The sequence below is a fragment of the Hoylesella oralis ATCC 33269 genome, assembly GCF_000185145.2.
GTDB lineage: Bacteria > Bacteroidota > Bacteroidia > Bacteroidales > Bacteroidaceae > Prevotella > Prevotella phocaeensis.
In genome coordinates, this window is sequence record NZ_GL833119.1 from 288,358 (window position 1) to 749,730 (window position 461,373).

Here is a 461,373-nt window from a genome sequence, read left to right on the forward strand (position 1 = left end):
TATAAGAATGTAAGTAAGGATGAACAGATTATTAATAATAATTTCCGTATTGTTTTTTGCACTTACAACTTCGGCACAAACCGATGTTTCGGCCGTTTACGGCACTTACGACGGCAATCTTTATACCGAAATCGGTAAGCCTGCCACCACTACAGGTACCCCCAAGAAAGTGAAGATAGAGGTTGCCAAAGGCACGAAAGAGAACACTGTAAACCTTACAATACAGAATTTCGTGTACGGAATTTTACAATTTAAAGACATAACGCTTGATAATGTGGGCGTAACTCTATCGAATGATGGCTGTACTTTTGCAAAAGTAACCGAGAAAGAAGTAGAAGTAGAGACCAAAAACGGCCTAAGTTTGTATCTTTTCATATCTTTAGACGATACTAAGAGTTATGTAAAAGACGGAAAGATGTGGCTGGATATGAAGATAAGATATACAACCACCTATATTTATTCTATCTTTAATGGCAATAAAGTTGTTACGGGAATAGATCTGCCAGTGGCTTCCGAACAGACTAAAGACATGAAGTATTACGATTTGAGCGGTCGGCGAGTTGTAAAACCACATAAAGGTATTTATATTGTAAATGGTAAAAAAATCATTATAAGGTAGGGTGTTGTAATTCTATCTACTGCGCGTGATGCGTATTTTTTTTATAGCTCTCTATGTAAGTTGGGCCTTTTGAGCCCAACTTTTTTATGCAATAATGGCAACAAATATCAAATATTTCGCTTTTTTGCACTATCTTTGCATAAAATAGGCGGCACCTCAACAAATTGAAACAAGTTTCTTTGTATTCGGTTTGCACTATCTTTGCATAAGATAGGCGGCGCCTCAACAAATTGAAACAAGTTTCTTTGTATTCGGTTTGCACTATCTTTGCAACAATCAAAAAACACAAAAACATGAATTACAAGCAGATTGTCCTGTATTTATTTCTTTCGTTTTCGACTTTTCAAGGGTACTCGCAACCGGCCGAGAAGCAACAGATTGAAAACGAATACGCCAAGCGCGAAGTGATGATACCTATGCGCGATGGGACGAAATTGTACACGGCTATCTACGAACCACGTACCAAACAGCAGCGTCATCCTATACTTATGTTCCGCACACCCTACGGTAGCGGGCCCTACGGAAAGCAGTTTACCGGTACTCTCAAGAGCGAATTGCGGCATTACACCGCCAAGAATTATATTATTGTCTGGCAGGATGTGCGCGGCAGGTATATGAGCGAAGGCGAATATGAGAACATGAGACCGGTGGTATTGGCACGGGGCGAAAAAACTAACGATGTGACCGATGCCTACGATACGGCCGACTGGCTGGTGAAACATACGCACAACAACGGCTGTATAGGTGTTACAGGTAGCTCGTATCTGGGCTATTACGCTCTTACGGCGGCACTATGTAAGCATCCTTCCATTAAGGCTGTATGCCCGCAGGCACCCATCGGAGATTGGTTTATGGGCGATGACGTGCACCATAACGGGGCACTGATGCTTACCGATTCGTTCCGTTTTCTGTGGGAATTCGGGCGGTATCGCAGCAATCCTTCACCCGTTGTGCCCCCTTCAAAGCCCTATTATTTTACCGATGAGTATTCGTTTTTCCTCCGTATGGGTACCATCAGCGATCTTTTGAAGTTGCAAACAGACTCGTTACCTTTTTGGAACGCCATGCTCGAGCACCCCGACTATGACAAATGGTGGCAGCTGAGAAATCCATTAAAACAATATGAAAAAATCGATATTCCGGTAATGGTAGTAGGCGGTTTGTTCGATGCAGAAGATGCATACGGAACGTGGAACTCTTATAAAGCGTTGGCTCGGCGCAGACAAGCGGCTCCCCTGTATCTGCTCATGGGCCCGTGGGAGCATGGCGGATGGCTCGGCGGGAATGGTAATCGGTTGGGTGAAATATCGTTCGGCAGCGAAGATTTAAACGACAGGTTCCGCACTTTGCAGCAACGTTTCTTTGACTATTACCTTAATCATGAAGGTGTAATGGACTTACCGCCCGTGACTATGTTCTTTACAGGCGAGAACTGTTGGCGCACTTTTGCAAAATTACCGGCCGAAAAGGTAGAAATAACACCAATATATCTCCATGCAAGGGGCGTTCTCGGGTTCGATGAACCCGCTGAAACATCTTCCTATACGCAGTATGTATCCGATCCTGCACATCCGGTTCCCTATACCAACGCCATAGGCAGACACCGTAATGCCTCATACATGACCGAAGACCAGCGTTTTGCCTTACGAAGAAACGATGTTATCGCCTTTGTTACACAGCCCTTGGAACACTCTTTAACGCTGTGCGGTGCCGTAGGTGTAAACCTTAGTACGAGTATCTCGACTACCGATGCCGATTTTGTAGTGAAGCTCATCGATGTGTTTCCCGACGATATAGACAGTAAACAGGCAGGCTATCAGATGCTGGTTCGGGGCGATATCATGCGCGGACGTTACCGTAACAGCTTCAGTAAACCCGAAGCATTTATACCCAACGAGATAGACAGAGTGGCATTTCCGTTGGCCGATATAGCCCATACGTTTCTGAAAGGTCATCGCATCATGGTACAGATACAAAGCTCATGGTTCCCGTTGGCCGACCGTAATCCGCAGCAATTCATAAACATTTATCATTGTACAAAGGGCGATTTCGTTAAATCTTCGGTAAAGATTTACCACGAAGGCACCCATGCTTCCAAGCTCATGCTACCTGTGTTGCGCTGATAGGGCTGCGAAGTAATGATCAAGAGAGGTTTTATCTCCATCGGCATATCGTTAAATTACATAAGAGAGAGGAATGGTTTATAACCGATATATTATTTTTGTATAAAAGAAATGTTAGCTGTATATCAGTACCGCGACAATAAAACTAAACTAAAATATTTGAGCCCATGATTGAATAAACATCTATTCCCGTGAGGGTGGTTGCATAATCTATGCACAGCCTGACACAATAGTGGGACCTTTGGTTCCATGATTTTACCTTTAAGTAATTATCATTTAAAACATTTACAACATGAAAAAACATTTAACAGGTAATAGACTGATTACCTATTTTTTACCCAAACGAAGTCTGATGACCATAGGTCTTGCAGGCTTATCGGCAGTGCTTTACGCCTCTTCGTCGACAGCCTCGGAAACGAACACAAGAGACCTTCTTGCCAAAGAGACTACAACTGCTGTATCCGTTTCGGCGCAACAGCAGCAGAGAAGGACTATTAGCGGACGGGTAGTCGATGACGATGGTGAGCCTCTTGTTGGCGTAAATATACAAGAGAAAGGCACTTCAAATGGAAGTTCGACAGATGTTAATGGACATTTCTCGCTCTCATTAACGAAATACAATGCACAGATAGTGATTTCTTATGTAGGCTTTTTAACGCAAACACTTACTGCCTCGGACGACATGAATATCGTCATGAAAGAAGATAACCAACAACTTGACGAAGTCGTAGTCGTAGGTTACGGCACACAGAAGAAAGTAAATCTGACGGGATCGGTAGCATCTGTGAACTTTCAGAAAGAGGCCTCGTCGCGTCCTGTTACCACTGCAGCACAGGCACTTGCAGGAATGGCTGCCGGTGTTCAGGTGCTTCAAAACTCCGGTCGCCCCAATTCAGAAGGCTTTGGCATAAGAATTCGAGGCACCGGAACATTCAACAACAGCGATCCATTGGTGTTGGTAGACGGCATGGAAATGAATCTTGCCGATGTAAATCCTAATGACATTGAGAGTATTTCCATATTGAAAGATGCGGCTTCATGCGCCATTTACGGTAATCGTGGTGCCAATGGCGTGATACTTGTTACTACGAAAATGGGACAGGAAGGTACGGTTCGTATCACTTATTCGGGTAAATTGTCGATTAATACACCATCTAAAATCGTAAGATTTGTTTCGAACTATGCAGATTATATGGGCTTTGTAAATGAAGCAGACGACAATGTAGGCGCCGGACATACCTATTCTGACGCCACTATTAAGAAATGGCGTGATGCAGAGGCCGATCCTAATGGCATCTCAGAAAGCGGGTATCCCAATTATGTGGCTTATCCGAACACCGATTGGTTCGATGAAATATATCAAACAAAGGTAATGCAAGAGCACTCTATTTCCCTGCTCGGTAACGAAAAGCGTACCAAATATAACATCGGACTTACCTATCTTGATAACCCCGGAATGATAGTTCGTTCGGGCGTAAAGAAGTATTTCATGAACTTAAACATTACATCTGACGTTACCGACTGGTTACAAGTCGGCGCTCATGCATGGGGTTATCACGATGATCAAGACCGTAACGACGTGTCAAATCTTACGGCATGGTCTTTCTTGAAGACCGTTCCGGGCATCTATCCTTACTATGATGGGCACTACGGAGGTATAGAAAATTCTGAAGAAGACGGCGCTGCAGGCAACCCGCTGCTTAACTTGAACGGCAATGGAGACTCCTATTACAAGCACAATCGTATTTATGCAACCACGCATGCACAAATAAGATTCCTGAATGACTTTACGTTTAAAACCGTCTTCGGCTATGATTATTTCCATCAACGTCATAAATATGCCGGCACTCCAAATGAGCTTTATAGCTTCAGTCGTAAGCAGGTAGTGGCCCCGGCTACATCACTCGATCAGATTTATGTTTGGATGTACACGAATCAGAATTACAATTGGAAGTGGACAAATACGCTGAATTATGGTCATACTTTCGGTAAAATACACGATGTAAATGTGCTATTAGGTTTCGAAGAAGGCAGATATTATAACGGTTTCTTAGATATGAGTAAGTACGGGATACTCGATCCGTCGATTACAGACATGAGCACTATAACAAATATGAATACTATCACGGGCAACGATAACCAGAATAAATATCGTTCATGGTTCGGACGTTTGAACTATGCTTATGGCTCCAAATATCTGTTTGAGGCAGATTTTCGTGAGGATGGATCGTCCAAATTCGCCCCCGAGAAGCGCTGGGGATTTTTCCCGTCTGTATCTGCCGGCTGGCGTATATCTGAAGAGAACTTTGCGAAGGAATCTTTCCTGAAAGAGTTTGACAATCTAAAACTACGCGTTTCTTATGGCAAGTTGGGTAATTCTTCGGTAGATGATTATGCTTTCCAATCATGGTATGAGACCGGTTACACGGTAATGGGCGGGCAGAAGGCCCCAAGTTTTTACTTGAGACAATTACCGAATATCGACATTACATGGGAGAAAACAAAGACCTTTGACTTAGGACTTGATTTTGCTTTATTGAACAATCGTTTGAGCGGAACCATCGATTATTACAGCAAATATACATCGGGTATTCTTTATAGTCCGTCGATCGGTTTGACCTATGGTGATAAAAGATCTCCGTTACAGAACCTTGCAGAGGTGAGTAACAGGGGATTAGAATTTACATTGAGATGGGAAGACCATATCGGAGATGTAACTTATGGCATAGCTGTCAACGGTACATGGAACAAGAACAGGGTAGAAAAATATAAAGGCTCTTGGATACATGGCCGGGGTGCAGATCCTAACAACCCCGGTTCCAATGTATATTATTCGAACCTTGGAGAGGTTTCTTCGGGTGAAGATGAACGCATATTGGAAGGGCACATGATGAATGAATTCTACCTTTATCAGACCTATTCGGGCGACGGCTCGTATTTCAATGCCGACGGTTCCGTAAATGTGAATGGAGGACCAAGCGACGGTATGATCAGAACAGAGGACGACATGAAGTGGTTGCAGGCAATGATATCGGCAGGACATGAGTTCCTTCCGAGACGTACTGCAGCAAAGAACGGTATTTGGTATGGCGACTATATCTTTGCAGACATAGATGGTGATGGCGTTTATGGCGGTAGCAATGACCGAAGTTTCTGTAATGTATCGAGAGAACCGAAGTTTAATTTCGGCATTCAGGCGCATGCTGAATGGAAAGGCATCGACCTTTCAATGAACTGGGGAGGAGCAACCGGCTTTAAAACTTATTGGAGGGAAATCGGTCAGAATGCATCGGATGTGGTCTATGGTCTTGCAATTCCCAAGGATATAGCTTATGATCATTATTTCTATGATCCCAGTAATCCGAACGATCCCCGTACAAATATCGCTTCTGCCAATCCGCGTCTTGTCATGACAAACCCGGGGCAAAGCGATGGTTTACACAGCACCTTGCGCCTCTATAACTGCAACTTCCTGAAACTGCGTAACCTTACATTGGGTTATACTTTCCCCAAGTTTATATGCAAAGCTATCTATGCACAGAATTTGCGTGTGTACTTTTCCGGTGAAAACCTATTGACAATAACCTCGTTCCCCGGACTTGATCCGGAGATGCGTACAGGACAAGGCTACACTACAATGCGCCAATTCTCATTCGGTTTAAACATAACATTTTAATTAAACAATGGAGATTTATTCGTATGAAAAAGAATATAATAAACATACTATCGGCAGGCATCATCCTTGCAAGTAGCATATTGCTCGGCAGTTGCGATCCCCATTTCTTGGATACCACACCGTCTAACCGTGTAAGTACGGGTACAGAGTTTTCTTCGGCAAACAAAGCAAACGCGGTGGTCAATGGGGCTTACGAGCGTTTCTATTATGAATTCATCGGCGGAGAGGCCAGAGCATGGGATCAATTTACCGAGATTATGGACTTAGATGTGAACTGGGTAAGCGGAAATGCACCATTGCTTCTGGGCTCGGCAACTGCTGCTTCCGGTCAATTTTCATACTGGTGGCGGGCTTTCTATGAAGAGATATATCGTACAAGCAATGTCATTCTGAACATTGACAAATGCCCCGATATGAGCAATGATATAAAGGCACGCAACAAAGCCGAATGCTGTTTCTTGCGTGCATGGGCCTACTATCGTGCCAATTGCTTATATAGAGGCGTGCCAATTTACACAGAACCGGTCGAATACGGTAAGGCTACCAAGGCTCGTTCTACAGAAGAAGAGGTTTGGCAGCAGGTTATAGACGACTGTACAGCTGCCATTAATGAGCCTAAACTGCCGGATAAGTATGCTACAAGCAGTTCCGATTACGGACGAGTTACCAAGGCAGCAGCCTATTACCTGCGCGGACAGGTATATCTTTGGCAGAAAGAATGGGCAAAGGCAGCAGATGATTTTAAGACAATCACTACTATGGGCTACAGTCTTTTCGGCGATTATAAGGCGATGTTCAAGGCTGCAAATGAGAAAAACGATGAGTATATTTTCCAATACCAGTACACAGACGACGACGGACTCGGCAATTATTTCTCGCAATGTTACGGCAATCGCGTAACCGTGAATAATGCTTGGAACAACTATCTGCCCAACCCGATGTTCATAGACAGTTATGAATGGGCCGACGGGAAGCCTTTCGATATCAACGAAGTGATACCGGGATACTCGCAAATGACACCCACTGCCCGCTCCGTATATTATCTGCGTGACGGCTTAAATCCCAATGCGAGCGGCACACAGCTCGATGCCGAGAACAGAGCAGGCTACAACCAAATGGTTGCTTACGGCTCTGATATGACGAAATATTTGGAGAATGGTAACGAAACACGCATCAAAAAGGTTTACGAAGGACGCGATCCACGACTGCTGATGAATATCATTACTCCTTATTCAGAGTACAAAGGAGGCTGCACACCCGACTGCTTTACTTACACGCTCCGCTGGCCTTATTTCGGTGCAGATGCCGCTTTCCCCTACGACTTGCGTACTGATACGAACGATCGTTACTACTATTTATGGCGTAAGTTCGTGATAGAAGGTCGCGAAAGCCGCACTATATGGGACAGTGACATAGATATTCCCGTCTTTCGTTATGCCGGAGCATTGCTGAGTTTGGCAGAGGCACTGAACGAACAAGGCAAGACCAACGAAGCCATTCAGTACGTAAATCAGGTTCGTGCACGTATTCCGGGGCTTGCATTGCTTAACAGTAATTCGTGGACAACCGTCACCGGACAGGACAATATGCGCGAACGTATCCGCAAAGAAATGCTGTGGGAGCTCGCCGGAGAGAACCAAATGTACTGGAAGGAGTTACGTTGGGGAACGTGGGCCGATAAGAAATTCGGCACTAACAGGCTGACCGAAACCGATCATACGAAATACAATGGAGCCAATGGCATGACGGAAATCTGGGGTACCAAGCGCTACACGTTGAATTACAACGGCGACTATGAGTTCAAATGGGCCATACCTCAGTCTGAAATAGAGCGTAACCCGAACCTCAAACAGAACGATGGATGGAAGTAAGGAGATAGGTTAAATCCTGTAAGGCATATCTTGTCAAACCGGCAGGATATGCCTTTTTTAACGCCAAATACTCGTTTTTCGGCAGCAATTTATACGGTATTGCCGGCACAGGCAGACATGCACATGCACAAAGACCGTGCCTTTGCGAAGATATCCGGCAACGTTTTTACGCCTTACCGAGCCGCTGTTTGATGGTTTCCATCTTGCGGCGTCGGTCTAAGGAATATTCTTTTCCGTTTTTATCTATAAAGTCGAACAGCGCGTAAGACTTCTCCAAAAGGAAATCGGAGAAAGGTTTCGACTCGATATCTGCTTCAACATTGAAGAGTTCGGCCAGTATCTGCATCTTGTAGAAACGGTGTTCCTCGTCCTCACCCTGCAGGGCTGTCATCACTTCATCGATGGTCGCGTTGTGATAGAGCGCATAAGGGCCCACGTACTGTTCATAAAGTTTCTTGATTTCTTCGCGCCTGTCTGTCACTTCTTTCTTATTTAGAAAGCGCTCGAGTGCCGCCATGAACTCGCGTATCAGGCGCATGATATAGTCTCGTTGAAGCATTTTTATATCGGTGTTTTATTGTTCTGAATGTATCGAAGATGCAGGTTTGCAAAGATAATAAGAAATTGCAAATAAACAAGCAACCATATATAATAATATAATAAGGTAGAAACAAAAACCATATTTTGCACAAGTACCTGCCCTGTTAGGCAATGATGAAAGGAGAAAAACGATACTTTAATCAAGAGGGGCAGACGACTTGAACTATTTTTCGTATCTTTGTAAGCATGGAAACAATTGTGCTTCATGAGCTTACCATAGGCTACCGCAACAGACGCCATGCACCTTCGGTCGTGGCATCCGGCATTTCTGCCGCCGTTACGGCAGGCAAACTCACGTGTCTTTTAGGCGCTAACGGCGTGGGAAAGTCTACGCTTTTGCGCACTCTGGCGGGCTTTCAACCCAAACTTTCGGGCGATATATTGCTGCAAGGGCGCAGCATCGACGGGTTCAACAGGAAAGAACTGTCGCACTTCATCAGCGTGGTACTGACGGAAAAGCCCGATGTTACGAACATGACAGCAGCCGAAGTAGTGGGCTTGGGACGCTCTCCGTACACGGGATTTTGGGATTCTCTAAGCGATGAAGATAAGAAAATCGTAACCGACTCCATGTGCACGACGGGCATAGGCGGTATGGCCGACCGCATGATACAGACGCTGAGCGACGGCGAGAGACAAAAGGTAATGATCGCAAAGGCACTGGCTCAGCAGACTCCCGTTATCATTCTCGACGAACCTACGGCCTATCTGGACTTCCCAAGCAAGGTAGAGATGATGCAAATACTAAAGAGATTGGCCCGACAGATGCAGAAAACAGTCTTCCTCTCTACCCACGATTTAGAGATTACCTTGCAGGTGGCAGACGAATTATGGCTGATGGATGCCGGTGGTAAACTGCACATCGGTTCGCCCGAGAAGTTGGCTGCAGAGGGCGTACTTGGGCATTTTGTAGAACGCAGCGGCATCGAATTCGATGCCCGAAACATGAGAATAAAGATTATCTGATACTATAACGTAACGTTTGTCCGCAACACACGGCGCACGTCTTCGATGCCTTTATCGAACGCACCGCTGTGCTCTAATTTCAACGTACACATGGCAGCAGCGAATTTACCCGCCTCTTCGTAGCCCATACCTTGCGAACGGCAGTACAGATAACCTGCCGAATAAGTGTCGCCGCAGCCCGTGGCATCTACCACATCGGCAGGTTTATAGGCCGGTATCTCATAGAACTTGCCCTCGGCATAGATCAATGAACCGTAGCTACCCAGCGTGATGAGCGACTCTTTTACGCCCCATTCGGCCAACTTCAGGGCTGCTGTGCGCGGGTTAGTAAGTCCGGTTATCGCCTCCATTTCGTGCTCGTTCACCTTCAACACATGGGTACAAGCCAGAATTTCTTCCTTTCCTTGCCAGTCTACAGGATATACCCGTTCGCCCTCTACCTTGCGCAGAAAGCCCTGCGCATCGATAGATATGCGGCCTTTGGCAGACAAATATCTGATGACTTCGGGCGATAAATCGTCGTTGAGCAGCGAACCTATATGAAACACTTCGGCTTCGGCCTCGGCAAGTTCGCCGATAGTAAACGGATCGGCCTTGGCAAGTACGCGCTGCGTGCGGTCGTTCTGGTCCTCACCATACTTGTTTTCGAAGAACACAGTGTGCCTGCTCGGATACACTTCTACGTCTATTCCGGCCCGCCGCATGTCTTCCACGGCCTTGATATCTTCATTGCCTATCTTCGTTATAAGTCTGAACGGCACTTTATGGGGCAACTGATTGAAGCCGTAACTGAAGTAAAAAGACGTGCCGCCCGCCATATATACGGTGTGTTTAGGGGTAATAATCTTGTCTTTAGTAATGTGTCCGATACAGCAAATAGCTCTCATAACAGGTAATTTTCTACAAATATAAGGAATTTAAACGAGGATATGGGCAAGAACACGGATTATTTGTTTCGCCGGCAATGGGAATACCCGTAAACGTAATGCTTTGCAGATGGCAGAAACAGACGGCGCATCTATGGAAGACAGATGTATTTCCCGTAGCCTTTAGAGTGCCGGTCTATCGGGCATAGATGGCATATCCGTGCATAACATGCAATAAGAATACACTCCTTACCTGTACTCCTCGGTACCTACGCCGGTAATCTTTTTAAACGCTTCTTGGAAGCACTGCGTGCTGCAGAACCCCAATGCAGCGGCCACGGAGGCATCGGTTTGGCGGTGCGCAATAATCATTTGTTTGGCGATGGCAATGCGCCTGAACTGAACGAACCTGTCGAAATCTTTGCCTGTGAGCTTTCTCAGCATGTCGTTGAAATAGGGTTCAGACATGCCGGCCCATGCTGCATACTCCTCTATACGGGGCAATCCGTCGCGACAGACGTTGCCTGCAAGCAGCTCGTCGTCCACTCTACGGCCGATAGACTCTATCTGTTCCGCATATACATCGTGGCGGGTGATGAATTGCCTGTGGTAATAACGGCAGCAATAGTTGAGCAACATCTCTATTTTGTTTACTATCAAGCGGGCGCTATACTTATCGATACCCCATTCAAGTTCGTGCTCTATGTCGGCAAAACATTGCTCCAAGGTCTTTCGTTCTGCCGTAGAAAGGTGCAAAGCCTCGGCCTTTTGATAGCTCAGAAAGTGGTAATCGGCAAGACGGGTGCCGAGTGCGGTGCCGCATAACAGGTCGGGATGAAACATCAGGAGCTGCCCCTGTTGCCCGTGTTTGCGCCCGCAAGCGATGTCGATTGTCTTTTTCGGTTTCCTGAAAAATACGGCAGAATCGGAGAAGTCGCACCCCATTCTGCCGTGCCACGGCTCGTCCGGCAAGTCTTGACGCAAGATAACAGCATAGCAGTCTACCCTTATAGTGTCTTTACTACACGGGCATGCAAGGTTTATCACGCTCACCAAGGGGTGACGTGTCTTTTCATCAAAGAGCTTGTTGCAACTGCATACGGTGTCCATAACTATTATCTTTTTCTGTATTCCGTGGGGGGTAAGCCTGTATTGCGCTTAAAGTATCGGTTGAAGTGCTGCGAATATTGGAAGCCCAAGCCATAGGCTATTTCGTTTACAGACTTCTCCGTGCCGAGCAATTCTTCCTTGGCAAGGTTCATAATCTTGTTCTGTATGTACTCTTGAGGCGTGATGCCGGTCTCCTTTTTGATAAGATCACCGAAGTAATTCGGCGAAAGAAAGCACTCAGAAGCAAAGTGTTTCACCGACGGAAGGCCCTCCTGTATGGGACGTCTGCCGTCGAAATACTCGTCGAGCAGGTTTTCGAACTTCTCTAAAATATCCTTATTAACGGCTTTGCGCGTAATGAATTGCCGCTCATAGAACCGCATACAGTAATCTAAAAGCAGCTCGATGTTGCGACAGATCAGCTTTTTGGTATGGCTGTCTATAGGGCGTTCCAACTCTTGTTCTATCTTCTGCAGGCAGTCGCAGAATATTTTTTTCTCGTCGTCGCTTAAGTGTAATGCCTCTCTTGATGAGTAAGAGAAGAACGAGTAGTTCTTTATATCGTGGCCAAGCGATGTGCCTCGTATCAAATCAGGGTGGAAGAGAATGCCCAAGGCATTAGGTTTAAAGTCGGCGGAATGCTTTACATGCACCACTTGACCGGGGGCGAACGACGTTACAGTGCCCTCCTGATAATCGTAGGGCTCGCGCCCGTAAGTGATGTCTCCGCAGAAAGTCTGCTTCAGAAACAGCGCATACACGTTGTAATGATAGGTTACTTCGGCGGGAAAGTCCTGTGCCGTGAGTTTCGACAGGTCTGTAATCGCCACCAAGGGATGGCGTGTTTCGAAGCCTAACGTGCGGTTGTAGCTGTCGATAGTGTCGATGTTGAAAATGTTCTCTGCCATAATAATGGGTTTATCGGGTACAAAATTAAAAATAAAACCGTAGCTTTTGATAAAACAAATTACGGATTTAGGTATCTTTATTACATGATTATCTGCGGCAGAAAGGCCTGCATGTCTTACAAAACCACGGCAAGAAACTTCTCCAAAGGTATGCCTCGGTTCTTGTCTTCGTTGTCTTTGTTAAGATCTATCAGCTTGTATACCGCATCCATAGCCTTGCGTGTGCTTGCCTTGAGCGACTGTTCTTGAAGCAAATACCCTATGAGTACCGCCGAAAAAATGTCGCCCGTGCCCGGAAAGTGCACCGGTATTTCGGTGTAAGGCAGGCAGAAGTATTCCTGTGTGTCGTGGTTATAGCCCATGACGGAGGGCTGATTGTCTATAGTAATCGACGTGATAAGCGCCGACTTGGGACATATCTTGCGCAGCTTATCTATAAGCGCATGGGCTTCATCAGCCGTTACTCCGTGCGGTTGATAGGCGGTGCCAGTGAGATAGCAGGCCTCGGTATAATTGGGATAGATAAGGTGCGCCACCGATATCATCTTGCGCATGTTGTCGATGGTGGCAGGTGTAATGCCGTTATACAGCTTGCCTTCGTCGCCCATAATGGGATCTACGAAGATCGTAGTGCCGTTCTGTGCCTGCTCCAAGCAGTATGCGGCGATAATGCGTGCCTGCTGTTCCGTGGTTATGAAACCCGTCGCAATGGCGTCGAAGGCGAAATGAAGCTCTTTCCACACAGGGAAAACACCCTTAATGTATTCGGTTGTGTCGAGAATATTGAACTTTCCGTAGTCGAGAGTGTTGGAAACAAGTGCCGTAGGCAGGTTGTATGTGGGCAGCCCCATATACGAGAGAATGGGCAACATGGCTGCCGTGGCCACCTTGCCGTAGCCGGCCATGTCGTTGATAAGCAATATCTGTTTCTTGTTCATTGTATCCTTTTTCGTGCAAAAATAGTGTAAAAGGCATGACCAACCAAACAAATTCGCGCAAAAGGCATGTCTGTCGTGCCGCGAAGAGGCGGAAAACGCCTATAACGTCTTGCGCTTGTGGTTGAAACGAAAGCCTATGCCGAGCATCAAATGGTTGGGGTTTTTGAAGTTTCGAAGGGTATAGCCGATGTTCAAGAAGGCATTGCGGGGCAGGCCGATCTTTAGGCCTACCATCTGATAAAGGCCGCTGAAATCGCCGCGGGCATTGACAATATTGTGGCCGATGCCTAAGTTTATCGTAAAATAAGGCATCACGAATTCTGCATGTCCGGATAGTCCGAGCGCCATCTGTTTATATCTCGGGGGTCTTACGAGTATGTCTTCGGCATCATAGTGCCGGCCTGCTTCACGGGGAGAGTCGTCCTCTTCGAAGTTTGCACTGCTGTTGTATTCGCCGTCTAACGATACTCCGACGTTCAACCAATGGCTCATATTGTACATTGGAGCAAAGCAGAAACCGAACACTCCGTACCGTCCGGACAGTATAAGGGGCTCGCCTTCTTCAGTAAGGAAACCGTTGCGGCACCACGCACCATATAACATAAGGTCGTAACTCATATGTTTCGTGAACAGCGGAATGGGTACCCGCCGGCTTCGGGTGCTGTCTGTACGGTTGATATAATAGGCTATTCCGAGGCGTGCGCCGAAGGTATTGAGCCCCGAATTAGGCAACGTGGTGTTGCCGTTCGAGAAATGCGAGAGCGATACACCCGCGTTCAAATCCAGCTGTTTGGAGATACGGTAGGCCAAGAATATATCTGCATTGATGTAAGCCGTGACCTTCGAGCCGATTACACGGTTCTCCTTATTGCTTTCTTCATCGTAAGGGTGCCAGCCGAACGTGAGCCCTAAATTCCATTCATAGTTCAGAGAAAGCCTGCGGGTGATGCCTGTAATGCGCGCACCTTGAAATATAAAGGCGGAAAACGGATTACCTAATTGCGGATTAAAGTTGTGGTAAGCCACGCCGATGCCCTGATAATTGTCGTGATATATATGAGCTTCGGCTTCGTTGCGGGGTTTACGAAAGGCATAGGTGAGTTTCAAACCCATGTCATGGTTCATGGTTCGCTCCTCAAAATTGCCTCCCCGCAGAAATTCGTGGGTATGTAAAATCATCGAAGGCAGTGCCTCTGCCTCTATGCGATGTATGGTTTTTCCTCGGCAGACGAGCGAGTCGGCACTTTCAGCCATGCCGCCTGTCGGAAGCAGAGCCAAACTCAAAAACAGCAATAAGCAAGAATATCTTCTGTCTCCCATATGTTCTTGTACGGACAAAATGATACAACGGCTACAAAAGTATATAAAAATATGTGAACTTCAAAATAAATGTACCCTTTTCATGGAATATCCGCAGGCAGATAATAATTTGCGTTTTATTTTGCCGTTCGCGGGGTTTGGTGTAACTTTGCAGCAGAAATAAAGCATCATAAACAATGGAATATGGAATGGCTTAACGGTCTGTTCGCTATACATTCGTCGATTCAAACGGTTGTAATCGTATCTCTTATCTGTGCTTTAGGCCTTGCATTGGGCAAGGTAAGGGTTGGAGGGATTTCGTTAGGCATCGCTTTTGTTTTTTTCATAGGCATCATTGCAGGGCACTTCGGGCTCAATGTAGATGGCGAAGTGCTCGATTATACCGAAACTTTAGGGCTGGTTCTCTTCGTATATACGCTGGGCCTTCATGTGGGACCTAACTTCTTCGGCTCGCTTAAACACGAGGGGTTGGCACTCAATATATGGGGCTTGGCAGTGATAATTCTCGGTACGGCGATGGCAGTTGTACTATGTCCGCTCACTGGAATAGCCCTTCCGGACATGATGGGATTACTTTGCGGGGCGACAACCAATACTCCTGCTTTAGGTGCAGCGCAACAGGCGCTCGCACATTTGGGCCTTTCGGGGGGACGGGCGGCACTTGCAACGGCGGTAAGTTACCCGCTTGGCGTGCTCGGAGTGATATTTGCCATTCTTTTATTGCGCAAATTGTTCGTGAAACCTGCCGATCTGGAGGTGAAAAAACATGCGGATAACGATCATACTTACGTGGGGCAGTTCGTCATCATCAATCCTGCAATCGAGGGAAAGACGATAAGTCAGGTGTCTCAACGGTCGCATTTGAAGTTCATTGTGTCGCGTGTATGGCGCGGAGAAGAGGTTATCATGCCGTTTGCCAATACGGTATTGCACACCAACGACAACGTTCTGGTGGTGGCCAACCGTGAGGATATTCCTGCCGTAGAGATACTCTTCGGCGAGAAAGTGAAGAAAGATTGGAACAAAGAGAAGATAGATTGGAACCACATAGATGCAAAAGTGGAGAGCCGAGTGATCGTTCTGACGCAGACAGTGCTTAACGGTAAGCGGCTCGGACAGCTGCATTTGCGCGATACATATGGTGTGAATGTGAGTCGGGTGATACGTGGAGACATTAAACTCCTTGCTACCGACAGCCTCAGATTGCAATACGGCGACCGTGTAACGGTGGTAGGTGAGCCCAAGGCAGTAGACCATGTAGAGAAATTCCTTGGCAATGCCGTGCAAACATTGAACGAACCCAACCTCGGAAGCATATTTTTAGGCATGATGCTCGGCCTTGCTCTGGGCACTATACCGTTCTCCTTGCCCGGCATGTCGGCACCGGTAAGGCTCGGAATTGCCGGAGGTCCCATCATTATGGGCATCATCGTGGGTGCCTTGGGCCCACATATGCACTTCATATCCTATACCACTCGCAGCGCTTCATTGATGCTCCGTAAGCTGGGTTTGTCGATCTATCTTGCTTGTCTGGGCCTTGATGCGGGGAAAGACTTCTTTGAAACGGTGGTCAGACCGGAGGGATTGCTGTGGGTAGGCGTGGGTTTTCTGCTGACGATCGTGCCGATACTCATCATTGGATACGTTGCTTTAAAGACGCGCAAGTATGATTTCGGAACCATCTGCGGTATTCTTTGCGGTTCTATGGCCAATCCCATGGCGCTTTCTTATGCCAATGATACGCTGAAAGGAGAGACGCAAAGCATTGCTTATGCAACGGTCTATCCGCTCGGAATGTTTGTTCGGGTAGTGATAACGCAGATAATCATCATGTTTTTTGTGTAGGAATAAGGCGGAAAAGGAGATTGTTTATCGCTATCGGAAAGCACATGCGGAGGTTATTTCGGGAGCCTTTCGCGCTACGGCATATATCGGTCGAGAAAGTTTTTAACATGACTTGTGTACGCCGCGCGATGATCCTGATAGCTGTCTGCATGTTTCGAACCGCGGGCAACCCACAGTTCTTTGGGTGCAGGCTTGGCATTGTAGAGTTCGTAAACCATACGGAAAGGAACGTAAGTATCGGCATCTCCATGAATAAAAAGCATTGGCTTACGGCTCTTGGCAAGCTGTTTGAGGGGCGAAGCCTCGCCGAACGTCCACCCATAACGTAGTTTGCAGAGGGCACTGGTGGTATAAAGAAGCGGAAAAGGCGGCAACGAGAACTGCTCTCGGAGCTGTGTTTTGAACTCGTCCCACACACTTGTATAGCCGCAATCTTCCACAAAACAGCGGATGAAAGACGGCGTATGTTCGCCCGAAACACACATTACAGTGGCGGCGCCCATAGATATTCCGTGGAGTACCATTGCGGTGTGAATGCGGTTACCACGGAATATACTGTCGGCAAAAGTCGCACTATGCAACACATCCGTACGGTCTTTCCAGCCCATTTGTATATCCTTGCCCGAGCTGGCGCCATGTCCGTGCAGGTCGGGCAGTACCACATTGTAGCCCATACCGCCGTACATGCGGGCGATGTGGAGCATTCCAAGCGCATTATCCTTATAGCCGTGCACAAGCAGAGCCACAAGATGTGTCGGTCTTTCGGCACGAATGTAGTACACATGCAGAGAGTCTTGCGCCTCCGTATGGATAAAAGTATCGCGCAAGGCATTATGTGCAAGAATACTGTCGAGCCATTCTTTGGTTTCCGGATGCTTGTTGATGAATGCTTCCTTATTCCATTCGTTCAGACTGCCGCGACGGTCTTCGTTCGACAGGCCGTAAGAAAGCATGTAAAAACTGCCGCCGACGGTCAACAAAACCAACACAAGCAACACAGTAACACCGACCGCCCATATTTTCTTTTTCATAATTTTTCGTATCTTAATCGTGCAAGCAAAAGTACGAAAAAATGTGTTATAACGCAAAATGCAGATACGAATAAAACAAGAACATAGCGCTACTATAAAAACAAGAGATAGTCTCTTTATCGTAAGGAGACGGTCTCTTTATCGTAAGGAGATGACCTCTTTACCGTAAGGAGATGGTCTCTTTATCGTAAGGAGATGGCCTCTTTACCGTAAGGAGATGGTCTTTTTATCGTAAGGAGATGGCCTCTTTATCGTAAGGAGATGGTCTCTTTGCGGTGAAGAGACGACCTTTCCCTACAGAAAAAGGACTCTCTGCCTCATGAAAACGGCAGAAAGTCCTTATGAATTAAATTAGAGTAGTTGTTTTTGGAAACCGTTTATCTAATGATAACTTTCTTTCCATCGACGATATAAAGGCCTTTACGAGGATGCTTCACACGTCGTCCATGCAAGTCGTAAACAATCTGTTCTTGCGTTTGTTTTTGCGCATAGGTCTTCGAAATGCCCGTATTAACATCGCGTTTCCCCGAGAATTTTACCTTCAAACTTGCTTCATTCCAAATGAATATAATATCCATGTTCAAAGAACCATCCTTGGTTAACTCCTCGGAATCGCCTATCAATACAAGCAAACTGAACGTTGTATTACCTGTATTCTCCTTGGATTCCACATCTACATAGTCGTTGGATTCCTGCCAGATTACCCACTTGCCGTTCCTTTTCTGCAGGTACATATTCGGCAAATCGAAATCCTTGAGTTCGTATTTGCCTATCTGATAACCTTTCAGCGTGAGTTTTATCTCGTCTTCACCTTCTCCCTTTGCTATAGAGAAAGTTACTGTTTTAGAGGTTGTCGATATTGATGTTCCCTTTTTAGTCTCTGTCTTTGCTATCCCTTTATAGTCTCCATAGAAAGAAGACCGTTCTACATCATCCTGCGCCTTTACCGTTAAAGTCGCTAAACACGTCACTAAAATAAGTAAAAATTTCATCTCTTTTGAGTTAATAATTAATTCCTGATTACTTCAGATGCCGACTCTTCGACATCTATATCACTTAAATTCGGGTGCAAAGGTAATATGCAAAAGCAAATAAAAACGACATATCATTTCTTTTTTTCTATTATTTAACATAAATTACTCTCCTATATTTCGGATGAAGGCACGGCATGTTCCTATTACGCAAAGATGGTATTTTTATCATAGGAATTAAGAATTAAGGATTATTTTTTGTAATTTTGTGGCCACAATTATTGAAAATAACGTATTATCGATATGAAGATAGAAGCGCAAATATGCAGTTCTGTAATCGCTGCAGTGAAGGAACTATACGGGCAGGATGTGCCCGCACAGACGGTACAACTACAGAAAACTAAAAGTAACTTCGAAGGAAATCTTACGTTGGTAGTATTTCCATTCCTGAAAATATCCAAGAAGAAACCGGAAGAAACGGCACAAGAAATAGGCGATATGCTGGTAAAAGGCTGCGCGGCCGTAAGTTCTTTCAACGTTGTGAAAGGCTTTCTGAACCTGAATATCGCACGGTCGGCGTGGATAGACCTTCTGAACAGCATCGATACCGATGATAATTTCGGCCTGAAAATCGCCACCGACAGCTCTCCTTTGGTAATGATAGAGTACTCATCTCCTAATACTAACAAGCCTCTTCATTTGGGGCATGTGCGCAATAACCTGTTGGGATGGTCGCTGGCACGTATCATGGAAGCCAACGGAAACCGTGTGGTAAAGACCAATATTGTAAATGATCGGGGCATACACATATGCAAATCCATGCTTGCATGGCTGAAATGGGGCAACGGAGAGACGCCTCAATCGAGCGGAAAGAAAGGTGATCATCTGATAGGAGACTACTATGTGGCTTTCGACAAGCACTACAAAGAGCAGTGCAAGCAGCTCGAAGCGCAATACAAAGCACAAGGCATGAGCGACGAAGAGGCCGAAAAGAAAGCCGCCACAGAGGCTCCGTTGATGAAAGAGGCACACGAAATGCTCGTTAAATGGGAGCAGAACGATCCCGAAGTGCGTGCTCTATGGCAGAAAATGAATACTTGGGTTTACGCCGGATTTAATGAAACATACGATAAACTCGGCGTATGTTTCGATAAAATATATTATGAATCGGACACCTACCTCGTGGGAAAAGCGAAAGTAGAAGAGGGCTTGAAGAAAGGTATCTTTATGCGCGAAGCCGATAACAGCGTATGGGCAGACCTGACGGATGACGGTTTAGACCGGAAACTGCTGCTGCGTTCCGACGGTACAAGTGTATATATGACGCAAGATATAGGCACTGCAACGATGCGATTTCGCGATTTTCCGATCGATAAAATGATATATGTCGTGGGTAACGAGCAGAACTATCACTTCCAAGTGCTTTCCATATTGCTCGACCGCTTGGGATTCAAGTGGGGCAAAGAGCTTGTACACTTCTCTTATGGCATGGTGGAATTGCCGAATGGCAAGATGAAAAGCCGTGAAGGAACGGTGGTGGATGCCGACGATTTGATAGCAGGAATGGTGAAAGAGGCACGAGATACGTCCGACGAATTGGGAAAATTCAAGGATATGAGCGAAGAAGAAAAGCGCGAGATTGCACGTATCGTGGGCTTAGGTGCACTGAAATACTTCATTCTAAAGGTCGATGCACGCAAGAATATGCTGTTTAATCCGGAAGAAAGCATCGACTTCAACGGCAATACAGGGCCGTTCATCCAGTACACTTATGCCCGCATTCGCAGCATTATGCGTAAGGCCGATGCCGACAGCCATATCGCATTGCCCGAAAAACTCGACGGTAACGCACCGCTGAACGAAAAAGAAATAGAACTTATACAGAAGATGAACGAGTTTGAAACGGCCGTGGCAGAGGCAGGAAACAACTATAATCCCGCCGGAATAGCCAACTACTGTTACGAACTGACCAAGGATTTCAACCAGTTCTACCACGACTACAGCATCCTTAGTGCCAATACCGAAGAGGAGAAAATTGTGCGCCTTGTAATCGCGAAGAACGTGGCCAAGATTATTAAAAACGGCATGGACCTGCTCGGAATTGAGGTTCCGGAAAGGATGTAAGCAAGGTCTCGGGAATGAAGAACAAACTTGTAAATCCGCCATCTTACCGACACGACACGGTTTTACCGCTGCCCTTAGAGGTGAAGGCCAATGCCATAGCCGTGGATGCAGCATGCTCCGGAAACCCCGGGGCAATGGAATATCAAGGGATAGACCTTGCTACCGGCGCACGTATATTCCACTTCGGACCGATGCATGGCACCAATAATATCGGCGAATTTCTTGCAATCGTCCACGCTTTAGCTTTGCTCGAACAGCAGGGAACGACGGATAGAACGGTCTATTCCGACAGCTATAACGCCATACTTTGGGTAAAGAAGAAGCAGTGCAAAACCAAATTGGCGCACACACCCGACACCGATGAGCTTTTTAAAATAATAGCCCGAGCCGAAAACTGGCTGCACACACATACGGTAGAGACGCCTATCGTGAAGTGGGAAACAAACAAATGGGGCGAAATTCCGGCCGATTTTGGGCGGAAATGAGTTGTTTCCGTTACTGATAAACTTTCAAAACAAATCGGGTAAACATGTACTTACCCGAAGGAAAATGCCTGTTGCGGTATTATTTCCAATGGTATAAAAGATAGTCGCCCGGCGCCAATGTTACGGATTGCCGGCCTTGCCGGCACGGGCGTTGCAACTTTCCATTGCTCCCAACCGGTCTTACCTTCCCGCTTATCTCTATTTCGATGGTCTGCGAATGATGGATGTCGTGGTTGACAAACATCATAAACCGGCTCTTTCCGTTTACCATATAAGACACGAGAATACCCCGCTCGCCGCTGCCGCAAAGCCTTACCGGCACCGACAGGTTTTCCCATTCGGTCGTTCCTTCAATGTGTTTATTCCCCGTATGTCCTACGGCAACGGCCTTTGCACCCAAGAACACCCAAGCCAAGCTCTGTATTTCACGGTTCAAATTCCTTACGAGTTCGTACACCGGAGTACGCTTTCCGTGCTCATCGATGGGTGCACTGTGGAAGTTCCATGTATCGGTGGGCGGCGTCCAATAAGTAAAGTGTTGTATGCACTGTGCCCCATAAGCCAACGCACTGAATGCCTCTATGCGCAAATGAGCGGCCGTTGGAATGGGATAAGAACCGTGGGCAGTGCTCAAAACAAATGCCCAGAAAGGCTGCATACTGCGCATCGATACCCGACGGGCTACCTCAAGATTACTGTAAAGTTGTGGTCTTACGACCACTTTACCCTGCTCCTGAACGATCGGATAGAGGTCGTAAGAGAGCTGCGAAAGCCCCAATTCGTCTACCGACCGCTGCACATACTCCTCGTAGGTCTTTGTTCCGAGCTCTGCAGGCGATACGAATATCGGCAGCAAATTCAGATATATAAGGTGTTTGTCATCGATCTTGTACACCCTATCCCTAAACTTTCTAAGGTCGGCAAAACTCACTGTCGTCGGTTCATCGCGCAGGAACCAGCCGCAAAGCATCTTTTCGTTCTTGAAATGTTCCACGATTTCGGCCGTTCTCTCCTCCAATTCAGGACAACCGGCCATCAGTCTGACACCCGTACCCTTGCTTGCCGAGAGCCCTTTAGCTAACTGATCGGCGTTCTCGAAGTGCGAGAAAGAGATGTTAAAGCCGGCATTTCGCAATTCCATATACCGCTCTCGTGTAAGATTACTGTCGGGAAGAATGGAATACCATGCAAGGATCGGGAACTCTTTTCCCGTAGGATTCTTGTACTTCATCTTATTATCGGCATTCCCGGCAATAGCGGCTACCAGCAACAAGAGAACTATTGTAATCTTTTTCATCATACGATTAAACATTAAAAAAACTCTATTTTTTCTTCGAACAACGGCCGTATTACAGTAAAAGGCCGCTACTCTATTTCAACCCGTTTGCCCAAGAAATGGGGCTGAAGACCTACCAAAAGATCGATATGTGCCTTGGTTCGCGCCAGATATTCGCGGCATTTCATGCGGAATTGCCACCATCTGTTCTGAAAATCGCCTGCATTGAAAGCTATCGCATCGATACCCTCGGCACGCGAAAGATACAGTGCGCGCTCGTTATGAAACTGCTGCGAGATAATCGTAAAGGTATGGAGACCGAAGATTTCCTTGGCTCTAACAACCGAATCGAGCGTTCGCAATCCGGCATAATCCAAATAGATAACGCTGTCGGGTACGCCCTGTGCCATCAAATCGGCTTTCATCTGTTCGGGTTCGTTGTACGTCTCGCTCGGGTTGGCTCCGCTAATCAGAATACGTGAAATTTTACCTGAACGATAGAGTTCTGCGGTTGCATCGATCCTTGCCGTATAATACGGATTGGGTGCTCCTGTTCTTCCTTTGGGGTTGGTACCCAACAAAAGGCCCACGCGGCGGGCAGGTATTTGCGACACATTTTCATACATTCGCCCCTCGGCTGCCCGTTTTACATCGTAATTGCAATAAACTATGGCTGCGATACAAACCGCACAAAAACCCAATGCCGTGAACAAAAGGCGCGTAAATAATTTCTTTTTCTTGTCTGTCATTTCTGTTTTGCTTATATTTATCGCCCGATTCGTGCGATTAGTTTACTTATCCGAACATAAATCGGAGGCAAGGTGTCATCGGAATCTACGAAAGTAATCCATTCGCCACGGGCCATTTTCACGCCGTTCTCACGCGCTTTGCTTCTGCCAAGGTTAGGCTGATGGACGACTATGATACGCTTGTCGCCCTCCGACATCTTATCGCAAACGGCGCTACTCCTATCGTTACTGCCGTCGTCAACAACTATAATCTCGATATCGCCGAACGTTTGAGTGGCAACGCTTTCTATGCATTGCCCGATCGTATCTTCCGAATTGTACACGGGAATAATAACAGAAACCTTCGTTCCGAGTTCGTTTTCCATCTCTCTTTTGAATAAGAATGAATAACAGAGCGTACCTGTATCGATCTTAGATTGAGCATGCAAGCCGGTTAGGCAAGCTATGTATCGACCGCAGGTATACCGTCTAAGAATTACGTGCTGTGCACTCGCACCATAAACACAACTGCCATAGCGCCGAAAAAGCACGACCTTTGCACCGACGTTTAGTGTTACACGCCCCGCTCTGCCCAATCTCCACGGTCGAGATTTCGGTAACTTATGGCTTCTGCAAGATGCTCCATCTGCACGTGTTCACTGCCGGCGAGGTCGGCAATCGTACGGGCTACCTTCAATATGCGGCTATAGGCGCGGGCGCTGAGCGACAGTTTTTCCATCGCCAAGCGTAGCATTTCAATGCCTTGTGTATCGGGTTCGGCAAACCGATGTATCATCTTTTCGCTCATTTGAGCATTGCAATACACGCCACGAATATCCTTATAGCGCTCTTCCTGCATACGTCTTGCACGGATAACCCGCTCTCTGATGGTGCTGCTCGGTTCGCCTTGGGTTGCTTTGCTGATATCCTTGAACGGTACGGGAGTAATTTCGATTTGAATATCGATACGGTCTAACAGCGGTCCCGATATCTTATTCATGTAACGTTGTATCTGCCCGGGAGTACAAACGCAGGTATGCGTGGCATCTCCATAGTAGCCGCAAGGGCACGGATTCATCGATGCAACGAACATGAACGAACAGGGGAACTCTACCGTATAACGCGCCCGTGAGATCGATATCTTACGATCTTCAAGCGGTTGTCGCAATACTTCTAAGGTAGACTTACTGAATTCCGGCAGTTCATCGCAGAACAACACGCCATGATGGGCCAATGAAATCTCGCCGGGTTGAGGTATAGCGCCGCCACCTACTAAGGCTACCTCGGATATAGTATGGTGGGGAGCGCGGAAAGGACGCTGCGAAATGAGCGAAGTGTTCTTGCTTAACTTCCCTGCAACGCTGTGAATTTGCGTTGTTTCCAAGCTTTCAGACAAAGAAAGCGGGGGAAGTATCGAAGGTAGACGCTTCGCCATCATCGACTTTCCGCTACCCGGAGGACCTATCATTATTATGTTATGCCCGCCTGCAGCGGCTACTTCCAAGGCACGTTTTACGTTTTCTTGCCCCCTTACATCGGCAAAATCGAGATCGAAAGAGTACTGTTGTTCGTAAAATTCCTTACGGGTATCGATAACGGTCGGCTCAAACGCCTCCATATCCGTTAAGAATTTAATGACATCCATCATAGAATTCATGCCGTAAACCTCAAGGTTATCTACGACGGCCGCTTCTCTTACGTTCTGTGTAGGTACGATCAGCCCCTTGAAATGCTCGGCACGAGCCCTTATGGCAATAGGCAATGCCCCGCGTATAGGTTGCAAATGGCCGTCGAGACTTAACTCTCCGACCATCATATATTGCCCGAGTTTATCCGATTCTATGTTGCCGTTGGCGGCCAAGATGGCTATGGCAAGGGGTAAATCGAAGCTGCTTCCCTCCTTTCGGAGGTCGGCCGGAGCCATGTTAACCGTAATGTCTGCATGCGGAAACTTATACCCATTGAACTGTAAGGCAGCAGCTATACGGTCGCGACCTTCACGCACTGCCTCGTCTCCAAGTCCTGTAAAATGATACATCACACCATTTATAAGGCTCACTTCTATGGTCACTGTGGTTACATCCAAGCCGTTCACCGCGGCACAGTATGTTTTTACAAGCATGGTATATGGATTGTATTTATTTGGTCATCTCCACTATTTTTTTGCGTAAATCGTCCGTGTTAAGTCTATGGGCAACCACTTTGCCTCTCTTCAATAGAATGTTGTCGGGAACAGAGGTAAGTCCTAATTTACTTATAATGCCTCCATTGAACATATCGCCATCGCATACGATGGGCACATTCAGCGAGTCATTGCTCAATGCCTGCCTGCACTCCGCCCGATTGGCATCCACACTAATGGCTAAAATCTTCAGCTTTCCGCCCATTTCCCGCTGCATCTGTTTGAGTTGTTGCAGCATGCTTACACTCTCAAAACTCCACGATGCCCATACATGAACGACTGAGACAGGAGCGGAAGACAGCACGGATGAAGACACTGCATGCCCATTAATATCGTAACCGGAGAATGGTGGAAGAGACTTACCCATTCTGATTATATCAAGTTTCTCTGCCTGTTTTGCAAGACGCACCAACACTCCGTTGTTGGGTTGTACGGCAAGCATGATTTTTATAAGTTCCTTGGCTTTGGCTTGGTTGGGAGTAGGAGTCTGCATAAAATATTTGCTCACCAAATAAACACTTGCTAAAGATTTAGGATGATCTTTAATAAATTGTGCGGCATACTGTAGAACTTCGGGCGGCGAAGCACTCACAATCTGCTGACGGAACTTGCCCATGAGTTCGTTCTCATCGGTACCTTCGATCTTCATCTCCTTCAAATGCGACGCATCGCCACGAATGCTGACTTCCTCGCCCGCTTCGGTAAAGACCGGTTGTTCAGAGAAATTCGGGAACACAATCATCAGTGTAGCAGGCTTATCACAAGGAATTTCGTAAGCAAAACGCCCTCCCGAAACCTTGATGGTATCTATTCCGTCGATGGCACCATCAGGACTATACACATAAAATTCGCCCTGATTCAGGTGAATGAAGCGGCCATCAATCTTAAAATGATGGCTGTCTATGCCACACGACACCAAAATCAGAGCGAAGAACAGTAAGAAACCGAATTGTTTCATTTATTTCTTTAATAGCTCCAACTCCAAATCATTATCTGCATAAGTCTTCAAAGAAGGATCCTTCTTCAGTGCTTCATTCAGATACGACTCGGCAGCGAACTTGTTTCCTCTGCGCGCTGCAACAACGGCATGCAGATATTCTGTCAGTCCGTCAGGGTTCTTAATAGCGTCTAAAGTAGATGCTGCAGCCGCATAGTTCTTATTCAATAGCTGTGCAAGAGCCGCCATATTAGAGTTGATTCCCTTAAGATTTTCTTCGGCTTTTGCAAAGTCTCCCTTCGCTATATTGAGGGTTCCTAAGGCTTGTCCGAAGTCATTAGCAGCAGTAGCTTTCGATATTTCGTTCTCAGCCTGTACGAGTTTCCCGTCTTTCAGCAACAGGAGTCCCTGATTGGCATAAGCTTCAGGTGCGCTGCTATTGATACGGAGTGCCTGTGCGAGGTAGCGCTTGGCAGCATCTTCGTTACCTTTAGTAACTTCTAACACGGCAAGGTTGTTAAATGCACGGTAATCCTTATCGTAATATTCAGCCGTCTTCTTGTAGATTTCCTCCTTTTTAGCAGCATTATCTTGTAGTGCTGCGTAATACAGAAGTTCATCTGCGCTTAATTTAGCGGCATCTTGATCGTATTGATTCTTTATTTCATCATCGCTACGCCCTATTGTTTCGTAGTTTATAATTAATCTCGAACGGCGCAATTCGGGCAAGATACCGTCTGCCAACTCACGAAATCCTTCGCTCATATTACGTATCTGTTGCTCACGTTCCTGCGGATCTTTGTACATAGAAAGCACTCTAAGAATAACATCCTTATCCTGTATGTTAGATGCCTGCACGAGTTTCTGGAAGCCTTCCCAATCTTGAGCGGTGTAATGTGCATCGATACCCGTACTTACACCTGTCTGTTTGAGCTGTTGTTTTACATATCCTTCAGACGTATTTTGCCGTTTACTGGCCAATTTATCATTGAATGTGAAGCCTCCTTCGGGCGAAGCATAGGCTTGGACCTCTACATTACGGATGTTAAGTCGTTCACGTTCTTGGTTTATTTTCCTCAACATGCGCACGAATTCAGCCACTGAATTGTTTTTAAGTTCGCTTTTACGAAGGTTAGCCTGATTGATCAGGAAGCGGATATTCGCTTCTTGTTTCTGCTTCTTTACGCGTTCGAACGAATCGGGAGCCATACATCCGCCATCGCTCACCAACGCCCGTTTGTAAAGTTCGGATGTTGCAATGACGCCGGTTGCCACCTTTACGGCCGGAATATTTACCTTTTTACTACCTATACGTGCATCGAACGTCAGATACATGTCGCTCTTCTGCATCTCGGGGACATAGGTAAAAGAGGTTTTCATATTATATCTTCCGCCCAATCGATATGATATCATTTGGTCGTTACTCATTACACTTTCGCCCCTGAACGTGGCACCTTCGCCTTGCGAAACCAATCCGTTGCCGTATCTCAATTCAGGAATAACGGTAACAACTGCCTTCTTTTTCATGTATTTCTCGGGGAACATACCGTTGATAGTAGCAGGAACATGCCCTCCTTGTGTCTCAAGTGGGTTCGGTGTAACGGTAAAATTGCTCGACGACAATGCCCCCATTTTAGAGCAAGATGTCGATATAGCAAACAAACAACAAGCTGATAGAGTAAGGATTAGATTCTTCTGCATAGTCTAAACGTTTTAGGTAAGGTGCCGCGAGCGGGACTCGAACCCGCACAGCCATTACTAGCCAAGGGATTTTAAGTCCCTCGTGTCTACCAATTCCACCATTGCGGCCGGTGATATACTATAGAGATATGGAGCGGCAAACGGGGCTCGAACCCGCGACCTCGACCTTGGCAAGGTCGCGCTCTACCAACTGAGCTATTGCCGCCTGCACTATGTATCGGCAAAAGTAGTACTTAATATCGTAACTGCAAAGACTTTTACACTATTTAACGACCGTTTTAAACGGGGGCGACAAGATGAAATAAACAAGCAGAAAACCATCTCTGCGGCAACCGTTCGGTATGCTCGGAGATTACACTTCGTTTGCACACTTTCAATAAACCATGTCTCTTTCCAAATCGGATATAGCATCTATGACGCATATATTTTATGTCTATCGGACATAAACAGTGCACCTGTTACCCACAGAAGATTATCTGATCCGGGCAACCGTATAAAAGTATGCGAGAAAAACATAGGCAGAAAGAGGCCGAGACTGCTGTTTCGACCTTGCAGAAAGGGATATCGAAGATTGTTATTTCCTTATTTCTTGCCTCTCTGCCGCCCTATCTTAAACAACTTAATTTACGCTCAACACCCCATACGGACCACCGGTAGCCGCCCTATATCGCGTTAACTTCTTGCCATTTTCGCCCTCTATGATGTTTCCACCGGTGTTCATGTTATACTTTCGCTTACATGTATTGCAAGTAGCAATGCCATCGGTGCTCATCGAGAGCGGGTAATTGCGTATAGGAATGGCGTTCGGATCGAAGCAATTCGGGCACTGATTGTCGTATGCATAGAACACCGGAGGCGTATCCATGTTACCGAAACCTACGATAAGTCCGTTGTTTCCACCCAATATAAACGATCTCCGAAGGTCTATGGCATTAAAAGTTTTCCTGCTTTCCGTCCCTTGATTGTTCTTAAACACAAAGTATTTCGCGCCTCCATGCATATCTTGTCGGATATAGCAGAATACTCCGGGCGATGCAGCCGTCATGGCCGAGGCTAACGTAGCATCTTTATGCAGGTTATTGTCTATAATCAGATAACAGGGAATTGTAGAAAATTCGTTCTCTATATTGCCGCACGATACAGATAGGAGCACCATGCAGAGGAGCAAAATCTTAGTTATTCTCATGACAGTAATTGTTTTTCGGCACGCTCTACACGGTCGAAATGGAAGTCTTGAAGGATGCTTTGCATGAGTTCCGCTATGCGGTCGTTGCAGAGATTGCCTATACTTCCCTCGTGTATGTGGCGTATCTGTTTGTCGGAAACGAAACTTCCGGCCTCGATATCCATGCCCACTTTCTTGTACGCATCGCGAAATGGCACGCCTGCAGCTACCAAACGATTGACTTCTTCTACAGAGAAAATCGGATCGTACATCCGGTTTTCGAGTATCCGGTCGTTCACTTCCATTTTATTAATGATATAGGCAGTCATTCTAAGACAGTCTTTCAGTTCGCCGAAAGCAGGCAGAAGCACCTCTTTGATAATCTGTAAATCACGGAAATAGCCCATGGGCAGATTGTTCATGATGAGCATAATTTGCTGCGGGAGGCCTTGTATTTTATTGCTTTTGGCACGTATCAGTTCGAATACATCGGGGTTTTTCTTGTGCGGCATGATGCTCGAACCCGTAGTACACTCCTTGGGCAACCGCACGAAATCGAAGTTCTGACTGTTGAACAGGCAGGCATCGAACGCCATCTTTGCCAATGTACCGGCAACAGATGCCATGGCAAACGCCACATTTCGCTCTGTCTTGCCACGCCCCATCTGCGCATAAGCTACGTTATAATCCATGGAATCGAAACCCAAAAGGTCGGTAGTAAGCTGACGGTTCAACGGAAAAGAACTGCCATAACCGGCTGCCGAACCGAGCGGGTTGCGGTTGGTCATCCGATAAGCGGCCTGTAAAAAGAGCATATCATCGGCAAGGCTTTCTGCATAAGCGCCGAACCACAGCCCGAAGGAGCTGGGCATAGCAATCTGTAAATGGGTATATCCCGGCATCAGAATATTTTTGTATCGGTCGCTCTTCTGCAAAAGTTCGTCGAAAAGCAGCTTTACTTCTTCCGTTATTTCGCGAAGTTCATGACGTATAAATAACTTCAAATCTACCAACACCTGATCGTTACGCGACCTTCCGCTATGGATTTTCTTGCCTACATCGCCGAGCTTACGCGTCAACATCAGCTCTATTTGAGAGTGAACATCCTCGACTTCTTCCTCTATACTGAACTCCCCGCTCTCACAGGCATGATAGATATTCTTCAATTCTGCAAGCAACAGCTTCAGTTCTTCGGCCGAAAGCAGGCCGATAGCCTGCAACATAGTGATGTGAGCCATGGAACCTAACACATCGTAAGGTGCCAAGCAGAGGTCCATTTCGCGGTCTTTACCCACCGTGAAACGCTCTATTTCTCTGTTTACTTCAAAGTTTTTTTCCCAAAGTTTATTAGCCATATTATTGTTTTTGGGCTCTCGCAAACCGGAGAGACGGATGATCGGCCAGACTCGTCTGCCATGAAAAAATGTAGAAAACGAAGCGTTGGCTTACGTTGAGAAATCGGTTCGTTTATTATAAAACCTTTTGATAATACTCACACCTGCCTGATTCAGGGGGCTTAGGGCGTTACTCGTATTGTATCGTTTGTAACGCATCGGCAATCTTTTCGATACCTTCTTGTAAGGGTTTCTGTACCATTGTCTTAATAAAAGGGTTCATATCCGCCTTGATGGTGAGCTTCATTTTGCTCGTAGACGCATCGACCGGCAGTATTTGAATCCAGAAATCGAAAGGCAAGGGGCTCTGTGCAGTCTCGAATTTAATACATTTCGGCTCTTCTCTCTCTACGATATGAAGTTTCACATCGCCCATCGGAGACTTGATGGAGATAGAATCTGCATCAAACGAAAGGTCTTTAAGTTTGTCTTCGGGTATGCGGTCTTTCACCTTATTTATATTGCTCAAATCGCTCAGCATATCGTAAACCGAATGCTGTGAATAAGGTATCTCACGAATACTGCTTTCAAATTTGCTGCTCATAATAATCGTATGTCTTTAGAATAATTACCGTTTCCAATGCGAAGGATCCTCGCGCCATTCATGTAGGAGCTTCGTGTCGGTTTCTTGTATATAGCCTGTTTCCAAGGCATTTCCCACTACGTGCTCGTAATCCGTTAGGGTTATCAGTTCTACACCGGCATTCTTGAACGCTTCGGCAGCCACTGGGAAACCGTAAGTGTAGGCGGCCACCATGCCTATAACATTGCCTCCGGCCTTACGAATGGCCTCAACGGCTTTCAAAGAACTAAGACCTGTCGATATCAAATCCTCAATAACAACCACCTTGGCACCTTGTTTCATCTCGCCTTCTATCAGGTTTTCGAGCCCATGATCCTTGGGTTTCGAACGCACATAGATGAGGGGCAAGCCGAGTTCATCGGCCACCAATGCCGCCTGCGGAATACCTGCGGTAGCCACACCTGCTATGACTTCGGCGCCGATAAAGTGCTCCAATACGGCATGAGCCATGCTTATCTTGACGAAAGAACGAATATCGGGATAAGATAGAGTTTTACGATTGTCGCAGTAGAAGGGCGATTTCCAGCCCGAAGCCCATGTAAAAGGATCGTTTGGTTGGAGCTTTATCGCCTTTATCTGCAGCAACTTCGAGGCGAGTTCTTTCTTAATAGAATCCATAGGAATAGGGTTTAAAATAATTACTTGCCTGCAAAGTTACGCTAATTCCCGTATATAGCAAGCACTACATGGGCAATTTTATTGTTTATTATCACTCATGTTTTAGAGTAACCGAGTGATAATACGCTAATTCTAACGCCGCCCGACTTCATCAATTCCTTACCACAAGCGCAGACGGTTGCACCGGTCGTCACCACATCATCTACAATCAACAGGTGTTTATCTCGGATAGTATCGGCATCGCACAGACTGAATGCGCCTTCTACATTATCGGCCCGCTGCCAACGATTTTTCTGTGTTTGGCTGTCATGATAATAATTTCGGCGCAATACATGTTCGCTCAAAGGCAGCGATACGGCGCTTTGTATGCCACGGGCAATAGCCGTACTTTGGTTATACCCGCGTTGCCGCTGTCTTTTTCGTGCCAAAGGAACAGGAATAATCATGTCTATACCCTCGAAAAAGCCTTTGGGCAACAACTCTTCTGCCATGAAACAGCCGAGCCGTTCGCCTATTTCAGGGTGGTTACGGTACTTCAATTCATAAATCATCCTGCTTACCTGCGACTGTGCCTCATAGTAAAAAAGAGCGGCAGAACGTTCTATCGGCAGCCTTCCCCAGAAGAGTTGTGCCATCTCATTATCGTAGGCGTCGTCGGCAAAACCCGTGCGTGGCAACATTAGGTTGCACACCGCACAAAGCACTTGCTCGGTTTCAGCAAGCCTACACCCGCAAATCGAGCATTGTCGGGGCAATATCAAATCCAATAATCTGCCGAAGAAACTAATCATCTTCCAATAGATCGTCGGCGCCGTCTACGCACTTTTTAATAACTGAATAGTCGAAACCGCGGCTCATGGCAAACTTGATAAGCTTCATGCTACGTTCATAATCCGTTGCCGCCTTGATGGTTTTCCACTTGCTTTTGATAAGCGGACGAAGCACGGCGATATACTCTTCGTCGGGCACTTCGTCCAAAATCGGGCCATAGACACTGCGGTCGACGCCTTTTTGCCATAGAGCTTGCTCTATTTTACGGCGCCCCCATTTGTTATACTTTATCTTATCGTTAACGAAAAATCGCGAAAAACGGGCGTCATCCACATACTTTCCCGCCGTCAGACGTGCCATGATCCGCGCCTGCACATCCTCTGTAAGTCCCCACTTCCGCATCTTTTCCGTCATCTCCCCGCTGCTGTGTTCCGCTCGGGCACACAGGGCGGAGAGCTTCTGCAATGCTTCTTGCTCAGTTATCTCTTTCATTTTCTATTTAATCAGCCTCTTAATATATGCGTAAAACTCACTGCTTTCGCCCGTAAAAAGCTTCAATATCTTGCCATCGGGGGCAATAACAACCTTGTAAGGATAGGCCGTTACGCCATATTCAGCATCGATATTCCTGTCTCCACTGAATACTTGAAGCCACGGAAGTTGTGCATCTTTCAGCACTGCACGCCACTCCCCGTCGGTATCCTGACAATCTATACCGACAAATTCTACTCTGTCTTTGCACTTTGCATAGAGCTCCTTCATCTTCGGAAAACCTGCTATACACCACTTACACCATGAGCCCCAGAAGTCGAGAACTACGTATTTACCGCGCAGCGAAGACAATGTAAAATCGTTACCTCGGTCGTCTTTCAGTGTAAAATCGGGGGCCTCGGTGCCTTCTTTTATCTTTCCCGAAGCCTCAATAGACCGTGTTACAACTTTTACAAATCTATTCAAGTTGTCGATATAGCCCGAAAAACGACCGTTACGCACCTCGGGTGTAAGCAGTTCTATGCCTTTCAATATGTAATGAAAATCCAAACTGAGCAACATATCTACCGTGGCTTCCTTATCCGGATGCCGCTTCACGTATTCATAAGCAACCTTCTCGTAACGCTTATTTACCGCTTCCATCTCTTTATTTCTTTCCGTATTAAGCAGGTTTTTATCGGCACCTTCCGCCTTTAAAAGCATTTTATATCGCTTTTCAATAGCCTTTAGTTCGTCGATAAAAGGCTTTTGCACCAAAGTTTCTTGTGCCAAGTCTTTGTAAAAAGCTGTACCATCAATACTGAAATCTTCCATGGTTCCCTCGATTACAACGCTCTCATAGGGTACTATAAAGAGGTAAAAATCGCTTTTATCGCTTTGGTCTGTCTTGCTTTTAAGCATAAAATGAGCCTTTTTGGCCTCATCCAAATCGGCACAAAATGCAAACTCTCCGTTCGTAACAGGCACTTTGAGTTTAACCTCTCCGGAACGTTCTCCCTCTTTAGCCGCATAAGAAACGAGAAGAGTATCGTTGTTTAAATCGCTGAATTTTCCCCGCAAACGGAAATTATCTTCGGCAAACAACGCCGTACAATCAATAAAAAAGCAAATAAAAAAGATAAGTTTTCGCATGATGACAGTTATTAATAACGGATGGCTTTGATAAATCTTTCTTTGCCGAACATATCATGCCGGCTTTCTATTGCTGCGAAATGCTGTTCGTAAAGCATGCGCTTCACTTCGTCGGCATGTAGGGGATTGAGCTCAAAATACAACGTTCCCCCCCGTTTCAACGCCTTTGCAGCATATTCGGCTATGGCACGATAGAACAACAGAGGATCGTTGTCGGGTACGAAAAGGGCCGTATCGGGCTCGTAATCGAGCACATTCCGCGCCATCGCACCGCGTTCCCGTTCGCAGATATACGGCGGGTTGCTCACCACGACATCCCACTTTTCCACATCTGCAGGGGGTATCAGCGCGTCTTGCCTCACTATATCGACACGGGCATGCAGTGCTTGTGCATTGCTTTCTGCTATGTGCAAAGCCTCATCGGATATATCCCAAGCCACGACGTGTGCACCGTGTATGTTCAATGCAAGTGTGACGGCGATACATCCGGAACCGCATCCAACGTCGAGAACAGTGGCATCTTCGGGTGTTTCATGAGTTATCCAAGCACACAATTCGGCCGTCTCGGGACGGGGAATAAGTACCCCTTGCGTCACAGAAAATATGCGATTGGCAAATTCAGCACGCCCCATAACGTACTGAACCGGTTCGCCTTTCGCCAGTCTTCCTATCATTTGTTGCAGCAAAAGGGCGTTTTCTGCCCCTAATTGTGTAACTTTGCCGCAGATAACATCCGCCCACGACAGGCCGAACTGCATCTCCAACAGCATACGAACGATAGCTTTTGCTTCGTTGTTATCGTATAACGGTGTCAGTTGTTGCCATATTTCGTTGTACGTCATAGTCTTGATTGATACTGCAAAAATAGCAAAAAGATGGAACAAAACAAAATAATATCTGCCGAAGAACAGGCTACCGAAGAGGATATACGTTATATGCGCCGGTGCATACAGCTGGCTCTGAACGGCATGCAGAATGCAAAACCCAACCCTATGGTGGGTGCCTTGCTTGCGTGCGAGGGACGTATCATCGGCGAAGGTTATCATATCCGTTTCGGCGAAGGGCATGCCGAAGTGAACTGTTTTGCCTCTGTAAAGCCCGCAGATGAGCATCTGCTGCCGCAATCCACGCTATACGTCAGCCTCGAACCGTGCTCTCATTACGGCAAGACGCCTCCTTGTGCCGACCTCATCATACGCAACGGCGTGCGCAGAGTGGTGGTGGGATGCATCGATCCCTTTGCTCAAGTGCACGGAAGAGGCATACATAAGCTGCGCGAAGCAGGCATCGAAGTCGTTGTGGGGGTACTTGAAAGGGAGTGTTTGGCACTGAACAAGCGATTTATTACTTATAACACGCGCCTGCGCCCGTACATTATATTAAAGTGGGCACAGACATCCAACGGTTTCATCGACGATTGTTTCCATGCTCTTTCCATCTCTACACCGTTCACAAAGATGCTGTCGCACAAGCTTAGAGTCGAGAGCGACGCCATTCTCGTGGGACGTGTGACCGACGAAAGAGAGCACCCTATGCTGAACGTTCGCCATTGGAGCGGACGAGATCCGCTGCGGATAGTGCTCGACCACCGGCAGAATATCGCCGACCTAATGACCTCCTTGTATGAAAAGAAAGTACAATCGTTAATCGTAGAAGGCGGTGCAAAGACGCTGCAGAGCTTTCTCACAGCCGGTCTGTGGGACGAAATACGCGTAGAAACGGCACCGCTGACGGTAAAAGGCGGTACACCCGCGCCACGCATACCTACCGACATACGACTTATACGGCAGGATATATACGACGGAAACATTATTTCTGTGTTTGTAAAAGATGAGGGATGAAAGATGAGGGATGAAGGTTTAATAGTTCGGCTTTGTTCTTTTGTTCCTTATCTTTTATCTTTCTTTCCAAAATAAACCAAGTTCTTACAACCCCTCTTCTTTATCCGTATAATTACATCCCGCTACTTTTAAAGAAGAGAGAGCCCTCCTCTAACTCCTCCTTATAGGGGAAGAAAAAACCACTTTTCTATTTTTCAAGAGGCCGAGCACCATCTCACACCCTCCTCGAAAGCCGTGTTCTCCCCCTACAGAGGGGAGTTAAAGAGGGGCTAAGCACTATACCTTCCATCGCCATACACCTATTATAATACAATAAGCACGCAAACCTATTCCGCAGACACCCCTATCTGTTAAAGATTATTAATACCAAATATTTTATTTAAATATTATATGGTTTATAAAATAAACTTATTTATATTTGTGTCGTGATCACATTCTAACGGAATTATTTACCTTTTAAAACAAGAGAAAATGAAAAGAACAATTAACCTAAAGCTCGCGTTTATCGCCGTTACAATGCTTTTTTCGGTCACGATGATGGCCCAAAACACGGTGAAGATTATCGTTGAAAACGTGCCGAACAGCCAAGGAAGCATTCTTGTAACCACTTCTAACAGTCACTACGCTATGACAAAAGCCGTGGAAGGTACCACGGAAGTAGAACTGAAAGATATGCCCTTGGGCGAGTGCATGCTCTATGTAATGCACGACAGCAACGACGATAAAAGTCCGAACAACGTGAACGGACTGCCGACAGAATACGTCTGCATGCAGAAAATAAACGTAAAGAACAACAACCAAACCATTACGGCAAAACTCCAAAACATACCCGAAATAGTTGCAAACAAAAATAAATAACCCTCGGACGGGAACGGGGTTACCGCCTCTTCCCGTCGACCTAAAAACATTACAACATGGAAAAAGAACTGACAGCCGAGCGCAGTATTGAAATCATCAGAGAGACCATAGAGAAGAGCCGCCGCGATGTAGAACGACAAGCAGGTACACCTTTAATCGTTTGGGGTAGCCTTGTGGCCTTTACAGCAGTGATTATAGGTCATTTATGGGAGCATTGCGGCGGGCCGGTATGGAACTTCCTTTGGTTCATTATGACGGCCATTGGCTTTGCAATCAACCGGTTTATCGGCCAAAAACATGCCATTCGTCCGGTATCGTTTGTATCGAAAGTAGTACATTGGATATGGCTTTTATTCTGCATTATAACCATTGTAATCGCTGTGCTCTTTTACATTGTTATGTTAAATCCAGACATCTACCGCGTGCGTTACATACCCCTAACGCCCATTATAATTATTCTTATGATGCTTTGCAGCAGCATTATGGGTTTGGTAGTGGGCAATAAACTCATTCCGGGTATGGCTTTCGGCAGCGGTATTTGTGCCGTAAACTTCTGCCTTATGTGGCCCGGAAGCCACGAAATGCTAATGCTTGCAATCGTTGCAATAGCTACCTTGGTGATTCCGGGCGTTATTATCAATAGTAAAGCCCATTCATAAACGACTGGCAGATATCCGAAGTACAGATTGTAAGAAAGAGAAACAACAATGTTCAAACCATTAGATCCGTTGCTGCACAGCGAGCTACGATTGGCCGTAATGTCACTCTTAGTAAGCGTAGACGAGGCAGATTTCGTTTATATAAGGGAACAGACCGGCGCCACGGCAGGCAACTTGAGCGTGCAGATAGACAAACTGTCGAAGGCCGGCTATATCGATGTAAAGAAAAGTTTCATCGGAAAAAAGCCGCACACCACCTGCCTGATAACGCCGGAAGGCAGGCATGCTTTCGAAGAATACATAGAGTCGCTGAAAAGCTATATAGGATTGTAATTCATAGATTTACTATCTGTAGTTGCTAAATAGGCTCTCTGTCTGCCTTAGATGGGCATTCTAACAAAACAGCCCCTGCAATGTAAGTAATTTACTGTTGCAGGGGCCGTTTTATGGGACAGATACCTATGCCCGACGATCAGCAGTTCTGTTTGCTTGTCATGATGCGAAGAACCATGTCGTCTGTGGCGCACATGGCGTCTTTACCGATACTCGTAAGGTTACGTATGCTGCGGTCTACATCCTCATCGATAATGCCTTCGGCTGCCGTAACGTGCTTTCCCTCCATAGAGAGCAACGCTGAAAGCAACGCAGTGCTTACGCCTGAACAGATTTTAAGCGAACAACTGGGCTTCGCTCCGTCGCATATCATACCGGTAAGATTGGCAATCATATTCTTTACGGCATGGCAGATGCGGTTGTAATCGCCGCCCATGAGGTAGGTAATGCCGCAACTCGAACCGATGCTTGCCACCACGCAGCCGCAAAGGGCCGATAGTTTACCGAGACTCTGCTTAATGTATATGGCCGTAAGATGGCTCAACGTGAGCGCCCGAATGAGCTCTTCTTCGGTGTTTTCGTTCTCCATAGCAAACACAACCACAGGGTTTGTGGCACATATACCTTGGTTGCCGGAGCCGCTGTTGCTCATTACAGGGATCATAGCTCCCCCCATACGGGCATCGCATGCCGAGGCTGTCTTCGAAAGGATATGCGAAAAGATGCTGTTTCCGAATATTCCGTGGCTCAAAGGCCTGTCCATTGTCTTACCGAGACAGTGGCCGTAGTTGCCCTTACGCGACTCTTCAGCTGCTTTGAGATTGTAATCTTTAGTCTTTAGAATGAAGCGCAGATCGGCAAGGGGCGTAGTCATGGCAAAGTCGTAGACCATCTTCAAGTTCAACGAAACGTCTTTTTCCTCCGTTGTTTCGCCCGTCTGTCGGGAACGGTCGAGCAGCACGTCGCCGTTACGCTCCACACGTGTGAAGTCCGTATGTCCGCCTGTGATGATTGCCACGGCCGTATTGCCTTCCGCTTCGCACCGTATTTCGATGTAAAGTTTCTCGGTTGTCTTTTTCAGTCGGATGTCTATACGGCGTTCATCAATGAATGTTTTGCCCTCAGTCAGCGTCTCCGGCGTAAGGTCTTTGATAACTTCGAGCCGGTATTCCGACCGCCCGACGATGGCACCAAGGGCGATGGCGATGGGCAGACCTATCATCCCTGTGCCCGGAATGCCCACCCCCATAGCGTTTTTCAGAATGTTCGCGCTCAACAGAGCCGTAATCTTCTGCGGACGCATGCCGAGCGTTTCGGCGGCCTTTGCCGTACAAAGCGCCACAGCCATAGGTTCTGTGCAGCCTACAGCGGGCACTACCTCGCGATCGATCAACCGAAGAATCTGAGTTTTCGTAGCGTTATCAAGCATGGTTTGTTGTTTTTATGGAATTCGATAGATGGGTATGGATAATAAAGAAAGGCTTGGAAAGAACAAAACCGCAGGTATCTTGAATTCCGACACCGTGGGGTTTTGTTCCGTAGAATATGCACACTATCAGCGCTTTTTATAATTCTGCAATCCTTTGTTGAGGAAAGCAAGGAAAGCAGGCACATCTTCTTTATAGCTGAAAGAGCCGGCCAACGGGTTTCCATCGTTGTCTACAGGCACATAGAAGGGCTGTGTGTTAGCGCCAAACTTACTGCGTTGCAGGTAACTCCACTTATCTCCGATGGTACGGAGTGTGCGTTTCTGACCGTTCTCCATAATCTCTATCGGTGCAGCAAGCGGTGTCTTGTCGTCTACAAAGAGCGAAATGAGCACGTAGTCTTTGGTCAGAATGTCGGCAACCGACGGATCTGTCCATACTGCAGCCTCCATCTTCCGGCAGTTCACGCAACCGAAACCGGTGAAATCTATAAATGCCGGCTTGCCTTGTCGGGCTGCTTCGGCCATTCCTACCTCATAACTTGTGTAAGTGGCACGTACTTCATGGGTGCTCAGATTGAAGTCTTGCGTGCTGATGGGAGGCGCAAAAGCGCTCACAGCCTTACAGGGTGCGCCCCACAGACCGGGCACCATGTAAACCGAGAAGGCCAATGAACAAAGGCCGAGCATGATGCATAACACCGGCATAGGCTTGTTTTCGCCCCCTACCATGTCGCTCTGAAACTTGAGTTTGCCGATGAGATACAGACCGAGCAGGCCGAATATCACGATCCAAAGCGACAAGAAGACTTCACGATCGAGGATATGCCAGCCGTAAGCAAGGTCGGCTACCGACAGAAACTTCAGTGCAAATGCCAATTCTATGAACCCAAGAACAACCTTGATCGTGTTCATCCACGAGCCCGACTTGGGTGCCTGTTTGAGCCAAGAGGGGAAGATGGCGAACAAAGTGAACGGCAATGCCAGCGCAAAAGCAAAGCCGAACATGCCGATGGCAGGGCCTATAAGGTTGCCGGATGTGGCAGCCTCGACAAGCAGAAGGCCCACAATGGGCGCCGTGCATGAGAAAGAAACGAGCACAAGCGTAAGGGCCATGAGGAAAATAGACAACAAACCGGTGGTCGCCGAGGCCTTGCTATCGACCTTATTGCCCCAAGAGGCGGGCAGTCGAAGCTCGAACCAGCCGAAAAAGGATAAGGCGAAAACGACCAACATCAGGAAGAAAAAGATGTTGAACGCAGCACTCGTGGCCAGTTCGTTCAACTTGTGCGGATCGTAGAGCGACGTAACAAGAAGTCCGAGCGTGAGGAATATCACAATAATAGAAATGCCGTAAGTGACGGCATCGCGCAGTCCTTTGGCACGATTTTTAGAACGTTTCAGGAAGAAACTCACCGTCATAGGGATGATAGGCCACACACATGGCGTGAACAGAGCAAGCAGTCCGCCTAAGAAACCCATAAAGAAAATGTAGAACAACGAACCGTTACCGTCGGTAGGAGTGCCGTCGAAAGCGCGTAACTCTTTGATGACTGGTTTCCAGAGATTACCCGCAACAGCGGTCTTGCTTGTGTCTGTTGAAGCCACAGCAGGTATCAAAGTTGCAGAAACGGTGCTGTCGACCGACGTTTCTTGTATCTTTTCGCCCGCTGCCGTCTCCTTTTTCTGTTCCTCTTTGGCCGCTTTGACATCTACAGCCGGCGATTTACCGGCCTTAACGAGCGAAACTTGCTGCGGCGGCATGCAGCTCTGGTCGTTGCATGCACCGTATTCGAGGTAGGCATCTATCTTGTAATCAGGTTTTGTAAACTTTACCTTCTGAACGAATTGCACGCTGTTTTCGAAATAACGCAGGCGCATTCCGAAGACATTATCGTATTTCGATATTTCGTTTCCGCGATGCGTAAGACCGCCCACCGGCTCTGCTCCCTCCATTTTCGTGGCATGGAAAGATGCCTGTATAGGCCCATCGGAACCGAGATTAGAAGAATATACGTGCCATCCGGCATCGATTTTCAAACTGAAAACAATCTCTCCGATGGCGCTTCCATCGGTTTTCAATTGTGATGAGGCATGAACCGGATCTGCCATTTGGGCGCTTGCAAACGCCGCAGACAGTAATAATAAAATAAATGTTATAGCTTTTCTCATGTCTTATAAGTGTTTGTTATCGTTGCAAAATTAATAAAAAACAAGTAACCATCCATCAAAAGAAATGATAAAAACTATAGAGAATCACCTTATTTTGGATATACAAGTATTTTTTAATTATTATTCATTACCGGCATTCCATCATCCTCTAAACTGTTTCACCTCAACGATAAGCGACGATTTACAAAAGTCCTGATAAATGACAAGAAAACCTATAATCTTTATTTCTCTGTATTTTATTAAGTAAATATCCTACTAACATTACTCTTATCCATTGTCTTTATGGCAATAGATAAGCAAAAGAAAAAACGATTTTTCTTATCTTTATATAGGATGACAGATAATTGCATGGCTTTTGATTTTACGAAATCACTCTCAAAAGAAGAATCTGTACCGCATATCGATAACAGAACTTCGCCCGCTGTGAGTCTATACTATAAAGATGGAAGCTGCTATCTTAAAAGTCTATTCGTTACTAATTTCAATGGTGAAGATAATCTAAAAACAGGGTACAAGAAAGTAAAAGATTGCTTAGACAATTAAAGGAATTTAAAAGAAATAATTGTATAGATTATTTTAAAATATCGGTTCTGCTAAGAATATACTCGGTAAAAGCTCTGCCGAGTATATTCTTACTCATATCAAAACGACATATATATTCTTGTAAAAGTTCTATTTAGCCGGAACGATATAACCATAGATACCGAACATCAGCACACAGGACTGCCGGGCTTCACCTCACGCATAACGGTTGTTACGCTCAAATTGCCATCGAAGTTTTCGGCCGAAAGGATCATACCTTGGCTCTCTATGCCCATCAGTTTGCGCGGAGCGAGGTTGGCAATGAAACAAACATCCTTGCCAATCAGTTCTTCCGGCTCGTAAAATTTGGCTATTCCGCTCACGATTATGCGGTCGGTACCGCTGCCGTCATCAATGGTAAACTTGAGTAGTTTATTGGCTTTCTTTACTCGTTCGCAATGCTTGATGCGCCCCACACGGATATCTAATTTCTCGAAATCGCCGAATGCTATCGTCGGTTTTATCTCCTTGGCCTTATAAGAGGCTGCTTCGTTAGCTTTCTTCGTAGCCTCGAGCTTCTGCAGCTGGCGTTCTATCACTTCGTCTTCTATCTTTTCGAAGAGCAATTCGGGCTCTGCGAGTGCGTGACCGGGCTGTAACAAGTCTGTACTTCCAAGTTGGTTCCACTCAAACCGGTCAAGGTTAATCATCTTACGCAGTTTTTCTGAACTGAACGGAAGGAACGGTTCGAAGGCAATGGCGAGGTTGGCAACGAGCTGAAGACTGATGTATAGGATCGTTTCCACACGCTTCGGATCTGTTTTCCATACCTTCCAAGGCTCGCATTCTGTTATGTATCTGTTACCGATACGGGCAAGATTCATCGCCTCTTTCTGCGCATCACGGAACTTAAATGCATCGAGCAAAGTCTCTACATCCTGCTTTACGTTTTTAAATTCGCTAAGTGCCTGCCGATCAACCTCAAGCAATTCGCCGCATACAGGGACAATACCGTTGAAATATTTCTTGGTTAATTGCAAAGCACGATTAACGAAATTGCCATATACAGCTACCAATTCGTTGTTGTTTCTCTCCTGAAAATCTTTCCAAGTAAAGTTGTTATCTTTCGTTTCAGGGGCATTAGCAGTGAGCACATAGCGCAAAACATCCTGCTTACCCGGTAGGTCTGCGAGATATTCATGCAACCACACGGCCCAGTTGCGCGACGTAGAAATCTTATCGTTTTCGAGGTTCAGGAACTCGTTGGCCGGCACGTTATCGGGCAAGATATACCCCCCATGAGCTTTAAGCATTACAGGGAAAATCAGACAATGGAACACAATGTTGTCTTTCCCGATGAAATGAACGAGCCGAGTGTCCTCGTCTTTCCACCACGTTTCCCACTTTCCCCACTTTTGGGGCTCACGGTCGCAGAGTTCTTTCGTATTGGATATGTAGCCTATCGGCGCATCGAACCACACGTAAAGCACCTTTCCGTCGGCCCCATCCACAGGAACAGGGATGCCCCAATCGAGGTCTCGCGTCATTGCACGGGGCTGCAAATCCATGTCTAACCAACTTTTACACTGCCCGTACACATTAGATCGCCATTCTTGGTGGTCTTCCAAAATCCATTGCTTCAGCCATTCTTGATATTCGTTCAGCGGGAGATACCAGTTCTTTGTTTTCTTGATAATAGGCTTAGAACCGCTAATTGTGGAATGCGGATCGATAAGTTCCATCGGTGAAAGGTCGCTCCCGCACCGCTCGCATTGGTCTCCGTAAGCATGGTCGTTATGACAATGAGGGCATTCTCCTACTATATATCGGTCGGCAAGAAACTGATGAGCCTCTTCATCGTAGTACTGTTCGGTTTCTTTTTCTATCAACTTGCCGTTGTCGTAGAGCTTTCTAAAGAAATCAGAAGCAAGGTTGTGATGCGTTTCAGAAGTGGTACGACTGTAAATATCGAACGAAATACCGAAATCCTCGAAGCTCTTTTTGATTAAAGAATGATAGCGGTCGACAACATCCTGCGGCGTGATGCCCTCCTTACGGGCACGTATCATGATGGGTACACCATGCTCATCGGAGCCTCCGATGAAGATTACATCCTGTTTTTTCAGCCGGAGATAACGCACATAGATATCGGCCGGCACATACACACCGGCAAGATGCCCTATATGTACACCGCCATTGGCATAAGGCAATGCTGCAGTTACGGTCGTACGCTTAAAGTTCTTCTGTTCCATTTATCGATACATAAATAAATTTCAGATGCAAAATTACAACTTTTTATTGACAAACATCAAGGCTCAAACTATATTTATTAAAAGGCACAGTCTATCATTCAAACCAAACGAATATGCACGCCACGCCCCTGAGAAACCGTTATTTATCTTCATTCATAGGGAATAAACCGTAGAGTTTTGCATCGATCATATCGGTTATCTTTTGGAAATCGTGCGGACTCTCCTCAAAGTTCATCACATCACCTTCTACGATAATCAGGTTTCCTTTATACGTTTCTATCCAGTCCTCGTAACGCTTATTCAAACCATTTAGGTAATCTATGCGTATCGACTTCTCGAAATCGCGCCCTCGTTTCTGTATATGCGACACCAAGTTGGGGATAGCAGAACGGATATAGATCATCAAATCCGGCAGTCGAACTAACGACATCATCAAATCAAACAGATGTGAATAATTGTCAAAGTCACGATCGCTCATCATTCCCATCTCATGCAAATTGGGCGCAAAAATACGTGCGTCTTCGAAAATGGTGCGATCTTGAATAATTGCCTCGTTACTCTGTGATATCTCCACTACCTCTTTAAAGCGCTTACTCAGGAAGTAAACCTGCAGATTGAATGCCCATCGTTTCATGTCGGCATAAAAGTCGTCCAAATAAGGATTATTGTCTACCGGCTCAAACCGTGGGTTCCAACCATAACGTTTGGCGAGCATCTTGGTAAGAGTGGTCTTTCCACTGCCGATATTTCCTGCTATTGCTATATGCATAATATGATGATTTAATTACAAATTGTGGGATTACAACCGGCCATGCATACCTTATTATATATGTACACAGCACATTGTTATCTATTTATTGCACTCTCTGCGACACCCGGCCGCTACCTGCCGGCTTCATGCGAGAACAATCCAAAAAGTTCGGCATCTATCTTATCGACTATTCCTGCGAACTCCTGCCGGTTATGCTGAAAATCAATATCGTCTACATCGATTACCAGAAGGCGCCCTTTATATTTATCGAAGATAAAATCTTCGTAGCGTTTGTTAAGATTTTCCAGATACTCCAACTTCATTTCCTGTTCGTAATCGCGCCCCCGTTTTTGTATATTAGCTACCAACGTAGGCACCGAAGCACGAAGATAGATCATCAAGTCGGGCAGGTTGACAATCATCATCATCGAGTCGAACAAGTCCATATAAGTTTGATAATCGCGATCAGAAAGGTTGCCCATCGCCTTATTCGTGGCTGTAAAAACATATACCCCCTCGAAGATGGAACGGTCTTGAATAACAGTATCCGTAGAATGTGAAATCTCTATCAGGTCGTTGAAGCGCTGTTTAAGGAAGTAAATCTCCATATTGAACGACCATCTGGAAATGTCTTTATAATAATCTGACAGGTACGGATTGACATCTACCGGCTCAAATCTGGGTATCCACCCGTAATATTTGGCTAACATCGTGGTCAATGTGGTCTTTCCGCTGCCGATATTTCCTGCTATTGCTATATGCACTTTTATGGTTTGTTTGGGGTAAATGGTAAAATCGTATGCAAATTTACTAAAAAATATTATAATCCCGTCTGCTAACTATGAAAAAAAGACAATGAAAATTCTCGGCCTATTCTAAAATACAAAGAGGGATAATAAGAACGGAAAACTATCTTTATTTTAGATTATAATAAAACTGATGTATTAGTCAAACACCGACAGGCGGGCACTCTATCGCCGACAGGCATACCATGTAGGAGCATTAAATATATTGCGTATTCCAAAAAGACATAAGAAGAATTGGAAGGCATGACAATATATGCCTCTCATATAAGAGTGGAAAAGCAGGCATTCCCCCGTTCTGCGGAACAGACAGAACGGGGGAATAACGCTCTTAATTACTTGCTGAGATAACGGAAAGAGCCTTCCACGAGCTCGAAACCACGCTTGCCAAGGCGCAATTTAACGATGGCCGCCTTGCGCGGAACCACCCTATCATTGCTCCTATGCGTATGGAATACATATGCCCAATCGCCGTCGTTATCTTTGAAAAGCTCGCCGTGACCGGTACCGTTTGCACCGATCAACTGCCGTGAGATGATAGGATTTTTATGCTTTACCCACGGTCCGAGAGGCGATTTCGCCGTGGCATAGCCCACTGCATAGTCTTTATTGCGGAAATCATTGCACGAGTAAAACAGATAATATGTACTGTCTATCTTCACTACCGTGGGCCCTTCGCACACCTTCCATGCAGCATCGGCGGTATCTTCCCATCCCTTTTCTGCCGATATACACTCGCGGGCGGTATTTTCTTTCATGCTTTTAAGGTCTTTATTAAGCTCAGCTACATAGATACGATTGCCGTCCATGAGCCTTACATGGTAGAGATACGCTTTTCCATCGGTATCGAAAAACACGAAAGGATCAATCTCTTTCACTTTTGCAGGCACCATCGAGAGCTTTTTCTGGCGGAACGGACCGAGAGGACTCTGTGCCTCTGCCACAGCCAGATGCTCGTTGGCAGTATAATACATATAATAGGTACCTCCGCGTTTGAATACCTGTGGCGCCCAAAAACCCTGCGTGCCGAAAGCATCGCCGCGCTTCAGAGCCAGCCCGTCGGATACTCCTGCAGGGCCTTCCCACGTCTTCAGATCTTTCGAGGTGTACACTTTGAAGCCGTCGGCCAACGAGGTTCCGTAAAGATAATACGTACCGTTGTCGAAAAAGATAGTAGGATCGGCAAGGCTGATGGTATTGAATACGGGCTTTTCCGATGCCTCCGAAGGGTGATTGCCAGCCACATGAGGCCATCCGTCTATCCACTCTACGCGGTCGAGCCACACCAATCTACCGGCACCGGCATCACTGCGTTTGAAGCCATGATACAGTATCCAATCGTTGTCGTTATCGTCTGTAACGAACTCGGCATTATGCCCTGTGCCTGCCACACGTTCGTCGCCGTGGATCAACACATCGTAATTATTTTCGAGAAGCGGGCGCCCTTCCTTGTCTACATACGGCCCGAAGAGGCTTTTGGAACGCCCGTAAGTAATGCGATAGGTACTGCGGTTGCCCTCGCAACAGGTGCCCTGTGAACCGAAGAGATAATAATAACCGTCATGCTTATGTATGTATGTGCCTTCCATAAACGTGCCCGCAACCTGACGGGGCTTGGCTCCGGGCATTACAGACAGTCCATCGGCACTCAGTTCAATGCCGTATATACCGCAGAAACTGCCCCAGAAAAGGTACTTATGTCCTTCGTCTTCGATGTAAAACTGGTCGATACTGTTCACTACGCCTATCTCTTTACTGATGAAAAGACTACCGTGATCGGTAAACGGACCTTCCGGACGTTCGGCCGTGGCTACGCCTATACCGCAGGTTAATATACCTCCCCACTCCGATTTAGAGTAATATAGCACGTATTTTCCGTTAATGTAATTGATGTCGGGCGCCCATATACCGCCCTTAGAATTCCATTTAGGACGGCTATCATCGGTAAATGCCGTACCTAAAAACACCCATTCTACCAAATCTTTCGACCTGTAAATAGGCACGTTGCGAACATCTTCCGTGGCATAAAGATAAAAATATCCGTCTTTCGCGCGGATAACAGTAGGATCAGGAGCGCTATTCGGAATAACCGGATTGCGATAAATGTCGTCGCAATCGGCAACTGCAACCGCAGCAGGAGCCGCAACTGTTAACATCGCAGCAATGGCAATAGCTTTAAATTCTTTCATGCTAAGTTAGTTTTAATATTGATTATAAAATCGCACATAATATTTTCAGGCCTCTTTCTGTTCATCTTTCTGTTGCACAAGAAACTCTTTCGGAAGCATTCCGAATTGCTTATAAAAGCACTTGGTGAAGTAAGAAGGCGTACTGAAGCCCACTCTGTAGCACACTTCATTGATCTTTGTCTTGCCTTCTTTAAGCAGTTGTGCGGCACGTTTGAGGCGTTCGATCTTAATATAGTCGTTGGGCGACACGTCGAGAGTACCCCTGATCTTACGGTTCAAGCTGGTTCTACTCATGTTCATATCGGCAGCCATGCGGTCTACATTGAACTCACTGTTCGAAATGTTGCTATTCATAACCCGCTCCAACCGTGCAAGGAACTCCGCATCAGCTTTGCTTATCGACACACTGTTGGACGATACAAAAGGCGAATCCGAATAAGCTTTCTTGATATTTTCGCGCGTAATGAGCAGGTTTTTGATAGTACTGAGCAGGTAATCCATACGGAACGGCTTCACTATATAGGCATCGGCACCGCTCTCCATGCCTTCTATTTTGGCGGCTTCCATGGTAACTGCCGTAAGCAGGATTACGGGAATGTGGCTGTATTCCACATTATGTTTTACACTACGGCACAGCTCAAAGCCATTCATAGGCTCCATCATTACATCAGTAACGATAGCATTAACAGTGTGACGGGCAAGAACTTGCAGCGCTTCTTCGCCATCAGAAGCTGTCAACACGTTATATTCAGTCTGCAATTTTGCCTTCTGATACTCCAGCATCTGTACGTTGTCTTCCACCACAAGCAACGTATAATCGTGGGTAAAGCTGCTTTCCGGAGTATCTGCAGAGGCAGTCTGCGAATGGTCGATGCCGTCATTATCGGCAAGGCGGATGGTGTCTTCCTGATTCACGGGCAGCGTCAATCGGAAGATATTCATGTCTTTGCTGTCGTCCATCTCTATATGTCCGCCGTGCAATTCGGTCAGAGACCGCGCGATAGCAAGCCCTATACCGGTGCCGGTAGTAGAAGATTTCACCGCTGTATCCATGCGGAAAAAGGGCATGAATATCTTTTCACGCATAGTAGATGGAATTATACTGCCGTCGTTCATAACAGTCAACACGAATTCCTCTTCATGTTTCGACAACATTACCGATACTCTCGAGGCACAATACTTCACGGCATTGTTCATCAAATTGCTCACTATCTTGGTAAAGGCCTCGTGGTCGACATACGCATGCACGGCCTCTGCGGGCAGACTAAGCGTAGCATTGATACCTTTTTCGCGCATCAGAGGGCGGAAACGGTCGTAAACTTCCGTCACTATCTTGCCGATATTGCAGTATTCGAAGTTCATTCTAAGCCCGCTGCTTTCGGTCTTTCTGAAATCAAGAAGTTGGTTGATGAGGTCGTTGAGACGGTTCGTATTCTTGTACATGATATTCAAATCATCTTGTACTTCTTTATTTTCCACCTTCTTTCCCTGCAATATATTCTCGAGAGGTCCCTTGATTAAGGTTAACGGAGTGCGAATTTCGTGCGCTACATTGGTAAAGAAATGTATCTTGCTCTGATACATTTCCTGCTCCTTCTCGTGTTCCAACAGTTCGAGAGCACGCGTATGCCGGCGCTTGGAACGCAATTCAATGTTTCTGTACACCCACCATACGATCAGAAGAATAAAGATCGTATAGAAAAGTTTTGCCCATGCAGACAGCCAAAGCGGTTGCTTTACGGTGATCGACAATTGGTAAATCTTGTGCGACCATACGCCGTTATCGCCTTTCACACGCACAAGTAACCTGTAATCGCCCGCAGGCAAATTGGTATAGGCTATATAGTTATCGGTTCTCATCCGCTGCCATTCGCGGTCGTAACCATCGAGTTTGTACTCCATTTGGTTCAACTGAGGAGTGGCAAACGACAGGGCTACCACGCGTACCGAAAACGAATTCTGGTCGTGGGCCAAGATAAGTTCTTTGGTAAACGTAATGCTTGCGGTCAACGGAGTGTTGGGTGAGAAGTTGTCTATCACCGAATTGCCGATACGCAGCTCGGTGGCAACAATCTTAGGTACCTTGGCTTGCCCTTTCAACATACGCGGAGAAAAACGGATAAGACCGTTCAGACTGCCGAAATAGATACGTCCTTCGGCATCTACCAACGATGATTTGTAATTGAATTGATTATCCAAAAGACCGTTGGCCGTAGCATATATTTTAGATTCTTTATTATCGGGATTGTAACTGATGATACCATTATAGGTAGAAAGCCAAAAGAGTCCTTCATTATCTTCTACGATCTGAAAGACCGTTTGTGCAGGTGTATATTGCGGAATTGGCACTACTTCGAATGCATCTCGGCGGCTATCGTACCGACAAACACCTGCTCCTTGAGTGGTAACCCATAGCTGTCCGCCGCTATCTTCGAATATACTGATGATTTTATCCGACGAAAGACCGCTCTTGCTTGTCGCATGCGTGTAGTGTTTCCACTTGCCATTCGCTGCCTGCAAGCAATATACGCCGTCGGTTTGCGTACCCACCCACAGATTTCCGCGGACATCTTCGTACACATCGTTGATGAGTATAAAGGGCACGCCTTTGGCATATTCGAACGTTCCGCGCTCCCGATTGTAACGACACAGACCGCGGATTGTGCCGAGCCACAGGTCGTTTCGGCGCGACAGACAGATGGCAAACACGGTGTTATCGCGCAACGAACCGGCCTTACCGTCGACAGCAAACGATTTTATAACACGACGGTTATCGATATCGATGAGCTTCAAACCATAAGAAAACGTGCCTACCCACAGGTTTTTGCCATCCACACAAAGGCCGTGAATATTCGGGAAAGCGGCACTCTCTGTTACGAACGAGAATATTCCCGTACGCGGATTGAAGCAGTTGAGCCCCCCGTCTTCGGAACCAATCCATATATTTCCGTTGCCGTCTTGCCGCATCTCGCGCACATGCCTGCCATGAATAGCATGGGCATTACCTATCTGCGGAATAAATTTATCGAACACCGGATACTGTTTGGGCATATGGTTTACGCCGCCGAAATAAGAGCCTGCCCACATTCCCCCCTCTCTGTCGCGGCACAATCCGTACAGAGGATTATCGGAAAGCGAATAGGGATTCGATGGTTCATACCCGAAATGCTGTATGTTTCCGTGCACGATATCGTACACATAGAGTCCCATCTCCGTGGCAGCCCATATCTCGTTGCCGTTTCGTATCAGGTTGCGAACGAAGACATTCTTCCCGTTTTCCCTCGATACGATGGACTTCACGCCGCGATTGCGCATATCGATAGCACACAAACCATGACGATCCGAGCCCACCATCAGCGTATGGGAACCGACGGGAACAGTACTCGATACGATGTCGCCCCGAAAATATTCCTCGCCCGAAGCATCCTTAAAAGCATGAAGCATGCGCCCTCTGTCGTTGGAAGAATAATAAAGTCCGCCTCCGAAAAAGCCTATCCACATATTGCCTTTGGCATCGAAACCCATGCCGGATATATTGGGATGACCGGCTAAACGATAATTGTGCAGTTGCTCGGTATCGAGATCATAACAGAAAAGGCCCTGTTCATTGGCAGCTATATATACTTTATTACCTCTGCCACAGATCTGGGTAACATTATTCTTTACCGTGGCTCTATTGGCTGTACGCACAGAAAAGCGGGCAAAGGCATCGGTCTCGGGCGTGTAAATATAAACGCCTTCGTCGGTTCCCACCCATATATGTCCGCGCTTGTCTTCAAACAAAACATTGATTACCTCGCTGCCTAAACTGTGCGCATCGTTCTGGCGATGGTACACCTTGATGGTTGTACCGTCGAAACGGTTGAGCCCTGCTTTCGTTCCGAACCATATGAAGCCCGTACGGTCTTGCAGAATAGCGTAGACGGTACTCTGCGACAAGCCTTGTTGAACCCCTATATGCTTGAACATATAGTTGGCTCCGGCGGCGACAGGCATAAGCAACAGCAACAAAATATAGACGACCGGTCTGAAAAGTTTCATGAAGGTTTGCATGCTATTATTAAGAGCCAAAGTTAATCATTTATCGGGAGAAAACCGCAAGAGTAATCAAAATCTTCTCGTAAACACGGCTGTTTGCAAAGCTGTTTATAACGTATGTTGAACTTACATGGTATGTATATCGCAATTATACGGCATGTTTTAACGAGTAAAAGCCGTAAAAAAGCAAAAACAAAAAGCAGAAACACCGCATATACAGTGCTTCTGCATCGGTTTTATTTTCTACTACTTTAAGAAATTGTTTGTACGTTCGGGCGAATAAAGTTCCCATAACGAGGCGATTGTCCAGCCCGGTGCGAAGATGTCGTTGTAAAACCCTTTGCCGTTATGTCCATAATCCCACGTGGTATGTTGCACCACCTCGGGATAAAATCCGGGCACCCCGATGCCGCAGAGGTGCCCCTCTACAGGTAACAACTGGTTGAGCGACGAGTAGATAACATCGTACATGCGGGCGAAACGAGGTTCGTTTACCGCCGTCGAGAGCCACTTCAAAATGTGCGGAAGTTCGAAGACGAACACGTCGATATGGTTGTTTTCTACCGATACATTGCCCCATCCGCGGCTGTGGAAACCGAGGTCGCCAAGCATTTGTCCTTGAGCAAACGGCACATCCCACAGGTAATACCACGACAAGGCAAAATATGCAGCCTGCTTACACAGTTCGATATAGTGCTGCCGTTCGGCCCCTTTAGTAACCATGGCCAGATAGTATGTAGACGTTACGGCTGCAATGGCGGCCTCTTTATCCTCGCAGTTAGCATCGAGAGTCGATGAGAAATAGTCGCTTTTAGATATGATATTCTTCTCCAAATAGTCTACTGTGGCCTTGGCAGACTTCAGGTATTTTTTGTCTCCGAAGTATTTATAGCCCATCACGAGTGTAGATGTAGCCGAAGGAGTGCTGCCTCCCGAGGCATCTACATCGCTGCCGTCGTCGTTGAATTTGCGGGCGAAATGGCCGTCGGCCTTCTGCAATGTTATCAGATTATCAAGCAAGTAGCGCATTTTCTTTTCCCATTCTCTGTGCATACGTCCCCTGTCTCGTTCGTACTTCAGGTAGTGGAGTACGGCGTAGATGGCTTCCGACTGCTGACGGATGGAATGTACACCGTCCTTGGGCATGCCGATTTTAAAGTTCACGAAGTCGTGGAAATAGCCACGCGGAGTAAATCCGTTCGCCAAAAAGCTATCGAATATCTCGGTTCCCATGCGAACAAGGTCTTGCTGTTTGTGTGCTTCGCCGTACTCGATCTCATTGAATGCGTTGAGCAACACGCGCCCGCAAAAACCTATCTGTACCTCTGCAGAAGGCTTACAGTCGTCTATCGGGATAGTCATACCCGAATTGTATTTCAGTTGGTACTTGTCTACGAACGACTTGCGAAAGTAGTTCGTGAGCTGTGCTTTCATCTGCTCGGCTGTATAGAGCGCTTTCACAGGGGTAGGATTTAGCCGATCGAAGCAATATTCCCATGTATCGGAAACGAACTGACCGAAATCTTTGGCCGCGGTATGATGTATGCGCCACGTCAACACCTTGGTTTCTCCGGGCTCTAACTTGATAAAAGAAGTAACGGAAGGAGCAAGGGTAAGTTTACGTATATAGCGTTTTGGCGACTCTACATAGGGATAACCGAAGGTGAGCTTTGCCGTTCCGCTTTCGTTATCGAACCCTAAATAGCCTAACGAAGTGCTGCCCGACAGGATGACTTCGCCCTCCATAGCGGCGACAAGTGCCTCGGCCGGCTCGTCTACATGGCGCAACACGGTAACTCCGTTACCCGTTTTGGCATCGTAAACGCCTACAAGTGGCGACGACAGGCGGTCTTCACGGAAATTCCAGCTCTTGGATGTATGAAAAGAAGGGGCTTCTTTCGGCGACCGCAAGTTCTTATGATACCAGAAACCCGGCATATAAAACTCGCAGTCGTCCGTAGCGAAATCGGTACTCAATTCGGCACCGAAATTAATATATACTTTGTGTTTTGTGTTGATCTTTATTGTAAGCACCTCGTCTGTTCCCTGCATATTCACTTCTTTTTTGATAGATATAGGCAAGGCGGAAGGAGTTGTAAGCATACCGTTTTGCTCTGTTAGCTGATACGTCTTCGCTGCATTTCCGGGTTGTTTCAAACTGATGTGCGACTTAAAATCTGCTGCCGTTCCGGTTTCCGATACCATGATCACGGAAGCAAGCAATAACATTCTGGTTATGACTCTCATAAATAATTAGAGTATTTCGTTTTTCAATAATGAACAATTCTTTGTCGGAACCTTCACAACACTACTTATCATATAGCATAAACGAGAATGCAAAGCCTGCCTGATGCTTTGAAAAGAGGCCGTACCGGTCACGGGCACGACCTCTTATAAAACCACTTATATTACTTTAAAATTATTTAGTCTAAGTTTAAATCATCCAATCAACTTCTTTCTTTTATAGAATAGGCAAGATTACTCTTACTATTTACTACCTTGCAGTTGCATCGATGTCAACTATATTCTTCGTGTGTTGGTCGGGTTTCTCTTATGCGTTTGCAAAGTTAAGCCCTCATTTACCAAAGGAATAACAAATTCAAACTTATTGAATACAAATATTGAACCAATTTTGCCTATACGTTATTCCCGCGGTTCAATTTTGCTATTTTGGTTTCATATTACCATTTTACACTTATTATTCCGACTATGTTTTCAGCCGAGAAACAAGAAAAACACCAAATTTCCTATATTTCTTCCATGACAAAACAAGGCAGACGACGACATCAAACCATATCTTTAAGTACGACAGACCTATATTTCATCTCTGTTATACCATGCTCCCATGTACATTGCACATTATGTATAAGCCAAACAAAATAAACCCATGTTTTATTTTGAGATATGTATAAATTCTTGTATCTTTGCATAAGATAGGCGGCATCTCAGCAATCTCAAACAAGTTTGATTGCGTTCGATTTGCACTATCTTTGCATAAGATAGGCGGCACAGGGGCAATGCGAAACAAGTTTCGGCATGCTCTTCGGCAGACATCACTATTAAACGGGCTCCCATAGTTAAATGGATAGAACGGAGGTTTCCTAAACCTTTGATCCGAGTTCGATTCTCGGTGGGAGTACACAATACCAAAGTACCGGAAAAATATGCTTGGAGCAATCATCGGAGATATTATCGGTTCACGTTTCGAATTCGACGAAACACCGCAAGAGGGGTTCCAGTTATTTACGACGTCGGATGATTATACCGACGATACAATCTGTACTATCGCCATTGCAGATGCCATTCTCAATAAACGAAACTACCAAGAGGCGCTCTTAGACTGGTGCCATCGTTATCCTCGGCCTAAGGGAGGTTACGGCGGAATGTTCGAGAAATGGCTGTTATCCGATAATCCTTTGCCGCAAAGTTCCTATGGAAACGGCTCCGCCATGCGCGTAAGTGCGGTGGGATGGATATTCAATGACTATCACGAAGTGATGGAGGAAGCCAAAAAGAGTGCCGAAGTAAGTCACTGTCATCGTGAAGGTATCAAAGGTGCACAGTGCGTAGCGACGCTTATTTACTGGCTAAGAACGTGCCGAATTACTAAAGATGAGGTGGAAAATACAGTCAAACGTAGCTTCGGGTACGACATTCCGTCGTTACAAGATATTTATAAAATTGGTGAAGAAGGGCATTTCGACAGTACGTGCATGGAGACGGTACCGTGGGCGATACGGTGCTTTCTCGAGAGCGAGAGCTTCGAAGATGCCATACGTATAGCCGTCATGGCTAAAGGAGACACGGACACTAAGGCCGCCATCTGTGGCAGTATTGCCGAAGCCTATTACGAAATACCCGAGACATTCATAGAAAAGACTTACGGTTATCTGCCCGATGATATGCTCAATATCATCGAACAGTTTTATGAACATATACGCAACGATATCACTGGGTGAGGCATTCGAAATCAATAGAATACATATTGGATAGTTCCCGCAAGTCGATCGTGAACGTTAATGCCTAAATGAAAAGCCGGAAATACCAAAAACTTACGGCTATTTTTCTTTTGAAATAACAAATCTCCCCGAAAGGTTTTTATCGAAATCTATAACGAATGTGGTGTATTCTTGGGTATCTCTGTTGATAACGACCGTATATTTCCCATCCGTTAAAGGACCTACTTCGAACGACAAATCGTAAGGACAGATGCAGTCGCATGCACTGCTTTTCTCGCTTTCTGTAATGATAATACGATTGTCTGTCAATGATGCATTTGCCCTAAGCTCCTCTGCACAGCAGTTAAAAACGGCATTCACGTGCCTGATGTAAAGCCGTCCGCTGCTTTTACAACTGTACTCTACACTTTCCTCATAGCCATCCAACTGCGGGAAACCGGCGGATACAGCCTTAGCAGAAGTCGCTTTATCCTTGCAGCCCGTATGAACAAAGTTCCTTAAAGTGAGTGGTGCATCGTCTTTTGTTTTCTCATTATCGTTGCTGCATCCTACAAATCCCATTGTTAACACCAGTAAGTTAACCAACAAAAATACCCCTTTCCGTTTCATAATAATATTCTGTGTTTTAAAGATTCCAATATTTCCGGTTGCTTATCAAGGCAGAATGGAACCTATTAATTGTTTTTCTATTTTCATGCGTTCTATTATTAATAGAGTATATTCCTATGCTTTCCCTGCATAAAGCGTATATTATTTAAGAATTATTAGCACTATGTTGCTAATAGAATTACATATTTCTCTATGGATACACATTCCATACATCCTCATTATATAATATACATATGCGCAACAAATATAAAGTATGTCTGCGTTAGATAATATGCCTATAAACCGAAAAATAAAGAGAAATAAACGATAGAACGGACTTCCGGAAATGACGAAAAAGCGGAATATAAAAAATATGGGTTGCACCCACGACATGGATGCAACCCATATTATAATAATGTATAATAACTATTTTGCCGTTATGCTTTCACTGTTTCAACTTCAGCATGAACATCTTCCTTAATTTTTCTACCCATCACGAGGTAAGCGATCGGCGATGCAATAAAGATAGATGACAGCGTTCCGAAGATAACACCCATCGTCATGGCAAATGCGAACGGCTGAATACTCTTACCGCCAAGGAATAATATGCAAAGCAATACTATCAAAGTTGAGAACGATGTATTGATGGTACGCGATAATGTTTGGTTGATACTATCGTTGAAGAGTGTCTGTATATCCTGCTTAGGATGCAGACGCAGGTTCTCTCGAATACGGTCGAACACCACCACTTTGTCGTTGATAGAGTAACCGATCACGGTAAGTATGGCACCTATAAAGGTCTGATCGATCTCGAGACTGAACGGCACAAAGCCTTGCAACAGCGAGAACAAACCAATAACAGTAAGGGCATCCAAGGCTAAGGCAATAGTAGAACCTACGGAGAATGCCACATTGCGGAAACGAATAAGGATATACAAGAAGATGGCAACAAGTGCTATAATCACACTGACAATCGCTCCGTTGGTGATATCCTTGGCAACCGAGGGGCCTACTTTTGTACTGCTGATAATGGAACCGCCCTGTCGAATGTCGGGATTCTTAAAGTCTTGCACGTTCTTTTGTGATACTAATCCATCGGCTTTCAATGCATTATAGAGCTTGGTTTCTACTTCATCGTCTATCGTAGGACTGTTGCTCTCTATCTTGTAGTTGGTAGAAATACGAATGGTTTTATTGTCTGTACCCAACGCAAGGGCTCCCGTGGTACTTTCTGGGAAAGCCTTAGCCAAAACAGTCCTAACTTCCTCGGGTTCTACCGGTTTCTCAAACTGTACTACATAATTGCGTCCACCGGTGAAATCGATACTTTGTGCAAGTCCGCGAACAATGAAACTTCCGATGAAGACAATAACAGCAACAACGGCAAATGCAAAGGTCTTCTTATACATAGCCATGAACCGATATGCTTTATCTTGCATCAAATTTCTCGAAAAGCGCGTTGTAAAGTTGAGATTCATCCACCTGTCTTTCTTTAACTGGTGCTCATAAACAAGACGTGTCAGATATACGGCACTGAAGAACGAACATACAATACCGATCATCCAAGTGGTGGCAAAGCCGCGGATGGGCCCGGTACCGAATACATAAAGAATGATACCTGTAAGAAGTGAAGTAACATTAGAGTCGAGAATGGCACTGAAAGCATTGCCATAACCAGCGGCCATTGCCTGTCGAAGTCCCTTTCCGGTTCGGAGTTCCTCTTTGGTTCGCTCATAAATAAGCACATTCGCATCGACGGCAGTACCTAAAGAGAGCACCATACCTGCAATACCCGACATGGTAAGCGCCGCTTGGAACGACGTAAGAATGCCTAATGTAAAGAATAAGTTGATAAGCAAGGCACCATTAGCTATCATGCCCGGTATGAAATCATACATCATTACCATGTAGATCATCAACAGAATAAAGGCGATGATGAATGAGATAACGCCCTGCTGGATAGACTGCGCACCGAGGGTAGGTCCTACGACTTCCTCTTGTACAATGCGGGCTGGCGCCGGCATACGGCCCGACTTCAGCGTATTGGCCAAGTCTTTAGTATCTTCAATTGTAAAATGACCGGTAATTGCAGACTCTCCTCCGCTGATTTCTCCGTTCACGCGAGGAGCCGAGTAAACCACTCCATCAAGAACAATGGCTATGGCCTTGCCTATATTTGCTTTGGTTAAGGCGGCCCAACGACGTGCACCATCGGAATTCATCGTCATGCTTACTTCGGGCGAACCCGTAAGATGGTTAAATTGATCCTTAGCATCGGTTACCACATCCCCCTCCAATGGTGCGCGTCCCGTATTTGTCGTTACTTTCAAGGCATGCAGTTCGAAGAAATTCTTAGCCTTAATTCCGTCTGCTTGCTTAGCACTCCACAACAGTTTCAAATCTGGGGGAAGTATCTGCTTTGCCACAGCCGAGTGAATTAATTTGTTCACTTCTGCTGTATCTCTTACGTTTGCATACCCCACAACACTCAAACTGCCGGCACCGGTCGGCTGAAGTATCGAAAGTAATGGATGCTGCTTTTTAAGCACGGCAGTCTGTGCTGCAGAATTTTCCTTTATATCTGCGGTTTTGTCATCATCGCTCTGCAGCTTGAATTTCGGCTGTGCCTTAGTAGTAGTTGCCGCTTTTGCCTGCGTTGTCTGCACTTTATCGGCAGCAGATTTGGCAGCAGTAGTATCGGTTTCTGTCTCACCTGCGGCCAAACGGGTATCGAGTTGTTGCAAATAAGGAATTACTTCTTCTGCATTATATGTTTCCCAAAACTCAAGATTGGCACTACCCTGCAAAAGTTTACGCATACGTTCAGGTTCGCGAATACCCGGCATTTCTACCATGATACGCCCCTGCTGCCCTTCGAGTTTCTGAATGTTAGGCTGAACAACTCCGAACTGGTCTATACGCGTACGCACCACATTGAACGAGTTATCGATAGCTCCTTGCACCTCTGAACGCAATACCTTCTCCACTTCCGAGTCGGTACTTTGCGGACTGACCTTGCCTTGCAATTGTTGTGTAGCGAATATTTCTGCCAAACGATGGCCGGGGGCATTCTTGTGATAAGCATTGACAAACAAGGTAATAAAATCTTTCTGACTTGTCTCTTCCTCTGCCCGTGCCTCTTTCATCGACTTCACAAAGGCGGCATCGGTTTTATGATCTGCCAACATTTCTATAACATCGGGAACAGAAATCTCGAGAATAACGTTCATACCACCTTTTAAGTCAAGGCCGAGTCCTATCTGAGTCTCCAAACACTTTTGATAAGAATAGATGCCTAAATACTTCACAGCATCCTTATAATCCTGCTGTGCAACGGGATCCTTAAGCTTTTCAGCCTGACTGTCATAATAGTATGTAGCTGCCGAGAAAGACAAATAGAAGATGCTTGCAAGCGTCAATAAGACAGCTATTACAATTACAATTCCTTTGTTTTGCATTTTGTTTATTGTTATTTAATTATTGTTTTTCTACAATTAATAGACGTGCAAAGATACTATTTTTTTATCTTTTGCGAAAATTTAAAGTACTTAATTGTGTATTTTTTAGGGTTTTACCCGCTTTTTGAGCCAACAATATATAGGATAATGATCACTGCTTTTCACCCGATTATCCACCTTACATCCGTATGGAACCCAATCGTTTGAACACATAATGTTATCTATGCGTACATAAAAACCGCCATGATGATAGCTTATCCCGATACCGTTACCACTCTCTACGTAGCAGTCTGTCAGGCTTTTAGCCATAATACGACGGGTATAAGAGAGTGGGCCGTCGTTAAAGTCTCCACAAAGAATCATGCTCATTCTCTTATGCTCATAGATGTACTGTGCCACAGCATCAACCTGAGGAGCTCTACGCTTCGATGCTTCAGCAAGCTTATCAATAAGTTTCTTCGACTCCTTTTCTACACATTTAGCATTCATATCCCCCTTAACCATCTCCTTAAAATTGGTTTTATCTTCCGGAGAAAGCCCGATAGACTCGAAATGATTATTGATAACGATTACAGTATCCCCGTTTATCTTTAGATAAAATGCTGCCGAATGATTGGTTTTGGAGGGATAGACTATGCGTTCTTTCTTTATAATCGGATATTTACTGTAAATGGCAAGTACATCTCCACCGTCTTTACGCCGAGAAGTATCAGCATATTGATAAAGACCATTCATCACAGAATCTGCCTTTGCTTTATATATTCCCCAGCCTTCAGCTTCTTGAAGGCATACGATATCGGCATTTTGCTCTGCAATAAACTGCAATGTGGGATTATTCTTACCGGTTTCATCCCATCCACTGAACATCCATACATTGTATGAAAGAACCTTGATCGCATTGGGGGGAACCGACCTATTTATATTCAACGGCATATAAATGCGCGTAGGATAATAACAGATAACAAAACCGAGAATGGGAATAAAAGCCTTGCGTCTCTTGAATACAAGCCAGAAAATCAAGAAACAGAAATTAAATATAAGGAATATAGGATACGATAATCCGACATTAGACAGCATGGGAAAGGCTGTTGGATTTAGATAATCAGCATATCCGACAAACAGCATCATGACAATAGTTGCTATATTTGCCCCGATTGCCATCTGCAAAGTAAACGCTTTCAGCCCTTTCATCAATCCGTCAGTTTACTACTCTTTGCTGCTATCGAAAAGTGTCTGTTTTTCCTGAGAACTAAGACTATCGTAACCACTTTTACGTATCTTATCAAGAATACGGTCTATTTCCTCCTGTCGCCTTTGTTTTTTAACGTTATAATCCCAATCGCTTTCATGCTTGTTATTCGTAGAATAGCGCTGATTATTATTCGATTTTCGCTGTGTATGGTTCTCCCATCGTGTACGCAGATTATCAAAGAATTGCTGCCCGGCAGACCTTTTATAAGCACTATCGGGATGATGTTGCCAATACTTAATCATGAAAAATCCGAAGATCATTCCCCCAAGATGAGCCACATGAGCTACATGATCGCCGGTCGAAGTAAAACTCAAGAAAAGTTCTATGCCTGCACATATCACGACAAACCACTTGGCTTTAATCGGTATTGGGAACGGAAAGAAGAACATTTTTTCTTCTGAAAAAGTCATACCAAAAGCAAGTAATATCGCATAAATAGCTCCTGAAGCTCCTACTGTAGTCCATCCGTTCAAGGCCGAACCCGCAGCTTTCACAATCGTAGTAAACTCTACGCCGGGATAATTATTGCTTGTGAAGAAATAAAACTGCATAAATTGTGCCAATTCCTGAAACAATCCGGCACCCACACCACAACATATATAATAAAAAAGAAACTTCTTTGCGCCCCATACACGCTCTACCACACACCCAAACATCCACAACATAAGCATATTAAAAAATATGTGCTCGAAGCCTGCATGCATGAACATATAAGTAAACAATTGGTAGATATGAAAATCAGGTGCAAAGAAAAAATGAAGGCCCAGTATACTATTCAACCTATAAACTGTCACACCATCATAAACATTTGCCCCGTATAACACACATAGAATAAATGCCACCACATTTATAATAAGCAGATTTCTCGTTACTGTCGGTATATTGAACATAAATATATATTTCAAATAAAGTTATTTTACAACAGCAAAAATAAGAAAAATATCCGTCTTTTAGCATAAAAACGCCTTATTATAAGATATTTTTTCATAAATAACTTCACTTTTCTTTGTTTTTTGTTTGATTTCTAAAATGTTTAACTTATATTTGCGAAGTAATAACGAAAATACCATTCTATTAATTAACAAAATAAACAAAATTATGAACAAAACAGAATTAATCGAAAAGATCGCAGCAGGTTCAGGCTTGAGCAAAGCAGCTGCAAAGAAAGCATTAGACGCAACAACAGAGGCTATAAAAGCTGCTCTCGTTGCAGGTGATAAAGTTCAGCTCATCGGTTTCGGTACATTTAGCGTTACAGAACGTCCGGCTCGCGTAGGCGTTAATCCTGCTAAGAAGGGACAAAAAATTAATATTCCGGCAAAGAAAGTTGCTAAATTTAAAGTTGGTGCAGAACTTGCCGATGCAGTAAAATAAATTGTAAGACTAATTACAAACAAAAAAGACGGTCCAAACGGATCGTCTTTTTCTGTTGTCCCAGGCGGATTCGAACCACCACTGACAGAACCAAAAACTGTAGTGCTACCATTACACCATAGGACATTTTGCGGATGCAAAGGTAGTAGATTTTTCATCTACCACCAAATTTTTACAAACATTTCTTATTACTTCACTGTAATCAAGAAATAATTTTTCTTGCCTTTCTGTACAAGTATATATTTTCCATCAATAAGATCGGCATCCGAGATGGTACTGTCGAAAGCGGTAAGTTTCTCTTTGTTCACCGAAACGCCGCCGCCTTTTACCAATTTACGCATATCACTCTTACTCTGGAAAATATCCATACCTTCCAAAGTAAAAATGTCTACCGCCTGTTGTCCAAGTTGTTCTCTTTCTATTATATAATGTGGGACACCATCAAAGATATCAAGTAACGTAGCCTCATCGAGCTTCAACAGACTCTCCTTAGTAGACTTGCCAAACAGAATATTGGAGGCTTCCACAGCCATATCGAGGTCTTCTTTCGAATGCACCATAGCAGTAACCTCTTCGGCAAGCCGTTTTTGTAACACACGGCGCCCGGGATCTTGCCGATGTTCTACTATCAAAGCATCGATAACTTCCTTTTCGAGGCTGGTAAATATCTTGATATATTTTTCTGCATCGTCGTCGCTCACATTCAGCCAGAACTGATAGAACTTGTAAGGCGTAGTACGATTACGGTCGAGCCATATATTCCCGCTCTCCGTTTTGCCGAATTTCTTGCCATCAGCCTTAGTAATAAGCGGACAAGTAAGGCAATACGCCTCGGTATCATTACCGAGCGTACGGTGAATAAGCTCCGTTCCGGTGGTCATATTTCCCCACTGATCATTGCCTCCAAGTTGCAACTTTACGCCGTATTTGCGATACAGATACAAGAAATCATATCCTTGCAACAATTGATAAGTAAACTCCGTAAACGACAATCCGTCACGTGCTTCTCCGTTAAGCCGTTTCTGCACGCTGTCTTTCGCCATCATATAATTCACCGTGATGTGCTTTCCAACCTCACGAGCAAAGTCGAGGAATGTAAATTCTTTTATCCAATCGTAGTTGTTTACCATCTCGGCAGCATTGTCACCCTCGGCTTCGAAATCAAGAAATTTGGCAACCTGTGCCTTGATTGCCTCTTGGTTGTGATAAAGAGTATCTGCATCTAAGAGATTTCTCTCCTGACTCTTGCCCGACGGATCACCGATCATACCGGTAGCACCTCCTACAAGAATGAATGGTTTATGGCCGCAACGTTGCAAATGGCGCAGCATCATAATACCGCAAAGGTGACCGATATGCAGCGAATCTGCCGTAGGATCGGTTCCCAAATAGGCCGATGCCATGCCTTTCTGCAGAAATTCTTCTGTCCCGGGCATCATCTGTGCCAACATTCCGCGCCACTTCAATTCTTCTACAAAGTTCTTTGTCATCGAATAATATTTATTATCGTATATTAAAAAATATAGTTATCGGGGCCCTCTGTCGAGGAAACTTACGGCACCGGATCATATCCGCTGCCACCCCAAGGGTTACATCTCAATATTCTCCATACGGCAAGTATCAGTCCCTTTACCGGTCCATGTTTCAGAAGAGCTTGCCGTGCATATTCCGAACATGTAGGAGTAAACCGGCACGAAGACGGAGTATAAGGCGATATGAAGTTCTGATAGAATATAACAGGGATCAACAACAACCATGTAAAGAGCACCGCAATCCAATGCCATATATGCTTCAGAACCTTCATAAGCGCTCCTTTATTCGCATCAGGAGTGCTGAGATACGCTGCTCCACCTCCTGTGTATCGTAGAGATTGTCGGCAAGCCATATAAATGCCATAAGCAGCAAACTGCCCGAAGGAACCTTCTCTACGATGATAGATTTATTTTTCCGATAGGCTTCACGCACCTGCCGTTTCACACGATTGCGTTTCACAGCATGCTTAAAATGCTTTTTAGATACGCTAACCATTATCTGCACCTTTGCCCTTTGCTCCGCGTGCTGTTCTTCAAGTTTATAAACAACCCGCAAAGGATATGCCGAAAGTGCATGACTTCCGCCTCCATTAAAAAGCGATTCTATCAGCGTACGGCTGCAAATCCGCTCTTCTTTACTCAATGTAAAAGCTCCGGATGCAGGCATTTATCATATTGTGTGTTTATTTCTTATGACTGTCAAGATACGCCTTCAGTGCACTCGTCATCGACGGGAACTCATTACTCGGGGCTTGCAAGTCGAGTCTAAGTCCTTCATCTTCCACTGTTTTAGCCGTAGCAGGACCGAAAGCACCTATTCGGATATCGCCCTGTTCGAAATCGGGGAAGTTCTTTTGCAAGGCTTTCACTCCTGTCGGGCTGAAAAACAGCACCATATCGTAATCGAAATTCTTTATTTCGTCTTCCGTAAAATCATTGCTTACCGTGCGATACATTACACACTCCGTATGTTGTAGCTTCTTTGCTTCGAGCAAAAGTCTTACGTCATCGTTGTGTACACTGCTCATCGGCACGAGATACTTCTCATTCTTATGTTTAGCCATTATCGGTATCAGATCGGCTATTTTGCCCGTCGAACCGAAAAACACCTTGCGTTTACGATATTGCACATACTTCTGAATGTAAAGTGCAATAGTCTCTATTACGCAAAAATACTTCATGTCTTCGGGGATAGTGATGCGCAATTCTTTCGCCAAAGTAAAGAAATGGTCTATCGCATGACGCGAGGTAAACACCACAGCCGTATAATCAAGAATATTTATCCGTTGCTGCCGAAATTCTTTTGCCGTTAATCCTTCTACTCTAAAGAAAGGGCGGAACACACATTCCACGCCATATTCCCTCTCGATATCATAGTACGGAGACTTGTCACTTGCCGGTTGTGGTTGTGAAACCAGTATCTTCTTCATCATCAGATATGTACTAAAAATTTACTTTCAAATAATTGCTTATCATCATCAAAACGCCACACAACGCTAAGAATGGCATCACTTCGAGTCCGCAAAAGTACAAAATAATTTGCAAAAAAGCGCCCTTTCGCCGGAAAAAGATAATGTATTCCTTGTATAAAGACAGTAATTTAACCAAGGCAATGACGATGATCGAATAAACAAACGCTGTCTCTAACGGCAGGTTGAAATACACCTGAAGCATGACAAGCGGAAACAACAATATTCCTTCCGTAGATATCAAGAACAGGTAGGACTTCATCCAAAGTTCATTATCTCTACGGCTGAAGAACACCCAATGGACAATTGCATAAAGCATTGCCTTGATAAAGAAATACAAGGCAAATACCCCAGCATAGATACCCACAATCTGATATTGCTCCAGAATAAAGGTCCTGCCCACCGAAGTAAGCGTATAAAAGAAATAAGTAAGCGAAAACAGCAGACACGTTTGCAACACAAGAAACAATTGGAAGCGCAATTCAGTCGATGTTTCACTAATAACTGTCATCTTACTTCGAGGCACATAAAAGAACTTCTTGGCCTGACGGGCTATAAACCTACGCGACTGAGCAAAGGCAACCATGGCCAATATGAAGCATCCGAGCAGCAAACCGGTAATCAAGTTATCGCCTGCAATGGTGTAAGGCACGGGATCTCCCGCCACTCCTTGCCTGCCTCCGCTCAATTCGGGATGAAACAAAGGGCTCTCAGAGAAAAAAGATTCGCGGTAATATTGCGGCAGACTCGTGTCACGGAAACTCTTCCCCACAGAGTGCCCCGGCAGGTGTAGCGTATCAGGGCGCCCGCTCCAATGTATCTCGCTCGGTTTGATGTTTGCCTGAACAGCTGAGTCTTGCTGTGCCGGCGTGGCATTCTTGGGCAACCATTTCAGCACTTGAGCGGGAGTAGGTTGCTCGCGTCGGGGTTTTACAGGTATATCAACACTTGCCTCCGATGCCGTTATCGCTATGGAATCTGTCTGTAACAACGAAACTGTTTTACAGTGAGAAGGCCTTTTTAATATCGTCTACGCGGTCGAGTTTCTCCCATGTAAAGAGTTCCACCTGCATGGTTTTCGTAGGATGATAGCGACTACAGAAGGTTTTCTCTACCACTTCGTTGCGCCTACCCATATGCCCGTAGGCCGCTGTTTCGAGATACATCGGCTGTCGGAGCTTCAGGTTTCGCTCGATCATCTTAGGTCTAAGATCGAACATCGTAGCTATTTTCTCTGCTATTTCGCCATCCGACAGCGCTACATGGCTGCGCCCGTAGGTATTTACATAAATGTTTACCGGTTTAGCCACACCGATTGCGTAACTTATTTGTACCAACATCTCGTCGCTCACGCCCGCTGCAACCATATTCTTTGCTATATATCGTGCCGCATAAGCTGCCGAACGATCCACTTTACTCGAATCTTTACCCGAGAAAGAGCCACCGCCATGCGCACCTTTACCGCCGTAAGTATCTACGATAATCTTGCGTCCGGTGAGCCCAGTATCCCCATGTGGCCCGCCTATAACGAACTTCCCCGTGGGATTAACGAAGTATTTAATGCTGCTATTAAACAATCCAAGCACTTTATCCGAATGGATTTGTGCCTTTACACGTGGCATGAGTATGTGTAAAACATCATCTTTAATCTTGGCAAGCATCGGTTCGTCAGCATCGAAGTCGTCGTGTTGCGTAGATACAACTATGGTGTCGATACGCTGGGGGACACCTTCATCGCTGTATTCTATCGTTACTTGGCTCTTAGAGTCGGGGCGTAAGTAAGTCATTTCTTTGCCCTCTTTGCGAATATCGGCAAGAGTTCGCACGATCAGATGGGCCAAATCGAGCGATACAGGCATGAAGTTCTCCGTTTCGTTCGTAGCATAACCGAACATCATACCTTGGTCTCCCGCGCCTTGATTCTCTTCCGTACCGTTGTCTACACCGCGGTTGATGTCGTCGCTCTGCTCGTGTATGGCCGAAAGAATGCCGCAGCTGTCGCCGTCGAACTGATATTCGGCCTTGGTATAACCTATGTTTTTAATCGTATTTCGGGCGATAGTCTGCAAGTCTATATAGGTATCAGACCTCACTTCTCCCATAATTACCACTTGCCCCGTGGTTACAAACGTCTCGATGGCGCACCGTGCATGGTCGTCGTAAGCCAGAAATTGGTCGAGCAGGGCATCCGATATCTGGTCGGAAACTTTATCGGGATGTCCTTCGGAAACCGATTCCGATGAAAATAAATATGCCATATCTTTATATTTTAAGAAACTTTTTAGATTTGCAAAGGTACCGTAAAATCTACAAACAGCAAAATAAAAAGCATTAAACATATATAAAGAGGTGGGAGTAGCCCATGGGGCTGTTTGCCTTTCTCCTCGTAAGAAAGAGAGGTAGAGAGGGGATCGACCGTAAGAAAAACGAAAGTTTTGAAAAAACAGGGAACAATTTCAAAGCAGACAGACCTATCGCCTAATAGCGATAGATATGCTCTCTATCCGTTACAGACGGTCTATGCAAGCCGAGCAGACCTGCCATCTAATATCGGCGCACAAAACTCTCATGCAATAAAAAGGATCGGAATTGTGCCCAAAGGCACCCAAAACGTTTCTGATACAAACAGAAAATAAGAGCGCGGAACTCATTATTTTAACCTACAAATCCGGCTTTCTGTCGGCATTCTTTTCATTGTACATAATGTTTCGGGGGTGATGGTTCAATATCTCTTCGCGCAGTGTACTTATGTCTATATGGGTGTATATCTCTGTCGTCCCGATGCTCTCGTGCCCCAACATCTCCTGAATGGCACGCAGATCGGCACCGCCTTTCAGCAGTTCGGTAGCAAAAGAATGGCGCAAAGTGTGCGGACTGATGGTTTTACGAATGCCGGCTGCCTCGGCCTGACGCTTGATCATGATGAGTATCATGGTGCGGGTAAGATGACTGCCACGGCGGTTTAAGAACACGAAATCGATTTCCCCGGGCTTTATCTGCATCAGATTGCGGTCTATGAACCACAGTTTAAGTTCCTTGATGGCCTTGGGCGAGATGGGTACCAACCGCTCCTTGTCGCCCTTGCCCAGCACCCTTACATACTCCTCTTCTATATATAAGTCCGATAATTTGAGGTTTACCAGCTCTGAAACACGCAGGCCGCACGAAAAAAGCATCTCTATAATGGCTTTATTTCGTTGCCCTTCCCACTTCGAAAGGTCGATAGAGTCTTCGAGCATGTCTACTTCAGCAGCAGAAAGAACCTCGGGCAAGTGTTCTCCTATGTGGGGCGACTCCAAGAGTTCGGTAGGATCGGCAGCGATATACCCGTCGAGCACGAGAAATCTGTAGAACGAACGAACACCGCTCAATATGCGTGCTTGCGTGGCAGGACCTACACCATGCTCGTGTATCTGTACGGCGAAACGCTCTAAGTCGGCAAGTTTAAGCTCGAAAACGTTCAGGTCTTGTTGCGCACAATAGCCGATCAACCACGACAAATCGTGCTGGTAAGCCTCCAAAGTATGGGGAGAATAGTTGCGTTCAAGTTTCAGATAACGCACGTAAGATTTCACCACATCAGTGCTGTTCGCAATCTTTTTCTTTTTTTGCATGACCGTTTATCCGCAATATAAATTATGTACAAAGATAGTGCAAGCCGAACACAAAGAAACTTGTTTCAATTTGTTGAGGTGCCGCCTATCTTATGCAAAGATAGTGCAAGTACTCTTAAACACCAAGAAACGGCCGTTTAAATCGCTCGTTTCATACGTGTAAGAGCGCCGAAAGTAATTTGTTTACGTACAACATTCACCGAAAAGTCTTTGAATTTTAATCCATTTTCCGTAACTTTGCCTGCATACATACGTAATATACCATTCAACCGTCATCGCTTATGAAGATACAAATTATCAACGGCCCTAACTTAAATCTGCTCGGAACACGCGAACCGGACATTTATGGCAATAGCTCTTTCGATGCTTTCTTGCCGGAATTGCGTGCGCAATATCCCGATGTAGAAATAGAATACTACCAAAGCAATATCGAAGGAGAACTCATCGACCGCATGCAGGAGGTAGGTTTCACCGCTGACGGCATCGTGCTTAACGCCGGTGCATATACACATACGAGCATTGCCCTGCACGACTGTATCCTGTCGCTGGCATGTCCGGTGGTAGAGGTGCATATCTCCAACGTGCACAAACGCGAGGAATTCCGCCGCAAGAGCATGATTGCAAGTGCCTGCATCGGCATAATTGCCGGCTTCGGACTGCATTCCTACAGCCTTGCCATCGCAGGCCTGCTGGCCCGTAACGAACCGTCTGCCGATAATGGATGAAGCCTTAGACCGATACATCGATAGCCATATCGATGCCGAGGGCGACTATCTGTACCGCCTCTACCGCGCCACCAACATCCATACGCTGCACGGACGGATGGCAAGCGGGCACCTTCAAGGGCGGTTGCTCCGCATGCTTGTGCGTATGATACGGCCGAATAATATCCTTGAAGTGGGCACCTTCAGCGGCTATAGCGCCATCTGTATGGCCGAGGGATTAGAAGAAGGAGGCAAAGTATGGACGTATGAGATCGACGATGAGATGGAAGAGTTCACACGCCCGTGGATAGAAGGTTCGACAGTTGCCGATAAAATCAACTTTATCATAGGCGATGCCAACGTATTGGCACCTCGGGCAGGCGTAACGTTCGATATGGCTTTCATCGACGGCGATAAGCGCACGTATCTGCAAACCTACGAAATGACGCTCACAGTGCTGCGCCAAGGCGGTTTCATCTTGGCCGACAACACGCTGTGGGACGGCCATGTAGTAGACCATTCCTATGATAACGACAGTCAGACACGCGGCATCGAAGCGTTCAACGACTTCGTAGCAACCGACACACGTGTGGAGCGTGTCATCCTTCCGTTGCGCGACGGACTGACCATTATCCGTAAAAAATAAATCTCGTTTTCAGCCCCTAAAAAGAACAAAAATCGTACGCGCTCTGTTTATTTTTTGTATTTTTGCAACACATATATTATTTCAATCCAAAATTAATACGGTATGAAAATCAGAAAATTATTACTCCTATGCCTGCTGTTTGTTGCAGGAATGGTACACGCACAAATGGAATTGCCCTCGATTCCTACGGATACAGCCGTGCGAATTGGCAAACTACCGAACGGACTTACGTACTATATCCGCTATAACAATTGGCCCGAACACCGCGCAAACTTCTATATAGCGCAGAAAGTCGGTTCTATTCAGGAAGACGAAAGCCAGAGAGGATTGGCTCACTTCCTCGAACATATGTGCTTCAACGGTACCGATAACTTTAAAGGAAACGACCTTATCGAGTATTGTCGCTCCATCGGAGTGGAGTTCGGTGGCGATCTTAACGCATATACAAGCATCGACCAAACGGTCTACAACATAGATAATGTGCCCACGAACCGCCAAAGCTCGCTCGATTCTTGCCTACTTATCTTGCGTGATTGGGCCGACGGACTGACGTTGGACCCCAAGGAAATAGACAAAGAGCGTGGGGTTATCCACGAAGAATGGCGCCTGCGTACGAGCGCAAACAGCCGTATGTTCGAACGAAACCTACCGAAACTCTACCCCGGAAGTAAGTACGGCGTGCGCTATCCCATCGGACTGATGAGCGTGGTAGACAACTTCAAGCCGAAAGAACTGCGCGACTATTACGAGAAATGGTACCACCCGCAAAACCAAGGCATCATCGTTATCGGCGACGTAGACGTGAACCACACCGAACAGATGATCAAAAAACTCTTCGGACCTATTACAAATCCCAAGAACGCACAGCCCATTGTAGACGAACCGGTGCCCGATACACCGCAGCCGATCGTTATCATCGATAAGGATAAGGAGCAACGGACGAGCGACGTAGAGCTGATGTTCAAGCACGACGTATTCCCCGATTCGCTGAAACATACCATCGCTTACATCGTGGCCGACTATGTGAAAAACGCCGCTATGTCTATGCTCAACAACCGTTTTACCGAAGCTGCACAGAAAGCAGACTGCCCTTATACAAACGCTTACGTAAGGGATGGAAGCTATATTTTTGCTAAAACGAAAGACGCATTCGATCTGGATGTAGAACCCAAAGACATAGCTCAAACCGCTCAGGCGCTCAAGGCAGCATTCATAGAAGTGCGCCGCGCGGCCGATTTCGGCTTCACTCCGACCGAATACGAGCGCTATAAAGCCAATCGATTAAGTGCACTCGACAAGGCTTACAGTAACAAAGACAAGCGTCCGAACCGCCAGTTTTTCCACGAATGTCTTGGGCATTTCCTCAATAACGAGCCCATGCCGCCCATCGAGTACACCTATGAAACGATGAAAATGATTATCCCTGCCATCCCTTTAGAAACCGTTAATCAGGCTTTGAGGGAACTAATTCCCGCCAATGACAGTAATATGGTGATCGTTAGTTTCAATAATGAAAAGGAGGGAAATGTATATCCTACCGAGGCTGGATTGTTGGGTGCAGTGAAGGAAGCACGTGCGACTAAGATCGACGCATACGTAGACAATGTGAAGAACGAGCCGCTCATAAAGACGCTGCCCAAGGCAGGTACTATCAAAAGCGAGAAGAAAAACACTAAACTGGGCTATACTGAATTGAAGCTGTCCAATGGGGCTACCGTAATTCTGAAGAAGACCGATTACAAGAAGGATCAGGTTATACTCTCGGGAGCCGGTTATGGCGGTAACTCTCTCTATGGTGCAAAAGATTACAAGAACCTGCAGATGTTCGACCAAGCGATAGGTGTCAGCGGACTCGGAAGTTTCTCCAACACCGAACTTACCAAGGCTCTTGCAGGAAAGATTGCCAATGCCGACCTGTCTATGTCTGACGAATATGCCGCCATCAGCGGTTCTTCTACACCGAAAGACGTAGAGACCATGCTCCAAATGACTTATCTCTATTTCACCAATATCAACAAGGATCAGAAAGCATACGACCAGTTGATCAGCCAATACGAGGTAAGTTTGAAGAATCGTGCACTATCTCCGGAGATCGCACTCCGTGACAGTCTCACCGCTACCATGTACGGACATAATCCGCGCCTTACGCCACTACAGGCACAAGACCTGAAAGGCATCTCTTACGACCGCATTCTGCAAATCGCCAAGGAGTGTACTGCAAACGCAGCAGCATGGCGCTTTACTATCGTTGGAAACTACGACGAAGCCGCCATTCGCCCGCTTATCTGCCGCTATCTTGCCTCTCTGCCGGCGAAAGGCAAGGTGCAGAAAGGTCACAGAGTGGCATTCCTGCAGAAAGGGAATATAGAAAATAAGTTCTTACGCAAGATGGAAACGCCCAAATCCATAGCCTATATGATGTGGTACAACGATGTTATGCCTTATTCTGTCGAAACCTCTATCAAGGCCGATATCGCTGGACAAGTGCTCTCCATGGTATATCTGAAGAAGATACGCGAGGATGCCAGTGCCGCATATGCGTGCGGTGCACAGGGTGCAGCCACCATTTCCGACAATTATCACAACGTGCAATTCTTTGCTTATTGCCCGATGAAACCGGAGAAAAAGGATATCGCTATCGAGATTATGAATAACGAATTACCCAATTTGGCCAAAGATGTAGACGCGCCAATGGTCGATAAAGTGAAGAAACTCATGCTGAAACAGGCCGACGATTCAGAGAAAAACAACGGCTATTGGATGAGGGTAATCAACCAATTCTACAAATACGGCATCGACAGCCATACCGACTACAAGAAACTCATCGAAGCACAAACGCCGCAATCTATCGCTGCTTTCGTAGCTGAGTTCCTTAAAAACAAGAATCATATCTCGGTTATTATGCTGCCGGAAGAGGCAAAATAAGCGCTCGAATATAGGATCCATAACAACAGAAAGATGCGTCGGCTATTGTTCCGGCGCATCTTTTATGATATTACACCTTATGTCTGTCGGGCACAGACCTAAGAAATAAGTTACTTAAAAGGTACTTTTATGAATAAAATCACTACCTTTGCATAAAATAAAAACAACCGTCCGATTATGCAAGAAACAAGACAGAACCGCATAGCAAGACTCCTGCAAAAGGAATTGAGCCTTATTTTTCAGAGTCAAACCCGCATGATGCACGGCGTTATGATATCGGTAACGCGCGCACGGGTGTCGCCCGATTTGAGTATATGCACGGCATATTTAAGCATTTTCCCGTCGGAAAAGAGCGACGAGATAATCCATAATATCACCAAAAACGAAAAGACTATACGCTACGAGCTGGGCACACGTGTGCATAACCAGTTGCGTATTATCCCGGAACTTCGCTTTTTCATCGACGACAGCCTCGACTATATCGAACGTATAGACGAGCTGTTAAAGAAGTAAGAACCGCCTGTCGAGACATCTATCCTGCCGCATATCCCCAAAGAAATGAACTTCCCGTTATTCGTAGCACGCCGCTATCTCTTTTCTAAAAAGAGCACAAACGCCATCAACATCATTTCGATTATCTCTGTAATCGGTGTTGCCGTGGCCACTATGGCACTTGTTATCGTGCTGAGTGTGTTTAATGGATTTTCGGATCTCGTGGCCTCTTTCCTCACTAACTTCGATCCCCAACTAAAGATTGTGCCCGTGCAAGGCAAGACAGTTCCGACCGACGATCCCGTACTTGAGCGTATCAAGCACTTCGAGGCCGTAGCCATAGCTACAGAATGCATGGAAGATCAGGCACTCGCCACATATCAGGATAAGCAGCAGATGGTTACGGTAATGGGCGTAGACGATAATTTTTCAGAACTTACCCACATTAAGGAAATACTCTATGGCGATGGAGAATTCGAATTGCATGCCGCCAACTTGCAGTACGGAGTGATAGGTGTACGCTTGGCACAGCTGTTGGGCACCGGCGCCAGATGGCAGGGTTATATAAAGGTATATGCACCGAAACGCAACGGTCAGTTAGACTTGTCGAACCCTTACGACGGCTTCACGGTAGACTCGCTCTTATCGCCCGGCGTGGTTTTTGCCGTAAACCAAGCCAAATACGACAAAGATCATATCATCACATCGCTGGCGTTTGCCCGTAATCTCTTCGGTCAACAGGGCCGGATATCATCGCTTGAACTGCGGCTGAAAGCCGGGGCCGACTTCGACAAAGCCAAGAAGCAACTGCAACAGATAGCCGGAACAAAGTATAGAGTTCTCGACAGATTCGAGCAACAGGCAGATACTTTTCGCATCATGCAGATAGAGAAAATCATTGCCTATATATTCCTCACGTTTATCCTTGTCGTGGCATGTTTCAATATTGTAGGCTCGCTCTCCATGCTCATCATCGACAAGAAAGACGACGTAGTTACGCTGCGTAATCTCGGTGCCAACGATAAACAAATCACCAAGATCTTCCTTTTCGAGGGCCGGATGATATCTGTAATCGGAGCAGTCATCGGCATCGGCATCGGTCTGTTGCTCTGTTGGCTGCAGCAAACCTACGGCATCGTGGCCTTGGGCAGTAGCAGCGGCAACTTCGTAGTGAATGCCTATCCCGTGAGTGTGCACTATTCAGACGTGCTGGTTATCCTTTTTACGGTCGTTGCCGTGGGGTGGATGGCTGTTTGGTACCCCGTCCGTTATTTCAGTCGTCGCCTTCTGACCGACTGAAACAAACAAAACACCTGTTTTACACCATAGTTCTATGCCGGTTAGGAGTATCGCCTGCCGGGCATAGACCGGCTTCCCACCCATCATAGAACCCATATCTGACGATGCTGCCCCTGCAGGGAACGACATTATCCCTACAGGGGCAGCACTGGCACGCCACGCTGTTACGTGCACTACTTCGCTTCGCTGTAAATCACTTGCACCATCACTTGGCCTACTGCTTTCAGCGTATTCTTGTCGATATAATCCATGTTATCGTTAATAGTGTGCCATGTGGGGCCGAACGAACTCTGCGAACAGTCGGGATAGAACGGAATAATGTCGATGGTGGGTATCTTTGCAACCTCGTTGACAGGCACATGATCATCGGTTATCATGCCCCCCTCTTGCTTCGGAAAGTAACTCCCGTAACCGATAGCCTCGGCAGCTAACCACACTTTATCGACAATTGCGGGGGCAAACTGGCGCGAACCACTCTCTTGAAAGAACCGTGCACCTTGGCCGCCTACCATGTCTAACAATATTCCGTAGCGTGCTTCGTAGCCTTGGGGCAGGTTGGCAGCCCAATATTGTGCACCGAGTGCCCAGCTTTTCTCGTCATCCTGCAGGCCGCTCCAGCGCGGTGTACCCCAGTCTTCTGCATCGAAACACACGAAATCAACGCCTATGTTGAGCCGCTTGTAGGCATGTATAATGCGTGCAAGTTCCAACATAACGGCCACACCACTGGCACCATCGTTCGCTGCAAGTATGGGATGTCGCCAGTTGGTACTGTCTGGATCATTGTCGGCCCATGGACGCGAGTCCCAATGAGCACACAAAAGAATGCGTGTGGTAGACTGGGGATTGTAGGAAGCCATTATGTTTGTGCTCTTCAGAAGGGTGCCGTCGTAGCCTTTCAAGTCCACCTTCTGCGTGTTTACCGTACATCCGTATTGCTTAAACTTGGCAATTATCCACGCCGCACAGCGCTCATGCCCGGATGAGTTCATATCTCTCGGTCCGAAATCACACTGCGCTTTTGTAAACAGATATGCCGAATCGGCGTTGAACACAGGTCCTACGGGTTTCATGAGCATTGTATTTTCTTCGGTTTTCGCTTTGGTATCATTGCCATGCAGATACACCCCAATGCCGATACCTACGGCCAATAATGGTATAATCCCCATCACGATATGTTTTAGTTTCATTCTTATAATTATTATGGAAAGAACACGTGTCGCCCTTTCCGCTTGGTCTTATTGTCGTTGTTTATTTCTTGTGGCTCTGCACAAGGGCCATCACGCGCAGCCAGTTGCCGCCCCATATCTTGGCTATGTCGTGCTCGTTGTAGCGACGCTTCAGTAAGGCGATAGTAAAATTTATCAGCTCCGAGGAGTCTGCAAGGCCCTTGATACCGCCATCTCCATCGAAGTCGGTGCCGATACCCACATGGTCTATGCCCATTACGTGGATGGCATGTTCCAAATGGGCGATGGCATCGAGGATGGTAGCCTCTCCGTTTTGCTTTAGAAAACCGGCATACAAAGTGATATGGGCAACGCCTCCTTTGGCGGCAAGTGCACGCATTTGGTCGTCTGTAAGGTTGCGCGGAACGTCGCAAAGCGCCTTACAGTTGCTATGACTGCACACTATAGGCGTGCTACTTATATCAAGTGCGTCGTAAAAACTCTTCTCCCCGCCGTGACTGAGGTCTACCATAATGCCGCAATCGTTCATCTCTTGGATCACTTTTTCGCCGAACGGCGACACTCCATTATGGGTATTGCAGCCACGGGCGCTATCGCAAATATCGTTATCTCCATTGTGGCAAAGTGTTATATATGTCACCCCGCGCTGCGCAAAGTGCTTCACGTTGGCGATATCGCGCCCTATGGCCAAGCCGTTCTCTATGCCTAAGACAATCGATTTGTATCCCTTACGCTTGTTTTCGTACAGGTCGGCAGGCGTGCGCGCCATACTTAAATAACTTGCATTGGCTTTTACGATGGCTTCTATCTTGTCGAAAATAAGATTGGCATACTCCGTAGGGCCAGTAACAGCAAAGTCTACCTTACTCGAAAAGCTTTCTTCCGGCTTTGGTTGCGGCAGATATGCCACCATGGTTACCGCATCTTGACGCCCATCCGTCATCTTATGCAGGTCTACAAGTATGCGTTCATCGCGATGATCGAACCGAATACCCATAGGAAAGAACATGGGTGTGTCGCAATGAGTATCGAGGGTAAGCACACGTCTGTGCACTTCTTTTGCCTTATAAAATAGGTCTGCTTGCGCTACCAACCATTCGAACAGCTTCAATCCGTCGCTTTCGAGCCACTCGGGATGCCACTGTACGCCCATTATAGGTTTATACTCGCAACTTTCCATGGCTTCTATAATACCATCAGGTGCCGTTGCCGTTATCCGGAAATGGACTCCTGTCTCCTTTACAGCCTGATGATGAAATGAGTTGACGAATATTCTATCGGCGCCATATACCTTATATAATATAGAGTCTTCCGCAATATGAATAGAATGGGTAGGCTCGTTACGCGCGGCATCCTGACTGTGTTTCAACACATCAGATATGCTGTTGATGTCTTGCATCACCTTTCCGTCGAGGGCAAAAGCCAATGTTTGCATGCCACGGCATATGCCTAATATCGGTATTTGGCGGTTGTAAGCCAGACGGGTAATCAGTAATTCGGGCAAATCACGTATGGCATTCACCGAATGAAGTTGCGGCGAAGGCTCGTCGTTACCCCATAGAGGGTTGATATCCGCACCGCCCGTGAGCAACAAACCGTCTATATGTTCGAGCGTATTGATGATAACGTCCTTATCGGCTACGGGAGGTATGACCAGCGGAACGCCTCCTGCTTCGACTATCTGCCTGTAATAACAGTCGCGAAGCGTAAGGTCGCTGTTCTCATAATTACCGGTTATGCCTATGATTGCACGGTGTTCAGCCTCGGGAAAAGATGAGTATATGCCGTTCAGATGCTCCTGCAAATCGAAGATTTCCATTACCCTTCTATATTTATGGGTATCTCTCGTTTGATACTCTGCTCAAGGGAAATGAGTGTCTCTGTGGAGACTACTCCCGCTATACTCTGCAACTTATTGTTGAGCAAGTCCATTAATTGCTCGTTATCCCGTGCATACAACTTCACTAACATGGTATAAGGACCGGTCGTGAAGTGGCATTCGATCACTTCGGGGATATTGATAACCCGCTCTACAACCTCTTTGTACATGCTTCCGCGCTCGAGGTTAAGTCCCACATAAGTACAAGTAGAGTAGCCCAGACTCTTAGGGTTGATGTCGAACCCGCTACCTACGATTACCCCATTGTCTATCAAATGCTGCACTCTTTGGTGTATCGCAGCCCGCGAAACGCCGCATTCGGCAGCCACATCCTTAAAAGGTATGCGTGCATTCTTGGACAAAATACTCAGTATTTTCCTATCAAGATTGTCGATCTTCTCCATCTTTATGTTCCATTTATTAATTATCTGCTGATAGCAAAAGTAGATAAAATAAATGATACAAGCAACGCTTTGCGCTGAAAAATATTATTTTTTGCACAAAATGACATCACACCTACGGTTTAACGATATATTTCTTACTAAAAAGGGGAACATGCTCTATTGCAGCATATTCCCCTTTTTATAAAGTATATACGATATATCCGTGGCAACTTATTTTTTCTTTCGAGCCGGTTTCTTCGGAGATACGGCAGGCTTGGAAGACTCGGCCGATGCCTGCGGTTTATCCACACTCACCAGTTCTACAGTAAAGATAAGCGTCGAATACGGCTTGATTTGCCCTGCCTGACGTGCTCCATAAGCCAATTCCTGCGGGATATAAAGCTCCCACTTGCTGCCTGCAGGCATCATAGTAAGGGCTTCTGTCCATCCTTTTATTACCTGATCACAACGGAATTTCGCCGTCTGCGGATTACGTTTATACGAACTATCGAACACATTACCATCGATCGTCTTGCCTTCATATTTCACGGTAACGCTGTCGAACGGCTGCGGTGTCTCGCCCGTACCTTGCGTAATCACCTTGTATTGTAAACCTGAAGCAGTAGTCTTTACACCCTCTTTCTTGGCATTTGCGGCAAGCCATGCCTTATTTTCATCAAGATAAGCCTTGTTTTTCTGCTTGAATGCTTCCTCTTTTATTTCTTTACAAAAGGTTTCAGCGGTACTCATAGTATAATGAGTAGTATCGTTCAGCACGCCTGCCACAAAGCCCTTTTCGAAGAGTTTGCTATCGATGGAATCCTTAGAGCCCTCGAACATGCTCTTTACCTGTGGCAGAATTCTCTTCTTCACCATGTCTGCAATCTGGATACCTGCACTGTATGCCGTATAATGAAGGTCATCGTTTTTGCCCATAGCTTCCTCGAATCCTTTCACAAAGTCGGCTATGTAAGTTGAGTCTACACCGTATTGTTGCCGGATATACGGCAGAAGTCCGTTGGTATTTGACATACCGGAAGCATAACTGAGCGAATCTGAAAGCGTGGTAAGCACCAAAGTTGTTGGCGCCGGCTGCTGCTTTTTGTCTTTCTTGTTACCGGCCGAAACGGTGGTAAACATTGCACTTGCTATCATGACAAGTGCCATCAAAAAAATCTTTTTCATTGCATTAAGTTTATAAAAAGGTAGAGATTGCATTCGTAATCCCTACCTTTATTATTATTGTATCGTGCGAGCATGCAGCCCGCCATGTACGATTACTCAATACCGAGCAACTCTATTTTAAACACAAGTGCAGAGAACGGCTTTATATCATTGCCCTGCTCACGCTCTCCGTAAGCCAGTTCTTGCGGGATATACACTTCCCATACCGAACCTACAGGCATATGAACGAGTGCTTCCGTCCAGCCTTTGATTACCTGATTTGCACGCAATGAAACAGGCTCCTTGCGCTTGTAAGAGCTGTCGAACACCTTGCCATCGATAGTACGTCCCTCATAGTTTACCTTTACCATAGAGGTATCTTTCGGCATGGGGCCGTTTCCTTCCTTAATCACCTTGTACTGTACGCCCGACGGAAGTGTCTTTACGCCTTCTTTCTTCTTGTTTTGAGCGAGGAATTTCTCACCTGCTTCCTTGTTCGGACCGTACTGCTTCATCATGTTGTTGGCACGTATCTTGGTAATCATAGTATTGGCCGTTTGCTGTGCCTGTTGTACATCCATGATACCTTTCTTACCTGTAGTTCCGGTAATAAAGCCTGCCATGAAGTTTTTAAGGGATATAGACTTGGTAGAGTCGTTACCGAAAACCTCCTGATTGATGCCTTTTACCATCTGATTACTGATCTGCTGACCGATTTGGATGCCCGCATAATAAGCGGCTTTCCCCTTGTCATCGCCGGCATTAGCGCCATCGTTAAGGCCTTTGATGAACTGTTCCATATAGGTAGTATCGATACCCATACGTCCTACAAGATACTCCTTGAGGCCTTGCGACTGCGTCATACCCATGGCATAGCTCATTGTATCAACATCGGTCTTCAGGTCTGCTTTCGGTGTCGAGTTGCCGCAAGCGGAAAATACTGCTGCAACAATAGCCATAGCGGCTACGAATGTAAGTTTTTTCATTGTTGTTTTATAAAATAATTTAAGTTTTCTAAGTTCTGTTTGATTGGGAGTTGTGGGGAATAAACCGTGGCATTACAGCACCTCGATGAGTTCTACATCGAAGATGAGCGCTGCAAACGGAGGAATAGAAGAGCCTGCCCCGCGTTCTCCGTAACCAAGAGTATAAGGAATAAAGAAGCGATATTTGGCACCTTCTTTCATAAGCTGCAGACCTTCGGTCCACCCTGCAATCACCTGATTCAGCGGGAACGTTGCCGGTTCACCGCGCTGTATGCTGCTGTCGAAAAGCGTTCCATCGACCAACATTCCCTCATAATGGCACTTTACTTGGTCGGTAGATTTGGGACTCTTGCCGTTTCCTTCTTTCAAAACCAGATATTGTAATCCGCTCGGAAGGGTAATAACGCCCTCTTTCTTGGCGTTTTCAGCAAGATAATTCTCACCTTTTTCCTTAGCTGCTTTGCCCTTTTCGGCGGCAACAGAGCGTTGCTTTTCTTCCTGTTTACGGAAGAAGTCTTGCACAATGGCGTGCGCTTCGTTCTCGTCGACCTGAAGACCTGTGCCCGCCATAACATCCTTAATGGCCTGTGCAAAGTCGTCTATATTCAGATTAGCCGCACCCATTTGACTGAGTTGACGGCCTATGCCGATGCCCAAAGCGTAGCTTACTTTGTCCATAAATATCGTTTTTATTTTATTATTAATTATAATCTTGTTTTAAGATATGCAAAGTTACACATTTTTTCCATATACACGTTATTAGCATTTAAATTTAACAGACTTATGATTATTTAAACACTTATGAGCCGTATATGCACTGTTTTTCACCGGTATAACGACTTTTACGACAGGCAGACGGTACTTCTGCCGCCCGCAGACATACTGCCTAACAACCACAGACGCATTGCCTAAGCAAGTTAAACGGCACGTTTATCGGCGGCACTTTATTTTTCTTTGTCTGCAACCGCTACGTTTCAGAAAAAACAGTTATATTTGCGATATGAATAACTGATGCCATCATAGCGAACCGAGCATACGGTCTGCGATGGCGAGACAACATATAATCGATATGAAGAAATTGGTTTTTCTTACGGGAGCAGGCATGTCTGTGGAGAGTGGTTTTAAGACCTTTCGCGGCAATGACGGCCTTTGGGAGAATTATCCCGTAGAACAAGTGGCATCGCACGAAGGGTGGGAGGCCGATCCTACATTGGTGACGAACTTCTACAACATGCTTAGAAAGAAGTTGTATGCCGCACAACCCAACGACGGGCATAGGCTGATTAAGGATTTGGAGCACGATTTCGATGTAACGGTGATTACGCAGAACGTAGACAATCTGCACGAGAAAGCGGGCTCTTCGCACGTAATTCACCTGCACGGCGAACTGTCTAAGGTGTGTTCAAGCCGCGATCCGTACAACCGGAAATACATCACGGAACTGTCGGAAGGCCATGCAGAGGTGACACCCGGCACGCTTGCCGGCGACGGTTCGCTGCTACGCCCGTTCATTGTGTTCTTCGGAGAGGCCGTACCCATGATAGAACCCGCTGCCAAAGAGGCTGCAAAGGCCGATATCTTCGTCATCGTAGGCACGTCGCTGAACGTATATCCGGCCGCCGGACTGGTGAGGTACGTCCGCGCAGGGGTGCCTGTTTATCTGATAGATCCCGATACGACGATGCAAAACACGGCACAGGGCATTACTCATATCTGCAAAGGAGCTTCGGAAGGCATGCGGGAATTGGCGAATAGATTGCGAAACGATGCAGAAAGACAATAAACAAACGACACATGGACATAAGAGAAGCTGCGCTTGTAGATTGCCGGCTGATACACGACATGGCATGGGAAACATTCCCGAACACGTATAAAAACATTCTTACCAAGGAGCAGATCGACTACATGATGGAGTGGATGTACTCTGTAGACAGTCTGAAAAAGCAAATGACAGAGGAGAAAAACACTTATCTGTTGGCTTTCGAAGGCGACACATGTGTAGGCTATGTGTCGGTTCAACCGCAGGGCAACTACACGTATCACCTGCAAAAAATTTACGTGATGCCCGCATTTCAGAAAGGCGGATATGGCAAACAGTTGTTCAATGCGGCTATCCGTTGGATTAAGAAAGTACATCCGTCGCCCTGTAAAATGGAACTTAATGTGAACAGGCATAACCCCGCACTGGGCTTCTATGAGCATCTGGGAATGAAAAAGGTACGCGAGGGCGACTTCGATATAGGCAACGGCTACTTCATGAACGACTATATTATGGCGATGGAGATATAAAATATTTCGCGCATAAAGAACAACATTCGGATTTATTTCCTATCTTTGTAGAGAACAGAAAAACGTTACTACTATCCGGAATATAAAATATAGGAGGAATGCTTATGATGAACGAACTGATCGACACACTGCACACGGAACAATGTTCGTTGGTGTTGTTGCATGAAGGCAATGTACATAAGTTCAACGGGCGCGGAGCAAGAACGCTCTACAACCTGCTTACAGAAGCGCCGGAAGCCCTTCTAAACTCTAAACTTGCTGCAAAAGCTGCCGGTAGAACGGCCGCTAAAATGATGGTAAACGGCGGTGTATGCGAAGTGTATGCCGATGTAATCAGCGAACAAGCATTCTCTACGCTCAAAAATGCAGGCATTAAGGTTGCTTTCGACCGTAAGGTAGACCATGCGGCCTTTATCGATATCTGGAAGAAAATGGGCGAAATTACGGACTGACCGCTATATCTGTAGTCGGTAGAAGTCGCTCCTGTCGTGCTTCATGCTATGGATAAGCGGCTTCGTTATCGGCATGAAAACAAGATGAATACGTCGCGTTTTTTCGGAAAACATTCATAACGCCTCAAATGCTTTTACAATATACGGCAATCGGGCTCATGTCTTGATCGACATGAACCCGATTGTTATTAAGTACGAATGGTGTGTGTTCAAGCCTCTTTCTGGCGTGTTCCCATGCGTGCCTCTACCACATTGACCACGTAATCGCCAAGTTTTTCGCATTCTTGCACGATATCCATGTACATCGTTCCGATGGCATACGTATATTCGTGATTATTTACGTCGTTGATATTCTGGCTCTTCAGCTGATCTCTGTAGTTGTTAATCTCATTCTCGATATTGAATGAACGATTGGCATCCAGCTCGTCTTTACGGCCGAGGAACAACGACTGCATCTGACTGAGAGCATCGTCGGTAAGCTCGAACATCTGGTGTAAGTGCTCGTATTGGCGTTCTGTAAAGTCTTCCTTGCCGTTCAACTTGCGTTTCAGCGTGCGCGCAATGTTGTAACAGCTATCGCCTATGCTCTCTATTTCGGAAATTTCGCGCAACATAGCACGTATCTTCGCCTTGGTTTCATCACTTAAATGGGCGTCGCTTACCTGATCTAAGTATTTTGCAATCTCTATCTCCATGTTATCGCTGATACCTTCGTACTTCTCGATACGTGTAAATATCTTTACGAAACTGCTGTCGTCTTTGGTGCCGAGCAACTCTCTAACCATACCGAACATACGGTGTATGCGCTCTGCAAAGGAACTGATTTCCTTATGTGCTTCGAGAACAGAGAGCTCGGGTGTCTTCATTATGCCACCCTGAATGAAGCGTAAACGGAATTCCTCTTCCTCTTCTTTCTTGCCGGGTTTAATCACCCAGCATGCTACACGCTCTATTTGCGGTATAAACCAAATAAGAATAGCGGTATTGAATACGTTGAAACAGGTGTGGAAAGCGGCGAGTACGACCGGTAATTTTATGGATAAATCGTGGGCAGAAAGATGTGAAGTGGCGGGATCATAACCAACAAGATGGCATACACCATTGACAAAAGGATAGAAAAGGCACAATACCCAGATAACACCGAATGCATTGAAAAGGAAATGTGCAAAGGCTGTTCGCCGTGCTTGCGTATTTGAACCGAGAGCAGCAAGATTGGCTGTAAGGGTTGTTCCGATATTCTCTCCCATCACCAAAGCAATGCCGAGATAAATAGGTAGTACACCAGTAGAGCAAAGCAGAATGGTAATGGCCATGACTGCAGCCGAAGATTGAACGATACACGTAATGATGGTACCTATCAAAAGGAAGATAAATATGGAAAAATAGCTGTTCACATCGAAAGAACCAAAGAAATCTATAACACCTTTGTTGTTCTGTAAATCAAGTGATTTGCCTGCATCGCTCAACAAAACAAGGCTGAAAAAGAGGAAAGCTATACCAAATAGAAAATCTCCTTTGTATCGGTATCGGCGCGAATAGATAAGTATAATACCTACCAAAAAGGCGGGAAAGACAAAGTTAGTGAGATCCAACGAGTATCCCAGCGACATGATCCAGGCTGTAAGCGTAGTTCCAATGTTAGCACCCATAATGACCGATATCGCTTGTGCCAGCGTGAGAAGTCCTGCATTGACGAATGAAACGGTCATCACAGTGGTAGCGGTAGACGACTGCACGGCACATGTAACGAACGTTCCCGTGAGCATTCCGGTAAAACGATTGGTAGTCATCGCGCTTAAGACGTGGCGTAACTGCGAACCAGCCATCTTCTGAAGGGCCTCGCTCATAATTTTCATTCCATAAATGAGCAATGCCAAAGAGCCTGCTATCCTAAAAAAAAAGATTAAATAATCACCTGTTTCCATAAATTAATGATATGTGAATAGTATTTTTTTTGGAACTTTGTCATATATTCAATAACTTTACATGCGCTAAATTTAATAGACAAATGAAACAACTTATACAAATATGTTGCAAAAATAATAAAAAAACTCAAGAAGTAGTTATAGGAAGTACACTTTATGATGTTTTTAACCAATTTCATTTAAAGATGCCTTTCGGACCGATATGTGCCAAGGTCAACAATAAAGTAGAGGGCATGCATTACCGTCTCTACCATAATAAAGATGTGGAATTTTTGGATATGACCAGCGGTTCAGGTTCGCGTAATTACACACGGACATTATTTTTTGTGCTCTGCAAAGCCGTACATGATCTTTTTCCACGCAGCGAAGTAGTGATCGATATCCCCGTTTCAAACGGTTATTACTGCAATCTATCGCTGGGACACCCCGTCGGCTTGCAAGACGTCGATGCCATTCGTGGGCGCATGCAGCAGATTATAGACGAAAAAATACCTATACGCAGGTTCGAAGTACGCACCGAAGAAGCGGTTAAGATGTTCGAGGAAAAAGGCGACGAAGCCAAGGCCAAGCTGCTCAGAAGTATCGGATCGCTCTACACTACATATTATCAGATGGATGATTACGTAGATTATTACTACGGTTCATTGCTCACAAACACGAAAGATTTGTATCTTTTCGGTGTAGAAAAGTATTACGACGGCATTCTTCTACGTATCCCCTCACAGAAAAATCCGGAACAACTGGGCGAGCTGATCCGGCAAGATAAGATGTTCGAGATATTCAAGGAACACCACCGTTGGCAGCACATTCTTGGCATAAGTACCGTAGGCGATTTCAACGAAGCCGTAAAAGCAGGACACACAACCGACCTTATAAACGTGTCGGAAGCATTGCAAGAGAAGAAAATATCGCAAATTGCCGATGCTATTGCTAACCGTAAAGGCGTGAAGATGGTACTTATAGCCGGTCCATCCTCATCTGGTAAGACCACATTTTGTAAGCGTTTGTCCATCCAGATGCTCACCAATGGCATCAAACCCGTACAGATATCGCTCGACGATTACTTTGTCGACCGCGACAAAACGCCCAAAGACGAGAACGGAGAGTTGGATTACGAGAGCATTTACGCACTGAACATCCCACTTATCAACGAGCAATTCAATGCGCTCTTCAACGGAGAAGAGATAGATTTGCCTAAATATAACTTTCAAACAGGTATGAGCGAGAAGAGCGGAAAACGGCTTCATCTTGATGAAAACAATATACTTGTGGTGGAAGGAATACACGCCTTGAACCCCGAACTCACATCGCAAATACCGGCAGAGCAGAAGTTCAAAGTATATATATCGGCACTGACAACCATCTTGCTCGACGATCATAACTACATACCCACAACAGATAACCGCCTTCTGCGCCGCATCATCCGCGATTACAAGTACAGGGGAGTTGACGCACAAGACACTATACACCGATGGCCTTCGGTACGTAACGGTGAAAACAAGTGGATATTCCCCTATCAGGAGAATGCCGATGTGATGTTCAACACGGCAATGCTCTTCGAACTTGCGGTCATCAAGCAGCAGGCGGAACCACTTTTAGAGCTGGTACCCGAGAACTGTGAGGAGCATAGCGAGGCCTATCGTCTGCTCAAGTTCTTGAAATACATCTCTCCGATACCCAATAAAGCGCTGCCACCCACAAGCCTTATTCGTGAATTCTTAGGCGGCAGTTCGTTCAGATACTGATCTGTAAGGTTTATATATAAAATAGGTGAAGAATTAAACCTCCTCACCGAACAGCGTTGCAGAGGTACTTCCTGTAATTTTTACGCGCACTGTTTCGCCGATATGGCGGTTGCCTTTGTCGAACACCACCATCTTGTTCTGCTCCGTTCTACCGCATAATTGACTGCGACTGCGCTTGCTGAACCCTTCTACAAGTACGTCGAATTCTTTTCCTTCATCACGTTTGTTGGAGACGGCAGACAGCTCCGTCTGCAAATGAATAAGCTCATTAAGCCGGCGCACTTTCTCTTCTTCGCTCACATTATCGGGAAGATGCTTCGATGCGTATGTGCCCGGACGTTCCGAATACTTAAACATAAAAGCACTGTCATAACCTACTTCCTTCATTAGGGAGAGCGACTGTCGGTGGTCTTCTTCCGTCTCGCCGTGATAACCCACGAAAATATCGGTGGAAAGGCCGCAATCGGGAACAATCCTGCGAATGGCCTGTACCCTATCCATATACCATTCGCGCGTATATTTCCGGTTCATCAGCTTCAACACTTTATTGCTCCCGCTCTGCACGGGCAGATGTATATGCTTGCAAACATTAGGCATATCGGCTATTACATGCAATGTTTCGTCGCTCATGTCCTTAGGATGAGAGGTGGTAAAGCGCACGCGCATGTCGGGTACAACTTCGGCTACACGGCGTAGAAGCTGCGGAAAACCGATATCGCCGAACCGGTAAGAATTCACGTTCTGCCCGAGCAGCGTTACTTCTTTATAGTGCTTGTCGCGCAAATCGATAACTTCGCGCAAGATACTCTCTATATCTCTCGAGCGTTCACGGCCTCTTGTATAGGGCACAATGCAGTAGTGACAGAAATTATCGCAGCCTCTCATAATGCTTACAAAGCCGCCTATCTTGCCCAATATCACGCGTTGAGGCACTACATCCTTATAAGTCTCGGTCTTGGAAAGTTCGATATCGATAGCTTTATTGCCCGTTTCGGCCTGCGCAATCATATCCGGAAGGTTCAAATAAGAGTCCGGTCCTGCCACCAGATCTGCATGGTGGTTCTCTATCAGGTCGTCTTTTACACGTTCGGCCATACACCCCAACACACCGAGAATGAGCTCCCGTCCCTTCTTTCTCTCGGCATGAAGGGCATCAAGACGATTGTATATCTTGTTTTCGGCATTCTCTCGAACCGAACAGGTATTCAGAAAGACGGCATCGGCCTCGCTTTCCGTATCGCATACATCATAGCCCGCCATCTTCATCACCGAAGCAACAACCTCGCTGTCGGCCACATTCATCTGGCATCCATACGTCTCAATATAGAGTTTCTTCATCTTCTTATTTTCATTGAGAGTGCAAAGTTACGCAAAAACACTGTAAAAATTGCAGCAATCTACAAGAATAACATTACCGACACACGATAATTCCTGCCACAATACACACCGCGAACCACGGAGCTTGACATTATGAACCACGGAGCTTGACACGATGAACCACGGAGCTTGACGCGATGAACCACGGAGGTTGACATTATGAACTACGGAGGTTGACTTCGAAAATGTTACAAATACACATACAAACAGAATGGGGAACAATGCGCAAAAGCAAAAGACAAACGGCCCGCACAAGCAATTTAAAGCATATATCCAACGGCAACAGACAGACCATCTATCGCAAATACATCTGCAATCTATCAGAGTAATATATGCACCCTACCGCTGCCATACGCGGTAAACACGCATGAAACCGAAGTAAAACAGCCCCCCCGTTAACACCCCTGCAATGGCATCGATGGCATAGTGGGCCTGAATATACACCGTGGAGAAAAACAGCAGAACGTAAAACGGCAGCAACAGAAGCAGCAACTTACGGCTTCGGGCATGCCACGCAAGCAGCATGCACACCGTGGATATGCCTACATGAGAGCTGGGGAATGCCGCTGTAGGGCGCTCTCCGGCTGCCTTGGCACTCTCTACAAGGTTATAAAACAAGCCATTTGTATAGCCCGGACTGGGCAAACAGTCCTGATGAATGTCGAAATAGTGGTGCAAGGCGGGGAATATACCGCCGGCAATCTTATCTGTTCCCACCGCTTTATAATAGAAAGTGGGGCCCGCAACGGGCAACAGATCGAAGATGACATAATAGGCGAAGAACGACGCCAATATCACAAAAGCGCACTGTTCGAAGTCCTTGTAGCGATAAAAGAAAAAGAAAAAGGCGACAAACACTATCATCGGATAGTACGAAGCATAGCCCAAATCCATCAATTCGCTCACTATAGGCGAGGAAAACGCAGAGGCAAACACCAATGCAGGCTGGAAACCGAACAGCTGTTGTTCCCATTCGGCGAATATATAATCAAGGTTCGGGAATATTCGGTTAATCTCATACGTGTCGGGATACCACCATGCAAGCAGTCCAAGCTGCAGCAATACACGTGCAAGAAGCGTAATTTTGCAGGGCGCAAGCCTGTAAACAAGCCACACGGCTGCCGTCATTGCCACCGCCCTTATGCGCCCCCATACCATTTCTTCGGGATTGGCAAGTTTGGTATAAGTAAAAAACACAATTATCAGCGTAAATACCATATACGCCAACATCACCCATTCGAAGGCGAGAAGTCCGCGCTTCGGTTTCTTTTCTATCCTGAATAAATCTGCCAATAGATTAGCCATTTCGTAATTACCTTTATCCTGTAGCCGGCCGAAATACGCCTACAACCACCCGTTATCGCGATACCAACGGATGGTTTCTGCCACGCCTTGCTCCAAACTGTAGTGCGGATGATAGCCCAACTCGTCCATGGCGGGCTCGATATCGCACCGCCAGTTCCGCTGTTTCAGTATGTTATATTTATCCTTGTTGAGTGCCGTAATCTTGCCGGTGCATCTGCTTATGTACTCTCCTGCCCATGTAATGGTGCGCAATACCCACAGCGGAGCCTTGATACATATACGCCACGGGTGTCCTAACTCGTCGCGTATCAGGTTACTGAACGTACTCGAACGATACACATTTCCATCGCTTAAGAAGTATTTACGGCCACTCATGCCGCGGTCGAAGGCCAAAAACACGGCTTGCACCACATCTTTTACATAAACGAACGTAATGTCTTGCTGCCTGAACCCTACCGAAAAGTCGAGATGGTGTTTAATGCTTTCGGCCATCAGCAGGTAGTCTTTCTCCCTCGGACCGTACACCCCTGTGGGACGGAGCACGATATAAGGGAAATCGTTCCCTATGGAATCGAGATATTTCTCGGCCTCCAATTTGCTCTTTCCGTATGCCGTATTGGGCTTGGGCGTATCGTCTTCGCGTATCTCCCTATAAGGTTTGTTTTCGCATATCGCACCATATACGCTGAGCGAACTTATGTAAATGAACCGACGGATGGGCATTTCAAGATACAGAAGAGCCTCTACAAGGTTCTCCGTACCTTTGGTATTCACGTCGAAGAAATCTTCTTTATGCAGACATTTCGTTACGCCCGCCGCATGTACAACATAGTCGAATTGTTCGTGGGCAAGCTGTTCGATGAGCCTGTCACGCGAAGATAAGTCGAGTTCAATGAACCGGATACGGCTGTCTTGCAGGTATATTTTAGAGCTGGACGGCCTTACGGCGGCCCATACCTCCATATCCCGTTTCAGCGCTTCTTCTACAATAAAGCTCCCGATAAAGCCGGTTGCACCGGTTACAAGTATCTTGGTTTTCATTTCTTACTTTCGTTCAACGTTGCTGCAGCCGCATCTTCAAAGGGATTTCGGTATTCTCCGTTCACCTTCGTAGGCTCTACATGCAGCCCTATATGCGTGCCCTTGCCAAATCTCTCCCTAAGTCTGCATTCAATATTCGTTGCATGTAAATGCGATTCATAGAGAGATATCGCCCCCGGCATGCGTATGTGCATCTCAATGGCGATATGGTTACCGATGCTACGTGTCATCAAATGGTGCATTTGGCTTACCTCCGGTTCGGCTTCTACAATCTCTTTAATCTCATTCTCCACATCGTCCGGCAGACTTTTCTCCGTCAGTTCGCCCACCGATTTGCCTAATAATCGGTAAGCAGTTCGCACAATAAAGAAACTTACACATACCGCTGCAATCGGATCGAGTATGGCCCAATCGCTGCCGAGCAGTATGGCTCCGCCTATTCCGAGGGCCGTTCCTACAGACGAGAGGGCATCGCTACGGTGGTGCCATGCATTGGCTATCACGGCTTGCGAGCCTATCCGGCGTCCTTCGCCCATAGTGAAACGATAGGCCCATTCCTTGGATAATATGCTTATAACGGCCGCCAAGAAAGCTATCCACCCGGGTGAAGCGAGCTTATTGCCCTGCCATGTGTAGTATATTTTCTCTAAGCCGTTGAGACAGATCATCACGCCGACACCGAAAAGTGCCACGCCTATCAAGGCCGTAGCTAAGGTTTCGTACTTTCCGTGACCGTAGTCGTGGTCTTTGTCTCGCGGTTTGTTGCTGATATGCACAAACACCAGCACTACAATGTCTGTCAGGAAATCCGACAAGGAGTGCACGGCATCGGCAATCATTGCCGCGGATGCTCCGAGAATGCCTGCCGTAAATTTGAACAAGAGCAGCACGATATTGATCAGGCTTCCCACTAACGTCACCCGAAAAATACGCTTCTTGCGCAAGTTGTCGTCCATTCTTTCACACATGTTTACCGCCGCAAAGTTAGTGTAATTCATGGGATTGGCAAAATAAAAAGCCATTTTATTTCCGTTCCTCGCATCATGCGGCTGTTGCATTTCCGGTCTCTTTTTGCACCGCATCGTATGTAATGCGAAGATAAGAAATAACTCTGTCGCCGGTACGCCTACGGTCTAAGCCGCATAAAATATCCGTTTAAACGGTTTAGGTGTATCATCTGTCCGCTTTAGAGTACCTGTCTAAGTCCCCCATCTCCAAAAACTCTCGCTATCGCCCTTACCGTACATCCTTCTTTTCTGTCCGCCCCTCTCTTTCCGAAAATGCAAAATATTTGTAACAAAAGGGCCGATTGTCGAATATATTTTGTTAATTTGCCACTGTAAATTAAATATGTTATTATGGGAAAAGGACACAAAGGCGGCAAACGCATGTCGAAGAAACAACTATCGGAGAGGCTCGAGAGCTTCTTTACTTCGCAACCCGACAAGACTTTTTCGTTCAAAGAAATCTTTCGAACACTACATTTAGATACGCATCCCCTTAAAATGCTCGCCATTGATACGATGGAAGAAATGGCATGGGACGACTTCCTGACGAAAGTAACCGACACTTCATACCGCCTCAACCAAAAAGGGCAGGTGCAAGAGGGCACATTCCTACGCAAGTCGAACGGCAAAAACTCGTTCATTCCCGATGGGGGCGGCACGCCTATCTTCGTATCCGAACGCAATTCAATGTATGCTCTAAACGGCGATCATGTACGGGTTTCTTTCATGGCACGGCGCCAGAAGCACATCAAGGAGGCGCAGGTAATCGAGATATTGGAGCGGAAACGCGATACTTTCGTGGGCAAATTACGCGTGGAAAAAGATATTGCATTCCTCGTAACACCCCAAGAAATCTATGTTCACGATATCATTATTCCCAAGAATAAGCTAAAAGGAGGAAAGACAGACGACAAGGCTGTGGTAAAAATATCGCAATGGCCCGACGACAGACATAAGAACATCGTGGGCTATGTGGTAGATGTGCTCGGCGCGAGCGGTGATAACGATGTAGAAATGAACACCATCTTGGCACAGTATAACTTGCCCTATAGGTATCCGAAGGCCGTTGAAGAGGCGGCAGAGCATATATCCGGCGAAATTACGGAGCACGACTTGCAGGAACGGGAGGACTTCCGTGGCACATGGACATGCACAATAGATCCGCATGATGCCAAGGATTTCGACGATGCCCTGTCCATCAAGCAGCTCGACAAGAGCCTTTGGCAGGTGGGAGTACATATAGCCGACGTGTCTCACTACGTTACCGAAGGCTCCATCATCGATAAAGAAGCCATGAAACGTGCCACCTCTGTCTACCTCGTAGACCGCACTATTCCCATGTTGCCCGAACGTCTGTGTAACTTTATTTGTTCGCTTCGGCCCAACGAGGATAAACTCTGTTACAGCGTGATATTCAATCTTGACGATGAAGCCGATATAAAGAGCTGCCGTATAGTGCACACCGTCATCCAAAGTAAGCGCCGTTATGCTTACGAAGAAGTCCAACAACTGCTCGAAGACAATGGGGTTATCGACGGTACAGGGCAGCCCGCGCCGCCTGAACCCAAGGGTGGATACAAGGGAGAATATGCCCGCGAGATTATTACACTCGACAGATTGGCCAAGAAGTTGCGCTCGCGACGCTTCAAAAACGGTGCGGTGAAGTTCGATTCAGAGGAACTCCATTTCGACGTGGACGATAAAGGAAAGCCCACACGTTGCTATTTCAAACGCTCGAAAGACGCGAATAAGCTCATCGAAGAGTTCATGTTACTGGCCAATAAGACCGTTGCAGAGAGCGTAGGCAAGGTAAAGAAGGGTAAAAAAGCCAAGACCTTGCCTTATCGTGTGCACGATAATCCCGATCCGCAAAAGCTGGAAACGCTCCGTGAGTTTATCGTCAAATTCGGTTACAAGCTGAAAACAGCCGGCACAAAGGGCCAAACGGCACGCTCGCTCAATAAACTTATGGACGACAGCGAGGGCAAGAACGAGCAGAAACTCATTCAGACGATCGCCTTGCGTGCCATGATGAAGGCAAAATACAGCACGCACAATATCGGGCACTTCGGCCTTGCATTCGATTATTATACCCACTTTACCAGTCCTATCCGTCGCTATCCCGACACATTGGTGCACCGTTTGCTTACGCGATATGCCGAAGGTGGCAGAAGCGCCAATGCCAAATATTACGAAGAGTTGTGCGAACATTGCTCGGAAATGGAACAGGTTGCACAGAATGCAGAGCGCGACTCTATCAAATACAAGATGGTTGAATTCATGGGAGATCGACTTGGAGAGGAGTTCGATGCCCATATCAGCGGCATTACAAGTTACGGTATCTATTGCGAGATAGACGAAAATCATTGCGAAGGCATGGTACCTATGCGCGATCTCGATGATGACTATTACGATTTCGATGAGCGTAATTACTGCTTGGTAGGCCGGCGCAGGCACCATAAATACCAACTCGGCGATGCCATCCGCATACAAGTAGCCAAGGCAAATCTTGAGAAGAAGCAGCTCGACTTTACCATTGTGGAATGAAACAGCTTATTTGCATCGCAGCTTGTCTGACGGTTTTGGTCTTGAATACAGGCTCCTGCTCTTCGAAAGAGGCACAGGAGGGCATCGACACATATACCCTTCCCAATGGCAAGAAACTTGTGGTAACGCCGATAAAGCATGCCAGTTTGCAACTTAATTACGACGGATGGGAGTTCGAAATCGATCCCGTAAGCAGTGCGGTGCGCCCGATTATCGACTACACCGATAAGCCCAAGGCCGATTTCATCCTCGTTACGCACGAACATTACGACCACTTCGACATGAACGCCATCCATCTCTTGACCAAAAACAGCACCAACCTGTTGCTTAATCAGCGGTGCTTCGACCATTACAAGAAGGGCATTGTGATACGCAATGGGGAGAAAGCAGAGCTGACAGACAGTATCACTCTCTATGCCGTACCGGCCTACAACCGCTCGAAAAACCGTGCCGAACTTCACCCGAAAGGACGCGATAACGGTTACATACTCGATTTGGAAGGCTATCGTATCTATATTGCAGGCTCCACAGAGTTCGTTCCGGAGATGAAAGACATCAAGGATATCGACATCGCTTTTATGCCCTGCGACAAATACAAGACCATGACATTGGCGCAATTTCGCAAAGCAGCGAAGACAATACGCCCGAAAATTCTCTATCCCTACCACATGCACACCACCGATCCCAAACAAATACTCAAGGTAACCAGCGGTCTCGGCATCGACGTGAGGATAAGAGACCTAAGATAATCGCACGGCCTTCTATGAATAAATACATTTTTTAATCTCATAATAATTATAACATGAAACGAACAACATTACTATTTAGTCTTATTTTCTGCATAACCTGTTCGGTTTATGCACAAGTTATCAAACCGATAAAAACCGATGTACCGGCACGACCTGCAGGACAAACCGACGTTATACAGCTCACCTCGCCCAAAATGAACGTAGTAAGAGTAGGCTTTGTAGGTTTGGGTATGCGCGGCCCGGGCGCTGTAGACCGCTGGTGCCATATACCGGGAACGGAAATAAAAGCACTGTGCGACGTTGAAGCTGACCGCGTAGAGCAGGCGCAGAAGATACTCGAACGCAACGGGCGAAAGCGTGCTACGGCTTATAGCGGCAGCACCGAAGCTTATAAAAAGATGTGTGAACGCAAAGATATAGATATTATTTACATTATTACAGATTGGGTGCATCACGTGCCGATTGCACTCTACGCCATGAACCACGGCAAACACGTAGCCATAGAAGTGCCGGCTGCCACCAACATGCACGACATCTGGGCGCTGATAAACACCTCTGAACGTACGCGAAAGCATTGTATCATGCTCGAAAACTGTGTGTACGATTTCTTCGAACTCGCCGCTCTGAACATGGCACAGCAAGGACTTTTCGGCGAAGTGCTGCACGTAGAAGGCTCCTATTTGCATAACCTTGACGATTATTGGGATATGTATTGGGACAATTGGCGCTTGGACTTTAACCGAAAGAACCGCGGTGATGTGTACCCGACTCATGGGATCGGGCCAGATTGTCAGGTGCTCAACATTCATCGCGGCGACCGTATGAAATACCTTGTGGCCATGGATACCAAAGCTGTAAACGGCCCCAAACACGTTCAGAAGTCCACCGGCAAGCCTTGTAACGACTTCCAAAACGGCGATCAAACATCGACTATGATTAGAACAGAGAACGGAAAGACCATGCTTATACAACATAATGTGATGACGCCCCGCCCGTATAGCCGCATGTACCAGATAGTAGGAACCGACGGTTATGCCAGTAAATATCCCATAGAGGAACTGTGTTTCCGCACTGAACAGCTGAATAGCAGCGGAACAGCAAACTATCAAGACCTGAATGCACACGCTGCAGTGCCGGAAAAGGTAAGGAACGAGCTGCTTAACAAGTACACTCCGCCCTTCGTAAAGGAGCTCGAAGCCACTGCAAAGCAGGTTGGAGGGCACGGAGGAATGGATTATATCATGGACTACCGACTGGTGTATTGCCTGCGTAACGGCCTTCCGTTAGACATGGATGTCTATGACATGGCCGAATGGTGTTGCCTTGGCGAGCTTACCCGTATTTCCTTGGAGAACAATTCGGCGCCTGTAGCTATACCGGACTTTACCCGTGGTGCATGGAACCGCGTCAAAGGTTTCAGTTATCAGTTCGCCAAATAGCAACCGAAGCAATAATATATCACCGGAAATCAAAATATTCAATCGGGATATATCTATCCGCAATATCCTGTTCACCGTCTTTATCAGGAATATGCATCACAACAAAATCGAAATAAAATAAGACGAACGGCTTTTATCATCACGACATTAATAATGCTTACAACAAATATATCGGCACAATAGCCTCCTAAGAATGAAGATACACTTCTCGCATAAAGAAGAGTTATGGAACTCGTGGTCGCACGCCGGAGGTATTGCCTTGGGCGTAGTGTTCGGCACTATATTCCTCGTATGGTGCGCACGCAGGGGTAATGGATGGGCCACTGCAGCGGTTATTCTCTACCTTTTCGGCATGATATGTTCGTATGCGGCTTCTACCATTTACCATGCCTTGTCTGCCTATTCCAAATGGAAAGAGCGGCTGCGCAAGTGGGATCATGCCGCTATTTACTGGCATATTGCCGGCTCTTATTCGCCTATAACGCTCATAGCCCTGCGAAACGAGGGCTATTGGGGGTGGAGTCTTTTCATCTTTGTGTGGCTTTGTGCAGTGGTAGGCACTGTGTCCAGCTTCCGTAAACTGAAAGATCACAGCAACATAGAGACATTCTGTTTCATCGGCATGGGCCTTAGCGTGCTGATAGCTTTTAAACCTTTGATCAATAGCCTGTCTACTGCGGCCTTCGTGTGGATAGTTGCAGAGGGCGTGGCTTATATTACCGGTGCCGTTTTCTATAGCCTCAACAAACGACGATACATGCATACGGTGTTCCATTTCTTCGTGCTTATGGGCTCTGTATGCCATATCATCGCCGTGTGGGATATACTGATGGAGTGGCTATAGGGCCCGAGGACTTTCCTTCCCCCCTCTTTCGGAGGGGGGAAGAGATGAGGGATGAAAGAATAAGGATGAGGGTTTGATGGCTATGCTGCAGCGGATTAACTTGTTTAAGTACTTCAAATAACTTTACAAGAGATGAGGGACGAAAGAATAAGGATGAGGGTTTGATGGCTATGCTGCAGCGGATTAACTTGTTTAAGCACTTCAAATAACTTTACAAAATAGGTTGCACGTCTTTTACACACTGCAAATCTGACGTTTAATCGTATCTCCAAGATTAAAAATACACGGGCGTTATATTCTGCATAAACAATCTGTTTATCCTTGTTAAATGCACGATTTGTCATCGATAAAGATGCCGTTTATCACCGGCAGATAATAAATGCACTTTTTAAAAAATAGCGATATATATCGCGTTTCAAAAGAACACAAGCAAGCCAAATCTCTATGATACGGTCATTAAACCCATTACTATTCATCCATTCTTTATTCAAATATAAGCTAAATACATACGGCACATAATACTCAAGATTTAACTCTGCTTCTATTGGAGAAGCGGAAAAATGATAATCTTTTCATCGCTCATTATTTATATATTCACCCTTTTTCGAGCCCTTTTCTGCCGAAGAGGCGAAGAAAAAGGTATATATACGTCTGCAACAGCTTACACACAGAACTCTTTTCTATAAACTCTTCTTTTACAAACTTATATGCCAAGCAATAACATAAAAAAGTGTTTATTTATTTTGTGTTATATTCTATTTACGTTACCTTTGCAGGAAGACAAACTGAAAACCAATAATTTAAAGGTTCGTGTATTCTGTTTTTTAGCATCAGTATGAAGGAATTTCTACAAGTGTTGCGCCGTTTTGTGCCGCCATACAAGAAATATTTAGTGCTTTCGGTTATATTCAATATCCTTTCGGCAGTATTGAATATCTTCTCGTTTGCCACATTGATCCCCATTCTCAACATACTTTTCCAGACCGAGGAAGCCCAAAAGGCCGTAACATTCATGCCGTGGAGCAGCATCGATTCGATGGAAGACCTGACCGAGGTGGTAACAAATAATTTTAATTATTATGTGTACGAACTTATTACATCGGTAGGGCCAACCACTTCGCTGCTCATTATAGGACTGACACTCGCCTTTATGACCATGCTTAAAACGGGGGCCTACTTCCTTTCTTCGGCATCGATCATACCGATACGCACAGGCGTGGTGCGTGATATTCGCAACCAACTCTATCAGAAAATAAACTCTCTGTCGCTGGGATTCTTCTCTGAAGAGCGCAAAGGAGATATCATTGCGCGCATGAGCGGGGACGTTCAAGAGATAGAAAACTCCATTATGGCATCGCTCGATATGCTGTTTAAGAACCCTATCCTTATCATAGCCTACTTTACAACATTGGTTGTAGTGTCGTGGCAGCTTACGCTTTTCACGATTGTCTTCGTGCCCCTCTTCGGATGGTTCATGGGTTATGTGGGACGAAAGCTCAAGCAGAACTCCATTAAGGCGCAGGCCTTGTGGAGCGACACCATGAGCCAAGTGGAAGAAACCCTTGGAGGCTTGCGCATTATCAAGGCATTCTGCGCCGAAGAGAAGATGAATGCACGGTTCGATAAAATAAACAGTGCCTATCGTAACGATATCATACGTGTGAACATAAGGCAGCAACTGGCCCACCCGATGAGCGAGTTTCTCGGCACTGTAATGATCGTTATCGTGCTTTGGTTCGGCGGTGTACTGGTATTGAAAAACCAAGTTTTGCAAGGTCCTACGTTCATCTTCTACCTCGTAATGCTCTATTCGATCATCAATCCCCTTAAAGAATTCTCGAAAGCAGGGTATAACATTCCCAAAGGGTTGGCCTCTATGGAGCGCGTAGACAGGATACTAAAGGCCGAAGTAGCTATCAAAGAGGCCGACAACCCCGTACACATAAAGAGTTTCGAACGCGAAATAGAGTTCCGAAATGTATCGTTCAAGTACGCCGACCAATGGGTATTGCGCAACATCAACCTCAAGATACGCAAGGGAGAAAACGTGGCTATCGTCGGTCAAAGCGGCTCGGGCAAGTCTACATTGGTAGATTTAATACCGCGATACTACGATGTACAGGAAGGAGAAGTGCTGATCGACGGCATCAACGTAAAGGACTTGGGCGTACACGACTTGCGCCAACTCATAGGAAATGTCAATCAAGAAGCCATACTCTTTAACGATACGTTCTACAACAATATCACCTTCGGCGTAGACAATGCCTCTCGCGAGGAGGTAGAGCAGGCAGCCCGTATCGCCAATGCCTATGATTTCATCATGGAATCGGAACATGGATTCGACACGAACATAGGCGATCGCGGAAACAGACTGTCGGGCGGCCAGCGACAGCGCGTAAGCATAGCCCGCGCAATTCTCAAAAATCCGCCGATATTGATACTTGATGAGGCTACCAGTGCACTCGACACGGAGAGTGAAAGGCTGGTTCAAGATGCCTTAGAGAAGCTCATGAATACCCGTACCACCGTGGCCATCGCCCATCGGTTGTCTACGATAAAAAACTCCGATGAGATATGTGTGCTCCACGAAGGACGCATCGTGGAACGCGGCACCCACGAAGAATTACTGCAAACCGATGGTTATTACAAGAAACTGAACGATATGCAATCGCTATAAATCAACACTTAAACAGATACACCAAGGTTATGAAGAAGAATAAAATAAATATTCTCGATACCCCGTTCGCGCCGTTTATCGCACTTATCATCAACCTGTTCATTGCTTTTGCACTGTACATAATAGCGCGAATTGAGTTTCTATTGGAAAATTACAGCTACTTTAGCACCGACATGTCTATCGGGCATCTGCTGAAGTTGTTCGGAGGAGGCTATATGTTCGACCGTTCAGCGATCGTATATACCAACAGTCTCTACATTGTAATGATGCTCTTCCCGTTATGGTTGAAAGAAACACCTGCATATCATAAGATTTGCAAGTGGGTATTCGTGGTGGTTAATTCTATTACATTGGTTATCAATCTCTGCGACTCGGTATATTTTCCCTATACGTTGCGCCGCACTACGACAAGCGTATTTAGCGAATTTAAGAACGAAAACAATCTTGCAGACGTGTTCTGGGGCGAACTTATCGTTCATTGGTACTTGGTATTGCTCGCTGCGATCCTTATTTTCCTTATGTGGAAGTTATATGTAACGCCCAAAGTGCGCAGCTCTCTCTTTCACACCGCTAAGCAACGTATCTTGTACAGCGTGCTGCTTTTTGTACTGCTTGCTGCCATTACCCCGCTCGGAGTGGGAGCCTGTCGCGGCGGACTGGGTACAGGAATACGTCCGATTACCATCAGTAATGCAAATCAATATGCAGACCGTCCCACAGAGTGTGCCTTGGTACTGAATACGCCTTTTGCCCTTATACGTACCATAGGCAAGGATGTGTTTACCGTACCCGACTATTATAAGAGCGAAAAAGAGCTGTCTTCTGTCTTTACGCCTATACATCATCCCCAACCCACACATGCTTTTAAGAAGAAAAACGTAGTGGTTTTGATTGTCGAGAGCTTCGGACGTGAGTATATAGGAGCGCTGAATAAGGAACTCGAAGGCGGAAAATACAAAGGCTATACGCCGAATGTAGACAAGCTGATCAGCCAAAGTGCCACCTACAAATATTCTTACTGCAACGGTCGGAAAAGCATCGACGGTATGCCATCCGTACTGTGCGGCATACCTATGTTCGTAGAACCATTCGTATTGACGCCGCAATCGATGAACACATATACCAGTATGGCGGGCATACTTGCTAAGGAAGGTTATCATACAGCATTCTTCCATGGAGCCAATCGTGGCAGTATGGGATTTCTTGCCTTTGCCAATAAGACTGGTTTTCAGCAATATTACGGGCGACAAGACTACGACGCAGATCCGCGATTTGGCGGAGACGACGACTTCGACGGGCATTGGGGAATATGGGATGAGCCCTTCTTACAATATTATTGTACTAAGATGAGCGAAATGAAACAACCGTTTATGACCGCTGTATTTACAGTTACTTCCCATACACCTTATATTATTCCCGATAAGTATAAGGATGTATTCCCCGAAGAAGGCATTATAATGCACAAATGTATACGGTATACCGACATGGCCATAGGCAAATTCTTCGAGAAGGCAGCCCTTCAACCGTGGTTCAAGAACACTATATTCGTGTTGACAAGTGATCATACCAACCTTAGCGACCACGCACAATACCAAACAGACATAGGAGGATTTTGCTCACCCATCGTTATTTTCGATCCGAGTGGTGAGGTTAAAGCAGGTATGCGCAACGGTATAGCCCAACAAATAGATATTCTACCGACGGTACTCAGTATTCTCGGCTACGGAAAACCGTTCCTTTCTTTCGGTTGCGACCTCATGACGACACCGATGGAAGAGACGTATGCCGTGAATTATCTTAACGGAATATACCAGTATGTGAAGTATGGATACGTGCTACAATTCGATGGTAAGAAGACCAAAGCTGTCTATTCGCTGAAAGATTTGCTGATGAAACACGACTTAAAAGGCAAAGTCAAGGAGCAAGCACAGATGGAAAAGGAGGTCAAGGCCATTATTCAACAGTACATGTACCGCATGGTCAACGATAAACTAATGCCCTGACATCAGGGATAAAGCATCTTCATATCCGCAACAGCATGAAAGTATTATACAGTCTTTTGTTCGGTATTTGGTATCTGTTATCACTATTTCCTCTTCGAATACTCTATATCTTTTCAGATATATTGTACTTGATAGTCTGCTATATCGTGCGCTATAGGCATCGTATTATTTGGAAAAATCTCTGTGAATCGCTCCCTGAAAAGCCGGAAAAAGAATTGCGTAAGATTGAAAAAGGGTTCTACCACTGGTTCTGTGACTACATTGTAGAGACGATAAAACTAATGACTATGAGTTCCAAACAACTGAAAAAGCACATTATCTTTACGGGAACGGAACAAATAGACCGCTATGTAGAGCAAGAACTTTCGTGTGCTATCTATCTTGGACATTATGGCGAGTGGGAATGGATCACCTCTTTACCCCTATGGATCGGCAAAAAAGCGCAATGTATGCAGATATATCATCCGCTTGAGAATAAGCATTTCGACGATTTATTTAAATATGTAAGGGAGCGACAAGGGGCACTTTGCGTGCCTATGGCAGAGACCTTACGCCGCGTGGTGGCCTATCAACAGAAGAAACAGCCCATTGTTATGGGTTATATATCCGACCAAGTACCCTTCTGGAACAACATCCACCACTGGTACAACTTCCTTCATCACGACACACCTGTATTGACCGGAAGCGAAAAAGTTATAAAAGTAGCCAATCAAGTTACCTTTTATGGCGACGTATCTCGTATAAAACGCGGTTATTACCGCTGCGAAATACGGCTGTTGACAGACAATCCGAAATCAGTACCCGACTATGGCATCACCGACATGTATTTCGAAGAACTCGAGAAGACCATTCGCCGAGATCCATCACTTTACCTATGGAGCCACAACAGATGGAAACGTACGCACGAAGAATATAACATGCGTTACGACAAGACCACGGGAAGAGTTGACTTAGGCAGTCTTGAAGAAATCGAAAAAAGGAAAAAACATCAAGCACATACCACATGATTTTAGTAAAAGGATACGGCCAGATGTGCAACAACATCCTACAGTTTGCTCATCTGTATGCATTCGGTAGGGAATACGGAATAAAGGTTATTTCGATGCGTTTTTCCTATAAATTCCGCTATTTTGCCGTATGTAAGAAATGGTATCATAACCCATTGACGTATTTTATAGGAAAGCTGCTGGTGTCAGCTCATGTGATCGACTGCATTACAGAAGACAACACGCCGGCCACAGACCGCCGACTACGCGAAACGAAACTGATAGCTTGCAGTGCTTGGGGATGCAGATATCCGGCTTTATTCCAAAAATATCGCGAAGAAATCAGGCAACTTTTCGAAATTAAACCGACAATCAAAGAGAAAATAAGCATAAAGATGGCGGCCCATCCACATGCGGACATCAGTCTCGGACTGCACATCCGTCGAGGTGATTACCGCTATTGGCAGGGAGGAAAATACTTCTTCGACGACAATGTATATCACAAAATCATCAAACAGTTTTGCGCCCTGCATACCGGAAAAACAATCAACATCTATATTTGTACCAACGATCAAAAACTCAATATCGACGATTTCAGAGCCATTCATCCCACAACTTACCTCTCTAACGGCAGCGGAATAGAAGATTTGCAGCTACTTGCATCGTGCGATTATATAATAGGTGTGAAGAGCACTTTCTCGCTTTGGGCCTCCTTTTACAATAATGTACCCCTCTATTGGATTATGGATAAGGACGCTCCATTGACAATTGGCGCATTTACACACTTCAATAATGTCTACACTTCCGTATAAACTATTGCAATATGCCCAAGGTTTCAGTTATCGTACCCAACTATAATTACCGCCGATTTCTTACAAAAAGAATCGACAGCATCCTTGCCCAAACTTATCAGGATATAGAGATTATACTGCTCGACGATTGTTCTACCGACGGCAGTCAGGAACTTTTAAAACAATATTCGAAATATCCTACTGTTGTCAAATACTTGGTCAACGATAAGAACAGCGGCAGCCCGTTTGCACAATGGGAACGAGGTATGGCATTCGCACGAGGCGAATATCTATGGATAGCCGAGAGCGATGATTACTGCAAAAATAACTTCTTGGAAGTAATGGTCAATGCTTTAAACGATCATCCTACGGCATCTTTTGCAGCTTCCGGCTCATTATTGGTAGACGAAAACGACCGAATATTATCGAAAGACTATGATTGTTGGGATGAAGACGGCTCTATACATTTATATAATTCAGAGTCTTACATCAAGCAAAAGCTACTGTGGCACGACACTGTTTATAATGCAAGCATGGTTTTATTCCGCCGAACTGCATACGAAAAGATATGCCACGACTTCGCCCGAATGCACTACTGTGCCGACTGGCTTTTCTGGATAGCAATGGCATTGCAGGGAGATATCGTTGAAGTACGCCGAAAATTGAACTGCTTCCGTCAGCATCCGGAACGCGTAACCGTACGGTGCGACGGCACCAAAGGGCAACTTCAGGAAAAGATAATGATTGCTTCTTTCCTTTGGCAACTATCGTTTATCAGCAAATATAAGGTACATCTCGCCAAAGGGGCATTCTATAAAGAGATCAAACGTCTACATACAACAAGAGAACAACGAAAGGAATATCTACATATCATAAACGAAGAATTAGGCATAAAAAAGACAGATTACATTCTCGAGCGTACGGTAAAAATATTGAATCAGCTATTCCCATGGATCGTACCTCCGATAAACAAATAAACTATTTATGGAAAAGAACACGATGAAAACCACCATATTGGTGTCTACATACAACTGGCATAAGGCCTTAGAGCTATCGTTATCGAGTATGTTAAGGCAGACGCGAATGCCCGATGAGATAGTAATAGCCGACGATGGTTCCACTGACGACACGCGTACGGCAATAGAACGCATCCGCAAAGTTAGTCCTATTCCCATCATACATGTATGGCAGGAAGACGACGGTTTCCGCAAAACAATCATCTTAAACAAGGCCATCGCCAAGACTACAGGCGATTACATTCTGCAAGTAGACGGCGATGTAATCCTGTCGCCCCATTTCGTTTCCGACCATTTAGAGTTGGCCGAACGCAATTATTTCGTATGCGGAAGCAGAGTAAAACTCACTCCACAGCTCACAAAGCGCATATTGGCATCGCATACCCTTACGGTCAACGTATGGAATTTGCCGCTCACATTCATATTAAACAGTTTCCGTTCGAGGTTATTGCGTAGGTTCCTTGCCGAAAAATATGCACGACAAATCGATCATCTCCGTGGCTGCAACATGGCGTTCTGGCGGGATGATCTTGTCAAAGTCAACGGATATAACGAAGATTTAATGCAATGGGGACACGAAGATGGGGAGATTGCATTCAGGTTACACTATGCCGGTGTAAAGAAAAAAGCATTGAAGATGGGAGGCAATGTGTACCATCTGTATCACAAAGAGTCGTCGCGCAGCAACGAACAACGCCACTTAGACGAGTTGGAACGTGTAAAACGAGAGCACATATCATGGTGCCCTAATGGTCTTGACAAGTATCTGAACACCCATTCATAGCATGCAGTTCATCGCATTTCGGAAGTTTATATGTACCGCGGTTTCCGCTCTTATCCCTCATAAAGAGCTCCGCCATCGGGTGAGATATGCACTCGATCCGCTCAACGACCGGCGATGTACGGCATATTTCTCACGAAAATATGCAACACCTTTGGCCGGTGCATCACAAACAAAAGAAACCGTTAATCGCAATACACATACGGAATATATATGGCAATGCTGGTTACAGGGGCGACAGGCGGCACCTCCGATTGTAGATTTATGCCTACGCTCGGTAGAAAAACACCGCTTGCCTCATCAGCAAATCGTTGTCATAACCGAAGAAAACTATACCGAATACGTAGATATCCCTCACTTTATCATCAAGAAGAGGGCACAAGGAAAGATTGCAGATGCCCAATTTTCCGACTTATTGCGCATCTATCTCCTTGCCACCTACGGCGGTTACTGGATAGATGCCACATGCCTGCTTACGGCACCTATCCCCGATTGGATCGAAAAAGCCGAGTTCTTCATGTATCATTCGCACGGTGAATTTGCCTACACCCTTATACAAAGTTGCTTTATACGTGCCAAAACCGAAAGCTACCTTATACAACAGTGGAAAACGCTCATGACGGATTTGTGGAAACATGAGAACCGATTACTGCACTACTTCCAACTTCATCTGATGTTCAAGGCCATGATCACAAGCGATAAACGGGCAGCCTGTGAATACCGAAATATGCCTGCAGTGCCGGAAGACGACACCCACATTCTTTTTAACCGAATGAAAAAAAGCCATTCTCTTTCACAGGAAATGATAGAAGAGGCTGCCCGTAAATCGTTTATCCACAAGCTCACCTACAAGGTTTCACTCGAAAATAAGCAATTGCCCGATATTTTCAAAAACTAAACTTTACCGTTTTTCCGCGCTTCTATTATCTTTGCAACAACGGTAAACTGATAAATAGCTTCCCAAACGGCATAGATTAACCCGGGAACACCGTCTCTTATTCCACCTTTTAATATATAAGAACGGAAAAAACGAAATAGAGGTCGGCCTATTAGAGCGCCCGTCCCGTAACGCTTGTTCATACGTCTGCCCACCTCATTATCGGAATAAACGTTCGTTTTTCGGCAACGCATGGCTATCGTATCGTTGGCCAAATGCTCGAAGGCGAGGTCTTTTCGTGCTCTCGGAATACGTATCACCCGCCCCGTAACGATGGGCGAAGCGTGGATGACGGGCGGCCATTGCGTAACATCCTTACGGAAAAAGCGCAGTATGTAGTCGGGATAAGAGGCGTGCATGAAGCGCCCCATGAAGTAATTCTTCCTCGGTATGGCTATTCCTTCGGCGCAATCGGGCTGCCGGATATGCTCATAAAGATAAGCCTTCAGTGCAGGTGTCACCAATTCATCGGCATCCAAGACCAGCACCCATGGGTATGCGGCACTGTCGACGGCAAACTGTCGGGCCGGTTCCACGATGGTGTAATCGCGCTTTTCGAACGTAACGACGCGGCAACCTCTGCTCCGTGCAATCTCTACAGTGCCGTCTGTGCTCTCCATATCGCACACTACGATCTCATCAAAGCCGCTTGCCGCCTCGATTACCTCTGCCAGATGCGTCTCGGCATTATAGGTGTTGATTACAACAGATATACGATGCTCCGTCTTCATACGCACAAAGATACAAATAAAAACCATTCTCTAAGGCTTTTTAAAGAATATTCTTTAATTTTGCAGGCAAATACGATAAACCTGTAAGGACAAATGAACAATACAGTAATTCAGCGCGGCAAAGCATTCTTATCCAAACCTTTTTTCCACGAACCCCGTACCATTCTCTGGCTTTGGATGCTGCTCTCGGTGATCGCGATGGTACTTAAACTCCACCGATCCGATAACAATTTCCTTATTTTCAGAGGTGTTTTCTGGCACGCCGTCAAAGGTCTGTCGCTCTACGATGCCTATCCTGCCGAATATTTCGACGTCAATCATTACGGTCCGTTGTTCTCTCTTGTCATCGCACCCTTTGCAATTGTGCCCGAACCTTTAGGGCTCTTGCTGTGGTGCATTGCACTTTCACTTACATTATATCTCGCTATAAGCCGGTCAGGCTTCGAGAACGGACAAAAAATGTTTATCTTCTGGTTCTGCTCCGAAACGCTTCTTACGTCACTGTTCATGCAGCAATTCAATATTACCATTGCCGCCATTATCATCGCTTCGTACTTCCTGATAGAAAAAGAGCGCGACTTCTGGGCTGCTTTTCTTATTGTTTTGGGCACGTTCGTAAAGCTCTACGGCGTCGTAGGACTGGCGTTTTTCCTATTCTCACGCCACAAGTTGCGCTTCTCGCTGTCGCTCCTGTTCTGGGCGGTTGTGCTGTTTATCGCTCCTATGCTTATCAGCAGTCCGCAGTATGTCATCGAACAATATCAGGAATGGATTGTCTGTCTGAGCGGAAAAAACGTGGAAAACATCAATTCCATCGCCCAAAACATATCGGCGCTCGGCATGGTTCGCCGCGTTACGGGCAACATGTCTTACTCCGATTTGTGGCTCCTGCTGCCCGCACTCGTACTGTTTATCATCCCTTATTTGCGGTTCGACCAATATAAACATAAAGCCTTCCGGCAAACCATATTGGCTTCGGTGCTGCTGTTTGTCGTTCTGTTCAGCACAGGCAGCGAGTCCAGCTCTTATATCATCGCCCTCTGCGGCGCGTGCATATGGTATTTCGCGGCGCCATGGCAGCGCTCTAAGGCCGACATTGCGCTGATGATATTCGTGTTTCTGCTGTCGAGTATGGGTTCTTCAGACCTATATCCGCGCGAATTCAAGCGCGAAATAATACAGCAATACGCACTGAAAGCCCTGCCTTGTCTTATCGTCTGGTTGCGGCTGTGCTACGAAATGAGTTTCAAAAACTATGCTTATGACAAAGACATTTAGCCCTTTGTCGGTCGGATACGATGCAAAACGCATCGTTAGGAACGGCACCGGATTGGGCAATTACGGCCGCACGTTGGTCAACGATATGGCACATATCGTTCCCGAAGGTACTCGTTTGCGCCTTTACACACCCGACTTAGGGCGACAAGAACTCCGTTCAAAGATAATAGAAAGCCCTTCAGTGCAGTTCGTCTGCCCGAACGGTTACGGTTTCCCCATGGGCAAATCGCTTTGGCGCAGTCGTTTCGTGGTGAAAGACCTGCTGCGCGACGGCATCGACCTGTATCACGGACTGAGCGGAGAGTTGCCCATAGGCATCAAAAAGGCAGGCATCAAGACCGTCGTCACTATCCACGACCTCATCTTTATGCGCCATCCGGAGTTCTATAACCCATTGGATGCTTGGATTTATGCCCGCAAATTCTACCGCACTTGCCATGAGGCAGACCGCATCATCGCCATCAGCGAGTGCACCAAACGCGACATCATCGAGTACGGAAAGGTAGATCCGGAGCGCATAGACGTGGTATATCAGAGCTGTGCACCGCGCTTCAGCATGCAAATAAGCAACGAAGAACTTCAACAAACAAGTCGGAAATACCGGCTGCCGAGGCGTTATATTCTCAACGTAGGCACGATAGAAAGGCGCAAAAATGCGCTCCTTGCCGTAAAAGCACTGCCATTCTTGCCTGCCGATGTGTCGCTTGTAATCGTGGGAAAGCGTACAAAATACGCCGATGAAATTACGGAATATCTGCGGAAGAAACCAGCTTTACAACAGCGAGTGCTCATGCTCCAAGGCGTCAGCGATGCCGATTTGGCAGCCATATACCGGCAGGCCGCGTGCTTTGTGTACCCCTCCCGTTACGAGGGTTTCGGCCTTCCGATCATCGAAGCCATACACTGCGGACTGCCTGTTGCGGCCTGCACGGGCTCTTGCCTCGAAGAGGCGGGAGGCGAAGGCTGCCTCTATGTTTCGCCCGATGATGCCGAAGGACTGGCACAGGCCATAGACCTATTGCTGACAGAGGGTGCGTCTAAGGCCGATAGACAGGCAGCCTGTCGGGCATACATACGCCGTTTCGAGGGCAACGACGTAGCCTCTCGGGTTTTCGGAATATACGAAAAACTTACGAAATAGTGCCTTTCTGCCTGTGCAGAAACACGAAATGAAGCATTAAAAAGTTAATCGGAACGGCAATAGCCATCACCAATACGGGCGCAAGCCATTTGCTGAAGTCGAGCCACAGGAACAGGTTAAGCAACCCGATCTCCATAAAATAGTTCACTACATGGCTTCCTACAAAGCCTGCAGCATTCATCTTCGTGGGTTTCTGCTTAAAAGTAAAATAGGTGGTCAGTGCATAATTGCACACCAGCCCCATAGCATACCCCGCCGTGTAGGCTATGTTGGCATCGGCGAACAGCAGGAACAAGCAATATACTCCGTAATGAATGGCCGAACATACGGTGCCCACAACGCCGAAACGTGCCACGCGCCAGAAGTCTGCACGTATCTTAGGATGCTCCTGCCACAACTGTTTATACCTGCCGATGCTCATCTCCGATAATCTCGCTGATATTGTACAGCGGCCGATTTTTTACCTCCACGTATATTTTTCCTACATAAATACCCACCACGCCGATAGACAACAAGATAAATCCTCCTATCAGCCAAATGCTCAACATGATGGATGCCCAGCCGGGATATGCCGTGCCTGCGATGAGCGCATGGAGCACATAAATGCCGATGATAATGCTCATAACGATGAAAAAAGCACCGAGATAGAGTATTCCGTAGATAGGCTTCACCGAAAAAGAGGTAATGCCGTCGAGGGCAAGATTAAGCATCTTCTTCAACGTATATTTGGAATGTCCGGCTTGTCGCTCGCCGATAACGTCGTCAACAGTCGAAGAAGGAAGCCCAAGCATAGGGATTAACCCCCTTAGATACAAATTGCGCTCATGATAGCCTGCCAACATATCGAGTGCACGCCGGCTCATCAGACGGAAATCTGCATGGTTGAACACGCTTTTAACGCCCATGCGTTCCTGCAATTTATAGAATGTAACGGCGGTAAATCGCTTTAGAACGGGATCGGCCTTGCGGGATATCTTCACTCCATATACGATATCGCTGCCTTCGGCGTAGCAATCGATCATCTTGGGAATGGCCTGCAAATCGTCTTGAAGGTCGGCATCGATCGTGATAACGGCATCTGCCCAGCCCTTAGCCGTCATCATTCCCGCCATTATAGCATTCTGATGTCCCACGTTGTGTGCCAGATTAATGCCCCTGACAAACCTGTTTTCGGCCTGCAAACGGCGAATTATCTCCCATGTATGGTCCTTGCTCCCGTCGTTTACGAATACTATCATACTGTCAGAACTTATCTTTTCTTCTTTTATAAGTCCGTCGAGCAGCGACGTAAGACGTTTCGAAGAGGTTTCCAATACCTCTTCTTCGTTGTAACAAGGTGAAACTATGGCTAACGTAATCATTTGCTAAGACTGTTTGCGGTTAACAAAATCTTTGAAAGTAACGAACTCTTCGCCGCGTGCTTTCAGCATCTTAACCAACCGATCGAGCCTTCCGACCATCGCATCTCCGCTGTTTTTACGGATAATGAACGGCATCTTGTACTCACGATGGGCCTTCAGATCGTAAAATTCCCACGGGTGGAAATAGGTTACGAAGTACCCGTCGTGGCGCAACACGCGGCGAACGAGGGCATGATAAAGCCTTTCCGGCAGGTTATGAAGGGCCAGCCAAAACAACGGGAAGCGCATCCAAGGTGTTACGGATGCGGGAATTTGCATCACCGAATGCCTCATGAAATAAGTACGGGGGGCCGTCAGATGCATGTAACGTCCCGGGATAAACGCCGGATTAAGCGATGAATTGTAGCGGTATCCTGCCTTTTCGATGGCCTCGTCTGATACGGGAAACATGCGTGGTTGGCGGTAACCGAACGCTTGGACACCGCTCACACGCTCGATAATCTCCTTGGATACGAACACGTCATCGGCCTTCGGACGCCAATGGTCCACCCCATGACAGGCCGTCTCGTGCCCCTCTTCCACAATTCTACGTATCATTTCGGGCGCCTGTTCGGCAAAGTTTCCGGTGCAAAAGAAGGTAGCTTTCACGCCATTAGCCTTCAAACAATCGAGAATTTTACGGGTTCCATCCACGGAAACCCTCATACCTTCCTCCAATGAAATGTCTACTCCGTGCTCACGGGGCACGTCAAATTCCTCCGTATCAAAACTTAACAATATCATTTTGAGCTATATATGTCTACCGTGCAAAGGTACGAAAATAATTCTAACTATACCGAATTGCACTGCAAAAGTGCAGAAATAGGCAAAATATTTCATGTTCATAGTGCAATTACATAAAAAAGAAGTCGATTTCAGAACTTCCATATAACCTGCATATCCACATCGGTTTGCGAGCTTCTATCTATTTGTTGATAGGACGAGGAGATATGATTACGGTCGAAATAATCGGTTGTACCGACCTTACAGTATAGGTGCAGCTTCGCTGAAAGGGCGGCATGAGCCATGAGCATATAGCGGATGCCCTCGCCGAAGAATACGGGAAACGCGAAATTATAGCGCGGGCTCCGCTCACAACTGTACACCCTGCTGTCGTAATCATCGGTGTTGAAGTAGCCGAAACTGCCGTTCAACGTCAGCCAACGGCACCGGTAACCGATGTTCTGTGTAACCATCAGCCCCGTACTGTTGTGCATGCAACGGCAACATGCGCCGTCTATCTGCGTCTTGCACTGCCAGTGCGTACCGTCTTCAAAGGCGAAAGAAAGCCGTGCACGATGCTCTGTCTTACCGATAAGCAGTGTATGTGTATCGTTATCTTGCTGCCTGTTGCGCAAACGATAGCGCGCTGTAACGGTGATATTTCGCCGTTGATAGACGGCAGACAGCAGGTGATCCCACGACCGAGAGGCCTTGGAAACCCGATAGCGTGCCCACGGAAAATAGGCATAGTCGGTATATGCCGACAGTCGCAGGTGCCTGCAGACCTGCCAGTCGGCACCTATGTATGCGCCACTCTCGCCCTGTACGCTGCCTCCATCGTTGAAACTCCTGCTGAAAAGCGAATAATAACGATAGGAATAAAACCGCTGCAGCGCCATCAGAGAGAGCGAAGACGTGAGCCGGAAGCTAAGACTGTTCACGGTAGCAAGGGCATGGCAGTCGCCTGTTGCTATCTCTCCGTTGAACGAGAGCTTACCACTTGCGTAGCCGTAATCGGCACCTATGTTCCAAAAACGGCTGCCCGAGGGGCGATAACGCTGATAAATACGTCGGGTATCGGGGCATAACGGCTTGTCGAAAACGACATTCAGCGCCGTTACACTTACATGGAAACCGTTCCGGAAGTAACGCATGTTGGCGCCGAAAAGCGTTTCCGTGGCGTTATGTTTACGGTTCATTTCGCTCACCGTACGGTGGTAGCCCGTCTTCACAATCGTTGCAATGCCCGAACTATCCTTGGTCAGCGTTGCATCTATATCGCGATACGACACAAAGGCAGTGAGGTCGAGACCGCGAAAGATGCCGACCGTTGCTGCTACACCCTGCAGATAGTTGCCTTCGGAACGCGAACTGTGCGCTCGAACGCTATTGTTTGTCCGCCCCAAAGTGGCAAGCATGGCTGCTTTACCGAAGCCGTAATCGGTGTTCATGATAAGTCCCATGCCGAATTTCAGCCTGTATCGCCCTGCTACAAATGCCCTCATGCGCCCCCAATCACGCAACATAAGATAGAAAGAATAGTAATCGTAGCCCCACGAATTACGCCCCGAAAAGAATTGTTCGCCCGCATCTTGAGCGCCAACCACACCGAATTTCATGCTTTGACCATAGCTGTAAGCATAACGAAACGAGTGTTTGTAGCGATAACCGAGATATCCGTTGCGGTCGCCCCGCCGTTCATAGAGCGGTAAACGTACCGAAGCGGCCAGCTCGTTGCCCCCATATTTCAAGATATTTGCCAAAGACGGGAAACTTTGTCGGTGCTCTTCGCCCAAATAAACGAAGCATGCAAGTAACTTACGCCGCGGCTCATCCAAACTTTCAACCATCGAAAGTTCGCCCAAACTGCGCATCGGACCGTACTTATACAGATACTCCGACAGCTCTTCCACCTGCTCATCGGTCAGGAATATCAACCGTCCGAGGTCTTCGCGTGTGGCGGTATTCAGGTTTATCTTATGCTCCGAAAGGTCGGAAAGTATATCATAAACATCCTCCCACGATGCGTCTTCCGCATCTTCGAGACCGGTCAACTGCTCGTAATAGGTTTCCCAATCGGGCTTATTCTGCGCAAACGCAGCAAACGAACAAATAAAGAAGCCGACTAACAGAAATTGTCTATGCATGGTATCAGGTTATTCCGAATGTTTTAAAGAATGATATTTGTTCATTCAACAAATACTTTCTTCACGTTTCCGTCGCTCATCTTTACGATATTAATCCCGCTAATCGGACGGTTTATCCTACTTCCATCCATCGAAAAACGTGCTACCTCTGTTGCCTCTTTCACCGTTGCAGCAGGCATAACCGCCGTGGTTCCGCTTTCTGCCTGCAGGTTCTTAAACCGGTTCCAATCCCATGCAGCACGATAACTCGGCAACGACGGTTCTTTTACATACACGGCGCAGCTGTCATAATCGACATACCTAAAGGTGAAAACTCCCACAATGGGAGGAACAGACGATGCAACATGCAATTCTTTTAATGCCTCGCAACCGTCGAAGAGGTTCCCATCGAATTCTCCGACTTCGCCGAGTATGTTCACTTTCTGCAATTTCTTGCAGTCACAGAAAGTCTGTTCGCTAAGATCGGTAATGCTTTTCGGCACCGTTATTTCGGTGATAGACGTATTTCTGAACAGTCCGTTACCGATGCCATCCAATGAACTTGGCAGATTTACATGCTCCAAAGACTCGCAATTGGCGAACACGCTATTACCCAACATTTTAAGGCCTTCGGGCAACACAATGTTCTTCAAGCTCTTACAACCCTCGAAAGCATAGCTTTTAATTGCGGCAACTTTCGCCGGTATATGTACATTCTGCAGCTTATAACAATACCTGAAAGCATCGTGAGATATCGTTGTAAGCTCATCGGGCAGTACCGCTGTTTCCAAATCGGCACATTTCCAAAATGCGCCGACGCCTATTTCGGTAACCGAAGCGGGTACCTCGATCGCTTTCAGATGCGGCACTTCGCCCAATCCGAACGTTTCTATAACCTTCACAGTAGACGGAAGTTTGAGCACTTCAAGCGCCGTACAATGTTGAAAGAGAGTACGTGTAACGGTGTCGGTTCGTGTTATAAGGTTCATACCCAAATAAGGTTCTCCCCCTCTTACTATCCTGCAATCGGTTAAATCGAGGCTCTTAAGTTTGCCATTCGTAGGTTCCGATTGTACATCTGCTCCCGCCATTTCGCGCAAGAACCTAAAGTCGGTACCGTTGAGTTGGCCTTTCAGCTTCAGTTCGGTAATGGTATATTTCTCCGACAGGGGGATCATATCGGGCAAAGAGCCTGCCGTTGTAACCGTAAGTTCTCTGTATTGTGCCGCTGAAGACAGGGCCGTAAGCAGGCAAGCAACTATGAGTATATTCATTTTCATGTGCAAACAGTATTGGAATGGTTGTTTTATATCCCTGCAATATAGATCATTAAATATATTCATTGCGTCGGTTTACCGGTTCCTTGCAACCGGCATAGCAGTGCAAATATAATAAAACTCTATAAACATACGATATGCCTAAGGCGATTATTTTCAACATTTAACGCTGACAGACCATACACTTAAGGCGAATACATAGATGGTTTACCATCAACACAAGTACCATCTATGGGCGGTTGACAATAAGCATGTTTACGCAAGGAGTTGAACTTACAAAAGCTACTCCCCGACAACAACGCCGTTAAACACCCGTCTTTAACCCTTAATCCGTAAGGGCTGCTGCATCTTTTCATTCTTTTTCTTTGCCGTATGCGAATTTATTTGTAATTTGGCACCGCCTTTCTACGAGGCATAGGCCATGAAAGACCTAAAACTATACAACTTATCTAACATTCGCAAAAGAACACAATATGATAATCTTACACAAAAGATATTGCCCGAAAAGAGCCATTTTTTCTTGCATTGCTTTACTGCTTGTCATCGGCGAAGCATGTGCCTCGACCGCCCAGACGGCCGACCCCTCGGCAACAGACGATTGGGCTATCGTGAACATATCGGTGTGCAATTTGCGACAGGCTGCCGATTACGATGCGGGACAGGCATCGCAGGCATTACTCGGCATGCCCCTGCGCGTGAACCGAAAGAGCGGTGCATGGCTGCAAGTTACCACGCCCGACGATTATGAGTCGTGGGTATTGGCGCAGACGGTACGACAGGTAACCCGCACAGAGCTCGCTGCATGGAACACGGGCGGGCAGGTTATGGTGACCGCCCTTTATGCTTTCGTGCACGAGAGGCCCGATGCAAGAGCACAAACCGTAAGCGACGTAGTGGCCGGAGACCGCCTGAAACTGCTCGGAAAACAGGGAACATTCTTCCATGTGGCCTATCCCGACGGGCGCAAAGGCTATCTGCATGTGCGCAACGGGCAGGAGATAAGAGCGTGGCGCAGAACTGTTAAACGCAATGCAGCAAGCATCATAGCCTCTGCCAAGCGCCTTATAGGGCTGCCGTATATGTGGGGCGGCACGAGTACAAAGGGGGTGGATTGCAGCGGTTTCGTGCGCACAACGCTGCTGATGCACGACATCGTTATCCCCAGAGATGCCTCACAGCAGGCTTACAAAGGCGAACATTTGGAGATAGCCCCCGACTTCGGCAACCTTATGGCCGGCGACTTGGTGTTCTTCGGCTCGCGTGATGAGGAAACAGGCAAGCCCCATGTAAGCCATGTGGGTATCTATCTCGGCAACAAGAAGTTCATCCATTCGCTCGGTTTCGTGCATATAAGCAGCTTCAACCCGCAGGATAAGGAGTACGATGAGTACGACTTGAACCGGCTGTTGTGGGCGCAACGGGTGCTGCCATATATAAATAAGGTGGACGGAATGAGCACCACCGACCGCAATGCGTATTACAAATAACTACCGGTCGACACAAAACCGACGCATATCTTAAATAAGAAAAACAACCATGAGTACCAGACGAGAGTTTCTGAAAAAGGCTACATTGGCCACGCTTGGCGCGGCGGTTCCGATTAACAAGGCCGATGCCATCGGCAAGATGGTGCTACCGATGGTCAATATCAACCGGAAAACCGGTCACGGAGGCAAACTCCGGATGAACTTCTTCCCCTATGAATTGAAGTTGCGCCATGTGTTTACCGTGGCTTCTTACTCGCGCTCGACCACTCCCGACGTACAGTTAGAGATTACATACGACGGCGTTACGGGCTACGGAGAGGCCTCTATGCCGCAATATCTCGGGCAGTCGGTGGCGAGTGTTACGGCGTTTTTAAAGAAAGTAGACCTTGGCCAATTCAACGATCCGTTCCAGTTAGAAGACATATTGAGCTATGTAGACGGCTTATCCGTGGGAGATACGGCAGCCAAAGCGGCCATCGACATCGCTTTGCACGACCTTGTAGGCAAGCTGCTCGGCGCTCCGTGGTACAAAATATGGGGACTTAACAAGGCTAAAGCGCCTTCTACCACCTTTACCATAGGTATCGACACGCCCGAGGTGGTACGTCAGAAAACGCGCGAATGTGCCGACAGGTTCAATATATTAAAGGTAAAGCTGGGGCGCGACAACGATAAAGAGCTGATAGAAACCATTCGAGAGGTGACAAAACTACCGATTGCCGTAGACGTAAACCAAGGATGGAAAGACCGGCAGATGGCTCTCGACATGATATACTGGCTGAAAGAGCGCGGTATCGTGATGGTGGAACAGCCCATGCCTAAAGAACAAAAGGACGACATTGCATGGATAACGCAGCAAAGTCCGCTGCCTATCTTCGCCGATGAGGCCATACAACGCCTGAAAGACATCAAAGACGTGGAGGGAGCCTATTCGGGTATCAACATCAAACTTATGAAATGTACGGGCATGCGCGAGGCTTGGAAGATGCTGAACTATGCACGTGCCATCGGTATGAAGGTCATGGTGGGCTGCATGACGGAAACTTCGTGCGCCGTAAGTGCTGCGGCTCAGCTGTCTCCGGCCGTAGACTTCGCCGACTTGGACGGTAACCTGCTCATCGCAAACGACCGTTTCAGAGGCATGGAAGTAGTGAAAGGAAAGATTACGCTGCCCGATCGTCCGGGCATTGGTATAGTGAAAACATCATCGAAAGTATAACTCACCGACTTTATGATGACACACTATCGCCTACATATCGTTCTTACGCTCGCATTCTTGAGTTGTTTCATGGCTGCCGAAGCGCAGTTGCAACCCGCCGATCTGCACCACCGACTGCTGATAGACTTCAACAAAAGCCGCGATGAGGTAAAAGCCTATATCCGGAAATACATACCGGACGTAACCGACGAACAGATGAACCGATGGGAACAGACAAAGGCTCTGGAAACGATGGTTATCGACGGTAAGAAGCGTTATTTCCACAACGCGGCGCCCAATCTGTTCCGCATAGACCGCGAATGCGCCCGCATCAAAGCAGCGAAAGACGGTATAAAGACGGATGGTTCAGAAGAGGTAGATAAGGAAAACGTGCCGCTGATCATCAGAAATGCACCGAAAGACGGCCTACGGATGGCCGAAACAAAACGACACCGCGTGACTTATACGCTGACAGTAGAGGCGGATGCCGTGCCTGCAGGGCATATCATTCGCTGTTGGTTGCCCTTTCCACGCACGGATATGGCACGGCAAACCGACGTAAAACTGCTGAGCACGTCTGAAAAGAGTTACAAACGTTCTCCCGAGAGCTGTGCCCATTCCACCCTGTATATGGAGAAAAAAGCCGAAAAAGGTAAGCCCACGGTGTTTCGAGAGACGTTTGAATATGCCTCTAAAGGGTGCTGGTATGATCTGCAACCCGAGCAGATAAAACCGTATGATACGCACACCTTATTATATAAGAGATACACCTCGGAGCGCGACCGGCACATTCTGTTCACGCCGCGGCTGCGACATATCGCCGACAGTCTTACCCGTGGTGAGAGGAATCCGCTGCTGAAAGCGAAGAAAATCTTTGCATGGATCGACGCTAACTTCCCGTGGGCGTCGGCACGAGAGTATTCTACGATCGAGAACATTCCCGAATATGTGGTGGAAAATCACCACGGCGACTGCGGACAGGTAACATTGCTGTTTCTCACGCTCTGCCGTATCAGCGGTATTCCGGCACACTTCGAAAGCGGTTTCATGATGCATCCGGGCAGCGAAAACCTGCACGATTGGGGCGAAATTTACTTCGAAGGCATAGGATGGGTGCCCGTAGACATGTCGTTCGGCATGCCGTCTTACGCCGCCAACGAGCAGGAGCGTTGGTTTTTCCTTGGCGGAATAGACTCGTGGCGCATGGTGGTCAATTCTGATTTCGGCATGCCCTTATGGCCCGAAAAGCACTTCCCGCGCAGCGAAACGGTAGACTTTCAACGCGGAGAAGTAGAATGGGACGACGGTAACCTGTACTTCGACCGGTGGAACTGGGATATGGAAACAGAAACAATTTCATAGTCTTCCTTTAAAAAACTTTTAAAATTCCTTGGTAATTCAAAATAAATTAGCAATCTTTGCAGCGAGGTGTCTATGTTTCTATGGCCTAATGAAAATAAATAACCGTAAGCAAAAACAACACAAAACGGTTGCCACACGGAAAAACAAAGACACAAATACGGACACCATATCAAATAATGTATAACTTTAAAAAATCGCTTATGAAAAAACGACTTGTCCTTATAGGGGCACTATTTCTCTCAAGTGGTGTAACCGGGAGCCTTGCATATATGCATGCATCCCCAAGTCCACAAATCGTAAATGAAAGTAAATCTACCATAGACGTAACGGGTACCGTCGTTGATGAGCAGGGCGAACCTCTTGTCGGTGTAAGTGTTATGGAGGTAGGTTCTAACCGTGGCAGTGCTACCAACATCGATGGTAAATTCTCTTTTAAGGCTGCAAGCGATGCAAAGCTCAAAATTACATTCCTTGGTTATAAAACTGTAACCGTTAAAGCTAAAGAAAATCTGCAGATTGTACTGCAAAACGACAATGCACTTTTGGATGAAGTCGTGGTTGTAGGGTACGGACAACAGAAGAAAGTGAACCTTACAGGAGCTGTAGCCAATGTAGATTTGGACAAAATACTCGCAAGTCGTCCGGAACAGGATGTAACCAAAGCGTTGCAAGGCGCTGTTCCCGGGCTCACCATCCTGAATACCAGCGGCGATATAGACGGCACTCCGTCGATTAGTATTCGTGGGTTGGGCACGCTTTCGAATAGTCAGAATTCATCACCCTTGATTGTTGTAGACGGCGTACCTGTAGACAATCTTTCCATGATCAATGGCAACGATATCGCCACGATATCCGTATTAAAAGATGCAGCTTCGTCTGCTATTTACGGTAGCCGCGCTGCCTTCGGCGTAATTCTCGTTACAACAAAGCAGGCAAAGAAGAGCGATCGCGTCTCTATAAAGTATGATGCTCGCTTCGCTTGGGATTGTTCAACTTACTTACCCGACTACCCTGATGTTCCTACACAGCTTCAGGCAGCCATATCGGCTAAGGCTCGAGCCGGATCAGGTTCCGTAGAGCTCTTCGGTATGTATTTCGATCAGCTGTTACCTTATGCTAAGAAATGGCAGGAACAGAACGGAGGTAAGAAAGGTTACAGCGTGATGCGTCCTTATCAAAGCGACAGCGATGTGGGTGATTATGCCTTTATTAACGGGCAACCTTTCTACTATGCAGACTACGATATCCGTAAGATATGGTACAACAATGCGGCACCTTCGCAGAGTCATAATATATCTCTGTCGGGCGCAAGCGGGAATACTACATTCTATGCTTCGTTCGGATACGATAGCAAGGAAGACGTTATGAAGTTCAATCCCGGGCAACGTAACAGATACAATGCTTTACTCAATATCAAGACAGACGTTACCGATTGGCTGGCTATTGGGGCCCGCTTCAACTTTACAAGCCGTCACATGAGTCGCCCGGATACATGGAATAATATCTATCAATATCTGTGGCGATGGGGTTCGTTCTTCATTCCATCGGGAATAATGAGAACTGCAGACGGCACAGAATATGATTATCGAGTGATTGCCATACAGAAACAAGCCGCACGAAAGATTACTGTACACGACAGACTTAGCATGAGTGCCTACGCCAAAGCCAATATCACAAAAGATCTTACACTGAATGTAGACTACACATTCGATATCGACAACTACAATTATAAGTCGAGCGACCACAGTGTATATGGCATGAATTGGACGGGAACTGCTCCTACCTACATTGTTCAGAAATCAGAGACTTCCGTTACACGATGGAATACTAAGAACAACCGTTGGACTGCCAACGCTTATATAAACTATGCCCACACGTGGAAGGATGCCCATAACCTGAACGTAATGGTAGGTATTAACGGCGAAAATTATAAGTCGGATAACTTTTCAGCCATGCGGACACAGTTGTATGATGAGAACTATCCCGAACTTAATCTTGCCTATGGAGATATGACAAAGGCAGCGATAGACTCGGAAACAGGCGACCGTGCATCGGCTGGTTATTTCGGGCGTATCAATTATGATTATAAAGGAATTTACCTATTGGAACTGAACGGACGATACGATGGTTCCTCACGTTTCCCTGAGGGCGACCGTTGGGCGTTCTTCCCATCGATATCTGCCGGTTATCGTTTTACCGAAGAACCTTATTGGAAAGACCTTCATCAATACGTATCGAACGGTAAATTGCGCCTCTCTTACGGTGAAATAGGCAATGAAGCCGTAGGAGACTGGATGTTTGTTTCTACCATCAGTCCGATTGCAACAGACAAACTTTATTGGCTGAATGGTTCGGGTACAAAAGTAAATCAATTCGGCATGCCCGATTGGGTATCTCCTACACTCACATGGGAACGTATACATTCGTTCGATATCGGCCTCGATCTCGGTTTCCTCAACGACGAACTTACTCTTACAGCCGACTGGTATCAGCGTACTACTAAGGATATGCTTGCTCCCGGTACGGCACTCCCGCCCAGCGTAGGCGCCAACGCTCCTTATTCTAATGCCGGCGAACTCCGTTCACGTGGTTGGGAAATATCGCTCAACTGGCGTAAACAAATCAACAAAGACCTCGGCCTTTATGCAAACTTCAGCATAGGAGATTCTAAAGTAAAGGTTACCAAGTGGAACAACACATCCAAGGTTATTGGCCATACAGGAGGTATCGTTACCGATGCTAATGCTAAGACTTATGCATATGCAGGAGAGAACTGGGGAGACATTTGGGGCTTCGAAACGGAGCGTTACTTCACGGAAAACGACTTCGATGGAAAGAATGCTGACGGCTCATGGAAATATAAGGCAGGGGTGGCCGACCAAACAGGCATCCAAACCGATAACTTTGTCTATGGCCCCGGTGATATTAAGTTTAAAGACCTGAATGGTGACGGCGTGATCAACGGCGGTAAGGGAACTGCCGATGATCATGGCGACTTGAAAGTGATAGGAAACACACTTCCGCGTTACGAATACAGCTTCCATGTCGGCGGCACATATAAAGGATTCGATCTCGACCTATTCTTCCAAGGTGTAGGAAAGCGCGATATGTGGACACGTTCTTCCTTTGCATTCCCCGAAATGCGTTCAGCCGATTTAGCTATATATTCTCACCAAACCAGCTATAACGTATATGATCCCGACAATAATATAGTAAACATCAGCGAAAGCAATGCTTTCCCATGTTTGTACCCGGGCAATGAAGGCGCCGGCAACGTATCCGGTCTTGCAGCTATAGGCGGATGCCACAACTATTATCCGCAAACAAAATACTTGGTAGATATGTCTTATCTGCGCCTCAAGAACATTACATTAGGCTACACGATGCCGACATGGCTCACCAAGAAAGTCTATATTCAGAAACTACGTATCTATGGAAGCGTGGACAACTTATGTTTGCTCCATAAAGGCAGCGGCGATTTACCCGTCGATCCCGAGGTAAATACCGGTCAAGGTTCTCTTTCCTACGGCACGTGGGGACGTACATATCCTATCACACGCAGTTGGTCTGTAGGTCTGCAAGTTACTTTCTAAGTTATCAAACATAAAAGAACAACACTATGAAAAAATCAATATTATATACTTTCGCAATCGCTGTATTTCTATTAACCGGTTGCGATGACATGCTTGACAAGTCGCCCCGTGACCAACTAAGCAATACTCCTGTGTTCTGGAACAATTCGAACAACGTGGAAAGTTACAGCAATAGATTTTACACGAATTATATAGGTTTCAGTCAGAACGGAGGCGCCGGATGGTTTTATTTCATGAGCTTGTCAGACGATCAAGTAAGCCCTACATTCGACAATTGGGACTATGTAACCGTGCCGGCTACGACAAGCGACTGGACCGGCAAGTTCCAAGAAGTACGTCGCATCAACTATATGATACAAGGGTTAGCTGCATCTACGCTTTCTAACAAGGCATATTACATGGCTGTGGGCAGACTCAACAGAGCATGGGAGTACTACCAATTGGTTCGTGAGTACGGAGATGTTCAATGGTTGGACGAAGTAATTACCGATCCGGAGGATACGAAAATATACGGAAAACGTACCGACCGCGACGTGGTGATGGACTCTGTACTCAACGATTTGGACTATGCTATCGCAAATCTAAACTCGGTAAGCGACAAAACAGCATGGAGTAAAGAGATGGCACAGGCCATGAAGAGCGATATTTGTCTGTACGAAGGCACTTATTGCAGGTACCGCACATTGGCCGATAACGGCAAGGCTCCCGATGAAACCCGTGCCAAGAAATATCTGCAGGAGTGCGTGTCTGCATCAGAAGCCATCATGTCTTCTGGAAAATTCGGGCTCACCTCCAACTATGGAGAGATATACAATTCGCTGGCGCTCGGCAGCTGTAATGAAATCATCTTCTACCGTAATTATGAAAAGGATTTGGTGATGCACGGCACGATAGACTACACTTGCAGTTCTACCGAGCAAAGAGGTATCTCACGGGATGCTATCGATGCCTTCCTCTTTACAGACGGAAAGCCCAAAGCAACGACCACTCTCAGCACCGACGACAAAGCTGTACTCAATGCGAAAGGCGACTATTCCATTAGTAAAATGCTGTCTGTACGCGACAAGAGACTCTCCGTACTCGTCGATTCCATCGTATGTTTCAAAGGTCATGGATGGGCCCGTCTCAACAATGACGGAGGAGCGTCGGGATCAGCCTTGATGACTTCGTCTACCGGATATACCATCCGCAAATACGACAACCTTACTCTGGAAACCTATTACCGCACGAATACGAACACCGGTTATACCGATGCTCCGCTGTACTGGTATGCTGTAATCTTGTTAAACGAGGCTGAAGCCAAGGCTGAGTTAGGCACCATCACCAACGACGACTTAGATAAAACCGTCAATTTGCTAATGAGTCGTGCCGGATTACCTAACCTCACAACGTCTCCGGCTGCCGATCCGGCCAACAATATGGGCGTAAGCAATCTGCTTTGGGAGATACGTCGTTGCCGCCGTTGCGAACTGATGACAGACAATTGGTATCGTTATTGGGACATCATACGTTGGCATCAGCTCGACAAACTCGACAGCAATACCTACCCAAACATCAATCGTGGTGCCAATCTGAGTAATGTAACCAACTGTGAGGTAGCATTGGATGCAGACAAATACATCATCGGAACAACGGCTACACGTACCTATAGGAATAAATATTATTTATATCCGGTACCGACAAATCAGCTTACATTGAGCCCGGAAACCGGACAGAACCCCAACTGGGAGTAAATGTCACACTGTTTCCATTCATTCCCATATTAATCACGCTACCGGAGTTTTAGTAAAACTCCGGTAGCTTTTATCCACATTAAAAATAATTTACGACCATTCTGCACTGCGTAAATAAGAAAAAGATGAGAGCTCTATTTTTACATCTCATGATAGCCGGGCTGCTTTTCCCCGCGTTTTCAAAGGCGCAAAGCCTTAACCAAGACGAGAAAAAAAGCATAGAGAAAATTCTGAACGACCATGCCAAAGGCATACGTGCCGGCGTTATAAAAATAGACTCTACCGCTGTCGACGGCGACACGCTTACGCTCTACGTAAACGATAACCTGCAAGACATTCCCATACGCGACAGCAATTACCAAAGTATCACCCATGCCGTGGGGCAGATTTTGGCACAACGGTTTGCCGATAAAGCCGTAAAAATCGTTACCGATGGGCACGAACTGCGCACGCTCATCCCCCGTATAACACTGTCGAAGCGAGAAAAACGACCGGCGTTTACCTATCCTGCCGGTATTCCGCTTACCCGAAATCTCGATCGTCCGTATAAACCAACGCGGGGATTATATGGAAGACACATCGCTATGTGGCAGAGTCATGGCTGGTATTACGAGCAAGGACTGGCACGTTGGGAATGGCAACGAGCCCGATTGTTCCAGACTGTCGAGGATAAATATACCCAGACCTACGTCGTTCCTTATCTTATTCCGATGCTCGAAAATGCGGGAGCCATCGTTATGACACCCCGCGAACGAGACGCGAACCCCTACGAAGTCATTGTAGACAACGACGGCGCCCTTGCCGCAACGTCGACCTACCGCGAGCAGAACGGCAGCCGGCCGTGGCAAACCGGTCGTGACAAAGGCTTTGCCTACACAAAAGAACAGTACAAAGACTTCGAAAATCCCTTCACAGACGGTACCTATCGCGAAGCCGAAACCGTAACCAAGCCGAGCGAGGCCGGCACCATAGCTTGGATACCCGATATACCTAAGACGCACAGGTATGCCGTCTATGTGGCTTACAATACCCAAATAAACAGCACAGATGGCGCTTCTTACACCGTATACCATAAGGGCGGCAAAACTACCTTTACCGTTAACCAGACTATGGGCGGCGGTACATGGGTGTACCTTGGCACCTTTATGTTCGATAAAGGTACAAAAGGGCGGGTGGAACTTACCAACCTGTCGAAGAAAGCGGGGCAGATCGTTACCGCCGATGCCGTAAGGTTCGGCGGCGGCATGGGCAATATTGCCCGCCGAACCGATGGCGACAGCATCGCTACCAATATGAAATCCACACGAAAAAACGACCGTCTGCCGCGCAATGCCTGTCAGCCTAAGATCGATTATCCTTACGAAGTAAGCGGTTATCCGCGCTTCGAAGAGGCGGCACGCTATTGGCTTCAGTGGGCCGGAATACCCGACAGTATATACTCGCCGAGCCATGGTAAGAACGATTACACCGATGACTATAAATGTCGGGGTATATGGGTGAACTACCTCGCCGGCGGAACCAAGGCCGTTCCCGATGCCAAGGGACTGGGCATCCCCGTCGACCTGTCGCTCGCGTTCCATAGCGATGCCGGCTGTGTTTACGGCGACTCTATCATCGGGACACTGGGTATATACCAGACAGATGCCTATAACGGCAAATATGCCGACGGCACATCGCGCGACGCCAACCGCGACCTATGCGACCTTGTACTGACGAGCATCACGAACGACATACGCACCCTTTACGAACCCAAGTGGACTCGACGCGGCATGTGGAACAGCCGTTACTTCGAAGCATGGACGCCCCGTGTGCCTGCCATGCTGCTCGAACTGCTATCGCACAATAACTTTGCCGACATGAGGTATGGGCTCGATCCGCGTTTCCACTTCACTGTAAGCCGCGCTGTCTATAAAGGTATTCTCCGTTTCCTAAGCGATGAGTATGGCTACGACTACGTGGTGCAGCCATTGCCCGTAAGCCATTTCGCAGCCATACTGAAGGAAAAGAACGAGGTAACGCTCTCTTGGCAAGCCGTAACCGACTCGCTCGAGCCCACTGCCAAGGCCGAAAAATACATCGTATATACACGTGTAGGCGACACGGATTTCGACAATGGCGTGGTTGTAAAGAAGAACAGTTACACTTGCAAGATACCTGCAGACCAAGTAGTCAGCTTTAAGATTACGGCCATTAACAAGGGGGGAGAGAGTTTCCCGTCGGAAATACTCTCAGTAGGCATATCGTCTGCCGCCCAAACAAAGCCCGTTCTGGTGGTCAATGGCTTTAATCGTATCAGCGCTCCCGACGACTTCCGTTCGGCCGATGACGAGCAGGCAGGCTTCTTGGCCGACCAAGATAACGGCGTTCCGTACCGCAACATGATCACCTATGTGGGCAAGATGAAGGAGTTCCGGCGCGTTATACCGTGGACAGACGACGATTCGAGCGGCTTCGGAGATAGCTATGGCAACTACGAAAAGATGGTTATCGCCGGCAACACGTTCGATTATCCTGCCTTGCATGGTGCGGCCATCCTGAAAGCAGGCTACAGCTTCGCCTCCGTAAGCAGGGATGCACTGACCGCAAAAGATATTCTCAACACCGACGATTACTGCGCTTTAGACCTTATCCTCGGCAAGCAAAAACAGTCGAAGATGGGGCGCGGCGGCGTTACACCACTAAGGTTCAAGACTTTCGATGCCGACATGCAACAGATACTCACGCGCTATTGCCAAGCCGGAGGACGCATATTCGTGTCGGGTTCTTATGTGGGAACCGACCTGTGGCAAAACTCTGTAGCCCCTGCAAATAAGGAAGATCAAGATTTTGCGCAGCGCATATTGAAGTATAAGTGGCGCGATAACAGGGCCGCACTCGAAGGAAACATCCGTTACGTAGCATCTCCGCTGACGGAAGATCGGTTGCATCTCACCTATTATAACAAGCCCAACGAAGATTCATACGTGGTTGAATCGCCCGATGCCATAGATCCTGCCGATGCTTGTGCATATACCGCGTTCCGTTATACGGAGAATAATCTCAGTGCAGGCATCGTGTTCGGCGGCAACGAAAGCAACCGCTGGCGCACCGTTGTCCTCGGTTTTCCATTCGAAGCCGTAACAGATAGTGCCGATAGAGATATGCTCATGCAAAAGATACTGCAATACCTACTGAAATGACTTTACAGAAATATATCCTACATTTGCGGGCATACGTGCTGCTCGCAGCCATGTGCGCAATGGCTTGTCATGCCTTGCCAACGATGGCAGGCGAACCGTTTCGTTTCGCTTTGCTTACCGATATTCACATCAATGCGAAAGAAACATCAGCGACGGAAGACCTGCGTAACTCCGTTAAACAAATCAATGCGACCGATAATTTAGACTTTGTTCTCGTGACAGGCGATATTGCCGACGAGGGCGACAGGGCTTCTCTCATCCTTGCCAAGCAAGAGTTAGACAAACTGAAGATACCTTATTATATTATCATGGGTAATCATGATCAGAAATGGAGTGAGAGCGGATGCATGGATTTCAAGCGCATTTTCGGTTACGAACGGTTCAAGTTCGAACACAAGGGCTACCTCTTTCTGGGTTTCAACTGTGGTCCTCTGATGCGTATGGCGTTGGGGCACGTGCCGCCGGAAGACATTGATTGGGTGAAAAATGAATTAGAGAAGAACGGTAAGAACGGCAAACCGGTGTTCTTGGTTACTCACATGCCGATGTTACCCCAAGATACCGACAATTGGAACGACGTAACTGATGCCGTTCGTATTTACCCTGTAAAGGCATTCATCGGCGGACATTATCATAAAAACAGCTATCTCAGTTACGACGGTATCCCCGGTATTATCAGCATAACCAATCTAAGAAAGCAAGGAAACGACTACAGTCAGTATAACGAGTTCGAGCTTACGGCCGACTCGATGATCGTATATACCCATCCTGTGGGGCATCCGCGTTACCGTTGGACAGCCATTTCGCTCACAAAATCTTATTACGATACCAAGCCCGGATCGCCGGACATGAGGCCTGATTTCAGCATCAACCGAGAATATCCCGCCGTAAAAAGAGTGTGGGAAGTGGCTTCTCGCGCCGGAATATATTCCTCGCCCGTACCTTATAAAGGCAAGGTGTATGTGGCAGATAACCTCGGCAGACTGAGTTGCTACACCGAAAAAGACGGTCGGGAGCTGTGGACATACCGAACAGAAGGGCGTATTATAGGTACTCCGGCTATCGGGAAAGGCGTCGTTGTGGCCGGTTCGGCCGACGATAATATCTATGGTGTGGATGCCGCGAGCGGCAAATTGCGCTGGAAGGTGCACACCCGACGGCCGGTTGTCAGCGCAGTTACTACGGACAAAAACGTGGCATACGTCGGCGGCAGCGACAGCACATTCCGCGCCATCGACGTAACCGACGGCCGTATCGTATGGGAAAATCACGACGTGCGTGGCTATGTAGAAACAAAACCCTTGGTCACTAACGATCTTGTGTTGTTCGGTGCATGGGACAATTCGGTGTATGCGTTAGACAAACAGAGCGGTTTCTTGCGGTGGAAATGGACAACTTGTGCCGAAAAAGGCATGCATTATTCGCCCGCAGCCGTGTGGCTTGTCGAAGCTCATAACAAGGTTTTTCTCGTCGATCCCGAGCGTGCGATGACGGCACTCGATATCCGTACAGGCGATATGCTGTGGAGAACGTATCAAAGCAAGGTGCGCGAATCTATCGGACTCTCGGCGGATAAGCGGCGTATATATGCCAAAACCATGCAAGACAGCGTAGTATGTTATGCCGCAGACACACCCTCTGCTCACGAAATATGGGCATCCAATGTGGGCTTTGGCTACGAACATGCCACCGTTATGCTTACCGAGAAAGACGGTGTGGTGTTCAGTTCAACCAAGAATGGACTCATCTTTGCCGTAGACGCCCGCACCGGACGCGTGTACTGGAAACACAAAATAGGCAATACGCTTATCAACACCGTAGTGCCTTTGAGTAAGACCGAAGTGCTCTACACCAATGAAGACGGCCTGATAGGTAAACTGAGAATAGACGAAAGAATATATAAAAACTAAAAATACAAACGCATGAAACAAATGATAGACTGCTTTTTGCCGATAGCAGGAGCAGAAGAATTGGCAAAGACAATACACAGTTTGAAAGAACAGAACGAGGTGGCACGCATCGTAGTAATGCAGACTGGTGCCGACAAAGCGCCGTCTGGCTGCGATACGCTGACCATCGACACGCTGAAAAGCAGTCGCACGATGCGTGCGATCGCCGCTGAAGCCAAGGCTCCCTACACGCTGTTGTACTTTAAAGAGCAATACATGGAGATGGGATATTATGCCTTGAACCGCATGATACAGATTGCCGAAGCCACCGGAGCGGGCATGCTGTATGCCGATCATTACCAAACCACTGCCGACGGCACACGCAACGAAGCGCCCGTGATAGACTATCAAACGGGGAGTCTTCGCGATGATTTCGACTTCGGATCGGTAGTTCTCCTGCGCACGGATGCCTTGAAAGAGGCTGCGCAACGTATGACCGGCGATTATCAGGCAGCCGGTTTCTACGACTTGAGACTGAAACTGTCGGAGAAAGAAGACTTCGTTCACATCAATGAATACCTCTATTCGGAGATTGAACTCGACAACCGAAAGACGGGAGAGAAACTGTTCGACTATGTTGATCCGCGCAACCGTGCCTCGCAGATCGAGATGGAGCAGGCCTGCACCGACTATCTGAAAGACGTAGGCGGCTATCTGGCGCCGGCATTTGCCGATGTTCCCCTACATGAAAAGGGCTTCGAATACGAGGCAACCGTAATGATACCCGTACGCAACCGTGTACGTACCATTCGCGATGCCATCAACAGTGCGTTGAGTCAGCAAACAACGTTCAAATTCAACGTATTCGTTGTAGAAAACGGACCGGAGTACCATTCCACCGACGGCACCACTGAAGCTATCGAAGAATATACGGACGAACGCATTGTACACATCATTCCCACACGCAACGACATCGGTGTGGGCGGCAGTTGGAATATGGCTATCCATCATCCCAAGTGCGGAAAGTTCATTGTTCAGTTAGATAGCGACGACGTATATTCAGGCCCCGACACGCTTCAGAAGATCGTAGATGCCTTTTATACACAGAACTGTGCCATGATTATCGGCTCATACATGCTGACCGACATCAAACTCAACACGCTTCCGCCGGGCAAAATAGACCACAAAGAGTGGACACCCGACAACGGCCGCAACAACGCCTTGCGCATCAATGGTTTGGGTGCACCGCGCGCATTCTTTACGCCTGTGGTGCGCGAAATCAACCTCCCGAACGTGAATTACGGTGAAGATTACGCCTTAGGACTGGCCATTTCTCGCCGTTACCAGATAGGACGTATCTTCGATGTGCTCTATAATTGCCGCCGATGGGATGATAATTCCGACGCTGCACTAAGCATCGAGAAGAACAACCGCAACAACCTATACAAGGATCGCATACGTACTTGGGAGCTTCAGGCACGCATCAAGATGAACAAAAGATAGAATGTCGGAAGAAACTTTTATATAGTTATGAAAGACAGACATACTATCTAAACGAGACAGATGGTATATCTAAAGCCCTTAGATAGGTATTCTAAGTCACTTAGATGCCATACCTAAGAAAACCATTTGTGATATATTGATTAACAAAGTATTAGAATGAACGATAATAAACGTAAATCGCTGTGGGTATGGATCCCCTCGCTATACTTTACAGAGGGGTTGCCTTATGCCGCCGTGATGATGCTCTCGGTGGTGATGTATGCCAAGATGGGCATATCGAATGCCGCCATTACCTTTTGGACGGGGCTCTTCGGACTGCCGTGGGTGATAAAACCGTTGTGGTCGCCCTTTGTAGATATCTTTAAAACAAAGCGTTGGTGGATCGTTACCATGCAGTTCCTGATGGGTTGCGGACTGGCAGGTATCGCCTTCGTTATCCCCATGAGCTTCTTTTTCCAAGCCACTCTGGCCATCTTTTTCCTGCTGGCTTTCAGTTCTTCTACCCACGACATTGCAGCCGACGGGTTCTATCTGCTGGCGCTGAACGAGAAAGAACGCGCACTGTGGGTGGGCATCCGTTCCACGTTCTACCGCGTTTCAATGGTGGTAGGTCAAGGTCTGTTGGTGATAGTTGCCGGTTGGCTCGAGAAAATCGGTACCATCCGTTTCTCTTGGACAGTTACTTATTTCATCACAGCCGGTTTTATGGTGCTTATGTTTCTGTATCATCGTTTCATTCTTCCGCACCCTGCGTCGGATGTATCTGTGGCGGGCGAGGGACATAAAACTGCCCACGACGTGCTTCGGGAGTTCCTTATAACCTTCAAAACATTCTTTAAAAAGAGATATGTATTGCCGGCTGTCTTCTTTATGTTGTTCTATCGTCTGCCCGAATCATTGCTTCAACGCATCATATCTCCCTTTTTGCTTGACAGAACAGCTAACGGCGGACTCGGTATTTCTACCGAAGAACTGGGGTGGATATACGGCATATTCGGTGTTGTAGGTCTGCTTGCCGGCGGTATCATCGGAGGAATAGCCATTGCCAAGGGCGGTCTGAAACGCTGGCTTTGGCCTATGGCCTGCTCTATCATGCTCTCTTGTGGCGCTTTTGTGTACCTGAGCATGGCGCAACCTTCCGATTTCTGGCTGATCAACGGTTTCGTTTTCATCGAACAGTTCGGCTACGGATTCGGCTTTACTGCCTATATGCTTTACTTAATGGAGTTCTCCGAAGGCGCTCACAAGACTGCCCATTACGCGTTCTGTACAGGACTGATGGCCTTGGGAAACTTGGCCGGCATGGTTTCGGGCGCCATTCAGGAGTGCATCGGATATCAGAATTTCTTCCTTTTCGTAATGAGTACCTGCCTTGTTACCATCCTCGTATGCCTCTTTATACGGCTTGATTTACCTAAAGAGGAGGATACCGAAGAGTATGGGCCGTATAACGAATAATAATAAACATACGCACATGAAAAAATATGTTTTATGCCTTGCTGTGTTATGCTGCTGCTTTAGCGCAGTTGCCAAGGTAAAAGTGCTCACGGGAATAGAGGTGCTGAAGCAGCAAAACTTCAAGGTTCTTGAAGGCAAACGGGTGGGGCTCGTAACCAATCCCACGGGGGTAGACAACGAACTGCAATCGGATGTTGATATTCTGGCGGCCGTTCGGGGCATTAAACTGGTAGCCCTGTTCGGCCCTGAACACGGTGTGCGTGGCAGCGCTCATGCCGGTTTAAAGGTGGAAGACAACAGAGACGAAGCCACCGGACTGCCCGTTTATTCGCTTTACGGCAAGTATCGTGTGCCGGCGAAAGAGATGCTTCAAGGCATCGACGTGCTGGTTTACGACATTCAAGACATCGGGTGCCGCTCGTTTACCTATATCAGTACGCTCGGCAACATTATGAAAGCAGCCGCCGAAAACAATATTCAAGTAGTGGTGCTCGACCGTCCTAACCCGCTCGGAGGCCTAAAAATAGAGGGCAACATTACCGAAGACGACTGTATATCATTCGTCAGCAGACTTAAAATACCCTACGTCTACGGCCTTACCGTGGGCGAGTTGGCGTTGATGCTCAATGGCGAAAACATGCTCGGAGCCAAGTGCGATTTGACCGTGATCAAGATGAAAGGTTGGAAACGCAGAATGACTTACACCGACACAGGGTTGCCATGGGTACTGCCGTCGCCCCATATACCGGAACCGATTTCGGCACCTTTCTACGCCGTATCGGGCATTGTGGGCGAACTCGACGGCATTTCGATCGGCGTAGGCTACACGCTTCCGTTCCAAATCTTCGGTGCTTCGTGGATAAAAGCGCACGAATTGGCTTCGGCAATGAACGCATTGAACCTGCAAGGAGTAACCTTCCGCCCGATTTACTACTCTCCTTTCTACAGCAAAGGCATGGGTAAGGAACTGCAAGGCGTGCAGGTGTATTTCACTGATTACGGCAAGGCGCGGCTCTGCGATACGCAGTTTTACCTGCTTCAGGAGCTGTATCGTCTCTATCCCGACCACGATATATTACAGCAAGCCTCTAACGATCGCAAGGATATGTTCGACAAAGTGTGCGGCTCGAAGAAGATACGCCGGCTTTTCATGCAGCATCATCGGTGGGCAGACGCCCGCTCTTATTGGGACAAAGATGCAGAGGCATTCCGTCGGCTCTCGCAAAAATATTACTTATATAAATAAACAAAGTTGCGCAAAAGCGGGACAATCGTCAGCTAAAAAACGAAAACGGTATGGACACTGCAACACAACAGAAGAAACGCATATTGGCAGTAGACATCCTGCGAGGCATGACCATCGCGGGCATGATACTCGTGAACAACCCGGGAACAGACACTGTGTACGCTCCGTTAGAGCATGCAGAATGGATAGGACTCACACCTACCGACTTGGTTTTCCCGTTCTTCATGTTCATTATGGGTATCACAACGTATCTGTCGCTTAAAAAATTCGAGTTCAAATGGTCGGTGGAATGCGGTCGGAAGATTGCCAAGCGGGCATTATTGCTATGGTTGATCGGCCTTGCTATCTCATGGTTGTTCATGTTCTGCCGAGGTTTGCTTGATCCCGATATGAGCTCCATGCCTTTCGGAAGTCGATTATGGGCGTCTGTAAATACCTTCGATCAGTTGCGCCTCCTCGGTGTATTGCCGCGACTCGGCATTTGTTACGGGCTGGCAGCGGTCGTTGCCCTTTCCGTAAAGCATAAATACATCCCGTGGCTCATCGCTATAATTTTCATAGGTTATTACATTCTTTTGGAAACCTGCAACGGCTATGCCCACGATGCTTCTAACATTCTGGCTATAGTAGACGATGCCGTCCTCGGTCATGGGCATGTGTATCGCTGGGAGAGTCCCGATCCTGAAGGATTATTGAGCACGTTCCCCGCCCTCGCCCATGTACTTATCGGCTTTTGTGTGGGGCGCACGGTGATGGAAATGCAGAACCTTAACGACAAAATAGAGCGACTGTTCCTCATCGGAGCACTGCTTACATTTGCGGGATTTCTATTGTCTTACGCCTGTCCTATCAGCAAAAAGCTGTGGACTCCTACCTTTGCAATGGTAACATGCGGCTTGGCGTCGACGTTACTTGCCCTGCTTACGTGGTATATTGACAAGCACGGACACGAAAACAAGGGCACTCTGTTCTTCCAAGTGTTCGGCGTTAATCCTTTGGCATTATATGTGTTGTCCGACTTGTTGCTCATCCCGATTTCCATGCTTCCGCTTATTGGCGGCGCCAGTATCCATGCCTTCACGTTCGACAACCTGCTCATGCCCGTGCTGTGCAGCGTGAAAGCCGCCTCTTTGGCGTGGGCTTTGCTCTACGTGATACTGAACTGGGCATGCGGATATTACCTATTTAAGAAAAAATATATATAAAATTATGATATTATTAGCAGATAGCGGTTCTACCAAAACCGACTGGTGTTTGGTAGACAACGGTCAGGTAAGACTGACAGTTAAAACATGCGGTTTCAATCCTTTCTACCAAACGGAAGAAGACATAGCCGAAGAACTCCGTACAACCCTTGTGCCCGAGCTCCCCTCGAATACTGTCGACGGCGTGTTTTTCTACGGGGCAGGCTGCACACCCGAAAAAAGTACCATTGTTGCAGGGGCGTTAAAACGCGCACTGAACATCGGCGGACAATGCGAAGTGGCTACAGATATGCTCGCTGCAGCGCGCAGCCTGTGCGGACATAAGGCGGGCATTGCCTGCATACTCGGCACGGGAAGCAACTCTTGTGCTTACGATGGCGAGAAGATAACACACAACGTATCGCCGTTGGGTTTCATACTTGGCGACGAAGGAAGCGGCGCAGTACTCGGAAAGACGCTCGTGGGAGACATTCTGAAACGGCAACTTCCGCAGCCCATCATCGATGCTTTCAACGCGAAATATGCCCTCACACCGGCCGAAATCATCGATCGTGTGTACCGTCAGAAGTTGCCTAACCGCTTCTTGGCAGGCTTCGTACCTTTCTTAAGCGAGCATCTCGACGATGCTAACATATACAATCTCGTGGTCGAGAGCTTCCGTCGGTTCCTCGTACGCAATGTGAAACAGTACGCAGGATGGCAACATACGCCCATTGGGTTCAACGGTTCGATTGCCTATTACTTCCGTGCTCCGCTCGAAGACGCACTGCATGCCGAAGGCATGACGCTCGGACGTATTATACAGGCTCCTATGAAAGGGCTCATAGAATATCACAACGGCACAATTTAACCCACCCACTCATGGCTTTCATCAAAATATCTGAGCAGCCTTCACTCTATGACAACTTGGAGAAGAAGACGATACACGAACTGCTCACAGACATCAATACCGAAGACAAGAAGGTGGCGTTCGCCACTGAAAAGGCCATTCCGCAGATAGAAAAACTTGTGTCGCTCATCGTTCCGCGCATGAAAAAAGGCGGGCGCATCTTCTATATGGGAGCGGGAACCAGCGGACGTCTCGGCGTTCTCGATGCTTCGGAGATACCGCCAACATTCGGTGTGGCACCTACACACATTATCGGTCTCATCGCCGGAGGCGACACTGCACTGCGCAATGCCGTAGAAAAAGCCGAAGACGATGAGCAACGCGGATGGGAAGAACTGAAAGAACATGAAATCAACACCAAAGATACAGTGATCGGAATTGCCGCATCGGGCACCACGCCTTACGTCATCGGCGCCCTACGCAAAGCCCGTGAGCACGGCATATTGACGGGCTGTATCACGAGTAACCCCGACTCGCCTATGGCCGAGGTATCGGATGTACCCATCGAAATGGTAGTAGGCCCCGAATTCGTAACAGGCAGTTCGCGCATGAAGTCGGGCACAGGACAGAAGATGATCCTTAACATGATATCCACTTCCGTAATGATCCAACTCGGACGCGTAAAGGGAAATCGCATGGTAAACATGCAGCTTACCAATCAAAAACTCGTAGATCGTGGCACACGAATGATCGTAGACGAGCTCGGACTCGACTACAATCATGCCCGTCGCATCCTGCTGATGTACGGCTCGGTAAAGAAGGCTATCGATGCCTATCGCGCCGAAGATGGCAAATAAGCATATTAATTTAATTAAAACAAAATAATTTCTGCGGCCGAAAAAATATCACTATTTTTGCCGTAGTTATGCGAAGGTGGTGCATCGTACTTATGATGTCGGCATGCTTGCAGTTGCAGGCACAGACCGAACGGCCGGGACATATCAACCCTGAAGACAGGACTGTTGATATGGACAATCCTACTTTTGAGCCGTTGCTCAAGGTGGGTAAGGTGCTTAACGGTGTCGATTCCATACAGTATGTGGAGATGAACAACGTGTATGTGTACCCTCAACCGGTGTTCAAAAGCGAACAGGAACGCCAAGCCTACAACCGTTTGGTGTATAATATCAAGAAAGTGTTACCCATAGCCAAGGAAGTCAGGCAAATTATCCTCGAGACCTACGAGTATTTGGAGACCTTACCGAACAAGAAAGCCAAGGATGAACACATGAAATTGGTAGAGAAGAGCATCCGTAAGGAGTACACCCCGCGCATGAAAAAGCTGTCTTATCAGCAGGGAAAACTACTCATCAAACTTGTTTTTCGTGAGTGCAACTCTTCTTCGTATCAACTTATACAGGCGTTCATGGGCCCGATCAGGGCCGGTTTTTGGCAGGCTTTCGCGTGGACTTTCGGTGCCAGTCTCACCAAGAAATACGATCCGAACGGCGTAGACCGACTGACCGAACGCGTAGTATTGCAGGTGGAGGCGGGCCAATTATAGCATAAAACCTAACCTGAAGCAGGCATAAGAATATACATTCATTCCCATTATGTTTCATCAATTGCATTACATCGCCTTTTAAATCTTCTATAATTCATATAATTTACAAACGTTATCGAGCGACGTTTCCATGTGTCTTGTCCTATAATCGCTCCATGGAACGTGTGTCAACCTCCGTGGTTCATCGCGTAAACTTCCGTGGTTCACCGTGTCAACCTCCGTGGTTCATCGCGTAAACCTCCGTGCTTCATCGTGTCAACCTCCGTGGTTCATCGTGTCAACCTCCGTGGTTCACCGTGTAAACCTCCGTGCTTTATCGTGTCAACCTCCGTGCTTCATCGCGTCAACCTCCGTGGTTCATGATGTATAAGCAGAGATTTCTTTCTGTTGTTTATACACATTTATTTCTTGCGAAAGAGTTCGAGGGCTCTTCGTTCTTACGACTTCACGCTCAAGATGCCCATGATGATTATTGAAAACACTGACAGAAACCGACTTATTGCTTAAAAGAACCATCATATTCTAATAAGAATATATATTTTCCTGTCATTTATCAGCACCTTTTCAAATCGCTGTTTATCATTGCAATACGATAGTTTTTGCACAACAGCATGACTGTAATATAGTGAAAGACACATATATTGACTATTCCGAAAAAGACATGTTTCTTTCGTACAACAGAAAGGCATGCCTTATACAAATATATTATATCATTAATACAAGATAGGTGTACGTTTGTTGGAGGGTATGTATAAGACCGAGGGAAGGCATGTCTATATGAAATTTTACTGTCATTTAATTACTCATAATACCATCACAACTACCTTATGATCAGAAACCTTCTTCTAACATGGCGGTATGACGATAAAATAATAAAAACATATAAGTGCATATATGGATAAGATGTTTTTAAATAAGCAGATAAAAAATCATTATTTATTTTCGGTAAACATAGTTTTTAAAAGATTAAATATTCGAACTCGTGTAATAAAAGTATCGGTTCGCGGTCTATATAATAGAAATCTTAAAAAATGGAAGATAGGGAGATCATAGATAGGATTCTCTGTAAAAGCGATACCAAGTGTTATCGCGAAATAGTCGGACGATATTCGGGAAAGGTTTTTTCGAAAGTCCTTAGCATCGTAAAACGCGAAGAATTGGCCAAGGAAATAACCCAACAAGCTTTTATCCGAGCCTATATCAACCTCGATAGTTGGAAAGGAACTTCTTTAGGTCCATGGCTCAATGCCGTGGCAGTGCACATTGCTCTAAACACTCTCTGTAAAGAACGGAAGAGGCATGCAGAACCTATAGAACAGACCGTTATCGCAGAGCATCCTCAAGAATATTCGGATGAGCACGAGCAACTGTTACAACTGATGGAGAAAGCCATCGGCAGACTATCTCCATCCGATCGGAATATTATCTGCATGCACTACTATCAAAGGATGAAAACCGACGAGATAGCAAAAACTCTTGGTATGACAAAAAGTAATGTCTTGGTAAAATTACATCGCATTCGTGAACGTTTAAAAAAAGAAATTCAAAATGAAAGAAATCAATGATAATGAGTTCAACACTCTGATAAAAGATACTTTTGAACGCAGAGAAGTGCTTGAAGACATCCATCGGCAGGTGATGATGACCATGAAGAAGCGGAAAAGGCATGCAGAGTTTTGCCGATGGGCACGGCTTTTGGCCTTTTGCTTCGGGTTCCCTCTTCTTGTTATGTTCATGCTTTACTCTGCTTACGAGATAATCGTGTCGAATTCGTCTTCACAAACTGTTATTGTTTCCATGGTATTCTTTATTGCTACGATATTCGTTTTTGCATATAAAGCAATAGGCGAATTTTCTTTTGAATGAGATGTAATAATCGGATAGGCAGATTGTCTTTTTAATAGAAGTCTAACAAATAAAATACGTAATAATTATGAATGAAATGTGGGTTTTTGCAATTAATTCAATCATGGGAATGTTGGTTGGCATCATAGCTATTATAGGTGGTTATATCATAGATTACCATAAAAAGAAAAATGAGAAAGAGATACGCCAGTCCATCATCAACAACCATGTGGATATGGAAATAGCCAAAATACTGGTAAAACCAATGAAGAAAGAAGATAAATATAACATTCTTTTGTGGGGGTGTGTACTTCTTGGCTTAGGATTGGGGTATGCAGTAGCGCTTCTCCTTGGCATAAATGAGGAAAAAGGCTTAGGCCTTTGGATTATTTTAGCCGTAGGTATAGGTTTCGGAATGTTCGTTTCATTCTTTCTAAAAAAACAAAATGGAAGCAAAAGAACATGCCCGGCAAGAGGAAAGCAATATAGAAAAACAGTAATAATATTATAAATTATCTTTTTGTTTATATAGGAGTGTCGTTTTTAGATACTCCTTTTTCTTGTTTTACCACAGTTCTTTTATTATCTCATTTGAATTTTCTACTTTTTCTTTTTTAATTGCACAGAAAAGATGAGTCGAATATCCGATAAGTCTACAGATATCTTATCTTTCGTAAAAACAGGGAAGGTAGAGAAATAAAAAAGTGGCAAATGAATAGTTTCATCTGCCACTTGATAGTCGGGATGAGGCGACTCGAACGCCCGACCCCTACGTCCCGAACGTAGTGCGCTACCAACTGCGCTACATCCCGTGCATTGTTTTGCGGGTGCAAAGGTACGGTATTTTTCTGAAACAGAAACAATTTTATAAGGAAAAATTTGCAAGACCGGTTTTAAAGACTTACCTTTGCACCCGTTTCTAAGGTAGGAAATGGTGCCATAGCTCAGTTGGTAGAGCAAAGGACTGAAAATCCTTGTGTCCCCGGTTCGATTCCTGGTGGCACCACATACAGAAAATGTAACTCCTGAATTTATATTTTGAATTCAGGAGTTTTTTGTTGTTAATCTATGATTGCACCGAGTAACTGTAAAGTTATCGGCATTGTATATCGGTCATGCATCAAGTACTGATTTGCGAGCCAGCATACAGGCACCGATGACACCTGCACGGTCTTTCAGCTTCGAAATACAAATCTTGGTGTCTTTATTGACAAGATTCAGCGAATACTTCAAGATAGAAGTATTGATAGAGTGCATAAGGAAGTTTCCTGTTTGGGACATCGTTCCACCGATAACAACCAATTCGGGGTTGAAGATGTTTATTAATGTGGCGATGGCCTTGCCGAGTTTCTGGCCGATACCTTCAAGAACATCGAGACAGAGAGGATCTTCACGATTGGTAGCATCGATAAGTTCTTCCAGTGAATATTCCTCATTGCCGCTGTCGGGCAATATTGAAGTTTCTCCATTTTTAATTCTTTCGCTGACAATGCGTATGAACGCCTTGCCCGATGCTTCGGTTTCGAGACATCCTTTCTTACCGCAATGACAGATAATCTCGTTGTCGAAAGCCGGCATATGGCCAAACTCTCCCGAAAATCCCGACTTACCTTTATAGAGATTTCCATCAATAACGATGCCTAATCCGAGCCCCCAACTGAGATTTACAAACAATATATCTTTCTCACCTTTTACGCATCCTTTCATATATTCGCCGAAAGTCATAGCTCTCGTATCATTGTCTATCGTTACTTGACAACCTATTTTATCGGACAACAACTTAGTAAGCGGCACCTCTGAGAAGTTAAACAGACTGTAACTATAGCCCGTGTCAGGGTTTACACGTCCCGATATATTGATATTTATATCGAGTATTTTCTCGCGAGCTATGTTAAGGTTATCGATAAAGTGCTGAATGTGTACGCACAGTTCATCGAGTGCTTCGGGCGTATTTTGGAACCGGTAAGGCTCGTCCATCGATAGCTCTACGAGGTCTCCCCTAAAGTTCATCTGACCGATATTCACCGTATTTTGTTTGATATCCACACCGATGAAATAGCCCGAATCGGGGTTCAATCCGTAGAGGTTGGGCTTTCTACCTTCTGTAGTTTCCAACTTTCCGTATTCTATCACGAAACTATCTTCACACATTTCATTGATGATTTTTGACACAGTCGGTACACTTAAATTCAGTTCCTTCGAGAGATCTGTGTTCGTGGAGTTACCGTTAAGGATGAAATACTCGATGATTTTGCTCTTAATGATGCTGTTCTTCGAGTCTTTGTCATTTTGAAACATATTTATCATAGGTCGTACGAATTTAGCTGCCACCCCATGATGGCCGATATTTGCGGAATAAGCGTCATGGCAATCTTACGTTGTCCTTGGTAATTCGGGTGCCATGCAGCACCCAGATCATAGTCTTGCGTGATGATATCTGGCATCGGAGAAGCCACATAGATATGATTATGCGCGGCGGTTTTCTCTTTCAATTGACGAAGACATGCCGTGAGATAGAGCCCTGCCGAATGGGGTATTATGCAAAAGACAGGGATATCTCCGTAGTGCAGTTTAACGGTGTCTATGAGTTTCAGATAAGCTCCGACATACTGTTCGGCGGTAGGTATGGCCCCCGAGGCGAAGTCATTGGTACCGAGGTTGATAATGACAAGCTGCGGACGATACGCCTTGAAGTCGTAAGTTTTACGGTTATAATTGTCGTACACCTGCATGTAACGGGTGCTCATGTTTTGTGCCGACACCTGTACCGTGTCGCCCCAATCCTTGATCAGTCCCTGTCCGGAGTGGGCTATCAGTGCATAATCGGCATTAAAATAGCGTGCAATGATACATCCGTATGCCTTATTACAATTCTCGGTTTCCAATTGGAACCTGTCGTTTGCATTGTTACTCTCCGTACCGAAGCCGCAAGTATAAGAGTCGCCGATAACTTCTATCATCCTCTCTTTGGGGGCAACGGCTTTCAAGGTGCCGCCTTTTGCAAGGCTGAAACCGTAGATAGTCGTACATCCGTATTCTCCTTCAGTGCATTTCTGCAAGCAAAGTCGGTGAATACCTTTGCCGAGTCCGTCGGCCAACACCACGTTACGTGGCTCCTTCCCATTAACTTTAATCTTCTTAATCAGCTTTCCATCGATAAACAGATTGTGGAAACTCGTACCCGTATCAGAGATACTTACGGCGACGGAACCGCCGGTGAAATCGGTCTGGAAGTAAGTTCCCACCCAATCGTATCTTACGGTTCCGTCGGCCGTTCTTTCCGTACGTCCGGTGTAAGAAATGTTGCTGTCTGTACCAAGTATCTTCTTTTCGTAGTCGATTTTGGCCAGAGCGCCCGCCGTAGGCAGCAGCAACAGCATGATAATTCCTATTATTCGTCTCATATATTTAATATTTAAGTTTTCCAGAAACATTTCCTTTTTGTGAAACAAACGGCCACGCCCATGCTCAAAGCTGTCAGTATTATACCTTTCAGAAATCCTGTCCAAGCCGTTACCGACAGCATATCAATATAGCGATAGATACCTAAGAGTGTAAGAACAGGTATAACAACCATCGAAGAAGCCACATACGCAATCATGGGATTTTTGCCGGTAAGTTCGAGCGGTTTAGAAATAAAGCTACACCGGTAATGGTCGCTTATGACGGAAAAAGCCAGCAATGCGAGGAATGCAAGACCGGTGGTCGTGAAAAGATAGCTAAAAGTTACATCGTCTTTCCGTATACCTCCTTGAAACGCCTCCATGCACAAGCCCAGCAACAGATAAAACGCACCGTGGTGAAAAAGCGTTCGCCACAGCTTCGTTTCTGCCCCATCACCCTTCAGAACCCAATGTAGAACGGCGAACAAGAGGACAGTAACCGCAAGATTAACCGCCATCATTCGGCAATAAAGCAAAATCACGTTAGCGATAATAACCGCTAAAACCACCGCAAGAGCCAACGGCGCTACATGGCGTTCCGTAACTTTATCGGCGTCTGTTGCACCGTATTCGCTTTGCCAACGGTACAACATATTTCCCGCAAACGTACCCGGAAGAATGATAAGCAGATACTTTAAGAAAGCAGGTTGGTAGAGCCATGCAACCGGAGTGAAGCTGCAAACAGCCTGCTGCCACGATCCATCGGTCTCGGAAGAGAGAAACAAAGCAACGATGAATACCATAACGACAAACCGAACATAAGGTTTTTTCATCGTAAACAAATAGATGATCGAGCCCACTACGGCTACATTGGAGAGTATCAGTATGATCGTGTCGTAATCGTTCGGCGAAAACGGTTTACCGTCGGCATAGGGCTGTAGCAACAATATCGCTCCGGCAACGACGTATGCTGCACCGTTTACAATTCTCCGCCATAGTTCCGGAAGGCGAAACGGGTTCGGTACATACAGCACGAACATCAAGGCAAAGCCTGCCAACGGCACCGCATATCGAAGCCACTCCTGCCGATAACCCAGCATAAAGGGGAATGTATGATAGATGAAAATAGCGAAGAACGCCAGCTTTAACCATCGGATCGCACTCTTCCGACAAAGTTTTCGCAACGATGCTCCTGCTTTGTATTGCCGCCCCAAAGACAAAGGAATGGCAGCTCCCATAGAGAACAGGAAGAACGGAAAGATAAGATCTACCCACGTGATGCCGTAGATGGAAGGATTGAAAACATGGTCGGGCGGCGGCACTTGGGCATGATACATCCACGCCGGCAACACTCTGAAGGCCTCGGTTGCCGATAGTATCATGGTCATGATGGCATAACCGCGCAGTGCGTCGAGGGCATGTGCTCTTTCTTGTTTCATCGAATCATTCCTCCCGACCGCATGCCTCTTTCTATTTCAGCCCAGAGTTCGGGGCGGGCTATCAAGTGACAAATGTCGAAAACCATCAGACCATCCGACTTTTTCAGGTTCATCTCTACGGCTTCATGTATTTTCTCGGGCTCTCCGTAAAGTTGGTCTACCAACATACCTCCATAGAAAGGATGCCCGCCCAGAATAGGTCTCAAATGCTCGCAAGAACCCTCTACAGAATACCAAGAGCCGTATTGAGTTTCCGAATCGGTCTCGTTTTTCACACCGGAACGGTTCTTCTGCGCATCCGCCAGCGTAATGTCCGTATAATAATTTCCCGTGGTATATAAGTCGAGCAGTTCCATGTAGCCCGTTTTCCTATAGTCTTTCGTCGCCCAGTCATAATCTTTGCAGGGATCATAAGTATTGCTTGCGAAGTTTACACCCACCTCGTAATACGAAGGATACCATGCTCCCGTATAGGTTCCGAAGCTGATTTTCGGGTTCGCCTCCTTAACTTTTTCCCGCATTTCGGCCATGAAGTCGCGGATAACTCGTGCCCGCCATTCTATCCATTCTTTAAAATATTTGCCACGCACCACCTTGCCGTCTTTCCATTTAAATATGTCTTGCGGCCATTTGCCGATCTTCTTTCCCGTATATTTCTCGAATGCAGACTTGGATAATGCGGAGAAATCCGCCTCGATACCATCGTAACGCACGCGGTCTAAGATAAGTCCGTCGAGCATAGGGTACTTCTCTACCAGCTCGCACAGCACGTGTAAGATGTGCGAACGGAACTCTTTATTCAACGGATTAACCATAGCCGAATACTTCTGTTTCTGCCGAGTAATGGGCATAAGACCGTGGGGCGTATAGACAACAGACGCCCAATCGGGGTGAGAGGTATATATCTGACCGCGGTCGAAATAGTTATGTCCGGCAACGAATACGTTCAGAGAAGCATGTACCTTCATACCCAAACGGTGAGCAGAAGTCAGGAAATGTCCCAGATAATCGAAGTCTTTCCGTTGATAGCCGTTCCATTCGCGCATCCGAGGAGCATACTTCGAATCGAACAGAACTTCACCCGTGATCGGTCTCACGTCTATTACAACGTCCGTAAAGCCTATGTCGTGCACTTTATTCAGGTAATAATCTATGCTGTCGGTATTGCTGAAACGGCGGAAATTAGCCTCTCCGTCGAACCACATCAGCGCCCGTTTTCCTGCATACAGTTGTGTGGCAAGCGCCATAACCAAGGCGATAGCAAGCAGTCTTTTCATATTCTTATGATTGTTTTTCGTTCTTTTCTTTCGTCCAATAGCGTTCGATATCCTCTAAAGACATGCCCGCCGTCTCGGGAACAAGTTTCCACATGATGAGCATATAGGGAATACACATCATGGCAAACAGCACAAACGTTCCTGCCGGAGACAGGTTCTCGAGCATCCAAGGCGTAAGTTGTCCGATAAGATATGTACCTATCCAAAGGGCAAAACCGGCTATCGACATGGCTAATCCACGTACACTGTTGGGATACATCTCCGAGAGTAGAACCCATACAACGGCACTGATGGAGATGGCACAGCAAAAGACATAGAAAAGAAAAAAGGTAAGCATGAAGTAAACCGAGAACATATTGGGGAACATGAAGTATGCGGCAATGAGAACAAGAGATGCGATCATGCCCGACACACCGTAATAAATCAGCTTATGGCGCCCCACCTTATCTATAATAAGCATGGCGATAACCGTTGTAAGCATATTGACAACGCCCACCAGAACCTGACAGAACAGCGGATCGTTCATACCTGCTTCCTTGAAAATAGACGGACCATAGTAGAGTACAGCGTTCACTCCCATGAACTGTCCCAATATGGCGATGCAAACACCTATTATAACCGCTTTCAATATACCCGGGCGAAGCAGCTCGCGCCACTCCGACTTTGCCTCGGAAGACAGCATAGACGCCGTGTCCGCGATCTGCTTTTCCACGTCGCCGTTGTTCCGGTAAATCCTCGAAAAGATATGCCTTGCCTTGTTTTCCTTTGCTTTTACGATGAACCATCTGGGACTTTCGGGAATGAAAAACAGAATTAAAAAGAACGCTGCAGCCGGCAAAGTCTCCATACCGAGCATGCCTCTCCAGACCTCGTCTGCAAAGATAAGCTGCATCCATCCTGCCGAGAATGTAGAAGACTCCGATATGTCGAGCAAGAGATAATTAACGAAATAGGCTGCAAGAAAGCCCACGGTGATGGCTAATTGGTAAAGCGAAACCAGCCTGCCCCGATAGGTAGTGACGGCAATCTCGGAAATATACATCGGCGCAACGATAGATACGATACCGATGCCCACACCCCCTATGAGACGATAAAATACCAACCATGAGAAACTGGAACTGCCAGCACAGCCAATAGCCGACAAGGTGAAAAGGAATGCAGAGATAAACATTGTGGGACGCCTGCCCAATCTGTCGCTCATAATTCCTGCAGAAGCAACGCCCAAAATGGAGCCTATCAGTGCACAACCCACGTACCAGCCTTGCTGCAGGGTGTTGAGAGAGAATTGAGAGGTAACTTGTTCTATCGTTCCGGATATCACTGCAGTGTCGTATCCGAACAGCAGGCCGCCTACAGCGGCAACGATTGAGAGAAAAGCTATATACCCCAATCTTACGGATGTGTTCATTGTTGTTGTTTTATATTATGGTAGATTCAATGATTTCTGAAGTTTTTTTGGCCAAACGTTTTGTCCTATGTTCCGGCATAATTCGTTTTCCCGTTATAACAAACTGCTATTCATAGTATTGCTACATGGTATATATAAGCCGCATAGATGGGAAATGTAAGGACGACAGATGGAATATCTAATCCGGACGTATAACAAACGTGTCGTTGCCAATCTTATATTTCGGTTCATGTTATATTGAAATATTCCTTATATCTGTCGTAAAGATGATGGGCTTGGATATAGGCCGATTGCGGGCTCATGAAGTGAGAAAACTCGAACGTAATGCCCTTGTCGTATCGGCATCTGTGTGCTGCTTCCAGCTTCATTCGCAGCTTATCGAACTTTATCGGCAAGAAATGTATCGGCATGTCGCGGTCGAAAGTCTCGGCATTTGTCCAACATTGCATGCCGTATTTGTCTGCCAACTTCTTATTTACGGTAAAGAAAGCATCCAATTCATCATAGTCTATGTGCCCGTCTTGGAATGCGCAAGCGTCTACCACATCGTGTATACCGTCGAAAATCTCGTTCCATTCCTTCTCATGTTGCTGTACGGAAACGGCTTGGTCGTTCGTCATTTTGCCTGTACCCATTACGGCTTTTTTACCGTCTATCCACGGAGAAATGAAAACAGGCAGGCCTCCCGATACGTCTTTACATTGCTTGCCCATCGTATGGAACGTATTGATGGCACCTTTTGTCTGCCGGCTTATCTCCGTACTTATATACCAACCTTTGAAACTTTTGTGCTTTCCATAGAGCTTCCATGCCTCTTCGATGACATATTTGTTGTCTTCCAATTCCTGCGACATATCGCCCGTGTCCCAGTAATGCCCCGAGTCGTAAAGGCCGAAATAGAACTTCATTCCGTATTTGTCTGCCAACCTGAGAAACATGTCGATCAGATCTACCGAAGGCATGTAACATCCTTTCTTTAATAAATAAGGTGAAGGATAAGTAATGAATTTGCGGTATCCCGCGCGAATAACGATCACCGTGTCGATGCCGATGGCCTTCATGTAACGGAAATCCTGCTCCCATTCCTTCTCTCCCCAGTTCTGATGAGGGATGTCATGCGATATTTCGTCTAAGAAAGTTCCTGTTATTCGCAGGCCGTTGTCCTTCTTTACAAGATAGCGAGAGGTATCTCCATTCTCTTTAGGCAGTACCGGTTGCTGCTGCGGCAACAGCCTCTCTTTGGCGTTCAGCAACTGTGGAGCTACCACGGCCGACAGACCTGCAAGCATTGTTTTCTCAATAAATTTTCTTCTGCTTACCATTTTATTAATTAAGGTTTAATTATTTAATCTTTGAATTAAATTCGGGTGCAATTTACAAAAATATTAAGTATTAGCCAAAGATTTATTGAAAAAATTTTGGAAGTTAGTATAATTAAGCCTATATTTGCACAGAATTTTCTATCAATATCATGCTTTAACTAAAAATTACTTTTATGTTCTTTGTTACTTTATTTCAAAAGTTCCTTTCACAACACAGGTTTGCTTTGCTGCTTTGGATGCTTTTGTTCGTTGCTGCTTATCCGAGTAATGCACAGAACATTATTCAGGGAGTTGTGAAAGATGCTGCCGGCGAGGCTCTTGTCGGTGTAAGCGTCTTGGTGAAGGGAAGCGCCGGAAATGGTACGATTACGAATATCAATGGAAATTACAGTATTCGTGCCGATGCTCGCGATGTACTTCTATTCTCTTATGTTGGTATGAAGAGTCAAGAAATCAGGGTTGGTAACAGGCGTACTGTAGATGTGATAATGGAAGACGATGCCTCAACATTGAACGATGTTGTGGTAGTTGGATACGGTACAGCCAAGAAACAATCGCTCACAGGAGCCGTATCTGCCATTAAAGGCGATGAGTTGCTCAAAGGCCCTTCTACCAATGTATCGAGTTTACTCGGTGGAAAGTTACCCGGACTTTCTTCCGTACAGGAGTCCGGAGAGCCGGGTAAAGACCAAGCATCTTTAAGAATTCGCGGTTCTCAATACAATGCATTATATATTGTGGATGGCATGCCTCGTTCGATAAGCGATATCGATCCGAACGACATTGAGAGTATCTCTGTACTGAAAGATGGCGCTTCGGCAGCTGTTTACGGACTGAATGCAGCCGGCGGCGTGGTTATCGTGACAACTAAAAAAGGGCGTGAAGGGAAACCGCAGCTTAGTTACAGCGGCCAATATGGTATCTCTGTAAATGCCAATTTCCCCGAGTTTATGAATGGTCCCGAGTTTGCACATTATTATAATATGGCAGACATGATGGACAAACTGGCCAATGGTACGATTACGAAACGTGAAGACTATAAGCCCATTTTTACGGAGAAAAACATAAAGGATATGCTCAACGGAGATCCTACAGACGGATGGGATAATGTGAATTATATAGATAAAGTGTTCGGCACCGGTACCAATGTAAAGCATAATTTGGTTTTACAGGGTGGAACATCCGATATGCACTATCTGCTATCCGGTGGGTTTATGAACCAGAAAGGAAATATCGACAACTTCGATTACCGCCGTTATAACATGCGTGTCAATCTGGATTCCAAACTCGGAAAGGATTGGAAGATTACTTTCGGTGCCCTTGGAAATGTGGGAAGACGGCGTACCCCGGGCTATAACTCGGGCGGTTCTGACGACGGTTCCGAGGTTTCCCACGAAGTGGGGTGGCTCTCTATCGGGCATCAAGCTATTATGATGCGCCCTTATTTGCCGGAACAATACAAAGGTCTCTATACGGGTACAATACCTAATAATGCCTCCGTAGTTTACAGTCCGTTGGCTGCCATCTATCAATCCGGCTATAAAAAGACCAACAGTTTCGAGCTTAATTCCAATCTCTCGCTTGAATATGCCGCACCGTGGCTAACCGGTCTTACGTTTAAAGCTGCGGGTTCTTACGATTATCTTTCCTCGCAAAATAAGAACTTGGATACACCTTATCAGACTTATACTATGTCGACAGCATCCGATAGTTTCGGTGTGTACTCGTTAAAAGATGATCCGCGCGACGCAAGCTCTAACCTAAATCATGTGGGCGATGGGCAATATACATCGCAACAGCTGGTAGGACAGTTGAGTATAGAGTATGCCAGACTCCTCGGAAAGCATAATATAGATGCAATGCTCTTGGTGGAAGCCCGCGATTGGAAGGAAAACGGATTTTCTGCCTATGCCTATCATGTACCTTTTGCAGAACTTCCCGAGCTCTCTTTAGGTGATGCCATTGAAAAGAATCCGATTGCCGGATACAGCGGACATACCCGTACTGCCGGTTATATCTTCCGTTTAAAATATGATTATGCCAATACTTATCTGGCAGAATTCAGCGGCAGATACGACGGCTCCTATAACTTCAGCGGTAATGTATCCAATAAGCGATGGGGCTTTTTCCCGTCTTTGTCTCTCGGTTGGAGGATCACTAACGAGAAATTCATGGAGCAATCTAAATCATGGCTCGATGATTTGAAAATCCGTTTGTCCGTAGGTTTACTTGGTAATGATGGTGTTCCGCCCTACTCTTTTCTTAGTACCTACGACTTCGGAACAAACTGGATTTCCAACGGAACAGCTTACCGTTCGCTGTATTCTACCGCTATTCCTAATTTAGAGCTCACTTGGTCTAAGACGCGTTCACAGAATATCGGGTTCGATGCTACGTTGTGGCACGGCCTTTTAGGATTAGAATTCGACTGGTTCTATAACCTGAATTACGACCTGTTGGCAAGAATGGGAGGCGATAAGGCTCCCTCAATGGGTGGTTATTACCCTACGTGGAAAAATAATAACCGCTATTGCAATTATGGTTTTGAATGGTCGATCAGTCATCGCAACCGTTTCACATTGGCAGGTAGTCCATTCGATTATTCCGTCAACTTAAACATGACTTACGCTAAAAGCAAATGGTTGCGTTATCCGGATAGTCCCAATACAATGGAATGGCGTAAGGTGGTCGGTACCAGTGTAGATGCTTACTATGCATGGGAAGCTGAAGGCTTATTCCGTTCGGAAGAAGAGATTACGAAATCGGCATGGTATGGTAGCCGCCCTAATGTAGGTGACATTAAATATAAAGACAAGAACGGAGATAATGTGATTGATGAGCAGGATAAAGCTATTATCGGTCGCAGTAACAGGCCACAAGTGATGATGGGACTTAACATCGGGGCATCGTGGAACGGGTTCGATCTGAATTTACAGTTCACAGGAGGATTTAAGTTCGACGTCTCTTTATTGGGTACTTATTACAATGGATATGATGATAATACGGTATGGTCGCAGACTTTCAAGGAAGGAGCTAATTCTCCTTTATGGCTTGTAAGAGATTCTTACAGCATTGACAATCCAAATGGTAAATATCCGCGTATAACTCTTTCACAGACCAGTCATGGGGGTAATAACGGTTTAGCTTCCACCTTTTGGATGCGGAAAGGCGATTACATCCGTTTAAAGACTGCTCAATTGGGATATACGTTGCCGAAAGCATGGATACATTTCGTGGGTATTCAAAGAGTACGTGTATTTGTTGAAGGTTCCAACCTGTTCACGCTTGACGATCTGCCTACAGGTATCGATCCGGAATCTCCCCGAGTTAATAACGGTTACTACCCGCAACAGCGTACGTTTATGGGCGGTATCAATATTACATTCTGATTTTATAAACCGATTGAATTATGAAAGTGAAATATTTAGTTTTATTTATAACTGCTTTTGTCGGATTGACTTCGTGCAATGATTTTCTCGATATAGATCCTACGGATAAGGCAACCGAAAAAATCGTATGGAGCCGTGCGGAATACGCAAGGATGGCAGTAAACGATTTCTATGAGGGTATTCCACGGTTAGGCAGTTATAACAATTATCAGTGTCTGGCAGGAATGACGGAAGGATTGACCGATGAGTTCAAATACGGTAATATGAACTACAACGCCGAGAACTACATTCCCAATGAAATATCTTATGGAGGTATGGTGCTGACTGCCAGCTACGTGGATGTGTATATGGGAATATGGGAAAGCACATACGAGTATATCCGTCGTGTGAACGAAGCCTTATCAAGGTTGAATGCAAGCAGTCTCGATAGTGTAACCACGAAACAACTTTCAGGAGAACTACACTTCTTCCGCGGCATGTATTACTTTGAATTGTTGAAACGCTATCATCAGGCGATCCTATATACGGAAGATCTTTCACAGATAAATACGAACAAAGCCATGGGTTCGGAAGAAGATTGCTGGACTTTTGTTTATAACGATTTGAAGTACGCTGGCGAACATCTGTCGGTCAGCAATAGTCCTACCGGAAGACTAACGAGTGGAGCGGCTTACGCATTGATGTCAAGAGTCATGCTATATTGCCAGAATTGGAATGCCGTAAAAGAGGCTTGCGAAAAGGTTATCGCAATGGGATACACTTTGACGGCCAACTATGCAGATGCCTTTACATCTGGTAATAGCGAAGCTATTTTCCAATACAGTTACAGTGTAGCAGGTAATGTGACTCATAACTTCGACGGATATTATGCTCCCGGTGGCGATCATACACTTGCAGGCAATACGATGTATGGTGGTTTCGCAACACCCACGCAAGAAATGATCGAAGAATATGAATTAAAAACCGGTGGCAAAGCCGATTGGAGTACATGGCATACAACCGACGGTACGACTCAAGAACCTCCGTACGACCAATTGGAACCACGCTTCCATGCTACAATTTTGTATAACAAATCTATATGGAAAGAACGTACGATAGAACCATATATCGGCGGAGCAGACGGCTGGTGTACGTGGCAGGTTGATCCTCAAACAGAGGGACGTACCACAACCGGTTATTATCTTCGCAAGTTAGTCGACGAAAAACACTATTTTGCTACACAGCAGTCCAGTTCGCAGCCTTGGATAGCTTTCCGCTTGGGCGAAGTCTATCTGAATTATGCCGAGGCCTGTTTTCGTTTGAATGATAATACAAATGCAATGAAGTATATCAACTTGGTAAGAACCCGTGTCGGTCTTCCCGAAATCAAAGGGCAAAGCGGTGAACAGTTGTTCCAGTCCCTTCGTCACGAGCGCAAAGTAGAACTGGCTTTCGAAGGACTTTATTATTGGGATATGCGGCGTTGGGGCCTTTCCACATCCGAGCTTACAGGCATCCGACGCCATGGATTGAAAATAATAAAAAACGATGATGGTACTTTTACTTACTCTTATGTAGAGGTAGACAACCAAAACCTTGATTATCCTGCTAAGATGAATCGTTTCCCGATACCGCTAAAAGAAATAGAAAACAATAGGGAAATAGAGCAGTTCGCAGAATGGAAATAACTAAAACTACAAATATATGAACAAGTATTTTGCGTATATATGTGCTTTTCTGTTTACGGCTGTGGTTACGGGCAGCTGTGCAGACGAGGAGAACGTTGCGCCCACGGCCGATCGTTCCGGCATAACAAGTTTGAAAGCCTACTTTACATCGGGGCCGAATATCGATAAATTGGCAATAGACTGGGCTATTCCCAACAATGCTTCCGTAACTGATTATGTGATTCCCGTTCCCTACTATTATCCAGAAGAGAGCGACGAAACAACGGCCGAGTATATGAAGTCGATGAAACTGGTGGCCACTTTGGAGAACAATTGCACGATAAGCCCAGCCCTGTCGGTGCTCGATCTAAACCAAAAGAATACCTTCACTTATACCGATCCTTACGGAAACAAGAAAGATATCACAATTTCCGGTAAGATGACAAGATCGAACAAATGCGCACTAAAGGCTTTCTTCCTAACCTCTAATGAACTTACAGGTATTATTGATGAAGATAATAAGACGGTATCCATTATGACTGGAGAAGATCTTTCACAGGCAACAGCGGAAGTTACGCTTTCTGCACATGCTACGATCAGCCCAGATCCGTCTATACCTCATGACATGAACAATGGTATACAGTTTACTGTTACTGCCGACAATGGTACCGACAAAGCTGTTTATCAGGTGAACCGCTTCATTCCGCCAAAGCTGCAAAACGGTTATCGCAAGGGCAGTGAGACGCTGCTCTTTGAGAAAGACATGACAACACTGGGCGTAACAGACGCCAACGCCATACATCCCACGCTGGCATGTATCGGCCGGCATGTGATATTGAACTTGGGCGATGGTTCGACGCCACAGTATTTCAAGAAAGCCACCGGAACAAAGCTCGGCACCATTGATATAGGAGATGCCATTCCCACCGGAGCGATCACAAGCGACAATAACGGCAACATGCTCATCTGCAACTATGCTGGCAGCGGCTCCGTGCTTAACATTTACAAGACCAATTCCGTTACCGTTAAGCCTACATTATTGATATCTTACAATAATCAATTAGGTGTGGGAATGGGTTCACGTCTGCATGTACAGGGCGACCTTGCCAAGGATGCTATCATCACAGCCACGGTAGACAATTCAACGAACTGTATCCGATGGATCGTGAGTAACGGCGTAGTGGGTTCACCCGAGAACATTCTCTTCAGCGGAGTAAATGCATGGGGAGGGCAAGACAGCAATGCAAAGGTGGTGGCACGTTCTGCTAATGTGGCCGACGGTTGCTTCTTCGATTATTACAACGGAGGTGCCGATAAACTATATTTTGCCAATGCATGGACTAATCCTACCGGCCTGATGGCCAATACATCGGGCTCTGCATGGGGCTTTAACGACGGTGCGATAGATACGCGTGAATTTAACAATGCGAAGTATTTCACACTGTTTGAGATTGGGTATTGGCCCAGCTGGGGGCTTCCCGGCCATGTCTATCTGTACGATGCTTCTAATCCATCATCCCTCTCGGGAGACGTTGCAAGCAGCGGAGCGCTTAAATATACATATAAGGTAGCTGATCTATACGGCACGGTGGGCTTTGCCGGCGACGGCCGTTTCGGCGACGTACTCATGACACCTTCCGAAGATGGTTACTTCCTCTACATTTTCTATGCATCCAACACCCATTTGTCGTTCGGTGGACTCCAAATAGACTGTATTGATAAATAGTACATTATGAAAAGGAAAAGAATCAAACTATTAGTGATTGTTATAACACTGATATCATTATTTTCAGCATGCAGCGATACCAAACACGAAGACATATTAGCTAACTGGAAATGGGATAAGGAAAAGACCGATGCCAAACCGCGCTACATCTGGATAGACGCAGCGGCCAACTTTCCACGCTTTGCCGATAGTAAGGAAAACATACGCGAGGATCTTACAAAGGCCAAAGGGGCCGGCTTTACGGATATCGTTGTAGATGTGCGCCCGGCAGAAGGAGATATTCTATTCAACTCTACACTGTGCGACAAAGTCACGAAGCTTGATTACTGGACAGACGACGGGCAATATAAATATTACGAACGTAAGGCAACATGGGATTATCTTCAGGCGTTCATCGACATTGGGCACGAATTGGGATTGAAAGTCAACGCAGCATTCAACACCTTTACTGGCGGTTGTCTTAATCCATACGGCTTGGGAGCACAGGGGCTCGTGTTCCGCGATGCAAGCAAAAGGTCGTGGGTTACCACTCTCAACTTGAAGAGCGGACTGACGAATGAGATGGATCTTAATTCAACTGATCCGAGCGATGAAGATTATTACGGTACCAAGTTTCTTAATCCGGCCAACGACGATGTGCAGAATTATATCATTGGATTGCTTACCGATCTCTGCAAATACGACATTGACGGAATATTTCTCGACAGATGCAGGTATGATAATCTGCTGTCTGACTTCTCGGATGTTTCTAAAAAGAAGTTTCTGGAATACATCGGTCAAACCGATATCAACTTTCCCGCCGACATACTTCCTGCAGGACAAACTGTAGCCCCTGCCACCGCCCCGAAGTATTTTAAAGATTGGCTCGCCTTCCGTGCAAAAACCATTTACGACTTTATCGATAAAGTTGCCAATAAGGTGCATTCTATCAACAAGAATATTCGTGTGGGAGTATATGTGGGTGCATGGTATTCCGAATATTATATGATGGGTGTCAATTGGGCGAGCAATACCTACGATACGCAGCAAGATTTTCCTGCGTGGGCCAATGCTGATTACCATAAATACGGTTATGCCGATAAACTCGACTTTATGCTCTTGGGGTGCTATGCGGCGGCAGATAAAGTATATGGAACAACGGAATGGACGATGCAGGGCTTCTGCCAACGAGCTAAAGCAAAGATCGGAAACGCCTGTAAGTTTGCCGGCGGACCGGATGTAGGCAATGCTACAGGTTTTACGGAAGGTAAGGCAACGCAGGCTGTCACCAACAGCGTAGATGCCTGCATCAATGCATCCGACGGCTATTTCGTTTTCGATATGGTGCATGTGCGCAAGTATGATTACTGGAATGCACTCAAGACAGGTATCGAAAAGTATTTGAATCAATAAGACACAATGATAACTTTAAAACACACAGCGTATGAATAAGACTGAATATCTTGAGTTTTGGGCAAACTCGTACAAAAACGATCTCACGCAAAACATTATGCCGTTTTGGCTGAAACATGGGCTGGATCGTCAGCATGGGGGAGTATATACTTGTCTTAATCGCGACGGTTCGCTGATGGACACCACCAAGTCGGTATGGTTCCAAGGACGTTTTGCCTTTATCTGTGCTTTTGCCTACAACAACATAGAGAAGAACGAAGAATGGCTACGCGCCGCCAAAAGCACGCTCGACTTCATAGAGAAACACTGCTTTGACGACGACGGACACATGTATTTCTCTGTCACTGCCGATGGCAAACCTCTACGCAAGCGTCGCTATGTGTTCTCTGAAACATTCGCTGCTATAGCCATGTCCGAATATGCGTTGGCCACAGGCGACAGAAATTATGCCGACAAAGCCATGAAGATTTTCAGCGATACGCAGCGTTTTCTTACCACTCCGGGCTTCCTTACGCCCAAGTTCGAACCAGAAGTGAAACTGCAGAGCCACTCCATCGTTATGATCCTCATCAATGTGGGCTCGCGCATACGTGCCGTTATTGACGATCCCAAGCTGACCACACAGATCGACGAGTCTATTGACAAACTACGAAGATATTTCATGCACCCCGAATTCAAGGCGCTCTTAGAGACTGTCGGGCCCGACGGAGAATTCATCAATACCAACATGGCGCGTACGATCAACCCGGGCCATTGCCTCGAAACGGCGTGGTTCATTATGGAAGAAGCAAGGCTGCGCGGCTGGGATAAGAGCCTGATGGATACTGCATTGACCATTTTCAACTGGTCGTGGGACTGGGGATGGGACAAGCTATACGGCGGAATAATCAACTTCCGCGACTGCAAGAACCTGCCTCCGCAAGACTATTCGCAAGACATGAAGTTCTGGTGGCCACAGTGCGAGGCCATCATAGCGTCGCTCTACGCCTATCTCGGTACCGGAGACGAGGAGTATCTGTATCGCCATCAGCGCATCAGCGAGTGGACATACGCCCATTTTCCCGATACAGAATTCGGCGAATGGTACGGCTATTTGCATCGCGACGGCACTGTGGCGCAGCCCGCCAAGGGCAATCTGTTTAAAGGTCCCTTCCATATTCCACGCATGATGATCAAGGCGCACGAGCTGTGTCTGGACATATTAAATAAGGTATAGACTCATGAAAAGACTAACATTGTTCTGTATTGGCTGTCTTATGGCGACAACCATCGGGGCACAGGAGCTCAGGTTCCGCGAGAACGGCGAGTTCAAAATCGCTCAATTTACTGATCTCCATTATGCCAAAGGCAACCCCAATTCCGCCTCGGCATTGCGCTGTATCAAAGAAGTAGTGAAAACCGAGCATCCCGATCTTATCGTAGTAACGGGCGATGTGATATATTCCTACCCGGGCAGCGAGGCCATGAGCGACGTTCTCGAATGCTTGTCGGCGCAAAATGTGCCGTTCGTCGTGCTCTTCGGTAACCACGATGCCGCTGAAGGAGCCACTACCAACGAGGCACTTTACGACCAGATACGCAGGGCACCGAACAACATTCAGCCCGATCGCAACGGCAGACTCTCGCCCGATTACGTGCTGCGGGTGAAGCCGGCTAAGGGAAATACCGATGCCGCCTTGCTTTATTGCATGGATTCTCACAGCATGTCGCAGCTGAAAGGCATAGACGGTTATGCGTGGCTTACGTTCGAACAAGTGGAGTGGTACCGCCGACAGAGCCGCAAGTTTACGGCCGATAACGGAGGCATACCCGTGCCCTCGCTGGCTTTCTTCCACATTCCGCTGCCGGAATACAATCAGGCATCGGCCACAGAAGACGATATCATGATCGGTACACGCATGGAAACGGCCTGTTCGCCCAAACTCAATACCGGCATGTTTGCAGCCATGAAAGAGTGTGGCGACGTGATGGGCGTTTTTGTAGGGCACGATCACGACAACGATTATTCTGTGATATGGCATGACGTACTGCTTGCCTACGGTCGTTTTTCTGGCGGAAACACGGAGTACAACCATCTGCCCAATGGCGCAAGGATTATCGTTCTCAAAGAAAGGCAGTGGCGGTTCGACACTTATATCCGACAGACAACGGGCGAAGTGCTTTGCCGCACCACTTATCCAGACAGCTATACGAAAGACGACTGGCGCACGCGTAAGCCCTTGAGTAAGCCTTGAAAAGAGGCAGCAACGCAGTTTCGGTGGAATATGAAGACTGAATTTGCAGAATATGACATCCATTTCTTTGAAATATGACATCTGTTTTCTTAAAATATGACGTCATTTCTTATGAAATATGTCGACTGTTTTTAAAAATCTGTCGACAATTCTCGCACCTCTGCACTTTATGCAGAGGAAGCCGACTGGTCGGGCCTTTGTCTTTTAGCATGTCCGTCTAAGCACTTCAGACGGCATGTCAGACACTATTAGAACATATCTCTGACGTCCTCACAGAGCATATCTGTATTCGTAAGGCGCAAGGTGCTGGTTATCAAAACCATAGCATTAGGAGGAAGCCACAGCATCCGGAATCAGCATACTGTACAATATTTATTTCTATCTATTAAACTTTTAAACTGAAATGAAACACCTTAAACGACAAACAAACTTGGGCAGAAGGAGACTTGCTATGCTCCTTCTTGCCGGTCTGCTCGGAACAAGCGTTCCTTTGGTGGCAGCAAATTCTCTGCAGGGCAGCGCCGAACGGCAGCAGCAGGCGCAGAAGAGGGTGACGGGAATCGTGCTCGACGAAAACGGCGAGGCTGTCGTCGGAGCCAGTGTCTATGCGAAAGGGACGAAAAGCGGGGGCGTCACCGATCTGGACGGACGGTTCTCGCTGCAGGCAGACGACGGCGCAACGCTCGTCGTGTCTTATCTGGGCTACGAAACTGCAGAGGTCTCTGTCGGCGCGAGGAGCACTGTCAGAGTGGTGCTGAAGCCCGTTTCATCGGAATTGAACGAGGTCGTCGTGACGGCTTTAGGCATCAAGCGCGAGAAGAAGGCCTTGGGCTATGCTATGCAAGAAGTGAACACGAGCGCGCTCACGGAGAACAAATCGCAGAGCGTGTCGAATATGCTGCAGGGCAAAGTGGCGGGCGTGCAGATCGCACAGTCGGGCACGGGGCTGGGCGGTTCCACACGCATCATCATGCGAGGACTCAACTCTCTGAGCGGCAATAACCAGCCGCTGTGGGTGGTAGACGGTCTTCCCATCAACGACGGCACTACGGAACAGGCCAATCAGTGGGGCGGCAGCGACTATGCTGGGGCCGCATCAGAGATTAATCCCGAAGACATCGAGAGCATATCGGTGCTCAAGGGAGCCAATGCGGCAGCTCTCTACGGCTCGCGCGCACAGAACGGCGCTATCGTTATCACTACTAAGAAAGGTCGGCAGGGGCAGCCTCTGACGCTGGAATATAACGGAAATCTCAGCATTTCAAGCGTCTATTCGCCCTACGACTACCAGAATGTTTACGGCCAAGGTTCGGGCGGCACGTACGACATAAGGTCGCAAATGAACTGGGGACCTAAGATGGAAGGCCAGCGGATAGGTAACTGGCGGCAGATGTTGTATGGTGATAGCCGCTATACTTCGTATGCGCTGACGCCGCAGAAGGACTATATCAAGGATTTCTACGAAACCGGCGTGACCTACACTAATACGGTCACGGCGGCGGCCGGAGGCGAATTTCTGTCGGGGCGCCTGTCGTTTACCGACTCCAGAGCCGACGACATCGTGCCCAACTACAGGCAGAATCGCCAGTATTTCAGTCTGAACACCGAGTTTAAGAACAAGAGTCTGACCATCGGGGCCAAGATGAATTATATGCGTGAGCTCACTTTCAATCGCCCCGGACAGGGCGAATACGGGCTGATGGTACAGCTGGTGAAGATGCCGAGAGGTATCCGTCTTGCCGATCTGAAGAACCCACGCGGCACGGGAAGCTACATTAATAACGCCGTAAACTGGTCGGGGCCGAGCGATAACTATGCTAATCCTTATGCCTTGACGGACGAGGAAAACGGCAGCAGAATGGAACGCAACCGCATTATAGGGCAGCTCAGCGCGTCGTATCAGTTGACAGATTGGCTTCGTCTCACGGGGCGGGCGGGCGTAGACTGGTATAACGACCATCTTAAGAACTACAACGCGCTGCCCGACCCCACGTCTACGGCATCGCAATATCTTAACAGCACGCTCACCAACAAGGAGTTCAATGCCGATCTTATTCTGTATTTCGACAAAACGTTTGGCGATTTTTCTGTAAATGCAAACCTCGGAACATCGGTCATGAATATGAAGTATGAGAGCCTGTACGGTTCATCGGGCCTGTTTGCCATACCGCGCGTGAAGAACTTGGCCAACGGTCTTACCCAGACAACGGGCGAAGGCTATTCGAAAAAAGAAATACAGTCGGTATTCTTCGGTGCTACGTTGGGCTACAAAAACATGGTATATCTCGACGTTACGGGGCGCAACGACTGGTCGTCTACGCTGCCCCGAAACAACCGTTCTTACTTCTATCCTTCGGTTAGTGCCAGCGTTATCCTATCGCAGATGCTGAAACTGCCCGAGTGGGTGAACTACTGGAAGGTGCGCGGATCGCTTGCGCAAGTGGGCAACGACACCGATCCCTACAAGCTGGCCACCTACTATTACCTTTGGACATCGGGCGATAAGAACGATCCTGAGGGCGATAAAGTGAACCCGAACATCATTAAAGAGTATATCGGTAAGATCAAATCATTGGAAAATCTCAAGCCTGAATCCACCGTGTCGGGTGAAATCGGCACGGAAGCACGTTTCTTCGATAACCGTTTGGGCATAGATTTTACATACTATTCCACCACAACCAAGAATCAAATATTGAGTGTCGATATGCCCGGATCATCCGGTTATACGCAGAAGTTGATCAATGCCGGCAAGATTAAGAGTCACGGATACGAACTGATGCTTACGGGAACACCGGTCAAGACCAAGGACTGGAACTGGGACATCAGTCTGAACTGGGGACTTAACCGTACGCGCTGCGAGTCGTTAGACCGTGAAATCTCGCGCTTTACGCTCGGCGAAATTCGTTCTGGGAGCGTGGTCGTAGAGTCGGGAGGCAAATACGGAGACATTATCGGGAAGGCTTACAAACGCGATGATCAAGGACGAATTGTGGTAGATGACAATGGGTTACCCCAAAGCGTATCCGACCAAGTCATCGGAAATATGCTCCCTAATTGGACGGGTTCTATAGGCAATACGCTTCGATATAAAGACTTCATGCTTTCGGCTTTGGTAGATGTACGGCAGGGAGGCGACTTCATTTCGAACACCGACAATTATGCCTGTCAGCAGGGAACAGCCGCCCGTACGCTTTACGGGCGCGAAAACGGACAGCAGATCGTTGTAGACGGCGTAACTGAAAGCGGGCAACAGAACACCAAGGGCGTAAGTGCAGAGAACTATTGGACGAAGGTTGCCGGTCCCGACGGCATCATGGAAGAGTTTATTTATAAAGGTTCGTATGTAAAGATGCGCGAACTTTCTCTTGGTTACATTCTTCCGCAAGCGTGGTTCCGCAACACTCCGATAAAGTATGTAAAAGTGTCTTTAGTCGGTCGCGACCTGTTCTATTTCTATAAGGCGGCTCCCGTCAACCCCGAAGGTGCATTCTCTCGCAACGATTATGCACAGGCATTCGAGCTGGCATCTATGCCTCCGACGCGAAGCTATGGTATATCTCTCAACGTTAAATTCTAAAACAAGCACGATCATGAAATGCAATATCATTAAAACAATGGGGCTTGCTCTTGCTGTATGCGGAGTCGGCGTGAGCTGTACGGATTCTTTCGACTCGATGAACAGCGATCCTATGGGTATCACGTCGGGCAATCCTGATTACATGATGCCCTATATCCAAGAGCAGGGAGCACGCATTGCTTCTTGGGAATATCAGGTGGGAGATAATCTCCACACTAATCTTTATGCACAGTATTTCGCCAATTCGGCCGCTTATTTCTCGTCAGACAGCTACTCGTATAAAAGCAATTGGGTGACCGACGGTTTCTGGAACTCTTATTATGTGGGCGTTCTGAAACAGTTTAAGAAGGCGAAAGAAATTACTGAAGCACGGCCCGAATATGGCAATATCCTGCAAACTATGCGAATATTCACCGCCCGTTGCACGGCTCAAACTACGGATATTTTCGGCGACATTCCCTATACGGAGGGAGCAGAGGGCAGCAGTCAGGCTAAATATGATAGTCAGCAGAGCATCTATACGGCGATATTCAAGGAACTGACAGAAGCAGTAGACTCCTTGAATGCCAATCTTACGAATGCTTCGATGGTGACATACAAGGCTAACCAAGACCTTATTTTCGACGGAGACCTCGGTAAATGGATCAAATTGGCCAACTCTTTGCGCCTTCGTTATGCGTTGCGATTGGCTTACATCGATCCGGAAACGGCCAAGAAAGAGGGCGAAGCCGCGCTTGCAGCTACCGGCGGACTGATGAGCAGCAACCAAGATAATGCAGGAGTTTATATCTCCGGAACAGGTGCCAACGGCTGGCCACTGTTCCAGATATCGGGTTGGGGCGAGTTCTGTATGAGCAAAACAATGGAAAATATGCTGAAACAAACGAGCTCGGTGCAAGATCCACGCACGGCGCTTTGGTTCGGCCACACGGAAACATCTACCGCCGCAGCTCCTAAGTTTGCAGGCATTCCGAACGGATTGGCATCGGAAGACATTGCTACATATCCCGACAAATCGTACGTATGGGGCTTGCAAACCTTGCCAGCATGGAACAGTAAAGACGACAAAACTACTTCTTTCAACGTTGCCAAACGGCAGAAAGTGATGGAATATGCCGAGGTTTGCTTCCTTAAAGCAGAGGCCTCTCTACGCGGCTGGACAGGTGCAGGCACGGCAGAAGATGAGTATTTGAAAGGCATACAGGCCTCGTTTGATGCCGAACGTGCCGATGTAGCCAGCACACTTTATAGTACGGCCGAAGATAATACTTACAAGACGACGGGCTCAGTAGCATGGAGTTCGCAATCTACACAGGAAGGACATCTGCGACAGATCATCACTCAAAAGTGGCTCGCACTATATCCCGACGGCGTAGAAGCATGGAGCGAATTCCGTCGCACGGGCTATCCGTCGCTTACGCCTGTAGCTGTAAGCCTCAATTCGGCCATCAACGTGGCCAACGGAGAGTTCGTAAAGAAGTTGCGCTATACCGATACGGAACTGCGAGAGAACCCTAACGCCAAAGCTGCAACGCTCAACAACGGCAAAGGGGATGGCATGAATGTACGCGTATGGTGGGACACGGGGCGCTACAAATAAACATTCCATAACCTTTATACAGACGTTTCTCATGTGCGGGCGGCATGCAATATATTGCGTGCTGCCCGCATCGTATCGGTATAATATAACAAGATGTTACCGATATCAAAAGAACTTTTGTATTTTGTTTCTTTATCCTATTTGTTTCAACAAGTAGGCACATTTCTCCGGATTACCGAGTGTTTTACCCTTATCACACGACAATTTCACGCAATCGTGCCACTCTCTGTTCTCGGTAATGCGGCTTCGCGTGAGCTTTACAACTATATTCATGGGCTCGCAGTTCTCCACATCGCAGGTGAGGAAAGTACCCATACCATAGCTGTCTTGCATGCGTCCGTCGACAAACCGGTGCAGTTCGATGGCACGCTTTATATTAAGACCGTTGCTAAAAACCACTTGTTTGGTAGACGGATCTATGCCCAAGCTCTTATATTTCTCGATAATCTTCTCCGTTTGTTCCTCTTCAATGCCGCTATCCACGCGCAGTCCTACAAACATCATGGCCATACGTTTAGACAGATTATTAAAGAAAACGCGATCGCCAAAGCAATCATAAAGGTATATACCGTTATCTCCGTCGTAAACATCGCTGAACTTACGCATCACGTTGAAATTACATTCGAACACTCCGCTTACGTTCTCCTCGAACTCAATGAGCTGATGACTCATGGTACCGATGGGCGTCAGCCCATATTTCATGGCAAAATATACGTTGCTGGTGCCCGTAAATCGGCCCGTCCACGGATAATGTACGCCGTCTTCATCGTAGCCCTCCTGCTCGTACACCTCCTTCATGGTACGTATCACCATGTCGTGATGGTCGAACGAAAGGCGCCTACGTGTGCCCATATCGCCCAGCACAATGCCGTTTCGGAGTATCTCCTTCGTCTTCCGGATAGCCCGCTCGTGCTCGTTTTTCGGATCGTATCGCTCTATTTCTCCGCGCAGTGTGTGCATTAGTTCCGATACGATGGAGAGGATAGGCATTTCCCACATGATGGTCGAATACCACTTTCCGCGCACCGATATATCAAGATGACCTTCCTCATCCTGCGATACCGAAACCTCATGAGGGTTGAACCGATAGCCTCGCAAGAAAGTAAAATACCATTCGGGCAGGTAATACATCTTGCGTTTCATGAACGCAATCTCCTCCGAAGTTATCATTACGTGTGGCATCAGTCCCAGCTGTTCCTTCACTAACTCGCCGAACCCTTTGGGATACCGCGTCTTGTTACGGTCGAAAAACGTATATTCTACCTCTGCGCGAGGGTAAGTCTGCAGCACGTAGTACTGACAACTGAACGTGTAGGCATCGTTGTCTGTAAAGTGATTGATGATTTGTCGCATGTATTATGAATGTATTTTACCGTTTCTCCGATAAGTGTCCGGGCAGAACAGCGATACACTGTTTGAACGCCGGATACGGGGCAAAGATACAACATATTTCCGATAAACGGCCGAAATCTTACATTTTCGTTATCGTTAAACCGCAAATGTATTATCAAACTTTAACGCGTGTTTGCCGTATAATCGGAGCGAAAAGAGTATCTTCGCTCTGTAAACATTCAAAATATCAGTAATTATGATGTCAGCAAAAGTAACTTATCAAGGTAAATACCGTTTCGAATCGGTGTACCTTAAATCCGGAGATGAGATACACACCGATGCCTCTCAAGACAGTGGCGGCGAAGGTTTTCATCCAACGCCCGTACATGTTTTGGCGATCGCATTGGCCACCTGTGCCATGACCACCATGGCTATGGGCGTAGAAAAACATGGGGATAGTTTTAATGGATGCTATGCGGAAATCGGCAATATAGAGGAAGATGATGAGAAAGTTACGGTTTCTAAGATCACGATAACATTCCATCTGAAAGCCTCGTACAACGATGCTATGCGCAAACGCATCGAGGCCTATGCGCGCAAAGGTTGCTATGTGGGCAACAGTCTCACGGCGGAAAAGAACTTTATTTATCTCTACGAATAGCTTTACCTGTAGATAGAAGACCAGATAGAATGGCAGTCTGTCTGTATTATTCCATAGTTCTATAAACGATATAGGCAATGTGTACGCAACATAGTTGTACCATTTTTATGTCGTTTACGGAATAAGTTGTACCTTTGTATGCACATTATCTATAGTCATTTTTATGGAACAAAGACTGGTTATCTATAATACTCTTTCACGAAAGAAGGAGGTATTCAAGCCGTTGCATGCACCTAATGTGGGCATGTATGTATGCGGTCCGACGGTTTACGGCGCTCCCCATTTGGGACATGCGCGCCCTGCAATCACGTTCGACATACTTTTCCGCTATCTCAAGCATCTGGGTTATAAGGTACGCTACGTGCGCAATATTACCGATGTGGGGCATCTTGAGCACGATGCCGACGAGGGAGACGACAAGATAGAGAAGAAAGCACGCCTCGAACAGCTGGAACCTATGGAGATTGCACAGCATTATGCAAACAGTTACCATGCCGCCATGGACGCGCTCAATGTACTTCCGCCGAGCATAGAACCCCGTGCCACCGGTCATATCATAGAGCAAGAAGAGCTCGTGAACGAGATTTTAAAGAACGGATATGCCTACGAAAGCAACGGTTCTATTTACTTCGACATCGAGAAATACAATAGAAAACATCGGTATGGCATACTGTCTGGGCGCAATCTCGACGACGTTATCAACAACAGCAGGGCACTTGAAGGCGTGGAAGAGAAGCATAATCAGGCCGATTTTGCCTTATGGAAAAAGGCACAGCCCGAACATATAATGCGATGGCCCAGCCCATGGAGCGACGGTTTCCCGGGCTGGCATTGCGAGTGTACGGCTATGGGGCGCAAATATCTGGGCAATCATTTCGACATACACGGCGGAGGTATGGACCTGATATTCCCCCACCACGAGTGCGAGATAGCACAGGCAGTAGCCTCGCAAGGCGATCAGATGGTGCATTACTGGATGCATAACAACATGATAACCATCAACGGACAGAAGATGGGCAAGAGTCTTGGCAACTTCATCACGCTGGAACAGTTCTTTAAAGGTACGCACGAAAGCCTTTCGCAAGCCTATTCGCCGATGACGATACGCTTCTTTATCCTTTCTGCACACTACCGCGGAACGGTCGATTTCTCGAATGAAGCGCTCATAGCAAGTGCAAAAGGGTTCGACAGACTTATGACGGGTATTGCCGACATAGCACGTGTACCCGTGTCGAGCGAAAGCGATGAGGCTGTAAAACAGTTCGTCGGCGAGCTTCGTCAGAAGTGTTACGATGCCATGAACGACGATCTTCAGACGCCTACCGTTATCAGCAATCTCTTCGAGGCATGCCATGTTATCAACTCGTTGCTCGACCATAAGGCACGCATCTCTGCCACCGATCTGGCCGATTTGGCCGATACGATGCACTTATTTGCCCTTGATATCTTGGGATTAAAGAGCGAGAAAGGGATTAACAACGATGCCCGAGAGGCGTCATACGGCAAAGTAGTAGACATGGTTCTCGCTTTAAGAGCCAAAGCAAAGCAGAATAAAGACTGGACAACCAGCGATCAAATACGCGATGCCTTAGCCGAAGCCGGCTTTGAAGTAAAAGATACCAAAGACGGAGTAACGTGGAAACTGAATAAGTAAACAAGCACGACAGAACGAAATGCCACATCTAACAAACGTAGGTGTGGCATTTATCGTGCTTACACTTTATCTGTATGAACAGCAGGCGGTATGCCTATCGTACCCGAAAGCCTGTTGTTACTATCATTCTTCATTCGTTCGTTTGCCGTTCAAACAATCTGAATTTACTACAAAAGCGAGTTTGATTTACTACAGAAGCAATTGAGAATACGCCGAGTACATGCAAATTGTAATTATTGTCTGTTCGCTTGTTTCTTACAAAAGTTTTCCCTATCTTTGTAACAGGCAGGTACCGAGCTCCTGCCAAATAAAGAATCAGATGGTTAACTAATACCCTATCATGAAAAAAACAATCGTTATATTTCTGCTATTCGCACTGTATGGCACGGTGCGGGCCGGCATCCGTTCGGGCCACATTTACAAAATAGTGTCGGCAACCGATAAAAACAAGTCGGTTTTCATAACCAACTCTTCGCTCGAGAACCATGCCAAAGCAGTGTTATGGACGTATACCGACGTGCCTTCGCAGCAGTGGGAAGCCGTGCAAAATGCCGACGCATCGTTCTCGTTCCGCAATGCTTACACAGGTAAGTATCTTAGTAGGAACGGGAATTTGGCTGCTTCGGCGGAGATATATCAGGCGATAAGCGCCGCCGTATCGGCAGCTAAGTGGAATGTTATGGCTGTTCAAAGCGATAATAACCTATATACATTGGCGCAAAGCGGTACAACCGGTACCTTTTGTCTTGCCATATCGAATACTTCCGATGGCTCCCCGCTCGTCCTGTCGGCAATGAAGACGGGCGACGATGCGAACCACGGGCAGTGGTACCTTGAAGAGGTAACGCCGGTGAAAGGGCTCGATAGCGCCGTGCGCACCCGTATCATGAACGGATGGCTCAATAAGTTCAAGCGCATGCGCGGTACCTATCTCTCGCTTGGAACGGGCGGAGCATGGGGCGATGCAGAGATGATGGAAACGTTGCTCGATGCATACGAGACCACCGGCAATGCCGAATATATCGATATATTTAATAAAGTGTTCGGTTATTTTCATAAGAATGTGGGCGATACTTGGAACAAGTTGGTGTTCTCATTGGCCTATAAATGGTACGGACACGACTTTAACGACGATGTTATGTGGATGGTTCTCGCCTCGATAAGAGCCTACATGCTTACGGGAAACACAACATATCGCGACTATGCAAAGCGAAACTTCGACCTTATCTATACCCGTTCGCTCAATCAGTGGGGCATGCTAAGATGGGCGGAAAAGACAGGTAACAGGAACGGAACCAACTCCTGTATCAACGGACCTGCCGAGGTAGCGGCATGTTATATAGCTTCTGCCACGGGTGATGATAGCTATTTTGAGAAGGCGCGTGCCCTTTATAATCGGCAGAGGCGCTACCTTTTCAACGCACAGACGGGACAGGTGTACGACTCGTTCGTATGGGATGAGACCGCTAATTTGCCTTCTTCCAACAACAACAGGTGGGCTTCGACCTACAATCAGGGTACAATGCTCGGCGCTGCAGTGCTGCTCTATAACCATTACGGCGACGATATGTACCGGCAAGATGCAGAGAAGATAATGGATTACACGGTAAAGAAACTCTGCAACAGCGACGGTATTATCAATGTATGTCAGGTGGTCGACGGCGATCTATGCGGTTTCAAGGGCATACTGATGCGCTATGTACGCAGGTTCATCGTAGACATGAACAAGCCCGAATATGTGGAATGGATGCAGAAGAATGCCATGCAAGCCTACTGTAATATGAACTCCGATGGCGTTATTTGTTCGGCATGGCTCACGAAATCGGCCGAAGATTATAAGTTCGGCGATAAGAGTTTCGCCGGTGAACCTTTCGGTTGTTCCACCGCCGTATCGGTTGCGTTCAACACACCTCTTAGTGCCGACAGGATTGTAAAGAATGCCTACGCCAAGATAAAGGCTGAAGAATTCGATTACCTGCGCGGCATAAGCGTGGTGGCAGGTACGGCCGGCGATAATAGTAGTGAGGTATCGGGCATTTCTAACGGCCGTTTCACCGTATATAATAATGTGAACTTTGGAAATAGAACTGCCACCTCGGCTGCTTTCAGAGTATCGGAACCAAGCTCGTCGGCTCTCGTTTGCGCCATCGAAATACATCTCGACAGCATTAATGGTGCCTGCATAGGAACGGTATCGGTACCCAATACCGCCGGTTGGAAGACTGTTAAAGCCGATATTACGCCCACAGAAGGCATGCACAACGTGTATCTGAAATACGTAGATGCCTCGAACAGCGGCGTTACAGACTGCTTCCATCTCGATTATTTCTGCTTCGGTTCGGCAAATACGCCCATCATGAGCGATATAACCGATAATGGCGGCAGGCTTACATCGGCGGTCGGCAACACGAAGATGCAGGCTCTTACGGATAATCATGCCACAACTGCCGTAACCGTGAGTACTAAGAAAGCGTGGTTCATGTACCGTTCACCGGCACCGGTAGTACTGAAAGGCTACGCTATAGGCAGCGCTTCGGGCGATAATTCGGAGGACTTGAAGGCGTGGACGCTGCTTGCATCGGCGGATGGCGATACATGGACAGAACTCGATGTGCAAGAAGACGCTACTTTTCCGGCACGGTGTATGCTGAAATATTATACGGTGAACACCGACAGGGCATACACCTATTTCCGGCTGAACGTGCGGGCAAATAACGGAGGTGCGGCGCTCAGCGCGAGCGAATGGCAATTATTGGGCACTTGCATCTTTGCCGACGACATTACGGCCGATGGGGGTACGCTTACTTCGGGCGATGCCTTGCTGACCGACAAGGACGCTTCTACAGTCGCAGGCGTTGCCGTCGGCGCGGCAGGAGCCATTGTGTACAAGGCGAAAGGCATGTATGTACCCGTGCGTTATAGTATGACTTCCGCAACTACAGCAGGCACGCATGCCCCTTCGGAGTGGGCGCTGTATGGCTCGCAAAACCGCACTGTTTGGACAATACTCGACAGACAAACGGAACAGGTATTCCCCGAGAACGGAATAACCCGATATTATAATGTGGATACACCTGCTGCCTATCAGTATTACAAGCTACAGATAACTGCAACAGACGGGCATCCTAATGCCGATATAGCCGAGTTTCAGCTGTTCGGCAACCTTGCTGCATCAGCCGTACTATATAATGATATAACCAAAAACGGCGGTAAACTGTCGGCTTCGGGCGGTGCTGAACACAACGAACTAACGGCGCTTATCGACAACAATCCGCAATCTGTTGCGGTTATACCTTTCGATCATGGGGCGTGGATACAATACGAATCGCCGATACCCGTCTGCCTTTCGGCTTATACATTGTGCAGCGGTTACGAAAACACGAAGAGTCCGCGCACGTGGTCTTTACAGGCTTCGAACGACGGAACCACATGGAAGAGCCTCGACGAGCGCCCTATAGTGTCGTTCAGCGGCAAGTCCGTCTGCCGTACTTATCCGGTTACAGGCACTGGCAAATACAGATATTTCCGTTTCAATATAGATAATCTCTCGAATGCCTCGGCAAACGAGACCGTTATCGGCGAGATACAATTGCACGGACTGTGCCTTTCAAACAACGATTTAACGGCAAACAACGGCGTTAAGTCGGCAGAAGTACCCGGCGTAAAAGCCAGTGAAGGCTACACGATGATATTCGATAAGTCGGCTGAAACGAAGTATTGTTTCCCTTTCTACGGCTCTTCGTGGACGATGTATGAGGCTCCGTCGAAGATAAAAGTCGATTTGTACAGCATAACATCGGCAAACGACGATGATACACGCGATCCGAAAGCATGGCAGCTCGAGGCTTCGAACGACGGAAACGAGTGGGTTATACTTGACAGGCGCAACAACCAATCGTTCTACAACCGCAAGATTACCCAGTTTTACGGTTTCGACAACACGGCCGAATATAAGTTTTATCGCCTGCAACTTACGGCGAATAACGGTAGTCCCGACTGCCAGTTGGCCGACTGGCAGCTGTTCTTTTCGGATACGCCCGCTACGGGTATCGCCGATAGGGCGTGGATAAATACCGAGAGCGGCGTATATACGAACTCGATAACCGGCAACCTTAGTGTTCGTACTCCTACCTCTGCGGCAGTAGAAATTTATACTTTAAAGGGACAGATGGTATATCGAACGCATGTAAATGCAGGCCGTCATAAGATTTCTTTCGGCGGCTATGCCCATGGGATATATCTCGTAAAACTGATGATGGGCGGAAAAATAAAGACCGTGAAGATCGTAAAATAACGGTATATTCTATTCATGCTGTTACCACAAATGGGCAGAGGCAGAGACAGACAGGCCGTTTATCGTACATAAACATGGCACCTGTTAGCGACAGACAGACCATTTGTTTGTAACAGGGTATATTTTTTGAAAAAACAGGTGAAAAATATACCTTATTTTATTTTGCATTCTCAAATATATTTTCCACCTTTGCATGGCGAATACTAATCTAATCTAAATACTTTATGGCAGAAGAACTGGATGTAAAAGAATTAGCACATGTGGTCGTACGTTTCTCGGGTGATTCCGGCGACGGCATGCAACTCGCGGGAAACATATTCTCAACAATATCGGCAACAGTGGGGAATGGCATTTCTACATTCCCCGATTATCCGGCCGACATACGCGCCCCGCAAGGTTCATTGACGGGGGTTTCGGGCTTTCAAGTACACATTGGAGAGGGACGCATATATACTCCGGGCGACAGATGCGACGTGCTCGTGGCCATGAATGCGGCCGCTCTGATGACGCAATACAGATACTGTAAGCCTCAAGCAACCATCATCATCGACACCGACAGCTTCGGTCCGAACGATTTAAAAAAGGCGAAGTTTACCGGCGACGACTATTTGGGAGAGCTCGGAATAGACTCTGATCGGGTGGTAGCCTGCCCGATTACCAAGATGGTAAAGGACTGCTTGTCCGACTGCGGCATGGATAATAAGGCGATACTCAAGTGCCGTAACATGTTTGCATTGGGCTTGGTGTGCTGGTTGTTCAACCGTGATCTGTCGCTGGTAGAACACTTTCTCCGCGATAAGTTTGCCAAAAAGCCCGCCTTGGCCGAGAATAATATCAAGGTAGTGAATGCAGGTTACGATTACGGACATAACACGCATTCCTCTGTTCCGGCCACTTATCGCATAGAATCCAAGGTAAAACAGCCCGGCAGATATATGGACATCACGGGTAACAAGGCCACGGCATACGGGCTGATTGCCGCTGCCGAGAAAGCCGGGCTGAAGCTGTTCCTCGGCTCCTACCCTATTACGCCGGCAACGGATATACTGCACGAGTTGTCTAAGCATAAGTCGTGCGGGGTGATTACAGTACAATGCGAGGACGAAATATCAGGGTGTGCCAGCGCTGTAGGGGCTTCTTTCGCGGGCGCTCTTGCCGCTACATCTACGTCAGGGCCGGGTATTTGTCTTAAATCAGAGGCCATCAATCTGGCCGTGATAGACGAACTACCGCTCGTAATTATCGATGTACAGCGCGGAGGACCGTCTACCGGTCTGCCTACAAAGAGCGAACAAACCGATTTGTTGCAGGCTCTATACGGTCGAAACGGCGAAAGTCCGATGCCGGTTATAGCTGCTACGAGCCCTACCAACTGCTTTGAAGCCGCCTACATGGCCGCTAAAATTGCGCTGGAACACCTTACACCGGTGATACTCCTAACAGATGCCTTTATTGCCAACGGCTCTTCGGCATGGAAGTTGCCGAAAATGGCCGACTTGCCCGAAATACATCCTCATTACGTAAACGCCGAACAGAAGTACAAGTATACGCCTTATAAGCGCGATGAGTATACGCATGTGCGTTATTGGGCTATCCCCGGACAGGAAGGATACGAACATATATTGGGCGGATTAGAGAAAGATGGCGAGACCGGAGCTATCTCTACGGAGCCCGAAAACCACGATCTGATGGATAGGCTGCGCTTTGAGAAGGTGGCTAAAATACCCGTTCCCGACCTACAGGTAGAGGGTGATGCCGACGATGCCGAACTACTTATCGTGGGTTTCGGCAGCACCTATGGCCATTTATATTCGGCCATGCAGGAAATGAGAAGGAAAGGCAAAAAGATAGCCTTGGCACAATTCGAGTACATCAATCCCCTTCCGGCAAATACGGCAGAGGTATTATTAAGGTATAAAAAGGTGGTGGTAGCCGAACAGAACCTCGGTCAACTGGCTGCATTTCTCCGTATACGCATCAATGGCTTTACACCTTACCAGTACGATCAGGTAAAGGGACAGCCTTTCGTGGTAAGTGAACTTGTGAAAGGCTTTGAACATGTGCTCGAAACAAACGGCATGGATAAAGGCAAGACCTTTAATGAACGGATTATAAAACTTTAAAACTAATCGCTATGACACAATATACAGCACAGGATTATAAAAAAGGTCAGCCCCGTTGGTGCCCGGGATGCGGCGATCATTTCTTTCTGTCGTCTCTGCATAAGGCAATGGCCGAAATAGGCGTACCGCCCTACGAGACGGCCGTAATATCGGGTATAGGATGCTCGAGTCGGCTGCCTTATTACGTCAATACGTATGCCATGCAGACCATTCACGGGCGTGCAGCGGCAGTAGCCACAGGAGCCAAGGTGGTTAACCCCAAGCTCACGATATGGCAAATAAGCGGTGATGGCGACGGACTTGCCATTGGCGGCAACCATTTCATACATGCCATGCGCCGCAATGTAGACTTGAATATGATCCTACTCAACAATCGTATCTACGGTTTAACAAAGGGACAATACAGTCCGACGTCGCCTCGAGGCTTCGTGTCCAAGTCGTCTCCGTTCGGTACAGTGGAGGATCCGTTCCGTCCGGCGGAGCTTTGTTTCGGTGCACGCGGTAGGTTTTTCGCCCGTGCAGTGGCTACCGACGGACCGCGAACCGTCGATGTGTTGAAAGCGGCATACTACCATAAAGGCTCTGCCGTATGCGAAATACTGCAACATTGCGTGATTTTTAACGATGGAGCCTATACTCCTGTGTACTCCAAAGACGGCAGAAAGATGAATGCCATCTACGTAGAACACGGCAAACCGCTTGTATTCGGCGAGAATAATGAGTACGGACTGATGCAACAAGGCTTCGGTCTGAAGGTGGTAAAACTCGGTGAAAACGGCATAACCATTGATGATATCCTCGTTCACGATGCCCATTGTGAAGACGATACGCTGCAACTGAAGCTCGCCATGATGGACAATGAGCACGGTTTCCCCGTTGCCTTGGGCGTGATAAGAGACGTTGAAGCTCCCGTATACGATGAGTGCATAAATGCTCAGATAGAGGAAGTAAAGGCAAAGAAGAAGTATCATACCTTCGAAGAACTGCTCGAAACCAACGAAATTTGGGAGGTGGAATAACGATAAAAAGAGGTAGAAACGAACATACGCCCCGAAACTGCAATAGTTTCGGGGCGTATGCGTATAAGATTTCAGTATTTAATAGCTGTTCGGTTGAATTCATATACTGAATATACATATATAAAAAACAAATCTCAGTTGCCGTCGGTTCGGCAGATACTGCCAACCGATAATGGGAATAGGTAGAGCATCTAAGGCGATTAGGGAATAAGGATAATGCCCTTACATATACTCTCTGATTACCTTAGGAACAAGGGTTAGTTGAAGTGGTTAAAGCTTGTCGCCGTAACAAAGGTCGCCGGCATCGCCGAAACCCGGTACGATATATTTATGTTCATTCATACCCGGATCGATTGCAGCGCACCATATAGTGGTCTTATCTTCAGGGAATGTCTTGCATATATGGTCTATACCTTCGGGCGTTGCAATAACACAAGCCACGTGAATACGCTTGGGTGTTCCTTTCGTAAGAAACGCCTTGTAACCGAGTTCCATACTTCCACCGGTAGCAAGCATCGGATCTGCAATGATCAGAGTCTTCTGATCGATGCTCGGAGTGGCGAGATATTCCACATGGATGCCTACGTTATGATGCTCGGCATCGGTATATTCGCGATACGCACTTACGAAAGCATTGCCCGCATGGTCGAATATATTCAGGAAACCGTTATGGAACGGTAGCCCTGCACGGAATATCGTGGCAAGCACGATCTTATCTGTAGGAACATTAACCTTGGAGATACCGAGCGGTGTGGCTATCTCCTTAGACTCGTAATCGAGTGTCTTGGAGATTTCGAATGCCTCATATTCACCGATACGCTGGATGTTATTGCGGAATAGAAGGCGGTTCTTCTGGTATTCAACATCGCGCATTTCTGCAAGATACTGGTTGATAATCGAGTTTACTTCGCTGAAATTGATAATTTCCATTGTGTTAACTTTAGGGTTCCGGGCATCAAGTAGTTGTTCTTTATCCGAAGTCTTTTGAAGGTGTCTCAGCCCGGTGTCTGGTACACACATCCAACTTTCAGCGTGCAAAATTATGAAAAATCCGTCTATTTTTGCCAAGTCTAAATTGCAAATATAGAAAGCTATTGCAAGATTTTAAATTCTTTAACCTAAAAAGAATAAGCAAAATGGATATTTATAAACCTATTCTTTGCAAAACGCGACATTTTTGTTAACTTTGTCGCCACTAAAAGGATAATTGAAAGAATTCATTTACAACTTAAATACATTTAGAAAAATGGCAAAGTTTGACAAGTCTGTATTAGAAAAGTATGGAATAACAGGTACTACTGAAGTTCTATACAATCCTTCTTATGAGGTACTCTTCAACGAAGAGACCAAGGAAGGTCTTAAAGGTTTTGAAGTAGGTCGCGAAACAGAACTCGGTGCTGTAAACGTAATGACAGGTATTTATACCGGTCGTTCTCCTAAAGATAAGTTCATCGTTGATGACGAGAATTCTCACGATACAGTATGGTGGACTTCCGAAGAATATAAAAATGACAACCATCGTGCAAGCAAAGAAGCGTGGAATGCGGTAAAGGAAATCGCGAAAAAAGAGCTTTCTAACAAGCGTCTGTTTGTTGTTGACGGCTTCTGCGGTACGCACAAAGATACACGTATGAAGGTTCGTTTCATCGTTGAAGTTGCTTGGCAAGCTCATTTTGTTACGAATATGTTCATTCGTCCCCAAAGTGAAGCCGACTTCGAACAGGAACCTGACTTCATTGTTTATAATGCATCCAAGGCTAAGGTCGAGAACTATAAGGAGCTTGGCCTGAACTCTGAGACTGCTGTCGTATTCAATGTAACCAGCAAGGAGCAAGTGATTATTAACACATGGTATGGAGGCGAGATGAAAAAAGGTATGTTCTCGATGATGAACTACTTCCTTCCGTTGAAAGGAATTGCCTCTATGCACTGCTCTGCCAATACCGATATGAACGGAGAGAATACAGCTATATTCTTCGGACTCTCAGGAACTGGTAAGACTACACTGTCTACCGATCCGAAACGCAAACTTATCGGAGATGATGAACACGGATGGGATGATAAGGGTGTATTCAACTTCGAAGGCGGTTGCTATGCAAAGGTAATCAACCTCGACAAGGAAGCTGAGCCCGATATTTATGGCGCTATTACACGTGATGCACTGTTGGAAAATGTAACAGTAGATGCTAATGGCAAGATAGATTTCGCTGATAAGAGCGTTACAGAGAACACTCGTGTGTCTTATCCTATCTATCATATCAAGAATATTCAGCGCCCTGCTTCCGAAGGACCGGCTGCCAAGCAAGTTATCTTCCTATCTGCAGATGCATTCGGAGTACTTCCTCCGGTATCTATACTGAATGCCGAGCAAACCAAGTATTATTTCCTCTCCGGCTTTACAGCTAAGTTGGCAGGTACAGAGCGCGGCATCACCGAGCCTACTCCTACATTCTCGGCTTGCTTCGGTCAGGCTTTCCTTGAGTTGCATCCTACAAAATATGCAGAAGAGTTGGTAAAGAAGATGCAAAAGAGCGGTGCTAAAGCATATCTCGTTAATACCGGATGGAACGGAACTGGCAAGCGTATTTCTATCAAAGATACACGCGGCATTATCGATGCAATATTGAATCATTCTATCGATTCGGCACCAACAAAGACGATACCTTACTTCAATTTCGTCGTTCCTACGAAGTTAGAAGGCGTTGCTACCGACATTCTCGATCCTCGCGATACCTATGCAAACGCATCGCAGTGGGAGGAGAAAGCCAAAGACCTCGCCGCACGTTTCATTAAGAACTTCCAGAAATATGAAGGCAACGAGGCCGGTAAGACCCTCGTAGCTGCAGGTCCTCAGCTATAATCTTTGATACTATTTATCAAATCATAGGCATAGGCTCACCTTCTCAATAAGGTGAGCCTATTTCATTTTGTCCGCATACAGGCGGTTAACGCATTCTTATTGACTTATATCAAAGAAAAGGGAAAATGATAAAAATGACATGCAGATGATTTGTACTTAATGGCAAAAACATTAATTTTGCACTTGTATTCGCGAGAATATAATTCATACAATAAGTTTTCATTAGGTTAGTAGTTTGATAGATTTTTTAAGGTAAAGATTATGTTATTAGATTTTGAAACAATCGTTGTGTGGGGATATGTACGATAGTGGCATTTTAAACCGTTGTCGACTTTAGCATACACCGCACACGTTAACATTATTCTTTAGAGAGGAAAGTATGAGTGATTCATGCTTTCCTCTTTTTTCGTTAATAGAGCGAGGGGCACGTGTTTGGCGTATAAAAGATAAACACTAAACAAACTTAAAAATTACGTTTGTATTCGATAAATTACCTAATAAAGTTAGAAATTAGACTGCTATTTGCAGAATTCTAATTAAATTTGCAGCTAAAATAATAATTGGAGTGTAATGAAAAGGAAGCTATTGCCTTTTATCGTGCTGTTTTCAGCCATATTTTTATTCGACTCTTGCCTCAATGATAACGATAATGGGGTGGTTTATTATAATGATACGGCGATTACAGGTTTCACGCCGGGTACGCTGAACCAGTATTTACATACTAAAACAGCTTCGGGTAAGGACAGTGTATATAAGAAAACTCTCACCGGAAGCAAATTTCCGTTCTATATAGACCAGATGAAGAACGAGATTTACAATCCCGACTCTCTGCCTTACGGTACGGATGCAAAACACGTAATCTGTACGATTACAAGTAAAAATTCGGGAGTCATCGCACTGAAATCCATAACGAGCGATTCGATGAAATATCATTCGAACACCGATTCGATAGACTTTACGCAACCGCGCAAAGTATATGTGTACAATCTTTCCAACACTGCCTCGCGGATATATACCGTCCGTGTGAATGTACACCAGCAGGAGCCCGATGTATTCAATTGGGTGAAAGGTCTCCCCGCCAATACACAATTGGCAGCCTTGTCTGCAATGCATGCTGTAGCCAACAACGGAAACATCTACGTATATGGCATAGGTGCAAGCGGCTCAGAAGCATACTCTACTGCCGATACAGATGGCACCCAATGGACGAAGATGGCACTTAATGTAACGCTGAGTGCAGACGCTTGTCGTAACATCGTGGTAAAAGAGAATAAATTTTATGCACTGAACAACGGTACAGTATTGGTTTCTACCGACGGCGCTACGTGGCAGCAGGTAAGCACGGTTGCCAGTCTGAAACGAATGGTCGGTGCAAGCAGCACCAAATTATATGCCGTAACGACCAATAACAAGATTGCGATGTCTGCCGATAACGGCAAAACTTGGAACAACGAATCTATGGATACAGACACCAAAATGCTGCCCACAGAGTCGATCAGCTTTATTAGTACGCCGCTGGCAACCAATGATTCCACCTATAAACTGACTATTGTGGGCAATCGGGATGCCACTGAATTTGCGCAAGACAGTCATGCCATGGTCTGGGGAAAGGTAGAAGAAAACGCACAGAACTCCGAAAACCAGTCGTGGAGCTATTATGAAGTATCGTCAGACAACCGTTTTGTGGCGCCACATCTACGAGGTATTCAGGTTATCGGCTACGGCAACGTTCTGCTTGCTTTCGGTGGAACAGGCATAGGAAGTTACGTTGCAACGCCGTTCTCGCAATTTTATGAAAGTTTGGATGGTGGTATCACATGGAAAAAGAACGAAAATATCACCGTTCCGTCTGATTTCTCTTCAAGCGAAGAGTCGTTCACGATGGTAAAAGACAGCAAGAATTTCGTTTGGATTATCTGCGGGTTATCCGGTCAGGTATGGAAAGGACGAACGAATAAATTGGGATGGGCTACTACTCAAACGTCATTCTACAAATAAATGAAATGATATATAAACGGCTGTCCGTATGAAGAAAACAGTCTTGATGATGGCACTTCTGCTCGGCGTATTGGTTGCAAAAGCGCAAGACGATATGGAGTATCGCATGGAATTTGGTGCGGGTGTGGGCATGGTGTCTTATGAAGGCGATTTCAACGGTAACGTTTTAAAGAATATGCAACCCATGGCATCGGTTATATGGCGTTATAACCTCAGTCCGTACATGGGCTTGAAAGCTATGGGTATATACGGTAAGTTAAAAGGTTCTTCTACCGATGTAAAGACTTATTATCCGGATTTAGAACAAACACCCTATAAGTTTAACAATAGTCTTGTAGATATAGGTCTGACATACGAATACAATTTTTGGCCCTACGGAACCGGTCGTGATTACCGAGGAGCACAAAGGTTAACGCCTTTCGTATTCGGTGGACTGGGCACAACTTATGTGTCGGGCGGCGGTAAAAACGTATTTACGGCCAATATACCATTGGGATTGGGAGTGAAGTATAAGGTAGGAGACCGGCTGAACCTCGGAATTGAATGGGCTATGCACTTCTCGTTGAGTGATAAACTTGACGGCCGGAAGGATCCGTATCAGATATCCAGCAGCGGTATGTTCAAGAATACCGACTGCTATTCCGCACTCCAAATAACGCTGACTTATAGTTTTATGGCCAAATGCAGAACTTGTCACAATGAATACGAATAAAATAGATATGGAACGCATACCGCGCCATATAGCCATAATCATGGACGGTAACGGGCGATGGGCGGCAGAACAAGGCAAACCGCGCAGCTTCGGACATCAGGCAGGTGTAGATACTGTTCGCCGGATCACATCGGAGTGTACGCGCTTGGGAGTTAAATATCTTACTTTATATACTTTTTCTACAGAGAATTGGAACCGGCCGGCCGACGAGATTTCGGCATTGATGGGGCTGGTACTTTCGTCGCTCGAAGACGAAATCTTCATGAAGAATAATGTGCGGTTCCGCGTGATAGGCGATGTAAGTCGTCTGCCCGAAGACGTTCAGCGTAAACTTCGTGAAACCGAGGAGCATACGGCAGCCAACAAAAATATGACGATGGTGGTGGCTTTAAGCTATTCCTCGCGCTGGGAGATCGCCAAAGCCGTGCGGCACATAGCCAAAGAAGCCGTAGCAGGGAATATCAATGTCGACGATATCGACGAAGAAACGGTATCTCGAGAACTTTCCACAAATTTCATGCCCGATCCCGATCTGCTGATCAGAACGGGCGGCGAGTTGCGCATCTCCAATTATCTGCTTTGGCAGATAGCCTATTCCGAACTGTATTTCTGCGATACCTACTGGCCCGATTTCGACAAAGAAGACCTGCACAAGGCCATTCTAAGTTATCAGAAACGCCAACGTAGATACGGGAGAACCGAAGACCAGATTGAGAACGAAAATAAAAATCAGAATGAATAATATAAATAAGGTGTTGATAGCCGTTGCCGCTTTTACTTGCAGCATGGGCATCCAAGCACAAGATAAGATTGTAAATCCCGACATAAGTTATGCCGGATCGCCCCGTACGCTGATCATCGGAGGCATCAATGTGTCGGGTGTAGACGGTTATGAAGACTATATGCTCACCGGTATTTCAGGCCTGTCGGTAGGCGAAGAGATTGTTGTACCGGGCAATGCCATTACAGATGCCGTGAAAAGGTATTGGAAACATGGCTTGTTTTCCGATGTTTCGATATCGGCCGATTCTATTATCGGCAACAAAATATGGTTGCATGTAAGCCTGCGTACTCGTCCTCGCGTATCGGTTATCAATTATGTGGGGCTCAAGAAAAGCGAACGTGAAGACATGGAAGCCAAGCTGGGTTTGCTCCGTGGAGCACAGATTACGCCGAACATGATAGACCGCGCAAAAATTCTTGCCAAAAAGTATTTTGACGATAAAGGTTTCAAGAATGCCGATATAGAGATACAGCAACGCGATGATGTGGCTAACAAAAATCAGGTTATTCTTGATGTTATCATCGACAAGAAAGAAAAAATGCGCGTCCGCAACATTACGATCGACGGGAACAAAGCGCTTTCCAATTCCAAGATCAAGGGCGGACTTTTCAAGAAAGGGGCTTTTGCCAAAACTCACGAGGCAGGCAAATTATCTACTTTCCTTAAGTCGAAAAAATATACGCCCGACCGTTGGAAACAAGACAGAGAGAACCTTATCAATAAGTATAACGAACTGGGATACCGAGATGCAACCATCACCGAAGACAGCGTATGGAATGCCGACAATAAACATGTGAACATCTATGTAAAGGTAGACGAGGGGAAGAAATATTTTATCCGTAACGTAACATGGGTGGGCAATACCGTTTATCCGACCGATTACCTGAATGCTATCCTCGGTATGAAGAAAGGCGACGTGTATAATCAGAAGCTACTGAACAAACGTTTGAGGGAAGATGACGATGCTGCCGGAAATCTTTATTACAACAACGGCTACGTTTTTTCGAGTATAGAACCCACAGAAGTGAATATAGACGGAGACTCTATCGACCTTGAAATGCGTGTGCAGGAAGGACCGCAAGCACATTTGAGCCATGTTCGCATCAACGGTAACGACCGTTTGTACGAGAATGTTGTTCGACGCGAACTGCGTACAAAACCCGGAGATTTGTTCTCCAAAGAATCTCTCCAACGTTCGCAGCGCGAATTGGCATCTATGGGACACTTCGATCCCGAAAAGATTATTCCCGATATCAAACCGGATTATGAAAACGGAACAGTAGACGTAAACTGGAATCTTGCACAAAAGAGCAACGACCAAGTGGAGTTCTCTCTCGGTTGGGGACAGACTGGAGTCATCGGACGTATAGGTTTGAAACTCAACAACTTCTCCATGCGTAACCTCTTTAACAAAAACCGAGAGCATCGAGGCATTATGCCTATCGGCGACGGAGAGGTTCTTTCCATCGGTGCACAGACCAATGGAACCTATTATCAGTCGTATAATGCGAGCTATTCTACTAACTGGTTCGGCGGTAAACGGCCTATTCAGTTCAGCGTGGGAGCCTATTTCAGTAAGCAAACCGACGTATCGAGCAACTATTATAATAGCGGCTATTTGAATAACTATTATAATTATATGTACGGCTATGGCAACTATGCTTACAACAACTATGAGAACTATTACGATCCCGATAAGTATGTAAAACTCTTTGGACTGACACTCGGATGGGGAAAACGCTTGCGTTGGCCCGATGATTACTTCCAGTTATCGGTACAACTTGCCTATACCCGTTACATGTTGAAGAACTGGAGATACTTCTTGCTTACCACTGGTAACTCTAACAACCTTAACCTCAGTGTAGCATTAAGCCGTACATCTACCGATAATCAACTGTTCCCTCGTCGGGGTTCCGAGTTTACTGCTTCGGTAACAATCACGCCGCCTTGGTCTAAGTGGGATAATAAAGATTACGAACACCTTGCCACCAATCGCCAATCAGCTACCTATGAAAAGGAGCAACAAGAGAAGTACCGTTGGGTGGAATACCATAAGTGGAAATTCAAATCCAAGACATATACCGCACTTTCAGGCGGTCAAAAGTGCTTCGTTCTTATGACTCGAGTAGAAATGGGCCTGCTGGGCAGCTTCAACAAATACAAGAAATCGCCCTTCGAAACCTATTATATGGGTGGCGATGGTATGAGCGGATATTCTACAAGCTATGCCGAAGAAACCATCGGTTTGCGCGGTTATGAGAACGGATCGCTTACACCTTACGGCTACGAAGGTTATGCCTACGACCGCTTTACACTCGAGTTGCGCTATCCGTTCCTACTCGGCAATACCACTATCTACGGGCTCGGGTTCGCAGAGGCCGGTAATGCGTGGAACGACACCAAGAGATTTAATCCGTTCGACATGAAGCGCAGCGCCGGTTTGGGCGTGCGCATTTTCCTGCCGATGGTAGGTCTTATGGGTATCGACTGGGCTTACGGTTTCGATAAGGTATTCGGTCAGAAAGGCGGAAGTCAGTTCCATTTCATTCTCGGACAAGAATTCTAAAAGCAAAAAGGCTAAGGGGCAAAAAGGTAAAAAATACAAAGAAGGCTTGCTGCTCCTGCCTTACATTTAAATTATGGAGGAATAACTATGATGGAAAATAATAAGAAAAAGAATTTTCTAAAGGCATTAAGGTTTTGTTTACCCCTTTACCTTTTTACCCTTTTACCTTTAAACATGAGCGCTCAGAAGTTCGCATTGGTCGATATGGAGTATATTCTTAAAAACATACCTGCCTATGAACGCGCCAACGAACAACTGAACCAAGTAAGCAAAAAATGGCAGGCAGAGGTAGAAGCGCTAAACACTGAGGCGTCTACTATGTACAAGAATTATCAGAACGAAGTGGTATTTCTTTCCGAAGAGCAAAAGAAAACCCGCCAAGAATCTATCATGAATAAAGAAAAGGAGGCCTCTGATTTGAAGAAAAAATACTTCGGTCCTGAAGGTGAACTATTCAAGAAGCGCACCAGTCTGATATCTCCGATACAAGAAGAAATCTATAATGCCGTTAAAGAAATATCCGAATTACGAGGCTATTCGCTCGTTGTAGACCGTGCATCCAATTCGGGCATCGTTTTCGGATCGCCCAAAGTAGATATCAGCAACGAAGTATTACAGAAGTTAGGCTATGCCAATTAAGAGAGCGTTTTCTTTGTATTCCCCTTTTAAATAAGAACTGCAAATACGCTAAATATAGGGGTTTACGTAAGAATATTTAGGGATTTCCTCTCTTCGGTTTTAAACATAATACATATATTTGCACAATAATCGATTAATAAATAAATTATAGAAAATGAAAAAGCTTATTTTAATGTTGATGCTTTTTGCACCAATGTCGATGTTTGCACAAAAGTTCGGACACATTAATGCACAGCAAGTAATGAACGACATGCCCGAGTTTGTGAAAGCACGTGGCGAACTTGAGGCTACTGCCAAGCAATACGAAAACGATTTGAAGGCTATGCAGGAAGAGCTACAGCGTAAGTCTGAAGAATACGACAAGACCAAAAGTACGATGAATGCTACCAAACAGAAAGAGACAGAGGCCGCATTACAGAGCATGTATCAAAAGGTGCAGCAAACCTATCAGGACAATTCACAGAATATCCAAAAGGCACAGCAAGAGAAAATGCAGCCTATCACGACCAAACTCGTAAACGCTATTCAGGCAGTAGGTAAGGCAGGCGGCTATGTTTATATTATGGATGTGGCATCCGGCATTCCCTATATCAGCGAAACACTTAGCGAGGATGTTACTTCTAAGGTAAAGGCTGAGCTGGCCAAAATGAAATAATAACGAAGAAAACCTCTGCAAGCCGGAGGTACCAAAGGGTGAAAACGCGGCAGGCGTTCTCACCCTTCTATCTATACAAAGAGTTGAACTTTCGCAAGTTCACAGCCTATCGGAAGTTAACGGGAAAGTTCTTATTTACCGACTTTCCCTAATTTCCCCAAAAATAGACCGAAAGATTAGTTTTTAAAAAGATTATGAAGAAATTACTTCTATTTATCGTTCTATTGTCGATATCTTTTGTTGTACAGGCACAAGAACGCCGGTTTAAGTTCGGTTTTATCAGCTACGATGCAGCAATAAAGGCCATGCCGGAGTATGTAATATCGCAGAAAAACCTGTCGGACCTTAAAAGTAAGTACGATGCAGAAACCAAACGTTCCGAAGACGAGTTCAACAGAAAGTACGAAGAGTTCCTCGACGGGCAGCGCGACTTTGCCCCCTCTATCCTTCAGAAGCGGCAGGCAGAGTTGCAAGATATGATACAAAAGAATGTAGCTTTCAAGAACGAGTCGCGTCGTTTGCTGCAGCAAGCAGAGATAGATGCATATACTCCGCTGCGTACCAAGCTGTCATCATTGCTTCAAACCATCGGAAAAGAACGGGGTTATGCCTTTATTCTGAATACAGACAATAATGCTGTGCCGTTTGTAGACCTGTCGTTGGGCGAAGATGTTATCGGTTTTGTTAAGGAAACATTTAAGTAATGAAACTTTCCCAAGTACCCGGACCTATCGGAGTCTTTGATTCTGGCTATGGTGGATTGACCATACTCCACGGCATTCGCCAACTTCTACCTCGGTATGATTATATGTATTTGGGCGATAATGCGCGTGCTCCTTACGGTTCGCGGTCTTTCGACGTGGTATATGAGTTTACCCGACAGGCAGTAGCCAAGCTATTCGAGATGGGTTGCCATTTGGTAATACTCGGTTGCAATACGGCTTCGGCAAAAGCATTGCGTACCATACAGCGGCAAGACCTGCCGGTGTGGGACGCCGAGCGCAGGGTGCTGGGGGTAATACGCCCTACGGCAGAGGTCATCGGTACCCTTACCAAAAGCCGACATGTGGGACTATTGGCTACCGAAGGAACCGTACGTAGCGAGAGCTATAAACTCGAAATACGGAAACTATACCCCGATATCAAGGTTACCGGAGTGCCATGCCCGCTGTGGGTTCCTATTATTGAAAACAACGAAGCCGATAGTCCCGGGGCCGATTATTTTGTACAGAAAAGCATTCATCAGCTAATGACTCTTGATCCGCAGATAGACACTATCATCCTCGGTTGCACCCATTATCCGTTACTTATGCCAAAAATATCGAAGTATGTAGGCAAAGGCGTACGCGTTGTTCCGCAGGGCGAATATGTGGCAAAGAGCCTTAAAGATTATCTGCATCGCCATGAAACCATCGAAAAAAAGTGCACCAAAGAGGGCACCTGCCGCTATTTTACTACCGAAAACCCCGAAAAATTCAAGGAAAGCGCACAGATATTCCTGCACAAACAGGTGAACGTAGCGCATATAGATTTAGAAACCGTTTGAGCTAAGCAAACAGAAAATTAAGCAAAGACGAGATTACCTTTTTCTGTATCCCTATCAAACATTATTTCTTTCTTAAAGCTATTCCCGTTTCATATTTGCACCCTGATAAAGTTATGCTTTATTACATTGGGAGTCAGCTTATCTAAAACTTATAAAGATAGCATTTGCCTATTGAAAGAATTTAGACAGGCCAAAAGCCATTCGCAAGTAGATGTAAAACGGAGAAATGCCTTTCTATATGGCTTATAAATACAGAATATAAGCCATATACTGCCAATGTAAGAAACTTAGAATGCCTATATTTTAACGCACCGAAAAACAAATAACGCTTATTGTTTACGGAGAGAAATAAAACAAGAGTTCCTGCAAATTGCACAATGCACTTGCAGGAACTCTTGTTGTTTTTACTTATTATATCTTTATTTCGCTGTTTTCAGTCGCCCCACTCGTCCCAAAAATCGTTTGGTTTGGCGCCGATACCTCCGTCAGGATCTCCTTCTATCGGAGGTTTTTGGTCGGTATTCCCATCTCCATCGTTATCGAATTGGGAAGCTCCCGGTATTTTTAACAACTCATCAAGATCGATCCTCAAATCTTTTGTTTCGGGTTTGATATATTTATTTTTCATCAGAATATTCCTCATCTTTTATTTTACGATATATTTTTTATTATTCATAATGTAAATGCCTTTAGGCAATCCTTCAACTGAAGTAGCATTTCGGCGTACTACTTGTCCGTTCATATTGTAGACGGTTGCCGGAGTTGTGGCGGTAGAATCGTTTGTAATGCCGTCTATTCCGGTTATATTACCTTCTTCTATACCATCTACATAGAATATCAACCTCTTTGCTTGTGCCTCGGAACCTGTGGCAATCCAACAACGGAAGCCCTTCACAGGAAGTTTACTTTGAGTGTAATGCCACTTTCCGTTATTAGCACCGAGCACATAAGAGTAGGCCGGAACTGTTGGAGATTGCATATTGATAAGCGATCCGCAGAACTGCAGTTTGCCGTCTGTGGTTGTCGAAGATGTAGAAGATTCCTTTACAATGCCATCCGAATAATCTGTTGATGGATCGGTGGTTAATGTTACGTTGTTGATAACATAATAATCACCCGTAACAGTTACGTGCGTAGTATTGTCTTTCAGCAGCTTATCGTACGTTCCGCTACCGGTAGGAGCCTTGGTTGGCCTGATTATGTAAAGCGAATTTGCTTCGAGTGCAGTTGTATTATCATCAGTCAGATCTACGGAAGTAAAGTCTATTCTTTGCTTAAGACTGGTAGACTGTTTGGGCATTTTAGAGAGTTTTACATCTTCTCCGAATGCTGTTTTCACCTGACTGGCTTTAAGAGAAACGGGCAATACGATAGAACTCCATTGGCCTTCTTTCATAGTACGTTTTAATATGAGCGTACTTGCAGCTTGAGAATCAACCTGCTGTGAGATATAATTTAAAGATGTCTCGTCTTCAGACAATACCATATCACGATTACCACAATACTGCAATTGGAAGTTATCCCAGCAAGTCCAATCAAGGTTTTTCCTAGAACCCGATATTTTGATACCGATTTCTAAGATATCTCCATCATGCGGAACATACACAAGAATGGAATTCTCATATCCACCCTTTGCAAATAGTTTACCTGCTTTAACGTACGGACTTTCTATAGAAACATCATCTTTTGTGTATATATGCTTCATATCTTCCACTGTATACTCAATATCATCTTTAAGAGTTTCTAATCTTGTTCTTACATTAGAACGATCTTCTGTTGCTCCCTGAACTTTTGCAAATAATCTTGATACCATACCACTACTATATGCTTTATAAAAGCCATTGCAAGATACTCTATACCAACCTGCCTTTAATGTGGTTACGTTTTGTTTAACAGTTCCATTTGCTTTGTCATGATAACCGAGATTGCGTACATTGGCATTGGTATAACCTGCGTAAGTTGCCATATATGTATTACTACTAATAGAACCGTTGCCTACATAATAAGTTTCTTCCTTAGAAGGATTGAAAAGAAATTTGTCATCATGAGTACCAACGATGCCTTCGCTTGTAACCCATTTATCTATATACGTATTACCACGCTCGAAATTTTGATCGTAGATAAGGAATGTTGCATCAGCAGGATCTTCATCTGAAGCGTATGTCTCTTTAAAAGCTTCTTTTAAATCTTTTTTCGTAATTATTTTCCATTGGCTGTATTCACCATTAGGAGTATTAGGATATTCGATATCATAGTTTTTTCCCGTACCGGTTGTTGCCATTGTCAGATAACGGGTTCCACCCATTCCTTCAGTCGTCTCGCTATTATAGAATGAGATATGGTAGGTCTTGCTACCCGTAGATGTCTCTTTAAATGTCCAATCCAAAATACCATTTTTATGAGTAGTATTCGTAAAGGGATCTTTCCAATCTACACCTCTATCTACATATACATGGTTATAGTTGATTTTATCGTTATATCCCGGTGTATCCATACGGCGTCCGAAAGCAATATTCTTTCCTTCTGTTGTAACTAAAGGCCCGGTCATCCGATAATAAGTAGAACTTGATTTCTGGATATGTACCGTCATACCAACATTAAACCCTACAACTACGGTACCCCAATAGCTACCGGTATTGAGATATTCGCCGGTCCCTACGTTGTATAGATAGACTGTTCCCATGTCTTCGTCAGTTTCATCAGCAACCGTAGATACGGAATTTCCTATCCATTCATGATTTGCATCCTGTCCTTGTGCCATTAACATATTCGGGAAGCAAAAGCCGAGTAGGCATAAGACTGATAAATAAAAATACTTTTTCTTCATCTCTTCACTTTTATATAATTATTCATATATTTTATTTTACGATATACTTTTTGTTATTCATAATGTAAATACCTTTAGGCAATCCTTCAACTGAAGTAGCATTACGACGCACTACTTGTCCGTTTATATTGTATACAGTACCCGAAAGTATTTCAGATGTATTGATAACATTTTGGTCAATTGCTGTTGTATAACCCTCTTCTACTCCATCGATAAAGAATGATATTGTCTTTGCTTGTGCATCAGAACTTGTCGCTATCCAGCAACGAAAACCGTTGATAGGAAGCGGATGTTGTGTGAAATACCATTTCCCATCCTTGGCTCCTAACACATATGAATTGGCAGGAACAATATTTGTTGTCTGCTTAATTTGCGTTCCACAGAACTGTAACTTTTGGTCAACAGTGGTCGAAATCTTGGTATTTTCTTTAAATGTAGCAGTCGGAGCAGTTTTTAATGTAACGTTGTTAATAGTGTAATAAGGAGCCTGTACAGTTATCGTATTACCTGTTTCAATAATTTTCGAATAAGAACCATCTGTAACATTTGCATTTCTTGTAGGTTTCATAATATAGAGTCTCGATGGTTCTATTACCACATCATCGTCGTTAGTGAGACTTACAGTTTCGAAATCTATCCGCGATGGTATGCTTTCGTCTTGTCCTTTTAGTTTAGAGAGCTTAGCTTGATCGCCGAAAGCTGTCTTGAATTGGGCTGCAGTAAGCGACACGGGAAGCGTGATAGAATTCCATAATCCGGGCGTCATCGTGCGCTTCAGTATCAGCGTATAAGCATTATTCGGATTAGTTTGCTTTTCCATATAGTCAACAGAGGTCTGTGCTTCATCCAAAATCATATCGTTATTACCACAATATTGTAATTGGAAATTATCGAAAGCCGTCCAGTCCAAATCACCTGTAGAGTTCTCTACTTTAATGCCGATATCAAGAATATCTCCATCGTTAGGAACATATACCAAGATAGAATTGTTATAAGTATTCTTCTCAAACAATTGTGCTGCCTTGATATAAGGACTAATATCATTAATGTCCAAACCATTGTGTTTTGTCGATGTTTTAGTAAGATCGTCAACAGAATAGCTTATTTCACCATATAAATAATTCAATGTGGTAGATACATTCGACTTTCCATCATTACTATTTTGCACTTTTGCAAATAGACTTGCAGAGATATCGCTACCGTTGTCGGCATTATAAAAACCATCGCATGATACTCTATACCAACCTTTCTTCAGCGTCTTAACCGACTGTGTCATCGTACCGTTTGCATTCTCGTTATGTCCTACGTTACGGATAGAGCCAATCCAATACTTGCCGTAATGCCTTTGGTATTTATCGGCCATAATTCCTCTGTTACCGACAAAGAATGAGTAAGAGACTTCAGGAGAGAAGGCATGGGCATAAGCTCCCACATTTTCTTTGCTTGTAAGTCCGGTGCGTACCCATTTTACAACATCTGCATTGCTGATATCAAAGTTCTGATCGGCAATTAAGAAAGTAGCATCAGCAGGAGTCTCATTAGATGCAAACTGCTCTTTAAAGGCATCTTTTAGGTCTTTTAATGTAACAATCTGCCATAAACAGTTTTCATCTGTAGTATTTACAGATGTAGGATAATTTATTTCATTACGTTTTGTATCAGCATTTGTTGTAACGCTTAAATAACGTTTATCCCCAATAACACTATTTGTGCCATTATCGATATAAAGAGTATAATAGGTTTTTCCGTTACGACTAACATCCGTAATAACCCAATCGCAATGGTCTTGATCAGGGGTTTTTACACCGCGATCACAATAAATACGATCCCAATCGAACTGTTTTTCACCATCGCTTGCACCGGGAGAAGGGAAACCTAAGTACTTTCCACTTTCGGTACTAATAGGACCTTGTATCTTATAAGTTCCATTAGCATTCTTAGTTATAACGAGCGGCATCCCCACTTTGAAAGCAGAAATACTCGTTCCCCAATAACTACCTGTATTCAAGTATTTGCCTGAACCTACATTATACAAATAAAAAGTTTTCACATCGTGATCGGTACTTGTCATCACTGTACTAACAGTATTACCAATCCATTTGAATTTAGAATCTTGTCCTTGCGCCATAAGTGCAAGCGATTGTACCAATCCTAACACTATAAGAATTGGATAACAGAATAAACGTATTCCTCTCATATCGCAAAAATAAATGTAATTTTAATAACTCTCTATGATGTTTGTTATATCACTGCATTTTATATGTAAACTAACGTTTTAAGCATTTGCCGTGCAAAATTAATTCTTTTTTATATAAAAAGTCGTATTGTTTCCAAAAGTTCTCATAAAACTAACATAATTTATTGTTTATTATATAATCACTTTGTAAAATAAACAAAAATTTACTGTTAGGATTGAAGAGTTCTAATTTAAGACTGAATTATATACTGTTTCAGAAAATAAACAAAGAAACCTATATAGATTATTCGCTGTAATTGTTCCGTTTCTATTTACAATACTATTGGCCTGCCCTCGTTCTATTATTCTATTGTTGATATCCAATTATTACCGTAATTGGGCAAATCATTAGTTCATTTACCGACCGGTATCGCGGCATCTCAAACAATCGGAACAAAACGGCATGTACTGCCGTAAGCCTGCTTTCGTAAACTAAAAGAAATAAAAGCGGCAATAAAATAATCGTATTTATTCAATATATCGCAGCAGATTGCCACAACGACAATTATCAAGCATATAACTTAAGTACAATAACACATCCGTATAAAGTAGATACAAACTACATGTATCTCTCTTATTTTATACATGTTATAAAATAAGGTGCACCAAATAGTTATAACAATAGAAAAATATACTTCGATCAAGAGTTGTTATAACAGCAGTTGTTTGGCAAATTCCCAAACAACAACACCCGCAGTTACCGATACATTTAGTGAGTGTTTAGTGCCTAATTGGGGTATTTCAAGGCAGCTGTCGCAGCAATCTATCACCGTTTGTTTCACGCCTTTTACCTCATTACCGAACACTACGGCGTATTTCTTCGCACGATTTAACCGTAATGTCTGTAACTTAACGGAGCCTTCGGCTTGCTCTACGGCATAACAAAAATAACCCTCCAGTCTTAGTTGCCGTATTGCTTTTTCGGTCTGCGAAAAATATTTCCACTCTACACTGTTTTCACCTCCAAGTGCTGTTTTATGTATTTCGGCACTGGGAGGCGTAGCCGTAATGCCGCAAAGGTATACGGCTTCCACGCGAAAAGCATCGCAGGAGCGGAACACAGAGCCTACATTATGGAGCGAACGCACATCATCGAGCACAACAACGAGCGGCAACTTCGGGGCTTCTTTGAACTCTTCCACCGTGAGGCGGTGCATCTCTATGGTCTTCAGTTTGCGCATATCAGCAGCTTATTCAACATCCTGTTCGCTTTCTTTCGTCTTGTATGCCAGCGCATACAAGCGTACCTGTTTCACCATAGCAAGCAATCCGTTGCTGCGAGTAGGCGAAAGATGGTCTTTCAATCCTATCTTATCGATGAAATAGAGGTCGGCATCGAGGATTTCCTGTGGTGTATGATTGTTGATTACCCGTATAAGCAAAGCAATGATACCTTTTACTATAAGGGCATCACTATCGGCAGTAAACACGAGTTTACCGTCTATATAATCGCACTGGAGCCACACCCGACTCTGACATCCGTCAATAAGATTAGACTCGGTTTTATACTTTTCATTCAATACATCGAGCTCATTACCCAAATCGATGAGCATTTGATATTTGTCCATCCAGTCGGTAAACTCCGAAAACTCTTCTATTATCTCGTCTTGCAGTTCGTTTATTGTCATAATAGGTGATTGGTTTATCTGAATCATAATGCCACTCTGCCAGCCATAAATGCACTGCCTATGCCCGACAGAGTGCCTGAATATTTTCGCTAAGAACCGGCGGCGGCGGTTTTCACCAGTTTGAATACCTTATCGTTAGGCCTTACCTTTGCAGGCACGGGCAGCGATATACGCCAGCCCTTTTGAGCTCTGTCTACGGTATGCAGGTCGTATCGTATCTCTTCAGCATCGAGATACATCACGCCGGTAGTAGGTCCGGTGATTAAAAGATGTTCGCCTAAGTTTATTTCAGAGGCTTCTACTGCAATTTCAGCTACGCTCAATTTAGAAAAGAACTTCACTACTTTGCCTACAAGCACCTTCTTTTCGGTGGCTACAGAGCCATAATGTTTGTTCCATTCGCCCAGCTTCTGCCCCTGATAATAGCCATCCCAAAAGCCTCGGTTGAATACCTTGGCCAATCGTTCATCCCATCCATCTTTCTTATCTTCGGTAAACGTGCCTTCGAGAACGCTCCTTATAGCCTCACGATAGCATCTGACAACGGTGTAAACATATTCGGGGCCACGCGCTCTACCCTCTATCTTGAACACCCGCACGCCTGCTTTCATCATCTTATCGATGAAACGTACCGTTTTCAGGTCTTTCGGACTCATAATGTATTTATTGTCTACTTCGAGTTCGGTACCCGTCTCTTTGTCGGTTACGATATACGAACGGCGACAGAGCTGCATGCATTCGCCGCGGTTGGCCGAACGGGCCGTATTGTCGAGACTTAGGTAACACTTGCCCGAAACGGCCATACAAAGGGCTCCGTGGCAGAACATTTCAATGCGGATAAGGGCTCCTTTCGGCCCTACAATGTGCTGCTCTACGATTTGTCGGTATATTTCAGCCACCTGATCCATATTGAGTTCGCGCGCCAGCACTACTACATCGGCAAAACGGGCATAAAATTTAAGCGCATCGATATTCGATATATTAAGCTGAGTGCTAAGGTGTACTTCCACTCCTATGCTGTTACAATAGGTCATTACCGCCACATCCGAAGCGATAACCGCCGTAATTTCGGCCTCTTTTGCAGCCTCCACAATGCGGTGCATCGTATCAATATCCTCGCCATAGATTACGGTATTCACAGTGAGATATGTCTTTATGCCGTGCTCCTTGCACGTAAGAGCTATTTCGCGCAGGTCGTCTATCGTGAAATGATTGGCCGAATGAGAACGCATATTAAGCTGTCCGATGCCGAAATACACAGAATTTGCACCGGCTTGTATGGCTGCCGAAAGACTCTCGCGTGAGCCTACAGGCGCCATAATCTCGTATTCATTGATGTTTTGTTCTATCATTAAAACTGTTTATTTTTCAAGAAATCGATCAATGTAAATGATGGATAACCTCGGAAAAACTTGATTTGAATGAGTATATAAAGGCGACGGCGAGCCGGAATTATCCGCAGATAATATTTTTTAAGAATGGTAACTACACGCATTCAATGCAACTTGCAAAGCCGGATAACCGTCATTTCAACGGTTGCAAAGATACTGCAAATTAAGATAAATGCAAAATTTTTAGGCTGGAAAAGACTATAGATAACTGTACCATTCCTTGCTGAAGAATTGATTATTCATTTAAAAATATTCCGGAAACCTTAAATTCTATTTGTATTTTTTTGTAAATTTGCAAAGTATATTCATACATTATTCTTCTGATAATGCTGAACGTTGATACAGAAAAACTCTTGATATCGGCACTTATCAACGGCGATGAACAAGCGTTCGACATGGTCTTTGTAAACTATTTCCCAAAGATCAAAAGTTTCGTAACCGCATTCTGTGGCGATGAAGATGTGGCAGAGAATATTGCTCAAGACTTGTTCATGAACCTTTGGATTAAACGGGAAACGCTGGTAGAGATAGAGAACTTGAAGTCTTACATGTTTGCCATTGCCCGCAATGCTGCCTATCATTACCTGCAAAATACGGTAAGGTATAGCCATACTACAGCCTTCGACGAGCACATAAAGGATGAGTCGGCATCAGCAATAGATATTCTTTATCGCGATGAACTCGAAAAAATGATTCATCAGGAGATGGAAAAAATGCCGGAACAACGGCGCCGTATTTTTGAGATGAGCCGCATAGAAGGGCTCTCGAATACGGATATTGCGAAGAAACTCGATATCAGTAAACGGACCGTTGAGACGCATATATCGCTCGCCTTGGCAGATTTACGCAAAATATTACCTACAATTATCCTTTTAATTCTTTTTAACAAGATGTGATTACGTGTATCTTTTCTTTTTCTACTCTATTATATGAAAAGGAAAAGATCATGAATAACAAAACTGCATATAGAATTATACGCGACTTTATTGACGGCATCATTCCTATCCGATATCGCAATGTAGTAGCACGATGGATTGCATCTGACCGGAATATGGAGGAAAAAGACGCCGCTATGAAGACAATATGGGAACAGACGGAAGGTGATAATTCGGCGGTTAACAAATCGCTTATTACGTTTCGATGCAACCGTGATGACTATGAAGACAGCCTGAGGTATAAACGTACAATACGCATGATTTTACGCTATGCTGCCATACTCGCATTGCCACTCCTTACGGGAGCATTGGTTTGGCACTATACTTCTTCACATTATTATATAGCAAGCGAGATGGTTGAACTTTATGTGCCCGAAGGCAAAACCGACAGTCTGGTGCTTTCAGACGGTACGATTGTAACCGCTAATGGAGGTTCCACATTTCTTTACCCACGGGAATTTAATCGTAAAAACGGCCATCGTAACGTATATTTGCAAGGCGAAGCGCACTTCAATGTAGCCAAAGATACCGACAAACCTTTTATTGTTAATATAGGAAAACTGAAAGTGCAAGTACACGGCACGCAATTCAATGTAAAAGCATATCCCAACAACAGGCACATTATTACTACCCTTGAGGAAGGACAGGTAAGCGTCTATGACTCTAAATCGGCCACTACTCTCGCTCCTAACGAGCAGGCAGACTATGACAAAGTGAGCGGACTACTAACAAAAAACCATGTAGATGCAGCAAGATTTAATGGTTGGACAGCCGGCAATTTGTTCTTCGATCAACAGAAACTTGATGAAATTCTCACCGATTTGGAGCACAAATATAATGTGAAGTTCCGTATAGATCCATCCGTAGACTTAGAACATCGTTATACCATGAACTTTAAATATACCGAAACTATAGATGATGTACTCAAGGTTATATCCAAGTTATCTAAAGGATTAAGATATTACAAACAAGGTCAAATCATTAAACTCTATCAAGAGAGAAAGGAGTTATCACACTGAAAAAAGGATGTCTACGCATCTGAAATCGAAAATCTATTCTACTAACCTACACCCCACTAAGCAATCATGTAAATCATTAAAATCTACTCATGAAACAATATCTAACAACATTTTATAATACCATCATGTGCAAAAGGGGCATAACAATCGTTGTCCTTGCACTGTTGGTATCTGTGACAGTGCCTGCACAGACAATCAAACTGACAAGTACCAAGGCAACAATGCATACCTTGATACAGGCTATAGAGAAGCAGACGAACATGTCGGTGGACTATAGTCAAAACACAATCGACCTAAATAAAACCGTAAACGTAAGTTCCAATTCACTCTCATTGCAAAACCTGCTTGCACAGATGTTGCGGGGTACAGGACTCAACTACAACATCTCGAATCGCCATATCATCATTACTCACAACGTAAATAAAGTGCAACAAGGCAATAATACTCATAAAAAAGAAGTTAAAGGCCGTGTTGTAGATGCATCGGGCGAGCCTTTGATCGGCGTAAGTGTAAAAGTGAAAGGTACTAACAATGCTACAGTAACCGATATCGATGGCAATTATTCAATCAATGCCAATGGCAACGATGTGCTGGAGTTCTCTTATGTAGGTTTCACTCCGAAAGAGGTTAAAGCAAACAGCAATAATATTGATGTATCGATGAGTGAAGATTCGAAAGAATTGACAGAGGTTGTCGTGACGGCTCTCGGTATTAAACGCGAGCAGAAGGCATTAAGTTACAATGTGCAACAAATAAAAGGCGACGATCTTTCTACCAATAAAGACGCTAACTTTATCAACTCTTTAAACGGTAAAGTTGCAGGTGTTAACATCAACGCTTCCTCATCTGGTGCCGGTGGAGCATCCAAAGTAGTGATGCGTGGTGCCCGTTCAATAGGCCAATCAAGTAATGTTCTTTATGTTATTGATGGTGTCCCAATGTACAATACCGGCGGTGAAGGTGACTCCGAGTTCGGTTCTAACGGTACTTCGGAAGGCATTGCCGATATCAATCCCGAAGATATTGAGTCGATGTCTGTACTGACCGGTGCAGCGGCAGCGGCACTCTATGGTGAAAAGGCGTCCAATGGAGCCATCGTTATCACTACTAAAAAAGGTAGTATAGGGCGCACCGTATTCACGATATCACAATCAACAGAATTCTCAACAGCATTTCGTATGCCCGAATTTCAGAACAGATACGGCACAGGTTCTATGCTCCGAAATACAGGAGCAGACTCATATAGTTGGGGAAAACTACTAAACGAAGCCAACTACAGGGGATATGATCCGGCTAAAAACTATCTGAAGACGGGCATTATGACTACAGAATCTTTCACACTTTCTACCGGAACAGAGAAAAATCAGACATTCTTTTCTGCAAGTGCACTGAACTCCGGAGGCATTATTCCCAATAATAAATACAACCGATATAACTTCACTGTACGCAATACAACAAGTATGTTGAATGATCGTATGACACTTGATATAGGAGCAAGTTATATTATTCAGAACGATCGCAATATGACCAATCAGGGCGTATATGCCAATCCTTTGGTGACAGCTTACCTATATCCACGCGGTAATGACTATAATGACATGGCGATGTTCGAACGTTGGAACACGCAACGTCGTATATATGTACAGAATTGGAACGACTTGATCAGCGAACTTGTAGGGCAAAATCCTTACTGGATCAATTATCGTAACCAACGTACAAATAAGAAATACCGCTACATGATGAATGCCGGATTAAGCTATAAAGTAACGGATTGGTTAAACGTGGCAGCACGTATTCGTATCGATAATGCCAACAATACTTACGAACAGAAGTATTATGGAACAACCAATACAACCCTGACAGACGGCTCACTGAACGGCTATTACGGCATAAGCAAAACCAATGACAAGCAAACTTACGGTGACGTATTGGCAACAGTTCATAAAAATTTCTTCGATGAACGCCTCTCTCTGAATGCCAATATAGGCGCTTCTCTCTCTGATCTTAAGTCGAACTCATTGGGAGATTCGGGGCCTATACGCGAAGATTTAATTCCAAATGTCTTTACTACGACACAGATCGATGCAGCACGTTTGAAGCCCGGACAGTCAGGATACCATGAACAAACGAAGTCTCTTTTTGGGAGTTTGGAGTTAGGTTGGGCAAGTCAATACTATCTAACGCTAACAGCTCGCAACGATTGGCCTTCTATGTTGGCCGGTCCTCACTCGGATAAATCTTCATTTTTCTATCCTTCGGTGGGTGCTTCATGGATTATCTCGGAAACTTTCAAATTACCTAAAGCGATCAATTACCTAAAGGTACGCGGCTCTTTTGCATCGGTAGGTCTTTCATTTCCGCGCAATATTGCCAACCCGAAATACCCATGGAACAGCAATCTAAAGCAATGGAGTTCGCAGACTCTCTATCCTATGTATACTTTAAAACCCGAACGCACGGACTCTTGGGAGGTTGGTTTGCAGACACGTCTGTTCAAACATTTCAACTTAGATGTTACTCTATATTCTACAAAGACGTATAATCAAACCTTCAACCCCGATATTTCAGTATCTTCAGGTTATAGTGCTATATACATACAAACGGGTAACGTAAGCAACAAAGGTATTGAATTGGCACTCGGTTACAACAATACATGGGGCGACTTCTCATGGTCTTCCAACTATACGTTCAGTGCCAACAAGAATAAAATCAATGAATTGGTACGCAATTATGTACACCCGGAAACGGGCGCAATTATCAATAAAGACCGTCTTGATGTAGGGGGATTGGGCTCAGCCCACTTCATTTTAAAAGAAGGAGGTTCACTGGGCGACCTTTATTCATTGGTAGATATAATGCGCGACAGCCAAGGAAAAGTATATAAGAATACGAATGTAAAAGACATTAAGTTAGGTTCAGTATTCCCAAAGTGTAATATGGCGCTACGTAACGATTTTGCATGGAAGGGTTTGAACTTTGGTTTCCTACTATCGGCACGCTTCGGTGGTATTGCTTACTCGGCAACACAAGCCCATCTTGACAACTATGGAGTATCGGAAGCTACTGCAAAAGCTCGCGATTTAGGATATGTTTCTATCAACGGAGGCGACAATTATGTGAACCCGGAAGTATGGTATTCTACAATTGGAGCAAGCGACGGTATTCCGCAATTCTACACATATAGTGCAACAAACATACGCTTACAGGAGGCTACCATTGGCTATACGTTCAAAAAGAACTTATTTTTCGGCATAGGAGACCTCACGGTTTCGCTCATCGGACGTAACCTTTGGATGATTTATTGTAAAGCTCCTTTCGATCCTGAAACTACTGCTACCACAGGTAACTACTATCAGGGAATAGACAGATTTATGACACCAAGTACCAGAAATCTTGGTTTCAATATCAAACTTAAATTCTAAATTCGAAATCTATGAAACAGTATAAAAACATTATATTGTCAACAGTATCGGCCGGACTTCTATTAGGAGTTACGAGTTGTACCAACAGTTATGAGCAATATAACCAAGACGAATATGCCGTAAGCAGAGAAGAAATGCAGCGAGATGCTTACTCTTTGAGCTCTGCCATGCTGAACCTTGAGGGCTGGGTAATACCTACAGATGTCAATACCAACCAGTTTACCGAATGTTTGTGTGGCGGTTCGTACGGCGGATACATAGCTGATTCTAATTCAGGTTTCTCGGGTAAGAACTTCGCACAGTACAGTCCGGAGAACGGATGGAGCCGTGTATTGTTCAAAGATATCATTCCTAAAATGTTCATTTACAGCAACGAGGTAGATAAAGTAACGAATGAAGCTGTTCCTCGTGCCGTGGCCAAAATCATTAAAGTGGCAGGCATGCATCGCGTAACAGACGCTTACGGACCTATACCTTATTCTAAAGTCGGTCTTAACGGGGAGATAACGGCTCCTTACGACTCGCAGGAAGATGTCTATAACCTAATGTTCGAACAACTTAACAATGCCATTACTGCATTGACTTCCAATCGTACAGCAGACTTCAGTGCCAAAGCCGACAAGGTATATAACGGCAATGTGGAGCATTGGATCAAGTTCGCAAACTCATTGAAACTACGCTTGGCCATGCGCATCTCGAAGGTTGCACCCGCCAAGGCACAACAAATGGCAGAAGAAGCTGTGAAGCATGAAATCGGTGTAATGACTTCCAATGCAGATAATGCAGCACTTACACTTTCGAGCACCAATCCGTTTAGGGTGATTATGTATGAGTACAACGGGGGCGACTCCCGTATCAGTGCAGATATCACTACTTATATGAACGGTTACAACGATCCGCGAAGAGATGCGATATTCACAAAATCTACCTTTACAAGAAGCGGTATCACTAATGGGTATTTCGGCATACGCAACGGTATTCAGATACCCGACGGAGCCACTGCACATGCCTATTCTAACTACAATGTAAATACTGATACGAAGATACTTTGGATGAATGCCGCCGAAGTTTCGTTCCTCTGTGCCGAAGGGGCATTGCGCGGATGGAACATGGGCAAGACTGCCAAGCACTTCTATGAGCAGGGCATACGCCTTTCGTTCGAACAATGGGGCGTGTCTGGTGCCGACACCTATATAGCCAATACCACGGCAACACCGGCACAATACACCGATCCTATGGGCACCAATTCCTATAACGGACAGCCGTCGACCATCACGATTGCTTGGGATGATGCTGCTTCTATGAGTACCAATTTAGAGCGTATTATCACGCAAAAATGGCTGGCTAACTTCCCATTAGGGCAAGAATCTTGGTCTGAATACCGTCGCACAGGGTATCCGAAATTTATGCCTGTCGTTGTTAACAATAGCGGTGGAATCGTTAACTCCAACCGTGGAGCACGCCGACTTGCCTACCCTCAGGAAGAGCGCACCAACAACTACGAGAATTACAATGCGGCTCTAAGCCTCTTAGGAGGTACAGATAACATGGCTACAGATGTATGGTGGGCACGATAGATAGCTATTATATTACAGAAAAACAAAATAAGATAAAAACACAGTTATGAAATATATCATTAAGAATATTGCATACTCGATGACTTGCCTTGCCATGATATTACTTATGGGAAGTTGCAATACGGATATCGAACCCGTAGACATCAACGAACCGGGGATAGATAAACAAAACCCGGAACTGTATGCCAAATACCTTACTTCGCTAAAGGCTTACAAGAACAGCAAGCATAAAGTAGTGTTGGGATGGTTCGATAACAGTGCAAAAATGCCTGCATCGCAGGGGCAGAATATACATTCCGTGCCCGATAGTCTGGACTATATTGTACTTAAATATCCGGCAGATCTTAACGAAAGGGAATACAAAGAGATCACAAACCTACGACAGCAAAAGGGAACAAAGGTAATGTACGATATCAGTTTCGAAACTATAAAAAGCACATACGACGAAGCTTTGAAGGCTTTCAATGAGAACCCGGCCAATCAGGGAAAGGCCTTTACAGCTTTCAACAGTTGGTTAATCGACTCTGTTCAGGTAAAACTCGCCCTTTGCGACCGGTATAACTACGACGGAGTGGTGATGTCTTTCGAAGGCAAGGTAACAATTTATATGACCGAGGCCGAAAAAACAAAAATGCTCGAACAGGAAAACGTATTCATCGGAATAGCCAAAGACTGGAAAGAGCGCCATACAAATAAAACGTTAGTACTGGCAGGTAAGCCGCAAAACATTACGCATCAAGAGGTCTTTACCATGGCTTCTTACATCATTATTCCTTGCCAGAGCGCCACAACAGAGGGCAAACTCGCCTATAATATGGGTAAGGCGGCAGTCGAAGGTGTACCTACCGATAAATTCATACCGATGGTTTCTACGACTTCTCTCGATGCTACAGACCTGAAAACAGGCTATTGGGTGAACAATGTGGTTGCAGTATTGGGCGCTGCCAAGTGGGTTGCAAGCGATCATACAGGCTATCAAATAGCAGGACTTGCTATCGATAACGTCAACACAGACTACTATCATGCGAACTTCACCTACCCCACAGTGCGCAAAGCCATTTCTATTATCAATCCAACCGTTAAAAAATAAAGCGATATGAAGAATATACTAAAATATTTGCCTCTGGCTTTTGTTACCCTTTTCATGGCAGCATGTCAAGATAACAATGAAGAGAATTTCGCAAACAAAGCATATATCGATGCTGCTGAAATGACCTCTGAAACAGTTATCAAAGGGAATGTAGGCACCATAACAAAAACCTTGACCATCGCTACATCGCGCCCCGCAGAGAACGAGATCAATGCGCAAATAACGGTAGAAAAGCCGATGGTCGGCACTTACAATAAGGCCTATTATGCCAATGCAGAGCTGCTTCCCGATACTTGTTATAAGGTTAAGGTAAGTAAAATGACAATCAATAAGGGAAGTGTGAAGAGTACTGAAGCTTCGATCGATTTCTCTAAGCTCGGTAGTCTCGACCGGAGTAAGACTTATGTCTTGCCCGTAACGGTACAAACGAGCGATATCGACCTTCTCGCCTCTGCCAAACAGTATTATTATGTGTTCCGTGCAGGCGCGCTGATTAACGTTGTAGCAGACATACAAGATAACTATTTGGAGATTTATCCGTGGAAGAACGAAAGTCGTGTAGCCAATATGCACAAGATAACTATGGAGGCTTTGATCTTTCCGCGTGAGTTCGGACAGCTTATTTCTACAGTGATGGGTATAGAAGGAAGTTTTCTTATGCGTATCGGAGATGCCGGTATTCCCGACAATCAAATCCAGATAGCCACATCGGAAGGCAACTTTACCGATAGTAATCTAAAGCTCACGCCGGGGGTGTGGTCGCATGTAGCAATGACATACGATGAAAGTACAAAAACTATCTGTGTGTATATCAACGGAAAGTTGATGGCTTCGGATAACAATTTCCGTGCATATATCAACATTGTAGGCAATGGTGGAGACCGTAACTTCGAGATCGGACGCTCATATGACGATAGTCGCGACCTTAACGGATGCATCTCCGAAGCCCGAATATGGGATGTTGTACGTACGCAAGAGGAGATTGCCAACAGTATTTATACGGTAGAACCGACCTCTCAAGGCCTCGTTGCATACTGGAAATTCGATGATCAATCTTCGTTCATCGTTAAAGACTATTCTGGCAATGGGAATGATATAAAGGCCATAAAATCGGCACTTAAATGGCAAAATGTATCGTTGCCAGCCACTAATTAACTAAGAAAATCGATAAATTATGAAATATATAAATTTAAATAAGATAAAGGTTTTAGGGCTTATTCTTTGCACAGGAAGCCTTATTACCTCCTGTTCAGACAGCATCGATGTACCGAAGGTCAGCGAAAACTCGTATCAGTCTGCCGACAAAACATTGGCATTTATTACCGATAAGTATGGTGCCAGCAATCTCGATTCGCTTATCTTCTCCGACAAAGGGGCCACTGATTTTTACGTAAACCTGAACAATGCGCCTCAAACTTCGCAGGAATATACCATCGTTTACGATGCTACATCACTTAATAAGTATAATCTTGCCCATGGAACAAATATCAAACCGCTGCCCGAAGAGTTGGTAACAATCGACGGAGTTGCCACTGTTAAGACCGGTGAAACGAAATCTTCTGCCGTTAAAGTGGCTTACACTTCTGCCAATCAGTTAGAGAAAAATGGCACATATGCCATTCCTCTGACCGTTAAAGGTAGCGGTGCACAAGCTTCCGCAGACAAAGGAGAATTCGTACTTTTGGTAAAAGACATTACTAAAATGCCGAATTGCCACAAAGAAAACGGCCTGCAAGTAATCAGTTGTATGGAGATTAACGATGCTAACCCATTGTATAATCTTTGCTTTACATTAAAAGAAAGCGGTAAATACTTCTTTGATCAGGTAATTCTCTTTTCCGGAAATATCAACTACAATGCCGAGACGGGCGAAGTATACAACTACAACAACGAAAACATCTCGCAGTGCCTCAACTTCAAGGAGAAATATCTTGCACCTTTGCAACAAAAAGGTATGAAAGTTATTCTTGGTATCTTAGGCAATCATGATCGCTCCGGAGTGGCAAATCTCAGTAAAGAAGGCGCCAAAGCATTTGCCGCCGAACTTAAATCGGTATGCGATGCATACAATTTAGACGGTGTGTTTTTCGATGATGAATATTCTTCCTATGGCAGCTATCCGGGCTTTGTAAGTCCGTCAAGTGCGGCAGCTTCCCGCCTTTGTTATGAAACAAAGAAAGCAATGCCCGACAAATTAGTAGAAGTATATGTATACAGCCGTACGAATTCACTGCCCTCTGTAGATGGACAGACATCGGGAACTTTCGTCGATTATGGTATACATGATTACGGAGGTACCAGCGACTTGAGCAGTAATTACCCCGATATGCCTAAAACAGGAATGATATTGGGCTCTATTGAATGTGCTCGAGGTTACGCTTCATCCGCAAGTGTTTATGAAAACATAAAGAATAATAAATACGGTGGAACTATGGTTTTCGGTTTATCACCCGACCGTACACCTATGAATGTACTAAATAGAGTTGCCCATGCATTCTATGGTGAAGACGTTGTTCGCATAGGAACATATAAGAAAGATTGGTAAAACAAAATACAGAAAACAACAATGAAAACAAAATATTTATATGCAATAGCTATGTCTCTCGTGCTTGCATTCGGTTTTACCGGATGCAGCAACGACGACGATCCTGTAAATCCGATTCCGGAAGCCAAGGAGAAAAGCAAACTTACCTTCGATACAGATACCTTGAAGGTAAGCGTTGGAGAGTCGGCAACCTTTAATATAACAGCGGGTGGAGGCGACTATAAAGTCATCAGCGAGAACCCTAAAATAGCGCAAGGTACTGTAAACGGAAGCGTTGTTACTATTACCTGTTCCGATAAAGGGCTTACCGGAATTATCATATCCGATGCAGATGGCAACTACAAACGGCTAACGGTTAAGTCTATGTATACCGTTCTTGCCCTTAATAAAGAAAATGTATCTGTAGGAATGAAGCTCGGTCATGACGACGGAAAGGACAAAGTAATCGTGAAAAAAGGCAATGGAGGCTACACAGCATCAAGTGCCAACGAGAATATTGCCAAGGTTTCAAGGATCGAGAACGATTCGGTAATCGTAATACAAGGTGTGGCTACAGGCTCTACAACTGTAACTGTTACAGACATGATGGGCCTCTCGAAGACGGTAAACGTAACTGTAGAGACGACAACCATACCCTATACCGAAGAAGAAAAGAAGGAAATCATGAACAATAGAGAGTATCGACTTTGCTGGGATGGCACAACTAAGAGCGAAACACAGGTAAACACCATGGAGAACGGGCAGCATAAAATGGGCTGGGATTACGGATGGGGATCCTATAAATATTACTGGGCCTACGTTTATTTTACCGGTGATCTGACCGTAGGCAAGAAAACTAATGGCAGAATAAGTGCAAAGTTGGGCTATTCGGAACCCGAGAACGAGTATGAAGATGTAGAGGTTGATATCATAAAGAATGATGGTTTGTACGTTTGGGGCATCATGTCTGTAATCAAAAACAACTATCTCCATTACGGCTACTTCTGTCAACCTATCCCATAAGATACATATTGAACAATCGTAATCAAAAACAAACTCACATTATAGGGAGCAGTCTTTCAAGAGATTGCTCCCGCTCTTTTTCCCCGATTTCGATAAAAACATGTAAGGTTCTTGCAGATAATTGCGTATCTTTGTATGCACATTGTAAACCGAAGAAACGGTTATCGTCAAATGAAAAGGAATGTTCTTATATTCTTATCCGGCATGTTTATCGCCGTTACACTGTTGGTCTGTTGCCGACAGACAGTACGTGTACCGCCGGCAGACATGCCGTTTACCTGCGATGTCATGCTCAGACATACACCGATAAAGAACCAAGGGAACAGCGAATATTGCTGGGTTTACGCCATGCTTGCCACTATAGAGAGCGAACACATTATGCAGGGCGACTCGATAAACCTGTCGTCTGCTTATGTCATTCGTATGATGCTCCGCGACGAAGCGGTAAAATATTACTTCTCGAAAGGAAAGGGCAACATCGTTATGCGGGGCATGTGTTCCATGCTTCCGGCTTTGTTGGAGAAACATGGCATAGAGGCATTCGACGCATTCGAGGATAACAACGGGCTTAACTGCCGTGTGCTCTGCCGAAAACTGATGCGTGAAGCCGATTTAAACATAGCGATACGCTGCGGTTTACAGCATTTGAACGACCGTATAGATAAGATATTAGACGATAATATGGGATATCTGCCCCGCACGGTATTCATGCTCGGTGCCGAATATACGCCTGTGGAATTCGCCCACAGCGTGTGTCTGCCAAACGAATACCTTGCGTTTACGAGCTTTACGCACCATCCTTTCTACCGAAAATTCGTGCTCGAAGTGCCCGACAACCGGCTGAACGATGCTTTTATGAACCTACCCATCGACTCGTTGATGCACACGATAGAACAATCGTTGCACCGAGGTCATCCTGTTTGTTGGGAAGGGGATATCAGCGAAAAGGGCTTTTCGTTCGATAGAGGCATCGCTGTTTTGCCGAACAAAAGCAGGCAAGTAACGCAACAAATACGGCAACGAGCTTTCGAAACCCTACAGACTACCGACGATCATGCTATGGAACTCGTCGGTATAGCGCACGATAAAACGGGCCGAAAGTACTTCATTGCCAAGAACAGTTGGGGCACCAATAATCCTTATGGCGGACTTATATACCTGTCGTATAACTATGTAAAGCTCAAAACCATTGCTGTATTTCTCTCCAAAAACGCCTTCGACAGTCGAAAGAACTATATTCTATCTTTAAAAAACACAAAGAAGAATTAACTCTACCCTATCTTGTCAGCACCGTATATATACCACCTTTTACAACGATTTCATACGCTTTAGAAAGCTAAATACGCCGATTAGGTTCACAGGGCGGCCTTACTTCTTGCCGTAAATCAGTCCTACACCGGTCATCATTCCGCGTACCTGCATGAATTTAGGCATCATCCACTGCCGTTCTGCATTCGCTATATAGTTGATTTCGCTGATGCCTTCCGCCTTTAGAGCATCGATAAACTCCTGCATATCCCCATAAAGACTTTTCCAACCGAATAGGTCTTGGAAAGCAAAACTGCCACCCTTCTTGACCACACGCAATGCTTCACGCACCACAAGCCGTTTGTCTGGCTGCGTTTTTACTTCATGGAAAACGAAATTGCTCACGGCTGCATCGAACGTACCGTCGGCAAAGTCGAGCTTCGAAGCATCGCCCTTTTGGAAATGCGTATGCGCTCCTACGCCTTCGAGTGCTGCATTATTTTCGCATTGACTTTTGGCATAATCCCATCCGAAGCCCCAGTAATCGATGCCGGTAATATCGGCTTCGGGGAATTTCTTGGCACATCTCACGGTCAAGGCAGCAGCTCCACAGCCGATATCGAGCAGACGTCCGTGCCCGTCCCAGTCGAGATGATCCACCAAAAAGGTATGTATCTTGGCCATAAGTCCGCCACCTTCGAAAGAAAACTGCCAATGACAAAGGTACATATAGGCAGATATTGCCAATGCCGCCACCGACAATACGCCCAATACAACGGACAAAATGAGTACCTTGAACCACAAGATAGAGATAAAAAACAATAGGAGCACCACTCCCGAAACCGAATAAAGAATGCGCAAGAGAGTATTTGGAACCCAATTGCCATAACTGATTTTCTGCTGTTTCATGACCATTTAATTACATTATAGATAACCCGCCCGTTCTGAAAATCCATAAAATACAACCGACAAGTAATTTCTGTGCAAAGATAATCTATAATCTGTATGTTCACAATACTTAAAAGTTAGGATTTTCGGATACGCCGCTTTTTTCATACCTTTGCATCTTCTAAAATAACAAAACCTATGGTAACAGATACAAAGATCAGGCTGGCAATACTCGATTTCGACGGTACCATTGCCGATACACAAACACTTATCGTAGATACTATGCAGGGGGTAATCGAAGAACTCGGTTTAGAGAAGCGTACAAGAGCGCAGTGCGCAGCCATGATCGGATTACCTCTTGAGAAGACGTTTTCTACACTTATCCCGATGAGCGACAAGATGAACCGGCGCTGCGCAGAGGCTTACGAGCGCATATATCGCGAGAAGAATACCCTCGGAGCGGTGACATTGTTCCCCCATGTCTACGAAACGTTAGAGAAACTCCATGCACACGGAACCGTTCTCACCATCGCTTCGAGCCGCCACAGATGGTCTCTTATAGACTTCGTCGAACGCTTTGGCATCGAAAAATTCATTACCTATATCTTGGGAGCAGACGATGTAACGCATGCAAAGCCTCATCCCGAACCTGTACTGAAGACGCTGCAAGAGCTGCACTTTACCCCCGAAGAGGCATTAGTCGTGGGAGATACCGTTTACGACATTAAGATGGGACAAGGTGCCGAAGTACATACGTGCGGCGTAACCTACGGCAACGGAACTCGAAAAGATATGATTTCGACTCGCTCAGAATACATCGTAGACGACTTCGATCAGTTGCTCGAAATAATCGGATAGCCCGTCTATGCGCCTTACAGATACTATCTATAACGGATAAAGCATACATCTGCCGTCTACAGATGTATGCTTTATCGTTACTGTAATAATCACACGGAAAAATATTTTGTAGCCTATAACGTAGTTGCTTCTGCCAAAAATTACAGACAGAATAAAGAAAATATTCCACTTTTTTCTTAACTTTGCAACTACATATTTTATTTATACACACGAAGAAACATAGAAAACAGCACGATATATGGAATATAATTTCAGAGAAATCGAGAAGAAATGGCAACACAGATGGGTAGAAAACAAGACCTACAAGGTTGTTGAAGACAAGACAAAAAAGAAGTTCTACGTACTCAACATGTTTCCCTACCCCTCTGGAGCAGGCCTTCATGTGGGCCATCCGCTGGGTTATATCGCTACTGATATCTATGCCCGTTACAAACGGCAGAAAGGTTTCAACGTGCTGAACCCGATGGGTTACGATGCTTATGGGCTACCCGCCGAACAGTACGCCATACAAACAGGGCAACATCCTGCCGTTACTACTGCCAAAAATATAGCCCGCTATCGCGAACAATTGGATAAGATAGGCTTCTGTTTCGATTGGGACCGCGAGGTTAAAACCTGCGATCCGGCATATTACAAATGGACTCAATGGGCATTCCGCAAGATGTTCGAATCGTATTACGATACCGCAGAACAGAAAGCCATGCCCATTGCAAGGCTCATAGAAGAGATAACCGCCAAAGGTACGAAAGCCCTCCACGCGGCTTGTTCCGAAGAAATAGATGTAACGCCCGAAGCATGGAAAGCCATGAACGAGGTGGAACAGCAGCAATTGTTGATGAATTATCGGATAGCATACCTTGGTGAAACCATGGTTAACTGGTGCCCGGGACTGGGCACGGTGCTGGCTAATGATGAGGTAGTAGATGGTGTTAGCGTGCGTGGAGGCTATCCTGTGGTGCAAAAGAAGATGCGTCAATGGTGCCTGCGTGTGTCGGCTTACGCACAAAGACTGTTAGACGGACTCGAATATATCGACTGGACAGACTCGTTAAAGGAAACACAACGCAACTGGATAGGGCGATCTGAAGGTGCTGAAGTTACCTTCAAAGTGGCCGACAACGATACTGTTCTTACGATATTTACCACGCGTGCCGATACTATGTTCGGCGTTACATTCATGGTTTTGGCCCCCGAAAGCGAATATGTGGCACAAGTAACGACCGCAGAACAAGAAATAGCAGTCTTAGATTATCTGGATTACGTGAAAAAACGTACCGAATTGGAACGCATATCAGACCGTAAAGTAACGGGAGTCTTTACGGGTAGCTACGCCATCAATCCCTTTACGGGCGACAGAATACCTATCTGGATAAGCGAATACGTACTCGCAGGCTACGGAACCGGTGCAATTATGGCCGTTCCGGCGCACGACTCGCGCGACTATGCCTTTGCCAAACACTTCCATCTTCCCATTGTACCGCTGATAGAAGGTGCAGATGTGAGCGAAGAAAGCTACGATGCCAAGGAAGGAACAGTATGTAACAGTCCGGCAGAAGGTAAAAACACCGAGTTTTCTCTCAACGGATTGAGTGTGAAAGAGGCCATTGCAGCCACCAAAAAATATGTTGCCGAGAAGGGTATAGGTCGTGTAAAAGTGAATTATCGACTGCGCGATGCCATCTTCTCCCGCCAACGTTATTGGGGTGAACCGTTCCCCGTGTACTACAAAGACGGCATGCCATATATGATACCCGAGGCATGTTTGCCGCTCGAATTGCCTGAAATAGACAAATATGAACCCACCGAAACGGGCGAACCTCCATTGGGACACGCCAAAAAATGGGCTTGGGACGCGGTGAACAACAAAGTTGTAGAGAAAACGCTCATAGACAACAAGACCGTTTTCCCTATAGAACTCTGCACCATGCCGGGCTTTGCAGGCTCGTCGGCTTACTATCTACGCTACATGGACCCGCATGATAATGATGCTCTTGTAGCCAAAGATATCGACGAGTATTGGCAGAATGTAGATTTGTATGTGGGAGGTACCGAGCATGCAACGGGCCACTTGATCTATTCGCGGTTCTGGAATAAGTTCCTATATGATTATGGTGTATCGTGTAAAGAGGAGCCTTTCAAGAAACTGATCAATCAGGGAATGATACAAGGCCGGTCGAACTTCGTATACAGAATAAACAACGACGACCACAATGCAGCGCCCGTATTCGTATCGCTTGCACTAAAGGATAAATACGAAACTACGCCCATCCACGTCGATGTGAACATTGTACACGGAGATGTTCTTGATATTGATGCCTTTAAAGCATGGAGACCGGAGTACAATAATGCCGGTTTCGTACTCCAAGACGGTAAATATACGTGCGGTTGGGCGATAGAAAAGATGTCTAAGTCTATGTTCAACGTGGTCAATCCCGATATGATTGTAGAGAAATATGGTGCAGATACGCTCCGTCTTTATGAGATGTTCCTCGGTCCGATAGAGCAAAGTAAGCCGTGGGATACCAATGGTATCGACGGTTGTCATCGCTTCTTGAAGAAGTTTTGGGCCCTTTTCTACGACAATCGCACAGGTGTATTCCTCGTAAATGGCGATGTACCGACGAAAGATGCACTGAAGAGCGTTCATAAATTGATAAAGAAAGTAAGCAGCGATATAGAGAACTTCTCTTACAACACGGCTGTATCGGCGTTCATGATCTGCGTCAACGAACTCGCACAGCAGAACTGTCACTCCCGCGAGCTGCTTCAAAAGCTGGTAGTGCTCATCGCTCCCTTCGCTCCACACATTGCCGAAGAGCTCTGGGAAATACTCGGAAATACTTCAACCAGCGTATGCGATGCCGAATGGCCGGCATGGGACGAGCAATATCTTGTAGAAAACGAAATGCAACTCACCGTTTCTTTCAACGGTAAAGCACGCTATCAGAAGACTTTCCCCATCGATGCAAGCAATGAAGATATACAGAAAGCCGTGCTTACCGATGAGAAAAGCCTGAAATACATAGAAGGAAAAACGGTCGTAAAAGTCATTATAGTACCGAAAAAGATCGTTAATATCGTTCTTAAATAATAATTATTCTGCCGACAATCATCTTGTTTGTAACAGACAGATGATTGCCGAAAAGATAATACCACTTATAAAACCATCGAACGAAATCATGGAGAAACAACCTATTTGGAATGAAATAAGAGACTATGTCTGGATTACTTTCGGACTCGCATTGTATGCCTTTGCCTTTACCGTGTTCCTCCTACCCTACCAAATCGTTACGGGCGGTGTTACCGGAATGTCGGCCATCATCTATTATGCCACAGGTTTTAAGATAGAAAACTCTTACATCATCATCAACGTAAGCCTGCTCGTAATGGCATTAAAGATACTTGGATTCAAGTTCATGATGAAGACTATCTATGCCATCTTCATGCTCTATTTCCTGCTGAAGATAGCCCAATACCTCATGCCCTTTGATGATTTAGGCCATCCGGTAAAGATATTGGGCGAAGGGCAAGACTTCATGTCGCTTATAATCGGTTGCTGTTTCACCGGAACAACGCTTGCCATCGTGTTTCTTCACAACGGTTCAACAGGCGGAACCGATATCATTGCCGCCTGTGTAAACAAGTATCATAACCTCTCTTTGGGACAAGTATTGATCTTTGTAGACCTATTTATCATCGGTACATGTTTCTTTTTCCCGCAATTCGGTACCTATATAGAGCGCTGCCATAAAGTTGTATTCGGCTTATGCACTATGGTTATCGAGAATTTTGTACTCGATTATATCATGAACAGGCGCCGAGAATCGGTACAATTCATGATATTCTCGCGCAAATATCAGGAGATTGCAGATGCGATAGGTACCGAGATGGATCACGGTGTAACGATACTCGACGGCCACGGATGGTACACCGGACAAGAGGTAAAAGTACTCTGTATTCTCGCCAAAAAGTATGAGAGTGTGAACATTTTCCGCCTCATAAAGATGATAGATCCCAATGCTTTTGTCAGTCAGAGTTCTGTTATCGGCGTTTATGGAGAAGGTTTCGATGAAATGAAAGTAAAGTTACCCAAGCAAGATAAGAAGGAGAAAGCCGATAAGAAACCATAACCGACAACTTTCTATCCTCTGATCGTTTATCTTTGATTTAAATCCTTTCATGCTTTATCCTTAAAAACAAATGAAAATAGTATTCGCTACAAACAATAAAAACAAGCTCGACGAGATACGCGAAATACTCGGTCATGGGTTCGAAATCATGTCGCTGAAAGACATAGGATGCACTGCCGATATACCCGAAACCGGCAACACACTCGACGAGAATGCCCTTTTAAAAGCACAATATGTATTCGATAACTACGGTGTAAGCTGTTTTGCCGACGATACAGGTTTAGAAGTAGACGCCTTGAACGGCGATCCGGGCGTGCATAGCGCACGGTATGCCGAAGGTACCGACCACAACAGCGAGGCCAATATGGCCAAACTGCTGCACGAATTAGGAGAAAATAACAATCGAAGGGCACGATTTCGTACCGTTATTGCGTTAATAATAAAAGACGAACAGGCTGCAAACGGCAGTAGAGTTTTATTCTTCGAAGGCGAAATAAAGGGACACATAGCCCGAGAAAAGCATGGCAACGAGGGCTTCGGATACGATCCATTATTTATTCCGGAAGGTTATGAAAAGTCATTTGCAGAACTGGGTATGGATGTTAAAAATAAGATATCGCACCGTTCGCGTGCCGTATTAAAACTTTCGGAATATCTGAAAAGTAACAACTTACACATATGAAAAAGATCACACTTCTGCTTGCAATGGCGATTATTGCAACAGCTTGCAAAGCAAAAGCCATAAACACGTGGAACGCATATCCCGCCTATAGCGACATTACAGAGATAGAACCTGCCGGAAATCTCGTATATGTACTGGCATCGGAAGATCTTTACTCGTATAATAAAAACGACAACAGTTTGCAGACTTACGACAAAACAACGGTGCTAAACGACTGCTCTATTGCCCGTATAGCTTACTGTAAGGCTGCCAAACGCCTGCTTATTCTTTATAAAAACTATAATATCGATTTGTTAGACGACAAAGGAAACGTAACCAATATACCGGATTATTACAACAAGTCGATGACGGAAGACAAAACAGTAAACAGTATTTTCGTCGACGGCAATTACGCCTACCTTACCACTTCGTTCGGCATACTGAAAATAAACGTAAAAAATGCCGAAATCAGCGATACCTACAATTTAGGCTATAAAGTAAACAATATGGTCGTATCCAACGGCTATATGTATCTCGTAACGCCTACAGGTACCATGAAAGGTAATGTAACAAAGAACCTGCTCGATAAAAACAACTGGAATAGAATAAACGGTAACGGTTTCGATGCAATATTCAACATAGGCGGAAAACTAATATGCATCAATAACGTAGCGGCATATCGTCTTGATGAAAACAATGGTTCGACAACAGAACTTCTATCTATTTTTAATCGAAAAGCAATATTCTCGAACGGAAAAATCATTTGTTTCGGCGGCGAAAGTACGGCAATCGTCAACAGTATTACCGACTTTAAAACCATTAATACCAAGTTTACAGCCATCGCCTACGATCCTTCCGCCCAATGTTTTTGGCAGAAGAATGCCGAAAATAAACTTCAGTCGTTTACAATAGATGGTAACAATCAAATTAATATACAATCTTCCGGCGTGAAACCCGAAGGCCCTCTGTACAACTATTTCGGCTTTCTTAAGTTCGCCAATGGTATGCTTTATTCGTGCAGCGGAGGATATGGAAAAGGAGGAGAAAACCTAAGAAACGGTTGTATACAAGTACTTAAAGACAGGAATTGGGTGATTTATCAAGACAATCTTGCACAAATCGTCGGACACAGGTACGAAGACAACATTTCGTTGGATATAGATCCATCCGACATAAACCATGTGTTTATGGGCGGTAAAACGGGCCTCTATGAGTTTCAGAACGGCACTCTAATCAAACACTACAACATAGACAACAGTCCTCTGCAGTCGGCATTAGGTGACAATAAAGATTATGTAGTCGTTGAAACCGTAAAGTTTGACAAAAACGGAAACTTGTGGTTACTTAACAGCATGGCTCCTTCAAACTCACTGATGGAATACAATCCGAAAGATGGAAAGTGGACATCACATCAGAATGTAGCATTAGTAAATAATTCAGGACAAAGTCTTGCCGGACTTCAAAATCTGTTTTTCGACAGTAGAGGACTGCTCTGGTTCGTCAATAACCACTGGGTAACACCATCGCTTTATTTTTTTCAGACCGATAAAGACACGCTCAGTTCCTTTAAATCGTTCGTTAATCAAGACGGAACCACACTGTCTTTAGAACGTGTAAGATGCGTTACCGAAGACATTAACGGCAATATATGGATAGGAACCGATATAGGTCCGCTTATGTTAGAGCCCTCTCAAATCTATAAGGGAGCCGGTGCTATATTCACACAAGTAAAAATTCCGCGCAATGATGGTACCAACTTTGCCGATTATCTGCTATCGGGAGTAGACATAACCTGCATTGCCGTAGACGGTGCAGGGCGCAAATGGTTCGGCACAAACGGCAATGGAGCCTACTTAATCAGCGAAGATAACATGACACAAGTACATCATTTCCTTGCTACAAATAGCCGATTACTCTCGAATAATATAGAAGATATTGCGATAGACCATGCAACCGGTGAGGTTTTCTTCGGCACCGACAAGGGACTTTGCTCATATATAAGCGACGCAACAGCTCCTTCCGATGAAATGACAAAGGATAACGTGTATGCTTATCCAAACCCTGTACGGCCGGATTACAACGGACCTATCACCGTTGTAGGGCTTTCTTTGAATGCCGATGTAAAGATTGTAACGGTGAATGGCGTACTTGTAAAGCAAGGAAGAAGTAACGGCGGAACCTTCGTTTGGGACGGGAAAGACCGTTATGGCAACCGTGTAGCATCGGGAGTCTATATGGTTGAAACCGCTACCGCCGACGGAAACAAGGGAACAGTGTGCAAAATAGCAGTTGTAAGATGACCATCAAAGGCTATCATATCAGTGAAAATAGACTTGTATTTACACTTGTTTCCGTTTTCACACTACTTCAATTAATCATTCTGATCATCTTCGGATATACACCATATCCTGACAGTAACGGGTATATTCTGCTCGCCAAAGAATGTCTCTTATACGGTGAACCTTATCCGGCTGCTGCGACTATCCATGAATTACCATTCATTTGGAATATCGCAGCCATAAATTTAGTTGCCTTATCGTTAAAGTTTTTTTCTTCTATCACTCCCCTTCTGGTGCTTTATTCGTTCATGAAAGGTGCATCGGCATGGCTTGTTTACAAGATTACATACCGTATTTTCGACAATAAAACAGCACTTCTCGCTTTACTAATATATATCTGCTATCCGGCTAACTATGGCGAATCAACTTCTACACTGAGCGAACTACCGTTCATATTCTTTATACTTTCCGCCATATATCTCTATCAGAAAAACTGTTCGATAACCGCAGGCATCTTGCTTGCTATAGCCAACTCTTTTCGCCCGATGGCCTTTCTATTTCTAATTGTACTGCTTATCTACGATCACAAGCACATTCTCCGAACTGTTTCGAGCTATGTACTCATTATTTTACTCATAGGCAGCAGCACATACATTCGCACCGGACGTTTCATTTATCAAGCCAAAACGGGATGGATGGATATGATGTTATTCTCGTTAAACAATATCAACGACGAATATCCCGATCCGCTTTACATAGAAAACAACGACCGGTTAGACTGCGTACAGCGCGATTCCGTATGGCGTTCCCGAAGCATACATCTCATATTGAAGCATCCCGCAGGCTACATAGCTTCTATGCCTTATAAACTTATAAAGACTTTTGTATCTGATAATGTGAACATGTGTACTTTCATACCCGATAAAAATACGAAAACATATATGTACAACGAAATCAGCATGCCTACGCTCTATCGCAGTTTTCCACACTATTCGGCGGTACAAGTTCTTACTCTTATCAATCTAATTTATTATTACTTACTGCTTATAACGTCCATTTACGGCTGCATTCTGCTCATCAGAAAACAAGAACACAAAAAACTTATCATGCCTGTAAGCGTGGTATTGATAGGTTCGATAGTAATAATAACGGTATGCCATGGTGAAGCCAGATATCATATACCATTCATGCCCTTTATTATAATGGTAGCGGCAACAGCTATACGGAGTACTCCTTTTTTTCCTTTTCACAGCAGACAGCAGTAACAAGAAATGGTAACGACATATCAAAGTAAGTAATATCGTAAACTCCGGTAAATAATGCATTGAAGTTATCTCGTAACCACATATTATGTAAAAATGTCACCAAAACAATAAATAATAGGCAGTAAGCGATGTTACGCATAAGAAGTATATAACTTAGTTCCCATGTTCGAGCCCAGTAAATAGCGAAAAATATAAAAATAAATAAATCAATAAGATTCCTTTGCCGTGTCTGCAATGTAAACGGATTATATTTAAAGAAGAACAAATCATGTATGTTCCATAACATAAACGGCAAAAAAGTAAAGAAAAACACAGCAAATACCATCAACAAAAATAATACTTTCTTTTTCATACTTAATTGCATGTAATCGCCAAACAGCCATATGAAAATAGGAACCACTGTACTCAATCGAGTACTAAGCAGTAAACCACAGACAAAAGCAACAAGAAAAAAAGCAGAATTTAAACTTTTATGTGTTGAAAGTAAATAATTTATCACCAAAAGTGTAAGCATCATATTTGCCATAAGATCACTTCTAACCAGTACTTCATAAATAAATGCCGGAGACAAAAACATAAGACATCCTACCATTAAAGTACATTTATTATCCGTCAATCGATAAATAGAATAAACAAACAATCCGAATATAAAAAATATAGATAATCCTACGTTGCCCAAAAAGTAGAATGGAAAATGAAATAACTGCCAAACAGGAAAGGGAGAACTATAACCTCCCAAATGCGTTCGGGCAGAATAAGGATATTCTCCATGCAAAAGATTATCCAAAAAATTGTGTATAGCCGACCATCTATCTACTTGCAATAAACACGGATCAATACTATATTGGGCAAATATCAACAGAACAATACCAATCGACACCGTAAAAAACAACACTATATCGTGAACCTTTCTCAGTTTATTTATAAGATAAAATAAACCACTTACACCGATTATATATACTAAAACAACTAAAAATACCCATTCTACAGACAGCACACGCAATGAATATTTAATCACAAACAAAACATTTACAGCCAAATAGAGAAAGAAAATAAATCTTCTTTCAAAAATGGACAACCTATGAAACGAAATATCTATAACAGTATTCATCTTTCATTTATTATTTGCAGCATCAACTCAATGCAAGCATACGATCGATACTCTTAATTGCTTCCTTTCTTACATCTTCAGATACCTCTATCGAAGGCCACTCATATTTAAGACAGTTGTATATCTTCGATAAAGAATTCATCTTCATAAATTCGCATTCATTACACGAACACCCCACATTACCTTCACTTATTTCGGGCGGAACGGGATGAAACGTCTTGTCTTTACAGTTACGCTGCATCTCGTGGAGAATACCTGCTTCAGTAGCAACAATAAATTCTGTCTCTACACTTTCTATACAATATTTCAGTAACACGGCGGTAGAACCCACTACATCGGCCATTACAAGCACAGAACCTTTACACTCCGGATGTGCTAAAACTATAGCCTTGGGATGCTCTCGGCGCAGTTTAATGATCTCTTCTACCGAAAATTTCTCATGTACATGGCAGCCGCCGTTCCACAAAAGCATATTCCTGCCTGTGACAGAATTGATATACGAACCCAGATTATAGTCGGGCCCGAAGATCAGTTTGGCATCTTCAGGAAAAGTATCTATTATCTTTTTTGCATTTCCACTGGTCACCACCACGTCGGTAAGTGCCTTTACAGCAGCCGTAGTGTTTACGTAACTCACCACTTGATAGTCCGGATGTTCCTCTTTAAACCTACGAAGATCATCGGCAGAACACGAATCAGCAAGCGAACATCCTGCATTTAAGTCGGGTACAAGTACTGTCTTGTCGGGACAGAGTATCTTATCAGTCTCGGCCATGAAGTGTACACCGCACATAACGATAATCTTTGCGTCGGTTTTAGCGGCCTTCTGTGCCAGCGCCAACGAGTCTCCGATAAAGTCGGCAATATCTTGTATTTCGCCTTTTGTATAGTAATGTGCAAGAACAATGGCATGTTTTTCTTCGCACATACGGCGTATTTCTGCTTTTACATCTACCGAACGATCTATCGGTTCATCAATATATCCTTTCTCAATCCATTCGCTTTTCAACATTACTTTACTATTATATCTTATTTTTTCTTTCTTTTTAAAAAGAATATGTTGTGTATGATATGCTGTGGAAAAGTGTATAACTTTCTGTTAGAATATTTGTTTATTTCGATTTAAACCTATTAACTCTTGCTATCAACAGCCAAACGTTACATCTTCTTTATGGTTTTCAGTAAGATAAACGGGTTATCCACAATTATACCCTTGATAGTGCAAAGTTAATAAGTTTATATTTTTTTCTGCGTAAAAGTTATGGAAAACTTGTGGAAACGGCCGTTAATAAGCTGTAGATATTCACAATTTTACAGACAGGAACGAAAAGCAGTGGATATGTTTGAAGTTATGAACAGCGTTATACACTGGTTATGCACACACTTATACACAGTTTTATCCACATGGCTTGTCGGAAGTAGTAAAGCTGTGAGTATGATATAGTTGTGTTATGTCTATAGTGTAAGAATAATATGTATGTAATATAAGCCGAATAAACAATACAAATATGATTGCTGAAAACAGTCGGTAAATAATGAAGACGGCATTCCGTTTAAAAGAATGCCGTCTTTATTCTGTTGAAAAACCGTGCAGTTAAGGCATTAAAATATTAATTGTATAAGTTGAAATACTACTGTCTTAACTCCTTAACTTTTTACAATTTAATCTTCGTTTTACTCGTCTACGGGCGAAAAGTCGTCTTTTCCCACCCCGCAGAGCGGACAAACCCAATCATCGGGAATATCTTCAAATGCTGTTCCGGGAGCTATGCCACCGTCCGGATCGCCTACTTCAGGATCATAAATGTATCCACATGTTTCACATACATACTTTTTCATAATTGTTTTTGTTTTAAAATTAATAATAATATACTATTACTTTTTCAGTAATATTTTATCTATTTTGTTTGCTATTGTTTCGGGTGTAATGTTGTTCATACATGCATAATCGCCTCGCATGCACGGTTTGTTGCCATAGATGGAACATGGTCTGCACGACATATCAAGCTGTACTGCATTTTCTATGCTCTGGTGCCATCCCATGAAGCCGGCAAAAGGATGTGTGGCGCCCCATACGCTTACTACCGGTACAGCTACTAACGAGGCAAGGTGCATGTTGGCACTATCCATGGAAACCATTACATCGAGATATTTCATTATAACGAGTTCGTCGTGCAATCCGTTTGATATAGCCGATGCATTGGTACATTCCGGATATCTTGCAGTCCACTTATCGAATGCTTTTTTTTCCTTTTCACCGCCGCCAAAAAGAAATATTCTGCACGAAGGATGCCTGTTTACAACAATTTGAATTACCTTTTCCATCGATTCCGTAGGATATATTTTACCCTTGTGTGCTGCAAACGGAGCTATTCCTATCCACTGCTGTAAGGAATTTTTAGTACCTATAGCTTCGGGTAATTGCACTGTAGTGCGGCCATACTTATCGATAAAGAGCGATGTGAAGTCTAAATTCACCGGATAACCCAGTTTTGCAAGCACATCGGCATAGTTTTGGAACGATGTCGGCTGTTGTATTAACACCTTATTATTATTAGAGATAAGCCTGCGTTTCCCTGCACGATGCTTGTCTATATGGGCCACCTTGTAGCAGTCGATGTTAAATCTTATGCGCAAATAGTGCGATCTAAGAATGCTATGAAAGTCGGCTATTGCCGTAAAGTTCTTAGCTACGAGCCGTCTGTACAGCGCATTAAGTCCTTTGATATTACTGTATTCCTTTTTTATATCGGCTTCCATGAAGCTTACATTGGATGCTAAATCTTCGAAAAAAGCCTTTGCGAACGGTTTACTCAGCACTGTAATGCGAATGTTCGGGTATTGTGTTGCCAACGAATATACCACCGGTACCGTCATTGCTACATCTCCTATAGCAGAAAATCTTATAATTAAGATATGTTCTGTTTTCATTCAAGGGTTCTTGTTGCAGTAAGGAATACGTGTATAGCGGTGGTTTATTTGTTTTTATAGAGTACAGGATTTGTGGCCGGATCGTTATACATCTTCATTTGTCGATACACCTTCATGTATTTTCGGCCCGTTTCTATGTCTTCGAGCAATTGGTCTATGGCAGTACTGAGATCTGTTTGTTGCTCCAACAAGATATTGAGTTTTGCCTTACACTTTTGGATATGCTCCTGTGAAGCGTCGTTACGTTCGGCTTGTTCGCGCATGTGATATATCTTGAGTGCCAATATAGAGAGCCTGTCTATTGCCCATGCCGGACTTTCAGTATTGATTCGTGCATCTTGCATCACACTTATGTCGGAGTATTTCTGCCTGAAATACGAGTCTATTTGTTCTACCAAATCGGTTCGGTCTTGGTTCGAACGGTCTATTCTCCGCTTAAGTTGCAAGGCTTCAATGGGATCTATGTGCGGATCTCTTATGATATCCTCGAGATGCCACTGCACTGTATCGATCCAACATTTTAGGTAAAGCCTGTTATCTATAGAGTCTCTATCGTAGGGATTGTTGATGGGCGTGTCTACATCATCTTTCATGTGATAGTCTCTGATGGCTTGGTTAAAGATCTTATTGCACTGTTCTGTAAATGACATGATTTGTATATTGATTTATTATTAATGTGACAAAGATAAGTCTTTTTGTAGGAAGTTCAAAATAAAAACATGCTTTTGTTTCGGATAGATATGCCGAATAACCGATTTAAACGATATGCCTATATATAATAAGGTAACTGTTTAAGCGAGATATTTTTTATATTTTCTTTGCTAATTATATCGAACTGTCGGATATGTATGCACAATAATCGGTTTAAAGTGCTATATCCATGTCGAATTATGGTGGATATCCGAATATGATAGACAATACATGTATTTTTATCTGGTTTGTAACCAATAAGATACGTAATTTTGGGATTAAATATGCACAATGATGGGGTGTTTGTGCAATACAAATCGCTTTTTTCAATAAAATATTTGCTAATATGGATAAAAATTTGTTCCTTTGCACCCGATTTTCTATTAGAAATTATTTATAAACAATTTAAAAAAGAAAGTATTATGTCAGAAATTGAAAGCAAAGTAAAGGCTATTATCGTAGACAAACTCGGTGTAGATGAGGCAGAAGTTAAGCCTGAAGCAAGCTTCACTAATGATCTTGGTGCAGATTCTTTGGATACTGTAGAGCTTATTATGGAATTCGAAAAAGAATTCGGTATATCAATTCCCGACGATAAAGCTGAGAAAATTGCTACCGTAGGCGATGCTATCAGCTATATCGAAGAAAATAAAAATTAATTTCTGTTTATAGTTAAATGGCTAATGGTTTATGGTTGTATGCCTGACATGCAGGCATGTTATTGATTTATTATTATGACCATAATCCATTAGCCATGAACTATAAACCATTAAACCATAAACCAAATAATGGAATTAAAAAGAGTAGTAGTAACAGGACTTGGTGCGGTTACTCCTGTCGGAAATACTCCTGAAGAAACATGGGAGAACCTTTTGGCAGGGAAAAGCGGTGCGGCTCCTATTACTCAATTCGATGCTTCTAAGTTTAAGACCACATTTGCGTGCGAAGTAAAAGGCCTTAATATTGCCGATTATATTGATCGTAAAGAGGCTCGCAAGATAGACCGTTACACGCAGTTGGCCATGATAAGCGCCATACAGGGTGTAAAAGATGCCGGTATAGACTTGGAAAAAGAAGATAAAAATCGCATTGGCGTTGTTTATGGCGTAGGTATCGGCGGCATAAAAACCTTTGAAGAAGAGGTTACTTACTACGGACAGCACATTGAGGACGGCCCTAAGTTCAGTCCGTTCTTTATTCCTAAGATGATTGCCGATATCGCTTCAGGACAGATTTCTATTCACTTCGGTTTCCATGGGCCCAATTATACGACGACAAGTGCATGCGCTTCGTCGACTAATGCACTTGCAGATGCTTTCAATCTTATTCGTTTAGGAAAAGCAAACATTATTGTTAGCGGCGGTGCAGAGGCAGCTATCTGCGGTTGCGGCGTAGGAGGATTTAACGCAATGCATGCTCTTTCTACGCGAAATGATGATCCTGAGCATGCTTCGCGCCCATTCAGTGCAAGTCGTGACGGCTTTGTAATGGGTGAAGGTGCCGGCTGTTTAATCCTTGAAGAGCTTGAACATGCCAAAGCACGTGGTGCTAAAATCTATGCAGAGATGATAGGTGAAGGCATGAGTGCCGATGCCCATCACATTACGGCATCGCATCCGGAGGGTTTAGGTGCTAAACTTGTGATGACGAACGCATTGGAAGATGCAGGTCTTTCGCCCGAAGATATCGACTATATTAATGTGCATGGCACATCTACACATGTGGGTGATATCTCGGAGGCAAAAGCTATAAAAGAGGTATTCGGCAAGCATGCTTATGATTTGAATATCAGTTCGACCAAATCGATGACCGGACATCTGCTGGGTGCTGCAGGTGCTGTCGAGGCTATGGTGTGCGTATTGTCTGTAAAGAACGATATCGTGCCCCCGACTATCAACCATGCCGAAGAAGATAAAGATCCCGAATTGGATTATAATCTGAACTTCACGTTCAACACAGCACAGAAACGTACCGTGCGTGCAGCTCTAAGCAATACGTTTGGTTTTGGTGGTCATAATGCTTGTGTAGTATTCAAGAAATATGCTGAATAATATTAATATTATTGATAAAATAAGGCTCCCTTTCCGCAAGGAGAAGGAGCTTTATTCGTCTTTATACCGGATTATCGGTTTTTATCCGCGCAACATCAGTTATTATAAGCTGGCTCTGATGCATAAAAGCATTATGCGTAGGAACAGTAAAGGGAAACCTGTGAATAACGAACGACTCGAATTTCTCGGCGATGCCATCCTTGATGCTATCGTAGGACATATTGTTTACGATCATTTTCCGGGTAAACGCGAGGGTTTCCTTACAAATACTCGTTCGAAACTCGTACAGCGCGACACGCTTAACAAACTCGCACAAGAGATGGGCATTAACCGGCTTATCCTTTCGAACGGACGCAGTTCTTCTCATAACAGTTATATGGGAGGAAATGCTTTCGAAGCTCTGGTTGGAGCAATCTATTTGGATCGCGGCTACGATGCATGCATGCGTTTCATGAACAAGCGCATTCTGGCACAGATGATCAATATAGATAAGGTGGCTTATAAGGAAGTTAATTTCAAAAGTAAGCTCATCGAATGGAGCCAGAAGAACAGGGTAAGGATGGAATTCAAGATGCTCGACCAGAAAAAAGATAAGAATGGCAGTCCGATGTTCCAATATATGGTGTGCTTAGAAGGTGTAGACGGCTGTTCCGGAACGGGATACAGCAAGAAAGAAAGCCAGCAGTTGGCCTCTAAACTTACCTTAGAACGTCTGAAAAAAGCACCGCAATTCATCGACGAAGTATTCGCTTCGAAGGCCGATCGTACCAAAATGGAAGAGGAACCCGTGGAAAATGTTCCCGAAACAGATGCAGCGAATGACTTTATTATCAGTCGTTTACCGGCCGATGAACGTAGCTCTGAAGAAGAAAAACACGAGAATGTGTTTAAAGAAGAGGTATTTACAGAGCAGGAATCGGCCGCAACAGACAGAAACGAAGCTATTGATGAGGAGACTGAGACTGCTGATCCGAGTGATGAAGACGAATTTGATTTGAGCGATATCAGCGCCAAAGAAAAAAGTCGTGAGGAAATCATTGCTGCGGCAGAAGCGGCAGCTTTTTCTGATAAATGATGCATATACGGTCGATATCTGTGCCGTGTATCGTTAATAAATAACCTGTATAATCCGCTTAGAATGGCGTTCTGTCGTTCTAAGCGGATTATTTTTTCAACTGTTCCAGATACCTTTGTTACAGCAGTTCTGCCATCCTATCCAAAAGACCTCATTCGAAAAATAGGGAATAACCTTTGGTCTATTCGAAAAAAAAATATACTTTTGCGAAAGTAATGTAAAACAATTGAGATACTAACACAAAGACTATCGACTGTTCTCCGTCCCGATTAACCATCGTTTCCGGAATATCCGTTAATACCGTAATACATAAACAGCGCACGTTTCGGATAAGTTTTGTCTGTTTAGAAGATAAATTGCAAACCATTGTCGATTTGCTCTTTTTGTACTAATAAACCTAATTAATATTTTTCTTAAAACAACGTACAATGAAAAAGAATTATGTTTCGAAACACTGTTTTCTGTATAGTATTCTGCTGATTGTATTCTGTTGTTGCTCTATGGCATGCAGCAGCAAGAACGATTTGGCAGATGAAGAACCCGTAAAACCCGAAGAAGTGTACCAAGAGTTTAAGGTATTTCAACTGAATACATGGTTCGGTGCATCGCAAGTTACTAATGCCTATAGCGGATTGGTAGACATTATAGATCAGGTAGATGCCGATATCGTGTTGCTTTGTGAACTCAGGAACGACTTGTTGCTCAATATCCTACACGATGGAGAGAAGGAGTTTACCGCTCGTCTATGCAGGTCGTTGAAAGACAAGGGCAAAACTTATTACGGCGTTAACAACGGTACTGTGATCGGTATTCTCTCGAAATACGAAATCAAGAATTATAAAGTACTGCCCACGCCTACGGATAACTATATGATTAAAGTAACCGTAGATATCCGCGGACAGGAGGTTACATTCTATTCTCTCCATTTGGATTATAAGCATTATGCATGCTATCTACCACGCGGATACAATAGTGGTCCCGACTGGTCAAAGCTGCCCGAACCGGTCAAGGATAGTGCTGTAGTGATGAAAGACAACCGACTCGGCACAAGAGATGAGGCATTGTCGGTCTTCTTGGATGATGCTAAAAGCGAGATGGACAGGTGTCGTGTCGTCGTTATGGGTGGCGATTTCAACGAACCTTCGTACTTGGATTGGCAGGAAAACACTAAAGATTTACACAGTCATAACGGTGTTGTAGCCAATTGGGACTGCTCCCTGATGCTGAAAAATGCAGGTTATGTAGACACTTATCGAGAGAAATATCCCGATCCGGTAAACTATCCGGGTTTCACATTCCCAGCAGCCAATCCCTCTGCAGCCATCAGTCAGCTCTCTTTCTGCCCCGAATATGATGAGCGAGACCGTATCGATTTCGTTTATTATCACCGTTCTCAACCCATTCAACTTCTCAAAGCAGAGCTTGTAGGCCCATCGGGTTCCGTTTATTTCGGTAAGAAAGCAGAGAACGATTCCAAGGATGTATTCATCGAACCTAAAGGTGTATGGCCTACAGACCATAAGGGTAACCTTACCACCTTTAAGCTCCGTGTGAAAAAATAGGCTTGCGATGCATAGCTTTATCAATAATTTATTCTTAAACAACATACGATGAAAAAGAATTATATAGCGAAAACAAGCAGTCTGTATAGCATTTTTATGGCTGTTTTGTGTTGTTTCTTCGTTGCTTGCAGTGATAAAGACAGCGAGGAAAACAATACCAAATATAACCCCGAATTGCCCGTATCGGTTACCTGTTTTGAACCTATAGAAGGAACATACGCACAGGAAATGGTAATTTATGGCAGCAACTTCGGTATCGATACCACCAAAATAAGTGTAACGATCGGCGGTAGAAAGGCAAAACTTGTTTATGCCAAGAGCGACAGTATCTGCTGTTTAGTGCCTTATAAGGCAGAGTCTGGTCATTATAGCGTGCAGGTTACGATGGGCGACAAGGACTTGGGAACGAAATCGGTTGTTGCAAATGCAAGGTTTACATATATCAGTTCTTTGGTGGTACGTACACTGGTTGGGCACCGCAACAGCAACGACAGTCAGGGGTGGAAAGACGGTACGTTCGGCACAGGTGATGCCGACGGTTCTGCTACAGGCTTCAGGCAAGCCGGATATTTGAAGTTCGATCCGCAAAATCCAGACCATCTATACGTGGCATACGAAGACTTCGATAACAACGGTTACGGCATCCAACTCATCGATCTGAAAGAAAAAACCGTGAAGACCGTAATGCATGGCAGCTGTTTCGATGGCAAACGTCTGCGTAGCATCGACTTTACATTGAAGGGAGACATGGTGGTTGCCACGGATAGGGATGACAAACAATTGAAGAGTCCGAGCGTTTGGATCGTTAAAAGAGATGCTGACGGTTCGTTTACAGACAGTTCTGCCCGCGAAATACTGGCTGCCTATAAGCAGTGCAATACCGCTGTAATCCACCCGATTGGCGGAGAACTGTACTTCAACAGCTATAATCGCAGTGCTATGTTCCGCATGGATATGAACAAATACTACGATACGGTAGCGGCAGGAGGAACTTGGAAGCCTAATTGGGCAGACAAGAATTACGAAAGGTGGTTCATGTTTCCTGAAACAGGATGGAATTTCAACATCACTATTCATCCCTCCGGTAAGTACGCATACGTTATTGTATTGAACCAACACTGTATCTATCGCATGGATTACGATACCGATAAGAAACAGTTCTCCGAACCTTATCTTGTTGCAGGGCAACGAGGTATCAAGGCTTGGGCTGATGGCAAAGGCGACGGGACACAAATGAATTACCCCTATCAGGGCGTGTTCGTGAAAAACAAAGAGTATGTGGAGCAGGGACGTGAAGACGTTTACGACTTCTACTTCTGTGATTACGACAACTATTGCATTAGGTATCTCACCCCCGATGGATATGTTAAAACCTATGCAGGTCGTGGGGCTACTTCTTCTATGAAGGATAACAAAGCGTGGGGACCGGAAGATGGAGACCTGAAAGAGACGGCTCGTTTCGGCAGTCCTACGGGCATTGCGTACGACGAAAGAACAGGTACGTTCTACGTATTGGATATGTGGTACCGCTCTATACGTACCATCGGTAAGTAACCGCTTGGTAGTTTATTTTGCCCGATACCGTGCACTGTCGTAAATATGGCATGGTGTCGGGCCTTTTTTATGCCTTTCCGGCCGTAGATACATATACTTTCCGTGCCGCTTACATAGATCGTCTGTCGGCTTTATATGGTACATGTAACGGCAATATGTGGGCAGTATATCACAGCTACGGCAATTTAATACTTAAAATAAGTAAATTGTTTCACTGTTACAAAAGTTTAGGGTAAATTTGCAATTCAATCGATAAATTGCGTGTAAATGAGTTTAACGAGTATAGTAGGTAAGCTTTTTCTGCCCCGACAACGAATGCTTGAGCGTTATAACAATGAGGCTGAAGCGTTACAACAATCGGTATTAAAGCATCTTATCGAAAGGGAGAAAGACACTGAATACGGCAGAAATCATTTACTGAACCGAGTTAAAAGCTACGAAGACTTTACTCGTAACGTTCCTGTAAATACCTACGAAGAGCTGAAAACGGATATCGATCGCATGCGACATGGCGAACATAACGTGCTTTGTCAGGGCGGCGTAAAGTGGTATGCCAAGTCTTCGGGAACGACGAACGATAAGAGTAAGTTTATTCCTGTGAGCCATGAAGGCTTACAACGCATTCATTATCAAGGAGGAAAAGATGTGGTTGCGCTTTATTTACGTAACCATCCCCACAGTCGTTTGTTCGATGGAAAAAGCCTGATCCTTGGGGGTAGCCATGCTCCGAACTACAACTTGCCGGGCAGTTTGGTAGGAGATTTATCGGCAATCCTTATAGAAAACATCAATCCATTGGCAAATATCGCACGTGTACCGTGCAAACAAACCGCATTGTTATCAGACTTTGAGGTGAAACGCGACCGTATTGCGCGCGAAACCATGCACAAGAACGTAACCAACCTGTCGGGTGTACCCTCGTGGATGCTATCGGTTTTAGTACGTGTAATGGAGCTCAGCGGCAAACAGCACTTGGAAGAAGTGTGGCCGAACCTTGAGGTTTTCTTCCATGGAGGCATTGCCTTTACCCCTTATCGGGGCCAGTACGAAAAGCTCATCGCATCGCCTAAGATGAGTTATATGGAGACCTATAACGCCAGCGAGGGCTTTTTCGGCATACAAGACGATCCGAACGACAAGTCTATGTTGCTCATGCTCGACTATGATGTGTTCTATGAATTTATCCCAATGGACGAGTTGGGCAGCGACAATCCTACCGTTGTGCCCCTCTGGGGAGTAGAAACAGGTACGAATTACGCCATGCTTATCACAACTTCGTGCGGTCTGTGGCGCTATCTGATCGGCGATACAGTGCGCTTCGTTCGCAAAAATCCGTACAAATTCATTATAACTGGTCGCACTAAATACTTCATCAATGCCTTCGGAGAGGAATTGATAATGGACAATGCCGAACAAGGTATTGCCTATGCATGTGCCAAAACGGGTGCCGAGGTATCTGAATATACGGCTGCACCTGTATATATGAACAGCGATGCCAAGTGCCGTCATCAGTGGCTGATAGAGTTTTTGCATGAACCGGAACGGCTGGATGAATTTGCTACCCTGCTCGACAACCGCCTGCAGGAGGTAAACAGCGACTACGAAGCCAAGCGGTTTCACAACGTTACATTGCAGCATCTCGAGGTTGTAAAGGCCAAACAAGGGCTTTTCAACGAATGGTTAAAGGAGAAAGGCAAACTGGGCGGACAGCATAAAATACCGAGACTCTCTAACAGTCGTAAGAACATAGAAGAGCTTCTCGCAATAAATGCTCGCTTATGATAGGCAGGAAAGAGCGTATGTAAAAAACAAGAAGCATGAATAGAAATATCGTAAATCTCAGGCATATGATGCGTTTGTCGGTCGAGAAAGCCGGCGGCGTGGGTGCCGTTCGCCGTATTTTCTGCCGTTCTATTCACCATTCTGCCTTTCTGTTGCTGCTGCCTTCTGTCTTTTTATTGTTGCTCTATTCTTGTGCACGCATGGGAAATCCCGACGGAGGTTGGTATGATGAGACGCCTCCGCGTGTTGTCGGAGCCTCACCTTCCGATAAAGCAACAGGCGTGACCGGCCGTAAGATTTACATTAATTTCAGCGAATTCATCAAGATAGACAACCCTACGGAGAACGTAGTGATATCGCCTCCGCAGCTCGAAGCGCCCGAAATCAAGGCACAGGGTAAGCGTATAGCCATAGAACTTAAGGATTCATTGAAGCCAAACACTACATATACCATCGATTTCAGTAATGCCATATCCGACAATAACGAGCAAAATCCGCTCGGAAATTATACATATACTTTCTCTACAGGTGCCGAAATCGACACGTTGGAAGTGTCGGGAACGGTGTTGGAAGCCGAGAATTTGGAGCCTATCAAGGGCATTTTGGTAGGTCTCTATAACGATCTATCAGACTCAGCTTTCTGTAAAAAGCCCATGTTACGTGTATCTAAGACCGATAGTCGTGGGCACTTCGTCATCAAGGGCGTAGCTCCGGGCAAGTATCATATATATGCTTTGCAGGATGCCGACGGCAACTATTTCTTTAATCAGAAGAGTGAAAAGCTGGCATTCTCGCAAGATATAATCGTTCCGTCGTTCATTTCGGACGTGCGTCAGGATACTCTGTGGACAGACTCTCTGCATATCAAGAATATCGAACGCATAGGCTATACCCGTTTCATACCCGATGATATCGTGATGCGTGCCTTTACCGAGAAACTTACCGATCGCTATTTCCTGAAGTCGGAACGCAATGAAGCCGACCATTTTTCACTGTATTTCAGCTATGGGGATGATAGATTACCCATTATTAGGGGCCTTAATTTCGATGAAAAGAATGCTTTTCTCGTTGAAAGCAATGCCCTCAACGACTCCATTACCTATTGGCTGCGCGATACAGCCCTTGTGAATAAGGATTCTTTACTGGCCGAAGTGCAGTATCGTATGACGGATGATTCGACGGGAGTTCTTATAAATCAAACCGATACATTGCTGTTCTTGTCTAAACAGACCTATGCAAAACGCATGAAAGAAAGAGAAAAAGCACGCGAAGAATGGCAGAAAAAGCAAGATAGAGCTAAGAAACGTGGCGACAAGTATGAGACTGTAATGCCGCCGGATGAACTTAGACCGAAGATACAACTATCGTCTACGCTCGATCCCGACCGTAATATACCGTTCGACTTCCCTACTCCGTTGGCCGTAGCCGATACGTCTAAGATACATCTCTATGCCAAACACGATACGCTTTGGTACGTTTCGCGTTTCCGATTTGTGGAACGTAACGATACTTCAGCAGCCTTCTTAGGCAATTTCCCGCATGAAAATAAGCGTAAATACGAACTACTTGGCGAATGGAGACCGGGCATAGAATACAGTTTGGAGATTGACAGTGCGGCGTTTGTAGATATGTATGGCCGCGTTTCAAGGAAGATCAAACAGGGTTTCAGCGTGAAACCGACCGACGAATATGCTTCCATTATGATGAATATATCGGGCATGCAAGGCAAACATTTGGTCGTTCAGCTCTTAAATGAGCAAGATAAAACGGTAAAAGAAGTACATACCGACAACGGTATAGCGGAGTTCTATTACGTCGATCCTAAGACTTATTACATGCGATTGTATGTAGATAGCAACAATAACGGGCGTTGGGATACGGGCGATTATGCCAAGATGCTTCAGCCGGAGGATACCTATTATTATACCGAACCTATAGAATGTCGCGCCAAGCAGGACATTACATTGTCGTGGAACCCTACTTCTACCCCGCTTAACAGGCAGAAACCCGGTAAAATAACTAAGCAGAAACCGGACAAGGACAAGAAGATAAAAAGCCGAAACATACAACGTGCCAAAGATCTCGGTATAAAATATTTGCCGAGTTTGATGTAGTTGTCGGATTTCTTTATAGTATCCGGTAATGATTTAACAACAAAACGAAGATGAGACATTATAAGTTTATCATGGTTGTCATGCTGGTGTTGGCTTCTTACACATCGGCCGGAGCCCAATGCACCTTTAGGAATACGGCTTTCAAGTCGGGCGAATTTCTTTCTTATAACCTGTATTTTAACTGGAAATTTGTATGGATAAAGGCCGGTACGGCGTCTATGTATACCGTACAGAGCAGCTACAACGGGCAGCCGGCCTACCGGTCTTCGCTCGTTACCCGTGGCAGTCAGAGGGTTGATAATATGTTTGTATTGCGCGATACCCTGCTGTGTTACACGTCTACAAGCATGTCGCCACTCTATTACCGTAAGGGTGCACGCGAGGGAAAGCGTTATTATGTAGACGAAGTTTTTTATTCCTATCCCAACGGTAAATGCCATATTAAGCAGCATCAGCTTACGAGTTCTGCCGAAAATCTATGGGAAAACCATACTTATGAGAATTGTGTGTTCGACATGCTCAATATCTTTCTTCGTGCCAGATCGTTCGATCCGGCCAATTGGAAGAAAGGTTATCAAGTGGATTTCATGATAGCCGGCGGGCATGAAACAGTACCTGCTCAGCTCAAGTTCAACGGTAAAACAACGATAAAGGCAGACAATGGCGTGAAATATCGTTGCCTCCAACTGTCGTATTTGGAGAAAGAAGACGAAAAGTACAAGCGAATAGTAGACTTCTACGTAACGGATGACGATAATCATATCCCCGTACGTCTTGATATGTTCCTACGTTTTGGCTCGGCAAAAGCCTTTCTTGTAAGCATGAAAGGTCTCCGTAATCCCATTACTTCCATGGTGAAGTAACGGGATTTGCGGTCTCTTTCTTCCTAATTTTCTATAATTTTCTGCAATAATTCGGGCAATTCGATGCTGTCGCATTTAATTTTACCGAGCATGTTATTACCCTTTTCCGTCAGCGAAAAGTACATCTGTCGCTTGTCTTCCTTACCTAATCGGCGCCTGACGAGTGTTCTTTTTTCTACCGAACTTATCACCTTCGAGGCATTGGAGCACGAAAGACCTAAGGTTTCCGCTATTTCTCCCGACGTCATTCGTACCCTTTCGTTGAGCGTACAGAGCAACATAGCCTCGTTAATGTTCAATCCGAAAGCCTTTTCGAATTCGTTTTCAAGTGCTGCAATGGCACGATATATATCGCGGAGCCTGCATATTTTGTTGCTTTCCATATAATTTTCCTCCGCTTTATATAAAGAGATTTACATTTGCCCGTTCGGCACGTTCCATATAAGTGGCCACTCCGCCGATGCTGATACCGTCTAACAATTCTTCTTTCCTTATCCCCATCATGTCCATGGTCATCTGACAAGCAATGAATTCCACACCGTTTAGCATCGCTTTTTGGCGCAATTCTTCCAGCGAATCGATATTTTTACGACGCATAATATAGCGTATCATTTTGTCTCCAATGCCCATCATGCTCATTTGCGAGAGCTTCAGACGGGTAGAATCCGATGGCAACATCCATGCAAACATCCTGCTGAACAGGTCTTTCTTTACTTTTGTTTTATGCTTTCTCTTAATAACATTCAGTCCCCAAAAGGTAAAGAATATCGATACTTTCTTACCTGTAGCGGCGGCACCGTTGGCCAGTACGAACGTTGCTATGGCACGGTCGAGGTCGTCGCTGAACATAATAAGTGTTTTGTTGTTGCCGCCTGCCATTGCTGTCGGGGCATTGCACGACCGTTTTTCTATAACTACGGTATGATAACCTTTATCGGCCGTATGCGATAGAAAGCGGTTGCCCGTGCTGTTGCACCATGCTTTAGCATCGCGAGGAAAGCCTGCATCCGTGGCTGTTATCTCTATCAGTTGGCCTTCTCCGGTACGGTCCACCGTCTCTTTCAGTTTCATTATCGGCCCCGGACATTGCAGTCCGCAGGCATCTATTTTTATTTTATTCATTGTTTTTATAGGTTCCATAACAGGCATATCGCCGTCTGTCGGCATTTCAGTATCGTTGCTGATCTGTTGGGTGGCGAGCGAATAAGTCTTATATCCGCCCGATAAGTTCACTACATGTCCGTATCCGTGGCCTAAAAGAATGCGTTGTGCCAGATAGCCGCGCAGTCCTACTGCACAAAATAGCACTACCAGCTTGTTTTTAGGTATCTCGTTCATGCGTTCCCGCAGGTCATCGAGCGGAATATTCACGGCTCCTTCAATGGTTCCAAGGACAAATTCTCCGTGTGTGCGCACATCTATAAGCGACACGTCGGCACGGTTCATGTTTTTTATTTCGCGCCAATAGATTACCGGCATGGTATGATTTATGATGTTGCTTGCTACATATCCCGCTATGGCAATGGCATCCTTAGCCGACGAAAACGGTGGTGCATAGGCTTGTTCAATCTTGGTCAGGTCGTACACAGTGCCTCCCTGTTTGATGATAAGTGCCAGTTGATCTATGCGTTTATCTACACCATCGTGGCCTACACATTGGGCCCCGAGCAGCTTCCCGCTCGAAGGATCGAAGGTAAGTTTGGTGGTCAGCTGGAACGCACCCGGATAATAGCCCGCGTGAGAAGACGATACAGTGGTGGAACTTTTGTAGTCTATTCCCATTTGTCGTAACTTCTTGGCCGGCAATCCCGTCGTTCCTACGGTCACATCGAATACTTTTGCGATGGCTGTTCCTATGGCTCCTTCGTATTCGGATGTATTGCCTTTCACCATATTATCGGCCGCAATCCTGCCTTGTCTGTTGGCCGGACCGGCAAGATAGTTAAGCCATGGCTTGCCTGTAAGGGGGTGATTGAACTCGATGGCATCGCCTACAGCATAGACATCTTTTGCCGATGTTTCCAGATAACTGTTCACGCAGATACCGCACTCCCCTATTCCGATGCCTGCTTCTGCGGCAAGTTGGGTAGACGGGCGTACGCCTATCGACAACAATACGAGATCGGTATCGATGCTTTCGCCATTGTTCAGGTGTACGCTAAGCCGCCCATTCTGCCGACAGAAACGCTCTACACCTTTGCCGAGGTATAGTTTTATGCCTTTATCCATCAGTTCGCGATGCACATAAGAGGCTATGCTGAAGTCGACAGGTGCCATTACTTGGTCGGCCATTTCTACGATACTTACATCGATACCTGCACGGTGTAGGTTCTCTGCCATCTCCAAACCGATGAAACCTCCGCCCACTATAACGGCGCTGTTCGTACTCTCTTGCGCCATAAAAGCCTTGATACGATCGGTGTCTTCTACGTTTCTGAGCGTAAAGATTCCCTTTTCGTCGATGCCGGGAAGCGGCGGTTTCACAGGTACAGCCCCCGTCGAAAGCAACAGTTTATCGTAGCTTTCGGTGTATTCGGTACCATCTGTGCGCCGTATCTTCACCGTCTTTGAGGCGATATCTATAGATGTAGCCTCGTTTTCTACCCTTACATCGATATTAAAACGCCTGCCGAAACCCTCCGGAGTCTGCACGAAAAGCTTATCGCGTTCGGCTATCGTGCCGCCTATGTAGTACGGTAATCCGCAGTTGGCGTAAGATATGTATTTGCCTTTCTCGATGAGTACGACCTCTGCATGCTCGTCCAACCGCCGTATTCTTGCCGCTGCAGTGGCGCCGCCTGCCACACCTCCTATTATTATGTGCTTCATGCTTTGTCGGTATTTTACTTTATATGCAGCACATTTTCTATGGCATCCTTGAAGTTTCCGTAGTTCATGGCACCGGTAGCCATGCTGGGCTCGCCCTCTAAAGGAATGAACAGGAGCGATGGCACCGTGCGTATGTTGAACACGCTTGCCAGTTCTTGTTGCTGGTCTACGTCTACTTTATACACGTCTATCTTACCGTCGTAGTCGTTGGCAATCTCTTCCAGTACGGGTGCTGTGGCCTTGCACGGGCCGCACCATGTGGCATAAAAGTCGATGATTGCCGGATGTTGGCCTTTAAACTGCCATTTGTTTGCATTGTGTTCGTAATCGAAAACCTTGTTGATGAACTCTTCTTTCGTAAGTTGAATTGCTTTCATATTCTTCTTTTCTATTGTTATACTGTGAATATTATTTTCCTTTGGAAAACATTGCAAAGGTATATATTTGTAGAATACGAAACAAATTTCCAATGGAAAATATTTATCTATTCAACAAATATTAACTGTTTATCGCTCACGGAGATAACTTTCATGAAAACGAATGTAAAGAAACGTATGCGATAGATGCACCATGTGTGTTTATCAAACGGTACGTCTATCGCTAATAGGTGTACGGCCTGTGGCAGTTAGATTACGGATGTAAGCTAAATACGGGGAATTTTTATTTGTTAATTAGGGCGGTTGAATACCTGATACAGCTATCTTATTTACTTGCTCAATGCCTTGATATCGTTTAACGAAACGCTGCCCGAAAGGTGGATAATCTGCAGTTCGTCGCTCTCTTCGTTAAGCAATACGAACTCATTTTTACCCTTCCCGAGCGATTTCTGGTAGATGGTAATGTGCTCATTGCCGTCGTTCATGCGCATAATCTGTTCGTATCGGTACTTCTTGTAGTACGCAACAGCTTCTTTCTTAATGGCAGGTATGAGCGACGGGCGTTCGCATTCGAGCACTTGAATGCGGTCTAATTTGGAAGCAATCCTACTTATATCCACGTCTCCAGCCTCTACCTTCGGCATTAAACCGAGCATACTCTTGGAGATAAATGCCGTGCTAATGCCCTTAACATCTTCGTATTTCTTGAATAGAGCGTCTTGTGAGTAGCTTAGATGGCAGGTCAACGCCATGAATATGATAAATATAATTCGTTTCATTCTTTGTTTTTGTTTTGATGTTTGTTATTGCTGATTTGGGCGAGCCCTTTGTTCATTTTCGACGAAAAAAGCTTCAATGCCCGTTGAGTTTCGGCATAAGCATCCTTAGGATTGTCGTATGTATCTTCTTGAATGGCGTATTCGCGTCGGTCGGCACGGGTATTGACGAAGATAGCCACGGAAACTACGAGCACTATCGATGCCGCAATGCCCGATATCCAGCGCATGCTAACGGTGCGGGCACGGCGGTTTACGGTTTTTTCCACCGTGTTCCAGCCGTCTATCTGGTGCTCTATATGCTTTTCGAGATGAACGGGTATCGCGGGTTCCGGCATAAGGAACGCATCGAAGAATGCCTTTTCGTCGAGCAATTCTGCGGGCACTTCTTCGCTTGCGAAGAACGCCTTTAGTTGGTGTTCCTCGCTTTCGGTAGTCGTTCCTTCGTAATATTTGCCGATCAGGGTTTTAATCTCGTTTACGTTCATATTCCGTTTGTTTGTTGAATTGTTCTCTTATTTGTTTCCTTGCACGGCTCAACAACACTCTGATGTTTACTGCCTGTAGGCCTGTCTGGGCAGCTATTTCGTCGTAACTGCGGTCTTCTATGTCTCTCAGGGTGATGATGAGTCGTTGCTGTTCGGGCAGACGGGCGATGATATTCATAATTTTTGCGGCGTCTTCGCGTTGCTCCAATCGTTCCGAGATGTTGCTGTCGGCAGCGATGTTCAGTTCTTCCGGCGGGCGTTCCACGAACTTGTTGCCATTCTTCCTGTACCGGTCGAAGAATATGTTCCTGACGATCGTCACGCAAAAAGCCTCGGTATTCGTTACCTTGTTCAGCGAGTCGCGCTTCATCCATAGCTTAAGGAAAGCCTCTTGAACCAAGTCTTCGGCGGCTTGGGCATCGGCTGTGAGCCGCCAAGCAGCGGCATACATGCGCCTGCTGTGGGGCAGAAACGTCTGTTTGAATACCGATGCATCCATCCTTTTTAGTTTATCTGAACCATCTTTTCTACCTCTTCGGGCTTTATATCTCCGAAGATTTGCACGAACACACGTTGCTTGTTGTCGCTTACTATGATAATGATTTCTTTGATAGACGTTTCGTTTGTTTTCGATAAAATCTTTACCTTCGAGGCGTCTTGGTTAACGTTAATCATCTTTTCATAGCCCTCTTTTTCGAGATCGGGCAAGGTGTTGTCGAACAGTTCGGCCGTTTTATCTTTGTTAGAGCTGATGACAAGCACGTTCATGGAGTCTGCCTTTTCGGCCAATTTACGGTCTTCTTCATCGTTGCTATCATTGCCCAATTCCTTTTTAATCATATTCTTGTCCATGCGGACTACCTGTGCGTCGTTGTTGCCTTCGAACTGCGAGATGAATTTGTCGATGCTCTGTGCATGGGCCATGGTGCCCATAAGCACCATGGCGAGTGTGAATAATACTTTTTTCATTATTATTTGTCTTTTTGATGTTCCTTGACTATCTGTTCTATTTCGGCCTGCGTAATCTTTCCTTTTATCTGTACAAGCTCGCAATCATCCTTGCCTGTCTCCAATATCAGCAGTTCCGTAATGGTATCTCCCTTACCTTTAGTGAGGATAAACGTTTTGTCTCCGTCTTCTACAGTGCTTATCAGTTCGTCGTATCCTTTGGCGCTGAAGTTCTTGGTTTCATTGTAAAACTCTGTTTTAACGTCTGCCGAACACTCTTCCAAGTCGAGAACTCTGATGGAATCTATATGTTTTATAATTCTTATGGCATCCTTGTCTTCATCGTTCTTCATAAACTTACGGGCCATATTCAGCATTATTCTGGGGATATGTACATACTCTACCTTGGGTTTATCTTTGAACTGTTCGAAGATATCGTGGGCTTTTTGTGCGAAAGATGTATGTGCTACGCATAATAGGAATAGCGCGAAAATTAACTTTTTCATTGCTTTGGGTGTTTAAATGTTGATACTTATTTTGAGAAGCGCTTACATTTATACAGACGCAAAGCTACAAATTGTGTTACAAAAAATAGGGAATATTTTCTGAAAATGTACCGAGTAAAGGTGATAGGTGTTATAAATAAGACGGTTATACCATATTTTTATGGTCGGTATAACCGTCTGATAGCGTCGTTTCAAGACAGGTATTTACTCCTTATAATTATCTAATTTCTTTAAGAAATAGGCTTTAAAGTCTTTCCAGTGATAGTAGGGAGCCATGTCGGTAGGTATGGGTAGGGTGGCTTCATTCTCGTTCTGTAACACTTTGAAGATAATATCACGGTCGCCGAATGCCTTGCGATAGAACACAAATTGCAGGTTGCAAGCCATTGGGAAGATACGGTAATCGCACCAGTTTTCATCGTCTAACAGTTCCAAGTCCCTGATTTGTTTGCCGTATCCGTTAAGGTCGAGTAGGCAAGTCAGCGGCATTACCATCGTATCATGGCCGTAACGAAGCGTTGCTCCCGGGTGCTTAAGGGCGATACAGCTGTCGGCTTCGCTGATAATCTTGCGCAACAAATTGCGCTGTGAGTAAGGTTGAGTACCGCCATTCAGCGGACTTGGGCCGTAATTAATGTACCACCAAGCGTTCGATCTCAGCCAGTTATCGTAAATCTCTTCATCGTTGAAGAGATCGTAAAGGGATATCTGATGGCGTAATTCGGTACTTTGAACATTGCTGCAAAGCTTAAAAAGCTTGTTATTCAGGTCGTTTGCGTTCACTTGGTGTTGCCAGTAATCGTCGTCGTTGAACAGTTCGTGCATCACGCGCCGGTAGTTTTCGTGCTTTTTAGAGAATGTATTGAATGCCTTTTTGGCCTCTTCGGGCATCTTGGATGCTTCGAGTTTCTTATCCGTCTGGTTCATGTAATACATATCATGATAGCTTGCATCGTGGCTGATGTGTAGTTGCGGGTTCAACAGAAGGAGTTCTTGCAGGGCATTTTCCATTGATAAGATGCAACGAATGACTACTGTACTCTTGGCATCTATATTGGTCGGGCCGGCAAAAACCTGCGGAAACCGTTCGTACATGCGACGGGCAATGCCCTTATGTTGTTGGGCTCCGAGCAATGTAAGTTCGCCGTCGCGTTCTTTTGCCTCATCCCTGATCATGATAAGTCGCCGAAGTACGTCTTTTCCGAAGGCTGTCAATTTGCCCAAGGAGTCGGCCTGTTGCAAGATTTCGCAAGGTTTGTCGTAATCGTTTTTACCGATCAGGTATCTTGAACCGTGCCTCCCGTAATGACTGATGTAGAATGGAGCGTAACCTTTCGGTGCTGGTGTCAGCTTTGTTTGTATAGGTCCCGGGTACGCAAAGTAGTTGTTAGCCGACATACGTTTGTTGTTCTTCAAATCTTTTCGTGCCTGTTGTGCTTGCAAGTTGAATGCAACGGCGAGTGAAAAGACGATAATTAGAGTTCGTTTCATGATGTTGTGTTATTGGTAAGATATGGCAAAATTAGTTGTTTTTACCCATAAAATCAAGTTTACCCATAAATATTTCCGTATTTTTGTGTCACAACTGACTGTCCGATACGAGGGAAGTTATATGATTACAAACAGTAAAACGTATCGATGATTTGGCTGTTCTGAAGCCTCGCATAAAGCAAACACTCGTCTCGGCCGAGCGTATCGAGAAGCACGTTGCAGCCAAACAAGAAATGAAAACGGCCGAAGAAGAAGTGCCGAACAGCATAGACGATCCTGCCAAACGGGCAAAATCTCTTTTTTAACAGAACCTGCAAGCCTTGCTTTCCGTGGCGGATGGCAGGGCTTTTTTGTGCCTGTTGCGGAGCCGTGCGGTAAGTCTTTTCCGGATAGAATGCCCGTCTGTGGCCCGCAGACCGTATGTCTATTGCCGACAAACAGTGTATCTAACCGCCGTAGATATGCCGTTTGTCGGAAGTATGTTCCCGCCGCACCCGTTATATTTCCTATGAAAATACCGCCTATTCTTTTGGTCTCACGCTGAAAAAATACTATTTTTGCATCAGAATAGCAACTATGTTACGGGTTTTGTGAAACCGTTCGGTTGAAACAGAAATAATAAGAACAACAAACGGATTGCAGCTATGCCGAAACATCATTTATGGTCTGACGAATATTGGCTGCTGCTCATGCAGCTCTATCTGAAGAAACCGGTGGGATTGAAACCGCTGTATTCGCGCGGTATGGTGGACTTGAGTCTTGAATTGCACCTGCCTCCGCAGTTTCTGTATGGGCAAATGTTCCGGTTAAGACAACTGGATACGCCTCAAATAGAGCATCTCTGGCAAACATACGGCAAAAGTCCGAAGAAGCTGCAGCGCGAGGCCGACCTGCTCAGACGTATGAACGGGTTCGGACAACCTAAGAAGTTTTACGAGGGAGTAGCTATAAACGAGTCGTTCGAACGCGACTTCAAGCCGCTCGATACCGATACTTCGTTAAAGCCGGTTTCGCTGATTATGATTCTCGACCTGTACTTCCGTCTTACTCCTATTACCATGGTAGCCCAAACACCCGAAGTGGTTGAGTTGGCTAAGTTGCTCAAAACGGCGCCACAGACGGTTGCCGAAGCGATGGATGTTTTTAGGTTTTGCGATCCTTATCTTAACCGCGACGACCTGATAATACACCCCCTGTTGGCGCCATGTAGAGATATATGGCAACGATATGGTAGTGGTAATCCCGAAAAACTGGCAGCCCTCGCTGCACAACTGAAAGAATATTTTAGGTAAGAATGGACCAGAAGCTCGTACAGACACAAGTTCAAAAGCAATTGCAGGTACAACGTTTGTCGCAACAACAGATGCTGCAAGTGCGGTTGTTGGAGATGCCGTTGACGGAACTTGAGGAAAGTGTCAATGCTGAACTCGACGATAATCCGGCCTTGGAGGCGTCTTCGTCGGAAGATGCCATGGCAGATAGCGGCTTCGAAAGTATCGAAGAGGAGCGCGAGGAGATGAGTGAAGAGGAACAAAACGAGCACGACGATCGTGAAGAAGCGCTCGAAAATGCGCTCGAAAACATAGGAAGAGACGACCGAATGCCCGAGTCTTACGGCTATACGGATAACGATAATAATGCCGATTACGAAGAAGTAGTCTACGGAGACACCGTGTCTTTCTACGATAAATTGAAAGAACAGATGGGCGAAACGGTGCTCACAGACCGTCAACAGGATATCATGGAGTACATTATAGGTTCGCTCGACGACGACGGATTGCTGCGTAAAGACCTCGAAAGCATTAGCGATGAGCTTGCCGTTTATCACAATATCGATGCCGATACCGAAGAAATAGAACAGGTATTGCGACTTCTACAGGCGTTCGATCCTGCGGGTATCGGTGCAAGAAGTCTGCAAGAATGTCTTCGCTTACAGGTTGAACGGCGGGCGGAGAGCCCGGTAAAGGCTGCTATGTTGCGATTGATCGACGGTTATTTCGATGAATTTACCAAGAAGCATTGGCATAAAATACAGATAGGCATGCATCTTACCGATGCTTGGTTGCACCTCTTGCAGGACGAGATACGTAAGTTGAACCCGAAACCCGGGGCCTCTTTGGGCGAGACAGAGGGTAGAAACATTCAACAGATTACTCCCGATTTCATTGTAGATACATCGGACGACGGCGTTATATCTTTCTCTCTCAACCGCGGAAATATACCGGAACTGAAGGTGTCGCCGTCGTTCAGCGAGATGGTAGATACCTATCGTAACAACAAGGAGGGCATGACACGGCAGGCAAAAGAGGCGCTTCTCTATGCCAAAGAGAAGGTAGAGAAGGCACAGGGTTTCATCGAAGCCGTGAAACAACGCCGCCATACGCTCTATATAACTATGAAAGCCATCATCGAATGGCAACGTAAATTCTTCTTAGACGGTGATGAGGCCGATCTTAAACCGATGATCTTGAAGGATATTGCAGATAAGACAGGGCTCGATATCTCTACGATTTCGCGCGTTAGCAATGTAAAGTATGCCCAGACCAAGTGGGGTACGTTTCCGTTACGTTTCTTTTTTACAGACTCATACACTACGGATAGCGGCGAAGAACTGTCTACCCGTAAGATCAAGTTGGTACTGAAAGAAATTATAGGTAAGGAAAATAAGACAAAACCATATAGCGACGACGCCTTGTCTTTATTAATGAAAGCAAAGGGATTCCCCGTGGCTCGTCGCACTATAGCCAAGTATCGTGAGCAGTTGGGCATACCTGTGGCACGGCTGCGCAGGTAGAGGAACGCTGCAATAGGTAGAAAGTTGTTGTAATATTCGTATGAAAGAAAAGAGTATCATATTGGCTGCAAGGGTGATGAGTATGGTCTTTACGCCTTTTTACCTGCCGTTGGTAGGCTTGATAGCCTTGTTTCTATTCAGCTATCTCCATCTGCTTGACTGGGGTTACAAGCTCAAAGTACTGGCTTTGGTCTACGCTTTTACCATCTTACTTCCTACGCTTCTCATACATATATACCGCAGATATCAGGGATGGACATTGATAGAACTTGGCACAAAGGAACGTAGAATGGTGCCATACATTATTTCTATCGCTTGTTACTTTACTTGTTATTACATCATGAATGCCCGTCATATTCCGCATTTCATGGGAAGTATTCTCGTCGCAGCGCTTGTTATTCAGATTATCTGTGCTTTCATCAACGTGTGGTGGAAGGTTTCAACGCACACGGCTGCCATAGGTGGGGTGGCTGGAGCATTGCTGGCGTTCGCCGTAATATTTGCTTTTAACCCGATATGGTGGCTGTGTATCGTTCTTATATTGGGAGGTATGGTAGGTACAAGTCGCATGATCTTGCGACAACATACGCTGTCGCAGGTGGTAACCGGTTTTCTCGTCGGGCTGATAACCGCTTTCTTCATCGTTATTTAGATACGAATGTCGCAATTGAACCGTAGGTGTATGGCCGATAGAGCGTAGGTCTGTGGTCGTTAGAATATAAATGTATCATCATTAAAGCATATCGATATGAAACCAATAGTAAGCATTATCATGGGCAGTACGAGCGATCTGCCGGTGATGGAAAAGGCCTGTAAATGGCTCGACGATAACGAAATACCCTTCGAGGTGAACGCTCTGTCGGCTCATCGCACGCCGGATGCCGTGGAAAGTTTTGCCAAGAACGCCCGCAACCGCGGCATTAAAGTGATTATAGCCGCTGCAGGTATGGCTGCTGCATTGCCGGGTGTTATCGCTGCAAATACCACCTTACCGGTGATCGGAGTACCTGTAAAGGGCATGCTCGACGGGCTCGATGCTCTTTTGAGCATTGTTCAGATGCCGCCGGGCATACCTGTTGCAACGGTGGGCGTAAACGGTGCGCAGAATGCAGCTATACTCGCAGCCCGGATAATAGCGCTTTCAGACGAGACGGTCGCAGCAAAAATGTCGGCTTGGAAGGCCGGTTTAGGAGCCAAGATAGAGAAGGCGAATGCCGAACTGGCCGCCATCAAGACTTATCGGTATAAGACGAACTAAAGGAATAGGGCGGCTCTTGCGCCCACATACAATATTATGATCGATTTATTTCAATATCAACGGCGCCCGTCTTCGGTAGTCCATATAGGAGCAATCGATATGGGTGGCGATAATGCCATCCGTGTTCAGTCGATGACAACCACCGATACGAACGACACGGAGGGCTGTATAGCGCAAGCAGAACGTATTATTAAGGCTGGCGGAGAGCTCGTTCGACTGACTACGCAGGGCATCAGAGAGGCGGAAAACCTGAAAAATATCAATGCCGGACTGCGTGCCCGCGGTTATGATACGCCGCTTGTGGCCGACGTGCACTTCAATCCTAACGTTGCCGATGTGGCGGCCTTGTATGCCGAAAAGGTGCGCATTAATCCGGGAAACTACGTGGATCCCGCCCGTAGGTTCATCAAACAAGAGTATTCGGATGAGGAATACGCGCAGGAATTGCATAAGATAGAAGCCCGATTTGTACCGTTTATCAATATTTGCAAGCAAAACCATACGGCCATCCGTATAGGTGTAAACCACGGTTCACTATCGGATAGAATCCGTAACCGCTATGGAGACACGCCCGAGGGCATTGTGGAAAGCTGCATGGAGTTTCTGCGTATCTGTAAGAAAGAGCGGTTCAGCAACGTTGTCATATCGGTAAAGGCTTCGAATACGGTAATAATGGTGCGCTCGGTGCGCCTGCTTGTAGACCGTATGGATAAGGAAGACATGCATTACCCTTTGCATCTCGGCGTTACAGAGGCCGGAGAGGGCGAAGACGGACGTATCAAGAGTGCCGTAGGCATAGGCGCTCTGTTGGCCGATGGCATAGGAGATACCGTAAGAGTATCGCTCTCTGAAGAGCCTGAAATGGAGATACCGGTGGCACAACACTTAGTGGAATACGTTACAAAACGGCAAGGTCATCTCGTTGTTCCTGCCGAACGATACGCCAATTTCGACTATCTGCGCCCCGAACGCAGACGAACCGTGCCTGTTAGGAATATAGGCGGCGGCAATGTTCCGGTGGTGATAACCTCGAAAGAGGGTGCGAAATCCGATTATATATATATAGGATCGGAGCTTCCGAAGGACATTGACGAGCGGAAGAACTATATTGTAGACTACAACGTGCATGCGTCTGTCGCTGCCGAACATCCTGCCTTGCATCTTTATCCCATATTCCCGTCATCGGCAATGCCCTTTATTACGGCCGTTGAAGCCGATCTGAAATTCCTCGTTTTGCAGTTCGGAACGCCCTCGGAAGAGTATCTGGCATGCTTAAAGCAGCATCCTGAGATCGTTGTAGTGTGCGTAAGCAACCACCAAAACCGCCTTGCAGACCAGCGGGCTTTGGCACACGAGATGATGATCCACGGCATCTGTAACCCGTTGGTGTTCGCTCAAATGTACCGACATAGCGATAAGAGCTGCTTTCAGCTTGATGCCTCGGCCGATATGGGAGCACTGATGATCGACGGACTTGCCGATGGTATCTGGCTTATGAACAATGGAGACCTGCCGCAGAGTGTAGTAGAAGAGACGGCATTCGGCGTTCTGCAGGCGGCACGTCTACGGACTTCCAAGACCGAATATATCAGTTGTCCGGGCTGTGGGCGCACGCTGTACGATTTACGCGAAACCATTGCCAAGATTAAAGAGGCTACTGAAGAGATGAAGGGGCTCAAGATTGGTATCATGGGGTGTATCGTCAACGGTCCGGGAGAGATGGCCGACGCTGATTACGGTTATGTGGGAGCAGGCCCGAAGCGTGTGTCTCTTTACCGTAAACAGCAGTGTGTGGAGAAGAATATCCCCGAAGAAGATGCCGTAGAACGACTTCTGAAGCTGATAAGAGAAGATAGGGAGAACGGGATTTTATAAGACAGACTCCCGATAACTCTTATATAAATAAAAAGAATATGAAACGAAAATCATTACTACTTATTGCGCTGATGCTGTTTGTCAGCGTGGTGTGCGAGGCAGGAAGGGTAATTCGAGTACTCGCAATCGGTAATAGTTTCTCGGAAGATGCCGTAGAACAATACCTTTATGAGCTTGCTTTAGCGCAGGGAGACAGCCTTATAATAGGCAATGCCTATATAGGCGGCTGCTCTATAGACCGCCACTGGGACAATTCGCAGACGGGTAAAGCCGACTATGGTTACCGGAAGATCGTTGACGGAAAGATGGTTACGCAGCCGCACGTTACACTCGAACGGGCGATAAAGGACGATGATTGGGATATTATCAGCTTGCAACAGGCCAGTCATTTCTCCGGTCTGCCCGAAACGTATGGCCATTTGGCGGACCTGAAACGCTACGTTATGGCCACGGCAACCAACAAGAATGTAGAGATTGTGTTCCACATGACGTGGGCATATGCTAAAGATTCCAGCCACGGAGGCTTCAAAAACTACGGTAACGACCAGCAACAAATGTACCGAATGATACTCTCTGCCGTGAACAAAGCCATCGAACAGACAGGCATAAAGCGGGTGATACCTTCGGGAGTTGCCATTCAGAACGCCCGTGAAACGATGGGCGACGTGCTTAATCGCGATGGTTTTCATCTGCAACTTACCTATGGTCGCTATACTGCAGCCTGCACATGGTGCGAATTTCTTACGGGCAAAAACGTGGTAGGCAATCCGTATAAGCCCGACACTATCGATGACCATACGGCGCGACTGGCGCAGGAAGCAGCGCATAAGGCCATGAAAATGAGCCGCAGACTATTTAAATAGCACATTTGGAGATACGCTGCAATCAGCCTTCAGGCAGCAGACTGTTATGTTATATCGCATACCTGATTTGCTGCCTGAAGGCTGTTGCCGTTTCTATCTGTTTGTGTTTCTGTCCTTACATATACTGTTTATTGCCGGTAGGAATACCGCCAAACGACCGTAGACCATATCCCTATTGCCGATAGGGAAGCAGCCTGTTGTAGACACATCCGTCGGTCTCGCCGGACAAAGGTATTGCGCGTTTATGACATGCCCTTAAAATAAATTAATTATTTGGGCGGTCTATCATTTTTCGTTACCTTTGCTAATTCATAAACAAGCAAACTCTATGGCTGCGAAAGATAACGGGCAGACACCGATGATGAAACAGTTTTTTTCGATGAAGGCAAAACATCCCGATGCTTTGCTGCTGTTTCGTTGCGGCGACTTCTACGAAACGTATGGCGAAGATGCCGTGCGTTCCGCAGGTGTTCTCGGCATAACGCTCACTAAACGCAACAATGGAGGACTGTCGGGAAGTACGGAGATGGCCGGTTTTCCCCATCATGCGCTCGATACTTACTTACCTAAACTGATACGAGCCGGTATGCGTGTCGCCATTTGCGACCAGCTGGAAGATCCTAAGAAGAAGCGTGAAGCCATTAAAGGCATGAAAGGTCTTACCGAAATGGATAAGATGGTGAAGCGCGGTATTACAGAGTTAGTAACGCCGGGCGTGGCAATGACCGATAATGTACTGAACTACAAAGAGAATAATTTCCTTGCTGCAGTGCACTTCGGCAAGAGCTCTTGCGGCGTTTCTTTCCTCGATATATCCACGGGGGAGTTCCTTACAGGCGAGGGAAGTTATGACTATGTGGAGAAACTTCTGGGCAACTTCTCGCCTAAGGAGGTGCTTTACGATAGGGAACACAAGGCAGATTTCGAACGTTTCTTCGGTACCCGTTACTGCATTTTCGAACTTGAAGACTGGGTATTTACCGAGCAAACGGCCCGTCAGAAGTTGCTCCGTCATTTCGAAACCAAGTCTCTGAAAGGCTTCGGCGTTGAGCATTTGCATAACGGTATTATCGCCTCGGGCGCTATCATGCAGTATCTGGAGATTACACAGCATACACAGATTGGGCATATCACCTCGTTATCGCGCATCGAGGAAGAACGTTATGTGCGCTTAGACAAGTTCACTATCCGCTCTCTCGAGTTGATACAGCCGATGCAGGAGGGAGGTTCGTCGCTGCTGAGCGTGATAGATCGCACCTCTACACCAATGGGAGGGCGCATGTTGAGGCGGTGGGTAGTGTTTCCGTTGCGTGATGAGAAAGCCATCGAACGTCGTCTGAATGTGGTGGATTTCTTCTTCCGAGAGCCGCAGTTCAGGCAACTTATCGATGAGAAGTTCCATAACATAGGCGATCTCGAACGCATTATATCGAGGGTGGCCGCAGGGAGAGTGTCGCCCAGAGAGGTGGTGCAGTTGAAGAATGCACTGCAGGCATTGGTGCCGATCAAGGCGGCTTGTCTCGAAACAGATAACGAGAGTCTGAAACGTCTGGGCAGTCAGCTGAACTTGTGCGAGGAGCTTAGCGATCGTATAGCTAAGGAAATACAGCCCGATCCGCCGCAGTTGTTGAGCAAAGGCGATGTGATTGCCGACGGATATAGCGCCGATCTGGACGAGTTGCGCCATATCTCTCGCAGCGGTAAAGACTTCTTGCTCGAGATACAAGAGCGCGAGATAGCGCAGACGGGTATCGCTTCGTTGAAGGTAGGCTTTAATAATGTGTTCGGTTATTACTTGGAAGTACGCAACACTTACAAGGATAAAGTACCGGCAGAGTGGATACGTAAGCAGACTTTAGCGCAAGCTGAGCGGTATATAACGCAGGAATTGAAGGAATATGAGGAAAAGATACTCGGCGCAGACGAGAAAATTCAGTCGCTTGAAGAGCGTCTCTTCGGCGAGCTGATTGCCGACATGCAGGCTTACATACCATATATACAGACGGATGCCAATGTGGTTGCGCAGCTCGATTGCCTGCTCTCGTTCGCCAAAACGGCAGAAGAAAATCGTTATGTGAGGCCGGTTGTCGACGACAGCGATGTGCTTGATATCAAACAGGGACGCCATCCGGTGATTGAAAACCAGTTGCCTGTGGGCGAAACATACGTGCCCAACGACATTTATCTTGATACGGAAAAGCAGCAGATCGTGATAATTACCGGACCGAACATGGCCGGTAAATCGGCTTTGCTGCGCCAGACGGCGCTGATAGTGCTGCTGGCTCAGATGGGTAGCTATGTGCCTGCGGAGCGTGCAAAGGTGGGTTTAGTAGACAAAGTGTTTACTCGTGTAGGCGCCAGCGATAACATCTCGCTGGGCGAATCTACGTTTATGGTAGAGATGACCGAGGCGGCCAGCATCCTTAACAATGTGTCGCAGCGCTCGTTGGTGCTGTTCGATGAGCTGGGACGCGGTACGTCTACCTACGATGGAATTTCAATTGCTTGGGCTATAGTGGAGTTCTTGCACGAACAACCCAAGGCTCGAGCGCGGACACTCTTTGCAACTCATTACCATGAACTGAACGAAATGGAGAAGAATTTCGCCAGAATAAAGAATTACAACGTATCTGTAAAGGAGATAGACGGAAAGGTTATCTTCCTCAGAAAGCTGGAGAAAGGCGGTAGCGAGCACTCCTTCGGTATTCATGTGGCCGATATAGCGGGCATGCCCAAAAGCATTGTGAAGCGTGCCAATACGGTATTGAAGGAATTGGAGGCTGATAACAGTCAGGTAGGCACGGTGGGTAAGCCCACTGCACGGAAAATTGAGCAGAGTAGGGAGGGCATGCAATTGAGCTTCTTCCAGTTAGATGATCCGATACTTTGCCAAGTTCGCGATGAAATATTGGGCTTGGATGTGAATAATCTGACACCTGTAGAGGCGCTGAATAAACTAAACGACATCAAAAAAATAGTAGAAGGAAAATAATAAAGGGGGCATATATGCTCCGAACCATCAATTATAATCGAGGATGAAGTATTTTGTTATGGTAATCATAAGTGCTGTGTTTTCTTTGAAAACGGCAGCACAAGAGAAGGTAGAGCCTGTTCTTTATGGCAATATGGACCACTGGGTAGTGCGGAATATCAAGGAGTCTGGCATCATCGGAGGTAATGCCAAGACGCTGTATGAAATAGGTCCGAGCCGGACGATAGACGGGAATATCCCTTATAAGAATATGGGGAAATCGCCTTGGGCCACTTCTAATGTGATGGCAAAGGTAATGGGTGTGGTCAAAACAAATCAATCTGTCTACCGTGATACGCATGGCAACGGCTATTGTGCCAAGCTGATGACGCATGTAGAGCATGTGAAAGTGTTGGGTTTAATGAATATCAGTGTCTTGGCGGCAGGCTCTATATTCCTCGGAGATATACAGGAACCCATCACCGGAACTAAGGACGGGGAGAAGAGTTTGAATTGGGGAATACCGTACAACAAGCGTCCGAAGGCTTTAAGATACGACTACCGTGTGTCGTTGTCGGGTAGTCCGAACCGCATAAAGCAGACGGGTTTCAGTAAAGTATCTACTGTTTCTGGCAAAGACTGTGCCGTTACGGTGCTGCTATTGCAGAAACGTACCGAAGACGCCAAGGGGAATATTACGGCGAAGCGCGTAGGTACGATGGTGATAGAGTATGCTCACAGCACCAAAGACTGGGTGGAGAACGCCACTTATCGCATTATGTATGGCGACATACACAATCACCCCGAGTACGATGCACGGCTGATGGGACTGCGGTCGACCGACTATGCAAGGAACAGCAAAGGTAAAAGTGTGCAGGTTAAAGAGACGGGCTGGGCTTCCGAGGATGATACTCCGACGCACTTGGTATTGCAGTTTTCGTCGAGTAACGGTGGTGCCTTCATCGGTTCGCCGGGCAACACGTTTTGGATAGATAACGTGCGTTTGGTGTTTTAACCATATAGTTACATACTTTTGTTATGAGGAAAAATCTATTTATTTTTTTCCTTTTATTCTCTTCTCTCGCATTGCAAGCGCAGACAGAAGCAGGCTTTAAGGCAGACAGCACGAAGACCGATACCGTTAAAACGGACAAGAAGCAGGGAATAATAAAGCGTCTGTTGGATTACTTCGGGCAGTCTAACAAAGGAAAAGACCACGGGAAGTTCGATTTCAGCGTCATCGGAGGGCCTCATTACGATACTGATACCAAATTAGGGATAGGCTTGATTGCTGCCGGACTATATTACAGCGATGCCCGCGATTCGCTTCTGCCTCCCTCGAACGTATCGCTTTACGGCGATATATCCACTACCGGTTTCTATATGATAGGCGTCGGAGGCGTCCATATCTTCCCGCACAGGCGTTATAGAATGGAGTACGATGCCTCGTTTTACTCGTTCCCAAGCAAATTCTGGGGCATCGGCTACGATAATGGAAATAACGGGCGTAACGAGAGTACCATGAACCGATTTCAGGTAGATGCCACAGGTAAATTCCTTTTTCATTTGTCCAACAGCTTATATGCAGGCCCTGCATTGGCGTTTCGTTTTGTAAACGCGCGGAAAATAGAGCGTCCCGAACTGCTTAATAACGAGGCTGTACGGGCGACAAATGTCGGTACGGGGCTGGTATTCGTGCTCGATACCCGCGATATAATGACATCCCCCAAGCACGGGTGCTACATCTATTTGAGCCAAATGCTGCGTGTACGAACGTCGGACGGGGGGCGTAAATTCTGGACAACCGACTTCAAAGCCTCTACTTACCAGCCTTTATGGAGCGATTGCACACTTGCTTTGCAGGCTTTAGGCACCTTGCAATCCGGACATATAGGGTGGACGGATATGGCGATGCTGGGCAGTTCGCACTCTATGCGGGGCTATTATAACGGACGATACCGCGACAAAAACAAGTTAGAGATACAAGCCGAACTGCGTCAGCACATTTGGCACCGCAACGGGATTGTAGCATGGATAGGCACAGGAACCGTGTTTCCCGAGTTTAAAGCTATGCGTTGGCGCCACATGTTGCCCAACTTTGGGCTGGGATACCGATGGGAATTCAAGAAAAACATGAACATCCGACTGGATTACGGGCTGGGAAAAAGCGGGCAATCCGGTTTCTTATTCAACATCAATGAGGCATTTTAAACATATCATCAGCAAGAGCTATGCGCCGCAGACCGTGTTTTGGCTGGCGCTTTTCGTATTGAGTTTTCCTAATATCTGCCTGTCTTTTACCGAGCAGGTGCCGTTGATAAGTCGGCTAACGAACGTGATATTGCCCGTATCGGCGTATGTTTTGGCACTTACGGCCATGCGCAATACGGGGCGTACAGTGTGGGTTTTGTTCCCGTTGATCTTCTTTTCGGCCTTTCAGATCGTGTTGCTATACCTTTATGGGCATTCGGTTATCGCGGTCGATATGTTCTTAAACCTTCTTACTACCAATGCAGGAGAGGCGATGGAGCTGTTGGATAACCTGTTGCCGAGTATCGTGTTCGTTATTCTCGTTTATGTTCCGCTGCTCGTACTGGCCTCTGTTTCGGCATGCAAAGGGCTCGAACTCGACCGCCGGTTTATGCACAGAGCGCGCTTTGCTTCTGCGTTCGGGCTTGCTGTCGGTGCGGTCTGTCTGTTCTTCTCGGTAAACAGAGGCTTCATAGTAAGGAATGATTTGTATCCTATCAACGTATTCTATAACGTGAAATTGGCGATTGATCGGACTTATGCCACAGCTCATTATGCGGAAACCTCGCGCAATTTCACTTTTAAGGCGCATCCCACGCACGAACGTAGCGAGCGCGAAGTGTATGTATTGGTAATAGGAGAGACCGCTCGGGCTGCCGACTTCCAACTTTATGGGTACCGGCGAAATACCACCCCCCGACTGTCTACCGCGAAAGGACTGTTTGTTTTCAGCAAGGCTCTTACGCAATCGAATACCACACACAAGAGCGTTCCGATGCTGATATCGGCAGTATCGGCGGTCGATTACGATAATATATATAAGCAAAAAGGACTCATTACGGCCTTTAAAGAGGCCGGTTTCCACACCGTTTTCTTCTCTAATCAGCTGCCGAACCATTCGTTTATCGACTTTTTTGGTGAGGAAGCAGACGAATGGAAGTTCATTAAAGAGACGCCAAACGGGCGCAGTGGGCAGACTGCAGCGGAGGGCAAAGAGTTTTACGATGGCGACCTGTTGCCGTTGATAGATAAGGTTTTGGCGAAAAAACGGCGCAAACAACTCATCGTGCTCCATACTTACGGATCGCATTTCGAATATCTTAAGCGTTATCCGAAGGCGATGTCGCACTACCGTCCCGACGACGCAAGCGAAGCAGAGGCATCCAATCGCCCCTCGTTGCTCAATGCTTATGATAATACCATACGGTATACGGATTGGTTCTTGGGCGAAGTCGTGCGCCGTGTAAAGGGCACCCGAGCCATGTCGGCATTGCTTTATACGTCTGATCACGGTGAGAATATCTTCGACGATCGCCGAAGGCTCTTTCTTCATGCCTCGCCCATACCTTCCGCTTTCGAGCTGCATGTGCCTTTTATGGTATGGCTCTCGCCCCGCTATATGGCCGTTCAGCCCGCGCGGTCGGGCATTCTGCGGTCTAACGAGGGCAAACCCGTGGCTACGAATTTATCTGTTTTCCATACGTTGATAGACCTTGCTGGCATCCGCACGCCTTATTTCAATAGTCATAACTCTGTGGGCGATATGGCTTACAGGCCTCGTCCTTATGTGTATCTGAACGATCATAACGAGGCTATACCGCTCGAACGTATGGCGAACAGCACAGAAGATGTGCTCTATTTCCGCCGTGCCGGTATTCCTTTTCGTGGGCGTTGAGCTTGTTATTTACCGTGTAAGGCGATGATAATAGTGCTGCGGAGTACTTCTTCGTGTGGCGTGTTATCGGCCTGTAGCGGAAAAGTATGAGGCTTGTACCTGCCGTTTATCGGTATTAAGTGTACTGTCTGTCGGTCATAGGCGTGTTGTCTGTCGCGGTTAGAGGGTATATTTATCGCCCTTTACAGTAGGTCCGGACCGTGACAGGCGCGTAACATGAATGGAATGAGTAAAAGGAGTAGCATTTTTATTTCTATGCTTTTTCGCTTTTATACAGTAAGGGCACACCTGCAAGGTTTATTGTTCAGGTGTGCCCTTGTGTGTATATGCGAACGTGATATGAATGCTTATCTTTTGGCGCCGAGGCGGTTCATCCACTTTCCGCCTATCATGCAAGCTATTCCGATGGCGATGAAAGGGATGCTGAGGAGTTGCCCCATGTTGATCAGCATGCCTGATTCGAAGCTTTCCTGCACGTCTTTAGTGTACTCGATGATAAAGCGGAAAGAGAATATCAGCGTAAGACAGAGTCCGAAGAAGAAGCCTGTGCCGACCTTTTCGGGCCGCTTTCGGTAGAAATACCAGCCTATCAGGAAGAACAAGGCATAGGCTATAGCCTCGTAAAGTTGCCCGGGATGGCGCGGTACTTTGTCTACCCGTTCGAAGATGAACGCCCACGGAACATCGGTAACCTTGCCGATAATCTCGCTGTTCATTAGGTTTCCGAGCCGGATGAAGCACGCTGTGATGGGCGTGGCAATGGCGATATCGTCGAGTACATGCCACAAATTCATGTGCGTTTTGCGGTAATAAAGGTACAAAGCTATCATTAATCCGAGCGTACCTCCATGGGATGCCAGCCCTTCATAGCCTATCCATTTCCACGAGCCGTCGGCCATGTGGCGGATGGGCAGTATCATTTCTACGATATGGTCCCACGAACTGAGGAAATAGGTGGGTTCGTAAAACAGACAATGTCCCAGTCTTGCGCCCGCCAGAATGCCGATAAAGCAGTAGATGAAGAGTGGATCGAAGTACTCGTCTTTTACTTTTTGTTCTTTATAAAGGTGTTTCACGAGGAAGTAGGCAAGCACTATTCCGACGATCCAGCACAGGGAATACCACCGAATACCGAACCCTCCGATCTTGAATGCATACAGGTCGGGGTTCCAAAGGATAAAGGATAAAATATATTCCATATATTTTTATTTGATGAATGATGAATGATGAAAGATGAATGTTTATATGTATTTTGGCAGAATAACGATTTATATGGTTTTACGAATTGAGTCTCCATTACGGATGATCGATGCATGCAGACCAGATAGTTGCTTTGAGATAATAATTAATTTGCCCTCAACTTCTGTAAAATCTTCTTGGGATATATAACCTTCTTCGAATGATAATTCCATTTCGCAGAGTACTTCAGTTAAGGAACCGAATGCAATTTCGATAAAATGAGCTTTCTCCTTGGATGAGAATCTGCCAAATCCTTCAGCAATATTGATAGATATGGACATGACTGCACGTCGTAACTGAGCGCATAATGCAAAGCGTTCTTCTATGGGATATTTCTTTAGTAACCTGCATACAAGTTTAGAGAGACTCTTAGAATTCTGGTATACATCTAACTTTCTGAAGTAGAATGGTTCCATACTATTAATCCTTCATCTTTCATCCTTCATCCTTCATCCAAAATTAATGGCGCTACACATTGAACCTGAAGTGCATGATATCGCCGTCTTGCACTACGTATTCTTTGCCCTCGATGCCCAGTTTACCGGCCTCGCGCACGGCGCTTTCGCTGCCATATTGCAGGTAATCTTCGTATTTGATGACCTCTGCACGGATGAAACCTTTCTCGAAATCGGTGTGTATAACGCCTGCGCATTGCGGCGCTTTCCACCCTTTATGATACGTCCATGCCTTTACTTCCATCTCTCCGGCGGTAATGAAAGTCTGCAAGTTCAACAAAGAATAGGCCTTTTTGATAAGTCTGTTTACGCCACTCTCGGCAAGTCCGAGTTCTTCGAGGAACATCTGCTTGTCTTCATAGCTGTCTAAAGAGGCGATATCCTCTTCGGTCTTTGCTGCAATTACAAGTGCCTCGGCGCCTTCTTCGGTAGCCATAGCCTCGACCTTTCGGCTGTATTCGTTGCCATTCTTGGCACTGTTCTCGTCTACATTGCACACATAAAGCACTGGTTTTGCAGTCAATAAGAACAGATCGTGCGCCACTTTCTGCTCTTCTTTGCTCTCGAAAGTTACGGTACGTGCATTCTGTCCCTTGTCGAGTGCTGCTTTGTAGGCCTCCAATACCGTTACGGCGATTTTGGCATCCTTATTGCCCGACGCTGCTATCTTTTGCTGTTTGCTCAGTTGGGCCTCTATTGTTTCGAGGTCTTTCAGCTGAAGTTCCGTGTCTATAACCTCTTTATCTTCGATCGGATCGACACTTGTACCGCCCTCGCGCACGATGTTTTCATCGTCGAAACAGCGAAGTACGTGGATAATAGCATCGGTTTCGCGGATGTTCCCGAGGAACTTGTTTCCCAAACCTTCGCCTTTCGACGCTCCTTTTACTAAGCCCGCGATGTCTACAATCTCGCAGGTAGCAGGCACGATACGGCCGGGATGCACGATTTCGGCCAACTTGTTGAGCCGTTCATCGGGCACTGTAATCACACCGATATTAGGTTCTATCGTGCAAAAAGGGAAGTTTGCCGCCTGTGCCTTGGCACTCGACAGGCAATTGAATAGTGTTGACTTGCCCACGTTCGGCAGTCCAACGATACCACATTTTAATGACATGTCTTAAAAAACAATTTTGTATCTGTTGTAAAGATGGTGCAAATCGGTCGTAATCAACTTTGTTTGAAATTGCCGAGCTGCCGCCTATCTGCTGCAAAGGTAGTGCTTTTAAGAGATAAATCAAAACAAACAGGTTGCTTTTTGCTGCGTATGGCATTGTTTGATGCCCTGCATGAGGTTGATAGATGCGGTGTTTATACCCCTTAGGCCTATTATCTAAGGAGCATAAATAGCCGATCTATCGGTAATAAAAGTGCATATTTGCGTAAAGAACTTGCCGGTATAATTTTTTGAAAATGGCAGAATAGGGGTTATAGCAGCATAATCTACTGGTATAGTTAGAATTATCTTGCCTTTAACTTCGGCCTAAAAGCTGTTCTTATCAATGCGCTTCGAGCCAGTTGCTGCCCCATCCTGCGTCGGCGACGAGAGGCACCCGTAGGGGATAGGCGTTCTGCATTTCTTCGAGAACGATGCGCTCTACCTTTTCTTTTTCATCAGGATAGACCGAGAAGTTGAGTTCGTCGTGCACCTGAAGGATGAGCTTCGAGTGGATATTTTCACGCTTGAAGCGGTCGGAAATGCGTATCATCGCCACCTTGATAATATCGGCTGCACTGCCTTGAATGGGTGCATTGATGGCATTGCGCTCCGCATAACCGCGCACAGTGGCATTGTGTGAGTTGATATCGGGTAGGTAACGACGGCGGTGGAAGAGCGTTTCGGCGTATCCTTTGGCACGTGCATCGGCCTTAGCCCTTTCCATGTATTCGTATACTTGCGGGAAAGTTTCGAAGTATCCTTCTATTAATTCCTTGGCTTCACGGTTGTCTATGTCTAATCTCTGTGCCAATCCGTAGGTCGTGATGCCGTAGATAATGCCGAAGTTGGCACGCTTTGCTTTGTTTCTTTCATCGCGCGTCACTTCTTCGATGGGCTTCTTATAGATTTTAGCTGCCGTGGCTGCGTGGATGTCATAGCCGTGCATGAAGGCTTCGATCATATTTTTGTCGCTGCTGAGATGTGCCATCACGCGTAGTTCTATCTGAGAATAGTCGGCCGAGAAGAACAAACAGCCGGGTTCGGGAATAAAGCATTTGCGTATTTCTTTGCCGTCTTCGCCCCTTACAGGGATATTCTGAAGGTTCGGATCGGACGAAGAAAGGCGACCGGTGGCCGTTATAGCCTGATTGAACGAGGTGTGTATGTGGCCTGTACGTGGGTTAATGAGCTTCGGGAGGGCATCAACATACGTGCCAAGCAGCTTTTTAAGCCCCCTATATTCAAGGATTTTGGCCACTATGGGTGATTTGTTTTCGAGTTGTTGCAGCACTTCTTCACTTGTAACAAACTGGCCTGTCTTGGTTTTCTTGGGCTTCTCGACGATCTTCATCTTACCGAAAAGAATGTCGCCGACCTGTTTTGGCGATGAAATGTTGAACTCTTCGCCGGCAAGCTGGTATATTTCGTGCTCGTAGTCTTGCATTCTTTTCGTGAGAATAGCCGATGTTTCGCGCAGTGAGTCGGTATCGATAACTACGCCGTTCATTTCGATTTCGGCCAATACAGGCATTAAAGGCATCTCGATGTTCCAAAATAAATCTTCGCATTCCATTTCCTTTAGCTTCGTTTCGAGCACGTTCTTGAGTTGCAAGGTAATGTCAGCGTCTTCGGCAGCATACTCATATACCTCTTTCGGATCGAGCTCGCGCATGCTTTTCTGGTTCTTTCCGCGAGGCCCTATCAGTTCGTCTATGTGAATTGTGCGGTAGTTGAGAAGCGTTTCGGCCATATAATCCATGTTATGACGCAGTTCGGGTTGGATAACGTAATGTGCCAACATGGTGTCGAACATTTTGCCTTTAAGCGTAACGCCATAATTGTGTAGTACTTCGAGATCGTACTTCAAATTTTGTCCCACTTTAAGGATATCGGGATTTTCGTATATGGGTTTGAATATATTAACAATCTTTTGTGCTTCTTGACGATTGGAAGGAATGGGCACATAAAATGCCTTTTTTTCTTCTACGGCAAAGCTCAATCCCACCAATTCGGCGTCGATAGGATTGGTAGATGTGGTTTCTGTGTCTAAACTTAGAATACTTTTTGTCCTAAAAAAGTCACATATATTGATGATATCCGTTTGGTTTTCAATAAGTTTATATTCATGTTGCACCGTTTTAACGGTCTCATAATTCGAGTATTTCGGCTCTTCAGGCCCGACGGGCGTAAATTCATGAAAGAGATCGAGCTGCGAGTTAGGCTCTTTTTTCTTATTTTCAGATTTGTTAAGTATTTTGTCTGCGAGCGATTTAAATTCCAATTCGGCGAAGAGTTCGCGCAGTTTATGCTCGTCGGGTGCCACGCGTTTCAATTCTTCCCAGTTCAGATCGATGGGCACATCGGTACGGATAGTTGCCAAAAACTTAGACATTTTGATGTCTTCAACGGCAGTCTCCACCTTCTCTTTCATTTTTCCTTTAAGGCTGTCTGTATGGGCTAACAGTTCTTCAATGCTTCCATATTCGCTGATGAGTTTGGCTGCAGTTTTCTCGCCCACGCCGGGGCAGCCCGGAAAGTTATCGGCCGAATCGCCCATAAGGGCCAACAGATCGATGACTTGTAGCGGAGATGTGATGCCGTACTTGGCCTCCACCTCCTTTTCGCCCAACACTTCGTAGCCGCCGCCATGCCGAGGTCGGTACATAAAAACGTGTTCCCCGATGAGCTGACCGTAATCTTTGTCGGGCGTAAGCATGTAGGTGTCTACCCCCGTGGCGCCCGCTTTCTTGGCCAAGGTGCCTATCACATCGTCGGCCTCGAAGCCTTCTACCTGCAGAATGGGTATGTTGAAAGCCCTCAAGATATCTTTGATGATAGGTACAGAGAGCTTGATATCTTCGGGTGTTTCTTCTCTCTGCGCTTTATATTCGGGGAAAGCATCGTGCCGAAAGGTCTTTCCGAGGTCGAAAGCCACACCGATATGTGTAGGATTTTCCTTGGTCAACACCTCGTTGAGCGTATTTACAAACCCCATGATCGCCGAAGTATTCAGCCCTTTAGAGTTAATTCGGGGCGAACGGATGAAGGCATAATACGAACGATATATAAGCGCATAGGCGTCAAGAAGAAACAGTTTGTCCATAATAATTATATGTTTATCGCGTAAAATTACTAAAAATTTATCACATTTACCGATAAAATGCGTATTTTTGTAACAAAATTTGAACGTGATATGGATTATTTATCCCTCATCAAAAAGCCTATTTATTCGGAGTTAGAAGATTTTACCAAACTATTCAATCAGTCGCTCAGTCACGACAGCGGACTGCTTTCGCAGGCGTTGGAACATATACGCAAGCGTGCCGGAAAGCGTATGCGACCGATGTTGATATTACTTATAGCGAAGAATTTCGGAGATATAACGCCGGTATCGCAGAATGCTGCCGTAGGTTTAGAGTTGCTCCACACGGCGAGTTTGGTGCACGACGATGTGGTAGATGAGAGCGGCGAGCGGCGCGGACAGGCTTCTGTCAATGCCACTTATAATAATAAAGTGGCTGTATTGGTGGGCGATTACATTCTTTCAACGGCACTTCTTTACGTGTCTTATACGCATTCTGAGACCATTGTGCGGTATCTTGCGCAGCTCGGTCGCACGCTTTCCGACGGCGAAATATTACAACTGTCGAACATACAAAACCGAGAGATTTCCGAAAAAGTGTACTATGAAGTGATTAAACAGAAAACCGCAGCGCTCTTCGAGGCCTGTGCCGGCATCGGTGCACTGTCTGCCCATGCGTCGGAAAGCGATGTAGAAGCAGCCAAAAAATTCGGTCAGAACCTCGGTATCATATTCCAGATACGCGATGACATCTTCGATTATTACGACTCAAAGGAGGTAGGTAAGCCTACGGGAAACGATATGTCGGAGGGAAAGTTGACGCTTCCGGTGATCTATGCGCTTAATTCTACGGGCGACAAAGCTATGATGGAACTTGCCAAGAAGGTAAAAGAACATAGCATAACTGCCGATGAGATAGCCGCTTTGGTGGCATTTACGAAGCAGCACGGAGGTATAGAGTATGCCGATAAGTGTATGTGGAAATTCCATGCCGAGGCACAGAAATTCATCGAAGAAAAGGTTTTGAACAGCGAGATTAAGCAGGCTCTTCAGGCTTATCTCGACTTTGTAATCGAACGGAAGAGCTAAAGCACGGATGATTGGTGAATGAATAAGGGAAGAGAGAGTGCCTCTATTTATTGTGAATGTGTTGCAAATGATGTTTTTACATTGCCTGTCTGACCGTTTCGGATAGGCAATGTAAGGGCTTTAGATGGTATATCTATAAGATGTGAAATTAGTGATTAGAGAAGAGGGATTGGCGATTAGGGATGGTTACATATAATTCTTTCGGATGAAAGATGGGGGGATGGTCCTGTTTGAATGAGCTAAATTTCTATGGAAACATGTGCTCATATCGCGATTATTCTTTTGGTGAAAGGGTGGGGGGAGGCTACCCCTTTTGTCTGATTTCTTATTTTATAAGACGAAACCTCCCCGCTCCACCTTCCTCATTTTTCCCTTATGCGGTTAAAAGAACGTTACTTCTTTGCCAACGATTTCGCTCAACAGCAGGTTCGTGAGACGGCTTGTGCCGAGACGGAACCACTTGTTGGTGAGCCATTTCTCGCCTAACACTTCTTTTACAATGGTGTAGTAGGTGAGTGCATCCATCACTGTATTGATGCCTCCTGCGGGTTTTAAACCAATCTGTATGCCCGTTTTGTCGTAATACTCCTTGATGGCTTGGCACATAACGTATGCGGCTTCGGGCGTTGCACTGACTTTTTCCTTGCCTGTAGAGGTCTTTATGTAGTCGGCACCGGCATACATAGCGAGGATAGAGGCTTTCTTTATGTTGCTTGAATTGCCGAGATCGCCCGTTTCAAGTATGACCTTCATGGGACATTCGCCGCATGCTTGCTTCATTTCTGCAATGTCATCGCACACTCCCTCGTAGTCCTCGCTTAGGAATTTGCCCACCGGCATCACGATATCTATCTCTGTAGCGCCGTCGTTTACGGCTAATGATGTCTCTGCAACCTTCACTTCCATGCGACTGAGCGACGATGGAAAGTTGCCGCACACGTTGACTATCTCTACGCCGTCTACCTCTAAGCTCTGTGAGATGAGCTCCGTAAATGCGGGATATGCACAAATAGTGGCCACATGCGGTAGGTTTGGGTACTCCGTATCGAACTTGTTCACCTTTTCTACGAGTGACAGAATGCTCTCGTTTGAGTCTGTTGTATGGAGCGAAGTGAGTTCTACACTGCCAAGAAGGAACTTCTTGGTCTCGATGTTATCGTTTTCGTGTACTTTCTCTGCGATGATTTTCTTTACTGCTTCGTGCACTTCGGCATCGCTGATATTGGTATTGTAAAGGGCAAGCGCCTCTTCGTACTTGTTTGTTTGCGGTGCGTGGTGGTGATGGTGGTGCTCGTGAGCATCGATGTCTTTTGTAATTGCCATAATAATTGCTTTTAAGTTTTAAGTTTAAAGTTTTGGATTATTCTTGTGACGTTGGGCATCTCGCGCGGTTTTCTTGTCGAAACTCTTCTGCAGTTCGGCGGTAAGATCGACGCCGGTTTGGTTGGCAAGGCAGATAAGTACCCAAAGTATGTCGGCCATCTCTTCTCCCAAATTGTCTTTTTCGCCTTGTTTGAAGCTTTGATCACCGTATTTTCGCGACATTACACGGGCCAGTTCGCCCACTTCTTCGGTAAGGATGGTCATGTTGGTAAGTTCGCTGAAATAGCGTACACCTATGGTCTTTATCCATTGGTCTACAGCTTCTTGTGCCTCTTTTATCGTCATATTGCGGAATATTATTTAGTGTTATAAACGGTTTATGCCGTAGCAATGTCCGATATGTGATACTATCGGTGGTTGAATGTGGGGCAAATGCCGTTGTAGATATGGCTTTTAAGTCTGCAAGGCATACTGTTTTCCTCTCTTTTTGGGAGGGAATGGAAGAGATGCCTGCTCACTCTTTCTGCTTCGTATCCATGCAAATGGTTACCGGTCCGTCGTTGGTAAGCGTCACTTTCATATCGGCTCCGAACGTTCCTGTGCCTACCTGTTTGCCCAATGCTACCGACATTTTACGGCAAAATTCGTCGTATAGCGGAATTGAAATATCGTGTTTGGCGGCGTGTAGCCACGATGGACGGTTGCCTTTTTTATAACTTGCCATTAATGTAAACTGGCTTACAACGATGATTTCGCCGCCAACATCGATGATAGAGCGGTTCATTACGCCCTGTTCATCATCGAAGATACGCAGGGCAATAACCTTTTTAACGAGCCAGTCTATATCGTTTGACGTGTCGTTTTCGCCGATACCCAAGAGGATGAGATAACCTCTGCCGATGGAAGATTTAACGTTTTCGCCGATCGTTACCGACGCACAGCTAACTCTTTGTATCACAATTCTCATTTTACAAAGATATTGTTTTTTGACAAATGTACCAAATTATAACGCGAAAATCCCGCCGACAACACCTGTGTCGGCGGGATTTGTGAGTTTTATCTCAATTGAGAATTACACTTTAAAGAGCTTTATGAGCGTTTCGGCATCGGTGCCTTCGCATACTTTAGCCTCACTTGCGGGTATATATTTGAAGTCGGCATAGCGGAAAGCCATGGCGGCTGCAAACTGATTATCGTGCGAATGGCAGAGCTCTATGCGTATATTGCCAAGACTCTGTGGACTGAACGGTGCTTTTCCTTTCATCTTCTCAGCCATTTCTGCGGTGGGGAGATGAAGCAATTTTACCAGTTCTTCACCGGCTTCTCCAGTAAAATGAAAGATGGATATCTTTACAGGACTGCCGGTTTTTGTATAGGTTACTTTTGTTCCGAGCCACAATGATTTCTTGATTTCGATATTCTTGTTGGAAGAAATGGCATCGGCCATCTTCAATGATTTTATGTTAGCCATAATTTATATTATCTTTTTGAGGTAAATAATTGGATGGGCAAGCAGGTTTTGCATGCCGTTTTAAGGGTGTTTCAAAAAGGGAATTATGTCTAACGAATGATATGCCGCAAGGCGAAAACATAATAATCGCTTGAGGCATTTGCAGGGATGGGCGTTATTAATAAATACCCATAACCTGATTTTCTTTTGATAGTTAATGAGTTATGTTTATTGCCAAATGGCAGCTTTTCGTTTGGTCGTTGAGGATTGGGACCGTGGTTGGATAGGATACGTTGTGGGCGCAGCGTTTCTGTTTGCAGTCTTTCGGAGGTATCATCAAGAACGCTTTGAGGCGTCTGTTGCTCGTCTGTGCCATTTGCCCGCAGGTTATATTTTGTATTTCCCTTTACTTTATCGTTTGTAACGATTGGTGTTTGTTTTTCCGTATCGGGCTGCTGATTGCGATAGGCACGGCATTCTGCTTGACAGTATGTAGCCATCAGAAAAGTAAGGAGCAGAATGTGAGCAAATCGTTTCATATTTTTATTGCTTTTGACGGGTGGGAACGTTTATTTTTTAATGTATTTATCGGGGTGAAAATGGTTATAGATAATTTTGGCTTTCAATGCACCTATTTCTTTTGTAAGTCCTTGTATATCAGTTGCTTTTACCTTCTTTACAGTCTTGAATGCCTTGATAAGCGTTTCTTTCGTCTTTGTACCGATGCCTTTTATATCGTCTAACTCGCTGTGGAGGGCATGCTTGGAGCGCTTGTCGCGATGGAAAGTGATGGCAAAACGATGTACTTCGTCTTGTATATGCGTAAGGGAATGGAATAATTCGCTGTCTGTTTTTAGGCCGATTACTTGGGGTGGGAACCCAAAAAGCAGTTCATTGGTGCGATGGTGGTCGTCTTTAGCCAGCCCGGCAATGGGGATTTGCAGTCCTAATTCGTCTTCTACCACCTCTCTAACTACTTCCATCTGCCCTTTCCCTCCATCTGTGATGATAAGATCGGGTAGGGGTGTACCTTCTTCTTTCATCCTGTTGTATCTGCGTCTTACCACTTCTTTCATAGAAGCATAGTCGTCTGGTCCATCTACAGTTTTGATATTGTATTTACGGTAATCCTTTTTAGAGGGTTTCATCCCTTTGAATACGATGCATCCGGCCACGGCATCGGTGCCCGATATGTTGGAATTATCGAAGCATTCTATTTGGTATGGCAGCTTCGGGAGGTTGAGTTTCTCCTGTAATTCTTTCATTAAACGTGTCTGTTTTTGCTCGGGATTCAGCTTTTCAGATTGCTTCAAGCGGTCGAATTTATATTGCTTGCCGTTCATCTCAGATAGCTCTAACAGATGTTTTTTATCGCCCCGTTGAGGAACGAAGAAAGTGGCGTCTTTGATTTTCCATTCCATTTCGAAAGGTACGATGATCTCTTTGGCGGTGCTTTTGAACCGTTCTCTGATTTCAGGAATAGCAGTTATCAGCAATTCTTTGTTGTTCTCATCCAGTTTCCGCTTATATTCAAAGGTGAAGCTCTGATTGATGGTGCCGTTCTTTACATGGATATAGTTGATGTAGGCATTATTTTTCAGGTCATCGTCTACGATGGTGAAGACGTCTACATCGTTGATGGAATAGCTTACGACCTCGCTTTTAGCAACGAAATTCTCAATTAGTGTGTATCTTTGTTTTAATGCCTCGGCCTCTTCGAACTTTAATTCAGCAGCTTTCTCCTGCATTAATTTGAAGATATAATTGCTTACCTCACGAGTATTTCCCTTAAGAATTTCGCGGGCTTGTTTAATGTTTTCTTGATATTCTTCGTAGCTCTGTTTGCCGATGCATGGCGCATTACAGTTATGGATATGATATTCTAAGCACGCTTTATACTTGTGATTTTCAATCCCTTCGCGTGTAATAGGAAACCTACATGTACGAGGTTTGTAGAGTTTGTTGATGAGATTGAGCACCGCGTTCATGCTTGAAAGGTTGCTATATGGACCGTAATAAGTGCCGAAACGTTTGTTTATCGTTCTTGTCTTGAATATCCTTGGTAGGTATTCGTTGGTTATGCAGATGCTGGGATAGGTCTTTCCGTCTTTCAGAAGTACATTGTAGCGGGGATTGTATTTCTTGATAAGGCTGTTTTCCAGTAGAAGTGCGTCTTCTTCTGTGTTGACAACAGTGTAAGATATATCATATATTCTTGAAACAAGGACCTTGGTTTTGAAACGATCAACCTCTTTATGAAAGTAAGAAGATACGCGAGTTTTAAGCCTTTTTGCTTTGCCTACATATATTATGTGGTGGTTCTCGTCGTAGAACTGATAGCTTCCGGGCTTTTCAGGCATACTTAAAACAATGCTTTTTAAGTGTGTCAGTCGCTTTTCGTTTTCTTCTTTTGTCATCTTATATGTCCTTTGTATAAAGGCTATACGGGTATCTTTGTTTCACGTGAAACATAAAATGCGTGTAGTGTTGATGATATGTTTATTTTGTATATATTCGAGTTGTGAAAGTTGCATGCTCTTTGTTGAATGGGTAGAAGTCTATAGTATTGTTCTTTTGTGCATATTTTGATTTGTGAATATCGTGCAAAAAGCGGAGGTCAAATCTGTATCAAGGAAGTAATCTCGATATCTTTGTCGAAAGAATCTCTTCCATTTAATCCTTCATTAGTTAACTCTATGATGAAATTACAGTATATCTTTTTAGGCTTAAACTTCTTAACTAAGTCGCATGCCGCCTTCATTGTGCCTCCTGTTGCAAGTAAGTCATCGTGTAAAAGAATTATGTCATTTTCGTCTATTGCATCCTTGTGTATCTCAATGGTGTCTATTCCATACTCTTTAGCGTAGCTCTCTTGCACGGTTTCACAAGGCAACTTTCCGGGCTTCCTACACAAAACAATACCGGCATTCAGTTTGATTGCTACTGCTGAAGACATGACAAACCCTCGACTTTCTATTCCTACAATTTTGGTAATACCTTTGTCTTTATAGAGATCATACATCTCTTCGCAGATCGTTTTTAAGCATTTAGCGTTTTTAAAGAGAGTGGTCACGTCCCTAAAATTTACCCCTTTTATCGGCCAATCTGGTATGCAACGCAGATTGTCGAGTAATAGTTTGTTGTTCATTTCTAATTGTTTGTAAGTTTATCTTATTACTTTGTTGTTTCACGTGAAACCATTTGTTCTTGAAATTCACATCCTTTATCTTCCTAAGAGAATTAGAAGAACATTGATATCACTTGGGGATATCCCCGGTATACGACTTGCTTGTGCCAATGTTTCTGGGTTTATTCGTTCTAATTTTTGTCGGGCTTCAGTGGATAGCTCATGAAGTTCCTTATATTTGAAGCGGTCTTTTATCTTAATATCTTCCAGTCGTCGCATTTTTTCTGCTATCATTCTTTCGCGTTCGATATAACCTTTATATTTGATATTTATTTCGGAGGCTTCGATAATTTCTTCTTTTCGGTTTGTTGGAGTGTTGATAATTTCTTTCAATTCGGGGATGAAATTTGCCAAATATTTTAATCCTACTTGTGGTCTTCCGATAAGATCAGAAATTTTGCAGCCCATTCTAAGTGGAGTCGTACCAATGGCTCCGAGTGCAGAGTTTATATCTTTTGCTTTCACGGAGGTATTGTTACAATAATTTAAAATATGCTTTATTGCATTTTTCTTTTCAATCCACCAATCATATCGGTCTTTTTTTGCTAACCCGAGTGTATAAGATTTTTCTGTTAGACGAGCATCTGCATCATCTTGTCTTAACAATATGCGGTATTCTGCTCTTGAAGTAAACATGCGATATGGTTCGTCTACGCCTTTTGTTGTGAGATCGTCGATAAGTACACCGATATAACTTTCGTCTCGTTTCATCACGAAAGGTTCCGCATTTGTACAATGCAGTGCAGCATTTACGCCAGCCACGAGTCCTTGTCCACCTGCTTCTTCGTATCCGGTAGTACCGTTTACTTGTCCTGCAAAGAATAATCCTGCAATTATCTTCGATTCCAACGAGTGTTTGAGCTGCGTAGGATCAAAATAATCATACTCTATTGCATACCCCGGACGATAAATCTTTGCATCCCTTAATGCAGGAATTTGATGGATAGCTTTTAACTGGACATCCATTGGCATACTCGAAGAAAATCCATTTAGATACATTTCGTTGGTATCTTCTCCCTCCGGTTCGAGAAATAATGGATGCTGGTCTTTGTCAGGAAATGTAACAAGTTTAGTTTCTATAGATGGACAATAACGCGGCCCGATACTTTGAATTTGCCCGTTGAAAAGGGGGGAATCTGCAAGTCCTTGGTGTAAAATATCATGGCATTCCTTGGTAGTGTAGCATGTCCAGCAGGGTAGTTGTCTCAACACACGATAATTACCCATGTAACTGAATTGATGAAAATCATTCTCGCCGGGTTGTATTTCCATCTCTTCAAAGTGCACACTTCGCTTATCTATACGTACAGGAGTTCCGGTTTTCATCCGTTCTGCTCGGATACCCCATCGAGTTATACTTTCCGTAAAGTTGGGTACAGCCGGCTCTGCGCATCGTCCGCCCGTAACTTGATGTCTGCCTATGTGCATCAAACCATTTAGGAAAGTACCGGCAGTGATGATAATACTTTTGGCGCGAAGTTCTACTCCCCATATTGTTTTGATGCCTACAGCCTCGTTGTTTTTTACAATAAGTTCGTTAGCTTGGTCTTGCCAAATAGATAGGTTCGGGGTATTATCGAGGATTTGCCTCCATTTCCAAATGAATTTCTCACGGTCACACTGGGCTCGCGGTGACCATACGGCAGGACCTTTGCCCTTATTAAGCATTCTAAACTGTATAGCTGTTTCGTCGGTTACGTGCCCCATCTGTCCTCCTAAGGCATCGATTTCGCGTACGATTTGCCCTTTTGCAATACCACCTACGGCAGGATTACAACTCATTTGTGCTATTTTATTCATGTCCATGGTAACAAGACACGTGTCGGCTCCCATGTTTGCCGAAGCGGTTGCAGCTTCACACCCTGCATGACCTCCTCCCACGACAATCACATCATACTTAAATATCATCATCATTATTTTCGGCAAAAGTAAGCATTTAAATCGAATTTTTACGCTGCTTCATAATAAAAGAATAAACAAAACGAAAATATATCTATATTCTGCTATTTGTTAGTATCCTTATAAATTGTTGTTTATCAATTAAATATGATTGTTTTACTTGTAACGGAAACGACGCAGATATAATGAAAAGGCGTGTGTTGGATATTCTTCCAGTAAAATATATTTATTATACAATAATGGTATAGGCTTTTTTCTGTTATGCTGTATCGTTGATAGAAAGTATATATACGTCTATTGGGAGATGGGTGTAAGATGAAAAGATATCTTGTTCACACGAGATTTTATTATTATGCTGCCAGCTTTTTCCTCGCTGTAACAGATTTATAATCAATGGTTTTTTACTGTTATGACAATATGAAAAGAAAATAATGAAAACATATAAATGTATGTAGGAAGATGCTATTTTACCTCCATATTATTATCTAAAACTTTCGTAACCCATCGACAAGAACAAATTTGTTGTATAAAACTTGTGCCGAACTCGGGTAAATTTTATAGAAATTGCTTTGAATTATCATCAAAATGTAGTATTTTTGCAGTCCATTGATGTACTTGCAATACCTACAATAAGGTATTGTGGCCGTTTGATTTTATGGATGTAAGATAAGTTATGTCTGTATGTTAATACGATTATTATAACAATTAAATATTAAAAATCAATCATTTATGTGGTTAATCAATTCAACTATTGGTAGGAAAGTAGTAATGTCGCTTACCGGTGTTGCACTTATTCTATTCTTGACATTCCACTTGTGCATGAATCTTGTTGCACTCTTTTCGGGAGAAGCCTATAATAAGATTTGTGAACTGCTCGGTGCCAATTGGTATGCAGTGGTAGCTACAATCGGCTTGGCAGCACTTGCCGTATGCCACATTGTATATGCATTTATCCTGACAGCACAGAACCGTATTGCCCGTGGAACAGAACGTTATGCAGTTGTGGCAAGACCAGAAAAGGTAGAATGGGCCTCGCAGAACATGCTTGTTTTGGGAATTATCGTTCTTCTCGGCTTATTGTTACATGTGTTTAACTTTTGGTACAACATGATGTTTGCCGAAATCTTCGGTCTGATGAGAGCATATTCTCCTTCTGACGGTTTTGCTTACATTCAGGATACTTTTGCTAATCCTGTGTATGTAGTGCTCTATGTTATTTGGATTGTAGCCATTTGGTTTCATCTTTCTCACGGTTTTTGGAGTGCAATGCAAACATTGGGAGTAAACGGTAAGATTTGGTTCAATCGTTGGAAAATGATCGGTCTTATTTATTCTACTCTTTTGATGTTTGGTTTTCTTATTGTGGTTTTAGCATTCGCATTCGGATGTGCCCCAAGTCTTTGTCATGCTTAATAATACTGTAAAAATATAAATTATGGCTAATCAAATAGATTCAAGAATTCCGGAAGGCCCTTTGGCTGAGAAATGGACTAACTATAAAGCTCATCAGAAATTGGTTAACCCTGCGAACAAGCGTAAGCTTGATATAATAGTTGTAGGTACCGGTCTTGCAGGCGCATCTGCCGCTGCTTCACTCGGCGAGATGGGTTTTCATGTAATTAACTTATGTATACAAGATTCTCCTCGTCGGGCTCATTCTATTGCAGCACAAGGAGGTATCAATGCTGCAAAGAACTATCAGAACGATGGCGATGCCGTATATCGTCTTTTCTACGATACGATCAAAGGTGGCGACTATCGTGCCCGTGAGGCGAATGTGTATCGTTTGGCAGAAGTAAGTGCCGACATCATCGATCAATGTGTAGCACAAGGTGTGCCTTTTGCACGTGAATATGGAGGTATGCTTGCCAACCGTTCTTTCGGTGGTGTGCAGGTTTGTCGTACATTTTATGCCAAAGGACAGACTGGTCAGCAGTTGCTTCTCGGTGCTTATTCTGCATTGAGTCGTCAGGTTCATGAGGGTACAGTCGAACTCTATACACGTTATGAGATGGAAGATGTTGTTATCATCGATGGCAGAGCACGTGGTATTATTGCCAAAGACTTGGTTTCCGGCAAACTTGTTCGGTTCTCTGCCCATGCGGTATGTATTGCAACAGGAGGCTATGGAAATGCTTATTTCCTTTCTACCAATGCTATGGGATGCAATTGCACCGCAGCCGTAGCATGTTATCGTAAGGGCGCTTATTTTGCCAATCCTGCATTTGTACAAATTCATCCTACCTGTATTCCTGTGCATGGTGACAAGCAATCCAAGCTTACGCTGATGTCGGAATCGCTCCGTAACGATGGGCGTATATGGGTTCCGAAAAAGATTGAAGATGCCAAGGCATTGCAAGCAGGAACGCTTCAGGGTAGAGATATTCCTGAAGAAGACCGCGATTATTATTTGGAACGTCGCTATCCTGCATTCGGAAACTTGGTTCCCCGTGACGTTGCATCGCGTGCAGCAAAAGAGCGTTGCGATAAAGGTTTCGGTGTAAATAATACAGGGTTAGCCGTGTACCTCGACTTTTCAGAGGCTATACAGCGCCTTGGTAAGAACGTTGTTGAGCAGCGTTATGGTAACCTTTTCGATATGTACGAAGAAATTACCGATGTAAATCCGTACGAAAATCCGATGATGATTTATCCGGCTATCCACTATACTATGGGCGGTATTTGGGTAGACTATGAACTACAGACATCCATTAAGGGACTCTTTGCCCTTGGCGAATGCAACTTCTCAGACCATGGTGCCAACCGTCTTGGTGCTTCTGCTCTGATGCAGGGACTTGCTGATGGTTACTTTGTCATTCCTTATACCATGCAGAACTACCTGAGCGACCAGATTACTGTACCCCGTTTTTCAACCGATCTTCCCGAATTTGAAGAAGCTGAAAAAGCCGTGCAGGAACAGATCGACAAACTTATGTCAATCAAAGGAACCCGCAGTGTAGATTCCATTCATAAAGAACTCGGTCACATCATGTGGGAGTATGTTGGCATGGGGCGTACAAAAGAAGGCCTTGAAACGGGCTTGAAGAAGATGAAAGAACTCCGCAAAGAGTTTTGGAACAATGTGCGTATTCCGGGCAGTAAGGAAGGATTGAATGTAGAACTCGACAAGGCAATCCACTTGCGCGACTTTATCACGATGGGTGAGTTGGTGGCTTATGATGCGTTGAACCGTAATGAGAGCTGCGGAGGACACTTCCGTGAAGAGTCTCAGACCGAGGAAGGCGAGGCTAAGCGCGATGATGAAAACTACATGTACGTAGCATGTTGGAAATACAATGGTTCCGACGAGGCGGCTCCCGAGTTGCTGAAAGAAGACCTCAATTACCAATATATTAAGGTCCAGACCAGAAATTATAAGAGTTAATTCCATAATAGCATAAAGATAATACAATGGACAAAAATATAAGTTTCACACTTAAAGTGTGGCGTCAGAATGGACCTAAGGCTAAAGGTCATTTCGATACGTTCGAGATGAAAGATATTCCCGGCGATACATCTTTCCTCGAAATGTTGGATATTTTGAACGAACAGCTCATCGAGGATAACAAAGAACCGTTTGTATTCGACCATGATTGTCGCGAAGGAATTTGCGGAATGTGTTCGCTCTATATCAACGGACACCCTCATGGGCCTGCTACCGGTGCAACTACATGCCAGCTCTACATGCGTCGGTTCAGCGATGGAGACGTGATAACTGTCGAGCCGTGGCGTTCGGCAGCTTTCCCTGTCATTAAAGACTGCATGGTAGATCGCGGTGCTTTCGATAAGATTATCCAAGCAGGCGGTTATGTTTCCGTACGTACAGGGCAGCCGCAAGATGCCAATGCCATTCTCATACCGAAAGAAAATGCCGACGAAGCCATGGATTGTGCTACTTGTATCGGTTGCGGGGCATGCGTTGCAGCTTGCAAGAATGGTTCGGCCATGCTCTTTGTAAGTTCGAAAGTAAGCCAGTTGGCATTACTTCCGCAGGGGCGTCCCGAGGCAGCTCGTCGTGCTAAAGCCATGGTAATGAAGATGGAGGAGCTCGGTTTTGGTAACTGTACCAATACCCGTGCTTGCGAAGCAGAGTGCCCCAAGAACGAATCTATTGCGAATATCGCACGCTTGAATCGCGAGTTTATCGTTGCCAAGCTCAACGATTGATTATAAAATATTGTATCTATACCCATCCTTCTATCCATGTTTGTAATGGATAGAGGGATTTTTTTGTATCTTTATTTGCCGTATCTGTTGCCGATAGATGGTATGCCTGTTGGGGATAGGTGTATTATTTATTACCTTTTTACCTTTCTATTTCTTTACCTTTAGATTTGCCCTTTTATCTTTATTCGGGATATTCGAGGTTAGCATCCGTTATGTTTTCGAGCACTTCTTCGAGGAATTTACGGGCTTCCCAGCGTGCCATAGGCAAATCGTGCAGCAAGTAATTGCCGCAATCTTTGGCCTTTGCGCCCGGTATCTCGCCCTCATATTCGGCTATGAAGCGGAATGTACGCCTCATCAACAGCAATATGTCGCGGCTACTTAGGTCGCCTTTCAGCAACAGATAGTTGCCTGTGAGGCATCCCATAGGCCCCCAGTAGATGATTTTGTCCCTCCATTCGGCGTCGTTCCTTAGGTATGTCGCCGCCAGATGCTCCATAGCGTGGATAGCTCCGTTATGAAGAACCGGCTCGCGGTTGGGCTCTTTCATGCGTATGTCGAACGTTGTAACGACTTCTCCGCCTACTTTGTCTTTGCGACTTACGTAAATTCCCCGCAACAGTTTGTTGTGGTCGATTGTAAAACTCGGTATCTTATCCATTGTTGTTTGTTCTCCTAAACATGGCTTGTAGTGCATGCGGCATACCTATGGGGGAGAAATGTATGCCTTGAATGTTTATAATATCGATAATTAAAGTGCCAAGCGTTCCAAGAATTGCTTGGTTACGTTGAAGGAACCTTCGGCCATTCGTTCCCAAAAGTCGTAATATTGTGCAGCTTTGTTATCCTTTAGAGGCACATCGCTGATAATGCGGAACGATATAAAGGGTGTATGATAAATGTGACAAGTCTGCGCTATGGAGCAGCTTTCCATATCCACTGCCAAGGCTTCAGGAAACTTATCGAGTATTTGCACCATCTTTTCACGACTGTCTACAAACCATTCTCCGCTCACTATCAGGCCTGCATGAATAGGTGTAGTACAACGAATGTCGAGTGCAATAGCCGTGAATTGCTCCGGTGAACGGAATTTCGTCGGCATTCCCATTACCTGTCCGTACTCGCATTCGCTACCGCAATAGGCGTCATGGTAGGCATATTCCGTGCCTACAACTACCTCCGTAACGTTCAAGGCGGTCGAGGCGCCGCCTGCAACCCCCGAAGATACAACGAGATCAGGGTGGTAATTGTCGATCATTTCTACAGCTCCGATGGCAGCGTTTACCTTTCCTATGCCGCATTGCTGCATGATAATCCGGTTTTGGGCGATGGTTCCGAGCACGAAATCCTTATGATTCCGATGTTCTGTACGGCTGTCTGAGAGCAACGAACGGAGCTGTGCAAACTCCTTATCCATTGCAACTATTATTCCTATTTTCATAATATATACCCTATTTTACCTGCAAAAATAAGAAAAATCTCTTAACTTTTTCTTATCTTTGCGCACAATATAACAAACGTTTATACTAAATGGAAGCATTGAAAAAGTATTGGCTCGACGTGGCTGTCGTAGCATTGTTTGCCGTTATTTCGTTTGCCTATTTCATGCCGGCCGACCTTGAAGGCCGCATACTTTACCGACACGACAGCGCTGCAGGGCGAGGTATGGGGCACGAACAGCAGGAATATCTTGAACAAACGGGCGAACCCACGCGATGGACCAACTCTGTATTCGGCGGAATGCCCACTTATCAGACCGCTCCGTCGTACACCAGCAGCGACGCTTTGGGTAAGGTAATGGACGTATACCATCTGTGGTTGCCCGAAAACGTATGGTATGTGTTCGCTTACCTGCTTGGTTTTTACATTTTGCTTCGTGCGTTCGACTTCCGTAAAGAGCTCGCCGTGCTGGGCTCCATTATATGGGCGTTTAGCAGTTATTTCTTTATTATCATCGCTGCGGGGCACATCTGGAAGGTGATGGCGCTTGCTTATCTGCCCCCGATGATAGCGGGTGTGGTGCTTGCCTATAGGGGCAAGTTCCTTTGGGGATTTATTCTTACGGCGCTGTTCTCGGCGTTCGAGGTGAAAGCCAACCATGTTCAGATGACTTATTACTTCCTGTTCGTCATCTTGTTTATGATTATTGCCTATCTTATAGATGCCGTCAGAACCAACCGACTGGCACGTTTCGGCAAGGCAACGCTGGTATGTATGGCCGGTGCAGCCGTGGGTATCTGCCTCAATTTGAGCAACCTGTACCACACATGGCAGTATGGTCAGGAGAGTATGCGCGGCAAGAGCGAACTCGTGAAGAAAGATGTGTCGAACCAAACCAATAGCGGTCTCGACCGTGATTACATCACGCAGTGGAGCTATGGGGTGGGCGAAACATGGACACTCCTTGTGCCCAATGCCAAAGGAGGTGCCTCGGTACCGTTGTCGATGAACGAAACAGCGATGAAAAAGGCCAATCCCGAGTTTAATGAAATATACCAGCAACTCGGACAGTATTGGGGCGAACAGCCCGGAACGAGCGGCCCTGTCTATGTCGGAGCATTCGTATTGATGCTGTTCGTCTTAGGTCTGTTCATCGTAAAAGGCCCCATGAAGTGGGCACTCCTTGCGGCTACTGTGCTTTCGGTATTGCTCTCGTGGGGACGTAACTTCATGCCGTTTACCGATTTCTTCTTGGATTACGTGCCTATGTATGCCAAATTCCGCACGGTGGCATCCGTTTTAGTGGTCGCGGAGTTCACTATACCGCTGTTAGCCATGATGGCTTTGAAGAGAATAACAGACGAACCGGAACTGTTGACCGTAAAAATAAAGTACGTATATGTCAGTTTTGCGCTTACAGGCGGCATTGCTTTGCTGTTTGCACTAATGCCCTCGGTGTTCTTCTCCGACTTCGTATCGTCTTCAGAGTTGGCTTCTATGAAGAACATTCCCGCCGAATATCTCAATCCGTTGCTCGATAATCTGCGCGAAATGCGCAAGGCTGTGTTCGTTGCCGACTGTTGGCGTTCGTTCTGGATCATCGTTGCGGGCACGGCACTCCTGTTGCTTTTCAAAGCCAAGAAGTTGCGTTCGGAGTGGATGATCGGCATTATAGCGGTGTTATGCCTAATAGATATGTGGCAAGTTAATAAGCGTTATCTCAACGATGCTATGTTTGTAGAGCGGAGTGTGCGCGATACACCGCAAACAATGACGCCGACCGATCGCCAAATACTGATGGACAAATCGCTCGATTACCGCGTGCTGAACCTCGCGTCCAATACGTTCAACGAGAACGAAACCTCTTATTATCACAAGAGTATCGGCGGTTATCATGCCGCAAAGCTGCGTCGTTATCAGGAAATGATAGATGCCTATATCTCTCCGGAGATGCAGGCAATGATGCCAGCCATAGCAAAAGCCCAAGGCGATATTACCAAAGTGAACGGCGACAGCATATATCCGGTGCTGAATATGCTGAATGCCAAGTACTTTATTCTTCCGTTGCAAGGCGGACAAACGGTGCCCATACTGAACCCGTATGCCTATGGTAACGCATGGTTTATAGATAAATTGAGCTATGTGAATAACGCTAATCAGGAGTTAGACGCCATTGGGAAACTCGATTTGCGCCACGAAGGTGTGGCCGACATGAGGTTTAAAGAGCAGTTAGGCAATGCGGTTATGCAGGGTAAAACGTCGATTGTTACGCTTAAAGACTATAAACCGAACCATCTGATCTACGATGTAAATTCGGATACGGGCGGCATCATTGTGTTTTCAGAGATATATTATCCCGGGTGGACGGCCACTGTAGACGGCAAACCTGCCGTTCTCGGTCGTGTCGATTATATCTTGCGTGCACTTCGGGTGGGGGCCGGAAACCATCGGGTAGAACTCGATTTCCATCCTACATCTATCAAGAAAACCGAAACGGTGGCCTATCTGTCTTACGTAGTTCTGCTTTTAGCGGTGCTGTTCGGGGTGCTTGCAGAACGAAAACGCAAGCGGAAAAAGCCTTAAAACACGGCTGAACGAACCCTTTTCGCAATATTCATGCGGTTTATCCCTATGCTATATCTACGATAGACCATAGGGATAAACCGCACGCATATACGGTCTGATAGCGTTAGAGTGCCGCTTTGTCGGCGCCGATGATAACATTTGTTATCCATACTGTTTTGGTATGTTTTTTGTAGCCCTCTTTATAAAGAAATTTAAACAACAGGTATAGCGGTATGAGTCTCAATATACAAAGAACTAAACAGAAGAGAATAGTTATCGTAGGCGGTGGTTTCGGCGGCATCGAACTGGCCGGAAGGCTGAAACATTCCGGATTTCAGATCGTGCTGATCGATAAGAACAATTACCATCAGTTCCCCCCATTGATCTATCAGGTGGCATCGGCAGGCATCGAACCCAGCTCGATTTCGTTTCCTTTCCGCCGTCTCTTCCAAAATCGGAGGGATGTTTTTTACCGCTATGCAGAGGCAAATTCCGTCGATACAGCGCATAAAGTGCTCCACACTTCCATAGGAGAAGTGGAGTATGATTACTTGGTGATGGCCGCCGGAGCGGCAACCAATTTCTTCGGCAACGAGCATATACAGCACGAAGCCTACCCGATGAAAACCGTTTCTGAGGCAATGAGCATCCGCAACATTATTCTTTCGAACATCGAAAAGGCCATCAGTACGACCGATAACGATGAGCGGCAGCAGCTGCTCAACATAGTGATAGTGGGCGGAGGCCCGTCGGGTGTGGAGATTGCAGGCGCGCTCTCGGAGATGAAGCGCATGGTTCTGCCGCGCGAATACCATGATCTCGATGCCGGTCTGATGAATATTTACTTGGTTAATGCCGACGATGTGCTGCTCAAAAGCATGTCGCCCGAATCGTCTGCCTCGGCAGAACGTTACCTTCGAAATATGGAGGTGAAACTCATACTCGGCAAGCGCGTGGTGGATTATAAGGATAATCTTGTGGTGTTGGAAGATGGGAACAGCATCCCTGCCGAAACCGTTATCTGGGTGAGCGGCGTGCGTGCAACGCAGATAGGCGGTATCGATAAAGCGTGTATCGGGCGCGGAGGACGGCTGAAAGTAGATGCTTTCAACCGCGTAGAAGGACTGAACGACGTCTTCAGCATTGGCGACCAGTGCATCATGACGGCCGATCCGAATTATCCTGACGGGCATCCTCAGCTTGCCCAAGTGGCCATACAGCAGGCTCGTAACTTGGCTGCAAACCTGAAAGCCGCAGCCGATGGGCATAGCATGGCGCCTTTCCGTTATCGGAACCTCGGCACCATGGCCACGGTAGGTCGCAATAAAGCGGTGGCAGAGATAGCAGGTTGCAAGTTTAAAGGGTTGTTTGCGTGGCTGCTTTGGCTCGTTGTACACTTGCGATCCATATTGGGTGTGAGAAACAAAGTAGTGGTATTGCTCAACTGGATTTGGAATTACATCAATTATAAACTATCTCTACGCCTTATCCTCAATTCTTATAAGCGCAGATAACGGCCGCCCCGTCAGCGAAATAGCTATGCCGTCAGCGTGTCGCATGCCTTGCTCGGCACCGACGTGTGCGGTAAAGTGCGCACGCAGATTATTTGGATGGCAAGCCTATTTTTGCTACCTTTGCGGGCGATTTATGAAAAGTTTTAGTTTTAACAAGCGCGAACCTTTGCGTTTCAAGCATTTCTCACGCAAGGGATATTCGCTTTTTGCAGCCTTAGGCAGGGAGGTTATCGTCGGTGTATTGAGCATCAGCACCCTCACTTATGCCAAGGCAGACGGCATCAGCATTAGGCCCGTGTTGGCTGAAGACACGCTGAAGCACCAAGAAGTGAAGCTGGAAGAGGTCGTAGTTACGGGCTCTCGCGCACCGCTGACTGCCCAACAGTCGGCACGAATGGTAACTGTACTGAGGCGAGAGGATATTGCCGCCGCCCCCGTACAAAGTGTTAACGATCTTTTGAAGTACGCCATAGGGGCGGATGTAAGGCAAAGAGGGCCTATCGGAGCGCAATCCGACGTGGGTATGCGTGGCGGAAACTACGAACAGGTGGCCATCCTGCTCAACGGTATCAATATCTGCGATCCGCAAACAGGGCATAATTCTTTCGATTTTCCCGTAGACCTAAGCGAAATAGAGCGCATAGAAGTCTTGGAAGGACCGGCCGGTCGTGTCTACGGAACATCCTCTCTACTCGGTGCAATCAACGTTATAACGCGCATACCCGATAGGAGCAGCGCCACTGCACATGCCGAAGGCGGTTCGTATGGCTACGCTTCGGGCGGCCTGCGCACCAATATCGTGAGCGGCAAATGGCGCAATCAGTTCTCGGGAAGCTATGCCCGAAGTGACGGATACAGCCGCAATAAGGCCGGTACACTTAATGCGGATTACCGCGGAACCAAGGCTTTTTATCAGGGAAACTATCGGGATGGCGATCTTAAAATAAGTTGGCATGCCGGTTTGAGCAGCAAAAATTTCGGTTCAAATACGTTCTATGGCGTTAAATGGGACGACCAATTCGAGCACACCTTCAAGTCTTTTACCGCCTTGCAGGCCGAGGTTAAGAGCGGTAGTTTCTATTTCCGTCCGTCGTTCTATTGGAATAGAAGCACGGATCGCTTTGAACTTTTCCGCGATGCACCCCACAAATATCCGTTCAATTACAACCGTACAGATGTGTATGGTGTAAATCTTAACGCTTATGCAGACTGGGCCTTGGGGCGCACGGCAGTAGGTGCAGAGCTGCGAAACGAAGACCTTGTGAGCGGTAACCTCGGCGAACAGCTCGCCCGCCCGCACCGCATTCACGGCGCAGATCGTAGCTACGACCGCGGATTAAACCGCACCAATGTCAGTTTCATTGTAGAACATAACGTGTTGCTCCGCCGTTTTACCCTTTCTATGGGTATCATCGCCACCAAAAATTCGTGGGCTGAAATGAACATGCGCGTATATCCCGGCGCCGACGTTTCGTATAGATTGGACGATCATTTCAAGCTCTTTGCATCATATAACACCTCGCTTCGTATGCCTTCTGTTACCGAACTGTACTATTCGGTAGGGGGACATAAGGCCGACAAATACCTGAAACCCGAAGAGTTGTCGGCGCTCGAAGGCGGATTGAAATACCGCTCCGACGGCGTTTCGGGCACTGCAAGCGTGTATTACAACCATTGTAAAAACCTGATAGACTGGATACGTTACACTGCCGAAGGGCCCAACGGCGAGTGGCATTCGGTAAACTTCGGAACGATAAACTCTACAGGTATCGAGGCTGCATTGCGGTTCGACTTCGACAGACTGTGGCCCTCGCAGCATTTCCTGCGCAGCGTAGACGTGGCATACCATTATATCGACCAGAATAAGCAGGAACACGACGGCTTGCAGAGTCGCTATGTACTGGAATTCCTTCGGCATAAAATCGTGGCTGGCATGCAGTTGCATGTGTGGAACAAGCTCAATATGACGCTGGCATATCGCTTTGCCGACCGTACCGGAAGCTATACCGATGTGCAAGGACAGGTACAAACGTATCGGCCGTACAGTATCGTCGACGCCCGAATGTCGTGGAACGATGCCGGATATAAGCTGTATGTAGAGGCGAACAACCTATCCGGTAAAAAGTATGTAGATGTGGGCAATGTGCCTCAGCCCGGCGCTTGGGTGACGGCAGGATGCTCTATCGACATCGATTTATAAATAATATACTGGAGTCGGCAAGGCCGTTAATCATCGGAAAACCGCCTATGCCGACTCCTTTTTCTGTCTAAACGAATACACTATGCAACGTATATTTCTTTTGTTGTTGCAGGTTTTTCTGCTTGCATGCAGCACAAATATGCCCGTTGAAAGTACGGGCAAATACGCCATGTTGCGCGAGGGAGACCTGTTGTTTTGTATCGCTGCCAAAGGTAATGCCATCACAGATGTAACCGAGGGCACCGAAAATATGAATATAGATCATGTGGCCATCGTTCATTATCGTGGCAATTCGCCGTATGCTTTGGAGGCTGTAAGACAAGGAGTGGTGCTGACCGAGATCGACAGTTTTATGAAACGTAACAGCCGCAACGCATCCCTGCCGCTGGTATTGGCAAGTCGTTTGCGCGATACCACGGGCGTATCGCGCTCGGTGAGCCGCGCTCTAACCCACTTAGGCAAGCCGTATGATTACAATTTCATGCCCGATGATGACCGCATATATTGCAGCGAATTGGTACAAAAGTCGTATGTAGATGCCAACGGAGAGCTTATTTTTAAGCCGATACCCATGTCGTTTCATGATCGTAACGGCCGCATAACCGACTATTGGAAGGCTTATTACGGCCGACAAGGTCTACAGGTTCCCGAAGGTGAACCGGGCAGCAATCCGGGCGATCTGTCGCGAAGAAAAGAGCTGGCCGTGGTATATCGTTTCTACAAACCGTAGAGGCGTCGGCACTGCCACGGCCGTATTTTTATCCGTTCTGTGCAGGCTGTCATCGGAATTTTCCTTATTTTTGCAGTATGGAATTCAGAACTATCGTCGATATACCGAAAGGAAAGTTCGAGATAAAGCCGCTCGAACGGATGTTATTTGTAGGTTCTTGCTTTGCTGAAAGTATGGGCAAGCGGTTTCAGGAAGAGAAGTTTCGTGCCGAGGTGAACCCTTTCGGCGTGATGTACAATCCGGCTTCCGTTCTTCACACCGTGGAACGATACCGCGGAGAGGCCCCTCGAACGGCGATATTCACACTGGGTACCAACCGCGTATATCGATTTAAGGAGACCGGAGAGATTGTAGACAACTGCCAAAAGCGCCCCCAAAGCCTCTTTCAGGAGGAAAGTTTAAGCGTTGAAGCGTGTACCCGTTACCTTTGCAAGGCCGTAGAGGCGCTGCAAGAACGCAATCCGGCGGTACAAGTCATAGTTACCGTTAGCCCTATACGGTATCGCAAATACGGCTATCACGGCAGTCAACTCTCGAAAGCCGTCCTTCTGCTGGCGACAGACGCGCTGGCCGAGCGTTACGACTGCGTGAGTTATTTCCCCGCCTACGAACTTGTAAACGACGAATTGCGCGACTACAGGTTCTATAAAGAGGATATGTTGCACCCCAACGACCAAGCTGTAGCCTACATATACGAACGGTTTTCCGCGTGTTATTTTGCCGAAGAGACCGAACGTTTTATAGCAGAATGGCGACCTATCAAGGAGGCCTTGAGGCACAAACCGTTCGATCCGGACAGCACGGAATATAAAGATTTCATGGCAAAGACCATGCAGAAGCTGGCCTGTCTGCGCCGGAAATATCCCGAACTCGACGTATCCATCGCCTCTTGATTATCACTGTTCTATCAGCAGACCATAGGTCTGTCTCCCTCAGATGGCATATCTAAGAGGGGCAGACAGTTACTCTAAGCATTTTAGACAGATGTTCTAAGAAACGTATCCTATAATCCTGTTTTAAACATTCTTGTGCCCAGCTCTTTTTGCGCCGTTATCATTCTATCCCTTTACCTTTAAGATATTTCTATCATTCCGCCTATTTTTATCCGTATAACGGCACATATATATTCAGCATATACCATATTTTTTTCATGTAAATTGCCGGAAATTTGTATTTATCAATTCATTTTACTATTTTTGTCGGTAAAGAGCTATATATTTAGGTATGCCGAATATTATCGTTAGGCATGCCTTTTGATTTAAATAGACAGGCAGTCTGTTGTCTTTAAACCGTATTTGTATGAAACATATCCGTTTGTTCATGGCTTTGTTGCTGTTGCTCATATCGTTGTCGAACGTCGCTCAGCGCCGCATACCCAATATATCTGTCGCCATCGGGCACCGTTCTCAAGACTCTCTTGCGGTACGAAATGCAAATGTAGGGATTATGGGCCGTGCCGATACATTGAGCGGTTTCCAGCTGCAACTGCTTATGGCATCGACGAAAAACGATGCTCATGGCGTACAAATAGGCGGCCTTTTCAATGCCGTGGGAGGACGAATAAGCGGCTTACAGTTATCGGGTGTTTCTAATATAGCTGCATCTGTGCGCGGTATACAACTCTCCGGTTTCTCGAATATCTTACTTACACCGCTGCGAGGCATGCAGATAAGCGCCCTAACCAATATTTCTATGGGCGTCGGACGCGGCATACAGCTTGCCGGCATTGCCAATATAAGCTCGGGAAATGTACATGGAGTGCAGGCAGGAACCTATAATTATACCGATACATTGCATGGATTGCAGCTGGGATTTATCAATGTAGCGCAGACGCACCCGCGTGGCATGCAGGTCGGCATCATCAACTTCACCCGCGATACGCAGGCCCGAAAGCTCGGACTTGTTAATATTAATCCGCAAACCGATATCGATTTCCTTGCATTTGCGGGCAACACGTCGAAGCTGAACGGTGCACTCCGCTTTCGTAACCGCAGTACCTACAGCATAATAGGCGTAGGAACACACTACATGGGACTTGACAGTAAGTTCTCCGGAACGCTTTTTTACCGTCTCGGACAGTATTTCCGTCTCTCTCCCAAGTGGACTGTAAGCGGCGATATCGGCTATTATCACATCGAAACATTCGAAAGGAACAGCACCGATAAGCCCGAAAGACTTTACTCGCTGCAGGCACATGTCAATATCGATTACCAGATCAACCGCCGATTGGGAGCCTTCGCATCGGTGGGATATGGCGATACTCGCCATTATTACCATAACGAACATTACCGACAAAGGCTGATTGCACAGGTGGGACTTTCGTTCCGTTACCAACGTAACAAGGTGGACCGTTCGCTCAATGGCGATCCTTTAACGGCCGATACCCTACAGTCCGGCACCGACGAGCGCATGGCCTTGCCTCTAAAGAAACGCTATTGGATTGCCGCAGCCGAGGCAACCGGCATCAATGCATTGGTATTCGGTTTCGATCGTTTCATAATGAATGAAGACTTTGCACAGGTAAATATCCACACTATACGCAACAACTTCAAGACGGGTTTCGTATGGGATAACGATCCTTTTGCTACCAACTTGTTCGCTCATCCCTATCATGGAAACCTCTATTTCAATTCGGCTCGCAGCAACGGATTGTCCTTCTGGGAGTCGATGCCCTATGCTATAGGAGGCAGTCTTATGTGGGAGATGCTTGCCGAATGTGAGCCCCCAGCCATCAATGATTGGATGGCAACATCGTTAGGGGGTACATGTCTCGGCGAAATAACCAACAGAATATCCCGTATGATCCTTAATGATCGCACGCAAGGATTAGGACGTTTCTTGCGTGAAGCGGCTGCCTTCATCGTGAATCCCATGCAAGGATTTAACCGACTGGTACGGGGCGATGCTTATAGAGTGCGAAACAAGAATTATCTTTACCACGACTTCGGGCAGATACCCGTAGAACTGTCGCTCTCGTTCGGTAACAGATACCTTGCTGATGATGGGGGATTGTTCCGCGGAGAGCACAATCCGTATGTGAATGTTTACTTGGAATACGGCGATATATTTAGTGAAGAAACGAACAAACCCTACGATTATTTTTCGGCAAACCTCACACTTGGGCTTAGCGGTAATCAGCCCTTGCTCAACAGTGCCCATCTGATAGGGCGGTTATGGAGTGCACCTGTGGTTACCGGAAAGCGAATTAAGACCGAATTCGGTATCTTCCAGCACTTTAATTTCTATAATAGCATGCCCGTAAAAGACGGAACTTCGCTCACTCCTTACCGCATTTCAGAGGCCGTGGCATTCGGTCCGGGCCTCGTATTCCGCTTTCCTGCCGTGGCTAACCTGTCGCGTTTGGAGCAACGCATCTTCTTCGATGGCATCATGCTCGGCGGCTCTAAGAGCGATTATTATAATGTTATCGACCGCGATTACAACATGGGAAGCGGCTTCAGCTTTAAAACCAATACGGTTATGGAGTTCCCCCGTTTGCTGCGTATGGTGCTCAATATAGACTATTATCGTATCTTTACTTGGAAAGGATACGAAACTAAAGACCTGTCTTCTACCGATCCATTGTATTATAACGTGCAGGGCGACCGCTCTATAGCGAGCCTCATGGTGTTGAATCCTATGTTTGTGTTCAGATTGAAAGATAGGTTCAGCACCGAAATGAGCGGCAGTTATTTCGTTCGGACTACGTATTACAAGTATCATGAGAACGTAAGAGCCAACACGTTCGAAATAAAAGTCGGTCTTGTTTATCGCTTCTGACGGTGGCCGATGTTGGGAAATACGCCCTTTCTTCGTATTTTCGGCATGAAGAGAGGCGCGATTTTCCGGAAACACATAGTATAAGCGGCTGCGGAATATGATATGTCTGTTTCGCTTAGGCACATGCTCTGTGTTCGGTAGATGTACTATTTACGCCCGACAGGAGGGATATCTATCTTGCACGATGAGAGCATGCAAGAGTAACGAATGGGCAAGATGGCAGCTGAAAATATTCGGTGGAATGGCGGTAAACGGTATTTTTTCGTGTTATTTCTTTGCTGTTCACCCGAATACTTTTATCTTTGTAACGTTAAAATTCTAATATACAATGAAAGTTAAATCTATTTTCTTAATGGCGGCATTGTTTATGGCAATGGATGTATGTGGGCAAACTAAAGTCATTGCCCATCGTGGTTACTGGGATACGGAAGGCGCTTCGCAGAACTCGCGTGCATCGCTCAAGAACGCTCTTGATTTGAATATTTACGGTTCGGAGACCGATATATGGCTTACAACCGACGGGCATTTAATGGTTAATCATGATCCTTCGTACAAGGGTATTACCCTTCAAAAAGCCACTTATGCACAATGTAAGAACCTTACTTTGAGCAATGGTGAGAAGATGCCCGAACTGAAAGAGTTCTTACAGATAATGAAAAAGACCAAAAGTCGTACGAAATTGATCATCGAAATTAAGAAACATGACAAGTTAGAAGCCAATCGAGCGGCGGCACGTGCCACGGTTAAGGCTGTTAAAAAGTATGGCGTAGCCAAAAAGGTTGAGTATATATCGTTCAGTCTTGAGGCGTGTAAAGAACTTGTGAAGTGCGCTCCGAAAGCTCGTGTGGCTTATCTGAATGGCGATATTACGCCGGCCATGCTCTATATAGATAACATAACGGGCATCGATTACCACCTAAGTGTGCTTCGAGATAACCCGCATTGGGTGGATGAAGCTCATGGATTAGACATGGATGTGAACGTATGGACGGTGAATAAGGCAACGGATATGAGAGAAATGAAGAAACTCGGTGTGGATTATATTACCACAAATAATCCTTTGGAAGCTATTGAGGTGTGCAAAGAAAAGTAAGGCTGATTGCCGTATTCCTGTTCTTCGTAGTAGGAACAAACCTCGCGCAAGCTCAACAGAAGCAGAGTAAAACGGCGTTGTTGCTCGAAAAGAGGGGATATGTGAACGTGAAGAAAGAGGAACCTTCTATCTTCGTATCGCTGATGTATGCCCGTCCCGACAATTTTACCGGCACTGTGCTTTATGATGATTTGCGCGATGCGTTTCTTTATCCTACGGCTGCTAAGGCACTCGCACGTGCCCAAAAGCGGCTGAAGGAATTGCGTCCGGACCTTAGTCTGAAGGTGTACGATGCAGCCAGACCTATGTCTATACAGCAAAAGATGTGGGATCAAGTGAAAAATACTCCTAAGAATATTTATGTCAGCAACCCCGCTCATGGCGGCGGTATGCATAATTATGGCATGGCAGTAGATATAACTTTATGCGATATAAAGGGCGATACGCTCGATATGGGTACCAAGATAGACTACATGGGTGTGGCGGCACACATCGATAAAGAGGCGCAACTCGTGGCCGACAAGCGTATTAGTAAGCAGGCAAAACGTAATCGTGAGCTTCTTAGAGCGGTAATGCGTTATGCCGGTTTCATGCCTCTGCGTACCGAATGGTGGCATTTCAATTTCTGTACAAGAGTACAGGCCAAGCGTTATTACCGCATAATAGAGTAGACGTTTGCTTGATAGAAAGTAATAAATTCCTTACTTTAATTTGGAAATATGTAATAAATAGCTTACCTTTGCGATGGAAACAGAAATAAGACTTTTGATACCTACCGAAGAATTTAACGACTTTTATGAACGTTTAAGCGATAGAGTGAAAAGTAAATATGATTATGTTATGTCTATTATGGCAACACAATATGTTGTAAGTGAGAAGTTTGTAAAGCATTTAGAGGGTACGGATTTTTATGAAATGCGTGTATCCATTAGTTCAAATGAGTACCGTACAGTGATATTCGCTATTGATGGTGATAACTTTATGAGTAGTAAACGGATTGTACTTTTAGGCTCTTTTCTTAAAAAAGATACCAAACAATATAAGATTGAAATTAATAAATCATCTCAGATTTTGGATAAATGGAGGAAGATATATGTGGAAGATAAATGAAGAAAAGCTAAAGGGTGTAAAGACTATAAACGACAGATTTAATGAACAGTACGGCCTTCCGGGTACCCCGTCACGCGAGGATTTCGAGGCAAGAGCTAAGGCGTGGTACTATTCCGAGCTATTGAAAGAGGAGCGAAAGAGACAGAATATAACACAAAAACAGTTGGCCGAAATGGTCGGAAAGAAGCGTGAATACATCTCATCCTTAGAGAATGGGAAGGTTGATATGCAGCTCTCGACCTTTTTCCGCATAGCAGGAGCGCTGGGATTGAATATATCTTTCGGATGAAATCGGTACGCATACTCTCATGACAAATACTGCCACCACGCGCTTTATCAACCGTTTTGCAAATGCGGACGTGCGGGATTTGGCACTCAGAGCGGCACGCTTTCCCGATGTGGACATGCCTTTTGCGCTCGAACAGATAGCAGGCAGGCAGAAAGCACGCACCAAATTGCCCTCATGGGCGGCAGTGGAAGGTATTGTTTATCCGACGCATATATCGATGGAACAGTGTTCCTCGGAGCAGGCGGCGCGGTATAAAGGGAAATTGGCCGTGCGGTTGTGTGGCAACAGAGAGACACCGAAAGGACGAAAATATGACTTTGTAGACTTGACAGGCGGTTTTGGCGTCGACTTTTCTTTTATTGCCAAATCCTTGAAAAACAGCAATTTATTCGATGATTTTCGTGCATGTTATGTGGAACGTCAGCAACATCTGTGCGGTGTGGCAAGCCACAATTTCGGCCTTTTAGGGTTGACTTATGCGGACGTGACGTGCAGTGACGGAATAGCGTTTCTGCATGGTATGGAGTATACCGGTATCATTTATCTCGATCCGGCACGCCGAAATCTTCAGGGAAGTAAGACGTATGCCATCGAAGACTGTATGCCGAATGTGCTGCAGATAGCCGAAGAACTTGTGACGAAAGCAGGGTATGTACTTGTTAAACTATCGCCTATGCTCGATTGGCACAAGGCTGTAGCCGATTTGAAGCATGTATCCGAAGTACATATCGTGTCTGTGAATAACGAATGCAAGGAACTTCTGCTTGTGTTGCAACGTGTTGTTGCGGGCGATGTTCATGTGTTCTGTGTGAACGATAGCGAGGTTTTCGATTACTTGTATCGTGCCGATGGCAGAAACGCTGTGCCCGTTTTATCAGCTCCTTTAGCGGAGGGAATGTGGTTGTATGAGCCCAATGCCTCTATCATGAAAGCCGGATGTTTTGCACAGTTGTGCCTTGCGTATGCACTGAAAAGCGTTTCACACAACTCGCACCTATTCGTTTCTACAGATAAATTAAGCGGTTTCCCCGGCAGGAGCTTTCGGATATTGTCCGTATCATCGATGAACAGGAAAGATTTGCGCCATGCCTTGAACGGTATTTCGTATGCCAATATTGCGGTAAGAAACTTTCCTATGTCGGTTGCAGAGCTACGTAAACGGTTGAAGTTGAAGGATGGAGGCGATATATATATCTTTGCCACCACCGATGCAACCGGCAATCATCTGTTGTTGATAGGCCGAAAAGCAGATTAAAAAACGGCATGCAGTCGTGCTGTTGCATGCAATATGTCTTGAAGGAGTTCCCACAAAGGGATTTGTCACACTGTATATTAGGTATCAAAATTTACCGCCTGAGAATTGTTAGCATAATACCTACACCGGATATTGTTAGCATGTTTACTTGTGAATTTATTTTTCAAAAGTAAAAAAACAGTAAAATTATTTGGATATACATCTCCTTTTTATTTATCTTTGTGCGGAGAATAATAGTTGTGTGGGATTATAATAGATGAAAGAAATTCAAAGAATTACAGTAGTAGACTGATTGTTTTCTTTCTTTCTTTTTAGTCTGATAAGCATACATGAGCAAAGAGTTCTCTTCTGTAATTTATACCATAAAAACAATAATATCCTAATTAATAATCTGGTTATATGAAAAGAATTATTATTTGTTTATTTCTTTTATCGGCTGTCATGCCTAACTTAGCTGCGAAACCTAAGGCTAAGCATGTGCTGATGATAGCTATTGACGGTTGGGCTTCCTGGGCTTTTCAGCAAGCCGACCATGTTCCTAACATGCACAATCTGATGGAGAATGGATGCTATACGATGAAGAAGCGCTCTATGCTACCTTCGGCTTCCGCAATCAACTGGGCTACCACTTTCATGGGAATATCCACTGAAATGCACGGATATACCCAATGGAATTCCAGAAAACCGGAAATACCTCCGGTGGAAGTAAATAGTCGAGGGATTTGTCCTACTATCTATTCCATTATTCGAGAGCAAAAGCCTACTGTAGAGACTGGCTGTATTTGCGATTGGGATGTCATTCCTTATCTCATCGACTCCACTACAGTGTCGTATCATGAATATACCCTAAGTCCCGGAAACGCCTGTGAACCTCTTACTCAGAAGGCTATATCGTATATTAAGGCAAAAAAACCAGACTTCTTTACTGTCTATTATGCCGGTTTAGATGAGACTGGACATATCAAAGGATGGGGAACTCCTGAGTATTTTGCTTTTATGCAGCGGATAGACACTTGTATAGGGCAACTAGTACAGGCCTTGAAAGATGCCGGTATCTATGATGATACCGTGATTATGATTACCTCTGATCACGGCGGCAAAGATAAGGGACACGGGGGATTATCTCTCGAAGAAATGCTTACACCTTATATTATATGTGGCAAGAACGTGAAGAAAGGTGGCGAATTTAAAGAAGTAATGATGCAGTTCGACGTGCCTGCTACGGTAGCTTACATTCTTGGTGTTACGCCTCCGCAATCGTGGATCGGTCGCCCTGTAAAGCAAGTGTTCAAATAAGGGAAAGCCAGAAACGAAATCTAACAAAAGCACTTTTAAGAAATAAGGGAATATTTAGCGGAGGCTCTGTGAGTGGCTATTGATGCCCGATTAATAGTGGCAGAGGTTCTGTGAACGGCTTTCAACACTCATAATGTGCCGATAAATTTCCTGTCGGCACATTATTTATTTGAAACGGATATCGAGTATTGTCTTATTCTCCATGGGTAATGCTATGTCTTACGCATAAGAATAAAAAATCTTTTTTTCTTTGTTATTCGCCCAATTTAGACTACCTTTGTATGCTAAAGCTTTATTAAGATCATTATATAATGTCATCAATAACCATTAAGAAGGTCGAAAACAAGAAAGAACTAAAAGCATTTATCGAGTTTCATTACGACCTTTATAAGGGCAATAAGTATGATGTGCCCACTCTTTACACCGACGATGTAAACACACTAAGCAAGGACAAGAACGCTGCTTTCGACTTCTGTGAGGCTCAATACTACTTGGCATACAAGGAAGGGCGGCTGTGTGGGCGCGTTGCTGCTATTATAAATCATCGCGCAAATGAGAGATGGAAGCGTAAGAGCGTACGTTTCGGTTGGATAGACTTTATAGATGATCGCGAAGTTTCGGCTGCTTTGCTCAGAGCAGTGGAGGATTTCGGTCGGCAAAAAGGTATGGATGAAGTTGTCGGACCGCTCGGATTTACCGATATGGATCCCGAGGGAATGCTTACGTGGGGTTTCGACAAACTCGGTACCATGGCCACCATTTACAATTATCCGTACTATCCGGAGCACATGGAGGCGATGGAGGACTATGAAAAAGATAACGACTACGTGGAGTTCTACCTTGAAGTACCGCCGACAGTTCCCGAAAAATATACAAAAATAGCCTCGATGGTCGAAGATAGGTATAACCTTCATGTGAAGAAACCCACACGGAAAGAAGTGGTAAAAGGCGGACTTGGCAAGAAAATATTCGATATCATCAATATTACTTTCAAAGACCTATATGGCTATTCCGAACTGTCTGATAAGCAAATACAGCAGTATGTAAAGATGTATTTTCCGCTTGCAGACCTGAATTTGATAACACTTATCGAAGATTGGAATGCCGATAAGAAAATCGTGGGGGTGGGTATAACGCTGCCATCGCTGTCGCGTGCTTTGCAGAAATGCCATAGAGGAAGGCTCTTTCCGTTCGGTTGGTGGCATTTGTTACGTGCTATCAAGTTTCATAAAACCGAAGGGGTAGACTTGCTTTTGCTCGGCATATTGCCGGAATATCGTGCGAAAGGCGCCAATGCATTGATGTTTGCCGACCTTATACCCCGCTATCAGGCCTACGGTTTCAAGTGGGGAGAGAGCCAAGTTGAGATGGAAAGCAACGAAAATGTGCAGAGCCAATGGGGCCCTCTGGAACCTGTAAACCATAAGCGCCGCCGTTGTTATAGGAAAAAACTGTAGGAGTATTTTATGTCAGACGAGATTATATTGAACGAAAACCGAGATATACAGCCCGTGTCTTATACGGATGAGAATATCAGGCATTTGTCGGATATGGAACATGTGCGTACCCGCCCGGGTATGTACATCGGACGTTTGGGCGACGGCTCGCTACCCGAAGACGGTATATATGTACTTTTGAAAGAAGTAATCGATAATTCTATCGATGAATTCAAGATGAATGCAGGCAAACGAATCGAGATAGATATCGAGGAAAACCTGCGGGTTACCGTGCGTGACTATGGCCGCGGTATACCACAGGGCAAACTTGTCGAGGCGGTGAGCGTGCTGAATACCGGCGGTAAGTACGACTCCAAGGCGTTTAAGAAAAGCGTAGGATTGAACGGAGTGGGCGTGAAAGCCGTGAATGCATTGAGCTCCCGTTTCGAAGTGAAGTCGTTCCGTGAGGGGAAGGTACGCGATATAACTTTCGAACGCGGTGAGAAAAAGACCGATAAAACATCGAAATCGACCGATGAAACCGGCACTTTTATTTATTTCGAACCCGATGATACGCTCTTTCAGAACTATCAATTTCACGATGATATCGTGGAAACAATGCTCCGAAACTACACTTATCTGAACTCAGGGCTTGCTATCATGTATAACGGCAGGCGTATCTTGAGTCGCAACGGATTGGAAGATCTGCTCAATGACAACATGACTAACGACGGTCTTTACCCTATTATTCACATTAAGGGCGAAGACATAGAGGTGGCGTTCACCCATACTAACCAGTACGGAGAGGAATATCACTCGTTTGTAAACGGCCAACACACCACACAGGGCGGCACTCATCAGAGCGCATTCAAGGAACATATCGCCCGTACCATTAAGGAGTTTTACAACAAGAACTACGAATACATCGATATTCGTAACGGTTTAGTGGCGGCAATTGCCATAAATGTCGAGGAACCAGTATTCGAAAGTCAGACGAAGATCAAGCTTGGATCGACGTTAATGGCACCGAATGGCGAGACTATTAATAAATATGTGGGCGATTTCTTGAAGAAGGAAGTCGACAATTTCTTACATATTCATCCCGATGTTGCCGAGGTTATGGAGAATAAGATTAAGGAAAGCGAGCGGGAACGCAAGGCTATGGCAGGCGTAACCAAACTTGCCCGCGAGCGTGCAAAGAAGGCCAATCTGCACAATCGTAAGCTGAGAGACTGCCGAATACACTACTCCGATACCAAAAATGACCGTAAGGAAGAGAGTTCCATTTTTATTACAGAGGGCGATTCTGCCAGTGGTAGTATCACTAAAAGTCGCGATGTAAACACACAGGCAGTGTTCTCGTTACGCGGAAAGCCACTCAATTCGTTCGGTCTAACCAAGAAAGTGGTTTACGAGAACGAGGAGTTTAACCTCTTACAGGCAGCACTTGATATCGAAGAAGGTCTCGATACTTTAAGATATAATAAGGTGATAGTCGCTACAGATGCCGATGTAGACGGCATGCATATACGGCTTCTCATCATTACATTCTTCCTTCAGTTCTTTCCGGAGCTCATCAAGAAAGGACATGTGTTCGTTCTTCAGACTCCACTCTTTCGTGTTCGTAACCGCAGAACCAAGATACGCGATAAACAAGTGATAGAAGAAGCTGATGCAAAGCTCAAAAAAGGCGAACGAAAAAGCGACTTTATCACCCGTTATTGCTACAGTGAGGAAGAACGGCAGAAGGCAATAAAAGACCTCGGAACCGATCCCGAGATTACTAGATTTAAGGGATTGGGAGAGATTTCGCCCGATGAATTCGCGCATTTTATAGGTCCTGATATGCGTTTAGAGCAGGTTACGCTGCACAAGAACGATCAAGTGCAGAAACTGCTCGAATATTACATGGGGAAGAACACCATGGAACGTCAGAATTTTATTATAGATAATCTTGTGATAGAAGAAGATCTGCCCGATGCAGACACCGATCCTATCGATTAAAGAAATTGTATTCAGGGTATTTATCCAATTATAACAACCATCTTATGAGAAGATTTTTCATAACCTCCATAGCCATTCTATTGGCATCGTCTGCCATATCTCAAATCCGTATCAATGGCAAAGACGTAAATCCGTTGTACAAATTAATAGCGGCAGAAGACTCTATTGCCAATCTATACGTAGAACCTGTAGACGAAAATAAGCTTGTGGAAGACGGCATACGCGGCATGCTGGAGAAACTCGATCCCCATTCTTCCTACACTACGGCTAAGGAAACCAAGGCGTTAACCGAACCTTTGCAGGGCTCGTTCGAGGGTATCGGCGTACAATTTAATATGATACAAGACACGTTGCTTGTTATTCAACCCGTAGTGAACGGCCCTTCGGAGAAAGTAGGAATATTGGCCGGCGACCGTATCGTGGCTGTTAACGACACTGCCATAGCAGGTGTAAAGATGGAACGTGAGGAAATAATGCGCCGCCTTCGTGGTAAGAAAGGCACTAAGGTCCGCCTTGAAATCGTTCGACGTGGCATTAAAGACAGGCTTTATTTCACGGTTACGCGCGACAAAATACCCGTGAAGACCATCGATGCCGTTTACATGATACGTCCGGAAGTGGGCTATATCCGTATCGGGAGCTTTGGAGCAACCACATACGATGAATTCATGGCTGGCGTAGACTCACTGAAACGCAACGGAATGAAAGACCTTATTCTCGATCTTCAGGATAATGGAGGAGGGTATATGCTGGCTGCTATCCGGATTGCCAACGAATTTTTACAGCGCAACGACCTCATTGTATATACCCAAGGACGCCGTGCCAATAGCGAAGGATACCGTGCGAGAGGCAACGGAAAACTGCTTACGGGCAAGGTATTTGTGCTTATCAACGAGTATTCGGCTTCGGCCTCGGAGATTGTTACGGGTGCTCTGCAAGACCAAGACCGCGCACAAGTGGTAGGCAGACGGTCGTTCGGTAAGGGGTTGGTGCAGCGCCCGATAGTATTCCGCGACGGTTCCATGATCCGTCTTACCATAGCCCATTACTACACCCCATCGGGGAGATGCATCCAAAAACCTTATGAAAAAGGCGATAGAAAGAGCTATGCCGAAGATATAGAGAACAGATTCAAACACGGGGAGTTATATAGTGCAGACAGCATACATCTGTCCGACTCGCTTAAATATTACACTTTGCGCCGTCATCGGGTAGTTTACGGCGGCGGAGGCATCATGCCCGACTTCTTCGTACCTTTAGATACCGCTCAATATACCCCATTCCATCGGCAGATAGCAGCAAAGAGTATCATTATTAATGCTAATTTGAAATACATCGACAACAACCGCCGACAACTAAAGAAGAAATATCCGACGTTCAAAGACTTTGATGCTAACTTCGATATACCGCAATCTGTCATCGATGAAATGCTGAAAGAAGCAGAGAAACAGAAGATTAAACCCAAGACACCCGAAGAACTCAAACAGACTTTGCCCATGCTCCGTCAGCAGATGAAAGCGCTTGTAGCCCGCGATTTATGGGATATGACCGAGTATTTCCAGATCATGAACCGCAGCAATCATATCGTACAAAAGGCGGTGGAGCTGGTAGGCGAATAAACCATTTTTATTGCATAAAGCGGTTAAATGGAAAAGATGATAAGGGCATTGATGGCGGTAATGCCGATAAAACTGTTTTCCGAACTGCTATAGATATTATGTTTATGTCGTTTGGGCCATGCATATAAATTCGTTATATGCATGGCCCAAACGATATAAATGCATGGTCTATAAAACTTGTGTTGTTTCGGTATCTTTTATGTTTCCCAGCTCTTTTATCTGTTTCTCGAACATATTTCGGTCACCGATGGCGCTGTTCTTGATTTTGGCACGGTAGTTATAAATGGTATTTACCGAATAATGTAGAAATTCGGCTATCTTCGTACTGTCGTCTATACCCAGCCTGATGAGGGCGAACACGCGTATTGGTGTGGTCAGTTTATTAGGATTGGACAGATGGATGCGGTCTTTGGGCTTGAGAAGTGCATTGAAATCGTTTACGAAATTAGGAAACAACGTTATAAACACAGCATCGAAGTTTACATAGAGTTCATCTATTTCCTTATTTTTGATATCGGCCGATTTGGTGATCTGCATCACCTTCTCGTATTGCCTATTCAGCATCATTCTGTTGATTTGTCTACGCAAGTCATCCATTTTATCAATATACAGTGAGCACATACCGATAAATCGTCCGATGTAAGCCTCTTTTACTCGATTACTTTCATTGAGTTTATGGTTCGTGTCCGATAGTTTATGGTTGGTAGCATCCAGTTTTCGGTTGCTTTCCGACAGTTTTCGGTTAAGTTGTTCCAGACTTTCGTTAGCCTCTTTCAGTGTGTTGCGTGCCATCACCAAATGCTTTCGTTGTTTGTTAACATAGTAAAGCAGGAACAAAAGTAATACCGACATAAGACTTACAGTGACGGTGAAAATGGAAAGTATGCGGTTTTTGCTGCGGATGATTTTCTGATAATCTTTGCTGATATAGTGGACTATCGGCGATATTTGCCAGTTACGTATGCGCGTACCGAAGAAGTTAGCCGCATTCCATGCATAGTTAATGTATCGATAAGAGCGGTCGATATCGCCTTCTTTATCCAGTTGTCGAGCCAAAGTCCATAGCGACGCTTGGTCCATAATGGCATTACGTATGTCGCAGATGGCCGATTTTGCCAGCCAGTATTTCATTTTTTCCGTGTTTCCCATGTGCTCATATATCAATTGCCGATAATATGCGGCGATGGCATATTTGTGAGAAAGAGGCTTTGCCATGCCCAGAAGTTGGTTGTTTATATGGAGAGCTTCTGCATATTGATTATTGTAAATAAGAGTTCTTTCTTTTACCTCGAGATAGTCTGTGCTATGCCGGTCGACCTGACAGTACATGGAATCGCTGTATATGGAGGCCTGCCGGTAATATTGTTTTTGCACTTCGGGGATATTACTGTGGTATCCAAGTTCATTGTAAAGATAGTTCTTGGTTTTATAATAGATGCCCAATTCTCTTTTGCCAAACATGCTTTTGTTCATTTTATCCAGTATTTCGGATGCCTCGAAATACATGCCTCCGGTTGTAAGTTGATGGGCAATGAGAATCATACAATAAGTTTCGCGGTGTTTGTCGCCGGCATTATGGGAAATATCAATGCACCTTTTAATGTATGCAATGGCAGAGTCGTTTATGAAAGAGCGGTATTCTTCGAATAAACGAAAGTTGAGTTGATAAATACTTTCGGTGTTCTTGGTTTGTTGTAAGGAATTTTTAAGCGTTGCAATTCGTTTTTCGCGTTGCTTGATGAATACGGCCGAGTTGGCTACAGCGTCGTCTAATTGGCGATATAGGCTATTTATATTCTCGTTTTGCGCGTTTGAATGTAATGGTAAACATAGAAATATGATAAGTATGAAGAACAATTTCATTGTGAATGAAGGTTGGTTGAATATTTTGTTTCGGCGGGTATGTTGTGATATGTCTTGCAGTTCGACATTGTAAACCAAGGCTCAATGCAAAGATAGTAAATGGGGTTGATATGAACAAACATTCGGTCATTATTTTAAAAAAGGGTAACTGTTCATCTTACACCTATATTCTGTTGAGCATATACCTATCTTGTATAAGGCATACACCTTTAGTGTATAGAAAACGGAAAGGTATTTTCAGGAAGAGAAAACAACGACAGTATGCTGTTGTCATGCTGCCATATCTGTAATACTTGTGTTAAACTAACAGACAGATTGTTAGGGGAGTAATGATAAATGATAGTAAAAATAGGTAAACTTATGGTTCTTTATTATTTTCGGTATTATTTGTTTTCTTGCAATTGATATCGTTTTATGTATCGATAGAGTATGAAATAAAGATGCGGATAAAGTAGCGTATGCGTTTGAAAGAGAAGTTCTGTTAAGATTAGAACGTGTTTTTTATCCGATAAGAAGCGGTTTTTCTACCACTTTTTAAAAGAAAGAGTGTTTGTTTTTATGCCTGATTATCAGTACTTTATTTATAATATGATTGAATAAATAACCACTAAAATAATATAGGAAAGCATAATTTTTTGCTTTTGTGTTTATCTTTGTAACATGCAATGTCTTACCGAATGAAAGACAATGATTAACTATTAACTTTAAAATAATAACATGTTCTTTATGAAGACAACAAACAATCTAACTGCAATTAGGTCTTTTGTGCTGTTGTGTTTTGCCTTGCTATTTTCGGTATCTGTATCGGCACAGAAAACAAGAATTACCGGCGAGGTGGTAGGAGACGACCATGAACCGGTGGTAGGAGCCACTGTTTTAGAAGTCGGTTCACAGAACAGAACGGTTACAGACGCAGATGGGAGGTTTTCCATCGAGGTTGAACGTAACGCAACATTACGTTTTTCTTATATCGGTTATGCCACAAAAGACCAGAAAGCCGCCAATGGCATGAAAGTGATCTTAAAAAGTGAGGTGAATATGCTTAACGAGGTTGTGGCTATCGGCTACGGTTCGGTAAGGCGTAAGGATGTAACTACGGCGGTTTCATCGGTATCGACAAAGGATCTTGAGTCGCGTCCGATCGTCTCGGCTACTGCCGGTATACAAGGTAAAGCTGCCGGTATCATGGTTTCACAGGCCAACGGACAGCCCGGTTCTTCGCCGACAATCAGAGTTCGTGGTACAACTTCTATGAACGGAAGTAACAATCCGCTTTATGTGGTGGATGGTGTACCGATGACGGATGTCGATTTCCTGTCGGCAGACGATATCGATGAGATACATATTCTTAAAGATGCTTCGTCTGCGGCCATCTATGGATCGAGAGCAGCCAATGGTGTTATCATCATTAACACGAAACAAGGCAAGGCTGGTGTTACCAAGGTAAGTCTGAATGCGCACTATGCTTTTAATACGGTTCGTGATAATAGAGAGCCTCTAAATGCCGCACAGTACAAAGAACTGATAAATGAAATGAACGAACGTGGTGTTACCAAGTTAAATCTTCCTGATAATCTGAAAGATTGTACGGATTAGAAGGATGAGGTATATCGCGTAGGAAACGTGCAAGATTATCAACTTTCCGTTACGAGTGGTACCGACAAACTGCGCTATTATCTGGGGGGAGGGTACACAGGCGAGAACGGAGTGATCGGTAAATCGAACTTTAAGCGTTATAACGTAAGGCTCGCAGTAGAGAACGATATCCGTCCGTGGCTGAGATTGAATGGAAGTGTTGCCTACTCTGATTATGTATGGAAAGGTGTAGGTATCTTTTCAGGTAATGGATCTAACCGTGCCGGCGTAGTTACAGCTATCATCAATACCCCTACATACGCCCCAATATGGGATCCGGAGAACCCGGGACAGTATTATACAACCTTTTATGGAGTAAATATGGATAGCCCGTTGGAGAGCCTGTCACGTACACAAAACGCAAAAACTAAGTATAATAAAATAATAGCTACGGGTAAAGCAACGATCAAATTTTTGCCGGAACTTAATCTTACAACATCGTTAAGTCTGGATCGGGCGAACGGTGTCGCTACGGAATTTGTCGATCCGTTCGAGACACACGATGGCAGAGATACCAAAGGCAGCGGCAGCGATACTCGGTCGACAAACACATTGCTTACCTTTGACAATGTGCTTAATTGGAAAAAGAATTTCGGACGTCATGGTTTCGATGCCATGATAGGCTCTTCATGGACGTCGAGTAAATGGAGTCAAAGTAACATGAGCGGCACTAATTATGCGAAACCAGACATACAAACTCTCAATGCTGCCAACAAAATAAGCTGGGACGGAACGGGGAGTTCGGCAGCCGATTGGGCTATACTTTCGTACTTCGCACGTCTGCAATATAATTGGAATGATACTTATATGGCCACTTTTAATATGCGTGCCGACGGAAGTTCGAAACTTGCCCCCGGTCATCGCTGGGGATATTTCCCCTCGTTCTCTGCGGCGTGGCGTATCACTAACGAGAAATTTATGAAGGATATAACGTGGCTCAATGACCTGAAATTGCGTGGAGGATGGGGACAGACTGGTAATCAAAGCGGACTCGGAGACTATAGTTACTTAGCAACTTACAGGATAGAGCGTGTGCAATGGTTCGGAACAGGGAATGATGCCAATGCTGTTCCTAATCGTGTTCAGAACACGCTAAGTGCTCCTGAGTTAACATGGGAGACCACTTCGCAGACCGATATTGGGTTAGATGTCACGATGTTTAATAACCGGCTCACCTTATATATTGATTATTATTACAAATACACGAAGGATATGCTTATGACGGCAACGCTTCCTGCCGGCAGTGCTGCTGCAAGAACACTCCGTTATAATGGCGGAGCGATGGAAAACAAAGGATGGGAATTCACCGTTAGTTCGAAAAATCTCGTGGGTACATTCGCATGGGATACCGATTTCAATATCTCGTTTAACCGGAATAAGTTGAAAGAACTCTCTCTTACTCAGAAGTATTATGATGCGATGACATCGGAGACTGTTAATGAATATGTTGTGTTGAATACGCCCGGACATCCTATGGGTTCTTTCTATGGATATATTTCCGATGGCGTCGATCCCGAAACAGGAGAGTTGATGTATAGAGATGTTAATAAAGACGGAGTAGTTTCTATTTCCGACAGAACGTTTATAGGTGATCCGAATCCCGACTTTACGTTCGGCATGACAAATACTTTCAGATGGAAAGGTTTTAACCTGAGTATCTTATTGCAAGGCAGTGTAGGGAATGATGTTTATAATGTTTCGCGTATGGAAACCGAGGGAATGTACGACGGAAAGAACCAAACGACCAAGGTATTGAGCCGTTGGCGTATCCCCGGACAGCAGACAGATATACCCAAGGTGGGGTTTGTACAGCATAATTCTACCTATTATTTGGAAGATGGCAGCTACTTGAGAGTGAAAGACGTTTCTCTTTCTTACGATGTACCTCGTTCTATTATCTCGAGATTCGGGCTTACTAAACTCATGCCTTATGTGTCGGCAACAAATCTCTTTACCATTACAAAATACTCCGGACTTGATCCCGAGCTTAATCAGCATGGTAATAGCGGAACGGTACAAGGCCTTGATTGGGGGACATATCCCCTGAACCGTTCATTCGTTATGGGAGTAAAAGTAGAATTTTAATACGATAAAAGATATGAAAGCAAAATATAACAGAATACTCATATTAGGGGTATTGACCGCTTTGCTTGGCAGTTGTTCGCTGAATTATGAGCCGATATCCGATCCTTCAGAATTGACGGAAGGCAAACAGACAGATACAACGACGGCAGTATTGGCTGATAAAGCCGCAGCTCAAAGCCAATTAAAAGTTTTATACGAGGTGTTCCGTACACGACAGGAGCACCTGCATCTCGATTTCTTATTGATAGCTGATTGCCATTCGGATAATGCTTACGTAGGTACTACCGGCGCAGAAGTGGTTCCCTTTGAGACGAATTCTCTTGACGGAGGTAACCCCGATTTGCTGCGAGATTGGAATAGATATCTCGAAGATATAGCCAAGAGCAATGTTCTTATCAACGGTATCGAGCAATTGAAAGAAAAAGGAGACATTACCGACACGGAATATAAGCAGATGAGAGCACAGGGACAGATATTCCGTGCATTCATGATGTTCAGGATGGCAAGGTATTGGGGTTCGTTTCCAGTAATCATAACAGTTGGCAAAACCATCACTTCAAAGAATATTCACGAAGTGTATCCTACTTATTTTCCGCCACGTTCTACTGTGGAGGAATGCTATCAACAAATCATAAATGATTTGGAATATGCTGTTGAAAATGCCCCCGATTTCGACAGAACGGACAGAACTCGCCTGACAAAGACGGTGGCTCAAGCCATGTTGGCTAAGGTATATGCCGAGAAACCCAAGCAAGATTATTCGAAGGTCGTAAAGTATGCAGAAGACGTTATCAATACTTCAGGATTGGAACTCGAACCGGAATTCGTTACATTGTGGGGATGGGATGATGTTGCAAAAGATTGTGTGAAGCGGAACACTTCCGAAGGAATATTAGAAGCTCATTGGACAACCGGTGGTGGCAATTGGGAATCGTGGATGTATGGCCGTTGTCTTGAAAACTATGATAATAGCTTTACGTGGGCTAAATGGGTAACACCGTCGCGTGATATCCTAAAAGACTTTCAAAATGAGAACGACACAATCCGATTAAACCAGTCGGTTGTGTACTATGATTGTAAGTGGAGCAACTATTATCCTGCAAATCATTATCCGTTTATGTATAAGTTGCGTTCGGGGTATAATAATGTGTATTTCCTGCGACTTGCCGATATTATTCTCATTGAAGCCGAGGCACAAGCTTATTTGGGCAACCTTACGAGAAGTGCGGCTCTTGTGGATATGATAAGAGAGCGAGCAAAGTTGCCGAAGCTGACGGCGGATAAGAAGGCTTCGAAAGACGTAATGATCGAGACCGTATTACATGAACGGCGGCTCGAGCTTGCATTCGAAGGCGAACGATGGTTTGATCTTTGCCGAAACAACAAGGTCGAACAAGTAATGAATACATTGAAAACTCGCGACAGCGGTAGGTTGGAGTTGAAGCGTATGTATGATGAGAATTCATATCTGTTGCCTATTCCACAAGCGGCAATCGATCAAAATAATAATTTACAACAGAACCCCGGTTATTAATATATTACGAATATGGTTACAATAAAAAATAATTTTAAGGTTTTCGGCATTGCCATCAGTGCCGTCTTCTTCTCGCTTACAGCGTGTAGCAGTTCATCGCTTTCGTTAGAAGAATATAAGACAGATCCCGATAATCCCAATTTAACGCCGGCAGCAAACAAGGCCATTGTTTTCACGACAACATCGAATGGTGCCGATATGTTGTACCAGACAAGTGCGGATGTTTATACGGGAAGCAACATGGCACCTACTACAATCCGGATCGATCCGAGCAAAACATACCAGACAATGGACGGATTCGGATTTGCCATTACCTATTCCTCTTGTTATAATTTGCTCCATATGACGGCGGAAGACCGTGCCGCTTTCTTGAAACGTACATATTCTACTACCGAAGGATTCGGTACAAGCTACGCTCGTATCTCTATCGGTTGCAGCGATTTCTCAAGTACCGAATACACGTTATGCGATAAAGAAGGATTGGAGAATTTCCGTTTTTATAAAGACGAGACCGACTATGTAATCCCCATATTGAAAGAAATATTAGCCATTAATCCTAACGTTAAGATCATTGCAGCACCTTGGACTTGTCCGAAATGGATGAAGGTAAAGGACTTGATAAGCATGACTTCCCATGATTCATGGACCGATGGGCATATCAATCCGAATTATTATCAGACGTATGCCGATTATTTCGTGAAGTTTATTCAAGGCATGAAAGACAACGGAATAGATATTTATGCCGTGTCGCCCCAGAATGAACCGTTGAATAAAGCGAACTGTGCGTCGACGTATATCCCGTGGAGAGAGGAGGCAGATTTCGTAAAAGTGCTGGCTGCAACATTTAAGAAGAACAGCCTGAAGACGAAGATATACCTCTTCGACCATAATTTTAATTACGACAATTCATTTAGTCAAAATGATTATCCCATAAAAATATACAATGCTTTGGGTAGCTCCTTTGAGGGTTCGGAGTATGTAGTAGGGGCTGCCTATCATAACTATGGCGGGAGTCCGGAGGAACTCGACGACGTTCATGCAAAGGCACCTACCAAAGAATTGATATTCTCTGAAACCTCCATCGGAACATGGAACGACGGACGCAACCTAACGGCGCGCCTGCTCAACGATATGCGCGACGTTACGTTTGCTACCGTTACACGCTATTGCAAAGCTGTTTTGGTTTGGAATTTAATGCTCGACAAGAACATGGGACCTAACCTTGACGGAGGCTGCCAGACTTGTTTCGGGGCAGTAGATATCGATCAAAACGGATATAAGCAGTTGCATTACAACTCACATTACTTTATTATATGCCACATGTCGAGCGTGATTAATCCGGGCGCAGTGCGCATCGGAGTCACTTCAGACAGTACTCAATTGAGCGATTTCTCACATGTGGAATTTCTTAACCCCGATGGAACAAAGGCTGTAATTATGCTGAATACCGGCGATACAGACCGCAATGTTACGATCAGCGACGGGCAAAATCATTTCCGTTGCAGAGTTCCGGCAGGCTCTGTAGTATCATGCAAATGGGATAAATAACAATAGAATTTTGAAGATATGAAGAATTTAAGATATTTATTCATGGCACTGCTTTGCACTTTATTGGCAATCTCGTGCAGCAAGGATGATGATGGAGGTGAAGGATCTCCCGTGCTTACTGTTGCAGAAGTGGCTCCTGCAATGTTCGGCGACAGTATTATAATTGATGTGAAATGTACGGATAACGGCGGTGTTCCTTTGTCTACGCTCAAAGGTTCCCTACTCTATAGCAACGAAGAGGTTGCGCAGCAGACCGTCAGAACCAAGACCGAAGGCGATTACCGCTTGAAGTTGTTTGTACCTTATTATAAAGTTGTGCCCGACGGCAATGCGCAGTTGAAACTTACCTTGCAGAATATTCGTTTCGCAACGGCAGAGAAAACGGTCGACATACTGCTTACCCGTCCGCATTATGGCTCGCTTACGTTGATAACATCCGACGGTACTCGATATACTATGTTGCCCGATGCGTCGAACCCTTTCCTGTTTTCAACTACAGTAAACTCCCTCGGTAAAAATACTGTTCAGGGTTATATCATTGCTCCAAAGCAGGGTGCGAACGGCAATGAAATTACTTTCGGCGAGGGTAATCACGGTGTTACGCAAGGCGTTACGGATAACATATCGTTTGTAAATGCCCATTCGGGAAGTTTTAAAGTAACGTTCAATACGCTTACATACGCTTATTCGCCGATTTACGATCCTAATTCCGGTTATTTAGAAATCGTACTTACCGAAGCCGCCAATACTTTCAACGGCAATTTGGTGCAGGGTTATAACTATAAGTTTATCGGCGATGATGCTTTGACAGATAACGATTGGTACTACGATCCCGACTTCTTTACAAGCAATGGCGATGGAACTTACAAGTTTAATGCCGTAACCGGAACCTATCACATTACGGCCAATTACACGCGGAAAGCATTGCAGGTGTGGGCTGTTTCTGCCGGAGAACCGGCTAAGTTGCAGGCTGATGGAACGGGAGCTGTATGGATTATAGGCAGCGATGGGCTGGCCAAACCGTCTTATACATTCATACAAGGTCAGGGATGGTGGACGGATACCGACCATGCATTGTGCATGGCGCAGATACGCAGCAAAGTTTATCAGCTAACATTTACTGTTGGCAAGCAGCTTAATCCGTCTTCGGTAAACTTCAAGTTCTTCGGTCAGGCGGGCTGGGGAGTAGAGTTTAAAGGCAAGGAGGGCAGCGAGTATCGCGTCACGGGCAATCCTGTTCCGTTCATAATTGGTGAAGGTACCCCCGGTCATGATGACGGAAATATCTATCTGGCAGATGGATCAACACTGAATGATGGCGATACCTACGTACTTACGCTTGACCTTTCAGCCGATCCGAAGAACGCAGTACTTACTGTAACCAAGAAATAAATGTGGAATATAAATGCCCGATAACTTCATCGGGCATTTTATTATTTGAACATGTTATATTGAAACACCCCTCCTTTTTATAAGTAAAAAGAGGAGGGGTTTCTTCTTTTAACAAGCATCGTTGTGGCTTTCACCGGTGCCATGTGCGATGTTTATTGTAGACGAGTATCGTGTTTTTCTCGGACAACTGCCTATTTCTTTTCTTGCAAACTGCGTAGTAATGCCAACGCTTTGTTCTCGTTAGCCTCCATAATCTCGCGTTCTCCCGGACCTTTATCGTTGATGCCGCAGAGATGGAGTATGCCATGAATAATCACGCGGTGCAGTTCTTCTTCGTATTTTTTGTTGAATTTCTCGGCATTGCTGTGCACTGTATCGAGCGAAATCACAAGATCTCCGTTTATTGTATCGCCATCGTTGTAGTCGAAAGTGATGATATCGGTGTAATAATCGTGCCCCAGATATTGGTTATTTACCTCAAGTATCTTCGCGTCATCTACGAACATGTAGCCTATTTCGCCTGCTTTACGGCCGTAAGTCGCTGCCACTGCTTTGATCCAAGCCGTGGTTTCTCGCTTCTTTATCTTCGGCATACTCACGCCATCCGCATTGTAACTTATCATGGAATAAACTCTTTAATATCTCTGTTGAAGTTTTTCAGTTCTCTCACCATACTCGAAGAAACGCTTTCCAACTGCGGTTCGGCGAAAAGAAGCAGTGTCTCTATGTTGCCTATCCGGCGGTTTATGTCGGCTTGTATGCGTTCGTATTCGAAGTCGGCCACTGTTCTGACGCCCTTAACGATATACTGTGCTCCCTCTCGACGGGCGAAGTCTACGGCGAGATCGGTATATGTCTTCACCGTAATTTTAGGTTCTTCTCGGTATAGAACGGTTATCGCGTCGAGGCGTTCTTCCCTGCTGAGCATACATTTCTTCCGCTCATTTGTGCCTATGCCTATGACAAGACGGTCGAACAGCGGTAAAACTCTGCGCACGATCGATGCGTGTCCTATTGTAAAAGGATCGAAAGTTCCCACAAATATACCCGTTCTCATATTTTTATCCGAATAAATTAGGTTCCATAAATTCACCGGCATAAGGCGTTCTGCCGAGGTGCTCGAACGCCAATGCGGTAGCCATACGTCCGCGGGGAGTACGCTTGATGAAGCCTTCCATGATGAGGAATGGCTCGTAAACCTCTTCCACGGTGCCGGTATCTTCGCCGATGGCCGTTGCTATGGTGGATATTCCGACCGGTCCGCCACGGAATTTGTCGATGATGGTCAGCAGAATTTTGTTGTCTATCTCGTCCAGTCCGTACCGATCGATATTAAGTGCTTTAAGCGCAAATCGAGCTATATCGGTATTAATTCGCCCGCTTCCTTTCACTTGAGCGAAGTCTCGCACCCTTCTAAGCAATGCATTGGCAATACGGGGGGTACCTCTGGAGCGGCGAGAAATCTCTATGGCAGCGTCATCGTCTATGGGTACCTTCAATATACCGGCACTGCGTTTCAGAATTTTGGTCAATGTATCGGGCTCATAGTATTCCAAATGCAGGTTTATACCGAAACGTGCACGCAACGGAGCGGTAAGCAGTCCGCTGCGGGTGGTGGCTCCGACGAGGGTAAAGGGGTTCAGGTCTATCTGTATGGAGCGGGCCGAAGGCCCTTTGTCGATCATGATGTCGATGCGATAGTCCTCCATTGCCGAATACAGATATTCCTCCACGACGGGCGACAGACGATGTATTTCGTCGATAAACAGTACATCGTTGGGCTCTAAAGAAGTAAGGATGCCGGCCAAGTCGCCCGGTTTGTCGAGCACAGGGCCGCTGGTTATCTTAAATCCCACGCCCAACTCGTTGGCAATGATGTTGCTCAATGTGGTTTTACCTAATCCGGGAGGACCGTGCAGAAGGGTATGATCAAGCGGTTCGCCGCGATACTTGGCCGCCTCGACGAATACCTCAAGGTTCTCTACCACATTCTTTTGTCCGCTGAAATCGGTAAATTTCAATGGCCTGAGTGCGTTTTCAAATTCCCTTTCGGCAGTTGTCAGTGTCTCTTCTCTTATATCAAAATCTTCGCTCATCGATAGTTCTGTACCTGCAATAGTATTGTGCAAAGATACTTATTTTAATTCATAAACTATCATTCGCAATTCATATTTTTGGAATAGAGTGTACCGACAGGTCTCCTGTTTGTGCCCCTTTCGCATTTTGCAACCGAGTTGCATGGCTTTTTCCTTACCTTTGCAGCAGAAATACAAAATAAAGACAACAGAAATATGGAAATCGAAGAACATGAGAAGAGCATATCTCTATGGAGCTTAGGTATATCGTCTGTCATGCTTATAGGCGGCATCTTGGCAACTTACATGGGCATTGTATGGTTTCAGCATCCATTGTTCAGCTTCGCATGGTATGCCGTTGCGTACCTTCCGGTGGGACTTCCGGTGATGAAAGAGGCATGGTATGCCGTGCGTGAAGGCGACTTCATGAGCGAGTTCATGCTCATGTCGTTGGCGGCGATCGGTGCGTTTGTCATCGGTGAATATCCGGAAGCCGTTGCTGTAATGCTATTGTATTGCATCGGGGAGGCACTTCAAGACCGCGCAGTAGACCGTGCCCGCGATCATATCCGTGCGCTTGTGGGCCTGCGCCCCGATAAAGCAAGACGGTTGAAAGGAGGAGATGTGAACGGCAAATCGCCGGATATCGAAGAAATAGATCCCGCAGAAGTGAACGTGGGCGACGTTATAGAGGTGAAAGTTGGCGAACGTGTGCCGATCGACGGTACGCTCTTGACCGAGAATGCATCGTTTAATACGTCGGCGCTTACGGGCGAATCGCTTCCTGCACAGATAGAACGTGGCGGCGAGGTATTGGCCGGAATGATTGCATTCGACTCGGTTGTGCGGCTTAGAGTGTTGCGTCCGTCGGACGAATCAGCCCTCTCGCGTGTCTTAAAGATGGTACAGGAGGCAGCTGAACGCAAGGCCTCCACCGAATTGTTTGTACGCAAGTTTGCCCATGTTTATACCCCTATCGTCATCGTGCTGGCTTTTCTCACCGTACTGCTGCCGTGGTTGTATTCGTTGGCTGTTGCCGATTTTGCGTATATTTTCAGCGATTGGCTTAAACGGGCGCTCGTTTTCTTGGTGGTAAGTTGTCCGTGTGCGCTGGTTATCAGCATACCCTTAGGCTATTTCGGGGGCATAGGAGCATCGTCAAAGCGTGGCATTCTCTTTAAAGGAAGTAACTATTTAGACGCCATGACCGCCGTTGATACGGTGGTATTCGATAAGACCGGCACGCTTACCAACGGCAGCTTTTCTGTAGAAAAAGTCGATGGATTGGACGAAAACGATATTCGTACGGTGGCTGCTATGGAGCAGTCGAGCCCGCATCCCATAGCCCGCACCATCGTAGATTATGCGTATAAAGAACTTAAACTGCCGTCTGCCGATGCTCCGGCATCGCTCCGTTCGCTTTCGGGCTACGGTCTTGAGGCGGAAGGATGGGCTGTTGGTAATCTTAAGCTGCTCGAAAACAAAGGCATTGCTTATCCCGAAGCATTGAAAGAGATGCCCGAAACCATCGTCGCAGTTGCGAAAAACAGCCGTTTCATCGGCTATATTCTGCTGGCAGACACGCTGAAAGAAGATGCCGTACAGGCCGTGTCGGCATTGAATACACGGGTAGAAATTCTTTCAGGCGATAAGCAAGCCTTGGTTGATAAGGTAGCACGTCAGTTGAATGTTGCCCATGCTTATGGCGAATTGCTGCCCGGTGACAAAGTTGCTCATATAGAAAAACTGAAACGCGAAGGACATAAAGTGGCGTTTGTGGGCGACGGTATCAACGATGCACCGGTACTGGCGTTGAGCGATGTAGGCATTGCGATGGGCGCGCTGGGTGCTGATATGGCTGTAGAAACGGCCGATGTAATCATACAGACCGACCAGCCGTCGAAGGTAGCCGAAGCAATTTTAATTGCAAAACGCACACGCCGTATCGTTCGGCAGAATATTGTGTTGGCGTTAGGCGTAAAAGCTGCCGTTATGATACTCGGCATATTCGGCTTGGCCAATCTATGGGAAGCGGTGTTTGCCGATAGCGGTGTGGCTCTTTTAGCCGTACTCAATTCTTCTAAGATATTTCTCCGATCGGGGAAATAAGTCCGTTTCATCGGTGCTATTTCGTTAAGATACGACCGGCATAAATAACAAACGGCGCATGCAGAATATATTGCATGCGCCGTTATTTTTATGCTTTCCTGCGGTTTACAGGCAATAGTAACCGTGGAAGAAGTTCCGGATTATGCTATTGTAATACTCTTGTCGAGGTAAACATCCTGTACGGTATGCAGCAATTCCACACCGTCTTTCATCGGTTTCTGGAATGCCTTCCGGCCGCTGATGAGACCAATACCGCCGGCACGTTTATTCACTACGGCCGTAATAACGGCATCTTTCAAGTCTGATGCGCCATGAGATTCGCCGCCAGAGTTAATAAGTCCTACGCGTCCCATATAGCCATTGGCCACTTGATAACGGCAAAGATCGATGGGATGTGTAGTGGTTAATTCCGAATAAACCCTCTCATCGGTGCGACCGAAGCCTATTGCTTTGAAGCCACCGTTATTGGTCGGCAGCTTTTGTTTTACTATGTCGGCCTTGATGGTTACGCCTATATGGTTGGCTTGTCCTGTAAGATCGGCCGACGAATGGTAGTCTACGCCGTCTTTCTTGAAAGCACTATTACGCAAATAGCACCACAGTACGGTAGCCATACCTAACTCGTGTGCGTATTCGAAAGCCTCTGCAACCTCTACCAACTGCCGTCTGCTGTCTTCGGAACCGAAGTATATCGTTGCTCCAACGGCCACTGCGCCGAGGTTCCACGCCTCTTTAACGGTGCCGAACATTATTTGTTCGTAGCTTGTGGGGTAGGTGAGCAGCTCGTTGTGGTTCAGTTTAACCAAGAAAGGTATCTTGTGTGCGTACTTCCGAGCTACGGAACTCAATACGCCGAAAGTGGTTGCAACGGCATTGCATTCGCCTTCTATGGCAAGTTTGATGATGTTCTCCGGATCGAAGTACAGCGGGTTGGGTGCGAAAGAAGCACCTGCCGAGTGCTCTATACCTTGGTCTACGGGCAGGATAGAGAGGTATCCAGTGTCGGCAAGTCGTCCGTGCGAGAACAGTTGTTGCAGGCTTTCGAGCGTACGGATGTTTCTGTCAGACTCTGCCCATATCGTGTCTATCACGTCTTTTCCGGGCAGATGCAGCAATTGTTTGTCTATTGTTTTACACTCATGTTCAAGGTAAAACGCTGCGTCTTTGCCTAATAAATCGGTTACTTTACTCATAATATAAAATATATTTTTAGATCGTGCCACTCTTTATTGGGTAGCATTGCAAAGATACTCATAATCATTCGATTACACAATACCTTGTTGTGAGTATTTTAGATAGGTATTCTATCGGACGCATATCATAGGTGTATCGGGCATACACCGGCTGTGTAGCATGAATACATGGTGCGAATAAAATTTTGAGGTTACGATTATTCTGTGTAAATTTGCAACCGCTATGGTAGATGAACTGTACTATTTGGACAAGTTGAAGCACCGCGAAATAAAGCCGACCGCCACACGTATGCTTATTCTGCGGGCCATGATGCGCGGCGATGAGGCCGTTTCGATGCCCGATTTGGAGCGTTTTCTGCCGACGATAGATAAGTCTACCATCTCCAGAACATTATCCTTGTTCCTTCTTCACCGCCTTGTACATGCCATCGACGACGGTTCGGGCGCACTCAAATATGCCGTTTGCGACGACAATTGCGACTGTTCGGTAGACGATGAGCATACGCATTTCTATTGTGAACATTGCCACCGCACCTTTTGTCTGAAGCATATAGCGGTGCCGGTAGTGCCGTTGCCCGATGATTTCCGGCTCAACAGCATCAATTATGTGCTGAAAGGACTCTGCCCGGAGTGTGCCGAAAAGCTCGACAGGCAATCGAGGTGACGGGATTGAGGATGGGGGATGAAGGATTAGGGACGAACGATTGATTGTTATATTGTAGGAATTTAGCTTGCCTGAAGCATACCGGAAAGGCAGTCATGCCCTTAATTCTTTATCTTTGAAAGTTATGGAATACTTAGATAAGCCAAATTCCTATGATGCTTTCTCCGCATTTCTTACAAACGTGATTTCCTTTCTTGAAAGAGACGGGAGAAAGCTATGCCGGTTGTTTTTATATCATTTATCACCTTCTTTCGGGGGCTTTTGCCAGAAATAATCGGCATCATTGGTGGCCGTGTAAAACGACCTAACGGTAGCAGGCGAACTAAATCCTTCCGGAAGAAGCACAATGTAGCGCTCACCATAGTACCTGTAACGCCCCTCAGGATTAAGGCAACTGTTGTCTACACAGTTCATCCAATAGAGGTTTTTGGCCATATAGTCGTCTAAATACTTCTCTTTAGTCTGCTTAGATTTATTGTTCCAGTTCGCATCTTCGTTCAGATAAAGAGGCTGATCGGTAATTAAACGCTCGCGAACCTCGGCAATCGACAGCAGATTACCATGCTCATCTTTCACATAGGCATTGAAAGTAGGATCCATCCAAAGCCATTTGTTGAGTTTAGAAGAGTAAACACAGTTGATTACATGGCAGTCGCCGTCGTTCTCGTCCTTGGGCATACAGGTTACATACCGCGAGGGGAAGCCCATTGCAAGGTACATTCCGTTCAGCGCGATGGCCAACTGACGGCAGTTGACACCATTGCCGGTAGCCTTATAATAATTGTATATGTCGAACGCATCGCCCTCGCACATGCCGAAGTTGCCGCCATCGTGGGGGATAGAGTTATGCACGAACTTTAGAATATTGATAATCTTCGACACTTCATCGCCGTTTCCGGCCACGGAATCGAGCTTGAAGAATGTGCGCATTTGCTTCAGAGAATGGTCGTCGGCCTGCTGATAAGTGAAGCGAGGAAGCGTGTCTGTCGCTTCTTTACGGTAGCCTTTGGCGTGACGGAGTATGTATAAATAATCGTATTCGCGTATTGTCTCGAGCACTTGTTTGAACCGTTTGTCGTTGCGAATGCCATCGAAATCGGTATCTGTCAGGGCATGGCGATAGTCTTTATAACCGTACTCAATAGATTTCTTGAATGCTTCTATGGCCTCTTTCTTCTTGTTTTGTAAGGCATAGGAGCAAGCGAGATTGTAATAAGAGTTATTCTTTGCAGCTCTTACCAACTCTTGATATTTTTTCTGTTCGGCTTTAGTGAGCTGCAATTTATCAAGTTCTTGCAGCATTGTTCGCAGCGTTTTTACGGTATTTACATAATCTTTTTGTTGGTAAAACTCCGTGTAAGTATCGTTTAGAGCGCGGCATTTAACGAAGAGTTTGTTGAGTGTTTCGGAATCGGTCTGTGCATGTAACGAAAGACAAACGGCCATTGAAACAAATAAGAAGAACAGTTTTCTTTTCATAAATAAAATGGTTAAGTTTTTATAAATATATGCGTTTTATGGTTATTCTGTAAATGTAAGACGAAAAAACGGGTAGAAATGTTGCGATACATTGCATGTTTATTTTTATTCTACCCTACTTCTATTGTACGTAAAAGCCATGCCTATGGCCGATAGAATGCCTGTATGTGGGAATTGTTACCGCGGTACGTAACCCATAGGCAATAAAATAAGGATGCAAAGGTTTTCTGAACAGTATGGAAACTCCTTGCATCCTTAACGGAAATGTGCCATGAATTTATTTGAAAAGCCGTTGGGCGAACATGGTCAGATAGATGCGCCAATTACGCCAGAGGTGCCCGCCGTCGTTCTCGAAATACTCGTATTTGTAGCCTTTCTCGTCGAGGTATCGGCGCAGTTCCGTATTGTTTTTATAGAGAAAGTCCTCGTTTCCGATGGCTATCCAGTAGAGCTTGGGCGAGCTTGCGAACAGTTTATCCATCTCGCCTGCAAACCTTGTGCTTGCTATAGCATCTTTATAGAACGAATCTCTCGAATATTCTTTGCCTACGCGTACGGCGGCTGAGAACAGTCCATAGTAGTCGAACATGGTCGGATACATACGTGAAATGCCGAAAGTGTGGCCTCCTCCCATCGACAGACCGCACACGGCACGCCCTTCGCGCTTGCGGATAGTTTTGTAATGTGCGTCTATAAAGTTCACTATATCCATAAAACTTTCTTCCAAAGTGGCTTTCGGAGCAGTTTTAACGGCCGTTCCGGAAGGCGTATACATGCCTGCCGACCATGCTCCGGGGGCAGCTTCGCAGTTCGAATTGCCGTTTGGCATAACGACGATCATAGGCTTTGCCTTGCCTGCAGCTATGAGATTATCCATAATCTGTGCGGCTCTGCCGAGCTCGCTCCATGCGTTTTCGTCGCCTCCCATGCCGTGCAACAGGTACAAAACGGGGTAATTTTTACCCTTGCCATAGTCTGCCGGCGTGTAAATAGTCATACGTCGTTGCATCTTCAGCGTAGGACTATCGTACCAAACCTTGGCAACATTGCCGTGCGGAACGGCATTCGGTCTGTACAAGTCGCCCTTGTCGTCTTTCGAATGAGATACGATGAAGATGTTCGTATAGGTAGAAACATCGCGATTGAGATAGGCGTTGGCCGGATCGAGTCGGCGTATTCCGTCTGTTATGAAGGCGTACGAATAGAGTTCGGGTGCCAGTCTGTGGGGTGTGGTAACGCTCCATACGCCTTTTTCATTCTTGGTCATGGCGAGGTTCTCTTGATGTATTTCGGCGAAATCGCCGCGTACTTCCACGGTTTTTGCATCGGGATCGAAGTAATTGAAGGTCACCGTACCGTCGCTGTTGATGATGGGCGACTGCACGTTGGGGTACTCCCAAAGCGCCTGTTGTGCGAAAGCAACCGAAGAAAAGGCTGCTCCTGCAAGGAACATAAATAGCTTTTTCATGAGATATTGTTTTGGTGTGGGGGTTACGAAAGGCGTGCCCGACAGTCTTCGAGGATAGCCATGAGCTCGTCGAACGTTGAGGCCCGTAGCATGGCAATGCGTGTCTGTCGGAAGTCGGGAATACCTTTGAAGACGGGACTTGCCGCAAGATGGCGGCGCGTGTGCAGTATGCCGCGGTATTCGTCTATGCGTTCGACGTTGATGCGTAGCTGTTCTTCGAGGATATCAATCTTATCATTAAGGGTGAGAGCTGCAGGTGTATCGCTATTCTCCAAGAAATCTATGATCTCTCGGAATATCCAAGGTCGCCCGAAGGTAGCACGTCCGATCATGACAGCGTCCGTTCCGTAGCGGTCGAAAGCCTCTTTTGCTTCGGATGGAGAAGCAATGTCGCCATTCCCGATGATGGGTATATGGATGCGAGGATTACGCTTTACTTCGCCTATAAGCGTCCAGTCGGCCTTTCCGGTGTACATTTGCGAGCGCGTTCTGCCATGTATAGTGAGCGCATGTATGCCGCAATCTTGCAGTTGTTCGGCAAGGTCGGCGATGATGAGGTTATTTGCATCCCAGCCGAGTCGAGTTTTAACGGTGACAGGGGTATGAACTGCTTTCACTACTTCGCGTGTAATCTCCAAAAGCAGCGGTATGTTACGAAGCATACCTGCACCGGCTCCCTTGCTTGCAACCTTCTTTACGGGGCATCCGAAGTTCAGGTCGATCACGTCGGGATGCGCTTCTTCGACGATCTTTGCCGCTTCTACCATCGATACAACATCGCGTCCGTAGATTTGTATGCCTACAGGACGCTCTTCATCGCTGATGGTCAGCTTGCTCATGGTAGCTTTAATGGAGCGCACAAGTGCCTCTGCACTGATGAATTCCGTATAAACCATGGCAGCTCCGAAGCGCTTGCATAGCAGACGGAAGCCTATATCGGTGACGTCTTCCATAGGGGCAAGGAAGAGCGGATGGTTACCGAATTCTATATTTCCTATCTTCATATTGTTGGCAAAATTACAAAAGATTTTCAATAAAGATACGGTTTTTCCATGAAAACGCATGCAAGAATGAGGCTTCGACGGCGTTTATAGAGAAAACGTATCGTTGGAAATGAAGAAAATTTTGTTATGGATAATGCTGTCGGCGGTATTGCCCGTGAAAGCACAACGCAAGAGTTATGTGCAGTTGAAAGCGGCTTATGAAGGAGGATTTATAAACTATACCTGTGAATCGGCAGGTGTGGAAGTTGTTTATGGATATCGTACAGACGGTATGGTTTCGGCAGGTGTGGGTACCGGACTGTTTTGGTCGAGCCAGAGTTATGACAAGATAGGGATGGATTATAGCTCGTCAGTAGATATCGTTCCGCCGCCATACAGCAATTTTTCACCCTCATTTGTACAGAATTTGTATATCCCTGTTTTCGGTTTTTTGAAATGCCGGCTCACTCATACTCGTGTAGTACCGTATATAGGAGGAGATGTGGGTTATGCTTTTCTGATACCCTGTGAGGGCTATAGCAAGCAAACGAAGCTGGGATTCTATGGAAAACCCTTTGCCGGATTGGATATCCGTTGTGGAAAGGGTACGCTTTCTCCGGAGATAGGTTTTAAGTTTCAGCATCGTACAGATGCGGGAAACAGCATGAATTATAACCAATTGGTGATAGCAATAGGGTATACTTTCTGAACCGTCATGCCAGAAGATGATACACGCCGCCCGCCAATGTCTTGACTACTCCTTTCATTTCCATAGAAAACAGTAAAGCCGTAAGACGGGCGATCGGTAGGTTCGATTGTACGCTAAGCATGTTTATTTGCAAATCGTTGGTCTTTGCAAGGACTTTCACTATCTGCAATTCCTCGTCTGTAAGATTGGGGAAAAGCTCTCGTTCGATGCCGCTTTTTCGGGTTTGCTGTAGTTTTGCATCGCCTTCCCAGCCCATTGCTTTCACAAAGTCGTAAGCATTGGAAATCAAACCTGCACCGTTATCGCGGATCAGATTGTTGCATCCTTCGCTATAGGGTGCCCCCACAGGGCCGGGAAATGCGAATACATCGCGGTTATAGTCGCGGGCTATGCGCGTTGTAATAAGCCCTCCGCCCTGCGAGGCGCTCTCTACGAGGATGACAGCATCTGCTATTCCCGCCACAATCCGGTTGCGCCGAACGAAGTTTACCTTATCTGCATTGGTATTGGTAAGAAACTCTGAGAGCAGTCCGCCGTGGAGGAGCATCTCCTCGGCAGTCTGTCTGTGGCGCGGAGGATACAGGTCATCCAGTCCATGAGCTAACACTCCCACGGTTTGGAAGGCGTTCTGCAAGGCATAGCGGTGCGCATTGATATCGACGCCATAGGCAAGTCCGCTTACTATAAGTACATTGGGACAGTGTTGTTTCAACTCAGCGGTGAACCTGCGGATAAGGTCTTGTCCGTACATAGTGCACCGCCGTGTACCCACGATGGCGATTATCTTGGCTTGGTTGAGGTTTGCATTACCTTTATAGAATAGCATTAACGGTGCATCGTCGCATTCCTTGAGGCGTTGTGGATACCGTTCGTCATTCATACAAAGCGGAACGACGCCGTTTTTCATATCCCATTCCAGCTCTGTTTCTGCCCTTTTCAGCGGTTCCGAAAGTTCTTTAAAAGCCTTAACCAACTTGGGTGAGGCGTCAGGAACCACATCCAGAATGTTATTGCGGTGCTCTATGGCAGCAGTAGCCGAGCCGAGTCGGCGGTATAGCTCAAGCAGGCCCGCAAGATAGAAGTAATTGATACGGGTGAGCGCAATAGTGTTGATGATCTCTTGGGTATCCATCTACTCGGTCAAGTATTTAGAGAAAGCGTTGTCATAGTCTTCGCTATTGCCGAGTATTCCGTTGATGAGACAGACCAATTCTACCGTACTTCTGAAACAAAGTTTCTCATCTGAAGCCCTGAAAATATCTTGGTTGAACACGTAGCGCAGCCCTTCTTTGTGCAAACCTAATCGGGATATGAACAGATCATCGCACTTCAACGGTGTCTTGTACTGCAGGTTCATACGCGCGACTACGGCATCTATGCCCTGTTCGTGCATCTTGGAGAAGCTCAAACCGGTAGACAATAAGAACAAATGTCGCGTATGTTCGATGTAATGAAGGTAGTTGGCATTGTTCACAATGCCTTGGATGTCGCACTCATAGTCGCGCACTTCCATTGTTGTTTCAAATATATATTTCATTTTCTTCTAAGATATTCGTATCCTATACGGCAGCGCAGGCAGTCTTTTTTATCGCAATATTCTTTTTTAAGCTGTATGAGCGCTTGCGTATCTCCGGCATTTTGCACAGTCAGACCGCACTCTTTCCACATTCGTACGATATGGTTGTTTTCGGCTTTCAGCGATTCGAGAAAGGTAAACGCACGGTCGCAGAGTCTTTCGTCAGACTTGTATCGTCCGTAGGCAAAAAGCATCGGGGCGACAGTGTTGATCATTAATAAATGTAAAGAGGCCGAAGAGAGTTGTTTCTCGTTCTTTTCGCTGACGGAACCGAAAGTGTAATGCGTCTCCCAATAGGGGGTTACGGAGGTGTGGAGCATGCGCTCGGCCTGCTTAACCGTATCGCATTCGATCAACGTACTAAGGTCTGAACGACGGGAAAAGTACAGGTTGGCGAGCTGAGAGATGCGGATATGCGGAAAATTCTGCGGTCTCAACCGCAGAAACCGCCACAGTTTAGCATTCATGGGAGTAAGCCCGAACTTATGTGCCAAGTAAAGATATTCGTTGCGGAGTTTTAAAAAATAGCCGTCGTTCAGTGCTTCTTCTCGGTGTCTCTGCGGGATTGTTTCGGGTTCTAACAGCCCTGCCTGCCCCATGAAAACGGCCTCTATCTGGAAAAGATTGTCGCGATGATGGTCTACAGCGTGCAAAGGAATGCTTCTTGCCCATGCTTCGAATGCGTCTCCATTGAGGCCGAAACCGTAATTACGGGCTAATGTAACGAAATAAGACGCTTCCCATGAGCCTTCGCAAAGTAAAGTCCGTGCCTTAATAGCCTCTGTTTTTTGTTCTAAACGTTCGGTTTGTAAGACGCTCATCCATGAGTGGATTGCCAGTTGTGAAAGGCTGGGAATGACCTTATAGCACGGGGGATAGCTGTCTGTTTGCAGCAGTTCGCGGTAATGTTCGTTTACTGTGGCCGGTACATCCAGTTGCACTTGCGGAATTACCAATCCGCTCTGTGTGCACACATCGGTGTCGACTATACCTGCAATATGCAGGATCACGTTGTCGTAGGCAGCGTCTTTATCATGCTTATGTACATACCAATCGCTCGATGCCTCGTGTATCTCCACGTTTCCAACCCACATTGTATCGCCGATTTTCAGCTTTGCATTGAAGAAATCAGGCCCGGAATTCATGTTGTGAAGCCCCGTATCGATGACTTCCACCGTATGTCCGTCGGTCGTTTTAAGGCCGGATAGCGGGAACATTTTGTGTTTCCAAACGTAATGGAGTAGCTGTTCCATAGAGATTTGAGGATGTTTTAATCGTGCAAAACTACTAAAAAAATCGTAATACATGGAAAGAACAACGGAAAAATACTTATCTTTGCAACGATTTAATTCGAATTGATATGAAAATTGCTTTAATAGGCTACGGCAAAATGGGCAGGATGATAGAACAGACAGCCATAAGCCGTGGCCATGAAATCGTTAGTATTATCGATGTTAATAATCAAGACGATTTCGATAAATCAGCATTCTCTTCCGCCGATGTGGCTATCGAATTTACTTCGCCGATGGCTGCTTACGGCAATTACTTGAAAGCTTTTAAGCACCATGTAAAAGTGGTTAGCGGTTCTACAGGATGGATGAAAGACCACGGAGACGATGTGAAAAGACTGTGCAACGAGGAAGGTAATACGCTTTTCTGGGCATCCAATTTCTCGATAGGGGTTGCTATATTTTCGGCAGTCAACCGTTATTTGGCAAAAATCATGAACAACTTTCCGCAATATAACGTAACGATGGAGGAAACGCATCATGTGCATAAGCTCGATGCTCCTTCTGGAACAGCCATCAGTCTGGCCGAGGAAATCATCGAAAACCTTGACCGTAAGAACGGTTGGGTAAAGGGATTGCAGGTGCATGCCGACGGTACACGTACTGGAAGCAACGAAACTACTGCCGATAAATTGCCGATTGCTTCCATACGGCGAGATGAAGTGCCGGGCATACACACGGTATCTTACGACAGTGAAGCGGATTCCATCACCATTACGCACGATGCCCACAACCGCAAGGGCTTTGCTCTCGGCGCGGTACTTGCCGCAGAATACACGGCTACACATACAGGATTACTCACCACAAGCGATCTTTTTAAATTCTAAGATACATCATGATCGACAAAGAAAAAGCAAAGCTGAACATGAAAGTGCAATGGACCAAGTTCATTGTAGTATTGGTTTTATATCTCATCTTCTTATATTGGTTGAAGAGTTGGTTAGGACTTATCGTCGTTCCTTTTATCTACGACGTGTACATAACCAAACGAATAAAGTGGCAATGGTGGAGAGATGCCGAGCGTCCGGTGCGCTTTGTCATGGGTTGGGTAGATGCTTTGGTGTTCGCATTGGTGGCGGTTTATTTCATCAATCAGTTCTTCTTTCAAAATTATGTCATCCCTTCAAGTTCGTTAGAAAAGTCTTTACTGACGGGAGATTACCTGTTTGTGAGCAAAGTAAGTTATGGCCCGCGCATTCCGCAGACACCTCTAACGATGCCACTTACCCAACATACGCTTCCTGTTTTCAATTGTAAGTCGTATATAGATTGGCCCCACTGGAATTACCGACGCGTGAAAGGATTGGGAAAAGTACAGCTTGGCGATATTGTAGTATTCAACTTCCCCGCCGGAGATACACTTTGTTGCAACGAACAGTGGCAGGCTCAGGACTATTATCAGATGGTTTACTCTTTTGGAGAGCAAATTATAGCTGCGCAAAATCCTGTGCCTATCGATCTTGGTGTATTGAATAAGGTACAGCAGAGAGAGTATTTCGATGCCGTATATGCCACAGGGCGGAAGTATATATTAGATAACTTCCAGACTTATGGCGGCATAATGACGCGTCCTACAGACCGTAGAGAAAACTATGTGAAGCGCTGTGTAGGACTGCCCGGGCAGACGCTTCAGATTAAAAACCGTATCGTCTATATAAACGGGAAACCTCTCAAGGAACCCGAAAACGTACAGTATACTTATTATATAAAGTTGAAACAGAACATCCCCGAAAACTTGCTGAAAGAGTTAGGAATCTCGGAGGAAGACCTTGCAAGTTTGAACCAAAACCACTACATGCCGCTTACGAAGCATGCTGTGGCTGTACTTTCGAAGCGTAAAGACTTGGTAGAGAGCATACGCTTGAATACGGATGCGCAGACAGGCGACCTTTATCCGCTAAACGCCGTTACCGGTTGGACGCGCGATAACTACGGGCCGATATGGATACCTGCCAAAGGCAAAACCGTTAAACTCGATATGAACAATATCGCCATCTACGAAAGACCGATCAAAGTGTACGAAGGGAATGACCTTAGTGTGAAAAACGGACAGATATACATTAATGGGAAATTGGCCACAAGCTACACCTTTAAGCTCGATTACTATTGGATGATGGGCGATAACAGGCACAATTCAGCCGACAGTCGTTATTGGGGTTTCGTACCTGAAGACCATATTGTGGGCAAACCGATATTCATTTGGTGGTCGTCAGATCCTGATCGTAACGGCTTTGGCGGTATACGTTGGCATCGACTTTTCAAGTTTGTAGACAACATAAAGTAAATGGAGGGGCGGGTTCTGCCATAGAGGTATGGCAGAAATCTGTTCTTTCCTGCCCATGGAAACTATGCAGATAATTAAAACAATCGTTAAGACTATAGACAAAAATCGGAAGCAGGGATGATGATAGACAGTTTTGGCGCGTCTTGCGGAATGTGTTTCACTGTGCATTGTCGATAGCACTTTGCATATCCATCATGCTATTTATCCGCGCTTACATGTTCACTGTATTTACTGTTAACGGTACGGATATCCGGCCCGAATTGCGAAACGGCGACAGAGTATTGGTGAACAGACTGTCGCGTGCCGACCTTCGACGGGGCGAATACGTAGTTTTCGGCGACAGTGCTTACTATGCGGGGCGTATCGTTTTGGTACCCGGAGATACGATAGTTTGCCGTGGCAGTAAATATGTCATACCCACCCGATGTTGCAAGATATGCGATTGTAAAGAGTGCAGATGCTATCTTATTACCACAGGGAACACCAAACTTCTTGTTCGCCACAGTAAGATAATAGGGCGAGCCTATCGTATTTTTCCTTTCAGATGACGGCAACAGCACTCCTTTCTTCTACTTATTTCGGTCCTGTTCAGTGGTATCAGAAGCTGAACCGATACGAAGCATGCCTGATAGAACGCTGCGACAGTTTTATCAAGCAAACTTACCGTAACCGTTGCATTATAGCTGCAACCGGCGGACGGCAGGCACTTACCGTCCCTATAGTGCACGATGAAGGCGATATGCTTATGCGCGATGTACGCATCAGCGACCACGGAAACTGGCGCCATCTGCATTGGAATGCACTGCTGTCTGCCTATGGAGAGAGCCCTTTTTTCGATTTCTATGCCGACGATTTGCGTCCTTTTTATGAAAAACGTTGGGCGTTTCTTTTCGATTTCAATATGGAAATCATGCAGAAAATGTGCGAGTTATTAGATATAGAGCCCCGTGTAAGCACGACCGACGAGTATGTTTTTTTACCCGAAGTCAATGGTTCGGAAGCAACAGATACAGGCATCATGGATTTCAGAGATGCCATTCGTCCGAAACATCCGTTGCCCGATGCTGAATTCGAACCGCAGGAATACTATCAAGTTTATGCCCTGAAGCACGGTTTTCAGCCAAATCTAAGCATTCTCGATCTGCTGTTCAACGAAGGTCCCGAGGCCGTGTTATATCTGTAGGGAGGGGCAGTGGCACATAAAAATGCCGGATTATCTGCAAACAGACGGTCCGGCACTTTGTTTTATCAGGTGCAAAAATCTTTATCGTTTTGCATTCTTGTCTATTCTGTAACAAATGCTTTAAGTTCCTTTTGGGTAGGACTGTTCAGCAAACGTCCTGCTTTCCACTTAATTGTGGGGTAAGCCTTTTTCAAGTCATCACACGCTTTCTTGATGGAGCTTCCACCCGATGTGGCAAACGGAACCACAGTCTTGCCCTGCAGATTGCAACTTTCGATGAACGTATTGATAATGGTCGGTGCCGTGTACCACCATATCGGGAAGCCGATATACACCACATCGTAATCCTTAATGTTGCTGACCGTCTTGGCTATTGGTGGCCTGTAACTGAGGTCTTTCATCTCTACAGTACTGCGAGAAGCATTGTTTGTCCAGTCGAGATCGGCATTCGTGTACGGTTTTTGGGGTGTTATCTCGAACAAATCGGCGCCTGTAGCGGCTGCGAGTTGCTCTGCTACCTGCTTCGTAGTGCCTGTGGCAGAGAAATAAGCTACGAGAGTTTTCATTTTCTTTCCTTCCTTTTTTTGTGATGTGCCTTGCGCACAAGCCGTCACCATGATGAGCATAGCGGTGGCGATGGCTAAAAATGTTCGTTTCATAAATAGCTTCTTTTTATGATTTAATAGCCTCGAAAAGCCGCTGTGCATGCTCTTTGCTGCGGGCTTCCATATCGGCTATGGCACCCGTTTCGTTGCGCGAAGCGTACGAAACGCCGCCCGTATATACGAAATCGGCAAGCTGCATACCGCACAGATTGGCGGTGGGGCGCAGCTGCGAGCCGATAATATCTTCGATAGTGTAGCCTACAAACCCTTCTTTAGTGTACATTTCGGCGGGAGCTCCGGTAGTGAAAGAGGCGATGAGCCGCTTGCCTTTCAGTGCCGTACCTGTGGAGCCGTAAGCAAATCCGTGCACGACAACGTCTTCGATCCATTTGCGCAGCAGCGATGGCATGCTGTACCAAAACACCGGGAATTGCCATACAATGATGTCGGCCTTAACGAGTTTCTCCTGTTCAGCCTTTACATTGAACCGATAATCGGGGTAAAGATCGCTCAAAATATCATACTCTGCTTCGGGTAGAAGTCTTTTCAGTTCGTTAATAATGGTCTTGTTGGCCACCGAATCGTTCTTTAAATCGGTGTGACCTGATACGATTAATACATTCTTCATTTGCTCTTATCTTTTTTAGTGTTATTATCTGATGTTGCAAAGATAGAGAGATTGCAGCAGAACAACTGTATATAATTTACGGAAAAAATATCCTTTTTTACTTTTTCCGTGCGCCGTTGGTTGTAACGTACCATGCCGTTGCGGGGAACAGACAGTGCCTCTATCGCCGATACACGGCATGTCTGTCGTTGATAAACGTAGTGCCTGTGCCCGATGTCCGGTATTCCTGTTTCCGATGTTTTTGCTGCCAGTCATTGTAGTATGCAGGTTCTTTCGTTTTTCCGGCGATAAGGTGTTATCTTTGCGATAAATATATATTAACATAGTTTATCCTCATTAATAATGATGTTTTTCTTATTTGTTTACAATACATATTAAAATAAATCTTTACATTTGTAACGTCTGACATTATTTCTAACTAAACAAGTCTATGAATTTACGTAAACTTATAGCATGGAAAGACCTGTTTTCCTATCGCCAAAAGGTGGCGTTGTTAGTGATAGGAGGCACCGTTGTGGGGCTTGGGTTGCTTTTCGCGTACATGTTGCGCATGCATACGTATATCATAGGCGATGATCCTGCGGCATGCGTAAACTGTCATATCATGAGCCCTTACTATGCTACGTGGTCGCATTCCTCGCATGGTCGCGATGCTACATGCAACGACTGTCACGTTCCGCACCAAAACCTATTCATGAAATACCTATTTAAAGGCAAAGACGGAATGAAGCATGTGGCCTATTTCGTTACCCATAGTGAGCATCAAGCCATCAATGCTGAGGACGCATCTGCGCAGGTTATCATGGATAACTGTATACGCTGTCATACACAACTCAATCAGGAATTTGTGAAAACCGGCCGTATCAATTACATGATGGCTAAGCGAGGAGAGGGCAAGGCATGCTGGGATTGCCACCGAGAAGTACCCCATGGCGGTGTTAACTCGCTGTCGAGCACGCCTTATGCCGAAACTCAAGTGCCGCTGCCTTCATCGCCTGTTCCCGAATGGTTGCAAAGAATGGTGCCTTCAAGCAAAATAAGATAAAGTATTTATACAATAAACATAAACCTAAAAATACCTGATATATTATGGTAAAACAATTGAAACGTTGGCAAGGATGGCTGTTGTTCGGAGGATCGATGGTTGTTGTATTCCTTTTAGGTCTGCTTGTTTCGTCTCTTATGGAGCGAAGAGCCGAGGTTGTAAGTATCTTCAATAACCGTAAGAATATGTTTAAAGACTCGATAGTTGCACAGAACGAGAAATTCGCAGATGATTTTCCGCGGGAGTATGAGACGTGGTCGATGACGGAAGACACGACTTTTGAAAGCAAATACAACGGCTCTCAGGAGAAGGATGTGTTAGAAGAACACCCCGAAATTGTAGTGATTTGGGACGGTTATGCATTCTCGCGTGAGTACAATACGCCGCGTGGACATCGCCATTGTATAGAGGATTTGAGAAAAATACTGCGTACCGGAAGCCCGGGAGTAGACGGTCAAGCAGACATACAGCCCGGCACTTGCTGGACTTGTAAGGGCCCCGACGTGCCGCGTCTGATGCGTGAAAAGGGCATAAACCGGTTCTATGCGGCTAAATGGAGCGAGTGGGGAGACCAAGTAATGAATACTGTAGGCTGTTCAGACTGCCATGATGCCCGCACTATGGACCTGCGTCCGGCACGCCCGGCGCTATATGAAGCGTGGGCACGTGTAGGGAAAGACGTCAGAAAAGCTACTCATCAAGAGATGCGGAGCTTGGTTTGTGCACAGTGTCATACGGAGTATTATTTCGAAAAAGATAACGGGCAATATCTTCATTTCCCGCAAGAAAAGGGGCTCACCTGTGAGGATGCCGAGGCTTATTATGACAGTATCGGGTTCTATGATTATGTTCATCCGCTGTCGAAAGCTAAGATTTTGAAGGCTCAACACCCCGGGTATGAGGTATTCATGCAGGGTATTCACGGTCAGCGCAATGTGTCTTGTGCAGATTGCCACATGCCTTATATAGCCGAGGGAGGCGTTAAATATACGGATCACCATATCATGAGCCCCTTGGCACATATCGATCGTACTTGTCAGACCTGCCATCGACAGGATGCAGAGACGCTTCGTAAGAACGTTTATGACCGTGAAAAGAAGGTGTATGATTTTGCTGGTAAGGTCGATAAAGAGTTGGCCTATGCCCATATAGAGGCAAAGTTTGCATGGGAACATGGTGCAACCGAGCCCGAAATGAAGAAGACATTGGAGGATATCCGCAAGAGTCAATGGCGGTGGGATTATGCACTTGCCGGACACGGAGCGGCTTTCCATGCCCCGCAGGAAGTGATGAGATTGTTGGCAGACGCCATGGAGTATGCCAAAGATGCCCGTCTGCAAGTGGCACGTATTGTAGCAAGACACGGCTATACCGGTACGATTCCTCTTCCTGATTTGTCTACTCGTGAGAAAGCAGCGGAATATGTAGGCTTGAATATGAGGCAGCTTAGGTCTCAAAAGAAGGACTTCCTCGACAGCGTGGTGCCCAAGTGGATCGAAACGGCCCGCAAGAATAAGCGTTTTGTTTCGAAGCCAATGTAGCCGAAGCGCTATGGAACGAGATTGTTAAAATGCCGTTGTAGAACGGGAGCATTGATACCCAATGCTCCCCTTTTATATGTTATGATTTATGTGGAATAAACCTTATACGTTGAAAGAAGGAACAGCTATCACTGTCGGTCTGTCGGTTACGGGCGAATTGTTGCAGTTGACAATCGGTCCGCTTGAATGGGGTATTTTCGTTTGGCCGGCCAACTTAGTCGTTCTGGCCGTGTTCATGGCTTTGCTTTTTGTAATCTGCTTGCTGCGAAAACGATATTATTTCTGTCGTTTCATTACTACTGTACAGGCAGCAGTGCCGGCCATTGTCTTAGCTGTATTGCTGACAATCGTCATGGGACTGACACGTCAAGCGGCCGAAGGAAGCCCGTCTTCCGATCCTATCGGGTTGACCAAAATGCTGAATTTCTGGCCTTTTATCCTCGTATATATATGGCTTACCGTTATTGTCGGCGAGGCTGCATTGCACCAACTTGCCACTTTTAAGTGGCGAAAACTGCCGTCCTTTGTCTGCCATATCGGCCTTTTTATCGTCCTGACCTGCGGAACTTTGGGCAGTGCAGATATGCAACGGCTGAAAATGTACTGCGAGTTAGGAAAGCCGGAGTGGCGTGGTATCGATGCTTGGAATAATGTTCATGAGCTACCAATCGCAATTCAGTTGGAAAAGTTTACCATTGAAGAGTATCCGCCCAAGCTGATGATGATCGACAGGCAGGGTATCCCGCAGCCGTCGAAGAGGCCTGAAAGTATTGTTGCCTATGAGAATATCGCCGACGGACGGCTAAACGGCTGGGATATACATATTGTTAAACGCATACAGAACGCCATTCCGGCCTCGATGGTTAAGATGATAAGCAAGATACCGAGGGGAATGATGGCGAACGTACGCATGGATTCGCTCGGCATGGCACGCAATACGGGAGGGTTTGTTGCTACGGATGCACGCGGTTCGGCCTATGCTCTTTATGTGAAAGCTGTACGGGGAACTGTGGAAAAGGAGGGATGGGTAACGTGCGGGAGCTATCTGTTTCCTTTTCAGACACTGCGGCTTGATGATAAACACACGCTTGTCATGAGCAATCCCGAACCACGGCGTTATGCTTCGATTATCGATATATACACCGAGGACGGTAAAAACGAGCAGGCCGAAGTAGAGGTAAACAAGCCATACTCGATTAACGGATGGAAGATATATCAGCTCGGTTACAACGAAGAAATGGGCAAATGGAGTACATACAGCGTATTCGAGTTGGTTTCAAACCCATGGTTGCCCGTTGTTTACATAGGTATATATTTGTTGTTGATCGGTGCTGTAGGAATATTTCTTATAGCAAGTAGCAGAAGAAAGGAGGCAGAGAAATGAGCTGGAATTACTTTGTTGTCTTTGCTATTGTGGCAGTAATGCTGTGGATAACGGGCGCCTTGGCGGCATGGAAAGGCAAACCAATGCTGGTATTCGGCGCTACAATCATGGGACTTGTTGTGTTTTTCAGCTATATAGTATTGATGTGGGTGGCTCTGGAGCGCCCTCCATTGCGCACAATGGGCGAAACACGGCTGTGGTATTCTTTCTTTTTGCCCCTTACAGGCATCGTTGTGTATTCACGTTGGCGCTATCCGTGGATATTATCTTTCTCTACTGTGTTGGCTACAGTGTTCGTTTGTGTGAACATTTTCAGGCCGGAAATACACAGTAAAACGCTAATGCCGGCATTACAAAGCCCATGGTTTGCGCCTCATGTCATTGTTTATATGTTTGCTTATGCTCTGTTCGGTGCGGCTTTTGTGATGGCTGCATACCTGCTCTTTATCAGGAGAAAAACACTTGCAAGCAAGCAGGAAATGGATATCTGTGACAACTTAGTGTACGTAGGTTGGGCATTTCTTACTATCGGCATGCTTTTCGGTGCCCTTTGGGCCAACGAGGCATGGGGGCATTATTGGGCATGGGACCCGAAAGAAACGTGGGCTGCAGCCACATGGCTGGCATATTTGGCGTACATACATTACCGACTCGATACCCCACATACCAAGGCTCGAACGGCGCTATGGATGCTGGTTGTTTTCTTCGTGCTGCTGCAAATGTGCTGGTGGGGCATCAATTATCTGCCGTCGGCACAGGGAGCCAGCGTACATACCTATAATCTTAGTTGAACAGAAATAAGGAACGTTAAATAAGTTTTCATATTATATAGGTATAGAGTTTTTATTGTATCTTTACGCCGATTAATAATTTTAAAATAGATATTGATTATGAAGATGAGACATTTAAAGGTTGCTTCATTGCTGTTGGCAGGTGCTTTGTTAACATCATCGTGCGTGGGTAGCTTCGCTTTGTTCAATAAGTTAGCTTCATGGAACAAGCGTGCAACCAACAGTAAGTTTCTGAATGAGATTATTTTCTTGGTTATTTCGCCGGCTTATGCTATATGTGGAACGGCCGATGTGCTAATACTTAATGCGGTTGAGTTTTGGAGCGGTTCCAATCCGTTGGCGAGTCGTGTGGGCAAGACGCAGCAGGTACTGGGCCCCGATGGTAAATATTATGCCGTAAAGACTTTGAAGAAAGGCTACGAAATAACAAAACCGGATGGCGAAAAACTGCTCTTCACTTACGACAAAGCCACCGATTCGTGGTTACAGGAGAAAGATGGGAAGAAGACAGAGATATTCCGTTTCAATCCCGATGGTACTATTCAGGCCAGCCTTCCCGATGGGAAAAAGATCGATGTAACATTGGATGAGGCCGGTGTATATCAGACCAGAATGGCTGTGAACGGCGGTACATATTGGGCAATGCGATAGTTTACGGTTGTTAATCGGCATATAATTCAGGCAGACATGCGCCATACGTGTCTGCCTGAATGCGTTTATAGCGGTAGTGCTATTTAAAAATAAGTGTAGTAAGTCGGTCTTCTGTCATAAGTTCCTGCGCTACCTGTTGCAGTTGTTCGGCCGTTACGTTGTCGATATGCGTATATAACGATGTTACATCTCGTTCCCATCCGTAATGCAGATAGGCTTTGCTAAAGTCTAATGCAAAGTTTTCACGATTGTCACATGCCACGCCTATCTGTCCTTTTAGTTGCTTTTTTGCTGCCGACAGCTGGTGTGCGGTCAGCGTTTTTCCTATAACTTTATCAAGTTCTTTTCGTACAATGCGCAGACATCTGTTAATATCGTGTTCGTCGCATCCGAAGTATATGCTCCATATACCTGTGTCGCTATAATTCACCATGCTGCTTTCTGCGGTGTAAACCAAGCCATGATGCTCGCGCAGAGCAAGGTTCAATCGGGCGTTCATACCCGGTCCGCCGAGGATATTATTAAGCAGATAGAGCGGTATGCGCAAGGGATGATGAATGTCGTAGGCGCGGTTACCGAGCATTACATGTGCCTGATGTGTTTGCATGTGGCGCACGATTTTGCGCGGAGCATAGGCATCTAAGCCCGATGGTGCGGCGTTCTGCCCGGCAGAATTATTGTCTGCGGCTGTAACAGATGCTGCAAATGCCGTATCATCAAGTGCCCGTGATAGCAATTTTAGCAGTCTTTCGAAGTCGATATCGCCATAGGCAAAGAACACCATATTGTCCGGACGGTAATACCTTTCGGTAAATCTGCGGGCATCGGCTGTGGTATATAACCTTACACGATTGGCCTCTCCAAGAATATTGTGCCCTAAAGGATGCCCTTTGAATATGGCATTTTCTATCTCGTCGTATATCAGTTCGGCCGGACTGTCGTTATAACTTTCAATCTCATCGCATATCACTTCCACTTCTTTATCTATCTCGTTTTGCGGATAGGTGCTGTTGAAAACGATATCGGTAAGCAGGTCTATGGCGCGTGGAATGTGTTCTTTCAGTATTGCAGCGTAGTAAACGGTGTCTTCTTTATTGGTAAAAGCATTGATATCGCCGCCAACACTCTCGAGAGAGTTCAGTATGTGCCACGCCCGTCGGTGGCTTGTACCCTTGAAAGACATGTGTTCGCAGAAGTGCGCCAAGCCCTCCTGTTCCTTCTGTTCGTGCCGTGTACCGGCATTGATCCGGTAACCGCAGTACACTACAGGCGATGCCGAGGGCAAATGAATAATGCGCAATCCGCAGGAAAGCGTATGGGTATTGTAATTCATAACGACTACAAAGATACGAAAAATAAGTGTTTTTCGGGTTGAAAAGGGCATTGTTATTTGCTTATACCGCACTTTCTGTTCGGACGAGATGCGAAGTGTGCGGCTTGTTCCTTTCCCAAGCGTTTGCAATAAGCGATATACTTATCGGATGCAAACTATATGTTTATCGGAGGTAGATGGCATGTCTGTCGTTTTTAGAACGGTAATGTTCTTGCCGCATGTGCGACGACTGCTATCGACGTTTGGGTAAACGGGGCGGTTCGTCTGTAATATTTCTTCTGCATTCTGATACCTTTTTCGTTTTTAATATCTATCTTTGCAGAAAGATTTTTGATATAAATACATGCGCAAGGTTATAGGAATAGGAGAGACGGTTCTCGATATTATCTTTAAAGACGGGCAACCTACGGCGGCTGTTCCGGGCGGTTCTACATTCAATGCCGTAACTTCGTTGGGGCGATCCGGTATCAATGCTACGTTTATATCTGAAGCCGGCAACGATAGAGTGGGCAAAGAAATCGTTCGTTTCTTACGTGGAAACGGAGTAGATGCAGAGAATATCAATGTTTTCCCCGACAGCAAGTCTGCGATATCATTGGCTTTTTTAGATGAAAACAATGATGCCGAGTACCTTTTTTATAAGGACCATCCGCACGATCAGCTCGATTTTAAGTATCCGGATGTACAACCCGACGATATTGTAGTGTTCGGTTCATACTACGCAGTGAACCCTGTAATACGCCCGCAAATGGTAGGTTTCCTCGATTATGCGCGCAACCACGGGGCGATTATCTATTATGATGTGAACTTCCGTGCGGCACATAGCAACGACGTTATGCGCATTACGCCCAATTTGTTGGAGAACTTAGAGTATGCAGACTTTGTACGTGGCAGCCGTGAAGACTTCGAAGTTCTCTATAAGATGGACGATCCGGACAAGGTATATGCATCGGAGATTTCTTTTTACTGTAAGAAATTTGTTTATACGAACGGCGCTCATCCGGTGATACTTCGTGCCGAAAACAATGCCAGATGCGAATATCCGGTGGTAAAGACCGATGCGGTAAGCACCATTGGTGCCGGCGATAATTTTAATGCCGGCTTTATTTACGGACTCATGAAGCATGACATAAGGAGGGCAGACATAGAGCACGGACTTATTGCAATGCAGTGGGATGCCGTAATGAAGTGTGCCTTAGAATTCTCGGCCGACTGTTGCAGGCATCTCGGTAACTATGTATCGAAGGCTTTTGGAGAACAAATGAAGAAGGAATTCAATAAATAAAGAAGATATGATAGAAATAACCAACCAAGTTTACTATGTGGGTGTAAACGATCGTAACAAAGCTCTATTTGAAGGATTGTGGCCTTTACCCAACGGTGTTTCTTATAATTCATACCTCATTGTAGACGAGAAAGTGTGTCTGATCGATACTGTCGAGGTAGATTTCTTTATGCAGTTTGTCGAAAATTTGCATGAGGTGTTGGGTAAAGAGCGTAAGATCGATTATCTTGTCATTAATCACATGGAGCCCGACCACAGTGGTTCGCTTACGTTATTGAAGCAGTTTTATCCGGATATAAAGATCATCGGAAACAAAAAGACGTTCGATATGCTCGACGGATTTTATGGGATTAAGGAGAACGAAATAGAGGTGAAGAACGGCGAGGAGTTGCAGTTAGGTCCTCATCGTACGCTAAGGTTTTACCTTACACCGATGGTTCACTGGCCCGAAACGATGATGACACTCGACGTAGAAGACGATCTGATATTCACAGGTGATGCGTTCGGTTGCTTCGGAGCATTGAACGGAGGACTCATCGATGCCGATATAGATACGTCGTGGGCATGGCTTGAGATGACTCGTTATTACAGCAACATCGTGGGAAAGTATGGTGTGCCCGTGCAGAATGCACTGAAGAAGCTTGACGGAGTAAAGCTCGATTATATCTGTTCTACCCACGGACCGGTGTGGCATAAGTATGTCGACAAGGTTGTAGAGATGTACGACCGCATGTCGAAGTACGAAACAGAGGAAGGACTTGTTATCTGTTACGGTACCATGTACGGCAATACCGAGCGCATGGCAGAGGTTATAGCACAGGCGGCAAGTACGGCCGGCATTAAAAACATTGTGATGTATAACGTTTCTAAGACGCATCATTCGTACATCATTCGCGATATATTCCGCTTCAGAGGGCTTATCGTCGGGGCTCCTACGTACAATAACGGCCTTTACCATGAGATGGAAGTGCTGCTGACCGAGATTGCCAACCGCGATATAAAGAACCATTACATAGGATGGTTCGGCAGTTATGCGTGGGCAAGCAAGGCTGTACAGAAGATAGGCGAATGGAATGAGCAGCATATCAAGTTCGAAGCTGTGGGCAATCCGGTAGAGATGAAGCAGGCGCTTACGGCAGATACGCGCGAACAATGCCGCGAATTGGGGCGTGCCATGGCCCAGCGACTTATAGCTGATAGAGTATAAACGTGGTTTGTTGCCCGTGGATATAGGTGTCGGCAGCGGCATGCAAGTGCCCCGTGCCGATGCTTCGAAACAAAAATATTCTTAATTTGTAGCCGGTACGGCAAGATGCCGATACCGATAGAACCCAAAAATATGATAGAGCCATGAAGAAAATAAGGATAGGATTATTGCCGAGAATACTCGTTGCCATACTTCTCGGTGTGTTGTCGGGGCAGGTTTTATCGTTGCAATGGGTACGGATATTTGCCACTTTCAATGCTGTTTTCGGTCAGTTCCTCGGCTTCATGATACCGCTGATCATTGTAGGTTTGGTGGCTCCCGCTATTGCCGATATCGGTAAGAGTGCCGGTAAATTGCTTGTCATTACGGTAGTTATTGCCTATGTAGATACGGTATTCTCCGGTTTGCTTGCTTATGGAACGGGCTCGTGGCTGTTCCCTGACATGATTGCAGGAGCTTCGGAGGTGACAGATGTGGGAAAGGCAACGGCAATAGAACCTTATTTTACCGTCAGCATACCGCCGATACTCGATGTTATGGCTGCCCTTGTCTTTGCCTTTATGGTAGGTCTGGGCATTGCATACGGCAATTGCAGAACGCTGAAAGAGAGTTTCAAAGAATTTAAAGAAATTGTTTCGAAAACGATAATAAAAGCTATAATACCGCTACTTCCGCTATATATCTTCGGTATATTCCTTTGTATGACTTATACAGGACAGGCATACCGTATCATGCTGGTATTTGTACAGATCATTATCGTGATATTCGTACTTCATTTCTTTATCTTAATTTATCAGTTTTGTATAGCCGGAGCATTGGTAAAACATAATCCTTTCCGCCTTCTGTGGAACATGCTGCCCGCCTACCTTACCGCTCTGGGTACAGCATCTTCGGCGGCCACGATCCCTGTAACCTTGAAGTGTTCGCTCCGTAACGGCGTTCATGAAGGCATAGCCGGTTTTGTGGTGCCCCTTTGTGCTACCATCCATATGTCGGGTTCTGCCATGAAAATAACGGCATGTGCACTTACTATTTGTCTTCTTCATGGCATGCCTCATGGTTTCGGGGTATTCCTAAACTTCGTAATGCTCCTTGCAATCATGATGGTTGCCGCCCCGGGCGTTCCCGGAGGTGCCATTATGGCCGCCCTTGCACCGCTTGCAAGCGTATTAGGTTTCGGGGCTACCGATCAAGCTCTTATGATTGCGCTCTATATTGCTATGGATTCGTTCGGCACAGCCTGCAATGTTACCGGCGACGGAGCCATAGCCTTGGTGGTAGACAGATATTTCAAAAAGACGATAGCATGATGGTTTGTCCGGCATAGACAGCAGGTAGAGTAAGTACGGAGGCACTTACTTCTTGGGCTGCAATATCTTCCGGTATTCGGCAGGATTATTGAGTAGCCGAAGTGCCTCTTTCATTTGTTTGTCGCGGAGTAAGGTGTTTTGAATGGCACCCGATTGAAAATGATAGGCTGTAACGATGTCCTTCGAGATGATTTCTTTCAGTTCTTTTTTATTATGATCGAGGTCTCTTGAAAGATTATGGCTCAATTTCTTCTCGAGATTGTCGAAGTCAGCTTTGGTATCTTCATAATATCCCTCGAATTTAGCTAACTTCACGAGGTTTTTTAAATACTTCTCGCTTTCCCTATCATAGGTAAATCCGTTCTTTATAACACACTTCTTGAAGTCTTCGAAGTCTTCGTCGCTGATCTGAAAACCGGCAGGATCTTGTAATGTTGGGTGCTTGGCAATGTAGTTTATCTCATATTCGAGCATCGATTCCGTAGAATCTACCGCTACGCCATAGCCGTCGCTGTTCGAGAGATACACGGCTATGTTCGACATAGTGTCGGGTTTTACTTCCACATCAGGCATGATACCTCCTCCGTCGCGTACAATTCTACCGTTGGCAGTATGGAATTCTTTCGTCAGAGAGTCGGGCACATGTTCCGTATAACCTCCGCGTGCATGCTTGTAATTGATGGCCTGAATACATCTTCCGCTCGGTATATAATATTTTCCGGTGGTAAGTTTCATACTTCCGTTATAGGGCAAATCCATGGTTAACTGTACGAGCCCTTTGCCATAGGTACGCGTACCGAGGATGATGGCACGGTCGAGGTCTTGCAGACTACCGCTCGTTATCTCACTCGAACTTGCCGTTCCGCCGTCGACCAATACAACCATCGGCATTATTGTATCTATGGGTTCTACCGTCGTTTTGTATTCGCTATTGGCGCGTTTCAGCTTTCCAACGGTTTTAACCAATGAAAGTCCTTTCGGTACAAACATGTTGATGACGTTCGCGGCCTCTGATACAGAACCGCCGCCATTACCTCGTAAGTCGAGTATAAGTCCTTTTGCTCCTTGTTTTTTTAAGTCGATGAAAGCACGTCTTACATTCTTTGAACAGTCTTCAGTAAAGGAACTCAGGTTAATATAGCCGATATTCCCCGCTTGCATGCCGTAATAAGGAACGGCAGGAAGTTGTATTGCCTTGCGAGTAATTTTAATTTTCATCACCTTACCGGTCGACGGACGCTTTATCTTTAATAAAAATGTACTCCCAGCATCGCCCATAAGGTGTTGGCTTACATAACTTGTAGACTTATTCATCATGGAAGAATCGTCGATTGCCAATATTATATCACCTTTTTTCAAGCCGGCTTCAGCAGCGGGCATATTGGCATATGGTTCTTCGATGATAACTTGTTTGTTGTGATGATTATATCTAATAATGGAGCCGATACCCGCATATCGTCCTGTTATCATTGATTTTAAGGTCTTAACTTTATCTTCAGGATAATATTCGGTGTAAGGATCTAAACTTCGCAGCATAGCATTGATACCGTTGCCGATAACCTCATTGGCATTGAGAGTGTCTACATACATGAGATCAAGGTTCTTGTAGATGGTATTGAATACATTCATGTTCTTAGCCACATCGAAATTATGTTCTCTCTCCGTTTGTGCCATTGAAGGCAAAGAAATTATCAATAAAAGATATAATGCAAGTCGTTTCATATTCTATATATTATTGTTGCAAAAGTAATATATTCATGTCGTATTTCTTTAATAACCTTCTAAAAATTATTGTATTTTAGCGGATGAAAGGAAAAAAATATCAAAAAGTTTGGTGATATAAAAAAAACGATGTACCTTTGCACACGCAATAAAAGGACAATGCTTCAATAGCTCAGTTGGTTAGAGCACCTGACTGTTAATCAGGGGGTCGTTGGTTCAAGCCCATCTTGAAGCGCAGAGAAAAGGATTACTTTCGTAATCCTTTTTTGTTTTATATCGATTTTTGTTTACGTTGAGGGTGTTCGAAAAGTGCAGAGTTTGTTTTCCTATTAATGTTATATGTTTAAGAAATAAGATGATTTATGGTTGTAAAATTTTGAAAAATCTTTGGAGTTGAACGTTTTTTTTCGTAATTTTGCAGCGTTCAGTGGAATGAGGGGCTCACCGAAGAGCTCCTCATTTTATTTTAATAGGATATGTATGATTGATAAAAACGCCGTAAAAAAGTTAGTTGACGAATGGTTGCAAAACAAAGACTACTTTCTTGTAGGGGTGGAAATTAGCCCTGATGACAAAATTGTGGTTGAGATAGATCATGCCGATGGTGTATGGATAGAAGATTGCGTTGAGTTGAGTAAATATATTGAAAGCTATCTCAGTCGCGATGAAGAAGACTATGAGTTGGAAGTAGGTTCGGCGGGCCTCGGTCAACCTTTTAAGGTTCCGCAGCAATATATCAATTTTATAGGTAAGGAAGTTGAGGTGCTCGATGCCGACGGCGTGAAAGTGAAAGGCCTGTTGAAGAGCGTAGACGGTAACGAGTTTGTAGTTACGGTGCGCGAAAAGGTAAAGGTTGAGGGTAAAAAACGTCCTGTGTTGCAGGATGTGGACCATGCTTACCGGATGGATGAAGTAAAGTATACAAAATATTTAATAAGTTTCAAATAAGTTTTAACGTTCGTCTGTGCGCAAATATGTGGTGCATATTTTTGTAGATGTTTTTCCGCATGGTTATCGTAGAGCATAGATGTAGAGCGTATTAAAAAGAGAAATCGCTATGGTAGCAAGAAAGAAAGAGGAAGAAGCCGTAAGCATGATCGACACCTTTCGTGAGTTTAAAGACACGAAAAATATCGATCGTACTACGTTGGTAAGTGTATTGGAAGAGAGTTTCCGTAATGTGCTTGCCAAGATATACGGGAGCGATGAGAACTTCGATGTAATTGTAAATCCCGACAAGGGAGACTTCGAAATTTATCGTAACCGTATGGTAGTGGCAGACGGAGAGGTAGCCGATGAGAACAAGGAGATAGCTCTGAAAGAGGCGCAGAAGATAGAACCCGACTATGAAATAGGCGAAGAAGTTTCAGAGCCTGTAAACTTTGCGAAGTTCGGTCGTCGTGCTATTCTGAATCTTCGTCAGACTTTGGCTTCGAAGGTACTTGAGCTTGAGCATGATTCGTTATACAATAAGTATAAAGATCGTGTGGGGCAAGTGATTTCGGGCGAGGTCTATCAGATTTGGAAACGCGAGGTACTTGTGGTGGATGATGAAAACAATGAGTTGATTTTGCCAAAGAGCGAGCAAATTCCATCCGATCAATATCGTAAAGGTGAAACAATTCGTGCCGTAATTTTACGTGTAGATAACGAGAATAACAATCCTAAGATTATCCTTTCTCGTACAAGTCCGATGTTTCTTGAGCGACTGCTTGAGGCCGAGGTTCCCGAAATTAACGATGGACTTATTTCTATTAAGAAGATTGCACGCATGCCGGGAGAGCGTGCCAAGATTGCTGTAGAAAGCTATGATGAGCGTATTGATCCGGTTGGAGCTTGTGTGGGCGTGAAAGGTAGCCGTGTTCATGGTATCGTGCGGGAGCTTTGTAATGAAAATATCGATGTGATCAACTACACTTCCAATGTGAAACTATTCATACAACGTGCACTGAGTCCGGCTAAAGTTACTTCTATAACGGTGGATGAAGAGAACCATAAAGCAGAGGTATATCTACAACCGGAAGAGGTAAGTCTGGCAATCGGTCGCAGCGGTTTGAATATAAAACTGGCATCGATGCTCACAGAATTTACGATAGATGTATTCCGCGTGCTTGATGAAAATGAAGATAACGAAGATATCTACCTTGATGAATTTGCTGATGAGATAGATCAGTGGGTAATCGATGCTATTAAGGCCATCGGTCTTGATACTGCAAAGCAGGTGCTGAATGCCCCACGTGAAATGCTTATCGAGAAAGCGGACCTCGAAGAGGAGACCGTTGATAACTTGTTAAGAGTACTGAAAGCGGAATTTGAACAGTAGTGCTTACTTTCCGAAAGATTGCATATTGCGGAAATACAGCGGGCAACCAATGGAAATAGAAAATGTATATACAGGCACTACAAATTTAGGAAATAAGAATTAAAGGAAAATAGATGAGCATCAGATTAAACAAAGCATTACGGGAATTGAATATAGGACTTCAAACGGCAGTGGAGTTCCTTGAGAAGAAGAGTGAACTGGGAGAGGTAAAGGCTGAACCGAGTTTTAAACTCAGTGACGGTCAATATCAGGCTTTGGTCGAGGCTTTCAAGCAAGATGCTGAAGTAAGAAATCAAGCAGAGAAGCTCTTCCAGAAAAAGCCGAAAGATAAAAAGCGTGTGCCGGAAGCTAAAGATACTCGTGCCGAAAATTTATTAGAATCGTCGAATCAGCAGCAATTTAAGCCGTTGGGTAAAATCGATCTCGACAGTTTAGGTAAGAAATCGGTGGGAGAAAAGTCTGTTGCTGCAGAATTAAAGAAGACTGCTGAACCGAAGACTGCTGCCGTCAGTCGTGTTCAGATGCAGGAAACTGAGCTTTCGACAGGTTCTGTCAAGGAAGAAAAACCTACAGCAAAAACAGAACCGAAGACTAAAAAATCGGTTGAAACAATAGAGTCGAAGAAAGCAGAAGAGTCTGTTATGACTGCTGAAACAGCCGAACAGAATGAGAAACCACAGCAGGTTTCGCAATCGAAACCGCAAAAAAGAGAAGAAGAGCAATTTGTGCAACTAGAATCTCAAGATGAAAATGTGGAGACAGAAGCGCAGGACGAGGCTGTTACATCGGAGGTAGAAGAAAATGATGAACCTAAACTGTTCCAGTTAAAGAGTGAAAAGAAGATTTTAAATACGCCCAAAGTAAACGTACTTGGCAAAATAGATCTTGACTCGCTTAATCAGAGTACGCGTCCTAAGAAGAAGTCTAAAGAGGAACGTCGGAAAGAACGAGAAGAGAAATCACAGCAAAGTGGTGAGCGTAAGAAGCGCGTACGTATTAATAAGGAACGCGTAGATATCAACGCAGCAGTCAATCAACCGAGCTCAACCGGTAATAATAACAAGAATAATAATAAGAAAAAGAAAAATCGCAACAGTCGTAATCAGAGACCTTTAGAGGTGAACGAGGAGGACGTTGCACGCAAGGTAAAGGAAACGCTCGCCCGCCTGACCAACAAACAAAGCCAAAATAAAAAAGGTGCCAAGTATCGTAAAGAGAAACGCGAGGCAGTACAGGAGCGTTTAGATGAGGAGGCAAGAGCAGAAAGGAAAGAGAGCAAGACACTGAAACTGACGGAGTTTGTAACCGTAAGCGAACTTGCTACCATGATGGATGTTTCTGTCAATCAGTTGATAGGAACGCTGATGAGCGTAGGTATCATGGTGTCTATCAATCAACGGCTTGATGCTGAAACGATTAATCTTGTGGCAGAAGAGTTCGGTTTCAAGACTGAATATGTGAGTGCGGAAGTACAAGAGGCTGTGAGTGAAGAGGTAGATGATGAGAACGATCTTGTGCCTCGTGCGCCGATTGTTACCGTAATGGGACACGTAGATCATGGTAAAACCAGTCTTCTCGACCATATCCGTAATACGAATGTGATTGCCGGAGAGGCCGGAGGTATTACACAACATATAGGTGCTTATAACGTGACGCTCGCTAATGGAAAGAAGATAACTTTCCTCGATACGCCGGGGCACGAGGCTTTTACTGCCATGCGTGCCCGTGGTGCTCAAGTTACGGATATCGCAATCATTATTATTGCAGCCGATGATAGCGTGATGCCGACCACGAAGGAAGCCATTGCGCATGCACAGGCGGCCAATGTACCGATGGTGTTTGCCATTAACAAGATCGATAAGCCCGGGGCTAATCCCGATAAGATACGCGAAGACCTGTCGCAAATGAACCTGCTTGTAGAAGAGTGGGGCGGTAAATATCAGTGTCAGGAAATCAGCGCAAAGAAGGGTATAGGCGTATCCGAATTGCTTGATAAGGTTCTCTTGGAAGCGGAAATGCTTGACCTGAAAGCCAATCCTAACCGTAAAGCCACGGGTAGCATCATCGAATCGTCGCTTGATAAGGGCCGCGGATATGTAAGTACACTACTTGTCAGCAACGGTACATTGCACGTCGGCGACAATGTAATCGCCGGAACGAGCTGGGGACGTATTAAGGCTATGTTCAACGAACGTAACCAACGTATCGAAGAGGCTAAGCCGGCAGAACCGGCAATCATTCTCGGTCTCAACGGTGCACCCACGGCCGGTGACCAATTCCACGTGCTCGATACGGAACAGGAAGTAAGAGATATCGGTAATAAACGTTTACAACTGCAGCGCGAACAAGGGCTCCGTACACAGAAACGTCTTACTTTGGGCGATATTTCACACCGTATCGCATTGGGTGAGTTCAAGGAACTGAACATTATTGTCAAAGGTGATACCGACGGTTCTATCGAGGCATTGAGCGACTCTTTCATCAAGATGTCGACGGAAAAGATAAAGGTCAACGTGATTTACAAGGCTGTAGGTCAGATTTCCGAAAGCGATGTAACGTTGGCAGATGCTTCGGATGCAATCATTGTAGGCTTCCAAGTACGTCCTTCTGCAGCCGCAAGAAAGCAGGCAGATCAAGCTGGAGTAGAGATAAATACCTATTCTGTGATTTATGATGCGATTGACGATGTAAGGTCGGCAATGGAAGGAATGCTCGATAAGGTAAAGAAAGAAGTCGTTACCGGACAGGCAGAAGTAAAGCAAGTGTACAAGATATCCAAGGTAGGTACCGTAGCCGGTGCGATGGTAACCGAAGGGAAAATACATCGTCCGGACAAGGTGCGTGTGGTTCGCGATGGTATTGTAGTTCATACAGCACCGATCAACGCTCTGAAGCGTTACAAAGAAGACGTGAAAGAAGTGGCAACCGGTTTCGAATGCGGTATCAGCCTTGTCAATTACAACGATATTCAAGAAGGCGATATTCTTGAATCATTCACCGAGATAGAGGTGCAGCAGAAGTTGTAGAATAAGGTAACATTTGTGACCGGAGGCGGTTCTGGTATAACATTTGTATATGGATAGGGGCGGACCGGAATAGGCCCGCCTCTGTAATTCAGATGAGATAATGGAAGAAAACAATAAAAACGAGTTCGTAAAACAAGTTGCCGAACGGAAGTATGAGTTCGGCTTTACGACGAATATACATACAGATATCATCCCGAAAGGACTGAATGAGAATGTTATAAGGCTGATATCCCAAAAGAAAGAAGAACCGGAATGGCTGCTCGATTTCCGTTTGAAAGCCTATGAATATTGGAAAACGATGTCTATACCTACATGGGGACATCTGCATTTGCCTGAAATAGATTTCCAAGATATATCTTATTATGCCGATCCTTTGGCAAAGAAGCCGAAGAACAACAAGATTGATCCGGAGTTAGAAAAGACATTCGACAAACTCGGTATACCGTTGGAAGAGCGGCTGGCATTAAGCGGAACGGCGGTAGATGCCATCATGGACTCGGTTTCCGTTAAGACAACATTCAAAGAGAAGCTCGCCGAAAAAGGTATAATCTTTTGTTCTATCGGCGAAGCGGTAAAGAATCATCCGGAATTAGTACGCGAATATTTAGGTACAGTAGTACCATATAGAGATAATTTTACCGCTGCCTTGAACAGTGCTGTGTTTAGCGACGGCTCATTCGTTTATATACCTAAAGGCGTAAGATGCCCGATGGAGTTGAGCAGTTACTTCCGTATCAATGCCCGAAATACAGGACAATTCGAGCGTACATTGATAATTGCCGATGATGATTCTTATGTTTCGTATCTTGAAGGGTGTACCGCTCCGATGCGTGATGAAAACCAATTACACGCCGCTATTGTAGAAATTATAGTGAAAGACCGTGCAGAAGTGAAGTATTCCACCGTACAGAATTGGTATCCGGGCGATGAGCAAGGCAAGGGAGGTGTGCTCAATCTTGTCACGAAACGGAGTGATTTGCGGGGTGAGAGTTCCAAATTATCATGGACACAGGTTGAAACCGGAAGCGCCATTACATGGAAATACCCGTCGTGCGTCTTACGTGGAGACAATTCGCAGGCAGAGTTTTACAGTGTTGCTGTTACCAATAATTATCAAGAGGCAGATACGGGAACGAAAATGATCCATATGGGTAAGAATACTAAAAGTACAATTATTTCTAAAGGGATCAGTGCCGGACACAGCCAAAACTCATATCGAGGACTGGTAAGAGCTACTCCTAATGCGGATAATGCACGGAATTACAGTTCTTGCGACAGCCTGTTACTTGGCAGTGATTGCGGTGCACACACCTTTCCTTATATGGATATACATAACGATACTGCCATTATAGAGCATGAAGCTACGACATCCAAGATTAGCGAAGATCAGTTGTTCTACTGCAATCAGCGTGGTATTCCGATGGAAGATGCAGTAGGATTAATTGTGAACGGCTATGCCAAAGAAGTGCTTAACAAACTTCCTATGGAGTTTGCCGTAGAGGCTCAGAAGCTCTTGAGCGTATCTCTCGAAGGAACAGTAGGATAGGATAATAGGAAGACTTATCCTATTATAGGCAAATAAAAGATAATATATTTAGGTATAGAATAAAGATAATAATATGTTAGAAGTTAGAAATCTTCATGCCACAATTGCCGGCAAAGAAATATTAAAGGGCATTAATCTGACTATACATGATGGTGAGGTGCATGCTATCATGGGGCCGAATGGTTCCGGAAAGTCTACTCTGAGTGCGGTTCTTACGGGTAATCCGCTATATACAGTGACCGAAGGAGAAGCGATTTTTAATGGAAAAAATCTCTTAGAAATGAAACCTGAAGACCGTGCACGTGAAGGATTGTTCCTTTCTTTCCAATATCCGGTGGAAATACCCGGTGTATCTATGACCAATTTCATGCGTGCGGCAATCAATGCAAAGCGTGAGTATCAGGGGCTCGAACCTATGAGTGCGGCCGATTTTATCAAGCTGATGAAAGAGAAACGCAAGCTTGTCGAGTTGGATGCTACCCTTTCACATAGGAGCGTGAACGAGGGTTTCAGCGGAGGAGAGAAGAAACGTAACGAGATTTTTCAGATGGCCATGCTCGAACCGAAGCTAAGCATTCTTGATGAAACAGACTCTGGTTTGGACATTGATGCATTGAGAATTGTGGCCGAAGGTGTGAATAAACTGAAAACCCCCGATACATCTATTATCGTCATAACGCACTATGAACGCTTGCTCGATATCATTAAACCGGAATTTATTCACATACTTTATCAGGGCAGAATAGTCAAAACCGGCGGTCCTCTGTTGGCTAAAGAGATCGAAAAGAAAGGGTATGATTGGATAAAAGCAGAAGTCAATGAGTAGTGAAAAGCAATATATAGACCTTTATAACGGGTATCGGCAAATGATCCGAGAACATAGTTCGGAGGTCATGAATGCAGTACGCGATAAGGCTTTTGACGATTTTCAGCAACTGGGTTTTCCCTCTAAAAAAGCCGAACGCTATAAATACATCGACATTCAGAAGATTTTCGAGCCTGATTTCGGGCTTAATTTAAGACGATTAGAGATGCCTTTAAATCCTTATGAGGAATTTAAATGCGGAGTACCCAATCTGGATACATCTCTTTATTTCGTAGTCAACGACAGTTTTTATTCCAAGATACGGCATGGAAGTCCTCTTCCTGAAGGTGTAATCGTGGGCTCTCTGCGAGATGAAACCGCAAAAAATCCCGATTTCATCGGTAAATATTATTCTAAAATAGCCAAGACGGAAGAGGATGCGATAACGGCTCTTAACACCATGCTTGCACAAGACGGCTTACTGGTTTATGTTCCCAAGGGTGTAAAGGTAGACCGCGCAGTGCAGGTTATAAATATTCTTCGTTCGGATATAGATCTCATGCTGAACCGTCGTGTGTTGATTATTGTGGAAGAAGAAGCCGAAATCAAGCTACTTTTCTGTGATGACAGCGCCGACGATCGTAACTTCCTCGCCACACAGGTTATAGAAGTATATGTGGCAAAGGGCGCAAGTCTCGATTTATACTGCTTGGAGGAAACGCATCATAAGAATACCCGTGTGAGCAATGTGTACGTAGAACAGCAGGCAAACAGCCGTGTCAACCACAATATCATTACGTTGCATAACGGCGTAACCCGTAATCGGCTCGACTTAGTGTTCAAGGGAGAGGGTGCCGAATGCAACTGCAACGGCTGTGTGATTGCAGATAAGCAGCAGTTTGTTGACAACAATACGTTGATAGATCATCAGGTGGGACATTGTACAAGCAACGAACTCTATAAATATGTACTTGATGATCGGGCGACAGGTGCGTTTGCCGGCAGAGTCGTGGTACGCCATGATGCGCAAAAGACTGTATCTGAAGAACGTAATCAGAACCTGTGCATCACGAAAGAAGCACACATGTACACCCAGCCCATGCTCGAAATATATGCGGATGACGTAAAGTGTGCCCACGGTAGTACGGTAGGACAACTGAACGATGCGGCACTTTTTTATATGCGTCAGCGTGGAATCAGTCTGAAAGAAGCCAAGCTGTTACTTGAATTTGCATTTGTGGGCGAGGTTATAGACCAAATTAAACTCGAGCCTCTGCGCGAGCATCTTCACCACTTGGTTGAGAAACGTTTCAGAGGTGAACTGAATAAATGCGAAGGATGTAAACTCTGTCAATGACGGTATAACCCCCAGAAGTCTCCTTGCAAGTCCATTTACTTGCAGTGGAGACTTGTATTTTTATATATTTCGAACCATTCTTCCATCAGAAAGATACAACATGTTTTAGGCCTATGTATGATATTAATAAAATACGTAAAGATTTCCCCATTTTATCGAGAAAGATATATGACAAGCCGCTTGTTTATTTAGATAATGCCGCCACTACCCAGAAACCTCTGTGCGTATTGGATGCCATGAGGGAGGAATATCTAAATGTAAATTCCAACGTACACCGCGGAGTTCATTGGATGTCGCAGCAGGCAACGGAGCTACACGAGGCAGCTCGCGAAACCGTACGTAAGTTCATCAACGCCCGTAGTACTGCTGAAGTGGTGTTTACAAGAGGAACTACCGAAGGTTTAAACCTTATAGCATCTTCTTACAGTGATGAGTTTATGCAGACAGGCGATGAAGTTATCGTTTCTGAAATGGAACATCATTCCAACATCGTGCCTTGGCAGTTGGCTGCGCAGCGCAAGGGAATAGTCGTAAAGGTTATTCCTATCACCGATAAAGGCGAGCTTAATCTCGATGAATTCGCCGATTTATTCACATCGAAGACCAAAATCGTAAGCATTACCCATGTGAGCAATGTGCTCGGAACCATTAATCCGGTGAACGAAGTCGTACGCATTGCTCACGAACACCATGTGCCTGTGGTAATCGACGGGGCACAAAGTACGCCGCATTTCAAGGTAGACATGCAGGCTATGGATTGCGATTTCTTCGTTTTCAGCGGTCATAAAATGTACGGACCTACGGGTATCGGCGTGCTTTATGGTAAGGAAGGATGGCTCGAGAAGCTACCTCCGTATCAAGGAGGTGGTGAGATGATCGAGAATGTAAGCTTCGACAAGACCACTTTCGAGCGTCCTCCATTGAAGTTCGAAGCCGGAACGCCGGACTATATTGCCACACATGGGCTTGCCAAAGCTATAGAATATATGTCGTCTATCGGCATAGAGAACATACAGAAGTATGAACAAAGCCTAACGGAATATGCCACCGAAAGGCTGAAAACTATCGATGGAATGAGGATTTTTGGCAAGTCGGCGCATAAAGATGCTGTTATTAGCTTTCTTGTCCGTAATATCCACCACATGGATATGGGCACGCTACTCGACCGGCTCGGCATTGCTGTGCGAACCGGACATCACTGCGCACAGCCGTTGATGGCGCGTTTAGGCGTGTTAGGAACCGTAAGAGCCTCTTTTGCACTATACAATACAAAAGAAGAGATAGATATCCTGACCGATGGGATCAGCCGTGTAACGGCCATGTTTTAATAGGTGTATCCTATAGAATTCTGCATTTTGCCTCCGAAAAAATTTCATTAAAGAAAGTTTCTTGTTAATGTGTATTCACGATAAAGTAGAAATTAATATGCTGAAAAGTCACTATTATGAGGAACTGTTAGAGGCGGGTTGCGACGAAGCCGGTCGCGGATGTCTTGCCGGAAGCGTATATGCGGCGGCGGTAATCCTGCCGAAAGATTACGACAACCCGCTGCTCAACGACTCCAAACAGTTAAGCGTAAAGTTACGATACGAGCTGCGCAGTCAGATCGAACGCGACGCCACGGCGTGGGCGGTAGGTATTGTAACGCCCGAAGAAATCGATCGAATCAACATACTCAAGGCAAGTTTCTTGGCTATGCACCGTGCACTCGACCAGTTGGCCGTGCGCCCGCAGGCCGTTATCGTAGACGGAAACCTCTTTATTCCCTATCAAGATTTGCCATATACCGCTATAGTGAAGGGCGATGGCAAGTATCAAGCTATTGCTGCAGCCAGCATCTTGGCCAAGACTTACCGCGATGATTACATGGAAGAACTGGCCCTTGAGTACCCTCAATACGACTGGCAGCACAATAAGGGCTATCCTACGTCGAAACACCGTGCAGCGATCAGATTGCACGGAATAACGCCCTATCACCGCAAAAGCTACAATCTTTTGGGCAATGATGAACTTACGCTGCATTTTCGAGACTAACACGTTACGGCTATGACGATGGATAAATTCGGACGGGAGCTCGACCTAATTCTCTTATTGACCGATGGAGGGCGATATTCTGCGCAGGATATAGCCGATAAGTTGGGTATAACGCGCCGTAATCTGTACTATTATTTTGAGTATCTGAGAACGTGCGGCTTTCATCTGATTAAGGAACATGCGCATTACAGGCTCGACAGACAGTCGCCATTCTTCCGTAAACTGCACGAAAACATTGCGCTCAATGCCGATGAAGCAGCCTATCTGCGGCGCCAGTTGGAGGGTGTTGATAAAGGAGACACCGTGGGCAACGCCATTAAAGTAAAGCTGGAACGCTTTTACAATCTTGAAGAATTTACCGATCCTGCTGTGTTGAAGCGAAACGTGCGCAATGTAAGACTGCTCAAAGAGGCCATTGCACAGCAGAAAATCGTAACCCTTTGCGGCTATTCATCGCCTCATAGCAAGAGCGTTTCCGATCGTTTAGTGGAACCTTTTCTGCTGATGAACGGCGATGGTGATGTGCGTTGTTACGAATTGGCATCCGAGATGAATAAGACATTCAAGGTGTCTCGCATAGATAATGTGAAGATACTCGACGTAGAGTGGCTGCATGAAAAGCGCCATCGCAATGTGTTTACCGATGTTTTCATGTTCAGCGGTGAAGAACGTTTCCATGTGGTGCTGCGTTTAGGTATCCTTTCTCATAATCTTCTGCTCGAAGAATATCCTCGGTCGACCGGCCATATTCGTGAAGAAGACGACTGTCATTGGCTCTTTGAAACCGATGTGGTGAGTTATTTAGGCATCGGCAGGTTTGTATTAGGACTTTACGATGATATCGATATCGTAACAGGCGAAGGCTTCAAGAATTACATTCAGGAAAAGATACATAAAATGGGTGTGCAGTGAAAGTGTAACATTTGTGTGTGATGTATAGTTGGTTTTATTACAACAGAGGCAAGCTCAAAGTAATGAAAGTATAATATTTGTGTGCGATGCACAGTATATCTAATGGCGATTAATATATTGTTCGTTGTTCTTAGATTATACATTTGTTTCCGCTGTTCCGAACTGCCCTCGATCGTAAATAGAAAATGTGTTAACTTTCTGTTATTCATCTTTTTTCAGAACAATGCGGTACGATTGTGCAATTCTTATAGAAAGAGTATGATAAGATTATAAATGTATTATATAAAAAGATAAAACCTTGGAGCTTTTTAATAGTTTGTTTCGTAGGTGTTTTGTTTTAAACAAAGTCGATTCTTCTAAACTTTAAAAGATAAAGATGTTATAAAAAAAGTTTATTAAGAAAATGCTGTTATGGTTTAATAGATATTTCTTTGAGTGTTTGCCTTGGTGTCGTTTAAAAACATATTGAAAGTAATAAGAAGTCAAAAATAAAAATATCTTTGCTTATTCTAAAACGATATGCAAGTTAAATATTTTTTTGATATTCTGTAGGACTCATACCTATATGCTTTTTAAATGTTTTTGAAAAGTAATTAGGATCAGAAAAACCAGTCTGATATGCTGTTTCTGAAACATTATAACCGCTATGGAGCAGTCTGCAAGCTTTATCTAAACGTTTTTTACAAATATAGTCACCCATCGACATGTTGAGCAAACTACGCATTTTAATATGCAATAGGCTACGGCTGATGGCCAGTTCTTTCGTAATATCTCCTACAGAGAAATCGCTGTTATCAATATTATTTTCTACCAGATCGTTTATCTTATGCAAGAAACTTTTATCGAGTTCGCTTAAAGATATAGCATCGATTTCTCCGTTTCCTGCATTAACAATTTCCGTTTGTCGGGTTTTCTGTAAATGAATGATATTCTTAATTTGCAATTCAAGTATCTGGGGATCGAAAGGTTTCGATACATAAGCCTCTGCACCACTCTTATATCCGCTCACCACATCGTCCTGTTCTGTTTTAGCTGTAAGAAGAATGACGGGGATGTGGGATGTCGCCATATCTTGTTTCAACGTTAGGCAAAGGGTGAAACCATCCATTGGAGACATCATTACATCTGATACGACCAATTGTATATTTTCCCTATGAGTTATTTCTAAGGCATCATGTCCATTCTCAGCCGTATATACATTATACTTATTTGAGAAATATTCGCTCAAAAACAAAAGCAGATCTTTATTGTCATCGACAATAAGGATAGAGAGATGATTAGCGTTATTTATAGCTGAAAATTCCATCACAGTTCTATCGATATTCATCAAAGATTCAGAAAATTTATATTGACTGATAGGCACGATAACTTTATCTTCATTGATTTTACATTTAGGATCAAAGGCTGTATCGCTTACATTGACGAACACAACAAAGGTACTGCCGTTACCAACAGAACTTTCCACATTTATCCAACCTTTATGTATTTCTACCAAACGTTTTACAAGGGCTAATCCTATACCCCATCCGCTATTATTGACATTATAACCGCGTTTAGTTTGATAATAGCGTTCAAAGATATTCTCCAATTCCTCGTTCTCAATACCGATACCGGTATCGGTTATCTCTATTTTCAGATAAGTATAAGGTGCTGTCTCTATGGTTGTAATACTTACATTTGCTATAACTCGGCCTCCTTCTTGCGTAAATTTCAAAGCATTGGAAAGCAAATTGTTGGTTATATGTTCTATATATGAAGGGGAAAACCATACTTCCTCACCGTTGTTCTCACAGTTGGTGCAAATAATAATCTTCTTCTCTAAAGCCATATCATAAAACGAAAGAACCAAGAGTTCTATAAATTCCAACGGATTACCCTTTTGGATGTAAAAAGGGAAATTCGCATTTTCTACTTTATTAAAGGTTACCAACTCATTGATAAGATTTTCCATTTTTTGCGTATTTTTGATTGCTGTTTCAAGGTACTTTTTAGATTTATTGCTTAACTCTAATGTAGAAATACTCTTTAACGGGGCAATAATAAGAGATAAAGGTGTCTTGAGTTCATGCGAGACAGCGGTAAAGAAATTTAATTTCGTTCTGTCTATCTCTTCGATCTTTTCTTTTTCAATGTTAGCAAGTCTAATTGCATTCCGTGCTCTCATACGAGCAGCAAAAATAGAATAAACGACATAACCGAAAATACTTGCGAGTATTAAATAAAAGAAGTATGCCCATCCAGAACGGTAAAAGGGAGGTTCTACGATAATTTTAATAGATTTGACAGGACAACGATTCCAATTACCATTAGAATTATTTGCACGAATATAAAGATAATAAGTTCCCACCGGTAAGTTGTTTCCTACGAACTTACGCTCGGAACTAACGTTTCTCCACTCTTTATCAATTCCTTCTAAGCGTATCTGATATTCTATCGTACCAGCATCACCGGGAATAATAACGCCGTATTCTATACTAAACGAGCGTGCCTGACTGTAAGAAAGAATTATTTCAGAGGTGTCGTCGAGTTCCCTTACCAAAGGGGAATGTGGAGAAGAAGCATTTATAATACAATTGTTGATAATCAGATTTTTCAAGTGTACATGGAAAGGTCCTGACTTATGATGGATAGAAGAGGGAGAGAATGTGACCAATCCATGTACCGTACCCAGAAGCAACGTTCCGTTGTGGCTCATCAACGATGAAGAGAAATTAAATTGGTTAGTAGGTAAACCGTCATCAATAGTGTATCTTACAAATGTATGTTTAGCAGGTACATACTCATAAAGTCCAAGACTGGAACTTATCCATAGCCCACCATTACGATCTCCGATAATACTGCATATCGTACTTTGAGATATAGGTCCGGTAGTAGCTACAGACATTATCCTACTTTCTTTTGGATCCATATATTGTAGTCCATTGTTATTAGTACCGATCCATAGTCTTCCATAATGATCTTGATAGAGACATGTAATATAGTCATCTTTAAGACCGGTTGTATCTCCTTTTCTCCAATTGGTTATTTTCCGTGTGTTTCCATCAATTCGAAATAATCCTTGTGTTATAGTACCTACCCAGACATTATCTTGTTTATCTACATGAAGTGTATAAACAAATAATGAGTCTAACACGCTATTTCCACAGGGATAAAAGTAATCTTGTTCGGCATCATAATACAATAATCCATGTGATGTTGCCACCCATAGTCGACCGTTACGTTGACTTGCAAAATAGAAAATGGCATCGGAACGGAGCCCATTAGTAAATAGATATTCTTTAAAACGGCCAGTATTAAGATTATATCGATAAAGCCCATTCCGGTATGTGCCAATCCAAATTTCTGACAATTTATGATTATAGTAGAGACTATGTATATTGGTTCCAAGATTTGGTATTTTGTTAAATACATTTATGGTTCCTTGATTGGCGTCATATATATTCAATCCTCCGTCTTCAGTAGCAATCCAAAATTTATCTGGAGCAGTTTCTATTATCATTCTGACAGCTTTCCCTTTTATATCATGAGCATTGTACCCCGGCTCTATACTCCTAAATAACTTGCTGTTATGAAGTAATATATCCACTCCTCCGAAATAAGAACCGATCCAAATATTATGATTGCGGTCACATAGAATATTGTAGATAGCATTATCACTAAGGCAGTTTGTGTCTTGAAAACGATGTCGTAAAATCTCAATATCCCCATTCTTCTTAATAATGGTAATACCCTTCTCTGTACCTAACCATATATTTTGTAACCAGTCTTCCTTAATAACACGCACAATACCATTCGAAATATCTTTCGGCTCATATATTTTCGAAATATTATGGGCTAAATCCATATTCATAACGCCTTTGCCATTTCTGCCTATCCACAATCTACCGTATGAATCGAACAGCATGGGGATAATACCATCGACACCAGTTATAAAATCGGCATAGTATTTCGAATTTAAACGTGTGATCTTCGTCATTGAAGAGTTATAATAAAATATAGAATAGTTCGTTGCTACGAAAATATTATCTTTTTTATCGACAGCGAGTGAAATAATGTATTCATGATCAAATGACGGATATGGTATAAAAACATCTTTCTTTTCATCATATATATACAGCTGTTCACTGCCACAGATTATTTTTCCTTTACTTGTTTCTGCTATAGATGAGACTCGTCCTCTTGGTAGTTTATAAGATTTAAAATCATCTGTCGTAGGGCGATAACGACATATCCCTCTTTGAGTACATATCCAAAGACGTTTTCTTTTATCTAAATAAATACAGTTTACGAAATTATGTACCAATGAATTGGGATCGTTATCCTCATGAAAATAGTTTTTTATACTATAACCATCATAACGGGAGAGTCCACCACGTGTTCCAATCCAAATGTTACCTTTAGCATCTTGCATAAGAGCTTCTACCTGCTGATAAGGCAATCCTTGTTCGCTTGTTAGATGCTTAAATTTATAATTTTCTGCATTGTCCGACAAACAATACATCAAAATAACAATAATAATCAGTAGATGCTTCTTCATAAAAGAATAACTAAAATTACGCAAGTTTGGGGATAATAGTATTGATGTAAATACTTCTCTATTATACTTTTTATGCAGATGTTATGTTTTCATGTACTGTGTATCTGTCTTATACAAGGTATGTATTATTGATACAAATATTGTCATCGAAAGTATCAAAAATACAGTTCTTTCTTTATTTTTGCTGTCATTTCATCATATCAAAAATACATGTATATAAATAGTAATCAACATGTTATAATAACTATGGAAAAAGACGATAAAAATACATATTTTTCTTTTCTTTTGTTTTATTCGAATTTATCGTATGCCCCTATGAAAGAATCAATTAAAGAAGTATCTTTTTATAGATAACGCGCCCATCAATAAGCTTTATTTTCATAAAAGATACTCCCTTAAATGGTACTATACTCGTAAGATAACAGCCAGATTGATCAAAGTTTTTCTGTATCTTCCCGTCTATAGAATATAATGAAACAAATTTTAAAGGAACTTCGCTTTTGATAATAAAACGATGATCTGTAACTGTTACACTTACGCTATTATCACGATAGGTCTCAGATATCCCCGTTTCCTCGGGTTGCCTCAACTGAAATTCCATCCATGTGCACGACTGATTTCTGTTTGCATCGGGCATCTTATCTGTTAACATTGTATTTGATCTACGGTCTTGTAACTCTATCGTTGCGGCCATTCGCTGATGAACCGGAGGTGCCATTTTCCCCAGATCACGCCATGGAATGGCTGTCTCTACAACATAATAAGTCTTCGAATTATTAGGAACTACTTTATAGTTTATATGCAGAGTTTCTTGTTTCCATACTCCATCGTTGCCTTGCCAACTCTGTACAATCCCATCTAAACGAAAAAAGAAGCTATACATTCCTTTTGTAGGTGTGTTGCTACTTACATTATCTATATCGATGAGTAACCTCACACCATCAATCTGATTACCGGAAGCATATTGCGTATGATCGGACACACGTGAGGTAAAATATAAAGAATCTTTATCATAGGCAAAATCTCCGGTAAAGCGTACCCCGTTTGTATTTCCTAATATTATTTGTGTTGCATTCGGTTTATAATATCCTTCTTTGTGAGTTTGTATACCATCTATTTTAGGTTTGGCGTATGGAGCCTGTAATGACTTTGTAGGATATCCTTTGATCATTTCTATTTTTCCGTTTATGCCTCCTACTGCAATAACGATTCCTGTATCGACCACGGCCAGCGAATTCCATAGACATTCTTCTTGAGTTCCTATCACAAAGGGATTGCTCAATGCCTTAAAATCTTGGGCTCTATCATCTCCTACTGCAACCAGCATATTCAATAGAGAGCCGTGGTTGTAATTTGATTGGTAAGAGAGAACTGTTTCGCCCCATGGCAATACCCGCAAATATGGAGCACCGCCCGTAGCAATCGGACAGAAATTTAAATCTAAGGTTTTATTTCTATATGAGCTATTAGCGTCGATCCAATTATTAGTCCAATTATTATCGAGAAGGCATCTTACCGTTGTGGGAAAAAAATCATGAATACCGGTCCACCCGTTATCTTCTATTGCAACAACAATCGATGACCGATCTTTCAATAAAATGGGTACAGGCATACCGTCACGGAATCCGGCCCTAAAAGATATCTTCTGTACTTTACTCCAAGTTCTGCCTTGGTCGAATGAACGGCACATGGAAATCTGCTGTTCGTTACTATTTGTGTACGGTCCCTCGTCTGCAAAATAAAGTTGTAATTCGCCAGAAGGTAATTCCAGCATAGAAGGTTCCCAACAACCATCATCAAATGTATAAGAAGCATCGTTCACAAAAATCTCTTCGCTCCATGTAACTCCGTTGTCTATACTTCTTTTGCAACGAATGCCGAACTTTCGGTCATCGGTATATGGCTTACTCGGGCGAGGATTATACGCTACAATTATCGTACCATCAGATAATTGGATTAAATCGGGCACACAGTTGGGAGTATTATTTATATTGTTTACAATCTTTTGGGGAGCTGTCCATGAATTTCCCATATTTCGACTGAAAGCAACAACAATGCCACTACTTTCACACGTGGCCATCAATCTTCCGTCTCTCAATTGGATAATTCGGGCATATCCTCCGCTTTCAAAAACAGTTTTCCGTGTAGATGTATCCCAAAATATTCGGGACCTTGTATAGGGGGATGTACTTTTTGCATTTAAAGATAATGTGACCAATAGGGAAATTATGGCGAATGCGAATCTATTTGATTTCATTTTTACTTAATTAATTTATCATACATGATTTATCCGATTTAGGAAAAGAAGTTGATATAAGCACGTCTGCATTACTCAATTCTGTAAAAAATATGTTATTGTATCGATCTTGATATAACAATTTTATTTGTTTACCTACTCTTAGTAAAGTGTAACTTCGAACTTAATTTTTGATACAGCAGATACTTTAGCATTGGCCGATGAAGTACGCACAAGCGTATATATAACATCTCTATCAACCAAGTTCATTTCTGAACCCGATGTAATTTCTTTTCCATTTGCATACAATATTCCATCGCCATCAACTACATATTCGGGAATTATATGCGTTAAATCTGTCCCAATAGGTAAAGCAAAAATATAGGTCTGAAGACTTTGATCATACGCATTGCGCTGAAGAGTACCATATACTCCTGCGATCTTTATTGATGTAAATTCGGGATAAATTATCGGGTACAGTTTATAGTTGCGAATGGAACCGTAATCAGATACTACTCGTAAAGCGTGCTGTTTTGTCATGTCGTAATAGTTCTTTGAATTGTACAGTTCTTCATCAACGTATATTTTCGAAGAATCGGAAGTAATCTCGAAAGATAATCTTACTCGGGCAGTATTAATTTTCAGTTCTTTATCATTATAAAGCTGTTTTGTAGGGAAACACATCATCCAACTATCAGTATCGACAAGTTCTGCGAAATACACGTTCGGTCTTATTGATGAAAATATCCGATCTATTGTTGTAACATCGTCTTTCACAACTACATCAAAGGCGGTAGTATCACGACGTAATCCCTTTCCCATGAAAGTATCATAAGTAGAAGCTACACATACGACATGGAACTTCCCCGGAATGGCATACGAATAAGTGAACAATCCCTTATTAACTACAAATCCTGTATCGCTCGAATCTCGTAAAGCATACGAATGTCCTTTGTCTCCTGTATATATGACTGCCTGATCTGCAATTCCAGTAAATCGTATTTCCATAGATTGGTTAATCTCTAATTGAGTAGCACTTACTATAACAGAAGCTATAGGTGTATCCGCCTTTTTATTCTCATCTGTACATGCTATGGTAAATAACGTTAAGCATACACACATTATTATGTAATAATACTTTTTCATTGTAATTCAATTCTAAATTAATATCCTGGGTTTTGTTCGACAACCCCATTAGATATATCTATTTCTGTTTGAGGTATTGGGAAAATCTCATTCACTTTCTCACGGAAATATGCGCCACGGCGAGTTGCAGTGTATCCGGCAAATGTACGGAAGATGGATACAGCACGCCCTTGACGAATAATATCAAAAAAACGATCCCATTCGAATGCAAACTCCATTCTGCGTTCCTGCCATATTTGATCACGGAGAAATCCATATCCTCCGGCCACATACAGTTTGGTGCTCCCGTTTATTGTGTTGACTTGCGACTTACATTTATTCAAATTAGCAAGTGCGACTTCTCTATCACCGCATTCATTCAATGCCTCAGCATACATTAAAACTACATCTGCAAAACGTAGTATCCTCCGGTTCTTACCGTTATCTCCGGCATATTTAGGTTTATCTTTTTTCGGGGTGTACCATTTTAATGATACATAACGTCCTTCACCTCCTTGCCAAATCTCTCCGTCAAAAGTTGTTCCTTGATGATGGATGGTATAATCTTTACGAACATCAGTATTAAAGATATCTGAGAGGAGTTTATCAGTCATATACATTTTTACATTACCTACATCAAAAAATTCAAGCCCTGCTCCTTCATTAGCATCTCCCACCGATCCGTCAGCACTTTCTTTGAATACAACTTCAAAAATCGAACCTTTACAAAATTCTCCATCTGTATAGAACTGAAAGAGATAAGACCATTTATCTCCATTGTGCAAAGACTGACCATAATAATCCTGATAAGCAAGAGAATATGCATTGTTAAGCGCTGTGAGCTGATCATCCGGAGACTCGTATTCACCAGTCGCTCCTGCATCTATCAATCGTTTAGGTTTAAACCATAATCGTTCACGTAAAGACTCCCATCCTTCGCTATTTTCATTTCTTACCATTTGAGCATAAGTCATTTGAGCACCATCTACAAAGTATTTACCAAGTTCTACAATTTGCTCCCATTTATCCGATGTTATACCCGGTTTCGCTTCATACATAAGGACTTTCATCAGCAGTGCTACAGCTGCTCCGCGCGTAGCCTTACCATATTCTGTTACATTAGAATATACAACAGGCAGCATGATAGCAGCCTCACGTAAATCTTTCTCTATGTAAGCGTAACATTCTTCTTTTGTGCTTCTTGGAACAACCAAGGCCTCTACCGATTCTTCTTCCGGTCTAATGGGAACACCTCCAAAGGTCTTTACCAAATTAAAGTAATAAAATGCACGTAGGAATTTTGCTTGCCCATAAATATAACGTATTGTTTGATAAGCAGAATAATCGTTGGTAGATATCCTTACCCTATTAATATTGTGGATTACTTGATTAGCACGATGTATACCTTTATAATTGATATTCCAACGAGACAGTATCCATGTGTTAGATGTGTTGAAACGGAAATTCACTAACTGCCCCATTTGCGAAGATAGCCCCTCATCTGTACCGAATACATTATCACTCATAGCTTCTCCAAAACGCCATTCGGTTTCATTGAATTGATCAGACTGTAATACATCATACACAGCATCTAAAGCAGATTGCATTTTATATTGTGTATCATAATAAGTTTTATCGGTAGCATTTGCTAAAACTTCTTTATCAAGAAAATCATTACAACTTATCAAGAAAATAAAGCAAGTTACTCCTAAAACTGTATAAAATATCTTCATAATCATATTCCTTTTTATTATAAACTGAGTTTTATGCCGAATGAAAATGAACGTACCTGAGGATAATTACCTTGATCTACCCCCATATTAAGGTTATTGCTTTCTGTTCCGACAATTTTACCTACTTCTGGATCAAAGCCATCGTAACCTGTAAAAGTCAATAAGTTATAAGCAGTTAAAGATAAAGTTAAATTAGGTATATTCCATTTTGAAAGAATATGTTGTGGGATGTTATAAGTAAGTGTCAGTTCTTTTAAGCGAATATATGATCCATCCTTAATAAAGAAATCACTTGCTCGGAAATTGCGTGGAGCATCATTGTTACTCAAATCAGGAATAGAAGCATCAATATTCAATGGAAAATAAATATGTTTTTGTTCTACAAGTTGTCCGGACCAATGCTTACTTCTAATATCGGCATATACATTTCCTGATGCAGCATTGTATAAATAATAATCCATCACATTGAAAATCTTATTACCTGTCTGTCCTTGAAAAAACAAATTAATATCTACATTCTTATATCCAATGGAAAGCGGTATGCCAAAAATAAATTTAGGCAATGACGATCCCAGATAAGTGCGATCTTCCGCCGTAATCTTATGATCTCCATTCAAATCTTTAAAACGGAAATCGCCGGGCTTTGTTGTTTGCTCGAAATTATTCTTTCCAACTTCGTATTGCGCACTCATTTTAACTTCATCATAACTTTGGAATATCCCATCTGTAACATATCCGAAGAAACTTCCGATGGGTTGCCCTACAGCAGTTTTCGTAACGTAATCTACAATACTACCATCACTTAGATACGAACTATACACTGGTTCATTTCCTGTACCAAGATTAATTACCTTATTTTTAATATAAGATAGATTAAATCCAATAGAATAATGCCAATTCTCTTTAATATTGTCACGCCATTTCACATTAAATTCCCATCCATAATTCTTTACGGTTCCAGCATTCGTCATCGGAGCCTTATCAAGTCCTGCGGAACTTACGGTTGGCACACGTAATAACATATCCGTTGTCTTACGATTAAAATATTCTGCTGTAAAGTCCAGTCTATTATGTAAGAAAGTTAGGTCAACTCCTATATTGTAACTTTCGCTTCTTTCCCACTTTATATTATTATTGCCGAGAACTGTTGCTGTAGAACCTTCCCAGATACTGTGATTTCCCAGTCCATAAGCATAGTTGTAACCGGAAGTAAGGTAAGTGTATCGTGCAAGTTCATCAATACGATTATTGCCGAGGATACCCCAGCCTATACGAAACTTTCCTTGTGTAAGCCAAACTATCTTTTTCATGAATGTTTCATTGGAGAATTTCCATCCAAGAGATACTGATGGAAAAATGCCCCATCGGTTATTTTTAGCAAATTTTGAGGAACCATCAGCACGTATATTTGCTTGCAATAAATAAGTATCATTATAACTATAGTTCATGCGTCCGATTATACCGATTGCTGTCCATTCACGATCTAAGCCGTAGGTTTTATCTCCAGTATAAGCACTCGACAAATAATGGAAAATACTTTCGTTACTTGGTGTACCGTGACGAGAAGATTGCTGATAGCTGTGCTTATAGCCTTCTGCTGTTTGTCCGACAAGCATTGTTAGATTATGGCGTTTGCCACTCCACATAAATGTGAGGAGATTATTGACTTCCCATTTATTGGCTATGCTTTGATATTTGTATACCGATGACAGAGAATAAGGCATTGTGAAATCTTCATCAAGTCCCCATACGGCAAAGAAATTATCGTCTACATAATGTACTGTATAGAAAGACGTCTTAAACTGATATGTTAGATACTTGCATAATTTTATATCAACACCCAAGTTCATATCGAGTCGATTAGTATGCACCTTATCATTATCCTTATCAAGTACTGCAAGAGGATTATTACTATACCAATAACCTTTATTGTTATGAAGATATAACATCGGACTTTCATAAAGAGCCTGTTTCAATATACTTCCAGAACCTTCGGGAACTGTTAGACGTTTTTCATTTGTGAATGATATATTGGTAGTTAAGTTTAACCACTTTGCCAATAATGTATTTATATTCACACGTGCATTGAAACGCTTGTAGCCCGATGTTTTTATAATGCCTTTTTCATCGTAGTAACTCGTACTGACAAGATATTGCGTCTTATCCGATCCTCCCGAAACGGATATCCCATGTTGCATCTTCAGCCCTGTACGTGTTATAGCGTCCCACCAATTACCAGCGGAATTATGGCGAATGGTATCAAGTCTTTCGAACTTCGATTGATCATAAAAATAGGTTCCATCGGGCATCTTAGACATATATAGTCTGCCATCTGCCGAATAATCGGAAGTACCATTTATATAATCCTGCATAAGTGCATAATCCTCCAATCCCATCACTTTGATTTTCTTCCAGGGATTGGATATACCAATGTAACCGTCGTAGGTAACTTTAGTCTTTCCTTGCTTACCGCTTTTAGTTGTAATGGCAACTACACCATTGGCTGCTCGCGATCCATAGACGGCGCTTGAAGCAGCATCCTTAAAAATTTCCACATTATCTATATCGTTAGGATTGAGATGATTTATATCGTCCACGATGAAGCCATCGACTACATATAAAGGATCGGCATCATTGATCGTACCTGTGCCACGAATTTTTATAGTTGTAGTACTACCGGGTGCTCCTGTATTCTGAATGATATTTACACCTGCTGCGCGTCCTTGTAATGCTTGTAACGTAGATGATACCGGCGTATGATTGATTTCCTTTCCGCTAATAGAAGAAATAGAGCCAATAACATCACTCTTTTTCTGTACACCGTAACCGATAACAATCAATTCATCCAATTGTCTTGAAGTCGATTCTAAAGAAACATCTATCTTTTTCCTGCCATTCAAAGTAATCTCTTGTGGCGTAAAACCCAAATACGAAAATATAAGGGTTGCCTTAGGCGATACATTAATGCTATATTGCCCATCAATGTTGGTAATTACGCCATTGGCAGTCCCTTTCTCTCTCACAGTGACACCAATCAAAGGATCATTAGACAGGTTATCAACAACTGTTCCCGTTACAGTAATATTTTGCGCATAAGATATTGACATGTAAGATATCAGCAACAAGAAAACCAATATTCTTGTAATATAATGTTTACGCATATTTTTAGCTTTAGTTTATTAGAAGCATCCTCATTCTATATATTTAGATACAAATTAAAGAAAATAACCAAGATTATCAGCCTTAGATGAGTGAAGCTGTTAAAATCAGAGGACTTGTTACCTCCTGTCCTCTTCGTTAAGAGGAGAACAGGAAGAAATCTTATTCCTTATATTGAAACAGTTAACGTATAACCACTTTCTTGCTATCTATGATATAAATACCTTTTTGTAATCTTTCTGTTGCATGTTTCCTATCTATATTTTGCCGAATCTTCATTCCACTTATCGTATAAACATTTACTGTATCTGTATTTGGAGTACGCATCTCACTAATACCGGCAGCAATCTCGGCAGGTGTACGGTATTCAGGTTCAAGATAGCCTGCATCTGTTTTCCCGTCCCATCCGGCTTTAGTATACTTAAATGCATATACACCGTTAGTTGTCGTAGAAGCATAAATAATGGTTCCTGCAAGATTACGAAGCGAGTGTACAAAGTCGCCGGTAGCAGTAATCGTAGGGCATACCACGGGTATAACATCTTTACTATCGAGACGGTAAAGACCGGAACCGAATCCATTCGCTATGTCATTAGCTTCATTATACCAATAGAGTGAACCGCCGGCTACAGTCTGCTCTTTCACCCAATCACATTGGGTTCCCGGACAAAAATCGTTCTGTAGCCAAACCTTCTCACCATCGAAGCACCAGAGCTCTCCGCCATAATTATCCGGTACCGCAGCATCAAATCCATGTGCCGCACAGAACATATACACACCATCAAATACACATCCCGGATCAGGGAAAGAGTTGTGATCTGCCGAAGGATTTACATTCCAAATGTCATAATACTGATAATCACCCTTTTGACAATTCGTACCCCCTAATTCATATCCTCCTTCTGGAGAATATCCACGGAACCATATACGCCCCTTGTAAACCTCGCTGCTTGGACCGAATACGCCACCACCATTTCCTATACCATTATCCGGATTTACAGAAGGATTAGTATCATAAATTTGATAAGTACCTTCTTTCGTGCCATCTGAAGTCCATGGCTCTTGTCCAGAGGCCATCGTCCAAGCATTGAAAAACACACGTTCATTTTGATAATTCTCTAAATTGTCGATAGCCGAATCACGGGTATAACCTTCATGATTTGTATTCGGTTCCTCATTAATATCCATTACAAGATAAGTTCCGGTTTCGGTACCATCTGTTACCCAAAGTTCCGTACCGGTAGTACCATCTATATCGTCGGCTTTGAAGAATACTTTTCTCCCCACACGTACATAAGGATAATGCAAATTTGTATTTTCTTTTCCCGGATTATCTATCTTTACTTTCTTTACAAACTTTGTGCCTTCCACAGTTCCATCGGTTATCCAAAGCCATTGCTGTGCACCATTATCGGGATCGTACTCGGCACTCTCATCGCTCGTGGCACCGAATATTGCCTGTTTTTCGTTGATCTGATAGAAACCTTTCGGATTACCGTCACCAACCATATAGGTATCTACAAGCATAAAAGTTCCTTCTGGAGTACCATCAGACACCCATGTTTCGTATCCTGTCTCATCTGTATAAGCAGAGAATAGCACCTTGTCATTAAGACGTCCGAGATAAGAAGGATCAGAACTTGCCGTACCCGGAATAATATCTTTCACCATACGAGTACCCTCTTTCGTTCCATCTGTCACCCATAGTTCTTCTCCATGTTCGTCGTCTTTGGCAGCAAAGAAAGCTTTATAGCCTTTTTCTGGCGAGCCTGCAACTATAAGATTTTTTGCCTTTCCCATCTTTCGTTCGGAATTGATATTAGCTGTCACGCCGTCTGGCAATAAAGGAATAACCTGACCGTCGCCCTGTGCCATAGCATTACCCGTAAGAAGCATCATGGCTGTAATGAGTAAAAATTTTCCACGTTTCATAATAACACAATTTAAATTAGTAATATGTATGGTATCTACGCATTGTAGATATCAGACTGATATATATATATTATTGATTATTTCTTTGGTCAACCATGTGCTGTACTTCTGCCTTTGCTTTGCTACGCGACTTACTGAATATTTCTCGAATTCGGTCCATATCGAATTTCGGTTTGCGATCGTAAGTATAGATACCATTCTTTTCAAGCTCTGCATCTACAAGTTGAGTGTAACAGAAACCGGTAATATAATCCATGCTTAATATTACATTTACTTGTTCTTTTAAGCGTTTGTAATATTCGTCCAACGATTGGGGATCTTTTCCATATCCCCAAAACAGTTTTTCAGGGGCAACTTCCTGTGCCTGCATTTTTGTCACCCATCTAATACCTCCGAACTCATCTATCATATATGCTTCCCCTTGATAAGGCTTGCTGAACTCTTTGTGTTTCATATAAGGCATGCTATCTTGATCTAAAGACAGCTGTTTGTAAAGTTCCATAGGGTTCTGTTCATAGGTGTGTTCGGTATAGATGTCGGTAAAACCGGCATGAAATCCGCCGCTTGCCGTTACAACAGGACGTGTACGATCAAGGCGCTTAGTTATGAAATATAGGTCGTTTGTAAATCGTTCACGTTGTCCATCGTTGTCGCACATCCATGTCTCGTTTAACGGAGACCACGCAACAAGGCACGGTTCATTATAATCACGTGCCATATATTCTTCCCATTCTGTAAGCATATTACGTGCTGCTATAGGATTTGTCCAGTCCATTTCCCAACTTGGGAATTCCCCCCAAGTAAGATATCCCAGTTTATCTGCCCAATAAAAATAGCGTTGCTCGAACACTTTCTGATGTAGTCTGGCGCCATTGAATCCGGCGTTCTTGGCTAATATAATATCGCGTTTGAGTGCTTCATCCGTGGGAGCAGTCCACTGCCCATCGGGATAATACCCTTGATCAAGTACCAATCGCTGGTAATAAGGTACATTGTTTAAATAGAAAGTTTTACCGCGTAACTCTATTTTCCTCATTCCCGTATACGATTCTACGTGGTCTATCACCTTGCCATGTACATCTTTTACAGAGTATAATACCTTATATAAATGAGGCAATTCGGGGGACCAAGTTTTTACATTCTTTATAGGCGCTACCAAAAAAGTACTGTTATCGGCAACACTTTCGCACGAATAAACAGTCTTGTTACCATCTTTTATTGTAACGGAAAACGATGTGGAAACATGATTATCATAGAATATGGGCTCGAAGATAAAGCGGGATTGGTCTAAATCAGGGGTAATCTTACAACTTTTCAAACCACCTTTAGCTATAGGTTCAAGCCATACTGTTTGCCATATACCTGTAACGCGAGTGTAGAAACATTCGTATGAATGAAGCTTTTTCGACTGCTTTCCTCCGGGTTGCAGACCACTCCTAACGTCATCCTGAACATAAACAACAAGGTCATGTTGCCTTCCTTTGCTCACATATCGGGTAATATCTATTGAAAATGAAGCTGCTCCACCATAGTGTACAAAAACTTCTATACCGTCTATATATATCGTAGATTTATAATCCACCCCCCCAAAGTGTAAAATGATGTGTCTGCCCATCCAAGATTGTGGTATGGAAATAGAACGATGATACCACATAGCATTGATGAAATCCTTATGGTTTACACCTGATAAAGAGCTTTCCGGACAAAACGGAACCGTAATCTGTCTTTCGAACCCTTTCGATTTAAACAGCTCGTTTTCTATACCACTCTTTCCAAAATCGAATTGATAAGTCCATGTTCCATTCAGATTAATCCACTCAGACCTTTCAAATTGCGGCCTTGGATATTCTGGACGTGGTATCGTTTTACCCACACAATAACCTCCTATAGTTATCATCAATATTACAAGATATACTTTCACGTTAGTCGTTAATTAGATTTTTATTTGATACAAAAATAATACGCATACCTTAATTATAAAGGGTAATATTGTTTTAGATATCTGCACTATTGTTTAAAGTAATATTGAAAACGTTTCTTTTCTTTGTTATTTGTACTTGTATGACTTATTTTTATCAATATTATAACTACACTGAAAGGTTGATAGGTAATACTTTTATTTTTATTATTATGACACTATAAACGGAATCATCGCTGTTCGTTGCATAAATTCTTAACGAACCTTTGCTCGGTTCTTACCGCCTATTGCGATTGTTTCTTCGAGAACGGGCCAGAGGTTTACCTATATATATGAAGAAAACCAGACAACTGGAGATGTTTTAAGCCCCAACTTCATAAGTACGGATTGACGTATTTCATAGCAAAAAGAGAGGTCGTGCGCCATTACAAGGTATGCCTTTTCCGCATATCGAATCAGATATACCGCACTTTTCTTGCCGTGGCAGAACGATTTTCCAAAGTGTGAGCACAAGGCATAAAGCGCGACCTCTATATGCTCGGCACGGGTTTCCTTATGCCGGACAAAGGGAAAGCAAAGACAGAAGGTTTATTTACTTACATAGATTTTCTGCTCCACGAATTATTGATTGAGTTTATGTTTTTTTATGCTGAATGACAATAACATTGGTAGAAGATAATAGTGGCTGATGAAAAAATGAAAGCGCTTCGGCGAGAGAGACCTCGCTGAAGCGCTTTTGTCATTGTTTATAGAATGCTGAGACTATATATGGGGGCATTCTGTAGAGATTTTCCATTTGTGAAATGGCCGTCTCATTGTCTAATATAAGAATCTATTTTTTATCGGTAAGAAGTTATTCAAACTTTACGCACCGCATACCACCTGCACGATCGCTTCTATATACACCTACACGTGTTTGCGTGAAACTGAAATTAAATGCGCCATAATTCTTATTAGGCGGTGTATCTTGCAAGCTATAGCCGGTAGAGCTCCAATACTGGCCTTCTAGGCCCATGCCATATTTATGGTTTTCATCTCTAATAGTACCATCTTTCGTACAGTTCTCAAAAGCAGGCAAATAGAAATACATTGAGGCATCTTTACCGTGTGAGGAAGGAGTTCCCTGATATACAGAATTATTCTTTGACCATGGGTTTTGGAACTGAACTTGATGAGGCCCATCCGGATTACGATAGTCATAAGTCTCCTGCTTCGTCTCCTGTGAGTACTTTTTCCATGTAAAGGTCTCTGATTTGAAACCTTCAATGTATTGTTTTTTCAGAAACCACATACCGCCCTTATATAAGTGCTTGAGTGTGGTCCACATCTTGTCGCTGTCCCAATGAGGATCTCCTTTTATGCAGTACCATAGCATTTCATTCACGTTGGGACAGTCTTTTGTTGGCGAATTTTCTGCTTGTGCTCCGCCGGTACCTGTAGTTATAATTTGATCATTATACCAGCGTTTGTCAGTATTGGATTGTGGATAGTTTGTTCCCGGATCGTCACGAAGCGCAGGCTGGCTGCTCTCATATTCATACCAAGCATGATGTTTAGCATCCCACATATACAAGTAGGAATCGTAGGACTGTACATCGAGTTTGGACTTGATGTCATAATATTCGCCCATCTTATAGTCGAACAACTTCAGCTTTTTGGTGATCACACCTTCCATTTCAGTTTGAATATCTTTCACATGGTATTTCACGGTGAGCTTGTGTGTGCCCGGATATATTACCATGAAAGCACCATTAGTGGTTAACGACGGAGCATTATTGTTGAGGGGGAAACCATCTTTATAGCTGTCACTGTTACCCAGATTGAGCGTGATAGTCTTGTAGTTGCCCGATCCCACAAGTCTTTCGCTATTTAAATCAAGGGTATAAGATCCCGCAATTTCATTATCGGAAGTCACTTCTATCTTCGTAATATAAGTACTTACGAGATCGTGACTTGTGGAAGGTAGGAAACAAAGATAGGCGGCTTTGTGTTCAAGTTTGAAGTTAAACTGGCCGTTGCTTTTCTCACCATAGCCCATACCACAATCGCCCGATGTTCCGAAGTGTGTATTATCATTAGGTATGTCTTGTTGCTGATTGTCTTTGATGGTCACATTGTTGTTGGTACCTTTCTCACCAGGGTAGTAAACCATGTATTTGTCGCTGGCTTCATAGATGCCGGGCATCATAAATTTGAAAGCAACCTGCTTGCTGTCTGCCACGGAGTTGCTGCTCGTTTTAAATGTGCCTGTGTCGTCTTTCACATAGATGCGGTCGCTTTTTTCCCAAAAGAAATTTCCGCTACTGTAATCCATAGATGTCCGTGTGCCGATACCATCGCTCATATAGTTGGTTGCAAAAACTGTCGTACCTACATCTTCTTTCTCTTTACTGCCTTTATCGTTGTCGCTTTGTGTATTATCTTCGCCGGCGCAACTTGCCATCAACACCAGCATAGCCGAAGCTGCGATGATCGATAACTTGTTTGTTTTCATACGTAATTATTATTGTCTGTGTATTTTATTTTTATATTCTAATCTTTCCAGAAAGAGTCGTTATTAGTCGTGTCAAAAAGAGACATTTTTTTTGCACCGCCACTCTCATCTTCCTCAGGCACCGTACCGCCGTGAGTGGCGCCATTATGTTGTCCGGGATAGGAAGTATCCAACATGGGACAAGCTACAGCTACACATACAGTTTCTGTCTCGGGCGTAAGGTAAGCCCGCTTCTTACTTTGATTACTTTTCATCATTTAATTTAAGTGAATATTTATAATTGTCCTTTATCTCTTTTGTTTATTGTCTCATGAAATTGGAAACGAATATGTTCAATAGAGTCATTCATTTTGGGGGTTTAAGGAACCTTCAAGTTAGTCAACAGAGTCGGCAGACTCTCTTCAGTTTAGAAAGTTTTTATTAATATTGGCGGCAAGTCTCAAAAAATGTCCGTGTTGTATTATGTGAATCTTGATGATTAAGCTGAATTGCCCATAATATTCATACGTACAGTACTATCTATCATAAATTTTTGCAAAGATATGTCAATATTTCCGAATACCTATCACTAAAACATTTAAAAAGTTTCTATTTCAGTTTAAAAAGTTTCCATAAAATGTTGAATCCGATAAAATCATCTAATGTTTTGCACCCGAAAGGTCTATCTTTATACACTTTTGAACTTAGAAGTGCAAAAGCTCTTGATGTTATAATCCTATGAAAAAACACTGCGAAGGTTTACCTTGCGGCTGGGGAGTGAAGCCCCCAAAGAGCGCATAGGATTTCAGCAGCAATACAAAAAAGGAGAAAAGTTTTCGTCTCTCCTTAAGATTAATTAATTTTGTATTACTTATGTAGAGACAATTAAGCTCGAAACAAAGGTACATAGTTTAGTGTATTACTGTAAAAGAAGATGGTACTTACCTTTATTGCACAGACGATCAAGGTAAGTGTGAATACTGTTTCTCGTGAGATTAAGCGTAACAGAAACTCTCATGGTATTTACAATTCAAGGGTGGCAGCCTTGAGAAGTCATCGTTGTAGGTCCTGTGTTCCCGGCAATCGGCCTGTTGATTCTCAGTTCTGCTGTGAGGTATTCAGCCTTACGCGTGAGCATCAATGGTTAGCGAAGCAAGTCCCAGGTAGACTAAGAAAGAAAATTAATTTTAATATACCCATAGAAGTTGTTAAGAAGATTTTTTGCTAACTTTGCACTTGCTTCTGAAATCCGCTTTAGTTTGCAAAACAGATAAAATCTACTAATCGGAGGTTGAAAAGATAAGAAAAATGTAATTTAGCAGTTGTTAATATTCAAATAAGTATGAATCAAACACAGAATAAAAGCGGTGAGACATTTACCCAGGAAGAAGAAAGCAATAGCTTCGAGAATGTTTATTGCTCCTCTGGTGACAACACGATTACTACTTCCGATTATGTGCTGAGTGGCGGACGAGTCGCTTTCGGGCGGGCTCCGGCCAATGAGCCCTACTGCGTGCGGTTGTGTCTCGTCACGTATGGATGGTGCGAATACGTAATCAATGGGCAATGTCATCGCCTTGAAGCTGATGATTTTATCTTAATAAATGAGGGTGGGGTAAAATCAATCTGTCAGGAAGGAGAGGCGTATTTCAGTGAGATTGTTCTTTCCGAAACCTACATGAAAAATGTCTTTGACAACAGCATACCGCCGCTTTTTAAACAGTCGGGGCAATGTCTCACAATACACCTATCTGAGGAAGAGCGTAACACCTTCAATCAATACAAGAATACACTCATCTGTTTAGAACATCTCGCATCAGGTGATTACGGGTCGGCCACACGGGCACTCTTTCTCTCGTTATTCAAATTCACTGAGACGCTCTATGAAAGTAAAGTGGAGGCTCTCCTCGAATATCGTCCACGCAACAAACGGCTAACCGAATCTTTTACACGGTTGGTGGCCGAGAAAGCACAAATCGAACACGAACTTGCATTCTATGCCGATAAACTCTGCATAACGGTGCACCACTTGAGTATCATTGTGAAGCAAGAAACCGGCCGCACGGTCAAGAACTGGATAGACCGTACACTGCTCGCCGACATACAAAGAGAGTTGAAATACAGTGACAAGTCGCTAAAGGAGATTGCCGATGAATTCAATTTCCCGGCGATAAGTTCGCTCTGTAAGTTCTTCAGGCGCATGATAGGCACAACGGCTAATGCCTATCGCAATCCGAAAAGCAGATGAAAGCCTTCTTAAGGCAGGGATTAAAAATTACCTTTGTTGTATTTTTGTTTTTTAGTCGAGTTGATCTTTCTTTCTTCTTGAATAAGCATGACAGACTATACGGTTGAAGGAGAAAGAAAAGGGTGCCGAATAAAAACAAAAAGGTCCAAATAATACTTCTGGTTTTTTAATAGTTTGATTTTTTTTGAACTCACCCGATAACCTATAGGGAGACCAAATGCTCTTTGAAGTAAATTGATGCCCCATTGTACGACAAGATTCTCTTTAGGAAATGCTCAACCATTGATATCACTAACGACGACTTAAAGAACGTTGCACAGATAATACACTTAAGCCACCGGAGTGTTCTTAATTTCTGTATAAATATACTTTTCGCTATTGCCACATACAGTTTCTTTGAAAAGAAGCTCTCCATCAATGTGGATTTCTGTATAGAACAAAAAGGCGGTGAACAGACTCTTTTCTAAAGCTAGCCATATAAATGCAAGGGAGGATATTCGATAACTATCGTATAACGCGGGGAGAATAGTCTGTGGGTATTGAAAGGTTGATTATAGATACAAAATGTTATCCCAGACTCAGGTGTTGATTATTGATTGGTTGATAAATGTGTGTGTTAGTCATAATTAGTTTCTTTTTCTGCCATCCTGTACAGTATTGGTACATGCCCTTTATATAATTCGTATCTATACCATATTTCGATAATACAACGTTTGTGTATTCACCTTAATATATAGCTATTTAAAGAGCGGTACCATTTCATAACGTTCGAAAATAATACTGCCGACATATTTATAATGTGCAGTTAGTTGAGTGTTTTTACGGTCCTATCTAAAACTCGGTGCCTATCCATAAGGTACGTTTTCGAAATCTATATTAGTCATTTTCCTATTTTATTACTCCAGTTCGGGATAAGAATCCCTATAATTAGTTACTTAAAAAGTTGGTAATCATAAAAATATTTTGTACCTTTATAGGTGAAAATCAATAGGTTACAATAATATTCAGATTATGATTACTATTGATAAAGTTACGCAAATGTTTTGTATTATCGACGATTTTTGCAAGTATTTTGATGAGGAGAATGGCAATAAACTGCTTTTATGTTCGTCTAACAGGCCCAAACGCCAACGTTCCGCCTCTCTTTCGGACAGTGAAATCATCACGCTTTTTCTTTGTTTCCACTTTGTTTTTTTCCACAACTTCAAGCATTATTATCTCTTCTTTATCAAGGGAATACTTCTGGACTACTTTTCTAATGCCGTGTCCTACAATCGTTTTGTAGAACTGCAATCCAGAGTTTTCCTTCAGCTTATGTTCTTTCTTAATTCAGAGCCTTTGGAAGATGTACGGGCATCACCTTCGTTGATTCTACAATGATACCCATTTGTTATAATATGAGAAGGTATGCCAACAAGGTTTTCAAAGGAGTAACTAAGGATGGAAAGGGAACGATGGGCTGGTACCATGGCTTTAAGCTTCATATTGCCTGCAATGATCGAGGGGAAATCATCGCATTTGTACTAACAACGGCAAACGTAGACGACAAGAATCCCAAGGTATGGGAATCTCTGTCGAAAAGACTTTACGGAAAACTTTTCGCCAACAAAGGATATATCTCGTAGAAACTTTTTGACTCACTCTTTCAGGACGGAATACATCTGGTGACAGGGCTGAGAAGCAATATGAAAAACTAGCTCATGCCGTTCTATGACAGAATGATGCTAAGAAAGAGGTATATCATAAAGACCATTAATGATATGCTCAAGAACGTGGCACAAATTGTACACTCAAGATATCGTTCTATCAATAACTTCATCATGAATATAATTGTTGCAATGGGGGCATATTGCTTCTTTGATAATAAGCCTATGGCATTGCTGGGATATATTATTGAAAAAGATAAACAACTTAGCTTATTCTAAGGCTTATCCCGAACTGGGGTAGAGATATATCCGTGAGTACTTAGACTCGAAAGGCAAGGAAGACATTGCCTTTCCGGACATCACCGAAGAATTCGGAAAGGAATATAAGGTTTACTTGAAGCGATATAAGAACTTCGGAGCATCGCAGACGAACCTCTGTCTCTGTTGGCTGAACAGGCTGATGTACCTTGCCGTGGACCATGAAATCATCCGTACCAATCCTCTGGAAGAATTGGAGTATGAGAAGAAACCGTCCTCCAAGCGGATGCATATCAGCAGGACTGAACTGAAACAAATAGTGGGGCTGAAACTCTCTGATAATGACCCTTTGAAAGAACTGGCTCGCAGGGCCTTTATCTTCTCTGTCTTCATGGGACTTGCCTATGTCGATATTCGGTTGCTGTATCCGCACCATATCGGGCGGACTGTCGACAATAGAGGATATATTCGCATCAACAGAAAGAAAATGAAAGTGGAGTCATTCATTCCCCTGCATCCGATAGCGGAGCAGATACTTTACTTGTACATTACGACCGATTGACACGCAGCCGGTCTTTCCACTGCCGAGCAAGGATGCAATGTGCTTCGAGATACACGAACTCGGTGTTATCATCGGACGGAAGGAGAACCTCCCCTACAACTAAGCCCTGCACAGTTTCGGCTCTTTTTTGATATTTTAATTAGTTGAAATATAGCAATTTATGAATTAGGCTGTGTTTTGCCATGTGAAAGGTAAGATTCTTTTTTATGCCACAAAGGTCGGCAATTTCTTTCAAATATGAGTTGATGCGTTGGTTGCTCATCATCGGAAAAACCTTTCCGCCTTTTCTGCCAATATCGTAGTATTTCCTTATAATGGCAAGTGGAATGTCCAACAGCATGACATTTTCGTCAATACTTGTCTTGTATCTCTTGGTGATGGACCATTTTCTGTCTTCAACGGTCACAATCTTATCGTAGGTAAGATTGTAAACATCAATGTATGCCAATCATGTGAAGCAGGAAAAGATGAATATGTTTTGTACCAGCTCCAGTCTTTCTATCTCGAAGTGCTTCTTCATAATACGGAGAACCTCTTCTTTTGTGAGATATCCACGGTCCACCAATTCATAGTGTAGCTTGTGGTTCGCAAACGGATCATGCATGATAAGACCTCTGTTCCTTGCATAGTTTATGACCGTCTTGAGATTTCTCAATTTCTTGATGGTTGTGTTATGCACACCACCGACAACGGATGTCAGGTATAGTTCAAAGTCCTGAATAACGGCACTTGTCAGTTCTGTCAATCCAATGTCCTTACGATGATATTTTGCCTGCAGGAAGTCCTGAAAGTTCTGCCTTACCACCTTATACTTATAAAAAGTTCCCTTTGGCAGTGTCTTTCCAACCTGTTGCGTGATGGAATCAATATACTTGTCAAAGACTGGGAGGAAAGTTGTAAACTCCTTATCTGGCCCAAGGAATACTGACCTGATAAGATCTAAAGAAAGTTCCTCAGAGGTCTCGTATTTCCTGTAAATCTGCATCAGCGTAGTTGTCAGTGCATCTATTGAAGCATTGACGGAGAGTGCTTCTGCCGTTCTGCCAATCATTCTGCTGGCTTTATTACTCCACTTGGATTTATCCACGAAAATTTTTGTGGAACCCAGATTTTCCATTTCGCCACCGAGGTACATTCGGAGCATTACCGGCGATTTTCCTTCTTTGTTCTCATAGTTGGAACGTAGGTAGTAGGATACCTTAAAAGTCGTTTTCATAACGCAGCATTTTAGTGTAGCTTTTCGGCTACAAAGTTCGACATAAGTTGTTGAAAACAAAAGATTTGCATGCCGTCAATTTGGTAGTCATTTTCCATTCACTGCTACATTTTTTTGAGATCCTGCTTTTGTGTAGCAGTTTCTGGAGCAGAAAATGACCGAATGATGACTATCAAAAGGTATGGTTTGGCCGCCAAGCGAATGTGGACAGAAAACAAAAAATCGCTGTAAAACCTTGATTTTACAGCGATTATACTTGTTTTGAAGGCTAAAATGACGTGTTGTCTGACGTCCTCTTGAAACCTATTTGTGGACCAGCCTGGGCTTGAACCAGGGACCTCCAGATTATGAGTCTGTTGCTCTAACCAACTGAGCTACAAGTCCGTTTTTACTGACAATACATGTTAGTGGGTGCAAAGGTAACGTCTTTCATGGAAATAACCAAATATTTTTATAAAAAGTTATTATGTTTGCCGTGTTGTTCAAACTCAAAAAGTAGTAATTATAATGAAAATACGTGGAACCAATAGCTATCTATAGTTCCACGTATATATAAATTAAAAACTTCCAAGAAGTAAAAGCCTAATCATCGCTATTTGGTATTCTGCCTTTTTATTCCTCATTCCATTCATCCCAAGAAGAGAAATGATAAGGTTTAGCAAAACTTTTATCATCGATTGGATTGTCAGGATTTTCATCAACAACAGGAGTTCTACCTTGTCTCCCTCACCTTTTACTTCCCACGACATAACAAGTAATTGCTGCTTAACCTGTTAAACCACGAGGTAACCGCTCTATCTGGTCATAAGTACCTATACATTGGCCTGAAAGATTGTAAACCTTATCTGTATCACAATGGTTTTTCATATCAGCTATATGGTTAATAGACGTCACTCCTCCATCATTGATATAAATAAGTTCCATAAAACTTTTAGCACTACCAGATGAAGTAGAAGAGTTATCAACAATCCAGCAACGGAAGCCATAGATGGGATGAGGTGTATGAAGACGAGTTAAGTTGCCGTCAGAAGTAAACACATAGGAGCTTTCTGCTGTTCAACCGTTATTACCATTACTCTGCTTTGTAAGCGTTCCATAGAAACTTACTCCGTTTCCTTTCTGCGTACCATAGGTTGATGTCGATAGCTTGCTCGCATTAACACTTCCTATTTGAGAAGCACTAAGTGGCATGTCGTCTATAACATAATAAGGAGCTGTAACATTAACCGTCTTTCCTTTAGCGGTAACATAGCTTGTAGGAGTAGTATATTCTTTTGCCATATTACTTGTTGAACTTATTTTACATCTCTAAATGAAGTGCCGGGTTTATTGTCCAATATCATGAGGCAGGCTTCAAATTTCTATGTCACATTCTTTGTACAAAGCTATATAATTTCAGCATTTGTATGTCCGAATAATCATTGTGAATTACGTTAATCTTCCATATTTCTGCAATTTTTACATTGATTTTCGATAACTTTGCATCAAAATTTTACGAGAATGATGGATGAGAACCGTACCTCAAGCATTGACGAAACAAAAGGACTGACCGCCAAACAGGTAGCAGAAAGCAGGCTGCAGCATGGGGAAAACGTTCTTACACCGCCCAAGAGGGTTTCCATTTGGAAACTTTATTTAGAAAAATACCGTGATCCTATCATTCGAATACTGCTTGTTGCAGCCCTTGTTTCGTTGGTTTTAGCATTCATAGAGAATGAGTTCGTCGAAACTATCGGTATCTTCCTCGCCATTTTCTTTGCCACAACAGTAGGATTTTATTTCGAAAGAGACGCCGCCAAAAAGTTCGAAGTACTCAATATTTTGGGCGAAGAACAGCCGGTAAAGGTACGGCGTGACGGCAACATCATTGAAATCCCGCGCCGACAGGTGGTCGTTGGAGACATTGTACTCATAGAGGTTGGCGATGAAATACCGGCCGACGGCACGCTTATCAGTGCTACCGACCTGCAGATCAATGAGTCTTCACTCACAGGAGAACCCATTTGCAATAAGGCCGTTGCGGTCGACAAGCATTCTCAACAGCACGATAACGGTACCACATACCCCGCTGACATGCTGCTCAGATCGTCGATGGTAATGAACGGAAGAGGTATTTTCCGCGTAACAGCCGTAGGGGATAAGACCGAAATAGGCAAGGTAGCACGCAAATCTACCGAACAGACAGACGTAAAAACTCCTCTCAATATGCAGCTCGACCGCTTGGCCAAGGTCATATCGAAGGTAGGAACAACGGTGGCGGTCGTGGCTTTTATCGTCTTTCTCGGGCACGATATACTTACCAACAGCGCCGTTTGGCAGAGCGACAACTATCTGAAAATGGCGGAAACGGTGCTCAATTACTTCATGATGTCGGTAACATTGATCGTCATGGTGGTGCCCGAAGGCCTGCCGATGGCCGTCACTCTCTCGCTTGCACTTAACATGCGTCGCATGTTGAAGAGCAATAATCTCGTGCGAAAGCTACATGCTTGCGAAACTATGGGGGCCGTTACGGTGATTTGTACGGACAAAACAGGCACACTGACGCAAAACAGAATGCAAGTAAGCGAAATGTTCGTAACGGGCGAGGAGAACACCGACTTGCTGTACAATGCGCTTGCACTCAACACTACCGCCGAGCTCAACGGCGACGAGAGTATCGGAAACCCCACAGAAGCTGCCCTCCTGTTATGGTTACAACACGAGGGTAAAGACTATAAAGCGCTGCGTAGTGCCGCCGAGATAACAGAACAATTGCCTTTCTCCACCGAACTCAAGTTCATGGCTACGGCAACAAAAGATTATATTTTCGTTAAAGGGGCTCCCGAAATCGTACTCTCGTTTTGCGAAATTCCTGCAGACAGGCAACGTATGATACAGCAAAAACTGCGCTCTTATCAGCAGAAAGCCATGCGAACACTGGCATTTGTCTACGTCAGACGTAACGGACAAGCTGCCGATATGTCGCTACGCTCGCTTTTCATCGATCGTACATCACCGCTACCCCGTTTTACCTTACAGGCCATTACGGCCATCAACGATCCCATTCGCGAGGATGTACCGGCGGCGGTAAGGCAATGTAAGGAAGCCGGAATAGAGATAAAGATCGTTACAGGCGATACCTTAGCCACAGCATTAGAGATAGCCAAGCAGATAGGAAGTATCGACGAGCGGGAACAGGCAGCGCAAACAAGTTCGGCAGACCATACATCTTCCGCCGATACATGCGCTGTCTATCAGGCTTATAGCCATGCTCTAATCACGGGACCGGAATGGGCTGCGCTCTCCGACGACGAGGCCTATGAGCGGGCAAAGGCCATTAAAGTGATGGCGCGTGCACGCCCTACCGACAAACAACGGCTCGTAGAGATGCTGCAGAAACACGGCGAAGTGGTGGCAGTTACGGGTGATGGCACCAACGATGCCCCCGCCTTGCACTACGCACACGTAGGTCTGTCGCTCGGATCGGGTACAAGCGTGGCAAAAGAAGCCTCCGATATGACCTTGACCGACGACTCTTTCAGCTCGATAGCCAAGGCTGTTATGTGGGGCCGATCGCTGTATAAGAACATTCAGCGTTTCCTTTATTTCCAACTGGTCATCAACCTGTCGGCGTTGTTGCTCGTTCTGGGCGGCTCGCTCATAGGTACCGAGATGCCTCTCACCGTGCCCCAAATACTTTGGGTGAACCTTATTATGGACACATTTGCCGCAATGGCTTTGGCTTCATTGCCTCCCTCGCGCGAGGTAATGTACGATAAACCGCGCAAACAGTCCGATTTTATCATCAATAAATCTATTGCCACAGCCATTATTACCACAGGTCTGCTGTTCTTCTTGCTGCTTCTCGCCCTGCTCATCTGCGGCGAACGGCAAGCCGCAGGCATGCAGATACACGAACTCACCATATTCTTTACTACGTTCGTCATGCTGCAATTCTGGAACTTGTTCAACGCCAAAACGCTGGAGTCTCATCATTCCGCTTTTCATCGGTTGTATGCCGACCGCGGTTTATTGCTCGTTCTGGCAATTATATTGGGCGGACAATGGCTCATCGTTACATTCGGCGGAAAGATGTTCCGCACGTCTCCGTTGTCGCTGTCCGAATGGTTGCAGATCATTGCGGCCACTTCTTTGGTGCTGTGGGCGGGCGAACTGTGGCGACTTTTCAAAAGAATAAGAGATAATAAAGCAAAACAATAAAACCGACAATGGAATACAATAATAAGCATATCGAGAACATTATCTTCGATCTGGGCGGCGTTCTGACGGGGTTAGACAGCCAAAGGTGTATCGATGCCTTTAAGAAAATTGGTGCGCACGACATAGCTTTTTATGTTGAAGAGCATCGCACTGAAGACCTTTTTCTCGGCACCGAATTGGGTTATATGACGCAGGCGGAGTTCTGCAACGAAGCACGCAGGCTCGCCAAATGTACAGCCTCCGATGATGAAGTAATCTGGGCGTGGAACGAACTGCTCACAGGTATCGCCGACGAGAAGAAACAACGATTGCTCGAACTGCGCAGAAATCACCGGCTGTTCCTACTGAGCAACACCAATATCATGCATTGGGAGAAGTGCAAGAACGATTTTTTTCCATACCGAGGATACGGCACCGACGACTATTTCGAACACACATTTCTCTCTTATGAGATGCACTTGGTTAAACCGTCTGCCGAAATCTTCGCCGAAGTATTGCACTTATCGGGTATCAAGGCCGAGGAAACGCTCTTTGTAGACGATACGAAAGAGAACTGTGTAGCAGCCGAACAGCAGGGCATTAGTACGCTTCTTGAAACATCAGGCCATGATTGGCTCGCCATTTTGAAGTAAGAACAAATATGAAAACAATTAGGTTCAATCTCGACAACCAGCCGCTGCAGACACCCCGAGTGGCTACGATAGGCTTTTTCGATGGTGTGCATCGCGGTCATCAATATTTGATAGAACGCGTAAAGGCAGAAGCAGCAACTGCACAAATGGCATCTGCCGTTATCACTTTCTCGTGCCATCCGCGTCAGATTTTGCATAGCGAATACGTGCCGGAACTGCTGACCACGCTCGACGGGAAACTCATTCAGCTGGCCAAAACGAAGGTAGACGAGACGATAGTGCTGAACTTCGACAAAGATATGGCAGCTTTGTCGGCACGCGATTTTATGGAGAAAATACTGCGAGACCGGCTCGATGTGCGGAAACTTATCATCGGTTACGACAATCGTTTCGGGCACAATCGCTCGGAAGGTTTCGAGGATTACGCGAGATATGGTAACGAACTCGGCATAGAAGTTATACGTCATCCGGCGTTCATGTTGCATGGTGTCAACGTCAGTTCGTCGGTTATCCGCACGTTTTTGCACCAAGGAGAGGTAGAAATGGCTGCGCTTTGCTTGGGATATCCCTACACTATCAGCGGGAAGGTGGTTCCCGGAGTGCAGGAAGGGCGTAAAATCGGTTTCCCCACAGCCAACCTCGATACTTCGCATTACGGCCAGCTGATACCGGCGAACGGCGTGTATGCCGTAAAAGCTCGCTTGGAACAATCCATCGCAACGCTACCTGCAATGATGAATATCGGCATGCGTCCCACGTTCAACGGTACCGACATCACCTTGGAAACGCATATCCTGAACTTCAGCGACGACCTGTATGGCAAGACTCTTTCGGTGTCGTTCATGCACCGTATACGCGAAGAACAGAAGTTCGACAGTCCGCAAGACCTTATGAAACAGTTACAATACGACCGAAAGATGGTTGTAGAACAATTTGAAAAAGATCAAGATAAAGATGAATAAAAGAACTTCCGGTATTATCGACTGTGTTATCTTCCTTGTTGTTTTCTTCCTTATACAACTGGTAACCACGTTTCTCACAGCCTCTGTCTCTATGTTTTTAAAAGGCTTCGACGTATCTCTGATTTTACAAAAACTACAATCCCGCGATCTCGGAATGGGCAGTAAAGAACTCATTATGGTTTCTGTATTGAGCAGTATAGCTACGATTGTTCTGTTTATGTGGCGCAAATGGTCACCCTTCTCGCGAGTATATATCAAGTCGAAACCGTGGGTAACGCTCATCTGGGTAGTACTTCTGTCGATCGGAACCATATTGCCTTCCGAGTGGATACAGGAGCAGATGGACTTGCAGATGCCCGAAAATATGGAACAAATGTTCTCGGCTATCCTCAAAGAACCGTGGGGCTATGCCGCAATAGGCATACTCGTACCCATTGCAGAAGAGATGGTTTTCCGCGGTGCGGTGCTGCGCAAACTGCTCGACATGTTCAGTCCGCGGCAACATTGGATACCGATTATTATCTCTGCCCTTGTCTTCGGACTCTTTCATGGCAACAAGGCACAGCTACCGCATGCCGTATTCATCGGCCTTATTCTCGGATGGATGTACTACCGCACGGGCAGTATCGTACCGGGAGTGGTGTTGCATTGGGTGAACAATACGGTAGCCTATTTGCTTTTCCACTTTATGCCACAGCTGAACGACGGCAAACTGATAGACTTATTCCATGGCAGTGAGCGCATGATGGTTATGGGGTTGGTGTGCAGTCTGTGCATTCTGCTGCCCTCGCTCCTGCAACTTTCCCAGCGTCTGAAGCGTCCGTAACGGTTATAGGTGCCCTGCCTGCCGGTCTCAGATCATAAAGGTATCCGTTTTAAACAAAACATGCCGGTAAGTTATAAGCAATAACTTACCGGCATGTTTCATTGTATGAAGCGCCTACTTGGCACGACTCAAAACATCTCTGCGCAACATGCGCCCCACATAATTCCAGTAAGGTATCTTCTTGAGTGTGCTGCGCACCGGCTGTAACATCGCAAAGCAGCAGCAACAGAAAGAACACACAACCGCCTAAACATACGTAGCCGAACATCTGTTTTACGCTGACCATCATGCTCTGCATAGGTGTGTACGACAGATGGAGCATCATATTATCGGCCATATGGTAGCGCATTCCGTAGCCGAACAGACCGCTGCCAAGGTAATAAAAGGGTAGTGGCAGAGATTGTGGAATACATATTTCTACGAGGTATCTTGGACAAATTGTGAAGTTAAAAACCGGACATACCCCTAAGACTGTTATCGATCATTACGTGATTATGCAACTGAAATTGCTGCTGCGTACCGGAAAAGACAGTATTAAGGAAATTGCTTGGCAGTATCATTTCAATGATGATTCTTTCTTTTGCCGTTATTTTAAATTTCGTACAGGCGTCAGTCCGCAACAATTCAGAAATCGTATTACATAAATAAACGATTATGTCATCAAAAAAAGAAAGGCTATCCATCATAACGATGAACAGCCTTTTTCTTACGTTAGTATGTTATGAAAAATTTGAGAGAATGTGAAACTTCACAGTTTCATTGTTGTTTTACTAAACATGATTTATAGAGAAAGCATAGAAATATATCTACTTTAAAATGGCTGTCGATGTAGCCTCCGATGCCTCGATACTGCTGTGATGCAGGGTATCTATCACTGCCGAGTCGCCCATAGCTACTGATGCGCCGTGTTGTGTCTTGCCGTATTCGGAGACATTCCCCGACGCTGTTGGCGCTGAATTGAACGGAACCTGCATGGCATTGCCTAATGTAAGGATGATGGCCACAACGGCTGCAGCCTTGAAAAGTGGCATCAAGCGTTGTGCCATGGTAATTGTACGGGCTTTTACTGGTGCCGGTTCTTCGATCACTGCCAATATCTTTTCATCGAAATCATCACCCAAGCAATCATCGTTCTTATGCTCTTGCTGAGCAAAGACGAACAAATCGCGATATTCCAACATATCTGAAGGAATATCCTTTTGGCTAAAGAATGTACGAAGAATTTCCTCTTCTTCGAGAGAGGTTTCGCACTTCCAATAGCGTTCCAATAGTTGTTTGATGTATTTATAGTCCATAATTGTCGAGTTTTTGAAACTTTTCTTTGACCGATTGCCGTGCTCTGAAGATGTTTACTTTTACCTGTTCTTCCGAAATATCCAGTATCTCGGCGATTTCCTTATAGGACTTTCCTTCGAAATCTCGCAGTTGCATGCAACTTCTTTGCTTCTCCGGAAGCCCGTTTACGAGCTTTCGTACCAATTCCATCCTATCTTTATGGATGGTATCCTCGTAAGGATCCGATGAAAAATCGACTTTTTCAAGGTTTGTTTCGTCCAAAGAATCATTTTGACTACCCATTCTTTTGATACGATCCAATGCAAGATTGCGGCATATCGTCAGGCTGAAAGCTTCTATAGACTCTATTTCGTTCCACCCATCTCGCTTGTTCCAAACCTTTATCAGTGTATCTTGTACGATGTCTTCCGCCTCTGCGCTGTTGAGAGTTATGCGTAGAGCGAGCCGATAAAGGATATTCTTCAGCGGCAACACATCGTTACGGAAACTGATATTTTTCATCTTCTCTCTAAGTAAATGACGATTGTACGATATGAAAGTTACAGATTATAATATGATATTCCTAAATTTAAACCTTATTAACGTATTGTTGTGCCGTGCATACCATCTATACTCGTTGAATGCGTAATAATAACTTCAGTCACACCGGCAGCAATGGCAGCAAATGCATTTTCAAGTTTCGGTATCATTCCGCCGGCTATTCTGCCGCTATTTACATAATGAATGAAGTCGTCGTGCGTGATAACTGGAATGACATCATCATCGTTATTACTTGCCAAAACGCCCTTTTTCTCAAAACAGTAAATAAGTCTAACATCGAAAAAAGGTGCCAATGCCTTAGCTGTTTCTGCTGCAATGGTGTCTGCATTGGTATTTAGAATGTTGCCGTTTCCATCGTGTGTGAGCGGTAAAAGTACAGGAACAATGCCTTCTTCGATAATCTTTCGCAGCGAATTGCCGTTTACAAAGTCTATATCCCCTACGTATCCGAAATCTATTCCGTCCTTTAAAGGACGCTTGTGTGACAGAATTACATTCATATCGGCACCCGACAGCCCCAATGCATTGACACCTTGCGCTTGTAAACCGGCGACAATCTTCTTGTTGACCAGCCCTCCGTAAACCATAGTCGCCACATCGAGCATCGCTTTATCGGTAATACGTCGCCCGTTCACCATACGACTTTCGATACCCAGCATTGCGGCTATCTTCGTTGCACTGCGTCCTCCGCCATGAACAAGAACCTTTTTTCCAACGATGGCAGCAAAATCTTTCAGCAACGGTGCCAATTGCTGTTCATCTTCTACAACTGCACCGCCGACCTTAACAATTGCAATTTTTTGTTTCATACTGTCACTATGGAGAAAATAGGAGAACAAAATTTTTCACTCCAGATACGTGTATCCGTAAAGTCCGGAACGGTAATTAGAAAGAAATTCCTTACCTTCTTCGAGTGATATCTTACCTTGTTTCACACTCTTGGTTACCCAGATCTCGAGTTGGCGCACTAATTTTTTAGGATTATACTGTACGTAATCGAGCACTTCTTCTACAGTTTCGCCGTCGAATATCTGGTCTACATGATACTTACCGTCTTTCACCGAGATATGAACAGCATTAGTATCTCCGAAGAGATTGTGCATATCACCGAGGATTTCCTGATATGCTCCTACCAAAAACACACCCAAATAGTAAGGTTCATTACGCCGTAAAGTATGCAAAGGCAGTACATGTGACACATTTCGATTGGTTACGAAGTTACTTATCTTGCCGTCGCTGTCGCACGTAATATCCTGTAAAGTGGCGTTACGTGTAGGACGTTCATCGAGTCGCTGTACCGGTACGATGGGGAAAAGCTGGTCTATTGCCCAACTGTCAGGCAGAGATTGGAAGAGCGAAAAGTTACAGAAATACTTGTCGGCAAGCAGTTTGTCGAGGTTCTTCAGTTCGTCCGGCACATGTTTCATTGACTTCGCGAGGCTGTTGATCTCATGACAAACGCTCCAATACATACTCTCTATCTCTGCTCTTGTCTTCAAATCCACCAGTCCGTGGCTAAAAAGATCAAGCGCTTCTTCACGTATTTGCTCTGCATCATGCCAGTCTTCCATCATTGAGCGCGGGTTCAAGTTGTCCCATATCTCATACAAATCTTTCACCAATTGATGGTCTGTCTCCTTTGCTTCGAACTCTTCCGGCATTTCCGGTAACGAAGCGGTCTCCAATACGTCGATTACAAGCACGCTATGATGGGCAGCCAACGACCTTCCACTTTCGGTAATGATGTTAGGATGGCTTATTCCGTTCTTATCGGCAGCATCTACAAAGGTGTATATACAGTCGTTCACATACTCTTGAATGGAGTAGTTGACAGAACTTTCGCTATGCGACGAGCGTGTTCCGTCATAGTCTACGCCCAGTCCTCCGCCACAATCAACGAAGTCGACATCGTATCCCATCTTATGCAAATTGGTATAGAATTGGGCTGCTTCGCGCAGTGCGGTCTGAATACGGCGTATCTTCGTAATCTGACTTCCTATGTGGAAATGGATCAATTTCAGCGAGTCGTGCAGTCCCTTCTCATCAAGTATGTGCAATGCCTCGAGCAATTCAGAACTCGTCAGGCCGAATTTAGAAGCATCGCCTCCGCTGTCTTCCCACTTTCCCGAACCGCTCGATGCCAGTTTAATGCGTATGCCGAGATTGGGTTTTACATTAAGTTTCTTCGACGCTTTGGCAATGATATCCAGTTCGTTGAGCTTTTCAACCACGATAAAAATCCGTTTACCCATCTTCTGTGCCAACAGCGCCAATTCTATATAGCTCTGATCCTTGTATCCGTTGCAGATAATAAGCGAATCGCTTTGGCACTGTACGGCAATTACAGCGTGCAATTCGGGCTTCGAACCGGCTTCAAGACCGAGATTGAACTTGCGTCCGTGAGAGATAATCTCCTCTACCACAGGCTGCATTTGGTTTACCTTAATGGGATAGATGATAAAGTTTTCGCCTTTAAAACCATATTCTTCTTTAGCTCTTTGGAAACAGCTTGATGTTTTCTCGATACGATTATCGAGGATATCAGGAAAACGAAGCAACACCGGAGGAGTAACATCGCGCAGCGAAAGCTCGTCCATAACCTCGCGTAAATCTATTTGTACATCGTTTTTACAGGGAGAAACGTAGACATCGCCTTTATCGTTGATGCCGAAATACGAGGTTCCCCAACCGTTTATATTGTAGAGTTCCTTTGAATCTTCGATAGTCCATTTTTTCATAATGGTGATAAAAGAAATAAAAAATTACAAGTTCTATTATTATAATCTGAGTAACTCTTTAACCCCACTTACCGAAAGTTTGATCTTTTCGTAGTTATCCATGAGGTTAACATCGAGCGTATGTTTTGCCTTAGCATAATGGTTTTCGCGCCTTGCAAGCTGTTCTTTTATGAACTCCTGCACTTCTTCGCCTGTCTTGTCGAGCAAAAGAGGGCGCACCGTCTTGCCCATCTTCAGATGACCATACAGCACTTCAGGCGTAGCCTTAAGGTAAACCGTCTCGCCTTGACGATTCATGTAGTCCATATTATCGAAGAAACAAGGTGTACCGCCTCCGCAACTTATTACCGTATCTTCGAACTCCGCGACTTCATGGAGCATATTATGTTCTATCTTTCTGAAGCCCTCTTCGCCCATTTCATCGAAAAGTTGTTTCACCGTTTTGCGCATTCTGCTCTCGATATACCAATCAAGATCATAGAACGTTAGTTTCAACTCCTTGGCTAATGCCCTGCCTACAGTCGTCTTACCCGAACCCATATAGCCAATGATGATTATTCTCTTCATTTGCGTTTCGGCGCCTTTACCGATGTTGTGTCTACGATTTCTTTACATTGTTCGTAAGTAAGTTCGTCCGCTTTGGTATGCAATGCTTTCGGCAAACGGTAATTCTGTCCGTTGTAGGCGATATATGGGCCATAGCGACCATTGAGCACTTCCATCTTCGTATCCTCGCTGAAAGTCTTGATGTGACGTGCCTTTTCCTGCTTACGTTTTTCCTCTATCAGCGCCACTGCCGTTTCATAGCCCACGCTTAAGGGATCTTCGTGTTTCGGAAGCGATACATATTTTTTATTATGGAGTATATAAGGGCCGAACCGACCGGCACCGATAACAACAGGAGTTCCCTCAAATTCGCCTATGGTACGGGGCAGTTTAAACAATTCCAACGCCTCTTCGAGCGTTATGGATTCCATACTCTTATCAGATGGGAGTTGCGAGAAGCGTGGCTTATCATTATCATCAGCCGAGCCTATCTGTACCACCGGCCCGAATCTGCCTATCTTCACGAACACAGGTTTGCCGCTTGCGGGATCGGTGCCAAGCAGACGTTCGCCCGCTTTATGCTCGCTACGCGAGTTCATCACCTTATCTACAACAGGCTCGAAATCTTTATCGAAGCTCTTCATCATGGCCTTCCATTCGGTTTTGCCTTCGGCTATACGGTCGAATTTTTCCTCTACATTCGCCGTAAAATTATAGTCCATAATCTCCGGAAAGTTCTTTATAAGAAAGTCGTTCACCACGGTTCCTATATCCGTAGGCAAGAGTTTTCCCTTTTCATTGCCCGCCATTTCCTTTTTGTTGCGCGTGGTTATCTTCGTTCCTTTGAGCGAATCGATGGTATAAGCACGCTCCTCGCCTTTCTTGTCGCCTTTCTGTACATATTCTCTTTGTTGGATAGTGCTGATCGTAGGAGCATATGTAGACGGACGGCCTATACCGAGTTCTTCCAATTTATGTACCAAACTGGCTTCGGTATAGCGTATAGGACCTTGTGAAAAGCGTTGGGTTGAAATGATTTCACGACGGTTGAGGCAATCGCCTTTTGTCAGTTTAGGCAACATATGACTAAAGTCGTCTTGCGGATTATTATCATCTTCGTCGGTCGATTCGCGGTATACTTTCAAGAAACCGTCGAACACCGTCACCTCTCCATTGGCAATAAACTTCTCGTCGGCGCCGCTCACATCGATGGTAACCGTAGTCTTCTCGATCTCTGCATCGGTCATCTGCGAGGCTGCCGTACGCTTCCAAATAAGTTCATAGAGGCGACGTTCCTGTGCTGTTCCTTCTATCGAAATCTCGCTCATATAGGTAGGACGGATAGCTTCGTGTGCCTCTTGCGCCCCTTTTGCGCGGGTATGATAGTTACGGGGATGGCTATATTCGGCGCCATAAAGCCGTGTAATCTCTTCCTTGCTTGTGTTCAATGCTAACGAAGACAGGTTTACGCTGTCGGTACGCATATAAGTAATACGACCGTTCTCGTAAAGATGCTGTGCTACCATCATGGTCTGCGAAACCGTGAAGCCAAGTTTGCGGGCGGCTTCTTGTTGGAGTGTAGACGTTGTAAAGGGCGGTGCCGGCATACGTTTTAGCGGTTTTTTAGCGATAGATGCTACAGTAAACTGCGCATCTTTGCACTTTTCGAGGAATGCAACGGCCTCCTCGTGGCTACGAAAGCGCTTATCGAGCTCGGCTTTTACCTCTGAAGCGGAACCATCTGCATTGGTTATCGCAAATATACCATTCACCCGATAGTACGATTCGGTCTTGAAAGCCTGTATCTCTCTCTCTCTTTCCACGATAAGCCTTACGGCTACGCTTTGTACACGTCCGGCCGAGAGTGCCGGCTTTACCTTTCGCCAAAGCACCGGCGACAGTTTAAAGCCCACAATGCGGTCGAGTACACGGCGTGCCTGCTGTGCATTCACGAGATTCATGTTAAGATGGCGGGGCTTTTGTATGGCTTCGAGGATGGCCGGCTTGGTAATTTCGTGGAATACGATGCGGCTTGTTTTCTCCTCATCCAATCCGAGTACCTCGCACAGGTGCCACGAAATAGCTTCACCCTCGCGGTCTTCATCGGAGGCAAGCCATATCTTTCGGGCGCTTTTGGCATTCTTTTTAAGCTCATTTACAAGTTTCTTTTTCTCCTCAGGTATCTCGTAATCCGGTTCAAGCGTCTTGGTGTCGATGCTTAGTTCTTTCTTTTTAAGATCACGGATGTGCCCGTACGAGGACATCACTTTGTAGTCTTTACCCAAGAATTTTTCTATGGTTTTAGCCTTGGCGGGACTCTCTACAATTACTAAATTCTCTTGCATAGCTTCGTAATGTACATTTATTTAGGGCGCAAAAATAAACAAAACTTTCGCTTTCACCTTATTATATAGTAAAAATTTCAACTTTTTTAAGGAATAAGAGGCGATAAGCAAATAATACATACAAAGAAAACAATTTCGATAATCAGGTGTATAAAGAATAAAAAAATAAGAATATACAGTTTTAATGTTATCTGTTATCTGCCATATAAAATGCTACATATCAATAAAGTACAACTGATTTCAGTATGATGGTATGACAATAATATGATGGAAAAAGCGATGTGGAAAACTGCCGTATGTAAATCGTATATAGCACAAGGCGATAGATGATGAAGATTATTTGCACTATTTAATTATGATAGGAGTTTCGTTTAATTGCGATACATGAGCGGTGTAATGCACAAAAACCTATAAGGAACGAATATTTTTATGCATCTCTTTGCATAACGAATAAAAAGTTTTACTTTTGCAGAACAATGGTACTCAATTACATTTGGATAGCTTTTTTCATTATAGCCTTCGTGATTGCTTTGGTGAAACTGACCGTTATGGGCGACACAACGGTGTTTCCGGCCATGATGAATTCTGTATTTGAGTCTTCTAAAACAGCATTCGAAATCTCTTTGGGGCTTACCGGAGTGCTGGCATTCTGGCTCGGTGTTATGAAAATAGGCGAGAAAGGCGGCATCGTGAATGCTATGGCACGCCTGTTGAGTCCTGTGTTTTCGAGGCTTTTTCCCGACATTCCGAAAGGACATCCCGTAACCGGAAGCATCTTTATGAACATTGCAGCCAACATGCTCGGGCTGGATAATGCCGCTACACCGTTGGGGTTGAAAGCTATGGAGCAGCTCCAAGAGCTGAATCCCAAGAAAGATACGGCCACCAACCCCATGATTATGTTTCTTGTGTTGAATACTTCGGGGCTGACACTCATCCCTATCAGCATCATGGTATATAGGGCCCAATTGCATGCGGCGCAGCCTACAGATGTGTTTATCCCTATACTTCTCGCTACTTTTTTCTCAACCTTGGCCGGTATTATCATTACTTCGATTTATCAGAAAATCAATCTGTTGAACCGAGTGATGCTCTCTACACTCGGTGGAATGCTCGCTGTGGTGGCATTGATTATCTATGGGTTCGGACAGTTAGATAAAGATACGATGAACGTGGTGAGTACCAGTGTGGCCAATATCTTGCTCATGACGATTATAACGGCTTTTATTCTTGCCGGCGTAAGGAAGAAGATTAATGTATACGAGGCGTTTATAGAAGGTGCGAAAGACGGTTTTACTACTGCCGTGCGCATCATTCCCTACCTTGTGGCCATACTTGTAGGCATCGCAGTTTTTCGTGCTTCGGGCGCTATGGAAATGCTTGTCGACGGCGTGGCATGGGTTGTAAATGCCTGTGGCGGCAATACAGACTTCGTAGGGGCACTGCCTACTGCCCTTATGAAACCTCTTTCGGGTTCGGGTTCACGTGGTATGATGATCGATGCTATGACGACTTACGGCGCCGATTCGTTTGTCGGTCGGCTGAGTTGTATCTTCCAAGGCTCTACAGATACTACATTTTATATCCTTGCCGTGTACTTCGGCAGCGTAAGTATCAAGTACACACGCCACGCAGTTGCGTGCGGTTTGCTTGCTGACCTTGCAGGTACGGTCGCTGCAATAGCCATTGCATACATGTTCTTTTAGGAAAGGTAAAGAGGTAGGAAGGTAGAAAAAATAAAAAGTATGGGGAATTTAAAGTCATTGGCAAAAGATACTGCCATTTATGGATTGAGCAGTATCGCGGGAAAGTTCGTAAACTATCTGCTTGTTCCGATACAAACGTTCAAGTTTGCTGCCGAGGGCGGGCAGTATGGAATTATTACCAATATTTACAGTTATATAGCCATATTGCTCATCATTCTGACGTATGGCATGGAAACAACGTTCTTCCGTTTTGCCAACAAGCCCGGTATGGATGCACAGAAAGTGTATTCCACCACGCTCAGGATGGTGGGATTTGTGGCTTTGGTGTTTGCCGTATCTGTATTGATATTCCTTCATCCCATTTCCACAGTGATGGGGTATGGAGACCATCCCGAATTTGTGGGTACGATGGGCGTGTGCATTGCTGTCGACGCATGGACGGCTATCATGTTCGATTACCTTAGATATGAGCATCGCCCCGTTAAGTTTGCAATGCTCAAGATAATCAATATCGGCATGAACATTGTGCTTAATATTCTCTATCTGATTGTTCTTCCGGCACTGAAGATAAATCTTTTCGGAATTTACGACAGCGAATTTCATTTGAATGTGGCGTTCGTGTTTTATATAAATTTGATATGTTCGCTGGCTACCTTGCTCATGCTTTGGAAAGAAATGAGTGGTATAAGGTTCGGGTTCAGTAAGGATATTTGCAAAAAAATGCTTGGCTATACATGGCCGATGCTCATTCTGGGCTTGGCAGGACAGCTTAATCAGAGCGCTTCGCCCATCCTTTTTCCGTACTTCTTCAGCGGATCGAGTCACGAAGGCAATATACAACTCGGTATTTATGGCAGCTGCATCAAGATCGCGATGATAATGGTAATGATCACACAGGCATTCCGTTACGCTTACGAACCGTTTGTCTTCGGCAAGACGAAGGACAAAAACAACAAGGAGGCCTATGCTAAAGTGATGAAATATTACCTGATTTTCACGTTTTTGGCATTCCTCTTGGTCATGGCATACATGGATATATTGCGGTTTGTCGTAGCTCCCGACTATTGGGAAGGGCTGAAAGTAGTGCCCATTGTGATGGGGGCAGAGATTATGTTCGGCGTGTATTTCAATCTTTCTTTTTGGTACAAACTTACCGATAGGACCATTTGGGGGGCTTATTTCTCGGGGTTAGGCTGCATAGTGCTTATTCTTACCGATGTTTTGCTTATTCCCCGTTTCAGCTACATGGCATGTGCATGGGCGGGATTTGCCGCTTACGGGGTTTCCATGCTTACATCCTATTTCGTCGGACAGCGCTATTATCCCATTAAATATCCATTGAAAGAGATTGGTATTTACCTGCTTTTGACATTGATATTGTTCGTCGGTATTATCGTTTCCAATACAGTTCTCCCCACATGGGCATCGCTGCCGGTCAACACATTGCTGGTGCTTATCTTCCTCGCATACATGGTCAAAAAAGACTTCCCACTGAAAACTCTGCCCGTAGTGGGTAAGTTTTTCGGGAAATAAAATGCTAATACCGATAATTATATGACAAAGAAAGAGGCGATGAAACTGATTGATGACAAGAAAGTCCGTGTAGTTTAGGACGATGAGACAGTTCTGTTGAATAATAAATAACAATTAAATAAAAGTATGAAGAAAATTCTTTTACCGTTGTTGATGGCATTTTATCTGCTTATACCTTCATCGTTAAAAGCCGACGAAGGTATGTGGACGCTCTACAATCTGCCACAGGCCGTGTATGAACAGATGCGGGCCGAAGGCTTTCAGCTGCCTTACAACGATCTTTATTATGGGCAGAATGCCATAAAAAATGCAGTGGTTAACTTCTCCGGATATTGCTCCGGAGTGGTCGTTTCGCCCGACGGACTGGTGTTCACCAACCATCATTGCGGGTTTGAAGCTATCAGAAGTCATTCCACAGTGGAACATGATTACATGCTGAACGGCTTCTGTGCCAAGAGTTATGAGGAAGAATTGCCCAATAAGAATATGTTCGTGTCGTTCATGATCGATCAAAAAGACGTCACTCCCCGTTTGCAACGAATGGGTTTCGACTATAAAACGAAAGCTCAAAAGGAGGTGCTTATCGATTCTCTGCAGCGCCTGTTGACCGATTCGGTGAAGCGTATAGACTCGACACTTCATGTGGATATCGGCGCTTTTTACGAAGGTAACAAGTATTATGCCACCACCTATCAGGACTTTACCGACCTTAGACTGGTCTTTGCCGTACCAAAATCGATGGGTAAGTTTGGCGGAGAGACCGATAACTGGATGTGGCCGCGCCAGACATGCGACTTCTCTGTGTTCCGTATTTACGCAAATCCCAAGACTAACGGGCCTGCCTCGTACAGCAAGGACAACGTTCCGTATCATCCGAAGCATTGGGCTAAGGTGAGTATGCAGGGTTACAAAGACGGCGATTTCGCCATGACGATGGGTTATCCGGGCTCTACGAGCCGCTATCTTTCATCGTATGGCATCCGTGAAATGCGAGATGCCGAGAATATACCGCGTGCCCAAGTGCGTGGAGTGAAGCAGGCAGTGATGCAAAAGTATATGCGTGCCGACGAAGCAGTGCGTATCAAGTACGACTCGAAGTATGCTCAAAGCGCCAATTACTGGAAGAATTCCATCGGTATGAACAAATGTATCGACTCTATAGGTATCATCAACCAAAAACAGGAGTACGAACGGCGTATACGGGAATGGCAGGATAAGACCGGTTTTTTGAGAGGTAAGCTCGATTTCAATAAGATGCAGCGGCTTTACAACAAGCGTTTCGACGCATTGCGCACCTATATGTATTGGCGTGAAACGTTCATTCGTACCAACGAGTTTACCACCCGTGCCATGAAGTTGCTGCAGATACCGGTGGAAGGTCCGAAAGATAAGCCTAAGAAACAGTACATCGTTTTCAAAGACAATAGCGATGAATGGGATGCATCTCTTGACAAAGAGGTGCTTGCAACCTTGCTCAAGAATTACAAGGAGCATGTTGCAGCAAAGGATTTACCGGCATTTTACAAGGACATCGAAATTAAATTCGGCGGCGATTATGCCAAGTTTGTGGACTTTCTTTATGAGAATTCTTTCCTCATGAAGAGCGGTGAGCGCATTTACATCAACAAGAAAAGCTACAAAAAAGATCCGGGCGTGCAGTATAGTCTTGATCTGCTCGACTTCATGAGCGAGCATGCAGGAATACTTAACAGTGTGTCCGACAGCATTAATGAGCAGGAAAAATATCTTTGTGCAGCCAAACTGCGCATGGAAGAAGACCTTCCGCATTACTCGGATGCCAACTTTACCATGCGTTTGAGTTATGGACAAGTGGGCGGTTTCAGCCTCGGAGGCAAACCGTCCGGCTATTATACCACTGCTGAAAGTATTGTCGAAAAGATGAATAGGGGCAATGAAATCTATGAATATCAAGCTGAACCGATCATGAAAAAGCTGTTATCGGCTAAAAATTTCGGTCCCTATCAGGACAAGACGAGTGGTAAGATGCAGCTATGTTTTCTTACCAATAACGACATTACGGGCGGAAACAGCGGTTCTCCCATGTTCGATGGATACGGAAACCTAATAGGTTTGGCCTTTGATGGTAACTGGGACAGCCTTTCGAGCGATATTAATTTCGACAAACGTCTTGCACGTTGCATCGGTGTAGACATTCGCTATGTGCTCTTCATGATGGATAAATGGGGGCATGCCGACAGGCTTTTGAAAGAAATCGACGCGAAATAAGATACACATTCGCACGCAATAAAACAGTAAAGGCAAGTTTGCAATCCGCTTGGAGACGCAAACTTGCCTTTGCTGTTATGCCGTTTATCGGGCATCGTAGCCTTGGGAAGGAGGGTTGAAATCGCAAGAAAATATGACTGAATATACAATGTCAGACAAATGTCGGCATTTATTTGCAGATAATAGCGTGTTATTTTACTAACTTTGCAAATAAATCTTTTATTAGTAAACGGTATGCGTCGACTTCTCATTCTGTTTGTTTTCTTTATTTTGGCAGCGTTTTTTGTAGATACGCTTTGCCCGTGTATAGACGACAGACCTCCTGAAGTGAGGTTCGAAGAACGCCTTAACAGGGCATATTTGCTTACTTATAACAACGATGATTTCGACTTCAGTGTACAATATCCGAGTTTCTTTACCGTTCAACCCGACTCGCTGATCGACTACGCAGGCTGTGCGCAGTTCTGTTATCGGGCCGATTGGGCGAATATAGTGCTCGAATATCATGTAGCCAAACCCATTGAAAGAGTGAGCGTGAAAGCCTATGCAAAACATGTGGCCCAACGGAAAAAGGCCGATAAGCTGCGCCTGCACGGCAGTTCTTTCATTATTTCCGGCCGCCTGTACGAGGGGTACAGATACCACGAAAAGCATATATTGAAAAATACTCTGTGGCATGTATATGCTCTCTATTACCCGGAAAGCTATCAAAACCACATTGCGCGTTTGTTTCGCATGATAGACCGGTGGCAAATAGAAACACCCGAGAAAACTCCGATAAAATCGCTTTGTTGTAAAAAATAGCATGACTGAATGTCACAAAACAATCTTTCGGGTGTTTATATAGTAGTACCCTGTAAAAACCGAGTACATTTACTAAGGGCCGTATGTCGACTTCATGAAAATAATGTTTCTTCTTTTTTGAAATAATATCGGTTCCATCTATGTCTCATATAGTAAACAAGAACTTTATGAAAAAATTCTTTCTGCTTTCCATGATGTTGCTCCTTGTAACGCGTATATGGGCCCAAAACATCACCGGAACGGTGGTAAATGAGAAGTTATCCCCCGTGTCTTTTGCCAACATATCGCTGCTTCGTGCCGATTCTTCGTTCGTTTCAGGCGCAAAGACCGATGTACGAGGAGTGTTTCGCATATTGAAAACCGCCGGTGCAAAGTTCCTCAAAATTTCGTGTGTGGGCTATCAAACTAAAATAGTGGCATGCGACAGCACCGTTATGGGCAACATTATTTTGAAGAGCGAAGTAAAAACATTGGGTGAAGTTGAAGTGATTTCTCAACAACAACTCATCAAACAAGAGGCCGACAAACTATCTTATGCCGTGGAAAAAGATCCCGATGCCGCAACCGTAACCGTGATGGAAATGTTGCGCAAGGTGCCTCTGGTGGCGGTAGACGGGCAGGATAACATCACCGTAAAGGGAAGCAGCACCTTTAAAATCTATAAGAACGGTCATCCGGATGCCAGTCTGTCTACCAATCCCAAGGAGGTTTTGAAAGCTATACCTGCCAACATGATCAAACGCATAGAGGTGATTACCGAGCCGGGTGCCAAATACGACGCCGAAGGAGCTACAGCCATACTCAACATTGTGATGAAAGAAAACAGCCAAATCAAAGGTGTTACCGCCACTGTTACGGCAAGGAGTTCCTCACGGAAAGGCGCTATGGCAAGCACATATCTTGCTGCCCAGATCGGTAAACTCGTGGTGTCGGTGGATTACACTTTCTCCCGACAGAGCAAAGAACAGACACGAACCGAGTCCGAAAATACGCAACAATTCAAGAATACGGGCAATACGCTTGCCGTAAACTCGCAAGGAACGAACGCAGGCAATGTGCATTTTGCAAGCGTTATGGCCAGCTACGATATCGATTCGCTCAACCTGATGACGCTGTCTGCCGACGGTTACGGTTATACTTTCGATCTGAACCGCACTTCAAACACATCGATGACCGGCGCAGACGGCCGTCTGCTTTATAGATATGCAAGCGATTACCGCTCTCCGGGCTACAGCTTTGCCAATTGGAACGGCCGCTTCGACTACGAACACCGCACACATCTTAAAGACGAAGTGTTCACTTTCTCTTACATGCTCTCCACCACGAAGCAAACAACAAGCTCGAATACCGCCTACAGCGATATGATCAATATGCCGGTGAGTTATAGCGGATATGCACAAAACAGTAGGGAAAGATTCTACGAACACACGTTGCAGGCCGACTATGTGCGACCTGTCTCTAAGTTTCATAAGATAGAGATGGGGGGTAAGTACATATGCCGACTGAACAAGAGCCATACTATGCTTGTCTACAACGGCACTGCCAATAACGTCGACCGGCGTTTCGACCATAACACGCAGGTAGCTGCAGCCTATCTATCGTATATGTTTACTAAAGACAAATGGTCGGCTCGTGCAGGCTTGCGCTATGAATACAGTTATTTGGATGCCCGTTATCCCGATGGCACAGGTACGGATTTTCACCGTGATTTGAACGACTGGGTGCCTTCGGCCAGCATTACGTACCGCATAAGTGCGGCTAACAGTCTGAAAGTAAGCTATGCCACGAGCATCAACCGCCCGGGTATATCTTATCTTAATCCGGCGGTTGTCAGCACTCCCACCTATGTATCGTATGGCAACAGCGACCTTTCGAGTTCGCGAAACACCTCTTTCGGCGTCACTTTTATGCATATCGGCCCGAAGATAACGTGGCATCTGAACCCCTTTTACGAGTTTGCCGACAACCGTATATCTTCTATGAGGTTCGCCAAAGACGATGTTGTGTATCACACATACGGCAACATTTTGCGCTACCGCAAGGCCGCTCTTTCGTTCTACACCCGCTGGCAAGCAACGAAAACCACCACGCTGATGCTCAACAGTTCGCTGAACTATCTGTATAACAACAACCCGAACGAGGGCCTTACCATGCATAAATGGTACGGTGAAGCGTATACAAATCTTTCACAGAAACTGCCATTGGGGCTACAGCTTGGCGTGTATGCGGGTGGAATATTGGGACATCAAGTTAGCGGGGTGTATGGTTATAACGACGGATACCGCTATCATGGCGTCAGTTTGCAGCGCTCTTTCCTCAAAGAGGATCGCCTTACGGTAAGGTTGATTGCATCGGATGTGTTTAATGGCAACCGTATTCGTTACCGAACGTTTACTACGCAGGGCGACTATACAGGGTTGAACTGTTCATATTTCCCGGGAGCAACAGTATCTTTCAGCGTATCGTATCGCATCGGTAAACTGAAGGGGCAGGTGAAGAAAACCGAGAAAACGATCGACAATAACGATGTGGTTGGCGGTCTGTCTCGTAATGTCGATAAATAAAAGGATTTGTACGTAGGACAGACAGATGTTGCATCTATATTCGGCAAATGCCCCATCTAAGCGCCTTGCATTGCCCATCTGTCTGCCTTAGATAGTATATCTGTCATCGACAGACCGTATATCTGTAAAGAGCAGGCGGTATATACGAAAAACACATGGACGGGCAATGCGCAATCCATGTGTTTCGGTTGTTTTAATAAAACGTACTTCTTGTTACTTCTTCTTGGGGCGCCTGCGTGCCCAACCTTCTTCGGAAAAGTCGGGCTCCTCGCCTTTCAGTTCCGTGTTGTCGTGGCGGAAAAACTGCTTCCAATCGTCCTTTTTGCCGCTTTCTTGGAACTCTTCTCTGCGACGGCTGCGCGAACCGTTACGCTTAGACGGCTTTTCGAACTTTTCGAAACCGCCCTTGTCATTATTTCGCTTGCGCCCTCTGACCGCAGCAGCACCGCGCCCTTTCTCGTCTGCATCGTTGCACCGCACCTCACGGCCCTTGTAAGTGGTGCCGCTGAGTGCACGCATCACCTTGTTTGCATCGGCTTCGGGAACCTCGATATACGAGAATTTACTGAGCAGGTCTATATGCCCTATCTCTTGTCGGCCGCGCATATTCTTGTTGACGAATTGCATAATTTCGCCCGGATAGAAGCCGTCTGCCTTGCCAAGGTTGATGAACAACCGGCGGTATCCTGCCTCTGCTTTGTGCGAACGCGAACCGCGTGTGCCCCGTCTTTCGCCTTTTGTCGCCCTTTCACCGCCTTTCTTGGTCGACGGTTTCTCTATTTCAGGGGCATCGGCATAATAGGCTAAGAACTTTCCGAACTCCAAACTCACGATCTTTTTGATGATATCTTCCTTATCGATATATTCGAAATGCCGGTTTATGTCTGCCATGAACGGAGCTATTTCCTCCTCGTTGACGTCGATTTTCAGTATCTCGTCCATCGTTTTATAGAGCTGCTTGGTGCATATCTCCTTAGCTGTAGGCATAACGCCTTCTACGAATTGCTTGCCTATCACTTTCTCTATAGCACGCATTTTAGAACGTTCACGCGTATGAATGATAGAGATCGACGTTCCTTTCTTGCCCGCCCGTCCGGTACGTCCGCTGCGGTGCGTATAGCTTTCTATATCGTCTGGCAGTCCGTAATTGATAACATGTGTCAGGTCTTCCACGTCAAGACCGCGCGCAGCCACATCGGTTGCCACGAGAAACTGCGTCATGTGTTGGCGGAATTTCTGCATCGTGAGGTCGCGTTGTTGCTGGCTAAGGTCGCCATGCAGTGCTTCTGCGTTGTATCCGTCGTGTATCAATTTGTCGGCGATCTCCTGTGTTTCGCGCTTGGTACGGCAGAATATAATGGCGAAAATATGCGGATAATAGTCTACAATGCGCTTCAAAGCAAGGTATTTGTCCTTGGCATTCACCATATAATATATATGGTTCACGCTCTCTGCGCCCTCGTTACGGCTGCCGACCACTATCTCTTTTGCATCGTGAAGGTAGTTCTGTGCAATCTTTTCGATCTCTTTACTCATGGTAGCCGAGAAGAGCAGTGTGTTCCGATCTTGCGGTATTCCCTCGAATATCTCGTTGATGCTTTCGGAAAAGCCCATGTTCAGCATCTCGTCAGCCTCGTCCAATACCACGTTGGCTACCGAGTCGAGTTTGGCAACTCCACGGTGCATCAGGTCTATCAGGCGCCCGGGAGTGGCCACGATGATTTGTACACCGCGCTTGATCGTGCGGATTTGCGCCTCTATAGATGTGCCTCCGTACACCGCAACCACATGCAAACCATTGATATACTTGCTGAAATCGTTCAGATCGTCGGCAATCTGCAAACAAAGTTCGCGCGTAGGACTTAGTACAAGTGCCTGTGTTTCTTTCTTTGATGTGTCTATCTTCTGCAGAATGGGAATGCCATAAGCGGCGGTCTTTCCTGTTCCCGTCTGTGCGAGAGCTACTACATCGTTGCCGTTACCCAATAAATAAGGAATTACTTCTTGCTGAACCGGCATCGGAGTTTCGAACCCCAATTCGGTGATGGCGCGGCGAATCTCTTCGCTAACGCCCAATTCTTCAAATGTTTTCAAACTAAAATTAATAAATTAAAACCTGTTCAAACCTCCATTGCCCCCACCAAATAACGGCAACATTTGTGTTTGAACGGGTGCAAAGGTAGTGAAAATAAATGGATTGCATTGTTGCTTTTTAGTTATAATTACTTAATGGCAATAAAAAAAGAAGGCATCTCTGTGGTGTGAAAGAAAAGTTTTTATACCTTCGCTCCGGCAGTTGTTCTGCTGTTTGACGTGGTAACTGTTTATGGAAAATTGAAGAAATAATGACGATAGCTATATTTTGTTCGGCAAATAACAATATCGATGCCGACTATTTCAAGTTAACGGAAGAGCTGGGAAAACGGCTTGCCGAAGAGGGGTACAGCATAGTTTTCGGCGGATGCAACATGGGACTGATGGAATGTGTTGCCAAGGCTATGCATGATGCAGGCGGCAGAACTATCGGTGTAATACCGTCGATGATTGAAAAACATGGGCGACTTTCCGACTATGTAGACGTGGATATTCCCTGCGATAACTTGAGTGATCGAAAGGAAATCATGCTGTCTAAGTGCGATGTGGCAATAGCCCTCCCGGGCGGCATCGGTACATTGGATGAGATATTTACCGTGGCGGCTTCGCATACTATCGGATATCATCATAAAAGGGTGATACTTTATAATATGAAAGGCTTTTGGGACGGTCTGATTCTTGTGCTGGAAGACTTGCGCCGGCGCGGCATGATACGCGGGAATTATACGGATTATATTCGTGTTGCAAGCTCGGCGGACGAGATTATGAGCATGCTCTGAACAGCATCAGTCGTAACTTGTTATAGGGGTATCTCGCGTACTTTCCGCAAGTTACGCCGGTAAATAAAAAAACTAAATTATTCGGTTTTTATTCTTTTATTAATTTGAAATTAGGTATCTTTGCGCAACTTATTATTTTAAGATGTTAGTCAAAACAATAAAGTTTTAATTTTTTAGATGAACGTAATTACGAAAACAGTTCAATTGCCTGATGGCAGAACCATCAGCATTGAGACCGGGAAAGTTGCAAAACAGGCTGATGGCGCTGCGGTACTCCGCATGGGCAACACAGTGTTATTGGCAACTGTTTGTGCAGCAAAGGATGCAGTTCCCGGAACAGATTTTATGCCTTTGCAAGTTGATTATCGCGAACAGTATAGCGCAGCAGGGCGTTTTCCGGGCGGATTTACTAAGCGTGAGGGGAAAGCAAGCGATAGCGAAATCCTTACTTCGCGTCTTGTAGACCGCGCACTTCGTCCGCTTTTTCCTTCAAACTATCATGCCGAAGTCTACGTACAGGTAATGCTGCTTTCGGCAGATGGCGTAGATCAGCCCGATGCCTTGGCCGGATTTGCCGCTTCGGCTGCTATGGCGTGCTCCGATATCCCATTTGATGGTCCGATATCCGAGGTACGTATCGCTCGTATCAACGGCGAATATGTAGTCGATCCGACTTTTCAGCAGATGAAAGAAGCCGATATGGACATTATGGTTGGTGCAACCAAGGATAATATCATGATGGTGGAAGGCGAGATGAATGAGGTTTCAGAGCAGGATCTTATTGATGCTTTGAAAGTTGCAGCCGATGCCATCAAGCCGATGTGCGACCTTCAAACGGAACTTTCTAAAGAATTTGGCACCGACGTAAAGCGCGAGTATTGCCACGAGGTGAACGATGAAGAACTGCGAGAGCAAATAAATAAGGAGCTTTACCAGCCCGCATACGATATTACCAAGCAGGCTCTTGATAAGCATGCCCGTCAGGATGCTTTCGATGAACTCATTACTAATTTCCTTGAGAAATACGATGCGGCACATGCAGAGAGCCTCTCTGCCGATGAATTGGAAGAGAAACATGCCGAAGCAACACGCTATTATGAAGATGTAATGCGTGATGCTATGCGCCGTTGTGTGCTTGATGAGGGCAAACGTCTCGACGGTCGGAAGACCGATGAGATACGTCCTATCTGGTGCGAAGTGAGTGCTTTGCCGATGCCTCACGGCAGTGCAATCTTCCAACGTGGCGAAACTATGTCGCTTTCTACATGTACACTCGGCACGAAAATGGACGAGAAGCTTGTGGATGATGTACTGGAGAAAGGTTATCAACGCTTCTTGTTACATTACAACTTCCCGCCGTTTTCAACGGGAGAAGCTAAGGCTCAGCGCGGTGTCGGCCGTAGAGAAATCGGACATGGGCACTTGGCATGGCGCGGACTCAAGGGACAAATCCCTGCTGATTTTCCCTATACGGTGCGTTTGGTAAGCCAGATATTAGAGAGCAACGGTTCTTCTTCTATGGCTACAGTATGCGCCGGAACTCTCGCTTTGATGGATGCAGGCGTGCCGATGGCGAAACCTGTCAGCGGTATTGCCATGGGATTGATTAAAAATCCGGGCGAAGAGAAGTACGCAGTACTTAGCGATATCCTCGGTGATGAGGATCACTTGGGCGATATGGACTTCAAAACAACGGGCACAAAAGACGGTTTGACAGCCACACAGATGGATATCAAGTGCGATGGATTGAGTTTCGAAATCCTCGAAAAAGCACTGATGCAGGCGAAAGCCGGCCGTGAATACATCCTCGGAAAGATGATGGAAACCATTTCGGAACCGCGTACAGAGTTGAAACCTCAGGTACCTCGCATCGTTGCATTCGAGATCCCGAAAGAATTTATCGGTGCTGTAATAGGCCCGGGTGGCAAAATTATCCAGCAAATGCAGGAAGATACCGGTGCTACTATTACTATCGACGAGGTCGATGGGGTAGGAAAAGTACAGGTAAGTGCTCCCGATAAAGACGCTATCGATGCCGCTTTGGCCAAAATAAAGTCTATTGTAGCTGTGCCAGAAGTAGGCGAAGTGTACGAAGGAACGGTGCGTTCGGTGATGCCTTATGGCTGTTTTGTCGAAATTATGCCGGGTAAAGACGGACTTCTCCACATTAGTGAAATTGACTGGAAGCGCCTTGAAACTGTTGAAGAAGCGGGCATCAAAGAGGGCGATAAGATACAGGTAAAACTGATGGAGATCGATCCTAAGACCGGTAAGTATAAGCTCTCGCACCGTGTGCTTATGCCGAAACCCGAAGGATATGTAGAGCGTGAGCGCCGTCCGCGCCGTGAGAATGGGAATGAAAGGCGTCCCCGACGCGACGGAAACGGTGACTATCGCGACAATGATCGTCGTGGAGGAGACCGTCAGCCGCGCCGTTTCGAGCATCGAAACAATAGCTTCGGGCAGCGTGATGACGAATATCGTGATCCGTCGATGAACGATGAACCGAAAGATTTCAATGATTCTTTGGACCACGGAAACGATATCGATTAACCACGAAACTAACGAATATTAATCATATCCCCGTTCCGAAACATTATCGGAACGGGGATTTTTTGTTAGCATACATTAAAAGAATAGAACGATATCGATACTTTTTACTATCTTTGCCGAAAATAGAAAGCGCCTCAGCAATATCAAACAATTTTGATAACTTTCTGCTTTTGCAGCCTTTACCCATATGTATACAACCTTTTAAAAATCAGAATAAACAGAAAATCTTTAATGAGTATGAAGCCGATACGTTTAATTTTGACGGCGTTCTTGTCGCTGTTGTCCGTAACAAGCGTGGTACAAGCCCAGACAAAAGAGCCCGTAGACTATGTGAATCCCTACATCGGAAACATCAGCCACCTACTGGTTCCGACGTTTGCAACCGTGCAACTTCCCAACAGTATGTTGCGTATTTACCCTGCACGTGCCGACTATACCACTGAATATGTCAACGGATTGCCTGTGATTGTTACCAACCATCGCGAGCGATCAGCGTTCAGTATCAGTCCTTATCAGGGCAATAAGCTCGTTCCGGTGGTAACAATGAATTACGATCATGAGCGCATTACGCCTTATTCTTTCGACATCGAATTGGACGATAATACGATGAGAGCCCGCTTTGCAGTGGCACATCAGAGTGCTGCCTATGAGCTTTATTTCCAGAAGAGCAAGCCTGTATATGTGATAATCAACTCACAAAAGGGCGCTATCAAGGTGGATAAGAACATCGTGAGCGGCTATCAGGAGATATATGGCAATACGAAAGTTTATATATATGCCGAAACTGAGGAAACTCCTCTTGCCTTCGGTATTCTCGATAACGGTGCTCTGAAAACGTCGCAGACTTCAGCCAGCGGCAATAACTCGTGCGCCGTGCTGCGATTTACCGACGGGACAGAGCGTGTACACCTGCGTTACGGCGTGTCTTTCATCAGTACCGAGCAGGCCAAGAAAAACCTTTACCGCGAACAGAACGGCTACGATGTAGATGCACTTGCCGCAAAAGGCCGTGCTGAATGGAATAAAACGCTCTCGGAAATTACCGTGGAAGGCGGAACAGAAGACGAGAAAACCGTTCTTTATACCTCATATTACCGCACTTTCGAACGCCCTGTATGTCTGAGTGAAGACGGGCGTTATTACAGTGCTTACGATGGAAAAGTGCACGAGGATGGTGGAATACCGTTCTATACCGATGACTGGATTTGGGATACCTACCGTGCAGCGCATCCTTTGCGGGCATTAATTCAACCGAAAAAAGAGGAAGATATCATTGAATCATACCTGCGCATGGCCGAACAGATGGGTACGAAATGGATGCCGACTTTCCCTGAAATCACCGGCGACTCGCGCAGAATGAACGCCAATCACGGCGTGGCAATGGTGGCAGATGCCCTTTATAAGGGACTTAAAGTAGATGCCAAGCGGGCTTATGAATATTGCCGAAAGGGCATAGAAGAGAAAACACTCGCCCCGTGGTCGGGTAATAAGGCCGGATGGATAGACGAATTCTACAAGAAACACGGCTATATACCCGCTTTGCGTGAGGGAGAGAAGGAGACCGATCCTAATGTTTCGGGCTTCGAGAAACGCCAACCGATCGCCGTATCTTTAGGAACTGCGTACGATGAATGGTGCCTTTCGCGCATTGCATCGTACATGGGAAAGAAGAAAGAGGCCGATCTATATGCACAACTTGGCCGTAATTACCGCCATGTATTTAATTCCAAGACCGGTTTCTTCCATCCCAAAGACAAGGAGGGCAACTTCTTAGAGCCGTTCGATTACCGCTTTTCCGGCGGTGTAGGGGTAAGAGACACCTACGATGAGAACAACGGATGGACGTACCGATGGGATGTACAGCACAATGTTGCCGACCTTATCAACCTTATGGGCGGCAGAGAACAGTTCTTAAAGAACCTCGATCAGACCTTTGCAGAGCCGATGGGGCGCGGTAAACGCGAGTTCTATACCCAGCTGCCCGACCAGACGGGTAACATCGGGCAGTTCACTATGGCCAACGAACCGGCATTGCACATTCCTTATTTATACAACTATGCCGGCGCACCTTGGAAGACTCAAAAGCGTATTCGGCAGCTCTTGAAGACATGGTTCCGCAATGATGTGATGGGAATACCCGGAGATGAAGACGGTGGAGGGCTTACCTCGTTCGTCGTGTTCTCGTCGATAGGCTTCTATCCCGTAACCCCCGGCTTTCCTGCATATAATATCGGCAGCCCGCTTTTCAAGCATGTAAAGGTGACGCTCGGCAATGGTAAGGTGTTCGAAATTATAGCCAACGACTGCTCCGACGAGAATAAATACGTTCAAAGTGCTGTGCTCAATGGACAAACATGGAATAAACCGTGGTTCAGCCATGACGATATAAAGAACGGAGGAGTACTTGTTTTGCAGATGGGCAGGCATCCCAATAAAGCGTGGGGAGCCGATAAGTCGGCCGCACCTCCATCGGCCGATGCCGAGAAATAGGCTTCTCTCAACACACTGTTAGCACAAATTCAACGAATAACAAATAAGTTCTATGTGGGTAGGCAGATGTCTTTCCCCACATAGAACTTATTTGTTATTCTGTTTTCTTACCATTCTATCGTAGACAGATGTGCCGTTTTGTCTCGTTTACACCGTTCGTCTATCGTCGATAGCCTACCCGCCTAATCGGCTTATATAGCCTGTCTATCGGTGTTACAGAGCCTGTCTGTTTTTGCCGGATTATTGCTTGAAGCGCGATGTATCCACCTCTTCGCGCCTCTTCTCTCGGTATCCGCCAAAGCGATAGGTAAGCGATATGCCGAATGTGCGGTAACAGGAGAAATCCATCTGCATATGTTGATGGGCGTAATTGATACGGGGATCGATCGATGAAGTTTCGAACAAATCGTTACAGAATAACTTAACAATGGCGCGTTTCCGTGCAAATTTGTACACCAGAGAGGCATCCACATTGCCCGAAGCAGGCAGGTCGTAAGTGGCTTGTATGGCTTTTGTACGTATCATCCCATCGAGTGTGAGCGTTAGGTCGGGCTGTTTGGCAATCGTGAATGTATTGTTCATTTGCGCCATGCAGAATGCAATGTGGCGGTTGAAAGGTATGTCGTAGAAGTCGGAGGCTTTCTGTTGCATCCACACGCCGATAAGATTTACGCGCGTGTTGTACCACGAACCGAGCGCAAACGGTGCCGACAGCTGCACTCCTGCCTGCCTGTTGAAGTCGAAGTTCAGATATCTGTATTGCATGGCGAGTCGGTCTTGTCGCTGATAAGGCGTCTGTACAAAGTAGTCTTTGTGGTAGTTGTACCACGTAACCAGCTGATATTTGCTCTTCAGAACGTACACCAATTGCAGCTGATAATCGTCCGAAGGCTTCAAAAGCGGGTTGCCTGTCACCTCGTTATAGCCTCCATGACCGTAGGTAATGAAGTTGCTGATCGTCCAATAAGGCGGGAATTGCTTGTCGCTACTCATGCTCAACTGCAGCAAATGCCCCTCTGTAGGTTTGTAAGAAAGGTTGAACGTGGGGTATAGGTTCCATTGATGCCATGCCGAGGAGTGGTAATATTCGGCGGCAAGCGATACCTCTGCCGACAGTTTCTGGGAGAACTGTTTGCTTGTTCCTATGTATATATTCACGTTATCTTCGCGTTGTTTCACCGTTTCATCGGCAGGTGTCGTGCCCGGAGTGGCTGCTGTATTCGTGTAATATTGCGTGCTATGGTCGCTGCTTGCGGTGTATATGGCACCATAGTTGATGTTCCATCCGCCATGCAGCTGGTGTTCTTGTGCGACAAACGCCTTCCATCGGCTTATTTTCTGTGCATTTTCCACACGATAGTCGAGACTTCCCGTGGGCATCGTGCTGTGGAGCAGTTGCGTTTCGGGTGTCTTGTAATAGGTATATTCGGTGCCTGCGTTCAAGCCGAACGGCGTTTTGTAGTCCATACGCAGGTTGTGCAACCGGTGCGTAAAGTCGATGTTGAAGTCGGAGGTGATATCTCCGTTTACTTTCTGTCGGGCATGATTCGTCTCGTAGTTGCCCGTGTAAACGAAACTCACGCTATGTTTATCGCCGATATTGCAGTCTATACCGAGCCTGTAGTCGTGTCCTCGTTTCCTATGAAGGGCTGTTTCGTGCGAACGTATGTTATAAACGTTTCCGCCGGTTTGCGAGTGTTGAGCCGTTTCTTCGGTGATGTAGTACTCCGATCCGTGGTTGTATCGGTACATGAAATCCATGGATAACCGCTTCGAAGCGTAGGTTAAGCTCAAACGTTCGGCGAAACGAGCGTGGTGTTCTTGGTTCCATGCAAGGTTTGTTTCTCCCTGTAAGCGGGGTGTTTCGCCTTTCTCGTGGTGCAGGTTGATATTGATAACCGCCCCGCGCAGCTGGTATCGCGCCGGTGCATTGTACATCACTTCGGCATTGGCAATACGGCTTGTGGGTATGCTTCGTAGCAGTGCGGCCAGTTGCTCGGCCGTCAAAGTAGTCACTTTGCCATCGATAACGATGCTTACCGGCATACCCGAGAGTGTAATGCTGCCGTTCTGTTCGCTCACACCGGGCAGTTCTTTCAGAGCATCGTAGGCGTTATCCACTTGTTTGCTGCCTATAAGGCGCTGCAAGTCGTACACCAGAGCGGCGCCGTTTACCCTGACTATGGGGCGTTCACCCTTCACCATCACGTCGGGTAGCGTATGTATAATGCTGTCGATCCGTGCAGAATCGCTTTGCGCACGGACATTCAACGATGCGAACAACATACAGATAATTGTGACGAATGCTTTCATTGTTTCCGGTATTTATTGGGCAAAGATAAGTTCTTACGGCTTTTTGTGCAAGCAAAAGCGCTTACCAAGTCTTAACAGAAGTGTTATTTAGTCTTATCGTTTTATCCGTTCTCCATTTGAAAAACCTATCTTTGCAGCATGAAGATACCTCTTAAATATATGTCGGTTTTGGTGGTTGTATCGCTTACGGCTATCTTTCTGTACCAGACTTACTGGCTTGTAAACCTATACAATACCATGTACAGTTCCATGAAACGCAGCATCAACGAGGCTATTCGTATGAGTGATTACGAGGAAATGATGCATCGTGTGAAGGCTCTTCGGGCCGACAATAATCGACAGCACGGCACTATAGAGTTCTCGGCCGGCAGTTCCGTCGACAGCAGCATGGTATTGGGGACTACTTATATTACGGGCCAGAAGCCGAAAGAGTATATGAAGATAGTGAAGAAAATGTCGGAAAAAGGCAGCAAGGTGATTGTTATAGACGATGAGAACGAGCACGCTACTGTGAACAGCCCCGACTCCCAAGTGTCTGCACTGAACGTTAATCAAGACTTCTCCACCATGCTTAAAGACCGTAACAATATGGAGGAACTGCTCAACTACCTACAACGGGGGCTGCATTCGGGCTTGGATGTGATGAGCGATCCCGATGCAAAGTACCTCGACAGTCTGCTTACAAAGCACCTGAATGATTTGGGTATAACCGCTGCCCACAGGTTGTTGTATCTCGAAAGCGGCAGTACGCCCGACTCGTCTTATACTTATACCGACACTGTAGCGGTCATCGGAGCGGGTATTAAAGGTAAAATGGAGACCTATCGCTATGCAACCGACCTGAACAGTCATCGCACATATCTGTTGCAACTGCCCCCAATACAGCGGGTAGTGCTCCGGCAGATGGCGGGTATTCTTGCCACTTCGCTTTTCATTATGCTTATTCTCGGCTTCTCGTTCTACTATCTTATGCGTACCATTCTGCGCCAACGTACGCTCGATGAGATGAAGACAGACTTCACGAACAATATGACACACGAGCTCAAAACGCCTATCTCCGTGGCTTATGCAGCCAATGATGCCCTGCTGAATTTCGGGGCTGCGGCCGATCCTCGCCGTATGCAAGAATATCTGAAGGTGTGTAAAGAACAGTTAGAACGGCTAACCAATTTGGTTGAACAGATACTCTCGATGAGTATGGAGCGCCGTAGAACGATGAAACTCGATATGACTGACGTGCCTGTAAAGCCGATTGTCGATGCCGTAGTGCGCCAACAGCAGTTGAAGGCAGAGCGAGAAACGGAGATAACCGTTGTCGTGGAGCCTCCCGATATGACGGTACGTGCCGACCGGCAGCATCTTTTTCATGTGATAAGCAATCTGGTCGACAACGCCGTTAAGTATTCACACGGCAAAGCTGCGGTGGAGATACGGTGCACGGAAAGTACGATTTCCGTTGCCGATCATGGCATCGGCATACCGCAGGATAAGCTGAAATACGTTTTCGACAGGTTCTATAGAGTGCCCGATGGTAACCTGCATAACGTGAAGGGCTACGGTCTCGGACTGTATTATGTAAAAAGCATGATGGATAAGTTCGGCGGATATGTCGACGTGGAGAGTAAGGTAGGGCAGGGAACCGTATTTAATTTACATTTCAATGGATAGGATCAGCGTACTTTTAGTAGAGGATGAGCAGACGTTGGCGATGATCATAAGAGACACGCTCGATGCACAAGACTTCGATATTGCCGTGGCCTGCGACGGACAAGAGGGGCTTCGGCTGCTCGCAGAAGTGCATCCCGACGTGGTTGTGGCCGATGTAATGATGCCGCGTATGGACGGTTTCGAAATGGTACACCGCCTGCGTCGTACCGATAAACATACGCCGGTGCTCTTCCTTACAGCCCGTTCGGCGGTCAATGATGTAGTGCATGGTTTCGAATTAGGGGCCAACGATTACCTGAAGAAGCCCTTCGGAATGCAGGAACTTATAGTGCGTATCAGGGCTTTATTGGGAAAAGCCGCCGTTAGCGATGGTATGCAACGGCATAAGAGCGGGTGGGTGGAGATCGGAAAATATGCATTCAACCCTGTTTCGCAGTGTCTGCAATATGAAGATACGGTAGAGGAATTATCGCATCGCGAGGCGGAAATCCTGCGTAGGCTTATCGAAAAGTGCAACGAGGTGGTACTTACACGCAACATATTGCTCGATCTGTGGGGTGATGACAGTTTTTTCAACACCCGCAGTCTGCAGGTATTCATCACCAAGCTGCGCCATAAACTGGCCAAAGACAATAGTCTTCGTATCGTTAATGTGCGCGGTTTCGGCTATAAACTCATCCAATCATGACCCGTTAAGGCAGGGAGTAGGGAAAATAATAAGAGAAAACAGAACAGATATACCCCTTCTAACTTATCCTTGTAGAGGGAGGATAAAAAGAACAGAAGTAGCCTTTTGATTTTACAGCTATAGTTCTTTGGTAATAAACATATTGCAAATAAATTTCTGAGAGTGCTTATCTAAGGCAGCCGGATGGGCGATGTAAGGTGTTTAGATATGCCATCTAAGCGCGTTAGATGGCATATCTGTCTTTGCCGTATGATATACCTCGCAAAATAAGGGAGGTTTTATAACCGTAGAACGAGATAAACATTGCGCTCTTTATTTGCCTTTCAAGCTGCGCAAAGCCTGCCGTGCAGCGGTGGCAATATCTGCGTTTTTACTGTTTGCAAGCGGTTGGTAATTCGCGATAGCATTCTTCTTATCGCCCGTCTTTTCGTAGCATATCGCCAGATTAAAGGCAACGATATCGTCTTCGGGAGCGTCTTTATGGATGGAAGCAAACAGGGGTAACGCCTCCGCATAATTGCCCTTCATGGCTAAAAGAGAGGCTTTGTTCGACCTGAGACGGATGTCTTCGGGGTATGCAGCCAACACCATTTCGTTCAATTCGTATGCCGGTTTGTTGTCGTTTATATCGAGTAATTGGTTAAAATAGTCTTGCATCGTGTCTATAAGGAATTCTTTACCGTCGGCAAAGGGTTTGTTCAGCGTCCATAACCATTGGTTACGGTTCGTTTTCGAACGTTCTATAACCTTGCTAAGTTGACTTAGAGCGTCGTCATACAATCCTTGTTTCAGCAACATGTGTACCTTTCCGAAAGGCAAGTCTATGCGGTCGGGGTATTTCCTTATGCCTTCATCTATCTTTGCATAGGCTGCCTGCATGAGTTTGTCGTTATATTCGGTTTGCCCGTACAGGTAACCTGCCGTCTCTTTCGTGGTATCGTTCTGCAGTTCCAGATACTGTTCTCCGTCGGCAGGTTTAACGGTCGACAGACTCAGAACTTCCTCCATTGCGCGTTTCACGTAATAGTTGTACCACGCGGCAATAACGTCCGGCGAATTCGGTTCGGCCTTCTCCCACCGGCAGATGCAGTCTTTCAGCGCGATAGTATCGCCGTCGTTCAACAGTTTCTTGTACTTGTCGAACCATTCCTGCTGCGCATTGAGCGTGCCGGTTGCTAAGGCAATGAATGTTATTGCAAGAAATAATCGTTTCATATACGGATGTTTGTTGGTTATACAAGGCGAAGATAATATAATATTTCCATACATGGAGCATTTGAAGAGCGGAAATATAAAAAGAACGGAATAATTTTCTTTCTTGTAAAAACGTTATTTTTAATTCTTTGTTTCCGTGGTTCTGTTTCCCGAACCGATACACTCTGTTTGCAGAAACTCGTTGAAACGACTGTGATATCCGTTGAATACGCTGATATCGACCTCGCCGTGTATGCCGCTCACTCGTCCGTCGGGGCACAGCTGCCAGTATACCAGATGCACGTTGGGCTTATATTCTCCGTAGCGTGCAATCCATATATTGTAGTCGCGGATGATATCGGGAGCTTCGGGAAGATGCTTGTTTACGAAACTTTGACTGATATAAAGAACGGGACGAACGCCCGTATGACGCCTTACGATACGCAACCAAGTGCGCACAGAAGTAAAGAGTACCGCCGTTCCACCCATCTTTCGAATTTGTCGGGGCGACGGTTCGACGTCTAAAACCGGTGGGAGATCGCCTGCAAGAAACCGCGAATTTTTCAGGAAGAAACGGGCTTGAGCAGCGGCATCCGATGTGGTTGAGAAGAAATGATAAGCCCCGCAACGAATGTTTTTGTGCCGTGCAGCGGCGTAATCTGCATGGTAATATCGGTTTTTAACGGTAATACCTTCGGTCGATTTGATATAACAAAAGCTGACAGGATAGTCGACTGTGCCATTTACGCGTTTGTTACTGATGGTTCCTAAGTGGGTTATACGGATATTATCCCAACGGATTGTGAAGCGTTTACGGCCTTTTTCGTGCTGAAAACGCGATATGTCGATGCCATAGATGCGCTCTGTAGTGTACTCCAACCGTTCACCTTTATATATATTATGGTACCACTCGCCCAAACGCAGATAGGCTCCGGGGGCGATGGCGAAGCCGAAACCCGTGCGCATGTTGTCTTTCCAATGCCCTTCGTAGTACTCCCCATCGAATGCGGTGTAGGTTCCTGTGCCCGATGCCGTGCAGTTCCGGTCGAGATCTCCGCGGTAGATACCTGCGCTGTCTGTCCTTATACCGCCGATAAGCGTATCGGTTTGCCATGTTCCCACGATGCGATGTCCTTCACGGTCGGTACATATACCGTGCCCGTATCGCAATCCGTCTTTCCATTCTCCCTCGTATATCACGCTGTCTTTGTACTTCAATCGGCCGTAGCCGTTGTATTTACCGTTGGAATACCCGCCCTGATAGCAGTATGCGCCGGTCTTAACGATGGCCTGTTGGGGATGTTCTATTTCGTTGCAGGCACAGAAGAACAGCGCTACAGGCAGTAGGCGAAGGGCGTAAAACGTTCTTTTCATGGTTGTTTTTCGTTGTTGAAAAGATCGGAAAGGACAGTTCTGTCAACGACATTTCCGCCGAGCAGACAGCCCATGAACCATCCGTGTGCGGTGAAAACAGGCGATCCGTCGCCGGCAAGTACGGGGGATATGTCGCATGCATTGCCCGTCTTATCGGCCGGAACAATGGTTGCACGAGTAGAATAGGTGGTAAATAACGGCTCTTGAAGGCCGCCGAAGCCTGTTACAAGTACCTTCCCGTCGTCGTTGGCATGCCATGGAAGCCATCTGAGAGGACTCGCTCCCGCGGGTGTTTCTTTGTTCTGTGTTTGCAAAAGATATAGTTTTCCATCGGCAGATATACTCTTTTCTTTGCACATTTGTTGCTGAATACGACCATTGTCATTACGGTAGAAGACCTTGAAAAGGCGTTTGTGGTGCAACGAGAGGGTACACTTGGCGGTATCGATGCTATCGATCAAAGTCGCAAGACGACGGGTTTCGCGCAGCTTGGAGGCAATCCCGACTTCGAAATTCGCTACCATTGCGTAGCCTTCATCCTGTACTCCGTGGGCACGCAGGAAGTATCTGAGTTCGGCATCCTGCAGGCGTAAGCCTTTTAGAAGTCGTTTCAGCCTTGTTTTTTCATGGTTCAATTGCTGATGGATATCGGTTGTCACCTTTTTCTCTGCACCGGCGAATGCTGTTATGACTCTTCCCTTGCACGACGGAAAGAGCCACCAACGGTCTATCCAGAAACCTGTTGATCGCCATAGAGTAACCGAAGAATCGCGATGAACCGATAGCCTGCCGAGTACGGAATCGCTCTTTTCGTCGCTGAAATAGAGCATAGGGCGGCCGTTGATAGCAATTTCGTACCACGAAGACCGTTCGACAATTACTGTCGACCGCACCATCTGCCGGCCCGAAAAGCGCCAACTTCTCCATGCACCCAGTAAGGCTGCGGCAATTGCAAGTACGATTATGAACAGCCACAGACTCTTTCTTGTACGAATACAAGATAACAATCGTTTCATCACAACGCAAAGTTACGATAATTTTTATTGATTGCCAAGGCTTCCGTTTATTTAGGCTATCATTATTTTTCGGTGGGTGAAACGTAGATTTAATGCCGTTTTAACATCTTTTTACGGTTAGGAAAGCGATGCTTTTATATATAATAAGTACCTTTGTCAATACTTAATACCGTTGCTATTTTACTAAACTGTAGATTATTAAACTAAACAATATTATTGCATGAATAGAATTAAAGTGTTGTTATTTGCCCTGCTTGTCTGTGGTACAACGTATGCTGCAACGACGAAGTACAGCAATCCGGTGATTAAAAGAAGTGTTCCTGATCCTACTGTTATAAGGGGCCAAGACGGTTATTTCTATCTTTATGGCACAGAAGATATACACAATACGCCGATTTTCAAGTCGAGGAACTTGGTTCGTTGGTTATATGTAGGCACGGCATTTACCGATGCAACGCGCCCATCTATGGTTCCCGGTGGCGGTATATGGGCACCCGACATCAATTACATTAATGGGAAATACGTAATGTATTACTCTATGTCTGTCTGGGGAGGGCTTGAAACCTGCGGTATAGGTGTGGCCTATGCCGACAAGCCCGAAGGCCCGTTTACGGATCATGGTAAACTTTTCATCAGTAAAGATATAGGAGTGCTGAACAGTATCGATCCTTTTTATATAGAAGATGGCGGACATAAGTATCTTTTCTGGGGGAGTTTCCGCGGCATTTACGGCATTGAACTCTCCGAAGACGGCCTCTCTGTAAAAGACGGAGCGGTAAAGAAACAGATCGCGGGATGGTCTATAGAGGCGACATACATTATCAAACACGGCGATTATTATTATCTCTTCGGCTCTCGCGGCACGTGTTGTAATGGCGCAGAAAGTACTTATAAGGTGGTTATGACGCGCTCGAAGAACCTTTTCGGGCCCTATCTGGATAAAGATGGCGATAACATTTTGAACGGTTATAACTACAGTTGGTTCCTGAATGGCAATGATGTAGTGGCGGGACCCGGGCATAATTCCGAGTTTATACAGGATGACAATGGCCAGTATTGGGTTTTATACCACGGTTATACCAAGGAAAATCCGGGGCTGGGCAGGCAGGTTTTCCTCGATAAAGTGTACTGGGGAGACGACGGATGGCCATATATAAAGGACAATCAGCCTTCGGCCGAGGAAGACAAACCGGTATTTTCGACTACTGCTATCGATGAGATAGAAGGCGAAAGTGTACTGAACGGGGGCATTACAATCTCGCCGCGAATGGTGAAGAACGACTTTACGATCGGCGAAAACGGTACAAAAGGCTTCGTTTGGAGTATCACCGGTCTTAGCGGGGAGATAGTGAAAACGGGAAAAGGCAAGGGCCGTATCGTTGTTGACTGCTATGATGTGCCCGAAGGAATGTATGTGGTAACAGTGAAAAACCACACAGGCAAAAGTACTGCCAAGATCATTAAATATTGATAGGGCCGACGCCTTTTGAATACAAATGCCTTTCAGACGGATTGCAGGTCTGAAAGGCATTCTTGTTTTATGTTCGTTCTAGTGGTGCCGACCGAAGCTCTCGCCGCATTTATTTGCGGTTGTAAGTAATGCCGGGCCAATCGTCTGTGCGGAACGGAGATGCCGGCAATCCTGCTTTGTTCTGTAGGTTACAAACGGGATTATCGGCCCATGCGTAGCGTACAGCCACGGGAAATGATACCTCGGGACATGTTACGACTACGTTATTGCCGTCGATTACGGCTGTTGCCCAGTGGAACACGCGGTCTATACCGGCTATGCTGAAACCTTTGGGCGCACCGTCTGCTGCTTTCAGACCGCCGTCTGCATGGTCGAAGAAAATACGAATTTTGTTTCCCTCTATGCGATATGAGCGGTATATGGGGCCCGAATAAGTAATTTGTTCGCCATATGTAAGCGCCCTTGCCGGCAATGCAAGACGCCTGCCAGCCTCTTGTTTGTTCTTCGGATGTATGTCTTTCGCATCGCCTACATCGATAAGAACGGCGATCCCCGTATTCTCCATGTTCAATGCACGCAGCTGAGCCTCGCGCAATTCGGCCCATTCGGAGGGCGCAGGCTCGGCTTTCGTATCCATATAATTGGCCAGTTGTGCAATGTAGAACGGGAAACTATAGCCCCATCTCGTGCGCCAATCGTTAATCATCAGCGGCAGCAACGATCGGTATTGATAAGCCCTACCGGCATTATATTCCCCTTGATACCAAATAACTCCTTTAATCGTAAAAGGTACAAGCGGGTTGATCATGGCGTTGAAGAGCGCCGTAGGTTCATTACCTTTAACGGGCGTTGCTGCCGGAGCCTCGGTGGAATGGGCGAAAATGTCGGCCATTCGCTCCTTATAGTCGGGGTGTGTGGCAAGCGCTTTGCCGCTTGTCCATGCTTCGATAGGCGTTCCGCCCCAGCAACTCTGTATAAGTCCGATGGGTACATGGCAGTATTTCTCGAGTTCTCTGCCAAAGAAATAAGCCGTAGACGAAAATTCTTTAATGCTGTTCGCACTGCATACCTGCCATCCGCAGGCCACTGCGGAGAAGTGTTCGGCGGGCTTAGCGGCGGTAACTTTATCGAGTTGCAGCAGCCGGATATTGGGATGTTGCTGCGCTTCCTGCTCTTCGTCTTTGTAATTCATAACCTTTCCCCATCCTTCAATGGGCATCTCCATGTTCGATTGCCCCGAACAAAGCCACACTTCGCCTACCAATACGTTTTTCAGGTCTATGGGCTTTCCGTCTGTAATGCGTATGTCGTAGGGGCCGCCTGCCGCGGGTGTTTCTATCGTTACTTGCCATTTGCCCTGCTTGTCGGCCTTGGTAACGTAGGTTTTACGGTTCCACGAGGGAGTTACTTTAACGGTTTTTCCCGGCTTTGTTTCGCCCCAAACGGGCACCGATGCCTGCTGTTGCAGCACCATGTTGTCGGTGAACAGCGGTTGTAACCTTACTTGTGCCCGCACAGACAGCACGCAGACAAGTAATAGAAATGCGATTTTGTTTCTCATGCGTTTATGTTTTATAATGTTTTAAATGGCGATTTACGGTTACAAAGATACGGCGTTTTTTCGATATTCGTAGCAAATGTTTCGGATAAATGGCACTTTTATGCAATACAGATATATCTCATAAGGTGCATAGACGGTGTGTCTGTCGGACATATATGTATCATCTATCCGAGGCAGAAATATACATTGTTTCGGTTTTTTTACTATCTTTGCAACGTGATGATGGCCAAAAGCATACTTTATGTGGCACTTGGAGGAGCCTTAGGCTCGGTGTTGCGCTTCGTTGTATCGCGGTTCTTGCAAGAACATGCAGCCACGATATTTCCCGTAGGCACCATGATTGTGAACCTTGTGGGATGCCTGTTGATAGGTATTATCTACGGTATTGCCGATAAAGGCATGGCGATGAGCGTCAGCGTAAGACTGTTTCTGACCGTTGGCTTGTGCGGTGGATTTACCACGTTTTCTACCTTTTGCAACGAAAGTTTGTATTTACTCCGTGCCGATAACATACTTTTGGGAGCCCTATACATGGGTGGCAGCGTAGCTTTAGGGATGATTGCCGTGTTCGCAGGGGCATGTGCAGCGAAAGCATTCTGATACTCTTACGCCTTTATGGTAGCGGTATTGCCGATGAAAAGGCTTTGTATATGAAATCTAAATATATTATTTACATCATGAAAAAAACATTATTTATTGCATTATTGCTCATGGCTTCGGTCGGTACATGGGCACAACAGTTATCGTTCAGCCGACTGAAAATCCACGAAGGCGATAACCCTGAATGGAAAAAAGCCGATTTCAACGACAGTAATTGGAACGAGGTGGATGTACAAGGTTCGGCAAACAGGAATGTTATCGGTAAGCCCGACAGCTACAGTTGGTACCGAATAAAGTTTGTTTTGCCGTCGGCCATGCTCGAAAAGTCGACGCTTAAAAAGGTGTTGCAGTTATATCTCGGCAAGATAGACGATGCGGACGAGACTTATCTGAACGGGCATTTCATAGGTTCTACCGGCCGTATGCCGGAGCAAACGGGCGGATATGTGGGCGCTTGGGAAGAGGAACGCCGTTATGAGGTAGGCGCACAAAGTCCGTTCGTACATTGGGGTAAGGAAAACGTGTTGGCCGTAAGAGTGTACAATGGCGGCGGACAAGGCGGCATGTATGGCGGTCCGATAATATTAAAAGTACCGGATTTGCTCGATGGAATGGGCATAAATTTCTCTGAGTTCAAGGCTAAAAGAGGCATGATGTGCCAGTGCCGTTTGGACAATGCTTTCAAACAGCAGCAAAAGGGAGTGCTTACATTAACGCTGTTCGATCCGGAAAGCGGTGCTATCTTGGCTACAGTTACTCATAAGGTAGCCTTGAAAGGAAATACGAATAAGACGTATGCCATGGCTTATGATACTGACCGTTTGCTGCGTATGAAAGCTGTGTATCGTGATGACGCTACGGGTAAGGAGGCTGTACGCAGTTATACGCCGAAATATATCCTTACTCCGAAAGCGCCGGCTGCACCGCGTATAAACAGTGCAGAGCGCTTCGGAGTACGACCGGAGTCGCCTGTAATCTACCGTATTCCTGCATCCGGCGAGCGTCCTATGGTATTCTCGGTGCGCAATCTGCCCGAAGGACTTGCGCTCGATGCCGAGCATGGCATTATCAGCGGTACGTTGAAAGCCGGTGGGGAGTACGAAATGACGCTCGTGGCCGAGAACAGTAAAGGTGCCGACGAGCGCAAATTCACCATTTGTGTGGGCGACAAAATAGCGTTGACTCCACCGATGGGGTGGAATAGTTGGAACTGCTGGGGCCTTAGTGTGTCGCAGGAAAAGGTGATGTCTTCCGCTCAAGCGATGATAGACAAGGGACTTACCGATTACGGATATGCCTATATCAATGTGGATGATGCATGGGAAGCGCCGCAACGCAATACGGATGGCACCATTGCAGTGAACGAGAAATTCCCCGATATGGCCGGATTGGGCAGATGGTTGCATGGTAACGGGCTGAAGTTCGGTATATATTCTTCTCCCGGAGACCGTACCTGCGGCGGCTATTTGGGCTCTTTAGACCACGAAGAACTCGATGCACGAACGTATAACAGTTGGGGTGTGGATTATCTGAAGTACGACTGGTGCGGCTATTCCCGCGTGTTCGATGCGGAAAAGGATCATAGCACGGCTGCTTATGTGCGCCCCTACCTGAAGATGGAGCGCTATCTACGCCTCATGCCTCGCGATATATTCTACAGTCTTTGCCAATATGGCATGGCTAAAGTATGGGAATGGGGCCACGCAGTGGATGCTAATTCGTGGCGAACCACGGGAGATATCACCGATACATGGGAGTCGTTGTACGACATTGGGTTCGTACAACAGGCGGAACTTTATCCATATGCCGGCCCCGGACATTGGAACGATCCCGATATGTTGATAGTTGGAAAGGTGGGATGGAGTGCGAATTTGCGCGATACACGCCTTACTCCCGACGAACAGTACACACACATAAGCCTGTGGACTCTACTGTCTGCCAACATGTTAATAGGCTGCGACATCAGTCAGATAGACGATTTTACGCTAAATCTTCTTTGCAATAACGAGGTTAATGCCATAAACCAAGACGTTTTGGGCAAGCAGGCAAGGCGCGTAGTCGTAGATGGCGACATTCAAATATGGGCAAAACCTTTAAACGATGGCAGCCATGCAGTAGGCATATTCAATGTGGGAACCGATGACAGGAGAGTGGATTTCGCGAAATACTTCGATGAAATGGGCATAAAACAACTGAAAACCGTGAGAGATTTATGGCGGCAGAAAGACCTGAATCCGGCACAAACAACCTACTTCATACCTACACATGGGGTGAAATATATTAAGGTAACGTATTGATACTCGTACCGAGCTGTACAGGAACAACTATCGGGAGCGGAGCGTAGAACGTGCGGTTTATGCTCCGCTTCGTACTGTGCGGTTCTGCAACACAATGCATGTATGCAACAAAAACACGGTTTTATTTTGTCTTCTCAGCTATTTACAGTATTTTTGCACATATAACTCGAAAATGCAACAAGCATGAAAATTTCCAATTTCTTTTCTATTGTAGCCATCGTACTGGCCGCAATAACTGTAAGTTCTTGCAACAACCGTAAGTTTCAGGTGGACGGTACGATTACAGATGCCAAGGATTCTACGCTCTATTTTGAGAACATGAGTCTGAATGGTCCGGTAGTTGTAGACTCGATAAAACTCGATGCAGACGGCACATTCCTATTTAAGAGCGATGCCGGAGAGGCGCCGGAATTCTATCGTTTGCGCATTGCAGACCAGATAATCAATGTATCTATCGACTCTACAGAGACAATTACCGTAAAAGCAGCTTATCCTTCGATGGCTTACCAGTATGAGATAAGCGGATCGGAAGACTGCTCCAAAATCAAAGAACTGGCACTATTGCAAATGCGGTTGCAAGGACAAATCAACGCAATAGCACAAAATCCCGACCTTGGAGTAGATGCCATGAACGATAGTATAGACAGGGTAATGCAGGCATATAAGACGAACGTGAAGATGAATTATATCTATAAAGAGCCGATGAAAGCCTATGCATACTTCGCATTGTTCCAAACTGTGAGGCTTGGAAATACCGTTTCGCTGATATTCAACCCGCGTAGTAGTGCGGAAGACATTAAGGCTTTTGCTGCCGTTGCTACCAGTTGGGACACGTATTATCCCGATGCAGAGCGCGGAAAGAACCTGCACAACATTGCCATAGAGGGCATGAAAGATGTACGCATTATACGTAATAAGATGGCACAGACGTTGGATGCTTCTAAAATAAATACCAGCGGTGTGCTCGATATCGTACTGCAAGACAATAAAGGAGTTACCCGCAAGCTCACCGACCTGAAGGGAAAAGTGGTATTTCTCGACTTTCATCTGTTTTCGGGCGAGGGCTCTACCAAGCGTATCATGATGTTGCGCGACTTATACAACAAGTATCATGCAGCCGGATTTGAGATATATCAGGTGTCTATAGATCCCGATGAACATTTCTGGAAGACACAGACAGCAGCGCTGCCGTGGGTGAGCGTGCGCGATGAAAACGGAGTTAACAGCCGGTATCTTATAAGTTACAACGTACAACAGCTACCTACTTTCTATCTTCTTGGGCGCGATGGCGTGGTATATAAGCGCGATGTGCAGATCAAAGACATAGATGCCGATGTTAAGGCATTGCTCTCGCGAGGTGGCTAAAATAAGGATCTTTTTATGGCAAACGCAGTGTATGAACGAAACAGTCCGTGCGTTGCGTTTTCCTTTTTTGATAAAATATGGAAGATAGAGCACGGGTTTATTGTCTTTATTGCGTATATTTGTCGATGATATTCTATACATGTAAGCTCGATAAACAGATAGTTTAATTTGGAAAGAACTATGTACCGCAAACGGTTACTGTCATTCATACCTCTTATTCTTATGGGAAGTACCTGCCATGCACAGCAGTTCCGTCTTGAGAAAAAGACCGACAGTTTGTACATACTCGTATTGACCACCGATTCTACCCGTGATGAATGGCGCCTTCCATACCCCGTCTATCGGTTTTGTACGGGCGATGTAAACGGCGATGGCAGTACAGATGCTATAGTTGGAGTTGTCAAACGTACGCGTTTTTATAAAGATATGGGGCACCGATTGTTTATTTTTAAGAACAAACGAGGGTATGTTCGTCCGCTTTGGATGGGTTCTAAATTGGGCGGAATACTACAGGATTTTCGTTTTACAGATGGCAAAGTGCGCAGTTTGGAGGCCACTGCAGACGGCAAATATGTAGTGGCCGAGTACAGTTGGCTATCGTTCGGCCTGTCGTTCGAACGTTTCTTGTGTAAAGAAGTCGGGCGCAATAAAGCTATTAAAATATTTAATCGTTAAGAACTATGAGGAAATTTATTACCGTTATCTTATTGCTCTTCGCGATATACAGCGTTTGGGCACAAAAGAAAAGTATTATCATTCCCGGTAATGGACATATCGATGTAGAGAAACTTAACAAGCCTATTGATCTTAATATGGACTTGTCTAAGCTCACTCTGAGCGAGCTTCGTGTGCTACGTAATTCCTTTGCTGCACGGCAAGGTTATGTGTTTATGGAAGCCGACCTGCGCAGTTTGTTCTCACAAACATCGTGGTACGACTCGTTGATGTGGAAACGTTTCGAGCCTAAAGACCGTGAAGTTTGGGGCTTTTTTGATAGAGAAGGAATTTATAACGAGGCTCCTATTCATTGTACAAAGGAAGAGTTGCAGTTTATTAATCGCATTCAAGAACGCGAAGATGAACTCGTTAGAAATGATGGTAATATAAGAGAAGACGGTTCTGTGAATATGAGAAACCTGATAAACCCATATCAGGTGGAGCGTTTCGATCCTAAATTAAAGGCCGCTTTGGGCGAAAAAGGCTTCGCAATCGTACCGTCTAACGGGCTTCAGTTGTTCCATGTGTACGAGAAGAACGACTATAGTAACTTCCCAAGTTTTGTAACTACCGATCTTTATTTACAGCTTTTCCATCTTTATTTCGACTCAGTGCTACGCGAGATCGAGGAAGACAAATTCCATGATATGCTCATGCAATTGAGTCGGGATATGTATCGATATTTTTCGATTATGGCAAACGATAGGTCTACTCCGTCTGTTTTAGTAGATAATGCGGCATGGTGTCAGGCGTATTTCGGTGTATCTGTCGGTCTTCTTTCGGGCAAATTGCCCGATGGTTTGAAAGGAACGTACAAGAAAGAATGTACCGATGAAATGGGTAAAATTATGAAATCGGAAAACAATTTTTCCGATCTGTTGGAGTTCCATGATGTGTATTTCAATTATAGCCTGTTCTGTCCACGTGGACATTATACCCGTTCAGAGCTGTTAAAACGCTATTTTCGGGCTATGATGTGGCTGCAAACCGCGCCTTTCGGTACCGATAAGCCCGAACAGCTGCAGCGGGCAGTGATGATTGCCCATGCTATTGGCGCTAATCCTTCTATGTTCAAAGCCTATAACAATATCTTCGAACCGATGACATTTTTAATGGGTAAGCCTGATAATGTGACGATTTTGCAGGTGTATGATGCGTATAAAAAGCAGGAAAAGCCGTTGGATGAATTCTTTAAGAACCAAGAATTGATGACTGATTTGCGCAGTGAAATCGAGGAAATTGCACGAAGTCAGACACGTATCAAGCCCAAATTCGAACGCACGAGCGCTTGTAAAATCAACCTGATGCCGCAACGTTATCAGCCTGATGCCGAGGTATTGCAGGAGATGGTCGACTATGAAAGTCCGGTAACCAAGCGAGATACGCCCAAAGGATTGGATGTTATGGCAGCTATGGGCAGCATCGAAGCCGAACGGATATTACTTGAAGAATTGAAAGAGGGCGAGAATTGGAGCGGTTATAAGCCAATGCTTCAGAAAATGAAAGCACAGATGAAAGAGATAGATTGGTCTGAAACCGTTTCCACAAAATGGTTGGATGCGTTAAAAACCATGAATGATACGGTGTCAGACCATCGACTTCCTTATTTTATGCTCACTTCCCAATGGAAGAAAAAAGAGCTCAACACGGCTTTGGCATCATGGGCAGAGCTGAAACATGATGCCATTCTCTACGCTAAACAGCCGATGGGAGCCGAATGTGGAGGAGGTGGACTGCCTGAACCTATAGTACATGGTTATGTTGAACCCAACATTAAGTTCTGGAAGAAGGCCGTAGCGTTGGTGAACAATATGGAAGAAATCTTGACCAAATATGGATTGTTGACCGATAAGGCTATGGCTACTACGGAGCAAATTATAGACCATACCGAGTTTCTTTTACGCATCAGTAAGAAAGAGTTATCGTCTGATATGCTGTCGGAACAGGAATATAAGCAGATTGAAATCATCGGTTCTACTTTCGAGAATATCTCTTTAGACCTCGTACGTGATAAAGATCAGATGCTTGTGGGATGGGATGATATTCAAGGAACGGATAAATCGATTGCCGTAGTTGCCGATGTATATACAGCAAATGCCGTTAATAACCCGCCTGAAAAGCACTCTATTCTTTACGAGGCAGTGGGTCCGGTAGACGAAATCTATGTGGTTGTGGAGGTTAACAATCGTCTTTATCTGACACGCGGAGCCGTTTTTTCGTACCGAGAGTTTAAGCAATCGACCGATGAACAGCGCCTAACGGACGAAGAGTGGCAGCAAAAACTCAAGACAAACCCGCGTAAGGGTGTGCCTACATGGATGAAAGAGGTTGTTATTCCGCTCGAAATACCGGTAGAAGATAACGATCGTGTCTTTTACGGTTCAGGCTGCTAATGGTCCCGAGTGATACAAAAACTACCGATGAAATCGTGAAAAAATACGATCACAGAAAGCATACGGTCTTCATGCGTTTTGCAACTATGATAGCTGCATGTATTGTTTGTATGACGAAGGTATCGGCAATGGATACGCTGACTGTAATCTTTACAGGCGATATTTTGCTCGACAGAGGTGTTAGAAAGCACATAGAATGGGGCGGAACCGGCCGTCTGTTCTCGAAAGGTGTAGACTCCGTGCTCCGTAGTTCCGACATTGTGGTGGGTAATCTCGAATGTCCGGCGACGGAAATCGTGGCACCTGTTTACAAAAGGTTTATCTTCCGTGCCGAACCGAAGTGGCTCCAACTGCTTCGTCAGCATGGTTTCACACACCTGAACCTTGCGAATAACCACAGTATAGACCAAGGACGACGCGGCTTAATGGACACTTGGCGGAATATTGTGCGCGAGGGAATGGTGCCGATCGGTGCGGGTAAGAACATGAGAGAGGCTTCTCAACCGGTATGTATCGCGATGAAACCGCGAAAAATCTATGTTTTGGCATCGTTAAGGCTGCCGCTCGAGAACTACGCATACCTGCCCGACCGCCCCTGTGTGAGTCAAGAAAACATAGATACCCTACTGTCTCGTATCGCCGGTTTGAAGAAACAAGAACCCGATTGTTATATTATAGTAAGCCTGCATTGGGGGATCGAGCATACCACTTCCCCCACTTTACAGCAAAAGATAGATGCCCGACGCATCATAGATGCCGGTGCCGACTGCATGATATGCCACCATACACACACCTTACAGACTATAGAAATCTATAAGAACCATGCGATTTATTACAGCATAGGTAACTTCATATTCGACCAAAACAAACCGCTGAACGTTGCTGCATGTATGGTGAAACTGAAAATAAGCAAGCACTCGGCACAGTTGGAAACCATTCCCGTCAAGTCGGGGTTATGCGTAAAACTGGCTAAGGAATAACAACTTTCTTGATTGCTCCGGCAGCATGTATGATATATATGCCCTTGCGATTGATCTTAACCGTGTTTATTCCGCTTGCAACAGTGGTGCCATCGGTAGCGTAGACAACAATTTTACCATTCGCAGAGATCAAACCTTCCGATGAAACCGTGATATTTTGATTGGGATATGCCAATTCTTCGATCCCGTTCATTACGGCTTCCATCATCTTAGAACGGAAATTATTTTCAATTAAGGTATTAATAACACTTAATCCAGACACTTTGTATTTGCCCGATACATCGACGCCTGCGTAGTCTATCATTACCATTCCGGCGGGTCCGGTGTGGTTTCCATCGGCGAAATAATCAATCACTGTTTTATTTGTAACCGATGCATTGTGGCGATATCCATCGGATAAAGAGACGGCATTTCCAAATATATTCTGCACAAGCGAATAGCCTGATGTGTGATTGATTACCCATGGAGCCTGCTTTCCGTTATCTGTATTGCGAGCAGTAGAGAAGTCGAGCATCGTTATAATGGCTTGCACCTTGGTTTCCAACGCACCGTTTGCGGAGGTGTCATAAAAGTCTTGCACATAAAGAGAGCCCGAAGACGACGGTCCGGAGATACTTGCTCTGCCCTGACTCGGGAAGTCTGCCGCATGACTCCAGCCCCTAACGTAACCTCCGATGGGCACTGAATTATACATATCGCGGCTCAATACGAGGATTTTTCCGCGCAGATTGCCCACGGTGAGGTCAGGTTTATAGTCGGCAAACAGCCCTTTATAGGCATCGGAAGTAAGAATTTCTCTCATCATATTGCCCCATTGGGGATGATTTTTGTCGGCATCGTTTTCGTGACGCATAATAACAATAGCAAATTCCGTGGGGTTCTTTGCAAGTTTCTCGCGCAAAATATCGATGGCATCGGTAAATTTTATTTTCGTTTGCATGATGCCATGAAAGATATGCAAGCCCTTAATTCTGCCGAAACGTGTATGTACTGCCGGTCGAAGATCGAATGCCCGAACGCCGCAGTCCCATTGTTCGGCGAGCGTTTTGTCCTGTGTTAAGGCACATAGGTTGCCCAAAAGTGCAACGAGGGGGGTAAACCCTTCGCCGGTAGAAGCATCATGTGTGCCCGGTATGGATAACTGCGACACGTATGTATTGTCGCTAATGCGTGCCAACCAATTATCTGCAAGCAGATTGTGAGAACTTATCAGGCACGCGATAAGAACGGTACAGAGTTTTCGAGTCATAGAGTTTATTACTTTTGTTTATGTTTTGATAGATTATAGTTCTTACGTCTTTGTCAGAAACTTTGCAGCCATGATTTCAGTTCAAGTAGCATTTCGATGTGATACTTGAACGAGCTATTCATGCCGTATCCATGTCCACCGGAGGGATACACATGCAGCGACGCCGGTACATCGTGCTTGTAAAGCTCCATATAATAGTTTACACCGTTGGCAGGTTGCACTACATGATCATCGTCTGATAGAACTATGAAAGCTCTCGGAGTGCTACGTGTCACCTGCATGTCGTTGCTATAGTTGCGTTCATCCTTCTTTTGGGCCTCTTTTCCGAGCAACTTGTCGTGCGATCCCTGATGTGTAAAGCCCGGCTGCATGGTAATTACCGGATAAAAAAGCACCTGAAAATTGGGCTTTGCATCGCCTGTACTGTGGGTAGCTATGGTAGATGCGAGGTGTCCGCCGGCAGAAAATCCCATGATACCGATATCGTTTGCATTGATATGCCATGCGGCTGCGTTTCTTCTTACTAATTTAATGGCTTGTTCGGCATCGCTGACAGGAGCCATAGGTATGCCATGCGGCAGCCGATACTTGAGCACTATTGCGGCTATTCCCATATTATTAAAGAACGAAGACCAATCGGTTCCTTCGTGTATCATGGCAAGACCTTCGTATCCTCCGCCCGGGCAAATGACTATAGCGCGCCCTGTCGACTTCTTTACATCGGGCAAGAACACTTTCACTTTAGCCGTATCGGCACCGAAACCTGTATCGTATGGGGCTTTTCCGCTCCATAAATTCAGTTCGAAAGTATTCTGTGCACCGGCGGTAAGCGCCAGCGTCAATAAGCTAAGAATAGTAAATGGTCTTGATAATTTCATGTCGATATTTTGATTGTTTATTGGTTATTTTAATAACAAAGACAGTACAAACCGAACACAAAGAAGCCAGCTTCTATTTGTTGAGGTGCGGTTTATTTCATGCAAAGATACATTATTTTTTGTATATTCGAATAAAAAGTTGTTTTTCTTTGTGCAAAATGTTGGGAGAAGACCAGCTTGTTTGATAAGTTAAAGCAAGTTTTTTGTTCCTTTCTTGTTGTGAGATATGTTCAATGGAGTTTTGGCACAACCAAAATACATCGTATGTGTATCTTCGATAAACAGTACTTCTGTCTTGTTTACATATACCTCCTGATTTGCTTACAATATCAGTCTGTTGTCTCATTTTATCCGGCTTTTATTTCTTATACTTTTATTTAATTTCAACTTAATTGTATGATTATTTTAAATTATTGTACTTTTTTACGATAATTTGCACTATCTTTGTCATCATAAAAGTGAATACTTGTTATGCATTTATTGGAGAAATTTAAGTATTGTCCGGTATGTGGAAGCCATCATTTCAATGCCTCTACCGAGAAAAGCAAGAAGTGTGATAACTGCGGTTTTGAGTTCTTTCTTAATCCAAGTGCTGCATGTGCGGCCTTTATATTGAACGGTAAGGGGGAACTTCTTGTAGAACTACGGAAGAATGAGCCTGCAAAAGGTACGTATGATCTGCCCGGTGGTTTTGCCGATGTGGGCGAAACAAGCGAGGAAAACATAAGAAGAGAGGTGGAAGAAGAGACTGGTCTTGAGGTTACAAGTACGAAGTATCTGTTCAGTTTGCCCAATAAATACCGCTATAGCGAGATAGATATTCCTACACTCGATATGTTTTATCTCTGCGAGGTGACCGATACGTCGAAACTAAAGGCTGCCGACGATGCCGCTGAATGTATGTGGATGAAGCTCGAAGATATCCATCCGGAGCAATTCGGACTGCGCTCTGTGCGCCAAGGACTGTATCAGTTCTTGGAATACATGAAGAAATAAATTCTGCCACTCTGCAGAGAAAAACGCCATAAAAACACCGTTTGTCGAAATTCTGTGTCGTTTGTAAAACCCGAATTTCGGTAGAATACTTGCCAATATCAACAAACCGAAAAGCAAGCATACTTATAAAGGTGTGAAATATAGGGTAAGGGTATGGCACTGACAATACCCTTCCCGTCATGCTATCACGGTATTATGTGCTGAATAACTCTTTTAATATATGGAACGATTTGAGTTCGGGAAAGTTCGGAATGTGGAACCTGTAATAAGAGAGAATAATTTCGGCACAGCGGTTTCGTTGTTCTCGCGTCATTTTGAACAAGTGCATGGATTCATAATTCATACGAGTAAGAGTGTGGATGCGTGCAGCCTCCTCAGGGTGAAGAAAGTCGGGGTGAAGCGGTGCTGAAGCGGTAAAACATGCATTCCTTAGATCGAAATAGATATTATGGTCGTGATTGTCGAGATTGGGAAAGAAGCCGATAAACTTCGAAAGTCTCATCATGAAGACAAGATGGAAGTTGGCAATGTTGCCTTGTGAGGCATCGAGCCACTTAATACTTGCCTCGATATATCGGAATAAAGGCTCGTTCTGTTGCTCGCTTCGAGTACTGTAATACAGAAAATCGGCAAGAAAAAGCAATATCGTTAGCTTATAAGGATCGAATGGGATGTTGGAAAAGGGTGTTTCTATTCTTGCATTTTTAAGTCGTTGAAGTTTGGCGTTCTGTCTGAAGTCGAATTCTATTTCGAGTATCGTCAATGATTGGAAGAATTGTTTCTTTATTTTTGCTTTCGGATTTTTGGATATCTGTTGAATGAAAGATACGCGACCACAAGCTTCTGTAAATAGGTCAACGATTAGTTGGGCGTCGCCGAATTTCAGCGAATGGAATACTATGGCCTTGGTTTTTATCAGCATGAAGAGTAATTTTAAAGCGAAAATACAAAAAAACGGCGATACAATAAAGATTTATTTGATAAAATTTGGCAGGTAAAGAAAAAACATCTAACTTTGCACCCGCAAATAAAATCGCATGGTCCCTTCGTCTATCGGTTAGGACGAGAGATTTTCATTCTCTAAAGAGCAGTTCGACTCTGCTAGGGACTACATAAAATATAAGAAGAATTTAAAGATGGCAAATCACAAATCATCACTTAAAAGAATCCGTCAGGATAAAGTTAAGACTTTACATAATAAATATTATGCAAAGACTATGCGTAATGCTGTTCGTAAATTGCGCGCGATGACTAATAAGGAAGAAGCAGTAAAGCTTTATCCCGAAGTTCAGAAAATGTTGGACAAATTGGCTAAGACCAATATTATTCATAAGAACAAAGCCGCCAACTTAAAATCGAGTTTAGCTCTGCATATTAATAAGTTGGCATAATTTCTAACTTGGTATAATTAGTACGAAGGTCGTACTCCAGTAGGAGTGCGACCTTTTGTTATTTGTGCAAAATTATTATAGTGTTTTTTCTTTTTCGACATTTGTGGAAACTATTATTGCAGAAGAGCAGGCAAGTATGATGAGGAACTGAATGGAAATACGAAATGCGAATAATTTTCCGAGTGCGTATAAGGATGAGTGGAAATAATAGGGCATCATTTTGTTTTACGCATTTTTAGTAACAAATTATTTCGTTATATGTTCTTTTTTTATTATCTTTGCAAGAAATATATAGTAAAGAAAATGGCAGATATTCAAAACAACGAGAATAATTATTCGGCCTCCAATATCCAAGTGCTTGAAGGACTTGAGGCGGTACGTAAACGCCCTGCAATGTATATTGGCGATATCAGTGAGAAAGGCCTTCATCACTTGGTGAATGAAACCGTAGATAACTCTATTGATGAAGCCATGGCCGGATATTGTACCGACATAGAGGTAACGATCAACGAAGATGAGTCGATAACGGTTCAGGATAATGGTCGCGGTATTCCCGTTGATGAGCATAAGAAGTTGCACAAGTCAGCACTCGAGGTTGTTATGACGGTTCTTCACGCCGGTGGTAAATTCGATAAAGGCTCTTACAAGGTCAGTGGTGGTCTTCATGGTGTAGGTGTGAGTTGTGTGAATGCACTTTCATCTCATATGCTTTCGCAAGTGTTCCGCGATGGCAAGATATATCAGCAGGAGTATGAAAAGGGTAAACCGCTGTATCCAGTTAAAGTGATGGGCACCACAGACAAGCGTGGTACGCGTCAACAGTTTTGGCCAGATAAGACAATCTTTACAACCATCCATTATCAGTGGGATATCATTGCTCGTCGTATGCGTGAGCTTGCTTATTTGAATGCAGGTATCAAGATTACATTGACGGACTTGCGTGCTAATGAAGAGGGGAAGCCTCGCGTGGAAGTCTTCCATGCTAAGGATGGATTGAAAGAGTTCGTGCGTTACGTAGATCGTCATCGTACCCATCTTTTCGACGATGTTATTTATCTGAAAACCGAAAAACAAGGAATTCCAATCGAAGTCGCTATTATGTATAATACGGATTACTCCGAGAATATACATTCGTATGTAAACAATATAAATACCATAGAGGGAGGAACTCATCTTTCGGGTTTCCGTACAGCACTTACTCGTGTGTTGAAAGCATATGCCGATAACGATCCCGTTATTTCGAAACAAATCGAGAAAGCCAAGATAGAGATTGCTGGCGAAGACTTCCGTGAGGGACTTACGGCTGTAATCTCTATCAAAGTTGCCGAGCCCCAGTTCGAGGGACAGACAAAGACTAAGTTAGGCAATAGCGAGGTGTCTGGAGCGGTGCAACAGGCGGTGGGAGAGGCTTTGACCAATTATCTTGAAGAGCATCCTGCTGAGGCAAAGAAGATTTGCGAAAAGGTAGTTCTTGCAGCAACAGCACGTATTGCCGCCCGTAAGGCTCGTGAAAGTGTGCAGCGTAAGAACTTCATGTCGGGAGGAGGGCTTCCCGGCAAGTTGGCCGACTGTTCCAATAAGGATCCTAAAGATTGTGAGATATTCCTCGTCGAGGGCGACTCTGCCGGCGGTTCTGCCAAGCAGGGACGCGACAGATATACACAGGCAATTTTGCCGTTGCGCGGAAAGATTTTGAATGTAGAGAAGGTGCAGTGGCATAGAGTGTTTGAAGCGGAGTCGGTAATGAATATCATTCAGAGCATCGGCGTGCGTTTCGGCGTAGAAGGAGAAGACGATCGTGAGGCAAATATCGACAAACTACGCTACGATAAGATTATCATCATGACCGATGCCGACGTCGATGGCTCGCATATCGATACGCTGATCATGACATTGTTCTATCGTTTCATGCCGAAAGTTATCGAAGACGGGCATCTTTATATTGCCAATCCTCCGCTCTACAAGTGTTCTTATAAGAATAAGGTAAGCGAATATTGCTATACCGAACAGCAGCGGCAAGCATTTTTTGATAAGTATGCAAACGGGGATGAGGATGCAAAGAGCATCCATACACAGCGTTATAAAGGCCTTGGTGAGATGAACCCCGACCAGTTATGGGAGACTACAATGGATCCAAAGTCACGTTTGTTGAAGCAAGTAAATATTGAAAATGCCGCCGAGGCAGACGAGATATTCTCCATGCTTATGGGCGATGATGTTGAACCACGTCGCGAATTCATCGAGCAGAATGCTACTTATGCAAATATTGATGCTTAATTAGGTCTTTTTATATCAAAGGAATTATCAGAAAATATCCAACCGCTTTCGAAAGTTATTTTAAATACTTTTGAAAGCGGGTGTTTTTTGTAGGCAAATTGCATGCTTTGCAAAGTCGACAATGGTATTGTGTATAAAATCTACTTCTCTTTCTTCTCTTATCCATAATTATTCCATCATTGCTTTCTTCCATTTTCTTATCTTCGTTCTAAACATACAGAAGGGAGCGACAGTATTAATGTGGATAAACTTGTAAACCTCCCATACAGTCATTTGGATAGCTTCATCTGCCTATATTCTTTGGTGTGGGCGGAAGAGTTCATCCTCTGATATAGCATCGATAAGTTTGCAAATAGCTTGAACATTTTGAAACCATCGATAGGCGTATACATAGTTAATCAGCTTGTTTGTCAGCTGAGAAAATGGATCGTACAGGCAGTTTGTAAGGACGTTATTTCTCTACGGTAGTTAATTTTAATTGGTGTTCTTATTTTTTCATCATTACTTCTACGGTGCGCTTTAGCTGTTCATCGTTACCGTTAAGATAGTCTTCCGGTGTGTTATAAATTTCGATATCAGGATCGAGTTGGGTATTTTCGCCGAAGTTGCCATGCATATCCCGACAGCCTACCTGCGGTATGCCGAATACCATGCTGTTATCCATAAGTGTCTCCCACCATACAGCTGTCATTGTTCCGGCAACGGGGGTGCCTATCAATTTACCGATACCGAGCTCTTTATATATAAAGGGGAAACCGTGTCCGTTGCTGTAGTCGTCTTCGCAGATCATAACACAAGAAGGTTTCACCCATTTGTTCCAAGGATCATAACCTATATATTTACCGTTCGGAACGAAGCTCTGATATTGCTTACCGCTTAAGAGCGTGCACAAATCATCGTGTAACCAACCACCTCCGTTATGGCGTTCATCCACGATAACAGCATCTTTCCGGCGGTTCTTATCGCTTAGCAGTTCGCTGAATACAGTACGATAACTTTCACTGTTCATCGCTTTAACATGCACATAAGCCAGCTTTCCGTGCGACAGACTATCCACAATCCGGCGGTTGCGGTCTACCCATCTTTTGTACAACAGTTCTTGTTGAGCGCTTTTGCTAATGGCCTTCACCGTTACATCGAAGCGTTTTTTCGTAGAGGGGTTGAAAACAGTAATACGGAGCGGTTTGCCTGCTTTACCGTCGAGCATGTAGTTATAATCCTTTCCGGCAAGTATTTTCTCACCATCTATCTTTTCTATTACGCATCCGGCATCTACTCCGGTGTTCTTAACGGCAAAAGGTCCGCGCTTGATAACTTCTTCCACTTTCAGTCCGTCGCCCATGTATGCAGGATCGAAGAACAATCCTAACGCGGCAGTATTCAGGTTCGTTCCATTCGGATAATAGCGGGCACCGGTGTGAGAGGCATTCAATTCGCCGAGCATCTCGCTAAGCATGTCTCGAAAGTCGTAATTATTGTTGATATAAGGCAGGAACTTGGCGTAAGTCTTCTTGTAACTTTCCCAATCTATACCGTGCAAATCGGGTTTATAGAATTTATCCTTTACCTGCTGCCAAATATGGCCGAAGAGATATTCGCGTTCCTGATACGGGCGATAGTTGAAACGTGCTTCGAAGTCGATGTTTTTGGATGAACCTTTCGAAATGTCTATCTGTTTTATGGAATTACCTGTACAAAGATAGATATTCTTAAAGTTTTTATCGGCAAGAAGGTCGCCCCTTCCCACATTCTTCATCACAATTTCGGTCTTGTTTTCCTTTAGATCGTGCTTCCAAAGGTCGTATCCCCCTTCGAAAGCGGCCTGATAATACAGCGTATCGCCCCCCGGACTGAGCAAAGCATCACCGAGTCTCGACGAATTTACCGTCAGTCGTAGCACTCGGTCGCGGCAGTTATCAAGGTCGAACTTCAATATTTCTTCTTTCTTCGGCTTCTTTTTCACCGTTACGTCTACAGTCTTTTGCTCCTTGGCGGCAGCCTCTTCTTTCTTGGCTTCATCGTAGAGAGTCTTTTCTTCTTTCGACATCTTGAAGCGTTCGTAAGCATCGAGGTCGAAGAACATAATATACATGTCGCTTTCCGATCCCCAACTGCCATGACTTCTGTACCCTGCACGGTCGCTTTCGAATATCATTGCCTTGCCTCCGAGCACCCATTTGCCGTTTCCATCGTTGTATCCGCTCTCGGTAAGGTTATATATTTCGCCGTTACCCGAAGCACTTACCAGCGCAATATCCTTATTGTTCCACCCGCCGTAGCCGATATAGCTTGCCAAGAGCCACCTGCTGTCCGGGCTCCATGTGCACCATACGTCGCCATCGGAATAGGAGTAGTTGTACTTGCCGTCCATTAAAGTACGTACGGTTTTGCTTTTCAAGTCGACTGCACGCAGGGTGTTGCGGTTTTCAAGGAAAGCTATACTCTTGCCATCCGGGCTGTATAACGGCTGAAAAGAGGTAGAGTCCGACTTTACGAGCTGTGTCTCTTCCAAATCGGTGGCATAGGTAAACTGTTTTTCGCCTTTGTTCTTAATCGTTGTTTGATAAATCTGCCACAATCCGTTGCGTTCCGAAGCATACGCGATACTACGCCCGTCGGGAGCAAAATCAATGCTACGTTCCTGTTCGGGAGTATCGGTAATCTGCTTGGTTGTTCGGTAGTCTATCGACGTAACATATACATCGCCGTGCAAAACAAAAGCTATTTCTTTACCAGAGGGCGATACTTTGATTTCGGTGGCTCCGTTGGTCTTTATCTGACGTATCAGGTCGGCATCGTTCTTATCGGCGGTAATGTTGATATTTACCTTTGTTGGCTCGCCTCCTTCGCGAAGCGTGTATATTTCACCATCGTAACAGAAACACAATGTGCCGTTTTCAGCGGCGGTAAGGTAGCGTACCGGATTGTCTTTAAAGCGAGTCAGCTGCGTTTTATCGGCACTTTCCACATTTCTGCGATACACGTTGAATGTGCCGTCTTCTTCGCTTAAGTAGTAAAAAGACTGCCCATCGGCCGCCCAAACGGGATTTCTATCTTCGCCGTTGAATGCGGTCAGCTTGGTAAACTTGCCATTCTTGTTCAGCCATATATCACGTGTAATGGGCGAACGATGATGTTTGCGGAACTCATCTTCATAGCCTTTTTTATCATGATAGAGTATGTCGCCGTTTTTGTTGATGCTCATGCTCTCCATTGTCACGGCAGATACCAAGCGTGGGCGGCTTCCTTTCACATCCGTTTCGTACACCTGCGGGAACTGGCTCGAAGCAAAATAGATCGATTTTGCTGTAGGCATGCCGGTTGTTTCGAATAAAATGTGTTCGTTATCGCGCCATGTCATCGGTATTTCATTACCACTGTCGGTGGTTAGTCGTTTGGGTTCGCCGCCGTCTTTGCTCATTACGTAGATATCGTAACTGCCTTCTCGGGTAGATACGAATGCGATGCGTTCCCCGTCGGGACTCCATATCGGGTAAGATTCATAGGCGGCATTCGATGTAAGTTGTCGTGCATTACCGCCCTGAACGGGTATCGTAAAAATATCACCTTTATAGGAGAAAGCAATCGTAGTGCCGTCCGGAGAGATAGAACTGTAGCGCATCCATAACGGATGTTGCTGAGCTGTTACCGATAGGGCGAACATTATGGATACGAACGATAAACATATTTTTCTCATGTCGACATGGTTTGTGCTAAATACAAAATATTGGTTGCAAATATAAGTAAAATATTCTATATAATAAGGTGTATTGGTTAAAAAATGAACATAGAACAAGTAATGATACCAATTCGCAGGTTTTTCATAAGAATAAGACAGGGATATACCGATTTTTGTAATTATCTTTGCATGGTTTTAAAAGCATGTAGGGATGAAGAAAATTGTTTGTATCTTGTTACTGCTATGCTCCTTGGGTATACAGGCGCAAGAGCCATTGCATCCGAATGGCGAAAATATTTACGATCATTGGGTAGGCACGTGGGCTTGTGCACCGCAGCCGGTGGTAAAATCGTATATGCCTTTCAACAACGAAATGACCAATCGTTCGGTTCGTCAGGTTGTTAAAGTTTCGATAGGAGGCGATGTTGTGCGTTTGCACCTGTCGAACGAATACAGCACCGAGCCTGTAGAGATACGTTCGGTATATATCTCCGCATCTGCAGACTCGTTTGCCATAGAGCCTAAAACTACGGAATATCTGCGTTTCGGTGGGCATCAACGCGTAACGATAGAACCGCGGAAAACGGTTGTCTCCGATCCATTGCGCTTTCATCTGAAGCCTTTGCAGCGCATAGCCGTTACCATTAACTACAAAGTAGCGCCGAAAGAGCCCACTGTACACATGGGATCGCGTACCACTTCCTATATTCTGAAAGGCAATTCCGGCCCACGCACCGATTTCGAGAAGGCTTTCCGTGAAGACCATTGGTTCAATATTTCGGCGATAGACGTATATAATGTGAATGCCGATGCCGTGGCTATTATCGGCAATTCTATTACCGATGGCAAGAACAGTACTACGAACCGGCAGGACAGATGGCCCGATGTAATGTCGGAAGAGTTGTATCGCAAAGGGCATGGCAGGGGAGTGTTGAACCTCGGCATAGGCGATAATCGTGTGCTGACCGTGGGGCTCGGTGCTCCTGCTATGGAGCGATTCGACCGAGATATATTGCAGCAATGTGGGATAAAAGAGGTGATTGTTTTCGAAGGCATCAACGATTTGGGCACGAGTAAGGACGCCAAAAACACGGCACGTCGCCTGATCGAACAGTATGCCATTATGATACGAAAGGCGCATGAGCACCATCTGAAAATATACGGCGGTACGATTATGCCGATGAAAGGCAGTGCATATTTTACGGAAGAGCATGAAGAAGGGCGGCAGATAGTAAACGAATGGATACGTAACTCGAAGGAATTCGACGGAATACTCGACTTTGATGAGCTGATGAGAAGCACAGAAGACCGCTGTTCGTTGCGCAAAGAATGGCAGAGCGATTGGCTTCATCCCAATGCAGAGGGATATGCCGTGATGGGCAGATATGCTGCAGAGTTCTTGTTAAGCGCAAAGTAGTCGGCGGAACATCGTGTACCTGTGAATGTCTGATTGCCGGTTTATTCTTTCAGATTATGAAGTTTTGTGCAGGCAGGCCTTAAGAATAATGTGCTTAGAGTGCACATGTAACAATAATATATACACCCTTTAAGTGCATTGTTCGTTATGTATATTTATAATGTGTGATGGGGATGTTCTTGCCGCTGGCTGCACATGGGGGTGGCAGGCATTACAAAAGACTTAAATCGAGCTTCTTCCCGAGGCGGCTCTTGGTAGAACGTATGGCTTGTTCAGAGCAGCAGAATGACTGCGCTTTGTGCCGATCGTCTTTGCCGTTTCGCTCCATAATACAGAAAAACGTTTCTTTTGGTGTAAGTGCATAGGCCGGATTGGCAATGATTTCGGCCAAACGGGTGTCGATAACACGCATGATGTTTGTAACAGCCACCTGTTCTTTCTTTCCGAACTGGCTGATGTTCTCATCGTGGAGTATACTGTAAAGCACGTCGATGCCGAGCTTCGTTTGCGATATAGAGTCGTAGTCGGTGCCCGTGGTCAGCTGTGCAGGCAGCCTTTTCTTCAGCTTTTCTATCTCCATGAGTTTGGTGTCTGCGGCCTGCTTCATCTCTTCGATAGTGATATTTCGGGCTGTCAGTTGGGCTGTCATTTCGTCCTTTATAGCAGAAATGCGGTCGTGATAACGTTTGTACAGTTGTTGCGTGCGGCGAAAATACCAGTAAGTGAGCACGAAGATGATAAGCAGAAGCCCGATGATGGCTACCGAGAACCCGAATTTTTGTTCGGCCTTTTCGCGCTGCATCACCTCTTTATCGTATTGATTTTGTATTTTCACGATGTCGAGATGTTTCTGTTCGGCGTTCAAAGAGTCGTTGAGAGCTTTGAGTTTCTTCATGTCTTCCAGTGCCAAACGGTAGTTGCCGGTGCGTTCGGCAAGCCCGCTGCGAATAAGAAGTCGGTTGTATTCGAGCGTCGCACTGCCGTTTTGGGGCATGATACTCATAAGCATTTGCGCCTTTTCATCTTTGTTTTGCCTGAGATATATTTGGCACAAGAGCGACATGGCATTGCCTATAGCCGACGAATCTTGCGCTAACATTACGGCTCGATAAGCATGCTGTTCGGCTTGGCCGAGCGAGTCGTGCAGCATGTCGTAATAGGCTATGTTTTTCTGAATAACCGACTGTTGGCTTTTGTCGGACTGTTTATAAAACTTGGCGGCCTCGTTGTTTGCCTTCAGAGCGCTGTCCTGCAGGTTCATATCGAAGAAAGTGTTGGCCTGATTGATAAGAACATCCACCACATATTCGGGCTTTCCGTATGCTCGGGCATACTTCAAGGCCAGCCGCTGGTAGTGCAGAGCAAGCTCGCCGGCACCGTTATTCTCGTTTATCCAACCTATATATTGACAAATGCGATAGCATGTTTTTGTGTCGTTCAGCTGTGGAAGCAGCTTTTCGGCCTCTTTTAGCTGCAACATGGCGGGGTGATAATCCTTACGGTCTATGTAGATAACGGCGCTGTCGAGGTATTTTCGGGCCATCGTTTCGGCGTCTTCGGCCGATGAACGGTTACCGAAAAGCGTACAACCGCTGCATAGCAATAGAATTGAAAGGGCGAAGTAAAAGGTTTTTCTCATTCGTTCGTTTAAGTGCAACCTCGTGTTATGCAAAGATAGTGCAAGCCGAATACAAACAAGTTTGCTTGAAATTGTTGAGGCGAGACCTATCTTATGCAAAGATACATCAAAATCTTAAAAATGCAAATAAAAGTCTCTGTTTTCATCAGATGTTCGGCCTGTTGGTCTTAAATAGACTTCTTTCGGGGGTAGATATACGGCCTGTATGGTATAGATGCCGTATCTGTTGAGGATAGATGACAGGTATGTTTGTGGTAGGAAATATGTCAGGTGGGCCTACTTTTTGTTTGTTAATATTTTGATAATTAATTATTTAGGTGTTGTGTGTTGTGTCAATCGTAGATAGGGTGTTGACAAGGATGCCTTTTTCCTTTATCTTTGCTCCCGAAACCAATACTTAAATCTGCAAAGTGCAATGCGTATGCGGTTCGTTTTCGTCGTACGAACACATGCCATTGCACTTTCGTTTTACGAATGTTCCTTTAAAATGTAAATAATAATATGAAAAGATTGTGGGCAGTATTATTGATGATGGCAGTCGTGGGAGTTGTTGACGGACAGTCTGTGCGTGACCGGTCTGTTTGTTTTAGCCCCGTTGAACAAATGCCGGAGTTTGTGGGTGGTTCTCAAGCATTGCTGCAATATTTGAGAGAGAACGTGGATTATCCTGAGAAATGTATAGAAGACGGCATTCAGGGAAAGGTGATTATTTCGTTTGTGATAGATAAAAAAGGACGGGTAACGAAACCATGTGTCGCCCGATCCGTGCATCCTTTGTTGAACAAAGAGGCTCTCCGTGTGGTGAAAAATATGCCCCGATGGAACCCCGGAATACTATCCGGCAAACCTGTCAAGGTAAAGTACTGTGTTCCGATTGTGTTTAAATTGCCGATACCTATATGTTGCGAATAAGACAAAATGTCTTCGCGTTGTGACAATTTGGCACGATTATTCCTTTGGTATGCTTGTTGTAATGTTATCAGTGGATTCGAAAAGAGTCCGAGAACATTAAATAAAAGGATTTTAAATAAAACTGGAGGAATGATTATGTTACCGATTATGCACAGAAATTCATGGTTACCGAGTGTATTCGACGATTTCTTTAACACAGATTTTATGCCACGTGCAAATGCTACTGCGCCTGCTATTAACGTGATAGAACACGATAAAAGCTACGTTGTAGAGTTGGCCGCACCCGGATTGAAGAAAGATGATTTTACCGTAAATATCAACGATGAAGGCAATCTTACCATAAAGATGGAACAGAAGCAGGAAAATAAAGATGAGAATAAAAAGGCCCATTATCTGCGTAGGGAGTTCAGCTATTCTAAGTATGAGCAAACTCTGCTGCTGCCCGACGATGTAGATAAAGATAAAATCTCTGCCAAAGTAAACGACGGCGTACTTACTGTAGAGTTGCCGAAGTTGGAACAATCCGTTCAAAATGTAGGCAGACAAATCTCTGTCGAATAATACTCAGAGAAGAAAAAGATAGGGTAGTTTGTTGATAACGATACCTATCTGCGTTTATAAACCATAGGGAGATGAACAGATTATGGTCTGTTTATCTCCTTTTTTCGTGTTGTTTACCGCATGTTCGAACACTTATATCGCTCATCATTCATCCCTTATCTTTTATCTATCTAAATCGATAGCAGATCACAGGTATAACTTACAGTTCGGAAGCAATATCTCGAAAATACTCCTATATTTATCAATCGGGCTTTGTGCATCGCATATTTATAGCACTTTGTTAATAAATGTTTAATTCTTCGTCTGTTTAATAATTTTATTTGTTGATATAACAAAATTATACTATTTTTGCAAATATCCATATTTGTGATGGAAATAGTTTCGTCTCGTTTGGAGAAACGGGTAAAATAGTAATAGATTGTAAGTAAGAATAATGAAACTTCCAATGATATTAGGGAAAATTTTTTGAAACAGTATGAAAATGATATAAAACAGTATTTCGAAAGATAGATAATTTACAAATATATTAATTTTTAAGAGAGAGATTTTTATGGAAAAAAGACTAACAATGATTCTTGCGTGCCTCTTCTTAAGTGTAGGAGTGGCATTGGCGCAGATGCGTGTTACCGGAACCGTAGTTTCTTCGGAGGACGGGGAACCGGTTATCGGTGCATCTGTTAAGGTTGTTGGCACGAATACTGGAGCGGCCACCAATCTGAATGGTGAGTTTACGCTGACTGTTGCTGCCGGTGCCAAGATTTCGGTTTCTTATATTGGCATGCAAACACAAACGCTTACGGTCAAGCCAACGATGAAAATCGTACTCGAACCGGACGACAGAACTCTCGACGAGGTGATGGTTGTGGCTTACGGTACGCAGAAGAAGTCGGCTTTTACCGGTTCTGCTGCTGTTGTAAAGTCTGATGATATCAGCAAAGTACAGGTTACCAGTCCTGTAGAGGCGTTGAAGGGTAAGGTGTCGGGTATCCAGATGTCGCAGGCTTCAGGCCAGCCCGGAGGTACCTCCAATCTCTATATTCGTGGTATAAGTTCTATTAATAGTGGTAGAACCCCGTTGTATGTAGTCGACGGTTCTCCTTTCGATGGCGATTTGAACACTATTAATCCGCAGGATATCGAGAATATTACGGTACTGAAAGATGCGGCCTCGGCAGCACTCTACGGTGCTCGCGGTGCTAATGGTGTTATAATGATAACAACGAAGAACGGGCGTACCGACCATTCGTATATAACGGTCGATGCTAAATGGGGTGTCAATTCGCGCGCTATTCCCGACTATGAATATATCAATGATCCCGCGGGTTACTATGAAACATGGTACAGAGGTTTGTATAACTACGCCAAAGGTACTCGTCAGTATTCGGATACTCAGGCAATGGAATTTGCTAATCAGCACCTTACAGCAAACGATGGTTTCGGCTTGGGATATAATGTATATAACGTTCCGCAGGGCGAATATATGATCGGCTCTAATGGGAAACTCAACCCGAAAGCTACATTGGGTAATGTAATTTCTTATAATGGAAACCAGTATATGCTCTATCCGGATGATTGGACTAAGGCTACTTACAAGCATAGTCTGCGTCAGGAGTACTCCGTAACGGCTAATGGTAGCACGGAGAAGTCTACTTTTTACGCTTCTGCCAATTATCTGGACCTCGAAGGTATTACCAAGAATTCGGATTATAAGCGCTTTACAGCTCGTCTGAAAGGTGATTATCAGATTAAACCTTGGCTGAAAGTGGGTGCCAACATGAACTATGCGCACTATACGCAAAACTCTATTGCCAATGACGGCTCAGCTGGTAGCTCCGGTAATATGTTCTCTTTAACGAAAGTGGCGCCGATCTATCCGCTGTATATTCGCGACGGGCAAGGTAATATTATGTGGCATCAGGAGTCAGGCATCCGCCTTTATGATTATGGAGACGGCAAGATCAATGGTGCCCAACGCCCTTATTTGTCGCAGGCAAATCCGTTGTCGGACGCGCAAGTAAATCTGCGTTACAATGAAGGGAATACATTCAATGGCGTCGGAACCATGGAGATACGTTTCCTGAAAGACTTCAGGTTCTCTTCTACCAATAGCGTATATTTGGATGAGAATCGTGAGAACCATACGACGAATCCTTGGTTCGGGCAGTATGCAAGTTCTAAGGGTATTGCCGTAGTGGGCCATGGACGCAGATGGTCTTATAACTATCAGCAGTTGCTCAATTGGCATCATGTGTTCGGACAGCACGATGTGGAGGCGATGGTTGGTCATGAATATTACCGTACAAGGGTGTATTCTCTGTCTGGCAATAAGAGCAATATGTTCTCTAATGATTATCCGGAGCTCAATGGCGCGGCTATTACGCAAGGTGCTTCGTCGGAAAAGACGGATTACAATACGGAAGGTTGGTTCGGTAGAGCACACTATAGCTATGGTGATAAGTATTTCGGTGAATTTTCTTTCCGCCGTGATGCTTCCTCATATTTTGATCCTTCATACCGTTGGGGAAACTTCTGGTCGCTCGGAGGAGCATGGATTATCTCTAAAGAAAAATGGTTCAACGCACCATGGGTAGACGAGTTGAAGTTCAAAGCCTCTTACGGTGAGCAAGGTAACGATGCTATCGGTGCTTTCAATTATATCAATACTTATACGATTACTCCTTCTGCTGGAAATATTTCTCTGCTGCCTCGAAGAAAAGGAAATACTAAAATTTCTTGGGAAAAACAGGGTATGTTTAATACCGGTTTTGAATTCTCGTTCTTCCGTCAGCGCCTAACGGGTAGCATTGTTTTCTTTAGTCGTCAGACCAATGATATGCTTGCTTGGTTCACACTTCCACCTTCTTTCGGTTGGACAGGTTACTATGCTAACATCGGAGATATGCGGAATACAGGTGTAGAAGTTGAACTTAACGGCGATATACTCCGTACGAAAGACCTTGTGTGGTCTGCCCGTATGAACCTGACTTCGTATAGAAACAGGATTACACGGCTTGCAGATCAGAATAAGACGCTTACTATAGAAGGTAAACGTGGATATACCAATGGCAATTACTTCTATGGAGAGAAACTTCCTATCTATACATATTATATGTACAAGTATGCCGGTGTAGACCAAAATACTGGCGAGGCGCTTTATTATAAAGATGTGTATAAGACAGATGCCGAGGGTAATCGAACCCTATCCGGTCGGGAAACTACCAATACGACCTCGGATGCGACCATGTATCTGTGCGGTACGGCTCTTCCCGATGCTTATGGCGGTTTCGGTACATCATTAGCTTGGAAAGGTATCGATATTTCTGTAGACTTTACCTACCAGCTGGGTGGACAGGTTTACGACGGTGACTATGCCAGCTCGATGAATCTCGAACGCGGTCATGCATTGCATGCAGATATATTGAATGCATGGAGCGCAGATAATAAGGGTTCTAATATACCCCGTTTGCAATTCAATGACAAGTTCATGACGGCAAGAAGCGACCGTTTCTTGACAAGTGCTTCTTACTTGAATTTGCAGAACGTAACGATCGGATATACACTGCCTAAGAGATGGATACGAACGCTGGGTATCGCAAAGGTGCGTGTATATGCTGTGGGAGATAACCTATGGCTGTGGTCGAAACGTCAGGGACTCGATCCCCGCCAGAGTATTTCAGGCTCCGTATCCAATGAGTATTACTCTCCTATTCGTACGGTATCAGGCGGTATAACAGTTACATTCTAAGGTGTTTTTTAAAAAGATGATGTTTATGAAAAAGATAAATCAATCGATATTAGGTGTGGTATTTCTCGGTTTGGGGATACTGTCTCTTGTGAGTTGTATCGATGAGACCGAGCCTATGAACGGTACTGCTACGACGAAGCAGATAGAACGTTCGCCTTCTGCTACGAGGGCTTTGGCGAATGCATTGCCCGCATATTTCAATTATGTATGGAATCGTAGCGCGCATTATTCATTCGGATATGGTGCTATAATGCATATACGTGATGTGATGACTGCCGACATGGCCATAGCAGAAAGTAATTATGACCAGTTCGATATGTATGAGAAGAACACTTATTTAGGTACGGAGTATCAAAGTGTACAGTTTATTTGGAATTATTATTATGGTTTTGTGCTTGCCGCAAACAACTTGGTTGGCGGCGTAAATCCGGAAAGTGCAACCTCCGAACAGTTGGGGTATCTCGGTGTCGGTTATGCGTTTAGAGCGTTGTGTTATTTGGATTTGGCGCGTATGTACGAGTTCTTGCCGAACGATAAGTTTACTGATGGCAAGAATGAAGTGGGTAATACGGTAACCAACTTGACCGTTCCTATCGTAACGGACCAAACTTCCGAGCAAGATGCCCGTAACACTCCGCGTGCTACACGCGACCAAATGAAAGAGTTTATCCTTAGCGATTTGAATAAAGCCGAGCAATATATCGGTAAATTAACCGATACTTCGGGAAAGATCATGCCCGACTCGGCATGTGTATTGGGATTGAAAGCACGCTTCTATATGTGGATAGAAGACTATCCCCATGCCCAAGAATATGCGCGTAAAGCTATCAATGCAAGCAAATTGTCGCCCATGACGCAGGAGCAGGCATTGAATACTACAACGGGTTTCAATGTAAACGATCCTTGGATGTGGGGCGCTAAGCAAACTTCCGATGATATAAGCGTAAGAACAGGAATTATCAATTGGACTTCATTTGCCTCTAATGAAACGAGCTTCGGCTATGCCGGTGGTGGAGGAGTTTATAGTATGATAGGCAGAGCCATATACGATCGTATCAGTGATACCGATTGGCGTAAGCTCGAATGGAAAGCTCCTACCGGTTCTACATTGGCCGATAAGGTTTCTTTCTTGAGTTCAACTTACAAGCAACAACTTCCTACTTATGCTTCTGTGAAGTTCCGTCCGGGTAGTGGAAACGACAGAGAATCATCAGTTGCTGCAGCCACTTGCTATCCGATTATGCGTGTGGAGGAGATGTATTTCATAGAAGCCGAAGCTGCCGCACACCAAAATGCAGCAACCGGCAAGCAATTGCTCGAGACGTTCATGAAAACTTATCGCGATCCGAGTTATACCACATCGGCAAGTACACAGGATGAGGTTATCGAAGAAGTTGTATTCCAGAAACGTGTAGAGCTATGGGGCGAAGGTCAGTCGTTCTACGATATCAAACGTCTGAACTACTCGGTTACCCGTTCATATCAAGGAAATAACTTCTATGAGTTGTGCCGTTTCAATACGAATGGGCGCCCTGCATGGATGAATATTGTTCTTGTGCGTAACGAAACGAATAATAATAAGGGTGTTGTAGGTTATAACAATCCGAACCCTTCTGATAAATATCAGCCCATTCCATAGTATGAAGTAACTTTTAAAAAAGCCAAAATGAAAAAGATTTCTAAATATATTTATATGGCATTGGTCGGTGCTCTCATTTCGATGGTTGCAGCATCTTGCACCGATGAATACGAATACGCGCCGGCTGCAGCGTCTAAAGGTAACGCATACATCAATGCAGAGGGTTCTACGGTCTTAGGTTTTTTGCCTACTGCAGACCAGACTTTCAATGTCAAAGTGGTTCGTTCCGACTCTGCACAGGCCGGTACCGTGCATCTTACTTCGTCGAATACGAAGTTTCAAGTACCTGCGGAAGTAACTTTCAATGCAGGAGAAAAAACGAAAACAGTATCTGTTAGTTTCAATATAGCAGAGGCTTCTACAGATACTGTCGTTATCTCTGTAGCAAGCGATGACGCCTATGAATACGGACCGACCGGTCTTACATACGTGGTTACACGTTATCAGAAGTATGAGGGAACGTATGTTTCGACATTGTTGGGAACCCAGTTCGATACTCCGATCTATAAAATCGGTGAATATACTTATCTTATTCCCGCTTCTAAAGATGGTTGGGATTATGACATCACGTTTACAATTAACAAAGATAATTCGGTGGTTATTAGCGGACAGCGAGCATTCAACCATTCCAGATACGGAACGGTTTACATGATCGGGAATGCCAAGGGTGACGCTAAAGTTACGGCAGAAGGCGTCGAAGGTTCGGGTGTTGCAGGTACTTATGATACCGCCTCGAAAACCGCTACACTGAAAGTAGCGTTTATGGTTCCCGGGGTTAGTTCTTTTGGAACAAAAAACGAAACAATCGTGTTTACCGATTAATCAACGACAATTATATTATATAAGCCGGATCGGAACATCCTGATCCGGTTTTTTCTTACATCAACAATCGGCGGTTTTGCAGGGCATTGTTACGGAAAGATAAGTAAGTAATTGACTTGCAGAGTGCTTCTTAAAATTGTAAATGTTATGAAGAAAATTTTTATTTCTTTGGTATTAATTGGGCTCGCGGCAGTTGTACAGGCAACAGAACGCACCCGTTCGGCGAAACTTTCGGCAGCAGTGGCCGTTATTCAACATCCTGCAAGTGCGAAAGGAACATGGGGCACCGATGACGGAATACAGGAACTACATGCCGAAAAGATGCTCTCGGTCTTCGGATATGCAGGTGGCGGTTTCGCCATCATTGCCAACGACGATGCTTTTCCGGCCGTTATAGGCTATTCGGACAGCAAATTCGACTTGCAAGGCAATGGAGGTTTGGCTTGGTTTGTACGCACCGCAGCCAAATCGATGGCTGCCATGATAGCCGAAGGTAATGCCCGCAAGGCACCCGTCATTCCGCAAGGGAACTTCAAACAGACCGTTGCACCGCTGTTGAAGAGCACATGGAACCAAGATGCTCCTTATAACTCGCAGTGCCCTACCACGGCAAGCGGTGCGGCATATCCTACAGGTTGCGTGGCTACGGCCTTGTCGCAGATAATGTATTATCACCGTTATCCTGTACATGGAAAAGGTTCTCATCAGTATAGTTTCACCCCCACAACGGGCGATGGACGCATATTAAGTGCCGATTTCGGGGCTGCCACTTATGATTGGGACAATATGTTGGACAATTACGTAAGGGGAAATTATACGCAGACGCAGGCAACCGCCGTTTCAACATTGATGCTCCACTGCGGTGTTGCCGTAGACATGCAATACACACCCAACGGTAGCGGCGCCTATTCATCGGAGGCACGAACGGGTATGATCAACTATTTTACTTATAATGAGAACATCGATTTGTTGAATAGGGCTTTCTATTCTGTTTCTGAATGGATGAAACTGATTTATACGGAACTGAACAATGATCGCCCCATTTACTATGCCGGTGCCGATGCAACGCAAGGAGGACATGCCTTTGTGCTCGACGGTTACGATGCAAACGGACTGATACATGTGAACTGGGGATGGGGTGCCGATGGCGGAAACGATTACTACGATATTGCTTTATTGAACCCTACAGGCTTTCAATTCAGCGAAGGACAAGACATGCTGATTTACATTTCACCCGAAAAGACGGGAGAGTATCAATCGCATATAATAGCAGAAGAAGCGTTCGATGCAAGGCATCTCACCAAAAAGATGGTGTCCGTATTCACCAAGAACTTATACAATCTTTGCGGAGAGCCTTTTTCCGGCACTGTTGCCATTATCTTAGACGGCAATGGCAAGAAGCAGGTTTTGAAAGAAGATGCCATAAACAACATTGCCAACGGGCATTTGATAAATGTTCAACTTGCCGGCGTAGTAACCTTACCGGAGTCGTTGAGCGATGGCGACTACCGTGTCTATCCTGCTTCGAAGACTGCCCGTGACAGCGATTGGCGCTTGGTTCGCCGCCCTGAAGGCATGGTCAATAGCGCTGTTTTGCATGTAAAGAACGGCGATTATACCGTAACGCTCGACAAAGATGATGCATGGACAACTATCACGGCGATAAAGCATATCGAGTCTGTTGCCGGAAAAAAGAACCAAAAAATTTATACTGTCGACGGTCGTTTTGCAGGTTATGATATGAATTCCCTTCCTCAGGGTATCTATATCGTAAATGGTAAGAAGGTGAGCAAGTAACGATATCAGGCGTTTTACATATTGTCAAAACTCTTTGCAGGCTATCCTATTCGGGATAGCCTGCTTTGCTATCCATGCTTCCCGTACTGTTTTCTGTCTTTATGCTTTGCCAATCGGCGATAATATCGTATCTTTGCAACGATAGCATTTGGAACGAAAATATCCGTATTTATATGAATGTTAAAATAGAAGAAAGTTGGAAACAGCATATTGGTACCGAGTTCGATAAGCAGTATTTCATCGACCTAACACGCTTCGTTCGCGAAGAATATATGCAATATCAATGTTTTCCGCCCGGAAAATTCATCTTCAACGCCTTTAATCTTTGTCCGTTCGACAAGGTAAAGGTGGTCATTATCGGTCAAGATCCCTACCACGAACTCGGACAGGCGCACGGTCTGAGCTTCTCGGTAAACGATGGTATCCCCTTTCCGCCATCGCTTGTCAACATTTTTACGGAGATCAAGCAAGACCTCGGTACGCCTATACCTGCCACAGGCAACCTTACCCGCTGGGCCGAACAGGGTGTGTTGTTGCTCAATGCCACGCTTACGGTGCGGGCACATATGGCAGGCAGCCATCAGCGAAAGGGTTGGGAAGAGTTCACCGATGCGGCTATAAAGGCGCTGAATGCCGATCGCGAACATCTTGTTTTCATACTTTGGGGCGGTTATGCCCGCAGCAAAGCATCGCTTATCGATGCCTCCAAGCACCTTATTCTACAGTCTGTGCACCCTTCTCCTCTGTCGGCCAATCGTGGAGGATGGTTTGGCAATCACCATTTTTCGCGCTGTAATGCCTATCTGCAACAGCAGGGTATCGAGCCTATCAAGTGGTAAAGTCTCATGCAGGAACGCGAACTTCATATTCTACAGGTGGGAAACGTGCTGGTTTCGCCTGATATTCTTACCCAGAAATTCTGCTGCGATCTTGATGTATGCAAGGGAGCTTGCTGCATTGAAGGCGATGCCGGTGCGCCTGTTACCCTCGATGAAATCGGAGAAATTGAAGCCTCTTTAGATCATGTGTGGAGCGAACTGTCGGCTTCGGCGCAGTCGGTAATCGACATGCAGGGCGTGGCTTATGCCGATAGGGACGGCGACCTTGTTACCAGCATCGTAAATGGAAAAGATTGTGTTTTTACTTGTTACGAAGGCGGAATGTGCCTCTGTGCCTTGGAATGTGCCCATAGAGCCGGTAAAACCAAATTCTGTAAACCCATTTCCTGTGCGTTGTACCCCATTCGCGAGAAGCGTTTTTCGAACGATCTTGTAGGCATCAACTATCATAGGTGGGAAATCTGTAGCAGTGCAGTACGGAAAGGAAACGAATTGAACCTGCCTGTCTACAAGTTTCTGAAAGCCCCTTTAATTCGTCGTTTCGGTAAAGAGTGGTATCAAGAGCTATGCCAAGCGGCGAGAGAATTGGGTATTGAAACCTCTCCCTCCCCCTCCGAAAGAGGGGAGAATCGGGGAAATGATGAGGGAAGAGTGATGAGTGAAGAGCGATGAACTGTGATGAAATCTCGTTTAAAACCAGCAATCTGTTATTTTATTCTTTTACCTTTCTCCCTTTGAAACGTTGCAATAAGGGTGACTCACCCCTTTGTAAGATGGTGGCGGAGGCTGCTCTTTCTCCATTTAGCTCCTCCTGTACTCCGATGGAGAAGTTCCCACATGTTCCTTAAAATATTTACCTAAAAAACTTTGGTTCGGGAAATTCATGTCTTGGGCAATTTCTTTGATATTTTTTGTTGAGTTCTTTAGTTGTACTCTTATCTCTAAGGTAACGTAATTATCTATCCATTCGTTGGGCGTACGACGGCTAATCTGCTTGATTGTTTCCGATAGGTATTTGGGCGTAATACCTAATTGAAGGCCGTACCATCCCACACGTCGTTCACGTCGGAAGTTCTGTTCAACCAGTTTGATAAAGTCTCTAAAGATGGTTTCCGCACGTGTTTGCTTCTTATCTTTTATATTCTGTATACGGTAGATGGCGTTGCTGATGTCATAGATCATCGTAGTAAACAACGATTGTACCGTTTCTTTCCTGAAATGATGGTCGGTATCGTTCACCCGTTCCTTAATCATATTGAAGTAGGTGATAAGTGTTTCGGTCTCATCTGCATGAAGTGTGCATACCGGATGGCTTCTTGAGAACAGAAAAAGCGACGACAACTCGTGGATGCCCTTGATGATTTCGTTGAAAAATTTATAAGAAATGAGATATCCTATACCGTTGCAGTCGCCACTGAGCATATAGTTATCGACCACTTGCCCCTCACTTATAATGATTATATCGTTGGGTTTCACGGTTTGTTCTTCGGTATCCACGGTGTACCGCGCACTTCCGTTCCGACAGAGCGCCAAGAGTAAACAATTCATACGTCGCGGTTCGTTGGGTAAGGGTATCTCGGCAAAGTTGTCGAATATTACCAAATCGTTGTCTATACAGCTGGCATGGGTGATCCTTTTTACCGTTTCGATGGTTATTTCGTTGATAGGTTTTCTGTTCATTTCTTGTGTATTTTGGTTACAAAAATACGAAAAATCTTTGAAATAGTTTGTAATTCATGGAAAAAGAGTGATGATCTATGTCGCATAAACGATATGTCTGACAAACTTGCTTAGCAGGGGTAATGCCGGTAGAGGGTATGTCTGTGGTAACTGCCTGTGCAAGGTGGGGGAAAGAGATAAGAGAATGAGCGGTGATAAGAGGATTTAAAAAGAAAAGGCATCGTGGGTATAAGGCACTATTTCGATGGCTTCTATCTCCTGTATCTGTTCTCTGCTGAAGCGGTTATCGCCATATACGATGACACGGCGGCATTCGGGCAATGTGAATTTGCGATAGGCCTGTTCGTCCATTTTGCCGTTACAGACGTATTTCATGCCTCCTATATCGATGTTCTCGCCTATTTTTGCATTACGCAAAGTTACTCTTATCCAGCCACGGAAAGCTGTTCCGAATTCGTAGAGCGTGCTGTCTCCCCCGGTATCGAAGTAGTTCTGATGGCGTATGCGGTTCACTTTGTATGCCGGATAGCAGCCTTTGTAAACCTTTGTTTGTTCTTGATGCGTGTTGGGAATGCTTATGGCGCTGAGCCAGCATGCTGCATCTATGTCTTCCGAATTCCACTTCAGCGGGTAGCAGGTGTTGTCTAAAAGTTCGCCGCCTGCAGGCAGTAGCCGGCGATTGGCTTTGTGGCATAACCAACTTTCGTCGGACACGTGGGCGAAGCGTCTGCCATCTTTCGTCTTTCCGCTGTATGTTACGGATAGCTGTCTGGGGTTGATATGCGGGTAAGAGGGCGAATACCACACGGCTATGGTATTGTTGCCGGAGCAGAGAAAGCGCGTGATATCGTACTCGGTAGTTATGCTGTTGTCTGACATTTCTTCACGGTAAGGCGTAAGAACATCGGTACTTATATTGCGTTCGTTCACGAATAATTCGAACCTTCCGGTAGTCTTGATGCTGATTGTGGCTTGTACGGGGCGTTCACGGGTAGTATATGTGCGGCGAAACCATATCTGCGATGTGCTGTCTACCGTGGGGTAAGCAATCCAATGCGTATCGAATTCTTGCGCTACAGTGTGGCTGCCTGCCAGTAAAAACAGACAGGCAAGTATGAAATATCGTAGTTTTGTTACGTCCATAACCGGTACAAAAATACTGTTTTTAGTGCGTATTCTTATACAATTTTTGCAAAAAATGCAGTAAACCGCTGTGCAGTATTCGCTTTTTAAGTCAACTCTGCTATCGGTATTTACAATCCTTTGATTTAAAAGGATAATAAAAATGGAGACACGAATGGTGTCTCCATCTTGCCGGTATGGCTGTATATCGATTTAAGAGAGTAATTTTTTGACGATTTCAGATATCATCCGACCGTCGGCTTTGCCTGCCATTTGTTTGGAAGCCATACCCATTACCTTGCCCATATCCTTCATGCTTTGTGCACCGGTATCGGCAATGATGGCTTTCACTGCCTGCTCTATCTCTTCCGCAGAAAGTGCTTTGGGCAGGTATTCCTCTAATATGTTTACCTGAGCCAGTTCTTCTGTTGCAAGATCTTCGCGGTTGTTATTCTTATAGGTCTGTGCGGTTTCCCTACCTTGTTTGGCGAGTTTCTGAATTATCTTCAGCGCATCGGCGTCTTCCAACGTATCGTTAGCGCCCGGAGCTGTCTTGGCTTCGAGGAATACTTTCTTGATGTTTCGGAGCGTTTCTAACCGAACTTTGTCGTGAGCCTTCATGGCTGACTTGATGTCTTCGCTTATTTGGTCGAATAATGCCATTTTCTTTTTGTTTTTAGAATGTATCGGCAGGATGTTTATCGATTTTTGCCGTTGTAAATGTTTTATTGTTTTTATGCAAAAGAGATGACTCCCTGTATAGGTTCTCCGCCGTCTTTATTTTCGGAATTCCCGTTTCTTGCAGCTTGATTGCGTATCTCTTCGAGCATCTGTCGGGTACGCTTGTAGGTGGGAGTATTCTCTACTGCGAGGATTATATCTTCATTGTCGAGGTCTTCGGGACGGAACAAAAAGATGTGGGGGCGCCGTTTATACTGCGTATTGTTACTGTCTTTGCCGTAATAACGATTGCGACGATCCTGCCGTTCGGCCGCTTTTTCCTCTTCTTCTGCTATACGGTTTGCCTCTTCTTGGGTATGCTTTCGACCAAGATGCGAATTCATACCGTCGACATTCTCAATTCCGAAACCTGTTGCAAGAATAGTTACCTTGACGCGTTTGCCCAGTTCGGGATCGATGGCAATACCCCATTTGATTTCAAAATCGCTGCCGAATTTGGCCATGAAGTCGTTAACATCGTTCATTTCTTCCATCATCAGGCCCGATTTATCGTTCTTCTCGTTGCAGAAATTGATGCTTAGAAGAATTTTTTTCGAATTGAATATGTCGTTATCATTGAGAAGCGGCGAGTTTAAGGCATCATCTATAGCTTTTCTTACACGCCCTTCACCTTCGCCATACCCCGTACTCATGATAGCTACCCCGCCATCTTTGAGCACTGTTTTTACATCATTGAAGTCGAGATTGATAAGTCCGTGGTTAGTAATAATCTCGGCTATGCTCTTTGCGGCTATGCTCAGTGTGTCGTCGGCTTTGCCGAAAGCATCGAGAACCGTAAGCTCCGGATAGATTTCCCGTAAGCGTTCGTTGTTGATTACCAATAAAGCATCGACATGCTTCGACATCTCTTCCACGCCATCAAGTGCCTGATCGATTTTACGATCGCCCTCGAAACGGAAGGGAATTGTTACAATTCCTACGGTTAGGATGCCGAGTTCTTTGCTGACTTTTGCAATGACAGGGGCTGCACCTGTGCCGGTGCCGCCGCCCATGCCGGCTGTAATGAATGCCATTTTGGTGCCGTCGCTCAGCATTTTGCGTACATCTTCGATGCTTTCTTCGGCTGCCTCGCGAGCTTTGGCGGGTTTGTTACCGGCGCCGAGTCCCTCTTTTCCCAATTGTAAATGCACGGGTACGGGGGAATCGTTGAGGGCTTGATTATCGGTATTGCATAATACAAAACTTACATCATGAATGCCTTCGCGGTACATGTGGTTCACTGCATTGCCGCCACCACCACCGACACCGATTACTTTAATGATGCTGTTTTCCTTTTCCGGTTCTCCGAAATCCAGAATGGAGGGTTTGTTATTATCTTTGTCAGGCATAATGTATTTGGTCTAAAATGGTTCGTTAATAATATTCTGTTGAGTAGTATGGAGTATTTCGAACTATGTTTGTTTCGATTGAGGCGGTTGCTCGATAGGCGGAGGAAGTTATTCTTCCTCTTCTGTAATCTTCCTCATAAAGTTCTTTACGCTCTTCATAAGTTTGTGCATGCTACTGTTTTCTTTTTTTATTTGGGCTTCTCGGCGTGCCTCTTCTTCTGCTATACGGCGTTGCTCTTCTTCCTCTTCTTCCTTTTTACGGCGTGCCTCTTCCTCTGCCTTCATCTTTTCAGCTTCGGTTTGTACTACACCCGTGCCGAGCGTTGCCGTCATCGGGCGCGGCTCTTTGTGCAGGTCGGCGGTGGTGGAAACAGGCTTTTGTTCACCTGTACGGAATAAGTCGTTGGTGATTTCGTCGCCTGCACAATTCATATCTCCTTTGGCTAAAAGGCCGAGGATGGTATTCATGGTGCCGTCTTGAGCCGTTATTTCAGGATTTGATGAATTGATGGTCTGCGTTACAAACTTCGCCGTTCTGATTTTTTCGATATGTGTATGGTTGCGGAATGCCCTTTCTATTTCTTTCAGATTGGAGCCGCCACCGGTGAGAACAATACCTCCGAGCAGCTTGTCTGCAAACTCATTGGGCACTTGGAACCATACATTTTCAATGATTTCTTCCAATCTTCCTTCCACTATCTCTATGAATTTACGGCTTTCTATGCTGCGATCTTGGTCGATAGGCAATTGCAATGTATTGTCTATATCGTTATTATCGGTGTATGCGCAGCCATAATCGAGTTTCATCTTTTCAGCATCTTGCTCGTCTATTTGCAGTGTGGCGATGTCTTTGGTGATATTGTTTCCGCCCAATGGGATAACGGCAAGGTGACGAAGGATATTCTTATGATATACCGAAACGGTGGTAGTGTCGGCGCCGAGGTCTACCAATACGCACCCCGAACGTTTCTCCGCTTCGGTCAATACGCTGTCGGCAAGTGCCAATGGCGCTAAATACATTTCGGCAATAGCTATGCCCGCCTGATCGAAGCACTTATTAAGATTGCGGTAAAATGCCCTACGCCACAGGATATTAAGGAAGTTCCCTTCCAAACGGGTGCACTGTATACCAACAGGATCTATTTGATATTGCGCATCTACCTTGTATTCTTGTGTGGCTGCATCGAGTATTTCTTGTTCAGGATAAGTCATGCTTCGATTCGCATCCATGAGCTCATTGATCATCTCTTGGGTAACGATTGTCTCTGTTGCCAAGTCTTTTACAATTACATTCTTGATACTTCGTATGCTCTGTCCTCCTACACCTACGTAGACATGAGCTATCTTTGTTTTGAGCGCAGTCTCCAGTTTATTGATGATATTACCCAGACATTGTACCGTTTTGTCTATGTTGTACACTACACCTTTGCGTATGCATGAGGTGGAATCTTCCTTGACAACAGCAAGTACAGATATGCTGCCGTCTAAGTTTTTCTTTCCTGCAATACCGGTAATCTTTGATGATCCCAGTTCAATAGCTACTATAAATTCCATTGCCATACGTTATTCTTTATCTATCTAATGTTCGTTTTTTGCAAATAATCTGATTGTCAAATTCCAGATTGATGTATGAGTATTTATTCCAGCCGGCTTGAGAAAGCCCGTATTTATAGAAGTTTTCCAGCCTTTCCAACTTCTTGTTTATGAAATTGGTGATACTTTTTTCTCTTTCGTTTTTATTCTTGGTTTCCGGCAACTGTCCTATATAGATGATATGATCGCCTACGCGAGGGATCAATTCTATACCTTGATCGGGCAATACATTGATTTGTTCGATTTGATTTCTCCAAAGGTCATCATTCATAAGTGCCTTGCCAAGCCATGATATATATTGGGTTGCGAACCATCGCGAAATCATTCCGGTAGCGATGATCATATCGCTCGTGTAGTGGGAATTGGGCATAATACAGTTCTTATCGTCTATATAATAGTCATCTCCATTCCATGCCTTAATTCTGATTGTGGGCATACGTTGGGTGACACTGATATTGACATGCCCGTCTACAGTCTTAAAACATTCCGCCGTTTTTACAAAAGGACTTCTCTTCAAGGTTTCTTCTATCTTCCTTGCATCTACATATCGCATAGGTTTTTCCAACGGATAAAGTCGATTAGCTTTTAATCGATTTTTGATTTCTTGGGTGTTGATGAACCCGTTGGTGGCCTCATCAGCGATATTAATGCTTACTTCTGTACATACTTTAGCCGTTTCATCGGGTTTGTTAAACGCCGTGAAAGCCAACACAAGATAGATGCCAATAACGAAATCAAGTGTAATAATAAAAGTCTTTTTCCAGTTTATTCTCACTTACTTTCAAGTATCTTGGTTATTTGCGGTACATAGTTATCGAGGTCGCCTGCTCCCAATATCACAAGAACATCGAAGTTGCGTTGTTTTACCAGCGGGATGACGTCTTCTTTATGTATCATGCTCTTTTCTACTCCTTCTTTCAGATTGTCGTAGATGAGCTTGCTTGTAACGCCGGAAATCGGCTGTTCGCGAGCGGGATAAATATCGCAGAGGATTACTTCATCTAATTGACTGAGTGCTTCGGCGAACTCTTTATAGAAGTCACGTGTCCTTGTGAAGAGGTGCGGTTGGAAGATTGCCGTGATTTTTCGGTCCTTGTACAGTTCACGGATGCTCTTTGCACTCTGATAAATCTCTTTGGGATGATGGGCATAATCTGATAAGAAGACCAATTTGTCGGTCTTGATTTTAAAGTCGAAGCGCCGTTCCACGCCATGATAAGTCTTCATTCCATACCTCAATTCCTCTGATGTACAGCCGTTGAGTTGTGCCATTGCCATGGCTGCAATGCCGTTTACGATATTGATAGGGATAGGTTGCCCCAGCCGTATGTCTTTGATATTTTCGATCGGAGAGATAAAGTCGAATGTGATTTCACCATTCTCTATCACAATATTTTCGGCATGGAAATCACCTTCGTGCAGGCTATAGTCGTACACCTTTACGCCCTCTTGCACGTTTTGTTTCATCTCCAAATCACGATGGATAATCAGTGCACCGCCCTTTTGTATCAGGGTTGTATAGTGTCGGAAACTCTCCAAATAGGCTTCTTTGGTACCGTAAATATCAAGATGGTCGGGATCTGTCGAGGTAATAACACTCATCCAAGGACGCAACCAATGGAAACTACGATCGAATTCGTCTGCCTCTATCACTACGAAGTCGCTGGTATCCGACAAAATATAATTGGTTCCGTAGTTCTTGGAAATACCGCCCAAGAATGCATTGCAGTCTAAATGACTCTGGTGCATGATATGGGCACACATCGTAGAAGTGGTGGTTTTGCCGTGAGTACCTGCAAAGCAAAGTCCTTTGTGGGTACGTGTAAGTCTGCCGAGTACTTGTGCACGTTTCTCTATTTCGAAGCCATTGTCTTTGAAATACTGCAATTCTTGATGTTCGGAAGGTATGGCTGGCGTATAAATTACGAGGCAACTCTTCTTATCGCGGCATGCATGAGGAATTTCGTCCACATTCTCTTCGTAATGTAGGAGCATGCCCTCTTTTTCCAATTGACGGGTTAAATTGGAGGAAGTCTTATCATATCCGGCCACTACAATGCCCTTATGAATGAAATAACGTGCGATAGCGCTCATGCCGATGCCGCCGGCACCGATGAAATATACTGCTTTTATCTCTTTTAGTTCCATTATCTATTTGCGATATTCATTACTTCTGTTGCGATTACATCGGCAGAATTATTCAATCCTAATTTAAGGATGTGTTTGTTGAGGTCTTCGAGTTTGGCATCGTCTTTTACCGTCTTTATGGCCAATGGCAATAAAGTTTGTTCGGCCTCTGCGTCTTTTACGTAAATTGCAGCATCTTTATTAACCAATGCCATGGCATTCTTAGTTTGATGATCTTCTGCAACATTCGGGCTTGGAACAAGTATCGCCGGCTTTCCGATGAGGCAAAATTCGCTGATAGAGCTTGCTCCTGCGCGGCTTATTACCAAGTCTGCCGCTTTGTAGGCTACTCCCATATCGCTGATAAAGTCGGTTACTTTCAGTTGTGGAATTTCCGGTTGATGCTTTAATTGTTCGCAGATGGCGGTGTAATAATATTTTCCGGTTTGCCAAATAAATTGTACATCGCTGTCTCTAACAAGGTCGAGATGTTGCGAAATGCTTTCGTTTATGGTTCTTGCCCCTAAACTTCCGCCAAGGAACAGAATGGTTTTCTTGTCGGGATCGAGGCCGAATGAGCGTCTTGCTTCTTCTTTTGTTACCGATATATCGAGCACATTCTGCCTTACGGGGTTACCTGTCATGATGATTTTCTCTGCAGGGAAGAAGCGTTCCATGCCTTCATAGGCAACGCATATCTTTGTAGCTTTTTTAGCAAGCAGCCTGTTCGTTATGCCCGCATACGAATTTTGTTCCTGAATGAGGCAAGGAATACCTTTCTCGGCACATACGTTTAGCGTAGGTCCGCTGGCATAACCGCCTACACCGACGGCAACCATAGGTTTGAAATTCCTGACGATTTTCTTGGCCATACGTTGGCTTTTCCATATTTTGAACAGTACAACGATGTTTTTAAACAAATGTTTTCTGTCAAATCCGCATATAGGAAGTCCTTTGATTTCGTATCCGGCTTTGGGCACGCGCTCCATCTCCATGCGTCCTAAAGCGCCTACAAAGAGTATTTTCGCGTCGGGGTGTTTTGCCCTGATGGCATTGGCTATTGATATTGCAGGAAAGATGTGTCCTCCCGTTCCGCCGCCGCTGATGATAACTCTTAACTCTTTATTCATAAATAGATGCAATATTTAATGGCAAAATTAATCAAAAATTTCCTTATTCGGTAACTTTTATCCTTTAATTATTCTATATCTTTATCTTCAGACAGTTGCCAATGTTTGGGCGGTTGTTTTTTCGTTTTCCGCCTCTGTTTTCTTCTTGGCAGTACGACTGACGCTGAGTATTGCTCCGACATATATGCAATTAATGATGGTAGATGTTCCGCCTTTGCTTACTAAAGGCAACGGCTGGCCGGTTACGGGGGCTAATCCTACGGCTACGCACATGTTGAATAGTGCCTGCGTTACGAGCAGCAAAGCGAGTCCCATTGCAAGAAATGCGGGGAAATTATTCTCGCATCTGTTGGCTATCCTCCCTGTACGAAAGAGCAGGATGATGTAAAGCAGTGCCACGAAGAATGCGCCTAAGATACCCATTTCTTCTATGATGATGGCATATATAAAATCGGAAAAAGCTTGAGACAGGAAATCGCGTTCCACTGAATTGCCCGGTCCTTTGCCGATAACGCTCGACGAAGCAATGGCAATATTGGCGTGTGCCACCTGTGCATCTTTATCGAGGTCTATTTCATTGGGCGATATTTCCTTGCCATTCACGAATTTATTGATGCGCGATTTCCATGTGTCGGCACGATGGAACACCTTTTCCCAAGCACCGGTATCCTCTTTTGTTTTCGGTACTACCTGCTCGGTCATAACTTTATTGGTGTCTTCTTGCGACTTGTCGGTTCCGAATGTCATGATAAGTGTGAAGATGAGTACGATACACAGCATCACTATACCGAGAAGTTTTCCTAATTGTCTTGCCGGTACTCTTCCGATCAACATCATGAAAAAGATAACGACACAGAGGAGTATTGCCGTAGATAAATTCTCAAGCATAATCAATGGAACGGTGAACAAGCATACGATAAGTATGTATTTGAAGGCATTTTTGTCGGCTCCTTTTTCTGTCTGCATGGCACTGAGTATCTGGGCAGTGGCGAGAACCACGGTGCCTTTGGCAATTTCTGATGGCTGAAACTGCAGTCCCAATATACTTATCCATCGCTGTGCCCCGTTGGTTGATTGTCCTGCAAGGATTACCCAAATGAGTGTGACTATTGAGAAAATAATCAGAAAAAGTGTGGTAATCTTGAAGTATTTGCACTCGATATTCAGTGTAACCACCATGAAGAAAATGCCTATGAATAGTATGCTGATATGCTTGATTACCGGTGCCCAGTAATTGCCTCCTTTATATGTCAGCGATGAAGATGCGGAAAAAACCTCTACGATGCTGATGATACATAGGAAGAAGAATATCATCCATACCACTTTGTCGCCTTTAAAAATGTTGCCAAGCGTTTTGTTCATCATAGGTTCCTGACTAAGTTTTTAAACTGATTTCCTCGATCTTCCATGTTTTTAAATAAGTCGAAACTTGCACAACAAGGACTTAATAGTACGGTATCGCCGGGCTTTGCCATGTCGTAACAGGCCTTTACGCAGTCTTCCATCGAGTGTGTATCGCGTACAGGTATGCCTAAACTATCAAAATTTTGGTGCAGTTTCGTATTGTCGGCCCCAAGATATACCAGTCCTACACATTTCTTTCTGACAAGTTCTTTAATAGAGCTGTAGTCGTTTCCTTTATCCTTTCCGCCGAGAATGAGAATGGTTGGAGTCTTCATGCTCTCCAATGCGTACCAACAGGCATCTACGTTTGTTGCTTTTGAATCGTTGATGTACTGCACACCACCGACTTTACAAACCTTCTCCAAACGATGTTCCACTCCGGGGAAATCGCTCAAACTCTTGCGGATGATATCCTTTTTGATACCGGATATATTCGAAGCTATGCCGGCTGCCAGCGAATTGTATATGTTATGTTTGCCCGTAAGCGAGAGCTCTTCTTGCTCCATATTGAAAGGTGTCGGCTTCTCTATCTTGTATTGTCCTTCCTCAATATATCCGATAGAGCCCTTTTCTTTCAGTTCTGAAAACGGGCATTTCACAGCGTGGATATCATATTTTTCGAGTTCATGCTTGATGATGGGATCATCATTCCAATAGATGAAACTGTCTTGTTTTGTTTGATTTTGAATGATACGCATCTTGGCATCTACGTAATGTTGCATGCAATATTCGTATCTGTCGAGATGATCGGGTGTGATGTTCAGTAAAATTGCGATATTAGCATGGAATTTGTACATGTTATCGAGCTGAAAACTGCTTAGCTCGATAATGTAATACTCGTGTGGTTCTTCGGCTACCTGCAAAGCGAGACTTCTGCCTATGTTTCCGGCAAGTCCGACATCATATCCTGCCGTCTTGAAAATATGATAGATTAATGATGTTGTTGTGGTTTTCCCGTTGCTTCCCGTTATACATATCATTTTGGCATGAGTGTACCTTCCGGCAAACTCAATTTCGCTGATGATATGGGTGCCTTGCGCCATCAGTTTCTGGACTATCGGTGCCTCTTTGGGTATGCCCGGGCTCTTTATGACCTCATCTGCATCCAGTATCTTGTCTTCTGTATGCTTGCCTTCTTCCCATTCTATGGCGTGTTCATCGAGCTGTTTCTTGTATTTGTCCTTGATGATAGACGTGTCGGAAACGAAAACTTCGAATCCTTCTTTCTTTGCTAATACGGCTGCACCGGCACCACTTTCGCCGGCTCCCAATATAACTATTTTCTTCATATTATCTTTTACCTGATCTTTAAAGTAATGATTGTGAGCGCTGCAAGAATGATGGTGATGATCCAGAAGCGTATGGTGATCTTTGCTTCGTGTTTAGCTGAGTGGGGTATTCTGATAAGATAACTGCAATCGGGATCGAGTTGACTGTCTTGAGTGCGGAAGTTATCGTGTATCGGAGTACGCTTGAAGATGCGTTGTTTGATGCCTTTACGCTTACCGATTTTATAAAACCATACTTGCAGAATAACACTTAAACTCTCTACAAAGAATATTCCGCAGAGTATAGGCAATAGCAATTCCTTATGAATGATAATTGCCGAAACGCCGATGATGCCGCCTATGGTCAGTGAACCGGTATCGCCCATGAATACTTGAGCGGGGTAGGCGTTGTACCAGAGGAAACCGATAAGGGCTCCGATAAAGGCGCACATGAAGACCACAAGCTCTTCTGAGCCCGGAATATACATAATATTGAGATAAGCGGCATACTGTATGTGTGAACTTACATAAGCAAGTATGCCTATTGCAACCCCTATGATGGCCGAGTTTCCGGCACACATACCGTCCATACCGTCATTTAGATTGGCCCCATTCGATACGGCTGTCACCACTAATATGGTCATGATAACGAACAAAAACCATCCTGCAGCAGTCTTATATTTACCGCAAAACGACATTACCCGTGAG

Annotated in this window: 349 protein-coding genes, 8 tRNA genes and 5 pseudogenes (1 of these 362 only partly in view); 198 read left to right on the top strand and 164 right to left on the bottom strand. The window is 45.1% G+C overall.

Annotated elements, in window-relative coordinates:
- The first annotated feature begins 19 nt into the window (after nt 1-19).
- The 4 genes from HMPREF0663_RS03895 (at nt 20) to HMPREF0663_RS03915 (ending at nt 8,289) form a co-directional block, all read left to right on the top strand.
- Complete coding sequence (locus HMPREF0663_RS03895; RefSeq protein WP_004368915.1) at nt 20-619, top strand: calycin-like domain-containing protein; 600 nt, start codon at nt 20-22, stop codon at nt 617-619.
- A gap of 293 nt (nt 620-912) precedes the next feature.
- Entirely contained in the window at nt 913-2,742 is a 1,830-nt protein-coding gene (locus HMPREF0663_RS03905; RefSeq protein WP_004368917.1) for a CocE/NonD family hydrolase, read from the top strand.
- 292 nt (nt 2,743-3,034) lie between these two features.
- Nucleotides 3,035-6,418 (top strand): SusC/RagA family TonB-linked outer membrane protein, encoded by a 3,384-nt coding sequence (locus HMPREF0663_RS03910; RefSeq protein WP_004368918.1) that lies wholly within the window; start codon nt 3,035-3,037, stop codon nt 6,416-6,418.
- Nucleotides 6,419-6,441: 23 nt separating this feature from the next.
- Nucleotides 6,442-8,289 (top strand): RagB/SusD family nutrient uptake outer membrane protein, encoded by a 1,848-nt coding sequence (locus tag HMPREF0663_RS03915; protein WP_004368919.1) that lies wholly within the window; start codon nt 6,442-6,444, stop codon nt 8,287-8,289.
- 166 nt (nt 8,290-8,455) lie between these two features.
- Here the strand turns inward: HMPREF0663_RS03915 and HMPREF0663_RS03920 are convergent, their stop codons facing one another.
- The gene (locus HMPREF0663_RS03920) at nt 8,456-8,848 is read right to left on the bottom strand and encodes a hypothetical protein (protein ID WP_004368921.1); all 393 of its coding nucleotides are present in this window, start codon (nt 8,846-8,848) and stop codon (nt 8,456-8,458) included.
- A gap of 227 nt (nt 8,849-9,075) precedes the next feature.
- On the opposite strand from HMPREF0663_RS03920, the gene HMPREF0663_RS03925 reads away from it, so the two are divergent.
- Complete coding sequence (locus tag HMPREF0663_RS03925; RefSeq protein ID WP_004368923.1) at nt 9,076-9,855, top strand: ABC transporter ATP-binding protein; 780 nt, start codon at nt 9,076-9,078, stop codon at nt 9,853-9,855.
- 2 nt (nt 9,856-9,857) lie between these two features.
- On the opposite strand, the gene HMPREF0663_RS03930 is transcribed toward HMPREF0663_RS03925, so the two are convergent.
- The 5 genes from HMPREF0663_RS03930 to HMPREF0663_RS03950 all read right to left on the bottom strand — a co-directional run bounded on the left by HMPREF0663_RS03930 (nt 9,858) and on the right by HMPREF0663_RS03950 (nt 14,997).
- A complete protein-coding gene (locus HMPREF0663_RS03930) occupies nt 9,858-10,742 on the bottom strand; it encodes a PfkB family carbohydrate kinase (RefSeq protein WP_004368924.1) in 885 nt (294 codons plus the stop codon).
- Nucleotides 10,743-10,970: 228 nt separating this feature from the next.
- A complete protein-coding gene (locus HMPREF0663_RS03935) occupies nt 10,971-11,831 on the bottom strand; it encodes a helix-turn-helix domain-containing protein (RefSeq protein ID WP_004368925.1) in 861 nt (286 codons plus the stop codon).
- A gap of 5 nt (nt 11,832-11,836) precedes the next feature.
- Nucleotides 11,837-12,739 carry a helix-turn-helix domain-containing protein gene (locus HMPREF0663_RS03940; RefSeq protein ID WP_004368926.1) on the bottom strand — a complete coding sequence of 301 codons (903 nt, stop codon included), beginning with the start codon at nt 12,737-12,739 and terminating at the stop codon, nt 11,837-11,839.
- Between the two features lie 116 nt (nt 12,740-12,855).
- Entirely contained in the window at nt 12,856-13,677 is an 822-nt protein-coding gene (locus HMPREF0663_RS03945; protein ID WP_004368927.1) for a pyridoxamine kinase, read from the bottom strand.
- A 99-nt stretch (nt 13,678-13,776) separates the two neighbouring features.
- On the bottom strand, nt 13,777-14,997 hold the full coding sequence (locus HMPREF0663_RS03950; protein WP_004368928.1) for an acyloxyacyl hydrolase: 1,221 nt from the start codon (nt 14,995-14,997) through the stop codon (nt 13,777-13,779).
- Nucleotides 14,998-15,180: 183 nt separating this feature from the next.
- On the opposite strand from HMPREF0663_RS03950, the gene HMPREF0663_RS03955 reads away from it, so the two are divergent.
- Nucleotides 15,181-16,842, top strand: coding sequence for a putative transporter (locus tag HMPREF0663_RS03955; RefSeq protein ID WP_004368930.1), 1,662 nt, complete (start codon nt 15,181-15,183; stop codon nt 16,840-16,842).
- A gap of 74 nt (nt 16,843-16,916) precedes the next feature.
- Here HMPREF0663_RS03955 and HMPREF0663_RS03960 read toward each other — a convergent pair whose 3' ends face one another.
- Together HMPREF0663_RS03960 and HMPREF0663_RS03965 are read right to left on the bottom strand one after the other, a co-directional pair.
- Nucleotides 16,917-17,873 carry an alpha/beta hydrolase gene (locus tag HMPREF0663_RS03960; RefSeq protein WP_004368931.1) on the bottom strand — a complete coding sequence of 319 codons (957 nt, stop codon included), beginning with the start codon at nt 17,871-17,873 and terminating at the stop codon, nt 16,917-16,919.
- A gap of 377 nt (nt 17,874-18,250) precedes the next feature.
- A complete protein-coding gene (locus HMPREF0663_RS03965) occupies nt 18,251-18,865 on the bottom strand; it encodes a hypothetical protein (protein ID WP_004368932.1) in 615 nt (204 codons plus the stop codon).
- 282 nt (nt 18,866-19,147) lie between these two features.
- Between HMPREF0663_RS03965 and argS the strand changes: the two genes are divergently transcribed.
- Both argS and HMPREF0663_RS03975 read left to right on the top strand, forming a co-directional pair.
- A complete protein-coding gene (argS, locus tag HMPREF0663_RS03970) occupies nt 19,148-20,968 on the top strand; it encodes an arginine--tRNA ligase (RefSeq protein WP_004368933.1) in 1,821 nt (606 codons plus the stop codon).
- Nucleotides 20,969-20,982: 14 nt separating this feature from the next.
- Nucleotides 20,983-21,453 (top strand): RNase H family protein, encoded by a 471-nt coding sequence (locus HMPREF0663_RS03975; protein WP_004368934.1) that lies wholly within the window; start codon nt 20,983-20,985, stop codon nt 21,451-21,453.
- Nucleotides 21,454-21,532: 79 nt separating this feature from the next.
- Here the strand turns inward: HMPREF0663_RS03975 and HMPREF0663_RS03980 are convergent, their stop codons facing one another.
- The 16 genes from HMPREF0663_RS03980 to prmC all read right to left on the bottom strand — a co-directional run bounded on the left by HMPREF0663_RS03980 (nt 21,533) and on the right by prmC (nt 35,273).
- Nucleotides 21,533-22,753: a beta-galactosidase gene (locus tag HMPREF0663_RS03980; RefSeq protein ID WP_016665392.1), complete on the bottom strand. Its 1,221-nt coding sequence runs from the start codon at nt 22,751-22,753 to the stop codon at nt 21,533-21,535.
- A gap of 65 nt (nt 22,754-22,818) precedes the next feature.
- Complete coding sequence (locus HMPREF0663_RS03985; protein ID WP_004368936.1) at nt 22,819-23,478, bottom strand: SanA/YdcF family protein; 660 nt, start codon at nt 23,476-23,478, stop codon at nt 22,819-22,821.
- A gap of 17 nt (nt 23,479-23,495) precedes the next feature.
- Nucleotides 23,496-23,843, bottom strand: coding sequence for a glycosyltransferase family 2 protein (locus HMPREF0663_RS03990; RefSeq protein WP_004368937.1), 348 nt, complete (start codon nt 23,841-23,843; stop codon nt 23,496-23,498).
- A 188-nt stretch (nt 23,844-24,031) separates the two neighbouring features.
- On the bottom strand, nt 24,032-25,579 hold the full coding sequence (locus tag HMPREF0663_RS03995; protein WP_004368938.1) for a YifB family Mg chelatase-like AAA ATPase: 1,548 nt from the start codon (nt 25,577-25,579) through the stop codon (nt 24,032-24,034).
- Between the two features lie 16 nt (nt 25,580-25,595).
- Nucleotides 25,596-26,597: a DUF4369 domain-containing protein gene (locus HMPREF0663_RS04000; RefSeq protein ID WP_004368939.1), complete on the bottom strand. Its 1,002-nt coding sequence runs from the start codon at nt 26,595-26,597 to the stop codon at nt 25,596-25,598.
- Nucleotides 26,598-28,277, bottom strand: a complete 1,680-nt coding sequence (locus tag HMPREF0663_RS04005) for a tetratricopeptide repeat protein (RefSeq protein ID WP_016665393.1) — start codon at nt 28,275-28,277, stop codon at nt 26,598-26,600. It abuts the gene before it with no gap.
- Between the two features lie 22 nt (nt 28,278-28,299).
- Nucleotides 28,300-28,385 (bottom strand) — tRNA-Leu (locus HMPREF0663_RS04010).
- A gap of 21 nt (nt 28,386-28,406) precedes the next feature.
- A tRNA-Gly gene (locus HMPREF0663_RS04015) sits at nt 28,407-28,482 on the bottom strand.
- Between the two features lie 414 nt (nt 28,483-28,896).
- A complete protein-coding gene (locus tag HMPREF0663_RS04020) occupies nt 28,897-29,463 on the bottom strand; it encodes a hypothetical protein (protein ID WP_004368942.1) in 567 nt (188 codons plus the stop codon).
- Complete coding sequence (gene argH, locus HMPREF0663_RS04025) at nt 29,460-30,797, bottom strand: argininosuccinate lyase (protein WP_004368943.1); 1,338 nt, start codon at nt 30,795-30,797, stop codon at nt 29,460-29,462. Before argH ends, HMPREF0663_RS04020 begins: the two co-directional genes overlap by 4 nt.
- 169 nt (nt 30,798-30,966) lie before the next feature.
- Nucleotides 30,967-31,380, bottom strand: coding sequence for an SRPBCC family protein (locus HMPREF0663_RS04030; protein ID WP_004368944.1), 414 nt, complete (start codon nt 31,378-31,380; stop codon nt 30,967-30,969).
- Between the two features lie 24 nt (nt 31,381-31,404).
- Nucleotides 31,405-32,037, bottom strand: coding sequence for an orotate phosphoribosyltransferase (gene pyrE / locus HMPREF0663_RS04035; protein ID WP_004368945.1), 633 nt, complete (start codon nt 32,035-32,037; stop codon nt 31,405-31,407).
- Nucleotides 32,038-32,132: 95 nt separating this feature from the next.
- Nucleotides 32,133-32,828 (bottom strand): ComF family protein, encoded by a 696-nt coding sequence (locus HMPREF0663_RS04040; RefSeq protein WP_004368946.1) that lies wholly within the window; start codon nt 32,826-32,828, stop codon nt 32,133-32,135.
- Nucleotides 32,821-33,300, bottom strand: coding sequence for a regulatory protein RecX (locus HMPREF0663_RS04045; protein ID WP_004368947.1), 480 nt, complete (start codon nt 33,298-33,300; stop codon nt 32,821-32,823). Before HMPREF0663_RS04045 ends, HMPREF0663_RS04040 begins: the two co-directional genes overlap by 8 nt.
- A gap of 3 nt (nt 33,301-33,303) precedes the next feature.
- Nucleotides 33,304-34,431 carry a TlpA family protein disulfide reductase gene (locus HMPREF0663_RS04050; protein ID WP_004368948.1) on the bottom strand — a complete coding sequence of 376 codons (1,128 nt, stop codon included), beginning with the start codon at nt 34,429-34,431 and terminating at the stop codon, nt 33,304-33,306.
- 11 nt (nt 34,432-34,442) lie between these two features.
- A complete protein-coding gene (gene prmC / locus HMPREF0663_RS04055) occupies nt 34,443-35,273 on the bottom strand; it encodes a peptide chain release factor N(5)-glutamine methyltransferase (RefSeq protein WP_004368949.1) in 831 nt (276 codons plus the stop codon).
- A 33-nt stretch (nt 35,274-35,306) separates the two neighbouring features.
- Between prmC and ribD the strand changes: the two genes are divergently transcribed.
- From ribD to HMPREF0663_RS04075, 4 genes are all read left to right on the top strand, one after another.
- Nucleotides 35,307-36,272: a bifunctional diaminohydroxyphosphoribosylaminopyrimidine deaminase/5-amino-6-(5-phosphoribosylamino)uracil reductase RibD gene (gene ribD / locus HMPREF0663_RS04060; RefSeq protein ID WP_004368950.1), complete on the top strand. Its 966-nt coding sequence runs from the start codon at nt 35,307-35,309 to the stop codon at nt 36,270-36,272.
- Between the two features lie 471 nt (nt 36,273-36,743).
- Nucleotides 36,744-37,130 (top strand): hypothetical protein, encoded by a 387-nt coding sequence (locus tag HMPREF0663_RS04065; RefSeq protein WP_004368951.1) that lies wholly within the window; start codon nt 36,744-36,746, stop codon nt 37,128-37,130.
- 56 nt (nt 37,131-37,186) lie between these two features.
- Nucleotides 37,187-37,789 carry a hypothetical protein gene (locus HMPREF0663_RS04070; protein ID WP_004368952.1) on the top strand — a complete coding sequence of 201 codons (603 nt, stop codon included), beginning with the start codon at nt 37,187-37,189 and terminating at the stop codon, nt 37,787-37,789.
- A gap of 48 nt (nt 37,790-37,837) precedes the next feature.
- On the top strand, nt 37,838-38,122 hold the full coding sequence (locus tag HMPREF0663_RS04075) for a winged helix-turn-helix domain-containing protein (RefSeq protein ID WP_016665395.1): 285 nt from the start codon (nt 37,838-37,840) through the stop codon (nt 38,120-38,122).
- Between the two features lie 139 nt (nt 38,123-38,261).
- Here HMPREF0663_RS04075 and HMPREF0663_RS04080 read toward each other — a convergent pair whose 3' ends face one another.
- From HMPREF0663_RS04080 to HMPREF0663_RS04120, 8 genes are all read right to left on the bottom strand, one after another.
- Nucleotides 38,262-39,551: an L-cysteine desulfidase family protein gene (locus tag HMPREF0663_RS04080; RefSeq protein ID WP_004368954.1), complete on the bottom strand. Its 1,290-nt coding sequence runs from the start codon at nt 39,549-39,551 to the stop codon at nt 38,262-38,264.
- A 126-nt stretch (nt 39,552-39,677) separates the two neighbouring features.
- Nucleotides 39,678-41,720, bottom strand: coding sequence for a protein-disulfide reductase DsbD family protein (locus HMPREF0663_RS04085; protein ID WP_004368955.1), 2,043 nt, complete (start codon nt 41,718-41,720; stop codon nt 39,678-39,680).
- A gap of 710 nt (nt 41,721-42,430) precedes the next feature.
- Nucleotides 42,431-44,494 (bottom strand): methionine--tRNA ligase, encoded by a 2,064-nt coding sequence (gene metG, locus HMPREF0663_RS04095; protein ID WP_004368957.1) that lies wholly within the window; start codon nt 44,492-44,494, stop codon nt 42,431-42,433.
- Nucleotides 44,495-44,633: 139 nt separating this feature from the next.
- Nucleotides 44,634-45,263 (bottom strand): deoxynucleoside kinase, encoded by a 630-nt coding sequence (locus tag HMPREF0663_RS04100; protein WP_004368958.1) that lies wholly within the window; start codon nt 45,261-45,263, stop codon nt 44,634-44,636.
- Nucleotides 45,264-45,376: 113 nt separating this feature from the next.
- Entirely contained in the window at nt 45,377-46,009 is a 633-nt protein-coding gene (locus HMPREF0663_RS04105; protein ID WP_004368959.1) for a deoxynucleoside kinase, read from the bottom strand.
- 374 nt (nt 46,010-46,383) lie between these two features.
- Nucleotides 46,384-48,237, bottom strand: coding sequence for a family 43 glycosylhydrolase (locus HMPREF0663_RS04110; protein WP_004368960.1), 1,854 nt, complete (start codon nt 48,235-48,237; stop codon nt 46,384-46,386).
- Between the two features lie 45 nt (nt 48,238-48,282).
- Entirely contained in the window at nt 48,283-52,290 is a 4,008-nt protein-coding gene (locus HMPREF0663_RS04115) for a two-component regulator propeller domain-containing protein (RefSeq protein ID WP_004368961.1), read from the bottom strand.
- Between the two features lie 231 nt (nt 52,291-52,521).
- Nucleotides 52,522-54,522 (bottom strand): hypothetical protein, encoded by a 2,001-nt coding sequence (locus HMPREF0663_RS04120; RefSeq protein WP_004368963.1) that lies wholly within the window; start codon nt 54,520-54,522, stop codon nt 52,522-52,524.
- An 820-nt stretch (nt 54,523-55,342) separates the two neighbouring features.
- Between HMPREF0663_RS04120 and HMPREF0663_RS04125 the strand changes: the two genes are divergently transcribed.
- Nucleotides 55,343-55,414 (top strand) — tRNA-Arg (locus tag HMPREF0663_RS04125).
- Nucleotides 55,415-55,418: 4 nt separating this feature from the next.
- Complete coding sequence (locus HMPREF0663_RS04130; protein WP_508601776.1) at nt 55,419-56,234, top strand: ADP-ribosylglycohydrolase family protein; 816 nt, start codon at nt 55,419-55,421, stop codon at nt 56,232-56,234.
- Nucleotides 56,235-56,333: 99 nt separating this feature from the next.
- Here HMPREF0663_RS04130 and HMPREF0663_RS04135 read toward each other — a convergent pair whose 3' ends face one another.
- From HMPREF0663_RS04135 to HMPREF0663_RS04150, 4 genes are all read right to left on the bottom strand, one after another.
- Nucleotides 56,334-56,843 (bottom strand): hypothetical protein, encoded by a 510-nt coding sequence (locus HMPREF0663_RS04135; RefSeq protein WP_004368967.1) that lies wholly within the window; start codon nt 56,841-56,843, stop codon nt 56,334-56,336.
- A 416-nt stretch (nt 56,844-57,259) separates the two neighbouring features.
- The gene (gene secDF / locus HMPREF0663_RS04140; RefSeq protein ID WP_004368968.1) at nt 57,260-60,280 is read right to left on the bottom strand and encodes a protein translocase subunit SecDF; all 3,021 of its coding nucleotides are present in this window, start codon (nt 60,278-60,280) and stop codon (nt 57,260-57,262) included.
- Between the two features lie 105 nt (nt 60,281-60,385).
- Entirely contained in the window at nt 60,386-61,471 is a 1,086-nt protein-coding gene (locus tag HMPREF0663_RS04145; RefSeq protein ID WP_004368969.1) for an endonuclease/exonuclease/phosphatase family protein, read from the bottom strand.
- Between the two features lie 15 nt (nt 61,472-61,486).
- Nucleotides 61,487-62,422: a rhomboid family intramembrane serine protease gene (locus HMPREF0663_RS04150; protein WP_004368970.1), complete on the bottom strand. Its 936-nt coding sequence runs from the start codon at nt 62,420-62,422 to the stop codon at nt 61,487-61,489.
- A 208-nt stretch (nt 62,423-62,630) separates the two neighbouring features.
- Between HMPREF0663_RS04150 and HMPREF0663_RS04155 the strand changes: the two genes are divergently transcribed.
- Nucleotides 62,631-62,906 carry an HU family DNA-binding protein gene (locus HMPREF0663_RS04155; RefSeq protein ID WP_016665398.1) on the top strand — a complete coding sequence of 92 codons (276 nt, stop codon included), beginning with the start codon at nt 62,631-62,633 and terminating at the stop codon, nt 62,904-62,906.
- A 55-nt stretch (nt 62,907-62,961) separates the two neighbouring features.
- On the opposite strand, the gene HMPREF0663_RS04160 is transcribed toward HMPREF0663_RS04155, so the two are convergent.
- From HMPREF0663_RS04160 to xerA, 8 genes are all read right to left on the bottom strand, one after another.
- Nucleotides 62,962-63,032 (bottom strand) — tRNA-Gln (locus HMPREF0663_RS04160).
- 62 nt (nt 63,033-63,094) lie between these two features.
- Nucleotides 63,095-64,396, bottom strand: a complete 1,302-nt coding sequence (tyrS, locus tag HMPREF0663_RS04165; protein ID WP_004368972.1) for a tyrosine--tRNA ligase — start codon at nt 64,394-64,396, stop codon at nt 63,095-63,097.
- A 62-nt stretch (nt 64,397-64,458) separates the two neighbouring features.
- The gene (gene yidD / locus HMPREF0663_RS04170) at nt 64,459-64,710 is read right to left on the bottom strand and encodes a membrane protein insertion efficiency factor YidD (protein ID WP_004368973.1); all 252 of its coding nucleotides are present in this window, start codon (nt 64,708-64,710) and stop codon (nt 64,459-64,461) included.
- Nucleotides 64,707-65,105 (bottom strand): ribonuclease P protein component, encoded by a 399-nt coding sequence (gene rnpA, locus HMPREF0663_RS04175; RefSeq protein WP_004368974.1) that lies wholly within the window; start codon nt 65,103-65,105, stop codon nt 64,707-64,709. Before rnpA ends, yidD begins: the two co-directional genes overlap by 4 nt.
- Nucleotides 65,106-65,121: 16 nt before the next feature.
- The gene (locus tag HMPREF0663_RS04180; protein ID WP_004368975.1) at nt 65,122-65,871 is read right to left on the bottom strand and encodes a uroporphyrinogen-III synthase; all 750 of its coding nucleotides are present in this window, start codon (nt 65,869-65,871) and stop codon (nt 65,122-65,124) included.
- A 10-nt stretch (nt 65,872-65,881) separates the two neighbouring features.
- On the bottom strand, nt 65,882-66,898 hold the full coding sequence (locus HMPREF0663_RS04185; protein ID WP_004368976.1) for a DUF4271 domain-containing protein: 1,017 nt from the start codon (nt 66,896-66,898) through the stop codon (nt 65,882-65,884).
- 10 nt (nt 66,899-66,908) lie between these two features.
- On the bottom strand, nt 66,909-68,165 hold the full coding sequence (metK, locus tag HMPREF0663_RS04190; protein ID WP_016665400.1) for a methionine adenosyltransferase: 1,257 nt from the start codon (nt 68,163-68,165) through the stop codon (nt 66,909-66,911).
- A 402-nt stretch (nt 68,166-68,567) separates the two neighbouring features.
- On the bottom strand, nt 68,568-69,521 hold the full coding sequence (gene xerA / locus HMPREF0663_RS04195; RefSeq protein ID WP_004368981.1) for a site-specific tyrosine recombinase/integron integrase: 954 nt from the start codon (nt 69,519-69,521) through the stop codon (nt 68,568-68,570).
- 281 nt (nt 69,522-69,802) lie between these two features.
- Between xerA and aroQ the strand changes: the two genes are divergently transcribed.
- From aroQ to HMPREF0663_RS04220, 5 genes are all read left to right on the top strand, one after another.
- Nucleotides 69,803-70,246: a type II 3-dehydroquinate dehydratase gene (aroQ, locus tag HMPREF0663_RS04200; RefSeq protein WP_004368985.1), complete on the top strand. Its 444-nt coding sequence runs from the start codon at nt 69,803-69,805 to the stop codon at nt 70,244-70,246.
- On the top strand, nt 70,239-70,871 hold the full coding sequence (locus HMPREF0663_RS04205; RefSeq protein WP_004368987.1) for an O-methyltransferase: 633 nt from the start codon (nt 70,239-70,241) through the stop codon (nt 70,869-70,871). Before aroQ ends, HMPREF0663_RS04205 begins: the two co-directional genes overlap by 8 nt.
- A 102-nt stretch (nt 70,872-70,973) precedes the next feature.
- Nucleotides 70,974-73,796, top strand: coding sequence for a M16 family metallopeptidase (locus HMPREF0663_RS04210; protein WP_004368989.1), 2,823 nt, complete (start codon nt 70,974-70,976; stop codon nt 73,794-73,796).
- A 177-nt stretch (nt 73,797-73,973) separates the two neighbouring features.
- Nucleotides 73,974-74,309, top strand: coding sequence for a 30S ribosome-binding factor RbfA (gene rbfA / locus HMPREF0663_RS04215; protein ID WP_004368991.1), 336 nt, complete (start codon nt 73,974-73,976; stop codon nt 74,307-74,309).
- 45 nt (nt 74,310-74,354) lie between these two features.
- Entirely contained in the window at nt 74,355-75,587 is a 1,233-nt protein-coding gene (locus tag HMPREF0663_RS04220; RefSeq protein ID WP_004368994.1) for an FtsX-like permease family protein, read from the top strand.
- Between the two features lie 173 nt (nt 75,588-75,760).
- Here the strand turns inward: HMPREF0663_RS04220 and HMPREF0663_RS04225 are convergent, their stop codons facing one another.
- The 6 genes from HMPREF0663_RS04225 to bamJ (HMPREF0663_RS04250) form a co-directional block, all read right to left on the bottom strand.
- Nucleotides 75,761-76,777, bottom strand: a complete 1,017-nt coding sequence (locus HMPREF0663_RS04225; protein ID WP_004368995.1) for a M28 family peptidase — start codon at nt 76,775-76,777, stop codon at nt 75,761-75,763.
- A 61-nt stretch (nt 76,778-76,838) separates the two neighbouring features.
- Nucleotides 76,839-78,596, bottom strand: coding sequence for a fused gamma-glutamyl-gamma-aminobutyrate hydrolase/peptidase (locus HMPREF0663_RS04230; RefSeq protein ID WP_004368996.1), 1,758 nt, complete (start codon nt 78,594-78,596; stop codon nt 76,839-76,841).
- Entirely contained in the window at nt 78,596-79,060 is a 465-nt protein-coding gene (locus tag HMPREF0663_RS04235; protein ID WP_004368997.1) for an Lrp/AsnC family transcriptional regulator, read from the bottom strand. The genes HMPREF0663_RS04230 and HMPREF0663_RS04235 overlap by 1 nt, the downstream gene beginning before the upstream one ends.
- A 210-nt stretch (nt 79,061-79,270) precedes the next feature.
- A complete protein-coding gene (bamJ, locus tag HMPREF0663_RS04240; protein ID WP_187115896.1) occupies nt 79,271-80,224 on the bottom strand; it encodes a BamJ family beta-barrel-assembly machinery protein in 954 nt (317 codons plus the stop codon).
- Between the two features lie 92 nt (nt 80,225-80,316).
- On the bottom strand, nt 80,317-81,189 hold the full coding sequence (gene bamJ, locus HMPREF0663_RS04245; RefSeq protein WP_004369000.1) for a BamJ family beta-barrel-assembly machinery protein: 873 nt from the start codon (nt 81,187-81,189) through the stop codon (nt 80,317-80,319).
- Between the two features lie 72 nt (nt 81,190-81,261).
- On the bottom strand, nt 81,262-81,867 hold the full coding sequence (gene bamJ / locus HMPREF0663_RS04250) for a BamJ family beta-barrel-assembly machinery protein (RefSeq protein ID WP_004369001.1): 606 nt from the start codon (nt 81,865-81,867) through the stop codon (nt 81,262-81,264).
- Nucleotides 81,868-82,258: 391 nt separating this feature from the next.
- On the opposite strand from bamJ (HMPREF0663_RS04250), the gene HMPREF0663_RS04255 reads away from it, so the two are divergent.
- From HMPREF0663_RS04255 to HMPREF0663_RS04265, 3 genes are all read left to right on the top strand, one after another.
- The gene (locus HMPREF0663_RS04255; RefSeq protein ID WP_016665401.1) at nt 82,259-82,972 is read left to right on the top strand and encodes an SIR2 family NAD-dependent protein deacylase; all 714 of its coding nucleotides are present in this window, start codon (nt 82,259-82,261) and stop codon (nt 82,970-82,972) included.
- 11 nt (nt 82,973-82,983) lie between these two features.
- Nucleotides 82,984-83,478 carry a GNAT family N-acetyltransferase gene (locus HMPREF0663_RS04260; protein ID WP_004369003.1) on the top strand — a complete coding sequence of 165 codons (495 nt, stop codon included), beginning with the start codon at nt 82,984-82,986 and terminating at the stop codon, nt 83,476-83,478.
- A gap of 98 nt (nt 83,479-83,576) precedes the next feature.
- Nucleotides 83,577-83,930 carry a DUF1893 domain-containing protein gene (locus HMPREF0663_RS04265; protein WP_004369004.1) on the top strand — a complete coding sequence of 118 codons (354 nt, stop codon included), beginning with the start codon at nt 83,577-83,579 and terminating at the stop codon, nt 83,928-83,930.
- Between the two features lie 209 nt (nt 83,931-84,139).
- On the opposite strand, the gene HMPREF0663_RS04270 is transcribed toward HMPREF0663_RS04265, so the two are convergent.
- Nucleotides 84,140-85,855: a Na/Pi cotransporter family protein gene (locus tag HMPREF0663_RS04270; RefSeq protein WP_004369005.1), complete on the bottom strand. Its 1,716-nt coding sequence runs from the start codon at nt 85,853-85,855 to the stop codon at nt 84,140-84,142.
- A gap of 83 nt (nt 85,856-85,938) precedes the next feature.
- On the opposite strand from HMPREF0663_RS04270, the gene HMPREF0663_RS04275 reads away from it, so the two are divergent.
- Complete coding sequence (locus HMPREF0663_RS04275; RefSeq protein ID WP_004369006.1) at nt 85,939-87,600, top strand: nucleoside kinase; 1,662 nt, start codon at nt 85,939-85,941, stop codon at nt 87,598-87,600.
- 33 nt (nt 87,601-87,633) lie between these two features.
- Here HMPREF0663_RS04275 and miaB read toward each other — a convergent pair whose 3' ends face one another.
- From miaB to HMPREF0663_RS04295, 4 genes are all read right to left on the bottom strand, one after another.
- Complete coding sequence (gene miaB, locus HMPREF0663_RS04280; protein WP_004369007.1) at nt 87,634-88,938, bottom strand: tRNA (N6-isopentenyl adenosine(37)-C2)-methylthiotransferase MiaB; 1,305 nt, start codon at nt 88,936-88,938, stop codon at nt 87,634-87,636.
- 378 nt (nt 88,939-89,316) lie between these two features.
- Nucleotides 89,317-90,282: a phosphatase PAP2 family protein gene (locus HMPREF0663_RS04285; RefSeq protein WP_004369009.1), complete on the bottom strand. Its 966-nt coding sequence runs from the start codon at nt 90,280-90,282 to the stop codon at nt 89,317-89,319.
- Nucleotides 90,283-90,321: 39 nt separating this feature from the next.
- Nucleotides 90,322-91,323: an NAD-dependent epimerase/dehydratase family protein gene (locus HMPREF0663_RS04290; RefSeq protein ID WP_004369010.1), complete on the bottom strand. Its 1,002-nt coding sequence runs from the start codon at nt 91,321-91,323 to the stop codon at nt 90,322-90,324.
- On the bottom strand, nt 91,320-92,279 hold the full coding sequence (locus HMPREF0663_RS04295; protein WP_036875678.1) for a cation diffusion facilitator family transporter: 960 nt from the start codon (nt 92,277-92,279) through the stop codon (nt 91,320-91,322). The genes HMPREF0663_RS04290 and HMPREF0663_RS04295 overlap by 4 nt, the downstream gene beginning before the upstream one ends.
- 402 nt (nt 92,280-92,681) lie before the next feature.
- Here HMPREF0663_RS04295 and rnr point away from each other — a divergent pair, with 402 nt between their 5' ends.
- From rnr to HMPREF0663_RS04355, 11 genes are all read left to right on the top strand, one after another.
- Nucleotides 92,682-94,877 carry a ribonuclease R gene (gene rnr, locus HMPREF0663_RS04300; protein ID WP_004369012.1) on the top strand — a complete coding sequence of 732 codons (2,196 nt, stop codon included), beginning with the start codon at nt 92,682-92,684 and terminating at the stop codon, nt 94,875-94,877.
- A complete protein-coding gene (locus HMPREF0663_RS04305) occupies nt 94,874-95,626 on the top strand; it encodes an MBL fold metallo-hydrolase (protein ID WP_004369013.1) in 753 nt (250 codons plus the stop codon). The genes rnr and HMPREF0663_RS04305 overlap by 4 nt, the downstream gene beginning before the upstream one ends.
- A 53-nt stretch (nt 95,627-95,679) precedes the next feature.
- The gene (locus HMPREF0663_RS04310) at nt 95,680-97,065 is read left to right on the top strand and encodes a Gfo/Idh/MocA family protein (RefSeq protein ID WP_004369014.1); all 1,386 of its coding nucleotides are present in this window, start codon (nt 95,680-95,682) and stop codon (nt 97,063-97,065) included.
- Nucleotides 97,066-97,258: 193 nt separating this feature from the next.
- Nucleotides 97,259-97,909, top strand: a complete 651-nt coding sequence (trhA, locus tag HMPREF0663_RS04315; RefSeq protein ID WP_004369015.1) for a PAQR family membrane homeostasis protein TrhA — start codon at nt 97,259-97,261, stop codon at nt 97,907-97,909.
- An 835-nt stretch (nt 97,910-98,744) separates the two neighbouring features.
- Nucleotides 98,745-100,586, top strand: coding sequence for an ABC transporter ATP-binding protein (locus tag HMPREF0663_RS04325; protein ID WP_004369020.1), 1,842 nt, complete (start codon nt 98,745-98,747; stop codon nt 100,584-100,586).
- A 29-nt stretch (nt 100,587-100,615) separates the two neighbouring features.
- On the top strand, nt 100,616-102,589 hold the full coding sequence (locus HMPREF0663_RS04330; protein ID WP_004369021.1) for an LTA synthase family protein: 1,974 nt from the start codon (nt 100,616-100,618) through the stop codon (nt 102,587-102,589).
- A 35-nt stretch (nt 102,590-102,624) separates the two neighbouring features.
- The gene (locus tag HMPREF0663_RS04335) at nt 102,625-103,596 is read left to right on the top strand and encodes a lysophospholipid acyltransferase family protein (RefSeq protein ID WP_004369022.1); all 972 of its coding nucleotides are present in this window, start codon (nt 102,625-102,627) and stop codon (nt 103,594-103,596) included.
- Nucleotides 103,593-104,387 (top strand): alpha-1,2-fucosyltransferase, encoded by a 795-nt coding sequence (locus HMPREF0663_RS04340; RefSeq protein WP_004369023.1) that lies wholly within the window; start codon nt 103,593-103,595, stop codon nt 104,385-104,387. The genes HMPREF0663_RS04335 and HMPREF0663_RS04340 overlap by 4 nt, the downstream gene beginning before the upstream one ends.
- Before the next feature lie 11 nt (nt 104,388-104,398).
- A complete protein-coding gene (locus tag HMPREF0663_RS04345; protein WP_004369024.1) occupies nt 104,399-105,343 on the top strand; it encodes a glycosyltransferase family 2 protein in 945 nt (314 codons plus the stop codon).
- Between the two features lie 7 nt (nt 105,344-105,350).
- Nucleotides 105,351-106,166 (top strand): glycosyltransferase family 2 protein, encoded by an 816-nt coding sequence (locus HMPREF0663_RS04350; protein WP_004369025.1) that lies wholly within the window; start codon nt 105,351-105,353, stop codon nt 106,164-106,166.
- Between the two features lies 1 nt (nt 106,167).
- Nucleotides 106,168-107,061 carry a capsular polysaccharide synthesis protein gene (locus HMPREF0663_RS04355; RefSeq protein ID WP_004369026.1) on the top strand — a complete coding sequence of 298 codons (894 nt, stop codon included), beginning with the start codon at nt 106,168-106,170 and terminating at the stop codon, nt 107,059-107,061.
- On the opposite strand, the gene HMPREF0663_RS04360 is transcribed toward HMPREF0663_RS04355, so the two are convergent.
- Nucleotides 107,058-107,858: a glycosyltransferase family 2 protein gene (locus tag HMPREF0663_RS04360; protein WP_004369027.1), complete on the bottom strand. Its 801-nt coding sequence runs from the start codon at nt 107,856-107,858 to the stop codon at nt 107,058-107,060. The two genes, HMPREF0663_RS04355 and HMPREF0663_RS04360, sit on opposite strands and share 4 nt — an antisense overlap.
- Nucleotides 107,859-107,924: 66 nt before the next feature.
- Between HMPREF0663_RS04360 and HMPREF0663_RS04365 the strand changes: the two genes are divergently transcribed.
- Together HMPREF0663_RS04365 and HMPREF0663_RS04370 are read left to right on the top strand one after the other, a co-directional pair.
- On the top strand, nt 107,925-109,109 hold the full coding sequence (locus HMPREF0663_RS04365; protein WP_004369028.1) for a glycosyltransferase family 87 protein: 1,185 nt from the start codon (nt 107,925-107,927) through the stop codon (nt 109,107-109,109).
- The gene (locus HMPREF0663_RS04370; protein WP_016665403.1) at nt 109,087-110,250 is read left to right on the top strand and encodes a glycosyltransferase family 4 protein; all 1,164 of its coding nucleotides are present in this window, start codon (nt 109,087-109,089) and stop codon (nt 110,248-110,250) included. Before HMPREF0663_RS04365 ends, HMPREF0663_RS04370 begins: the two co-directional genes overlap by 23 nt.
- On the opposite strand, the gene HMPREF0663_RS04375 is transcribed toward HMPREF0663_RS04370, so the two are convergent.
- From HMPREF0663_RS04375 to HMPREF0663_RS04395, 5 genes are all read right to left on the bottom strand, one after another.
- Nucleotides 110,240-110,671 (bottom strand): GtrA family protein, encoded by a 432-nt coding sequence (locus tag HMPREF0663_RS04375; protein ID WP_004369030.1) that lies wholly within the window; start codon nt 110,669-110,671, stop codon nt 110,240-110,242. The genes HMPREF0663_RS04370 and HMPREF0663_RS04375 overlap by 11 nt on opposite strands.
- The gene (locus HMPREF0663_RS04380) at nt 110,652-111,611 is read right to left on the bottom strand and encodes a glycosyltransferase family 2 protein (RefSeq protein ID WP_004369031.1); all 960 of its coding nucleotides are present in this window, start codon (nt 111,609-111,611) and stop codon (nt 110,652-110,654) included. Before HMPREF0663_RS04380 ends, HMPREF0663_RS04375 begins: the two co-directional genes overlap by 20 nt.
- Nucleotides 111,612-111,614: 3 nt before the next feature.
- Nucleotides 111,615-112,394, bottom strand: a complete 780-nt coding sequence (locus HMPREF0663_RS04385) for a polysaccharide deacetylase family protein (RefSeq protein WP_004369032.1) — start codon at nt 112,392-112,394, stop codon at nt 111,615-111,617.
- A gap of 131 nt (nt 112,395-112,525) precedes the next feature.
- On the bottom strand, nt 112,526-114,520 hold the full coding sequence (locus tag HMPREF0663_RS04390; protein WP_004369033.1) for a helix-hairpin-helix domain-containing protein: 1,995 nt from the start codon (nt 114,518-114,520) through the stop codon (nt 112,526-112,528).
- Nucleotides 114,521-114,561: 41 nt separating this feature from the next.
- Entirely contained in the window at nt 114,562-115,779 is a 1,218-nt protein-coding gene (locus HMPREF0663_RS04395) for a leucine-rich repeat domain-containing protein (RefSeq protein WP_159430519.1), read from the bottom strand.
- A 470-nt stretch (nt 115,780-116,249) separates the two neighbouring features.
- On the opposite strand from HMPREF0663_RS04395, the gene HMPREF0663_RS04400 reads away from it, so the two are divergent.
- The 14 genes from HMPREF0663_RS04400 (at nt 116,250) to HMPREF0663_RS04465 (ending at nt 138,022) form a co-directional block, all read left to right on the top strand.
- Nucleotides 116,250-117,263 carry a C40 family peptidase gene (locus tag HMPREF0663_RS04400; protein ID WP_016665405.1) on the top strand — a complete coding sequence of 338 codons (1,014 nt, stop codon included), beginning with the start codon at nt 116,250-116,252 and terminating at the stop codon, nt 117,261-117,263.
- 49 nt (nt 117,264-117,312) lie between these two features.
- Nucleotides 117,313-118,482, top strand: coding sequence for a dipeptide epimerase (locus HMPREF0663_RS04405; protein WP_004369037.1), 1,170 nt, complete (start codon nt 117,313-117,315; stop codon nt 118,480-118,482).
- Between the two features lie 69 nt (nt 118,483-118,551).
- Nucleotides 118,552-119,823: a transglutaminase-like domain-containing protein gene (locus tag HMPREF0663_RS04410; RefSeq protein WP_231375175.1), complete on the top strand. Its 1,272-nt coding sequence runs from the start codon at nt 118,552-118,554 to the stop codon at nt 119,821-119,823.
- Nucleotides 119,824-120,023: 200 nt separating this feature from the next.
- Nucleotides 120,024-123,416 (top strand): SusC/RagA family TonB-linked outer membrane protein, encoded by a 3,393-nt coding sequence (locus tag HMPREF0663_RS04415; protein WP_016665406.1) that lies wholly within the window; start codon nt 120,024-120,026, stop codon nt 123,414-123,416.
- 26 nt (nt 123,417-123,442) lie between these two features.
- Nucleotides 123,443-125,149, top strand: coding sequence for a RagB/SusD family nutrient uptake outer membrane protein (locus tag HMPREF0663_RS04420; protein WP_004369040.1), 1,707 nt, complete (start codon nt 123,443-123,445; stop codon nt 125,147-125,149).
- Between the two features lie 125 nt (nt 125,150-125,274).
- A complete protein-coding gene (locus tag HMPREF0663_RS04425; RefSeq protein WP_004369041.1) occupies nt 125,275-128,328 on the top strand; it encodes a golvesin C-terminal-like domain-containing protein in 3,054 nt (1,017 codons plus the stop codon).
- A 50-nt stretch (nt 128,329-128,378) separates the two neighbouring features.
- Nucleotides 128,379-130,238: an outer membrane protein assembly factor BamB family protein gene (locus tag HMPREF0663_RS04430; protein WP_309545632.1), complete on the top strand. Its 1,860-nt coding sequence runs from the start codon at nt 128,379-128,381 to the stop codon at nt 130,236-130,238.
- A 12-nt stretch (nt 130,239-130,250) separates the two neighbouring features.
- Nucleotides 130,251-131,720: a glycosyltransferase family 2 protein gene (locus tag HMPREF0663_RS04435; RefSeq protein ID WP_004369043.1), complete on the top strand. Its 1,470-nt coding sequence runs from the start codon at nt 130,251-130,253 to the stop codon at nt 131,718-131,720.
- Nucleotides 131,721-131,876: 156 nt separating this feature from the next.
- A complete protein-coding gene (locus HMPREF0663_RS04440) occupies nt 131,877-133,178 on the top strand; it encodes an MFS transporter (protein ID WP_004369044.1) in 1,302 nt (433 codons plus the stop codon).
- A gap of 16 nt (nt 133,179-133,194) precedes the next feature.
- Entirely contained in the window at nt 133,195-134,424 is a 1,230-nt protein-coding gene (locus HMPREF0663_RS04445; protein WP_016665407.1) for an exo-beta-N-acetylmuramidase NamZ family protein, read from the top strand.
- Between the two features lie 50 nt (nt 134,425-134,474).
- On the top strand, nt 134,475-135,629 hold the full coding sequence (locus tag HMPREF0663_RS04450; RefSeq protein WP_004369046.1) for an acyltransferase family protein: 1,155 nt from the start codon (nt 134,475-134,477) through the stop codon (nt 135,627-135,629).
- A 4-nt stretch (nt 135,630-135,633) separates the two neighbouring features.
- Nucleotides 135,634-136,479, top strand: a complete 846-nt coding sequence (locus HMPREF0663_RS04455) for a hypothetical protein (RefSeq protein WP_004369047.1) — start codon at nt 135,634-135,636, stop codon at nt 136,477-136,479.
- A gap of 11 nt (nt 136,480-136,490) precedes the next feature.
- Nucleotides 136,491-137,315: an N-acetylmuramic acid 6-phosphate etherase gene (murQ, locus tag HMPREF0663_RS04460; protein WP_004369048.1), complete on the top strand. Its 825-nt coding sequence runs from the start codon at nt 136,491-136,493 to the stop codon at nt 137,313-137,315.
- A 92-nt stretch (nt 137,316-137,407) separates the two neighbouring features.
- The gene (locus tag HMPREF0663_RS04465; protein ID WP_004369049.1) at nt 137,408-138,022 is read left to right on the top strand and encodes a DUF4294 domain-containing protein; all 615 of its coding nucleotides are present in this window, start codon (nt 137,408-137,410) and stop codon (nt 138,020-138,022) included.
- 357 nt (nt 138,023-138,379) lie between these two features.
- Here the strand turns inward: HMPREF0663_RS04465 and HMPREF0663_RS11905 are convergent, their stop codons facing one another.
- Nucleotides 138,380-138,541, bottom strand: coding sequence for a hypothetical protein (locus HMPREF0663_RS11905; protein ID WP_155811931.1), 162 nt, complete (start codon nt 138,539-138,541; stop codon nt 138,380-138,382).
- Between the two features lie 512 nt (nt 138,542-139,053).
- Here HMPREF0663_RS11905 and HMPREF0663_RS04470 point away from each other — a divergent pair.
- The 3 genes from HMPREF0663_RS04470 (at nt 139,054) to HMPREF0663_RS04480 (ending at nt 140,378) form a co-directional block, all read left to right on the top strand.
- Nucleotides 139,054-139,587 (top strand): RNA polymerase sigma factor, encoded by a 534-nt coding sequence (locus HMPREF0663_RS04470; protein WP_004369052.1) that lies wholly within the window; start codon nt 139,054-139,056, stop codon nt 139,585-139,587.
- Nucleotides 139,571-139,888, top strand: coding sequence for a hypothetical protein (locus HMPREF0663_RS04475; RefSeq protein ID WP_004369053.1), 318 nt, complete (start codon nt 139,571-139,573; stop codon nt 139,886-139,888). The genes HMPREF0663_RS04470 and HMPREF0663_RS04475 overlap by 17 nt, the downstream gene beginning before the upstream one ends.
- Nucleotides 139,889-139,955: 67 nt before the next feature.
- Nucleotides 139,956-140,378 carry a DUF6249 domain-containing protein gene (locus HMPREF0663_RS04480; RefSeq protein ID WP_004369054.1) on the top strand — a complete coding sequence of 141 codons (423 nt, stop codon included), beginning with the start codon at nt 139,956-139,958 and terminating at the stop codon, nt 140,376-140,378.
- A gap of 228 nt (nt 140,379-140,606) precedes the next feature.
- On the opposite strand, the gene HMPREF0663_RS04485 is transcribed toward HMPREF0663_RS04480, so the two are convergent.
- Nucleotides 140,607-140,679, bottom strand: a tRNA-Pro gene (locus tag HMPREF0663_RS04485).
- Nucleotides 140,680-140,800: 121 nt separating this feature from the next.
- On the opposite strand from HMPREF0663_RS04485, the gene HMPREF0663_RS04490 reads away from it, so the two are divergent.
- Nucleotides 140,801-140,873: transfer RNA gene (locus HMPREF0663_RS04490), tRNA-Phe, on the top strand.
- Between the two features lie 107 nt (nt 140,874-140,980).
- Here HMPREF0663_RS04490 and HMPREF0663_RS04495 read toward each other — a convergent pair.
- From HMPREF0663_RS04495 to HMPREF0663_RS04520, 6 genes are all read right to left on the bottom strand, one after another.
- On the bottom strand, nt 140,981-142,174 hold the full coding sequence (locus HMPREF0663_RS04495; RefSeq protein ID WP_004369056.1) for an ROK family transcriptional regulator: 1,194 nt from the start codon (nt 142,172-142,174) through the stop codon (nt 140,981-140,983).
- The gene (locus HMPREF0663_RS04500; protein WP_040560365.1) at nt 142,171-143,271 is read right to left on the bottom strand and encodes an SGNH/GDSL hydrolase family protein; all 1,101 of its coding nucleotides are present in this window, start codon (nt 143,269-143,271) and stop codon (nt 142,171-142,173) included. The genes HMPREF0663_RS04495 and HMPREF0663_RS04500 overlap by 4 nt, the downstream gene beginning before the upstream one ends.
- Nucleotides 143,272-143,282: 11 nt before the next feature.
- Nucleotides 143,283-144,689, bottom strand: coding sequence for a DUF5009 domain-containing protein (locus HMPREF0663_RS04505; RefSeq protein ID WP_004369058.1), 1,407 nt, complete (start codon nt 144,687-144,689; stop codon nt 143,283-143,285).
- A complete protein-coding gene (locus HMPREF0663_RS04510) occupies nt 144,686-145,966 on the bottom strand; it encodes an alpha amylase family protein (RefSeq protein WP_004369059.1) in 1,281 nt (426 codons plus the stop codon). Before HMPREF0663_RS04510 ends, HMPREF0663_RS04505 begins: the two co-directional genes overlap by 4 nt.
- 4 nt (nt 145,967-145,970) lie before the next feature.
- Nucleotides 145,971-147,374 (bottom strand): sugar porter family MFS transporter, encoded by a 1,404-nt coding sequence (locus tag HMPREF0663_RS04515; protein WP_004369060.1) that lies wholly within the window; start codon nt 147,372-147,374, stop codon nt 145,971-145,973.
- Nucleotides 147,375-147,601: 227 nt separating this feature from the next.
- Entirely contained in the window at nt 147,602-148,696 is a 1,095-nt protein-coding gene (locus HMPREF0663_RS04520; RefSeq protein WP_004369061.1) for a DUF4434 domain-containing protein, read from the bottom strand.
- A gap of 173 nt (nt 148,697-148,869) precedes the next feature.
- Here HMPREF0663_RS04520 and HMPREF0663_RS04525 point away from each other — a divergent pair, with 173 nt between their 5' ends.
- The 8 genes from HMPREF0663_RS04525 (at nt 148,870) to HMPREF0663_RS04560 (ending at nt 164,260) form a co-directional block, all read left to right on the top strand.
- Nucleotides 148,870-152,085, top strand: coding sequence for a SusC/RagA family TonB-linked outer membrane protein (locus tag HMPREF0663_RS04525; RefSeq protein ID WP_004369062.1), 3,216 nt, complete (start codon nt 148,870-148,872; stop codon nt 152,083-152,085).
- 20 nt (nt 152,086-152,105) lie between these two features.
- Nucleotides 152,106-153,752: a RagB/SusD family nutrient uptake outer membrane protein gene (locus HMPREF0663_RS04530; RefSeq protein WP_004369063.1), complete on the top strand. Its 1,647-nt coding sequence runs from the start codon at nt 152,106-152,108 to the stop codon at nt 153,750-153,752.
- A 16-nt stretch (nt 153,753-153,768) separates the two neighbouring features.
- The gene (locus HMPREF0663_RS04535) at nt 153,769-155,457 is read left to right on the top strand and encodes a DUF5018 family protein (RefSeq protein ID WP_004369064.1); all 1,689 of its coding nucleotides are present in this window, start codon (nt 153,769-153,771) and stop codon (nt 155,455-155,457) included.
- 6 nt (nt 155,458-155,463) lie between these two features.
- Nucleotides 155,464-156,849 (top strand): alpha amylase family protein, encoded by a 1,386-nt coding sequence (locus HMPREF0663_RS04540; protein WP_004369065.1) that lies wholly within the window; start codon nt 155,464-155,466, stop codon nt 156,847-156,849.
- Between the two features lie 31 nt (nt 156,850-156,880).
- Nucleotides 156,881-158,065, top strand: coding sequence for an AGE family epimerase/isomerase (locus HMPREF0663_RS04545; RefSeq protein ID WP_004369066.1), 1,185 nt, complete (start codon nt 156,881-156,883; stop codon nt 158,063-158,065).
- Between the two features lie 4 nt (nt 158,066-158,069).
- Nucleotides 158,070-159,083 carry a metallophosphoesterase family protein gene (locus HMPREF0663_RS04550; RefSeq protein ID WP_016665416.1) on the top strand — a complete coding sequence of 338 codons (1,014 nt, stop codon included), beginning with the start codon at nt 158,070-158,072 and terminating at the stop codon, nt 159,081-159,083.
- A gap of 403 nt (nt 159,084-159,486) precedes the next feature.
- Nucleotides 159,487-162,660: a SusC/RagA family TonB-linked outer membrane protein gene (locus tag HMPREF0663_RS04555; RefSeq protein WP_004369068.1), complete on the top strand. Its 3,174-nt coding sequence runs from the start codon at nt 159,487-159,489 to the stop codon at nt 162,658-162,660.
- Between the two features lie 13 nt (nt 162,661-162,673).
- Nucleotides 162,674-164,260 carry a SusD/RagB family nutrient-binding outer membrane lipoprotein gene (locus HMPREF0663_RS04560; RefSeq protein WP_004369069.1) on the top strand — a complete coding sequence of 529 codons (1,587 nt, stop codon included), beginning with the start codon at nt 162,674-162,676 and terminating at the stop codon, nt 164,258-164,260.
- Between the two features lie 132 nt (nt 164,261-164,392).
- On the opposite strand, the gene pncB is transcribed toward HMPREF0663_RS04560, so the two are convergent.
- Nucleotides 164,393-165,613, bottom strand: a complete 1,221-nt coding sequence (gene pncB, locus HMPREF0663_RS04565; RefSeq protein ID WP_004369071.1) for a nicotinate phosphoribosyltransferase — start codon at nt 165,611-165,613, stop codon at nt 164,393-164,395.
- A gap of 235 nt (nt 165,614-165,848) precedes the next feature.
- Here pncB and HMPREF0663_RS04575 point away from each other — a divergent pair, with 235 nt between their 5' ends.
- From HMPREF0663_RS04575 to HMPREF0663_RS04595, 6 genes are all read left to right on the top strand, one after another.
- Nucleotides 165,849-166,253, top strand: a complete 405-nt coding sequence (locus HMPREF0663_RS04575; protein ID WP_004369073.1) for an OsmC family protein — start codon at nt 165,849-165,851, stop codon at nt 166,251-166,253.
- A 163-nt stretch (nt 166,254-166,416) separates the two neighbouring features.
- Complete coding sequence (gene cysS / locus HMPREF0663_RS04580) at nt 166,417-167,907, top strand: cysteine--tRNA ligase (RefSeq protein WP_004369074.1); 1,491 nt, start codon at nt 166,417-166,419, stop codon at nt 167,905-167,907.
- A 19-nt stretch (nt 167,908-167,926) separates the two neighbouring features.
- Nucleotides 167,927-168,112 carry a hypothetical protein gene (locus tag HMPREF0663_RS11665; RefSeq protein ID WP_016665419.1) on the top strand — a complete coding sequence of 62 codons (186 nt, stop codon included), beginning with the start codon at nt 167,927-167,929 and terminating at the stop codon, nt 168,110-168,112.
- 135 nt (nt 168,113-168,247) lie between these two features.
- On the top strand, nt 168,248-172,201 hold the full coding sequence (locus HMPREF0663_RS04585; RefSeq protein ID WP_004369077.1) for a glycoside hydrolase family 76 protein: 3,954 nt from the start codon (nt 168,248-168,250) through the stop codon (nt 172,199-172,201).
- Nucleotides 172,202-172,425: 224 nt separating this feature from the next.
- Nucleotides 172,426-174,324 (top strand): 2-oxoacid:acceptor oxidoreductase subunit alpha, encoded by a 1,899-nt coding sequence (locus tag HMPREF0663_RS04590; protein WP_004369079.1) that lies wholly within the window; start codon nt 172,426-172,428, stop codon nt 174,322-174,324.
- A gap of 11 nt (nt 174,325-174,335) precedes the next feature.
- A complete protein-coding gene (locus HMPREF0663_RS04595) occupies nt 174,336-175,343 on the top strand; it encodes a 2-oxoacid:ferredoxin oxidoreductase subunit beta (RefSeq protein WP_004369081.1) in 1,008 nt (335 codons plus the stop codon).
- A gap of 270 nt (nt 175,344-175,613) precedes the next feature.
- Here HMPREF0663_RS04595 and upp read toward each other — a convergent pair whose 3' ends face one another.
- Nucleotides 175,614-176,273: a uracil phosphoribosyltransferase gene (gene upp / locus HMPREF0663_RS04600; RefSeq protein WP_023984127.1), complete on the bottom strand. Its 660-nt coding sequence runs from the start codon at nt 176,271-176,273 to the stop codon at nt 175,614-175,616.
- 316 nt (nt 176,274-176,589) lie between these two features.
- On the opposite strand from upp, the gene pckA reads away from it, so the two are divergent.
- The 9 genes from pckA to murI all read left to right on the top strand — a co-directional run bounded on the left by pckA (nt 176,590) and on the right by murI (nt 187,103).
- Complete coding sequence (gene pckA, locus HMPREF0663_RS04605) at nt 176,590-178,203, top strand: phosphoenolpyruvate carboxykinase (ATP) (protein ID WP_004369085.1); 1,614 nt, start codon at nt 176,590-176,592, stop codon at nt 178,201-178,203.
- A 570-nt stretch (nt 178,204-178,773) separates the two neighbouring features.
- Nucleotides 178,774-180,201: a BamI family beta-barrel-assembly machinery protein gene (bamI, locus tag HMPREF0663_RS04610; RefSeq protein WP_004369087.1), complete on the top strand. Its 1,428-nt coding sequence runs from the start codon at nt 178,774-178,776 to the stop codon at nt 180,199-180,201.
- A gap of 28 nt (nt 180,202-180,229) precedes the next feature.
- Nucleotides 180,230-180,913: a type IX secretion system protein PorG gene (gene porG, locus HMPREF0663_RS04615; RefSeq protein ID WP_004369089.1), complete on the top strand. Its 684-nt coding sequence runs from the start codon at nt 180,230-180,232 to the stop codon at nt 180,911-180,913.
- Nucleotides 180,900-181,655 carry an isoprenyl transferase gene (locus HMPREF0663_RS04620; protein ID WP_004369090.1) on the top strand — a complete coding sequence of 252 codons (756 nt, stop codon included), beginning with the start codon at nt 180,900-180,902 and terminating at the stop codon, nt 181,653-181,655. Before porG ends, HMPREF0663_RS04620 begins: the two co-directional genes overlap by 14 nt.
- On the top strand, nt 181,648-184,263 hold the full coding sequence (locus tag HMPREF0663_RS04625; RefSeq protein WP_004369091.1) for a BamA/OMP85 family outer membrane protein: 2,616 nt from the start codon (nt 181,648-181,650) through the stop codon (nt 184,261-184,263). Before HMPREF0663_RS04620 ends, HMPREF0663_RS04625 begins: the two co-directional genes overlap by 8 nt.
- 90 nt (nt 184,264-184,353) lie before the next feature.
- The gene (locus HMPREF0663_RS04630) at nt 184,354-184,902 is read left to right on the top strand and encodes an OmpH/Skp family outer membrane protein (RefSeq protein ID WP_016665422.1); all 549 of its coding nucleotides are present in this window, start codon (nt 184,354-184,356) and stop codon (nt 184,900-184,902) included.
- Between the two features lie 154 nt (nt 184,903-185,056).
- Nucleotides 185,057-185,557 carry an OmpH/Skp family outer membrane protein gene (locus HMPREF0663_RS04635; RefSeq protein WP_004369093.1) on the top strand — a complete coding sequence of 167 codons (501 nt, stop codon included), beginning with the start codon at nt 185,057-185,059 and terminating at the stop codon, nt 185,555-185,557.
- 194 nt (nt 185,558-185,751) lie between these two features.
- On the top strand, nt 185,752-186,261 hold the full coding sequence (locus HMPREF0663_RS04640) for an OmpH/Skp family outer membrane protein (RefSeq protein ID WP_004369094.1): 510 nt from the start codon (nt 185,752-185,754) through the stop codon (nt 186,259-186,261).
- Nucleotides 186,261-187,103 (top strand): glutamate racemase, encoded by an 843-nt coding sequence (gene murI / locus HMPREF0663_RS04645; protein WP_004369095.1) that lies wholly within the window; start codon nt 186,261-186,263, stop codon nt 187,101-187,103. Before HMPREF0663_RS04640 ends, murI begins: the two co-directional genes overlap by 1 nt.
- Nucleotides 187,104-187,536: 433 nt before the next feature.
- Here the strand turns inward: murI and HMPREF0663_RS04650 are convergent, their stop codons facing one another.
- The 6 genes from HMPREF0663_RS04650 to HMPREF0663_RS04675 all read right to left on the bottom strand — a co-directional run bounded on the left by HMPREF0663_RS04650 (nt 187,537) and on the right by HMPREF0663_RS04675 (nt 195,146).
- Nucleotides 187,537-187,746, bottom strand: coding sequence for a hypothetical protein (locus HMPREF0663_RS04650; protein ID WP_004369097.1), 210 nt, complete (start codon nt 187,744-187,746; stop codon nt 187,537-187,539).
- A 3-nt stretch (nt 187,747-187,749) separates the two neighbouring features.
- Nucleotides 187,750-189,930 carry a hypothetical protein gene (locus HMPREF0663_RS04655; protein ID WP_016665423.1) on the bottom strand — a complete coding sequence of 727 codons (2,181 nt, stop codon included), beginning with the start codon at nt 189,928-189,930 and terminating at the stop codon, nt 187,750-187,752.
- A gap of 31 nt (nt 189,931-189,961) precedes the next feature.
- The gene (locus HMPREF0663_RS04660) at nt 189,962-192,127 is read right to left on the bottom strand and encodes a ricin-type beta-trefoil lectin domain protein (RefSeq protein ID WP_016665424.1); all 2,166 of its coding nucleotides are present in this window, start codon (nt 192,125-192,127) and stop codon (nt 189,962-189,964) included.
- 689 nt (nt 192,128-192,816) lie between these two features.
- Nucleotides 192,817-193,347, bottom strand: coding sequence for an RNA methyltransferase (locus HMPREF0663_RS04665; RefSeq protein WP_004369100.1), 531 nt, complete (start codon nt 193,345-193,347; stop codon nt 192,817-192,819).
- 9 nt (nt 193,348-193,356) lie between these two features.
- Nucleotides 193,357-193,794, bottom strand: coding sequence for a SufE family protein (locus tag HMPREF0663_RS04670; protein WP_016665425.1), 438 nt, complete (start codon nt 193,792-193,794; stop codon nt 193,357-193,359).
- Between the two features lie 89 nt (nt 193,795-193,883).
- Nucleotides 193,884-195,146 (bottom strand): peptidase U32 family protein, encoded by a 1,263-nt coding sequence (locus tag HMPREF0663_RS04675; protein WP_004369102.1) that lies wholly within the window; start codon nt 195,144-195,146, stop codon nt 193,884-193,886.
- A 365-nt stretch (nt 195,147-195,511) separates the two neighbouring features.
- Between HMPREF0663_RS04675 and HMPREF0663_RS04680 the strand changes: the two genes are divergently transcribed.
- The 9 genes from HMPREF0663_RS04680 (at nt 195,512) to HMPREF0663_RS04720 (ending at nt 208,044) form a co-directional block, all read left to right on the top strand.
- Nucleotides 195,512-196,081 (top strand): RNA polymerase sigma-70 factor, encoded by a 570-nt coding sequence (locus tag HMPREF0663_RS04680; RefSeq protein WP_004369104.1) that lies wholly within the window; start codon nt 195,512-195,514, stop codon nt 196,079-196,081.
- Nucleotides 196,082-196,131: 50 nt separating this feature from the next.
- A complete protein-coding gene (locus HMPREF0663_RS04685) occupies nt 196,132-197,139 on the top strand; it encodes a FecR family protein (RefSeq protein ID WP_016665426.1) in 1,008 nt (335 codons plus the stop codon).
- A gap of 89 nt (nt 197,140-197,228) precedes the next feature.
- A complete protein-coding gene (locus HMPREF0663_RS04690) occupies nt 197,229-200,561 on the top strand; it encodes a SusC/RagA family TonB-linked outer membrane protein (protein WP_004369106.1) in 3,333 nt (1,110 codons plus the stop codon).
- Between the two features lie 11 nt (nt 200,562-200,572).
- Nucleotides 200,573-202,138 carry a RagB/SusD family nutrient uptake outer membrane protein gene (locus tag HMPREF0663_RS04695; RefSeq protein ID WP_004369107.1) on the top strand — a complete coding sequence of 522 codons (1,566 nt, stop codon included), beginning with the start codon at nt 200,573-200,575 and terminating at the stop codon, nt 202,136-202,138.
- 46 nt (nt 202,139-202,184) lie between these two features.
- Nucleotides 202,185-203,228: a glycoside hydrolase family 18 gene (locus tag HMPREF0663_RS04700; RefSeq protein WP_004369108.1), complete on the top strand. Its 1,044-nt coding sequence runs from the start codon at nt 202,185-202,187 to the stop codon at nt 203,226-203,228.
- A gap of 6 nt (nt 203,229-203,234) precedes the next feature.
- A complete protein-coding gene (locus tag HMPREF0663_RS04705; protein ID WP_004369109.1) occupies nt 203,235-204,383 on the top strand; it encodes a DUF1735 and LamG domain-containing protein in 1,149 nt (382 codons plus the stop codon).
- A gap of 19 nt (nt 204,384-204,402) precedes the next feature.
- Complete coding sequence (locus HMPREF0663_RS04710) at nt 204,403-205,773, top strand: BT_3987 domain-containing protein (protein ID WP_004369110.1); 1,371 nt, start codon at nt 204,403-204,405, stop codon at nt 205,771-205,773.
- Between the two features lie 21 nt (nt 205,774-205,794).
- Nucleotides 205,795-206,775 (top strand): hypothetical protein, encoded by a 981-nt coding sequence (locus HMPREF0663_RS04715; protein WP_004369111.1) that lies wholly within the window; start codon nt 205,795-205,797, stop codon nt 206,773-206,775.
- A 171-nt stretch (nt 206,776-206,946) separates the two neighbouring features.
- Complete coding sequence (locus tag HMPREF0663_RS04720) at nt 206,947-208,044, top strand: C1 family peptidase (protein ID WP_004369113.1); 1,098 nt, start codon at nt 206,947-206,949, stop codon at nt 208,042-208,044.
- A gap of 99 nt (nt 208,045-208,143) precedes the next feature.
- Here the strand turns inward: HMPREF0663_RS04720 and HMPREF0663_RS04725 are convergent, their stop codons facing one another.
- The gene (locus tag HMPREF0663_RS04725) at nt 208,144-208,932 is read right to left on the bottom strand and encodes a class I SAM-dependent methyltransferase (RefSeq protein ID WP_016665431.1); all 789 of its coding nucleotides are present in this window, start codon (nt 208,930-208,932) and stop codon (nt 208,144-208,146) included.
- 177 nt (nt 208,933-209,109) lie between these two features.
- Between HMPREF0663_RS04725 and HMPREF0663_RS04730 the strand changes: the two genes are divergently transcribed.
- From HMPREF0663_RS04730 to HMPREF0663_RS04755, 6 genes are all read left to right on the top strand, one after another.
- Nucleotides 209,110-209,769: an HAD family hydrolase gene (locus HMPREF0663_RS04730; RefSeq protein ID WP_004369115.1), complete on the top strand. Its 660-nt coding sequence runs from the start codon at nt 209,110-209,112 to the stop codon at nt 209,767-209,769.
- 238 nt (nt 209,770-210,007) lie between these two features.
- Nucleotides 210,008-212,860: a leucine--tRNA ligase gene (leuS, locus tag HMPREF0663_RS04735; RefSeq protein ID WP_004369116.1), complete on the top strand. Its 2,853-nt coding sequence runs from the start codon at nt 210,008-210,010 to the stop codon at nt 212,858-212,860.
- Between the two features lie 88 nt (nt 212,861-212,948).
- Nucleotides 212,949-213,899, top strand: coding sequence for a YitT family protein (locus tag HMPREF0663_RS04740; RefSeq protein WP_016665432.1), 951 nt, complete (start codon nt 212,949-212,951; stop codon nt 213,897-213,899).
- 70 nt (nt 213,900-213,969) lie between these two features.
- Nucleotides 213,970-214,581: a non-canonical purine NTP diphosphatase gene (locus HMPREF0663_RS04745; RefSeq protein ID WP_004369118.1), complete on the top strand. Its 612-nt coding sequence runs from the start codon at nt 213,970-213,972 to the stop codon at nt 214,579-214,581.
- Complete coding sequence (gene porZ, locus HMPREF0663_RS04750; protein WP_004369119.1) at nt 214,578-216,860, top strand: type IX secretion system anionic LPS delivery protein PorZ; 2,283 nt, start codon at nt 214,578-214,580, stop codon at nt 216,858-216,860. Before HMPREF0663_RS04745 ends, porZ begins: the two co-directional genes overlap by 4 nt.
- Nucleotides 216,836-218,104 carry a glycosyltransferase family protein gene (locus HMPREF0663_RS04755; protein ID WP_231375168.1) on the top strand — a complete coding sequence of 423 codons (1,269 nt, stop codon included), beginning with the start codon at nt 216,836-216,838 and terminating at the stop codon, nt 218,102-218,104. The genes porZ and HMPREF0663_RS04755 overlap by 25 nt, the downstream gene beginning before the upstream one ends.
- Here the strand turns inward: HMPREF0663_RS04755 and HMPREF0663_RS04760 are convergent.
- The 5 genes from HMPREF0663_RS04760 to HMPREF0663_RS04775 form a co-directional block, all read right to left on the bottom strand.
- A complete protein-coding gene (locus HMPREF0663_RS04760) occupies nt 218,058-219,101 on the bottom strand; it encodes a hypothetical protein (protein WP_244859925.1) in 1,044 nt (347 codons plus the stop codon). The genes HMPREF0663_RS04755 and HMPREF0663_RS04760 overlap by 47 nt on opposite strands.
- A gap of 136 nt (nt 219,102-219,237) precedes the next feature.
- Nucleotides 219,238-220,227 (bottom strand): quinolinate synthase NadA, encoded by a 990-nt coding sequence (gene nadA, locus HMPREF0663_RS04765; protein WP_004369122.1) that lies wholly within the window; start codon nt 220,225-220,227, stop codon nt 219,238-219,240.
- 662 nt (nt 220,228-220,889) lie between these two features.
- On the bottom strand, nt 220,890-221,054 hold the full coding sequence (gene rd, locus HMPREF0663_RS11670; protein ID WP_004369123.1) for a rubredoxin: 165 nt from the start codon (nt 221,052-221,054) through the stop codon (nt 220,890-220,892).
- A gap of 36 nt (nt 221,055-221,090) precedes the next feature.
- Nucleotides 221,091-222,146 (bottom strand): glycosyltransferase family 9 protein, encoded by a 1,056-nt coding sequence (locus HMPREF0663_RS04770; RefSeq protein ID WP_004369124.1) that lies wholly within the window; start codon nt 222,144-222,146, stop codon nt 221,091-221,093.
- A gap of 44 nt (nt 222,147-222,190) precedes the next feature.
- A complete protein-coding gene (locus HMPREF0663_RS04775) occupies nt 222,191-222,796 on the bottom strand; it encodes a DUF4254 domain-containing protein (protein WP_004369125.1) in 606 nt (201 codons plus the stop codon).
- 462 nt (nt 222,797-223,258) lie between these two features.
- Between HMPREF0663_RS04775 and HMPREF0663_RS04780 the strand changes: the two genes are divergently transcribed.
- The 8 genes from HMPREF0663_RS04780 (at nt 223,259) to HMPREF0663_RS04820 (ending at nt 233,837) form a co-directional block, all read left to right on the top strand.
- The gene (locus HMPREF0663_RS04780; protein ID WP_016665433.1) at nt 223,259-223,495 is read left to right on the top strand and encodes an acyl carrier protein; all 237 of its coding nucleotides are present in this window, start codon (nt 223,259-223,261) and stop codon (nt 223,493-223,495) included.
- Between the two features lie 129 nt (nt 223,496-223,624).
- Nucleotides 223,625-224,887 (top strand): beta-ketoacyl-ACP synthase II, encoded by a 1,263-nt coding sequence (gene fabF, locus HMPREF0663_RS04785; protein WP_004369127.1) that lies wholly within the window; start codon nt 223,625-223,627, stop codon nt 224,885-224,887.
- Nucleotides 224,877-225,962 carry a ribonuclease III gene (gene rnc / locus HMPREF0663_RS04790; protein WP_004369128.1) on the top strand — a complete coding sequence of 362 codons (1,086 nt, stop codon included), beginning with the start codon at nt 224,877-224,879 and terminating at the stop codon, nt 225,960-225,962. The genes fabF and rnc overlap by 11 nt, the downstream gene beginning before the upstream one ends.
- 428 nt (nt 225,963-226,390) lie before the next feature.
- Nucleotides 226,391-227,524, top strand: coding sequence for an endonuclease/exonuclease/phosphatase family protein (locus HMPREF0663_RS04795; protein ID WP_004369129.1), 1,134 nt, complete (start codon nt 226,391-226,393; stop codon nt 227,522-227,524).
- 48 nt (nt 227,525-227,572) lie between these two features.
- On the top strand, nt 227,573-229,078 hold the full coding sequence (locus HMPREF0663_RS04800) for an IPT/TIG domain-containing protein (RefSeq protein WP_004369130.1): 1,506 nt from the start codon (nt 227,573-227,575) through the stop codon (nt 229,076-229,078).
- Between the two features lie 267 nt (nt 229,079-229,345).
- The gene (locus tag HMPREF0663_RS04810; RefSeq protein ID WP_004369132.1) at nt 229,346-230,860 is read left to right on the top strand and encodes a GH3 auxin-responsive promoter family protein; all 1,515 of its coding nucleotides are present in this window, start codon (nt 229,346-229,348) and stop codon (nt 230,858-230,860) included.
- Nucleotides 230,861-230,895: 35 nt separating this feature from the next.
- Nucleotides 230,896-232,974, top strand: coding sequence for an Ig-like domain-containing protein (locus HMPREF0663_RS04815; RefSeq protein ID WP_004369133.1), 2,079 nt, complete (start codon nt 230,896-230,898; stop codon nt 232,972-232,974).
- A gap of 50 nt (nt 232,975-233,024) precedes the next feature.
- The gene (locus tag HMPREF0663_RS04820) at nt 233,025-233,837 is read left to right on the top strand and encodes a DUF3108 domain-containing protein (RefSeq protein WP_004369134.1); all 813 of its coding nucleotides are present in this window, start codon (nt 233,025-233,027) and stop codon (nt 233,835-233,837) included.
- Nucleotides 233,838-233,860: 23 nt separating this feature from the next.
- Here the strand turns inward: HMPREF0663_RS04820 and HMPREF0663_RS04825 are convergent, their stop codons facing one another.
- The 9 genes from HMPREF0663_RS04825 to HMPREF0663_RS04865 form a co-directional block, all read right to left on the bottom strand.
- Nucleotides 233,861-234,220, bottom strand: coding sequence for a MarR family winged helix-turn-helix transcriptional regulator (locus tag HMPREF0663_RS04825; protein WP_004369135.1), 360 nt, complete (start codon nt 234,218-234,220; stop codon nt 233,861-233,863).
- A 16-nt stretch (nt 234,221-234,236) separates the two neighbouring features.
- On the bottom strand, nt 234,237-236,666 hold the full coding sequence (locus HMPREF0663_RS04830) for an FAD-dependent oxidoreductase (protein ID WP_004369136.1): 2,430 nt from the start codon (nt 236,664-236,666) through the stop codon (nt 234,237-234,239).
- Nucleotides 236,667-236,680: 14 nt separating this feature from the next.
- Nucleotides 236,681-237,106: a thioredoxin gene (gene trxA / locus HMPREF0663_RS04835; RefSeq protein ID WP_374188044.1), complete on the bottom strand. Its 426-nt coding sequence runs from the start codon at nt 237,104-237,106 to the stop codon at nt 236,681-236,683.
- Nucleotides 237,107-237,372: 266 nt separating this feature from the next.
- Complete coding sequence (locus tag HMPREF0663_RS04840; RefSeq protein WP_004369138.1) at nt 237,373-237,822, bottom strand: DUF4252 domain-containing protein; 450 nt, start codon at nt 237,820-237,822, stop codon at nt 237,373-237,375.
- Nucleotides 237,819-238,307, bottom strand: a complete 489-nt coding sequence (locus HMPREF0663_RS04845) for a PG0215 family putative anti-sigma factor (RefSeq protein WP_004369139.1) — start codon at nt 238,305-238,307, stop codon at nt 237,819-237,821. Before HMPREF0663_RS04845 ends, HMPREF0663_RS04840 begins: the two co-directional genes overlap by 4 nt.
- Complete coding sequence (locus tag HMPREF0663_RS04850) at nt 238,288-238,806, bottom strand: GFO_1088 family ECF-type sigma factor (protein WP_004369140.1); 519 nt, start codon at nt 238,804-238,806, stop codon at nt 238,288-238,290. The genes HMPREF0663_RS04845 and HMPREF0663_RS04850 overlap by 20 nt, the downstream gene beginning before the upstream one ends.
- A 5-nt stretch (nt 238,807-238,811) precedes the next feature.
- A complete protein-coding gene (locus HMPREF0663_RS04855) occupies nt 238,812-239,276 on the bottom strand; it encodes a DUF4252 domain-containing protein (RefSeq protein WP_004369141.1) in 465 nt (154 codons plus the stop codon).
- Between the two features lie 2 nt (nt 239,277-239,278).
- Entirely contained in the window at nt 239,279-239,761 is a 483-nt protein-coding gene (locus HMPREF0663_RS04860) for a DUF4252 domain-containing protein (protein ID WP_004369142.1), read from the bottom strand.
- Nucleotides 239,762-239,965: 204 nt separating this feature from the next.
- Nucleotides 239,966-241,252, bottom strand: a complete 1,287-nt coding sequence (locus HMPREF0663_RS04865) for a histidine-type phosphatase (protein WP_004369143.1) — start codon at nt 241,250-241,252, stop codon at nt 239,966-239,968.
- 152 nt (nt 241,253-241,404) lie between these two features.
- Here HMPREF0663_RS04865 and HMPREF0663_RS11910 point away from each other — a divergent pair, with 152 nt between their 5' ends.
- The 11 genes from HMPREF0663_RS11910 (at nt 241,405) to HMPREF0663_RS04915 (ending at nt 254,938) form a co-directional block, all read left to right on the top strand.
- Nucleotides 241,405-241,557: a hypothetical protein gene (locus HMPREF0663_RS11910; RefSeq protein ID WP_004369144.1), complete on the top strand. Its 153-nt coding sequence runs from the start codon at nt 241,405-241,407 to the stop codon at nt 241,555-241,557.
- A 339-nt stretch (nt 241,558-241,896) separates the two neighbouring features.
- Entirely contained in the window at nt 241,897-242,544 is a 648-nt protein-coding gene (locus tag HMPREF0663_RS04870) for a hypothetical protein (protein ID WP_004369145.1), read from the top strand.
- Nucleotides 242,545-242,546: 2 nt separating this feature from the next.
- A complete protein-coding gene (gene rpoN, locus HMPREF0663_RS04875; RefSeq protein ID WP_004369146.1) occupies nt 242,547-244,046 on the top strand; it encodes an RNA polymerase factor sigma-54 in 1,500 nt (499 codons plus the stop codon).
- Nucleotides 244,047-244,086: 40 nt separating this feature from the next.
- A complete protein-coding gene (locus tag HMPREF0663_RS04880) occupies nt 244,087-244,698 on the top strand; it encodes a phosphatase PAP2 family protein (protein ID WP_004369147.1) in 612 nt (203 codons plus the stop codon).
- Nucleotides 244,699-244,794: 96 nt separating this feature from the next.
- Nucleotides 244,795-245,304, top strand: coding sequence for a 5-(carboxyamino)imidazole ribonucleotide mutase (gene purE, locus HMPREF0663_RS04885; RefSeq protein ID WP_004369148.1), 510 nt, complete (start codon nt 244,795-244,797; stop codon nt 245,302-245,304).
- A gap of 36 nt (nt 245,305-245,340) precedes the next feature.
- A complete protein-coding gene (locus tag HMPREF0663_RS04890) occupies nt 245,341-247,179 on the top strand; it encodes a 4-hydroxy-3-methylbut-2-en-1-yl diphosphate synthase (RefSeq protein ID WP_004369149.1) in 1,839 nt (612 codons plus the stop codon).
- Nucleotides 247,180-247,217: 38 nt separating this feature from the next.
- Complete coding sequence (locus tag HMPREF0663_RS04895; protein ID WP_004369150.1) at nt 247,218-248,042, top strand: DUF4886 domain-containing protein; 825 nt, start codon at nt 247,218-247,220, stop codon at nt 248,040-248,042.
- 328 nt (nt 248,043-248,370) lie between these two features.
- Nucleotides 248,371-251,034 (top strand): DNA mismatch repair protein MutS, encoded by a 2,664-nt coding sequence (mutS, locus tag HMPREF0663_RS04900; RefSeq protein WP_004369151.1) that lies wholly within the window; start codon nt 248,371-248,373, stop codon nt 251,032-251,034.
- A 43-nt stretch (nt 251,035-251,077) separates the two neighbouring features.
- Entirely contained in the window at nt 251,078-252,028 is a 951-nt protein-coding gene (locus HMPREF0663_RS04905; protein WP_004369152.1) for a PCMD domain-containing protein, read from the top strand.
- Nucleotides 252,029-252,051: 23 nt separating this feature from the next.
- A complete protein-coding gene (locus HMPREF0663_RS04910; protein ID WP_004369153.1) occupies nt 252,052-253,224 on the top strand; it encodes a BamA/TamA family outer membrane protein in 1,173 nt (390 codons plus the stop codon).
- Entirely contained in the window at nt 253,211-254,938 is a 1,728-nt protein-coding gene (locus tag HMPREF0663_RS04915) for a phosphoethanolamine transferase family protein (protein WP_004369154.1), read from the top strand. The genes HMPREF0663_RS04910 and HMPREF0663_RS04915 overlap by 14 nt, the downstream gene beginning before the upstream one ends.
- Before the next feature lie 347 nt (nt 254,939-255,285).
- On the opposite strand, the gene lgt is transcribed toward HMPREF0663_RS04915, so the two are convergent.
- The 4 genes from lgt to polA all read right to left on the bottom strand — a co-directional run bounded on the left by lgt (nt 255,286) and on the right by polA (nt 260,894).
- Nucleotides 255,286-256,137 (bottom strand): prolipoprotein diacylglyceryl transferase, encoded by an 852-nt coding sequence (lgt, locus tag HMPREF0663_RS04920; RefSeq protein ID WP_004369155.1) that lies wholly within the window; start codon nt 256,135-256,137, stop codon nt 255,286-255,288.
- Between the two features lie 69 nt (nt 256,138-256,206).
- Nucleotides 256,207-256,593, bottom strand: coding sequence for a four helix bundle protein (locus HMPREF0663_RS04925; RefSeq protein ID WP_004369156.1), 387 nt, complete (start codon nt 256,591-256,593; stop codon nt 256,207-256,209).
- Nucleotides 256,594-256,645: 52 nt separating this feature from the next.
- On the bottom strand, nt 256,646-257,749 hold the full coding sequence (gene ychF, locus HMPREF0663_RS04930) for a redox-regulated ATPase YchF (protein WP_004369157.1): 1,104 nt from the start codon (nt 257,747-257,749) through the stop codon (nt 256,646-256,648).
- Nucleotides 257,750-258,131: 382 nt separating this feature from the next.
- A complete protein-coding gene (polA, locus tag HMPREF0663_RS04935) occupies nt 258,132-260,894 on the bottom strand; it encodes a DNA polymerase I (protein WP_004369158.1) in 2,763 nt (920 codons plus the stop codon).
- Between the two features lie 90 nt (nt 260,895-260,984).
- Here polA and HMPREF0663_RS04940 point away from each other — a divergent pair, with 90 nt between their 5' ends.
- Nucleotides 260,985-261,962, top strand: a complete 978-nt coding sequence (locus HMPREF0663_RS04940) for a polyprenyl synthetase family protein (RefSeq protein ID WP_016665437.1) — start codon at nt 260,985-260,987, stop codon at nt 261,960-261,962.
- A 381-nt stretch (nt 261,963-262,343) separates the two neighbouring features.
- On the opposite strand, the gene deoC is transcribed toward HMPREF0663_RS04940, so the two are convergent.
- The 8 genes from deoC to mnmG form a co-directional block, all read right to left on the bottom strand.
- Nucleotides 262,344-263,285, bottom strand: a complete 942-nt coding sequence (gene deoC / locus HMPREF0663_RS04945; RefSeq protein WP_004369160.1) for a deoxyribose-phosphate aldolase — start codon at nt 263,283-263,285, stop codon at nt 262,344-262,346.
- Nucleotides 263,286-263,309: 24 nt separating this feature from the next.
- Complete coding sequence (locus tag HMPREF0663_RS04950) at nt 263,310-263,630, bottom strand: nucleotide pyrophosphohydrolase (protein ID WP_004369161.1); 321 nt, start codon at nt 263,628-263,630, stop codon at nt 263,310-263,312.
- 169 nt (nt 263,631-263,799) lie between these two features.
- Nucleotides 263,800-264,252, bottom strand: a complete 453-nt coding sequence (gene dtd, locus HMPREF0663_RS04955) for a D-aminoacyl-tRNA deacylase (RefSeq protein ID WP_004369162.1) — start codon at nt 264,250-264,252, stop codon at nt 263,800-263,802.
- 105 nt (nt 264,253-264,357) lie between these two features.
- Nucleotides 264,358-264,756, bottom strand: coding sequence for a hypothetical protein (locus tag HMPREF0663_RS04960; RefSeq protein ID WP_004369163.1), 399 nt, complete (start codon nt 264,754-264,756; stop codon nt 264,358-264,360).
- Between the two features lie 89 nt (nt 264,757-264,845).
- Nucleotides 264,846-265,274, bottom strand: coding sequence for a DUF8440 family protein (locus HMPREF0663_RS04965; RefSeq protein ID WP_004369165.1), 429 nt, complete (start codon nt 265,272-265,274; stop codon nt 264,846-264,848).
- A gap of 30 nt (nt 265,275-265,304) precedes the next feature.
- On the bottom strand, nt 265,305-267,152 hold the full coding sequence (uvrC, locus tag HMPREF0663_RS04970; RefSeq protein ID WP_004369167.1) for an excinuclease ABC subunit UvrC: 1,848 nt from the start codon (nt 267,150-267,152) through the stop codon (nt 265,305-265,307).
- 200 nt (nt 267,153-267,352) lie between these two features.
- Complete coding sequence (locus HMPREF0663_RS04975) at nt 267,353-267,883, bottom strand: adenine phosphoribosyltransferase (protein ID WP_004369169.1); 531 nt, start codon at nt 267,881-267,883, stop codon at nt 267,353-267,355.
- A 75-nt stretch (nt 267,884-267,958) separates the two neighbouring features.
- On the bottom strand, nt 267,959-269,830 hold the full coding sequence (gene mnmG, locus HMPREF0663_RS04980) for a tRNA uridine-5-carboxymethylaminomethyl(34) synthesis enzyme MnmG (protein WP_040560371.1): 1,872 nt from the start codon (nt 269,828-269,830) through the stop codon (nt 267,959-267,961).
- Nucleotides 269,831-270,550: 720 nt separating this feature from the next.
- Here mnmG and HMPREF0663_RS04985 point away from each other — a divergent pair.
- Genes HMPREF0663_RS04985 through HMPREF0663_RS04995 form a run of 3 tightly spaced genes read left to right on the top strand, consistent with a single transcriptional unit; the run spans nt 270,551 to nt 273,988 of the window.
- Complete coding sequence (locus HMPREF0663_RS04985) at nt 270,551-271,234, top strand: succinate dehydrogenase/fumarate reductase cytochrome b subunit (RefSeq protein WP_004369175.1); 684 nt, start codon at nt 270,551-270,553, stop codon at nt 271,232-271,234.
- Nucleotides 271,235-271,256: 22 nt separating this feature from the next.
- On the top strand, nt 271,257-273,206 hold the full coding sequence (locus tag HMPREF0663_RS04990) for a fumarate reductase/succinate dehydrogenase flavoprotein subunit (protein ID WP_004369177.1): 1,950 nt from the start codon (nt 271,257-271,259) through the stop codon (nt 273,204-273,206).
- Nucleotides 273,207-273,232: 26 nt separating this feature from the next.
- Entirely contained in the window at nt 273,233-273,988 is a 756-nt protein-coding gene (locus HMPREF0663_RS04995) for a succinate dehydrogenase/fumarate reductase iron-sulfur subunit (RefSeq protein ID WP_004369178.1), read from the top strand.
- Nucleotides 273,989-274,169: 181 nt separating this feature from the next.
- On the opposite strand, the gene HMPREF0663_RS05000 is transcribed toward HMPREF0663_RS04995, so the two are convergent.
- Nucleotides 274,170-274,649, bottom strand: coding sequence for an S-ribosylhomocysteine lyase (locus HMPREF0663_RS05000; RefSeq protein ID WP_004369180.1), 480 nt, complete (start codon nt 274,647-274,649; stop codon nt 274,170-274,172).
- A 90-nt stretch (nt 274,650-274,739) separates the two neighbouring features.
- Entirely contained in the window at nt 274,740-275,429 is a 690-nt protein-coding gene (locus HMPREF0663_RS05005) for a 5'-methylthioadenosine/adenosylhomocysteine nucleosidase (protein ID WP_004369181.1), read from the bottom strand.
- Nucleotides 275,430-275,518: 89 nt separating this feature from the next.
- Between HMPREF0663_RS05005 and HMPREF0663_RS05010 the strand changes: the two genes are divergently transcribed.
- From HMPREF0663_RS05010 to HMPREF0663_RS05080, 15 genes are all read left to right on the top strand, one after another.
- Nucleotides 275,519-278,011, top strand: a complete 2,493-nt coding sequence (locus HMPREF0663_RS05010) for a YfhO family protein (protein ID WP_004369182.1) — start codon at nt 275,519-275,521, stop codon at nt 278,009-278,011.
- A 215-nt stretch (nt 278,012-278,226) separates the two neighbouring features.
- Nucleotides 278,227-279,507, top strand: coding sequence for an NAD(P)/FAD-dependent oxidoreductase (locus HMPREF0663_RS05015; RefSeq protein ID WP_004369183.1), 1,281 nt, complete (start codon nt 278,227-278,229; stop codon nt 279,505-279,507).
- A 133-nt stretch (nt 279,508-279,640) separates the two neighbouring features.
- A complete protein-coding gene (locus HMPREF0663_RS05020) occupies nt 279,641-281,707 on the top strand; it encodes a TonB-dependent receptor plug domain-containing protein (protein WP_004369184.1) in 2,067 nt (688 codons plus the stop codon).
- An 82-nt stretch (nt 281,708-281,789) separates the two neighbouring features.
- Nucleotides 281,790-282,437: a YiiX/YebB-like N1pC/P60 family cysteine hydrolase gene (locus HMPREF0663_RS05025; protein ID WP_004369185.1), complete on the top strand. Its 648-nt coding sequence runs from the start codon at nt 281,790-281,792 to the stop codon at nt 282,435-282,437.
- A gap of 77 nt (nt 282,438-282,514) precedes the next feature.
- A complete protein-coding gene (locus HMPREF0663_RS05030) occupies nt 282,515-283,330 on the top strand; it encodes a GSCFA domain-containing protein (protein WP_004369186.1) in 816 nt (271 codons plus the stop codon).
- Between the two features lie 406 nt (nt 283,331-283,736).
- Nucleotides 283,737-286,217 (top strand): DUF3943 domain-containing protein, encoded by a 2,481-nt coding sequence (locus HMPREF0663_RS05035; protein ID WP_004369188.1) that lies wholly within the window; start codon nt 283,737-283,739, stop codon nt 286,215-286,217.
- 328 nt (nt 286,218-286,545) lie between these two features.
- Complete coding sequence (locus tag HMPREF0663_RS05040; RefSeq protein WP_004369190.1) at nt 286,546-287,310, top strand: glycerophosphodiester phosphodiesterase family protein; 765 nt, start codon at nt 286,546-286,548, stop codon at nt 287,308-287,310.
- Nucleotides 287,295-287,981 (top strand): M15 family metallopeptidase, encoded by a 687-nt coding sequence (locus tag HMPREF0663_RS05045; RefSeq protein WP_004369191.1) that lies wholly within the window; start codon nt 287,295-287,297, stop codon nt 287,979-287,981. The genes HMPREF0663_RS05040 and HMPREF0663_RS05045 overlap by 16 nt, the downstream gene beginning before the upstream one ends.
- Before the next feature lie 73 nt (nt 287,982-288,054).
- Nucleotides 288,055-288,420 (top strand): type II toxin-antitoxin system RelE/ParE family toxin, encoded by a 366-nt coding sequence (locus tag HMPREF0663_RS05050; protein ID WP_004369192.1) that lies wholly within the window; start codon nt 288,055-288,057, stop codon nt 288,418-288,420.
- Nucleotides 288,404-288,709: a helix-turn-helix transcriptional regulator gene (locus tag HMPREF0663_RS05055; protein WP_004369193.1), complete on the top strand. Its 306-nt coding sequence runs from the start codon at nt 288,404-288,406 to the stop codon at nt 288,707-288,709. Before HMPREF0663_RS05050 ends, HMPREF0663_RS05055 begins: the two co-directional genes overlap by 17 nt.
- Nucleotides 288,710-288,728: 19 nt before the next feature.
- Nucleotides 288,729-289,964: a THUMP-like domain-containing protein gene (locus HMPREF0663_RS05060; protein WP_004369194.1), complete on the top strand. Its 1,236-nt coding sequence runs from the start codon at nt 288,729-288,731 to the stop codon at nt 289,962-289,964.
- A gap of 399 nt (nt 289,965-290,363) precedes the next feature.
- Nucleotides 290,364-291,260 carry an alkaline phosphatase family protein gene (locus HMPREF0663_RS05065; protein WP_004369195.1) on the top strand — a complete coding sequence of 299 codons (897 nt, stop codon included), beginning with the start codon at nt 290,364-290,366 and terminating at the stop codon, nt 291,258-291,260.
- Nucleotides 291,261-291,571: 311 nt separating this feature from the next.
- Nucleotides 291,572-292,717, top strand: a complete 1,146-nt coding sequence (locus HMPREF0663_RS05070; RefSeq protein ID WP_004369196.1) for a hypothetical protein — start codon at nt 291,572-291,574, stop codon at nt 292,715-292,717.
- 9 nt (nt 292,718-292,726) lie between these two features.
- Nucleotides 292,727-294,700, top strand: coding sequence for a DNA topoisomerase IV subunit B (locus HMPREF0663_RS05075; protein ID WP_004369197.1), 1,974 nt, complete (start codon nt 292,727-292,729; stop codon nt 294,698-294,700).
- A 44-nt stretch (nt 294,701-294,744) separates the two neighbouring features.
- The gene (locus HMPREF0663_RS05080) at nt 294,745-296,319 is read left to right on the top strand and encodes a S41 family peptidase (protein ID WP_004369198.1); all 1,575 of its coding nucleotides are present in this window, start codon (nt 294,745-294,747) and stop codon (nt 296,317-296,319) included.
- Nucleotides 296,320-296,487: 168 nt separating this feature from the next.
- On the opposite strand, the gene susR is transcribed toward HMPREF0663_RS05080, so the two are convergent.
- Nucleotides 296,488-298,182: a SusR family glycan utilization regulator gene (susR, locus tag HMPREF0663_RS05085; RefSeq protein WP_004369200.1), complete on the bottom strand. Its 1,695-nt coding sequence runs from the start codon at nt 298,180-298,182 to the stop codon at nt 296,488-296,490.
- Nucleotides 298,183-298,908: 726 nt separating this feature from the next.
- Between susR and HMPREF0663_RS05095 the strand changes: the two are divergent.
- The 4 genes and pseudogenes from HMPREF0663_RS05095 to HMPREF0663_RS05110 all read left to right on the top strand — a co-directional run bounded on the left by HMPREF0663_RS05095 (nt 298,909) and on the right by HMPREF0663_RS05110 (nt 306,376).
- Nucleotides 298,909-301,902, top strand: a pseudogene (locus HMPREF0663_RS05095) (SusC/RagA family TonB-linked outer membrane protein).
- A gap of 13 nt (nt 301,903-301,915) precedes the next feature.
- On the top strand, nt 301,916-303,436 hold the full coding sequence (locus tag HMPREF0663_RS05100) for a RagB/SusD family nutrient uptake outer membrane protein (protein WP_004369204.1): 1,521 nt from the start codon (nt 301,916-301,918) through the stop codon (nt 303,434-303,436).
- 12 nt (nt 303,437-303,448) lie between these two features.
- A complete protein-coding gene (locus tag HMPREF0663_RS05105; protein WP_004369205.1) occupies nt 303,449-304,984 on the top strand; it encodes an endo-1,6-beta-glucanase in 1,536 nt (511 codons plus the stop codon).
- Nucleotides 304,985-305,002: 18 nt separating this feature from the next.
- Nucleotides 305,003-306,376 (top strand): DUF5125 domain-containing protein, encoded by a 1,374-nt coding sequence (locus HMPREF0663_RS05110; protein WP_004369206.1) that lies wholly within the window; start codon nt 305,003-305,005, stop codon nt 306,374-306,376.
- Nucleotides 306,377-306,567: 191 nt separating this feature from the next.
- On the opposite strand, the gene ybeY is transcribed toward HMPREF0663_RS05110, so the two are convergent.
- The 3 genes from ybeY to ruvB are packed head-to-tail and all read right to left on the bottom strand — an operon-like array spanning nt 306,568 to nt 308,472.
- Complete coding sequence (gene ybeY / locus HMPREF0663_RS05115) at nt 306,568-306,999, bottom strand: rRNA maturation RNase YbeY (RefSeq protein WP_004369207.1); 432 nt, start codon at nt 306,997-306,999, stop codon at nt 306,568-306,570.
- Nucleotides 306,996-307,433: a pantetheine-phosphate adenylyltransferase gene (gene coaD, locus HMPREF0663_RS05120; protein WP_004369208.1), complete on the bottom strand. Its 438-nt coding sequence runs from the start codon at nt 307,431-307,433 to the stop codon at nt 306,996-306,998. Before coaD ends, ybeY begins: the two co-directional genes overlap by 4 nt.
- Nucleotides 307,434-307,437: 4 nt before the next feature.
- The gene (ruvB, locus tag HMPREF0663_RS05125; RefSeq protein WP_004369209.1) at nt 307,438-308,472 is read right to left on the bottom strand and encodes a Holliday junction branch migration DNA helicase RuvB; all 1,035 of its coding nucleotides are present in this window, start codon (nt 308,470-308,472) and stop codon (nt 307,438-307,440) included.
- 195 nt (nt 308,473-308,667) lie between these two features.
- Between ruvB and HMPREF0663_RS05130 the strand changes: the two genes are divergently transcribed.
- Nucleotides 308,668-310,560 carry a heavy metal translocating P-type ATPase gene (locus tag HMPREF0663_RS05130; RefSeq protein ID WP_016665445.1) on the top strand — a complete coding sequence of 631 codons (1,893 nt, stop codon included), beginning with the start codon at nt 308,668-308,670 and terminating at the stop codon, nt 310,558-310,560.
- Nucleotides 310,561-310,700: 140 nt separating this feature from the next.
- On the opposite strand, the gene HMPREF0663_RS05135 is transcribed toward HMPREF0663_RS05130, so the two are convergent.
- Nucleotides 310,701-311,753 carry a class I fructose-bisphosphate aldolase gene (locus HMPREF0663_RS05135; RefSeq protein WP_004369211.1) on the bottom strand — a complete coding sequence of 351 codons (1,053 nt, stop codon included), beginning with the start codon at nt 311,751-311,753 and terminating at the stop codon, nt 310,701-310,703.
- 223 nt (nt 311,754-311,976) lie between these two features.
- Here HMPREF0663_RS05135 and HMPREF0663_RS05140 point away from each other — a divergent pair, with 223 nt between their 5' ends.
- A complete protein-coding gene (locus HMPREF0663_RS05140) occupies nt 311,977-312,417 on the top strand; it encodes a Fur family transcriptional regulator (RefSeq protein WP_004369212.1) in 441 nt (146 codons plus the stop codon).
- Between the two features lie 234 nt (nt 312,418-312,651).
- Here the strand turns inward: HMPREF0663_RS05140 and HMPREF0663_RS05145 are convergent, their stop codons facing one another.
- From HMPREF0663_RS05145 to dusB, 3 genes are all read right to left on the bottom strand, one after another.
- Nucleotides 312,652-313,896, bottom strand: a complete 1,245-nt coding sequence (locus HMPREF0663_RS05145; protein ID WP_004369213.1) for a transglutaminase-like domain-containing protein — start codon at nt 313,894-313,896, stop codon at nt 312,652-312,654.
- Between the two features lie 277 nt (nt 313,897-314,173).
- The gene (locus tag HMPREF0663_RS05150) at nt 314,174-315,364 is read right to left on the bottom strand and encodes an esterase (RefSeq protein WP_004369215.1); all 1,191 of its coding nucleotides are present in this window, start codon (nt 315,362-315,364) and stop codon (nt 314,174-314,176) included.
- Between the two features lie 23 nt (nt 315,365-315,387).
- Nucleotides 315,388-316,368: a tRNA dihydrouridine synthase DusB gene (dusB, locus tag HMPREF0663_RS05155; protein WP_016665447.1), complete on the bottom strand. Its 981-nt coding sequence runs from the start codon at nt 316,366-316,368 to the stop codon at nt 315,388-315,390.
- Between the two features lie 109 nt (nt 316,369-316,477).
- Between dusB and HMPREF0663_RS05160 the strand changes: the two genes are divergently transcribed.
- Entirely contained in the window at nt 316,478-317,056 is a 579-nt protein-coding gene (locus HMPREF0663_RS05160) for a hypothetical protein (RefSeq protein ID WP_004369217.1), read from the top strand.
- 4 nt (nt 317,057-317,060) lie between these two features.
- On the opposite strand, the gene dprA is transcribed toward HMPREF0663_RS05160, so the two are convergent.
- Genes dprA through HMPREF0663_RS05175 form a run of 3 tightly spaced genes read right to left on the bottom strand, consistent with a single transcriptional unit; the run spans nt 317,061 to nt 319,885 of the window.
- Nucleotides 317,061-318,188 (bottom strand): DNA-processing protein DprA, encoded by a 1,128-nt coding sequence (dprA, locus tag HMPREF0663_RS05165; RefSeq protein ID WP_004369218.1) that lies wholly within the window; start codon nt 318,186-318,188, stop codon nt 317,061-317,063.
- The gene (locus HMPREF0663_RS05170; protein WP_016665450.1) at nt 318,189-318,593 is read right to left on the bottom strand and encodes an acyl-CoA thioesterase; all 405 of its coding nucleotides are present in this window, start codon (nt 318,591-318,593) and stop codon (nt 318,189-318,191) included.
- A complete protein-coding gene (locus HMPREF0663_RS05175; RefSeq protein WP_016665451.1) occupies nt 318,590-319,885 on the bottom strand; it encodes a DUF2851 family protein in 1,296 nt (431 codons plus the stop codon). The genes HMPREF0663_RS05170 and HMPREF0663_RS05175 overlap by 4 nt, the downstream gene beginning before the upstream one ends.
- A 107-nt stretch (nt 319,886-319,992) precedes the next feature.
- On the opposite strand from HMPREF0663_RS05175, the gene dapB reads away from it, so the two are divergent.
- The 4 genes from dapB (at nt 319,993) to HMPREF0663_RS05195 (ending at nt 323,388) form a co-directional block, all read left to right on the top strand.
- Nucleotides 319,993-320,748, top strand: coding sequence for a 4-hydroxy-tetrahydrodipicolinate reductase (dapB, locus tag HMPREF0663_RS05180; RefSeq protein WP_004369221.1), 756 nt, complete (start codon nt 319,993-319,995; stop codon nt 320,746-320,748).
- 8 nt (nt 320,749-320,756) lie between these two features.
- The gene (lepB, locus tag HMPREF0663_RS05185) at nt 320,757-322,205 is read left to right on the top strand and encodes a signal peptidase I (protein ID WP_004369222.1); all 1,449 of its coding nucleotides are present in this window, start codon (nt 320,757-320,759) and stop codon (nt 322,203-322,205) included.
- A 152-nt stretch (nt 322,206-322,357) separates the two neighbouring features.
- Nucleotides 322,358-322,753: a signal peptidase I gene (gene lepB / locus HMPREF0663_RS05190; protein WP_261794062.1), complete on the top strand. Its 396-nt coding sequence runs from the start codon at nt 322,358-322,360 to the stop codon at nt 322,751-322,753.
- Nucleotides 322,750-323,388 (top strand): WbqC family protein, encoded by a 639-nt coding sequence (locus tag HMPREF0663_RS05195; RefSeq protein ID WP_004369224.1) that lies wholly within the window; start codon nt 322,750-322,752, stop codon nt 323,386-323,388. The genes lepB (HMPREF0663_RS05190) and HMPREF0663_RS05195 overlap by 4 nt, the downstream gene beginning before the upstream one ends.
- A gap of 101 nt (nt 323,389-323,489) precedes the next feature.
- Here the strand turns inward: HMPREF0663_RS05195 and HMPREF0663_RS05200 are convergent, their stop codons facing one another.
- Together HMPREF0663_RS05200 and HMPREF0663_RS05205 are read right to left on the bottom strand one after the other, a co-directional pair.
- Nucleotides 323,490-324,047: a flavodoxin gene (locus HMPREF0663_RS05200; RefSeq protein ID WP_004369225.1), complete on the bottom strand. Its 558-nt coding sequence runs from the start codon at nt 324,045-324,047 to the stop codon at nt 323,490-323,492.
- Nucleotides 324,048-324,060: 13 nt separating this feature from the next.
- A complete protein-coding gene (locus HMPREF0663_RS05205) occupies nt 324,061-324,621 on the bottom strand; it encodes an NAD(P)H-dependent oxidoreductase (protein WP_004369226.1) in 561 nt (186 codons plus the stop codon).
- A 430-nt stretch (nt 324,622-325,051) separates the two neighbouring features.
- Between HMPREF0663_RS05205 and nrfH the strand changes: the two genes are divergently transcribed.
- The 5 genes from nrfH (at nt 325,052) to HMPREF0663_RS05230 (ending at nt 330,033) form a co-directional block, all read left to right on the top strand.
- Nucleotides 325,052-325,666 (top strand): cytochrome c nitrite reductase small subunit, encoded by a 615-nt coding sequence (gene nrfH, locus HMPREF0663_RS05210; protein WP_004369228.1) that lies wholly within the window; start codon nt 325,052-325,054, stop codon nt 325,664-325,666.
- 44 nt (nt 325,667-325,710) lie between these two features.
- The gene (gene nrfA / locus HMPREF0663_RS05215) at nt 325,711-327,207 is read left to right on the top strand and encodes an ammonia-forming cytochrome c nitrite reductase (protein ID WP_004369229.1); all 1,497 of its coding nucleotides are present in this window, start codon (nt 325,711-325,713) and stop codon (nt 327,205-327,207) included.
- A gap of 88 nt (nt 327,208-327,295) precedes the next feature.
- Nucleotides 327,296-328,591: a cytochrome c biogenesis ResB family protein gene (locus HMPREF0663_RS05220; RefSeq protein ID WP_004369230.1), complete on the top strand. Its 1,296-nt coding sequence runs from the start codon at nt 327,296-327,298 to the stop codon at nt 328,589-328,591.
- Nucleotides 328,588-329,382 carry a cytochrome c biogenesis protein CcsA gene (ccsA, locus tag HMPREF0663_RS05225; protein WP_004369231.1) on the top strand — a complete coding sequence of 265 codons (795 nt, stop codon included), beginning with the start codon at nt 328,588-328,590 and terminating at the stop codon, nt 329,380-329,382. Before HMPREF0663_RS05220 ends, ccsA begins: the two co-directional genes overlap by 4 nt.
- 99 nt (nt 329,383-329,481) lie before the next feature.
- Nucleotides 329,482-330,033, top strand: a complete 552-nt coding sequence (locus HMPREF0663_RS05230; RefSeq protein ID WP_004369232.1) for a DUF3332 domain-containing protein — start codon at nt 329,482-329,484, stop codon at nt 330,031-330,033.
- 79 nt (nt 330,034-330,112) lie between these two features.
- Here the strand turns inward: HMPREF0663_RS05230 and HMPREF0663_RS05235 are convergent, their stop codons facing one another.
- Nucleotides 330,113-331,366 carry a M16 family metallopeptidase gene (locus HMPREF0663_RS05235; protein WP_016665455.1) on the bottom strand — a complete coding sequence of 418 codons (1,254 nt, stop codon included), beginning with the start codon at nt 331,364-331,366 and terminating at the stop codon, nt 330,113-330,115.
- 343 nt (nt 331,367-331,709) lie between these two features.
- On the opposite strand from HMPREF0663_RS05235, the gene HMPREF0663_RS05240 reads away from it, so the two are divergent.
- The 3 genes from HMPREF0663_RS05240 (at nt 331,710) to HMPREF0663_RS05250 (ending at nt 335,168) form a co-directional block, all read left to right on the top strand.
- A complete protein-coding gene (locus tag HMPREF0663_RS05240; protein ID WP_004369234.1) occupies nt 331,710-332,651 on the top strand; it encodes a carbohydrate kinase family protein in 942 nt (313 codons plus the stop codon).
- 7 nt (nt 332,652-332,658) lie between these two features.
- Nucleotides 332,659-333,858, top strand: a complete 1,200-nt coding sequence (locus tag HMPREF0663_RS05245) for an FprA family A-type flavoprotein (protein WP_004369235.1) — start codon at nt 332,659-332,661, stop codon at nt 333,856-333,858.
- A gap of 143 nt (nt 333,859-334,001) precedes the next feature.
- A complete protein-coding gene (locus tag HMPREF0663_RS05250; RefSeq protein ID WP_004369237.1) occupies nt 334,002-335,168 on the top strand; it encodes a dicarboxylate/amino acid:cation symporter in 1,167 nt (388 codons plus the stop codon).
- Between the two features lie 45 nt (nt 335,169-335,213).
- Here HMPREF0663_RS05250 and HMPREF0663_RS05255 read toward each other — a convergent pair whose 3' ends face one another.
- Nucleotides 335,214-336,890 carry a S41 family peptidase gene (locus HMPREF0663_RS05255; RefSeq protein ID WP_004369238.1) on the bottom strand — a complete coding sequence of 559 codons (1,677 nt, stop codon included), beginning with the start codon at nt 336,888-336,890 and terminating at the stop codon, nt 335,214-335,216.
- 161 nt (nt 336,891-337,051) lie between these two features.
- Here HMPREF0663_RS05255 and HMPREF0663_RS05260 point away from each other — a divergent pair.
- The 10 genes from HMPREF0663_RS05260 to HMPREF0663_RS05305 all read left to right on the top strand — a co-directional run bounded on the left by HMPREF0663_RS05260 (nt 337,052) and on the right by HMPREF0663_RS05305 (nt 348,893).
- Nucleotides 337,052-337,125 (top strand) — tRNA-Asn (locus tag HMPREF0663_RS05260).
- A 245-nt stretch (nt 337,126-337,370) separates the two neighbouring features.
- Nucleotides 337,371-337,838: a ribosome assembly cofactor RimP gene (rimP, locus tag HMPREF0663_RS05265; RefSeq protein WP_004369239.1), complete on the top strand. Its 468-nt coding sequence runs from the start codon at nt 337,371-337,373 to the stop codon at nt 337,836-337,838.
- A 109-nt stretch (nt 337,839-337,947) separates the two neighbouring features.
- Complete coding sequence (nusA, locus tag HMPREF0663_RS05270; protein ID WP_004369240.1) at nt 337,948-339,213, top strand: transcription termination factor NusA; 1,266 nt, start codon at nt 337,948-337,950, stop codon at nt 339,211-339,213.
- 113 nt (nt 339,214-339,326) lie between these two features.
- On the top strand, nt 339,327-342,239 hold the full coding sequence (infB, locus tag HMPREF0663_RS05275) for a translation initiation factor IF-2 (protein ID WP_004369241.1): 2,913 nt from the start codon (nt 339,327-339,329) through the stop codon (nt 342,237-342,239).
- Between the two features lie 100 nt (nt 342,240-342,339).
- On the top strand, nt 342,340-343,785 hold the full coding sequence (sufB, locus tag HMPREF0663_RS05280) for a Fe-S cluster assembly protein SufB (RefSeq protein WP_004369242.1): 1,446 nt from the start codon (nt 342,340-342,342) through the stop codon (nt 343,783-343,785).
- A gap of 73 nt (nt 343,786-343,858) precedes the next feature.
- Nucleotides 343,859-344,611, top strand: a complete 753-nt coding sequence (gene sufC, locus HMPREF0663_RS05285) for a Fe-S cluster assembly ATPase SufC (RefSeq protein ID WP_004369243.1) — start codon at nt 343,859-343,861, stop codon at nt 344,609-344,611.
- Nucleotides 344,604-345,947 carry a Fe-S cluster assembly protein SufD gene (sufD, locus tag HMPREF0663_RS05290; RefSeq protein WP_004369245.1) on the top strand — a complete coding sequence of 448 codons (1,344 nt, stop codon included), beginning with the start codon at nt 344,604-344,606 and terminating at the stop codon, nt 345,945-345,947. The genes sufC and sufD overlap by 8 nt, the downstream gene beginning before the upstream one ends.
- Nucleotides 345,948-346,060: 113 nt before the next feature.
- Entirely contained in the window at nt 346,061-347,275 is a 1,215-nt protein-coding gene (locus HMPREF0663_RS05295) for an aminotransferase class V-fold PLP-dependent enzyme (protein WP_004369247.1), read from the top strand.
- Between the two features lie 97 nt (nt 347,276-347,372).
- The gene (rnhB, locus tag HMPREF0663_RS05300; RefSeq protein WP_016665457.1) at nt 347,373-347,981 is read left to right on the top strand and encodes a ribonuclease HII; all 609 of its coding nucleotides are present in this window, start codon (nt 347,373-347,375) and stop codon (nt 347,979-347,981) included.
- Between the two features lie 12 nt (nt 347,982-347,993).
- On the top strand, nt 347,994-348,893 hold the full coding sequence (locus HMPREF0663_RS05305; RefSeq protein ID WP_004369250.1) for a helix-turn-helix transcriptional regulator: 900 nt from the start codon (nt 347,994-347,996) through the stop codon (nt 348,891-348,893).
- 526 nt (nt 348,894-349,419) lie between these two features.
- Here HMPREF0663_RS05305 and HMPREF0663_RS05310 read toward each other — a convergent pair.
- The 7 genes from HMPREF0663_RS05310 to HMPREF0663_RS05340 all read right to left on the bottom strand — a co-directional run bounded on the left by HMPREF0663_RS05310 (nt 349,420) and on the right by HMPREF0663_RS05340 (nt 365,512).
- Nucleotides 349,420-353,430: a hybrid sensor histidine kinase/response regulator transcription factor gene (locus HMPREF0663_RS05310; protein ID WP_004369251.1), complete on the bottom strand. Its 4,011-nt coding sequence runs from the start codon at nt 353,428-353,430 to the stop codon at nt 349,420-349,422.
- Nucleotides 353,431-353,758: 328 nt separating this feature from the next.
- Nucleotides 353,759-355,528, bottom strand: a complete 1,770-nt coding sequence (locus tag HMPREF0663_RS05315; protein ID WP_169309808.1) for an exo-alpha-sialidase — start codon at nt 355,526-355,528, stop codon at nt 353,759-353,761.
- 300 nt (nt 355,529-355,828) lie between these two features.
- Entirely contained in the window at nt 355,829-356,674 is an 846-nt protein-coding gene (locus HMPREF0663_RS05320; RefSeq protein WP_231375169.1) for a hypothetical protein, read from the bottom strand.
- Between the two features lie 155 nt (nt 356,675-356,829).
- The gene (locus HMPREF0663_RS05325) at nt 356,830-358,524 is read right to left on the bottom strand and encodes a RagB/SusD family nutrient uptake outer membrane protein (RefSeq protein ID WP_016665460.1); all 1,695 of its coding nucleotides are present in this window, start codon (nt 358,522-358,524) and stop codon (nt 356,830-356,832) included.
- Between the two features lie 17 nt (nt 358,525-358,541).
- Nucleotides 358,542-361,685, bottom strand: a complete 3,144-nt coding sequence (locus HMPREF0663_RS05330; RefSeq protein WP_004369257.1) for a SusC/RagA family TonB-linked outer membrane protein — start codon at nt 361,683-361,685, stop codon at nt 358,542-358,544.
- A 181-nt stretch (nt 361,686-361,866) separates the two neighbouring features.
- On the bottom strand, nt 361,867-363,615 hold the full coding sequence (locus HMPREF0663_RS05335) for an ELWxxDGT repeat protein (RefSeq protein ID WP_004369259.1): 1,749 nt from the start codon (nt 363,613-363,615) through the stop codon (nt 361,867-361,869).
- A 70-nt stretch (nt 363,616-363,685) separates the two neighbouring features.
- Nucleotides 363,686-365,512 (bottom strand): glycoside hydrolase family 2 protein, encoded by a 1,827-nt coding sequence (locus tag HMPREF0663_RS05340; RefSeq protein WP_004369260.1) that lies wholly within the window; start codon nt 365,510-365,512, stop codon nt 363,686-363,688.
- A gap of 261 nt (nt 365,513-365,773) precedes the next feature.
- Here HMPREF0663_RS05340 and HMPREF0663_RS12365 point away from each other — a divergent pair.
- A pseudogene (locus HMPREF0663_RS12365) lies at nt 365,774-365,898 on the top strand (IS982 family transposase); the annotation flags it as partial.
- A 488-nt stretch (nt 365,899-366,386) separates the two neighbouring features.
- On the opposite strand, the gene HMPREF0663_RS05345 reads toward HMPREF0663_RS12365, so the two are convergent.
- Both HMPREF0663_RS05345 and HMPREF0663_RS05350 read right to left on the bottom strand, forming a co-directional pair.
- Nucleotides 366,387-368,027 (bottom strand): hypothetical protein, encoded by a 1,641-nt coding sequence (locus HMPREF0663_RS05345; protein WP_004369265.1) that lies wholly within the window; start codon nt 368,025-368,027, stop codon nt 366,387-366,389.
- Nucleotides 368,028-368,065: 38 nt separating this feature from the next.
- Complete coding sequence (locus tag HMPREF0663_RS05350; RefSeq protein ID WP_004369266.1) at nt 368,066-368,284, bottom strand: hypothetical protein; 219 nt, start codon at nt 368,282-368,284, stop codon at nt 368,066-368,068.
- Between the two features lie 1,064 nt (nt 368,285-369,348).
- On the opposite strand from HMPREF0663_RS05350, the gene HMPREF0663_RS05355 reads away from it, so the two are divergent.
- The 3 genes and pseudogenes from HMPREF0663_RS05355 to HMPREF0663_RS11685 all read left to right on the top strand — a co-directional run.
- Nucleotides 369,349-370,254, top strand: coding sequence for a helix-turn-helix domain-containing protein (locus HMPREF0663_RS05355; RefSeq protein ID WP_004369267.1), 906 nt, complete (start codon nt 369,349-369,351; stop codon nt 370,252-370,254).
- Nucleotides 370,255-371,265: 1,011 nt separating this feature from the next.
- Nucleotides 371,266-372,179, top strand: a pseudogene (locus HMPREF0663_RS11680) (IS982 family transposase).
- Between the two features lie 25 nt (nt 372,180-372,204).
- Nucleotides 372,205-372,820, top strand: a pseudogene (locus HMPREF0663_RS11685) (phage integrase SAM-like domain-containing protein); the annotation flags it as partial.
- Nucleotides 372,821-372,889: 69 nt separating this feature from the next.
- Here the strand turns inward: HMPREF0663_RS11685 and HMPREF0663_RS05390 are convergent.
- From HMPREF0663_RS05390 to HMPREF0663_RS05405, 3 genes and pseudogenes are all read right to left on the bottom strand, one after another.
- Nucleotides 372,890-373,936, bottom strand: a pseudogene (locus tag HMPREF0663_RS05390) (site-specific integrase); the annotation flags it as partial.
- A 310-nt stretch (nt 373,937-374,246) separates the two neighbouring features.
- A tRNA-Ile gene (locus HMPREF0663_RS05395) sits at nt 374,247-374,320 on the bottom strand.
- A gap of 672 nt (nt 374,321-374,992) precedes the next feature.
- The gene (locus tag HMPREF0663_RS05405) at nt 374,993-375,217 is read right to left on the bottom strand and encodes a hypothetical protein (protein ID WP_004369277.1); all 225 of its coding nucleotides are present in this window, start codon (nt 375,215-375,217) and stop codon (nt 374,993-374,995) included.
- Between the two features lie 219 nt (nt 375,218-375,436).
- Here HMPREF0663_RS05405 and HMPREF0663_RS05410 point away from each other — a divergent pair, with 219 nt between their 5' ends.
- From HMPREF0663_RS05410 to HMPREF0663_RS05425, 4 genes are read left to right on the top strand one after another with little or no spacing between them, the layout of a single operon-like run.
- Entirely contained in the window at nt 375,437-378,139 is a 2,703-nt protein-coding gene (locus HMPREF0663_RS05410; RefSeq protein ID WP_004369278.1) for a cation-translocating P-type ATPase, read from the top strand.
- An 8-nt stretch (nt 378,140-378,147) separates the two neighbouring features.
- A complete protein-coding gene (locus HMPREF0663_RS05415) occupies nt 378,148-378,771 on the top strand; it encodes an HAD family hydrolase (protein WP_004369279.1) in 624 nt (207 codons plus the stop codon).
- Nucleotides 378,772-378,779: 8 nt separating this feature from the next.
- The gene (locus HMPREF0663_RS05420; protein ID WP_004369280.1) at nt 378,780-379,733 is read left to right on the top strand and encodes a bifunctional riboflavin kinase/FAD synthetase; all 954 of its coding nucleotides are present in this window, start codon (nt 378,780-378,782) and stop codon (nt 379,731-379,733) included.
- Nucleotides 379,726-380,559 (top strand): CPBP family intramembrane glutamic endopeptidase, encoded by an 834-nt coding sequence (locus HMPREF0663_RS05425; protein WP_004369281.1) that lies wholly within the window; start codon nt 379,726-379,728, stop codon nt 380,557-380,559. Before HMPREF0663_RS05420 ends, HMPREF0663_RS05425 begins: the two co-directional genes overlap by 8 nt.
- An 85-nt stretch (nt 380,560-380,644) precedes the next feature.
- Here the strand turns inward: HMPREF0663_RS05425 and HMPREF0663_RS05430 are convergent, their stop codons facing one another.
- A complete protein-coding gene (locus tag HMPREF0663_RS05430; RefSeq protein ID WP_036875634.1) occupies nt 380,645-380,908 on the bottom strand; it encodes a hypothetical protein in 264 nt (87 codons plus the stop codon).
- A 91-nt stretch (nt 380,909-380,999) separates the two neighbouring features.
- Here HMPREF0663_RS05430 and HMPREF0663_RS05435 point away from each other — a divergent pair, with 91 nt between their 5' ends.
- The gene (locus tag HMPREF0663_RS05435) at nt 381,000-381,203 is read left to right on the top strand and encodes a helix-turn-helix domain-containing protein (RefSeq protein ID WP_036875635.1); all 204 of its coding nucleotides are present in this window, start codon (nt 381,000-381,002) and stop codon (nt 381,201-381,203) included.
- Between the two features lie 162 nt (nt 381,204-381,365).
- Here HMPREF0663_RS05435 and HMPREF0663_RS05440 read toward each other — a convergent pair whose 3' ends face one another.
- The 6 genes from HMPREF0663_RS05440 to topA all read right to left on the bottom strand — a co-directional run bounded on the left by HMPREF0663_RS05440 (nt 381,366) and on the right by topA (nt 388,024).
- Nucleotides 381,366-381,854: a PG0215 family putative anti-sigma factor gene (locus tag HMPREF0663_RS05440; RefSeq protein ID WP_004369284.1), complete on the bottom strand. Its 489-nt coding sequence runs from the start codon at nt 381,852-381,854 to the stop codon at nt 381,366-381,368.
- On the bottom strand, nt 381,844-382,356 hold the full coding sequence (locus HMPREF0663_RS05445) for a GFO_1088 family ECF-type sigma factor (RefSeq protein WP_004369285.1): 513 nt from the start codon (nt 382,354-382,356) through the stop codon (nt 381,844-381,846). Before HMPREF0663_RS05445 ends, HMPREF0663_RS05440 begins: the two co-directional genes overlap by 11 nt.
- A gap of 77 nt (nt 382,357-382,433) precedes the next feature.
- Nucleotides 382,434-383,204 carry an acetylglutamate kinase gene (gene argB / locus HMPREF0663_RS05450; protein ID WP_004369286.1) on the bottom strand — a complete coding sequence of 257 codons (771 nt, stop codon included), beginning with the start codon at nt 383,202-383,204 and terminating at the stop codon, nt 382,434-382,436.
- 36 nt (nt 383,205-383,240) lie between these two features.
- Nucleotides 383,241-385,133, bottom strand: a complete 1,893-nt coding sequence (gene speA / locus HMPREF0663_RS05455; protein ID WP_004369287.1) for a biosynthetic arginine decarboxylase — start codon at nt 385,131-385,133, stop codon at nt 383,241-383,243.
- 39 nt (nt 385,134-385,172) lie between these two features.
- On the bottom strand, nt 385,173-385,700 hold the full coding sequence (locus HMPREF0663_RS05460) for a shikimate kinase (RefSeq protein WP_004369288.1): 528 nt from the start codon (nt 385,698-385,700) through the stop codon (nt 385,173-385,175).
- Nucleotides 385,697-388,024 (bottom strand): type I DNA topoisomerase, encoded by a 2,328-nt coding sequence (gene topA / locus HMPREF0663_RS05465; protein ID WP_004369289.1) that lies wholly within the window; start codon nt 388,022-388,024, stop codon nt 385,697-385,699. Before topA ends, HMPREF0663_RS05460 begins: the two co-directional genes overlap by 4 nt.
- Nucleotides 388,025-388,500: 476 nt before the next feature.
- On the opposite strand from topA, the gene HMPREF0663_RS05470 reads away from it, so the two are divergent.
- From HMPREF0663_RS05470 to HMPREF0663_RS05490, 5 genes are all read left to right on the top strand, one after another.
- Nucleotides 388,501-389,730, top strand: a complete 1,230-nt coding sequence (locus HMPREF0663_RS05470; RefSeq protein WP_004369290.1) for a spore maturation protein — start codon at nt 388,501-388,503, stop codon at nt 389,728-389,730.
- A gap of 39 nt (nt 389,731-389,769) precedes the next feature.
- Nucleotides 389,770-391,263, top strand: coding sequence for a polysaccharide biosynthesis C-terminal domain-containing protein (locus HMPREF0663_RS05475; RefSeq protein WP_004369291.1), 1,494 nt, complete (start codon nt 389,770-389,772; stop codon nt 391,261-391,263).
- Nucleotides 391,264-391,389: 126 nt separating this feature from the next.
- Entirely contained in the window at nt 391,390-393,510 is a 2,121-nt protein-coding gene (locus tag HMPREF0663_RS05480; RefSeq protein ID WP_004369292.1) for a S46 family peptidase, read from the top strand.
- A 234-nt stretch (nt 393,511-393,744) separates the two neighbouring features.
- Nucleotides 393,745-394,314, top strand: coding sequence for a hypothetical protein (locus HMPREF0663_RS05485; RefSeq protein WP_004369293.1), 570 nt, complete (start codon nt 393,745-393,747; stop codon nt 394,312-394,314).
- Nucleotides 394,315-394,481: 167 nt separating this feature from the next.
- Nucleotides 394,482-396,878 carry a TonB-dependent receptor domain-containing protein gene (locus HMPREF0663_RS05490; RefSeq protein ID WP_231375170.1) on the top strand — a complete coding sequence of 799 codons (2,397 nt, stop codon included), beginning with the start codon at nt 394,482-394,484 and terminating at the stop codon, nt 396,876-396,878.
- A gap of 56 nt (nt 396,879-396,934) precedes the next feature.
- Here the strand turns inward: HMPREF0663_RS05490 and HMPREF0663_RS12255 are convergent, their stop codons facing one another.
- Both HMPREF0663_RS12255 and HMPREF0663_RS05495 read right to left on the bottom strand, forming a co-directional pair.
- Nucleotides 396,935-397,057 carry a hypothetical protein gene (locus HMPREF0663_RS12255; RefSeq protein ID WP_004369295.1) on the bottom strand — a complete coding sequence of 41 codons (123 nt, stop codon included), beginning with the start codon at nt 397,055-397,057 and terminating at the stop codon, nt 396,935-396,937.
- Nucleotides 397,058-397,091: 34 nt separating this feature from the next.
- Nucleotides 397,092-398,972, bottom strand: coding sequence for a DEAD/DEAH box helicase (locus HMPREF0663_RS05495; protein ID WP_004369296.1), 1,881 nt, complete (start codon nt 398,970-398,972; stop codon nt 397,092-397,094).
- A gap of 251 nt (nt 398,973-399,223) precedes the next feature.
- Between HMPREF0663_RS05495 and HMPREF0663_RS05500 the strand changes: the two genes are divergently transcribed.
- From HMPREF0663_RS05500 to HMPREF0663_RS05510, 3 genes are all read left to right on the top strand, one after another.
- A complete protein-coding gene (locus HMPREF0663_RS05500) occupies nt 399,224-399,751 on the top strand; it encodes an LOG family protein (protein ID WP_004369297.1) in 528 nt (175 codons plus the stop codon).
- 177 nt (nt 399,752-399,928) lie between these two features.
- Nucleotides 399,929-402,304, top strand: coding sequence for a polyribonucleotide nucleotidyltransferase (gene pnp / locus HMPREF0663_RS05505; protein WP_004369298.1), 2,376 nt, complete (start codon nt 399,929-399,931; stop codon nt 402,302-402,304).
- A gap of 231 nt (nt 402,305-402,535) precedes the next feature.
- Nucleotides 402,536-404,794, top strand: coding sequence for a GH92 family glycosyl hydrolase (locus HMPREF0663_RS05510; RefSeq protein ID WP_004369299.1), 2,259 nt, complete (start codon nt 402,536-402,538; stop codon nt 404,792-404,794).
- Nucleotides 404,795-405,034: 240 nt separating this feature from the next.
- Here the strand turns inward: HMPREF0663_RS05510 and HMPREF0663_RS05515 are convergent, their stop codons facing one another.
- Nucleotides 405,035-407,107: an outer membrane beta-barrel family protein gene (locus HMPREF0663_RS05515; protein WP_004369300.1), complete on the bottom strand. Its 2,073-nt coding sequence runs from the start codon at nt 407,105-407,107 to the stop codon at nt 405,035-405,037.
- Nucleotides 407,108-407,245: 138 nt separating this feature from the next.
- On the opposite strand from HMPREF0663_RS05515, the gene HMPREF0663_RS05520 reads away from it, so the two are divergent.
- Entirely contained in the window at nt 407,246-408,775 is a 1,530-nt protein-coding gene (locus HMPREF0663_RS05520) for a sensor histidine kinase (RefSeq protein ID WP_004369301.1), read from the top strand.
- Nucleotides 408,768-409,463: a response regulator transcription factor gene (locus HMPREF0663_RS05525; protein ID WP_004369302.1), complete on the top strand. Its 696-nt coding sequence runs from the start codon at nt 408,768-408,770 to the stop codon at nt 409,461-409,463. The genes HMPREF0663_RS05520 and HMPREF0663_RS05525 overlap by 8 nt, the downstream gene beginning before the upstream one ends.
- A gap of 312 nt (nt 409,464-409,775) precedes the next feature.
- On the opposite strand, the gene HMPREF0663_RS05530 is transcribed toward HMPREF0663_RS05525, so the two are convergent.
- The 3 genes from HMPREF0663_RS05530 to HMPREF0663_RS05540 form a co-directional block, all read right to left on the bottom strand.
- A complete protein-coding gene (locus HMPREF0663_RS05530; protein ID WP_004369303.1) occupies nt 409,776-410,678 on the bottom strand; it encodes a tetratricopeptide repeat protein in 903 nt (300 codons plus the stop codon).
- A gap of 120 nt (nt 410,679-410,798) precedes the next feature.
- Nucleotides 410,799-412,031 carry a GH25 family lysozyme gene (locus HMPREF0663_RS05535; RefSeq protein WP_004369305.1) on the bottom strand — a complete coding sequence of 411 codons (1,233 nt, stop codon included), beginning with the start codon at nt 412,029-412,031 and terminating at the stop codon, nt 410,799-410,801.
- On the bottom strand, nt 412,028-413,047 hold the full coding sequence (locus tag HMPREF0663_RS05540; RefSeq protein WP_004369306.1) for a hypothetical protein: 1,020 nt from the start codon (nt 413,045-413,047) through the stop codon (nt 412,028-412,030). Before HMPREF0663_RS05540 ends, HMPREF0663_RS05535 begins: the two co-directional genes overlap by 4 nt.
- Before the next feature lie 220 nt (nt 413,048-413,267).
- Between HMPREF0663_RS05540 and HMPREF0663_RS05545 the strand changes: the two genes are divergently transcribed.
- A complete protein-coding gene (locus HMPREF0663_RS05545) occupies nt 413,268-414,518 on the top strand; it encodes a family 43 glycosylhydrolase (protein ID WP_004369307.1) in 1,251 nt (416 codons plus the stop codon).
- Between the two features lie 109 nt (nt 414,519-414,627).
- On the opposite strand, the gene HMPREF0663_RS05550 is transcribed toward HMPREF0663_RS05545, so the two are convergent.
- Entirely contained in the window at nt 414,628-416,079 is a 1,452-nt protein-coding gene (locus HMPREF0663_RS05550) for a sialate O-acetylesterase (RefSeq protein WP_004369308.1), read from the bottom strand.
- 219 nt (nt 416,080-416,298) lie between these two features.
- Here HMPREF0663_RS05550 and crcB point away from each other — a divergent pair, with 219 nt between their 5' ends.
- The 6 genes from crcB to HMPREF0663_RS05580 all read left to right on the top strand — a co-directional run bounded on the left by crcB (nt 416,299) and on the right by HMPREF0663_RS05580 (nt 424,431).
- A complete protein-coding gene (gene crcB, locus HMPREF0663_RS12195; RefSeq protein WP_231375171.1) occupies nt 416,299-416,679 on the top strand; it encodes a fluoride efflux transporter CrcB in 381 nt (126 codons plus the stop codon).
- 77 nt (nt 416,680-416,756) lie between these two features.
- Nucleotides 416,757-418,976, top strand: coding sequence for a putative Ig domain-containing protein (locus HMPREF0663_RS05560; RefSeq protein ID WP_016665470.1), 2,220 nt, complete (start codon nt 416,757-416,759; stop codon nt 418,974-418,976).
- 183 nt (nt 418,977-419,159) lie between these two features.
- Nucleotides 419,160-420,341: a redoxin domain-containing protein gene (locus tag HMPREF0663_RS05565; RefSeq protein WP_004369311.1), complete on the top strand. Its 1,182-nt coding sequence runs from the start codon at nt 419,160-419,162 to the stop codon at nt 420,339-420,341.
- A 180-nt stretch (nt 420,342-420,521) separates the two neighbouring features.
- A complete protein-coding gene (locus tag HMPREF0663_RS05570; protein ID WP_004369312.1) occupies nt 420,522-421,016 on the top strand; it encodes a hypothetical protein in 495 nt (164 codons plus the stop codon).
- 5 nt (nt 421,017-421,021) lie between these two features.
- On the top strand, nt 421,022-423,451 hold the full coding sequence (locus tag HMPREF0663_RS05575; RefSeq protein WP_004369313.1) for a DUF3160 domain-containing protein: 2,430 nt from the start codon (nt 421,022-421,024) through the stop codon (nt 423,449-423,451).
- A complete protein-coding gene (locus HMPREF0663_RS05580; protein ID WP_004369314.1) occupies nt 423,451-424,431 on the top strand; it encodes a CapA family protein in 981 nt (326 codons plus the stop codon). Before HMPREF0663_RS05575 ends, HMPREF0663_RS05580 begins: the two co-directional genes overlap by 1 nt.
- Here HMPREF0663_RS05580 and HMPREF0663_RS05585 read toward each other — a convergent pair.
- A complete protein-coding gene (locus HMPREF0663_RS05585) occupies nt 424,421-425,680 on the bottom strand; it encodes a phosphatidylinositol-specific phospholipase C domain-containing protein (protein ID WP_004369315.1) in 1,260 nt (419 codons plus the stop codon). The two genes, HMPREF0663_RS05580 and HMPREF0663_RS05585, sit on opposite strands and share 11 nt — an antisense overlap.
- A 53-nt stretch (nt 425,681-425,733) precedes the next feature.
- Nucleotides 425,734-426,558 carry an alpha/beta hydrolase gene (locus HMPREF0663_RS05590; protein WP_004369316.1) on the bottom strand — a complete coding sequence of 275 codons (825 nt, stop codon included), beginning with the start codon at nt 426,556-426,558 and terminating at the stop codon, nt 425,734-425,736.
- Between the two features lie 471 nt (nt 426,559-427,029).
- Between HMPREF0663_RS05590 and HMPREF0663_RS05595 the strand changes: the two genes are divergently transcribed.
- Nucleotides 427,030-427,554 carry an NUDIX hydrolase gene (locus tag HMPREF0663_RS05595; protein WP_004369318.1) on the top strand — a complete coding sequence of 175 codons (525 nt, stop codon included), beginning with the start codon at nt 427,030-427,032 and terminating at the stop codon, nt 427,552-427,554.
- Nucleotides 427,555-427,747: 193 nt separating this feature from the next.
- Here the strand turns inward: HMPREF0663_RS05595 and recO are convergent, their stop codons facing one another.
- Nucleotides 427,748-428,476 carry a DNA repair protein RecO gene (recO, locus tag HMPREF0663_RS05600; RefSeq protein WP_004369319.1) on the bottom strand — a complete coding sequence of 243 codons (729 nt, stop codon included), beginning with the start codon at nt 428,474-428,476 and terminating at the stop codon, nt 427,748-427,750.
- Between the two features lie 214 nt (nt 428,477-428,690).
- Here recO and rpsT point away from each other — a divergent pair, with 214 nt between their 5' ends.
- Both rpsT and gyrB read left to right on the top strand, forming a co-directional pair.
- Nucleotides 428,691-428,945 (top strand): 30S ribosomal protein S20, encoded by a 255-nt coding sequence (gene rpsT, locus HMPREF0663_RS05605; RefSeq protein WP_004369320.1) that lies wholly within the window; start codon nt 428,691-428,693, stop codon nt 428,943-428,945.
- A 303-nt stretch (nt 428,946-429,248) separates the two neighbouring features.
- Nucleotides 429,249-431,222 carry a DNA topoisomerase (ATP-hydrolyzing) subunit B gene (gyrB, locus tag HMPREF0663_RS05610; protein ID WP_036875689.1) on the top strand — a complete coding sequence of 658 codons (1,974 nt, stop codon included), beginning with the start codon at nt 429,249-429,251 and terminating at the stop codon, nt 431,220-431,222.
- A gap of 168 nt (nt 431,223-431,390) precedes the next feature.
- Here gyrB and HMPREF0663_RS12370 read toward each other — a convergent pair whose 3' ends face one another.
- Both HMPREF0663_RS12370 and HMPREF0663_RS05615 read right to left on the bottom strand, forming a co-directional pair.
- Nucleotides 431,391-431,495: a ClbS/DfsB family four-helix bundle protein gene (locus HMPREF0663_RS12370; protein ID WP_072873612.1), complete on the bottom strand. Its 105-nt coding sequence runs from the start codon at nt 431,493-431,495 to the stop codon at nt 431,391-431,393.
- Between the two features lie 214 nt (nt 431,496-431,709).
- Entirely contained in the window at nt 431,710-434,919 is a 3,210-nt protein-coding gene (locus tag HMPREF0663_RS05615) for a S41 family peptidase (RefSeq protein WP_040560263.1), read from the bottom strand.
- A gap of 193 nt (nt 434,920-435,112) precedes the next feature.
- Here HMPREF0663_RS05615 and HMPREF0663_RS05620 point away from each other — a divergent pair, with 193 nt between their 5' ends.
- The gene (locus HMPREF0663_RS05620; RefSeq protein WP_004369325.1) at nt 435,113-436,318 is read left to right on the top strand and encodes an SGNH/GDSL hydrolase family protein; all 1,206 of its coding nucleotides are present in this window, start codon (nt 435,113-435,115) and stop codon (nt 436,316-436,318) included.
- Between the two features lie 211 nt (nt 436,319-436,529).
- Here HMPREF0663_RS05620 and HMPREF0663_RS05625 read toward each other — a convergent pair whose 3' ends face one another.
- The gene (locus tag HMPREF0663_RS05625) at nt 436,530-437,957 is read right to left on the bottom strand and encodes a hypothetical protein (RefSeq protein WP_004369326.1); all 1,428 of its coding nucleotides are present in this window, start codon (nt 437,955-437,957) and stop codon (nt 436,530-436,532) included.
- 501 nt (nt 437,958-438,458) lie between these two features.
- Between HMPREF0663_RS05625 and HMPREF0663_RS05630 the strand changes: the two genes are divergently transcribed.
- The 8 genes from HMPREF0663_RS05630 (at nt 438,459) to HMPREF0663_RS05665 (ending at nt 448,944) form a co-directional block, all read left to right on the top strand.
- Complete coding sequence (locus HMPREF0663_RS05630) at nt 438,459-438,869, top strand: energy transducer TonB (protein WP_004369327.1); 411 nt, start codon at nt 438,459-438,461, stop codon at nt 438,867-438,869.
- A 129-nt stretch (nt 438,870-438,998) separates the two neighbouring features.
- On the top strand, nt 438,999-439,430 hold the full coding sequence (locus HMPREF0663_RS05635) for an Hsp20/alpha crystallin family protein (RefSeq protein WP_016665473.1): 432 nt from the start codon (nt 438,999-439,001) through the stop codon (nt 439,428-439,430).
- 550 nt (nt 439,431-439,980) lie between these two features.
- Nucleotides 439,981-443,175, top strand: a complete 3,195-nt coding sequence (locus tag HMPREF0663_RS05640) for a SusC/RagA family TonB-linked outer membrane protein (protein WP_004369329.1) — start codon at nt 439,981-439,983, stop codon at nt 443,173-443,175.
- Nucleotides 443,176-443,200: 25 nt separating this feature from the next.
- A complete protein-coding gene (locus HMPREF0663_RS05645) occupies nt 443,201-444,814 on the top strand; it encodes a RagB/SusD family nutrient uptake outer membrane protein (RefSeq protein WP_016665474.1) in 1,614 nt (537 codons plus the stop codon).
- Nucleotides 444,815-444,841: 27 nt separating this feature from the next.
- Nucleotides 444,842-445,636 (top strand): hypothetical protein, encoded by a 795-nt coding sequence (locus HMPREF0663_RS05650; protein ID WP_004369331.1) that lies wholly within the window; start codon nt 444,842-444,844, stop codon nt 445,634-445,636.
- A gap of 147 nt (nt 445,637-445,783) precedes the next feature.
- A complete protein-coding gene (locus HMPREF0663_RS05655; protein WP_016665476.1) occupies nt 445,784-447,433 on the top strand; it encodes a C10 family peptidase in 1,650 nt (549 codons plus the stop codon).
- Between the two features lie 173 nt (nt 447,434-447,606).
- Nucleotides 447,607-448,272, top strand: a complete 666-nt coding sequence (locus HMPREF0663_RS05660) for a uracil-DNA glycosylase (protein WP_016665477.1) — start codon at nt 447,607-447,609, stop codon at nt 448,270-448,272.
- Between the two features lie 6 nt (nt 448,273-448,278).
- Nucleotides 448,279-448,944 carry a DUF3109 family protein gene (locus tag HMPREF0663_RS05665; RefSeq protein WP_004369334.1) on the top strand — a complete coding sequence of 222 codons (666 nt, stop codon included), beginning with the start codon at nt 448,279-448,281 and terminating at the stop codon, nt 448,942-448,944.
- A 129-nt stretch (nt 448,945-449,073) separates the two neighbouring features.
- Here the strand turns inward: HMPREF0663_RS05665 and HMPREF0663_RS05670 are convergent, their stop codons facing one another.
- The 11 genes from HMPREF0663_RS05670 to HMPREF0663_RS05720 all read right to left on the bottom strand — a co-directional run.
- Complete coding sequence (locus tag HMPREF0663_RS05670) at nt 449,074-449,952, bottom strand: AraC family transcriptional regulator (RefSeq protein ID WP_004369335.1); 879 nt, start codon at nt 449,950-449,952, stop codon at nt 449,074-449,076.
- Between the two features lie 204 nt (nt 449,953-450,156).
- Nucleotides 450,157-451,095: an alpha-L-rhamnosidase N-terminal domain-containing protein gene (locus tag HMPREF0663_RS05675; protein WP_004369336.1), complete on the bottom strand. Its 939-nt coding sequence runs from the start codon at nt 451,093-451,095 to the stop codon at nt 450,157-450,159.
- 192 nt (nt 451,096-451,287) lie between these two features.
- Nucleotides 451,288-451,737 (bottom strand): GatB/YqeY domain-containing protein, encoded by a 450-nt coding sequence (locus HMPREF0663_RS05680; protein WP_004369337.1) that lies wholly within the window; start codon nt 451,735-451,737, stop codon nt 451,288-451,290.
- A gap of 71 nt (nt 451,738-451,808) precedes the next feature.
- Nucleotides 451,809-453,143 (bottom strand): cell division protein FtsZ, encoded by a 1,335-nt coding sequence (gene ftsZ, locus HMPREF0663_RS05685; protein WP_004369338.1) that lies wholly within the window; start codon nt 453,141-453,143, stop codon nt 451,809-451,811.
- A 108-nt stretch (nt 453,144-453,251) separates the two neighbouring features.
- Entirely contained in the window at nt 453,252-454,703 is a 1,452-nt protein-coding gene (gene ftsA / locus HMPREF0663_RS05690) for a cell division protein FtsA (RefSeq protein ID WP_004369339.1), read from the bottom strand.
- Between the two features lie 10 nt (nt 454,704-454,713).
- Nucleotides 454,714-455,511, bottom strand: a complete 798-nt coding sequence (locus tag HMPREF0663_RS05695) for a cell division protein FtsQ/DivIB (RefSeq protein WP_004369340.1) — start codon at nt 455,509-455,511, stop codon at nt 454,714-454,716.
- Nucleotides 455,508-456,884 (bottom strand): UDP-N-acetylmuramate--L-alanine ligase, encoded by a 1,377-nt coding sequence (murC, locus tag HMPREF0663_RS05700; protein WP_004369341.1) that lies wholly within the window; start codon nt 456,882-456,884, stop codon nt 455,508-455,510. The genes HMPREF0663_RS05695 and murC overlap by 4 nt, the downstream gene beginning before the upstream one ends.
- Nucleotides 456,884-457,993, bottom strand: a complete 1,110-nt coding sequence (gene murG / locus HMPREF0663_RS05705; RefSeq protein ID WP_004369342.1) for an undecaprenyldiphospho-muramoylpentapeptide beta-N-acetylglucosaminyltransferase — start codon at nt 457,991-457,993, stop codon at nt 456,884-456,886. The genes murC and murG overlap by 1 nt, the downstream gene beginning before the upstream one ends.
- A gap of 87 nt (nt 457,994-458,080) precedes the next feature.
- Entirely contained in the window at nt 458,081-459,358 is a 1,278-nt protein-coding gene (locus HMPREF0663_RS05710) for an FtsW/RodA/SpoVE family cell cycle protein (RefSeq protein WP_004369343.1), read from the bottom strand.
- Entirely contained in the window at nt 459,355-460,686 is a 1,332-nt protein-coding gene (gene murD / locus HMPREF0663_RS05715; protein ID WP_004369344.1) for a UDP-N-acetylmuramoyl-L-alanine--D-glutamate ligase, read from the bottom strand. The genes HMPREF0663_RS05710 and murD overlap by 4 nt, the downstream gene beginning before the upstream one ends.
- Nucleotides 460,687-460,694: 8 nt before the next feature.
- Nucleotides 460,695-461,373, bottom strand: the 3' portion of a protein-coding gene (locus HMPREF0663_RS05720) for a phospho-N-acetylmuramoyl-pentapeptide-transferase (protein ID WP_004369345.1). It continues 590 nt past the right edge of the window; the window shows 679 of its 1,269 coding nt (coding positions 591-1,269); its start codon lies beyond the right edge, outside the window; its stop codon occupies nt 460,695-460,697.

What these genes read in the sequence shown, in the direction of transcription:
- HMPREF0663_RS03895 (WP_004368915.1), top strand. Translation starts at nt 20, where the DNA reads ATGAACAGATTATTAATAATAATTTCCGTATTGTTTTTTGCACTTACA.
- HMPREF0663_RS03905 (WP_004368917.1), top strand. Translation starts at nt 913, where the DNA reads ATGAATTACAAGCAGATTGTCCTGTATTTATTTCTTTCGTTTTCGACT.
- HMPREF0663_RS03910 (WP_004368918.1), top strand. Translation starts at nt 3,035, where the DNA reads ATGAAAAAACATTTAACAGGTAATAGACTGATTACCTATTTTTTACCC.
- HMPREF0663_RS03915 (WP_004368919.1), top strand. Translation starts at nt 6,442, where the DNA reads ATGAAAAAGAATATAATAAACATACTATCGGCAGGCATCATCCTTGCA.
- HMPREF0663_RS03920 (WP_004368921.1), bottom strand. Translation starts at nt 8,848, where the DNA reads ATGCTTCAACGAGACTATATCATGCGCCTGATACGCGAGTTCATGGCG.
- HMPREF0663_RS03925 (WP_004368923.1), top strand. Translation starts at nt 9,076, where the DNA reads ATGGAAACAATTGTGCTTCATGAGCTTACCATAGGCTACCGCAACAGA.
- HMPREF0663_RS03930 (WP_004368924.1), bottom strand. Translation starts at nt 10,742, where the DNA reads ATGAGAGCTATTTGCTGTATCGGACACATTACTAAAGACAAGATTATT.
- HMPREF0663_RS03935 (WP_004368925.1), bottom strand. Translation starts at nt 11,831, where the DNA reads ATGGACACCGTATGCAGTTGCAACAAGCTCTTTGATGAAAAGACACGT.
- HMPREF0663_RS03940 (WP_004368926.1), bottom strand. Translation starts at nt 12,739, where the DNA reads ATGGCAGAGAACATTTTCAACATCGACACTATCGACAGCTACAACCGC.
- HMPREF0663_RS03945 (WP_004368927.1), bottom strand. Translation starts at nt 13,677, where the DNA reads ATGAACAAGAAACAGATATTGCTTATCAACGACATGGCCGGCTACGGC.
- HMPREF0663_RS03950 (WP_004368928.1), bottom strand. Translation starts at nt 14,997, where the DNA reads ATGGGAGACAGAAGATATTCTTGCTTATTGCTGTTTTTGAGTTTGGCT.
- HMPREF0663_RS03955 (WP_004368930.1), top strand. Translation starts at nt 15,181, where the DNA reads ATGGAATGGCTTAACGGTCTGTTCGCTATACATTCGTCGATTCAAACG.
- HMPREF0663_RS03960 (WP_004368931.1), bottom strand. Translation starts at nt 17,873, where the DNA reads ATGAAAAAGAAAATATGGGCGGTCGGTGTTACTGTGTTGCTTGTGTTG.
- HMPREF0663_RS03965 (WP_004368932.1), bottom strand. Translation starts at nt 18,865, where the DNA reads ATGAAATTTTTACTTATTTTAGTGACGTGTTTAGCGACTTTAACGGTA.
- argS (WP_004368933.1), top strand. Translation starts at nt 19,148, where the DNA reads ATGAAGATAGAAGCGCAAATATGCAGTTCTGTAATCGCTGCAGTGAAG.
- HMPREF0663_RS03975 (WP_004368934.1), top strand. Translation starts at nt 20,983, where the DNA reads ATGAAGAACAAACTTGTAAATCCGCCATCTTACCGACACGACACGGTT.
- HMPREF0663_RS03980 (WP_016665392.1), bottom strand. Translation starts at nt 22,753, where the DNA reads ATGATGAAAAAGATTACAATAGTTCTCTTGTTGCTGGTAGCCGCTATT.
- HMPREF0663_RS03985 (WP_004368936.1), bottom strand. Translation starts at nt 23,478, where the DNA reads ATGACAGACAAGAAAAAGAAATTATTTACGCGCCTTTTGTTCACGGCA.
- HMPREF0663_RS03990 (WP_004368937.1), bottom strand. Translation starts at nt 23,843, where the DNA reads ATGGAAAACGAACTCGGAACGAAGGTTTCTGTTATTATTCCCGTGTAC.
- HMPREF0663_RS03995 (WP_004368938.1), bottom strand. Translation starts at nt 25,579, where the DNA reads ATGCTTGTAAAAACATACTGTGCCGCGGTGAACGGCTTGGATGTAACC.
- HMPREF0663_RS04000 (WP_004368939.1), bottom strand. Translation starts at nt 26,597, where the DNA reads ATGAAACAATTCGGTTTCTTACTGTTCTTCGCTCTGATTTTGGTGTCG.
- HMPREF0663_RS04005 (WP_016665393.1), bottom strand. Translation starts at nt 28,277, where the DNA reads ATGCAGAAGAATCTAATCCTTACTCTATCAGCTTGTTGTTTGTTTGCT.
- HMPREF0663_RS04020 (WP_004368942.1), bottom strand. Translation starts at nt 29,463, where the DNA reads ATGAGAATAACTAAGATTTTGCTCCTCTGCATGGTGCTCCTATCTGTA.
- argH (WP_004368943.1), bottom strand. Translation starts at nt 30,797, where the DNA reads ATGGCTAATAAACTTTGGGAAAAAAACTTTGAAGTAAACAGAGAAATA.
- HMPREF0663_RS04030 (WP_004368944.1), bottom strand. Translation starts at nt 31,380, where the DNA reads ATGAGCAGCAAATTTGAAAGCAGTATTCGTGAGATACCTTATTCACAG.
- pyrE (WP_004368945.1), bottom strand. Translation starts at nt 32,037, where the DNA reads ATGGATTCTATTAAGAAAGAACTCGCCTCGAAGTTGCTGCAGATAAAG.
- HMPREF0663_RS04040 (WP_004368946.1), bottom strand. Translation starts at nt 32,828, where the DNA reads ATGATTAGTTTCTTCGGCAGATTATTGGATTTGATATTGCCCCGACAA.
- HMPREF0663_RS04045 (WP_004368947.1), bottom strand. Translation starts at nt 33,300, where the DNA reads ATGAAAGAGATAACTGAGCAAGAAGCATTGCAGAAGCTCTCCGCCCTG.
- HMPREF0663_RS04050 (WP_004368948.1), bottom strand. Translation starts at nt 34,431, where the DNA reads ATGCGAAAACTTATCTTTTTTATTTGCTTTTTTATTGATTGTACGGCG.
- prmC (WP_004368949.1), bottom strand. Translation starts at nt 35,273, where the DNA reads ATGACGTACAACGAAATATGGCAACAACTGACACCGTTATACGATAAC.
- ribD (WP_004368950.1), top strand. Translation starts at nt 35,307, where the DNA reads ATGGAACAAAACAAAATAATATCTGCCGAAGAACAGGCTACCGAAGAG.
- HMPREF0663_RS04065 (WP_004368951.1), top strand. Translation starts at nt 36,744, where the DNA reads ATGAAAAGAACAATTAACCTAAAGCTCGCGTTTATCGCCGTTACAATG.
- HMPREF0663_RS04070 (WP_004368952.1), top strand. Translation starts at nt 37,187, where the DNA reads ATGGAAAAAGAACTGACAGCCGAGCGCAGTATTGAAATCATCAGAGAG.
- HMPREF0663_RS04075 (WP_016665395.1), top strand. Translation starts at nt 37,838, where the DNA reads ATGTTCAAACCATTAGATCCGTTGCTGCACAGCGAGCTACGATTGGCC.
- HMPREF0663_RS04080 (WP_004368954.1), bottom strand. Translation starts at nt 39,551, where the DNA reads ATGCTTGATAACGCTACGAAAACTCAGATTCTTCGGTTGATCGATCGC.
- HMPREF0663_RS04085 (WP_004368955.1), bottom strand. Translation starts at nt 41,720, where the DNA reads ATGAGAAAAGCTATAACATTTATTTTATTATTACTGTCTGCGGCGTTT.
- metG (WP_004368957.1), bottom strand. Translation starts at nt 44,494, where the DNA reads ATGGAACAGAAGAACTTTAAGCGTACGACCGTAACTGCAGCATTGCCT.
- HMPREF0663_RS04100 (WP_004368958.1), bottom strand. Translation starts at nt 45,263, where the DNA reads ATGCATATAGCAATAGCAGGAAATATCGGCAGTGGAAAGACCACTCTT.
- HMPREF0663_RS04110 (WP_004368960.1), bottom strand. Translation starts at nt 48,237, where the DNA reads ATGAAAGAATTTAAAGCTATTGCCATTGCTGCGATGTTAACAGTTGCG.
- HMPREF0663_RS04115 (WP_004368961.1), bottom strand. Translation starts at nt 52,290, where the DNA reads ATGCAAACCTTCATGAAACTTTTCAGACCGGTCGTCTATATTTTGTTG.
- HMPREF0663_RS04120 (WP_004368963.1), bottom strand. Translation starts at nt 54,522, where the DNA reads ATGAGAGTCATAACCAGAATGTTATTGCTTGCTTCCGTGATCATGGTA.
- HMPREF0663_RS04135 (WP_004368967.1), bottom strand. Translation starts at nt 56,843, where the DNA reads ATGAAACGGAAAGGGGTATTTTTGTTGGTTAACTTACTGGTGTTAACA.
- secDF (WP_004368968.1), bottom strand. Translation starts at nt 60,280, where the DNA reads ATGCAAAACAAAGGAATTGTAATTGTAATAGCTGTCTTATTGACGCTT.
- HMPREF0663_RS04145 (WP_004368969.1), bottom strand. Translation starts at nt 61,471, where the DNA reads ATGAAAGGGCTGAAAGCGTTTACTTTGCAGATGGCAATCGGGGCAAAT.
- HMPREF0663_RS04150 (WP_004368970.1), bottom strand. Translation starts at nt 62,422, where the DNA reads ATGTTCAATATACCGACAGTAACGAGAAATCTGCTTATTATAAATGTG.
- HMPREF0663_RS04155 (WP_016665398.1), top strand. Translation starts at nt 62,631, where the DNA reads ATGAACAAAACAGAATTAATCGAAAAGATCGCAGCAGGTTCAGGCTTG.
- tyrS (WP_004368972.1), bottom strand. Translation starts at nt 64,396, where the DNA reads ATGACAAAGAACTTTGTAGAAGAATTGAAGTGGCGCGGAATGTTGGCA.
- yidD (WP_004368973.1), bottom strand. Translation starts at nt 64,710, where the DNA reads ATGAAGGTTCTGAAGCATATATGGCATTGGATTGCGGTGCTCTTTACA.
- rnpA (WP_004368974.1), bottom strand. Translation starts at nt 65,105, where the DNA reads ATGCCTGCATCCGGAGCTTTTACATTGAGTAAAGAAGAGCGGATTTGC.
- HMPREF0663_RS04180 (WP_004368975.1), bottom strand. Translation starts at nt 65,871, where the DNA reads ATGATGAAGAAGATACTGGTTTCACAACCACAACCGGCAAGTGACAAG.
- metK (WP_016665400.1), bottom strand. Translation starts at nt 68,165, where the DNA reads ATGGCATATTTATTTTCATCGGAATCGGTTTCCGAAGGACATCCCGAT.
- xerA (WP_004368981.1), bottom strand. Translation starts at nt 69,521, where the DNA reads ATGCAAAAAAAGAAAAAGATTGCGAACAGCACTGATGTGGTGAAATCT.
- aroQ (WP_004368985.1), top strand. Translation starts at nt 69,803, where the DNA reads ATGAAGATACAAATTATCAACGGCCCTAACTTAAATCTGCTCGGAACA.
- HMPREF0663_RS04205 (WP_004368987.1), top strand. Translation starts at nt 70,239, where the DNA reads ATGGATGAAGCCTTAGACCGATACATCGATAGCCATATCGATGCCGAG.
- HMPREF0663_RS04210 (WP_004368989.1), top strand. Translation starts at nt 70,974, where the DNA reads ATGAAAATCAGAAAATTATTACTCCTATGCCTGCTGTTTGTTGCAGGA.
- rbfA (WP_004368991.1), top strand. Translation starts at nt 73,974, where the DNA reads ATGCAAGAAACAAGACAGAACCGCATAGCAAGACTCCTGCAAAAGGAA.
- HMPREF0663_RS04220 (WP_004368994.1), top strand. Translation starts at nt 74,355, where the DNA reads ATGAACTTCCCGTTATTCGTAGCACGCCGCTATCTCTTTTCTAAAAAG.
- HMPREF0663_RS04225 (WP_004368995.1), bottom strand. Translation starts at nt 76,777, where the DNA reads ATGAAACTAAAACATATCGTGATGGGGATTATACCATTATTGGCCGTA.
- HMPREF0663_RS04230 (WP_004368996.1), bottom strand. Translation starts at nt 78,596, where the DNA reads ATGGAAATCTTCGATTTGCAGGAGCATCTGAACGGCATATACTCATCT.
- HMPREF0663_RS04235 (WP_004368997.1), bottom strand. Translation starts at nt 79,060, where the DNA reads ATGGAGAAGATCGACAATCTTGATAGGAAAATACTGAGTATTTTGTCC.
- bamJ (WP_187115896.1), bottom strand. Translation starts at nt 80,224, where the DNA reads ATGAAAAAGATTTTTTTGATGGCACTTGTCATGATAGCAAGTGCAATG.
- bamJ (WP_004369000.1), bottom strand. Translation starts at nt 81,189, where the DNA reads ATGAAAAAACTTACATTCGTAGCCGCTATGGCTATTGTTGCAGCAGTA.
- bamJ (WP_004369001.1), bottom strand. Translation starts at nt 81,867, where the DNA reads ATGGACAAAGTAAGCTACGCTTTGGGCATCGGCATAGGCCGTCAACTC.
- HMPREF0663_RS04255 (WP_016665401.1), top strand. Translation starts at nt 82,259, where the DNA reads ATGAAGAAATTGGTTTTTCTTACGGGAGCAGGCATGTCTGTGGAGAGT.
- HMPREF0663_RS04260 (WP_004369003.1), top strand. Translation starts at nt 82,984, where the DNA reads ATGGACATAAGAGAAGCTGCGCTTGTAGATTGCCGGCTGATACACGAC.
- HMPREF0663_RS04265 (WP_004369004.1), top strand. Translation starts at nt 83,577, where the DNA reads ATGCTTATGATGAACGAACTGATCGACACACTGCACACGGAACAATGT.
- HMPREF0663_RS04270 (WP_004369005.1), bottom strand. Translation starts at nt 85,855, where the DNA reads ATGGAAACAGGTGATTATTTAATCTTTTTTTTTAGGATAGCAGGCTCT.
- HMPREF0663_RS04275 (WP_004369006.1), top strand. Translation starts at nt 85,939, where the DNA reads ATGAAACAACTTATACAAATATGTTGCAAAAATAATAAAAAAACTCAA.
- miaB (WP_004369007.1), bottom strand. Translation starts at nt 88,938, where the DNA reads ATGAAGAAACTCTATATTGAGACGTATGGATGCCAGATGAATGTGGCC.
- HMPREF0663_RS04285 (WP_004369009.1), bottom strand. Translation starts at nt 90,282, where the DNA reads ATGGCTAATCTATTGGCAGATTTATTCAGGATAGAAAAGAAACCGAAG.
- HMPREF0663_RS04290 (WP_004369010.1), bottom strand. Translation starts at nt 91,323, where the DNA reads ATGAAAACCAAGATACTTGTAACCGGTGCAACCGGCTTTATCGGGAGC.
- HMPREF0663_RS04295 (WP_036875678.1), bottom strand. Translation starts at nt 92,279, where the DNA reads ATGGACGACAACTTGCGCAAGAAGCGTATTTTTCGGGTGACGTTAGTG.
- rnr (WP_004369012.1), top strand. Translation starts at nt 92,682, where the DNA reads ATGGGAAAAGGACACAAAGGCGGCAAACGCATGTCGAAGAAACAACTA.
- HMPREF0663_RS04305 (WP_004369013.1), top strand. Translation starts at nt 94,874, where the DNA reads ATGAAACAGCTTATTTGCATCGCAGCTTGTCTGACGGTTTTGGTCTTG.
- HMPREF0663_RS04310 (WP_004369014.1), top strand. Translation starts at nt 95,680, where the DNA reads ATGAAACGAACAACATTACTATTTAGTCTTATTTTCTGCATAACCTGT.
- trhA (WP_004369015.1), top strand. Translation starts at nt 97,259, where the DNA reads ATGAAGATACACTTCTCGCATAAAGAAGAGTTATGGAACTCGTGGTCG.
- HMPREF0663_RS04325 (WP_004369020.1), top strand. Translation starts at nt 98,745, where the DNA reads ATGAAGGAATTTCTACAAGTGTTGCGCCGTTTTGTGCCGCCATACAAG.
- HMPREF0663_RS04330 (WP_004369021.1), top strand. Translation starts at nt 100,616, where the DNA reads ATGAAGAAGAATAAAATAAATATTCTCGATACCCCGTTCGCGCCGTTT.
- HMPREF0663_RS04335 (WP_004369022.1), top strand. Translation starts at nt 102,625, where the DNA reads ATGAAAGTATTATACAGTCTTTTGTTCGGTATTTGGTATCTGTTATCA.
- HMPREF0663_RS04340 (WP_004369023.1), top strand. Translation starts at nt 103,593, where the DNA reads ATGATTTTAGTAAAAGGATACGGCCAGATGTGCAACAACATCCTACAG.
- HMPREF0663_RS04345 (WP_004369024.1), top strand. Translation starts at nt 104,399, where the DNA reads ATGCCCAAGGTTTCAGTTATCGTACCCAACTATAATTACCGCCGATTT.
- HMPREF0663_RS04350 (WP_004369025.1), top strand. Translation starts at nt 105,351, where the DNA reads ATGGAAAAGAACACGATGAAAACCACCATATTGGTGTCTACATACAAC.
- HMPREF0663_RS04355 (WP_004369026.1), top strand. Translation starts at nt 106,168, where the DNA reads ATGCAGTTCATCGCATTTCGGAAGTTTATATGTACCGCGGTTTCCGCT.
- HMPREF0663_RS04360 (WP_004369027.1), bottom strand. Translation starts at nt 107,858, where the DNA reads ATGGTTTTTATTTGTATCTTTGTGCGTATGAAGACGGAGCATCGTATA.
- HMPREF0663_RS04365 (WP_004369028.1), top strand. Translation starts at nt 107,925, where the DNA reads ATGAACAATACAGTAATTCAGCGCGGCAAAGCATTCTTATCCAAACCT.
- HMPREF0663_RS04370 (WP_016665403.1), top strand. Translation starts at nt 109,087, where the DNA reads ATGCTTATGACAAAGACATTTAGCCCTTTGTCGGTCGGATACGATGCA.
- HMPREF0663_RS04375 (WP_004369030.1), bottom strand. Translation starts at nt 110,671, where the DNA reads ATGAGCATCGGCAGGTATAAACAGTTGTGGCAGGAGCATCCTAAGATA.
- HMPREF0663_RS04380 (WP_004369031.1), bottom strand. Translation starts at nt 111,611, where the DNA reads ATGATTACGTTAGCCATAGTTTCACCTTGTTACAACGAAGAAGAGGTA.
- HMPREF0663_RS04385 (WP_004369032.1), bottom strand. Translation starts at nt 112,394, where the DNA reads ATGATATTGTTAAGTTTTGATACGGAGGAATTTGACGTGCCCCGTGAG.
- HMPREF0663_RS04390 (WP_004369033.1), bottom strand. Translation starts at nt 114,520, where the DNA reads ATGCATAGACAATTTCTGTTAGTCGGCTTCTTTATTTGTTCGTTTGCT.
- HMPREF0663_RS04395 (WP_159430519.1), bottom strand. Translation starts at nt 115,779, where the DNA reads ATGAAAATGAATATACTCATAGTTGCTTGCCTGCTTACGGCCCTGTCT.
- HMPREF0663_RS04400 (WP_016665405.1), top strand. Translation starts at nt 116,250, where the DNA reads ATGATAATCTTACACAAAAGATATTGCCCGAAAAGAGCCATTTTTTCT.
- HMPREF0663_RS04405 (WP_004369037.1), top strand. Translation starts at nt 117,313, where the DNA reads ATGAGTACCAGACGAGAGTTTCTGAAAAAGGCTACATTGGCCACGCTT.
- HMPREF0663_RS04410 (WP_231375175.1), top strand. Translation starts at nt 118,552, where the DNA reads ATGGCTGCCGAAGCGCAGTTGCAACCCGCCGATCTGCACCACCGACTG.
- HMPREF0663_RS04415 (WP_016665406.1), top strand. Translation starts at nt 120,024, where the DNA reads ATGAAAAAACGACTTGTCCTTATAGGGGCACTATTTCTCTCAAGTGGT.
- HMPREF0663_RS04420 (WP_004369040.1), top strand. Translation starts at nt 123,443, where the DNA reads ATGAAAAAATCAATATTATATACTTTCGCAATCGCTGTATTTCTATTA.
- HMPREF0663_RS04425 (WP_004369041.1), top strand. Translation starts at nt 125,275, where the DNA reads ATGAGAGCTCTATTTTTACATCTCATGATAGCCGGGCTGCTTTTCCCC.
- HMPREF0663_RS04430 (WP_309545632.1), top strand. Translation starts at nt 128,379, where the DNA reads ATGTGCGCAATGGCTTGTCATGCCTTGCCAACGATGGCAGGCGAACCG.
- HMPREF0663_RS04435 (WP_004369043.1), top strand. Translation starts at nt 130,251, where the DNA reads ATGAAACAAATGATAGACTGCTTTTTGCCGATAGCAGGAGCAGAAGAA.
- HMPREF0663_RS04440 (WP_004369044.1), top strand. Translation starts at nt 131,877, where the DNA reads ATGAACGATAATAAACGTAAATCGCTGTGGGTATGGATCCCCTCGCTA.
- HMPREF0663_RS04445 (WP_016665407.1), top strand. Translation starts at nt 133,195, where the DNA reads ATGAAAAAATATGTTTTATGCCTTGCTGTGTTATGCTGCTGCTTTAGC.
- HMPREF0663_RS04450 (WP_004369046.1), top strand. Translation starts at nt 134,475, where the DNA reads ATGGACACTGCAACACAACAGAAGAAACGCATATTGGCAGTAGACATC.
- HMPREF0663_RS04455 (WP_004369047.1), top strand. Translation starts at nt 135,634, where the DNA reads ATGATATTATTAGCAGATAGCGGTTCTACCAAAACCGACTGGTGTTTG.
- murQ (WP_004369048.1), top strand. Translation starts at nt 136,491, where the DNA reads ATGGCTTTCATCAAAATATCTGAGCAGCCTTCACTCTATGACAACTTG.
- HMPREF0663_RS04465 (WP_004369049.1), top strand. Translation starts at nt 137,408, where the DNA reads ATGATGTCGGCATGCTTGCAGTTGCAGGCACAGACCGAACGGCCGGGA.
- HMPREF0663_RS11905 (WP_155811931.1), bottom strand. Translation starts at nt 138,541, where the DNA reads ATGATGGTTCTTTTAAGCAATAAGTCGGTTTCTGTCAGTGTTTTCAAT.
- HMPREF0663_RS04470 (WP_004369052.1), top strand. Translation starts at nt 139,054, where the DNA reads ATGGAAGATAGGGAGATCATAGATAGGATTCTCTGTAAAAGCGATACC.
- HMPREF0663_RS04475 (WP_004369053.1), top strand. Translation starts at nt 139,571, where the DNA reads ATGAAAGAAATCAATGATAATGAGTTCAACACTCTGATAAAAGATACT.
- HMPREF0663_RS04480 (WP_004369054.1), top strand. Translation starts at nt 139,956, where the DNA reads ATGAATGAAATGTGGGTTTTTGCAATTAATTCAATCATGGGAATGTTG.
- HMPREF0663_RS04495 (WP_004369056.1), bottom strand. Translation starts at nt 142,174, where the DNA reads ATGATAAATATGTTTCAAAATGACAAAGACTCGAAGAACAGCATCATT.
- HMPREF0663_RS04500 (WP_040560365.1), bottom strand. Translation starts at nt 143,271, where the DNA reads ATGAGACGAATAATAGGAATTATCATGCTGTTGCTGCTGCCTACGGCG.
- HMPREF0663_RS04505 (WP_004369058.1), bottom strand. Translation starts at nt 144,689, where the DNA reads ATGAAACAAGAAAGAGCACATGCCCTCGACGCACTGCGCGGTTATGCC.
- HMPREF0663_RS04510 (WP_004369059.1), bottom strand. Translation starts at nt 145,966, where the DNA reads ATGAAAAGACTGCTTGCTATCGCCTTGGTTATGGCGCTTGCCACACAA.
- HMPREF0663_RS04515 (WP_004369060.1), bottom strand. Translation starts at nt 147,374, where the DNA reads ATGAACACATCCGTAAGATTGGGGTATATAGCTTTTCTCTCAATCGTT.
- HMPREF0663_RS04520 (WP_004369061.1), bottom strand. Translation starts at nt 148,696, where the DNA reads ATGGTAAGCAGAAGAAAATTTATTGAGAAAACAATGCTTGCAGGTCTG.
- HMPREF0663_RS04525 (WP_004369062.1), top strand. Translation starts at nt 148,870, where the DNA reads ATGTTCTTTGTTACTTTATTTCAAAAGTTCCTTTCACAACACAGGTTT.
- HMPREF0663_RS04530 (WP_004369063.1), top strand. Translation starts at nt 152,106, where the DNA reads ATGAAAGTGAAATATTTAGTTTTATTTATAACTGCTTTTGTCGGATTG.
- HMPREF0663_RS04535 (WP_004369064.1), top strand. Translation starts at nt 153,769, where the DNA reads ATGAACAAGTATTTTGCGTATATATGTGCTTTTCTGTTTACGGCTGTG.
- HMPREF0663_RS04540 (WP_004369065.1), top strand. Translation starts at nt 155,464, where the DNA reads ATGAAAAGGAAAAGAATCAAACTATTAGTGATTGTTATAACACTGATA.
- HMPREF0663_RS04545 (WP_004369066.1), top strand. Translation starts at nt 156,881, where the DNA reads ATGAATAAGACTGAATATCTTGAGTTTTGGGCAAACTCGTACAAAAAC.
- HMPREF0663_RS04550 (WP_016665416.1), top strand. Translation starts at nt 158,070, where the DNA reads ATGAAAAGACTAACATTGTTCTGTATTGGCTGTCTTATGGCGACAACC.
- HMPREF0663_RS04555 (WP_004369068.1), top strand. Translation starts at nt 159,487, where the DNA reads ATGAAACACCTTAAACGACAAACAAACTTGGGCAGAAGGAGACTTGCT.
- HMPREF0663_RS04560 (WP_004369069.1), top strand. Translation starts at nt 162,674, where the DNA reads ATGAAATGCAATATCATTAAAACAATGGGGCTTGCTCTTGCTGTATGC.
- pncB (WP_004369071.1), bottom strand. Translation starts at nt 165,613, where the DNA reads ATGCGACAAATCATCAATCACTTTACAGACAACGATGCCTACACGTTC.
- HMPREF0663_RS04575 (WP_004369073.1), top strand. Translation starts at nt 165,849, where the DNA reads ATGATGTCAGCAAAAGTAACTTATCAAGGTAAATACCGTTTCGAATCG.
- cysS (WP_004369074.1), top strand. Translation starts at nt 166,417, where the DNA reads ATGGAACAAAGACTGGTTATCTATAATACTCTTTCACGAAAGAAGGAG.
- HMPREF0663_RS11665 (WP_016665419.1), top strand. Translation starts at nt 167,927, where the DNA reads ATGCCACATCTAACAAACGTAGGTGTGGCATTTATCGTGCTTACACTT.
- HMPREF0663_RS04585 (WP_004369077.1), top strand. Translation starts at nt 168,248, where the DNA reads ATGAAAAAAACAATCGTTATATTTCTGCTATTCGCACTGTATGGCACG.
- HMPREF0663_RS04590 (WP_004369079.1), top strand. Translation starts at nt 172,426, where the DNA reads ATGGCAGAAGAACTGGATGTAAAAGAATTAGCACATGTGGTCGTACGT.
- HMPREF0663_RS04595 (WP_004369081.1), top strand. Translation starts at nt 174,336, where the DNA reads ATGACACAATATACAGCACAGGATTATAAAAAAGGTCAGCCCCGTTGG.
- upp (WP_023984127.1), bottom strand. Translation starts at nt 176,273, where the DNA reads ATGGAAATTATCAATTTCAGCGAAGTAAACTCGATTATCAACCAGTAT.
- pckA (WP_004369085.1), top strand. Translation starts at nt 176,590, where the DNA reads ATGGCAAAGTTTGACAAGTCTGTATTAGAAAAGTATGGAATAACAGGT.
- bamI (WP_004369087.1), top strand. Translation starts at nt 178,774, where the DNA reads ATGAAAAGGAAGCTATTGCCTTTTATCGTGCTGTTTTCAGCCATATTT.
- porG (WP_004369089.1), top strand. Translation starts at nt 180,230, where the DNA reads ATGAAGAAAACAGTCTTGATGATGGCACTTCTGCTCGGCGTATTGGTT.
- HMPREF0663_RS04620 (WP_004369090.1), top strand. Translation starts at nt 180,900, where the DNA reads ATGAATACGAATAAAATAGATATGGAACGCATACCGCGCCATATAGCC.
- HMPREF0663_RS04625 (WP_004369091.1), top strand. Translation starts at nt 181,648, where the DNA reads ATGAATAATATAAATAAGGTGTTGATAGCCGTTGCCGCTTTTACTTGC.
- HMPREF0663_RS04630 (WP_016665422.1), top strand. Translation starts at nt 184,354, where the DNA reads ATGGAAAATAATAAGAAAAAGAATTTTCTAAAGGCATTAAGGTTTTGT.
- HMPREF0663_RS04635 (WP_004369093.1), top strand. Translation starts at nt 185,057, where the DNA reads ATGAAAAAGCTTATTTTAATGTTGATGCTTTTTGCACCAATGTCGATG.
- HMPREF0663_RS04640 (WP_004369094.1), top strand. Translation starts at nt 185,752, where the DNA reads ATGAAGAAATTACTTCTATTTATCGTTCTATTGTCGATATCTTTTGTT.
- murI (WP_004369095.1), top strand. Translation starts at nt 186,261, where the DNA reads ATGAAACTTTCCCAAGTACCCGGACCTATCGGAGTCTTTGATTCTGGC.
- HMPREF0663_RS04650 (WP_004369097.1), bottom strand. Translation starts at nt 187,746, where the DNA reads ATGAGGAATATTCTGATGAAAAATAAATATATCAAACCCGAAACAAAA.
- HMPREF0663_RS04655 (WP_016665423.1), bottom strand. Translation starts at nt 189,930, where the DNA reads ATGAAGAAAAAGTATTTTTATTTATCAGTCTTATGCCTACTCGGCTTT.
- HMPREF0663_RS04660 (WP_016665424.1), bottom strand. Translation starts at nt 192,127, where the DNA reads ATGAGAGGAATACGTTTATTCTGTTATCCAATTCTTATAGTGTTAGGA.
- HMPREF0663_RS04665 (WP_004369100.1), bottom strand. Translation starts at nt 193,347, where the DNA reads ATGCGCAAACTGAAGACCATAGAGATGCACCGCCTCACGGTGGAAGAG.
- HMPREF0663_RS04670 (WP_016665425.1), bottom strand. Translation starts at nt 193,794, where the DNA reads ATGACAATAAACGAACTGCAAGACGAGATAATAGAAGAGTTTTCGGAG.
- HMPREF0663_RS04675 (WP_004369102.1), bottom strand. Translation starts at nt 195,146, where the DNA reads ATGATAGAACAAAACATCAATGAATACGAGATTATGGCGCCTGTAGGC.
- HMPREF0663_RS04680 (WP_004369104.1), top strand. Translation starts at nt 195,512, where the DNA reads ATGCTGAACGTTGATACAGAAAAACTCTTGATATCGGCACTTATCAAC.
- HMPREF0663_RS04685 (WP_016665426.1), top strand. Translation starts at nt 196,132, where the DNA reads ATGAATAACAAAACTGCATATAGAATTATACGCGACTTTATTGACGGC.
- HMPREF0663_RS04690 (WP_004369106.1), top strand. Translation starts at nt 197,229, where the DNA reads ATGAAACAATATCTAACAACATTTTATAATACCATCATGTGCAAAAGG.
- HMPREF0663_RS04695 (WP_004369107.1), top strand. Translation starts at nt 200,573, where the DNA reads ATGAAACAGTATAAAAACATTATATTGTCAACAGTATCGGCCGGACTT.
- HMPREF0663_RS04700 (WP_004369108.1), top strand. Translation starts at nt 202,185, where the DNA reads ATGAAATATATCATTAAGAATATTGCATACTCGATGACTTGCCTTGCC.
- HMPREF0663_RS04705 (WP_004369109.1), top strand. Translation starts at nt 203,235, where the DNA reads ATGAAGAATATACTAAAATATTTGCCTCTGGCTTTTGTTACCCTTTTC.
- HMPREF0663_RS04710 (WP_004369110.1), top strand. Translation starts at nt 204,403, where the DNA reads ATGAAATATATAAATTTAAATAAGATAAAGGTTTTAGGGCTTATTCTT.
- HMPREF0663_RS04715 (WP_004369111.1), top strand. Translation starts at nt 205,795, where the DNA reads ATGAAAACAAAATATTTATATGCAATAGCTATGTCTCTCGTGCTTGCA.
- HMPREF0663_RS04720 (WP_004369113.1), top strand. Translation starts at nt 206,947, where the DNA reads ATGAAAAGGAATGTTCTTATATTCTTATCCGGCATGTTTATCGCCGTT.
- HMPREF0663_RS04725 (WP_016665431.1), bottom strand. Translation starts at nt 208,932, where the DNA reads ATGAAACAGCAGAAAATCAGTTATGGCAATTGGGTTCCAAATACTCTC.
- HMPREF0663_RS04730 (WP_004369115.1), top strand. Translation starts at nt 209,110, where the DNA reads ATGGTAACAGATACAAAGATCAGGCTGGCAATACTCGATTTCGACGGT.
- leuS (WP_004369116.1), top strand. Translation starts at nt 210,008, where the DNA reads ATGGAATATAATTTCAGAGAAATCGAGAAGAAATGGCAACACAGATGG.
- HMPREF0663_RS04740 (WP_016665432.1), top strand. Translation starts at nt 212,949, where the DNA reads ATGGAGAAACAACCTATTTGGAATGAAATAAGAGACTATGTCTGGATT.
- HMPREF0663_RS04745 (WP_004369118.1), top strand. Translation starts at nt 213,970, where the DNA reads ATGAAAATAGTATTCGCTACAAACAATAAAAACAAGCTCGACGAGATA.
- porZ (WP_004369119.1), top strand. Translation starts at nt 214,578, where the DNA reads ATGAAAAAGATCACACTTCTGCTTGCAATGGCGATTATTGCAACAGCT.
- nadA (WP_004369122.1), bottom strand. Translation starts at nt 220,227, where the DNA reads ATGTTGAAAAGCGAATGGATTGAGAAAGGATATATTGATGAACCGATA.
- rd (WP_004369123.1), bottom strand. Translation starts at nt 221,054, where the DNA reads ATGAAAAAGTATGTATGTGAAACATGTGGATACATTTATGATCCTGAA.
- HMPREF0663_RS04770 (WP_004369124.1), bottom strand. Translation starts at nt 222,146, where the DNA reads ATGAAAACAGAACATATCTTAATTATAAGATTTTCTGCTATAGGAGAT.
- HMPREF0663_RS04775 (WP_004369125.1), bottom strand. Translation starts at nt 222,796, where the DNA reads ATGTCATTTACAGAACAGTGCAATAAGATCTTTAACCAAGCCATCAGA.
- HMPREF0663_RS04780 (WP_016665433.1), top strand. Translation starts at nt 223,259, where the DNA reads ATGTCAGAAATTGAAAGCAAAGTAAAGGCTATTATCGTAGACAAACTC.
- fabF (WP_004369127.1), top strand. Translation starts at nt 223,625, where the DNA reads ATGGAATTAAAAAGAGTAGTAGTAACAGGACTTGGTGCGGTTACTCCT.
- rnc (WP_004369128.1), top strand. Translation starts at nt 224,877, where the DNA reads ATGCTGAATAATATTAATATTATTGATAAAATAAGGCTCCCTTTCCGC.
- HMPREF0663_RS04795 (WP_004369129.1), top strand. Translation starts at nt 226,391, where the DNA reads ATGAAAAAGAATTATGTTTCGAAACACTGTTTTCTGTATAGTATTCTG.
- HMPREF0663_RS04800 (WP_004369130.1), top strand. Translation starts at nt 227,573, where the DNA reads ATGAAAAAGAATTATATAGCGAAAACAAGCAGTCTGTATAGCATTTTT.
- HMPREF0663_RS04810 (WP_004369132.1), top strand. Translation starts at nt 229,346, where the DNA reads ATGAGTTTAACGAGTATAGTAGGTAAGCTTTTTCTGCCCCGACAACGA.
- HMPREF0663_RS04815 (WP_004369133.1), top strand. Translation starts at nt 230,896, where the DNA reads ATGAATAGAAATATCGTAAATCTCAGGCATATGATGCGTTTGTCGGTC.
- HMPREF0663_RS04820 (WP_004369134.1), top strand. Translation starts at nt 233,025, where the DNA reads ATGAGACATTATAAGTTTATCATGGTTGTCATGCTGGTGTTGGCTTCT.
- HMPREF0663_RS04825 (WP_004369135.1), bottom strand. Translation starts at nt 234,220, where the DNA reads ATGGAAAGCAACAAAATATGCAGGCTCCGCGATATATATCGTGCCATT.
- HMPREF0663_RS04830 (WP_004369136.1), bottom strand. Translation starts at nt 236,666, where the DNA reads ATGAAGCACATAATAATAGGAGGTGTGGCAGGCGGCGCCACTGCAGCG.
- HMPREF0663_RS04840 (WP_004369138.1), bottom strand. Translation starts at nt 237,822, where the DNA reads ATGAAACGAATTATATTTATCATATTCATGGCGTTGACCTGCCATCTA.
- HMPREF0663_RS04845 (WP_004369139.1), bottom strand. Translation starts at nt 238,307, where the DNA reads ATGAACGTAAACGAGATTAAAACCCTGATCGGCAAATATTACGAAGGA.
- HMPREF0663_RS04850 (WP_004369140.1), bottom strand. Translation starts at nt 238,806, where the DNA reads ATGGATGCATCGGTATTCAAACAGACGTTTCTGCCCCACAGCAGGCGC.
- HMPREF0663_RS04855 (WP_004369141.1), bottom strand. Translation starts at nt 239,276, where the DNA reads ATGAAAAAAGTATTATTCACACTCGCCATGGTGCTTATGGGCACCATG.
- HMPREF0663_RS04860 (WP_004369142.1), bottom strand. Translation starts at nt 239,761, where the DNA reads ATGAAAAAGTTAATTTTCGCGCTATTCCTATTATGCGTAGCACATACA.
- HMPREF0663_RS04865 (WP_004369143.1), bottom strand. Translation starts at nt 241,252, where the DNA reads ATGAAACGAACTCTAATTATCGTCTTTTCACTCGCCGTTGCATTCAAC.
- HMPREF0663_RS04870 (WP_004369145.1), top strand. Translation starts at nt 241,897, where the DNA reads ATGCCGAAACATCATTTATGGTCTGACGAATATTGGCTGCTGCTCATG.
- rpoN (WP_004369146.1), top strand. Translation starts at nt 242,547, where the DNA reads ATGGACCAGAAGCTCGTACAGACACAAGTTCAAAAGCAATTGCAGGTA.
- HMPREF0663_RS04880 (WP_004369147.1), top strand. Translation starts at nt 244,087, where the DNA reads ATGAAAGAAAAGAGTATCATATTGGCTGCAAGGGTGATGAGTATGGTC.
- purE (WP_004369148.1), top strand. Translation starts at nt 244,795, where the DNA reads ATGAAACCAATAGTAAGCATTATCATGGGCAGTACGAGCGATCTGCCG.
- HMPREF0663_RS04890 (WP_004369149.1), top strand. Translation starts at nt 245,341, where the DNA reads ATGATCGATTTATTTCAATATCAACGGCGCCCGTCTTCGGTAGTCCAT.
- HMPREF0663_RS04895 (WP_004369150.1), top strand. Translation starts at nt 247,218, where the DNA reads ATGAAACGAAAATCATTACTACTTATTGCGCTGATGCTGTTTGTCAGC.
- mutS (WP_004369151.1), top strand. Translation starts at nt 248,371, where the DNA reads ATGGCTGCGAAAGATAACGGGCAGACACCGATGATGAAACAGTTTTTT.
- HMPREF0663_RS04905 (WP_004369152.1), top strand. Translation starts at nt 251,078, where the DNA reads ATGAAGTATTTTGTTATGGTAATCATAAGTGCTGTGTTTTCTTTGAAA.
- HMPREF0663_RS04910 (WP_004369153.1), top strand. Translation starts at nt 252,052, where the DNA reads ATGAGGAAAAATCTATTTATTTTTTTCCTTTTATTCTCTTCTCTCGCA.
- HMPREF0663_RS04915 (WP_004369154.1), top strand. Translation starts at nt 253,211, where the DNA reads ATGAGGCATTTTAAACATATCATCAGCAAGAGCTATGCGCCGCAGACC.
- lgt (WP_004369155.1), bottom strand. Translation starts at nt 256,137, where the DNA reads ATGGAATATATTTTATCCTTTATCCTTTGGAACCCCGACCTGTATGCA.
- HMPREF0663_RS04925 (WP_004369156.1), bottom strand. Translation starts at nt 256,593, where the DNA reads ATGGAACCATTCTACTTCAGAAAGTTAGATGTATACCAGAATTCTAAG.
- ychF (WP_004369157.1), bottom strand. Translation starts at nt 257,749, where the DNA reads ATGTCATTAAAATGTGGTATCGTTGGACTGCCGAACGTGGGCAAGTCA.
- polA (WP_004369158.1), bottom strand. Translation starts at nt 260,894, where the DNA reads ATGGACAAACTGTTTCTTCTTGACGCCTATGCGCTTATATATCGTTCG.
- HMPREF0663_RS04940 (WP_016665437.1), top strand. Translation starts at nt 260,985, where the DNA reads ATGGATTATTTATCCCTCATCAAAAAGCCTATTTATTCGGAGTTAGAA.
- deoC (WP_004369160.1), bottom strand. Translation starts at nt 263,285, where the DNA reads ATGGCAATTACAAAAGACATCGATGCTCACGAGCACCACCATCACCAC.
- HMPREF0663_RS04950 (WP_004369161.1), bottom strand. Translation starts at nt 263,630, where the DNA reads ATGACGATAAAAGAGGCACAAGAAGCTGTAGACCAATGGATAAAGACC.
- dtd (WP_004369162.1), bottom strand. Translation starts at nt 264,252, where the DNA reads ATGAGAATTGTGATACAAAGAGTTAGCTGTGCGTCGGTAACGATCGGC.
- HMPREF0663_RS04960 (WP_004369163.1), bottom strand. Translation starts at nt 264,756, where the DNA reads ATGGCTAACATAAAATCATTGAAGATGGCCGATGCCATTTCTTCCAAC.
- HMPREF0663_RS04965 (WP_004369165.1), bottom strand. Translation starts at nt 265,274, where the DNA reads ATGAAACGATTTGCTCACATTCTGCTCCTTACTTTTCTGATGGCTACA.
- uvrC (WP_004369167.1), bottom strand. Translation starts at nt 267,152, where the DNA reads ATGACAAAAGAAGAAAACGAAAAGCGACTGACACACTTAAAAAGCATT.
- HMPREF0663_RS04975 (WP_004369169.1), bottom strand. Translation starts at nt 267,883, where the DNA reads ATGAACAACAAACTATTACTCGACAATCTGCGTTGCATACCAGATTGG.
- mnmG (WP_040560371.1), bottom strand. Translation starts at nt 269,830, where the DNA reads ATGATATTTAAGTATGATGTGATTGTCGTGGGAGGAGGTCATGCAGGG.
- HMPREF0663_RS04985 (WP_004369175.1), top strand. Translation starts at nt 270,551, where the DNA reads ATGTGGTTAATCAATTCAACTATTGGTAGGAAAGTAGTAATGTCGCTT.
- HMPREF0663_RS04990 (WP_004369177.1), top strand. Translation starts at nt 271,257, where the DNA reads ATGGCTAATCAAATAGATTCAAGAATTCCGGAAGGCCCTTTGGCTGAG.
- HMPREF0663_RS04995 (WP_004369178.1), top strand. Translation starts at nt 273,233, where the DNA reads ATGGACAAAAATATAAGTTTCACACTTAAAGTGTGGCGTCAGAATGGA.
- HMPREF0663_RS05000 (WP_004369180.1), bottom strand. Translation starts at nt 274,649, where the DNA reads ATGGATAAGATACCGAGTTTTACAATCGACCACAACAAACTGTTGCGG.
- HMPREF0663_RS05005 (WP_004369181.1), bottom strand. Translation starts at nt 275,429, where the DNA reads ATGAAAATAGGAATAATAGTTGCAATGGATAAGGAGTTTGCACAGCTC.
- HMPREF0663_RS05010 (WP_004369182.1), top strand. Translation starts at nt 275,519, where the DNA reads ATGGAAGCATTGAAAAAGTATTGGCTCGACGTGGCTGTCGTAGCATTG.
- HMPREF0663_RS05015 (WP_004369183.1), top strand. Translation starts at nt 278,227, where the DNA reads ATGAGTCTCAATATACAAAGAACTAAACAGAAGAGAATAGTTATCGTA.
- HMPREF0663_RS05020 (WP_004369184.1), top strand. Translation starts at nt 279,641, where the DNA reads ATGAAAAGTTTTAGTTTTAACAAGCGCGAACCTTTGCGTTTCAAGCAT.
- HMPREF0663_RS05025 (WP_004369185.1), top strand. Translation starts at nt 281,790, where the DNA reads ATGCAACGTATATTTCTTTTGTTGTTGCAGGTTTTTCTGCTTGCATGC.
- HMPREF0663_RS05030 (WP_004369186.1), top strand. Translation starts at nt 282,515, where the DNA reads ATGGAATTCAGAACTATCGTCGATATACCGAAAGGAAAGTTCGAGATA.
- HMPREF0663_RS05035 (WP_004369188.1), top strand. Translation starts at nt 283,737, where the DNA reads ATGAAACATATCCGTTTGTTCATGGCTTTGTTGCTGTTGCTCATATCG.
- HMPREF0663_RS05040 (WP_004369190.1), top strand. Translation starts at nt 286,546, where the DNA reads ATGAAAGTTAAATCTATTTTCTTAATGGCGGCATTGTTTATGGCAATG.
- HMPREF0663_RS05050 (WP_004369192.1), top strand. Translation starts at nt 288,055, where the DNA reads ATGGAAACAGAAATAAGACTTTTGATACCTACCGAAGAATTTAACGAC.
- HMPREF0663_RS05055 (WP_004369193.1), top strand. Translation starts at nt 288,404, where the DNA reads ATGTGGAAGATAAATGAAGAAAAGCTAAAGGGTGTAAAGACTATAAAC.
- HMPREF0663_RS05060 (WP_004369194.1), top strand. Translation starts at nt 288,729, where the DNA reads ATGACAAATACTGCCACCACGCGCTTTATCAACCGTTTTGCAAATGCG.
- HMPREF0663_RS05065 (WP_004369195.1), top strand. Translation starts at nt 290,364, where the DNA reads ATGAAAAGAATTATTATTTGTTTATTTCTTTTATCGGCTGTCATGCCT.
- HMPREF0663_RS05070 (WP_004369196.1), top strand. Translation starts at nt 291,572, where the DNA reads ATGTCATCAATAACCATTAAGAAGGTCGAAAACAAGAAAGAACTAAAA.
- HMPREF0663_RS05075 (WP_004369197.1), top strand. Translation starts at nt 292,727, where the DNA reads ATGTCAGACGAGATTATATTGAACGAAAACCGAGATATACAGCCCGTG.
- HMPREF0663_RS05080 (WP_004369198.1), top strand. Translation starts at nt 294,745, where the DNA reads ATGAGAAGATTTTTCATAACCTCCATAGCCATTCTATTGGCATCGTCT.
- susR (WP_004369200.1), bottom strand. Translation starts at nt 298,182, where the DNA reads ATGAAATTGTTCTTCATACTTATCATATTTCTATGTTTACCATTACAT.
- HMPREF0663_RS05100 (WP_004369204.1), top strand. Translation starts at nt 301,916, where the DNA reads ATGAAAGCAAAATATAACAGAATACTCATATTAGGGGTATTGACCGCT.
- HMPREF0663_RS05105 (WP_004369205.1), top strand. Translation starts at nt 303,449, where the DNA reads ATGGTTACAATAAAAAATAATTTTAAGGTTTTCGGCATTGCCATCAGT.
- HMPREF0663_RS05110 (WP_004369206.1), top strand. Translation starts at nt 305,003, where the DNA reads ATGAAGAATTTAAGATATTTATTCATGGCACTGCTTTGCACTTTATTG.
- ybeY (WP_004369207.1), bottom strand. Translation starts at nt 306,999, where the DNA reads ATGATAAGTTACAATGCGGATGGCGTGAGTATGCCGAAGATAAAGAAG.
- coaD (WP_004369208.1), bottom strand. Translation starts at nt 307,433, where the DNA reads ATGAGAACGGGTATATTTGTGGGAACTTTCGATCCTTTTACAATAGGA.
- ruvB (WP_004369209.1), bottom strand. Translation starts at nt 308,472, where the DNA reads ATGAGCGAAGATTTTGATATAAGAGAAGAGACACTGACAACTGCCGAA.
- HMPREF0663_RS05130 (WP_016665445.1), top strand. Translation starts at nt 308,668, where the DNA reads ATGGAAATCGAAGAACATGAGAAGAGCATATCTCTATGGAGCTTAGGT.
- HMPREF0663_RS05135 (WP_004369211.1), bottom strand. Translation starts at nt 311,753, where the DNA reads ATGAGTAAAGTAACCGATTTATTAGGCAAAGACGCAGCGTTTTACCTT.
- HMPREF0663_RS05140 (WP_004369212.1), top strand. Translation starts at nt 311,977, where the DNA reads ATGGTAGATGAACTGTACTATTTGGACAAGTTGAAGCACCGCGAAATA.
- HMPREF0663_RS05145 (WP_004369213.1), bottom strand. Translation starts at nt 313,896, where the DNA reads ATGAAAAGAAAACTGTTCTTCTTATTTGTTTCAATGGCCGTTTGTCTT.
- HMPREF0663_RS05150 (WP_004369215.1), bottom strand. Translation starts at nt 315,364, where the DNA reads ATGAAAAAGCTATTTATGTTCCTTGCAGGAGCAGCCTTTTCTTCGGTT.
- dusB (WP_016665447.1), bottom strand. Translation starts at nt 316,368, where the DNA reads ATGAAGATAGGAAATATAGAATTCGGTAACCATCCGCTCTTCCTTGCC.
- HMPREF0663_RS05160 (WP_004369217.1), top strand. Translation starts at nt 316,478, where the DNA reads ATGAAGAAAATTTTGTTATGGATAATGCTGTCGGCGGTATTGCCCGTG.
- dprA (WP_004369218.1), bottom strand. Translation starts at nt 318,188, where the DNA reads ATGGATACCCAAGAGATCATCAACACTATTGCGCTCACCCGTATCAAT.
- HMPREF0663_RS05170 (WP_016665450.1), bottom strand. Translation starts at nt 318,593, where the DNA reads ATGAAATATATATTTGAAACAACAATGGAAGTGCGCGACTATGAGTGC.
- HMPREF0663_RS05175 (WP_016665451.1), bottom strand. Translation starts at nt 319,885, where the DNA reads ATGGAACAGCTACTCCATTACGTTTGGAAACACAAAATGTTCCCGCTA.
- dapB (WP_004369221.1), top strand. Translation starts at nt 319,993, where the DNA reads ATGAAAATTGCTTTAATAGGCTACGGCAAAATGGGCAGGATGATAGAA.
- lepB (WP_004369222.1), top strand. Translation starts at nt 320,757, where the DNA reads ATGATCGACAAAGAAAAAGCAAAGCTGAACATGAAAGTGCAATGGACC.
- HMPREF0663_RS05195 (WP_004369224.1), top strand. Translation starts at nt 322,750, where the DNA reads ATGACGGCAACAGCACTCCTTTCTTCTACTTATTTCGGTCCTGTTCAG.
- HMPREF0663_RS05200 (WP_004369225.1), bottom strand. Translation starts at nt 324,047, where the DNA reads ATGAAACGAACATTTTTAGCCATCGCCACCGCTATGCTCATCATGGTG.
- HMPREF0663_RS05205 (WP_004369226.1), bottom strand. Translation starts at nt 324,621, where the DNA reads ATGAAGAATGTATTAATCGTATCAGGTCACACCGATTTAAAGAACGAT.
- nrfH (WP_004369228.1), top strand. Translation starts at nt 325,052, where the DNA reads ATGAATTTACGTAAACTTATAGCATGGAAAGACCTGTTTTCCTATCGC.
- nrfA (WP_004369229.1), top strand. Translation starts at nt 325,711, where the DNA reads ATGGTAAAACAATTGAAACGTTGGCAAGGATGGCTGTTGTTCGGAGGA.
- HMPREF0663_RS05220 (WP_004369230.1), top strand. Translation starts at nt 327,296, where the DNA reads ATGTGGAATAAACCTTATACGTTGAAAGAAGGAACAGCTATCACTGTC.
- ccsA (WP_004369231.1), top strand. Translation starts at nt 328,588, where the DNA reads ATGAGCTGGAATTACTTTGTTGTCTTTGCTATTGTGGCAGTAATGCTG.
- HMPREF0663_RS05230 (WP_004369232.1), top strand. Translation starts at nt 329,482, where the DNA reads ATGAAGATGAGACATTTAAAGGTTGCTTCATTGCTGTTGGCAGGTGCT.
- HMPREF0663_RS05235 (WP_016665455.1), bottom strand. Translation starts at nt 331,366, where the DNA reads ATGAATTACAATACCCATACGCTTTCCTGCGGATTGCGCATTATTCAT.
- HMPREF0663_RS05240 (WP_004369234.1), top strand. Translation starts at nt 331,710, where the DNA reads ATGCGCAAGGTTATAGGAATAGGAGAGACGGTTCTCGATATTATCTTT.
- HMPREF0663_RS05245 (WP_004369235.1), top strand. Translation starts at nt 332,659, where the DNA reads ATGATAGAAATAACCAACCAAGTTTACTATGTGGGTGTAAACGATCGT.
- HMPREF0663_RS05250 (WP_004369237.1), top strand. Translation starts at nt 334,002, where the DNA reads ATGAAGAAAATAAGGATAGGATTATTGCCGAGAATACTCGTTGCCATA.
- HMPREF0663_RS05255 (WP_004369238.1), bottom strand. Translation starts at nt 336,890, where the DNA reads ATGAAACGACTTGCATTATATCTTTTATTGATAATTTCTTTGCCTTCA.
- rimP (WP_004369239.1), top strand. Translation starts at nt 337,371, where the DNA reads ATGATTGATAAAAACGCCGTAAAAAAGTTAGTTGACGAATGGTTGCAA.
- nusA (WP_004369240.1), top strand. Translation starts at nt 337,948, where the DNA reads ATGGTAGCAAGAAAGAAAGAGGAAGAAGCCGTAAGCATGATCGACACC.
- infB (WP_004369241.1), top strand. Translation starts at nt 339,327, where the DNA reads ATGAGCATCAGATTAAACAAAGCATTACGGGAATTGAATATAGGACTT.
- sufB (WP_004369242.1), top strand. Translation starts at nt 342,340, where the DNA reads ATGGAAGAAAACAATAAAAACGAGTTCGTAAAACAAGTTGCCGAACGG.
- sufC (WP_004369243.1), top strand. Translation starts at nt 343,859, where the DNA reads ATGTTAGAAGTTAGAAATCTTCATGCCACAATTGCCGGCAAAGAAATA.
- sufD (WP_004369245.1), top strand. Translation starts at nt 344,604, where the DNA reads ATGAGTAGTGAAAAGCAATATATAGACCTTTATAACGGGTATCGGCAA.
- HMPREF0663_RS05295 (WP_004369247.1), top strand. Translation starts at nt 346,061, where the DNA reads ATGTATGATATTAATAAAATACGTAAAGATTTCCCCATTTTATCGAGA.
- rnhB (WP_016665457.1), top strand. Translation starts at nt 347,373, where the DNA reads ATGCTGAAAAGTCACTATTATGAGGAACTGTTAGAGGCGGGTTGCGAC.
- HMPREF0663_RS05305 (WP_004369250.1), top strand. Translation starts at nt 347,994, where the DNA reads ATGACGATGGATAAATTCGGACGGGAGCTCGACCTAATTCTCTTATTG.
- HMPREF0663_RS05310 (WP_004369251.1), bottom strand. Translation starts at nt 353,430, where the DNA reads ATGAAGAAGCATCTACTGATTATTATTGTTATTTTGATGTATTGTTTG.
- HMPREF0663_RS05320 (WP_231375169.1), bottom strand. Translation starts at nt 356,674, where the DNA reads ATGGAAATACGATTTACTGGAATTGCAGATCAGGCAGTCATATATACA.
- HMPREF0663_RS05325 (WP_016665460.1), bottom strand. Translation starts at nt 358,524, where the DNA reads ATGAAGATATTTTATACAGTTTTAGGAGTAACTTGCTTTATTTTCTTG.
- HMPREF0663_RS05330 (WP_004369257.1), bottom strand. Translation starts at nt 361,685, where the DNA reads ATGCGTAAACATTATATTACAAGAATATTGGTTTTCTTGTTGCTGATA.
- HMPREF0663_RS05335 (WP_004369259.1), bottom strand. Translation starts at nt 363,615, where the DNA reads ATGAAACGTGGAAAATTTTTACTCATTACAGCCATGATGCTTCTTACG.
- HMPREF0663_RS05340 (WP_004369260.1), bottom strand. Translation starts at nt 365,512, where the DNA reads ATGATAACTATAGGAGGTTATTGTGTGGGTAAAACGATACCACGTCCA.
- HMPREF0663_RS05345 (WP_004369265.1), bottom strand. Translation starts at nt 368,027, where the DNA reads ATGAAAACAAACAAGTTATCGATCATCGCAGCTTCGGCTATGCTGGTG.
- HMPREF0663_RS05350 (WP_004369266.1), bottom strand. Translation starts at nt 368,284, where the DNA reads ATGATGAAAAGTAATCAAAGTAAGAAGCGGGCTTACCTTACGCCCGAG.
- HMPREF0663_RS05355 (WP_004369267.1), top strand. Translation starts at nt 369,349, where the DNA reads ATGAATCAAACACAGAATAAAAGCGGTGAGACATTTACCCAGGAAGAA.
- HMPREF0663_RS05405 (WP_004369277.1), bottom strand. Translation starts at nt 375,217, where the DNA reads ATGGCAAAAGAATATACTACTCCTACAAGCTATGTTACCGCTAAAGGA.
- HMPREF0663_RS05410 (WP_004369278.1), top strand. Translation starts at nt 375,437, where the DNA reads ATGATGGATGAGAACCGTACCTCAAGCATTGACGAAACAAAAGGACTG.
- HMPREF0663_RS05415 (WP_004369279.1), top strand. Translation starts at nt 378,148, where the DNA reads ATGGAATACAATAATAAGCATATCGAGAACATTATCTTCGATCTGGGC.
- HMPREF0663_RS05420 (WP_004369280.1), top strand. Translation starts at nt 378,780, where the DNA reads ATGAAAACAATTAGGTTCAATCTCGACAACCAGCCGCTGCAGACACCC.
- HMPREF0663_RS05425 (WP_004369281.1), top strand. Translation starts at nt 379,726, where the DNA reads ATGAATAAAAGAACTTCCGGTATTATCGACTGTGTTATCTTCCTTGTT.
- HMPREF0663_RS05430 (WP_036875634.1), bottom strand. Translation starts at nt 380,908, where the DNA reads ATGCGCTACCATATGGCCGATAATATGATGCTCCATCTGTCGTACACA.
- HMPREF0663_RS05440 (WP_004369284.1), bottom strand. Translation starts at nt 381,854, where the DNA reads ATGGACTATAAATACATCAAACAACTATTGGAACGCTATTGGAAGTGC.
- HMPREF0663_RS05445 (WP_004369285.1), bottom strand. Translation starts at nt 382,356, where the DNA reads ATGAAAAATATCAGTTTCCGTAACGATGTGTTGCCGCTGAAGAATATC.
- argB (WP_004369286.1), bottom strand. Translation starts at nt 383,204, where the DNA reads ATGAAACAAAAAATTGCAATTGTTAAGGTCGGCGGTGCAGTTGTAGAA.
- speA (WP_004369287.1), bottom strand. Translation starts at nt 385,133, where the DNA reads ATGAAAAAATGGACTATCGAAGATTCAAAGGAACTCTACAATATAAAC.
- HMPREF0663_RS05460 (WP_004369288.1), bottom strand. Translation starts at nt 385,700, where the DNA reads ATGAAGAGAATAATCATCATTGGCTATATGGGTTCGGGTAAGACGACT.
- topA (WP_004369289.1), bottom strand. Translation starts at nt 388,024, where the DNA reads ATGCAAGAGAATTTAGTAATTGTAGAGAGTCCCGCCAAGGCTAAAACC.
- HMPREF0663_RS05470 (WP_004369290.1), top strand. Translation starts at nt 388,501, where the DNA reads ATGGTACTCAATTACATTTGGATAGCTTTTTTCATTATAGCCTTCGTG.
- HMPREF0663_RS05475 (WP_004369291.1), top strand. Translation starts at nt 389,770, where the DNA reads ATGGGGAATTTAAAGTCATTGGCAAAAGATACTGCCATTTATGGATTG.
- HMPREF0663_RS05480 (WP_004369292.1), top strand. Translation starts at nt 391,390, where the DNA reads ATGAAGAAAATTCTTTTACCGTTGTTGATGGCATTTTATCTGCTTATA.
- HMPREF0663_RS05485 (WP_004369293.1), top strand. Translation starts at nt 393,745, where the DNA reads ATGCGTCGACTTCTCATTCTGTTTGTTTTCTTTATTTTGGCAGCGTTT.
- HMPREF0663_RS05490 (WP_231375170.1), top strand. Translation starts at nt 394,482, where the DNA reads ATGAAAAAATTCTTTCTGCTTTCCATGATGTTGCTCCTTGTAACGCGT.
- HMPREF0663_RS12255 (WP_004369295.1), bottom strand. Translation starts at nt 397,057, where the DNA reads ATGGATTGCGCATTGCCCGTCCATGTGTTTTTCGTATATACCGCCTGC.
- HMPREF0663_RS05500 (WP_004369297.1), top strand. Translation starts at nt 399,224, where the DNA reads ATGACGATAGCTATATTTTGTTCGGCAAATAACAATATCGATGCCGAC.
- pnp (WP_004369298.1), top strand. Translation starts at nt 399,929, where the DNA reads ATGAACGTAATTACGAAAACAGTTCAATTGCCTGATGGCAGAACCATC.
- HMPREF0663_RS05510 (WP_004369299.1), top strand. Translation starts at nt 402,536, where the DNA reads ATGAGTATGAAGCCGATACGTTTAATTTTGACGGCGTTCTTGTCGCTG.
- HMPREF0663_RS05515 (WP_004369300.1), bottom strand. Translation starts at nt 407,107, where the DNA reads ATGAAAGCATTCGTCACAATTATCTGTATGTTGTTCGCATCGTTGAAT.
- HMPREF0663_RS05520 (WP_004369301.1), top strand. Translation starts at nt 407,246, where the DNA reads ATGAAGATACCTCTTAAATATATGTCGGTTTTGGTGGTTGTATCGCTT.
- HMPREF0663_RS05525 (WP_004369302.1), top strand. Translation starts at nt 408,768, where the DNA reads ATGGATAGGATCAGCGTACTTTTAGTAGAGGATGAGCAGACGTTGGCG.
- HMPREF0663_RS05530 (WP_004369303.1), bottom strand. Translation starts at nt 410,678, where the DNA reads ATGAAACGATTATTTCTTGCAATAACATTCATTGCCTTAGCAACCGGC.
- HMPREF0663_RS05535 (WP_004369305.1), bottom strand. Translation starts at nt 412,031, where the DNA reads ATGAAAAGAACGTTTTACGCCCTTCGCCTACTGCCTGTAGCGCTGTTC.
- HMPREF0663_RS05540 (WP_004369306.1), bottom strand. Translation starts at nt 413,047, where the DNA reads ATGAAACGATTGTTATCTTGTATTCGTACAAGAAAGAGTCTGTGGCTG.
- HMPREF0663_RS05545 (WP_004369307.1), top strand. Translation starts at nt 413,268, where the DNA reads ATGAATAGAATTAAAGTGTTGTTATTTGCCCTGCTTGTCTGTGGTACA.
- HMPREF0663_RS05550 (WP_004369308.1), bottom strand. Translation starts at nt 416,079, where the DNA reads ATGAGAAACAAAATCGCATTTCTATTACTTGTCTGCGTGCTGTCTGTG.
- crcB (WP_231375171.1), top strand. Translation starts at nt 416,299, where the DNA reads ATGATGGCCAAAAGCATACTTTATGTGGCACTTGGAGGAGCCTTAGGC.
- HMPREF0663_RS05560 (WP_016665470.1), top strand. Translation starts at nt 416,757, where the DNA reads ATGAAAAAAACATTATTTATTGCATTATTGCTCATGGCTTCGGTCGGT.
- HMPREF0663_RS05565 (WP_004369311.1), top strand. Translation starts at nt 419,160, where the DNA reads ATGAAAATTTCCAATTTCTTTTCTATTGTAGCCATCGTACTGGCCGCA.
- HMPREF0663_RS05570 (WP_004369312.1), top strand. Translation starts at nt 420,522, where the DNA reads ATGTACCGCAAACGGTTACTGTCATTCATACCTCTTATTCTTATGGGA.
- HMPREF0663_RS05575 (WP_004369313.1), top strand. Translation starts at nt 421,022, where the DNA reads ATGAGGAAATTTATTACCGTTATCTTATTGCTCTTCGCGATATACAGC.
- HMPREF0663_RS05580 (WP_004369314.1), top strand. Translation starts at nt 423,451, where the DNA reads ATGGTCCCGAGTGATACAAAAACTACCGATGAAATCGTGAAAAAATAC.
- HMPREF0663_RS05585 (WP_004369315.1), bottom strand. Translation starts at nt 425,680, where the DNA reads ATGACTCGAAAACTCTGTACCGTTCTTATCGCGTGCCTGATAAGTTCT.
- HMPREF0663_RS05590 (WP_004369316.1), bottom strand. Translation starts at nt 426,558, where the DNA reads ATGAAATTATCAAGACCATTTACTATTCTTAGCTTATTGACGCTGGCG.
- HMPREF0663_RS05595 (WP_004369318.1), top strand. Translation starts at nt 427,030, where the DNA reads ATGCATTTATTGGAGAAATTTAAGTATTGTCCGGTATGTGGAAGCCAT.
- recO (WP_004369319.1), bottom strand. Translation starts at nt 428,476, where the DNA reads ATGCTGATAAAAACCAAGGCCATAGTATTCCATTCGCTGAAATTCGGC.
- rpsT (WP_004369320.1), top strand. Translation starts at nt 428,691, where the DNA reads ATGGCAAATCACAAATCATCACTTAAAAGAATCCGTCAGGATAAAGTT.
- gyrB (WP_036875689.1), top strand. Translation starts at nt 429,249, where the DNA reads ATGGCAGATATTCAAAACAACGAGAATAATTATTCGGCCTCCAATATC.
- HMPREF0663_RS12370 (WP_072873612.1), bottom strand. Translation starts at nt 431,495, where the DNA reads ATGACTGTATGGGAGGTTTACAAGTTTATCCACATTAATACTGTCGCT.
- HMPREF0663_RS05615 (WP_040560263.1), bottom strand. Translation starts at nt 434,919, where the DNA reads ATGAGAAAAATATGTTTATCGTTCGTATCCATAATGTTCGCCCTATCG.
- HMPREF0663_RS05620 (WP_004369325.1), top strand. Translation starts at nt 435,113, where the DNA reads ATGAAGAAAATTGTTTGTATCTTGTTACTGCTATGCTCCTTGGGTATA.
- HMPREF0663_RS05625 (WP_004369326.1), bottom strand. Translation starts at nt 437,957, where the DNA reads ATGAGAAAAACCTTTTACTTCGCCCTTTCAATTCTATTGCTATGCAGC.
- HMPREF0663_RS05630 (WP_004369327.1), top strand. Translation starts at nt 438,459, where the DNA reads ATGAAAAGATTGTGGGCAGTATTATTGATGATGGCAGTCGTGGGAGTT.
- HMPREF0663_RS05635 (WP_016665473.1), top strand. Translation starts at nt 438,999, where the DNA reads ATGATTATGTTACCGATTATGCACAGAAATTCATGGTTACCGAGTGTA.
- HMPREF0663_RS05640 (WP_004369329.1), top strand. Translation starts at nt 439,981, where the DNA reads ATGGAAAAAAGACTAACAATGATTCTTGCGTGCCTCTTCTTAAGTGTA.
- HMPREF0663_RS05645 (WP_016665474.1), top strand. Translation starts at nt 443,201, where the DNA reads ATGAAAAAGATAAATCAATCGATATTAGGTGTGGTATTTCTCGGTTTG.
- HMPREF0663_RS05650 (WP_004369331.1), top strand. Translation starts at nt 444,842, where the DNA reads ATGAAAAAGATTTCTAAATATATTTATATGGCATTGGTCGGTGCTCTC.
- HMPREF0663_RS05655 (WP_016665476.1), top strand. Translation starts at nt 445,784, where the DNA reads ATGAAGAAAATTTTTATTTCTTTGGTATTAATTGGGCTCGCGGCAGTT.
- HMPREF0663_RS05660 (WP_016665477.1), top strand. Translation starts at nt 447,607, where the DNA reads ATGAATGTTAAAATAGAAGAAAGTTGGAAACAGCATATTGGTACCGAG.
- HMPREF0663_RS05665 (WP_004369334.1), top strand. Translation starts at nt 448,279, where the DNA reads ATGCAGGAACGCGAACTTCATATTCTACAGGTGGGAAACGTGCTGGTT.
- HMPREF0663_RS05670 (WP_004369335.1), bottom strand. Translation starts at nt 449,952, where the DNA reads ATGAACAGAAAACCTATCAACGAAATAACCATCGAAACGGTAAAAAGG.
- HMPREF0663_RS05675 (WP_004369336.1), bottom strand. Translation starts at nt 451,095, where the DNA reads ATGGACGTAACAAAACTACGATATTTCATACTTGCCTGTCTGTTTTTA.
- HMPREF0663_RS05680 (WP_004369337.1), bottom strand. Translation starts at nt 451,737, where the DNA reads ATGGCATTATTCGACCAAATAAGCGAAGACATCAAGTCAGCCATGAAG.
- ftsZ (WP_004369338.1), bottom strand. Translation starts at nt 453,143, where the DNA reads ATGCCTGACAAAGATAATAACAAACCCTCCATTCTGGATTTCGGAGAA.
- ftsA (WP_004369339.1), bottom strand. Translation starts at nt 454,703, where the DNA reads ATGGCAATGGAATTTATAGTAGCTATTGAACTGGGATCATCAAAGATT.
- murC (WP_004369341.1), bottom strand. Translation starts at nt 456,884, where the DNA reads ATGGAACTAAAAGAGATAAAAGCAGTATATTTCATCGGTGCCGGCGGC.
- murG (WP_004369342.1), bottom strand. Translation starts at nt 457,993, where the DNA reads ATGAATAAAGAGTTAAGAGTTATCATCAGCGGCGGCGGAACGGGAGGA.
- HMPREF0663_RS05710 (WP_004369343.1), bottom strand. Translation starts at nt 459,358, where the DNA reads ATGATGAACAAAACGCTTGGCAACATTTTTAAAGGCGACAAAGTGGTA.
- murD (WP_004369344.1), bottom strand. Translation starts at nt 460,686, where the DNA reads ATGAAGAAAATAGTTATATTGGGAGCCGGCGAAAGTGGTGCCGGTGCA.